This is a genomic window from Paenibacillus hubeiensis (genome assembly GCF_032334105.1).
Lineage (GTDB): Bacteria > Bacillota > Bacilli > Paenibacillales > Paenibacillaceae > Paenibacillus > Paenibacillus hubeiensis.
Genome location: NZ_JAVYAE020000003.1, coordinates 346,028 through 746,873 on the forward strand (window position 1 = coordinate 346,028; position 400,846 = coordinate 746,873).

A 400,846-nucleotide genomic window follows, 5' to 3' on the forward strand; every position below is an offset into this window, starting at 1 on the left:
GGCGCTGATCCAGCGTTCAGGCACGCCCATGGACTGTCCCAGCAGCGGCGTGATATACGTAAATGTCACGAAAATACAGCTGTTTCCAAGCACCGGAATCAAGCAGGCCAGCAAAATGCGCGGTTTCATAAAGAGCGTCATCTGATCGCTGAACGAACCGACGATCGTCGTCGTTTGGCGCGGAAGCACGCGAAACATCAACGCAAACGGCAGAGCGCCGATACATGCCGTAACCACGAAGGTCATGGACCAGTTCAAATGCTGGCCGATGAAGGTACCCAGCGGAACGCCAAGCACGTTGGCGATGGAAAAGCCGCCCAAGATCCACGCGATGGCTTCCCCTCTGCGTTCCCGGCTGACCGCATCGTTGGCAATCGAGATCGAAAGCGATATCGTAAGCCCGCAAGCGATGGCCGAAACGATGCGAATCGCCATCAAGGAAGCAAATGACGTCGAAAACACGGTCAGCAAATTCAAGGCAAGCACAATCGCAAAGCCAATCAATATGGAGCTTCTTCTCGATATTTTGGCCAGAAACGCAACCGCAAACGGCGTTCCGATCGCATAGGCGATGGCAAAACCGGACACCAGCGTTCCTGCGGCTGCCAGCGACACTTGCATGTAACTTTCTATTTCCTTCAGCACGCCAACGATCACATATTCGGTCGTCCCCAATACAAAGCTGACGAGCGTGAGTATTAAAATAAGTAAATTTTCACTTTTTCTGGTCATTTATAAACCCTCACTATTCCTTTCTAATGTTGCAAGCGCTTTATTTTCTTGAACAGACCTCTTTTTATAATAATTTTGCTTTCCCTTCCTTTCAGTTTCAATATATATTACTTATTGGATAGTGAAATTGTACTGTCAGACATGAAAAGCGACAATCAAGGTTGTTGTGATGTTGTCTCAAAACATTATATATGTTGTCATTTCAATTCAGATTGTTGAAGGGAAGACATTAATCATTAATGAATACACGCCATGAATCCGCCCATCGGCATGAGGATCAGGATTGCATCATTATTTATGTAGGCAAGCTGGCCGACCATCCTCATTGGAGTTTTCCAACGCATAAGCATGACGATTTGCACGAGATCATCTACGTCAATGACGGCAAAGGTTCGTTTACCATCAATGGGATCAATCATTTGGCCCAAAAGGGAGATCTGCTCATTTACAACAGAGGGACGCTGCACGAAGAAAAGTCGAACCCGGATTTCCCGTTATCGACGCTGTATTGCGGCTTCCGTTTCAAAGAAGGTACCCGCGTAAATCATGATTGGGTCGTTCCCCCCGGCAGTGAACCCATCCTTCGCGCGAACCGTTATTCGGAAGAAATCCGCTCCTTGATGCAAACCTTGTTTAATGAATTTTCGATTCGTGAAGACGGTTACGAGGTGGTGTCTCAGCATGTACTGAAAGCACTGTTAATGATCATTGAACGCATGTCACGTCATCAGCTTGCCACCGGAGAAATTGTTCGCGGCAACACGCTCGCCGAAAGCATCAAAGATTATCTGGACACGAACTATCGGCAAAACATCAAGCTGAAGGACCTGGCGGAACAGTTCCATATCGACTTCTATTATTTGATCCATATGTACAAAAATCGTTACGGGACTTCCCCCTATCATTACTTAATTCAGCGGCGGATGGGCGAAGCGACCCGTCTTCTCGTTTCGACCAATAAAAAGATATGGGAAATTGCTAAGCTGGTCGGCTACGACAACCCGAACTACTTCACGATTCTTTTTACGAAAACGGTTGGCGAATCCCCGCGCAGTTTCCGCAAACAAAATCAAAAGGACATGTTTGGCGATCATGCATCCGATTAACCAAAAAAAGCAGCCTTCCTTGGATCAATGTCATTAAGTTTAGAACTTATCTTAAGGACATTGATCTTTGGATGGCTGCTTTTGGTTAACGTTCAAATGTTACATGCAATGTTCAGTCAACATCGGTCAAGCGCGTTACTCCGTTCTTAAAGCAATGACCGGGTCTTTTTTGGTTGCCGATCTAGCCGGAATCATCCCCGCGATCAGGGTCAAAAGCATGCTGCCAATGATTAGTATGGCGGAATGGGTTACCGTCAATTGGGCAATCCCCTCAATGCTCAGCAGATTAGCGATCACGCTGTTGATGACCAAAGTCAACAGGTAAGAAATGACAATTCCCAGCATTCCGGCCACAAGACCAACGATTAACGTCTCCGCGTTAAACAAGCGGGAAATGTCTTTTTTTCTTGCTCCGATGCTGCGCAATATACCGATTTCCTTGGTGCGCTCCAATACGGAGACATACGTGATGATTCCGATCATGATGGTCGAGACGACGAGAGAAATTGCGGCAAAACCGATCAATACATAGGATACCGTATCCAGCACGGTCTGAATAGCCGATCCGATCATCTCGGACATGTCCGTGTATACGATCCGGTCCTCTTCCGATTTGCCTTCATTATACGCATCCAGATACTGTTTGATTTCATCCTTGCCACCAAAGTCTTTTGGATAAATGCTAATGCTTGAAGGTGTCGTGACCGCACCCAGCGCTCTCAGGCGAGCATCCTTGGCCTGTTCATTGGCAAAAGGAGTATTCAAAACGACATCCCGATCGGAAGCCTGCTGCGCCAGGGCAATCGCTGATTTTCCGGAATCGTTCACAATATAGTCCGTCAGCTTCGGCGTGTATACGATTCCTTCGGACAAGTATCCGCTGGATGATGCATTTCCGTCTTTCAATCTCAAAATGCCTGTGATCGTCAACTCCATCCCATCTGCATCCTCATACAATTCGGGATACGACTCAGCTGTTGCCGGAGCAAAAATGCCGTTCTCCTTTTCTGTATAAAATTGATCGTTCGGAACGATCTTCAATATTTTTTTGCCGATAAAGTCGCTAAGTTTATACTCTTCATTCTCTGTGAAGATACCCAATTTCTCAAAAAACGCTTGATCCAATCGGTTGTAAGAATCAACGACGAGGGCAACTTCATTTTCAGCCGTCGGATAACGGCTGCCCTCTCCAATGAAATCATAGAGGGAAGTAATGAATTCTTCATTGTCCGGAAGCTCCTGCCAATAGGTCGGGGCGGCCCCGAATCCCGGGGACATGTCAGACGAAGCGTTCACCGTAGTCTCAAATCTCACGACATCCTTGTCGCCTTTAGCGAGTATGTTCATATCAACGTCACGGCCGTAGGTTACCGCATTTACAGCACCGGGTAGTTCTTGTCCTATTTTGGAGACATAATCGAAATAACTCGCAGTCAATACGTTGGTATGCTGTTGCGTGTTCGCCGCGCTGTCGTGCGAATAAAGAACATCCCCGTTTGGAAATTCATCGTCTTCCCCACCGCTATTTCCTGTGAGTATGCCTGCTGCCGAATCCGGCGGTCCTTCGATTTGCTGCACATTCTCGGATATGGTCAGCGGGAATCCCGCCAGCGTTTCGGATTGCATTTTGGATATGTAATTGGATAAACCGGTGGATAGGGCTAATACAAGGGCAACGCCGATAATGCCGATGCTGCCTGCAAACGAGGTGATGAGCGTCCGCCCTTTTTTCGTCAGCAAGTTTTTGAAAGACAACGAGGCAGCTGTCACCAGGGACATTGAGGTTTTGCCCAAGCTAAGTTTCTCAGCTCCGGACGAGCTCTGCTGCTCATATCCTGTTTTGTCGTTCAACATCGGATTGCTGTCCGACTGCACTTCTCCATCCCGCAAATGAATGATTCTGCTGCTGTATTCCTCAGCCAAGTCGGCGTTGTGGGTAACCATAATAACCAATTTCGTTTTGGAGATGTCTTTGAGGATCTCCATGACTTGAACGCTGGTTTGACTATCGAGTGCTCCCGTCGGTTCGTCAGCCAAAATGATGTCCGGATCGTTGACCAGCGCCCTGGCAATGGCAACCCGCTGCATCTGTCCGCCCGACAATTGATTCGGTCTTTTATCCAGCTTGCTGCCGAGGCCCACGGATTCCAAAGCCGCTTTGGCTTTTTGTTTCCGTTCCGAAACAGGTACTCCCGACAATGTCATGGCAATTTCCACGTTTTGTAGAATCGTTTGATGAGCGATCAGATTATAATTTTGAAATACAAATCCGATGGAATGATTGCGGTAAGCATCCCAATCCCGATCCTTGAAATGTTTGGTCGATCGCCCGCCAAGCGAAAGGTCTCCCTCATCATAACGGTCCAGTCCGCCCACGATGTTAAGCAGCGTTGTTTTGCCGCAACCTGAAGGTCCCAGGATCGAAACGAATTCGCTTTCCCTGAATTCCAGGGATATCCCCTTTAACGCCTGCACTGTTTCACCGCTATGGTATGATTTCTTGATGTCTGTCAGCCTTAACTTGCTCAATATGACTTCCCCCTTCATTTGATGTCTGAGCTCATCATAACAGCAGAATTTAAACTGACAGGGGGAAAGTGTTTAATAAAAGGTAAACCAATGTTCAAATCTCTTATAACCTGAATCGATAACCTGCACCCCAAATGGTCTGAATGTAAGTCGGATTCTGAGGGTCCTGTTCGATCTTCTCGCGCAACCGATTAATGTGTACGGCAACCGTCTTGAGATCACCGATCGCGTCCATCCCCCATATCCGTTCGTACAACTGCTCTTTGCTAAACACGATGTCCGGATTCGAGACCAAGAACAATAACAATTCAAATTCTTTATTTTTGAACTCAACCTCCTGCTGATAGACGAAAACCCGATGGGTTAACCTGTTGATGCGAATGGGACCGGCTTCGACTTCGCGAGAGTGCTTGGCTCCACCATTGGTTAAGCGGTCGTATTGCGACAAGTTGGCCTTCACGCGGGCAATCAACTCCGTTGGTGAAAACGGCTTGGCGATGTAATCGTCCGCACCCAGACCGAGCCCGCGAACCTTGTCCGACACTTCATTTTTGGCCGTAACCATAATAATGGGAATATTCGTCTTCTCGCGGATAGCTCTGCACAGGTCATATCCAGACATACCGGGCAGCATGAGATCAAGAAGAATCAGGTCATACTCTCCGAAAGCCAAAAGCAAGCCCTCATGTCCGTCCGTCGCAATGCTCGTTTCGAAACCTTCGATCTCCAAAAAGTCCCGTTCAATTTCGGCGATGGCCGTATCGTCTTCAATGATTAAGATTCTCTTCATCGTCTTCTCCTTTTACGCCCTTGTATTTGGGAATCGTTATAATAATCGAAAGTCCAGCCCTTGGCTCCAGTTCCGCATGAATGCGTCCGCCCAGCCGTTCAATCACTTTGCTGGAAATGGCCAATCCCAGACCGCTGCCCAGATCAGGCCTCTTCCGTGATGCATCACTGCGGTAGAACACGTCAAATAACTTGCCCAATTCTTCAGGAGATACCCCTGGACCATTGTCCGTTAAACGCATTTCTACCCATTGTTCATTTTCCATCCATGTGATGGTTACGTCGACGCGCTCTTTGTCTTTATACTTTAGACTATTTTCCAGAACATTTTGAATCACATTGCGGAATTGCACCACATCGATCAGCGTCTCGGCTTGCGGAAATTGCTGTTCATAGTGAAGATTCAGCCCTTTGGGGCTGTACTCTACTTCGAAAGCAGCCATGGTTCTCTTCATTTCAGCACCGATGTCTACAAGCTCCATGTACAGCGGGAAATCGCCGATATCCAGTTTGGAGAACAAGAAAAGCTGATTAATGATGTGTTCCAGGCTTGCCGTTTTGGCTTTAATCGTATCAAAATATTTCATTCGCATCTGTGGCGTGGTCGCCACACCTTTCTCCAGCCCTTCCAAGTACGCTTTGATGGAAGTTAACGGTGTGCGCAAGTCATGGGAAATACCCGCGATCAGCTCCCGGCGATTAATTTCGTTCTTTTTTCGCTCTTCGACCATGTTGGATAACTGTTCTGCCATGTCATTGAATTCCACACACACGGAAGCAAACTCATCCTGTTTATCGTAATGAATCCGATACTTCAAATTCCCGTCCCGAAGCTGATGCACGCCGTCCACGATGATCTGAATCGGATCCATGATGCTGCGGAAAACAAACTTCGTCAATGCCCTGTTCGTCACGATGGCCACGACTATGAGGATCGTCAGCATCAAAGCTCCTCCATATATCCGTTTCTCGAATGTGTCATGGTTATTGACCGTAAAATTAGAATCACTCAGTACAAGCGCATAATCCCCCGCTTCGGCCCGGTAAACAGCGAGCTGGTCGGTCACGATAATCACGTTGGATTGGGAATGATTCATGTCAGGCATTTCAACGTTAGTCGATGAAACCGGATAAATCCGATGTTGCCCCTGATACAGTGACAAGTTCATCCCCGTTCCCTCGTTCTGACGGTTGAATTCGTCTATATCGGACTGAATGGGTTCCTTGCTGGTGACGGATTTTTGCTTTGCGGCCAGCTCTTCGACCTTTTCCATGCGTTTCGAAAACAGTTCTCCATAATTCAAAGGAGGTTTCTCGCGAATTCCCGTGATCCCTGTGTAGATTAACATCAGGCAAATACTCGTCAAGATCAAAAGCAAAACCGGCATGACCAGCATCAGGAAGTTGGAGATGTAGAGTCGGCGTTTTACGCTCATGGTTATACGTCTTCCTCTCAAGGTAGTTAGAACCATTATAATGTAAAATGGTAAACCATCCGGGAACGAAACGTAAACTAATGGTAAACCGCCGCTGTTCTTACGACTATATAGGTTGAACCAATGATTTTTACACAGAGACACTACGCGGTCAGAACCATCTTTCGATCGCTGTTATCCCCAGATTTCTTTGATCCCCTTGTTCAAGGGGAAAATCCGGTGATCAGCCTATGCTTCCGATGCAGCTTTCTTACAGAAAGCTTTTAAGCGACCGCTTCGCTTCTCCAGATTCTTTCTGCCCTCTTGTTATCGTGTAAATTTCCGGTTCAATCTATATAGCATACTTTTGTTCCTGATAAACTGAAAACCAAAAAAGACGCTTAATAAGCGTTCAGATTGTCGAGAAGCCCTGTACTTTTTTCAAAGTACGGGGTTTCTCCTATTTTAAGTGGTCGGTTGAAAACGGAAATAGGGGAGATTACCCCCGTTTTTCCAGGCGATCCAGGTGGATCGCCATCTTCTTCATGTTCTGCACAGCTGCCGTCATCAGGGCCTGTTCCCTGACGTTTTGCAGTCCGCGCATACAGCAATAGCGAAACCCATGGAGCTCTTTGGCATCCGCGAAGCTTCGCTCAATCGTCTCTTTTCGTTTTCGGTAGAGATATTTCCCGGATCGACTGAGCCGGTTGCCTCGTACCCACTCTTTGCTGTCCTCCCAGACATGACGGGTTACCACTTTTCGGTGGTTGCGAGATCGTGTGCATTCGTTTAATAACGGGCAGTTCTTGCAATGCTGTGGATCAGAGGCGTACTGCCGGTATCCCTCAAGTTTGGTCGTCCTATACGGTAATTCGTGCTTTGCTGAACAAACATAAATATTGCGCTGTGCATCATATGTGAACTTCCATTTTGGGAATAAACCTTGGGTCAGGTGAAATCTTCGGTGAGCAATAACAGCAAAAATATTTCGGCTTTGCAGCCCTTTGCAGATGGGTGAAGTCAAGTACCCGGAGTCCAGAGCAACGGCTTCTACTTTAAATCCAAATCGTTGTTGTTGACGATCCAAACGGGACAAATACGGTATCGAATCATGGACGTTTCCAGCGGTGACATGTACATCCGTAATCATGCTGTATTTCAGATCCACCGTACGGTGGTCTAAGTAGAAAAATCCTTCCGGTTTCCCATCACGGATCATATAACCACTGTCAGGATCGGTTGTGCTCACTTTGATTCCTTTTCGTCGATGAAAGAAAAATCGATATACTTGTCCACTTTACGGAGCAAATGATCTTGAGGAACCAGTTCTTCAATGGAAACAAATTCGTAAGCCTGTTGTTTTTCTCGATTCGAACGCAACATATTTATACACCTTTCCGAACGTTTATTTACTAATATTATACAATATTAACGCGGTGTCGTGTTGAATTATATGTACAAAAAAAATAGCTGTCGAGACTTTCTCGACAGCCTGAGGCAGCCATCCCTGGATTCCTGCCTGTCCCTTGGCTCAATGCTTACATGTGTTCGTCTTTTTGAAAGATTGAACGGACAAAAGATTTGTCACTGCATTCCGACTTGGATCGCTGAATCTATAAATGCCCGGGTTTAGTTCAAGCTTGCTGTCCAATGGAACGTTCTTGTACGTATCCACATGCGTTTTTGTAGTGGCCATGCCTTTGGACCGAATTTCGGGTACCACTTCTCGGCCATCTATCCGTAACGTCGTTTGGCTGATTCCTTTGAAATTAGGATCATCCGAGGTGGCCTCGACGATCAGATCTGGCCCTTCTCTATAATAGGAGAACTGTATGGCCATACCCTGTACGTTCACTTTTGCATCCTGTTTTTCGTCGGAGGGATCGTTTAGAGCGACCCAATTATCTGATTTCATAGTATCGCGCTTCTCTACGACAGCATCTTCCAATCGGAGCTCCATGACCTCGTCGGCCCAGTCCTCATACCAGGTTGGCGATTCAAACAGAAACATATGCTGAATGTTCCCGGAATTATCTCCTTTGATTGTAGTTATCCCTTCAATCGTTTTGTCGCCAATGACCAACTGCGGTTTGTCGTAATGAACAATCCCTTCTCTTAACGAACCCTCTTCGTTGATCTCAATTTGAATTTCCAACGGCGTAACCACTAAGCGATTCAAAGTCATGCCCGTTTTTTCCCGGAACTCTTCACTTGTTCCCAGTATGGTGTTGTATATGAACTCGCTCGCTTTTTCACCATTTGCCTCGAAATGGAAAGCCCAGGTTCCCGAAATCCGTTTCGCTTGTTCGATGTAGCTGAACTGAAGCTCGGATTTCTCCCAATCAGTCTGATTGATGTTAAATACTTGCTCGATGTATATATCGGAACCTTCATTAGCCAGCACCGTTGGAATTGCATCCAAAGGCTGACCTGCGCTGATAACGGTCAAATGGGGGTTCCCTTCGTATGAAAGCGCCTTCGATGCATCCACTTTATAGCGAATTATCGTCTGATCTGCGTCATGCCTTACGGATTCGATCCGGATCGTCGGATACTGTTCAACGCCGCTAAAAATGGGATTGCCTTCTTGTTTGCCCATCGTTACCGGGATATGTTGATCACGATAGAAAACGAGATTTTGTGCCTCTAAGCTGAAATCCTTTGTATCATCCCTCAACGTATCCGGTGTTTCATAAATTCCGATTAGTTTCCGGCTCCCTGGATCGTAACCCAAATACCCGGACACCTCCTCTTTGTTACCTGATCCTTCCTTCAACGTATTGGTTTCGGTAGCGAAACCGGTATATTGAGACAAATCCTCATTAGGCGCATCAACCGATAGGAGCATTTTCATCTTTTCACCATCGGTAACGACCCCGCTTAAATTCATCGTCACTCCCGAATCCGATGCACTAAGGTCATACTGTTGTCCTACGCAGTTACGTATTGCATTATTCACGCTGCTGCCGCCAACCAGATCCCAGTTCAACGCGAGTTTGGCAACTGCAGGAATGGCGGCAAACGTAAAACAAATGAACGCAATGCCAATAGTAATCGGCTTAATACGGCCAGCAACTTTTGGAGTTTTCAGCCGATAAGTCCGGCGGCGGTTGGCTTCTTTTTCAATAACAGCCCACATCACATCATAATCCGGCTGAGGCACGTCTTTATCCTTTTCCAAATAACGATTCACCGTGATTCATCTCCTTTAATTGAGGTTCAATCATACCATTCAGCAGTTTCATGCCTTTATGCAGCCTGGATTTAACCGTACCTTCCGGGATGTTCATTACGCTTGCAATTTCGGGGATCGTCAATTCGTTAATGAATCGCAATACAACGACCATCCTGACCTTATCCGGCAGCTTGCGGTAATATCCTTGAAACTCTTCTTGGGTTTCCTTGCGAACCCATTGCGCTTCAACAGAGTTTGTATTTGAAGACTTGGACAGCAAAAAGTTGCGTACTTCCTTCATCCAGCCTGTTCTCCGCCTCTTCAGAGCGGAATTACACTCATTCGAAGCGATTCGTAATATCCACGATTTCATGTTCCTGACCTTCGATTTATCCGCCAAAATGACCTTTACGAATACTTCCTGGCAGATATCCTCTGCATCATCCGGATTTTTCATTAAGTAGTAGCAAAAATAATAGACTTGCTCTTTATAGAGCTCGAATATTTCCCGGTCCGTCATTCCCTTGCACCCCCTTTATTCGCAGTTTCACCCATAAGACAAATAATGCCAGGAAATCGTTCATTTCAGATTGTAATGGAACTAGGAAGTACAAAAGTCGCCTAGAAGGCGACTTTTCAAGTTACTCGATAACCTTACTGCGTATCCGAATTAAGTACTATGGACCAGTCCGTATCCTTGTAGCGTTTATCCACGATTTCTCTTACAAGCGTGAGCCTCTCAGGGATATGATCAAGCAGCGTGATCCGGTACTCATATGGCTGCTTCATGCTGCGATCGCCCATTTCGATCACACCGTCCTTCCAGTTATTATCTTGTGAATTCTTATAAAGCCTGGAAGCCCCTCTCTTGCTCACATCGTACGAATGTCCTGCGGAATCGTATGCCTTCCATTTCTCATGCGTGGTTTCATTCTCCATCTCACCGTAGAATGAAACAGCCAGCTCTTTTGAACCTTTATTGAGATCCGATTCCACTATAGAAGTGTCCAACACTTCAATGTGATCATTTAACAATATGAACTTTAGGGTCTCGTCCTGTTCCCCTGGTGCAAACGCCATTTGGCTTCCGTCCGTTTCAGAAATAGCGTATCCATCCAGAACAAAACGGAAAGGTTCATCATCAGGCAAGTATTTGAAAATATAACTCCACCGTATTTTCCCATGCCCGATGACCGTATAATCCGATGCCATCAGACTGTCCATATACCCACTTTTTCTCGGATTGACCGAATGAATCTCTTCATGGTCCATGGTCTCAAAATGAAAGCTAAGCATCTGTTTAATCCACAGATCACCAGGGGACCTGTTCATCGCCGTTTCATCCAGTTCAGTCTCCAATTCAAAACGAACGCCCTGCACCATTCTGGTCATCTGTTTGAGGGTAATCGTCATGCCATGTGGCGTTGTGTAACTGCCGGACAGTGCTTCGGTTCTGGTCATCTTATTTGCCTCAGTCATATCCATGTCAAAACTAAAATCCCAGTTACCCTCAACCCTATCTTTGTCCCTTTTTCCAAGCGAATCGATATTCCCCTCAATGGTTATCTTGTCCGTCTGCAAGGGTTCTTTGAAAAACACAACCATATAATAGAAGTCACTCGTATACCCCATGTCATACATGTTATCCACAATGTTTCCGTCCGCATCTTTAATGATAATCTGGTTGGATTCATCGAGTAACAACTTTTCGCGAACATGGTGCCCCTTTTTATCAAAAAGTTGAAGGGCCATCGTCACACGGGTAGGATCAGCTACCACCTCTTCAATAACTAGTGTATACCCCTTATCCTTCACTCGAATATGGGGATTGTGAACCAATCCCAACTCCTGAGCGCGCAAAAGTCCAACATCCGGGTTATCCTTGGCAAATAAAGATCGGAATACTTCGGCCACCGTCGGCACCGTCAAAAAAGTAATCGTTCCTAAGGTACAGCACAGCAGCACAACGGCCGCAGCCCATCTCATTCGTTTACGGAACGTTTTTCTTTTGATCTCTTGTCCGGAAAGGGAGGACAGTGCGTTCTCTACAGCGAGCTGAACGGGATCAGGAATGATGAGCTCTTGACTTTTGGCCTTCAAAAATTGTTGGATTTTCTGATCATCCTGATCATGATAGTTCATACTTCTGTTCTCCTTTCCCTAGGACGATTTCGGACAATTGCCGCCTCGCCCTGAATAAACGTGATTTTATCGTTCCTTCGGAAACCTCCAGCATGGTGGATATTTCTTTAATTGACAGATCCTCGACATAATAAAGCGTTACGATGATTTGCAACTGCTCGTCCAGCCCGTCAATCACTTCGAATAGCTCAATTTGTTCATAATCGCTCGTGTAAGATGCCTTTCTCATGTCATAGGGAACCGGAAATACGCGCCTTTTCTTTCGAATGATCCGATTACACTCATTGATCAAAATCCGAATCATCCATGTTTTGAAATAAGCAGGTTCATTCAAGGTATGTATGTTCGAAAACGCTTTGGCAATAGTCTCCTGTATGGCATCCGCGCAATCCTCATCGTTTTTGACGATAGACCGAGCTACGGTGTACAAACTCTGTTTGGTCGCCCGAATTAAGTGTACGAACGCTTCCTTATCGCCTTTTCTTGCCGATTTTGCATGCTCTAACAAATCCACGTATGATCCTCCTTCCTTACAAGTTCATATATATATTAGATCGCTCAACCATGGAGTTGGTTCACAAACGAGTAAAATAATTTCAACGTAAAATCAAAAAAAGACGCTAATCTAGCGTCTCAAAAGGGTCCATGCTTTACATTTTGTATATGACCACACCGGATCACAAGCCCTTCTCCCCGTTATAATCGGATTTAAAAGGAATGATCGATTCCAGCAAATGATTGACGTAATCGCTCTCCGCGCACGTAAAATGATTGCAGTCCAATTCTTCGATGATGCGTCCATCCCGCAAAAAAGCCAAACGGTTGCAAAGATAGGCTACCGCTTGAAGGTCATGGGCGATAAACAAATAACTTAATCGAAATTCGGACTGCAGGTCCTTCAGCAACGTTAGAATCTGAGCTTGTACCGACACATCCAGGGAGCTGATCGCTTCATCCAGAACGACGTATTTCGGGCGGGTCGTCAATGCACGGGCAATGCAAACCCGCTGCAGTTGTCCTCCGCTCAATTCATGCGGATGCCTGCTTAAGACGTCGGCAGGAAGCTGTACTTTTCCAACCAGCGATGCAATCCACTGCGTTCGTTCAACCTGGTTTGTTTTCATGTCGCCCAACATGTTCAGCGGTTCCTCTATGATCTGTCCGATCGTCCAGTTCGGATTGACCGATGTGCGGTAGTCCTGGAACACCACGCTAATCTTGCCTTTATTCTGTCTGATCCATTTCTTGTGCGGCACACCGTCGATTTGGATTTCGCCTCCATCATGCTGTTCCAAACCAAGCAGCATGCGGGATAACGTGCTTTTGCCGCTGCCGCTTTCTCCGATGATTCCGAGGCAGTCGCCCTCGTTCAGATGAAAACTGACATCTGTCAGCACATTTTTTTGGACGGGACGAAGGAATTTTCCGGGCATTTTATACCTTTTCTTGACGTGCTTTACGGATATCATGGTTTAGCTTTCACTCCACTCAGCAAAGAATCGTTAAAGCTGTTCGTCAGCTGCAGGCGGGTATTCACCAAATACTGCGTGTACGCATGTTTCGGATCATTGAAAACGGTTGATGTTACGCCTTGTTCGACGATCTCCCCATCCTTCATGACGATCACGTTGTCCGCCAATCGCTGTACGACGCCCAAATCATGCGAGATCAGGATCATCGTTGTGCCCGTCAGCTCCTTCAAGGAACGGAATTGCTTGACGACCTCCAGCTGATTGATGGAATCCAGTGCGGTCGTCGGTTCATCCGCGATGATCACGTCGGGTTTCATGACAAGGGCAATGGCAATCATGCATCGCTGAAGCATGCCTCCCGAAAGCTCATGGGGATAGCTGCCATAAACGGTACGCGGTTCCTGGAAATTCATCATTTCAAGGCTTTCCAGACTCAGCCGCTCCGCTTCTCTCTTCGGAACCTTGAGCAATTGTACGAATGTTTGGTTCATCTGGGCTCCGATTTTTTCAATCGGATTGAAGGCCGTCATGGCGTCCTGCAAAATCATGCTGATTTTTTTGCCGCGAATCGATCTTCTGCGCTTGTCGTTATCCTCCAGGAGGTTGCGATTCTCGAAAAGGACTTCACCTTCCGAACGGATCCAGCGCGGATTCACGCCCATGATTTCCCGAACCGTCATGGACTTCCCGCTGCCGCTCTCCCCCACGATCCCCAGGCATGTTTGCTGTTCCACCGTAAAAGAAGCATCCTTGACAATGACCTTGTTGGTTTTGGTATCTATGATATTAAGATGGTTTACGGTCAAGATGGACATCATTGATCTTCCTTTCTCTGCCGAATCGGAACAGCTTTCGTTGTCGTTGGCGGCCAGTGACGTAAGATTGGGCGTTCAGCGCATGCTGCATGCTGTCCCCCAGGAAATTCAGCGCGGCAACGACAAACAGGATCGTAACGCCCGCAGGTATCATTTGCCATGGATTCGTGAACAAAACGTTTTTCGCTTCATTCAGCATCATGCCCCATTCCGGCACGGGTGCCTGTACGCCCAATCCAAGGAATGACAGTGAAGAAATGCTCAGGATGACCCAGCCCATTTCCAGCGTCGAATGCGTGGTGACTTCGCCGGAGATGCCCGGGAGAATGTGTTTTCTCATGATATATAAAGAGGAGCCTTGGTGAACCTGGGCAAACTTCACGTAATTTTTGGCACGGTACTGCTGCACGCTGCTGTAGATCATCCGCGTGTACCAGGCCCATTTGGACAAGATGTTGGCGATGACGATATTGACGATCCCCGGACCCAGTATGCCGACAATGGACAAGATCATAACCTCGGACGGAAAGGATAACATCACGTCGCAGAACCGCAGAATGACCTCGCGCACTTTTCCGTTGGAATACCCGGCCATCAAGCCAAAGATCAATCCCGACACAATGGTCACGATCATGGCCAGGAATGCGTAGAAAAAGGTTGTACGAATGCCGAACAACAAACGCGACAGCAAATCCCGACCCAAATGATCGGTGCCGAGCCAATAATCCGCGCTTGGCGGGGAGAGCTTTACGGCGACATTGACCAAGGTTGGATCATAGGGTGCAAGGAGAGGGGCACACAGGCCGGCCAGCGTAACCATGGACAGAAATGCAAGGCACACCATGCCCAGTCGATCACCGCGCAAACGTTTGAAAAAACTCATTTTGCTTCCCTCCGTAATCTCGGGTCGATCAGCACGATCAGGATGTCCACAATCAGGTTGCACACGATGAACAGCACAGCCATCATGAAGATGTACGCCTGGATCACGGGAACATCGGAATTGAATATCGCTTTGACGCACAATCTGCCGATTCCCGGCCAGGCGAATATGTTTTCGACGACGACCGTACCCGCGATTAACCGCGGAACGGACATACCGAATGCCGTCAAGGAGGACTGGATCGAATTCGTGAAGATTTTCCATGTGATCGTGCTTTGCTTCAAACCGCGCACCTTGGCGTAAAGGACGAAATTTTCATGTTTGTTCTGAACCATGTTATTGCGTATCAAACGCACATACGTCGATAGAAACGTAAGCGACAGCGTGACCGCAGGAAGAATGATCGATGTCGGTCCCTCCATACCGCTGGTCGGCAGGAGTCCCAGGTGCACCGAGAAATACCACATCAGCAGCAAACCGATCCAGAAACTCGGCATGGCGGCAAGCACGAATACGATGCCCCTCAGGAAACGATCCTGCCACCGGTTCTCGAACACGCTGCACAATATGCCGATCGACATGCTGAAGATGACGATGATCGCCAGCGTTGCTGCTGCCAGCTGCAAGGTTGGCGGAATCGCCTGCCGCAATTCCTCCAATACGGGTTTGTTGTTGACATAACTCGTGCCGAACTCCCCGTTAAAACTGTCAACGATCCAGTTCTTGTACCGCACGAGGAACGGCTGATCCAGGCCCAGCTCCTCGCGCATGCTCTGCACCATCTCGTCCGTCGGCGTAATCTGGTTGACGCGCAAGGCAATTTCCGCCGGATCGCTTGTCCTTAAGTTGATCAGGATGAATGCCAGGAAGGTAACCAGCACAAGCAGCGGGATGGCGCCGATGATTCGTTTGCTCAGGTATGCTTTCATCGTTCGACTCGCTCTCTGTTATTGAAAATACATCTTTTCAAACGGAATTTCGTATTGCGACACATTGAAATCCACGCCCTGCAAACGATCCGAGTGAATGGCTTTCACGACCGAATACGTCAGAGGCAAATACACGGCTTCGTCATGCACGTAAGTAAAGATTTCTTTGTATTTTTCCGCTCGCGCGGACTCGTCCTGTTCAAGCAAAACTTCGCTAATGGTTTGATCCAACCAAGCTTTCTTTTCCAATCCCGCTTGGGCTTGGTAATCGCCGTGGGAAGGTACGCGCCATGTGGAGACGTACGTTTGCGGGTCATACGGCAGTCCCCAAGACAGGGAATATTGCAAATCAAAATCGCCGGATTTTTGGCGGTCAAAGTAAGCTTGCTTTTCTTCACCCAAAATTTCGAGTTCCACCCCGATCGCTTTCAGATCGCTTTGCATGGATTCGCCGATCGTTTTTTCTTGCGCATTGTCCGAGTTATACGAGAGCAGCAGATGAAGCTTCTGCCCGTTTTTGTAGCGGTAACCGTCATCCGATTTTACCCATCCTGCTTGATCGAGCAATTGCTCGGCCTGGTTGGCGTCGTAAGAACGGATGCTCAAATCGATGTTCGCATACGGCGTGGCCTTGGACATTAACGTATCCGCGATCTGTTCCGTATCGTTCAAAATGCCTGTAGCGATCGTCCGTTTGTTGATGGCATATTGCAGTGCTTCGCGTACGAGCTTGTCCTTCGTGAACGCGCGATTGCTGTTCAGCAGGATCGAGCGCGATCCGGACGGATGACTGATTTTCGTCGCGTATTTTCCACCCTCTTGCAGTGCGCTGAACGCATTGGCGTCCAGCATGTCGCCGTCGGCTCCGAAGATCAGGTCCACTTCGCCGTTTTGCAATCCAAGCAGGATCGTTTGATGATCCGGCATGACCTTCCAACGCACTTGTTTGATTTTGGGCTGCTCTCCCCAGTAGCGTTCATTGGAAGCAAACAAGGCATATTGATTGTCTTTGTGCTCCGTCAGTATGTATGGTCCGGTCCCGGCATAACCGTTTACCCCGTTCGCGGTCGTGCCGTCGATGAAGCTTTTGGGGGAGATCATGCGGAACGGTCTTGTCAGCCCCAGCTCTTCCAAAGTCGGATAATAAGGGTGCTTTAACGTCAATGCCAATGTGTGCTCGTCCACCACTTTCGTGTTGTCGATTTCCTGCACCAGATTGAGCCAGGCGTTCTTATCGTAATTGGACACGACAGCATCGATATTTTTCTTTACGGCCTCGGCATTGAAGGCTTCGCCATCGCTAAATACAACGTTTTTGCGCAAATGAAAGGTATATGTCAAACCATCCGGGGAGATTTCCCAGCTTTCGGCCAATTTAGGCTGCACGCCGTCCGCAGTATTCACGACGAGTGATTCAAAAACCATATTTTGCGCCGCCAATTCTCCGCCCGTCAGATGCGGATTAATGTCGCGAATATCTTTGGTGCTGGCAAAAACCAATTCGTCCTTGGCGGCTCCAGCTTCGTCATCCTGGTTAACCTGCTGTCCACAACCGGTTAACACCACCAGCAAAAGCACCATTCCCATCAAAAATGTAGACTTCATGTTTTCCTCCTGAAAATTAATCGTAATAATAACGATTAAGATCGTAGCACAAACTTTGCTCATTCACAATGCATTTTTTGAAAATAAATGTGTACTTCCATTTTATTGTGAAACTATATTCATATAAAATTTGTATATTATCCCTATACGTCTATATGATTCAATTTAATTAAAGATTATCTCTGATGAACAATATATTCAAAATATACACCCATATGGTATGTGCAAAGATTGATATTTTTTAAAGTTTTGCATAAAATGAGCTTGTCCATATCCACAAATTGGAATGGACATGATGAAAATGGTTATCCAGAATCAAAAAAAGGAGGCTGTAGCAGCGGTAATCGATATTTTGGAACCGTTATCATTTTAAACTTAGGAGGGTATACGAGATGTTGAACGCGAAAAAAACGGTGACTTCTTTGATGATGGCCTGTGCCCTGGCACTTCCTGTTGTCGGAACGGCAATTCTACCTGCGGGGCAAGTCTATGCGGCGGATGCATCCGGAACGACGGCGAGCATTTCCGATATTTTGAAAAACCAGCGTCCTGACGGAGGATGGAGAAAAGATTACAAAGAAACGAGCGGAGAATGGGCAAAATCCACGATCGATAACAAAGCTACATATTCTGAAATCCGAAGACTTGCCAGCGAATTTAAAAAGACCAACAATCCCCAATATTCCGCTGCAGCGATCAAAGGCATCAACTTTTTGCTGAACATGCAGTATGCCAACGGCGGATGGCCTCAAATTTACCAAAGCTCGGGTTACCACAAACACATCACGTATAATGACGACGCGATGATCAATGTCATGTACCTGCTGGATGAAGTCGCTAACCGCAAGGGAGATTTCTCCTTTATTGACAGTTCCCTGGCCGATCGCAGCCGCAATGCTGTTAACAAAGGCGTAGATGCCATTCTGAATACACAGGTCGTCGTTGGCGGCAAGCTGACGGCTTGGGGACAGCAGCATGATTCCAGCACGTTGAAACCAGCGGGAGCACGGATATACGAAGTTCCCTCCCTCTCCGCCGCAGAGAGCAGCACTATCGTAAAATTCCTGAAAACACGACCGGCCAATGCCAAGATTACCGCGTCCATTAACGGTGCCCAGGCTTGGTTTGACAAGGTCAAGATGACGGGCATCAAATTCGTGAGAGAAAACGGGGACGGCAAAGTCATTAAAGACTCCAGCATCACAACGCCGCTGTGGGCACGTTTCTATGAAATCGGCACGGACAAGCCGATCTTTGTCGGCCGCGACGGGATTGTCAGATACAATCTCAGCGAGATCGACCAAGAGAGACGGGCCGGCTACGCCTGGTACGGCAACTGGCCATCCAAAATCTAAGTTGAATGCACGGGATCGCCTCGCGGTCTGAACCATCTTCCGGTCCCTGTGTCAATATGACCAAAACAGCTGCGCACGAAGCAAATCCCAACGCTTCGGGCGCAGCCCTCCTTTACAACTTGATGATTCCGGCTCTCATTCTCCCGGTTTCCAAAAGAGCCCGTGCCCTGCTCAAGATCAAAGCTCAGCCAGCCATCGGTCGATCGGCATGTCCTCATGCAGTTCGCCAAGAAGGATATGATCGAACGTTCCGTTCCGATCGACGATCATCGTTGCAGGCAATCCCGGCACATGGTAGGATCCTGCGATTTTGCCGGTCGCATCAATCACGACGTCAAGTTCAAAGCCGTTCTCGGCGAGATATTCGCGGACGGTTGCTTTGGACTCCCCCACATTGACGAAAATCGTCTTTACATTTTCATTATGGGATTGGGATAAACGGTTCAATAATGGCATTTCCCTGACACAGGGAGCACACCAGGAAGCCCAAAAGTGAAGGAGCACAATCTGCCCGCGATACTGCGAAAGTTGTACTTGTTCCCCTGACAAATCGACAGCTGCAAAATCGAGAGCCGTCTCTCCCACGGCAATAATCCCCTTTTCGGCCTTCTGTCGTGAATCTGCAAATGGTTGCAATACAACCGCAACCGCGCATACAACTGCTGCAGTGATGATCGTCCAAGCCAGTGCGCGCCGCATGATTATGGATAGAAATCGCAATACGCTAACCTCACTTTAATCCCAAACTGTGGCGAAACGCAGCATGCAGCGTGCCGAATCGTTCCCGGAACCGGGACGTCGGGCCGAAGTCCGCCTGCTGGCCTTGGTTCAGAAACACCACCTCATCGGCAACGTCCTCCGCAATCTCCAATTGGTGCGTCGAGAAAACGACCATCTGCCCCTCGGCCCGGATGCCTTTCATCAACTGAGCGAATTCTTGCATCCAGTACGGGTCTAGTCCGTTCGTCGGCTCATCCATAATGAGCAGCGGCGGTTTGGACAGAACGGCTTGGGCGAAAAGCAATCTTTGCCGCATCCCTTTGGAGAACGTCGTGACGCGTTGCTTTTTGTGATTCCCGAGCCCAACCATTTCTAAAACGTCGGTCACTCTGTCCGTACCGACATTTTTCAAGTCTGCCCAGAACTGAAGCGTCTCCTCGGCGGAAAGGCTGTGGCTGAAGCGAAAATCGTCGGGCATGTATCCGATTTGCTCGGCGAAGCGTGTTCGTTTCGACTTTGGGCTTTGGCCGTTAACGTTCACTTCTCCCGAAGTGGGGAGCATAATGCCTGCTATCATGCGCAGCACGGTGCTTTTGCCTGCCCCGTTTCCGCCGCATAACGCCAGAATCTGTCCGGCATGGATGGTGAATGAAACGTTCTGCACAAGTGCCTTTCCTTTCATTACCTTGCATAACTTGTTGACGTGCACTACATAGGGCATAACGTGGTCAGCCAAGGTATCGCCTCCTTTCCCATATCCGATGAACGATCAGCATGGACAAGGCAATCCAAATGCATAAGGCAATCATGAACATTGCTGTTCCGCCGGGTTTTTGTATCCAGAAAACCCACCGATAATATTCGGGTCCGAGGATCGAACCGCCGCCAAGCTTAATGACGACGAACAGTCGGACGAGCTCTGCCGGATTCAACATTGTCAAAACGGACAAAAGCGGCTGCACCCATGCGTAAGGAACGAAACCCAGGATCGCAATAAGCAGGGCTGGCCAGGCAATGACCAGGAAGAACCAGACGGAAACCGAAATGGTGAGTGCTTGCCACCGATTGCTGCAGATCGAACCAATCAATAAAGCCACCCCTACGAACATACATACCAACCCTGCTGAAAACATCGTAAACAGCCCATACGTCAACAGGTCCAATGCGTTGCCCATGAATCCGCTGACGACCCCCATCAGTCCGTAACCAAAGAAGACGATCGTAATCAGCACGCAGCACAAACCCAGGTATTTCCCGATCACGAAGGAAGACGTACGCAAAGGATAGGTGGACAACAATTGCCAAGCGCCGTCTTCCCTCTCCGACGTCAACGAAAACGATCCGATGAAGAGGGCCATCAACGGCAGCAGATAGAGAATTAAATTTAGCAAGGAACCCGTCGTACCCGAAAAACCTTCAACAACATTTTGAGCATTCAGCACCAGCAGGCTCAAACCGAACATGCAGAACAATATCAGGAACGAATAAGCCCAAGGGTTGCGGAAACCCAGTTTGATTTCCCGGTTGGCGACGTAAATCAGGTTCGAGATCATGGCATTCCACCGACTTTCGGATTAATGATGACCGGCATCTCCTGCTTTTTCGTTAGCATGATTCGTTTCCTCACTCCCTGCTTCCTGTTCATGACTGTGGGTATGTCCCTGACCTTCCCCATGCATGTCCATGCCCTCCGTATTTTGCTTCCAGTCGTGGGATGCGAGTTCTTCGGCAGTCATGATTCGGCCGACGCCCTGTTCCTGAACGAAGGCTTCGGCGGACGGCTTGTCCTTGAAGCTAACGATGCCGTAAGCCATTGGCGTTCTTAGGGAAGCATCGTAGACATAAGTCGCTTTGCCGTATTCGATCCATTCTTTGTCATTATAATCACGGACAAAATCCATGCCGATTTGATCCGTCCCGTTCTGTTGTTTCCATTCATTCATGCAGCCGATGTCGTCGAATTTGTACGTTTGGCCATCCTTTGTCGTCAGTTGGGTGGCAAAAGCATCGTCTTTAACCTGCATATTGCAAATCACGCATACATCGACGTCCTCATTGATCGGCACAGCCGCATATTTCGCGCCGCAGCCCGATAACAGAAAGATGGACCACAACATGATTAAAGTGAATGTCCAGTGTTTCATTTTCGTTTTCCTCCCAAATAGAACATATATCCTGCAGCAAGTAATAACAGTCCCCCAAGCCATGGCACGAACCGATTGTTCTCGTTATCTCCTGCGTAAGCCCGGGAAGCAGCATCCAGTTTCATTCGCGGCGAAAGATCGGTGAGCCATTCGCTTCTGCCTTCCGTATGCAGGTCGCTCAGAAACGTCATGCCCGGGGATTGAAAAAACAATTGAAAGGCCGAGTTGCGTTGTATCAAACGCTGATAAAACGGGTTGATGGCATAAGCCGCCTCACTTCCCCCGTCCCCATTGAGGTCAAGGCCCTGAAACGAATCCCAGTAGTTGTGGCGGATGACGTTGTTTCGGCTTTCCACCGCTTGCGCTTCGATCACATTCGATACGAATCGGTTGGAGTGAAGCTCGTTTCCCTCCGCATGGTTGAATTGCACGCCAACGAAATTTCGCAAAAGATCGTTTCGGCTGATCTCGTTTTCGGAAGACTCCTGGATATACAATCCGACACGGTTTCCCTCAAGTACATTATCCGCGACGATCGAACGCTGCACGTCATAGAGCAGAATGCCTTGGGAATGAACATTTTCGCTTTGTTTGCGGAACGTATTTCCCGTAACTACAGCTTTATTGGCACCCATGACCATGGCTCCGGTTACATTTCCCTCGCCCAGATTTCCCGTAATGCTCGAAAGGTGGACATACATTAAGTGAATGGCATATCTGTTGCCGAATAACCTATTATTGGCGACTTCGATGCTGCGGCTGTTTTCCATGTAAATGCCATCGCGCACATCGTGAATTTCGTTATCCGTGATCCGGATTTCCTGCGATGCATACAGGTCGATCCCATTTCCCTTCAGCGCATTCTTCGTGCTCGACGGCCCCGTCCAACGAATGAGATTATGCTGCAGGGTTCCTTGGCTGGCTTTTCTAAGAATGATGCCGTAACCTTGGCTCTCTATATCAAGATCGGACAGAACGACCTGATTTGCCGTCACGTGAATTGCTGCATGCTCGCCGAGATGTTCTTGCCGCACGCGAAACCCTGTTAATCTCACCTCGTCGGATTGAACCGAAATGGCGGGAGCTGCCTTTGGATTGATCAGCACGACGGAATCATCGCCCTGAATCGTAACGCTTTTGTCGATGACGATCGGTCCCGAATATGTACCTGGTGCCAATGTAATGACTTCGCCATTAACAGCGCGGTCGATCCGTGGCTGCAAGGGGATCGGGCCGCTGCTATTTTCAGCAAAGGCAATGCCGTAAAAAGACAACATGCTCATTAGTCCCAAAGCAAGCATGCTGACAAGCCATCGAAATAACAGCTTTTCATCAAACAAGAACAGCGAACGCGTTGATCCGGCTGCTTTTGGAATGGAATTTCCCTCCTTTCATCATGGATTTCGTCATTGCCACGAAAGGATTGCAACGTCATCGATAACAACAAACTGTGTTTAGTGTACAAACATTTGCCTCTTTCCCATATAGCTCGACGTAGCTATACCCATTTGGAAATTGTGTCCAATTTGTGATGGAATTCATGATATGCAGTGCACAAAAAGACGTTGACCACAAAAGTCAACGCCTTCTCGTTTATTGGATTTGTATACATGGATTCGTGTTTGCAACGTATCGCTATTCGTTCAATGCTGTTTTTAATGCTTCAAGGTTGCTGCGCATCACGCGCACATAGTCGTTTCCTGCGGCAAGCTCTTCTTCCGTAAGTCCCTCAATGGGATTCAAAACATCTGTTTTCGCTCCGATCTCTTTAGCGATCGTGTCGGCCACTTTGGAAGAGACCAGTGTTTCGAAGAAGATCGTTTTAACGTTGTTCTCCTTGGCAAACTGCACGATGTCTGCCATTTGGGCCGGAGATGGCTCCTGATCGGGGGACAATCCAGCGATCGGTACCTGCGTCAACCCGTATTGTTTGGCCAAATAACCAAAGGCCGCGTGCTGCGTAATGAAATCTTTGCGTTTGCTATCCTTCAAACCTTCCGTAAATTCGTTGTCCAGCGCTTCGAGTTCGGTGACGTATGCATCGGCATTGGCTTTAAACTGTTCTTTGTATTCCGGGGCAACTTCGGATAATCCTTTTTCAATATTACGAACCTCTTGAATCGCCAGCTGCGGCGACAACCATACGTGAGGGTCCAGACCGCCGTGATTGTGAACATGCCCGCTTTCATCATGCGAGTGTTCCTCATGTGCATGCTCGCCATGTTCATGGTCATGGTCATGCTCTTCTTCGGAACGCGCTTCCTCTCCATGGTCGTGATCATGATCATCGGCATGAGCCTCATCGCCGTGAGAATGAGAATGGCCTTCTTCTTCCGAGCCTTCCATAATGTCGATTCCTTGGCTTGCTTCAATGGCTTTCAGATTCGAGCCTGTGGCGCTATCCAATGCTTGGCCTACCCAGCTTTCCAAACCGGCACCGTTATATACCAGCACGTCGGCTTCGGTCAGCTTTGCCATGTCCTGTGCGGTCGGCTCCCAGTCATGCGGCTCCATGCCTGCTGGCACCAAATTTTCGACATTGGCCAAATCTCCGGCAACGTGACGAGTGAATTCGTACATCGGATAGAAGCTGGTCTTGATCTCCAGCTTTTTCTGTGCAGCATCGTCAGTGGATGTTTCGGTCGTTGAAGACGCTGCGTTATCGGATGCTGAAGAGCCCGCACTGTTCGATTTCGTGCCGCATCCGGCCAGAACCAATACAAGCGACAAAGCTAAAAAGATAAAACTGCGATTCCAAAATTTCATATTCATGCACTCCTTTTGTTCATTCGTTCTTTGGCATATTTCACGCTTCGCCGACTGCGGCGCTGCAGCAGCTTTTGGAAAAGCATCGTGACAAGCAGGAAAACGAGCAAAACCAATGCGATCGTACCGCCAGGCGGTGTGTCGATGTAGTAGGACAAGCTCAAACCGGAAAAAATACCGGCCAGACCGGTGCCAATCGCGATATGTATCGCGGCTGCAAACCCTGGCGCAATCCTTAACGCAAGCGAGGCGGGCAGCACGATCAATGCCGACACCAAAAGCACGCCCACAACCGGCATCGCTGCCGCTACGGTCATGCCGGTCAGTACGGCAAAGGAAAAGGACAGCAGCTTCACCTTTGCGCCCGAAATCGTGGCTGTCTCTTCGTCAAAGGTCAGGTTGTATAACGGACGTCTTAAGATAATAAAGTACACCAGTCCTGTAAGCAGCACCGCAGCAATCAGCAGCAGTTGGGTGTCGTTTACGGCAACGATGGAACCAAACAAGTAGGAACTCAAGCTTTTGCTCCAATTTTGCTTAAGACTCATCAGGACAACGGCGAGTGCCAGGCCGGAGATCATGATAATCGCTACCGGGAGCTCGCTGTAGGTGCGATAAGAGCGCCGAAGCTGCTCGATCAGTATGCCTCCAAGGATCGCTACGGCAAATCCGCTGAGCGAAGGATTAAGCGACAAGGCCGATCCCAACGCCACGCCGGCAAGGGAGACATGCGAGAGCGTGTCGGCCATCAGCGCTTGTCGGCGCAGCATCAAATACACTCCCAGAATCGGGGCAATGATGCCGATCATTGCGCCTGCCCAGAAAGCACGCTGCATGAATTCGTAACCAAACATCGCCATCCCTCATCCTCCCTTCTTTCCAGTTCGATGACCGTGTCAAGATACTGTGCCAATTCCTCCAGGCCGTGGGTAACCATAATTACCGTTTTCCCATGCGCTGTCACGTTATCCTTCAAAAATCGATACAGCTCGATCCGGCTCTTGGCATCCAAACCGGTCACCGGTTCGTCCAGCACGAGTACATCCGGTTCCTGGGCAAGCGCCCGTGCGATGCATACGCGTTGTTTCTGGCCACCCGACAGCTCGCCGACTTTGCGATGACGGTATTCCCACATGCCGACCTGCCGTAAGCTTTGCTCAACCACGTCATGCATATGTTTGCTGAATCGGCCGAAACACCCCAAGCGCGCATAACAACCTGAACGCACCAGCTCGATGACACTGCTTGGGAAGCCGGCATTGAAGGAAGATACTTGCTGCGGCACGTATCCCACGATCACCTTCGTTCCGTCTTCCCGCACATTATTGAACGACACCGTACCGCTCCAAGGTTTGAGCAATCCAAGCATCAGTTTGAGCAAGGTCGTTTTGGCAGCTCCGTTAGCCCCCGTGATTCCGATGAACCGTCCGGTAGCAATGTCTAGCGAGAGTTGTTCGATGACCGGTTCATGGCCATAGCCAAATACAACATCCCGCAAAGAGGATAAGATCATGTCTGGCACTCCTGTTAATCGTAATAATTACGTTTTGCAAAAGCTAGTTTATCGTAATTATTACGATTTGTAAACCGGATCTATTCCTTTTTTTCTATAAAACGCCCTCCTTTCCTCCATTCTTCGTACGTGCTAAAACGCCAAAAAAGCCGCCATAAAGCGACTTCTCACGGTTCTGTAATCGTTCCTTGTCAACGAAGGTTGGCAAGGTTTTTTTGTTGCCTTTTTATCCACTCCGTATCGCTATATAAACCGCAGTGGCCTGGTGTGATTAATTAGTGCGGTTTATATAGCAACGAATTCTTTAGAATTTCTTTAGAAATATCCCCGGTGGTTCCTAAGTTATGTTCATTAAGATAGCCATGAAGCCGATCATCGAAAAATTGCCCTGCTTCCAACCACGAGTGCGTGATGTTGGACCATTACCTTTTTTGCAGCAGGTACGTATGCTGGTTAGCATATATCTTGGCTTCGCTTCTATTTTTGCAATGTTAACGGAAATGGAGGTGGAAACGTTGACTCTGAATGAAAATCTAATATTTTTGAGAAGCTTCATTCAAAGCCCGAAACGGGTCGGAAGCCTCATGCCGAGCTCCCGCTTTTTGGCGAACACCATGGTGAAACATGCGCCATGGCATGAAATGAAGGCCGCCGCGGAGCTTGGGTCGGGAACGGGAGCAATCACCCGCCAAATTCAAGCCCGGGCAACCGAAGCGACAAAGGTGTTTTTGTTCGAAATGGACGCGACCATGAGAAACAATTTGCAGGCCGAATATCCGCGTTTCACCTGTCATGCCGATGCGACCCACCTGGTGGAAACGATCCAACAAGCGAATGTCGAGCAATTGGACTGCATTTTTAGCGGACTTCCCTTTTTCAATTTCGAGCGCAAACTGAGGGATGCATTGGTCGAACAGATTCATTCGGCTCTGAAACCTGGCGGGCAGTTCATTGCTTTCCAGTATTCGCTTCAAATGAAAAAGCAATTGACCGAAACATTTGTCATCGATAAAGTGGAATTCGTTCCGCTCAACTTCCCTCCGGCTTTCGTTTATGTCTGTCGTAAAAGGGAAATAAATGAGTTGCAATGATGAGGATAGCGCCTGTTCCATGTCATGCTCATTCTGCGGGTAATGACAAATCGTTAAGCTCATTGCGCAAAAACGGATCAAGATGATCGGCAGCAAGCAGCTCGTGAACGAGGTCCTGATTGACCAACCTTTTATTGGACTGCAAATACTGAAACAACATATCGCCTTTCGTTCCGCGATCCATTAATCTGTAAGCAATATACCAGACTTCTGGATGGGAAACATGGACTCCGTCCCAGAAGCTCATACGCCGGATGGGCAATTTAACCACACCCTTGCCTGAATATATAGCAAAGCCCCCGATGATATCCACGTTCAATGAAGGCAAACTCAATCGGTATTCGCTGGCAAACGGGTGGTCTCCACTCGGCTGTTCTTTGTAGTCGAATCCATGGATGGCTTCCAGCAGCTCGACTTTGGAGCATTCAACCGTCAAGTCCCAATCGTTTACGCTTTGAATCAAGTTCAGATAACGCAGTAATCCGCTGCCGCCTAAAGCGTAAGGGATGCCTCTCGCATCCAGCCGTTCGACCAAAGGAAGCAGCTGCCGGTGGTCCATACGTTTCCCTCCATTCCATACCCTTTGGTAGTCTCGATGTTCATCATATTTATTCCATTTCAGCCCATTATATCATGATTCAGCCTATCTAACCCGTTACAGGCATTACAACGTGGTTCTTCACGCCAATAGAACAGCAATATTTTACAACCTGAGCAATACTTTATGATTGTCCCTTATCCTTCGTTCCCATAAAATGAAGCCAGAACATACTTTATCAACGAAAGATGGGATCTGGACATGAATCATCACCAATTTGCACTTACCCCGCCTATGGGCTGGAATAGCTGGGATTGTTATGGTGCTGCCGTGCGTGAAGAAGAGATTCGCGGAAATGCGGAGTATATGGCAGAGCACTTGAAGGCGTATGGATGGGAATACGTGGTCGTCGATATCCAATGGTACGAACCGGGAGCAATATCTTCGCAGTATCGGCCGTTTGTGCCTCTGGAAATGGACGAATACTCTCGGCTGATGCCAGCCGTTAACCGCTTCCCTTCTGCCGCCGGGGGCAAAGGATTCAAACCATTGGCGGATTACGTGCACAGTTTGGGCCTGAAGTTCGGCATCCACATCATGCGCGGCATCCCTCGTCAAGCTGCCCATGCGGCAACGCCGATTCTGGGCACCTCGGCCACGGCTCGGGACATCGCCCACCCGAATTCGATCTGCCCTTGGAACACGGACATGTACGGCGTAGATGCAGCCAAAGAAGGTGCTCAGGCCTATTACGATTCATTGTTTGAACTGTATGCATCCTGGGGCGTCGACTTCGTTAAAGTGGATGACATTGCTGCATCCCGCCTGTATCAAGCCCATTTGCCTGAAATCGAAATGATTCGCAAAGCCATTGACCGCAGCGGCAGAGAGATGGTTCTCAGCCTTTCACCGGGGCCAGCCCCTCTGGAGCACGCCGAGGAATTCAAAGCCAATGCCAACATGTGGCGCATGACCGACGATTTCTGGGATCTGTGGCCCCTGCTGCTCGGCATGTTCGAACGCTGCGAGAAGTGGGCCGAACATGTGGAGCCAGGCCAGTGGCCTGATTGCGACATGCTGCCGCTCGGCCATCTCGGCATTCGTTCCGTGGACGGCGGAGGCAGCGATCGGTGGACGCGGTTTACCAAGGACGAACAATTGACGATGATGACCTTGTGGTCCATTTTCCGTTCGCCACTCATGTTTGGCGGAGAAATGCGGGACAACGACGATTGGACGCTATCCCTCTTGACCAACCGGGACGTGCTTGATCTGCACAGAAACGGCTTTGGCGCACGCCAGGTATCCCGTGAGGATAACAAGGTTGTATGGCAAGCCAATCATACGGACGGCTCCGTGTACGTCGCATTGTTTAATGTTGGTGACGATGCGGCCACCGTCTCCGTTCGATTGCAGCAAATCGGCGTAACCCGCTTCTCTGGCGCGAAAGAGCTTTGGACAGGACAGCACGTTAACGTCAATGACGGGACGTTGTCTGCCGAGATTGCTCCGCATGGAGCCGCATTGTATAGACTCGAACCGTAAACTTCCATATACTTAGAAGATGACTAAACCAAAATTGAATCAGCCTGAATATTCAACGATCGGGTTCCGCTTTTCCGAAGCGGCAGCCATGGGCCTTTATGAATTATATGCCGTCGGTCGCGACCAGGTCTCGTCCCCCCTCTATTCCTGGGACGGTTTGAAGCGGTCCGACGGCCCCCTTTTTCTTTTTCAATATACGTTATCCGGACAAGGACGCCTACGTGTAGGCAGCAAAGAGTACCTCGTTCCGGAGGAGACGGCATTGCTCGTGGAAATCCCGGACGATCACTGTTATCGCTTCGATGACCGTGACGAATCCTGGGAATTCCTTTTTTTGCTGTTTCGTCCTACAGGGCTGCAGGACCACTGGCATGCTGTCAAAAAAAAGTACGGCCCGATCGTTCCCATTCCGCGTCACCATTCGGTGATCCATACATTGGAGCATATTTTTCTCGATGCCAGGGATGGTCAGCTATCGGATGCATTCCGTGCTTCGTCATCCGTCTACCGATTCATGATGGAATTGAGACGTTATACCAGTCATACAGACGGAGACGGCGACCATCCGGAAGCGATTCGCAAGGCTTTGGCCTGGATGGAGGAGCATTATCCGGTTATTTCAGGCGTTGATGCTTGTGCACAGGCGGCAGGTTTGTCCAAGTTTCATTTTATCCGAAGATTTACGGCAGCCATAGGAATGTCCCCGCTGCAGTATTTGACCAAGATCCGGCTCGGCCATGCGGTGCGATTGCTGCGCGAAACCGATCTTAGCATTGAGGAAATTGCCCAACAAGTGGGCTTCTCGGGAAGCAGTTATTTTATCAAAGTCTTTCATGGCATTGTCGGATGTTCGCCAGGCGAATTCCGCAAGGCAAAAAGCCATTTGGCGTTCCATCGTTTGTTTTTTGACTGATTACTTATTGAAGAAGGATTGGATCGAGGCATGAAAAGTGTTTTTAAAATCAATGAAATATCCAAACTGTATCAAATCGGCGCGGACTCCTTGCGTTATTACGAGAAATTGGGCGTGCTCCAGCCACGACGGGACACCAATGGATATAGGCTCTATGGCTTGCATGACATATACAAATTGAACATTATTCGCGATTTGCGCCAATTGGATTTCTCCATGCAGCAGATCAAAGAGTACTTGGACCATCAAAGCATTGATAGTACGCTTTCGTTGTTCCATACGGAGGAGGCGCTGATCAGCGAACAGATCGAAAGGCTGCGTTTCAAGCAACAACTTATCCAGGAACGAATCCATGTCTTGTCTGCAGCAAAGAACATTGAAACTGGAGTATTCACGATCAAATCCTATCCCGATCGGCCTTGCTTACAGCTAAAGATGCGGATCACGAGGGATGAGGAAATGGACTTGGCGATCAAAAAGCTGCATCAAAAGCATGAAAGCAAAATCCGTGATTTTGGCAATCAATTATTCGGAGCATCCGTGGCTGTCGAGGAATTGCAGGCAGGCATGAAGGAGGTGTTCGACTCCATCTTTTTCATTTTGGATCGAAACGCCCGCGACTACGATGATCTGCTTCCCGCCGGGGAGTACCTTTCACTTTGTTACCGAGGGGATTATACTCAGAGTGCAAAGCGGATCATGGACGTCATGGACCATGCCAGTGAAAACGGATATGCATTGCTGGATGCCCCTTTCGAAATCTATGAAATCGACAACCGGGAAACGATCCATACCGATGAATTTCTGACGGAGATTCAGGTTCGCATCGCGAAATAGCGGCTTTTGTGGGTCATTTCCATGGTAAAGATGAATTCAAGAATCTGATGGGCATACTCCCTCGTTACCGATCTCCAATGATGTTCGATTCTCGACGAGTTATGCCCCATTTTGACCAATAAATCATTCATCCATTTTTCGTTCTCTGCTTCCCTTTTTTCTATTCCATACGTGACTCTCCCAACATTTCTGGTGGATATCAGCTTTTTAAAAGCTTCGTCATCTAGTACCACGGATCATTTCCTCCCTGTATCATAACTTGTAACAATCGCTGATACGACGAATACCCCGAAGCAAGCTCCCAGCATACACCCTCAAATATTCTGTATTTCTCGATGTATCCCTTCTCTTCGAACGTTATATCCTATTTAAATAGACGTGAAATAAAACGAGTACTCCTGAACCTCCGCTAGGAAGCCTTTCAGGAATACTCGTTTTTATGGTTAAACGTTATGGACGGATAAGGATTTATTTGGCGGAAAGCAAGCTATCGGTAATAAACTTCAACTGGCCTTCCAAAGAAATGGGATCATTGTACGTGTCCGAGGTAGGGTCAAGCTGGAATACATGTCCGGCCTTCACCGCAGGCAGATTAGCCCAGATCTTGTTCTCGTAAACAATCTGCGGATCACTTGTATCGCCCGACCATGGACTCGTAAAGATGATGTCACCCGCGTATTCCGGCAGCACTTCCATTGAAATGGAAGCCCAGCCTGTTCCGCTGTCGATCGCTTCGGCTTGAGCCTTGGCTGGCGCTTTAAGGCCAAATTCCCCATAGATGATCTCCCCGCCGCGGCCGAAATTATGGCCGAATACATATAGCCCCTTCGAATACGGGTTGAGGATCGAAACCGTGCGGTCGCCTACCGCGGCCTTCACCTGCGGCTTCAGTTCGTTAATCTTGGCTTCCCAGTTCGCGACCCATGCTTTGGCCGCATCTTCCCGATTGGTCAGTTTGCCCAGCTCCAGCATGAGGTCTTTGTAGTTTAGCGCACCATACTTGAGCTGTACGACGGGAGCAATCTGGGATAATTGATCAATTCCCTCGGTTCCTGTATAAGCGATGATCAAGTCCGGCTGCAGGCTGACGATTTGCTCGGCTGTCGGCTGCTCGCCCAGGTCCGTCGTACCTTGGCCGGCCAATTGATCTTTAATGTATTTGTTGTTCATCGCGCCCGAGAGCGCTCCGACGACCGGTGCATCCAGCGCAACGAAATAACCTGTCGAGAATGCCGTCAGATCGACGATGCGCTGCGGATTTTTAGGCACTTGTATCTCACCTGCATCGGATTGATACGTCACCGTTTCCTCTTCTGCTGTTGAACCGGATGAACCTGAACCGGTTGGTGTCTCCGTTCCCGCAGACACCTGATTGGTTGTCTCGTTCGTTGTATTTGTTGTTGCTTTTTGACCGCATGCACTCAATACAAGCATCATGGCCAGTACAAGCATAAGCCAGATTGAAGTTGTCCGTTTCAACAAATGAATCCACCCTTTTTTAATGATATTGATAATCGTTATCAACTTTATCATGCGGGTACACTTTTGACAAGACTATTTGTTGGCCCAGCCCGTATGAATTCATGCCCCATGTCATTCAACGCAAAAAGCCGCGATATCGCGGCTTTTCGAGACTTGAATCTTTCATTCAAGTCGATTCACGGACAATCAATTGGAATTCCAAATTCCGATATTCGAAAGGCTTGCACTGAAGCTTGTTCATGAAAATCCGAAACATGTCCTGTCCAATGTTTTTGAGCGGATTCGTGATATTCGTGAGCTGCATGGCGTCGGCCACCTGACTTTCGTCAGCTTCAAATCCTACCACGGCGATATCTTCAGGCACCCGAAAACCGCTCGAACGTGCCGAAGATAGAATACCACTTGCAACGAAATCGTTGGTGGTTACGATCGCATGGGGTTTATCGGCAAGCCTCTCCAGTTTCTTGAATGCCGCAATTCCGTCTTCCACCGTGCGGACGCCGTAGAGCATCCACTCTTCTTTATGCGGTAACCCGTATTTCTCCAATACATCCATGTATGCCTGAATTCTTCGCTTGCTGTTGGTGCTATGTTTCCTTCCGATCGTACAGGCGATATGGTGATATCCTCTCTCTACCAGATGCTCTATCCCCAATCGAAATCCTTCATAATGGTCCATGTATACCGAAGGTATTTTGCCGCTGTTCAAAGGTTCGCATGTCACAATCGGTCCGTATTCCGTATATTTCTCGATCGTTTTCCAGCTCATCAACCGCCTTAACACGATCAGCCCGTCTACCTTTTTTTGGCGCAGCAATTCCAGTGCTGCCTGCTCCTGGTCAGCTTGTTCGTCCGTTTGGTAAATGAGAACCTGATATCCCTCTTTCTTGCCTTCAAGAGCGATTCCATTGATATATTGCATGTAATAATTGTTGATCGTCGGCGTCATGACACCGATAATTTTGGTTCGGCCTACCTTTAGCTGAACGGCATTGATGTTCGGAATATAGTCGAATTCCTTCATAATTTTCATCACGTGTTCCCGGGTCGTTTCATTAACGTGAGGATGATTATTCAATACGCGAGAAACCGTACTTCTCGAAACTCCGGCAATTTCTGCGATTTTTGTGATGTTGATCATGTGAGCCACCCCGCGAAATTTGTGCTTGACCTGGAATGCATTCCAGCGTTTAGCATGAGCCTATGAGGATTGTTCATGAATCCTTCAGACTACTAAATTCTATCACTTATACTACTTCGGAGGTCAAGTCATGGAACATGTGAAAAAAGGTTTCCCTAAAAATTTCCTGTGGGGCGGAGCGGCTGCGGCCATGCAAACAGAAGGCGCTTATGATGCGGATGGCCGGGGGTTGTCCGTAAGTGACGTATTTACGTTCGATTCCAAGCAGGATAAAAAATATTGGCTGGACCAATGGCATATGATGACACATCGTCAGGTCCAGGAAGCTCTCGATCCAGCAATTCAAAAAAACTATCCGAAACGCCGCGGTAATGATTTCTACCATCGCTATGAAGAAGATATCGAGCTTTTTGCGGAGATGGGTTTCAGCACCTACCGGACGTCCATCGCATGGACCCGCATTTTTCCGAACGGCGATGAACTGGAGCCAAATGAACTAGGGCTTGCTTTCTATGACAAAGTATTCGACAAGTTACTTGAGCACCAGATCGAACCTGTCATTTCCTTGACGCATTACGATATGCCATTACATCTCGTTAATGCTTACGGCGGTTGGACCAACCGCAAATGCATCGATTTTTTCGTTCGTTTTGCAGAAACCGTATTCCGTCGCTACAAAGACAAAGTGAAATATTGGATCACCTTTAACGAAATGAACTGCCTCAAACATCATCCTTTCGTCAGTGCAGGAATTATTGAGGAAGGCCACCCTAATCTCGAACAAGCCAAGTATCAAGCAGCTCATCATCAATTTCTTGCAAGCGCTTTGTCCGTCAAAGCAGCGCATGAGATCATTCCCGGTTCTATGGTCGGCTCCATGATCAGTTATCTGTTATTATATCCAAACACCTGTAATCCGGATGACGTCTTGGAAACCCAACATGAAGAACGTGTCTCCTTTTTCTTCAGTGACGTTCAAGTTAGAGGGTACTATCCCTCTTATTCCGCAAGAATGTTCGAAGAAAAAGGCGTTGTGTTGCAAACCGAGCCAGGTGATGATGCGATCCTTCGCGAAAACATCGTCGATTACATTGCGATCAGCTATTATATGTCCAACAATGCAAGTGCCACGGCAGAGCAGCACGAAAAAGCAAGCGGCAATCTGATTGGCGGCGTAAAAAACCCATATCTCGAGCAAAACGAATGGGGATGGCAGATCGATCCAAAGGGGTTGCGGTATGCGCTGAACAATCTGTACGATCGCTATCAGAAACCTTTGTTCATTGCGGAAAACGGCATAGGCGCCATCGATACGATCCGAGAAGACGGCACCATTCAGGATGATTATCGCATCGATTACCTGAAAAAACATATCGAGCAAATGCGTGAAGCCATCCATGATGGCGTCGATCTGATCGGTTACACGGCCTGGGGACCCATCGATATGATCAGCGCTTCGACGTCGCAAATGTCCAAACGGTACGGTTTTGTATACGTCGATCAGGACGATGAAGGTAATGGCTCTCTTAAACGCATCAAAAAGAAAAGCTTTGACTGGTACAAGCAAGTCATTGCAAGTAACGGCGAAACGTTGTAATACCAACGATTTACCGTTCAGCACTTACTTCAAGGCCGGTTTTCAAGGGAGACGGGGATGATCGATCCCCTATTCCATTCCCTTGATTGCCGGAAAACGAACACGATACATTACAGTTATGTAAGTGTTTACAATTGAGAATATGACTCAAAGGGAGTTATGATCCATGGACAAAAAGCAACTTGCTAAAGAAATTTTGGAAAGCGTCGGCGGAGAGAAAAACATCAAAATGGCCACGCATTGCATTACACGCATTCGTTTTAATTTGCACGACGATCGGCGGGCCGACTCCGAAAGGCTGAAAAACATGGCCGGAGTCATGGGCGTTGCCCAAAGCGGCGGCCAATACCAGGTCATTATCGGCAACGAAGTGGGCTCGGTGTTCAACCAGCTGATTCAGATTGCCGACATCAAAACCGATGACGAAGATGAAGAGCAACTTACTGCGGATAACAAGGATAAAAAGAACATATTCAGCCGATTGTTCGAAGTCATCTCCAGCATCTTCACCCCTGCCATTCCGGTGATCATCGGTGCCGGCATGCTGAAGGGGCTGCTTTCCCTGCTCACGGTATGGAATTTGGTCCAGCCGGAAAGCGGTGTGTTCGTTGTGCTGACTGTACTATCCACAACCGCCTTTTATTTCTTGCCCATCCTCTTGGCCATTACGGCGGCTAACAAATTTAAGACGAATCCTTACTTCGCCGTCGTTGTAGCAGGTGTGCTCCTTCATCCCAATTTCGCCGCGCTGCGTGCGGATGGCGTGACAGAGCTAAGCCTCCTTGGCGCCCCCATGCGCCTGATCGACTACTCGTCTTCCGTACTGCCGATCCTGTTGTCCGTCATTTTGCTGGCTTACATCGAGAAATATGTTAAAAGAATCGTGCCCGGTTCGCTGAAAATCGTATTCGAACCGATGATTATTTTGCTCATCGCCATTCCAATCGTATTGATTGTATTGGGTCCACTCGGTTCGTATGCGGGTAACGCACTCGCCGTTGGTTTCTCTTGGCTCTATTCCACGTCAGGCTTGTTTGCAGGGATCGTTCTGGGCGGCACGTTCTCGCTGATTGTCATCACTGGCATGCACTACGGATTGGTTCCGCTCATCGTGCAATCCGTATCACAATATGGATACGATTACATCAAACCACTCATGACCGTAGCCAATATCGGCCAGGCAGGCGCATCCTTCGCTGTGTTCCTGAAAACGAAAAATAAAGCCCTCAAATCTGTCGCGGGTGCAGCTACGTTCAGCGCATTGATGGGTGTCACCGAGCCGGCAATCTACGGCGTAACGATGCGGCTCAAAAAACCGTTCATCGGCGCAGCTACAGGCGGTGCGGTCGGAGGAGCCATTTCCGGTTTCTATGGAGCCAAAGCGTACGGTTACACGTTGGCAGGTCTTCCGGGCATTCCGCTCTTTTTAGGAGAAACGTTCATCTATCTGGCCATCGCCATGGCTGCTTCGTTTATTGTTGCTGCCGTGGTCACTTGGGTCATCGGATTCCAAGACATTCCAAACCCTGAAAGCACAGTTGAAATACCCGTGAATGCCTCTGCTCCAACTCCTAAAAGTGTCTTAAATCATGCTGGTGGACAAACGGAAGTGCCGGAAGGTGTCATTTTGAGCCCAATGCAAGGTTCGCTCCATCCTCTCCGCGTTGTTCCGGATGAAACCTTCAGCCAGGAGATGATGGGCAAAGGCGTTGCCATCGTGCCTGCAGCAGGCAGGGTTGTATCTCCTGTCCATGGCGTAGTGGCCAAACTGTTCAAAACCAAGCATGCTATAATGATCGTAAGTGATGACGGGGCGGAAATTTTGATTCATGTCGGTATCGACACCGTCAAATTGAAAGGAAAACACTTCACCTCCCATATTAACGAAGGCGACCGGTTGAATGCCGGGGACCTGTTGTTGGAATTCGATATACAAGCCATCCAATCCGAGGGCTATAACACAATTACGCCAATCATTATTACGAACTCGGACCAATACGCTTCCGTCACTCCGTATGATTCGGATGCTGTTCGAGAAAAGGATATTCTGTTGTCCCTGGTGTCAAAGCATATTCCTGGCAGCCTGTCATCCTAAACAAAACGTACCGAAGGGATATGACTTGAAAATGCAACTTCTGAGTTTGGTTCTGTGTTTAATCTGGGGATTCAATTTCGTGATCATGAAGCTGGGGAACGGCCTGTTCCCCCCTGTTTTATTCGCCGCTTTTCGCTTTTTGGTCGGGTCCGGTTTTCTTTTTCTGATCGTGTTTTTCAAACGGATCCCCCTTCCGAAACGGGAACATTTCAAATGGTTCGTGATCTGCGGCATTTTGCAAACGACCTATTTTAACATTGCGATTCAGGTATCCCTGAATTACATCAGTGCCGGCTTAACGTCCGTGCTGACCTACAGCATGCCCTTGTTTCTCTCCTTAATGGCACATTACGTCATTCCAAGCGACCGGTTAACGACCCGCAAATCCATTGGAATCATCGTTGGCATTCTGGGATTGGGACTCGCGATGGACATTCGTTTCTCCGGGAATCCTTGGATTTTGCTGCTGGCTCTTTCGTCCGCAATCTCTTGGGCAATCTCCAACCTGATCATCAAACAAAAGCTTCAGGACTGTGACAAAGTGCAGTTCACGACCTGGCAGATGGCATTCGGAACGATCGGTCTGTTCATTTGCTCCCTGCTGTTCGAACATGGAACAACCCACTGGAATCTGAACGCTGTGTTGTACTTGCTGTTTTCCGGCATTGTTGCGTCCGCGCTTGCGTTTGTATTATGGACCAACATTCTGTCCAAACTTGAGGCCAGCAAAGCATCGATTACATTGTTGACTGTTCCCATCATCGGGGTGTTGTCCGGTTGGCTCTTCCTACATGAATCCTTCAAGATCGCCACGCTTGGAGGCATCGCCCTCGTCCTGTTCGGCATTTGGATCGTAAACAGCAAACCTGCGGCGCCCAAAGCCGCTTGATGATCCTCTCATGCTCTTTTTTGATCCAACTAAACATTTTACTTTTCCCTAGAACATTTTCCAATTGGTCAGCATTATACGAAGGACTTCCTAAACCTCGTTTTAGGAAGTCCTGTTTTTTCATTTTATTAAAAATTGAAAAATATTTTTGTTTTTTTGAATGTAAGTTTTTAGTAATATATAGGTTGATACTATTTTTAAACGAAATCAACAAGAAGACCCGGACACCCGGTCTTGAATACATATTTCACAGCGATAACCTGATCGTCTGCAACTATATATATTTGATATTAAGGAGAGTTACATTATGAGTCAGCCCATCAAAGAATTTCCTTTTTATACAAATTTCAACGAGGTCACGCACGATATTTTGGAAATGGCCAATCAGATTCTCCGGGATAAGTTTTTATTCCTGAGTTCCCTCACCGACACAGAGCAAGTCATCCTGAAAGTGTTGGACAATGATAAAACGATCGGAATCCATGAAGGGATGACGATTCAAGTCGACTCCACCGTATGCAACCGGATTGATTTCTCATGCGATGCGCCGTTGGTCTATGAAGATATCACCCAAGACTCGGCATTGGATGATCTGCTGCCTGCTTTAAGGGAAGCCAGGATCGGTTCCTACCTAGGGGTTCCCATAATCCTGAGAAACGGGGATGTATTCGGCACGTTATGCGCCGTGAATTCCTCGGCTTCGGTATTTGACCGCACAAGCGTGAATTTGTTTCAAAAAGTGGCGAGGCTGTTTTCATATTATTTGGATTTGGAAAAATTGGCCTTCAGGGATTCGTTAACGGGGGCTTATAACAGACAGTTCCTGCATAAATACTTTGATGAACATCCAACAGCATATGGAGCTTTGTTGTTCCTTGATCTGGATGGCTTCAAAAATGTAAACGACTTGTTCGGCCATCATGCGGGAGATTTGGTATTGAAGGAAGTGGCCCTTCGTTTGGAAGAGCTGATGCTGCACAATGACGGGTTTGTCGTTCGGCTTGGCGGGGATGAATTCGTGGTTTATTATCATCATTTGTTGGATCAGCATCAGATTGTGAACCAGGCAGAGTTGATTCTGGGCCGGTTATCCTCCTGGGACAGTCTCAGGGATAAGGAGAAATTCCAATTATCGGTGAGCATTGGCATCATTCCTTATACCGAACAAATGAATATCGATCTGTCCACGCTGCTTGAGCATGCGGATGCCGCATTATATCAAGCCAAATCAAGCGGCAAAAACAAGTATCAGTTTTATGAAGGCGTGGGTCTTGAAGCCTGAAATCATTGCTTATCGGAGCAATCGAAGATATTGAACGGAGCAAGCTTGTCCGAATTCTTGCTCCGTCATGATTGCTTTCAGCCTACGATTTACGCGCTTTTTCAGAGAACGGATCAGGCCAGGTTAAGCTGCCACGTCACGCCGAATTTGTCTCCGACCCAGCCGAATTTGGAACTGAATGGATAAGCGCCAAGCGGCATGTACACGGTTCCTCCATCCAGCAATTTGGCAAACGTGCGTTCAATTTCCTCATCCGATTCACACTCAACAAACAGGGAAATGGCAGGCGTAAACGAAAAAGCATGCTTCACGTAGCTGTCGATACACATGAACGTTTGCCCGGCCAGCTTGAATGTTGCTTGATGCAAAGAACCTTCCGGACCATCTTCATTCGGGCCGTATCGTTGAATGCTTGTGATTTCAGAGTCTTCGAACAGACTCACGTAGAAGTTCATCGCCTCTTCTGCCTGACCTTCAAACATCAAAAACGTTTTGATTTTAGGGCCGATTTTTGCCATGACGGGATCTCCCTTTTTATTTTTGTAGTGTGCTTCGAGCTTGCTTACTATTTTCTCCAAAACGTAGTGCACTCAGCCTTGTCCAATATATTGAACTCGATCAGTTTCGCAAGCAAACCAAAATCGACTTCATTTTTCCACGGCATACGAATCAGTTCCTTGGTATGGGTGTACCCTGCTTGGGTAATGTCATCCGCAAAACGTTCAATGACCACCTTCTCGGGAGCTACGGCGATGTGCTGTTTGGACACGCTAAACCCGATAATAAACGTATCGTGATCGGTAAACATCGGCTGATTCCATGCAATTTTGGGCGATAAGACTGGATAAGACTCCTTTACCCAATTCAATACTTCTTCCATTCGGGCACGGTGCTCCGGATGATCGATGCGCGTTAAATATTCCGCAAAAAATTCCATAATCCCCCTCCTCAAGAGCAATATTTTCAGTTGACGATGATCATCGCCATCCCATTTTACCATGAATCCAAACCGTACACGGATGAACATATTTACTTTAAAAAGCTCGGAGATGCCAGCACGACCGACGTTTCAATCTGCCTTTCCGGCACGTCCCAATATCGCTGCAGCAGCTCCGCTTTCTTCTCCGGCGGAACTAGGGCGAAGCCGTTTTTCTCATAAAACGCGATGGCCCACGATGCCGCTTCCCATGTGCCGATCAGGATCGGTTTGTCGGTAAATCCAACGATGTGATTCAGCAGCATGGTGCCAATGCCGCCCTGGCGGCTTGTCGTTTGTACGTAAGCATGACGGATTAACGCCACATCCCCTTTGTCTTGGATACCCATGACGCCGACAAGTTGTCCGCCAAGCTCGACGCCCCAGAAGTTTACGCCACTGTTCATCTCCTGCTTCAGCTCTTCCAGGCTCATATACGGCACATGATACCGATCTTCCGGAATAACCCCTTGATAGGCGATAGCTGCATCGTTAATAATGCGGAAAATGGCAGGTTCATCGCTCTCCGCACATGGTCGAATGACGGGTGTCGTATGTACGATTTCTTGCAGCCGTTCCTTCACATGATTCGTGACGGCGCCGCCATGATAAGCGATCACTGCATCCACGTCGAGCTCCAGCAATTTCGCGATCGACTGCAAAGCGGTGGATGGATCTAACGTATGTTGGGGGGCAAAGGAGAGAAGATTGCCTTCTTGCGAAGTCAATGCATCACCGGCGATCAGCGTTTTGCTCGGAATATGGTACAGTGACATGTGATCCGGCGTGTGCCCCGGGGTATAGACGACCTGAATGCCGCCGGCCAACGGGAGAATGTCGCCATCCTGAAGTGCCGAATGCACCTGCACGGACGGTGCAAAAACCTTGCTTTTGATGAGCGGGATCGCTGCGGTCAAATAAGGGACGGCCTCCTCATGCGCCAGCACCGCGACCTGGCCTTCCCTGGCTTGCACCACTTCCGGCAGACTGCCGATATGGTCGCGGTCTTGATGCGTGATGATGACATGCGTCAAATCGTCCAAAGCAAACCCTTCCTTTTCCAGCATCGTACGGATCAGGTCCAATTGCCCGGAAATGCCGGTATCGACAAGAACGACATGCTGCTCGTCCCACAACAATGTCGGATGTACGACGAACGCTTCCCCATTCACGTCCATCCGAAGCTCCATTGCTTGTATTCCTGCAGGGGTCAGTGGCATCACTTCATCTTCCTTTCTTCTTGCGGATATGCCTTATTGTATAAGGTTTGGTGTTTTATTAAAAGTGTAAGTCGTTCCTTCGGCATTTCCCCTTTTCGTACAGTTGCCCTGCGTAAAAAGAAGAAGCACCACTCCATAAAGAGTGGTGCTTTCTTGACCTATAGTCCTCCACGGTCACACACCGTGGTCTTGATGATCTTACCAGCCGCGGTCCGACATGCGCTCCGACGGTGCAAGCGTGGCAATGTCGATGCCTTTCATCGGCGTACCCAGGTTTTTGGATACTTCGGCGATCAATTTGTAATCCGTGTAGTGCGTCGTTGCTTCCACGATCGCACGCGCAAACTTCTCAGGGCTGTCCGATTTGAAAATGCCTGATCCTACGAATACGCCGTCTGCGCCCAGGTGCATCATCAACGCCGCATCCGCCGGGGTGGCTACACCGCCTGCCGCAAAGTTGACGACCGGCAGTTTGCCGTTTTCGTGTACATCCAGCAGCTGCTCATAAGGAACGCCGAGCAATTTGGCTTCATGATACAGCTCGTCTTTGGACATGCCCGCCACTTTCTTGATCTGGCTGTTGATCAAACGCATATGACGGACCGCTTCAACGATATTTCCGGTTCCCGGCTCGCCTTTGGTACGGATCATCGAAGCGCCCTCTCCGATCCGGCGCAGCGCTTCACCCAGATCCTTCGCGCCGCAAACAAACGGAACGACGAATTCGCGTTTGTCGATATGGTACACCTCATCGGCTGGTGTCAACACTTCACTCTCGTCCAGGTAATCCACGCCCAGGGATTCCAGCACTTTGGCTTCCACGTAGTGGCCAATGCGTGCTTTGGCCATAACCGGGATCGTCACCACTTTCATGACTTCTTCCACGATCGTTGGATCTGCCATCCGAGCAACGCCGCCTGCGGCACGGATATCCGATGGCACGCGCTCCAGCGCCATGACTGCCGTTGCCCCGGCCGCTTCTGCGATCTTTGCCTGTTCGGCGTTCATGACGTCCATGATGACGCCGCCTTTTTGCATTTCTGCCATGCCTCTTTTCACACGATCGGTACCTGTATTCATCTGTAGTCCCCCTATCCGAATTCGAACGAACCATCCAAGCATTGCATGCTTTTATTTCGTCTCTGTTAACTGGCTCTTATAAATTAAACCATTCCGGGAGTAATGGGTAGGGCCAGATTTTAAATTTTATATAGGACCACAACGCGTTACCGTGCAAAACCGGGACAAATTATCGTCCACGAAACCAAGCCTCGCAGAGCAGAGAAACGCCTTCGCGGATCCGTTCCTCATTCAATCCTCCGAAACCAAGCAGGACCTGCGCGTTTCCCGAATGATGCTTTTTCTCATAAAAAGCAGACATCGGATAGATCAAAACGCCATTATGCTGCGCGGCGGCGATAAGTTCTTCCTCGGTCATGCCGTTGCGCGGCTCCAGCACCAGGTGCAGCCCTGAAGCCGAACCGATGATTTGAACGCTGTCCTTCATGTAATCCTTGATTGCCGTCAATAACGCATGATGTCTTTTTTTATAAATGTTTCTGGCTTTGTTGAGATGTTTGCTCCATTCGCCGCTTTCCATGAACATCTCCAGCGTATGCTGATCCAGTTTGGACACGGTTTGTTTGTAACCCGCGTACCGCTCGTTGTACGTTCCTAGCAGTTTTTCCGGCAGCACCATGAAGCTGATTCGTATGGAAGGCATCAACAGTTTGGAAAACGTGCCTAAATACACGGTGTTTCCATGCATATCCAAACTATGCAGTGAGGGAATAGGCCTGCCTTCATACCTGAATTCGCTGTCGTAATCGTCTTCGATGACGTACCCGTCGTTATTTTTTGCCCATTCGATCAGCTCCAACCGCCTGGAGATCGGCATGACGGTACCTGTCGGGAACTGATGCGAAGGCGTAACGTATACGGCCTTTACGTCCGTGTTCATCAGCTCGACCACGCTCAGGCCGTGTTTGTCGAGAGGGATCGGTTCCACTTGTTTTGCGTAATCCTTGATGACCAGAAGGGCCTGATCGTACCCGGGATCTTCCACCCCGAAACCATGCTCCCTGCCGATGATCTTGCATAGCATGCTTAACAGATACTGCGTGCCCGCACCAATAACGATTTGTTCTTCCCGGCAATTTACGCCGCGGGATTGATAGATGTACTCCGAAATTTGCTTGCGCAGTCCAAGTTCTCCTTGCGGTTCCCCGGCCAAAATCACGCTATTTTGTTCGGCCATGATGCTTTTCATCATCATTTGACGCCATAGCTTGAAGGGGAAATGAGTCAGGTCCACTTCCCCATATTTAAAATCGAATGCGTACTTTTGCGCCGGTCCCTCGAGTCCGGCAGCTTCACCTTCGCTTCCGGACTGCAGTGCATCATGCGGAAGGCCGGCCAGCAGAAACGTATCCTGCATCTCGGCGACGAACAGCCCCCGGCGTTCTTCGCTGATGACGTACCCTTCGGCAACGAGCTGCTGGTATGCCGCGTCTACCGTATTGCGGCTGATGTTCAAATACGAGGACAAGCGCCGTTGCGAAGGCAATTTGCCGTTAGCCGGAATTCTTTTTTTCTGTATTTCGTCTTTCAGGTATTCATATAGCTGCAAATACATCGGCTCATCCGAGGCCGGATCAAGATTAGGGGTAATTTCGAGCATACGTTCCATCTCCCAAAGATCATAAAATCAAAATTCTGGCCCCCCTCATTTCTGTCTTTGTCATTATTTCAACGAGGCCAAACCATATTCATCTTAAATGGGATCGGGGTGGATGTAAAGATCCGTAAGTGAGAAAAAACCGCCATGGATGGTGGCCTTGCCGAATACATTCAAGCAAAAAAAAGCTGCCTGTGATCAGTCGACTTAAAACGTCGGCTGGACAGTCACCATTTTCCTTCTGGGCGATATCCTATAGGGAAAAGGAGGACTGTTCATGTCGCTGCTGTTCGAACATACGGAGATCGAGCGTGAAGAGCTTTCACTGGATGACTGGAAAAAAGACGCCTGTAAGCGATTCGCTTCCAAAATGGGCGATCGGGAACACCGGTTTCCCTGCATTCCGGCAACGCATGCCTTCGCACTGGGCCACCTCCGTTATGGGTTCGTGTCCAATTCGGGCAATGGGTCTGCAGGCAGCCAACTGGCAGCCATCATTGCAGAATATGGACAATATTCACGCTCTTTCGGCGATTATTCTTCCCTGGTCGTTTTTTTCGAACCCGGGGATAAAGTTGAAGACGTATTGAGTTATGAAACGTTTTTCTGGAATCTGTTAAGCGAGGTCAGCGGTCACGACGATGCATCCTGGCCGTCCGACATTCCGGAAGATCCGGAAAATGCCATGTGGGAGTACTGTTATGACGGGGAACGTTATTTTGTCTATTGCGGCACGCCGGCGCACGTCCTTCGCCAAAGCCGCAGCTTCCCTTATTTCATGTTAGCCTTAACGCCCCGTTGGGTGCTTGATCGCTGGAATGCCCATCCCCAAAAGGCGGCTGCCATTGCTCCGAGAATCCGCGAGCGCTTGGTCAAATACGATGCTGCTCCCGCCCACCCGGAATTGAAACCGTACGGATCGCAAGGAAACCTTGAATACAAGCAGTATTATCTGCGGGATGACGAGACTTCTTTATCCAAGTGCCCGTTTCATCGCGCCCTGCAAAAAGGACAGCGGCAGGAGTGATTCGAAACGTGCTTGTCAACGAATTAACAGAACCTTGTCCTAGAAGGACCCTCCTTCGAATAGGATGTTAAAAGCAGTCCTTTCGAAAGAGGGCTTTTGTCATGCCTTCATCATTTCAGTTTGTTTCTTCGCTTCGCAAATGTCGGCATCCGTTCGGAATAATGCATCGCATCGGCATTCCCTGGATGGGGCTCTGACCGACGCGCCCTCTTTTTGCGGACATGCTGGACCATGAAGTCGCTTGCACCAATCAGTGCAACAAGCAGCAGGCTGACGAAAAATCCGGGGCGGCTGAGCGGATGGAACAAGCTTCCCGTAACGGCCGCTCCGATGAGCAGCAATCCGACCCAGCGCTTGATTTTTCCGAAAGCAGTCGCCTTAACCAACTTGCCCGAAGACATCAAAATAAAGGACCAGTTGTACAGCAACATTAATCCGGCTGCCGTCGTAACGTACTCATACACTTTTTCCGGCAGCATTATGGAAACGGCAATGGTTCCGATCAAGCCGCAGCCGATGAGGGTTAACGCAAACAGCGGATATTTTTTCTTCCATTTTCGCGAAAAAAGCTTAGGCGCATCCCCCTCCTGTGCTAGGGTGATCATCATCGACGTAACGGCGTACAGGGATGCAGTCATGGTGGAAAATCCGGCAATGATCAACACTCCATTGAACACGTGGGGGATGAATTTCAGATGATCGCTGCTCAGCGCCAACACAAACGGGCTTTCCTTCGGATTAAACGCGCTTAATGGAACCATGCTTACGGCAAGTCCGATGGATAAGGCGTAAACTGCCGCAAGGGTGATCAACATGACTTTCCCGGCTCTGGGCGCCTGTTTGGGGTCTTTTAGCCGATAGGACAAGATACCTAACACTTCAATGCCGCCATAAGCATAGAACGCAAACAGAAAAGACGACCACAGTCCGTTCCATCCTTTGGGCAGAACCTCTGCAGCATCGAGGGGCATATCGGCATTGAATTTCGCTCCCCCGATCCATCCGGCCAGAAGTGAACATGCCAGTATCAAAAACATCGCAATGGCAGCAATCTTGATGATCGCCAACACGTGCTCGACCCGGTCGAATCCTTTATTGCCGAAAAAGACGATGCACATGCCTGCCAGTCCGAAACCAGCAGCGAATATCCACAACGGAACTGCAGGAAACCAGAATCGCGAGAAAATAGCTAATGCGGTCAGTTGGCTTCCCATGATGAGCAGCTCCGAAAACCAGTAGATCCATCCGCTCGCAAACCCTGCCCAGCTGCCATACGCGTTCTTCGCGTAGGAACGAAAGGAGCCTTGCTCGGGATGACCGGCCGTCATTCGAGCCAGGGCATCGAACACTACATAGGTCCCCAGCGCCGCCAAAACATAAGCAAACAATACCGCCGGTCCGCCGATGGAGATGGCCAGTCCCGATCCCAAAAAATAACCCGTACCGATCGTGCCAGCAACGCCCAGCAGGCTTAGCTGCCACCATTTCAGTTTTTTCTCCTTGTCTGACGCACTTGATGCAGTACCCATGGATTCATTCCTTTTTCATATGAGTGAGTGATGTTGCTTTCTAAGTAGCTTTGCCCATGCCGTCTTTTTTCATGTCTCCACGTGGATTCCCGATAGTGAAAGGAGCTTTTTTATGGAAATTTACATCAAATATGTTTTAATCGGTCTCGCCATAGCCATGCCTGTCGGCGCTATTACGGTCGAGATGACGAAGCAAGGATTAAAAAACGGGTTCGTTCACGGGTGGGCCGTGGGTCTGGGCGGCATGACGGTCGATGTTTCGCTGATCCTGGCGATGTATTTCGGGTTTGCTTCCTTGCTTGCATTGCCTTATGTGCAAATTCCGCTTTGGCTTGCGGGCGCAGCCGTTCTGGCCTACCTGGGCTATGATTCGATCCGGAACGCAGACCAGGACATCACCCCGGCAGATGAAAAAACGAAAAAATCGTTCTGGAGCACATTCTTCAGCGGACTGCTGGTTGCTGTATCCCCCGGAAATCTGATCTTCTGGATCTCCGTTTTCGGAGCCGTGTTATCGGCTTCTTACAATTCGGGCAAAGAAAGCTTTGCCATCGCGGCCATCGGCGTGTTATGCGGCATTGTGATTCATGACTTGGGCTTGATGTCCATCGTTTCCGTTTCGCGCAAAGTGATGAGCCGGGCCATGATTCGTTTTGTCTCCGTCATTGCAGGCATACTTTTATTGGGATTTTCATTCTATTTCTCCTATCAGTTCATATTGGCACTCTGGCACATGTTCAGTGACTGATGGATTGCACATAACGTATCCCGGGGATGCAAAAAACACTCTAGAGAATTTCCTCGCTGTCTCTCGGGCAAGGAATGTTCTCGAAGGTGTTTTTGGTGATCCGCCGATCAAAGTGCCGGCATAAGCGATCAGCAGCCATGCCGCAAAAAAACCTTCCAGACTTTAGTTCCGGAAGGTTTTGATAAGAGTTTTCGCAGATTACAGCACTTTATCCAAAAAGGTGATGGTACGTTCATTTTTTGGATTCACAAAAATATCTTCAGGTTTGCCTTGCTCCAAAATATAGCCGCCATCCATGAAAATGACGCGATCGGCTACTTCGCGCGCGAATCCCATCTCATGCGTTACGATCATCATGGTCATGCCTTCACGGGCAAGATCCTTCATGACGCCAAGCACCTCGCCGACCATTTCGGGATCAAGCGCGGATGTCGGTTCGTCGAACAGCATCACGTCCGGGTTCATCGCAAGCGCGCGGGCAATCGCTACCCGCTGCTTTTGTCCACCCGAAAGCTGGCTCGGGAAGCTGTCTGCTTTATCCTTCAATCCCACTCTCTCCAGCAAACGAAGCGCGGTATCACGGGCCTTTTCTTGGCTGAGCTTACCGAGTTCCATCGGCGCAAACATGATGTTTTTCAGTACGCTGAAATGCGGGAACAGATTGAAATGCTGGAAGACCATGCCGATATTTTCGCGTGCTTTGTTAATGTCCGTTTTTGGATCGCTCAAGTCTTGGTCATCCACGATGACCCTTCCTTCGGTGATCTCTTCCAGTTTGTTGATGCAGCGCAAAAACGTGCTTTTTCCGGAGCCGGACGGCCCGATGACGCAAACCACTTCGCCTTCGTTGACCGTCATGTCGATGCCTCTCAACACCTGATTCGATCCGTAACTTTTTTTCAATCCTTCGACTTTGATTTTACCCACGGCGAAGCTTCACCTCCAGATAGCCTGACAATTTGGTTAGTATGGTGATCACGATCAAATACATAATGGCAACCGTCAACCAGATATCGAACGAAGCAAAGGTTCTGGCAATGATGATTTTACCGGATTGCGTCAGCTCGACCAGACCGATGACACTCAGAATAGACGTATCCTTTAAGGTGATCACGAGTTGGTTGACAAATGCCGGAATCATAACGCGAATCGCCTGAGGAATAACGATCTTGATCATTGCCTTACGGTAAGGCAGACCCAGGGAGCGAGCCGCTTCCAATTGTCCGCGATCCACCGACTGAATTCCCCCGCGAATGATTTCGGTGACGTAAGCCCCAGCATTCAAGCTGAGTGTCAGAATCGCAGCCAGGAACAACGGCATCGTAAATCCTAATGCCTGCGGAATGCCGAAATAAATAAAGAAAGCCAATACAATTAACGGCACACCACGGAACAAATCGACAAACACCGTAGCTACGCCCCGCAGAAATTTATTCTGGCCAACCTTCATGAAACCGAAGATCAGTCCCAGAATGAACGCAAAGAACAACGATACGATCGTGTATAATAACGTCTTGCCCATGCCCTTAATCAGCGCAGGCAGCGATTTCTGGATCAATTCCCAGCGGCCGAGCGCAGCCGTGGAGGAACCTTCGCCCAGGTATTTTGCGAGGATGGCGTCATATTCGCCACTTGCTTGAATGTTGGTCAGACCTGCATTGAACTTCGCCAGCAGCTCTTTATTCTGTCCTTTACTGACCGCAAAGCCATAAGAACCGCCCGGTTCTTTATCCGTCACGATCTTTAATCCGTTATTTTGGGTGACTCCATAAGCCATAACGGGATAGTCTTCAAAACACGCGATCGAATTTCCGGTTTTGACATCATCGTACATTTGCGAAGAGTCGTCGAACGGAACGATCGTAAATCCGTATTTCGAAGCAATCGATTCTGCAAACGTGTAACCTTCCGTCCCTGTTTTTACAGCGACTTTTTGGCCACGCAAATCCTCATAGCTTTTCACGGTATCATTGTTGGCACTTACGCCCATAACAACGCCCGATTGGAAATAGGCTTCGGAAAAATCGAATTTTTGCTTGCGCTCATCGGTAATGCTCATACCCGCAATCACGCCATCGACCTGATTGGATTCCAGTGCCTGAACGGCTGCGTTAAATCCAAGCGGTTTAACTTGTACCTTGAAGTTTTGATCTTTGGCGATCGCATTCAACAGGTCCATATCGATGCCGACGAAATCACCGTTCAAATCCTGGAATTCAAACGGAGCAAACGTAATATCCGTACCGATGACGTACGTTTTAACTTCATTGGATTGTGCGGCAGTGGTACCTGCCCATCCGGTTAATCCCGCCACCAGAAACAGCAGCATGGATAGTAATGCAAATGAGACCTTTGTTGTTTTCATGTGTCCTCCTTCTTCTCGGTCCTCACCGGATAACATTTCTTTCCCGCTTTAACGTGACATGTTTGTTCACGTGTATTGCCCATTATACATTCCAATTCATTGCATGAAAATGAAAAATTTCAAATTTTAATATTAGGATTTGCAGCACCGGACTTATTGATTCGTTTTTTGTTATGATTTTGGCAGAAAAACAAATAACTTGCTTATTATTTCTTGAAAATGGAAATCCAATTTCCTGAGTTCAAAGCCTTTCTTATTAATCCTATATACATTGCCTCTCCATTAACGTGTGTATGTTTTTTGCAGTTTATATCGTATTAAATCATTATTATTGATGCGAAACGAAATACATAATATAATCAATATGTAAAATTAAGGACAAAACAAAGGATGGTGACCTATTTTGAAAAGGCTTTCAATTTTATTGCTCGCCGCTGTGCTGTTTTTGTTGAACTTCCCCTCAAGTTCACCCTCTTATGGTGCAGCCAGTTTTCCGAACACCGGCACAACGGGACTTACCGGTTTCGCCGGGAACGCCAAAAACGAAAATGGCGTTTCCAAGTCGGCCGTCACCGGCGGCAAAAACGGTCAGATCGTCTATATCAGTACCTTGAGCGACCTGCGAACCCAAGTTGCAGATACTACGCCGAAAATTATTGTCATTGAAAAAAACATTTCTTCATCCACATTGCAAAAAGTGAACTTTGGCGCCAACAAAACCATTGTTGGTTCGTACAACAACCACACGCTCACCAATATTCATTTCCGCTCCACCTCCAGCTCAAGCAACGTCATTTTCCAGAACCTCACGTTTGAACATTCTGCCAGTATAAACGGAAATGACGACATCCAGATGTACATTACCTCCGGCACGAACTACTGGATTGACCATGTCACCTTCTCGGGGCATGCGTACAGTTCCAGCGGCAGTGATTTGGACAAGCTGCTTTACATCGGCGATCGTGCCGACTACATTACGATCAGCAACTCCAAATTCGCGAATCACAAATACGGAATCATTCTGGGGCACCCTAATGATGGTAACAGTGCTTATAATGGCGTGCCTCACGTCACGATGGCCAACAATTACTTCGAGAACCTGTACGTTCGCGGACCCGGACTTATGAGATACGGATACTTTCACATCAAAAATAACTACGCCAACAACTTCAACCAGGCGATGACCATCGGCGAAAAAGCTCGCATTTACTCGGAAAACAATTATTTCGGAGCAGGTGCCGAAAAAGGCGGCATTCTCGATGACAAGGGCAATGGCGAATTCACCGATACAGGCAGTACGCCAGCCTTGACCGCTCCCAAATCACCCAAAACCAATTGGAGACCCAGCAGCAATTACAGCTACGAAGTGCGGGATGCCAGCTATGCCCGCGAATTCGTGACCAAATACGCCGGATCATCCAATACCACGCTCGTTTTTGGCAAATAAACGTTGGATCAAGTTCTTGTCCGCTTGTTTTTGGCAAGAACTTGATTCCGTTTCGATGCAAGCTCAAGCTGCCTAACAAAAAAGAGCCGCTATAAAGCGACTCCCGGGTTTAACTTTTAAAGACCAACAGCTGGACTTCAACATATCTGCCCGTGGGCAGCAACGATGTCGCTCGGATGCAAGATGGCCGCGCGAATGCCTGCTTCCACTCCTTTCAGGATCATCTCCATACCCATGCTCGGTCCGCTGCGCGATACCGCTTGTTCCGGAAGCATCGGGATGTGGATGAAGCCTCCCCGAACGCGGCCTCCGCATGGTTCGAGTTTATGCATTAAACCGTAAAAAACATGATTGCACACAAACGTTCCTGCCGTATTGGATACCGAAGCCGGGATGCCCTGCTCGTTCATCGCATTCACCATAGCTTTAATGGGAAGCGTCGACCAATAAGCGGCCGGACCGTCCGGAAAGATGGGCTGGCCCGGAGGCTGATTGCCTTCATTGTCCGGAATGCGTGCATCATCCACATTGATGGCGATCCGTTCCACCGTAATGTCAGGTCGGCCCGCCGCCAAGCCAAGGCATATCACCAACTCCGGCTTTATTTCGTCGATCGCTTCGTAAAGCTGCTCGATCGACGAACCAAACACGGTCGGCAGTTCCTTGGCATAGATCGAATAACCCTCGATGGATCGCCCTTCAAACCATTCGAGTACCTTTTGCGCCGGATTGATTGCATCCCCGCCGAAAGGCTCAAAACCGGTTAACAGAATCGTTCTGCTCATAAGTTGATCTCCTCTGCTTGATTATGCTCGGCACAGGATAATATTAACACAAGCAGGGATCAAACGGGCGTTCTATCCTTCCTAAGCCGGTGAAGCGCTATTCACGGTGCCTATCGTGGAAACCGTTATCCGCTCTTCGTTTTATACCGGATCACTCTTGTCTTCAGCAATGCGACGACGATGGCGTCCATCACGCCTGCACAGATATTATGGAAGAAACGACGTTGTGTGCTGCTCCTCGCACGATTCCGTTCAACCGTGACCTCTATCACGGAAAATCCATGCATCCTCGCCATCACGGGCAGAAATCGATCGATGCCATTGAAGAAAAACAAACGATCGGCTACTTCCCTTTTAAAAAGCTGCAGCGGACATATCGAATCTATATTTTTATGGCCTGTAATCCAACACCGGATGCGGCTTCCCAAATCCATGGACACTTTATTCAGAAATTTGTCGTCGCATGTGCGCCATCTTCCGTTCACAAAATCTTTTCTGCGGATAAACGGCATTAATTTGAAAATATCTTTGGGATGGGTTTGCATGCTGGCATCCATCAGCGCGATGAGCGGATAGCTGGAATGCAGGATGCCTGCCTGAATGGCCGCGCTTTTCCCGTATGTCCGGTCAAGACTGATCCTTCTCACGCAAGGATCGATTTGCACAATTTCACGCAATACCCGATCGCTGCCGTCCTTGCTCCCGTCATTGACGAAAATAATTTCATAACGTTCCAGCTTCTCATGAAAAGCGTCCTTAATATCCATATACAGGTCATAAATATTTCGTTCGTCATTGCAAACAGGGATGATTAACGAAAGCTTCGTCATGGTTCGCTCACCTCCGGTAGAACGTTTTTCATTTCATGGCTGGAGACACTTGCGACTAAAGAAACCGCACTAATCAATCACACTCGATCACTGCGAGTACAGTACCGTCTTCCGATCGCCATTATCCCCGATTTTTACGAATCTCCTTCTTCGAGGGGAAAATCTGGGATTGGTTCTGCCTCTCCGTTGACGTGTGGCATATTTTTGGCGGTTTATACAGCCACCTTGTCCTTACGCCGCTTTGTCCCGTTCAAGTTCCTGCAATACGCTCTCGCCTTCAATATCAAGGTTCGGTATGAGGCGATCAAGCCACTTCGGCAAATACCAGGCAGACTTCCCAAGGATCGTCATGATGGCAGGCACCAGCATTAAACGCACGACGAATGCATCGAACAGAATGCCGAATGCAAGCGCAAACCCCATCGATTTAACGATCGGATCTTCAGCCATCATAAACCCCGTGAACACCGAGATCATGATCAGGCCGGCAGACGTCACGACAGCACCGCTATTTTTGATTCCTGCCAAAACGGCTCGTCGCGCATTCCCCGTATGTTTATACTCTTCCCTCATCCGGCTAACCAAAAACACTTCGTAGTCCATGGCGAGCCCGAAAAGAACGCCGACGACGATAATCGGCAGGAAATTCAGCACAGGCCCGGGAGCTTCGAATCCAAACCAGTGGCCCAGCTTGCCATCCTGAACGACATAAACGACGAAACCCAGGGTTGCCATAAAGGAGAGCACAAAACCCAGTACTGCCTTGATGGGTACAAGCAGGGAACGGAATACAACCATAAGCAGAACAAAGGCCAAACCGACAACAACCAACCCAAATTTCGGGATTGCATCATTCAATTTCTGTGAAATATCAATGCTGACGACCGTGCTTCCGGTCACCATGACCTGCACGTTTTGTTCTTTTTGCATCTCAGGGGCTTTGCTGCGAATCTGTTCCACAAGCTCTTTCGTTTGAACGTCATGCGCACCTGTGGAAGGAATGATGCGGATCATGCTGACTTCTCCCGACGAACCTGGGATTGCAGGGGACACACTGGCCACATTCGGGAATTTTTTAAATTCGCTTACCACCTGATTTATCTTTTCCGTATTCGAATCGTTCTCTTCATTGCCCGACGTTTTCGCCAGCACAATAATCGGATTGTGGTATCCGGCGCCAAAACCTTCGGATAACAAATCGTATGCCCGACGCTCCGTCTTGGCCGTGGACTTTTGCGCATCATCCGGCATGCCCAAATTCAAATGACTGAATGGTGAAGCAACGATGGCAAGCAGGCCGGCCCCGATCACCAGAATGGACCAAGGTCGTCTTGTCACGAAACTTCCCCAGCGGCTATCTACGCCCGTTTTTTTGGACTTGCTCACAAACAGGGATAAGAAACGGTTTTTCTTTTCCGGATCCAACCGTTTTCCAAGCAGCCCCAGAATGGCGGGCACAATAACAATTGCTGTGATGACCGCCGTGAATACGCACAATGCACCTGCAATCCCCATTGCCGTCAAAAACGAAATCTGTGCGACGGAAAGCCCAATCAGTCCGATGATGACCGTGATGCCCGCGAATACGACGGAACTACCCGCAGTAGCATTGGCAATCGCAATGGATTCATGTATGCCATATCCTTCTGCTCGTTGCTGACGAAACCGGGAAACGATGAACAACGCATAGTCGATGCCCACGGCAAGTCCAAGCATTGCTGCTAGTGAGAGGGAACTTGAAGTCATTTCCGTTACATTCGAAGCCAAAAGCACGCCCATCAGTCCAAGTACGAGCCCCACAATAGCAGTAATAATGGGCAGCATGCCTGTCAGAAACGAAGTGAAGGTAATGGATAAAATGATAAAGGCAAAGAGGATGCCGATGGCTTCGGTCGCCCCGCCGGTTTCCATCTGCACGTACCCCGTGCCGGTTAGCTCAACTTCCCAGCCTGCATCGCGCATCGCATGAGCAACCTGTTCCACCCGTTCTTTGGACTGGTCTGTAACTTCGTCACCCGCAACCTTGTAGTTAATTATCGCAACCCCTATGGTTTGGTCTTCGCTAATGGTATTGGTGTCATAAGGACTTACAGTCGATTGTACGCTTGTATCCTTGGCGATTATTTTCAAATTCTGCTGAATGAACTGCCGGGCTGAACTTGCGGACAGATCTTCATGCCAAGGCGTTTTCATCACCATTTGAATCTTTCCGCCATCATCTTTCGGTGAAGGGAACTCCTTGGACAGCAGCTCCAATGCATCCTGTGATTTCAATCCAGGCATGGACGAACCTTCACCAAACGCCGGTCCGATGGATAATGCAAAACCTGCGGTGAGCAGCAGGCTCAGTAATCCGATCCATATCACTTTCAATCGATTTTTGGCCGACCACCATCCCAGTCGATACAACATTTTAGCCATTCCGCCAACAACTCCAATCCAATAACATTAAATTTCTTGATCTGTTATTAGGTTAATGGAGATTGCGCGCAGCAGCATCGTACCATCGGGCATGTACCTTTGGGCAAAAACGGGCAAGCCCGTAACCAACCAAAAAACGATCAGATGGCCATCTGATCGTTTCGCATTCCTTTAACCCTCTATGATTTTAATATGCCGCGTTCCATGGCGATGGCAACGGCCTGTGATCTGGAATCGACGCCAAGTTTATTATAAACGCTCGTTAGATGCGCTTTGATCGTACGCTCGGATACATCCATGGCTGCAGCAATTTCTTTGCTTTTATATCCTTTGGATACAAATTGCAGAATCATAAGTTCTTTGTCAGTCAGTGCCAACTTGCTGCTTACCGTGGTGCTTTCGCTTTTGGGCTGCATCTTGGCCTGGATGACCTTCTCCAACATATCCGAGGAGAGCAGCGTTTCACCTCTCACTGCGGATTCAATGCTGCGGAACAGGCTTTCGCGGCTGGTATCCTTAAGCAGATACCCCTTGGCGCCGAGCGCAAGCCCTTTAATCATCAATTCGTCCTCATTATAAGTGGTCAAAATGATGACCGGCACTTCACAGTTTCGATCCTTGAGGATTTGCATCGCTTCCAATCCGCCCATGACCGGCATGTTCAGATCCATCAAAATGATATCCGGCAGCTGTTTCTCCAGCATTTGTACGGCTTGTTTCCCGTTTTCCGCTTCAGCGATGACCTGAAATTGCTCGCCTGTCTCCAGAATAAGCTTGAGACCTTCACGGACCACATAATGATCGTCAACGATCATGATTTTATACGTATTCATCATTCATCATGTACTCCCTCATCCAATGGGATTTCCAATGTAATGCATGTTCCGTCTTCACTGCTGGACAACGTAAGCGTTCCGCCCACTAATCTGGCCCGCTCTTGAATGCCAAGCAATCCGTAATGCCCGGAAAGTTTGCCGATGGTGTCCACGTTAAAGCCGACCCCGTTATCCTTAATCTCAATGGTTAAGGCACCATGCTGATCGGTCACCGTCAATAATACCATGTTCGCCTTGGCGTGCCGAGCAATGTTCGTAAGGCATTCTTTAACGATGTGCAGACTATGCTCCATGATGAGTCTCGTTAAAGGTCTGCTCCATCGAATAGTCGCTTCGATCGGAATGCCGGTAGCATGTTTGAAATGAATCATCTCGTCTTCGATGCTTTCCTTGAAATTCATATCAGACGTTGAGGTTGACCTCAGGTCATCGATGGCCCTTCTTGCCTCAGCCAATGTTCTTCGTGCCTGCGTCAGCGACTGCTGAACAATTTCGTGAGCCCGCTCGGTGCGTCCTTGCGCCAAATGCGCATTCGTCGCTTCCAGCCGCATGATGATTCCCGCAAGTCCTTGTGCGAGCGTATCGTGCAGATCCCTTGCCATACGCTGCCGTTCATTGGAAAGGGTCAGCTCCTCCACCTTTTTATGCGCTTCCTGCAAATCCATGAGAAAGCTTCGAATACGAAGCCGTTCATGCACTTGGCGAAAAAACAACACCGTATACGCGATGACGATAATCAGCATCATAATGAAGATGGGGATAAATAAGAAGAGCTCTTGTCGCTCTCCCACCGTTAAGGCAGAATCAAAAAAGATCATGACACTAATGATGGAAACGAACACGGCTCTTTTGACGCTAAAGGAATATCCGAGCGTTTGCGCAATCAGCGCCGGAAGCAGCCCGATCAGAACAGGCTGATACCCTTCTGGCATAATAATGGCGCAGGAGTAAATCAAAATACTTTGTAAGAAAAAGTATAACCAGAAGTTTTTTTCAAGGAAGCGATAAGAACTGAGATGAAGATAGACATGAATGATAAACAGTAAGGAAAAACACAATGACGAAACGATCATGGGTTCCTTGATCGACTGCATGATTATCGTAGCTGCGTATACCAGTCCAAGCCAGATCAGAATGGGCAGCCTGAACGCAAACAGTTCATTTGTATCCTCTTTATTTTTGAACTTGCCAAACATGAGGTTCCCCCTATAGTCGTCTTATTCCTTTATCATACAACCGATCCACATTTAATACATTGTCTGAACGGGCAAACGCGCTTCCCTTTTGGGCAAAGTGACAGTTAAATAAACGCACTAAAACGCGTGTGTATGTCTTTTTCGGTTATATATAAGCTAAAAAAGCTGCCAGCAGGCAGCTCTTTAGGAAATTCATACGATATTGTGAAAAGGATCGTTCTGTTACTAACTTCTATGGATAAATATCACTTTGTTGTCGTAAGCGGAATGCGCAGCTCATCCTGTTTCTGTCTGGTGGTATAGTTGTGCACATACAAATCCAGCTCAGCAGCATGTACGTTTTTGAACACATCTGTATGCTTGTTTTCGGCATCGTTATAAAACTGTGGCGTCGAATACTGTTTGTCGCCCCCGCTCAGGAAATAGGTTTGGTTGATCCCGCCAAAGGTACCGTCCGTGCTTTCCGAATCGACATACAGATTCCCGTCCTTGCTGTAATAGGTCCACTTGATCGGAAATCCATCATAATCCGTTGTCACCGTCCGGGGGTGTTCTGAAATATTTTGCAAACGGATGGGCACTCCGCTCCCCGCATGTTCGTCTACGCGCTCTTTCGCGATCAATGTCATCGGTTTGTTGACGAGTTCGTCCATGTCCATCAGGATGGAGTCGTTCTGTTCAAACCTCAACTCGGTCTGGTAGGGATCGGGTGTTCCCTCGACATTGACGTAACCGTCCATGATTTTTCCGCCGACCTCCAGTTGATAAGTCCGGTATGGCAATCTGAAGTATTCTTCATCATGGTTCAACGTTACGCGAATCTGCGTTGGCGTCACAACAAGTTCGTTGATGTCCACTTTGGAAGGATGGTCAAGCAGCGGTAGGTTCAGTGCCTTCTTGAAAGCCCCTGTCTCCATTTGCTGCCCCGACAAAGACAGGTCCAGGCTCCATGTCCCCTCCGTTCGTGCCTGTTCATGTGTGTATGCAAAGGTGAAACGGTTTCCCTGCTGCTGCCATTTCTGTTCATCGAATATCTGCCTGCTGAAGTATTCCCCCGTTGGGCCGTCCGTGCCATAACCCGGGCTTTCTGTTTCTTTGATGAGGCTCTGATCCTTGTCATAGGCCATAATTCTTGCCCAGGTCTGAGCCTTCAATTCGGGTTGAGCAAAGATCACGCTGGATTGAATTCTCGTCTCTCCTTCCGCATGTTTGAAGGACTGCACTTCAACCGATAAAATTCCGTCTTTCTGAATATCGAACTTCTGTGTGCCCGAATCCGCAGGGTCCAACGCAATGGATTGCTGCACATCTTGAAGATAACGTACGTTGGTAATGGAGAATTGAAGCTGTGACTGCGGCTTGTCCATCACCTGCTCTGTTTCGTAATAACCTTGATATACGCCCTGCTCCGCGTTCCACTCCTGATAATAACGTCCTCCAAGCGGCGTCCCGTTGGCGTCTTTAAGCACGATCTCGTCATATCTGACTTCTTGTCCATTCATGTGTGCTTCCGGCTTTAGCGTATACAACAGAACGGTTCTGTTTTCATCGGTAAAAGCGGTGTGAACCGTTAAAGTAACTCCATGGTTCGTCACGCTTTGTTCGATGACTTGTCCGTAACCGGCCTTTAGCGCGGATTCGATGCCCGATTTGGTGGAAAGGATGCTGCTCCAATCGTATTGGAAGGCCGCATAGACGGGAGTTGCAAGCATGGCAGCCGATAAACCAAGCACGATGGCCGTTTTCGTTTTTGACCTGTTGCGTGAGTCAACGCCCTCAATGCCCATGCGTAATTCGTCCTTTTGAATGCTGGCAAACATTTGATCAAAATCAGGATAATTGACGTGGTTTGCATGATTCATATGGTTTTTAACCTTGGTTTCAACGGAGTCCAACATAACTCTCTCCTCTCATGGTGCGTTTTTCGTAACTCTCCATCTTCTTTCGGATCAACTTCAGAGCCTTGTGCAGCCTTGAATTTACCGTCCCTTGGGGTATGCCTAGCGCTGCCGCGATCTCGGCAATGGTAAGATCACCGATAAATCGCAGCGTCATGACGCTGCGCAGCTTGTCCGGCAGCATCTGCAGTTGTTTCTCCAATTCCTCGTTCGAAAATTTGGTCATGACGATGTTGTCCACCGCATCGGTTTTTTGGCTCATCTGGTCGTGCAGTGCTTGCAATTGATTCTGCTTGTCATGTTTGACTTTGTTTTTTCGGATCACGTTCAGACACTGGTTCATCGCAATGCGCATAATCCAGCTTTTCAGATAGATCACGCTTCTCCAGTCCTGGCGGAACACGATGACGAATACGTCGTGGCAGGCGTCTTCCGCATCCTGGCTGTTCTTCAGCATGTACAGGCAGGTACGATAAACATCTTTGCTGTAAGTTTGAAACAGTTCATGCTCGTTCACCCCTGACGCTCCTTTCTGGATGAGATATCTATTAGACAAGCGAGAGCGAATTTTTCTTCACTTTTTTTATTATGCCATGACCATGGTAGAGGGTATATTTGCTTTTTTGAAAGGAGTGTGGCACATCATGCGGTTTTTCGATGGGCGTGGGAATGTGTATGGATTCGTAAATATGATGAGCGGAGATTGTTTTTTCTTTTGTGAATTTTTCATATATTGTAATAATATAAATAGCGATTAAAAAGGTGAAACCAGCCCAATTTTACGCCGGTTTCACCTTCGTTGATGGAATAATTAATTAAAACAAGGTTAAATGAAATTAATGATCGTACCTCCCAAGGCGCCAGCAACAACCACGACCCACGGCGGTACTTTCCAAAAAACGAGCATCAGAAATAAAAAGGATGCCAGTGCAAAATCAACAGGGGCCACAATCGCCGTAGTCCAAAGCGGATCATACAGCGCCGCCAACAGGATGCCTACAACGGCTGCGTTAATCCCGGTTAAAGCTCCTTGCATTTTTGAGCTTTTGCGTAAAGAATTCCAGAAGGGCAGTGCACCTACGACCAAAAGAAATGCAGGCAAAAATATAGCGAGCGTGGCAATCAAAGCGCCTGTAAACCCGCTTATCATTGTTCCCAAATATCCAGCAAAGGTGAATAGTGGCCCAGGTACAGCCTGTGCCGCACCATACCCTGCCAAAAAGTCGGACTCGCTGACCAGACCTGTAGGGACGACTTCACGTTCCAACAGCGGAAGAACGACGTGACCACCGCCAAACACAAGCGCTCCCGATCGGTAGAAGCGATCAAAGAAAGACAGCCAGCCCGAGCGATCCAACGGGCTAAGCCACGGGAGAAGAATAAGAAGTCCGACAAAGGCAGCTATACAGAAAAGGGCGAATTTACGGCTAACGGGTACGGACAAGTCTGTCATCTCAGAAGCTGCTGTTTTACGATATTGCATCATTCCAAGGATGCCTGCAATAACAATCATCAGGATTTGAGTGAAGGCCGTTTGCCACAAGAGGATTACGGAAGCGGTAACCATAGCAAGGGTTGCCCTGCTGCGGTCAGGCGTCAGTTTTTGCCCCATCCCAAGCACGGCCTGGGCGACAATGGCAACAGCAACGATTTTAAGACCATGAATCCAGCCTGCACTTCCAATATCCATCCCTTGCAAAAGGAGAGCGAACAACATCAGAGCAATGACTGATGGAAGCGTAAAACCTAGCCAGGCCGTCAATCCCCCAAGCAATCCGGCACGGATGACGCCAATGCCAATCCCTACTTGACTGCTGGCAGGGCCAGGCAAAAATTGACACAATGCTACTAAATCCGCATAGCTTCGTTCATCCATCCATTTTCGGCGGCGCACGTATTCTTCATGAAAATACCCCAGATGGGCAATCGGTCCTCCGAATGAAGTCAGGCCGAGTTTGGTGGATACGGTCAACACTTCAAGAAGGGCTTTGAGTTTGCTTTTCGGTTCATGCGGGGTTGCAGCTTTATTGTTTTCCACGCGCTTTTGATTCCTCCTGACCATTCGTTTGCACGATCTGATTCATTTCACAGTGTCAGAGAAGTAAATCTATTCCCTTTTCCCGACAATATAAAGCGCAAAAAACATACACACGTTAACGGAGAGACAGGACCGATCCGAAGAAGCAAAGCGTGCGCTAAAAGCTTTCTGAAAGAAAGCTGCATCGGAAGCATAGGCTTATTACCGGATTTTCCCTTTTGAAAAAGGGATTCGAAAAAATCTGGGGATAATGGCGCTCGGAAGATGGTACTGTACTCGCAGTGCCCTAGTGTGATTGATTAGTACGGTTTATATACCCACATTATAACGATCATTTTCGCATTCCATTTTAACTCGGGGTTAAATAAAGTGGATAAAGCTTCATAACCGCAAACAAAAAGCCCGGTTCATCACCGGACTTAAATGGCAGCCTAAATGGGATTGCATTTTTTAAAGGTCTGTCCGCGAATTCAGCAGCTCGGCAGCAATTTGCGTACGGTTCTTTAGGCCCGTCTTTTGCAGCATCGCATTCAGATGTTTCTTGACGGCCGCTTCGCTAATAAACAGCGAGCCGGCAATTTCCTTATTCGTGGACCCGCTGGCAATGCGTTCGGCTACTTCAAGCTCCCGCGGGGTTAGTCGGCTTATCAGGGAGCCCTCTGCTTTTCGTCGAGCCGAATGAGGATGTTCTTTCATTGAACCATTTTCCGTTCGTAAACTTGCCGTCTTCTCCAAAAATGCGTGCAGCTTGTTCCCACGGGTATCCAAACGGTACGCTGCGGCCTGAACGCCGCCGTTGTAAACATAAGGACATTCTATGCCGAGTAAGGGTTCAAAGCCCATGCTGATATGGGAATCCCGGTAAAAGGGCAATGCCGGAGGGCAAGCGATGAGCAAAGTCCCTGATAAAACGTGTTCCATGATCAGATTAACGCTGTCCGAACGCAATTCGCGGCTTTCCGGGTCCATCACATCTACGGCGAATATAAATTTGCATGTCTCGTTCTCCTGCGGATCATGTGCCTCCGTTAACAAACGGAAGCAAGGAGCCGAAAGCGGGTTCCGCAGTAAATACGGCAGCGTATCGGCCCGAACGGACAGCATTGCCGCCAGCCCGAGAACGTCGCCATCCGGTCCCCGCAGCAGACGGAACGAATCCAGCCCAAATGCGGTCAATTCGGCTGGATGCCATCCGGTTAACCGGAGCAGGCTCTCTTGCCCCGTCAACTCATATCGGAACCACTCATCACTGTCCGGATCGGAGCATACGATTCTGGCCGTCTTGGCCGCGGCTTTCCGCCGTTCAATATACTTCTCCATTTCCGGCAGTGTCTGCTCCGTCACCGGCTCCCAATAATTTGCCGAGCTGCGATTGTACCGAAAATGTGCGCGCAGAATCGGATGGCCGGTGTGGCTGATCAACTCGTATATATCCGCAGCGGCGCTTGACCCCCCCTCCATTTTCGAACGGATCCGTTCGTTAAGAACTGCGATCAGACGCTCAAGGTACAGCGCGAACGTATCCGGCTGCCGTTCCCGAAAACTCTGCCGGGCAGCGTCACGGACAAGGTCATGCAGCTGCCATCCTCTCGCAGAGCTTCCGACAAAGGAAAGCTTGATCAAACGTTCGAATACTTCGCGAGGCAGCTCTGCCTCCATCATCCGCTGCAGCATTTCGAGATCGAAGCTCCGTGGAACGGATGCCGCATATACCAAGGACCGGAGCGTTTCGTCAGGCACCTCCTCAAGCCAATATTGCAGCAGTTCCGCGTGCGTTTCCCGCTTAGCGCTGCTGCGGAATTGGCCGCTTCCCGTATTGACAGCGAGCAACGACAAGGAAAGCGGATGCCCTGATGAGATCAGCCACAGCCGGTCGATCAACGACTCGTCCGTGATTCCCTGCCGCCGGAGATAGGTCCTAGCCTCCTCATACTGCAATTCGGACAGCGGAAGATTAACGATCAGCCTCCTCCATAACGAAGACAGCTTCCAGGGGCCGCCCAGCGGGTACCTCCCCGCAATGACGATCAGCAGGTCGGACCGGAGAAGGGGGAAAAAGGTTTCACGGAGCCAAGAATCAATGCTTCCGGCCTCCTCGTATTGATCCAGTGCGAGCACGATCCTTTTTCCCGCCGCGCTGTTGTGGAGATGCTCGATAATTCGTTCTGCAGTCACTGTCCCCATAGGTCTTTGCCCATCCGAGTCCAGTCTGGACGCCAGATCCTGCATAAAAAGGTCCGGGCTGCCCATATAATCCTGCATGTCCATCCGCACGAACCCGGCACCGACATTGTCCGCCAAGCGGCTAAAGCGCGTCAGCAGCGTGGTTTTGCCGATTCCGCCCGTGCCGTGCACGTTTAATATTTGTGCCGTTCCCTCCCTGCCGGCTTCCAGCATCCTGCCGAAATATTGGCATTCGAAGGCTCTCCCCGTAAATTCCTCGGCACCAAGCCTGATCATGACATCCCTTATCGTTTCCATGTTCGGTATGCTCCCGGTTAAATTATTAGCCAAAAGTATACTATCAAAGTAACAGGATGGGTAGTACTCTCCTTCGTTTCCGCATGTTACCGTGTAAATGAAGGGAGTGAATGTGCATGAATCCAACGGATCGTGAACGTTTGTTAAAGAGAGACCGAATCAGCGGATCGGAGATACTGCTGCGCACCCTGCTTCTTGAAGGGGTTGAATGTGTCTTCGGGTATCCTGGGGGCGCCGTGCTGTATATATATGATGCGATGCATGGAAACCCGGATTTCAAGCATATCCTGACCAGACATGAACAAGGAGCCATTCACGCCGCAGACGGATACGCCCGCTCCACTGGCAGGACAGGAGTTTGTCTGGCAACATCGGGACCTGGTGCAACGAATCTGATCACCGGCATTGCGACCGCTCATATGGACAGCATTCCGCTGGTCGTTATAACCGGCAATGTGGCTACGTCGCTGCTCGGCACCGACGCTTTCCAAGAAGCCGATATCGTCGGTATGACCCTGCCGGTGACCAAACACAGCTATATGGTACGTACGGCGGATGAACTGCCCCGAGTGCTTCGTGAAGCGTTTCATTTGGCCAATTCCGGACGAAAAGGACCGGTGCTGGTCGATATCCCGAAAGACGTTTCCGCTGAGATGACAGAGTTTATATATCCTGAGGAAATCTCCATACGGGGCTACCAACCGCTTCCCTTTGTCCGACCGGATCAAATCGGCAGGTTGGCCGCCGTTCTGCGGAGTGCCAGGAAACCGCTCATTCTGGCGGGGGCAGGCATTATCCACGCCGGGGCTGAACAGGCGCTGTCGGAACTGGCTCGTCACTGCGGCATCCCGGTGACGACCACGCTGCTCGGAATCGGGGGATTTCCTTCCGATGATCCTCTTTCGCTCGGCATGGCAGGCATGCATGGAACGGTTACCGCCAACCGGGCTTTATTGCAGTGCGACTTGCTTGTCGCCGTTGGTTCCCGGTTTGATGACCGGGTGACCATGAGGCTTGACGGCTTTGCTCCGCAGGCAGTCATTGCCCAAATCGACATTGACGCCGCCGAGATTGGCAAGCTGGTGCCTTCGTCCATCTCGGTTACGGGGGATGCCTGCACGGTACTCCGCGCACTGCTTGATGAGCTGCGGGCAGATTCAGGTACGTACGGCCATGCCAACCAAACCGCATCGTGGGTTTCCGAGCTGAACCGGATGAAAATGCTTCACCCGCCGCGTTACCGCAAAGACGGACAGGAACTGAAGCCCCAATATGTCATCGAGATGATTGCCGAAACCACCGGGGGCGAAGCCATTATCACGACGGACGTCGGACAGCACCAAATGTGGACCGCGCTGTTCGGACGCTTTAACCACCCCCGTACGCTGATCACTTCAGGCGGCCTCGGTACGATGGGATTCGGCTTTCCCGCTGCGATTGGCGCTCAAATCGGTAATCCCGGGCGCACTGTCATATCGATCAATGGCGACGGCGGAATGCAGATGTGCGCACAGGAACTGGCGGTGTGCGCCATCCACCAAATTCCGGTGAAGATTGTTGTGATCAACAATCGCACGCTGGGCATGATCAAACAGTGGCAGGAGCTTGTCTATGAAGGACGCCACAGCCATATCGATTTGTCCGGCAGTCCGGATTTCGTCAAACTCGCGGAAGCTTACGGCATAACGGGATTAAGGGCGCAGAACCCAGAGGAAGCACAACGGGTGTGGCAGCTTGCAATGGAAACGGAAGGACCTGTTCTGATCGATTTTGTGGTCGATCGGGATGAGCTAGTATATCCTATGGTGCCGCAAGGGATGGCGCTGAGCGATATGATGACGGGGGAAGAGATAACCAATGGATAGACATACCATTTCCGTATTGACCAATGATCATCCGGGGGTGCTGCAGCGGGTCGCCAACTTATTCAGCCGCAGAGGATATAATATCGAGAGCATTACGGTAGGCGGCTGTGAGCTCGAAGGTTTGTCGCGGATGACGATCGTCGCCGCGGGCAACCGTCAAATGCGCGATCAGCTGATCTTGCAGTTGAGCAAGCTGGTCGACGTAATCCAAGTCCATTCGCTTGATCCCGCTCCCAAGCTGTCGCGGGAATTGATGCTCGTGAAGCTGAAGGCGACGCCTGGCCAGCGGCAGGAAATTGGCTCGATCGCGGAAACGTTTCGATGCACCATTGCCGACGTCGGTCTGGACGCGCTCGTTGTGCAGGTTGTCGGCGAGATGGCGCAAAACAATGCCCTGCTTCAGCTTCTCGAGCCATATGGCCTGCTTGAGCTGACACGAACCGGGGAAACCGCGATGAGCCGGCCGTAAGTTGGATGACAAAAGGCAGCCAAGGACAAGCATTTGTCCTTGACTGCCTCCTCGGCTAACAGCTATCGTCCTTTAAAGGCACGGGAACCAAGTTCCTGTCCTCAACATATAAAAATCGGCAGGACGGTCCCTTTTTTTCAAAGTGTCCATCTTGAGGGTTACCATTCACTTTTTTGCGGGGATTACTAGCAGTGGCTCCCAGGTCAATCCTTCCTCGCCCATTTTTTTGCGCTGGTCGGAAATGTTTTGCAGCGTTGCATTACGCTGCTTCTCGAGCGCCTGGATGGTTTCCAGATAAAGCTTCTGAATCTTCAGATCGGCGGATGCGACCTTTTCGGCGATCTCCTTTTTGTAAGCCGCAGTATCTCTGGAAATTTGGGCGGTATAGTCTTTATACAGTTTGCTGTATTGCTGCTGTGCTTTGGATTTGCTGATCTTTCCGATCGAATAACGATACAACGGGCTGGTGAGGTAGTCAGTGCTGGAGTTTTTCATTAAAAGATACATCGGGCTGGTGAGGTAACGATCCGATACCGTTTTTTTCAGCGCAAAAGCGGGACTGGTTAAACTGTCTGGATCAACCGCTTTTTTATATTCGGCCATGTAGCTGGTCAGTGCGTTCTCGTTGATTGCGCGGTCGTATATGCCCATCGTGCTGCTCAGGGAATTGCGGTTGGCCGCCCGGGAGTAAAGACCCATGGGGCTGCTGAGCGAGTTCGGATTGATATCGCGTTCGTACTGATTCAATGCATCCCGCAGCTCGCGGTTATCCCCGTATTTTTCCGTAAGTTTCGCCAAATCCGCCTTCAGCCATTCGTTCCACTTTTTTTGGTCTTCCAAAACAATGCTTTCCAGTTCGTCCAGGCGGCTGTTTTGTTTCTGAAGATAGGCTTTGTATGTATCCGTCGCCTTTTTCATATAAGCGTTATAATTTGAGACCGTTTTCTTGTTATACGCCTTGTATTTGTCCCATATCTGGTTGATCCATTTGCTGTCTGCAGCCTGGGCGGAACCCGCCGGCAGAAGGGCCAGGGACATCAGCAGCAAGCTTAAGGCCAGGAGCCCACCTCTTCGTAGAATGATGCCTTTCCTCTTCTCGGTACCCGTCATCTTGTATTTCTCCTTCCAAGCGAATGTGATTAGAATCAAGGATATTTTATCCAAATCTGCCTCCTGTTCCAATAGTTCTATTGAACCTTCCTAAAAAAACACCTGATTTGGCGACTTCACCTCGATCCACACGCCCCATTCAAAAAAAGCCCGGCATTACGATGATCGCAGCGACAAGCACCAGCACAACGATCAAGGTTCCCTTCCACCCCAAACCGCGCATCAGTTCAGACAGGTTGCCGCCCGAGGCCCGATCCATACCGTCCTTAAATACCACCATCGGAGAATCTTTACGTTGTTCTTCTTGAATTAAACGTTCCCTCATGTATTCCGGCGTTTCCTTGTTTTCACTCACCTTGATCCCTCCCTTTTATGCTCCTTATACTCTGTGGGCGTGAATCCCGTGTATTCTTTGAACACTTTGGAAAAATAGTGCTGATCGCTGAATGCCAGCAGGTCGGACAGCTCCCTGAACTTCATGTGCGGTTTGCTCTCCATCAGCCGGCATGCTTCTTTGATTTTCAACCCTGTATAATACTGAACAAACGTACTCTGGGTAAAGTTTTTAATGACTCTGCTAATATATGACGGACTCACGTGAAATTTTACGGCAAGGTCATTGATCGACAATGACGAGTATCGGTTCATTTTCATATATTCGTCAATCTGCTCGAACAGCACCTCTCTGCTTTTGCGGGAATGCGATTGCAGCATGTCGAAGCATTGTCCCGTCCACGCCATGAACGCAATGCCAAAATCGGCATAATTCTTTTCTTCAAGCAGCTGTTTAGCACGTGCTTCAAGACCAAGCCGAATCCCCGACCCCCGCTCCTCCAGCAAATGGGCAAACGTATCGACCAATAAACCGATGAATCGTTCCAGCTCCGCCAGCTGTACATTATGTTCCTTCCATTTCACCAGCAGCTCGGACAGCTTCAGTTGAAAACGTTCCTTCTGATTCCGTTGGATCATGCGCACAACGTCCGTTTCCGGAGCGATGCCCATGCTTCCTGTTTCCGAACGGGCAAGCGAAACGGGATTCCCCGTATCCAGCGCACATCCCTGATTGATCCGCTGCTGCTCCCCAATAATTCCGGAGATCCGATGGTATAACTCCGGCAATCTGCCGGATTCGCCGGTTAACAGCTGTCCTCCGATCATTACGTCCATGCCCTGCTTTGATAAGTGCCGCCGAACGGATTCGAGGCACTCATACACGGATGAGTAACGATCCAGAACGGCACGGTTTACGAACGCAATGATTTGTTGCGAGCTCTGCGCCGGAAACGCCTTGCAAGGATAAGGAGCCAAATATTCCGTCAGCGCATACAGGATCGTCTCTCTTCCCCACTGTTGGCCGCCGCCTGTGAAAGGCTGTCTGCGAAGAACAAACATCACCTGTCCGACCAAGGACAGGTCTTCTCCCAGCTTGAAGTTCGCGTATAACTCGGGGGCTACGATATCCTTCAACAGCTCCGCATCATTGGGCATTTGCCGGTTCAACTGGTCGATGACGCGAGCCATGACCTCTTCCAGCGCTTTGCGATCCACTGGTTTGAGCAAATAATCAAACACCTGCAGATTCAACGCTTTGCGCGTATATTCAAAATCGCTATAACCACTGATCAGCACCACTTTAAGATTCGGGTGCAGTTGTTTGACCTGTTCAATCAATGATAATCCGTCCATTTTGGGCATCCGGATATCCGTCAGCAATATATGGATGGACTCATGGCGTATCGCCTCAAGCGCCTCCTCTCCATTCGTTGCCGTGGCGACGACCCGAAGCGGCATGTCGAGCGCATCCAACAGGGTCTTAATGTTGCGCAAGATCGGTTTGCTGTCCTCTACAATGATGACGTTGTACATCTCTTCCGCCTCCTACTCTTGGTAAAAATCTTGGCTCATGGAGCCAATAATCTGTACCGTTGCGCCTTTTTCCTGATCAGAATGGTGATTGAAAATATTAAACATAAGCCGATTGGCATACATCAGCTGGAGCCGGTTGACGCTGTTGACGATCCCCATGTTGCCCAGCCCGGTATGCCGGATTTGTCTTTGACTCGCATTCGAAGCGTTCTCTCGAATATTGTTCATAATTTCCTGTATTTTCTCCGCCCTGAATCCGTCCCCGTTGTCTCTGATCTCCAAAGCCCATAAACCGTTGAATTGTTTTACGGTAATCCGGATGCTCCAAGGAGGAACCGTATTCATAAATGCATGCTCAATGCAATTTTCGACAAAGGGCTGAATCACCAGTCTCGGCAGTTGAATTTCGTTGGACAAGTCGTCCGATACGATCTCCCATTCCAAATCTTCCTCGTACTTCTGTTGAACCAACGACAAGTAATGCCTCGTATGTTCAAGCTCATCGGCTAAAGTCACATGCGCGTATGGAGAAGATACGATATAACGCAAGCTGTCCGACAAATGTTTGCACATATCGGAAACAACGTTCGTTTTGCCCTCTTGGGCTGCAATGCTGATGAGGTATAACACATTATGAATGAAATGAGGAGCGATCTGCGCCTGAAGCGCCGAATTCCGGGCCATGACTTCTTCATGCAGCGCCACTTTCTCCCGGTCGATCGATTGCTGCAGCCGCTGCATCAAATCCTGGAAGGCTTCATTCAGCAGCAGCAAATCGTTATTTTTGGGACGATCGTCAACCTTTAAATTCATATTGCTATAATTGATGCGCCAGATCTGGCTGCGAAGCTTGCGGATGGGAAGCAGCAGGTTCCGCGTCGAAACTAAAATGTACACAAAAGAAACCAGCATAAGGGAAGTAATGAGCAGGATCGAAATCAGCTGCACCGAATTCACCGATCCAAATACGGATTTTCTCGGCGTAACGATATACGTAATCCATCCCGAATGCAAAGATTGGGAATGCGTTATGTAATTGCCTTGCTCATCGACATCCAGCCCCTCGGACGACGACGGTTCAATTTGTTTCACTTGCTGGGCACCCTCATCCAAGCCGGTCATCTGCTCTCCGTATTGATTAAGGATATAGACCTCTCCAGCCGTTACTCCTTCGGTCAGCTTTTGCACGTAATCCTGGTCCATCTGAATGTTCAGATAACCGTATATTGTGCCATTCTGATCATTGATGGAGCGGATGAACGAAATGGTGTCCGCATGCCGGAGCAACACGAATCCGCTGCCTGACCACTGCCGCCCCGCCTCACTGCCCTCCAGCGTCCGCTGCAAGGACAACTCCCGATTGGTTGCTCCCAAGTACGAAGTAAGCATGACCCCTCTTGGATCATAAATGGACATGTCCTTGATATTCATGCTAGGCCCAATCGCTTGAAACATGATATCTTTTAACTTGCGAATTTGCTTTAGTCTCTCATAGCTGTTCTGGGCCTCATAGCTTTTGTCCATGGTAGCGAAAATGTCTTTATTCGACAGCAGCCGCTGTGACAGCTGGTTCTGATGATCAATATAAAGGTCAACCTGCTCCCTGACTTTGGTCGCCGTCATCAACATATCCTGAACCGTTTTTTCTTTAAGAGGCCGGATGACCACGACATTGACGTACACCAGGAAACAACCCAGCACAAACAACAGCAGTGCCAGAAACGTCAGAAACACCTTGGTTTGCAAACTGAATTGCGTTGCGCGATGCATGAACTTGGCCACTTGCAGACCGCCTCCCGTTCTGTCTTGTTGTCGAATCCGTTTGCATTCATTCCCTACTGTATCACGAGTGATCATGAAATGATAGCGATTTCAAGTTCAGAATTTTACACATCAACGCTCAACCACAGACATGTACCCTGCATGGAGGAAAACGTATAATCAGGTCTGTAAGCGGATTCAATCAAACGTTTTGGAGGGGGATTTGCATTGAAGATTCATCAAAGAAAAAAAACGGCGTCCGTTCTTCTGGCCGGATTATTGTCCATCGCGTTGACGGCATGCGGCTCGGGTAGCTCGGATTCAGGAACGTCCGCAGGCGGCGAAAGCAAAGGTGGCAAAGTCACGCTGGAGCTGGCCATCTCCAAAAGCTCTCAAGATTCGGCCTTTATCCAGCAGGACATTTTGGACGAATTCGAAAAGCAAACCAACATCGCCGTGAATTTGCAGCTTATTCCGGCCGAACAAACGACGACCGTCCTGCAAACCAAGCTGGCCGTGGATGAAACGCCGGACATTATTCAATACAACCTGGCCAGCGCCGTTACGGACTTAAACCTGGAACGCAACTTCGAAATTCTGGATAACGAGCCTTGGGCAAGCAGAATCGTGAACAAAGACGTTCTGTCTGCAGGCGGCCATATTTACAGCTTCCATGTCAGCCAAGATACGGGTATGCAAGGCGTTGTGTACAACAAACAGATCTTTGCCGACCTGGGCTTGTCGATCCCGAAAAATTTTGATCAATTCCTGGAAGTCAGCGAAAAAATCAAAGCGAGCGGCATTACGCCGGTCTTTATGCCTTATAAAGACGCTTGGGCAGCCAACATCTGGCCTGCGGCAGCCTTTGCCGATTTTGTGTCCAAAAATGATCCGACCTTCTTCGATGACTTGAACAGCAACAAAAGAAAATGGTCTGACATCCCGGAATTCAAAACCTTCCTGGAACAGCAGTACGAAGTGTATAAAAAAGGGTACACCAACGCAGACGTGCTTAGCGACAGTTACGACATGGCGGTTGGCAAGTTCCTGAACAAGGAAGTCGCCATGATGTTTATGGGTGACTGGTTGATCGAAGGCGTGGCCCAGCAAGACCCGAGCATGGAATTGGGCGTATTCCCGATCCCTTCATCCGAAGATGCTAGCCTGGGTGCAAGTCCACTCGGCGGTCAGCTGTTCATTCCGAAAAAAGCGAAACATTTGGAAGAAGCCAAAAAGTTTCTGGACTTCATCGCTTCCAAAGACGTAGCGCAGAAAATCGTAGATTCCAAAGGCTACGTATCCAATCTCAGCGACGTAACGACGCCGGAGCTGCCGGCTTACAAACAAGACATCGTAGACAACTACATTACGCCGAAGAAAACCGTGCTGACGACGGATGCATACATGCTGGTTGACCGCAGCGAGCTGTACCGTTTGCTGCAGGATCAGTTTGCCGGCGGCATGACGCCGGAAGAAGTGCTCAAGGCTTGGGACGAGAAATTCAGTCAACTGATGCAGGACAAAGGCGTAGCCGGTTTCTAAGAGAGCGAAATAAAGGGCAGCATGACATTCCAGATGTTGTGCTGCCCAAGCCATAACGGAGCGTGAGACATGAAAAGGGCAAAAAACTTATATTCGTATTACATGATACTTCCGGCAATCCTCATCTACTCCATTTTTTTCGTCATTCCGGCCCTTGCGGCCTTCTATTATTCGTTTACGGACTGGCGGCTCGACCGGATCGACCTGAAATTTATCGGCTGGGCCAATTTCGAAAAAATCTTTTCCGACAAAACGCTTATTCTCGCGCTGAAAAACACGGCCATCTTCGCCGTAGTCACGGTCGCGGGCAAAAACATCATCGGTCTTCTGCTTGCGGTAGCGCTGAACATGCGATTGAAAACGAAAAACCTGCTGCGCGCGATTTTCTACTCCCCTTCCATTCTCAGCATTCTTGTGATCAGCATTTTGTTCACGCCGATGTTGCGTACGGAAGGTACGATTAACAACGTACTTGATGCGGTCGGCCTGCATTCGCTTAGCCAAGCCTGGCTGACGAATCCTTCGCTCGTCATCTGGACGATTGCCATCGTGTCCATCTGGCAGAGCGCCGGGTTTCAAATGGCCATCTATCTGGCCGGATTGCAATCCATTTCCCAGGAATACTACGAAGCGGCCAGGATCGACGGAGCAAGCTCCTGGAAAAGCTTCTTTAAAATTACGCTGCCCCTCCTGCTGCCTGCCATCAACATCAACGTGATGCTGACGCTGATTGGCGGACTCAAAGTATTTTCCGAAGTATACGTCATGACTGGCGGTGGCCCGGGCAATGCATCGCAGGTCGTCGGTACAATTATTTTGCGTTCGTTCGGCGAAGGCAACTGGGGACTTGGTACCGCGGTCAATACGCTATTGTTCGTGGCAGTCACCATCATCGCCATTCCGCTTCTGATTTTCATGCGGCGCAAGGAGGTTACCGAATAACATGGGATACACACGCAAACTCGCCATTCGCAATTATATTGTGGAGGGCATACTGATTCTCGCTTCACTGCTTATTCTTTTGCCACTGATCATCCTGATTTTCGGTTCGTTCAAAACGAGTGCCGAAGTGCTCAGCTTCTCGCTCAGTTTCCCGAAAGAGTGGCAGTTCTCGAACTACGTTAAAGTATTTCAAGAAGGCGGATTATCCCGCGCTTTCTTGAACAGCATCTGGATTACGGGGATCTCGTCCATCATTAACATCGTTGCCTCTTCGGCAGCATCGTTCATTTTGGCACGCAGGGAAACGAAGGTTTCCGGCGCGATCTATATGTATTTCTTCATGGGATTGATCGCCCCGATGTCCATCATCACGACGATTCGCGTCGTGCAAGGACTTGGATTTTACGGCAGCATCACCAGCGTCATTCTGATCTATGCCGCGCTGAATACGGCATTCAGCGTGTTCCTGTACAGCGGTTTCATCAAAACGATTCCGAAAGCGCTGGACGAAGTGGCTTTTTTGGAAGGAGCGAGCGTCTTCGGGGTCTTTTTCAAAATCGTCACGCCGTTAATTCTGCCTGTTAACGCCACCGTTGCAATCATGGTGTTCATGTCCGTGTGGAACGATATCACGATACCGGTTTATTTCCTGACGGATAGCTCCACCTGGACGATGCCGCTTTCCATCTACAACTTTTACGGCAAGTACAGCCGGGACTGGAACCTGATTTTCGCCAACCTCGTGCTGACGTCGCTGCCCGTGTTCATTCTTTATTTGTTCGGCCAGAAATATATCGTCAGCGGCCTTACCGCCGGTGCGGTGAAAGGTTAATTCATGTGGTTGGCTATATAAACCGCATTAATCATTCACACAAGGGCACTGCGAGTGCAGTACCATCTTCCGATCGCTGTTATCCCCAGATTTTTTGATTCCCCTTTCCTAAGGGGAAAATCCGGTGATAAATGCGACCGCTTCGCTTCTCCAGATTGGTTCTGCCTCTCCGTTAACGTGTGTATGTTTTTTGCGGTTTATATATTTCAATTTATATAAACGCAACAAAGAGGTCTGTGCCTTTCGGCATGGACCTCTTTGACATTTCGTATTGCAACATACTCTGTTTCATTTAGCATCGTACTGCACATGGATTGCGTGAATATGTTTTCGCTAAATTATTTAGATTCCTTGCCAGTGCTGCTGTTGTTACTGTTACTGGTACTGGTACTCGTGCTGGTGTCGGTGGATTGTTCAGTTTGATCCTTACGCTGGCCGCCGCCAAATCCTCGTCCTCCACCTCCCATGCCATCACTCAATTTGGACAAGTCGATGGATGAAGCGTTAATCAGGGAGTTCGAATTCGCTTGCTGCTCCTGAGTCGTGGCAGGGATATCTCCGTCCAGTTGGCCTTGGATGCTTTGCGCACGCAATGTGCCCAGTTTGGACAATTCCGCTACAGCTTCTTCGTATTTGTCATACGTTACGAACGCCGTAGAATCTGCCTTCACGGATTCTGCGATCAGGTCGTTCAAACTTTGTACTTTCTCCTCAAATTTCCCATCTGCGAAGTAGCCGTCCATGATTTGTTGCAAGTATTCATGATACTTCTCCTTATACTCCGGCACCTCTAACAGTTTGCTCAGGATCGGCCGTTCTTCCATGCTGACGCCGGACACCGGCGTGTCGATCGGCTGATTGACGACATCGGACGCGCTGCCCGACTGGAAGCCACCGAACGCCATATTGTAATCCCATGGCAGCATGCTGATTTTACCGTCATTTTCATACAAATAATAGTTATGTCCCATACTGGACGTATAGCTGTCCATATTTACGACGACCGTATGCGCCGCAAAATATTTCAGTACGGCATCCACATCCACGTACTTCTCCAGATCCGTGCCTGTGCTCAAGTTTTTGAGCGCTTCAATAACGCGCTGTTCATCCTCTACCGTTGTCTTCGTCTTGGCATTGTCGAAGATCGCAGAATAACTGGAGATTTCATCATCGGTGTATTCCAGCGAAACGCCGTTGCCTCCGCCGTTCATGCCGCCTCCGCGGCCACGGTTTCCCCCCATGCCACCTTGCGGCCAACCATTCTCGCCATATCCGCTTTGCTTCCCATACATATCCGGAAATTCAGCACCATCGGGCGGTTCCATACCAGCCGCCCGTGCTTGATCCGTCTGTTGATCGCCGTCAGACGTTGTTTCGTTTGGAGTTGGCGGGTTACCTCCTGGTTGACCCATGCCGCCTCCGCCCATATCATTATCATCATTGTCCGGCTTGTATATTTCGCCTTCATCATTTTTGGCACGAGCCTTATATGATCCATCGATGTCTTCGACTGCCAGATACAGTCCCCAAGTGTTCCCGTTAACGCTAATGTTGGCGAACGAGAACAATGGTGCATCCACGCCGATATAACTCATGATGTCGTAGCTCAAATATTCTTTCATATAGCTGCTGTCCGAAATCATATTGTTAACGACAAGTTTGTCAAGCCCTTCCCACGTTTGATCCTCAACGAATTCGTCGAACTTAATTTTAAAACTGTAACGGTCCGTCGTATCGTCTGACGCCACTTGTCTAAGGCTGGAGTTACCCTTTGGACGGATACCGACATTTTTGATCGTTGTTCCGTTAATCGTGATGTCTGCAGAAATGTACTCTTCATTCGTGGCATTGTCGAGCATTTGCTGCCATGCATCTTCATCTGCGTCGATGGAGATGGACATGATCTTTGTTTTATCGATCTCCTCCGCATATGAAGCTGTTTGCGCAGTTCCGTCAGATGTACTTTGATTATCTGTACTCGCTTCATTGGTTGTGCCAGTTTCGCTTGCAGTTCCTTGGCTGCCCGAACTGCATGCTGCCAACATGGATGAACATAATATCGCCACCCCGACCAACTTGGTCCATTTGTTTACTGTCATGATTCATCCACCTCTTTGCTTTTTAATCTGTTTATTGAAATTCATCTTAAAAAACTTTTCTTAAATGAATCTGAAACAGATGACAGCATAATTGTTCCAAAAGGCCAAAAAAGCCGCCATTGTGGCGACTTCCTGGGTTAATTTTCACGATCCGAGTAATATCAACTGCTAATAATCCAACAAACGACCCTGATCATTCCACTGACCATACATGATGTTTTCTCTCGTGTTCGCAATGAAATTGTCCAATCGGCTAGTGTATATTTTTTGGCTGGCTTTTATAGCTTTGGATCGTGTTGATTATCGCTCCCTTCGAGTTAAATGGATTCACGCCAAGCCTTGATACCAATACAAAGCATAGTCATTCATCGTTGAAGCATGACCCAACTGACGCAGCATTGTGGATATGTTCCCCCTATGGTAAGTCCCATGATTAACAAGGTGCAGCACCATTTCCGATAGACGCGTTTCGCGGATGCCTGCAAACGGATTATCGAGCAAAATGGTTTGTTCCAAATCGTTTTGGCCTTGGAGCCATTGCTTCAATCGTTCCGCCAACTCGGCAAAAGCCTGGGTATATTCTTCGATGGACGGCAAAATCTGAGCGTTTAGCGGCATACCTTCCTGGAGCGCCTCTTGCATGCCCATTCCTGACAATACCTTGTACCACATCGTATCCACCGCATAAATATGGCTGAGGGCATGGGCGATCGTGGGGTACGAGCTGTTCACTTCCTGATGCAGCACCGAGGATGGCAGCTCGCCAATTCTCCCTAAGATCGTTTGGTTCGCCCAAATATGGTAATGATACATTTCCGTTGCATGATTTGTCATTCGTAGCGTCTCCTTTGAATTAGCAATGATTTTGTTTACGTTTCTGAACATGATTATAAAAAAAGAAGTTTGACAACAGCGTGTCAGCCTTCTTCATAAAGTTGGAGCGTATTTTGAAGTTGTTTTTTTAAGATGCCCCGCAATTCATAGGGTTCAAGCACCTCTGCCCTGCTGCCGAATCCGAGCAGAATGAACCAAAGCCACTTCGCTTCCATCGGTTTATACACGGGAATTCGCATCGTCATGCTGCCGTCGGCATGAAATTGCTTGTGCATGTGATGAAATTGATCCAACGCTTCTGCCAAGGCATCGGGTCCGACGCGAATCACAACATCCTCCAACTCGCCTTGCCATGCTTGGTTCGATCCCCTTGTTTCTTCCGGCTGCTCCTCATGCGGTTGAAAAGTTTCTTGAGTCAGAACCAAGTTCATCAACCTGGATAACCGAAATTCCCGGCAGTCGTCCCGAGTCCGGCAAAATCCGTAAATGTACCAATTTCGATATTTATAATGAAGCCTCATCGGTTCCAATTCGCGAAGCGTACGTTCATTGTTGGCATTGATATAGTCAAAGCGAACGACGCTTCGATTCGTTATGGCTTTACGCAAAAGCTGAAGGGCTTCGGGTGCCGTCCTGCGGGTTTCCAAATCGACCGATACATTCGGCGTCCGATGTTCAGGCCCGATCGTTTGCAACCGTTCGATGGTTCCCTGCGCACGCTCGTCGTCAAACACGGTGGACAGACTTTGGAGCACGGTGATCAAGGTACTCACGTCATACGATCCGAGCAGGCTTTTATCCATTTTGTAGCCCTCCATCATGCCGTACCCGCCCTTGGTTCCCTGGTGCGATACAACCGGGAAACCGGCAGCGCAGATCACGTCAATATCCCGATAGATCGTTCTTTGCGAGACTTGAAACTCTTGGGCTAAAGTGGAAGCCGATATCACTTCATGATTGATCAACTTATAAATGATGGAGATCAATCGTTCCAACTTCATAGACATTCCCGCCTCATTCTTTTTTCATATAGTTAGATGTTAGTACATCACGGATGCTTTCCTGCTTTTACGTTATCTTGCCTCAAGCCGGGCCGGCGGGGTACCTTTCCTTCAAAAAACGGACCGACTGTTGGATTAAAGCTTCCAATATCCCGACGTTAATATCGTCCACCTTGTTAATGTAGACGCATGCTTTTCCTGTCGTATGTTTGCCGAAATCTTTCAAAAGATGTTCCCGCTGCGGGTCTCCTGTCGCAAAATACAAGCTGATTTTTGCTTTTCTTGGGGAGAATCCCACCAGCGGCGCATGGCCTTCATGGCCGGATTCATACTTGTAATGATACGCTCCGAATCCGATGATGCTCGTGCCCCACATCTTGGCTTCATCTCCCGTAGCCTTCGTGAATATATCCAGCAATCGATAGGCATCCTCCCGTTTTTTCGGGTTGTCCACGCTTTCGATGAATTCAACGACACTGCGATCGGTTTGTTTCGTCTTTTGTTTATACATGAATGGTCCCTCGCTTCTCATCATCGATAAGCAGGCGTCCTCCTGCACCATACAACATAGCACAGGAGCGCCTATACATCTAGGAGAGAATTATTCAAAGATCCAAAGCCCTTTTTATACCAATCAAGCATGCTATACTGACAGAACTTCCCATCAAGAATGGAGGCATTGCCAAAACAAACAAAAAAAGCAGCACAAACCATTTTCGGGTTTGTACCGCTTTTCGGCTTCAAATGCTATAGATCGGGTAGTTATTGGGCCAGATATCCGCCGTCCACTAACACGGTTGTTCCTGTAACAAAATCATTTTCAGCCAGGAATACGACGGCATGAGCAATCTCTTCCGGTCTGCCCAAGCGGCCCAGCGGATGTTTCGCGACCAAACCGTCGTAGAATTCTCCCAGTGCCTCTTTGTTGACCATGCCGCTCTCGACGAATCCGGGAGCTACGGCATTAACGCGGATGTTACGATCCGCATATTCCAGAGCAAGCGATTTGGTGATCTGGTTGACGGCACCTTTACTTGCTGCATAAGGCATGGACGTGGGTTCACCCACGGAACCAAGAATCGAAGACGTGCTGATGACAGAACCTCCGCCTGTTTTCAGCATTTCGCGGATGGCATATTTTGAACCGTAGAATACGCCGTCTTGGTTGATGGAAATGACACGTTTGTATTCTTCGTCCGTCAATTCATGCGAAGGTTTCTGCACGCCAACGCCGGCATTGTTAAAGATCACGTCCAATTTTCCGAATTGTTTAACTGTTTCTGCCACCAGGTTTTCGACTTGTTTCTCATCGGCTACATTCGTTTTGATAAAAACAACATCTTTATAGGTCTGTTTCAGTTCTTGTTCCACGCTTTTTCCGTGCTCCTCGTCGTAATCGGCGATCACGACTTTCGCGCCTTTGTCCAGAAAAGCTTTTACCGTTGCCAAACCTATACCGGAAGCCCCGCCCGTAATAATGGCAACCTTGTCTTTAAGATCCGTCATGTTGATTCCTCCAGTATAAACGATTTTGACGAAAATCAAGCTACTATACACAAAATAAACGCTTGGAATATGTAACCGTTCCGTCTTAGATTTGAAACATTGATCGTATCCCCATAACTTAATTACGAAAGGTTACTAATTAAATGAATAGTAACTTAATATCGTAATCACCCCTCTATTTCGATGACTATTATGCCCCACAACCATTCGTCCATTCGTGATGCCGATCTCCCGTACATTCCCGAAGCTTCTTCAGGTTCGCTCCATGCAGTCATCGTCATTTCCACTATAGCTTTTAGCTATAGCTAGATATAATTTTCTGGAATTACATGGTGCCGGGCATTCTATGATACCTTTTCTGTAACACATTTGTAGAGGGGTTATGAGCAATGACGAAGAGCAGTGTATTGGGATATCCGCGAATCGGCGCGGACCGTGAATGGAAAAAAGCATTGGAAGCCTTTTGGGCCGGAAAACTGGAAGAAACGGAATTTTTGCAGCGGCTGCAAGACATTCGTTTAGACCATTTGCGCAAACAACAGGCCAAAGGCGTCGATCTCATTCCCGTGAATGATTTCAGTTTCTACGATCACATATTGGATACAGCCGTCATGTTTGGCATCGTTCCGAAACGCTTTTCTTACGACGGCGGCGCCGTTCCGTTATCCGTCTATTACGGCATTGCCCGCGGTACGAAAGATGCGGCAGCCAGCGAAATGACAAAATGGTTCAACACCAACTATCACTATATCGTTCCCGAGCTGGACGGCGCCGAACCGGCGCTCACCGAGAACAGACCGCTGGTCGCTTACCGCGAAGCCAAAGCACAGCTGGGGATTGAAGGCAAACCCGTGATCGTTGGTCCGCTGACTTTCCTGAAATTGTCCAAAGGGTACGACAAATCCGAAACCGATGCTTGGCTCGATCGCCTCCTTCCACTCTATTCGCAGCTTCTTAAAGAGCTTGCGGACGAAGGCGTTCAGTGGGTTCAAATCGATGAACCGATTCTGGTCACTTCCTTGGATACAGCGGATATCAGCCGGCTCAACAAAATCTACAAGACATTTGCCACAGCGGCACCAGGCCTGAACATCATGCTGCAAACCTACTTTGAATCGGTGGAACATTATGACGACATCGTGGCATTGCCCGTACAAGGCATCGGTCTTGATTTCGTTCATGGACTTTCCGGCAATCTGAAGTCCATCCAAACGTCCGGTTTCCCGGCAGACAAGGTGCTCGGTGCAGGCGTCATCGATGGGCGTGGAATCTGGAAGGCTTCCCTTCAGGACAAGCTGCTGTTGCTGGAGTCTTTGGCCAAAATCGTGCCGTCGGAACGCATCATCGTGCAGTCCTCTTGCAGCCTGCTTCATGTGCCGGTTACTACGGAGCGAGAGACGAAGCTTCCGTCCGAGTTGAACAACGCGCTCGCTTTTGCCGATGAGAAGCTCCATGAAATCGTTCTGTTGACCAAAGCCCTGTCTTCCGGGAAAGCAGAGATCGAAACCGAATTGCATGATGCAGAGCAAGCCCTTCAGGCTCTTCAGCAATCGGCAGAGCGGAATCGGGCTGCCGTTCATCAGGCGGTGGCTGCATTGAGTAAGCAAGAGCCGAAGCGTTCCCTTCCTTTTGCGGAACGTTACGTCTTGCAGCAAGCCAAATGGCAGTTGCCTCTTTTCCCAACGACGACGATCGGCAGCTTCCCTCAATCCGCCGAAGTGCGGAAAGCACGCCAATCGTGGCGCAAACGCGAGCTCAGTGATGAACGATATGCCGACTTTATCCGGAAACAGATCGATGCTTGGATTGAAATTCAGGAAAATATCGGGCTGGATGTACTCGTACACGGGGAGTTCGAACGTACCGACATGGTTGAATTTTTTGGTGAAAAACTGGCTGGCTTTGCGTTTACGCAATTCGGCTGGGTCCAGTCGTATGGTTCCCGTTGCGTAAAACCGCCTGTAATCTATGGTGATGTCGCCTTTATCGGAGAAATGACCGTTGAAGAAACCAAATACGCCCAATCCCGAACCGATCGCCCGGTCAAAGGCATGCTGACCGGACCGATCACGATCATGAACTGGTCGTTCGTGCGCGACGATATCCCGCGTGAGCAGATCGCTTATCAACTGGCTTACGCGCTTAGACAAGAAGTCGAAGCTTTGGAACAGGCAGGCATTGGCATGATTCAGGTCGATGAACCCGCAGTTCGCGAAGGTTTGCCGCTTAAGGAAGCGGAGCAGGCGAATTACCTGGATTGGGCGGTCAAAGCATTCCGAATCACGACGTGCACCGTGCAGGAAACAACGCAAATCCATACGCATATGTGCTATTGCGAATTCCATGACATGATCGACTCGATCGAAGCGATGGATGCCGACGTCATCTCGATCGAAACGTCCCGCAGCCATGGCGAGCTGATTCACAGCTTTGAGCTGAACACATACAAACTGGGCATCGGTCTCGGGGTCTATGATATCCATAGTCCGCGCGTTCCGAACGTCGAGGAAATGAGCACCATGATCGACCGCGCCTTGCGGGTGCTCGATCCGAAGCTGTTCTGGATCAATCCGGATTGCGGCTTAAAAACCCGGGGACAGGAAGAAACGATCGCCTCCCTGCGCAACATGGTCGATGCCACTAAAATTGCCCGTGCCAAGTACGTTTCAACCACTGCTGCAAATTAAGACCATGATGAAGTACACGAACATGTAATCACCGTTTAATTCACATGCGCTGCTTTTATCGCGTATTCCTCAGAAGCTGGTCCCGCCTGCAACAGGCGTGTCCGGCTTTTTTTGTGTGCGTTATGCTAAAAGCAGTCGTTCGCTTTCCTTCCTTTTCGGCTAAAACAAGAAGATGCACATCCGTTTTTTTCTCTTTTTCTCTTAAATCACATATATTATGATGAATGGGCTATGTAAATAAACCGCAAAAAACATACACACGTTAAGAGGCAGAACCAGTCTGGAGAAGCGAAGCGGTCGCATTTATCACCGGATTTTCCCCTTAGAAAGGGGATTCAAAAAAATCTGGGGATAACAGCGATCGGAAGATGGTACTGCACTCGCAGTGGCCTTGTGTGATTGATTAACGCGGTTTCTATAGACATTAAAACGAATGAATGACGTCATGTCATCCATCGCATTAGGCGGTGCATCGGAAGGAGCACAACCATTTTGAAAGCTTTCATTCAACTTCTCCATTTTGGATACCATCAGGCGATGAGCTGTATTTTCCCGGTCGCCATCTTTGGAACGCTGGCCCTGACCAGCATCATCGAGATTCCTTTCCTGCATCGTTACGATGCGATCCTGCTCATATTGCTCGGCGTGCAGTATGTTATGTACCGCAGCGGACTGGAAACCCTCGACGAAATCAAAGTCATCTGCGTCTTTCACGTCATCGGCCTGGCACTTGAATTGTATAAAGTCTGGATGGGATCTTGGTCGTACCCTGAAGAAGCGTATACCAAACTGTTCGGAGTTCCGCTCTACAGCGGGTTCATGTACGCGAGCGTGGCGAGCTTCATGTGCCAGATCTGGCGCAGGCTGCGGATGGATATGACCGGATGGCCTGGAGGCACGTCTTCCTTCCTGCTTGGCGGAGCGATATACCTCAACTTTTTCACCCATCATTTCATCCCTGATTTTCGCTGGTGGTTGACGGCGTTGGTGTTTATCGTCTTCTGGAAAACTTGGATCATCTATAGAGTGCGTACCAAAACGTATCGCATGCCGTTAACGATCGCTTTTCTCATTGTCGGATTTTTCATTTGGGCAGCCGAGAACATCGCTACCTTTTTTAATGGCTGGAAGTATCCGGACCAGCACGAAACCTGGCATCTCGTCAGTTTCAGCAAGATCAGCTCCTGGTTTTTGCTGGTCATTATCAGCGTGATCATCGTTGCGCAGCTTAAATATGTGAAAGCTGCACGGGCAACCAAGGAACCGCGTTAAATGCAAAACAACTCCCATGCATACATCATGCTGTAGAGTATCCATGTTAGACGATTAACAACCTTCAAAAGCCCTGCCAATCCATGGATTGGCAGGGCTTTTGTCATTTTCCAGAGGGCTGCGAGACGGCTTAAGTTCATTCTGCGGGTTCGTTATTGCGGTTCATTCGCGGAGGATCGCAAATGTTCGTTCAGCGGATTTTGGTCGAGCACGTCGTAATGGCCGTACACATTACAGATGTGCTGTTCCCCCCATGCGCATAACGCATCGAGAATGCTTTGCAGGCTTTGCCCGTATTCGCTCAATTCATACTCCACCTTGGGAGGAATTTCATGGTGCACGATCCGTTTGATAATGCCGTCGGCTTCAAGCTCGCGCAGCTGCTGCGTCAGCATTTTTTGCGTGATGTCTGGCATGAGCCGCTTCAACTCGCTGGTTCTTCTCCGTCCATGGGTCAGATGGCACAGAATGACGCATTTCCATTTCCCCCCGATGACGTCCAGCGTTGCCTCTACCCCGATGTTATATTTTTTGTCCTTCATCTTCATCTCTCCATTGCGTAAGGTAGGCACCAAAAAGTACCTATCGTACTTTCAGGTTCCTATAGTACAAAAAAGTACGTACTTCCAACCTTTGAATTCATCCTCCATAATAGCATTTGTCGCCGAGGAGTGCCACGCTTTACGGATTAACAAATCAAGCTGGCATCTACTTTGCATCATAACCTATACAGGAGGGAACATTCATGTCTACGGACAATAAACGCAGCCTGCTTGCGCTGTTGGCTTTGGCCATTAGCGCCTTTGCCATCGGCACCACCGAGTTCATCAGCGTCGGGCTGCTGCCCCTGATCGCGGAGGACATGCATATTTCCGTCACAACGGCAGGGCTGACCGTTTCACTATATGCGCTGGGCGTCACGTTCGGAGCGCCCGTACTGACGTCCGTCACTTCGAAAATACCACGCAAAACGTTGCTGCTGTGGATTATGGTCGTATTCATCATCGGCAACGCGCTGGCGGCGTCGGCAACCAGCATCGGCATGCTGCTGGCCGCACGCGTCGTGTCCGCGTTCTCCCACGGCGTGTTTATGTCGATCGGGTCGACGATCGCCGCGGACGTCGTGCCTGAGCATCGACGGGCGAGCGCCATTTCGATCATGTTTACCGGCCTTACCGTGGCTACGGTAACCGGAGTGCCGATCGGTACCTTTATCGGGCAGCAATTTGGATGGCGCGTCGCATTCATCATTATCGTCGCCATCGGTGCAGCAGCATTTGTCGCAAACGCCCTGCTCGTTCCGTCCGATCTGCGCAAAGGCGCGAAGGCTTCTTTCCGGGATCAGTACAAGCTGATCACGAACGGACGCTTGTTGTTGATGTTCATGATTACCGCTTTGGGATACGGCGGCACCTTCGTGGTGTACACGTACCTGTCGCCAATGCTTCAAACCATTACGGGATTTGGAGAAAGCACCGTTGCCATCATTCTTCTCGTCTACGGCGTTGCGATCGCCATCGGCAACATGGCTGGCGGCAAACTGGCTAACCGGAATACGCTGCGCGCATTATTTTTCATGTTCATCATTCAGGCCATCGTCCTGTTTGCCATGTACTTCACAGCACCGTATAAGGTTGCCGGTCTCATAACTTTAATTCTCATGGGATTGTTCGCTTTCATGAACGTTCCCGGCTTGCAGTCGCATGTCGTCGTGCTTGCAGAGCGTTATGTTCCATCAGCGGTGGATGTCGCGTCCGCGATCAACATCGCGGCATTTAATGCAGGCATCGCCATCGGCTCGTATCTCGGCGGCGTGATCACCGATTCGATCGGCTTGATCCACACCGCCTGGATCGGAGCGCTGATGGTCGCAGGCGCGGTTATTCTTACAGGCTGGAGCCGGCTGCTTGAAAAACGCGACGCCCGAGCCGATAAACCGCAACAAACACAATACCAACAAAACCATTCATTGGAGGCACAATCATGATAAAAAATCTGCAAGATACAGTCACGCTGCATAATGGAGTCAACATGCCAGGCCTGGGCCTCGGCGTATTCAAGGTGGAAGAAGGACAGGAACTCGTTCATGCGGTTCAATATGCGATTGGGCAAGGTTATCGGAGCATCGATACCGCTGCTATTTATGGCAATGAATCAGGAGTCGGCGAAGGCATTCGCCAAGGTATGAAAAATGCCGGAATAAGCCGTGACGAATTGTTCATCACTTCGAAAGTATGGAATGCCGATCTTGGATATGAGTCCACCCTTGCTGCTTATGAAACAAGTCTTCAAAAGTTGGGATTGGATTACCTGGATCTGTACCTCATTCATTGGCCTGTTGCCGGAAAATATAAAGAGGCCTGGAGAGCATTGGAGACGATCTATGCATCCGGCAAAGTGAAAGCGATCGGTGTCAGCAACTTCCAGGTTCATCATCTGCAGGATTTGATGAAGGACGCCAAAGTTGTGCCCATGGTCAATCAGGTGGAATACCATCCTCGTCTCACCCAGCAGGAAGTCGGCGACTTCTGCCGCGAGCACGGCATTCAATTGGAGGCGTGGTCACCGTTGATGCAAGGACAATTGCTTGACCATCCGCTGCTCCGGGAAATCGCGGACAAGCACAACAAGGAAGTGGCCCAAGTCATCATCCGTTGGGATCTGCAAAATGGCGTGGTGACGATTCCGAAATCCACCAAAGAGCAGCGGATCGTTTCCAACGCCGATGTGTTCGACTTTGAACTGTCCGCCGATGAAATGAAGCAAATTACGGCGATGAACGAAAATCTGCGCGTTGGACCCGACCCGGACAATTTCGATTTTTAAGCCTTGTCATTGCACCGATAAACATTGGTGATTTCAAAAAAACGGCCTTCTCCACATTAGGAGAAGGCCGTTTTTCGTTCTAATGGAATTTAAAGTTTGAAGCTAAATCTACTCTTTGGCGCCTGTCTGGATCAAAATGGCTTCTATTTCCTTAAATCCGTTGTTCCTGCGTGAGTGAGCGGCGATACGCCGCCTTGGTCCGGAATGTTCACGTCCGCTCTCTTACTCAAACGTCGTCGTTACCGAAGAACCGGCCGCCCATTCGCCGACAGGTGCCACCGTGTACGTTGTGCCAGTTACCAGCTTGCCGTCGCCAGACAGGTCAAATACGCCTGTCGCGCCTTTGCGGCTCGAATATTTGTATGTCGCCGTCAATACGTCTCCTTCCGGCGATGTCAGCGTGACGCTGCGGCCGGAGAACAGTTCATCGCCAGGATCTTGGGCCAGCGTGACTTCCACGGACGTTTCACTCAAGGCCTGCGCGCTTTCAATCTGGAGCGGTTCGAACGTTGACGCCACGAACGAAGGATTGGCAATGTTTGCCCAATCGGAAGTCACCGTATATTTCACGCCAGGTTGCAGCACCTGCCCTTCCGGCATGCGGAATTTCGGCTTTTGTTTGCCATCCGTCGATTGGGTGAACGGAACGTATTTCGCAACAATCGGCTCGCCGCCTTCCGGTGTGATCACCACTTCTCTTGCTTGCATGGAAGAGATGATCTGATACGTTTTTCCTGCTGCTTCTTCGCTGTCGTCCAGCACGAATGCGTTCGCGCCACGTCCGCCGCTGTATGCGGAAATGACGTACCCGTAGTCGACGACGCCATTCGCTTGCAGAGCTTCAAGCTCAAATGTATCGTTCGTGATCTGGGTTGCTGTCGTCATATTCAGTTTGGTGCCGCTGCCCGTGAATGTGCCTGCAGTTGTCCCTTTGTATGTAAGACGATAGAATTCGCCCTCGTTCTGAACGGACGTCGGAACGATATAGGTTGCGATCGACCCTGTTTTCAAACGAGGCATGTTGGTTAATTTCAACCCTCCGCTGATCGCCAAATCCGTTTGTGCTTTGGCAAAAACTTCATCCGCTGCTGTCAATGGTCTGTCGAACGTAACGATCAGCGTAATGGCGTTCAGCGATCGAACGCTGGTCACCTGTGCTTCTTCGGAAGGAATGGCCAAACGGGCCGTTTGCAGCAAGACCGCCGTTTCTCCCCGCGTTACTGGGCTGCTCTCCACGTAAAATGCGTTCATCCAGTGCTGAACGGATTTGATGTCCCGCTGCAGCACCGAGGAAACGGCTTCAGCGAGCTCCGCATCCGTTATGGTGGCTTGCGGATTGAACTGACCGTTGTCGGCTTTCATGATGCCGAGTTCAACAAGCTTCGATGTGTATGGCGCATACCATGCATTGGCATTGACGTCGGACAATTGCACGCCTTCACCCGACTTGTTTTCCAGTCCAAACCCTTTATATAACAATGTGGCGAGTTCGGCACGGTTGATTTCCCGCTGTTCTCCCATCGAGCCGTCTGCATATCCGTTCATGATGCCGAGATCGTTCAATTCCTTAATGGCGGCTTCAATCTGCGAGGCCAACTGCAATCCTGTCGCCGAGACGTTCACGGTGCTTGGAGCTGCGTATGCCTGATGATAAGAGGTCGGAAGTGCTGTCGTTCCTAATGCGGCTATGGTTAACAATGCGGCGAATTTTTTGGCTGTGAGTTTCATGCTGAATTTCCTCCTCTAATGGGTTGTTATTGCCTGTATTCCTAGCATAGAGGATAGAAAGAAACTCCCAAGGGCAAAAAGATTAACAAAAAATAAACTTTGGCGAATTTTTATCGAAACTCAGACCGTAAACCGGTACCCTGCTCCCCATACCGTTTCGATATACTCCGGATTCGACGGATCAGCCTCAAGCTTTCCGCGAAGCTTGCGAATGTGCACAGTCACCGTGGCGATATCCCCACTGGAATCCATGCCCCAAATGCGTTCGAACAATTCGGTTTTTCCAAATACCCTGTTAGGATGGCTGGCCAGGAAGACTAACAGATCGAACTCCTTCGTAGTGATCGCGATTTCTTCGCCATTCGCAAACACGCGGCGGGATGCCTTGTCGATGTGCAGTCCGCGAACATGAATTTCATCCTGCTCCGCGGGTTTGCTTTTGCCGAGCAGCCGCTCGTATCTCATCAAATGGGCTTTGGCTCTGGCAACCAATTCGCTTGGACTGAACGGTTTCGTGATAAAATCGTCGACGCCCAGATTGAACGTCCGGATTTTGTCGATCTCTTCCTTTTTGGCGGACACGACGAGAATGGGCACTTCCTTCACCTCGCGAATGCGCCTGCACAACTCGAAACCATCCAATCCCGGCAGCATCAGGTCAACAATGATCAGGTTATAGTCTTCCTCCAGCCCCAGCTTCAGCCCTTCGTTTCCGGTATGGCAAAGATCGACAGCGAATCCGTGAAGCTCAAAATAATCCCGCTCCAATTGCGCAATCGTCGTTTCGTCCTCAATGATCAATATGTTGGCTTTCTCCATGCCGTACCTCCTCTTCCGTCAGCCGTTTCAATTGGATGAAAATCGTCGTCCCTGCCCCCTTCTCGCTCTCTGCCCAGATCAAGCCGCCATGGCCGTCGATGATTTGACGGGCGATGGCAAGCCCTAGTCCGCTCCCTCCCGTTGCGGAATTGCGGGATGGCTCCGCACGGTAGAAACGCTCGAAAATATGGGGCAAGGCCTCTTCCGGTATGCCTTTTCCGTTATCCATGAACGCCATCGTGATCCATTCGCTGTCCGCATCCAGCGTAATGCCGAATCGCCTCTGTCCGTCGGTTTCCATATATTTCAGCGCATTGTCCACGATGTTGACCACCGTACGCTGCAGCTTGTCCAAATCCACTGATGCCATGACTGGCCCGGCCGCATGGTTGAACCAACCGAAGACGACGCCTTTGCCTTCCATGTCGTATCTTAATTCCTCGATGCTGTCTTCCAAAAAATCGACGATGTCCACCGTTTTGAACAGAAACGGTTCTTGATTCAAGTCGAGCTTGGAGTACAAGAAGAGCTCATCGACCAGCTTGTCCATGCTAACGGCTTTGGCGTGAATGATGTTGACGTAGCTTTCCATTTTCTCAGGGGTGTTGGCCACGCCGTCGCGAATGCCTTCGATGTATCCTTTAATGTTGGTGATCGGCGTACGCAAATCATGCGAAATGTTGGAAATGAGCTCCTTTCGGTTCTGTTCGTCCAGTTTCCGGAGCTCGTTCGAACGCTGCAATTGGTTGCGCATGCTCTCGAAAGCTTCGCTCAATTGTCCGACCTCGTCATTGGAATTGCGCTTGAGTTGGAACGCGAGGTTGCCCTCCTTGATTCGCTCTGCAGAGTCTTTCAGTTGATTCAACGGCTTAATGAAACTTCGAGTGATCCAGCGGTAAAGCAGCAGGTTCGTAACGATCAGCACGCCGATCAGCAAAAGCGACATAACCGGAAGCAGTTTACGCGTAAGTTCGGCAACCGGGCTTCTCTCCCGAATGACGAACACGCTCCCCCGCTCACCGTCCGAAAATGTGAAATCGAATTTGGCGTAAGCATAGAATCGTTCGCTGATGTTAAACGTGCTGCGGATTTGGTTGTTGTTCAGATCATAGGGAGGCAGCGCCCTCCCCAGTTCCGGTTGATTGAACGTCAGCGATTCGAAAATCTGATGACTCTCGCGCCTGACGAACAGCCCTGATTTCTCGACTCGCAGCTTCATGTCGTACTCGCGCAGCAAAACGACGTCCTGAAGGTCGTCCGGGCTGTTTTTGGCTGTATATTTCAATTCCTGGAAGATGGCTTCTCCTTGATCGGTTAGCGGGTTGACTTGGTAATGTACTTTATAAATATCGCGGAAGCTTTGCAGATCCCCCGTCGCTGCAATGGTATAGAGACTTGCCGTAAACAAGACAAACAACAGGCTTATGACCACCATCCCCGTAAAGGACAACAGCATTTTGATTCGAATCGACATGGGTTCACCTTCTTCATGTTGCTATGAATGCGTTAGTGCACATGTTAACACAAGTTTGATCCGGTTGCCCATATGCAACATGCCGATGCAACAATGCCGGTTTCAACGCTCGCGGGATGACCTGTCCGATATCGAATCGATCAGCAGCATGGCCGCTTTGCTCAAATAATGGCGTTTCAGCCAGACTACGGCCGAACCGGATACCGCCTTTGCATCATCGATGCGATACGTTCGCAGGCGATGATCCATATATCTCGCCAGTGACGTCTTGGGCAATATGGACGCCCCGAATCCGGAGGAAACGAGTTCCAGCAGCATGCCGATATCGGAGCATTCTCCGATAATGTCCGGCGTTAGCCCTTTGGAGCGGAATTGCTCCAGCAACAGATTGTATAGTCCGAGACCTTCCGTACTGGGGAGCAGCAGCGGATAACCCGCGATCGTTTCGTAGGATACGGCCTGAGCAAGGTTTGCTACGGATGCCGGTCCGTTCTCCCCGACAACGAATTGAAGAGGCTCTTCCCCGAGCAGCGCGTAGTCCAGTCCTTCCATATCGACGGGCATGCGGACGATGGCCATGTCGAGCATCTTTTCCCGGATCAACCGGATGAGCGTATTCGTTTCGTTCTGCTGGATCTTGAACGTCACTTTGGGATATTGCTCTCGAAAACGGCTTAGTGCACCCGGCAGCCCCGGATCGGACAACGTATTGACTCCAATGGACAATTTCCCCCGAATATCCGTGCCGGATTCGCGCACCTCTTCTTTGGCTTCCTCCATCAGGCGGGTAATCGTCAGTGCATGCTCGTACAACGTTTTCCCGGAAGCCGTCATCTCCAAATGACGCCCGTTCCGGTGAAACAGCCGTACGCCCAGCTCGCTTTCCATCAGCTTCAGCTGTTGACTGAGCGGGGGCTGGGACATATGAAGCCTGCGCGCTGCCGAAGTCACCTGCTTTTCCTCGGCAAGGGCGATGAAATAACGCAACTGTTTGATATCCATGAGTTCCTCCATACTCGGTAAATGCGTACATGAATGGTTGACGGCGTGATCAAACATACTTTTTTCATATACTTTCGCTACGAATTTAATATTTTTCATATAGATAAATCCCATGATAACATAAAAACGTTACCTATTCATGGAGGGATAATGTGAGTTATTTAACCCAAGGCCTCTTGGCTGCGATAGTTATCATTCTGGCAGGTTGTACGGTTAACACGAAAGGAGATCAAGTTATGCAAAAAGAATGGTTCGCGGCTGCCGAACAGGGCAACACCGCAAAGATCCTCGCCCTGCTTCAGGCCGGCGCCGACATTAACGCTACCGACGAACGCGGACGGACCGCAGCATTGGCTGCCACCCATGGCAACCATCCGGACACGCTAAAAGCGCTGATCGATGCGGGGGCCGACATCAACCAGCGCGATCATCGCTCCGATAACCCGCTGCTGTACTCAGGTGCAGAAGGCTTGCTGGATATCGTCAAACTGACCGTGGAGGCGGGAGCAGACACGACGCTTACGAACCGGTTCGGCGGGACCGCACTCATTCCGGCCGCCGACCGCGGACATGTGGACATCGTGCAGTACTTGCTTGAGCACTCCGACGTCAACATCGATCATATCAACAATCTGGGTTGGACCGCTCTGCTGGAAGCCGTTATTTTGGGTCATGGCGGCACCAAACACACCCGGATCGTGCAGCTGTTGACCGAGCACGGGGCCGATGTAAATCTGCCCGACAACGAAGGAGTAACGCCGTTGGCACATGCGGAAAAACGCGGATATATCGAAATGATCGCGATTCTGAAAGCGGCGGGCGGCCGCTAATACGCTTAATCAAATATGTTTATAGAAGCCGTATTGATTAGTCGGTTTGTATAGTACAGAAAGATGGGAATGAATTATGGAATTTGCACAGTCTAAACATGCCATCAGCACCCTTCTAGCAGGTGTGCAGTGGCTTTTCTTTTTGTTTACCAACACGGTGCTTGTGCCGCTGTCGATCGGCCATGCGCTTGGGCTGAACGCTCCGGATCTTGCTGCTTCGATGCAGCGTTCGTTTATTTTGACCGGCATATTATGCATCGTGCAAGCTCTCTGGGGACATCGTTTGGCACTTATGGATGGACCTGCCGGGGTTTGGTGGGGGCTTGTTTTGGGCATCATCGCTTCCGCCCCGACCATGGGCATGGATGCGGCCACCGTTGCGGCGAATTTGACAGGCGGGTTTATTTTGTCCAGCGTCCTGGCGATGGCATTGACGTTATTCGGCTTCTTGAAGCTGCTGCAGCGCATATTTACACCCATCGTTATGGGTGTTTATCTGCTCCTGCTGACCTTCCAACTGGCGAATACGTTTTTTAAAGGCCTGATCGGCTTCAACGAAGAGGGCAAATGGGATTTAAAGCTTGCGGGACTGTCGCTTTTTGTCATGGTGGTTGTATCGCTGATCCACATGAAAGGAAAGGGCAAAATCGGCCAATTTTCGCTGCTTGGCGGCTTGGTTATCGGTTGGATCGCTTATGCGGCCTTGTTCGGCCAGCATGACGGGACGGCATCGGCGAACACGGGCAGCATCGCTATATGGAACTGGATGCCTTGGGGCAAGCCTTCCTTCGAACCGGGAATTTTGCTCGTCGGCCTCGTCGCCGGCCTCGTTAACATGACCAACACCTTAACGAGCCTCACGGCAGCAGGCAAACTGTATCAGCAAAACATTGAAAACAAGCGATTTGTGCGCTCGTTATTGTTCACCAAATCGTTTTCGGTGATCGGTGCATGCTTTGGCTTGATACCGTTCGGCACGTTTGCCTCCTCCATCGGCTTTCTGGAAAATACGAAAGTGCTGCGCCGCGCCGCATTTGTGCTGGGGGCAGCCTTACTCGTGCTGGTGGGGATCGTTCCCGCCCTTAGCCACTGGCTAGCCACACTTCCGATGTCGGTGGGCAGCGCGGTGCTGTTCATTGCGTATCTGCAAATGTTCGGTACGGCAATCCGCTCATTCACGCTGACTTCGTTCAACGACAAAACGATCTATCGCGTGGCCCTTCCGGTATTGACCGGGATCGGCATCATGAACATTCCTGCCTCCGCATTTGCGGATTTTCCGCCGCTGTGGTCGCCGATTTTTTCGAACGGGCTCATCGTCGGAGTCATTGTAGCCATTGTGATGGAGGTTGCCATACGATGGGAAACCTTCGAATCCAAACCGGCAAAACAGGCCAACCATTAAATACTGGCTGGCCTGTTCAAACGAAAAGCCGCCAATGGCGGCTTTTCGTTGTGTAATCATATGGACGGATGCATGGAAATTACTCGAAACGATAGGTCCAGAATGCTTCCCGGCCGTACCTCCCGCGAATTTCTTCATCGTCCAGCTCACGGTTTCCGAAAAGCTCTGCGGCCTGGAATTGCGAACGGTGCGCACGAATCGAATTCACCTTGTTGGCCAGAAAATCACTGACGTCCACCAACACGTCCGGTTTTCCGATCGCCTCTTCATGATTGCGGGAAAACGCCACGCAGTATACGAGCGGTCTCTCTTCTGCCGGCAACCGTTGGATCGTGCGAATGACGGCGGCACCGGTCGCATCATGATCGGGGTGTACGCTGTACCCTGGATAGAAGGTAATGACAAGTGCGGGATTCAGTTCCTTGACCAGTTCCATGATCTGCCCGTCGAGCAGGTCTTTGTCTTCGAATTCGATCATTTTGTCATGGAAGCCGAGCATTCTCAAATCCTGAATGCCAATCGCCTCGACAGACTCCCTCAGTTCCTCTTTGCGAATGATCGGCAGAGTAACCCGGTTGGCGAACGGCGGAATGCCCATGTTGCGACCCATCTCGCCAAGCGTAAGGCAAGCATAAGTTACCTGCGCACCTCCGGCTATGTACTTGGCCAACGTTCCCGATGCAGCGAATGCTTCATCGTCAGGATGGGGAAACACGACAAGAATGCGTTGATTTTCATATGTTTTATTGTTCATGTTTGCTTGATCCTCCGCTTTCTTCAAAAGGGTTCCCGGCTCAACTGCAGGGCGACAACCAATTTGCCTTGGCTATCGTGCCCGGCCAGGATCAATCGCTCCTGCTCGTTTTCGTCGACGTGAGTAAGTCCTTCGGCATAGATCCAGCCTTGCGTTGTCTTCAAACCGACACGGTAAGGGTTTGTACCGGAGATGGAACCTTGCGTATATCGAATAACCGCATTGGTAATGAATGCCGAAGCCGGGTGTTTCGAGCTGTCATAATGATTGGCATATGCACCTGACGTCAGTTCCAGGTGTACGTATAGATCCTGATCGGCCAGCCGATCGATCCGGGATTGGATATCTTGGGGTTGTATCAGCTGCATGTGGGCCTCCTTATTTGCTAAAACGTAAGTACTGTTCCATTTTAACATATGTTCGCAAGAATAGACATGGAGTGCCCAGCGGCGCCAATGATAGTCACAATCCACCTTATTCGCCCTTCGATTCATTAAGCCCCATTGTATTCAATGCTACGTTCGCTTGCCTTTTACGAGGCCAGAACATAATCGGTATCAGCAATGTCGATAGTGCGCTTCCTGCAAAAGATAAGGCCGCATAACTGGTATGTGCCAGCATCATACCGGACAGCGCTCCGCCAGAGGCACCCGCAAGCGCGATCAATACATCCACAGAACCTTGCACTTTTGCACGGTTCGTCGATCTCGTTGAATCCACGATAAGTGCCGTACCACTGATGAGTCCAAAATTCCATCCGAGCCCCAAAAGCGAAAGGGCAATGATTAACAGTGTCATGGAGTCGGCTGGCGCAAGTGCTGCCGTGATTCCCGCAAGGAGTAACGTTACCCCCGATGCGATGGCCATGGTCGTTCGACCGATTTTATCCACCAAAATGCCTGTAATCAACGAAGGAAAATACATCGATCCAATATGGAAACCAATGACAATCCCTACCTCGCTTAACCCGTGCCCATGATGTTTCATATGTACCGGGGTCATCGTCATAATGGCAACCATAACGATTTGAGTCAGAATCATCACGGAAGCACCAAGAATGATTCCTCTGCGTTCAAGCAGTGTTTCCGTTTGTCCCGCAGATGTTGTATTGTGCACTGTTCGCGTAGCAGCAGCTTTCGCAACTAAAAGTGGATCGGGTCGAAGAAAGACCAGCAGTATGATCCCAGCCAAAATATAAGCGGCCGCAGCCAGAATAAAGGGTCCCGCAAGCTTAGGTACACCAATCGTAAGCGCAAATTCGCCCATAACGTCGACCAGATTAGGTCCAGCAACCGCACCAAAGGTCGTGAATACCATCGCCATGCTCGCTGCAGTTGCTCTCTGTTTCGGTGATGCCAAATCTGTTCCTGCATAACGCGCCTGCAAATTGGTTGCTGTCCCGGCACCGTATACGAGCAACGAAGGTAAGAGCAGCCAAATGCTGTTCAGGAGTGCCGCGAAAATCACCCCGATTGCGCCTATGCCCCCGATTACAAATCCCAGACCTAGGCCAAGCCTTCTCCCTTTTTTCTGAGAATACCTGCCGACCATGTAGGCTGCCGCAGCCGATCCCAACGTAAACAGTGCCGTGGGTACACCCGCGTAACTGTCCGTACCCAGCATGTCCTGAGCCAGCAAAGCGCCCACCGTGATTCCGGCGGCAAGGCCGGCACCTCCAAAAATTTGCGAGAAAATCACTGTTGCAAGTGTACGCCGATACAGCTTCCGTTGTTTCTCCGGGGACTCCGCATAGCTATTAATCAATTCTTGTTGCCTTGTGACAGAGCTTGCCATTCCCATCTTGTTAACACCTTTCCCTGAATCAGGCTGATTTTTCATATCGGTCAGACCTTGCTGATTGGTTCCAAGTTTATGAAGTGGTTGCTTCCTTACTCACGTAATCATTCCAATCATGAACACTTCGATCAAGATGGAAGGCCTCGTAACCCCGAGCCTTGAGCATTTCAATAGCTTTGATCGCCATAAGGCAATATGGTCCACGACAGTAAGCTACGATGGCGGCATCTTGCGGCAATGAGGATAATTGCTCGGCTAATTCTTCAATGGGGATTGATACCGCCCCCGGAATATGTGCCGCTTCGTATTCATCTATCGGACGCACGTCCAAAAGCACGACTTCTCCTGCATCCATACGCTTTGACAATTCATCCAGTGTGACGGCCTCCACATCCGAAAATTGCCCCATAAATTGCTCTTTAATATGTTGGACTTCGACCAGCTTTTTCTCTGAAAGTCCGTAAAGAGAATGGAGAAAATGTAATACTGCCGGATCGGAAAGCTCGTAAAACACATAATTTCCACGTTTCTTGGATACGACCAATTTAGCTTGATGTAAGGTTTGCAAGTGCTGGGAAGCGTTCGCCACAGAAATCGAAGTCATTTTGGAAATGCTTTCTACCGATTTCGGTCCCTGCGTCAGCACGTCCAAAATTTCCAACCGCTTGGGACTGGATAAACACTTACCAATCCGAGCGAATTCAATAAACAAGCCGTCTCTAAATTCTCTTTCGTCCACTCTCGACCACCTCTAAACCATTCAATTGATTTCTTTAATAGATAAAATCTATTGCATCTCTCATCACATGTCAAGAAAAAAATGAATTGCGCATCTTAAACTTCCATCGGCAACCCCAACACCATCCTGATTCATTAAAAACCAAAAAAGCCACCTTTCGGCGGCTTGGCATCTTTTATTCCTTACTTAATTACACATCCACCTTATAATCAAGATCCAATTCGTCTCCGGGTAATCCCCGTATGCCCCAGTTGGATTTCGGCGTCTCGAAGATCGTGATTTCAACATCCTGAACGGCAATAGCCAGCTCTTGCTCGATTCGTTCGAAAAGCGAACGAAACAGCTGTTTCTTCGCCGCTTCCGACCGGCCTTCGAAAATGCTCAATTCAATGATCGTATACGCTTCCGTGCGTCCGGGCGCATAATGAAAATCCTCCCGGTCCATGGGGAAAAAACGATGGAATTTTTTACTTTCAGGCAAATCGAAGCTTGCGACAACGCACTCATGGACGATGTCCGACAACCTCGCTTTCACCGGATTCAGGCGTTCCTTTATCCCGAAAATTTTGACTTGAGCCATGCTCCTCATCTCACCTTTCTCTGCTCTACTCAGCTAATGTATTAAAACCAAATTATAACATCCAGTTCCTCATTTTGACATCATGCCTGTTCAATCATAAGCCTCTCCCCGGTTTCTAGTTGCAGCTTATACTCACCCGGCGCCGTTGGACCCGAAATGCCATCCTTTCGTCCATAGGCATGAATGCCTGGAACCCATGGCGGCAATTGAAGCTTGGCAACCATCGGACGAAGGGCGCTTATTTCTGCGCGGAATGCTCCTGCTGACCGATCCCAGTGGAGAGACAGGCTTCCTTCCGGTATGCGCCAATCGCGGAAAGAACCCTTCACCCATGCGGACGGCAATGCCGGCAGCAGTTTGATCCACTGCGGCGAAACGTAAAGCAGCATTTCCTGTACCGCATTGACCCAGCCCAAATTGGCATCCAACTGCACGGGTGCAGCAGGCATCGTCATACTCACCCCCATTTGGCGCCAGTCATTATGCAGGGTAAAACCGTTATGGAGCACGCAGGAGCGCGCGAGAACGTCCAGACACTCCAGTGCCCGATCACCATCGCCCAGGCGTGCATAGACGGAAGACATATGTGCAAGCGACCAGCCGCTCTGGGCGCCGAGTCGGCGCTGATGCACCGCCGTTTCGAATGCTTTGAAAAGCTCCGGCTGCTGCTCACGGGTCACCTCCTGTCCCGGAAAAACCGGATACATATGCGAAAGATGACGATGATCCTGCCGATCCTCGAACGCGGGATGCAGCCATTCCTTCACTGCGCCGGCCGGATTGACCATATACGCAGGCAAACGACCGAGCATGGCTTCCCAGCGCGGGATGTCTTCTTTGTGAATGCCGAGCAAATGGCTGGCCTGAATCGTATGCTGAAGCAATTCCTTCACGATGGCCACATCCATGGTAGCATTCATAGCGGTGGGCATTGGATGTGCAAGCTGCTGTCCGTCTTTGGGCATGAAGTTCTGCGGCGTGTTCTCCGGAGATACCGATGGATAGATGAGATATTTCCCGTCCGGGCCCGGCACCAGAAAGTCCTCATAAAACAGCAAAGCCTCACGCATAAACGGCAAAGCTTCGTCCCGCAGAAAATGCAGGTCGCCGGTATATCTGTAATGTTCGTAATAATGCCTGGCAAGCCAGCCCGCTGCTCCGGTCCAGTTCATGATAACCGGCACGATCTGGTTCGGCACACCGATGCCCGGCGTCGTTCCGGCAGGGATATAGATGCCCCGGCAGCCGTAGAGCTTGCGTGCATTATCCCGGAAATCCTCCATTAAACCGTTATAGTAACGGAACAATGCCCGGTTCAGGCAGGACAACCCGCCCACATTGGAATGCCAATGCATCATTTGCACGTTTTCGTTGGCCATGTGATGGCCCCAGATCAGCCGGTAATCCCCGCCCCACAAGCCATAAAGACCAAAAGGCGTTTGCCCGTGCTCATGCGTTCCACTGATGAAAAGGTACCTGCCGAAAGCCCAAAGTTTGCGAACCAGCCCCGCAGGAGCGGCGCCTTCATAGGCTGCCAGAAGCATCTCTTCATTGCAGCGGCCATCATCGCCTTCATCATCCAGATCGAGTCCGACAGAGCGGAATAGCGGTTGATGCAGCGCGACATGCCTGGCGAGCAAAACATCGTAATCGGAGGCGAGCTGCGACAGTTCCTCTTTTAACCGAGACCACTGCCGCTGCCTTTCCCCGGTCGCAAACACTTTGACCAAAATCAGCCATGTGCCTGGCATCCGAAAATGGAGATGACCCGCAAGCGCTTGGCCGCTTCCTTCGTTCTGATCAGCTTTGCCTGAACCTTCTGCCTGCTTGTCACTGCCCTTTTGAGCAGTACTGCCTACATCCGTTGAATCCTTCCTTACCGTGTGCCCGCCATCTAAAGGATTTAATACAAGCACCGCGCCAAAATCTTGCCCGTCATCGTTGCGGCCGCCGTAATAAATCGTGTTGTCTTCTACTCGTACAGTGATCGAAGACGCCAAAGCCTTGAATTCGTCATCCTCCCGCACCTTGTCGCCGGGGTGAAAACGCAGCCCGATCATTCCTTCGATCCAACCTTCGAGCGAACCTTCAGACGATGCTTCAGCCCTGTATTCCGTAACCTTTATCGGGTTTGTTCTTTCCAGCTCTCTCCCTTCCACCTTATAGACGATGCAATCGTCCGCCCGGGAGACGAACAAACACCTGGAGTATTCCCGCTCGCCGTCTTGCCAGCGAACCTGAACCTCACCCGTGTCCATCTCCAGTTCCCGGCGGTAGCTGCGGAAAGCACGGTTGCCAGGCATCGTTACGGTTAGCGCCGCGAGCGGAAATCGCGAAGACAACCTGGAGGCATACCCGAGCGTCTGCAGCGTTCGCGTCAAATGCCAGCTCGCCTCCAAATAACGTTCCTCATCCATCAGGCGACGCGTCTCCGGCAGCGTATGACTGACGTCAGGCAGTTCGTGCTTTTGGCCCCAATGCCATAGATCGGCATGCTGCAATAACACAATTTCCTCCTGAACGCCTCCCTGAACGGAAGCGCCAAGTCTGCCGTTGCCCGAAGGAAGCGCTTCACGCCACATGCCTTGCCACCACGATGCAGGATATTTCAACAGCAGTTTGTTTTGGTCCGGTCTGGCGGCATTCGAATCTCCTGCCAAGCTGCTCATGGTTCTCCTGCCCCGAGCTTCTCCATTTCAATGCTTGCCAGCAGGAACGGAGCAACGCCCATCTGCGCATCACTCACGATCTCTTCGTTAATGTAATAAGCGTATGAGCCGTCCCTGTATTTCTTGCCGCCAAGGCCTGCGCCGTGGCAAATATGGTGCAGGTGTATCCCCTTTTCATCCTCGGTAACCAGCCTGTTCAAAATTCCATCATATGCACGTTCAATGACGCTGCGATCCAACTCGGCCAAATACCGAAGCCGCAGTCCCTTCGCCAGCGCATAAGTCAGCATGCAGGAAGCGGAAGCTTCCAGGTAATTGCCTTCCCTGCCGTTCTGGTCCATGACCTGATACCATAGCCCGCTGTCATGGTCCTGCGCGTGGGCAATCGCATAAGCCATCCGCTCGAAAATGCCCATGATCTGCCCTCGCTGCGAGTGATCGATCGGAAAATGCTCCAACGCATCGACCACAGCCATCGCATACCAGCCCATCGCCCGGCCCCAGACATGAAAAGACTGGCCGGTTTCCTGATCGCACCAACGCTGTTCCCGGCTCTCGTCCCAGGCATGATGCAACAGCCCCGTCTTGGAATTGCGCGTTCTCCGCTCGATCAGCAATATTTGACGTGCCGCTTCATCGAAGCTCTCAGGATGATCGAACGTACTGGCATATTCGGCCAAGAACGGAGAGGACATGTACACGCCGTCCAGCCACATTTGATACGGATAAATCTTCTTATGCCAGAACCCGCCCTCGCTCGTGCGCGGCTGTCCTTTCAACTGCGCGACCAGCCGCAATATCGCCAGGCGGTATTTCTCCTCGCCCGTTTTTCTCCACTGGGAAAAGAGGTTTTTCCCTTCATTGATCATGTCCAGGTTATAGTCTTCCAGACAGTAGGTCCGGATCGTTCCGTCGTCGTCAATCAAGCCGTCCAGGTGGTGATGGACCATCTCAGCATATTTCGCTTCTTCATTCCATACTGCCGCACGTTCCAAGGCCATCAGCGTCATTCCGGCAACGTAGCCCCATTTTCCCGCAAGCTTCGGGTGGTTCCCGTCCGTGCACTCGGACAGCAGCGTATCCGCGATTTTGGCGGACATTCTGCTTTGCCGCTGTATTGCGTTTGCCGACATTTCGCCCATATCGCTCTCCCCCTGTCGTGTTCTTCAACGATTGCCCGACAAGTGCCAGGTGTTGTTATGAATAAAGATGAAACTGGTCATCAAAGCAACGGTTTAAGCCCTTCCCACTTCACGCTCCAGCTCCCGTCTTGCGGAAACCCCGGATTCTCCCGTTCAGCGGCTCCCGTCCATCCTGCGGCCATCATCGCCACCGCCGTCAGCAATCCGCCATTTCCGGGCAGGTATGCCCATAGTCCGGGTCTTTGATAGTTGTGTCCATTTGGCAAATACGTGTTCTTCGTCGCCTCCATCAGCAGGAAATCGACGGCGAGCTCAGGTTCGTTCAGCCTGGCCGCCGTCATGGCGCACATCGGGAAATCCCACCCCCAGGCAGACTCCCAGTCCCAGCATTGCTTTACCTTGAGCAGCGTTTCTTTCATGATGCCTTTGTCGACCAAGGAGCCAGGCAGCAGGCCGAGCGCTCCGAGCATCGATGGATGATCCTGATTTTTGGCGGTAAAGGTGTTCGGGCAGTGTTCATGCGCTAGGTACACGCCTTCCTCGTGCCGCGGTTTCGCCATTTGAGAGGCCACATCGATCCATTCCGGCGGAGCTGTGATGCCCAGCCGTTCTGCCCATCGCACCGCAATGTCCAGCCCGTATTTCCAGTATTCCAGCTCATACGGCGGATTCAGGCTTTCGGCCATGGCATGGTTTTCCTGTGCCGGAATGAGCGGCGGACCCAGAACATACGCCTTCTTTTCGTCATCCCAATGAGCATAGGAAACCATAAAATCAGCCGCCTCGAACACGATGTCTTTGTATCGTTCCAGCAACGATACCTCCGGGCGTGCTGCATAACACATTTCGGCCAGTGCCGTCGGATGCGGCTGCTGCCAGATCAAACCCGGTGCGACGGGCGACGGCGATTGCTGCCCATCGTACGCGACCATCTTGGGCCAGCGGGCACCCGCATAGCCCTGGGAACGAGCCAATTTGCGAGCCTCCGGCAGGATAGCCACATACCAATCCATGCTTCTCAGCAGCAGATCAGCACGCCCCCACAGCGGAAAATGCGCCGCATGCCACCAATGCATCTCCAGATGCATTTTGCCGAACCAGCTGTTGTACATGTACCCCGTTTCCTGCGGCGGCATGCTTCCTGCGCTGTGTACAGCAGAGAGGAACTGGGATAACACGATCCGCCGTTCCAGTTCGGCAGCGCGCGGGTCCGTGCTGCCGGACAAATCGACGGCGGCCCCGCCATTCCAAAATCGCTGCCAGTGATCCGAGCTTGCTTGCATAGTGGCATGCGCCGGCTGCGGCTCCGGATTACGGGGAGCAAACGCGATGCTGCATTCCCAGCTTTCCGAGTCGGAATCCATGCGCGGCATTAGCGTAAATTCGTGAGTTCCCGTTTGCGTCAGCCGCCCTTTGTCCCACATCCATTTCACGGCATATTCGTCTTCATCCAGCAAACGTTTCCATGCAGCGGAACCATCCCTTGTTTCGATCAGCGCCGTGCTGTGCCTGTCATCCCGGTTCCATTCCGGAAAAACAGACTTCGACCAGCTGCGGTGGGTCATGTCCGGTGAAGGGAAGGCAACGAACAGCTGCAGGCGATTTTCGCGAATCAAAGCGGAGTGCACGCGAATGCCGATGCAATCCCGCTGCGGATCACAGGCCGTTTCCACCCTGACTTCCGTACCTTGCACCGCGAAGATGCTGTGAAGCACGCCTGTCCAGAGATGCATCTCCTGACGGATCGGAACAACGTCGCTCAACTCCGCCTCTTGTCCGTCTTGCCGCAGCAGCCGAAACGAGATGCGTCCAAGCTGGAGACGATGCGGATTTTGGCGCAGCCAATGATAGGCCTCGTCTTTGCCTTCCGGTTTCATCGGATATAATACTTGCCGGCCATAGGTATCGAAAGGCTGGAAGACGATATGCTCGTCACCGAATACATGGCGGCCTCCGGTTGAATGCCAACCCCAAGCGGATTGGGTTCCCAAAGGAATTTCGTAGGCTTCCGGAAAGGTCTGGAGCCCTGTGAAATCGGCGCTGAATCCAAATTCCCCGTTGCCCACTGATAAAGGGGATAGAGGTTCGATCCGCGTCAGTACCGGATGGTTTCTTGTGACGATCGATTGGCGATCCATCATATGTCCGCTCCTCCTTTTAACTCTGTACAAAACAGAGAAATACACAGCAAAATCTTCAAGGTTCCAACAGGGAATCCCTTCGGGTGCGCATCATCTCTCTGTATTTCCCCGGGGTAATGTCCTTCGTTTTGCGATATACGCGAATAAAGCTGTTCTCGTGCTGGTACCCCACCATGGAAGCGATTTCCGAGATTTTATAATCCGTGTCCACCAGCAGCCTGCATGCACGCTCCATCCGCAATTTGGTGAAATATCCATGGATGGTTTCGTTCATTTCCTGTTTGAAAAGCTGGCTGGCGAGGCTGGTACCGATCCCGGCGTGCTCGGCAATGTCCTGAATGCCTACGGGCTCCTCCAGATGTTCGTTCATGAATGCAATCATCTGCTGGCATAGAACGAAATCCTTGCTGAGCAGCATGCCGCCAAACCACGCGCACATCGCCTCGACCTGCTCTTTAAGCAGCGCCCGGACATCCTCCAGATGCATCGTGCGCAAGCTGGACAATTCAAGATCGCGGCATTCCGCGGCACGACTTAAACGAAGGTTTTCCAACGTTTCAGCCAGGGATTGCAAACAGGCCATGGCTCTCGAAGGGTGCGTATTCTCCTGCTGCAGGCGAGAGAGCATTTTATCCAACACATGGAGCGCCGCCTCCGCATGACCGGCTTCGATACTCTCCGTCAAAGGAGCCATCGTCTCCTGATCTTCACTAACACCATCGTCCAATGGCGCAGCTGCCTCCTCACGAAACGGAATCGCTTGCTCATAACCCCGATAAAGCCTATAGTCCAAGGCGAGCTCGGCTTCCTGCATCGCTTTTTGCAAGTGCATATATCCGTCGTGATTCGCGCTGACCCCTGCCGACACCTGGAATTTGAGCAGCCTGCGAATCATCGGGAGCGTCTCTCCGATGGCAGTCACTGCGTCGCCGTCACTGAAACGGCCAAGCGGCTGAAGCATCACCATCATGCGATCTCTCCCAAGATCGGCGGTCAGCACGCGCCATTGCCCGGACAGCAGCTCGGCTGCGATATTGGCGATGGCGAACTTCAACAGGGAATGATCCGGTTTATTGAATCGTTTACACCATGCCTCATAGTCGTCGATCGACAACATTGCGATGATGAGCGGCGCTGGATCCCATTCCCTGAAATATCGCTCCCACTTCTCGCTGAGTTCCCGGGTCCCGGACATATGGCCGGCATGGATGTCCATCAAAAATTTGCTCGAAGCCTCCGGCAGCGTTTGCCGCAAATTCATCGCCTGCTGGGCATGGTCCGTGAGCAGCTGGCTCGTGATTTTCTCCAGATCGATCGTGCCCGTATCCATCCGTACCCTGTCATAACCGCTGAGCAGTTGTCGCATCCGCTTCACCGGTCTGAAGGCGGATGCATTGTAGAAGGCAATGGCCGCCGCTCCGGCCGCAAGCGCAAGCAGCGATACGACAAAAACGGTATTGCGGATCTTCTGCGCGCTCGCGAGCAGGCTGTCTTGCGAAATGACGGACAAGTAGCGCCAACCGGTATACGGGGACACGATTTGCGAAGCAAGCAAGGTTTTGCCTTCGTGCTCGAATTCCCCGATCTTCTCCCCATCCAGCTGTGCGAGGACCTGATCCACCACTTCTGCCCCAACGCGATAATTTCCCAACTCGTATAACGGTTGATGATCTACATCCAGAATGAAACGGCGGCTGTCAAGGCGGGAGACCGACGATTGCAGCATATGCCTGAACATCTGCTCCGATTTGAAATTCACGGCAATGATGCCCTTGAACTGGCCCGATATCATGATTTTGCGATAAAGTGTGATTTGCCTGGCGGGTGTGCCCGAGGCCGACGGGATTTCCCGCTGTTTGACCAGCATGGGCCGGTCGTTAAAATCATCGGCAACGTCTACCCAACCGGAATCGGGAAAGTTGGCTTTGCTTGAACTGAATCCTTGGGGAAAAGCAACCATGCTTCCACGTTCCACGTCATAAATGTAAGCGCTTTTAATGAAAGACGTGCTGCTGATCAGCGTTTCCATAAACTTCAGCAGCTCCGTGATGTTTTGGTACGAAGCCTGGACGTCGCTCGTCAGAAATTGATACACGTTCCCGTTCAGCGCGATTTTGACCGCGATTTGGTCGCTTTCCCGCATCATCTCGTCGATGTCGTTCATGCCGATGCGCAGCATCTGATGTTGGGGTTCGCTAAGCTCCTGCTGCAGCACGGATTTGGAGGAATAATACGTCGTCATGCCTACGGCAATGATGATGGCGAACACCGCAATCGTCAAAATCAGCAGCAGCCGGGTTTGGGTATTGGTCAAATTAAATTTCAACCATTTCAAAAACGAAAGGGGCATGGCCGTCTCCCACCTTATTTGCGTGATAACGCCATTATACAGCGGTGATGTGACCAAGACGACCCGGCCCTACCTCCTAATTTTCCTCCCCCGTCCCGTCATCATTTCCCGCGTTTCTACGAAATTTCGCCTTTTTTGCCATCGAACTGCTCGCAAGCCATGGGGAGGTTAGCGAATGCATGTTTTTAATTTTTAACCTTCTCATACCATTCCTGCACTCGCTGGGTCACGGCTTCACCGCCGGCAGCATACCATTTGTCCACATAGTCGTCATAAGCCTCGATCGGGAGCTCACCAATGACAATTTTGGTCAAAACCTCCTGGAACAACTTATGGGACTGGATATCCGGAAATCCTTCATATACCGAGGCCGGGAGTCCGTCACCGGCAATTTGGCGCGCATCGGCGGTGCTGACGACGAACATGTCTTTGACCATCTGCTGCTGGTCTTCCGGATACGTTTCTTCGATTCGTTTGTCCATGTCCTCTGCCGTCGTCAAATTTTTCATGCCCAGGGCAAGCGGTTTGTTGTCTGCGGGCGGGAGGATCACTTTGCGTCCGTTGACGACTTCATGCTGTTCGCCCTCGAGGCCGAAGCGCCCAAATTCATCGTTTTCAGCATTGTAGAAAAAATCCAGCAGTTTCAGGGCATTGGGGGCATTGTCCTTGTTTACGGTGGGAATCATCCACTCCGGCTCACCCATGCTTTTCTGTGTGACAAACGCTTCGAACCCTTCGGCTTTCGGCAGCGGCATCGCTGCAATGTAAGCATCCGGCGCCTGCGTCAGCATGGCATTGTACCGATCGCGCACGTTCGCCGGCAGATGATACCAGCTGCCCACTTGATTGTTGTTGATTTTGGCCTGCCATACTTCCCCTTTGTTGAGGAACGTTTCGTTGTCCAGCAATTTTTCTTCGTATAACTTCCGGATGAACTTGATGGCCTCGCGCATGTTGTCCGTTACGCCTGCGTACTGGATTTTGCCGTCATATTCGTCCCATTCAGGATATCCTTCCCACATGGCTACCCCGTACATCGCAAACAGATGGTCCATCCATCGGCCGAACTCCCTGCCGCTGGTAGGCAGCTCATCCGCTTTGCCGTTGCCGTTCGGGTCTTTGTCCCGGAAAGCTCGCAGTACCTCCACATATTCATCGGTCGTTTTAGGCATCTCCAATCCAAGTTTATCCAGCCAATCCTTGCGAATGAGTGGCGCACGCTCGGGAACCAAAAATACTTTAGGCACATAGTAGATTTTGCCGTCAGGCGAAGCGGAGCGCACGATATCCCACGCTTCCTGGGGAATGCTCTCCCAGACATGGGGTGCGTACTCGGGCAGCAGTTCATCCAATGGCAGCGCACCGCCCTGCTGAATCAGCGTTTGCTCCACGCCTCCGATCGGGCGCAAAATATCCGGCAGCTCATTCGAAGCGATCAACAAATTCAAGTATTCGGACGGCTCCGATCCGGGAGGTGTCGTGATCAGTTCATATTGGACGCCGGTTTTCTCCTCGACATACTTCACGTGCGGATTATCCGCAGCAGGCAATGTGCCTACGCCCATGTGGCTTTTGAATACTTTGACTTTGGCAGCACCGGAGCTTCCTCCTCCATTCTCGCCGTCCTGCGATCCGGCATTCGGGCTGCCGCTTCCACAACCCGCGATCAGCAGCAGCACCAGACTAAGAAATGCCGGTACGATTTTACGTGTCCATTCTTGTCTCATGAAATTGTCCCCCTCAATCCTCGTTTATTCTTTGAGCGACCCCAAGAGCGATCCTTTCACGAAATATTTCTGCAAATAAGGATACACCAAAATGATGGGAACGCTTGCAAAAAGAATCGTTGCTGCCTTCAACGTCGTTGTATTGAAGTTGTAATCACCGAGAAACATGTTCACCTGAGCCAATTCCTCCGGACTGGTCAAATACGCACGCAGCTTCATTTGCAAGGGCCATAACCCTGGATCGCGGATAAAAAGCACCGCCCGCTGGAACGTATTCCAGTACCCCACCGCATAGAACAAGCTGACCGTGGCCAGTACCGGTTTGGAGAGCGGCAGGTAGATCTGGAACAAAATGCGGAAATCATGACATCCGTCGATTCGGGCGGAATCGTCCAGCTCCTTGGGCAAATTCATGAAAAACGTACGCAAAATGACCATGTTGAACGTACCGATCACCCCGGGAATGATCAAGGACCACAGCGAATTCATCATGCCAAGCTCCCTGACCGTCAGAAAAAACGGGATCATCGGAGCATTAAAAATCATCGTAATCACGATGCCAAGCATCACTTGTTTCCGGAACAGAAATTCCTTGCGGGACAGCGGGAAGGCGGTGAATACCGAAAAAAGCATGCTGAGCGCCGTACCTGCTACCGTAATGAAAACAGTTACGCCAAACGACTGCCATAATCCTGTGCTTTTCAAAATATGTTTCCAGGAATCCAGCGTAAATTCGACCGGCCACAGGAAGACGGCTTGGGAATCGGCTGCAACCGGCGAACTGAGCGAAACCGCCAACAGTTGAAGCAAAGGCAAAATCATCGTCAGGGCGGCTGCCGTAAGAAAGGCGTAGTTGAAGACCTGAAAGCTTTTTTCTCCGAACGTCTGCTTCATCACCACAATCCCTCCCCGGATTTTTTGGCCAGCCGATTGAAAATCCATAGCAGGATGAAACCGATCACCGACTGGAACAGGCCGATGGCCGTCGTTACGCTGTACTGCCCTTGCAACACCCCTGAACGGTATACATACGTTTCAATGATATCCCCTACGGAGTACGTCATCGGCGTCAACAGGTTGTAGATCTGGTCGAAGCCAAGCTCCAGGAAGTTGCCGATGTTTAACAGGAACAGGATTAGAATGGTCGGAAACAGCGCGGGCAGTGTAATATACATCGTCTGTTTCCACCGGTTCGCCCCGTCCATCACGGCCGCTTCATATTGGTTCGGATCAATGCCGCTGATGGCAGCAAGGTAAATGATCGTGCCCCAACCGACTTCTTTCCATATGGACGACAACACCACGATGGAGCGGAAATACTTTTCCTGCTGCATATACAGAATCGCTTCAAAGCCAAACCATCCTCTCACCATGTTGACGAAACCGCCGGAGGACAGCACTTCAAACACGATCCCGCCGACGACGACCCAGGATAAGAAATGCGGCAAATAAAACAAGCTTTGCAAAAATCGTTTGGCGAGCATTTTTCTCACTTCATTGAACAGGAGTGCCAGCAGAATCGGAGCAGGAAAGCCAATCACCAGCTTGTAAAAAGCAATCAATGCCGTATTGCGGAGAACGTGATAGAAATCCTGATACGTAAAAATGAACTTGAAATTATCCAGTCCCACCCACGGGCTGTTCCAGATCCCCCTCATGATTTGATAATTTTGAAAAGCGATGACGCTTCCCCCCAGCGGGATGTATTTAAAAATGATGTAAAACAAAATGCCGGGAAGGATCATGACATAGAGCATCCAGTGTTTTCTAATGTTCCTCAAGTAACCTTCACGGATGCTTGGGTTAATGCTGACTCCGGGGTGCGGCGTCGATGCTTCCGATCGGTCAGCCATACCTGTCTTTGCCCCCTTTTGCAATGGATGATGGGATTGATGAGCTGGTTCTGTGGTTCACATGTTAAGGGTCCGATACCTGCGCATCAATCGTGCAATCCTCCGCCGCATGAACCAATTCACCTGGGCACCCTGTTCTGGAAGATCGGTTCATTCGGTGGAATATCGGTTGGTTATGACACCGAGCAGGCAGACATGTAAAAAAGACATGCAAAAACACGGCTGCTTCAAGCAGCCGTGTTGGACATGGAGATTTGCGAGAGCTTTTTAACTTTAGGTGCGTAGAGTTTCAACTATTCGTTCAAAGCGGTTTTGATCAAACCGTTCACCCGCGAGTTGAACAGCAGTCCGACATGGGACACGAGGGAAACCGGAATGTTCGTAGCACCTTCCAGCCGGGAAAGCACAGGCGACACGATCGTGTCGTTCAAGGAATAGATCGAGGTCACCGAAATGCCTTGCGGCGCGGTATTGGTCGTAAGGCGATTCGCTCCGCCAAGCGTTACAAGCTTGTCCACCTTGGACGCTCCGCCGCGGTTCAATATGTAATACAGACTGTTCGCTCCGCCCATACTGTGAGCCACAATGTTCACTTTCGAATGGCCGGTTTGGCGCAGCACGTCATCAACGAATTGGCTGATCGCTGCCGAATTCAACAGTTGGTTGCCCTGTTTGCTCGGCAGATCAATGGCGAACAATTCGTCTTTCGACCAGCCTTGGCTGCGCAAATAACTTTCAATGAACGTAAAATTGCTATCCGAACCTGTTAGACCGTGGACAAAAACAACGGGCGTTCGTGCCGTTGCCGCCGCTGCCCTTTCGGTCTGGCCCAGCCCGGTGAAGGCCAAGACCAACATCATGCTCATAAAAACAAGCATAAATTTACTTTTTTTCACTTATAACACTCTCCTCCTTTATTTTTACATTTATATACTATAAGTAAATATTTGGAATTTGAATAGTTCAAACGCCTTATTTTTCAACAAGCCATCCTTCGTCTACGATCTAACTTTTTAGCTTTGCGAAACCGATCCGCTACATCGAATCAGGCACCGACTTCACAGCGGACTCCGCATGTTCGGAAGCCGCACCCGACAACTTTTTGTACTTTTCCCCCCAGATTTTCATTTCCGTAATGATCGGCACTAACGTACGACCGAATTCCGAAAGCGAATATTCCACTTTGGGAGGAACTTGCTGATACACTTCGCGATGCACGACGCCATCTTCCTCGAGCTCCCGAAGCTGAAGGGTCAACATTCTTTGGGTAATGGCAGGACAAATCCTCCGGAATTCATTAAATCGTTTGGGGCCTTCGATCATATGGTACAAAAGCACCCCTTTCCATTTGCCGCCGATGACGTCCAACGTATATTCCACCGGGCAGCCTTCTTCATTCGGGCAATAGCCGTATCCGGATTTACGGTCACGCATTTTGCAGCCTCCTCTTTTCCTGGTATACAAATGTATACTACATAACATTAATGTGCGTACTATTCATGGTAGTTGATATGCGTTATATTTACAACCATAAATCAATAATACATGCATATCCGAGGAGGAAACCATAATGTCAACCAAACAAATGAAAGCCGTTGGACTACTGAACTATTTGCCAATCGAACACCCTGAAAGCCTGCTGGACGTGGTGATCGATGCACCTGTGCCTACAGGGAGGGATTTGCTGATCCGAGTCAAAGCCATCTCCGTCAATCCCGTCGACGTTAAAGTGCGGGCACCCAAAAATCGGACCGAAGGCACGCCAAGAGTGCTCGGCTGGGACGTTGCAGGCGTGGTCGAGCAAGCCGGACCGGAAGCTTCGCTGTTCAAACCCGGCGATGAAGTCTACTACGCAGGCAGCATTGCCCGCCCTGGAGGGAATAGCGAGCTCCATCTCGTCGACGAGAGAATCGTCGGCAGCAAACCGACAACGCTGGATTTTGCGCATGCAGCCGCTCTGCCGTTAACTGCCATTACCGCATGGGAAGGACTATTCGACCGCTTGGGCATAACCGCAGACAAAGAGCGCAACGAAGGCAAAACGATTCTAATCATCGGCGCGGCGGGCGGCGTCGGTTCCATCGCAACGCAGCTGGCCAAATACGCCGGATTGACCGTGATCGGTACGGCTTCTCGTCCCGAATCGTCCGACTGGGCCAGATCGATGGGAGCCGACCATATCATCAACCATTACGAACCATTCGTTCCCCAGCTTCAAGCGATGGGCTTCGAACACGTTGACCACATTTTTTGTCTGAACAGCACGGAGAAGCATTGGGCCAACATGGCCGAGGCTATTGCCCCGCAAGGGAAGATCTGCTCCATTGTGGAGACGGATGAGCTGCTCGACCTGACCTTGCTCAAAAACAAAAGCGCAACGTTTGCCTGGGAGCTGATGTTCACCAGACCGATGTTCCAGACGGCGGATATGATAGAACAGCACAACCTGTTAAACGAAGTTTCCCGCATGGTCGACGAGGGCCGTTTGCGGACCACGGTGGCAAAAATCTACTCCCCGATCAACGCAGCCAATCTGCGAAAAGCCCATGCCATATTGGAAGAAGGCCGTATGACAGGCAAAATCGTGATTGAACGCTTCGAGTAACACTCCCTTCGTTCCTGTCCTTGTCTCTGGAGTGCATCTCCTGACCAAGGGCAGGAACGATTACACTTGACGGCAAAAAGCCGCCATCATGGCGACTCCCCAAATGGATCCTCAATTTCTTCCCATTGCCCGGTGAATACATCCAGTTTGATGGTGAATTGCCGATCGTTGTGCTTCACCCGCCCGAACAAATATCCATCACCGATGAATCCTTCGATCCATTCCCGGTTAACCGGCTGCAAATCGGCAGCTTCCAGCAAAGGCCCGGCCAACTTATACAGCTCAGCCTGATACTGTGTGCCATTCGTGATTTTCGCAAGATCTGGCGCATCCTTGTTGACAAGGCTTTTCAGCGGGCTTCCGGAAGTGCTGTCATGCACCGTGCCCGTCATCGGATTGACCTTCATCACCATGGCCTCGGCATCCTGGTCTTTTTTGACGAATGTCACGGTATACTGATCATCCGTCTGTTTGACCCTCCACTCATCGTTCGGCAGCCAGTGCTGCAGCAAGACGTTGATATCTTCCTCGTTTAGCGGCGTCTCCATAAAGTAAGCGCTATGGAGTTCTACATTCGCGATATGAAGATCATGTCCGTAATCGACCACAACCTGCAGCGGAAATTCCGAAATGGAGGCCTGGCCATCGAGTTTTGCCCGCAATCGCCCATCCACCACCTCATAATATACGATGGAGCCAAAACCGACCCTTTTTCCCCAAGCTCCCTCTTCATAGTCGTACACCTTGCTCAAATGTTTACCGTCCAGCTCTGCATGGACATACGTTTTCCCGGACTCATGCTTCACGGAAGAAATAACCCTCTTATTTAACGCTTGGATGGGGTCCTCCACCGCCAGTTCCTCCAGCGTGTTTGAATTCAAAATATGAACTTCATAAATGGAGATCCCGGTTCCCCTGCCGGCATTCATATTTACGACAATCTCCCGCTCTCCGTCCCCATTCACGTCAACTTCCTCAATCGTCGGCGGGCGATTCGCATCCATATCGGCGTTCCAGAGAAACGTTTTCTGGACATCTCCCCGCAAATCCACCGTAATTGCACGCTGCATCTTGCTCCCTTTCTTGGCCGGCGTCGTGATAACGATCCCGTTATTCTCGCCTAAAACGACCGATTCAACGGCAGCATCGTTAGGCTTTCTCGTCTCGAGCTGGGTCACCTCACGTTCTGTTTCTACCTGCACCGAAGTCGGTTTCGCATTGGACAACGAACAACCGTTTAATACCAGAGCTAGAGCAGCCGCTCCGCACAACGCCTTTTTCCATCGTTTATTCTTCGACTCGTCCACGATCATGATCAACTCCATACTAAGAAATCGACTTGCATTATATTCCATTCCTTTCTATATAATGAACGTCTCCAATCATGAAGTGGTTGTCTCTAAAGTCGGGAACATGTCGAAAAAGTCATCGGATCGGGATTTGACATCCGCCCGGGACGATGCAGAATCAAAAAAACGACAGATATCAGGCAGCTTTCATAAACAAACCCCTTCAACGTTTCAGCGTTTTTTCAAACCATGAAATCATACTGCCGCTCCAATGCACGCAAGACATCAGCGGCGATAGGCAACAGGCAGCATGACCAGACCGAGCACGGCACATACGATGAACATTTGGGCATAATTGGCGGCATCCGCCACCATTCCCATCACCATGCCGCCAAGCGAAATGCCCAAATCGGCCGTGGCGATAAATAAGCCAAGCAGCACATTCCGATCTTCTGCAGGAAGCACGAACGATAAATGCGTGGTGAGTGCAGGGTAAAGAATCGCTTGCGCGATGCCCATCGGCACTGCCCCCAAATATAAAAAGGCAGCACCGCCGCCGGCAGCGTAACTAATGCTCAAGGCCGAAAGGGAGATTAGCGTCATCATGCCCATGATCAAGGGGGCACTCCACCGTGCCCCGGAAGGCAGCTTTTTCCCCCAGAACAACCGGGCGGCAACGACGACCGCAGCCTGTATGCCGAGGTACCCACCCGCATTGGCCCCATCCACCTCTTGCGCGTATAACGGCATAAAAGCCGTGACCGCCCCGAACACGACGGATGCCGACAACATCAGCATGCCGCAAGTTCGCAGTGCAGGCTGCTTCACCAGCTGAGCGAACATGCCCCACATGCTCCGCTGTGCCATCTTTCCGCCAAACGCTTTGCTATTCTTGTCAGGGTGCTCCTGTTGGTCCGAGCAAATCGTATATCCGAATATCGCCGTCGCCACGGCAATCACGATCAGAAGCACCGAAAAAGACGGCATGCCTCCGCTTTGCCACAAGGCAATAGCCAGAAAGGGAACCATGATGCCGGGAATGTAACTGAACAGGGAATACATCGAGATGCCTTGCGCGCGATCGTTGTCAGGCAAGGCTTCGATGATGCCGATTTGCAGGGCCATGGAAAAAAAGGCCGTGCACACGCCCTGTAACGAACGGGCAGCTATATAGCCGCCAATGCCCGTAAATGTATACAAAATCAAAGCTGCTCCGTTGAGCAGCAGAATCATACGAAGTATTTTGACGGCCCCGTGCCTCTGAATGATGCGGCCTGCCCACGGGCGAAAAAACATCGTGGTCAGCATGTACGCGCCCATGATCAGGCCAACCGTCGCGCTGCTTGCGTCCCATGCGGCGCCTTGGAGCGGAATGATGACGTTCAGCACCGCATTGGCACTGAAATAGAGCAGCGTGAGCAGATACAGGCGCATGAAAGGCCAAGCTAAAGCTCCATTCACCCATGTTCCTCCTTCAAAATGGTTGACTGTGATTGCGTCATTGCGACTATGCGCAAAACTCGAAGGAAATCCCCTGCGGCCCCGCTCATAATACGATCGAGGATGCCAACAGCCGCCGGGCGTAATCGGACCGAACCTGTCCCAGCTTCGACACGTCGACCGTTTCTTCAATCCGTCCCGACTTGAGTATCACAAGCCGCTCGCACAGATAGGCCGCCGCCTGAATGTCATGTGTGATGAAAACATAACCCATGCCATACGTTTCCTTCAGTTGTTTCAACAGCTCGAGCACCTGTGCCTGAACGGATACGTCCAGCGAACTGATCGCCTCATCCATGACAACGAATTGCGGCCGGGTCAATACCGCCCGGGCGATACAGACGCGCTGGGCCTCGCCGCCGGACAGTTCATGCGCATATTTTTTGCGGTATGCCGGACTTAACCCCACCTGTTCAAGCCAGAAGTCCAGACGTTCCGGCAGCTCCTGGCGATATGCGCTTGACCGTGGAAGGGCTGCGACCGGTTCGCATAACGCTTGTTCCACCGTATAAAAAGGATGGATCGACGACGTGTAGTCCTGAAAAACGGCGCTGACCCTGCCCGCACGCACGGACCTGCGGGAGACGGGCAGTCCCTCCAGCAGCACCTTGCCCGAATCGGGGCGTTCGATGCCCAAGAGCAGGCGTCCGATCGTGGATTTGCCGCTGCCGCTCTCCCCGATTATTCCCAAGCACTCGCCTGGTGCAACGGATAGATGGATGTCCCTTAAGATGTGCTGACGCTTTCTGAATAACATTCCCCCAGCACTATAATACTTTTCGACGCCGTTCATTCTCAGCATATCCGCCCTCCTCCAACATTGCTTTGAACGGTTCCGTGAGCTGGCGCCGGGTGTGAATCAGATGCTGCGTATAAGGATGGCGCGGATGAGACAAGACATTCCCGGCATCCCCTTCCTCCACGATTCTTCCTTGTCTCATCACCAAAATCCGGTCAGCCATCGTGCGCACCACGCCCAGATCATGCGAGATCAGCAGCATCGCGCAGCCGATGCGCGCCTTCAATTGTCGGAGCTGCACCAGCACCTCGTATTGGGAAAGGGCGTCCAGTGCGGTTGTCGGTTCGTCCGCGATGATCAACTCCGGTTCCAGCAGCAGGGATAGCGCAATCATCAGACGCTGCAGCATGCCTCCCGAAAGCTCATGAGGGTATTTATTCAGAACGTCCTTGGCAGGCCGCAGTTGGACCTGCGCCAGGGCGATTTCCGCCCGTTCATCGACTTGCCTGCGCGTCCAGCCCATGTGCCGCCCCAGCGTTTCCCTGAAATGAACGCGAACTTTGCAGGACGGATCGAAGGCATTCATGCCATTCTGCATGACCAGGCTGATGCGCCTCCCCCTTTGCTCCCTCATGGCCCTCTCCGGCAGGTCAGACAAGCCTTCGCCTTGAAAACGGATCTCGCCGGATTGCCGAATAGACGGATCATGGAGCCTCAGGATCGAGCGGCAGGTCATCGACTTGCCGCTGCCGCTCTCGCCCACAATGGCCAGGCATTCTCCGGCGGCCAGCCGGAAAGAACTGTCGTGCACGATGACGTGTCCGCTCTTCGCGTCCCATACCCGCAAACGATCAACTTCCAGCATATTCATACGTTCCACGCTCCTTTTTTACTTCTTTCCTTTGCCGGGAGGAAGCCAATTTGGGATCCAAGGCCGCCTGTAATCCATCTGCCGCAAAATTGAACGCACAGACGACGAGAATGATCGCAAGTCCCGGAGCAACCATCAATTCGGGCTTCGAAAACATAACATCCCTTGCTTCACCCAGCATCATCCCCCATTCCGCCGTCGGCGCCTGTACGCCGAGCCCGAGAAACGACAGGCCCGACACTTGCAAAATCATGGAGCACATCGAACTGCTGGCGACCACGGCGATGTCGGCCAGCGCCATCGGCAGCATATGTTTGCGTAGAATGCGGAAATGCCCGATCCCCGCAGCCTTGGCGAACTTTACGTATCCCGCTTCCGAATGCTGCATGACGGATGTCCGAATTACCCGTGCGAACCAAGCCCATTTTGAAATGACAAAGGCGAGCAAAATGTTTTCCAGGCCAGGCCCGAGCAGCCCCACCACCGCCAGCGTCGTGACATAACCCGGAAAGGAAAGCATGACATCGCATGCCCGCATCACGATGCTGTCGATCCTTCCCTTGAAATAACCGGCGGCCAGACCCGCGAACGTTCCGATGCCAAGCGATATGCCCAGCGTGGCCAGCACCCCGAGCAAACTCGGCCGAATCCCGTAGATAAGCCGCGACAGCACGCATCGGCCCAGATGATCGTTGCCGAGCGGATATGCCCAGGAAGGCGGCGCGTAACGCAGGCTCATGTCGACGGCATCCGGCGCATGCGGCGATACCCACGGAGCGAGCAGTCCCGCCAGCATGACCAGGCCCAACCATGACAAACAGATGCAGGCAAGCTTGTCTTGGCTCAAACGGCGAACGATGTTCATGTTTATGATGCCTCCTTCCGCCACCGCGGATTGAGAGCGGCATGGATCAGATCGGACAGTGCGTTAAACGCGACAAAAGTGACTGCCAATACGAGCACGTAGGCCTGAATCACGGGCAAGTCCCTGCCCAATATGGCTTTGACGGCCAATCTGCCCGCTCCCGGCCAGGCAAACACGTTTTCGATGACCACGGTGCCGCCAAGGATGATGGGGACGGACATGCAGAAGATCGATACGGCCACCTGCAGCGAATTGCGAAGAACATGTTTCAGAATCGTGCCTTCGGACAATCCGCAAGCACGGCCATACCGAACGTAACCTTCATGCAGGTTGGCAAGCATGGCACTGCGGACGTTGCGAAAATACAAGCCGACGTACCCCGAGGCAATGACAAACACGGGCAATATGTAGCCAAGATATGAATCCATGCCGCTCGTCGGCAGCAAATCCAGCTTCACGGAGAAATACCAGATGCATAGCGAAGCAAGCCAGTATGAAGGCATCGCCGTCAGCAGAAACGTCACTCCCCTGACGGAAAGGTCCAGCGTTCGTCCTTCATTCAGCGCGCAAACCACGCCGAAGAACACCGACAGCAGGATGATGAGCAGGCACGATATTAACGTCAGCTTGACCGTATTCCACAGCGCTGGTCCCAGCATGGACCAGACCGGCTGCCCGGACACGTAGGATTCTCCGAAGTTGAGCCGCAAGCCGTCACCCAGCCACTGCGCATACCTGACCAACAACGGCTGGTCCATCCCCAAGCGTTCGCGCGTCTGTTCCAGCAGCGGTTCCGTAATTTCCGGAACTTCTTGCGCCCGCAGCACCATTTCCGCCGGATCCATCGGCGAAAGATTCACAAGCAGAAACGCAAGCAAAGAGATGACAAACAACAGCGGCACGGTGAGCGCCATTCGTTTAATCATATAACTCCCCATCGTCTGCGGCCTATCGTACGAACATCTGCTCAAAAGGCAGCTCGTATTGGGACTGTTTGAAAGCAATGCCTTGAAGCTCGCTTGGGGCAACGATGCTTACGCGGCCATAGGTCAGCGGAATGAATACGGCCTCGTCGTGCACGATGCCGAGAATGTCGGCGTATAGCGATTTCCGCTTCCCTTCCTCCGTGGACACCATCACATCGTCGATCTTCTGATATAGCTGTTGCGCTTCCGCGATGCCGCTGGTGGCATGTCGGTACGCAGACGCCGACGTGAATGCCGAGATCGTGCTCTGCGGATCATACGCGAGGCCCCAAGTCTGGTTGAACAACAAATCATAATCGCCGCTTGCCCTGCGGCTTGCAATGGACGATGACTCCTCGCCCACGAGTTTCAGTTCCATACCCACGCTTTTAAGACTATGCTGGATGAACTCGGACATCGCTTTCTGGGCCGGCGCATTGCTGTCATAATACAAATTCATCGTCAGCGGCGCACCTTGCTTCGTGCGGATCGTGCCGTTCGCATCGGCTTTCCATCCCGCTTGGTCCAGCAATTCCGCCGCTTTCGCTTGATCGAAGCTTCTTGCCTCCAACTCCACGTCCGCATCGTTGACATTGGGGGAGAACAGCGTATTGGCAGGCAGCTCGGTCCCTTCGGTCAGCCCCGAACTGATCGCTTCGCGGTCGATGGACAGCCAGATGGCTTGACGCACGGCCGTTTCCGCGGCGGGGCTGCCCGATTTTCCCGTGTTGGCCACGATCATGCGCGTGTTCATCGGCTCGCTGCGAACGATCTGGTACGTTCCAGACTGGATCAGCTGATCCATCGCCTGCACGTCCAAACTATCCGCTCCCCGATCGTCGGTAAAAACAAAATTGACTTCGCCCTTTTGAAGGGCAAGGAACGTGGTCTCTCCCGCCGGAAGCACCTTTGCCGTAATTTTTGGGATTTGCGGCACGTTGCCCCAATAGTTTTCGTTGGCTTCGAACACGGCATATTCATCCGGTTTATGCTCCGTGATCCGGTAAGGGCCTGTTCCATGAAATCCGTTTACGCCATCTTTCGTCCCGCCGTCCTTGAAATCGTTGGGCGACAAAAACACGTATGGACGCGTCATGGACAATTCGGCCAATGCCGGGTAATACGGTTCGCTCAATTTAATCTTGAGCGTGTGTTCGTCCACCGCTTCGATGGTTTGAATTTTGGTGGATAATTTGATCCAGCTGTGCTTCTCGGCGTTGGCCTGCACCGCATCCATGTTTTGCTTTGCGGCGTCCGCGGTGAACGGCGTGCCGTCATGGAATTGAACCCCTTTTCTCAAATGGAACGTATAGGTCAAGCCGTCCTCCGTGATGTCCCAGGACTCCGCCAGCAGCGGCTTGATGCCCTCGGAGGTGTTCTCCACGAGAGATTCATACACCATGCCCTGCGCCGACATCGACCCGGTGTACAGGTGAGGGTTCATGTCCTGGATATCCTTGGCAGTCGCGTAGACCAATTCGAATGGCCGTGCGGCATCCTCCGGCGAACTTGCCGTTTGGTTGACCGTCTCTCCTTGTCCTGAAGTTGTACCGCACCCTGCAAGAAATAGCGATGCGATGAGCAGCAATGCTGCTAATTTGGGGATATGCCTGATTGATAACACCTTGATTCCTCCTGATTCGATTTCATGATAGGTCATGGCTGCCGTGACCGGCAGCTATATGGATTGCGCGGAACCATCGTTCTTTCTGATCATCGGATCGCTGCAGATCATGTCGACGTGATCATCGAAGCTGCACGCAGCAAAGGCTCGGGATAACGGGAACGGGGCATGAATGGCCGCAGCGCGTTCCAAGGCAGATTCGTACCTTGCGATCAAACGGTCCATCACCGGACTGGCTGCGCCGAGGCGTCGGGCCATGCCGCGAATGATTTTGATGCGATAGTAATCCTCCTTCGGCATTCGGGGAATATCCAGCTTCCCTTCCTTGTTTACGTAAGTCTGGCGAATCGGCACGGCCGAGAAATCAAAGTATTTCCCCTCGGGATCGGGATCGGAAAACGGATCGATCAGCAATGAGGCATAACGGACGTACAGTAGATATTGCTGATGGATCGGCTCCAGCTCCGTAAAACGTTCGATATCTTCCCGCGCCAAGCTCTCCGGACGGACAGGATAGCTGTCCTCGTTCATGCACGCGAGCAGATTCAATTTTGGAAGCGATAAACGCTCCGTGATGTCCATGATTTCTTTCCAATACTCCAGCATTTCTTCAATCAACCGTATGGTGATCGGTCCTTCCGGAAAAAGCTTGTAGACGTATCGCCTTGGAGCGGATGCGTGAAATACGGCTTCCAAAGCGACATCGTTCATAAACAGCGGCGGATGAACGTACAGCGAAATGTTGCGCGTCTCGGCCGCAAGCGGCGTTCCTGCATCCTGCAATTGAATGCCGAGCCGCGAAAACAGCCCGGTCAAGCGTACCACGTTAGGCGATGCCGGGGCAGTCGAGCCGATGTATACCTTTTTCTTGATGCCTGCCGTCAGAACCTGGAATGAAGGGGTGCCTTCCTTCCATCGCGTATCCCCGAAATACGTGGAAAAACTGATGATCTCCACTTGATCATGGCCCCTGTTACGCATATAATGACTGACCAAACTGCCCGAACCGAATGTGGGCGACACCAGAATGACGCACCGAAGCTGGCGCAGAACAGAAGAATCCATCTGCTCAAGTACTTCGCAGTAGGCATCTGTCGTAACGGCTAGAACGAGCACATCCCACCGTTCATCAATGTCCGCATAGCGCGGATACACTTGGTCAAGCCTGCACTCTCCTTGCATTCGGCGATGCGATTCGTTCTGTGTTTCCGCTCGGACGGTCCCACGACTCTCCGCCAACGCCGCGAACAGGATCGACGAGCCTGCAGACTCCCTGCCTGCCAGTGCAACGGCGCAGCTGCCTTGCTGGTTCATGGTTACAGCCAGCTGAATGGCGGCAGGACCCGTTCCAGCGATCAACACACGTTCAAATGGATTCATTCGAAACCTCATCCATCCTTTCTTGGTCTATTTTTTCTTCCTTAACGTTACGGAACCTTTCGATACAAGGCGACATCGAACACATCGCGGGGTTGCAAAATGCAGCCTTCGAGCCTCCACGCCCGTTCATCCACTTCCTGCATCGGATAATTAAACAGGGACTTCAGCCCGTCTCCATAGCGCATTGCAACCACGATTTCCGAAGAAGTCAGCGGGTGGAGCCGATGGAGCATTTCGTATTTCTCGGGCACGGTGGAACTGAAAATAATATGCGTAATCCGGTCCATACCGGCCAGGTCATCCAAGGGCGATGACGAGAAGGAGACGTTCAGCTCCGGTCCAAGGGTATGGATGACATTTTTGCCAAGCGCAAGCGCATCTTCATCGATATCGATGCCGACGACCTCGGCTCCGGTTCGTCTCGCAATCATCAACGGGGTCATAGGAAATGCGCCCGAACCGACCATGAGCACTCTAGATTCGGACGTCAGGCGAAAACTGCCGAACTCCTTTTCGATGCAAGCTTCGATGTTTTGGAAGTAGTCGTCGATCCGCATCTCCCCACGCTCCAGCTTCCAGGCCCGATACTTTTCCATCATGCTCACGCAGCGGGCGGAAATTTGCCTGAGCTCTGCCCCCAGTCTTCTTGACGTGGCCGGCTTCTCATACAGCAGCCTGGTCCACAAAGCTTCATTTCTTTCATTGGTAATAAAGCCCGAATATTCATTGATGATGTGCTCCAACCGTACTCCATGCCCTGCGCTTCCATCGAATTCGCGGGCCAAATCGGTGAATGATTCCATGAAGGAATGCAGCTCGCGCTGAAAATCGATCATCGTTGCCATGCGATACCGACCTCCTCCTTTTCTGCTGTTTCGCCGACATGAACATATGCTTTCCCTTGTGCAACGATACCTACGCTGCCTTCGATGCGGACGGATGTGACCTCACCGTCCGTGTACGAAGCCTCCGCTTCAATGATGCCGCCAGGCTGCTTGACTTGCACGCTGACATGACTCCGAAGCTTCCATGCCAGGTACGCTCCTATGGAAGCCGTCCCGGAGCCGCATCCCCGTTCCCAGACCAGGCTGTCGAGCGTTCTGACATAGATCAACGGGGCCATTTGCCTAATGTCGGCTTGATACAGCATGATCCCGACAAGCGATTGACCCGTCGTTTTGCCCAGCAAACGAGCCAACTCTTCCGCTTGGGACCGGATTGCCTCATTGAAAGATTGGATCTCCATAATGATATGGATGGCATCGCTATAGTTTAGCTTGACCATGTGCCATATCCTGCCGCCATACGAAACGTGGAAGGCTTCAAAGCCGACAGGGACAGGCATTTCAACCCGGCAGCGGTAATTCTCGCCTTCCCTTCTGACCCGGCAAGCCACCAAGCGATCGGTTCCCGAAACTTCCAGCATCAGTTCACCTTCATTCGGCCGGTCATCGTTGTTACCGGACCACAGCCATGCCGCCAAGGCCATACAGGCATTTCCGCAAAACTCGCCACCGGCCATTCGAAGAGCCGCGCTAGCCGAAATGATGCGGGGTTTCTCGATGAATCCGACCTGTTCGGCATGAAGATGGCCATATGCCATAAGTTCTTTGGCCGTTTGCAGTCGTTCAAGATCGTCTTCATAAATCGTTGTTACAAGAATCGTCATATTTTGCGTTGGATTAAATTTGACAAAATCGACTATTTGGTTCACCATATGACCTCGATTCTCCCCGCGCTTAATCGTAATTATTACTATTAACTGGTTGTAATATAGCATAGCGGCAGCAGCCCGTCAACATAAATTTCCATATATTCTTCTTATCCCCTCAGGGCAGCATGTTGTTCCGAATCGAATTTTTCTGATCCAATGAATGAATACCGAGAAGAGTGAACTCGGGAGCATGAATCGCCGTAATAGTTTCTTGGCCCTGTATTTTAATCAAATTTCAATAAAACGTAGAAAAATATTCCTAGGTCTGATAGACTATACAAATAAATATTTCCAGGAGGACTACATAACAAAATGAAAATTGCTACAGGAATTTTATTAGCTGCCACTTTATTGACGCTTACAGCTTGTTCTTCTACTCCAAGTACAGCAACGACAAGCACGCCGTCGGCCACGACTACGGATGCTTCAACAACAAGTGAAAATCAGACAGAGAACTCGAATGCGAGCGACACCGAAGAAACGAAACCAGAAGAAGTCGTTGAACAGAAACAAGAAGAAACGGTTACCCCACTCAAGAAAGGAGAAAAAGTAACCATTGAAAAATTTGCCGACATAACGGTGAGCGGAAGCAAAATTGCAAAAAAAATAGAGCCTTCCAACCCAGGAACTTTCTATACATATTACGAATCGAAAGAGGCAGACTCCACATACTTTGCCTTGACCATCAAAGCGAAAAACCTGAACACTGAAGGAATCGGTGCAGATGAAATTGCAGAGGTCAATTTGAAATTCGACAATCAATATGATTACAGAACGTTTAGTACCATTGAAAAGGGTGGCGGTGAAGACTTTACTTACACGAACATTACTACGATTGATCCGCTCAAATCAGGCACCCTTCTTTATCTTGTAGAAATTCCTAACGAAGTCGCCAAAAGCGACAAGCCGTTGAAGGCTGAAATCAAGATCCAGGATCAACTTTTCGAATACACCGTGAGATAGTGAGCTACTGGAATCTAAAAAAAAGAATACCTAAAGCACAAAAGAGCAGCGAGGTTCTCCTCCTGCTCTTTGTTTTGCAGTACGAATGAATGAATCATCCTTACTCCCTCTTTTTTGATAATCCCATCCTTTCCCCCACAATGATGGTTCGTAATAACCACCACCCTTAACTCATCTATTCGTGGAAATGGTAGTTGATACTTCTCTTATAGTTCGTATATAATAAAACAAAGAATTTGTTCTATAAATATAGAACCAATGAAAGAGAGGGCAACCATTCGCATGAACGACAACGTCGAGTTTGACTTTGCACCGATTTATGAATGTGTCAGCAGCATGACCGCTTTTATGAACAAACAAAATCATGGGGTTCTCGATCTAGGAAAACAATGGGTGCGTGATGTGCAAGACCGATTTGCACCGACAAAACTGCAGCAAATGCGGGAAATCATGAAGGCCACCGACGATTTCAGTCTTGCGCCTTATATCTGGAGCTGCCCGGGAGATCGATCGGTAGATGGCTTTTTGAATTGGTTGGAGGATTTGTCCACAGGGCAACTGTACGATATCGCTGCAAAGCTCAAGTTAACCGTCCCTTCCAATCTGCCGGAGCTGCGCAGTCGGACGGCCGAAGCCGTACGGGAATGGGACCGGCAATATTTTTCGCAGATTGATCCTGCCATTTTGGAAGGACTTGCGCGGGAAGCAGAAACGAGACGTTCCACATTGAACGGAAGCAATGGCCTTGAGGTTTACGAACAGGTTACCGCGGGCATGAGATTGTATCCTAGCGATGCACTGAAACAAGTGGTCCTGATTCCTCAATATCATGCCCGTCCCTTTGTTATTTCGGCGTTCTATGATGAAGTGATTTTCAGCAGCTATTCTTGCGATATTATGCCACCCGAACCGGGACGGCCGACAGATGCCCTTTTACGTCTGACGCGTGCATTGTCCGACGAAACCAGATTGTATATCCTGCGCCTGCTGGCTGGACAACAGCTGACCTTTACCGAGATCGTTCGTGACGTTAAATTGTCCAAAAGCACGATACACTACCATCTTATCGCTCTGCGGGCAGCAGGACTGGTCATCGTTCATTACGACCAAAAAAATACCGCGTACAGTCTGCGCCTTGAAGCACTGCATGATCTCCCGCAGCAAATCGGTTCATACATTCAAGGCAAATAGGAAAACATCCCGCCCCTTTCTGTGCAATACAACCAACTGGAGGAACCCGCATGCTCAAGCGAAGTTATTACGGCCTTCTGGCCACCATTACTCTTAGTTCGTTCGGTGATGCATTCGGCCTCTTGGCCATGGAATGGCTTGTGTACGAATTGACGGCATCCAAACTGGCTATGGGTGCCTTGGCACTCTGTTACGGCATTCCCGAACTGGTTTTTCGGCTGATCGGCTCTCCCCTATCCGATCGTTTGCACCGTGGCCGATTCATGGCCGGACTGGCTGCTGTACAATTGTTTGCCCTGCTTCTTCCTCTCGGCTTGGGCCTTGCAGGACAATTGCAATTATGGCAGTTATTTCTTGCTGCCGTATTAAGCGGTGCTTGTTCCGCATTGTTTATGCCTACAGCCATGGCAGTCGTCCCTGGAGTGGCGCAAGAACGCAAACTTGTACGGGCATTCGCCGTGATCGATGGCTGCCGTAATGCGGCAGCATTGTTGGGGCCTTCTTTGGCAGGGGCTGCCACCGCTGCCGCTGGGGCATTGCCGACGCTGGGCATCAATGCCGTTTGTTACATGATGGCCATTGGCTTCTTGTTATGTCTGCCTGCCATGCAGAAACCAAACACAATAACAGATAAATCCTTCTCGCTGCGGTCGTATATCAAAGACATTGGAGAAGGCTTCACGTTTTATCTGCGCTTTCCTGCCATGTTATCCATCATGGGGATGGTAGCCGTCAGCAACATGTCTTCCATTGCCATTTCGACCATGATGGTTCCTTTTGTCCGGGAGGTGCTGCACCGTGACGCCGCCACCCTTGGAACGCTGAGTACAGCTTCAGCCATTGGCACATTGGCAGGGCTGACCATCATCTCTTGGATGGGCGATGTTCAAAAAAGGAGGACCGTTATGCTTGGCAGTTTGGCTGCGATCGGTTTGTTCCATGTTTTGCTTGGGCTGTTCCCGACGTATCCCTCTGCGCTTGTTCTTCTATTTGCAACGGGTGTGGCCATCCCTTTCTTCGGATCGCTTAGCTCATCGCTGCACGGTACGCTCGTCCCCAGGCAGCTGCAAGGGCGCGTCAACTCCATCCGTTTTTTGATTGGCGGAGGATTGCAGCCTATTGGTGCCCTGGCAGGCGCAGCAATAGCCGAGCGTTATGGTTTGCCTTTTTTATTCATCGCCTTTGGACTTCTTCCTTTGGTATGCGCAACTTTAGCGATATGGCTGCCGAGTCTGAAAAAACTGGATGGAGACTTAACTAACCTACAGATTGTCACAGATGACAAGATGCATATAACAAGGAGTTAATACAAATCAAATCTTCTTGTTCTGTCTTATGCCGCAAAGTCATCCCCTTCCCTTTCATAAAAAGGATCAACGACAAAAACGCCGTTCGCATGCAGGAACGACGTTTTTGGTGCTTCGGTCTTTCCCCTAATCCCAGACCACTTCCGTGCCTGCGATAAAATCGTGAATGGCACGTTTATCCTCGCGTAAACCTACCATAAAGGCACTCACAATGATTCCGATTCCAAACGTAATGGCATAAACGATCCCGGCGACCAGGACGCGCAGCAGCATCGTGCCGATGGTCGGCGGCTCATGCGAGCCGTATTTCCGAATTCGTATTCCGCATATGCGCTTTCCAATCGTCCGGCCCTGCCAAAATACCGGCAGCAGCATCGAATACAGCCCGCTAAGAAGGTTCGCCACCGGGTTGTTGCTGTCATAATCTCCCGTAAGGATGCCTGCAATGACGGCCAAAGGCAGCGTGATGATGATGCTATCCAGAATGCTTGCAGCGAGTCTGACCCAAAAACCTGCGTTATACAATGGGATTCCTCCAAACTTGAAGTACTAAGGCGTACCTGAAAACTCATCTTACAGGCAAGTTTCAGGTACGCCCTAATCATAGTATAAATTTGTATTCCGAGGAATGTATATCAATAACACCCATTTTGCAAAATCAAACATCGACGGCCCCAAAACGATTGTTTTCTGCACAGCACTTCAGCTTCATCCGCAGCATCTAAAGGTAACGCGCAATCGTACGCACCAACTTGGCCGGGAATTCCTTCAGATCCGTAATGTCCAAAAATCGTTCTTGGCCATAAATGTCGCCGATGAGCTCTTTATCATGCCCAATGGCGGCAGCCAGAAACGTAATGCCTTTTCGTTCATACTCTTCGATGGTTTGCCGCATGTCTCCCATCGCATAGCTGCCCGTGTAGTTCTCCATCGCTTTCGGTTGACCGTCGCTAATGCTGATGAGCAGCTTGGTTTGCTGCGTGGAAGCCACCAGTCGTTCGGAAATGATCCGCAACGCAAGGCCGTCCCGATTGTTGCTTCTGGCCGCGATGGTCATCAACCGAAAGCGGTCGTTATCATCTGTTCTGTCACCATCCGCGTACGCAAAAACGGACATTTGCTCCAGCCTGGATACATCCGCCGTATCCCCGTAGATCAGCACAGGCACATCGCACATGCGGCAAAATTCATACACTGCGAGGACTGCGCGCTTAGCGGCTTCCAGCCTTCCGAACGCAGACATGGAGGCCGATTCATCGACCCTGAGTCCAACGACCAGGGATGGCGATTCGGAAGGCGGACGTTTTTGGGCAAAATATCGATAATCCCCATAGGCCACGTGGTCCGCTTGAAACCTGCTGCCATAATAGCGATTCTTTGAAAAGTCAGGTGACTCTTCATGCTGGAGCAGCGGAAGCGCCTTCCTGGCGATTTCCCTGATGATCGGGAACAGCTCTTTGCTCATGCGAAGATACGCTTCCTGATCCTGGACACTGTAGTCGGGACGATGGACGATAAGCCGGATCCCTCGGTGGACCGAATCGGCAGCGGTCTGCCGTGCATCCCGGTTCAGTCTTTTGCGAATATCCCGCTCTTGCTGTTGGGACTCCTCCAGTGCTTGCCTATGATCGACCTGATGATACTGCGGTTCTGCTTCGCCCTCGGTTTCCGATCGCTCGGTGTAAGCCGCGTCATCCGGGACTTCAGTGCTTCTCCCTTCGTGGTCTGCCGACGTTTTGAACGAAGCGCCTTGCTCCCCGGAGAGTTGTTCAAGTTCATTGCTTTGCTGAAAAATATCTCCCTCCAACTGAATATCCGCCGCTTCGCTCAAATTCCGTTTTTTTTTTCGAAAACGTCATCCAGTTCCGCGAGCAGCCCGCGTTTTTCGAGCGCTTCTTCCAATAGCCTGATTTCTTCGGCATCTGTCGTCATTTTGTATATCACTTTATAGTACATTGATTCGCGGGCAGAAGCCCCTCGGGCTACGGCATCGGTCCAGTAAAAGAATGAGCGCATGCCGGCAACGCCTTTGATGGCATTGGCCCGAGCCGTCTGATCCAGCAAAATAATGATTTCCGCGAGCACGCTCAATACCGCTTCATCTTGGAATCCAACTTTCGCCCTCGCCCGTTCCACCATGACCTCTTTAGTCGGCAAATCCATTTTCTCCGAATGCTGCACCCTGTCTCGCAATGCTTCGTTCAGCGGTCTGGCGCCCGCATAGCTGCGGTTCGCGGTAATCACCGCGACAAAATCCGGATGTCTGCGGATGATCTCTGTCGGGAGATTGATGCTGCCGTCCAGCTCCAGCGCCGAATTTAATGCCATCAGCACCGCGGCATCGCGAATGACGTTAGGCTCCTGAATTTCCAGAAGATAACCGTTTCGATAAGCTCTGACGATCTCGGAGGGATAGAAGCGGTATTCGACCGTTTCACGTTTGGCGTGATCTTTAACCTGCTGTAACAACCGTTTCATTCGGGCAGAAGCCTGCTCCTGCGTCACTCCCCATGCCTCTGTCAGCACTTCGGCGATACTTCGGAACCCATCGCTCTCGTACAAAGCCTGAAGCGCTTTTTGATCCGAGGAATCGAGCTGTTCCATCTGCTCCGGCCCGATGACGGGAAGAATAGCGCCAATGATATCCGACTTATCCATATCGGCAAAACAGGTGACCTTCGTATACGGCAGCCCCAAGTTGGCCGACAGCGCCTTCGCCAATTGTGTTTTGCCCGATCCGGCATCGCCTTCCAGCAAAATATTGGCGATCTTCATCTCTCCGCGATGCCAATTGCGTTTGATTTCTTCGGTGATCCGCAGTTCCTCCTGACTCGTTTTATGGGAATCCGGTTTATGCCATACCAGCTTTTGCTCCGCTTCCGTCCATATCCTCTCCGGCGACAGCACGTAAGCTCCTTGATTGTTCATGTAAACTCACCTTCCTTTTTAAACCTGTTGAATCTTGGCCTGTTTCTCCTTCTTGCGGGGAAGGATCGGAACAAGCAATAGTGCCCCGACGATAATCAAACCTCCGCTCACCGCATAGACGGCCAGCAGCGAAAACGAATCCTTCATATATCCGGATACAAGCATGCCGACGACCATCATGCCCATAAACACAGGCGTAATGGTCCCGGATACCCGCCCGATGTAAGCCGCTTCGCTGTTTCCTACGATTAATGTTTGGATACCGCCTTGAATGCATGGGTAGACCAAACCGCTAACGACAAGCAGCAGAACCGTGAGCCAGATCAAAGTGGAGGCTCCGATGCCGATCGTGCAAACGGAAGAGACGAGCAGACCTGCCATAAGCATCGTTTGCGGACTCATCTTCCTGGCCTGGGAAATGATAACGGCACCGCCGATCAGCATCGCCGCCCCGTTCGCCATAACGAACCATTGCAAATAGGACACGTCCAGCCTTAATTGCTCGATCACGAGAAAAATTTGTAGCGGCTGCGTTAATCCCGAGGCCAATCCGACGGCGGCAAACGTCAAACTAAGCGTCCTTAACGATCGGTTGGCACCAATGTACTTCAGTCCGGCAGCCAATTCCGCCATGAATTTGCCCGTTTGACCGGAATGGTTTTCTTCTTCGTCGCGAGGCAGTGAGGACAGGATCAGCGCAGATCCCAGAAATAGAACTGCCGTCAAAACAAGGGACACTTCAATGCCGAACCGGATGAAAATAAACGTCCCGATCACCGGACCAAGCACCATGAATGTGGCCACCAGCGTTTGCGACATGGCCATCACGCCCTGAATTTGTTCTGCCGGAACATGGCGTTTGTACAGTTTCATCGCAGAAGGCTGCGAAAACTGGGACAGGCTGGCGGAAACGAATGATCCGATGAGAAGCGCGATCCATCCCCCGTTCATCACGGTCAACAATACGGCCACCACCGACAGTGCAGACCATAGATCGCTCCACACCATCGTTCGTTTCGGCTTCCAGCGGTCGGCAAACGTGCCTCCAATCAGTCCGAACAGAAAGATCGGGGCAAATTCCGCGACCGAAATCAGGGAAACGTAAACGGGGTTGTTGTTCGTCCACTGCGTCACGAACAGCAAAACCGCGTAGTTCCGAATCCATATGCCCAATTGCAGCAGCACTCGGGAAAGGATGACGGTCCGAACGTATCGATTGGAAAACATGTCAATACCCCATTTCCTTCAAAATGGCCGACAACGTACGCAGCCGTTCGCCGATCATTTCGCCGTCGTCATTCAAAATCCGGCTGAACGCCTGAATATCCTCGCGAATGCTGTCATTTTCGGTGCAGACCGCCACCGTCATGGCACTGCCTTGCAGACCAATTTTTTGGATCACCGGTTGTGCGGGATCGTACAAATGCTCGTAGCGGTAGGCTTCCTGAAAGTACTCCAACGATTGGCAAATCAGGATCGACAGGTCAAGCACCCGATGCATCAGCATCGGCTCGGATGACTCTGCAGCATCTCCACCAAGCTGGCTCCATAATATCGCGGAAATTTCTTCCCTGCCCGTGTCGGCTTCCCGACTGACGCCCAATGTGAGACGTTTGCTTGCTTTATTGCCTGCCCTTACACCATCCACCTGCTCATAACGATCCGAAGCAATGACGGGTTGATGATGGAGCTGCGTGGGTGATTTCATAGTTCTTCCCTTCTTTCACATTTACTAATTTACTAACTTAGTAATTTACTAAATTACTGCATCAGTTTATCTTGCTTTACCATGCAAGTCAACCTCATTTCTCGTTTTTCCAGAGCAGCCCAAAACGAAAAGAAGCCGAAATCCCCTTTTTCTAAAAGGAATTTCGGCTTCTTTTTTTATCATGAAATGGTACTCCGTGAACACGCAAAAATGGGCTTAGTACCCCATGTCGCGAAGAATTTTGGACAAGGTGCGCAGGCGTTCCCCGATCATCTCGTCGTTGTCGCTCAGTGCTTGGCTAAACAGCTTGATATCGTCGTTGATTTTCTCGTTATCCGTGCAGACGGCTACATTCAAGGCGTCGCCTTGCAGCCCGACGCGATCAATAACCGGGTTGTTCTCGTCATACAGGTGTTCATACTGGTAAGCTTCCCGGAAATGCTCCAATGAACGGCAGATCAAAATGGACAAATCCAGCACACGATGAAGCGGCAGCTCCTCGGATTGCCGCGACCATTTCTCTCCCGTGTATCTCCATACTTTGGCGGAAATATCCACCTTCCCGCGATCATTCCATTGGGCCAGTCCAAGGGAAAGGCCTTTAGCATCGCTGTCTGGACCAAGCCGGCCATCTACGCGCTCATAGTTTTCGGCTACAACGACCGGTTTATGTTTCAAAGTAGTTGGAATTTTCATGTTTCTCCCCACTTCTCCTTTACTAATCCACTAATTTACTAAATCAAATTATTCTATCTTGAATTATTGGACAAGTCAATTCAGCCACAAAGCTTCCTCCCTGAATACAGGGGCTATTCGTAAGCCCCCATGTTCACGCCGGACCCGCTGACTCTTGGATTGCCATCCAGATCGAAGGTCCCCAGCATGTCCCCAAGCGCTTTTCCCGTATCCATCGCCGGGGACGCAGCCCGCAGACGGAAATCGCCCTTGCCTGCATGCATGAATTGGGGATCCATGAACCGGGAGTGTGCATCGTTCCCGCTTCCAGCTTGGTACGCCGCGAATCCGTTGTACCCTTTGGTCATCCATGTCCACTCTGCGTCCTCCGGGCCTCCCTTGGCAAAATACAAATTATGATCCACCACATTCCCGGCATTTTCGGTGTAATCGTTAGAAATCAGCACACCGGAGGCGCTTGCCACGAAAATATTATTTTGGATGACATTGTTCCGGGTATCATACTGGACGAAAAGCTGTCCACTTCCCTCTTCCAACGTATCGTTGTTGTACAACGTGTTGTTCACGATCTTCGCATGGGACGTCGAGCCCCGCTCGTCGTCATATCCGCCGATGGCGATCCCGGCAAGACGGTTGTTATAAACCAGATTGCTGCGAACCGTAATATGGTCTGTCGTTCGTCCAGCATGTTCTGAGGCAATCTCGATCCCGATATCGTTATCATAGCTGTAATTTCGTTCGATCACGCTTTCTTTGCCGCCATCGACGTAGATGCCTCCCGCAGAAAAACTGCCGTTGGGCAGCTCCTTTCCGTAGGAAGGATTGTTGTTCGCTGAAATGTTGTACACATAATTCTCCTTCACCACGCCGTTCCGTACCTGGTCATACTCAGCATCTGGTGCTATGCCTTCAAAACCGATCAGGTCGATGCCGATATTGTCGTTATCGTGGATTCGGTTGCCCGATACGACAAAATGGTCCACGTTGCCGTTCAACACCAGCGATTCGCTGGAACCAAGCACGAGATGATGCAGCTCGTTGTTCGCGATGGTAATATCACGAATTGATTCCGGTGCTTTTGTACCGTAAACGGCGATTCCATGCGCATCCCGCCCATGCAGATCGTCACCCGCAGGACTGGCCGTGTTATGAATGTCGTGAATGTCGTTGTTCACTAACTGGATGAAACTGCCGGAACCATGTACGTAAATCCCCATCGGCACCACATCCCTCGATGCCGTCGAATAATTTCGAATTTCGAATCCCTGGATGGTCACATACTCTACATCGCTCAGTTCGACAAGACCTTCGCTGCCTGTGACCGAAAGCCCTGATCCGTCAATGATCGCCTTGTCCGATCCGTCGCTCACAAAAGCAATGGGGCCTTTCGATGCCGAACCGGAGCGCGTCATTTTCAGTTTTTCGTTATACACTCCTCCCCGTACATGCACCGTACCGCCTGCGGGAACCGTATCCGCTGCGCGCTGCAGCGTTTTCCACGGCTTGCTGCTCGTTCCCGGGTTGGCATCGCTGCCTTCTTTGGAAACATAATACGTCGAATCGGCCGAGCCTGCCGATGCAGCAGGTTTATTTCCCGATTCCGTTCCCATGTCCGCAGCCATGCCCAATAAGAGCAATAAACATTGGATCCATTCCATTCGTTTCCTCAACTCCTTGCCTGCAACATATAGTTATATGTAATCCCTCCATTATACCGATTTTTACGAGAAAACTCGAAAAAACCGCCCGCCGGAAGGCTACGAATCGCTATCTTTGGGTTTGTAAATGCTCGGTTCGTCTTGACTGGCTGAGGCGTACGCATGTGCGCCGTTGCTACCCATCAACGTTGGAGCGATGAAAAAAATAAACGGCCTCCGTCCGAATGATTTCAGGACCAAGGCCGTTCAACTGCTTTTTATCTTTTGCATGGTCTGCCAGAGATGGAACACATTAAATCGTGGATAACCCGTGTTTCCGAATGAACAGCCGTCAGCGGATCCCCATCTTAAGAGCTCTGTTCGCCGTTTCAGTAGCAACAAACATGATGCCGAAGAGCGCGAGCAGAATGACGGGTACCCAGGACATCCCGAATCGGCCGGCCACCATGCCCGTCATTAACGGAATAAGCGTGGAACCCGTGTATGCGCTGGCCATCTGCAGTCCAATCACGCTGGATGAAGCCTTTTCTCCAAACCGCTCCGGCGTAGCATGGACGATGCTTGGATAGATCGGCGCACCGCCCATGCCGACAATGAACAAAGCGCCTGCCGCACCCCAATGCGGGACAGGCAAAACAAGGACAAGGAGGCCGAAGCAACCGATAAGCCCGCCATATCGTATCAGGTTTTTGCTCGAAACGCTCGTCGAAAGAAATCCCGAAAAGACACGACCGATAATGATCCCGATATAGAAAAGGGACGTATAGGCAGCAGCCTTAGCGGGATCAAGCCCTTTGCTCGCGATCAAAAAGGAGGCGATCCACAATCCGGCAGCGGTCTCTGACCCGTTGTAACAAAGCATGGCCAGCATGGACGATTTCACGCCGCGAATGCGCACGGCTTCCCTGTTGCTGACCAGCTTTTGCGCACTGCCCTCTTCGATGTTGCCTTTTTCGTAAATCCGCCATAACGGCAACGATGCCAGCAGTGCGATGACGATGACCAGCAGAAGCATGCCGACTGTGAAATATCCTGCACGCCAGTTGTTTCCATGGGTCAGCCAAAAGGACATGACAAACGGACCCGTCATGGCCCCAATTCCCCAAAAACAATGCAGCCAGCTCATATGCTTTGCTTTGAAATGCAATGCGACGTAATTGCTCAATGCCGCATCTACGCACCCAGCGCCAAGTCCCAACGGAATGGCCAAGAGGATCAAAAACACAAATTCGCTGGATGCCGCAAAGCCAAGCAGCGCCATCGTTGTGAACAAAATGCTGATGAGCGTAACTTTTCCCGTGCCCAGCCTGTGCAACAATCTGCTTGCAAACAAACTGGAGATGACGGTACAGAAGGAAACGGTTAATGAGATGTAACCCGCCATTTCCGTCGTGGCGCCGATATCCTGCTTCATGACGGACCATGCGCTGCCAAGCAGCGCATCCGGAAGTCCGAGTCCGATGAATGCAAGGTAAATCAAGATGAGCAATAATGTAGCCATTTCAATTCTTTCCTCCATCTGTATCGTGATCGCTGTTAACAGTCCTGTCACCCGGGCGTGATTCTATTGTTATAACTATAAATGTAATGATATTGATATTTTCTGTTGCAATCTCTCTATATTTTGACGTATATTATCACTATTTTGATATGTGTACAAAGATGAACGCTCAAGTATGTATATCCGTCCTCACCCTAGAAACTATACGAATCAATCACACTAGGGCACTGCGAGTGCAGTAAAGCAAAAAAGAGAACTTCACGGATGGAAGTCCTCTTTCTTTGCCCGTTCTGTATCGGTTCAAGTTAAATTCCAGATGCTCCGAGCATCAATACCAAAAGGTTGGATATCTGCGCGATTTATCAAGATTGTTGATCACCAGCGCGACCAGCACGATCAGAATCGAACCCGTTAACACCGGCATGAACAGGAACGACCAGCCGGTTCCGCCCAGCATGATGGCCAGCGGATTGGCGCCTGCAGGCGGATGGGTCGTTTTGGTGAGCATCATGACAAGAATCGATAAGCCCACACTTGCGGCGATGACCCAGTTGCTGTTGCCGAACAAGTGATACATGATCAGTCCTGTTAACGTGGAAATAAAATGTCCGCCGATAATGTTTCTCGGTTGGGATAATGGCGCATCCCACAAGCCAAAAGCCAATACGCAGCTCGCACCGAACGGAGCCATGAGCCACTCGCTGGAGGTCCAGCTTGTCAGGAAAGACAAGATGCCGATCGTCACAAAACCTCCGATGCCTGCTAGAATTGCGCTTCGCGGATGTACTTTCAGCGTACTCCTCCCCGGTGCTTTCATTTTGGCAAAAAAGCCTGCTTCATCGTTGTAATTCATTCACTGCCCTCCGAGAATCATGTTTACATAATATTTTAGTTATAAGTTTGTCAGTGACTTTTGTCAATATTATTATGACAATTTTGTCATTACAAAAGAAAAACCGCTGCACTTCTTTAAAGAAGTGCAGCGGCCAATTGTTCGTCAAACTGTAAGTATGTGCGTTATTTCAATGATGCCGGAAGTTTCACGCCGAGCAGCCGGCCTTCCGCCTGAATGATGATCATTCCGTTTGTTTTCAAAGTGGATTCATGCAGGTCCGCCCCGGTTTTCACGCGGAACACAGGCTGATTCGTCAGCATGTTGATCGCCAGCAGCGTCCCGTTCCGTTCTGCCCGGTACATGCCCTTGCCGTACACGTTAACGTTAGATATCGGTGCATCCCCGTTCCATTGCACTGCCTGCCCATTCGCCAACTTGATGCCTGCCAACTCCCCGTCTCCCGATCTGAAAATTAGCCGGTCCTGCGCAACGGTGAGCAGTTCCCAGCCCTCCCCATAGGGGCGTTGGAATGTCCGCAAAGGCTTCTCCCCTTCTTTGAACGTATCCAGCGGATACTCAGCCACCTTGTTGCCCTGCTCCATGTACAATTTGTCCCCGCTGGCCAGCACGGCTCCGTACCCGTACGTGTACGGTGGTTCGCCTTCCATTTTCCAGCGATATTCACGAGTGCCTTTTAAAGCCCCTGTCTTCAGGTTGTACGCATTGATCTTCATCGCGCGATCAGGCGATGATTCGTAATCGGTTAATCTCGAAGAATAATAATCGGCAGTATAGACAAGGCCGTTTTTGATATGCAGCGCTTCCCCCTGCCCGAACTCGTCCCATAATTTTTTGCCCGTTTTTTGGTCGTAAGCGTTCAGCTGAACCGATGTGAGCGCCCCCTGAACCATGAATGTCCGAAGCACGACGCCGTCCGCGATCTCCAAATATTCGGTGCCGTTTCCTTCCGCGAGCGCTTCATCGGCCTTCCAGCGCAGTTTTCCTGTTTGATTGTCGAAGGCAAACGTCGTGCTGCCGTTGATCATATACAGCGTATCCGCAGTCGGGACCAGCTTCTCGGTCCGCAAACGAGCTTCAATCCACGTGGACGAGCCGGATACCCATTTGGCTTTGCCCGTTTTGGCATCCACCGCATATGGTTTATGGTCAGCCGTCAAGCCGTATACGACGCCATTCCTGTAAGCTACAATCGGAGTCAATTCTTTGCCATAGGCCCACAAGCGTTTGCCTGTTTTTGCATCGAGCGCAATGAGTTTTTTGCCGGAGAAAACAAATACCTTTCCGTCCTCCGCAATCGCCTGCTGTCCGTAATAAGCTTCATTTTTCAAATAGTTGTCGACTTTCGCTTCCCAGACAGGTTTCAGCTCAGGTACCTGCAATTGAGGATATCCGTACCAATGGCTTATGGACACATCGGCTTTTTCGGCGTATGCATGGGACGGCCCCATGGCGGCAATCCCGCCGGCCATAAGCACTGCCGCAATGATGCCTGACGCTGTACGCCGAACTATTCTTCTATTGGACCCTTTAAAGCCCCGTTTGGTTTCGGTATTGGACATGATCAGACCTCCGTATTGAAATCTTTTAATGGTAAACCTCTCTCTTCATTAACCAACGCTCCCAACATCTGAAAAGTTGCATGCAAGTGCTCATAGCGAAAAACCACGGCACCGAGTACGGCGCCGCAGTTCCATTCCGTTGAACGCATATTATTGATTTTGCTGCATGTACGCCTTAAATTCCCGGGCAATTTCTTTGTATTTCGTATGGTGCAGGTAATGCGAGCCTTCCATCGGGATGCATTTGCCCAGTGCGAATTGTTCGGCTTGCTCCTCATGGCAGCTTCAAGCGTTTCGAATCCGTTGTTGCAAAAAACAAACAAACGAGCTCGCGAATGTTCGCGTCGTCGTCGGCAACAAGTGTCGCAGCCATGCCATCCCTCTTCCCCTGCTGTAAAATTCCAGTGCATGAATCGTTCAACTACGATAAATCATACAACAAATGTCGCTCCATCGTGTTATAGCACGATAATTGAGCCGGAGCTGCTATCTGTTAGATATCCATGTGGTTCTCCTAACTCCATATGTCGACGATCGAAATGCCGTTTTCGATTCTTGCCCTGCTTTCTGTTATCCAGTCCTTGAACCACTGGTTATTCGAACTGCTGAAGGTTTCGTCCCCGTCCCAGTTTCGAAATGAACCGATATATACGATGATCTCCCGTAATTTCAGAAACAGCGGAAGCTTCCGCAGCCAGTATTCGTCCAGATGATGTTCCTCCCGATAGCCCTTCATAAAAGGATCCATGAATCGCCGTGCCTGCTGTGCACGTAGTTCCGCCCCTTGTTCCCCGCCATAGACATACACCAAATAATACAGTTGTACCGCGATGTCCTCCACATACCAGCTGTACTGCGCTTCATCAAAATCGAACAGCGTGATCTCCCCTTGCCCGCTTACCCTGAAGTTGCCGACATTGATATCGCCGTGGATCAGCCCATACGAATGGGCATCTTTCGGTAATGAACCGATTTCGCGGATCAATGTGCTGCATTGGCGACGCGCCTTAACATGTGATTGCGGCAGCAAATCGAGATGCTGCAGGTACCAGTTTTGATGCCACTCATGCCTTTTGAGCTGGTGTTTGGCCGGCACATATTCCCTCGACAACGCATGCATTTTTCCCGTTAACCGGCCCAACCGTTCATATAAAGCGTTATCCCCCAGACATTCCGGATACTCCACTTTTCTTCCCTGTGCTTTTTCAAATACAACACAGATCGCCCCACCTTCCATGGAGTAAACCACTTCCGTTCGTTTCCCCTGAATCGAAGGTATGGGTTTGGACAACGAAATGCCTTTGTCCGCTAAAAAAAGGAGCCAATCCAACTCACCTTGTACCATCAACTCCGAACGATTGGCGATTGGCGTCAATCTCAAGATGAGATTTCTATCGTCCTGTTTGTACTCATAGGCCTGATTCTGCGATCCCCCCAAAAATGTAAACTGAGGCAAACTCCCCGTCGTATACCGTCGCAATGCTTGTTCCACCATCGCCTGATTCTCTTGCTGTTTGTTGTTCATATCAACGACCTCCGTATGATTGGATTTTTGCATGAGATGAAGGCCTATATAACAAAACAGCCCAAACCACAGACACCAATTTCCCTGTCTGCCGGTTGGGCGTATGGATCAAATGGACATGCATGAAATTCATGAGTTCATGTTATCCAAATGTTGGAACAGTGTCAATCGTTTCATGTCGGGAATAACGCGAACGATTAGAAAATCGTCGGCACCATTCCTCCATCCATGCGAATCGGGGAACCTTTGAACGGGGTCGCGTAGGGACTGCATACAAATGCCGCAAGCCTGCCGATCTCGTTCGGTCTGATGAACCGCTGCAATTCCGATTGCGGAAGATTGGCGGCCATGAAGGTTTTTTCTTTTTCTTCGAACGTCATGTTCTCGTCCTGAATGATGCTCTCGATGATCTGCTGCACGTTCTCGGAGAGCGTCGGTCCAGGCATGATCGTGTTGACCGTTACCTCCGTGCCTGCCGTCAATTTGGACAAGCTCTTCGACAAGGAGAGCAGCATGGATTTGGTTATCGCATATTGCGGCATCTGTCCGGACGGCATCACCGCTTCTTCGCTCGCAATAAAGATGACCCGCCCAAAGCCGTTGTTCAGCATGCGGGGCATACACAATTTGGTCAGCGCGTTTGCGGCAAGCACGTTGGTCTGAATATATTTTTCCCACACGGCCTCGTCCGCATCATCGTATGACATGATCTCATAAATGCCGGCGTTGTTCACTAAAATATCTATCTGAGGGAACTTTTCGAACAAGGCTTCGCGCCCGGCGGCATTCACGATATCGGCTGCCGCATTTTGTGGGGACGTATTCGGATAGGCAGACTTGATTTCGCCGACTACGCGTTCTACCTCTTCAGAATTTCGTCCATTGATGAGTACGTTAACGCCTTCTTTGGCCAATTCAATGGCAATAGCTTTGCCGATTCCTTTCGTCGATCCTGTTACTAACGCGGTTTTGTGGTTCAATCCCATATCCATAGTGCATTTCTCCCTTTTCTGTTCTCGTCGTTTAATGGAAATCCGGTCGATCTGCAGGCGTGGATGCGTCTTCGTCATGCGTCTCTGCATGCGCGCTGCGCCAATGAGCGGGCGTATCGCCTTCCCAGGCGCGAAATGCGCGGTAAAACGAGTTCTGGTCTTCATATCCGATTAAAAAGGCTACTTCCTTGATATCGAGCGATGCGTCTGCCAAATACATCCGTGCCTGTTCATGTCTTGCTTGCGTAAGCAAATGATTGAAACTTGTGTTTTCATCGGTTAGCCGGCGCTGCAGCGTACGGTCGCTCATGCCTAATTCCTTGGCAACCGTCCGAATATCGGGACGCCCCCCGGATAGGCTGCGCTTCATGATCCATTTGGCCATGTCCGACACGGAGCGACTTCCCTGGTGTTCATCCAGCGTGCGGTCCAATGCAGGGGTCAGAATCTCCAAAAGTTGTTCATTGTAGGTCAAAAAAGGACGATCCAGATCGTTCCGGTGCAGCGTCAACCGATTGTGATCGGCATCTGTCCGGATTTGGCATCCAAAGTATGCTTCGAGCATATGCATATCCCCCATCGGCTGCGTGAATTCCACGGCGCGCGCCGTCAAAGGCTGGCCTGTGCCCCGCCGTCCCAATTCAAGCAGGAATGCCAGTGTGATGCCTACAAGCAATGGCGGGCAAGATTGGTCGGCAACGAGCCACTCCAATGTAATGGCACATTCCTCGCCGTTCTCGCTCATGCGCAAGCTTTCGGGAGGACAGAGCTGTTTATATCGGACCATCCGCTGCAAGGCATCCCGATAATCCCGGGCATGGTATGTCGCTAGCACGGTTGGCGGATATTTCGCTGTTTCATAAATCGTGGCAAGTTTGATCATGCCTTGAGCAATATCGCCTGCCAGGTCGGAATACGCCTGCCAAATTGCGTAATATTGGGCGGTGTTTACGGCTGGTTCGGAAATGATCGTGAGCGGCAATCCGGCTTTACGGGCTACGTCCTGCGGAGCAATCCCCAATTGACGCAGCCCTTCCCAGAAACCCGGCGGCATTTTGATGCGATCAAAGGAATCGGTTGTCATTTGTTTGCGCCTCCTTCTGCGGACTGACACATTCGGATGTAAAGCAGCTTGCTTATGAGCCTACGGTACTTATCATATCCTTTCCGTAATGCCATGTAACTAGCAAAGCACGACAGCATGCTTGCTAATCGCGCCGACTATCCAATTGCCTGTTGAGCCTGCACATGTAGAAAATGGGAGAGAACGAACATGCCATTACGAACAAAAAACCGCATATTATGCGGCTTTTTTAGGCGATGGCATTGAACTTTGGAATGACAATCGATCAAGATTGCGTGTCTTTAGTGTTTAATCTTTCAACAGCCACTGCTGCGCGTCGTGTTTATGTTCAAATATGCGAAATGCGCTGCTGCCGCTGGATTCAGCGGCCATTTCTTTAAAACGTCCTTGCTGGGCCAATTCCGCCGGGATGACAGCAGCCGTTTTGACGCGGTAGTTGATCCATTTTTGAATCATTTTGCCGGCCACCCCTGTTCTCAGCTTGAAGAAATCGTCGGAAAGAGCCTCGCCATGCAGCATAAGCAAGCTAATCTCTTTTTCCATGCACAACCCGATCAGGTCAAGCGCATCCTGTTCCGTGCCAAGGGGCGTTTCGGCGGATAATACTTCGATATACTTTCGTCCGTCTTGTTCAACAATGGTATGATTCATTCGGGTCATCTCCTTGCTTGTTTTGGTTTGGTGAAGTTCTTCACGAACGCTTTGGAGCCATTCCAATTCATGGTGATAGGACGACAACAGATTTTCGGAGATTTTGTTCCATATGAACGTTTCGCGTTCGCTCCGATGAGGTGCCGGGACGCCCCGGTTCAGTTTTTCCTGTTGGTACAGAAGCTCTGCCTGGATTCTGCTCTCATACTGCGACAACAACTCAAGCAATTCCTCGTCACTCAACGCTTCAGACCATGCCAATTGAATCAGGAACGTGTTTTTGAACTCGGGAAGCTCCGGTTCGGTAAGGACCCATTCTTTCAATCTGGACCATCCTGCATCCGTGATGCTGTACACTTTTTTGGATGGGGAGCTCTCCTGGTGCTGAACTTCATTGGTCACGTAGCCTTTGTCCAGCAATTGGACAAGGGAGCGGTAAATTTGATTGTTGTTGCCGGACCAATGCATGGTCGGGGACTGCTCGATGACTTTTTTTAGCTCATAGCCCGAAGCCGGTTTCCAGCTTAGCAGCCCGAGTATGGCATATTGGATGGACATCGTATCCTCTTCTCCCCATTCTTATGTTATTTGAAACTTGTGTTAACTGTAACATAGGTTACTCGTATAGTAAATATCCGATAAAGTTGTTGGATCACTTTTATGAAAAAAACAACCGCTCCCCGATCATCAATCGGAAAACGGCTGTTACACATGTGCCACTAGTTATACTTTCAGTATATCCATAAAATGCCGCAAGGCGTTCGACACCCACTTCTTGGGATGCAGAACCAGCTGAATCTCCAGCTTCAGCTCGGGATGATCGAAAGGCAGTGTCATCAGTTCCCCGCGTTCGATCTCCTCCATGGCTGCCATCTGCGGCAAGATGGATATGCCTTCCCCGGTTTTGATGCTGCGCTTGATTGCCTCGGGATTGCCCAGTTCCAACCCTACCCGATACGGAATGCCGTTCGCGCGAAGCACGCGTTCCAGCAGCTGCCGGTAGTTGCACGTATGCTCGGGCATGATCCATTCCGCATCGTTCAGGTCGTCCAGAACAATTTCTTCCTTGCTGAGCAGAGGATGGCCGGGGTGAACGATGAGCACTAGGGGTTCCTCCCTGATCCTTATCCACTGCAAAGCAGGATCGCTGGAATCGTCCGCAAGAATCAGCCCAACGTCGGCTTCCCCTTCCTTCACCTGATGCAAGATCAATTCTTCCGAATCCGTATGCAAACGAATGTTCAGTTCGGGATACTCTTTTCGGGTTGCCTGCATATAGGTTGGCAGGTAATAGGAAGCAATCGAATCCATCGTGCCGATCGTCATGGAACCTCCGCCTTGCTTGGCCATTTTCTCTTTGGACTGCTCAAATAATTCCAGCATTTGCCCTGCGAGCTTGAACAGTTCCTCCCCTGCGGAGGTCAAGCGAATTTTATTGTTGCTGTATCGTTCGAAGAGCTTGACGTCATAAGCCTTTTCGAGCTTCTGAATTTGGGTCGTCACGCTGGATTGCGCGTAGCCGAGCACTTCTGCGGCTCTTGTAAAGCTTTCGCGTATGGCCACCTCGCGAAACGTTTGAAGGTAGATGAAATCCAATCCGGGTCACCTCATCGAAAAAATTGATTAGAATCATCGTTTATTATAGATAACTCTGATATCCACTCCTATGTTACATTAGAATCAATCCAACGGGAAGGGATAACTGATCATGATGAACGAAAAACATATTCATGGGATTTTCATACCGGTGATTACACCTTTTACGAGCGATCATAAGCTGGACATCGAGTCTTACCGGAATTACGTCACTTATTTGGCAGAGCACGACATTCAAGGCCTTGTCGTAAACGGCACGACGGGCGAATCGCCGACCGTATCCTGGGACGAAGTTGCGCAACTGGTACAAACGACGCAGGATGTGCTCAAAGAGCTGAACAAAACCATTCCGATCGTCGTCGGCACGGGAACCAATGATACGTACTCTACGGTACGCCGCACGGAAATGGCTGCCGAAATCGGCGCGGACGCGGCCATGGTGGTCACTCCATATTACAACCGTCCTACGCAAGAAGGCATTGTGGAGCATTTTCGCGCCGCATCCGGCACCGGCTTGCCTGTTCTGGTATACGAAATTCCGGCACGTACCGGCAGTCGGATGACGCTCGACACGATTCGCACCGTGCTTGACCTGGATGGCGTAATCGGCCTGAAAGACAGCTCCGGCGGACTGGACCTGCTCCTCCAGTTGACGAAGCATGATACGAAACCGATTCTGTGCGGGGAGGATTCCTATTTCCACGCGATGCTCTGCCAAGGGGCTGCCGGCGGCATGCTTGCATCCGCGCACCTGAATTTGCCGAAATACGTGGACATCTACCAGCGCTTTGCAAGCGGCGACGTTACAGGCGCCCGAGACAGCTTCAAAGAGGTGGAGTCGTTGATTCGCCAGGTCTTCTCGGAACCTGCTCCCGCAGCCATCAAATGGTGGCTGTCCCAGCAAGAGATCATCGCGACCGGACAATTGCGGCTGCCGCTCATGCCCGCATCGGATCAGCTCAAGCAAAACCTCATGAATACCATCGTTTCTTATGCATAAGTTGTTCTTTTAACGCAAACGAGCGTCTCCTGGCGGAGGCGCTCGTTTATTTAATGTGTATACTATCTTGCATTGAAGGGTGTAATGCGTCCATTGCCAGCAAACGCAGTCCCGTCTCGAAATCCTGCTGAAATGTTTGCGTCAGCACGATCTCGGGATAAGACGGCATCGGTTCGCCGTTTCCATAAACTGAATGTCCGCAGCGAAGGAGTGGCACACGCAAAAGCTTGTACATCATAAAGTGTCTTGTATGGGATCGTGCCCCATCAAAATGAATTTGGGTTAACGCCCAGCTTAGCCTTTATCCATTTCGTTGTCATTCCGATTCATCGAGGTTTCCTCGATCTTTCGAATCACTCTTGCAGGATTTCCACCGACGATCACGTTGTCGGGTACATCCTTGGTGACCACCGAGCCCGAAGCGATGACGACATTGTTTCCAATGGTCACGCCCGGATTGATAACAGAGCGCCCGCCGACCCAGACATGGTTACCGATCGTTACCGGTTTGCCGTATTCCGGTCCTTGGCTTCTTTCGTACGGGTCAACGGGATGAGTCGCAGTGTACACGTGAACGCCCGGTCCGAACAAGCAGTGATGCCCGATCCTTACTTCACATACATCCAGAATAGTGCAATCGAAATTCGCGTAAAAATGATCGCCGACGTGCACATTGTATCCATAATCCACCCGCACATTCGGTTCCATGCTCAGGTTCTCGCCAGTCGAACCAAACAGTTCTTTCAGAATCTGCATACGCTTCTCCTCATCCGCTTCGGTGGTCTGATTGTACATTCGGGTCAGTCTTCTGGCATGGGTCCGATCACGCGTCAATTCCGGGTCCCAGGCTTTATAAAGTTCTCCATCCAGCATTTTTTGTTTCTCTGTCTTCATTCCGCTTACCCGCCTTCACTTCATATTATACTTTTAATAAGTATTAACATATATGAATTTAAACGGATTGTCTACCCTAAAAAATTCTTCATTTCTCTGACGCGAAAATCGTCATAAATCCAATCCATGCATACCAAATAGCGGCAGCCATGGTTTAGGGCCAAACCAAGAGCTGCCGCTATTCAGTTATCGTTTGGCACCGACGGGAATTTCCAGCGTCACTTGGGCCCCTCCGGTTTCATCCGAATTGCCGAGACGAAGCATTCCCCCGTGCATTTGCATGATGTGCTGCGAGATGTAAAGCCCCATTCCATAGTGGCCGGTGGAGCTTCTGGAGGCATCTCCCATATAGAATTGATCGGTGGCATATTTGAGCGCCTCGGCCGAAAAACCAGGGCCTTCGTCGATGATCGTCCATCGCACGCCTTGTCCCGCCGCCTCCATTCGAATCGTCATTTGTTGATGTTCTGCCATATGGTCTGAAGCGTTATGGACCACGTTCATCAACGCTCGCTCCAGCAAGTCTTCATCGGCATAAAACCTTGGAGGGAACGAAGAAGCCGCCCAAACCGCATGCTGTTTTTTGACTGCAACCAAGGCGTGGATCTGTCCTTTTACCCGTTCGACGAATTGATGCGCATCTACCTCTCTCCTGTTCAAAGACATGGATGTTTCGGTATTCGCTATATCGATCAAGGTTCGAATGTATTGCTCCATCTGGCGGACGCTATCGGTGATATAAGCGGTATATTCCTGCTGCTCTGCCGATTGCCCGGTTTCCGACAACAGTTCGACGTTTCCCCGTACAATGGTCAGCGGCGTTTTGACGTCATGGGCCAAAGCGGAAATTTGCTCGCGGCGGCTCTGTTCCAGCTTCCACTGCTGCTGAAGTGAACTGCGAAGCGCTTCCTTCATCTGATGCATCGAGTCCAGAATCTGATCGATCTCGCTTACGCCGCTCATTCGAATCTCAAAGTCCAAGTCCTGGTTCTGCACATGCTCTGCCGCCTGCCTGAGCCCCCTCAGCTTGAGCGACAACGTCCGCCCAAAAGCCGATGCAAGCCACAGAACGCCGGCGATCAGCAGGCCGAGAAAGGCAGCAAAGAAAGCAATTTCTGCGCTCGGTATAACGTTTCGCAGCCATAAAGGCTCGAATTGCGCCGAGACGGAGTAACGGAACAGCATCACCTGATCCTGATGAACGGCTTTCACGTAAACATGGGTAAGGCTTGTGTTGACCATCCGTTCCTTAAGCTCGGTCCAAGCTTGTGAAGCATCCCTTGGGGATAACGTTCCCGCTGCCCATTCCCCATCGGATGACAACAAAGCATATCGGAACAAAGCGTCATCAGAAGAAGGAACGGTTCCTTCCTGCTCGAATGAAGCGGCGGCAGCCGCCGCTTGCTTTTCCGCGTAATTGGCAGGAAGAATGGCTCCCCAGGACAGCATGGCAATGAAGAGGCCTCCCAAAAGCAATCCCAGCAATATGATCCCTGAGCAGAAAAACATGAGGTATTTCATAAACAAGGAACGCAGCCTGGTCGGTTTCCGATTCTTCGCTCGTGTCGTCATTTCCATCGGTAACCGATCCCCCACACGGTCTCGATCGGCGCTTCGCCAACCCGGTTCAGCTTGGCGCGAATGTTTTTGACGTGCTCCACGATCGTGGAAGAATCGCTCTCTCCTTCATACCCAAACACCGATTCATAGATTTGTTCCCGGGAAAACACCTGTCCCCGCTTCATCGCGAGAAATTCACAGATGGCGTATTCGCTTTTGGTTAAAGGAACGTCCTGACCCCGAACCCGTATTTCCTTTCCGGACAAATTGAAATGCATGTCGCCGATGCACAGCACGTTACGCTTTTCGCGATTTTCGCGCCTTAAATGGGCCTGGATTCTTGCTCTCAGCTCTCCGGCGCCAAACGGCTTGACGATGTAATCGTCCGCTCCTTCGGCAAGGCCGGACATGATGTCCCCTTCCATCGATTTGGCGGTAAGGAACAGAATGGGACAATCGACCTTGTCCCGAATTTGCCGGCATAATTGGAAACCGTCAATCCCGGGCATCATCACATCGAGCATGATCAAATCGAAGGTTCCAAGCTGTTGATCCTGCACGGTGGACGGGTCGGAAACGGCCGTCACCAGATGGCCGTCCTTTTGCAGAATGTTCGATAGCAGCGCGAGCACGGCAGGTTCGTCGTCAACGGCCAATAGTCGTGCCATGTTCGGACCACCCTCCTTCTTTTTCACTTCATGATATCCATGGGCAATCCAACCCGCTGATCCTATTCAAGCGCATGCTTTCCTTCCCAACGCCATACCCATGCAACTGATATTGCAATCATCAAGAGGGTCCCCGCCGCCAGACAGGCGATTCCCATGCCCAACATCGAATGCGCAGGTACGGAGCTTGCAGCCTCGCCTGCAAACCTTGACCACAAGGTGATCAATCGGGATGGCCAGGCAAACGGAACGTAAACCCAATTGGCGTCCCCCAGTCCGGTCAACAGCAGCGCAGACACCAGACTCCCCGCGATGCCCAGTCCCATGGAAGCACCTCTTCCCCATCTCAAACTAACGATAAAATGAAATACGTAAAGGAATATGCTGCTGCCGAACAAGATCAGTCCCGCCAGTATGTAAAAAGATATATCCTGCATTTCATTTTGCAAAATGAATACATTTCCAACGCCGAATCCTACGGCCGCCGTTAGGATGCTTGCCAAACCAAACACCAGGAGAAGGCTGAGCTTGCTAAGAAAAGGAATCACCTTGACGGGTGATGTCAGCAAATGTTGAAAGCCTCCTGCATTATACTCCTGTTCCGCGGCAATTGCACATACGATGCCGATGATTGCAGGCAGTGCAATGGCAACGGCCTGCAGGTATCCATCGATTTTGGAGGCATCGGAATACGGTGTGAATGCATAATACGAAAGAAACAGCACGATGCCGATGAACGGGATCGCCAGGTGAATCCATGGCAGCGATTGTCTGCGCAGCTTGATCACGTCGGCACGCATATAACGAATGAACATGCTCATTTTACTTCGACTCCTTGCCCTGGAATGCTTTGGCCGTTATGAAGGACAGCAGCACGAACCATCCGATGTTGATAAGCAATCCCGGCAGAATGACCGATTGATCCAGAAGCGGATCGCCGGCAGGCACCGGAAGCCCGTTCGGCAGCACTTGAATGATGGCGCACATCAACCGGCTGGGAATGCCGTAAGGAATCCACCATAGATCCGACGTCGGGAGAAAGATAACGCCTGCTCCGAAGTTGCCGATCATGCTTATGATCAGCGTAACGAAGGTGCCGACACGGTCTGCCAGAAAGAGGCAAAACGGAATTTGCCAGAGGAACGTGACGAAAATGGCCAGCGTCCCCAGCAAACTGTCCATGGCAGAGATGGTACCAGGCAAGAGCAATCCTACAGCGAATAAAGCGACCCACAAACACATCGACGCTCCGAAAAACAGAATGACCACTTCGCCGATTTTGCCCAGCCAACTCAGCGATGCAGGTATCGGCAGCGAAAGGATCGGACGATATCGGAGCTTCCCTCCATCCTTGCGAAGCACGCCGCTGCACATCAGCGTCAGCGCACCGGGCAAGATCATGGTATACCACCAGTTCAAGCTTCCGCTTTGAAAGAAACGCCCTCCCATTAACATGAAACATAGAAATAACGTAAGCAGCGGGGCCGTCAACATCAATTTGCGCGTAAACGTTCGTTTGAGCTTGAGATGTTCGGCCCGAAGAATACGAATATATTGGCTCATGCTCACGCTCCCTCCTTGCGATGTTTGCTGGCGATCTGCATGAACAACGGCTCCAGTTGTTGTCCGGGTTTCACGGCTTCTTGATAAGCGAGAACCCCTCCGGCCATAATGCCGATATCGTCGGCAACCTGCTCCACTTCCGAGAGGATGTGGCTGGAAACGATGACGGTAATGCCTTGTTCGGCAAAAGAGCGGATCAATGCGCGCTGCTCCTGAATGCCGATCGGATCGAGGCCATTGGTCGGTTCGTCCAGAATGAGCAGCTTGGGATGATTCAATAACGCAATCGCAATGCCGAGGCGCTGCTTCATGCCGAGGGAGAATTGGCCTGCACGTTTGCGTCCCGTTCCTGTCAGATCGACCTGTTGAAGCACTTCGTCAATCCGGGAATCAGGCAATCCGTAGAGCGTGCACCGGACCTTCAAGTTTTCGCGTGCCGTCAAATTGTCGTACAGGGGCGGCGTTTCGATCAACGCGCCGATCTGATGGAGGTCTGCCCGCGTCCAGGGCCGGCCTTCGAAACGGATCTCCCCGGAGGTCGGTTTCAGCATGCCGGTCAACATTTTGAGCATCGTCGACTTCCCGGCGCCGTTCGGTCCGAGCAGCCCGTAAACGGTGTTGCGCCGGATCGCAAGCGATACATCGTTGACCGCGATTTGTGATTTAAACGTCTTGCATAAATGCTCGGTTTGCAAAATAAATGGTTCCATTCTCGTCTTCATCCTTTTCGTATGTGTCCTTGAAAAGAATGTTATAAAACAATTCTAAGGATTTTATAAGGATCCCATTAGAAATCGAAATTTCAAACAAAAACATGCAAAAAAGGCCAGCCAGCAATAACTGGCTAACCCAATCATGCAAAACGTCTGTTCAATTGTATGCCATGTTTTACAGCCGAATTCCTTCCTTGCTTTCGATGTTTGTGTTGAAAGTTATTTTTCTTTTAAAGTCAGTTTCTCTTCAAAGTTGTTACCATTGAGATCTTTCCACTCGATGACAATAGTTTGGTCTTCATTACTACTGACTTGGGAACCTTTTGTTCGCGTTATAGGGAACTTTATAGAATTCGAGGGTGAACCATCTCCCTGATTAATTATTCTCCCTTCATTTATATCAATTTTATATCCTCTAATATCTCCCCAATTATCCTTTGTGTATAATATAGTATACTCTCCATTTTCTTCTCTTCCACTTGTTACTGTAGTATCGAACTCGCCTCTCCAATGTTCGCTCTCTCCCATGAGAATAATCCTTGTTTGAACTTTCAAACAACCAGTAAGAGACATGGTGACTACTAAAATAATTATAGATATAGGCGCCCACAACACCTTATTATTTTTCATCATTCTCCTCCATTATTCATTTAATCACTTAGTATCATTATCATAGAATTAACATCCTTAAATATAAATTTGATATGTCCATATCATTTTACTGATATTCCCTTTAATTCAGTATACCTCATTCTTTCCATTTGTTTGAAAATATCCAAAACTAATTTCAAAATATACGATTGAATCCGTAATTAGAAGGAAGACGACTAATCCACTATGTTGTCCTCTATAAGTTATAGGAAGGGAATGTTGTTGCCAACAATATTCTCTTTACATGCCAAAAACCGAAGTGCTGGTAGCCCAACCCTTCGGTTCTTGTGGAAAAATTCAAAATTCTCAATTTTCTGAGGGGAAACATTTCAGCCTTAAGCTCGCTGGCACCTGTGATCGACTTCTCTTATCTCATTGGTGCGAAATGACTGACTTGGGACAAAATTTCCTCCGTACGCGAAATGATATCCGGCGTTAGCTCCAGCTCCGTCGCTTTGATGTTCTCTCCGATTTGCGCGGGTCTGCTGGAGCCAATGATGGCCGAACTCACGGCAGGCTGACGCAGAATCCATGCCAAAGCGAATTGGGACAACGACGCCCCGATTTCTTCAGCCAGTTCGGAAAGCTGTGCGGTGCACTGGAGCACGTCGTCGCGCAAATAGCTGTTGATGACGCCATTCGTTTGATCATTCGCGGCCCGCGTGCCCTCGGGAATCTGCTGTCCAGGTTTGTATTTGCCGGTCAACACGCCTTGCGCCAGCGGAGAAAACACGATCAGCCCCAGCCCTTCCTGCTCGCATCGTTCAACAACACCCTCTCTTTCGATGTACCGCTCAAACATGTTGTAAATGGGCTGATTGGAAATAAGCGGCCGCAGATTCAGGCGTCTGCCGATGCCGGAAGCTTCCGCGATCTGTGCTGCTGTCCATTCGCTGACGCCTGCATACAAAATTTTGCCTTGCGCCTGCAGGTCATCCAGTGCCCGAAGCGTCTCGTCAACGGGAGTCTCCGCATCAAAACGATGGCATTGATACAAATCGATGTAATCCGTGCCCAGTCGCTTTAAGCTCGCCTCGCACTGCTCCATGATGTGTTTGCGGGATAACCCGCGATCGTTCGGCCCCGGACCTTGCGGAAAAAACAACTTCGTCGCCAACACGTAACTGCTGCGCGGATACTCCTTAAGGGTGCTGCCCATAACCGCCTCGGCTCCCGGATAGGAATTGGATGTGTCGAAAAAGTTGATGCCCAGCTCATATGCCTTATGCATACAGGCGCGCGCCGCTTCCTCTGATGTGGCCGAACCATAGGTCAGCCAGCTCCCCAATCCGATTTCGCTCACTTTCAGTCCGCTTCTGCCCAGTCTTCTGTATTTCAACAGAATCCCTCCTCTATTGAATGGTTTGGTTAGTCCATAGCCTCTTTCTGGTGAAAACGCTCTATTGAACAATCTTAGGATAGTGGTTAAACTTATGTTTAAGTCAAGCCCATTCAACCGATTTATTTCGAAAGGAAGATTTGCGTGGAATATACGATCAAACAAGCCGCGGAACGCACCCAACTGCCGCCTTCCACATTGCGCTTCTACGACCGGGCAGGATTGATGCCTTTATTGAAAAAGACGGAATACGGCACCCGCAAATATTCCGAGATGGATATATGCTGGCTGGAATTGGTCCGCTGCCTGAAGGACAGCGGCATGTCTCTGGAGGACATCAAAGCATTTATGCTGTTATGCCTGGAGGGTTCCTCCACCAGCGAACAGCGAAAGGAGATGCTGGAGCAGCATCGGCTGCACATTTTGAAGCAAATGGACATGCTGAACTGCAGTCTTGGCACAATCGATTATAAGCTGGAGCATTACAATGAGATTGGCATTTTTCATATCGATACAAATTAGTACATATATAAACCGTAATAATAAATCCCATCAGGGCACTGCGAGCGCAGTACCATCTTCCGATCGCCGTTATCCCCAGATTGGCTCTATCTCTCCGTTAACGTGTGGATGTTTTTTGTGGATTACATGGAATGCATCATATAGAAACGACCGTTTCCTTATATCGAAGAAACGGTCGTTTAAGCATGTCAAGATATATTAAATTAGGCCGCGAGCCGAGCCGTCCCCTTTGTCTCAGGAACGAGCTTGCCCTGCCTCCACCGCGCTTTGCAAAAACGTCTCGATTTCCTCCCGCGATTTGCGCAACTTGTTGACGAACCGGTTCAACTCGGCACCGTCTGCATAGGCAACAAAGCTGGGAATGCCCATAATGCGCTGCTCTTCGCTCACTGAACCAACCTGATCCACATCCACCTCGATCAAATTCAGCGCATCGGCGAATTTTTGCTCCACTTCCGGCATAAACGGATCGATAAATTTGCAATCACTGCACCAGTCTGCTTTAAAAACCGCAACCGTAAGTTTGGACGACTGGATCGCTGTATCGAATTCGGATTTCGAACTTATTTTTTTCATAGGAATACCTCCCTGTTTTCGTATGATCGTCATCTACCAAATATTCAATTATATAATTGAATATTACCATTCGTCAATCCGCATCTCCCCCGCTTTGCTTGACTCTCTTCCGTTTCATGTTTAAAATTCTAATAATCAATGGATTGATCAACTTATGGGACATCCCCCATAGTTCACGATACGATAAGAATCGAGGCTGATCATATGGAAGACATGCTGAAATGCGCGCGACTTTTCAAAGAAGACCTCTATAAACAATTGGCCAGAATCGGAAAAGCTTTATCCAGCGACAAGCGGCTGGAGATGTTAAACGTATTGTCCCAAGGACCCAAAACCGTCGAAAAATTGGCTGGCTGCACGGACATGAACATGGCGAACGTTTCCCGTCACCTTCAGATATTGCTTGATGCCAAGCTGGTTAAGTTCACGAAAAAAGGAACCTACGCCATTTATTCTTTGGCCGATCCCGAAATTATCGATTTTCTCGGTTCATTATGGAAAATCAGCGAAAAACAGCTGCCTGATATCGGAAAGATGAAAGAGGATTTCCTGAACAATCTCGACGACATTCGCACGCTGACGATGGACGAAGTCATGGAGAAACTGCGTTCCGAGGACATTGTACTGGTTGACCTGCGTCCTCAAGAAGAGTACGACATGGGACATATTGCAGGGGCCATCTCCATGCCTATGGAGAATTTGGACGTTCTGATGAGCGAATTGCCCAAACATACGGAGATCGTTGCCTATTGCCGCGGACCTTTGTGCGTGTATTCTGCGTTGGCGGCGAAAAAACTGCAATCCGAAGGCTTCAGAGCTTTTCGTATGGAAGAAGGATTCAATGAATGGCAGGAGCATTTTGAAGTACATTGAAAATGAAACGTTAACCCGGGAACGGATTACAACCAAGCGGCGCAGACGAACAAACCGGGGAATTTCATCGATCGCAGCATAAAAAGACTTCAAGACTATCCCAGTGAATAGCTTGAAGTCTTTTTGTGTATCATCCGGCTAAAGCGTGTTATTCGGTGCTGGATAGCAGCTCCAGCCGGCTTGTCAAATCATCGAATTGAACAAAACGTCCTTCACGAATATACTCTTTCCCATCAAGAAATACCGATATGGCAGGCGCCGAGAAAATCAAAAATTCCCCCGCAACCTCCTTTACTTTGCCAGCATCGACCCGCCCCAGCTTGGCTTCGGGAAATTCATCGTTCAATTTCAACAGTTTCGGGTAAATGGCATGGCACACCGAGCAATCTTCCTGGGTCACATATAATATGCTCAAACGGTGGTTTTGAACGAATTCATGCACTTCACCAATGGAGCCCAGTTCCAGAACATGGCCCATACTGAATTATGCTCCCAATTCTTTAATTTGGTCTTTGAGCACCTGTTTGGAAGTAATGCCTACCATCGTTTTCATCAGCTTGCCATCCTTGAACAACAGCAAGGTGGGAATGCTTCGAACGCCGTATTTGGAGGCCAGATCCAATTCCTCGTCAATGTTCACCGTAGCCATCGTCGCTTGCTCGGCCAATTCGTCAGCCAGCTCATGCACGATCGGTAGTTGAACCTGGCATGGTCCGCACCAAGGTGCCCAAAAATCGACCAGGGTTACTCCGCTCTGGATCGTTGGTTCAAACGTATCTTTATTCAGCGCTGTTGCTCCCATAAAATAAATCCCCCTTAACCATCATTATATATTCAATTGATTAATTGAATTATAGAATTAAGAGAAACTTCTGTCAACACCTCCTCTTATATTGTGTCTATTGTATCCCCTCCTCACTTCTCTCCCATTAAACGTAATGAAAATTGATGCAGCTGTCCTGGTATTCCCCGGAAAACAAACACGCCCTCGCTGACTAATTTCCAAATTCGATGGGTTATGAACGTAAGGGTTACCCTTTGCCGGATCGAATTCAAAACATGAATGACCAGATCAGCAGCCTCAACAAATGCGCCCGAATTTTCCTGGTGGCGCTGCAGTTCAACCATGGAAGATACAATAACATCATCAAGGTCTTCTTCCTCGCAACCTATGATCGACCCATTTTTCCATAAACGCAGGATATGATCCTGACCGGCCAATTCTTCCCACTCCGCTTCCAATGCGATCCTTTCGGCACGGTTCAGAGCGTACCCCTCCCCATAGTTTTTCACCATTTCAACATATGTATCACGTTCGATATGTGCCGCCGCATAGGGAGCAGCTTCCTCATCCCAATTCGTTCCCATTTCCTTGCAAGCATGTGTCACATTCGCGATATGGATTACGTTTTTGCGCTCCCTAAGCACATACAATGCAAAACGGAGTCCGGTCTGATCATGGGCGTTATCCGCGCACCAAATGATTACCTTCTTGCTTTCGGGAATATTTCGCAACGTATCCATCATCGCCCCGATTTCGTTAGCGGCATTATGTCGGACCGAGAAAAGATACTCCGGATCATTCTCCGCGATCCAGGCTTGCCGAGCCTGCTGCCCTCTTAGGGTATGCAAATCCTTGATGGGGCCCACGGAAAACATGTCATTGAATGCGAGCACACAACATTCCTGCCGTTTTCCCAGCTTGCTCAGCGTCACTTTCAAAGAACCGGCATCCGAGAGGCTGAAAATGATGTGAACCGTCGTTTGCAGCTGTTCGGCTTGAAGTCGTTCTTGTTCAATCGCATTCACTTGTGCTTCGATGCATCGATATAGTTTCTCACCAAATACTTTATGTTCCGTACTGCCTTGTTCCATATGCTGCTGCGCCTCATCCACCAGTCGATGCAACAGAGAACGATAGTCGGAAACGTTAAACTTTCTTGTTTTTTGGTAGAGCTCGTCCACGGAAAAAACCTCCCCGGATATTGAATGTTTTTTGCAGCAAGATTATCTCGTATCCAAAACATCATATCATCCGCTTAAACTTTGGGTATCCCGGCGTTCCCGTAAAATAACGCATCTCAGCGGGCGAGACCTTGGGTCCGACGCTCTCTCCCCCCGACTCCCGGGTAAAGCCATCCCCTTGAACCGCGGTGCAGTCCTTCCGCATCTTTCCCTGGTCAAGCTTCATGTCGATAAAATCGACGACCTGCTGCAGCGCCGCCATTTGGCTGACGATATTTTCCCTGTGCTGGACCAGCCGCTCCACGAGTTCAGGATAGTCCGCCGGATCGGCGTCAGCGTTCACCGTCAAAAACGGCTTCATTTCTTCGAGCGGCATGCCTGTTTTTTTGAGGCAGGAAATAAGCTGGATGGTGCTTATGGCCTCCTGCCGGTATTCGCGGTGCCCGTTTTCTTTGCGTTCCGCGCGGGGCAGCAGCCCGATTTTTTCATAATATCGGATCGTGTCTTGCGTGATACCCGTTAGCTCCGCCGTTTGTTTGATCGTATATGTCTCTCTCGTTATCATTCCGTTACCTCCCAATCCTTACCTGAGTGCATTATATATCTTGGAGCTGACTCCAAGTCAAGTTTTGAACCCTTTTAAAAAATAATTTGCCACACGCTTGACTTGGAGTCGACACCAACTTATACAATCGTCGCTATCAGAGGGAGCAACCCCTACACTAGGAGGAAACATACATGAAACAAACGACAAACGCTAAAGACCGACAACATATTGCATTGATTACCGGCGCAAGTGCCGGAATTGGATTGGAGTTGGCACGCAAACTGATTTCCGACCAATGGCAAGTCATTGCCATAAACCGTTCAAACATCCCTCAAGAAGAAACTGAGCTTCATAAGGCCATCGCAAACGGATCGCTGCGCATCTACAAAACCGCCGATCTGTCCGATTATCGCAGCTTAAGAACGACGTTGAACGAGATCAAGACCAAAGAAGAACGAATCGATGTACTGTTCAACAATGCAGGCGGCTCCTTCCCCGAACTGGCATATTCTCCGCAAGGACGGGAAAAACACTATGAGCTAATGACCGTCGTTCCGTATATCATCATGATGGAGCTCAAAGCGCTTTTGGCGAACGGGGATTTAAAAACGGTGATCAATACGTCGTCTTCCGCCTTAAAATACGTGAAGGCTATCCATGTCGACATTCTGGAGCGGCCGCAAACGTTCAAAAAATTGCTCGGTCCATACGCAGCGTCCAAGTTGGCGCTTTCCCTTTGGACCAAAAATATTGCGCCGCAGCTGGCGAAAGAAGGCATTTCCATTCGCAGCGTCGATCCCGGAAGCAACAACACGCTCCGAAAAGATAAAGATTCCGGATTGCCTTTATTGGTTAAACCGCTGATGAAGCTCTTTTTCTCGCCGCCAAGCCATGGGGCCGGCTTGCTCTATGACGGCGCGATGGGCCAACATCGCGGTGAGAGCGGCGTATTTTTGCTTAAAGGACGCATTGCCGACTTAAAATTCGAAGATCAAGCACAGAGCGTTTTGGACCGGGTGCAGGAAATCTACGAAACGGAGTACCTCGGTGTGCCCACGGCATAAGGTACGAGAGAGATCTTGTCGCGCAATGCTAACGTCGCTGCTGTTCATTAGCAGTGATCTTTGCTACTATAGATGTCACACTATTTTGTATCCTAGAGGTGAAAGCGAATGTTTCTAGCTCCTTTGTTCGAGAATGACGTGCCTGCAGGATCCTTCCGTCCTTAATGGAGCGAAGGTGATCCTCCTCTCCGTTAAGGCCTTCATAGACCTTAATCATACGGAGGGAAAATTGAAATGAACAAAACCTTATGGGGTTCTATTTATTTGGCTTTGGCTGCCAGCATCTGGGGCGGCATGTACGTTGTGGTCAAAGTGGTCGTATCCGTTGTGCCACCGCTTGAACTGGTTTGGCTGCGGTACTTGGTAGCAATCGTTGCGCTTATCATTGCCGGCGTGGCCACCAAACAGAACTGGCGGATTCGTCCGCGTGATTTCCTGCTCATTATGGCCATTGGAGTCATTGGACATGCCATTTCGATTGTGGCTCAAGAAGCCGGCACAATGCTGTCATCGGCCCAAATGGGCGCCATCATCACCTCATCAACGCCGGCATTTATGGTTATTTTCGCTTGGCTCATCCTGAAAGAACGCATGTCTTTGCGACAAGGGTTGTCCATTTTGCTTGCGACCGTTGGAGTCATACTGATTATCGGGGTAGGCGCATTGGAATATTCCAGCCAACTCGGCGGAATTTTCCTGCTCGCTGCGGCTGTGACTTGGGCGCTTATGTCCGTATTGGTGAAACGTGTTCCGACGGATTATTCCCAGATCGTGGTGATTACCTACGCCATACTGGTGGCCATTATTATTCTGACTCCGTTTGTCATTCCACGATTGCATGAGCTGGATGTATCCCAAATGGCCCATCCGACCATATGGGGCGGCATATTGTACTTGGGGATTGTTTCGACCGCAGGCGGATTCCTGCTTTGGAATCGGGGATTACAGTTGTTGAACGTTTCGGGCGGAGGCCTGTTTTTCTTCTTCCAGCCTCTTGTCGGAACGCTGCTCGGGTGGCTTCTATTGGGAGAAACGATCGGTGTTATGTTCTGGATCGGAGCTGTCCTGATCCTGTTCGGTGCTCTGCTCGTCATTACGGAAACCAGGAAAACGAAATAACCGATTGCGCGGGAAACATTCCGGCATCCATCGGCCACAAAGCAGCCTCCTGGGAGGCTGCTTTGCTGCATGCGCATGTAAGCGCTCTGCTGACATTGTACATCATCCACGATATAATGTTTTCAAGTTACGGATGTCAAAAAAATTTTTGACCCAAATCAAAGGTGATGACATGTCAAATACGAAGCATTTTTTGGCGCAGGCCCATCGGCTTCCGGTGCTCGACTGGAACCTCAATTTTTTTGGCGCCCACTCCCAACAGGTCGATCCCGGATGGCACGTGCCCCCCGACTCCCATGCCGCTTTCGAGATCATTTACGTTTTGGCAGGCAGTCAATATACGACCTTCGATCATGATATGTACCATGTGCAGACTGGCGACGTGCTCATCATTCCTCCAGGCTTCGTCCACGAAATTTCGTGTGATGACGAGAATGGCATGACATACTTTTGCGCCCACTTCAAAATTGACGATCCCGAATTCGTCAGGGACATGATTCAGCACTGCGAAATCCATTACAAGAACGGTTCCCCGGAAAATCGAGGGTTGCAGGACATTGTGCTGAAGTGGATCGGCATCATTGATGCCGGCAGCAGCAAGACTGGATTTTACACCAAAATGCAAATCCAGATCGTGCTTTCGGAGCTGCTGCTCATGCTTCACTCGATCACGAACCGAACCAATGAAGCAGCATCGGGCGCCAATGTAAACGCATCGCTCTACGCCAAGGAAATTGCCGAACGGATCAAATCCGCGTTCAAAAAACAGAGCCTTCAACCCGAATACTACGAGCTTAGCGAAACACTGCGCATTGAAAAGGTGATGCACTCCATTGGACTTAGTTCCGGTTATGGATATGAGGTGTTCAAAAATGTATATGGCATTTCGCCGCGCGAGTATTTATCCCAATTAAAGCTGAAAGAAGCCAAGGCGCTCATCAAAGATACGCAAATGTCGATCCAGATGATCAGCAAGCGGCTGGGCTACAAAAACGCGTCCCACTTCAGCCGCCAATTCAAGCGCTGGACGGGGGCATCACCGCTGCAATATCGCAATGACAAGTGATGCAGCTAGAGTTCAACAACAAAAACCATCGAAGCCTACGATTCGTAGGTTCCGATGGTTTTGTCGCTGCCGGTCTTATCCAGAATCCGGATGATCGTTTCCGGAATGATCAATAACAGAACGAGGCTGCCATACACACCGTATGTATAACTGCTCGCATAAGCCATGCCGAGGCCTTCATTGAACAGCAACGTGATCAGGTGAATCAGCATGTTCGTAAAACAGAAGGCATAACTGCGGATCATCCAATTCCGGTGCTTTACGATTCGTTTCTTTTTGATCTGCACGACGGCCGTAACCGTCATGATGGGCCAAATCAGATTAATGATATTAAATGCGATGCTGTTGATTCTGCCTCCAGTGGAATACGGCGCCATGTACCCGGACGTCAGCACGACCATCAGCACGGAAACGACATAGACGTACCCGTTGATCCGGTGAAACTTCCGCTGTTTCTCCAGCATGCGGCGCGAAAAATTGATCAGCCCTGCCGCCATCGCCAAACAGGCAAAGGCGACGTGAATGTACATGACTTTTAGCCATGCCGGGAGGTTCAACTCGCGCCCCAGCCCCATTTTGTGACTGAGAAACGCGGTGGCTTCCGGATCGAACACATAATGCCTAGCCAACGAATACAAAATGAAAGTGATGCTGACACCGGCCAAAAGGCGGTAAGCCATGTTTGTTTTTTTCATATATGAACCTTTCCGTTTCTAGTTATCGTCTAATGGCCCTATTGAAGCTCAACTCAAACCAAGCGATGGCCTGTCAGTTTAGATGCCGGCAAAAAACCGGCCTTGGCGGTTCCGCTCATAACATCCCCCTGCACAGTTACCTCGAAATGAAGCTGCAGCTTCATCGGTTTGTTTACCCGAAGGCCCCATACCAATTTGCCCTCCCGAGCGCGAGGATCGATGAGCTCCACAGTCTCGCCGTCCTGCGTAGCCGTCCCCCGAATGCGGCCGTTGTCCGTATGAATCGCAAGCCGGGATTCCAGTTTCCCGATCGGTGTTGCAATGATTACATCCCAATTTCCTTCATAGGCGGACGCGGAGTCTGGTACGCTCTCTTCAGAAACTGGCGCGAACGCTGTTCCCTCATCTTCCCCTGTCGCGTCTGTGTCCTCCGTTGGCACCATGCCTTCCATCCTCCATACCGTTCCCCGCCGTTCGAATTCAAATAACTGTTCCACGGCATGCGCGATGCGCGGACCGAGCGCACGTTCCACCAAATATAAAGCAACGTCAAGCCCGGAAGTCACACCGCCCGCACTCACCAGGCTGCCGTCATCCACGATGCGCGCCTGAACAGGAACCGCTCCGGCAGCTTCCAGAACCTTCATGCCCATATGATGTGTCACTGCATGTCTGCCTTCAAGCAAACCTGCCATGGCAAGCAAAAGCGAACCGCCGCATACGGTGGCAACCAAGACGTCTTCTCGTTCCAATGCTTGTCTGATTCGGACAGAAATATCCGTGCTTGCAGCATGATGCAGAATGACGGGAATGGAATCCGGCCCATCCCCGGAAACTTTGCCGGACGCACCCGGCACGAGGATGATGCCGCCGCGTTCAGGCTCCAGTTTCGCGGTCGCCTCGATCTTTAACCCTTGTGTGCCGCTCGCGACGTGCCTGGGCCCTTCGGCAGTAACCAACTCGACTTGCAGCGCATCTTCGGCATACATGGATGCTGCTGCAAAAACTTCATAAGGCGCAATGGCATCCAAGAGATCAAAGCCATCGAACAGCACGATTTGAACATGTAACATCAGTAACGTCCTCCCTGTTATATCTCGATTTGTCATGCAGGGCAAGATCCCCCTGTGCCTTTGAAGATCATACCAGCGATATCTCTCGAAAGAAGACGCAAACCCGCCTCAAAACCATCAACGAATCATCACAAAATGATAAACTTCCACCGGTTTTCGCTGCGATCATGCTACACTAGGTTTTGAAGGTGGGATATTCATGACTGATTCAAGCACCGTGCTTGTTGTCGACGATGACCTTAGCATTGTCGAATTGTTAAAGGACTTTTTGGAAAACGAACAATTCCGCGTCATCACTGCTTGCAACGCTGCCGAAGCCTGGGACGCGCTCCGGCAGCATGCGATCCAATGCATCGTTCTGGACATCATGATGCCTGGGCAGAACGGCTTCGATCTGTGCCGCCGCATCCGCAAAGAAAGCAGTGTGCCGATTTTGTTCCTTAGTGCCAGAAGCGATGACGTCGATAAAATTAGGGGACTCACGCTGGGCGGCGACGACTATATCGTGAAGACGGCTTCGCCTGGCGAAATCGTCGCCAGAGTGAAGGCCGTATTAAGGCGTACCTTCTCCCCTCCTCCATCCGCGGCCGAACCTATGCTGGAATATGATCGTTTGCAATTGAATCTTGCATCCAGAGAAGTATTTGTGGAGGGCAGCAAAGTCATGTTCACGCCAAAGGAATATGATTTGCTGCTCCTGTTCGCTCAGCATCCGAAGCAAGTATTTACGTATGATCAACTGCTGGACAAGTTTTGGGGCGGCATCGGCGACAGGCACACGGTACGGGTGCATTTAAGCCGTCTGCGCGAGAAAATCGAGGCAGATCCCGCGAATCCACAGCTTCTGGTCAACGTATGGGGCGTGGGATATCGCTTTGAAGGAGGATCTCGTGAGAACGCTTCGGATTCGTAAACTCATGCTGCTTTTTCTGTTGTTCATCCTGCTACTGCCCTGGCTCCTGTTTGTGACCGCACATTACATCGAATCCGGGACGTTCAGATTTTCCGTCGCCCCGCTGCCGAATGAAGAGCAGCAAAGGCAGCAGAACGAAATCGTTGAACAGATCGAAAGGAATACGGAACGGTGGAGTGCATTCGATTGGCAAGCCCAGCTGAAAGGCCTGTTGGATCACGCAAACATGAATGTTTCCCTGTTCTCGGCATCCGGCCAGGAGATCTATCGTTCCGATGCCAACCAAACCAAAAGATATGCTTCCGTTGAACGGTATACGCTGATGGAAGACGGCCGATTGAAGGGGAGGGTCGAACTGTATCTCCCCAAAACAAACCAGCTTCAAGTGTGGTCCATCTTCACGGGGTTTTTGCTGGCATTGTTCGTGATCGGCATGGAAATGCGGCGTTATTTGATCAAACCTCTTGAGAAGCTTAGCGCATCCGTGCGGCTGCTCGCCAGCGGGGAATGGGACGTGCCGATGCCTGCTTCCCGCATTAAAGAAATCGCCGATGTCAGGGATGCCTTCGATGAGATGGTGCAAGGACTGAAGAAGTCTAATCTCCAGCAAACGAAGCTCGAAGAAGAGCGCAGGTTCGTCATTGCCGCCGTGGCGCATGATCTCAGAACCCCCCTGTTCGCGCTGCGCGGGTACCTTGACGGACTGCAGCTCGGCATTGCCCAGTCGCCCGAGAAAACGGCAAAGTATGTAGCCGTCTGCAAAGAAAAAGCGTCCCAGCTGCATCGTTTGGTCGAGGATTTGTTTACGTTTGCCAAAATGGATTACGGCGAAGGCGCGATTGTCAAGGAAATCGTCAACCTGCGCACGGTCCTGCAGCAATCGGCGGATAGCGTGGAGCCGTTCGCCCGGCAAAAGAACGTAACGCTCGTGGTACGTTCCGCGGAAGCGTGCATCGTTCGCGGCGACGCTCATCTGCTGGAACGTGCGATAAGCAATTTGCTGGATAATGCCGTGAGATACACGCCTGATCATGGAAAGGTCAGCATGGAGTGCGGCTCCGCGAACGATCAGGTCTGGTTTACGATCCGGGATACCGGACCGGGGTTTGCCCCGGAGGAACTAGGTCGGCTCTTCGAGCCTTTGTTTCGGGGCGAAATGTCCCGGAACCGGGCTACCGGAGGCAGCGGCCTGGGCATGACCATTTCCGAGCGCATCATCCGGCGGCACGGAGGCGAGCTTGCGGCAGGCAACGACCCGAGCGGCGGAGCGCTGTTATCGGGCCGGCTTCCATCCGTGCAGCATGCCGAAAAAGCCACTGAACGTTAGCATTCAGTGGCTCCCTTTTTATCTCCTGACACATGAACGGTCGGCATTCGCGCCGCGACTTGTCCCTCCCTCATCTTTTCTTCGTTCTCCGTCCAGCCTCAAGCCGCGCGACCGAAACCGCCTAAAGCCCTTGAAATTCCAGCAAACCAGCCCGTTTCAGCTCTTCCATATGAATCTCCGACAATTCGGCCAACAATTCCATTCCGTGTTCCGTCAGCCGAATGAACGTGCTGCGTTTGTCCTGTTCGTTGGGGAATCGGCTTACCAGGCCAAGTTCCTCGCATCGTTTGACCAACTCGACGCAAGCGTGCGGCGTAATTTGAAGCCGTTCGGCCAGTTCTGTCGGCGTAGCATGCTCGCGATCAGGAAATCCCATAATCGAGAGCATTAATTGATGATACTGCGGGGTAAGTCCTTTGCTTCGTGCGGCCTCCTCGCTGAACCGAATGAACTTGCGAATGCGATAGCGGAACATGGCAAGCTGCTCATAAATATGTTTGGGCAATGGATTCATGGACATCGAAAAACTCCTTCAACCGAGATCATTATCTATATAAGTTGAACCGATGATTTTTACACGGAGTCACTACGTAGTCAGAACCATCTTCCGATCCCTGTTATCCCCAGATTTTTTTTGATCTCCTTTTTTCAAAGGCAAAATCCGGTGAAGCTTATGCTTCCGATGCAGCTTTCTTTCAGAAAGCTTTTAGACCGCTTCGCTTCTTCAGATTCTTTCTGCCCTCTCCGTTATCGTGTAAATGTCTAGTTCAACCTATATAGAGTTTATTTCATTTTCTTCAGTGACACAACTCAAACATAACTTATACATAACATATAATGTTATGTAATTCCACTTACACACCGCCTATCCACCCTCTCTAAACATTCATTTTTAAAAATCACAACTACCATGTCATGTAACATAACATTAATTTATTGACTTATATCGTGAAGCGATATATATTTTAGCTAAACAGTTCCGAATACATTGGATTTTCAATCAAACAACATTCATGCCACAAAAAATCCGTGTCATATACACGTCAAGTATGGTGATTTCGATGATGACTGAAAAAATAAAAAGTGTCTGCCCTTATTGCGGCGTAGGTTGTGGAATCGTTATGGAAGTATCCGGCAATCGCGTCATTAAAGTTACCGGCGACAAGGAGCATCCCGCCAATTACGGCCGCTTGTGCACCAAAGGGAACTCATGTGCCGAGGCCTTGGTTGAATCGGGCAGAATGGAGTTTGCGTACCAACGCCCTGCCCGCGGGCAAGCTCCCGTTCAGGCCGACGTGAAAGAAACCATTAAAGAAACGGCGCGACGGTTGCGCGCTATTCTTGACGAACATGGTCCTGACGCCATTTCGTTCTACGTGTCGGGCCAAATGTCGCTGGAAGCCCAGTACCTGGTCAACAAACTTTCCAAAGGTTTCATTCGCACCAACCACATCGAGTCCAATTCCCGTCTTTGCATGGCCAGCGCCGGCAGCGGATACAAGCTTTCGCTCGGCGCGGACGGTCCTCCGGGTTCTTATGAAGATATGGACCGCACGAATCTGTTTTTCGTCATCGGAGCCAACATGGCCGACTGCCATCCCATCTTGTTTCTGAGAGTCATGGATCGCGTCAAAGCCGGCGCCAAACTGATCGTCGTCGATCCACGCCGCAACGCGACCGCCGACAAGGCAGACCTCTACATGCAAATTAAGCCGGGAACGGATCTCGCCCTGCTTAACGGAATCTTGTATCTGCTCGTGCACAACGGGCACACCGATCAGGATTTCATCTCCCGATTCACGGCGGGCTGGGAGAGCATGCCCGAATTCCTTGACGATTACACGCCGGACAAAGTGGCCGCAATCACTGGCATTCCCGAAGCGGATATTCGCCTGGCAGCCCAATGGATCGGCGAATCCCCCGAATGGATGAGCTGTTGGACGATGGGCCTTAACCAGAGCACGCACGGTACGTGGCATACCAATGCGATATGCAACTTACATCTGGCTACAGGCAAAATATGCCGTCCCGGAAGCGGCCCCTTCTCCCTCACCGGGCAACCGAATGCCATGGGAGGCCGCGAAATGGGATACATGGGTCCGGGTCTTCCAGGCCAGCGATCCGTGCTTGTTGAAGCAGAACGCCATTTCATGGAAGACCTGTGGAACATCCCCCGCGGCACGATCCGTACGGAAGTGGGTACAGGCACGATTTCCATGTTCCAGAGCATGCAAGCCGGCGATATCAAAGCATGCTGGATCATTTGCACGAACCCGGTCGCCACGGTCGCAAACCGCAGCAACGTCATTGCAGCGCTTCAGGCAGCCGAATTGGTTATTACGCAGGATGCGTTCCTGAACAACGAAACCAACGCGTACGCGGATATTATGCTTCCCGGCGCGCTGTGGGCCGAAGCCGAAGGCGTGATGATCAATTCCGAGCGCAATGTGACGCTGATGAGGAAAGCGGTCGATCCTCCCGGCGAGGCGCTTCCCGATTGGAAGATCATTGCCGAGGTCGCGTGCGAGATGGGATTTTCGGATGCGTTCACCTACGCAAGTTCGGCCGATGTTTACCGCGAAATCCAGCAAGCCTGGAACCCCAAAACCGGTTACGATATCCGCGGCGCTTCATACGAGCGATTGCGCGAGGCGCCCGTACAGTGGCCCAGCGCCCCCCAATCGGATCAGACGCGTAACCCGATACGGTATCTGAACGATGGAATCAGCCAGAAGCTGCGGGAAAACGAGGACGGGAGCCTCCCCTCCCTCTCGTTCGCCACCGATAGCGGCAAAGCCGTGTTTTGGGCCCGGCCATATGCCCCGCCCGCAGAGCTGCCGGACAGCGAATTCCCTTTTGTCTTAAATACGGGACGATTGCAGCACCAATGGCACACCATGACCAAAACCGGGAAGATCGCCAAGCTGAACAAGCTGAATCCCGGCCCTTTCATCGAAATCCATCCCGAAGATGCAGCAGCGTTAGGCGTCCGCGAATCGGATCGCGTCCACATCCAATCGCGCCGCGGGCATGCGATCCTGCCTGCCGTCATTACGGATCGCGTCATGCCCGGCAGCTGTTTCGCGCCGTTTCATTGGAATGATGCATTCGGCGAACATCTCGCCATTAACGCGGTGACGAGCGATGCCATCGATCCGGTGTCTCTCCAACCCGAGTTCAAATACAGCGCGGTTTCCCTTACGGTTGTTGCGGATCAAACAACGAGTCATCCTGCTTCGCCCCGAGGCAGGGAATTCTCTCGCGATGCTGCCGACACCATGAACCATTTGCAAAAGGAGGAAAAGTATATGGCTAAGGTCGATACGCTTGCCGATCTATTAGGCATCCCCGCCTCGCCGGACATGACCTTGGATGGTCATGAGAAAATCTATCTCGCCGGTTTCATTGCCAGTTTGCGTGCGGATGAAGCCATAGCTCCCTCCGGCGTGCCGGTATTGCCCCATACCGCCCCTGTCGAGCCTTCCAAAAAGTTATGGCTGGACGGACTGCTGGCTGGCATGTTCTCGCGCACCCAGCTTCCGGAAACGAACCTGCTTCCTTTAATGAGTCCTTATGCCGAAGCCTCCGCAACTGCCACAATGCCCGAGCAAACGGGCGAGACGGATTCCGCTAAACCCAAATTGACCCTGTTATGGGCCTCCCAAACCGGCAATGCGGAGGACGTGGCGAACGAGTGCAGCCGCAAATTCCGAGCAGCAGGGCTGGATACCCGGCTTGTATGCATGAACGAATACGGGATTGCAGACTTGGCCTCCGAACAAAACGCGGTGTTCATTTCAAGCACCTTTGGAGCCGGCGACCCGCCGGATAACGGCGAAGCCTTCTGGCATGCGCTGAAGTCGGATAACGCTCCGCGTTTACACGGTTTACGCTATGCCGTCCTGGGCTTGGGCGACTCCAGCTACGATGAATTCTGCGGGTTCGCCCGGAACCTGGATGCGAGGCTGGAACAGCTCGGCGCTTCAAGGCTGACGGACCGGGTCGATTGCGATACCGATTTCGAACAGCAGATCGCACCATGGATTGGAAAGATCGAAATCAAGGTGAAGGAAGCTCCTTTGCACGAAGGCACCTTGAAAACGTACGATCGCAATCACCCTTTGCATACACGCATTGTTTCGAACCGGTTGTTAAGCGGCGAAGGCTCCGAGAAAGAAACCCGCCATTATGCATTCGATATTTCCGACACGGGCTTTCATTATGAAGCAGGCGATGCGCTCGGCGTCTGGCCCGTCAACTGCCCTTCGCTGGTCGAAGAAATTTTGCAGGCGACCGGGCTTGATTCCACAACTCTGGTGAATATTAAAGATCGGGAAATCCCGCTATCGGAGGCGCTGCTCAAACATCTTGAAATTGCGCGCATCACCCCCGGATTTTTGCAATTCGTGCAAGAGCGCTCCGGAGATGAGACCTTGAAGCGCCTTATCCGGGATGATGACAAGGAACCATTGAGGCAGTGGCTATGGGGCCGCCAGATTGCCGATGTCTTACAGCAATTTCCGATCCGGCTAAACACGGAAGAGCTGTTATCCATTCTGAAGCCTCTCCAGCCCCGTTTCTACTCTATTTCGTCAAGTTATCTGGCCGATCCCGAGACGGTGCATATTACGGTATCCACGGTTCGTTACAAATGCAACGAAGCACGAAGACACGGCGTATGTTCGGCATATTTGGCCGATCGAGCCCAGCAAGGCGGCGAGGTTCGCATATTCGTGCAAAAATCCACCCACTTCAGGCCGCCGGCAAATCCGGAAGCTCCGATGATTATGGTCGGTCCAGGCACCGGCATCGGTCCGTTCCGCGGATTTTTGCAGGAACGGCAAGCCCAGGAAGCCACGGGCAGGAACTGGCTGATCTTTGGCGAGCAGCGTGCAGCGGCCGATTTCTACTACGAGGATGAGCTGGAATCGATGAAGCGCAGCGGGTACCTCCACCGTTTGGATACGGCGTTTTCCCGGGATCAGGAGAAAAAAATCTACGTTCAGGACCGCATGCTGGAGCATGGAGCGGAATTATGGAAATGGCTTGAGGAAGGCGCCCACTTCTACGTTTGCGGGGATGCTTCCAGAATGGCCAAGGAAGTCGATGCCACGCTGCATAATATTATTCAGAAGCATGGTGGAATGAGCAGGGACGAGGCAGAATCCTACGTCAAAGACATGCTTCGTTCCAAACGATACGCCAAAGATGTCTATTAGAGCGTGATATGTAAAAAGGGAGGCTTGCGAACGACGCAAACCCTCCCTTTTCTTATTCCAACGTCATTGATTCACTGCAAACCGAACACGCGCATTCTGATATAATGATGATCAATCATCCTTATACATATGGAGGCGATCACCCATGACAAAAGACGAACTCGTCGAATATTGCCTGACCTTTCTCGGCGCTTACGAAGACCATCCTTTTGGCCCTGAATCCACTACGATGCGCCACGCCGGGAACAAAAAAATGTTTGCGCTCATTATGGAGCTGGGCGGTCGTCCATGCGTCAATCTGAAATGTGAACCTGAACGCGCGGATTTCCTGCGCGGCATGTTCAAGGACGTTACGCCGGGATATCACATGAACAAGGCACATTGGAACACGGTCTATCTGGACGGCGAATTGCCGGATGACGATATACAAGAGTTGGTCCGGCACAGTTTCGAACTGACGAGGCCCAAAATGTCCAGGAAGAGAAAGCTGGATTAGGGGATTAGCTCTCTTCTCCCTCGCCCGTGGGAAATTCAACGAAAAATCGAACCCCATCGGCCAAATTCGTTACGCCATATGCGCTGCCATGCATGTCCAAAATTTGTTTGACGATGGACAAACCTAACCCGTTGCCGCTGTTATAACCACTTCGCGATGCATCGATCCGGTGAAATCTTTCCCAGATCAGGTCCAATTGGGATTGAGGTATGGGCTGGCCCTTATTTTCTACCGTCAACCTCGTCGAAAGGGCGCTGCTTCGAATCTCCACGGTAATGATGCTATGTTCATCCGCATGCCGAACCGCGTTTACGAGCAAATTCCGGATCACTTGCTCGATCCAGTCCGGATCGGCCACGATGGGAAGCTCATTTACCGGAACGACGTCGATGGCCGACCGTTTGCCGTCCAAGGCATGAATGAGCTTGCCGGCCACCCGCTCCGTCAGTTCGCTGAGCAAAAAGGTCGTCTTTCGAAGCGCAATCGATCCCGAATCAAACCGGGCCAAGTCAAGCATGTCTTTGATCAACTTCTCCATCTTTTCCGTCTCTTCGATAATGACGGATACATAGTGGTCCTGCTTTTGCACGCTCACGGCGTCATGCAATCCTTCGGCAAAGCTTTTAATGATGCTTAACGGTGTCTTCAGCTCATGCGATGCTCCTGAGAAAAAACTTTGCTGCATCTTTTCGAGCTTTTGCTTCTGCTCCATGTCCCTTTGCAGCTTCTCGTTCGCCTTGGTCACCTCATGCAATGCCGCGTCGAGATTGACAGACATCGTATACATGCTTTGAGCCAGGCTTCCCATTTCATCACGCTGCGGCAAAGGCGGCGGTTCCATGCTGAAATCAAGCTTGACCATTCGTTTGGCCATCTGATTTAACGTAATGAGCGGGCGGGTAACGACTTTGGAGAAAAAGAGCGACAAAAACAAAATGAGCACACCTCCTCCGATTCCCCAATAGATCGAAAACCATTGGAATGCCTCGTTCGTGTCGCTTACTTCCTGCAGCGATGTGAGCGAAAACAGCAACACCAGCTCCTGATCGGGTCGCTGTACAGGTTGAATCGTAATGATGTTGCGGATACCGCTCCACGGTTCCTCCCATTCCTGTTCAACGCTTTTCATGCTGCGGAGATCTTCGATCAGGGTATCAGGCAACGGGAATTGCTCATAGATCGCCTCCATCAGAAGCCCGTGCCGGTTGTTCCAGACTTTGGGCAGGGTAAGCTCCGTTACGGTGCCCGTGACCGTTTTGGACGAATCCCCTTGTTCGCCGATGAGCGGCAGGCCTTTCTTGGATATTTGGCCGGGATACATCACGTGATCGGGATTCGCGCTCTCCATCGCTTCGATGTCTTCATCGCTCCAAACGGTTAGACGATCCCCCACCTTAATGTCCAAACGTTTGAACTCTTCCCCGTACAGATTCATGAACAGCGAAAGAGACACGTTTGTTTTTTGACCGTCATCCTCCGTTATAATCATGTGGTAGGGGTCCTCCCATACCAAGTTTCCCTTCATATCCACAACCGTGACCTGGCTTTTGTTTCGATTCATGAACTGCAGCATCTGGTTGGAAAACCTCTTGTTGTCACCCGGCGTATCCTTATAATATTCGGCCAGTCTAGCCAGATTTTGTTCAACCTTGCCGAGCTTGTGATTTTCATAAAAGCGTTCAAAGAAAAACAGCTGGGAAAAAATAACGATCCCGTAAAAGCAAACAAAAAACAATGCCGTCACCAAAAATAATTTGCGCGTGATTCCCCAATTTTTCATGCATTCTCCTTACTTTACGATGCTTTGCAATCAGTTATGAAAAGGTATGAATGCCGTTGACGGGCGCCTCCATGACCAAACGTTTCTTCAAATCATTGCGTGCCCGGAACAAATAGGTTTTGGCCGTATTTTCCGGAACTTGGTTTACAGCGCTGATTTCTTTCAATGACATGCCGAGCACATAACGCTGATAAATGTAGGGTCTCCATTTCGAGGGAATTTTCTGAATCATCGCACGGATCTTGCCTGCTTCTTCCTTGTGCACCAATTTCTCTTCCGGCGTTTGCTCATCGGAGGGGATGATGTGAATCCATTCGAGAACATCCGACTGGTCCGAGCCAAGTGAACTGACCGTTTTTCGAACCTTTCGGTATTTCAATGTGTCCAGGCAGACGTTCTTGCCGATTCGATAAATCCATGCCGTGATATTTTTTTTCTCGTCCATGCTGTCCATATTTTTATAAACCCGCAAAAACGTTTCCTGTACGATGTCATCGCAATCCTGACGTTCTTTGAAGTATTTGGAAGCCAATCGAAAAACCATGTTCCGGTAGCGCTCCATGAGCGTGGTGAACAAGTCTTCGTCGGTTCCCGCATGCCATGTCAACAAACGGCTCATTGTGTCAAACCCCATTTCTCTCCCAAATGGAACGATGATGATATTTTAAGTCATTCGGCCAAGCGCGTGGCCAATGGTTATAAAGATGGAACACCAGAGCAAAGCGCCAAGACTGGCGATCAAGAAGTAATTTCTGAACCGCATGCCGCTAATGCCTGAAAAATAACAAGTCAGGTGACGCAATCCCGGAATGAAGTAGCCGATTAGAATCGTCCATCCCCCGTAGCGCTTGAACCAACGGGCAACCCTATCCAGCTTGTCAGGTGTCAGAAAGACATATTTTCCATATCGAACCAACAATTGATGTCCAAACGTTCTGCCAAGCCAGTAACTCAGCATCATGCCGGTCATGGTTCCCAAGAAGCTGATCACAATAGAAGGCATGTAATCCAGCGTTTGAATCGAAGCCAGGTAACCTACCGTTGTCATCAAAATTTCATCAGGAATGGGCAGTCCCACGATACCTACAGCGAGCAATATGTATATGGCGGCGTATCCGTATTGGCTAACCGTTTCCATGACCCAGTTCATGTGATCCCCCTCTTCATGGTGCATTTCATGATCGAGTTATCGTGCTGGTGCTGAAGGTTTCGTCGTATACTGAATGTTCGTTCTGTTAGAATATATAAAATGTGCAGTTCAACCTGTATAAACGCGCTTTCCTTTCAGTATCCCCAGGACCGCCTTTCAACTTTCACGGTAGATGAACCTATTTTATTGATTCCGTTTGTCGTTTGTGTGTCCAAATCGCCAGAAAACGGAATATTAGCTCTATTACACAAAGAAAGACACCACGTATGGTGTCTTCCCTCACTAATTATTATTGCTCGCGATCTTTTATTTTTGAAGATCAATTAAATGGGTCAAAATCGTTACCGCTTCGGCACGGGTCGCGATTTTCCCGGGAGCAAACCGGTTATTGCCTACACCGTTCACCAATCCGGATTCAACGGCGGCCGCCACATACGGCAGCGCCCATGCCGGAATTTCGTTTGCATCCCTGAATGCAAGCTGCTTCGAACCATCCGCTGTTAAGTTCGCTGCGCGCGCGATGATTGTCACGAGTTCCGCACGGCTCAGCGGTTTGTGCGGACCAAAGGACCCATCCGGGTAACCTTGGATGATCCCGGCCTCCACGGCACTGTCGATATAAGCTTTGGCCCATGCAGGAATCCGTGACGCATCCGCGTAGCTGCCGCTTGCGCTTGCCTCTTTGAGTCCCAGAGCCCGGCTGAGCATCGCCATAAATTCGGCGCGGGTGACCTTCTGATCCGGACGGAATGTACCGTCGCCGTACCCGTTTACGAACCCTGCACTGACCGCTTTATCGATGGCTGCTTTTGCCCAATGGCTCGAAATATCCTTAAGCGCCGGCGCATTTGCCGAACTTCCGCCGGAACTCGAACCTGTCCCAGGTTGGGACCCTTGGTTCGTTCCACTGCCCGGCGTAGTGCTCGTTTTATCTTGATCTTTGTCCGTGCTGCTGCCTGGTTGAGTGGTTGTACCGTTTCCACCAGATCCGGTAGTTGCACCGTTTCCGCCCGATCCGGAACCCGTTCCCGGATTCGAACCCGAATTCCCCGGATTGCTAGGATTCGTTACAGCGGATTTCTTTACGATACCAAATTGGTCAATGACAAACGGCGCAGCGTCATGCAGATTTTGGTCGATCTCATAGGTCACTGCCGTCAGTTTGTTTCCTTCAATCGTAATGCCAACGAAATTCTGAACCTGGCTGCGCATTGGTCGACGGTTGTCTTTAGGATCCGGACCATACTTGGCCGCATGGTTCTCTTCCGCGCGATCAAAGAGACTGTAGTAAGCTTCACCCAAGTCAGTGCTCGGATTTTTGTATTGCTATTTTGATTAATTTCATACGTCAATGCGGAAAGTTTGTTCCCGTCCACCGTAAACGACACAAAGTTTTGAAGCTTTCCTCTCGCGGTACTCGTTGTGTCGCCTTCTTCACGGGCATGGTTCTCTTCGGCCCGCTCGAACAAGCCGAAGTACGCTTCCCTCAGAGCAGGTTTTTGATTTTTTGAAATATACTTTGGCACCTGCCGTGGCTGGAATCAAATAGATCGTGCCATCCGGTTCAACCGTATATTCAATGGTCTCGCCATTGAAACTTTCCGTAATTTTGGACGCCTCTTCCGCCGTTCCATCCTGCTTGATCGGCTTGGTGCGTGCTTGAACACTCCCACCACTTAGCTTTCGCTTGAAGTGGGGGGATTCTTGGGTAATCGAACCTCTGGGTTCGAAGTGGACCAAGCGATCCCTGTGGTCCCCACAGTTCTTTTCGATATGACGATCTATATGGCAACATCCTTAATGTTTCGGGCTGCATTAACATCCCGATCGTGGAGGGTCTGGCAGGATGGACACACCCATTGCCGTACCGAAAGATCTTTCACTTCTCGGTGTAGCGCTCCGCATACATGGCAGGTTTGACTTGTCGGAGCGAACGGTTCCGCAATCTTGAGGGTACGCCCGTACCATTCCGCTTTATACGTGAGCTGCCTTCTGAATTCACTCCAGGACGCATCGGCGATCCATTTGGCCAGCTTGTGATTCTTGAGCATGTTTGAAACTTTTAAGTCCTCGATACTGATCGTTTGGTTTTCACGAATCAGCTTGGTGGACAGCTTGTGCAAAAAGTCATGGCGGATATTCGCCATTCTCTCGTGGATCCGGGCGATCTTCCGTTTGGCTTTTTTCCAATTGGAGCCGTCTTTCGTGCGCCGGGCCAGCCTCCGTTGCCAACTTGCCAACTTCTTTTCATATTGGCTCCAGGCTTTCGGATGAGTAACCCGCACACCCTCGGAGGATACCGCAAACGTTTTAAGTCCTAGATCGATCCCTACCGACTTATCGTTATCCCGCAAGGGCTCGATCTCCACTTCACAAATGAGCGATACAAAATACTTCCCCGCGGCATTTCGCCGTACCGTAGCCGAGAGGATGCGTCCTTCACAGGTGCGAGAGTTTGCAAACCGCAGCCACCCCAGCTTGGGGAGCTTCAGCTTACTCCCATTCACAGCGATATTTCCATTGGTGTATCGGGTCGTGTAACTTTGCACTGGATGTTTACGGTTTTTGAAACGCGGAGCCTGTGTCTGCTTCTTGAAGAAACGATCAAAGCTATCGGCTACATGCCGAACAGCCGATTGTAGGGCAATACTATCCGTTTTTTTCAACCAAGGATGTTCTTGTTTTAGATCTGGAAGCTGCGTGGCACAAGCATGGTACGACAAGCTCTTGCCCGTAGCGTCAAACGTATCCTTCCATTGTCCCAGAAAATAGTTGAACACAAAGCGGCAACAGCCAAACATCTGATGGATCCACTGCTGCTGAGTACGATTGGGGTAGATCCGATACTTGTATGCTTTATGGAAGAGCATGCCATAAACCTCCGTTCCTTGCAGTTATTATAGCACATACGTTCGGTTTTTGATAGAAAAAAATGGCAATTCATTCCCCGCCTAAAGCTGACGCTTTTGAGGAGGGAGTCTTCTCGCCTTCAATGATAAAAAATACGACAGCCAAGAGTGTACAACCTCTCTCAACTGCCGCATTCGTTTAGAACGGGGGTCATTTTCGATTCCGCTAAGCTGCAATTCACATGGCTTGATTAGTTGGATTCGTTCAAATACACGGCCTTGCCTGTACGTGCCGATTCATAGATCGCTTCCAAAATTTGCGACACGACCAATGCCTGCCTTGGCGTAACGACCGGATCTTCGTCTTTGTCGATCGCTTCGATCCATTTGCGCATCTCGACGTCCGGAGCGCTTTCGCTTTTTCCTTCATAGAACGCGACGCCATTGGCGCTTAACTCCACGTCCTGGGTATAGAGGCGGCCCAGTTTTTCCCCGTTGATCCGCAGTCCGTTCTTCATGTCCGCGCCTGCCTCGGTACCGCTCAAGCTGCATTTGGCCTCATCGATATCCATCGAGTTGAGCGCCCAGCTGGATTCCAGCATAATGGTTGCGCCATTTTCCATGACAATCATGCCAAAGGCGGAATCTTCGACGGAAAACTGTTTGGGATCCCACGGTCCCCATGCGTTTGCGGCATTTTCCCTTTGCGAAAGCTGGTGATGGGTCGTACCCAGGACCACTTTCGGCTTATAGTTGTTCATCATCCAAAGCGTCAAGTCCAGGGCATGAGTGCCGATATCGATCAACGGACCGCCGCCTTGCTTTTCCTCATCGAGAAATACGCCCCAAGTCGGAACGGCTCTCCGGCGAATGGCATGGGCTTTGGCAAAATAGATCGAACCCAGTTCCCCGGCATCGCACAGCTGTTTCAGGTAAAGGCTGTCTTCCCGGAAACGGTTGTTGTATCCGATCGTCAGCTTTTTGCCGGTACGCTCCGCAGCTTCAAGCATGAGTTTGGCCTCGGCAGCCGTTTTGGCCATCGGTTTTTCGCACATGACGTGTTTGCCTGCCTCCAGGGCCGCAATGGAAATCTCCGCATGCGAATTGTTGGGTGTGAGCACATGCACGATATCCAACGTTTCGTCCTGAAGCAGCTCGCGATAATCCGCATATACCTTGGCATCTGAACTGCCATACTTTTGTTTCGCTTCTTCGGCACGTTCTTCGACGATATCGCAGAAAGCTGCAAGCTCAACCCGATCCAGCTTGCTCAAGCTGGGCAAATGCTTCCCTTTGGCAATGCCGCCACATCCAATGATTCCTACGCGGTATACTTTTTCCATATCCATTCTCCTCACACCGAAATAGTTTATGTTTATTTTGAACTTTGTTTCATTTTGCGATAAACCGCCGGAGTCAGACCCATGCGCTTGCGAAAGACGGCATGCAAATAATTGGCATTGGCAAACCCGGAAGCACCGGCGATCTCTTCAATGGAAAGGCTGTTTTCCTCAAGATTGCGACATACGTTGCGCAGGCGAATATCTTCCAGCACGCGGCTAAACGGCATGTTCGGCTGAACCTGGTAAAATATCCGCTGCAATTGCCTTGTGCTGATATGAAGCTTTTCTGCCACATGTTCCAGCGTCACGGCTGCGGGATGGTTGGCCTCCATGTATTGGAGCGCGTATTCATACCTGTACATGGTCATGTCCCGTATGGGCGCCTCCGCTTGGTACGGCCCATTGTCGTAAGCCTGAACCGTCCGCAGCAAAATGCTGACGACCAGCTGTTTAATCGTTGTGTAATACCCGACGCGTTTATGATCACATGCTTCGTATGCTTCCAAAAAACAGCTCATGGCCCGATGGTAATCCTGGACAGGAACAAGCGGCAGCGCGCCGAGCTTTTGCACCGTTTCTTCCGCTTCGGCCGCTTCCCAAGGATCAACATCTTCCCTCCGGCGCGGGACGATGTCCACATGCAGGCATAATTCGTCCATGTCCTGTTCGGCATCCGCTTCCTGATAATGGACCACGCCAGGGCCTGTCAAATACAGCATGCCTTCGGACAAGGAATGCGGCTGCTCCCCAAGAATTACGATTCCTTTGCCGCGGGGGATAAAGTGAAACTCGTATTCGGCATGATTGTGGAAATCGATGACCCTTCCTGCGGGAAACGAAGTCAAATGAAATCGGAGGACCCGAATTTCGTAATGCCCCCATAGGATCGAAACATCCAGTCTCTCCAGCAAATCCTGCCGTTCAAGCATTTTTCCATAGGGATATCGGCTCACAAGCTCCACCCGCCTTCCCTAGTTACGCCTGCAGCTCGTGAAGCGAAATTTTTCGCCCTTCTTTAGCTGAAATATTGGATGCCTCCATCAAACGGGTCAGCTCCACGGCCATGTCAACATTATCCACCGCCTGGGTATCGTTAAGTATATGGGAAACCCATTGATTGAATGCGCTTTCTTTTCGTTCAGGCAGTGGGATTTCCGTCCACTCCCTATAAGCTTCAGGGCCATTGTTGGTGCGAATAAGCAGCTTGGCTTCAGGTGTACCGTATAGCAGCGATCCTTCCGTGCCATGAATCTCGATCGTGAATGGGGAATGGCTGTTCACGAATCCAGCCTCGACCACGCCGATGGCGCCTGATTCCGTAAACAAGGTCACGACGGCGTTATCTTCGACTTCTTTGCCGGTCACGTATCCGAAATTCGCTTGAACTCCGGTAACTTCCTCCCCAAGGAAAAGTTTGGCCAGGTACATCGGATGACATCCGAGGTCAATCAGCGCGCCTCCCAAGCAATCTTCAAGGCTGTAGAAATGCTCTGGCAGCCATTCCCCAATCGCTCCATTATGCGATAACCTGGCCCTGACATGTGTGATCTTGCCCAGCAAACCTTGCTGGAGGATGTCCAGCGTTTTCAACGTATATCCCTCGTTCAAGCGAGGCAGCGAAACCGTCAGTTTAACACCGTGTTCCCGAACGGCCGCCAAAATTTCGTTCGTTTCCGCCAGCGTTGGAGCAAGAACCTTCTCGGTAAAAATATGTTTGCCCGCCTTGGCGGCGGCCACGATGACTTCACGGTGAAGGCGGGTTGGCGCATCCACGATTACCGCTTGCAGATCCTCCTGCGCGAGCATGGTTCCAAGCTCAGGGAAGAAAGGTACATCCAGGCGCTCAGCCGCCTCTTTGCCGCGCTCGGCGTTTTCATCCCACACGGCAGCCAGCACGGTCTCTTCATGCTGCTCGGCTTGGCGGATGTAGTCCCAGGCATGCACATGCCATAAGCTGATTTTGCCAATTCGAATGGTCACGACGTTGTACCTCCGATATATAATATTCTGACATTCCACTATAAATTATCACAGAGTTCATCTTATTTAAATCGAATCTTGCGACAATTCATATATAAAATTACGACACAATTTAAACAACCCTAACTTCTGACGTCATTCCCTTGCATGAAATGCCATATTCGCACAGATATGATCGAGACCTGACTTCGGCTGACAAAGAGCTGAACCCCCGAATTGAATCCATCGTCGCCCATCGGGTGCAATACGATCCACCAAGCATCGGAAAACGCTCTAACAGAGAATAAGTTCTTGTTTAGGATCAATTACCGTAGAAATGACGAAGCAAGGCTTGAAAAACGGATTTACTCATGGCTGGGCGGTCGGCCTTGGGGGCATGACCATTGATCTGACCTTGATTATAGCGATGTATTTAGGATTTGCCTCCCTCCTGTCGCTGCCATATATTCAACTGCCGCTTTGGCTCGTAGGTGCAGCTTTTCTGGCCTATTTGGGTTATGATTCCATCAAAAATGCGGACAAGGACATCACCCCTGCGGACGAAAAAACGCAAAAATCGTTTTGGAGCACCTACAGAAACGGATTGCTCGTGGCGGTATCGCCAGGCAATCTTATTTTTTGGGTCTCCGTATTCGGCGCCGTCCTGTCCGATTCCTACAGCTCCAGCAATGCAGGAAGTTTCGCGTTTGCGGCATGCGGCGTACTTAGCGGAATCCTGATTCATGACATCGGACTTCTATCGGTCGTTTCCGTGACCAGAAAGGTCATGAGCCGCCGAATGATTCAATGGGTTTCGGTCATTGCAGGGATCATGTTAATCGGATTCTCGATCTATTTCGTTTATGAATTTGTTGTAGGAGTCTGGAATTATATTAAATAGCATTTGCTTTATCTAAGCTCAAGAAAAAAGGAGATCGCTGCTGGCGAACTCCTTTTTCTAATCGCTGCTGCTATTGCTCCCTTGCCCTGCTGATGATTGGCGGCATTACCTTGGGACCTCACCTGGAAGGATGTGAAGCCACGTTTCCGGCTTGAGCATTGTTCCTGTCTAGGATGAAGGGTAAGATAAGGCATCGTTATGAGCTGCGCTCAGCTCCATCCGCCTTCTTTGCAGTCGCGTTGAAACGATGCACAATGTTTTGCCGCAGATCGACCTTCCACTGGTTGTGATACAGATGCAGCAAATAATCCTCATACATCCTTCTGAAAACCGCATGATGCTCGTATTCGATTAGCACGCCCAGCCTACGGATCATACATCCTTCAAACCATCGGATGAATTTAGACATGATAATACATTCTCTCCCATTCAACAGCAAATGTTCGGCAACAAAGAAACTATACCGAAAAACCATATATTGATTATCCTACAACTGGCGTTTCGGGCTCTATCTCATTCGTGCTGAATCGTTGCCTATTTCTCCTATGTTGGCTCACTCGAACCACGCCTCGCACTTGTTGCGAATACGGCTACGAAACCAACGATGGAAATAGATTGATGATCATCGTCTTTTCGTTTATGGACATTTCGATTCTATTACTTCAAGCTCACTTGAAGTCAACACCAAAAAAGCCGCAGCTACGCGGCTATTAAGCATGTATGTTCGTGTCGTCTTAACAAATCAGATGTGTACAGTTAGTATATGGATTACCTTACAATTTCTATTTTTGTAGCAGTTGTTCGTCTAATTCTACTATCTTCATACATGCCATTTGTCCACACTTTGACATGGTCGCCAACTTCAAGATTTGCTTTTATATCACGTGTTGAAACATCATAAGCTTTTGGTTCATACTGAGTGATGATTTCATTCGTTGTTTTACCTTTTACTTCTTTTTCGGATAAACCAACTATAACAGTAACTCCTGAATTATTTTTTTCAACAATAATCCCCTGAAAGTCCATTCTTTCACCTGCTTGATACTGATATTTTTCTAGCGCGGATGTTTTTGTTAAGTGATTGTTACTGCTACTGCAACCAGTAAAGACAACAATGATCAGAATCAATAATATTGAAATATATGTTTTCACAACAATCCCACCTTGTTATTTGATAATTGACTAACCATAAGACGTAAACAAGGTTGTTTTTGTTTCAAATTTAAGTGAATATTTCAAAATATTCCTTTACAGACGGCAGGGTAGGATTAATTTAATTATTTAACCACGTAACAGGTGTTATACCAAGTCGATTTTGTATATGAGTTACATGGCTATATACCCGGTAGGTTGTTCCATTCTCTGTGTAGGCGCCTTTGTGCACACCTTTTAATTCACCATTGTTGTTGTTCCAAATCGTACCACCACTGTCTCCACCATCTGATATATAATTCGCTACCCGCATCGAACTAAACCAAACTGTTCCATACACCGGATTAGTCCAATATCGGCTGCTATTTTTACTAAGAAGTGTACCGCAACTGTTCCCCCACATTCCAGATTTACAGACCCTCTCGCCCAACACATCGTTACCAGCGACTTGAACACTTGAAAATTTAATCGATTCAGAATAAACTTTACTACTCATTGAGTTGCTTGAATTTAGTCTAATCGCTGCAGCATCAGCTTCGTTTCCATAATTAACTTTACTGCTTGTGTATCCAATATAGTTATTCCCTTGATACACACCTGTTCCCGAAGCCTTCGGCCAACAATGTTCTGCAGTAACAATGTACGGATTAGATGAGGGATCAATTGCGGAGAATCCGATTGAACAATTCCCACCACCACCAGCTTTACCATCAATAACTAATCCACCTAGCATGTACGTATGAGTATCCGTTCGGGCATCTTCGGAGGTCTTATAGGTTGGATCAACTACTTCTAAATTAATGATGCTTGCATCAACATCTGTAACGGAACTAATTATATCCAAGGCAGACTCACTAATATGGTCGCGAATGCCTACAGTAATTTTCTGGTTAATAAAATCCAAATTAACATATTCTATATTAATTCCGTTCTCTCTAATTTTTGTGACACTTTCAGAAATGCGATTGGTAGCTTTATCAAGCTCCTCTTCTGTATACTCTGCTGTATAAATTCTTATTGGTAACTCGTTGTCTAGGCTCTTAGATATAAAATTTAGCTGTTTTGAGGGAATATCTTTCTTAAATCCAACGTTTATGATCCCACCCTGGTTTTGATCAATATATATTCCAAGGAAGTTCTCCTTTAACTCTTGATGAGAGCGTATTGTTTCTTTGAGAATTGGAATGAACTTATCTTGTTTATTGAATCTTTCATCCAATGCTTGTTCATTAGTTTCTCCTCCAAATTTTAATGAATGATAGAACCTTTCAAACGACACCTTTAAGACATCGTACTTTAATTTGCATTAACGCCTTGTCCACCTCCTGATTCGTTAAATCTATAAATATATACTAATAATAACAACAATTCACAGGGAAATGTTTCAATTATATATAATATATTTCTCCATATTGTCAGAAGAAAACGCTGATTTCTCTAAATATGTATTACTGGATCGATCTCAAATGACTGTCTTCTTCTAACAACTCGGAAGAGCCAAGTTCTTTCTTTAATACCTGGTATAATATAACGATGATAAAATCATCGAACCCATTATCCTAGACAGCCAGCACATTTTAGCCTATGATGCTCAAAAAAGATGACTTGTTTTATCTTACCTTAAGGGGGGCGGCTCCACATATCTGCCCGTTCGTATTGTGAGAATAACCAATTCTTTCTGGTTGATCCTTTTTGCAAGTTAACTTCAAGGATGAAGGGTATCCCGAGTAAACGTACCTCCCCGTGGGCCTAGACCCCGAGCGCAATAATGTTGACCCAACTTGTCATGACCATGATTAAGGCTGGTTGGAACACCATTGTCATTTATCCCGCCACTTTAGAAATGGAGGACTTCTGACAACTTCTTGTTAAATCACCTCAATGTCGTGTTGGCCAGGATCAGATCTGCCATGGATTCGGGCCCTCGCTTCATTATAGGTGTGAACTGCGGATGATTGTATCTCGGAAAAACACAATTGTACCGGTACAATTAAGATTTCGAACAGACAGCATCGTACCAAAGCACCCCCATCCAAAAAAAAGCAGCCATCCATTGCGGACAGCTGCTCAGCGAATATTATTATGGAATTTGCGATGCTCATCCTCAATGATTATCCTTTGACGGCCCCCAATGCCACGCTGCCAATGATCTGCCGGGAGAATACAGCGAACACGATAATAATGGGAACGATGGAAATGGCCACGCCCAAGTAGAGCAACCCATAATCCATGCCATAATATCCCTGTACTAATGCAACGAGCACCGGAAGCGGATATTTATCCAGGGAGAAGAACAGCACCAGCGGCGTCAAAAAGTTGTTCCACGAGCCGATGAAGGTAAAGATGCCGAGCGCGGAGACCGCCGGTCCCAAGATGGGCAGCACGATCTGGTTGAATGTGCGGAATTCGCCGGCGCCATCCACGCGCGAAGATTCGACGATTTCGTCCGGAATGCTGGCCTCGATGAACTGTTTGATAAAGAACACATTGAAGGCATTCGCCGCCGCAGGCAAAATGATGGCCGCATAACTGTCCAGCATGCCCAGCGTGCTAAACAACCGGTACATCCCGATCAGGGCAAGCTGCCCGGGCACCATCATCGTCGCAAGCAGGAACAGGAAGAGCCAGGTTCGGCCCTTGAATTTGAACTTGGCAAAACCGTATGCCGTAAGCGCACCCACGTACAAGGATAGTACGGTCGATGTTCCCGCAATGAAGAAGCTGTTGGCGAACCCGCGCCAAATATTGATTTTGGACGCCATGTTTACATAATTGTCGAGCAGAAACGGTCCGGGAAGGAAAGTAAACGTCGATGCAATCGTCGCATTGTTATGCGTGGAATAGATGAGCATCAAATAAAACGGGATAATGCAGATGCAAGCAAGAATGACGAGAAACAGATACACCAACACCTTGCCTACCGTCAGCCTTCTGGCTCTCGCATAGGATTGGACGGCAGTATTGGAATGCTCCAGCGTTTTCGCGGTTTGCATGAAATTTCCTCCTTCCCTATGAACGGCTTCTGCGGGTCGTCATGATGAACGAAACGACGGACAACAAAATGATGATGATGAACAAACAGAATGCAATGGCTGCACCGTATCCAAAGCGCGTACTCTGGAAAGCGACATTGTACAAGTACATGATGCTGGTCATCGCAGCCCGGTCAGGCCCGCCGTTACCATTGGTCAACGTAAACGGCTGATCAAAAATCTGGATACCGCCGATGATGGACGTAATCACCTGGAACAGGATAATCGGGCGCAGCATCGGTACGATAATATGCATGAAGATATGCCTTTTCTCCGCGCCGTCAATCTGGGCCGCTTCCTGCAGCGAAGGGTCGATCCCTTGCAAACCGGCCAAATAAATGACCATGGAATACCCGAAATATTGAAAGAACAGAATCGATGACACGATAAGCCGCATAAACCAAGGATCATTCTTCCAGTTAATAGGGTCACTAATGATTCCGGTCTGCACGAGGAAATGGTTTAGCCCTCCCGACTGCCAGTCGAAAATGAGACTCACCAACAGACCCAGCGAGGCTGCCGTAACGATATTCGGGAAAAAATAGACGGCCCGGAAGAAATCCCTTCCTTTGAGCAGCTTGTCATTAAGGATAAAGGCGAGCACAAGCGACACGGTAAGCTGCGGAATGACGGAGACGCCCCAAATAAACAGCGTGTTGAACAACGTTTTGTAGAACAGGGGGTCCTGCAGAACGGCCACGTAATTGCCAACTCCGACGAAGTCCGGCGTAGTGATGCCATCGTAATTGGTGAAGCTGATATATAGGGAGTAAAGAATCGGATACAACCCAAAAATGGTGAAAATGATGAAAAAAGGAGCAATGAAATAGTAGCCGTAATGGTCTTTGCGCAGCGACTTGGCAAACATCGTTCCAACCTCCAGTCATCGGATTCGTGAGTCTTTCAGGCCTATGCTTAGTTGACTTCTAGTTCCGGGAACCTTAACCGAACATCGCGCTTGATCCTCTCCACGGCTTCCTCTTTGGTGTTAATGTCGTTGTTGAGATACAGCTGGAGCACGTTTTTGAAAATGTCGTTGTTGATCGTGGTGTCATAACGGGTTCTCTCATACACGGGAACGCGTTTGGCCGCCTCGGAAAAAAATTCGAAATGCTTCTGTCCGCCGAGATAGTCTGATGTGGCCGTTTGCGCAAGCTCGTCGTTCACGACCATATTGCTCGTAAAATAATCCTGCTCGGTCGCCAGCTCTTCCAAGAAATCATGGTTAAAGTTATAAAACTCGATGAATTTCCAGGCGAGATCCTTTTTGTCGCTTTTGCTGTACATCGCAATATACGTCCCGCCGGCACTGAAATCGGTCGGGCCTGCTGCCAGCCCCCACAAACCGGAGGTGTCCGGCGCATTCGCCTTGAACGTATATTGGAGCGCCCAAGTTGCACCGGGATAGAACATGACCTGTCCCTTTTGCATGGATGCGGCATAACCGGCGCTGCCTTCTTCGAACTCTGCCAGCACATGACGCTGGCGCGCTTCGCGGACAAGGTCCAGAATCTGCATGTAGACGGGGTTGATCACAAGCTTTCCGTCCTCTACCCAAGGAATGCCGTCATACGAGTTGGAAATCGCATTCCAGTTGGCCAGGGCATGAACCTGATTGCCGCTCTCCTGCTGCACCCGCTCCCCGATCTCGAAAATTTTGTCCCAGGTATCGATCTGCGCACCGACTTTCACCGGGTCGTCCGTCCCCAAATACGTTTTGGCCAGATCCCTCCGATAATAAATGCCACCCGGCGTACCCTGGTATCCAATCGCTTTGACGTTGCCCTCGCTATCCTTTTCATTGGCCTGCACAAAAGCATACTGCTCTTGCAGCAAATTATCGGCGTTATACGGCGGGGCCGACAGATTTTCGAGATACGGAACATCGATCAGTTCCCGAATGCCGCCGTTTTCGATCATGAACACGTCGGGAGCCTTGGACGTGGTCTGCAAAGCCGACTTCAATTTGGTCATATAAAAGTTCCCTGGAATGTTGACGAAATTCACTTTGATGTCCGGATACGTTTCCTCGAATTTCTCGATGGCATAACCCGCTTCATCCGTAAAGCTCCAGACGGTAATTTCCTGCTGTTTGGACGCGTTTCCCATGCCGGGTTGACAGCCGGACAACATTAGCGTTGCGCTTAATAATGCGATCATTGAAACGGCATATCGTTTAAAGCTCTTCATGAGGGCCCTCCTCCAGAGAAAAGTAAACGCTTTCAATTTACTTGAGTATAGTGATTTTGGAGGAGGGCTTTCTCCACAAATATTGTTCATCAACCTTCATATGTTGTGATCTTTGTGCGATGCCGCTTCCGAAATTCGGAAGGCGTGCAGTCATTATATTTTTTGAACAGCCGATTGTAGGAAGTCAGGTTATTGAATCCATGATGGATCGCGATATCCAAAATGGTCGCTTGGCTGAACAGCAGCGCCCACTCTGACTTCACGATCCTGAAGTGATTCAAATACTCCATAAGCGTAATTCCTTTGATTTCCTTGAACAGCTTGCACACGTAAAATTTGCTGAATTTGATATGCTCCGCGACCTGATCCAGCTTGATCGGTTCTTCGTAGTGCGCTTCAAGGTATTCGCAGACCGACTCGACGAATTCGAACTTTTTGGATAAGGTACACGGCCATTCGCCGCTGCATTCCTCCTCCGCAGGCTTTTGCGTGCGCAGCAGATGAACGACAAGATCGTAAAACCTGGCAATCATGACCCACTGATAACCGATCTGCTCGTTTCTGTTTTCATTGGAAATGACGTCAAGATAGCGGTTGATGTCGATTTCTTTGAGCGTCATCGCGGGTAAATGCGTCGATTTGCCGAATAACTCCCGCAGCGGCTGGGTGGCTTTGTCGACGACCAAGCTCTCTGTGAACAGCTCCAAGCGGAAAAGAATGATCGTCAGATGCTCGGTACCGGGCAGAAAACAGTGCACGTCCCCCGGTTTGATCACCATGATGTCGCCCTGCCCCAACTCTACGACCCGGCTGTTGAGGCCAATTCGCGCCCGCGTTCCCCTGACAACGACCATCTCTACTTCTTCATGCCAATGTGCGGCAAAATTAAACTGCGGACCGGTATGAATGACCCGAATCGGAAAGCCTTCCTTCATGTGACCTGTTTCCAGAAATGTAGGTGCTCCCATCTGATCCACCCTTTCTCAGTTCCCGATTAAGAATCCTTTTCCTATCCATATTATGCATGAAGTTTCCGTCATCTTCAAAATATGGGTTCATATTCATAACACTCCTTCAAATCACTTGATGCTGGCAGAAAAAAATCCCCCAACCGGTTAGCAAAGGTAGGCTTGCCTTCCGTCCGAGAGATGTTTAAAATAGGCCAGATTCATCAGCCGCACACCAACGTGGTGCTAAAAGACGAACTGCACCAAGGCCATGTAAAGCAGCGTTCCGCCAGCAATGGACAATAACATGTTTTTCTTCCAATAATGAAGCAGCACAACAGCCAGGATCGACACCAGTTCAGGCACGCCGTGGTTCCCGGACAACAGATGAATGTCTTTGACGCTATAGATCACCAGCATGCCGATCGCCGCTGCCGGCAGAACCCTCCCTAAATATTGCACGTACTTAGGCGTAGTACGACCAGGCGGGAACAACAGAAATGGAAGAAAGCGCGTCATCATCGTGCCAAGCACAACCATGCCGATCGTAATGAGTTGTTCGGTTACCGTCATGGACATGTCGTTTCCCCCGCTCTCTGATCCAGTTTGGGTCTGATCAGCGTAAGCACGATCAGCAGTCCGGCCATGGAGGGAATGATAAAGCTGCCGCCTTTGAAGATGATGAGGCACAGGATCGAAATGCCCAAGCCAAGCAAGGCGCTGTGATGCGACCGTTCCTTGCTCCATTGCTCCATGAAAATGACGACGAACAACGCTGTCATGACGAATTCCAGCCCTTCCAGATTGAAGCTGACGAGTGATCCGAAGAAGCCTCCGATGGCAGCGCCAATGACCCAATAGCTATGGTTGAGCAAGGTGACGAAAAACATGTACCATCCCCGATCCACTTCTTCGGGAATGTCGGCCGTATAATTGATGGAAAACGATTCATCGCATAATCCGAAGATCAGGTACGGCTTCTTCCAGCCGGTTCCTCTATACTTATCCAGCATTGAAATGCCGTAAAATAAATGCCGCGCATTCACCATTAAGGTCATCATTAGCGCACCGATCGGGTTAAATGCGCCAAGCAGCAGGTTTACCGCCACAAACTCCATCGATCCGGCAAAAACGAGCAGCGCCATCAGGATGGCATAACTCGCTCCAAAACCCGAGGCATTCATCAAAATGCCGTACGCAATCCCCAAAAATAAAAATCCGGCCAAAATCGGAAGCGTGGTCGGAAAGGCGGCCCGAAAAGCCGTTTGAAGCTTCATTCTGTCTGTCATCGTTTGCTGCATCTCCTTGCTATAATACGATTCTACGTTAGTGTAGCAACACATTTCCATACAATCAATGTTATAATTGTATGGATTACAATGTTGTGAGGTGAGTGTATGCCATTCAATTCGTTCGACGAATATCCCATGTCATGGAAGCCGGACAAAAACAAATTGTCACGCCCGCTGTACCAGTCGCTCGCCAAAATGCTGGAGCATGACATCACGCATGGATTGCTTGCGCCAGGAACCAAGCTCCCACCTCAGCGTGAGTTGGCCGATTTTCTGGACGTTAATTTCACTACGATTACACGTGCTTACAAACAATGCGAGCTTAAAGGTTTGATCTATGGCATAACGGGCAGCGGCACGTTTGTGTCGGCCAACGCAGCACGCTCGATTGCCATCGCCAAGGAACCGGGGATGAACACCTATATCGAATTGGGTTTGGTGGCATCCTTTGAGCAGACCAACGACCTCGTTGCCGAAGCCGCCAAAAACGTGATGCAAAAAACCTATCTCGAACAGCTGTTGAATTACAATGATCCTGCCGGTATCCCCCATCAAAAGCTTGCTGCACTGAATTGGATGAGCACGCTGGGCATCCATGCCGATCCGGAGCAGGTTGCCATCGTTTCAGGCGCACAAAACGCGCTCGCCATCACGCTGCTGGCTCTATTTGAACCCGGGCATCGCATTGCCGTGGACCAGTATACCTTTTCGAATTTCATCGAATTTTCCAACATGCTTCGCATCAGGCTTGTCCCCATTCCGGGCGACCTGCACGGCATGCGACCGGAAGCACTGGACGAGCACTGCCGTCAGGCCGACGTGCATGGCGTTTTTCTGATGCCCTCTTGTGCAAACCCAACGACCATCATGATGCCGGAGGAACGCAAAAAGGAACTGGCCCGCGTCATCCGCAAACATCAATTGATCCTGATCGAAGATGACATCCATGCTTTTCTGTCCGCAGGTGTGATTGAACACTACGGTCAGCCGATGTATCAGCTTCTTCCGGAACGCACGATCTATGTATGCAGTACGACCAAATCCATCTGTTCGGGGCTGCGCGTCGCCTATCTTGTGTTTCACGAGATGTACAAGGACCGCATCATGAAAGCGATTTTCAACGTCAACGTCAAAACGTCCTCACTGGACGCCGAAATTATTACCGAGCTGATTCTGTCGGGGAAAGCGAGCGCCATCGTTCAGCACAAAAAAAGGCTGGCCCGGCAGGCCAACCAGTTGTTTGATACGTATTTTCCCCAAGCTTTCAGTCAGGGCCATCCGCTCAGCTTCTACCGCTGGCTGCCCGCTCCCGGTCTTGCCGGAGGAAGACGTACCGAGTCGCATTTCCTGGAAAAGGGCATTCGCGTATTCCATTCCGACCGCTTTCTGAGCGGAACCAATACGGGAGAGAACTACTTGAGAGTAGCGCTATCTTCGACATTGACGTTGGAGGAATTGGAAAGAGGGCTGGAATTGTTGTCGGCTTCGATGAAGCTGAGCACTTCCTCATAGTCGTGAAACTGAACGTCCGAACATGCGTTGATCCGTTCTCTGTCGTGATCCGAATACCGGTCAACCATCGCTACGACCTCGATGCCCGCGTTGTTGGCAGCCTCCACTCCAATGAGGGAATCTTCTAAAATAAGGCATTCCTCCGGGGATGCCTCCAGTTCTTTCATCATCGTGAGATAGATTTCCGGATTCGGCTTGATCTCTTTGGCATCCTCACGCGTATAGACCTTGGAAAAATACTCATCGATGGCCGCTCAACAATCGGTTTTACTATATCCCTCCTACTTTATGGTGTAAAGCAATCCCTGGCGAGGGGACCGCCCAATCTACCTTTCCCATCTATACTGCAGCGGCCGATATCCGATATCCCACAATCGCTCGCTTCCTTCAATCTTGATGGTCATCTGCCGAGCATGTTCAATATAGACTTCGAATTGTTCTGCACTCCCTTGATAATCATTCGCTTCTATTACTAATACCTCTTTCCCATCGACAATAATGGATATTTTCCCTTCAGGCGGCGCGTGATCGGGGATGCCGTAATTTCCGGTCAACACAAGTTCATCGTCTTTCAACGTAAACGTATAGGTTTGTTGGCCTCCTTGGCTATCATACATGTTGCGTTCAGGTATAATTTGTTCCTTTTTAATATTAAACCTCCCCAGCGCAGCACCTTGAGCATCCGTTCCTGCCCCACGCTGCGTTTCCAGCTTCATGGCCACGAAGGGGCCTTCGACTTTGGTGGCCAGTTGGTTGATCACGTTTCCCGTTCCCCACGTCATCAGGAATAACACGATACACGCCATACCTGCAATCAGCCAACGTTTCCTTCCTTGCTCTCCCCTTTCTCCTGCACGATAGGCGGCATAACCGATGCATGCTCCGATGGAATTTTGAAGAACATCGTTGATATCCCCGCTGCCCAGCATCGTCAATTTCTGCAAAAATTCGATTCCGAAAATGATGAGCACAAACCATAACATAAACCGGATGAACCGAATGTTGTACAGCATGGGGATCAGAATGCCGAACGGAATGAATGCCGCATAATTCCACAAGGTAACCAGGTCCATTAACGTAATGCCTGAATGGAACGATAATGTTGGAAATTTGAAAAAAGAATCGGGAATCCATTGAAACGGATTATCCACGATGTGTTTTGCGGCGTCCAGCCTGCCAAAAGCCAAAAACAAAAAATACAACGTAATCAGGGTGTAGACGATGGTGGTGATCCATAGTACCCTGCGTCGGTTCATTGTCATCCTGCAATTCTCCTCTTTCTTTGACGAACTCTTGAGTCGCTCTCTTCAATATAAACGAGTTTACCGCATAGCCCCTTGATCTCCTATGCATCAACCTTACGCCTGCCTTACATTATTGTCATATTGTTCGTACACGAGTGGCTGAATGTGCATGCAAAAAAGCCTTCGATCGCATCGATCGAAGGCTTCGTGACACAAGTTATTCTATTATACGACCACGGTCATCAGGTAGTCCTGACGGCGCACTTCCGATTCGGACGTTTTCAGTACGTCCAGGTAATTGGCGGAATTCGTCACAATGACCGGCGTCGAAGTGACGTAACCTGCTGCCTGGATCTGTTCGATGTCGAACAGCAGGATCAATTGCCCCTTTTCAACGCGGTCGCCTTCCTGCACTTGTTTCTCAAAATGTTTGCCTTTCAGGCGAACCGTGTTCACGCCGACGTGAATCAAAAGCTCGGCGCCCTCGTCCGAAGTTATCCCGATCGCATGCCCTGTCGGGAACACGGTTGTGATCGTTCCGTTCACCGGAGAAGTCAATCGGCCTTCGGACGGTTCAATGACGATTCCTTGTCCCATCGCACCGGACGCAAAAGCTTCATCCGGCAGCGACTCCAGCGGTTTGACCGCACCTTGCAGCGGGCTTTCGATGATTTCTTTTTTCAGTACCGTGCTTTCTTGCACAGGCGTGGATGCAGACGCTTCTTCTTTCGGCGCAGCCTGCTCCTGAACGCTATCTTTGAATCCAAGGACCATAACGATCACCAAAGCCAGCACAAACGCCACAACCAAGCCGATGATCACGGACAGGAAACCCGTACCGATATACGTTGGCAACGCCAGCAATCCCGGTAAAGCAAAGGCCACCGCTTGCGCACCGCCCGAGCCGATGATCGCGCCGCCCACAGCCCCGGCGATGCAGGCATAAATGAACGGTTTTTTCAGCTTCAGCGTAACCCCGTAAATGGCAGGCTCTGTGATCCCGAAGACGGATGCGACCACGGAAGAACCGGCAAGCGCTTTAAGCTGTGTATCTTTGGTTTTCAGGAATACCCCGAATACCGCCCCTGCTTGAGCCAGGATGGCCGCAGTCAGCATTGGCAGCATCGTGTCGTAACCAACTTCCGCGATGTTGCTGAGAATGACCGGCACGAATCCCCAATGTACGCCGAAAATGACGAAGACTTGCCAGAACGCGCCAGCTACCGCACCGGCAAGCAGCGGACTCAGGTTGTAGATCCAGCCATAACCGGTAGCCAGTCCGCTGCTGATCATGGAGCCGATTGGACCAAACACCAGAAACGTCAGCGGAATGACGATGACCAGCGAGAGCATCGGCACCAAAATGTTTTTGACGGACGAATGCACGAACGAATTAAACCATTTTTCGACATAAGACTGTACCCAGACGGCAAGGATGATCGGAATGACGCTGGAGGAATAATTCATCAGCACCATCGGAATGCCGAGGAACGTTAATTTGTCGGGCGCGCTGACCGCGGCGATGACGGCCGGATAGACGAGCGCTCCGGCGATGGCCACGGATACAAACATGTTTGTTTTGAATTTGCGCGATGCGGTCACGGCCAGGAAGACCGGCAGGAAGTAAAACACGCTGTCCGAAGCCGCGTTCAGCACGAGATACGTTCCGCTCGAAGCATCAAGCCATTTCAGGAACAGGAAGAGCGCAACCAGTCCTTTCAGCAGCCCGGCCCCGGCAAGCGCGCCAAGCGTAGGCGAAAAGATGCTTGAAATGATATCGACGGCTTTGCCCAGAATCGTGCTCTTCTCGGAGGACTCATCCTTCTTGGATGCATCCGCGTTTCCGATGCTTGTACCTTCGATCATTTTCTCGTAAACCGGCCCAACGTTGTTGCCGACAACAACCTGAAACTGGCCGCTGCTCTCTACGACGGTAATGATGCCCGGCGTTTTTTGCAGCGCTTCTTTATCGGCCTTGTCCCGGTCTTTCAATTGAAATCTTAATCTTGTCGCACAATGGAAGACCGAATTGACATTCGATTCGCCGCCGACAAGCTCAAGAATTTTGGAAGATAACTCTTTGTCGTTCATATACAGCTCTCCTCTTTTTACGTGGATGATCGGCTTAGGTTTATGGTCCAGGTATGCCTGGTAGTATGCCCAATCACAGCATCCTACCGCCACAAGCAAGAAAAACCTAAACTCGTGGTGAAATAACAGCTTGCGGAATCGCTGCTCATTTCACCATCAGTTTAGGTTTTGCCTGCATTACCAGTTACACCCCTCAGCCGGATGGTTTGTTATTCGGTTGTTTCCAGATGATTGCGTTCCGTGACCCGATGAATATGAATGGTCAAATATACGTATTCATCCTTGCTTAATGATTGCTGATACGTTTTTTCCAGAAAGTCATTGATTTTGCGCGTGCATTCAAAGGCATTGGCATACGTCTTCTTCACTTGGTTATACAAAAAGTCTTCGCCTGTCTGCTGTACTTCATTTCGAAGAACACGCATCGAGAAATACTGCAAGTGTCTTAAAAATCTGGAATAATTTACGGAAGACTCGTCCATAATCGTGTTGTAATGATAGGTCACGATGTTCAGAATGGAATGAACCATTTCCGTCATTTTCATCGTCAGCTTCATTTCACTGCTGTCCATGCGCGCATTCACGATATGTAGTGCGATAAATCCTGCTTCATCCTCGCCAAGCTTCACCCCCAGGGAGTTCTCGATGTATTGGAGCGACTCCAGGCCAATCTCGAATTCTTTCTTGTAAAAGCTTTTGATTTCGAACAGCATCGCATTTTTCAGCTGCACGCCATTCTCGTGTCGCTGGATCGCAAAATGGATGTGGTCGGTCAGGGTCAAATAAATATTGTCGCTCAGCGTGGTGCCTAACACTTCATTGGCACGGGTAACGATCTCATTGACCACTTCCAGATGAGTAACGGGAATGTCATTCAAGAGCTCCATCAACTTGGCTGTGAATTCATTTTCGTTCAGCACAAAAATTTTATCGATTTTTTCATCCTCAACCCGGTCTCCGGCAGCCTTGTTAAAAGAAATGCCTCTTCCCATAACGATGACTTCTTTGCCTTTATGGTTTTTGGTTAACAATACATTGTTATTTAGCACCTTCTCAACAAACATCATCTCGGTTACACCTCCCCACAGGAACAGTATCAACAAAAAATGCCTAAATTAATTACAATACCATGCGCTGATGGTACTCTAATCAATTTAGGCATTGCCCGCCTTACCGGTCACAATCCTGTTATGTAAACTCAGTATACCATAAGTATAAGCGTTTGCAACCCCTTTTTTACGAAGCCTTGCTTCCGCTTCCAGCTGCCGGCGTCGACGATGAATAATCCCTGCTCCATGCCTGCCGCGCGTGATCCCGGGGATACCACGAAAGCTGGCGTTGGCCAGCTTTCGTCCCTGCCTGATATGGATTAAGATAAAGTTTGCAGTGCTTCGGGGGTGAATGGAATCCATTCCTCCGTGCGGCCGTCCCGGATTTTGCTGACCCAAGCCGGGTCGACCAGAAGCGCTCTGCCGATCGCTACCAAATCGAACTCTCCGTTGGCGAGCTTCTGCGCCAAACCTTCGATGCCTGCGTTGCCTGCACCCTCTCCACGGGTGAACAGTGCCATGAAGTCGTCGTCGAGGCCTACAGAACCGACAGTGATGGTTGGCTTGCCCGTTATTTTTTTCACCCAACCGGCAAAATTCAAATCAGAACCTTCGAATTCAGGCTCCCAGAAGCGCCGAGTCGAGCAGTGGAAAAGGTCTACGCCCGCTTCAAGCAGCGGTGCCACGAAATGCTCCAGCTCCTCCGGCGTTTTTGCCAGTTTGGCTGTATAATCCGAGCTCTTCCATTGCGAAATGCGCAAGATGATCGGGAAATCCGGACCTACCGCCTTCCGGCATGCACGAACCACTTCTTCCGCAAAACGAGTGCGCGCAAGCATGCTTCCGCCGTAACGGTCTGTGCGCTGATTCGTTTTCTCCCAGAAAAACTGGTCAATCAGGTACCCATGCGCGCCGTGGATTTCAATGCCGTCAAAACCGATGCGTTTGGCCTCGGCAGCAGCTTGGGCAAATGCCGACACGATGCCCGCAATGTCCGATTCGGAATAATCATTGACTTGGCCTTTTACGCCCATGTGCCAAATCTGCGGCATGATTTTGCCGCCGGCCGCATGCACTTCGGACACCACGTGGGCCCAGCCTTTGAGAGCCTCTTCTCCATAGAAATGGGGAACGTTTTGCTGGTCGGATGCATCTGCATGATCCACCACCGTGCCTTCCGTCACGATCAGACCGACGCCATTCTCGGCTCTGCGGCGGTAATAGCCGGCAACGTCCGGGCCGGGAACCCCGTTCGGCGACATGCCGCGGGTCATCGGCGCCATGACGGTGCGATTGGGCAGGACCAGATTTCCTAAAGTAATAGGCTCAAAAAGAGATTGCACGGAATTGGAATAAGGCATGTTAACCCTCCTCGGATATTTTGGAATGTTTGGTTAGTTTATTCGCAACGATCGTTTAGAATCCTGCCGAGTATTGCTTCGGAATCGAAGTTTCTTTTCTCAGATTCGATGCCGCTTCAAGTGCCCAATGCGGGTTTCTCAGCATCCCTCTGCCTACGGCTACCAGGTCCGCGTCTTCATTGCCGATCACCGCATTGGCCAGCTTTGCGTCATCCAATCTGCCGACGGCGATGACGGGAACATCGAGCGCTTGCTTGATGTCACGGGCGAGCGGCACCTGATAGCCCGCATGCGTGCCGGGTCTGCCAAAAGCCGCAATCGGGCCTTCGCCGCCGGAGGAAACGTCAAACATGTCGATGCCGGCTTCCTGGTAAGCTTTAGCAAAAGCGATGCTTTCCTCAATGCCATATCCGCCTTCAACGTACTCTTTGGCGGAAATCCGCATGATCAGCGGCATGTCTTCAGGCATTTCGCCTTTAACAGCCTGAATGACTTCGCGGCCGAACAGGGTAAGGTCCTGACCGTACTCGTCGTCGCGTTTATTGGTCAGCGGAGAATGGAATTGATGAATCAGGTAGCCGTGGGCACCGTGGATTTCAATGGCATCGAATCCGGCTTTCACCGCTCTGGCCGCCGCACTGCGGAATTTTTCGACCATGTCCTTCACTTCGGCCGTCGTCAGTGCGCGCGGTTGTTTGTAATTTTCGTCAAACGCGATCGCAGAAGGCGCCACGGGAACCTCGGCATCTTCGGCTTTGCGTCCCGCATGGGCAATCTGAATGCCGACTTTGGCGCCGTAACTGTGGCAAGCATCCACGATTCGTTTCAACGCCGGGATCTGATCGTCCGACCACAGCCCAAGATCGAAATCGGAAATGCGGCCATCGGGTTCCACATCGGTCATTTCAATAATAATGAACCCGGTACCGCCCACAGCACGGCTTACATAGTGCAAATAGTGCCAATCCGTAGCAATGCCATCTTTGTTTTCAACAGAATATTGGCACATGGGAGGCATCACGATCCGGTTTTTCAAATCCAGCCCTTTCAATGTATACGAACTAAATAGATCTTTCATATCCAATCTCCTCTCCTGTATATGTTATCTATATAAAACATGCATGTACACGCATGTGAATGGGGATGAGACATTTCTTCTCATTCATTCCGTACCAGGAAGGAACACGCTTTACGATCCACTATCTCCTTCTTCGCCTCAACCGAGCTCGGCAACCAACGATTCCATTACCGTTTTCAACCCCTTGTTCAGCAGCTTTTCCTGCAATACTTCGCCAAACGTTTCAAGCGCGCCGCGCAGTTTCATTTCGCCCCGTTCGGTTATGCCAGTGTAGATCCCTCTGCGGTCATTCTCGCACATATGTCTTTCCAACGCGCCGCAGGTTTCGGCCTCCATCCGTGCTACAAGCCGGGATGTTGCGCTTTGGCTCAAACCGATCTTCTCTTGCAGCTGTTGCAAGCGGAGCTCTTTATCATCGGTTTGCGAAATAAAATACAGCACATAAAATTCTTTTAAAGACAAACCGTATTTCTGTTGAAGCACCTGTTCCAGTTGTTCATTGATCTCGGATTGGATATGCGTCAATGAAAACCAGGTGTCCAAACGTTCGTCTGTTGTTCTCAATGCGTACACATCCATTCTATTTTGGCGTTGACACAACCGGCTTACGATCCATTTCTACAACGTACAAGGATTGAAACCCCTTTTTGCGCAAGATCCGCGCGGCCTTTTTGGCCCTGTACATTTCGTTGGACAAAATAAAAATGCGTTCTTCTCTCAACAGGTGTTTATGCCATACATACGGAAGGCGGCCCAATGAAATATTGATGGAATCCGGAGTCGGTTGGTGTTCATACTCAGAAGCGTCCCGGATATCGACAATTTTGAAATGGTGCAAGCTCTCCTTCTGATTGATCAAGCTCCGATAATGGATTTGCGTAAGATATGGGGCAGGCCATAATCGGTGAATAAGAACAACCAATCCGGTCAACACGGAGATCATCATGAACCAAAACATTTCCCTCACATCCTCGCTTCCGATGTACACGTTTGTGGCGCACCTCCATTGATTACAAAAAGCATGCGCATGCATTCAATTTAAAGGATCTGTTTTCTGCTGTCAAGCGAAAATTCATGCTGTCCAACACGGAATGCTTATATGGGTAGTTTGAAGCCGTTGATGGTTACTCCAGTCAACCGGCTTCACTTCTCACCTCGGCGCAGTCCCTCATTCATTTCGGCTTATGAACGTACTCCGAATTAAGACCAAGCGCTCTTTTATGCTCATGGCGTCTCTCCTTCTGTTTGAACATTCCCTGCACCTGCCTTGTCCCCCTTCGCCCGTTTTTTTCGAATCAGGCTTACCGACAACAGTAATATCGGAACAATCCCGAACAAAACCAGAAAGACGTTGTCCAGCTTGTTTCCTAATTCAATGGTTTCTTCCACATTTTTAGGAATCATCGCAACAAGATAAACGAAGGGTAACAACGTATAGATGATGCCTGCACATGTTTGATTCGAAATACCACGCTCACTCCGATCGAAGCAGCATAATGCGAAATCGCAAACGTTGCATAAATTTGCATGATCCAAATGATGAGCAAAAAGGACTCGAAGTGCTCAAAAACAAGTCCCTCAATTTCAAAACTGCGGATCAGATCCAGTGTGGGCCAGGTCCGATTCCATATCCCATCGATGGAAAGACTGCCGATAACCATCACCACAGTGATCAGATAAAACGCCGTCGTTATTCCGGTGCTCCACAAAACGGCCTTGCGTCCTTCGTTCGGCTTTTTCATGTTTGCTGACAAAATGAACAACACCTCAAATCCGATAAAAGACAGCAAGCCTGGCTTGACTCCCTTCACGACAGGCAAAATGCCCTCTCCAAGCAATGGTCTTAAATAATTCAGATGGAACAGCTGAATGCTGAGCAGGACCTCTAGCACAAACAGCACCAGCGTAATCGGCAGAATAATCCCCAGCACACGTACGATGACCTTTAACCCCCCAAGCAGCATATACATCCCGATCCACATAAAAATCATCATTATGGCCCATAGGGGCGTCCCCTCGAGCAAATACATGCCCGTCACCTCGGCCATAATTCGGATCTCGTAAGCAGCCCTTACGAGAAAATATACGATCATGCAGAACCCGATCGGGATCGCGATCCATTTGCCCGTAATCTCCGGCATGAATTCGAACAGTGTTTTCCCCGGATATTTCCTGCACAGTCCAACCATAATGTACCCCATGCCCACAACGACGGCTCCTGACAATATGATGGAAATCCAAACATCCGGAGTTCCGCCAGCCAGGACCGTTGATCGGGGAACCATAAAAATGGCCGCGCCGAGCATGGCATTGATCAAAACCACAATCGTATCCGTTGTGCTGATTTGCGATGGGGATGGATTCACTTCCTTCACCTCCGGCGATGTTTTTTCAATTCAATGTTGCTTATGATCCAATGAGGCTGCATTCGATTTCTTGGTTGTAATCGCTCTTTCTCGAACCGGGTCAACATTTTTTCTGCATTGCGAGAGTTTCTATAACCTGCCTGCCGCCCCTTTTCTCGCAAAGCTGAGGATCAGGAGCATCAAGGGCATCAATCCGAACAAAAATATGGATATATCACCCAGTTTGTCTCCCAAAGACAAGGTTTCATCCAAATTCCGTGGCAAATAGGATAGCACGTACAGAACCGGAAGCAGCGCATACTGTATAACCTGCACGTTTTTGAGCCGAAATAATTCCCGCAATCCGATCGACGCAAAATAGTGCTTAAAAACATATGTGGCAAAAATTTGCGTCAACCAAAAAACGAGGAAAAAGGACTCGAAACGTTCGAAAAAAAATCCTCCGATTTCAAAGCTTCTAACCATGTCTAATGTCGGCCACGTTCTCGTGTGAACCCCCTCCAAAGACAAATTGCCAATGACCATCACAATCGTAACCAGATATATGAGAGTCGTCACCAGTACGCTGTAAATGACCGCTCGGCTTCCTGCTTTGGCGTTGGCCATAAAAGCCGTTGTTATTAACACTACCTCGTAACCCGAATAGGACAGAAATGAAGGTTTGATGCCTTTCAACACAGGCATGAACCCTTCGCCCAGCACCGGCCGCAGGTTGTTGAGATCAAATAACCGCCCGCTCAAAAGGAATACCAGCAGAAACAGCGCCAGCGTGATCGGCAGCATGATTTCGAAAACCCGTATCATCACCTTCAGTCCGCCATTCATCATATATAGTCCGATCCACATGATTACCATGATGGAAACCCAGCTTGGGGTGCCTTTTAGCAGGTACATGCTTGTAATTTCCGCCATAACCCTGATTTCAAACGAACACAACACAACAAAATAGGAAACGATTAACATCCCCAAGACATATGCTCCCCATTGCCCCGTAAGTTGCGGAAGGAATTCAAACACCGTTTTTCCAGGAAACCGCCGGCACAATGCCACCATCATTAGGCCGATCGCTGTAACTAACAGCCCTGACATCAGCACGGAGATCCATACATCCGGGGTCCCTACCGCCTTGCTGATGGTACGGGGAAGCGTCAAAATGCCCGCACCGAGCACACTGTTTAAAACGACGATAACGGCCTCGGATGTGTTCAATTTGGTGCCTGCTTCACGCATAAATAGGTATCACTCCACTCAGGAGATTTTGACCACAGTATCTCCAACACCCACCATTTTATGTAAACGAATCTTCTTTACCTACCCTTTGAAAATTGGAACTCTATGAAAATTTTGCTATACTATACCATGCTAGATTCGTAGTTATGAATACGATCTTCGTACATGCATTGGAGGTAATCAGTTATGTTCGCACATCGTGTCGGAAGAAATGCCCTTGCTGCGATTGTTGCATTATCCCTGTTCGGGGCTGCTCCGGGTGTCAGCCATGTACAGGCAGTTCCCGGCATTTCGGTCTTGCTTGATGACGTTGGCCTGCAATTCGATGCCGCTCCCCGGATCGAGAAAGGCGTTACGTATGTTCCGTTCCGCACGGTGGGCCAAGCTTTAGGCATCGAAATTGCCTGGAACGGCAAAACCCAAACCGTTCAGGCTGCAGGCAGCGTAAAAGGTGAAACCGTTGAAGTTCTGCTTCACGTTGGCAGTACGACAGCCACGGTGAACGGTAAACAGGTTAAACTGGCAGCTGCTCCAATCCAGAGAGAAGGACGCGTGCTGATTCCGCTTAGTTCATTCAGCGCCCAATTCGGCGTTGGCGTAAGTTGGAACCAATCGACACGTACCGTTTCTCTCGTATCTCCGCAAAAGGAAATGCACCTTAGAGCTTTCTATGCCGTGCAGTCCTTCCAGGAAAGGGATTTGGTGTCCTCCATGAATTCGGTCGCCTACGGCTGGAGCCGCATCGACCGCGATGGCCAATTCACGCTGGAGGGCGATGAATACCGCATGCCTGCCGCTGCCGGAGAAGTAACGCCGCAGTCCCTTGTTCAAGATGCGGCCAATCAGGGGGTTCGCCCGTACCTGATGGTTTATGCGTTGGATGGCAGCGGGGAGTTAACCCGGATGCTGAGCGATAGCAGCATGCGTCAAAAATCGATCGATGGAATTGCTGCTGCCGTCAAGGAGAACGGATTTGGAGGAATCGTGCTGGATTTCGAAGGCCTCGGCTTCAAACTGGATGCCGTTGAACAGCAAAAGTTGTTTAACCAATACGTCAAAGAGTTGAAGAATGCCGTCGCTTCCGACATCTCCCTGTCGATCGCCGTGCCTCCCTTGAACGGGGCTTACAAAGGCTACGACTACAAAACGCTCGCTTCGGTTGCCGACGATCTGATCATCATGGCGTATCAGTATAATCCCGTCGGCACCAAAGCGCAGGTACCCGAGCCGAACTCCCTTGTGGAGCAAGCGATCAAACTTGCGCTGGAAGCTGGCGTACCTAAACAGAAGCTGCTGCTAGGCATCAGTCTGGGCAGCGAGAAACCTGATTCCGTCGATGACAAGCTGGGGCTTGCCAAGCGATACGACCTAAAAGGGGCAGCATTCTGGCGACTCGGCTTGTTCCGCGCGTATAACAGCGGAATGGAAGGTGCCATCCATGCATCGGCCATCAAAGAAACGGAATCATAATTTGCAGTGGAACCAATCTGCTCCCTATGGAGAGGTTGGTTCTTTTTTTCGCCAACCAATGAAAAAAAGTCGCCCATGGGCGACCTTGAGAGAGAGATTATGTTCATAAGTACAGCTCAGCACGGAATACCTGAACCCATATGGCTTGTGGAAAAGGATTAGGACAGTGGATCATAAATGTCCGCATCATGCTCCGTAACCCAGTCGATTTGTCTGTAGCCTGCACCAGCCAACGTTTGAGCAACGTCCAGTACTTCCAATACGGGAGCTTGCCACATTTCTTTTTTCGCTTCCATCTTAGCCACCTCCTTCTTTGAAAGATTCAATGCTCATGATGCAATCTTGGCAATACATTATGTATCGCAAAGATATTATAAGATACATTTCGTATCCAGTAAACATTTAATTCCATTTTCCACCCCCGGCAATCTACTCATTTCTACATGCCAGGGACAATAGCACTTAACAATCCAAGGAGATCCCCATATATTGCACTATCAACAAGTTAGGGGGGATTCACAGTGAAGAAAAAATATTATTCTCATCATCATCACCATCACGGCCATAAGCCGAAATGCTTTGTCAAAAAAATCACCAAAACCGTCGTTACTAAAGTCAAATTTGTTCCGATCGCAAAGAAAAAGCACTCTCACGTGAAGATTGAAATCGTTCCTTGTAAAAAAAGAAGATACTACTAATTTTATCTAGCTTGGTATGCAGGATGCCCCATTTTGTGGGGCATCCTGCATACGATTTTGAAGAACTACACCTTAACGGATGTACATAAAGCCCTGCCATGATTCCACTGGAAATGCCTGTTACGACCGTCTGATAGTCTACCAATGTGCCAAAAATAGTTATGGAGCTATTCATAAGGCCAAACAAAGGCGGCGGCATGGTTCTTATCCCCTTCCGGAGGATAAGGGCTTTTTTGTGCACACTAAAAAAGTCGCATGTTCTGCGACTTCATCGTTTAACCGTTCAATGTTCTTTGCGGCTGAAAAGGCTCCGAATGCCGCATTCTGAATTGTTCAAACACGCATTGAATGTCAGCCTCGCTCAGGCCATGTCTTTTGAAGTAATACATGATCGTTTCCAAATCGGTAGGATCGCCCGCATGGATTCTCTCCACTTTGTTCATAAAAGCTTGTACGGTTTGCGACTGTATACTGCCCATCGGTTCGCACAACCAAAAGTCAACGCGCTTTACTTCTCCGGTGGCCGTCCAGTGCAGCTGCTCATACTGGATCACTTCCCAATCATGATACCCGGCCTGAATTTGCTCATACTCCGTCTGCAGCATATCGTACAGCAAATGCTGCGGCACACTCCCATGCACACTGTAATAATCTTTTAAATTAAGACCATGCACGCGCTCCGTGAGCACGAACTTGCCTGGGGCATAAGCATACATTTTAGGGACATGGCGAAGATTCTGCATGGATAACATGGCATCACATTCCATCTCTCCGTCTAACTTCCCTCGAGCGGTATATACTTTCAGACTGTAATTTTCCAATTCGTACAGCGCTGAGCGGTCCCCCATCAATGAAGCCTGCATGTTCAAGTGACCGTTGCTTTCGTAATGTTCCAGCAATTGCACAATGTTGGCCGAAAGCGGATTTACAACCTTCATAAGAACTCACCTCGAATCTGTTCCAAATATAAAACGTTTTCTTAAATAGCTCAAGTTTTTATTTTAAGGGGTACAACCCGGATGAACATATCCAATTTCACCCGAACATGAACGATCTGCTCGAAATTTGTGCTTTCATTTCAAACTACAATTTGATCTTACCGGCTGGAACGCGTTTCATGTCAATGGTGATTTTGGAGTGTGTTTAAACAAAGAGCCATTCTCCCCCGGGACCCGGAAAGGAGATTGGCTCTTTGTCGTGACGTTCGCTTACAGTTTTTGAATCAGCGACTGGATCTGCTGTTTGAGATCTCCTTGTTGCAGAGAGGTTTCCAGCATCTCGTTAAACGTAACAAGCGCTTTGCGGAATTTCTCTTGCCCCAGACCGGTAATGCACGTGTAGATCCCTCTGCGGTCATCCTCGCAAATATGCCGGTTCAGGGCACCGCAGTTCTCGGCTTCCATCCGGCCGACAAGCCGGGATATGGCACTCTGGCTCAAGCCAACCAGGTCCTGCAGCTGCTGCAGCCTTAATTTTTTCTCATCGGTCTGCATCAAAAAATAAAGCACGAAAAATTCTTTCAACGACAAACCGTATTCAGCTTCTAACACACGCTCCAGCTCATCATTGATGTTCGTTTGAATATTCGTAAGGGAAATCCACGTATTTAAAAGTTCGTTCGAGTTATTCGCTGCGTTCATTCAATCACCTGATCTATTCAGTAATATAAAACGAAACCCATTCGCCCATCCTGCATCCATTATGCGAATAACTAATTTTATCAAGCTTCCTCCATTTGGTCAAAATGTAAGCCAAAAAAGCCTTCATGAACAAGGAACGGATTGGTCCATCTTCATGAAGGCTTTTTCGATTTGCATAAAATGCACCGACCAGGGGCCCATGCCATATCCGCCCGAATTCATATGAATGAAGCGCTACTCCTTTACTGACCCAAGCGTAATGCCATGGATGAAAAAACGCTGCAGGAACGGATACACAATAAGCACGGGAAGCATGGCAATGAATATTTTTGCGGCATTCAGCGTTTGATTGGATAACTCGTTCATCCGCTTGTATTGGTCTTCCGTCATGTTGGACGCGTCGATGACGACGACGAATTGCTGGATTAACGTTTGCAGCGGATAATGATCCTGTCCGGAAGTCAGCACCAGCCCGTGAAAGAACTCGTTCCAATGATACACGATGGTGAACAACGTGACTGTAGCCAGTACCGGCACGGCCAGCGGAACATAAATGGTGATCAACATGCGCCACGGTCCGGCCCCGTCCACGAGAGCAGCCTCGTCCAGTTCCTTGGGCAGATTCCGGAAATAGTTCACGATCAGAATAACGTTAAAGACCGGTACTCCCCCGCCTAAAACAAGCGCCCAAATGGTATCATACAGCCCAATCGCTTTCACGGTCATATACCAGGGAATCAAGCCGCCGTTGAACAGCAGCGTGAACACGAGAATCCACATGAATACGTTGCGCATCCGGAATTCGCGCGGGCTCCTGGAGAGCGGATAAGCCATCATCGTTGTTACAACAAACGTGATGGCTGCCCCAAGCACCACCCGCTGAATGGAAATCCAGAAGGAATTGAAAAAGGAACGGTCTCCGATAATTTGCTGGTATGAATTGAAATTGAAACCAACGGGCCACAGCCATACTTTCCCGGCAGCAGCCGCCGATTTCTCGCTTAAAGATACCGCCAGCGTGTACCAGAGGGGCAATATACACAGGAATGCGATCAACAGCAGCACGACCAGCAGCGTGACATCGAACACCCGGGATCGCAGCGTCGTTTCTCTTATCATCTCGCTCGACTCCTTCTCCTTATCAGAATATGCGGTAATTGGCGAACTTCGAAGCCAGCAGATACGAGACGATGATGAGCACAAAGCTGACTACCGATTTTAGCAGGCCAACCGCGGTTGCGAGTCCGTACTGCATGTTCAGCAACCCTTCGCGGTATACCCATGTATCGATAATATCGCCCGTCGAGTACAGCAGCGGATTGTACAGATTGAAAATTTGATCAAAACCTGCATTCAGCACGTTTCCCAAACTTAACACCGCCAAGAGTACAATCGTCGTGCGCAATCCAGGCAAAGTCACATGCCAGATTCTGCGCATCCGGCTGGCTCCGTCCATCGAAGCTGCTTCGTACAAGGCTGGACTGATGCCGGTCAGCGCGGCCAGGTAGATGATCGTGTTGAAACCGAATTCCTTCCATACGTCACTACCCACGACAATAAACGGGAATAAGTCTGCTCGGGCAAAGAATAACACCGGTTCAAATCCAAGGATGCTCAGCAGTCCGTTGACAGGACCCGTGTACGAAAACACGTCGAGCAATATGCCGGACAGAATGACCCAGGACAAAAAGTGAGGAAGATACACGATCGTTTGCACCCAGCGTTTGACCACCAAGAGACGCAGTTCATTGAGCATGATCGCAAAAATCAACGGCACGATCAGATTGCCGGCAATTTTCATGACGGCTATATACACCGTATTGAAGAAAATGGTCTTGGTATCGTTCAGGCTGAACATATATTCGAAGTTCTCCAGCCCGATCCAGGTCGATTTCCAGATGCCTTGACCCGGGTTGAAGTCCTGAAAAGCAATGGCAATCCCGAACATCGGTATGATGCTGATGAACAGCAGCCACACCATTCCGGGCAGCAACATGACGTAATAATGTTTGATGAAACTTCGGTTCCGCATCCGGTGTTCCTCCTCCGCAATCTCCATCACGTTCTACTCAAGAAGAAGCGCCGGATGAACCCGGCGCCCTGGACAGCTGCCCCCTTAAAATGACGTACTACTTCACGTACTCTTTGACTTCCTCGGTGATTTTGTCCCCGCCCTGCTTCTTCCAGTCGCTGACGAACGTATCGAACGTATCGAGAGGGGCCGCTCCCATAATGATCTTCAGGAAAGTTTCGTCCTCCAGCTTCTTCAGGTTGGACCAGCGGCTCTCCATCGTGCGGGTCTGGGAATACAGCAGGCTATATACCTTGTTGTAGTCCTGCTGCAAGGACGATGATCCGACCAACAGGGAATAGATGCGGCTCCATACGCCAAGGTCTGCCTGAGGGTCCCAATACTGGATGTCCATATTGTCATACGGCTCTTTCTTCACCTTTTTGACATTCTGGATATCTGCCGCAAGCAGTTTGTAACCCGGATCGGTAAAGTCTTCGGGTTTCTTCGTACCGGCGAGTACCTCTTGCAGCGCTTTCGCCGAATATTCGCTCTCATCCATGTAAGACATCGGAACACGCAGCGGGTAGTGCCCCACTGGCACGGAGATATCGAATGTAGACTCGTCGCGAATGAGCAGGTTCAGCATTTTGATGACAGCTTCGGGATGCTCGTATCCTTTGCGAACGACGACGAATACGGTAGAAGGAGCGCCCATGTGGGCGTTGAATTGCCCGTCGGCATCCAGCGGCAACAAGTAGGCCTGCCAGTTGGCATTCGGATCGTTTTTGATGGCATCGGGCAGAGGTCCATACCCCATCCACCACGGCGCGAAAAAGATACCCGCATTACCGTTGACCACAGGCTCGGACGCGCTTTTGCGAATGCCGAGTTCCTTGTCGATTAACCCGTCAGCGTACATATCGCGCAGTTTGGCGAGCGCTTCCTTCGTTTCCGGCAAAATGGAACCATAGACCGGGTTGCCCGCATCGTCTTTTAACCAGTAACCGGGATACGCCTTGTAGGCCCCGAAAATCGGATCAAGTCCATACGTGTTGTTCGTCGACTCCAGGAAATTGGCGTATAACCGCCCGCCGTTCTGCTGTCCGGCAACTCCGATCGTATCATGCTTACCGTTGCCGTCCGGATCCTGTTCCACGAATGCTTTCGCGACCTGCTCCAGTTCCTCCATCGTTTTGGGCGGCTCAAGCCCCAGCTTGTCGAGCCAGTCCTTGCGGATCCACATTTGGTGAACGCCGTCGGAGTGTACTTGTATACTAGGAATGGCATACATTTTTCCGTCAAATGTGACCGCCTCGGCCGATACGCCGTTCGTTTTTTCCATATAACTCTTCATGGCCGGCGAAGCGAATCGATTAAATGCATCTGTCAGGTCTTCCAGCTGACCCGCCTTCACCATCGCCCGCAGCTGAGTATCCTTGACCACGAGCGCGTCGGGCAAATCGTTGCTTGAAATCGCCAGGTTCACTTTCTGCTCGTAGTTCGTGCCGGTGGCCGCCTGCCAGGTGACCTTCGTATCAATGTTCAGGTTATCCTTCACATAACGCGAATACTGGTTATTCTCCGGGGTATCCCCGGCAGGCAAGCTTTTGTCCGTTGGATCGACCTCTTTGCCATACGTCAGGGTAATCGTCTGATCATACTTGCCGAACGGATCTGCCGGCCCTTCTTCCGTAACGCCTGGCGTGGTACTGTTCCCCGCCGCTTCGTTCTCCTGGCTGCCCGCGCTGCTGCAGGCGCTCGTGAATGCGAGCAGCAGCATCATCGCCACCATGACCATTTTTTTGCCCAAATGGATGCTCCCCCTTTATTGAAATGTCATTCGCGTCCAGCACCAACAATATAACACGAGCCTGAAACATCGATAGATAGAGAACCGAACGAGAAACAGGAGGTGAAACGTCCGATTTTGTTAACGCTTACAATTCATTTATCCCACCCAAGCTCCATCCGTCTACCCTCGTCTTGGCGCATTCCGGTATTCGCTCGGCAGCATACCCACCTGCTCACGGAAGATCCGGCTGAAGTACTTCTCGTCGGCATAACCCGTATGCTCCGCAATCCAGACAATCGGTTTGGCGGTTTGAGTCAAGTAATCCCGTGCTTTATCGATCCGGATTTTGCGCAGATATTCATTAAAAGAATAACCGACCATTTCCTTGAAGCATTGATTGAAATAACTGCGGCTGAGATTAACACGCTTCGAGACATCGCTGGCGAACAAAGGCTTGTGTAACTCGTCATGTACGATTTTGACGGCAGTCAAGATGCTGCTGCTTACCTCTTTGCGGAGATACTGGCCCCCCGATAAACCAAGTGCTGCTGCGCGAAATTCCGCCATCCATTCCACCACGTCTTGCCAGGAGGCAAAATGAACGGGCGTGATCATTTCTGTTTGTACAATGGTTTTGAATATGCGGTTCCAGTCTACCGTGACGCCGTAAAGCAACTGCATCAACCGGGGCACGGGCAATTGCATAAGCCTCAATTCTTGCAGCATTTCATTCATATATCGCTCATCATGAACCCAGCGAAACGAGTGCAGCTTGTCCTTTATGCCTCCATCCTCCGCCTCAACCAAAGTTGCTCCGGTATGCTCCCGTTCGCCATTCGATTCGTTCAGTGATTGTGCACCGCCTCTTTCAAGCTCTCCGTAAAACAGTGCATCCTTACCGGATTCCGATGCAATATCGTCGTTGGAGCGTTTACGCCTGTCAGCCTGAATACGGTCATGAATGCGTCCAAGCACTTCTTCGAACCGTTCCTTCTCCAACTGCACTTTGGCAATGTAATCAATGGCGCCCAGACGCAGCGCTTCCTGAATGTATTCGAAATCCTGATGCAGCGTCAGAACCGCAATTGGCAAATCCGGGTATTGCTTGCGCGCGGCACGGATTAACTCGATCCCTGACATGACGGGCATGGCCAGATCGGTAATCAACAAATCCACGCGGTTCTCCGATAAAAATTCAAGTGCCTTCTCCCCGTTCCCTGCTTCGCCAATCACCTTCATTTCAAAAGCATCCCAAGGCATCGCGAGCATGAGCCCTTTGCGCACCAATTGATCGTCATCGACGATCAGCACGTTGATCATGATGGTTCCTCCCCTTTGCATTGAATCGGCAGCCCAATGACGATCCGGGTTCCCTTCCCCGGCTCACTGGTGACGATCAGGCTGGCATGGCCTTCATAATAAGACTCCAGCATACGTTTGACATAATTCATGCCGATGCCCATGCCAACCCGATGTCGTTCGGCCTGCTCCTGTTCCAGCAGTACTTTGATCTTTTCTTCGGAGATGCCTCTGCCGTTGTCCCTAATCGAGATTTCAAGCCAGCCGTTGTGCCTGCTTACTTCCACTTCGATCCTTCCCTTGTCATCCAGCCCATGGTACAGCGAATTTTCAACGAGCGGCTGCAAAATGAACCTCGGTACCGATACGTTAAGCAGTTCGTCATCGATGTGTATGCAAACATCAAATTGAAAATTATAGCGAATCTGCTGCAAGATCAAATACTGCCTGAGCGAATCGATCTCCTCCCGGATGGTAGAGCTCTGGCCGCCTTTGCGCAAATTGTAATAGAGCAGCTTGTTCAGCGAAGTGACGAGTCGGTCAATCTCCTCTTGACCATTCATGACAGCCAGCCAATGGGCAGTATCCAGCGTATTCATCAGGAAATGAGGATTGATCTGGTACAGCAGCTTCTCGATTTCCAGATCCGCCCTGCGCTTCTCTTTGAGTTCGACCTCGGAATACAATCTTGCAATGTGGGACTTCATCCGCCCGAACTGTGTCAGCAGCATTTCAAATTCCGGTATGCGCGAGTTGGCGTCCACCACGTTGAAGTTGCTGTTCAGCATCTGCTTCATCTCCCGGTGGAATTGGGACAATGGCCGATATACCATTTTCCACAACAACCAGCCGATGGCCAAGCTGACTGCTGCAAACAGCACGGTTAACAGGACCATCTGCATCACCCAGCGGTTTTTCTCCTGGTCGTAATCCGCTTTGGAGATAAGGGAAACCACGCTCCATCCCTGGTTGCTGAATTGCCTGTACCAATAATAGCCCGAAGTGATCCCTGAAGCTGCCGCAGTAAGCGAAGGATTGTCCGAAGCCGGAAACGCCGCGTTTTCGGGAAATACATCCCTTAACTCGCTGTACGAGACACGTCCATGATTATCCAAAATAAGATGAGCTGTGTTTTTGCTGACATCATCCAGGTCAAGAATGCTTTGCGTTAGGTTAAACCCGCTTTCAATGTATACATAGGCATCGCCCCGTTCGGGCAAATCCACCTTTCGCAGCGCGGAAAGAACATATTGATCGTTAAATCGGTCATTGCTGATATGAGGCCCAAAATACGTGATTCCGTAATATTCGGCCATAATTGGCAGCTGATCCGGATCAAATGAATCCTTTACCCCCATCGTTTCAAAGAGAACGTTCCCGTCTTCGCGAAAATAGTACATGCTTAACCCGATATTGGGATTGGTGAACGCAATCAGGTTCAGCTGGTATTTGATCTGGTCGGTTAAATAACTGCGGTCATAGGGTTGATCTGCAATCATAAGCTGCTCCAGCTGTTTGCCGATGCTTCCTTCGAAGGCGAGCTGCTGGGAAACATGGTTCAGGTTGCTGAGCGTGTTTTCCAAAGAAAGGGTCACCTGTTTCAGATTGCTCTGGATGCCGGATTGCAATTTGGTCGTGAGAATGGAATTGATCGTATTGTAGGATAGGTAACAGGATAAGAGGAAGGGGATGAGGGCCACGGCGGCAAAAAGCAGAAGAATCCGATTTTTTAGCGTAATTCGTTCGATACGGGACTTTTGTACATGTTCTCTATCCATGCATTCAACTCCGCTTCCGCGTTTCAACATGCAGGGCATGACGGAAGGCCCCCGTTAGTACAGAGGGACCTTCTGTCCTGCAAGACTTGAAACCGCACATTATGGTCGGGCAACAGTACAACGCCTTGAAACGGAGGGTTGCGCTGATACCTCCATCTCTGCATCAATGGCGCAGCCAGACGCTCATTTCACCAGGTTCACGGTTCCCCCATAAGTAATAAGGAATTGCCGTAAAGCGTACCGGCGTGCGGGGTTTGCGAATCGGCTGGTACGGCTGGTCCTCCGGCCATGCGGATGCGTCTGCGGTGAATCCGTCACCCTCTACCACAACACATCCGCCGAGCAGATGCGGGGCTTCGCGCTCGGTCAAGTTCGCTGCCTCGGCAATGGACAACGAAGCAAGCGGCGCTCCGTTATCCGCTTCTTCCACGCAGTATACGAGCGGTCCGCGCTGAATGGCAGCTTTACCGGCGTCAGCCCGAATTTGCGGATGAGCTTCGATCAACTGCGTTTCCATCGGCAGCAGCCACTCCAGCGCATCTCCTTCCGACCAGAGACGGCGGATATGAGCATAACCGTTGTTCACCATATATGCCTGCACTTCGCCATTTACTCGCAGAACAGGCTGCCCGCTCTGGAACCAGTTCGGAATCCGCAGCGCCAGCGTAAAGTCCGTGCCGTCTGCGCTTCCTGGAGCAAGCGAGACGTTGAAGTCAACTTTGCCGTTCCATGGGAGCTCGGAATGCTGACGAAGCGTGACTTCCCTGCCTTCGGCCGACGTAAATTGCACCGTGCTGCCAATGTACAAATGAACGTGAACCGCGTTCTCCTCCGCAGACACATCATAAATATAATCGTTCAGCGAGCTGAGCAAACGGGCCACGTTCGGCGGGCAGCAGGAGCAGCCGAACCATTTTTGGCGGACCGGTTTCACATGATGCTTGTCCGGATTGCGTTTGCTGGCCTCCGGCCATACCTCAAGCGGGTTGACGTAGAAAAAATGTTTGCCGTCCTTGGACATGCTGCCAAGCACGTTGTTGTACAGCGCACGTTCCATCACGTCCGCATATTCGCTTTTCGCTTCCAAGCGAAGCATCCGGCGCGCCCAGAAAATCAGTCCGATGGATGCGCAAGTCTCCGCGTACACCGCGTCATTGGGCAGATCATAATCGAAGGTGAACGCCTCGCCCAGATGCGTCGCACCAACGCCGCCCGTAATGTACATCTGTTTACGAGTGGTATTGGCCCACAGCCGTTCGCATGCCGCTCGCAAACTGTCATCCCTCGTTAAACGAGCCAAATCGGCCATGGCCGTATACATATAAACGGCACGCACAGAGTGTCCGACCGCAGCCGTTTGCTCGCGCACCGGCAGGTGCGATTGGTACATCTCCAGATGGGGCGAACCTTGCGACCAGAGCCCCGTTCTGCCGCGCCGTTCCCATTCCTGGACGAAATAACTCGGGCTGCTGCCCCGCTCATCGATGAAATATTGGCTCAATTTCAAATAACGCTGCTCTCCGGTCGCATGGTACAGCTTGACCAGTGCCAGTTCGATCTCCTGGTGTCCGCAATACGCTCGCATCTGATTCTCCCCTGTGCCGAAAAGCGTATCGATCAAGTCGGCGAAACGGCATGCAATGTCAAGCAGCTTCCTTTTGCCCGTCGCTTCGGCGTAAGCCACTGCGGCTTCGATCAGATGTCCCGCGCAGTACAGCTCATGGGCCTCGTACAGGTTGGTCCACTCTTTGCCCGGCTCCTTGATCGTAAAATAAGTATTGATGTACCCATTATCGCGCTGCGCCTGACCGATCAGATCAATGGCTTCGTCCGCGATGTTCTCCAAATCAGGATCAGGATGGCTCCGCAGCGAATAAGCAACCGCTTCCAACCATTTATATAAGTCGCTGTCCTGAAACACCCATCCCCCGAATTCGCCCTGTTCCAGACCGGCAGCGATTCGGAAGTTTCGGATGGCGTAGCTCGGCTCCGCCCCTTCAATGCGGTCATTCAGCGCTTCCCATTGATATGGAATGACCGTTTGACGTACCAGCTCGGAATAGCCCTCCCAAAATTGGTCCCGGATGTGAACCTGTGTTGTCTGCATCAAACGTACCTCCTATATAAATTGACTCTTTACGAACTCCATTATATGCTTGGTATTACTCACTTAATAGCAATGGAATGAACCAATTTCTATAAAATATAACACAGGCAAAGGGGTGTGAACGTTCTGGACGAAAACACCATGATTGAGCTTCGGATGCCCCCGCTCCCCTATTATTTGGGATCAGGCCGGACAGAGTACACCATCGGGGATCAACATCCCCACCGCAGTCATATTGGAGCGTATGATTTATTGATTATTGTCCGTGGAGAGATGTACATCGGCGAGAATGGATCGCAATGGACGCTCACGGAGGGAGACATGCTCCTGCTGCTGCCAGATGCAGAACACTATCCTGTCAGGCCCTGTGAGCGGGATACCGTTTTTTATTGGGTTCACTTTGAGCATGCACCCAAACGGGATGCATTTCCGGCAGAGCAAACGGAGAGCAGTCCATCCCCCTATTCAACCAGGCCATTCATTAACCCTTACACGCTGCGGCTGCCGAAATACATGCATTTGCCTGACCCGCGGACGGTGTTGGGGATGGTGGAGCAATTGCTGGCCCAACCGCCCTCCCTCTCCTTTTGGCAGGAGCAGCAGCTGCTTGGCGAATTGCTCGGCTTGCTCGAAGAAGGGAGCTTTGGTCGAACGGATTCGGTGGCTTCCCGACTGGCGGAACGGACTGCGGCATACCTTCAGGCCCATTATCGCGAGAAAATCACCAATGAAGCGATCGCGTCGGCCCTGCATTTTCATCCGAACTATATCGTACGCTGCATGAAAGCGAGATACGGCTGCACGCCGTCGGACTATCTGCAGCAGTATCGGCTGGAACGGGCCAAACGTCTCCTGGTCACGACCGACTGGTCCATTGACCGGGTCGCCGAGGAAGTCGGGTTTCGTTACTCCCCCTATTTCTCCTCCTGTTTCAAACGTGAATTCGGACTTTCACCGCTGCAATTCCGCAAACAATATTTGAAATGAAAAAAGAGCGAAATCATCCCGTACCCTTTACGGTGTGATTCGCTCTTCTTTGATGTTCAAGCGGTAATGCAGATATTCAATTGCCCGTTCTTGTTTCCTTGGATTCGGCGATTCGATCTGTATCGAGTTCTGCTTCGCAAGCGGACAATATTCCATCATAATCTTCGATTTTCAGATCCAGTCTGCGAATGGTCTCCTCGATTTCCCGCTGCTTGGCTGCCAGTTTCGTGCGTTCGTCGATAAGGATTTTTTTGCGATCCTCAAGGGTATGGTCCCCTTTCATGAACAATGAGGTATATTCGATCAGCGCTTCGATGGTCAACCCTGCGCTCCGCATGCATTTGATGAATTCCACCCACTTGATATCCTCTTCCGTATAATCGCGGACCCCGTTCTCTTTCCGACGTACCGGCGGAATCAACCCGACCTGCTCGTAATATCGAAGCGTTGCCGACGTCAAATCGAATTGCTCTGCCACTTTCGTTATATTCATTGATTCACCCCATTAATCTTCATCGTTTTAACTTATCACTTAAAGTTAACTTGAAGTCAAGAGATATACATCCAACTAAAAAAAATTAAATCCCCTCTTGCCTTCAAGTGGACTTGAAGGTCTATACTGCATCTTGCGCCTGAAAAAACGATAGGAGGCTGATCGATATGGCGGAAAAGCAAACAGCTGGACGGGATCTGCTGGGCGGCTTCGCACCCAAATTCGCCGAACTGAACGACGACGTCCTGTTTGGTCAAGTATGGTCCAGGGAACAAGAACTCTCCCCTCGCGACCGCAGCATGATTACGATTGCTGCATTGATTGCCGGAGGCAGCTTCGAACAATTGACGCCTCATCTTCATAGAGCAAAGACAAACGGCGTGACGAAAGAGGAAATCAGTGAAATCATCACGCATCTTTCCTTCTATGTCGGCTGGCCGAAAGCCTGGTCTTCGTTCAACATTGCCCAGGAAATTTTTAACACGGAGCAAGAGAACGCGGATCGCAATGCCTAATGAGCATCTGCAGCAACACTCTCTATTTTTTAAAATTCTCACTAAAAATAAATACACAAAGGAGTTTTGAATCATGTGCCAAACCAAAGTATTGAGCGCACCAAGCGCAAAAGCCAAATTCGAAAGAACGACGATCGAGCGCAGAGACCTGCGTCCGCAAGATATTCTGATCGATATCAAATACAGCGGCATCTGCCATTCGGACATCCATAGCGCCTACGACGAATGGGGCGGCGGCATCTTCCCGATGGTCCCTGGCCACGAAATTGCCGGTATCGTCGAAGCTGTAGGATCGGAAGTATCCAAGTTCAAAGTCGGCGACCGCGTTGGCGTTGGCTGCTTCGTGGATTCTTGCGGTGAGTGCGAATACTGCTTGAATGGAGACGAGCAATACTGCACCAAAGGCGTGGTACAAACCTATAACAACCTGGATTATGACGGAAACCCGACATACGGCGGTTACAGCCAAAAAATCGTCGTCAAAGAAGGATTTGTCGTTCGCATTCCGGACAGCCTCGGCCTCGATGTGGCAAGTCCCTTGTTGTGCGCAGGCATCACGACCTATTCCCCATTGAAACATTGGAATGCAGGCCCTGGCAAAAAAGTAGCCATCGTCGGCATGGGCGGATTGGGCCACATGGCGATCCAATACGCGCACGCGCTTGGGGCCGAGGTTACTGTGCTGAGCCGCTCCATGGACAAGAAAGACGAAGCACTCCGCTTTGGCGCAGACCACTATTATGCTACCGGCGATGCGGAAACGTTCAAGACGCTCGCGGGCCGCTTTGACCTGATCCTGAACACCGTATCGGCCAACCTCAATGTGGATGCTTATCTGTCACTGCTGCGCATCGACGGCACGATGGTTAATGTGGGTGCGCCGGCCGAACCGAATCAATTCAGCGTATTTTCGCTGATTATGGGCAGACGCAGCATTGCCGGTTCCCTCGTCGGCGGCATCGCCGAAACCCAGGAAATGCTTGATTTCTCCGCAGAACATGGCGTCGTGCCGCAGATCGAAGTCATTTCCGCCGATCAGGTAGACGAAGCGTACGAGCGCGTGCTGCGCAGCGATGTTCGTTATCGCTTCGTCATTGACGTCGCTACGCTGTAAGTCGTATAGCTAAAATGGAAGGGCGGCCTGTTTACAGGTCCGCCCTTTTGATTATGCTCATGGTGGCGTGCATCCGTATATTTTGATTAATCCCATGAAATTTCCGCAACGATGAATAACCGATTCCCCTCATCGGGCTTATCGGGCTAAAGCTTCCGTCCAAGCCGAATGAAACTCGTTAATGCTTGAGTACCGCTCAGCCTTTTCCGCCTGCACGGCCTTCAAGGCAATACGGTACAATTCATCCCCTGCTCTCCACGCTTCCCGCGAACGATCCGTTCCGCCGCCGAACAGCTGGAAAGCGGCAGCACCCATCAGATACACATTTGATCTTTCGTCAATCACGGCCCCTTGTTGAAACTCTTCCGGCGACATGTAACGGCTTGACCCCCACATCCGCCCCATCGTGTTTATGATCGGTTTGTTTTTGCTATAGAACTCGATGTCGCACAGCATCATTTGCTTTCGCTCGAAATCGTACAAGATGCAACCGTCATAAAAATCGATGGCGATGTACCCTCGTGAGTGAACATGGATATGGAATAACACAATTTCATGAAAGATGTTTAATTTTTCTGTCAGCGGCAACGTTTCAAACCGTGCATGTGACGCATACTGCCTACCCATACAATCACCCTCAAACCAATTGAACACGGTAATATATCCTCCGTTAACTTCCTTATGCCCGATCAAATGGATTAGCGCGGGGTGAGACAAGTCTTCGTAAATGGAAATCGTGCCTTTCATGCGACTCACGGCTTCATCCGGGCTTGTATTGGACCGCACGGTCGACGCTCCCGCTAGTTTTACAAACCGTTTCCGTTCTGCACTCTGAACTCCGAAACACAAATTGCCCGAATCCTGCTGGTCATAAACTTTAAACACGCGTCCATAGTCCGACAGAAACTCAAAATCGAAGTCTTCTTGCAAATCAAACGAAACGCCATCGATCGTTTTGGTGATCATTGCCCACGCTCCCATCGGAATTCAGAATCACTATTTACACAGAGCAACTACGTGGTCAGAACCATCTTCCGATCGCTGTTATCCCCAGATTTTTCTTATCCCTTTCTCAAGGGGAAATCCGGTGATAGCTTATGCTTCCGATGCAGCTTTCCTTCAGAAAGCTTTTAGGCGACCGCTTCGCTTCTTCAGATTCTTTCTGCCCTCTCCGTTCTCGTTAATTATATCGTTCAATTTATATATGCTGGCACAGATATTATAGTTTTCATGAAAACGTCTTGTCCACTACGGCTGATTCGGACTTTTTCAGGTTAATGATAACCAGAGACACGGCAATGACGGCAAGAACCAGACCAAGCACACGAAATCCCGAGGCGCTGAACTGTTTACCCATAATAATGCCTGTTAACAATGACGAGCCGATCGTACCCAAATATCGCGACGTATTGAACAGTCCGGATGCGACGCCGATCATTTCATGGGGTGAACTATGGAACAGCGCTGCCTGTATTCCCACTCCGTTCAAGCCATTGGCGATCCCGAATGCAGCCAAGGCCACGATCACCCCGAAAACGGACGAGTACGCATTCAAACTCACCATCCATATGGAACCAAACACCATAAGTGCGCTGGAAGCCAGCAATGCTGGCCGGGCTCCCGCACGATCCACCCAACGGCCTGCAAACGGCGATGCCACAAGCGAGCATAGTCCCAGCGTCAGCATGATCAAACCCGTATTAAATTCGTCAACGGCCCGAACCATCTGCAGGTACGAAGGCACGCCGAAAAACAGCGCATAATATAACACATTGATCAGGATGTATTGTACGTTGACCCAAGCCATGCCCGGATACCGGACAAACGCCCGCAAAGGAATAAATGGTTTATCTATAGCCAGTTCGCGCCTAATGAACAAAACGAATGCGATTAACCCGACAACCCCGATGATTACCGGCCACAAGGACCATTTTCCGACAGAGCTCCAGGAGAGCAAGCTTACCAAAGTGCCGATCAACGCCAAGGAGAACAGCAATATGCCGTAGAGATCGATGAACTGCAACCATTCGCGAAAAGATCTTGCTCTCGCTTCGGACTGTCGCGTGTTTTCAGTCGGAATGAACCTCCACGATAACAGGAACCCTGCCACCACGAACGGAACGTTGACGAGAAAAATGGCGGGCCAGTCCTGCCAATGGATGAGCATTCCCCCGACAAAAGGTCCGATCGCAGCCGCACCGGATAAAAAAATGGACAATACCGACAAGGCCGCCCCTTGTTTGGTCGTCACATGCACGCGAACGAGTGCCATGCCAACGGCAATCATCATGCTTGTGCCAATGGACTGTATGATCCGGAAAACGATTAACCAGCCAAAGGTCGGGGACAACGGCGCCAGCAAGGAGGAGATAAAAGCAACGGCAAGGCCGGTCAAAAATATTTTTTTGCGCCCGAATAGGTCACTGGCTTTGCCCATAATGGGTTGGGCGATTGCGCTTGCAACATAAAACGAAAACACGATCCACGATACCGTCGCAAAATCCAGCGCATACACTTCTTTCAGCCTGGCCACGGCCACGGAGATCATGGATGAATTCAAGGGGTTCAGTAAAATGCCGAGCCCTACCGAAATGATTAACCATCTGCGATTTACATTCATTGTGGTACCCTCCTGTTGTTGATGATGTCATCTTACCGGAGGTTGTTCATTTATTCCAACGCATTTTATGTTATGATTTCATGTACTTAAGGGAATAAGCAAAGGAGAATGGGGATGGAACTGTTACAATTGCACTATTTCTTGGCCGTCGCCAGGCTGGAGCATGTCACCGAGGCAGCACGGAGCTTGCACGTTACCCAGTCTTCGTTAAGCAAAACGATTCAGCGGCTTGAAGAGGATTTGGGGGTGCCCCTCTTCGACCGTACGGGAAGGAAATTGCGGCTGAATGAATTCGGTAACCGTTTCCTTCAGCGTGCGGAGAGAGCATTATTTGAATTGGAACAGGGGCAGCAGGAGCTCAAGGACTTGTCCGGTCCGGAACACGGTACGTTGGAGCTGGCCGTAACCACCGCAAGCCGGCTGCCGCAAATTTTGAGCATTTTTCGGCAAAAGCACCCTCATCTTCATTTTCATGTGCAAATGCTGACCACGGATGAGATGCTGGTTCGCCTTCATCGCGGAGAGGTCGACTTCTGCCTGTCTTCGCCCCCGGTTAAATCGGATGAAATTCACTGCGAAACGGTATATGCCGACCCGATTCTCGTGGCCGTCCCCCATGGTCATCGACTGGCCAATCGGCGCAGCGTGCCTTTGTCGGAATTAAAGGACGAATGGTTTATTGGCGTAAAAAAAGGCTACGCTACGCGCGACCTCGTCGATGCCAGATGCCGATCGGTCGGATTCGTACCCAACTACGTGTACGAAGGAGATGAACCCGCCAGGCTGAGCTCGCTGGTGGAAGCCGGGATCGGCATTGGATTCATCCCGGGCACAGCAAAAAATCCGAGAGAGCGGATATCTTATTTGCGAGTAGAAGACGTTCAGTTGGTGCGGGAAATCGCCCTGTTATCGCACAAAAACCGATATATCTCTCGTGCCGCCCATGATTTTCGCGAGGTCGTTGTCGAGTACTTCGCGACGTTATCATTAGAAGATCAGCACCAGACATGAACAATGAAGAGGACCTGCCGCTCGGCTTGAGCTGCAGGTCCTTTTACCAAAATCTTCGGTTATGGTTATAAGATGCGTGCTTAGCTGCCTGCCGGCGCCTCATCGCCAATGATGATGACTTCCGTCTCCAGGTCCACGTTGAATTTGCGGCTCACCGTTTCCTGAATGAGCGCGATCATTTCGATGTAATCCTGCGCCGTCGCATTGTCCACGTTAACGATGAAACCCGAATGTTTACGGGACACTTCCGCGCCGCCGATCCGGGTTCCCTGCAGCCCGCTATCTTGAATCAGCTTGCCCGCGAAATATCCCTCCGGACGTTTAAACACGCTTCCGCAGGAAGCATATTCAAGCGGCTGTTTGGACTCCCGCGCATAGGTCAGTTCATCCATTTTGGCCTTAATCTGCACCGGATCTCCAGGCGCCAGGTTGAGCTTGATATCGATGATGATGTCCTTCTTGCCCATAAATACGCTCTTGCGATAGCCCAGCAGCATATCTTCACTCTGCAGCGTCATTATTTCTCCCGCCTCAGTGACAATCGTCGCCGACTCCATCACATCGGACATTTGGCCGCCATAAGCTCCGGCGTTCATGTAGAGCGCCCCACCGACCGAACCCGGAATGCCGCAGGCAAATTCAAGACCCGTGAGGCTGGATGCCAGCGCCTGTCTAGAAACGTCTATGATCGCCGCCCCGCTCTGGGCGACGATCGTGTTTCCGTGCACTTCAATCTTGTTCAGGTTTTGGAGGGACATCGTAATGCCGCGAATGCCGCCGTCCCGCACGATCATGTTCGAACCATAGCCCAGAATCGTCAACGGGATGTCATTCCCGGCTGATCGTTTTACGATGGCTGCCACTTCGTCGACCGTTGTCGGGAACATCAGCACATCGGCGGCGCCGCCCAATCTTGTATACGTATAATTCCGGATCAATTCGGAATATTTGATATGTTCCTCGGGGAAATCGCCAAACAGAGTTTGGCATAATGCCTGATAAGAATTCATGATTTCTACCACCTTGTCTTCAATACATGTATATATCATTATACGCCGGGTTGCCCGGTTTTGCCCAAACAAATCCGAACGTTATTATAAATTCGCAAAAAAACTGCGAATCAGCCACCGTTTTGAAGCGTCGCGTTCGGCGGCCAGCAAGCGTTGAATATGCTCATTATACTAATCGATCCAGAAGTGCTTGACAAGTAAACTGCATTGAAATTAATGTATAGAACTCGCACTGGCCATGTCCGGATTCATCTGCATCATTACCGTTTCCAGCCGGTTTGCTGCCGCAGATCAGCGAGGGATTGCCCTGTTTACAGGCAAATGAAGGAGACGCCCATTGCTGCTCGCCGTCATCGTTGGTTTGGCCGCCTTTAACACGGTTGCCGCCCTTTCATCCAGCTATGCCCTGATTCTCGCTGCCCGATTCTTGCAGGCGTTGCTTTGCTGGCACTGCACTGCTCATATTATCGCTTTGTGCACTGGTCGTAGTGTCTCTTGCCCGGAAATACAGCTTTCCCGCAAAATAAAACGGCTGCCATGTCCGAAGGTCAAAGACCGCTGCCCAACATTAGACGGGAGCGGTCTTCGGCATCTTCTTTTTATATGCACAAGGGCGTAAATCCGCAGCAAAAATTGCCGAACGGCTGGGGGATGCCGATCCTTTTACCTTTTCTAAAGCAATTTATAAAATACTATAACGTCGTTCCCTCGAAGTTCAATTGACGTTTGGGATTCTGTTCAGTAGCGCGCCATCATGTGCATGATTTCCTGTCTAACCCTCAAGCGGAATGATTCCGGCTCCAATACTTCAACGTCCGCTCCCCAGCCGAGAATCCATTGCAGCAGTTCTTCCTCCTGTCGAACCCGGAAATGAACCACGTATCCCTCCGGCTGCCATTCTTCCGTTTCCATGTAGTGAATGTTCGTTTCTTTCACCCGATCCGCTATAGCTGGATTGAAACGGGCAGAAATACGGACATCCCGATCGTCTCGCGGCATGTATTCATGTAAATTAAAGCCGGTGGGCACTTCGAACCTTTCTTCCGTCATAACGGGATTACTGATTCGGGATACCTTGAAATGACGGGTGTCTCCCCGAAGGTCGCAATGCGCGAGCAGCATCCAACCGGCTTGCACCAACACAAGCCCGAGCGGGGCCACAGTCCGTTCGCTAGCCCGGTTTCCGCTTGGTTCGGGTACCCTTTTGACATAGTTGAAACGCAATTTGTTGCCTGACAGCATCGCGGAACGTATCAGATCCAGGTGTGACTTCTCGGATCGTTTGTGCTCATGCTGCTTCAAATCGGGCAGCATGCGTATGCTGCCGAGAATTCGCTTCGCTTCGTTTTGAATCGGTTCAGGCAAAATCGCTTCGATTTTCCGGCGCGACGATTGCGCATTCTTCCCGTATCGGTCATCGAAACGCCGCTCCACGAAATCGGCTCCGATCAGCAAAGTTACGGCCTCCTCTGCCGTAAAACTGACGGGAGGCAAAAAGTAACCCTCCATTAACGAATATCCGGTGCCGGGGGCACCAACAATGGGCACGCCAGCTTCGCTAAGCGCCTGAATATCCCGGTAAATCGTTCTGACGCTTGTCTCCAGCTTGGCCGCCAGTTCCTGGCCTTTGATCACTCTGGTACGCTGAAGCTCCAGAACGATGGCTAGCTGCCGTTCGGTTTTGTTCATTCGCCCCGCTCCCTTCATGTCCAGATTATATCGCCTCACCCATCAGAATACAAAAACGCTGCTGACACCGTTATGTCAGCAGCGCTTCAATTTATTTTTCACTTGTTCGTGCCGAACGTCAGCAGATCGGATTGCCGCTCTCCCGCCCGGCTCGCCCGTTCAAGAGAAAACGGCATAACGCGAAGCCAGCCATGGCGTACACCCCGATCATGCCCACAATGCCGATCCATCCGAAATGACTGTATATGTATCCTCCACCGGTTCCGCTAACGCTTGAACCCACATAATAAAAGAATAAATACAGGGCGTTTGCCTGTGACTTGTGATTTTCTGCAACAAGACCTACCCAACTGCTGGCAATGGAATGTCCGCCAAAAAATCCAAAGGCAAACAATGCGAGGCCCACGATTTTGACCCACAGCGCCGAATGCATGGTACAGATCGCGCCCGCCAGAATGATCGCAATAGCAATGCCGAGTACATGGGAACGCCCATAACGGTCCGCAAGCCTGCCCATCCAGGTGCTGCTTACGGTGCCCATGAGATATACGACGAAAAGACTGCCTACCAGGGATTGGCTGAGGTGATACGGCGCACCGGTCAGTTCAAAGCCGATGTAATTGAACAGCGTAACAAAGCCTCCCATCAGCAAAAAGCCAAGCCCGTACAAACTCAGGAGCCGGGGATTCCGGCATTGTGACCATAGAAGGCATATCGCCTGGCGCAAGCCGGGAGAAGTCTTGACGAAATTCCGCGACAGCGGAATCAGCAGCCAGAAGACGACGGCTGCGCACAGGCCGAGCATGCCGATAAATCCGATCGCTGTACGCCAACTGAACCAGTCGGTAATGACCCCGCTGATAAATCGCCCGGCGAGCCCCCCGATCGAATTGCCGCTGATGTACAATCCCATGGCGTACCCCAGGCTTGCGGGTTCGATTTCTTCGGACAAATACGTCATCGCCGTGGCAGGCAGACCTGCAAGCGCCACGCCTTGCAGAACGCGGAGCAACAACAGGTCGGCATATCCGTGGCTGAATGCGCTCAGAATGGCAATGACGGAAGACAGCACCAAGGATGCCGTCATGATCAAGCGCCGCCCAAGGGCGTCGGACAACGTGCCGATAAACAACATCGTAATGGCCATCGCCACCGTTGAAACGGAAAGCGTCAGGCTGGATTGTGCCGGAGTAATGGCAAATGCATCGCTAATCTCCGGCATGAGCGGTTGGAGGCTGTATAACAGCGCAAACGTAACGAATCCTGCGGCAAACAGCGCAAGGCTAATGTTTCGAAACGTCTTGGTTCCCTGCTGAATCATTGAAATTCCAACTTTCTCGGCAGGAAAGCTCCTGGATCGGCAGCTGCCTGATCGCTTGCTTTGAAGCCTTCCGGGATTCGTTATTTCGTGAACAATTTGCGCTCCATGCGAGTCAGAAACTCATATCCGTCCGGCGTCACGACCACCGTATCTTCGATTTGGAAGCCGCCTGCGCCGAGTTCGTAATAAGGCACCTCTACGCACAGCACCATGCCAGGCTCCAGAATGTGCTGGTCACCCGGGGAAACGGTCAGATCATCATACAGCTCCAGGCCGATGGCATGCCCGACATGCTGTCTACGGTAATGCGGGATGCCTTCGCGCTGTACGCGGGACACCGCCGCATGAAATATGTCTGCGGCCTTTACGCCAGGGCGTACGGCTTCAAGCGCCGTCTCCCATCCGCTTTTTACGGCGTTGAAATGCTTTTTCATCCATGCCGTCGGTTCGCCGGCAACGACGGTACGTCCCGTATCAGCCCAGTAGCCGTCCAACTGCATGCATAGATCGAAGCGGATTTGGTCCCCTTGCTCGATCGTATGGAAATAGTTTTCGATCAGCGGCAAGGCGCTGCGCGGTCCTGCTCCCACGGCCGTCATGGCCGGCGTTCCGCCTGCGCGCATCACGGCAAGCCGATAATGGTCCGCCAGTTCCTTTTCATGCACGCCTGCCGCGATAAGCTCGATCAGCTCCCGCTCGATCCGTTCATTGACCTCAGCGGCGCGGCGCAGCCGTTCGATCTCGAACGGCGTTTTCACAAGCCGGATATGCCGGAACAATGTATACGCGGGAACAACAGCCCCATCCGGCAAGGCATCTTGGACCTGGGCCCAAATATCCGGCGCAATCCGCATTTCGTCGATGCCGATAGGCTGATTTTCAATGCCAAGGTGCTTCAACGCAGCAAACAAGGCATCTGCCGCTCCTTTGTGAATCACCGTCGTTTGCAGCAAGGAATAGAACAGATCAATGTCAGCGGTGGAAGGTTTGCCTTCGATTGTTCCCTCAACAAAGAAATCGCTATAAGCAAAAATGTCAACGTTTGTGATGCCGAACTGGGCGACGACCCCCAGACGATTCGTCGGAATGACGATGCACGGCCTTGCCGAACGGTCGGCGGGCAGTATGGCATAGATCTGCATCGTCCAATTGCTGGCTCGCAATTGCGATCCAATGACATAATGGATATTTTCCGGCGTTGTGGCAACCAGCGCTTGGAGTCCCTGCGCTTTCATGACTTCATCCGCACGGTCTCTGTTCAAGCTTGAACCTTCGGATGGTTGCTGTGGATTCATAGTTTCGAGTCCTCCCTTTTATTTTTTTCTGCTGCCAAACCATCCTTCGAGTCCCGGAATGGAGCGAAGCACCAGCTTGATCGCCATGAATAGAGCCAAGGCACCGACGATCAGTACAACCGACACGGCCGCGATCGTGGGGTCCTGCCACTTCTCCATGTAGAGGAAAAGCTGGATCGGCAGCGTATAGCTGTCCTGGCGCAGCAGCAGCAGCGCAGCTTCGACCTGGTCAAACGTAAATACAAAGGCGATCGACCCGGACAACAACATGGCGAATTTGAGCTGCGGCAGCGTAATGGTGAAAAAGATCCGCCACGGGCTTGCCCCGAGATCGGCCGCAGCCTCCCGATGGACCGGCTTCAGGTTCGCCAACGCACTGCCCACAATGGTCAATATAAATGGCAGCACGATGACGGCTTCTCCCAATACAAGTCCGAACAGTCCGCCAGCGATGTGCATTTTGGAGAACAGAATCAGATAGGCGATTCCCAGCGTAATTTTCGGCATGACCATGGGCGATACAAAGAAAGCCCGCAGCAATCCCGCACCCGGGAAAGGATGCTGCACGATGGCTGCTGCAGCGAGCGTCCCCGTTACCAATGCCAGCAATACGGCTCCCGCCGATGCGATCAGGCTGTTTTTGAAAGCATCAAGAAACTGGGTTTGCTCCCGCAGGTTGGCATACCATTCCAAGGTGAAGCCTTGGGGCGGAAATTTGCTTGCCGATCCGGAACCGACTGACGTGAATGCAATCATTAATAGTGGGAGCAACAAGTATACGGCGACCGCCCCAACGAACACCGCGAGAAGCCATTTGGTTACGCGTCCCGACTTAACCATGTGCACGTCCTCCTTCCCTGGAACGACGGAACATAAGCCATTCCGCACCTTTGTTGACCAGCAGCGACACCACGACGGATGACACCAGCAGGAACAGGCTTGCCACTGCCGCCATCGGCCAGTTTGTGTCCAGCGTTCGCTGGTAGATGAAGACCGGCAGCGTCATCACCCTGCCCCCGCCGATCAGCTGAGGGGTCGTAAATGCAGTCAGGCACAGCGTAAACACGATCTGTATGCCGCTTGCAATACCTCTGGCCGACAATGGCAGCGTAATGGTAAAAAAAGTTCGCCAGCTGCCGGCTCCGAGATCCTGCGCCGCTGCTTTGAGCGAAGCATCGCTCTGCGACAGCACGTTCAGGATCGGAAAGACCATAAATGGCAGAAAGATGTGCACAAGGGCAATGACAACGCCCGTCTCGTTATTCATCATGTTGAACCCTTCCTCGGTCATGCCCAGATGAATGAACAGCCAGTTCATGAAACCTTGTTTGGACAGAAGCAACTGCCAGCCATAGGAACGAACCACCGCACTCACGAGCAGCGGCAGAAACGTAAGCAGCAGCAAAAACTGCTTCCATCCCGGCTTCTTCAAGCCGGCGATGAAATAAGCGAGCGGATACGCAAGCAACAAGCTCCACGCTGTAACTTTAAACGCGATGCGGAACGTGTTTCCGATCAGTTTCCAATAATATGGATCCGATAGAAACGCGCGGTACGTGCTTAAGTCCCAACCTCGAACCAGCTTGCCGTTGTCGTACATGTCGAAGCTGTATCTTCCGAAAATCAGCAATCCGCCGAGATACACAATGCCCATTAGCAGCAATGCCGGCAAAAGGAGCAGCAATTGGGTCGTCCATTTGCGGTGGCCGGACGAATACATGTTTACGACCTTTTCGGTAATCCGGCTCATGATGCCGCACCCGCACCGGAGTCAGCGAGCAGCAAGGCATCTTCCGGATCAAAACCGAGCTGCACGGCTTCGCCCGGCGCATAGCGCAATCCTCCGCGCTGATGCGGAACACTTGCTTGGATGTGCAGGTTACCCAGCGTTTCGATGACATAACGGATACTTGCTCCGCCGTACACACTTTCGATAACACGGCCTTGCAATTGGTTGGTGCAGTTGGCCGCCTCGTCTCCAAGACGAATATACTCGTAGCGAATCGATAACGAATGCTTCGCACCTTGCCGGAATGCGACAGGTTCTTCGTTTGTTCCCGCAAGCAGCGAATGCCCCTGAATGCTCACGCGGATCCCATTTGAAGCGGGCTCGTCCACGGACACGTCCAGTAGATTCGTATCCCCAATAAACTTGGCCACAAAGCTGTTGGCAGGTTTCTCATAAATTTCGTCCGGCGTCGCGTATTGAAGCAATTGGCCAGCACGCATAACGCCGATGCGGTCGGACATGTTCATCGCCTCGCTTTGGTCATGCGTGACGAAGATAAAGGTGCCGCCGAATTCGCGCTGGATGCGCTTCAGTTCCCGCTGCATGTCGAGGCGCAGCTGCATATCGAGCGCGGAGAGCGGTTCGTCCAGCAGCAGCACTTCGGGTTTGTTGATCAGCGCTCTCGCAATCGCTACGCGCTGTGCCTGTCCGCCGGACAGCTGCGATACGGCCCGTCTGCCGTAATCCCCAAGCTGCACAAGTTCCAGCATCTCATGGACCTGGCGTTTGATCTCGGCTTTAGGCGTCCTTTTCACCTTGAGTCCGTAAGCGATGTTGTTGAATACATCCATGTGCGGGAACAGCGCCAGCTGCTGGAAAATCATATTGCTGCTGCGGCCGTATGCCGGAACGCCCGTGACATCCTGCCCGCCGAGCATGATGATTCCGTCATCGGGCTGTTCGAGCCCGCCCAGCATTCGGAGCAGCGTCGTTTTGCCGCAGCCGCTCGGGCCCAGAAGGGAGACAAACTCTCCCTTGTTGACCTGAAGCGTAACTTGATCGACGGCAGCCCGTCCCCCATAAATTTTCGTAACGCGCTTTGCCTCGATCGAGACGGATTCCTGCCCATTGCTCATCTCGGGTCCTCCTATCCCTGCCTGGGGATAAATTCGTCTATGTTCCAGGCGACTATATTATTGAAGATTGGTTTTGACGAGGCGATCCCACAGTTCCTTCCATGCAGAGCTGTCCCGGGCGAGCACGTCCCAATCGGGATTGATGCCTTTGCTTTGCGTTTCTACCGAGAACGAAGGATCATCCTTGTATTTATCCGGCACGGCAGCGGCAGTGCTGGTCACCGGCGTGCCGGTTGCTTCGGCGTAACGTGTCAACGCGTCGGCACTCAGCAGCTCATTGATGATTTCATTGGCCACGCGTGTTTGTTCAGGCGTCGAACCTTTGACGACTTGGAGCGAATACGGGAACGAAATCGCTCCTTCTTTCGGGTAGGCTACGGCAAGCGGCGAACCGCCGTCGATCCAGGTTTGGGCAACCTGTGCGCTGAATGGCGCAATCAGGGCATCGCCGGATTCGAGCAGTGCTTTCAACTGGTCATTGGATGTAACGAGGGTACCGATTTGGTCGCTATGGTCAGCCCAATATTGGAATGCAGGTTCGGGATTGTCGTACGATGCGCCGATCTCCTGTCCTTTGGTCGCGATCAGCGGCGAAATATAGGAATAGAACATGTAGTCCCACAATGCGGTTTTGCCTTTGAATTGCTCGTTCTCCCACAGGTCGTTCCAGCTCGTCGGCGGCGTGGTTACCAGATCCTTGTTGTAAACGAGGGCAAAGCTCGATACGCCCCACACGACGCCTTTGTTGTCAGGCTGGTGGAACTGCTCGGGAATGTCCTTGATGTTCGTCACGATGCTGGTATCCAGCGGCTCCCACATGTCATCGTTCACACCTTTGGCCGTGGCATCCGCATTAAAGTAACCGAAGTTGACGACAGGGTTATCCGGATCGGCCTGTTTGCCTGCTACCATTTTGGGATACATGATTGCATTGGAGGATTCCTCGAAAGTAACTTCAACGTTCGGATGTTCCTTGACATATTCGGCAACCACTTCTTTAGGCACGATATCCTGGTTGGAGCCTGCCCAGATAAACATGGTCAGCTTGATTTTATCGCCGCTGCTGTCCGAAGCATCCCCACTCTCGGAAGCTGTACCCGAGTTGCTTGCCCCGCCGCAGGCCGAAAGTACGAGCGAAGCGGTCAGCGTCAACGAAGCCAGGCTGAAAAAACGTTTGCGGTTTGATTTAAACATACGAATTCCCCCATAAGATTAGTTGGTTAATACGATTACAAGTTTACATGTTCAGGCTTACTGATGACCGATTCCCTGTAGTCCGATGTTTTTCCTCAACCCGTTCACGATGGCGGCTATTTCCTGTGGCGTCACGGATGAACCGGCGGCATGTCTTTGTTCCACGATATCCATCGTCCGGCGTTTCAAATAATCCCGGAGGGCGAGTGGATATTCCTTTAGTGCCTGTCCCAGCGTCAACTGCATCTCATCGCTCCAGATTGCTTCAAATTGTTCCCTGGTCGGACCATAGCTGAATTCTTGCGCATGCTGCTGCTTGGCAGACCGCAGTGCGTGTGTCCCAGACTCGTCGACATCCGTGCCCTTCACTACGACGCCGTAAAGCTCCCGCGCTTTTTCCAGGGAAAGCAAACCGCTTCGAACGTCTGCCAGCACCGACTGTGCATGCCGGTTTAACGGGTTGCCGTATCCTCCCCCGCCTTGGGACAGGAAGGTTACGGTATCCCCGGGTTGCAGCAGCAGTTCGTCAATCCGGCCAAGATTTTTCTCTTCCGGAAGTCCCGCGTTAAGGATGGCCTCTCCATGCGTGCCGACATCGCCGCCCAGCCTGCCCCATGGCTGAAACTCCATGCGTTCCATATTCCGTGCTGTCATGATCGTATCCGGTGTTACGATTCTGACGCGCAATGCGATCCCGCTTCCACCGCGATATTCGCCGGCGCCCGCCGAATCTTCACGGAGCCCGTAATGCTCGATCAGCACCGGCATTTCGGACTCGACCGTTTCGGCCGGAATGTTGCGCAGGTGTCCAACGGCAAAATCCATTCCGTCAATACCGTCTTTCATCGGCCTTGCTCCTGAACCGCCGCAAATCGGTTGAATGACCCCGACCTTTTTCTTTCCGTCCGCTGCGTCCGTCATCGCCATCATGACGATGCACGCTTGCCCCGCGCCGGCTGCGGGTACTTTGCTCGCCTCGGCTTTGCAAAGAGCGCCCGTGATCACGTCCATCAGACGGATGAACGTTGCCGCCCGTGCCCCGACGGCAGCCATCGGTTCCGGATTGAGCACCGAGGCCGGCGGCGCGTAATTGCGCACCATTCGAATCATGCCGGAGTTCCATGGGATCGTCGGGTCCAGCGTGCGGAAATAGCGAATCAACGCCGGTACAAGCATGTAATGCCCTTGCTGATTATGCGTCGGGATATTGAACGAAGCCCGAACCTGAGGATCGGTGCCGCTAAAATCGAGATGAATGTCGCTATCCTCGATCGTCATCTTGCAGCGCAAGCGGATGGGGTATCCTCCGGGTCCCTTCTCGAGATAATCCCAGAAATCGTAAGCTCCGTCCGGAATATCCCGAACGATGGCACGTGCCTTCATTTCGGCATATTCGAGCAATTGCTCGATGCCTTGCTCAATCCGTTCCACGCCATAACGAGCGACCAGTTCGGCAAGGCGCTGTTCACCCCGGTTCAGGGCAGCCATCAGCGCTTTGAGGTCGCCAAGGTTTTGCTCCGGAATCCGGCTGTTATCCAGAAACAATCGCATGACATGCTCGTTCAACACGCCAGCTTCATATAACTTGACCGGAGCGATGCGAATGCCTTCCATGTGAATATCGTACGCGCTGGGAGATACGCTCCCCGGCACCTTGCCGCCAACATCGGATGAGTGCACGAAACACATGCCGTAAGCAATGACGCGCCCCTCGTGGAAGTAGGGTTTGATCAGATGAATGTCGGGAAGGTGGGTCACCATGCCTTTCGTGGCATAAGGATCATTGCAGATAACCAAATCCCCTTCCTGCCAATCCTCGATACTACGTATCGTCGCTTCTGCAGGAATACCGAGCGAGAGGTTATAACCTGTTTCCAGCGGTGAACCAAACGTCTCCCCTGAAGGAGACAACAGATATGTGCCGAAATCGCCGGTCTCTTTGACAAAAGCGGTAAACCCTGTTCGCAGAACGACGTTCGCCATTTCCTCGACCGCTGCTTGGATCCGATTGTTGAAAATTTCCAGAAACACCTTGTCCGCGATCATTACGTCGCCTCCCCGATCAGATTGCCATGCGCGTCCCTGCGTACGTTAAAACCTGGAGGTACAAAAATCGTCGTATCATACTCCTCCACGATAACCGGACCCGGGATGCCCGCATCCAGCGGAATCTGTTCCCTTGTCAACACTTTCGCCGTTCTCCGCGCATGATCGAACGTTATGTTTCGTTCCTCTGCTCCACTTGCGTGGTTGACTTGGGCAAACGAATCCACGCTCCCATGGTTCGGCACGATGCCGACAATCGTCGCCCGCAGGCTGATGAACATCACCTCCGATTCCGGCTGGCTGATTCCGAACACATTTTGATAGAATGTATGGAACTTTGATTTTGCCTTTTCGGGATGGTCAATTTCTTCCTGCGTCAATGCAATTTCCAAATCAAAGGCCTGTCCTTCATATCGCATATCGGCGCTATAGAGACAGTAGACGCTCTCCAGTTCCACGCCGCCCCGTGCCTCTACCTCTACCCAGCTTCGTCCCTGCCGTTCCAGATCCGCATAAAAGGAAGCCAACTCTCCGCCTGCTAAAGCTTGGCTGCTCTTGTGAAGCGAAAAGACAAAGTCGTTTCGGAGATTGGCCACCGTGCAGCCCATCGCACATAACGTTCCAGGAGCAGGCGGAACAAGCACTCGGCGGATGCCGACTTCCCGCGCCATCAGAAATGCATGCATGGGGCCGGCTCCCCCATAAGCCAGAAGTGTGAAATCGCGCGGATCAATGCCCTTGCGAGCCATGAGCGGCGAAAATTGGGCATACATGTTGGCTGTGGCGACATCGAGAATCGCCTGTGCCGTTTGCGTTGCATCAAGGCCCAGCCTATGGCCCACAGCGTTCAGTGCACGTTCCGCAAGCTCAGGATAGAGATGCATCTGGCCGCCGAGAAAACGATCCGCCTGCAAGATGCCGAGCTGCAAGTATGCGTCTGTCGTTGTTGGCTCCTCACCGCCCCGGCCGTAACACGCAGGACCTGGATAAGCCCCGGCGCTGCGTGGGCCAACCTTAAGGACGCCGACCGTGTCCAGCCATGCAACCGATCCGCCTCCAGCCCCGATGGCCGTAACGTCCACGGCAGGCAAGATGACCGGAAAATCACCGACTTTGTTCTCGGTGGAATACGCCGGCTCTTTGTCGATCAAAGCCACATCCACACTTGTGCCACCCATGTCGAACGTAATGACTTGATCGATGCCTGCCTTCCGGGCAATATGCGTCGCTGCAATGACGCCTGAGGCAGGTCCCGAAAGCAAGGTGCGAACAGGCTCGCTAGCCGCACTTGCCGCTGTCATGATGCCGCCATTGGACATCGTGGAGAGCAGGTTTGCTTTTAACCCATATTCATGAATACCCTCCTGAAGCCGTACAAAGTAAGAGCCCATGCGTTCTCCCACATATGCATTCATGGCGGTGGCCAGCGTACGCTCGAATTCGCGCTGCTGCGGCCAAATGGCGCTGCTTCGGCAAATGAACAATTGCGGATGCCGTTCCCGGATGATTTCTTCCGCTTCCTTCTCATGAGCAGGGTTGGCGTAAGAGTGCATAAAGCTGATCGCCAGCGCCGTAATGCCTTCCTCCACCAGTTCGTCAACTGCCTGAACAAGCTGATCACTGTTTAGCGGCTGCAGCACGTCCCCGCTTGCAAGCGCCCGTTCGTCGATTTCTTTGACGAGATATCTCGGTACAAGCGCCTCCGTCTTATCGCCGTACAGGTTCGTCGTATCCTCCAAGCGAAGTCTCCGGATTTCAAGAATGTCGCGGAAACCCTTTGTAACAAGCAGCCCTGTAACCGCTCCGTTGCGTTCGATCAATGTGTTGACGCCAAGCGTCGTGCCGTGGACGAACAGGTCGATATCGCCAATTTTCACGCCTTGTGCCTGAAGCTGATCCAATGCGTTAAAGATGGCCCGTTCAGGCGCTTCGGCGATGGATGGCGTCTTCAGCGCAGCGATCATCCTGCCTTGCCGATCCGTCACCAGCGCGTCCGTGAACGTGCCCCCGATGTCGATACCCAAGCGATAATTTGTGGTCACAAGTTCATCTCCTTTTCAACGCGCTTTCTCGATGCTAAGCGACTGGTTTTTCATGGAAAAGTAACGTTTGACGTCCTCGATCATCTGGTTGATGTGATTGACCATCGCGGCTTCGGCATCTTCCGGAGAACGCGATATAATGGCATCCAGAATCTGACGGTGATCGACCACTAATTCGCTCCCGACCGTACGCCGGATATACGCGGTCTCCAGAAAGTCCCTGCTCGTGTCCCATACCAATTCGACGGCATGGAGCAAGAACTGGTTCTGGGCCGCATAAGCCAGCAGCCGGTGGAATTCCCGATCTTCCTCATAAGGAATAACGTTCTGCGCCAATTGCCGGTTCTGTGCCTCGATGGATTGTTCGAGCAGATGGATGTACTCTTTCGTGGCACGTTCCGCAGCCAGCGAAGCAATCTCCCGTTCCAGCGCCCTTCGGGCGACGAGAATGTCGAGCAGCGCTTTTTCGCCCGAATGGTTCAGCGTCTGAATCAGGCGCGAGTTCACGTTTTTCTGCTGCAATTCCCGTTCCGTCGTCTTCAGTCGTTCCAGGCCCGCTTCGGTCAATACACGGCCTTTTCGCCCTTCAAGCACCGTGTACCCCTCGACATCCATTTCCATAAGCCGTCTTCCGATGGTAGCCTGGCTGAGGCCGTATCTTTTTCCCAACGTATGCACGAGCGTGCTTGCACCGACAGGAGCAATCGCATCCCGAAGTTGTTTCAAGAGCTCGTACTCCAATTCCAATTCGTATAACTCTGGAGCCACATGTTTCCCCCCCTTGTATGTAGGTTTTCTTTTTTATTGTTACTCACTGATGATTAACGTATTACATGAAGTATAACGGTAAACCTCTATAATATCAATCATTCTGACCAAATTAGTATGAATTAAATGGAGTATACCTGCTTTTCATTCCCATAAATACGATAAAAGCCGCCCAAAGGCGGCTCTTGCAGAATCATATATAGTCTGAAGCAAACTATTCGCAACTCACTCACAGCTGCAATCTCACGCTGATGTATAGCTAAGATGGGCGGATGCAAGCTGTATTCTGTGAATGTCATCGGTCAGCATGTCCACATGTTCCTTTTTGGTTGCCCAGCTTGTACAGATCCGGACGACCGTGTGCGTGTCGCCAAGTTTTTCCCAGACGGAGAAAGAATAGGTTTGGCTTAACGTTTCAAATACGTTGTTCGGCAAAATCGGAAATAGTTGATTCGTTCCGGAGTTATAGCGCATCCCGAATCCGTTCAACACAAATGCGTTTCGAATGTCCGTTGCCATCCGTACCGCATGGCGGGATACGTCATAATAGAGCCCGTCCTCAAACATCGTTTCGAACTGAATGCCAAGCAGTCTGCCTTTGGCCAGCAGTCCTCCACGCTGCTTGATCTGATATCTGAATCCCTGCTTGAGGTCATCGTTGACGATCACGACAGCTTCCCCGAACAACGCCCCTAGTTTTGTTCCTCCGATGTAAAAGACGTCACACAGTCGGGCAATATCCGCCAACTCAAGATCACTGCCTTCGGAAACCAGTCCATACCCCAATCTGGCACCATCCATAAAGAGGGGAAGTCCGCATTCCCTGCACGCACGGCTCAGTGCTTCCAATTCGCTCAGGCTGTACGTTGTGCCATACTCGGTCGGGTGCGATATATAAACCAAACCAGGTTGAACCATGTGCTCCCGGTTGCCGCTGTTCCAGTGGGTCATATGTAATTCCCGGATTTGCTCGGCTCTCAGTTTTCCATCGTCGCTGGGAAGGGTAAGCACCTTATGGCCTGTCGCCTCGATTGCCCCGGTTTCCAATGTTGCGATATGCCCGGACACAGCGGCCACTGCCCCTTGATGGGGGCGCAATATCGAAGAAATCACCGTCGTGTTCGTCTGCGTTCCGCCAACCAAAAAGTGCACGTCTGCTTGCTCTGCATGACATGCTTTTCGGATCAGGCCTCTTGCCCTTTCGCAATAGATATCCGTGCTGTATCCCGGAGTCTGCTCTTCATTGGTTTGAACGATGCGCTCCAGAATCCGCCCATGCGCACCCTCCGCATAATCATTGTCAAAACGTATCATTGCCTGCACCTTCCGAAATTTCTAATTTTTGTTGAATCAACACCATGGACGCATGGATCTCTCGAATATCCTTTTCCGACAAGTTTTTGAATAAACGGTGGATTTGCTCATCCGATTTTTGATCCAATTGGGAAAACACCTCAAGACCCTTATCTGTCAACGAAATCAGGCTTGTTCTGCTGTCCGACTCCGAATTTTCTTTCCTGATGAGTCCTTCCTTGCCCAGTTTGGCAATAATTCTGCTCATATAGCTGCGATCAATATCCAGCTTCTCGACCAGACTGTTCGCAATGCATTGTCCCATAAAACCGATCTCCAGAATGACTCGCGCTTCAGTAAAAGAGTACTTGGAAGTCAATATATGTTTGTCCAGCAGCCCAAGGATGCTTGTATAGAAACGGTTGAATTTGCGGATATCCGCAACGATCGGATCAGTCGGATACATCGTCAATCCCCTTTTTTGTGGACTATGTCAACAAATAATGTAGATCGTTTTGTGGACGTTGTCAACTAATATTTGATGAAAGACGCTCTCACGTCCCCATCCTCGTCTCACCACGCAAAAAGGGCCAACCGGTAATTACCGGCCGACCCATTTCTGGAACAGTGCCCATAGAGGGCCACGGTTTGCTAATTTCAAGAGCGACGTATTCCACAACTCGTTCAGAAGCGAACTCGGACAAAGACAACAAAAAAAGCCGCCACATCTGGCGACTTCCTACGTTATACGCACTTATCCTTCAACGATGTCTGCTTGCAAATCGGTTGCAATTTCGATCATTTTGGGAACGACGGCTTCGCTGCTGACCGCAACATACAGGTCTCCATCATAAAGACGGAATGGAATTTCCGCCTCCCCTAGGTTCCACATGAAGAAGTCCCCTTCAATGGTCATCGTGCTTTCAGGCCCTTTGACGACAAGAGTCGAAGAATAGGCAAAATCGGCTTTGGATTCAAAATATCCTTTGCATTCTTCAAGCGAAATCGCCGGGTCATTATGGTTTTCCTGCATCGTGCGCGTGATCCGAAAACGCTGGTTCATGGTTATGCCTCCAAAAATCAATATTCACCTTCATAGAGAAAAGAAAGCTGGCTCCCATACAGTATAATGGATGTCCTTGAATGTCAATGTTCGCGCCTACCGCCCCACTTATTCCGAATGCACTCCGCTTCGTTAACCATACGCTCCATCAGTTCGGATACGGAAGGCACATCCTGAATGAGACCTGCCACTTGGCCGGACCAGCCGAAGCCCTCTCCTTCCGATCCGTCATGAATCCAGCGCCTGTTAACGTCACCGCTAATGAGCGGCATAAGCTGCTCGATGCCGTCCCCTCTCTGTTCTGCGGCAAGGATTCTCTCGGCGGCAGCGTTTCGCAGCACCCTTCCCGGCTGACCGATGGATGCTTTGATCACGGTCGTGTCCGCCTCCGAACGGTTCACTAAAGCCTGCTTGTAAGAGGCCGATGCAGCCGCGCATTCCTGCGTCGCCACAAACCTCGTGCCCATGACGATCCCTTCGGCACCAAGAGCCAGCGCAGCCATCCAGCCGCGCCCATCACCGATTCCGCCTGCGGCAATGACGGGAATCCGTATCGTATCTGCGATGCTGGGAACCAAGACCATCGTTCCCACGCCGTCGCGCCCAAGATGGCCGCCGCCTTCGTGACCAACCGCCATGACCGCCGATGCGCCGAGCTGTTCCGCCTTTTGCGCTTGTCTGCGGGAGGACACCAGCACAAGGGTATGAATGCTTTCGCGTTCCAATGCTCGCAGCATTTCAGCAGGATTGCCTCCCGTTATGCTTACGACCGGAACCTGCTCTTCAATAATGGCCGCAAGCCGTGCTTCCATATCAGTGCGATGCATGCCGAGCGCAAGATTGACGCCGAACGGCTTGTCCGTCAACGTCCGCACCCGTCGAATTTCGCGGCGAAGCGTCTCGGCATCCGGCAGGCTCATGGCTGTAATTTGCCCCAACCCGCCCGCGTTTGATACGGCCGCGGCAAGCTCGGAGTACCCCAAGTAGGCAAGCCCGCCTTGAATGATCGGATACCGGATGCGAAGCATGTCCGTGATACGCGTATTCCAATCCATCCGTCGCTAACCTCCCCATATCATCCATAACGCAATGGCCATTGCGCTTCCGCCGATCCAATAATCGGCCTTGGCCAGCTTTAATTGCCGATAAGAACTTCTCCCCCTGCCATCCCCATAAGCTCTGGCCTCAATGGCCAACGTGAGTTGTTCCGCCCGTTGAATCGTCGTCATGAACAGCGGGACCACGACTGGAATATAAGCAAACAACCGTCTCGGCAGGGGCATGGCGGCGATATCGTAACCCCTGGCCTTCTGGGCAAGCAAGATGCGGTCCATCTCCTCCAGAATCGTCGGGATAAAACGAATCGCGATGGTAATCATCAGCGAAACCTGCTCCACGGGCACGCGCAAACGCGAAAGCGGCGACATCAGCTTTTCCAAGCCTTGGGCAAGTGTTAGCGGTTTGGTCGTTAACGTTAAGACGGATGCCAGCATAATCATCAATGCAATGCGCCACACAACGGTTATTCCCGCTTCGATGCCATCCACAGTTAACGTAATGACCGACCAGGTCCAGATGACGTGATCTCCATGGGTGAAGAAGGCATTATATAAAAGCGTAAATGTTAATATAAACCAGACCGGCTTCAGCGTCTTCACATATACAGGCAGCGGAATGCGCGACAAGAGGACGCAAACCAGCACCAAAACGGTAGCCAAAGCAAATCCCAATAATGTCGCGACCCTAAGCAAACCGAACATGATCATCATAAGACTAACCAGCTTCGTGCGCGGATCAAGCCTGTGCATCAGCGATTCTTTGGCCATGAACTGTCCGAACAGAATATTATTTTGCATACGGGCTCCTCGCTTGCCATACCGCCGACACTTGTTCCAGAATGTCGGTTTCCCTGCAGCTGCCCGTATCTACGGACCGGCCGGACAACTCCTCGACGAGATGCAGCAGCTGCACGGCTTCCGGCAGCGGCAGGCCAGCCTGATCCATCACAGCGCCTTTTTGCAAAAACAACGTATGTACGTCGCAATGCTCCAACAATTGGCCGTCATGAAATACCATGACCTCATCCGAATACTCCGCAACGTCTTCCATCCGATGCGAAATAAATACGATCGTGCGCTGCCCCGCCCGCTGCCATTCACGCAGCATATGCAGCACTTCCATACGGGCCGCCGGATCCAGTCCCGACGTCGGTTCGTCGAGAATAAGCAGTGCCGGGTCCATCAGCAGCACGGAAGCCAGTGCCACACGCCTTCTCTGGCCGCCGCTTAGCTGGAATGGCGCAAGATCCAACAGTTCTTTAGACAGTCCGACTTGCGGCAAAACGCGGTCGATGGCCTCCGCGATCCGCTGTGAGCCCCATCCTTGCATTCGCGGCGCAAAAGCCAGCTCTCTGGCGACGGTAGTTTCGAACAACTGATGTTCAGGCACCTGAAAAACGATGCCCACATCATGAATCACGCCATCCCTTCCTTTGCCGTCTCCGAAAATTCGCCGCTCATCGATGCGATACTCTCCTTCATCGGGGATGACGAGTCCTTTCAATACATGGGCAAACGTCGATTTACCCGCGCCGCTGCGGCCGACGATCGAGATCCAGCGTCCTTCCCGCAAAGTGCACGTCACGTTGCGCAATGCCGTCCGCTCCGCAAAATGGACGCTAACCCGGTTTAGCTCGTATGCCATCGTTCCCGAATCCACTCCTTCCAGTCCGGCGTAAGCGGCTTGTCCCCGACGGAACCTGCCAACGCCATTCGCAGTCTGGCTGCGAACGGCTGCTCCAATCCGTATTCGTTCAACGGCTGCGTTTCAAAGAACGCCGCAGGCGTTCCGTCGAATGCCATCCGTCCGGCATTCAACGATATCACGCGCTCCGCATAGAGCACTTCATCCATATGATGCGTGATATGAATGACGGTGACGCCGCGAAGATGCAGCTCTTGCAAAATGCACATAATCTGCCGTCTTCCTTCCGGATCAAGCATCGATGTCGCTTCATCCAGAACGATGACGTCCGGCTGCATGGCCAGTATGGCCGCAATGGCCACGCGCTGCTTCTGCCCGCCCGACAATTGATGCGGGCTCATCTCCGCTTCCCGCTCGAGTCCGACTTCGTTCAACACCTGATGTAAGCGGACATGCATCTCAGCCCGGGACAGGCGAATGTTTTCCATGCCGAACACAATCTCGTCCGTTACCGTCGTCGTAATGAATTGATCATCCGGATTCTGGAAGACCATGCCGATATGTTGATGGATCTTTGCCGCCTCTTCCGGCTTGGAAGTACACCAATCATCAAATCGGATCTCGCCTTTCTTCGGCTGCAGCAGCCCCTTCATCAACTTGGCGAGGGTTGACTTGCCCGAACCGTTTCCACCGATGATGGCGGCGAATTCGCCTTTGGGGACAGACAGGCTGATATCGTGCAGAACGTCCTGTCCTTTGCGATAATAAAAATGAACCTGATCCAAGGTCAGCATAAACGGCATCGTCTCCTTTCTTTCATCCTTAATCTGAGTCTATCCCTTATTCAAACACGCTTGTTCTTTCATAAGCTGGCGGGCAATCTTGCCACTGCTCGTATAGGCAAACCTTCTCACCGTCACCAGCGCTTTCGGGATTTTGTATGCTGCCAGGCCGTATTGCTTGCAAACCTGCTTTATTTCGTCCAAACTCCATTCCGGCACCTCTGCATGCCACTGGATCATCGCCGTAACCCGCTCTCCCCAACGCTCGTCCGGTTTGCCGAAGACCATCACCTCCCGAATGGAAGGAATCCGCTGCAGGACGGCCTCCACTTCCTCCGGAAACACCTTCAATCCGCCGGTTTTGATCATGTTCTGCACCCGTCCTGCCAAATAAAGATAACCGTCCTGATCGACATACATGTAATCTCCCGTTCTGAGCCAGCCTTCCCTGAAAGCCCCTGCCGTTTCTTCCGGCAGCTGATGATAGGCTTTGAACATCATCGGGCTTCGGAGGAAAAGTTCGCCCGCGGTGCCTGCGGGCACTTCCAGAAAACGATCGTTCCGGATCGAGATTTCTACGCCCTTGAACGGTCTCCCCAGCGATCCGGGGCGCTTCTCCCGAAGGACATCCATGTAACTGATATAACTCGCTTCCGAAGAACCGTAATACTCGTATAAAGCCGTACCGGCAAACACTTCCCGGCACCGCTCCTTCGACCGTTCCAGCCATTGACCGCCCGAACTGATCAGCGCCTGAATCGAGCCGGAATGCTCAACTGCGGAAGCATGCTGCAACAAAGCATCGATCATGGCAGGCACGACAAACAAGACCATGCCACGTACGTCGGAACAGAGCTCCATGACGTTTTGCGCGACAAATCTCTCCATGACATAAAAGGTCGCACCGCTGTACAAAGACTGCACCAATGCAAACAGGGACAAGGAATGCACGAACGGTCCCGGGGCCAGCACATGCTCCATCGACTCAAGCCGAAAGGCTTCTTCCGTGGCATCGAAACTGCGCAGCCAAGAAAGGTGCGTACGCATGTACCCTTTAGGCACTCCCGTTGTGCCTGAGGTGAAGCCCACGAACAACAACTCGTTGGACGCGTCCACACATGACGTAGGAGGATGCGAAGCTAGCCACGGTTCATAAGTGCCTGTTTGTTCCTTGTCTTCGAACGTCAAGCAGAGAATGCCGTCATGCCGAGCCCGGAATTCTTCCAACCTCGCTCCCTCGCCAAAAATGACCTTGGGCTTGCAGCTTGCAATGACGCCCTCCAGTTGATTCGTCGTCCAACCGGTATCCAGCAGAACCGGCACACATCCTGCCTGCACTGCGCCGAGGAACACTTCCGCAAATTCTACCCGATTGGCGGACAGGATGGCAATCATGTCTTGCGGGGCGCAGTGTTGCCCCAATCCGGCAGCAATTCTTCCGACTCGCTCGGTAAGCTGCGAATAGGTAAGTTGTCCGCTTCCGTGGCGAATGGCTATACGATCGGGATACCGGGTTGCGCGATTCAGAATGGGCTCCGCCAGATTCATTTCGTATCCCCTTTCATTCATACTGGTCGCTCGATCCTAGAACCGCAGTATGGCTCCATGTCAGGAATGGTGGATCTTCTCTTCGATCGGGCTGATCGCTTTAAGCTGCACGACGATGACAGAAGCAATGACCGCCTTGATCAGATCCCCCGGAAGATACGAAGCCGAGCTCACGATTCCAGCCCAAACGGGCGTATTGGTAATAAGAGCCATGACAGGCGCACCGATCAGGCTGACCAGGATGACGCCGAATATAATATTGATGACCACGAGTTTCCATGTTTTCAGTTTGGGCCAGACGTTCTCGGATGCCCAGCCAATGCAGAACGCAGCAATGGGCCAACTGAAAATGAATCCTGCGGAAGGGCCCACCAGCACCGCCATTCCGCCGCGTCCACTCGGGAGCACCGGCAGGCCGATCGCAATCAGCAGAATAAACAACACCAGGCTGATGGCTGCCATACGTTTCCCCAAAAAGCAGCCTGCCAACATGACGCCAAGTGTCTGCGCGGTAATCGGCACGGGGATGAATCCAAGCGGGATGGGCGGGATCAAGCCCAATACGGCAATGAACGCAGCGAATAATGCGGCGTATACCAGTTCTTTCGTTTTCAAATGCAGTACCTCCACCATATGAACCAAATTTTAGCGTCGACGTCTAATGCATTGAATTATAGTTTGGTCGATTATATTTGTAAACCATTAATTTAATATCAGGTTTACAATAACCCGAGAACCCATTATTAAAGTTGAACTATATAAACCGGAAAAAAGATACACACGTAAACGGAGAGGCAGCAGCAATCTCGAGAAGCGAAGCGCGTAGACAGAAATTAAAAAAACACCCTTTCAAGGGTGCCCCGAAATCACGAATGATGTATCCTGTTCAATTCGCGAACGCTGTATTCGAGTTGTTTAATGACGCCTTCCAGATGTTTGCGCTGGGTGAAATTCCGGTTCCATTCCGGTTCTGCATGTTCCTTCAAACGACGAATCTGATGTTCGTAGTCGTGCTGCTGTTCCATCATGTCCACGATATGCGCATAAAAACGCTCGTAATCTTTGACAACCTGATCAAGGAATTGGTCGACGGTTTTCGGATCATATCCGCGGACCGTGTATTTGAATTTTATTTCGTGAACTTGTTGGGCGTCCATGCTTATGCCCAGCTGCTCAAACAATTGTTTTTGTTTTTTCAGTCGACGACTCATGTATTCTTCCATATCCATTTTTCCGATGCCCCCATTATCTGCTCATGCCGCATTTATAATTTGAGTTGTACTAAGTGAAGTAAACTATTGCCTGATATGATCTGTCTTCCAATCGAAAAGAGTATTTCCCCTTTCTCATCCTATATGATTGCTGTCTTCATCCGTAAATACCTCCAAAACGTCCATACTTCTGTGAATCGTGTACAGCAGGGAGCATGTTGCCCATCCCGAGATCACGATGATTCTTTAAGTATAACGATGGGGAATAAACATTTTCTAAACATTCGCTCGCCAATTTCAATGACGGAATATCGCCCACCTTTTTGGGTCTAAGGAACGCAGAAAAAAAGAAAGCCGCCTTACGGCGGCGGCGGCTTCCTGCGATATGCAGTCGTATGAACGATGCGGTTTTCGTTGCTTTACCTTTTCGGGTATTTATGTTTGTCCTCTTCCGTAATTTCCCGGATGACCCGGCACGGATTACCTGCGGCGATAACCCCTGAAGGAATATTTTTGGTGACCACGCTTCCCGCTCCGATCACGGTGTTGTCGCCGATGGTGACGCCAGGCAGAATGGAAACGCCACCGCCGATCCACACGTTGTTTCCTATGGCAATGGGCAAAGCGATTTCAAGTCCTCGATTGCGCTGCTCGACGTCAATCGGGTGTCCTGCCGTGTAAAAACCGCAGTTCGGTGCAACGAACACATTGTCGCCAAATGTGATTTTACCTGCGTCAAGCATGACGGCATTATGGTTGCAATAGAAGTTTTCGCCGATTTCGATGTTGTATCCTTGATCGCATACGAAGGGCTGCTCGATCAAAAATTTGTCCCCGGTCTTGGCAAAAAGCCGGCGAATTATGCTTTCCCGCTCCTCCAACATGCCTGGACGGAGATGATTATAGTCATAACACAGTTCTTTCGCCTGCAAACGTTCCGCAACCAACTGGGGATCGTTGTTGTTGTCGTACAGCCATCCTTGAGCCGCTTTCTCTTTTTCGGTCATGCTCATGCTTGCCCTGCTCCTTCTTATATCATATGCCTGCCTATACTCCATGACTAACTCTACCATAGTCTGGAATAAACGAACAGGCACGCGACTTCATGCATTGAAGGCTTCGCTCTCTGTTCCATGCTCATGCTGCTTTAACTCACGCTTGCATCCCCGTTATATGTTTATGTTATTTATGCTTCAGCTTCCCACTGCGGATTCCAGACAATCTCCCACAGATGACCGTCAGGGTCCTGGAAATAACCTGAATATCCGCCCCAGAACGTGTCATGCGCCTCCACCGCAATGCTTGCTCCAGCTTTCCGCGCCTGCTCCATCGCCTGATCCACTTCTTCTTTGCTGCCCACGTTGTGCCCGATCGTAAACGTGACCGGACTTGAAGGCGTTAGCGGAAGACCCGTGTCATGAGCAATATCTTTTCGGCTCCAAACGGCCAATCTCAACCCTGGCTGCAAATCAAAAAAGGCAACTGCACCGTGCTCAAACTGCTGCCCTACGATACCTTCTGTCGGAAATCCAAGCCCATCGCGGTAAAATGCAAGCGATCTTTCCAAATCATCCACACCCAAAGTGAGCACCGTGATTCGTGGTTTCATGGTGGTTCCTCCCGTCCATATTTCGGCGACGCAATGCCCGATTGTCCATTTTTTTATCGCAGAAACGTCCTCATATCTACTTGCATCCTTGGATGCCGGCCTCCAGCATTTCCATGTTCCAGAGCGTTTCCTCGTCGCGGATCATTTTGGGAGAGCCATAAAAAATGGCATTATAGAGGTCCTCATACACTCGTCCATAATCCCCGCGCTCAGATACCACTTTCTCCTCATGATAAACACCTTCCTCATCCACATAGGTCAGCGTTCCATAATGTTCAGGCAGATCCACACCGAAGTCGTCATGTCCTTCGGGTAGATAAAACAGCTTCAAATGCTCTTCTTGCCGATCCTTGGTTTGTTTGACGAAAACGCCCTTTTTGCCGTAAAGCACAAAGCTCGGCCGCTCCTTCAGCCGGAAAAAACTCGATTTGATCGACACCTTCAGTGCGCCGTAGTACAGGTCCAGATCAAAATAATCATTCATCCTCCCCTGTCCGAGCAATTGTCTCACGTCGCAATGAACGCGTTCGGGTTTTCCGAACCAGGACACAACCTGATCAATGGTGTGGCAGCCATGGCCATACAGATAACTGGATAGATAGGAAAAATGCGTGGTCGATTCCGGGATCTCTGGCCGAAAATAATCGAAGTGCATTTCCACTTCCAGCAATTCCCCCAGCTTTCCGCTCTGCAGCACCTTTTGTGCAGTCAGAAAATCCGAATCGTATCGGCGATTCTGATAACATTGAACCAGCAGGTTCTTCTCCCGCGCGTAATTGAAAATGGACACAGCCTCTTCATGCGTCATCATGAACGGTTTTTCGACCAACACGTGCTTGCCGTGGTCCAACGCCATTTTTGCGTAATCATAATGCGTATCCGTATGCGTGCACACTACGATTAACCGGATGTCCGGATCGCTCATCATGCGTTCAAGCTGGTCCGTATACTCGATGCCTGGAATTCGTTCCCATTCACTTTTCTCCGGGTGGCGGGAGTAGATGGTTTTGACTTTCATATGGTCCCGTGTCAGGACAAACGGCAAATGATAGCGATTGGTGCTTTTTCCGTTTCCGATATATCCGATAGTTAACATGATCCAATATCCCCTTTTTGGCGTGTTGTTCTTTGATTATAGATAAAAGGATGGCGTTACAGTATATGTCTCGTTCAAAATGGTATAAATGTTCATGATGTATACCTGCATCGCCCGATTCTATGCACAAATTGTGCATTTCTATACTTGCCGTCCCGGCTCTGATACAATATTCTGGGGTGAACGCCAATGAAATTGCTGCATCAATTGAAGCAAATGAACGATTTTACGGTTAATGAACAAAGCATTGCGTCTTATATTTTGCGGCATCAGGAGAGCTGCCTTTCGTTAAGCGTGCAGGAGCTCGCCCAAGCCACCTTCACCTCGCATTCCACCGTCGTTCGGCTTACGCAGAAATTGGGATTAACGGGATTCAAGGAATTCAAAATCAAACTGGCTCGCGAATTGCAGGACAATCTCCATCAAATCAACAGCATAGATGCCAATATGCCTTTCCAACTGTACGAATCACCGATTCAGATCTCCAAGGATATCGCGGAATTGATGAAGGAAACGATCGACAGAACCTTTGCCATGCTGGATGGCGAATTGTTGAATCGGTCAGCCCTCTTGTTACACAAGGCGAAGCGCATTCTGATTTTTGCGCTGGGCGACTCACTGATTCGAGCCAAGAGCTTTCAGAACAGAATGTACAAAATCAACCAGTACGTCGTCATTGCGACCGAAGTTTCGGACTGGGCTTATCATATGGTGAACATGACTTCTGAGGATTGCGCCATTTTTTTGACGTATCACAACAAATCCCCGATCTTCCTGAAGGCTGCACGACATTTCCGTCATATCCGCATGCCGACGGTCACGATTACTGCGTCCATCCAAAGCGAGCTGGCTCGGCTTAGCACGATATGCATTCAGGTACCGAATGATGAAGTGCATCACGCCAAGATCGGCACCTTCTCTTCGCAAATCGCGCTCGAATATGCGCTTAATGCGTTGTATTCTTGTATTTACCAGATCAATTATGCCAATCACAAGCAAGCGATGTTGGACTCTGTGGAGATTTTTCGCTCCTTTGATATGATGAATGATGTATAGTCGAACACCGAAAAGGCCGGGAAACTGCTTCCCGGCTTTTTAATTTGCTCGATTTCCCCATTCAACGGCGAATAACAGCGTAAGCGGTTATATGTCCAATGCAATGACGGGTTGAAATCGATATAGCGTAGATGGCTAAACATTTGGATAATTGCACCTGATTCGGCACACATTACTTCTATCTTCCAGCGCGAGAGGTATCCCATGAACAAACCACATTTCGCTGTTGCAGCATTAGCCGACAACGTTGCTTTCATTGAACAGCAGCTCTTTCACACCGATGATCTGGTCAAACACGCCGTTGTGCTTCATGACACGCCAGGCATGCTCCTGTATATCGACTCGTTGGTCGATCAAGAAGTGGTTCAGACCCATATTTTGGGCGACTTGTACGATTCCTCGAATGATTCGCATTCCCATAACATGTTCACAACGCTCGGCAGCAGCAAGGATAACGATCTGCAAACCGCCGTCGAAGCTCTCATTCAGGGAAACTGCGCCTTCATTTTAGACGGAATTTGCGAATTCTACATCCTCAGCTCCGAAAAATGGTATGCCCGCAGCACGGCGGAGCCAGAGAATGAAGGTGTCATTCGTGGACCTCATAACGGATTCGTTGAACCTTTGCAAGTCAATCTGAATTTGGTACGCAAACAGCTTACCAGCCCTTCCCTGATCGTTCGATACCATACGGTCGGTTCCAAAACCCGTACCAAGGTTGCGGTGGTATACGTTCAGGATCTGGCCAACCCTGAACTTGTAGAAAACGTGCAGCACCGTATCCAATCCATTGACTCGGATATGGTCATGCCGCCGGGATTCATACAGGAATTCATGGAAGACAACCCGTATTCTTTGTTTCCGCAGCAGCTCAGCACGGAACGTCCGGACCGGGTCGTGGCCCATCTTATGGAAGGGCGCGTAGCCATCATTGCGGACGGCAGTCCATCGGCGCTGATCGCTCCGGTTACGTTCTTTGCCTTCTACCAAAGCCCGGACGATTACCATGGACGCTGGCTGATCAGTTCATTTCTCAGGTTTATTCGCATGGTCAGCTTCATGATCGCGTTTACGCTGCCTGCGGTGTACATCGCCACCATTACCTTTCATTGGGCCATATTGCCGCTGGAGCTTGCCCATACGATCAAAAAATCGCTTCAAAATATTCCTTTCCCCGCCTTGGTGGAAGCGATGCTGCTTGAACTGATTTTTGAAGTGCTGCGGGAAGCCGGTGTGCGGCTGCCCAGCCGCGTCGGGCAAACGATCGGCATTGTAGGCGGTCTGGTCATCGGGGATGCCATCGTTCGTGCCGGTCTGGTCTCCTATACGATGATTATCGTGGTTTCGCTGACGGCGATTTCGTCTTTCCTGATTCCGTCCCATGAAATGAGCTCCGCCGTGCGCATCCTTCGCTTCCCCATGATGGTGGCTGCAGCCATTTTCGGATATATTGGCATCTCGTTTGGCTTGGTTATCCTTACGATTCATCTGTGCAAACTGGAAACGTTCGGCACGCCCTATTTCGCGCCGCTCGCCCCTTTTCGCCTAGCCGACATGAAAGACGTCATGATTCGTTTCCCGATTTGGGCGCTTCGGGGGAGGCCGCATGGCACGCAAGCCCAAAAGCTGAAGCAACAAGACTTCCCTAGGAGCTGGAAGCGTCGTGAATAAAGAAACGAGCATAACACCGGGACAATTGTTTTTTCTGATCATCAAATTCGAAATCGGCGTGGATATTCTTTCCCTCCCCTATCGGATGCACCTGCTGTCCAAGGGGGGCGGCTGGATCTCCGTGATCCTTGGCGGCCTGCTAATCCAGTTGATCATGCTCATGTGCTGGTTTCTGCTGCGCCGATTCCCCGGTTCCTCCATCTATGAGATCACGAGCCGGATTACCGGACGCTGGATCGGGAAACTGCTGGTTGTCGCGTACATTGCCTATTATTTGTTAATGGGTACTTCGGTGCTCGTAAATGCGCAGGACGTCATCAACCGCTGGATGTTTCAGAATACCCCGCGATGGGCCATACTGGCTCTTTTCATGTTAGGCAGCATCTATCTGATCCGGCAAAATCTGCGCGTCATCGCTCGGGTTCTCGTACTGATCTCGTTCCTGATCGTCCCCATGATGGTTCTGATCAGCTATGGCATCAAGGAAACCAACCTGCTGTACCTTCTTCCCTTGACGGAAGCGGGATGGCCTAAAATTATCAGCGGATCTACCGAAACGCTCATGGCCATGTTCGGTTTCGAGTTCATTCTCGTCGTCTTTCCCATGGTACAAGGAAATAACGTCGGCAAGCTGAAAGCCATCGCTGCAGCCAATGCCGTCGTTGTGCTGTTGTATGGCTTTACCGTTCTGATCTGCTCGACGGCATTCAGCCCGGAGCAGCTTGGCCTGATGCCGGAGCCTATCGTATATTTGCTCCGCTCCATCCCGCTGGGAACGATGGACCGGGTCGATTACTTGTTTCTCCCGATTTGGCTCATCTCGATCTTCGGTTCAATCAGCGGTTACTATTATGCGGCTTCTTATGGACTCAGCTATTTACTCAAACAGAAGAATCACCGGAAGTCCGTACCTTACATCGTCATCGCTTCTTGCGTGATTGCCTACTTGCCGCGGCAGCAGCAGCATTTGGATTTGATCGGCAGCATCGCGAACAATTCCGCTTATTTTTTCCTTGTCGCCCTGCCTCTGCTCTTATTGCTGCTGTCCTATATGTTCAACAGAAAAGAGGAAACCAAGCCATGAAGAAAAAAAGAATCGGGCTCTTCTTTTTATCTTTGGCTGTGCTCCTGAGCGGGTGCTGGGATCAGGACAGCTTGAAGGACGCCCGGCTGGCAAACGCTTCGGCCTATGATCTTACCGACCAAGGCGAAATCCAACAGACATTGGAAATCGTGAATGACTTTGAAGGCAATCAAGGAAACAGCGACAACGAGGTCCATTCAGCGGCGGGAAGATCGGTTCGTCAGAGCACGGACCGAATTCGTACCAAAGTTACGGGAGATGTTCGCTTTTTTAAATACGGCCTGATCATGTATGGCAAAAAATTGGCCCAGCATGATATTTATCCATATCTGGATGTCCTCTATCGCGAGCCGGATTACCCCACGTCCCATGTAAAATTGGCGATCGTGGACGGCCTGGCCGGAAAGGTCCTTGAGCAAAAAAAGGTGGGCAACCTGATGGTCGGGGAGTTTATCATCCGGAAAATCAAGAGCCTGGAGGATTTGTGCGTTTTTCCGGAAATGACGCTTGAGAAGTTATTGCCGCCCATGCTCGATCCCGGTCAGGATTTCGTCCTGCCTTATCTGGCATTGGAGGGCGAGGATATCGCGGCACAGGGCATTGCCATGTTCCATGGTCAAAAATTCACGGGCAGCCTGGATACCGAGCAGTCCGTATTATACGTGCTATTAAGCGGAAAGTGGAACAAAACTGCTCGCTTTGTCAAAAAGGTGAATTCAGGTCCGGACAATGATCCCCGAAATTACGTGACCTATGAAGCGAATACACAACGGATCAAACGAAAGCTGAAAGTGGGCGTCGATCAGGAAGGCCGCATTAACGTCAGTCTGAAACTGAAGCTGCCGGTAACCGTCGTGGAATATGCGGACGACCACGTGCAGCAGCAGAATACGATCCAACGACTGAACCGGGAGCTCTCCGAGCAAATGACACAAGATGCGAGGCAGATCATCCAGAAGCTTCAGCAAGGCGGCTGCGACGCGTTCGGCATTGGCAGGCAGCTGATCGCCCACCATCCTGCATTATGGAAGAGCCTCGACTGGAACGATGCTTATGCCAACGTTCGGTTTCAACCCGAGGTTTCGGTAGATATTATTGGCAGCGGCGTACTGAACTAGGAACCTTCGGTTTGCAGCCGTTCCTATTGACACACCAAAAAAGCGGATGACGGTTTTTGGGGGCCATTCATCCGCTTTTGCATATGCGATGTATTTATTTTCCTGCATTCGGTCCAACGACGGGATGAGGCACGTAAGGTTCCTCGAGGAAGGCGACCTCGTCCGCAGTCAGCTTGACGGTCAGCGCCGCTTCGGCTTCTTTCAGGTGCGACGCTTTGGTTGCACCCACGATCGGCGCCGTTACGGGCTCTTTTTGCAGCAACCAGGCCATGGCGATCTGGGAACGAGAAACGCCGCGATTGGATGCGATCTCGGCCACACGTTCCACGATCACGCGATCGGTATTTGCCATCGCATCGTATTTGGACTTCTGGATCTGATCCGTTTCCGAACGCAGCGTCGTCGCTTCCGGATCACGCGTAAGCCGTCCCGAAGCGAGTGGACTGTATGGAATCACGCCAATCTTTTCCTCTCTGCACAGTGGCATCATCTCTCGCTCTTCCTCACGATAGAGCAAATTGAGGTGATTCTGCATGGAGACGAACCGGGTCCAGCCGTTCCGTTCCGCAACGTTCAATGCTTTCAGAAACTGGAATGCGTACATCGCCGAAGCCCCTATATATCTGGCTTTGCCTGCCTTCACGACATCGTGCATGGCTTCCATCGTTTCCTCGATCGGCGTATCGTAGTCCCAACGGTGAATCTGGTATAAATCGACATAGTCCGTGCCCAGCCGTTTCAAGCTCTTGTCTATTTCCCTCATGATGGCTTTGCGCGATAATCCGCCGCCGTTAGGTCCTTGATGCATTCGTCCATGCACCTTGGTCGCGATCACGACTTCGTCCCGGTTGGCATAATCGTTCAGCGCCCGTCCGACGATTTCCTCACTGGCTCCGAGCGAGTAAACATTGGCCGTATCAAAAAAGTTGATGCCCATTTCCAACGCTTGCTTGATGATTGGACGGCTGTTTTCCTCTGTAAGCACCCACTTGTGGATCCAGCGATCCGGATCTCCGAATCCCATGCAGCCCAGACATATGCGCGATACATCCAGACCGGTATTGCCCAGCTTTACATATTCCATCGATGAATCCTCCTTATTGGCTGATGTCAGGTGTATAATGCCTGTTTTCATTATGCCTGAGCACTGCTGATGAATGTTATCCATTCGTCGCAACTTCTTGCCTATTCCTCTCATCTCTATTTATATCCGCTGCGAAGGAAGCTTATAATAGATCTGATCCGTAACTCAGGAGGTATGCCATGATGGAGGAACTACAGGCGCAGCGACGTGAGCTGGCTGAACTGATCGCCAGACAATGTGCGCATGAAGGAGCGAATCAGACCAAGCTCCCAACCTTGCATTTCATCCGTTATTCCAAGACAACCGAGCCGCATTATGGCGTTTATCGAACCAGTTTTTGCTTCATCGCGAGCGGTTCGAAAGAAATATTGCTGGCACAGGAGCGTTATGTATACACGCCCTCCGATTATTTGATTGCTTCCATGAACTTGCCCGTCGTTGGGCAGATCATTAATGCTTCACCGGAGGAGCCATATTTAACCTTCAGGCTTGACTTCAAGCCTGACCAGATCCTGGAAGTGCTGAACGAGTCGGGATTACAGCCCGTGGCCAAGGAAAATTCGAAACGCGCCCTTTTCGTCGGACAAATGGAACGCGATTTGCTGGATTCGGTACTGCGGCTGGCGCGTTTGCTCGATCGTCCCCAAGATATCCCGTTTCTCTCCCCCATGATGATCAGGGAAATTCTGTATCGCCTGCTGCAGGGTCCATATGGAAGCCGGCTGGCACAAATTGCTTTGGAAGGCAGCAGTACGTACCATATCCGGGAAGCGATTGAACATATCGTTCGCCACTATGCCGACCCGCTGCGGGTCGATGAACTGGCCGAGCTTGCCAATATGAGCGTGTCGTCGTTTCACCGTCATTTCAAAGAAGTCACGGGTATGAGCCCCTTGCAATACTTGAAGGAAATGCGTCTGCAGGAGGCGCGAAGGCTGTTGCTGTCCGAGTCGGCCGGAGCGGCCGATGTGGCCTTTCGCGTCGGGTACGAGAGTCCGTCGCAATTCAGCCGTGAATATGCCCGGATGTTTGGAGCGCCACCCAAGACGGATATACGAAACCTGAAGGAAAAATACGAGCATACGATAACGTTGTAATGCCGAAGGAAGCAAGCAAGCAGACGCCACACTGTCTGCTTGCTTTTTCGTTTTAGCCAAAAAATCATTTACAAAACAAAAGCATTCATCATAAAATCATTTACATGAAGTAAACCTTTACACGATGTAAACAAAGGAGATCCGCACAATGAGCACTTTGCAGAAATCAGCCCGCTTCCCCCTGTTCATTCTGATGCTAAATTTGTTTATCGCTTTGCTGGGGCAGGGCATGGTCATTCCCATCCTGCCGGAGTATCTGAAGCAATTTGGCGCCGGCGGAACGGCTGCCGGTTATTTGATCGCCGCCTTTGGCGCGGCCCAATTTATTTTTTCGCCGATCGGCGGGCAATTGTCTGACCGGTTCGGACGGAAAAAGATGATTATGGCCGGATTGTTCCTCACCGTAATCTCGGATCTGATGTTTGCGGTCTCCTCCACGCTGCCTTTATTGTATCTCGCCCGATTTATCGGAGGCATCGGTCTCGGGCTCATGGTACCGTCCAACATGGCCTATATTGCCGACATTACGACCCATGAAACGCGGGCCAAAGGCATGGGTTATTTGGGTGCTGCCATGAATTTGGGGATGGTGCTGGGACCTGGACTCGGCGGCATCATTGCCGAATGGGGCATTCGCATGCCCTACTTCTTCGCTTCCGGTCTGGGATTGCTGGCGACGCTGCTAACGATCTTTATGCCGGAGACGCTAACCCCTGACAAAAGAAAAGTCCCGCAGCCGTCAAAGGGCCGCGAGACGATGGGCAAACAGATTGCACAGTCTTTCCGAACGCCGTATTTCCGTTACCTGTTGTTAATTCTGGTCATGACCTTTGGTCTCGTCAATTACGAAACGGTATACGCCCTGTTCGTGGAGCAGAAATACGGCTTTGACGCTGCCAAAATTTCCATCATCATTACCGTCGGCGCCGTCATCGGCATCATCGTTCAAGTCTGGCTGCTGGATCGGTTCATTCGGCGCATGGGCGAAATCAAGCTGATCCGCTTGTCATTGATCGTCACCCCGATCGCACTGGTGCTGATGCTCGTCAAAGTTAATCTCGCTTACTTGCTGGTTGTATCCGCACTATTCTTTGCGTTTAACGCCTTTTTGCGGCCTACGGTCAGCACGTTAATCTCCAAAGCGGCAGGCGACCGGCAAGGTTATGCTTCGGGCTTAAATACGACGTATACCAGCTTGGGCAACATTCTGGGTCCCGTTTTGGCAGGGTCCTTGTTTGACAAAAACATAAATATTCCCTATATTTTTGGTGCAATCATCCTTCTGGCCTCCCTGTCCTTAACGATTAAGGCAAGGAGCCTGAAGAAAGGAAACCTTCTCGAACATGAGTGAAACTTGGCACCAGCATCTCAAAAACAAAAACCGGGACGAGCTGATTGCCGCAGGCAGGGCGCTTTTCCTGAAGCACGGCTTTCTGCGCGTGAACATCAAGGACGTCTGCAATGCGGCAGGCATCAGCCGGGTTACTTTTTACAAACACTTTCAAACGATCGACGAGCTGCTGTTCGAGGTCCAGATGCAGCTGATGGAAGATCTCACGGACAACGTTACGCGGGCAGCTTCGCCCGAATGGAGCGGCAGGCAGCAGCTCGCGGCCATGCTGGACGCTTGGGTTCAATACGCATGGCAGCATCCGGAACATATCCGGTACATTCTGCTGTTCGATCTCCATTATGAAGCTTATGATTCCAATACCGAGCTGAAATCCCGTTACGATCTTTTTGTAAATGAAGGCAAAGAACGGCATTTCCTCATGAATGCGCTGACGACCGGCATCGCCGACGGCACATTAAAACCTGATCCCGCACCGCTCGATACGGCTCATTTTATCTTCACGTCCATGATGGGCATGCTGCAAAAAATGAGCCTCGGGCAGGCAGCTCGCCAAAACCCCAAAGACCTGCATATGACCAAGCAATTCGCCTGCATGCTGCTCCAATACGTAAGTGCGGACTCCCATTCCTGAACAGAACGGCAGTCCGCACATGCTGGGTAAAGAGCAAGGTCCTCTCCACCATTATTCAATCGTCTGACATTAACCGATCAATTGTTGAAGCACATCCAGCTCGATTCGGGCATCGGGCTGGAATTCCTCGCTTTGCACGTATTGAGCAAGACTGTACAACAGCTGCCGGCCCTCCGGCTTTCTCACCAATTCATCGCGGTTGATTGCCCCGATCAGCAGTTTGCCTTTCCCAACCCGACATTCGAACAACAGTCCCAGCTTATGGTTCCGTTCAAAATTATCAATCGTCTGCACGATGGGTGTGATCCCGCTCGCAATTTCATCCAGAATGATTGAACGGGAGTTCATCACGGCATGCCACCAAGGATAGGTAGAATGGACTTCGCTCGGGAAATGGCGCAGTGCCGGGTGTTCGTTATCAATCAACAATCCAAGCGTGCCCACCGGAACGGGTTTGTTCATGCTCTCCGAAATGGATCTAAACATAGGGTAACACCAGAAATCCGTGCAATAGGTACCCTCAACAGAACGGCTGACCGTGTCCGGCGATGGCAACAAGAGTACGTTTTCTCCTAGATCCAGTCGCTCAATCACCTCTTCATTCAAACGCGTGAATATGTTCGCTTGCTCTATGGCACTCGGGTTAACTTCCGGATATATCCATAGTTCATACTGCTTGCGGATATCCGTTCCTTGGATGCGCATGGACAGCTCAACCTCTGTCATTTTGTCGACTTCTGGAAGTGCAATGGAAATGTTGGCAAGCTCGCCATAAGTTTCGCCTAACGTCCATTCGACCGCTTGCTCTCCTTGCGCGATGGTGTTGTTTTCCCCATCCTTCAATACCCACTCCAAAACATGCCCTTCCAACGAAGCCGTTCGGAAGTAGCTTAATTCCAGGCGTGCATCAAAGCGTTCGCCTGACGAGTAGTTGTATTTCTCGAACCGGGCGAGAAGTACCGCATCCGAGCAATAGGTTCTCCATTCTTCAGGCGTAACCACTCCTTTGGAATCCATGAAGGCATCCAACACGCCGACAAGCGCCGTTCCCTGTCCGCTGAAGTCCTGAAGGTCCAGCAGTTGGAATCCGGCCAGATGTTTTGTGCGGAAGGCGGCTTCAAGCTCTTCTTTGTAACAGGCGACCGCCAGTTTGCCCGAGCTTTGGAAGAAGCGGTCTGCCAGATGCGCCATGCCTTTTTCTTGCAAACGTTCCTTAAATACCTCAAAATTTTTAGCCTTGATCGAACCGGTGTATTTCCCGATTTCTTCATAATTCGGATACATCGCATACTGTCCGATTTCATGAGAGATGACCGGAATGCTTGGCACGAGCTCCTGTTCGGCGGCAGCCCCTGTCACGGTTTTGGATTCGGTGCCGTACTGGATGAGGATCTCTTGTTCTCCCGTTCCCGCTTCACCCTTATCTGAGGCGTTTACTTGCGGAATAATCATATCGTCGTAATCCTTCATCGTGCCTGGAACATCAAGCTGCACATGCCCTTGCGGCGCATCACACATCGCATAGGAACCGCGGAATAACCGCTCTTTGGAAAAACGCACGCCGCAGAAAAAGTCCTCTTCTTCCAAAATGTCTGGCACGAATTGAAAATTGTTCGAACCTTGCGTATACAATGGACGCGGATCGGCTGCTTTATACGCCTTCAGTATGCCGTTCAGCCGTTCCTTGCTTCCCCACAGCTCATTGCCAAGAGACATCATGACGAACGAAGGATGGTTGCCATAGGCTTTGAGCATGGCAAACCCTTCACGGATCAGGTAGTCCTGTTCGGCCTGGTTGTGGTTCGGATCATTGTCGTCGGTGATCGTGCCCCAGAACGGCAATTCCGGTTCCATGTAGATGCCCAGCATGTCAGCAGCGGTGAACGCGGCTTCCGGCGGGCAGCACGTATGGAAACGATAATGGTTGATGCCGTACGATTTTGCGATGCCCATAATGCGCAGCCATTCTTCGACATCGGTCGGTGCATATCCCGTCAGCGGAAAAATAAGTCCGTCATGCTTGCCGCGCAAAAACGTTTTATGGCCGTTGATCGTAAACGCATCCCCTTTGGCTTCGAAATCCCGCAACCCAACGACGAAAGTCTGCGTATCCTTGATTTCCCCGTTTTCGTCGATCAAAGAAAGGGCCAGTTGATACAGGTTAGGTTCGGCATCGCTCCATAACAGAGCGTTTTCTCCCATGTCATAAACCACATTAAACTCATCCTGCAAGCATGCGTACGTTTGCTCCGACACGTGATGCTCGCGAACCGATCCCTCCAAAGCCGCCTGCACCTGCGTGTAAGGCTTAATGCTGTTTGCAGTCACGGAAAGGGTCATGCCTGGCGCAGAACCCGACAATTTGCTCACGATTCGGAAGCTGCGACGGGCCGCATCCGGATAGATCTGCACATCCTCCATGTACACGTTTTCGTAAAATTGAAGCTCGATCCTGCCGGTAATGCCGTTCCAGTTCGTCTGGGTATCCGGGGACGTGAGATGACCGCCTTTGGTCGGATAATCGGTGTTGTCCACCCGAATGGTGATAGTGTGGCTGCCTTCCGCCAACCCTTTCGGCAGCTTATACACATGCGCCGTATTGAGGCTGTCCGCCGAACCCAAATCCGCGCCGTCTACCCACACATGCGTTTTGCGCGTCCGTTCAAGATACAGATGGCATGTCTTGCCTGCAAGCTCTGCCGGGATGTGGACTTCCCGCTCCAGCCAGACCCATCCTTCGAAGGCGTATTCGTCCGTCAAAGCCCCGATGAGCGCTTGATCATTTTTGGGCCCTTTTTGGGCATGGGACGTTGTATCAGGCAGCTCGATGCTATCATTGTACGGGAATTGCACGCCTTGCTTTTGTTCATCCAATTGAAGCTTCCAGCTTCCTTGCAAATGAATGTTCGTTAACATGAATGCCGCTCCTTTATGGGTCGTATGTATAACTTTTGAGAATATAAAATCACGGTGATGGCGCTTACGTATTCTTACATATAGGGCTATTATATAACCTCTTTTCTTAACAACCCATATAATATTAATAATATGTCATATAAGAATAAGGAAGCATTGTATATGTTAAGACTCCCTTCACGTGTCCCTTGCCGCTTCCTTTTACCCACACAAAAATCAGCGAATGGTTTGTCTAACATCTCAGGTTGGTGGATCTGTACCAACCCAAAAAACCTCCACGGGTATGGAGGTTTTTTGGGGTAATATGGTTTAAGCGTTTAAGCTATATAAACCGCAAAAAAGATACACATGTTAACGGAGAGGCAGAACCAAGCTGGAGAAACGAAGCGGTCGCTTAAAAGCTTTCTGAAAGAAAGCTGCATCGGAAGCATAGGCTTATCACCAGATTTTCCCCTTAGAAAGGGGATCCAAAAAATCTGGGGATAACAGCGATCGGAAGATGGTACTGCACTCGCAGTGCCTTGTGTGATTGTTTAGTGCGGTTTATATAGGTGGGTTACATTGGCGTTTTTCGCATCTCCATATTATGAGTTTTGCTGGTGTCTTGCTTCGTCCCGGATTTCTTCACGGAATCCGGAAATGCTATGTTTACGACGTTCGTTTTTTTCCTCGATTTGAGCTTTCTCCCTGGCCGGAATTTCATCGCCGAATTCCTCGAGATAATCCTCTGCTTCATGGTAGTTTTCGATCGTGTTCTGAACCGCGTTTTGCAAGTGATCCACGTTATCCTTGCGGTTATCTGGCTTACTCATACAGGTCACCTCCCAAAAACGGATTATGCTGTTTATTCGCACTACAGAAGTTTTCCATAAGGGTGCCGAGTTTATGCATGCAGCACCATGCTCTTGTCCTTTACGGCAACGGGATCAAGATCCTGCAACTCGACTTGGGCCAAGTTGTTGATATATAAAAAGCCGCCGGATGGCGACTTGGATTGCTTCAATCAAATTTTTTCAGCACCTGTCCCAAAATTTCGATCCCTTTCACGATCTGCTCATCGGAAGGAGTTGAAAAATTAAGACGGATCGCATTACTAGGTTCGTTTTCATCCACAAGAAACGCAGTGCCCGGAACAACGGCTACGCCCTCGGCCGCAGCTGTTTTGGCATAGTCGATCATCGGGACGCGAGCTGGCAGGTCACACCAGAGGAACAACCCTCCATCCGGGTGGGTAAAGGTAATGGACTCGCCCAAATGCTCCTGCAGCTTGTTCATCATTAAGTCCGATTTCCGGCGGTAAATGGCACGAATGCTGCTGATATGTGCTGCATAGTCATACTCCGTCATGAACTTGTATGCCAAAATCTGTGGCAGCATGGCTGTATGTACATCCTCTCCCTGCTTGGCAACAACCATCTTCTGCACAACCTCATGAGGTGCCAGAACATATCCGACGCGCAATCCGGCAGACAAAATTTTGGAGAAAGACCCTACATAAATAACCAGCCCCTCATCATCCAGCGATTTGATCGTTGCGACGTCTTCTCCATTAAAACGAAGCTCCCCATACGGGTTATCTTCCAGAATCATGACCCCATACTTCTTGGCAAGATCGTAAATGGCTTTACGCTTCTCCAGGCTGGTGGTAATGCCGGTCGGGTTTTGGAAACTCGGAATCACATAAATCAGCTTTACATTCTGCTCCGTTTGCAGAGCGTGTTCCAGCTTCCCGATATCCATGCCGTCCGTTTCCATGGGAACACCGACAAGTTTGGCGCCTGAAGCCCGGAAAGAGTTCAGGGAACCGATAAAGCTGGGGCTCTCGCAAATAATCGTATCCCCTTCATTACAGAATACTTTGCAAGCGAGTTCAATCCCCTGCTGCGCTCCGGATACGATGAACAGCTCGTCCGTCGGTTTACCCGTATCAAAGCCTGTTTGCAAGTGCCGGGTTAATGCATCCCGCAGCGGTGCATATCCTTCGGTAATCCCGTATTGCAGCGCTGTTACCGGATCCTGTTCCAGAATCGTTTGGGTAAATGTTCGAATGGCCTCTATAGGAAAGGTTTCCGGAGCGGGATTTCCCGCCGAGAACGGAATGACATTTTGACCCGAAGTGGCCTTCAGAATCTCACGAATAATCGATGGCTGCAATGCAGCGATGCGGTTGGAAAAGGTATAGTTCATGTAAAATATGGCCTCCCGATTTCAAATCTGACTCTTGTTCTATAATTACATTATAGAAACCGTCTAATAATCACACTAGGCCACTGCGAGCGCAGTACCATCTTCCGATCGCTGTTATCCCCGGATTTTTCTAACCTCCTTATGAAAAGGAGAAAATCCGGTGATAAGCCTATGCTTCCGATGCAGCTTTCTTTCAGAAAGCTTTTAAGCGAGCGCTTCGCTTCTTCAGATTGGTTCTGCCTCTCCGTTAACTTGTGTATGTTTATTGCGGCTTATATAGATTCTATTATACGAGCATTCGCCAGATTTCTAAACGGTATCGTCAAATTTGACAGTGCACAGCAACAAAGAGGTGATTTAAACAGAAACAGGGAGCCCTAAGAGCTCCCCGTCCTTGTATGAACAAATCCTATTGAATAACCAAATTGAATCCGTTTTGAATCTGGTGCACATTCGGATTGGCGATGTTGCTCGTTGTCAGATGGTTAAACGTTGCTGAACCGTTACCGGTATACGTGTATATGGCTGCTCCTTTATGCGGGGTTGTGAAGCGTGATGTCTCAACTCCATCCAGACCGGTACCATTGATATTGATGTTGTTAAACACAATGTTTTCGAAACCGCCACCGTAACCGAATTGAATGGCACTGCGCTGTGTATTGAGAATATCGATATTGGTAAAGGTTACGTTCTTGATGGCATCATTGGAAGCTTCAAGATCGATCGCTCCGCGTTCCCCGTTATAGAGGTCCTTGCTGGTACCACTGTTAACAATCGTGGTATCCGAGAACAGAATGCCCGTGTTGTTCTGGAAATGATATCCCGGGAAAACGGTATTCATTCGGATCGCCGAACCGCCAACCGTGTCAACAATCCGATTGTTCGTTGCCTTATGCCCACTGCCGCCAAAGAAGGCGATTCCCGCTGCGCGCCAATTGTTCTCGATGGTGTTGAACGAGAAGGTGTTGTTCACCCCTGCAGGTGCACCATTCACGTTGCTGGTCCATACGGCCAGACCATCATCGCCGTTGTTCCGGACGCTGCTGTTGCGCACCGTCGAGTTGCTCGTGCCTTGGGCAAAGTTGACACCGTCAGCAAGGTTATTCCGAATGCGGCTGTTCTCAATCACCAAGCCATCGGCAATCATCGCCGGGGTGTGTGCATAATCCCCTACCCAGAACCCGCATTCAAAATGCTCCACCCATACATTGCTGATTATCGAGTTTTTACCGAAATTGTCCATAAATCCCTTGTAGACTGCGTTCTCGCTGTAGCGTGAGCGCAGCATGGAGTTCATGTAGACATTGCTGAAATCCAGTTTGCCTTGCACACGGAGGGAAATACCTCCTGATGCCGCGTTCGGATTGGTGAATTGAATATTCGTATGCCAAATGCCTGCACCAACAACGGTGAGGTTATCGATCATATTGGCGGGCGTGCCAATCTTCCACATGTTGCCCAGATGGAATGTGCCTTCCGGGATGTATAATGTTTTGCCTGTAGAAACGGCGGATTGAACGGCTGCTTCGAATGCGGCAAGGTCGTCCTTGCCATCGTTCGCCACCGCACCGAAATCGGTTACCGAAACAGCGTTGGCCGGACGCGGGATGGCGGCAGGTACGGATTCGATTTCAAGAAAATCGACGCCATATTCCAGGTTATCCCCGTTGGTCTTCTGGATCCGAATCGTGTCCCCGGCTTTCAGAGGTGTATCCAGTTTCCAGTGAACTTCGTCAAAACGGAACAGCGGGCGCCCGGCGCTTGGCGTATCTCCCGGATGATCGCTGGAGAAGTACTGCCAGTTGTAATAGGAGGTCAGGGGAACCGTCTTCGCCTTGCTGCCATTTACATACACGTCCAGCGATCCATCCAGCCCCATGCCGTCTGCCGAATCCGGCATCGTAAATCGCATCGTAACGCCTGCGCCTCCTTCGCCTTGTCTGACCGTCCATTGTGCATAGGAGCCGTTGGATGGCAGAGCAATATATTTCTGCCCGGAGGCTTCCGACGCCGTCAATGCCTGATCGAACGTCGGTGCTGACTTCAGCGCTGCACCGCCGCCACGAGCAGCATCATCCGTATCATACCTTGTATAAGACATGCTCGCACCGCGGGCAGAGTATACGGTCAGCGCGGTGGTCGTTACGTTGTTCGATTGTTTTACCGGGGCTTCATTGCCATCGACGGCAACGGTCGTCGTCACATTATAGGTACCGTTTGCAGCCGTCCAGCTGCCGACATTGACATTGACGGATGCTCCCGGTGCCAATACGCCGTTATACGAGCCGGAGTATGTCTGAATCGTTGCTCCCGCAGCATTTTTGAGAACAACCGTAACCCCATGCGCACCGCCTGCCGAAGCCTGATTCCCCTGATTTTTCAGATTAACGGTAAAAGCTACCGTGCTGTTTGCGGTAGGATTGCTCGGGCTCCAAGAGACCGTCCCTACCAGGTCTGAGCTTGTAATCGGTGCGATGACTAAAGAAGATGAATGCGTATAATGGTTGTTGCTTTCATTCTCTTCGACGATCTGGTTGTTCTCATCCACCTTTGCACTAAGCGTGTATGATGAAGCGCTCCGATTGCCGATGTCAAGCGATACCGTTGTTGAAGCCCCTGCCTGCAAAGCGTTTACGGATGCCGAACCAGCCAGCTCATTGTTCAGATAAAAGTTGACGGTAGAGGCCGGAGAAGCGGCAGAGCCAATGTTTTTGACAATGGCATGAAGTGTAATCGGACTGTTCTCGATGGGTAAAGATGGCGTCCAGGACATGCCTGTAATCGTCAGATCGGGATTCGGCGCAGGGGTGCCAAATACCTGAAATTCAGCAATTTGCCCTGCGGGAGCGCCCGAGTTCGCCGTAATGTTTAATTGCAGACGTTTAACCGTTGCCGTCACAGGAATCGTCACGGCATTGCCGGAAGCCGGGTTAAACGTGTACGATTGGGCGGAAACCAGATTGCTGAATGTGGTTGTGTCCTGGTGATGCCCTAACACTTGAATCGTCTGCGTACGGGTACTCCAGACCGGATCGGGGTTCAGCTTCAGTACGATGGATGTAATCTGATGATTGGAGCCGAGATCCAGCGTCAGCGAGCTTGGATGGCTGCCCCCTTCCCAGTACGTATTGATATTGTTATCGTTTGCATTCACAGCAGCATAAGACTGGGTGTTAGAAGATGCAGTGATTGCTTTACCCAGCGCAATATTTGTTCCTTCCACAGACGCCCCGGGTTCTGTCGGGTCAGGGTTTGGTACCTGAGAAGATGGACCGTACATTTCCAATTCGGACAATTGCGCAGCGGGCCATTCGGTATTTCCGGTCATCTGGAGACGCACATACCTTGTTTCTGTTGCTTCAAAATCAACCGTAACCGTATTCTCCGCCACGGATGGATCAAAACCATAATCCTTGGCATCCACGATGTCTGTAAACGTTGAACCGTTTGTGCTGCCTTGAACGGCGATCGTCTGGGTACGCGTTTCCCAGGCTGCGGGCAGCTTCATTTTGATTTGGTCAATTTTCGTATTCGCTCCAAGATCCACTTGAATCCATTGCGGAAACGCGTTGTTTGCACTCTCCCAATAGGTCGCCTGATTATTGTCGATCACATGGGCCGGGCTGTACGTTTGGTTATAGCTGCTCGCGGTCACCAGTTTGCCCAGTGCCAGATTCGCCCCGCCAGCAGCCGATACTTTGGCAGGAGATCCCATGGTCAGGAATACGTTCGAGACCAGCATCGTTAATACGAGTGACCAGACGAAGTATTTGTTGCGCATTGAATTCCTCCTCAGGCTGCTATATAAACCGCAGTAATAACTCCATCTGGGCCACTACGAGCGCAGTACCATCTTCGATCGCTGTTATCCCCGGATTTTTTTGAATCCCCTTTTTCAAAGGGAAAATCCGGTGATAAACGCGAACGCTTCGCTTCTTAAGATCGGTTCTGCCTCTCCGTTAACGCATGGATGTTTTCTGCGATTTATATAGCAAATTTTTTTATACAATAAAGTGAACGACTGAATTCCAGGCCTATTTAACGTTCATATAGCGCTCGTAAGCATCATTACGGATGGTCACTAACCGTTCAAGTCCCATGTCGTTCAGCTTTTTGACATACGCATCCCAGCCCTCTTCAATGCCGCCTTTGGTGACCCACTGAGCACGCATGGTGGCCACATAGCCATCAATATCCGTTGTCAGCGTCGGCAGTTCCTGAAACTCTTCCGCATTGTACATGACCTTTGGATAGGGGGTTGTTACATCTGCGCTGCCCAATTGATCGATTTGCAGCTTGAGTCCGTCACCCGCCTGTGGATTAAGCTTGATTTTCTCTTCAAAGGAAGGGCTTACATATTTCGGGCCAAAGTCGCGCAGGGATTGATCCCAGTACCAGGCATCGGCGCTGGTGCCTGCCGGCGGGTCCATGAGCGTGTATGTGCCATCATCATTTTTCTCGATGACCGTTCCGATCGCCCCCCAGAAGTTCTGAATGCTTGCTTCATTGGTATAAAATTGGTCGGCCCAGCGTGCCGCGACTTCCGGAACCGTACATGAGCTTGTAATGAGGAGTTCATTGCGGGCCAGATTCATGCCGCCGGGGTCGCCTGGCTGATAACGTTTGCCATCCGGTCCAGCAATGGGCGCAATCGCTTCGTACTGGTCGCTCCACTTGCCAAACACCGCGTCAGGCGTCCACTGGTTGCTGAAGCCGACGATAGGAATGTCTGCATTTTGCCATTTGGCTGACGTCATCGTGTTGTCTTGGGTGAACAGTTCCTGATCGATCAGACCTTCCGAATACAGCTTGTGTGTGTAAATAAGTGCTTCTTTATATGCTTCCGTTGTCGGATAGAAGACCGGTTTTCCATCCTGAATGATCATGCTGCTGGCATTAATATCGGTGATCCCGAACGGATTCAGAAAGTCCATATTCAGACCCGTTTCCGTGTACGGAATTTCATCCGGTTTACCGTTTCCGTTCGGATCGTTCTCCTTAAACGCTTTCAACACCTGATACAGTTCCTCTGTCGTCGTAGGTGCCTTCAAGCCCAGTTTATCGAGCCATGCCTTGTTGATGACAGGCTGATTCCTGCTCTTCGGACGGGCAGGCAATCGGGTGGGCATCGAGTAAATTTTCCCGTCAGGAAATGTGCTTATTTTCTTCATCTCCGGCGTCTCTTCCATCGCCGCCTTCAAGTTAGGCATATACGAGTCGATATATTCATCCAGCGGACGGAAATAGCTCAGGTTATTGACAATGTCCGAATCGCTGAACACCTGGTCCCCCAAAATAATGTCCGGGAGCGTGCCACTGGCAAGCATGATGGATTTCTGTTCACCCCAATCGTTGGAGGACATGACCTGCCACTCAATGTTCACATTGGTCTCCTTCTCCAAATCCTTAAGCCATTGGTTCTGGGTAAAGGTGTCACCCATGTTGCCCCAGCGAACCGTCAGTACTTTGAGTGTTACAGGATTATTAACAATTGGCAGACCTTCTTTATTAAAATCGCTTGATATCGGAGTCTCGGCGGCCTCGCCGCTATTTCCGCTGCTGCACCCGACAACGCTTGCCAGCATCGCTGTGACGAGCAGCAAACTATTCATTTTGGTGAAAAATTTCTTGCCTATCTTTTTCCCCATGTGGGACCCTCCTTGATTCGTAATGAATGATCATCTGCCTTATTCTTTCACTGCGCCGATCATCACCCCCTGATTGAAATACTTTTGGATGAACGGATAGACGCACATGATCGGAATCGTGGCGATAATAATCACGGAATATCTCATCAGATTGGCAAGACGCAGGGCGACTTGCGCAGCTTCTCCGGTTCCCATGCCGGATTGCATCTGATTCGTGATGAGAATGTTCCGCAGGATCAATTGAAGCGGATACAGATTAGGGTCTTTCAGATAGATCAGGGCATTAAAATATGAATTCCAATACCCTACGGCAATCCATAATCCCAGAACCGCGATGATCGCTTTGGACAGCGGCAGTACAATCAACGCAAAATACCGCAGATTACCGCAGCCATCGATCTGGGCGGCTTCCCATAAATCCCCGGGAATGCTGGTCTGGAAGAAGGTCCGGGCAACGATCATATCGAACACCACCACAGAGAACGGAAGCACCATTACCAGAAACGTGTCGTAGAGATGAAAATCGCGAATGGTCAGGAAGGTTGGAATCAATCCGCCGCTAAAGAACATCGTAAAAATAAAGAACAGCGAGAAAAATTTTCGGCCGACCAGATCCTTTCTCGATAAGGCATAAGCCGCCGAAATATTAACGACAAGTCCGATCAACGTTCCTACCACCGTGTATAGAATGGTATTTCGATATCCGATCCAGATATTGTCATGCCGCAGCAGTTCCTTATATCCTTCCAGCGTAAAACCTTTGGGGAAGAACCACACCTGTCCGTTAGCCACAGCGGAAGGATCGCTGAAGGAGGCGATGACGATAAAATAAATCGGGTAAATGACCGCAATCAGAAAAAGAATGGCAAAGGCATACAGCACGGCCTCTCCAACCGTCATGCGTGATCGTCGCTTCACTCGGGGAGTTCTGGTCATAGCGGCCGGCTCCATAACGCTCATTTGGTTTCTCTCCCCTCTACCATAGGCTGTTCTCGCTGTATTTCTTGGACAACTGATTGACCAGAATAAGCAAAATGAAATTAATCACCGTATTAAACAGGTTGATCGCCGAGGAGAAGCTGTATTGACTGCTCAGCAAACCGATTTTGTAGACATACGTGGACAGAATCTCACTGGAGAGGATGTTCAAGTCATTCTGCATGAGATAGACCTTCTCAAATCCTACGCCCAGTAGTCCGCCCATTCGCAGAATGAGCAGCGTGATCGCCGTCGGCATCAGCATCGGAATATCAATATAACGAATCTTGTGCCACCGGCTTGCCCCATCGACCGTTGCCGCTTCATAGAGGCTTGGATCTACGGCAGACAACGCGGCAATATAGATGATGCTGTCCCAACCGACATGCTGCCACACGTCAGACCACACATACACGCTGCTGAACAGAGCCGATGAGCCCATTAAGTCCGGTGCTTGTGCTCCAAACAGCTGATACACATTGCCGACGAGCCCCGTACTGGGCGAGAGCAGAATCAGCATCAATCCGACCATAACTACCGTTGATATAAAGTGAGGCATATAGGAGACGGTCTGGAAAAACTTTTTAAACCTCCCTGCTCTCATCTGGTTCACCAGCAGCGCAAGCATAATCGGGATCGGAAACGTAGCCAAGCTGTACAGACTGATCACAAGTGTATTCCGAATCGTATTGGTAAATTGATAGGAATGAAAAAACTTTTCAAAGTACTTGAACCCCGCCCATGGGCTGCCTCCGATTCCCGACGCCGGACTATAATCCTTAAATGCGATGATGACGCCGTACATCGGCTTATAGGCGAATAACAGTGTTAACAGAACAGCCGGAAAAAGTAAAACGTAAAGCCCCCAATTACGCCTGATTCTCTCCATCGTTTTTCCTAAATAAAGTGCATTGGTCCTCATGGTTTTCCCTTCCCTCCCGTACATATACTGGTGCTGCTTTCCCGCTTGGACCTGTCAGCGCTGGATTAGCTTCAGTATAAACGACTTCCCCTTCGCTATATCGGACCCCTAGGGACGGTATTCGGACTTCTGATGTTCCTTTTTTGAACGCTTATGCGTAACCCGGATGCTTGCTGGCACAAAACATATCGCGATCCGGACTTTCATATGTGTATTCCGGACTTCTGAACCCCAAAAAAGCAAATCTTTATGCTTTTTTCAAGCAAAGGTTTTATACTATTCCTGAGATATTAAAGCGCATTCATAACGAAGCAATCCAGAAAGCGGGTGCATTGTTCATGGCAAACCTGAACGCCATCAAGCCCTATCCCATTCGGCATTACATTCGCATGATGTTCGTCATTTCATTTGTCGTGTTCGTTCTGGACCTGATCATCAGCATCGCTTCGATCTCCCTGGTCAAGCAGCAATCCGCCCAATATTTGCAAAATACCGCTGATTTGTACATTAATCGCATTAATCATGATTTTGCCTACATTAATCATTTCATGGGATGGACGCTGGCCAACGACGAAAATCTCGACACGATGAATACGTATGGCGTAAACAGCATTCCATTTCTGAAGTCCAATGAGAAGCTGCATAAGCTTTTTGCCGAACTGCAGCGAAACTATAGCCAGTCCTACAATTTCTTTTATTATTTGGAAAGCAGCGAATACTTCCTCAACTGTGCGCCAATAAGCATCTCTTATTCGGACTATTCGGAAGTGAAAAGACAGATCATCACCTTGACTCGTGAAAAAGGGGTATATGAGAAGTTCTACTCCCACTGGACGCCTATCCACGTGAACGGTACTTCTTATCTGATCAATATTGCGCCGTACTACAATCGGTATCTTATCGCGTTGATATCTGCAGATGATCTCATTGCCCCATTGCAGCAAATGAATCTGGGCGCCAACGGATACGCCTCCCTGGTGGATGAGAACGGCATGCAGCTTTCCGGACCTGCCAGCGGAGAAAACACGGCAGACCCGCAGCCTTCCTTCATGGATGTGCTCCAATCGCACAATGTCGTCAGCAGCGACTTCTCGAATGCGGATTTCAGCGCGCGTATGGTCATCAAGTTTGGTGCATTTGAGAAAATCATGGTGGCTCAGCTGCTCATCATGCTGCTTTTTCTGATTGTAACCTGCTCATTAAGCGCAATCCTAATGTTTTTCAGAACAAATCTGCTTGTTCCCATTCAGCGATTTTCCAAAAATCTAGCCCTCATTAACGAAGGCGATGAGGCAGCAGACCTCAAAAGCAGCCGGATTATGGAACTGGAGCAGGTCAATGCACAGTTCAAGGAACTGGTGGGCCAGATTAAACGATTCAAGATTGATCGCTACGAGCAGGAATTGGAGAAACAAAAAATACGTTTGGATTATATGAAGTTACAGATCAAACCCCACTTTTTTCTGAATTGCCTGACGAGCATGTACAGTATGGCGCAGATGCAAATGTATAAAGAGATTGAAAGCATGGCCCTGGCTACGTCCCGATATTTCCGTTATATCTTTCAAAGCGGAGATAATTTCGTTCTGCTGGAGAATGAAATCGAACATGCGAGAACGTTTCTGGACATCCAGAAATCACGTTACCGGGATGCTTTCTCCTATCGGATCGAACAGTCCGAGGGGATCACGGGTGTCGCTGTGCCACCGCTTGTTATACAGACATTTATTGAAAATGCCGTCAAATACGGCGTCTCGCGGGATCGGGAATTATGTATTACGTTGTCCGTAACGCAAGAGCGGCGAGAGCATGGCGATGTTGTGCTCATCCAGATCTCCGACACGGGACCCGGATTCAGTCCTGAAATTCTTGACGCATTGGTGCGCGGGGAAGCACTGGAACAAACCGGCGGCAACCGGATCGGCATTATGAATACCATTCAACGTTTGGAGCTGCTGTATCGGCATGAAGCGACGATTACGTTTGCAAACGACGCAAGCGGTGCGCGAATCACGCTTTCCTTGCCTAAAATCTTACTGAATTCAGAACCTTCGGGAGAGGTGGCAAACCATGAATGCATTGCTGGTTGACGATGATTACTTTGTTGTCATGGCTTTGGAAAAGAAAATCGACTGGAGGGCCCTCGGGATCGACACGATCTTCACGGCCTACAATATTGCGCAAGCCAAAGAAATTTTGCGAAACCATCCGGTTCAGATTTTGATATGCGATATTGAGATGCCCCAGGGAAGCGGGCTCGAGCTGCTCGCATGGGTCCGGGAGGAGTCGCACAGCGTACAAACGATCTTTCTCACCAATTATGCCGATTTCAACTATGCGCAGAAAGCGATCGAGCTGCAAAGTTTTGATTATTTTCTAAAGCCGATCGAATTCGACAAGCTGACTCTGATTATTCAAAAGGCGGTTGCCAAAGCCAGGGATCAGCAGTTTATTAAGAAGGCCATTGATGAAGGCGAGCTGTGGCAGAAAAATAGAAGCAAGCTCATTGAGGACAGCTGGCGCAGGCTCATCTCCGGTAAAGTCGTGCTGTCTGACCCCGCCGATGTTTCTGCTTTTTTGACGGAGCAAAATTGGCCTTACGAAGCAACGGACCTATTTCTTCCTATTCTGGTGAACCTGTTTCCATATGATCATACGCTGGGCAAAACCGACAAAAATCTGTTTGATTATGCGTGTTTGAACGTGATGGTCGAACGGTTTCAGGACGCTTTATTTTCGATTGAAGCCATAACCGAGATCAAGGATCATAACTGGATCGTTATTATAAAATGGAACAGGTTACCGGACGTACAGCTCATCGAATCCATGTGCCGCTCGTTCATCCCGGAGGTGAACAATTACCTGAAATCGGATGCCTGCTGCAGTATCGGCTTGTCTCTGCCGCTGGGACAGATTCGCCATACGGTGAACGAGCTGTTGTTAATGAATGAAGAGCGAATCAAACACCGCAACCAGACCTTTTTGCTGGAGAACTATAACAGGCCTCAATTGAATTACACACCGCCTGACCTGGGACTGCTGGAGCAGTTGCTGAACGAACATCGATTCCAGTCCTTTCTGGATGAAACCGGTCGTTATATGCATCAGCTTGCACACGAAGGCATTGTAGGCACCGCTGTTCTGAGTCTGCTGCGTCTTGATCTGGTGCAGCTGGTGTATGCCCAATTGAAAAGCAAGGAAATTGAAGTCCACAAGCTGTATACGGGTAAAACGAATGATCAATTGTTCATGCAATCCCTGCATTCGATTGAAGATATGCAAGCTTACATTGCCTACCTGGTCAATACGGCTGCGGAATATCTGAATGCTGCCGAGCAGCCGAAATCGGTTGTACACGAGATTACCCATTATATACGCACTCATTACGGAGAAGATCTGACACGAAACAGCCTCGGGGATCTGGTCTACCTGAACCCGGATTATCTCGCAAGGCTGTTCAAGAAAGAGATGGGCATATCGCTCGGCAATTATGTCATTCACACCCGTCTTGCGGCCGCCCGGCATCTTCTGGAAACGACCACACAATCGGTCCATGCCATTGCCAGACATGTGGGGTATACCAACTATTCGCACTTCACCAAGCTGTTTAAACAGGAAATGGGATGCAGTCCCAATGACTATCGCAAAAAGCAAAGAGAAAGCTCTCATGAAACAGGATAATCCATGCATTCTTGAGGGGTACAAAAAAAAGCCGCACATGGCGACTTTTTAAAAGAACTCAGAACAAAGTCATCTGTTCTTCCGAAGGCTCAACATGAAATCCATGGTCCTCTGACAGCATTTCATTCGCAATCATCATGAAATCGTCTTCGCTGACTTCAAATTGTCCGTATCGGAAGACTTGTCCCCAGTTGCGCCGGTCTCGGGTAAACGAGAGCTTATGGAGAAGTCCTCTGATGCTTACGTTTCGGCAGGAAACGTATTGGATCTTTCGGCGATAAGGAACAAACGTCTCGCTCATTTGAAACAAGTAGACCGAATTGTCGGCAACCCGGCCCAACGCCGTAAACGCCTGCAATGGCTCACCATTCATCATGTCTGTGCGCGGCGAGTAGTAGATCAGGTAGTCTCCTTCACTCATTTGCTTCAATTTGGCCGCTTTGCCGTGGCAGGTCTGTCCGATCCCTTGTTCGACTCCGTGCTTCGCATGGGATTCCGAGACACAGCCGATCCAATATCGGCGCTTTCGATGCTCCGGGTTATTTTTCAGATCATTCAATATATCATGTTGGGACATCGTCATCTTGGGGGTGCCTCCTTTTGTGCGTCTATTTAAACCGCAATAATCAATCACACTAGGCCACTGCGAGTCAGGATCATCTTCCGATGCAGCTTTCTTTCAGAAAGCTTTTAGAACGCTTCGCTTCTTCAGATCGGTTCTGCCTCTCTCCGTTAACGTGTGGATGTTTTTTTACGGTTTTGTAATAGCATTATTATAAAAGAACGCTACTGACAACGTGATGTCAGTAGCGTTCTTTTGGATTTTGTAGTTGACTCGGTACCGCAACATCATCCTTTAACTCCCCCAACCGTCAGGCCGGCGATAAAGTATCGCTGGAAAAACAGAAACAGCACAAGGATCGGCACAATGGCGAGCACGGCTCCGGCAATCAATGCCTCATAGTTATTTCCGAGCGGCGATACGAATGATGCCAGTCCAATCGGCAGCGTAAACTGTTCTGTCGTACGAAGCACGATGAGCGGCCACAGGAAGTTGTTCCAGCTGTTCATCGCCTGCAAAATCGCAATCGCGCCGAATGCCGGCGTCATAAGCGGCATCATGATGCGGAAAAAGATGCCAAACTCCGTACAGCCATCAATTCTGCCTGCATCCATGAAATCTTTCGGCAACCCCTGCGCGAACTGACGGAAGAAAAAGATCGGCAGCGGAGCCACGACGAACGGCAGAATCACACCCCAGACCGTATTGATCAGTTTCAGCGAAATGGTCAGCTCATACAGCGGCAGAACGATAATTTCCATCGGAATCATCATGACGACAAGCACCAGTGTAAAGATCAGATTCCGACCTTTGAACCGATACACACCGAGACCATAACCAACCATTGAAGAAAACAACAGGCTCAAGACGGTAAACAGCGCTGTTATGACCAGACTGTTCTTGTACCAGGTAAAATAATTCCCCGCCGCTCCTTCTCCGGCAAAGATGGCCCGATAGTTATCCAGGTTCATGATGCTCCAATCCAGCCTGACGTTAAGGCCGTAACGGAACAGCTCCGTAGCAGGTTTGATCGAGGCCAGCATTAGCGCATAGAGCGGAAACAGCATAAGCACGGCAAGTGCGGCAAAGACCAGGAAAAGTAGGACGGAGGTAGGCGTGATTCGTTTGGAAGCCCTTCGCTGTCTCATCTCAATCCTCCTTCCTGAACATGCCAAGCATCGTCAGCTGAAGCATGCTGATCACGAGCGTAATGCCCAGCAGCGTGATGCCGATGGCTGCGCCGAAGCCGAGGTTGAAGTATTGGAACCCTTGCTCGTAAATGTAACCCACCATCGTCAAACCGATATGCTGCGGAGAAGGCTTGCCAGCCCACAGCATGTAACTTTCCGTAAACATGGCATAACCGCCGTATAACGTTATCGTGATGACATAGATCGTGATCGGTTTCAGCATGGGCACCGTGATCCGGGTAAACTTTTGCAGCACCCCTGCACCGTCGATATCCGCCGCCTCATATAGATCCTTGGGTATGCTCTGCAATGCGGAAAGGAAATACAGCATGTTGATTCCGATCCAGCGCCAACCGGCAAGCACTACGAGGGCCACCATGGCAAGGGACGAGCTGTACAGCCATTGCTGGCTAGGAATGCCGAAGGTGTTCAAGATGGTATTCATCAGTGCGCCATCCAGTTCGCCGAAAATCAATCTGAAAATAACCCCGGCCACCACGACGGAGGTCAATGCGGGAATGAACAGCGCGGAACGGAACAGATTGCGGGCCAGCATGCGGCTCGAATTGAGCAAAACGGCCAGCACCAGCGGAACGGGAATTAAGAGCAGCATCGTCCAGAACGTATACCGCGTGCTGTTCCAGAGCGCTGTCCCGAAATCGGCGTTCCATAGCTTGCGATAATTCTCCACCCCCACAAACTGCACATCACCAGGCAACACCTGCTGGAAACTCATCATGCCTGCGCGATATAGCGGATAAGCAAAAAAGATTAAAAACGACACGATAAACGGCATCACGAACAGATACGGTGCCCAAGCCCGGGCATTCCATTTACGTCTTGAACGAAACCTGACCTGTGCCGGAACCTGCGTTTCATTGTGAAGCTGCACGGAATCAACCTCCACCCTGTTTATCTAAAATCCATGAATCAAACATGATGCGGGCAGCCGCTCGCATTTTGCATTCACCTTTCCGGGCTGCCCGTTGTTTCATGTCTTTCTACCGCGTTAATTCTGCCTGCACGTCATTCAGGACTTGCTCGGGGTCCTTCATATTAATGAAAATGTCCGGAATGGCCTTGTTGCGGACCGCATCGAACACTTCCGGCGATTTCTCCCGGATATGCACCGGCGCGATCTCGTCTTTTACCGTCAGCAGTGTATCAAAAATATCCGCTCCGAAATATTCGGTGAATTTGTTGGTCTCCTTCATCGCTGCATCCGTCCAGACGTCGGTACGGATCGGATCGAAGCCGAGCTGCTTCCAAATCTGGAGGTTGCCTTCCTTCGACAGCTTCGCGTAGGCCAGGAATTGCTTGGCCAGATCCGCGGATTTCGATTGGTTCGTGATCGAAGTGGCGGTGCCTCCCATGCCCGCAGAACGGTTGCCTCCTTCTTCCCAGGCCGGCATCGGGCGAATGATCATTTTACCTTTCAGGTCGGGAATATGGTCAGTAAAACGGTTCATGAACCAGAACGGCATAAACACGGCCGCCGCACTTCCCTGATTCATATATCCGAAATATTCTTCCGTATCATGTCCGGCTCCAGGAGCAACAGCCGCTACGCCATCTTTCACCATCTGTTGGAAAAATTGCATCGTCTTCACGTTAATTGTTGCATTGACCGTCACATTGCCGTTTTCGTCAATCTGATCGGACTTCTGTTGACTGATGGCAGGCCACCACGACCAGTTCCCGTTGCCTTCAAACGTGATCATCGGTTTGCCTGTTTTTTCGAGCACAATATGCGCAGCTTTTTCAAAATCGCTCCACGTCTTGATCTCATCCGGGTTAACCCCGGCTTCGTTCAAAATGTCCTGGTTGTAATACATGACCGTTGCTCCGACATGGTAGTCGATGCCATAGTACTTCCCGTCCTTGCTGTAGATGTCCACCCGCGACTGTACAATGTTATTCAGCTCCGGCGTAATCATGTCCGTCAGATCGACGAGCTGTGGCACGCCTTTCATGAAATTCGGGAATTTGCTCTGTTCGATGTCCACCAGATCCGGTGCCCCCACGCCTGACTGCAGTGCCAGAAGCAGCTTGGTGTGCATGTCATCATAAGGAATCGTCGTTGCTTCGAGCACGATGCGCTGGTCCGGATGTTCTTCATTCCAGCTCTCTGCCATGCTCTCGTAAAACTTCTGGTGTGCATCCACAAACGTCCAAAATATCAGCTTGGTTTCGCCGCCTGCAGCCGGTTCCCCCGTCCCGTCGGACGCTTCCGGTTTTGCGCTGCAGCCTGCCAGGGCAGTCATCATGACCAGCAGGAAAACCCCAACCCAAATCAACTGTTTTTTCATGTCCCAGTCCCCTTTTCCATCATGGATTCCAAACCGATGTGTGGCCTATAACTTCTAAATGGTAGCGCTTTATTTTCTATGTTACTTGCTGTATCATAAAAAGGAAATGCTCGATGCCAACATGAATTTTAAATATTCCAACCTGTTGGAGGTGCCCTGTTTGAACTCGCCCATCCTTCATTTCATCACCCCGCCGATCCCCTATTTCATTGATTGCGGACGCGCCCGTTACGAAGCAGGCGAGCATCATATCAGCCGCAGCGATATCGGTGTTTTTGACCTGGTTGTCGTTACCAAGGGCACGCTGGCCCTGGGTGAAAACGGGATCGAATGGCGCCTGCGCGCAGGCGAAGCCCTCATCCTCAAGCCGGATGGGCATCATTATGGCAGCGCTCCGTGCGAAGCAGAGACCGAATTGATCTGGATTCATTTTCAAACCTATGGGAGCTGGAAAGAATCGACCGATATGGACGAGTGTCTGGCGAACCAGGCGCAGCTGATGGAGAGCCACAAAAAAAGCGCGTACTTGAACCACTGCGACGTCTGCTCCATCTTTATTCCAAAACATATGAAAATCTCCCCCAAAGAAATGGAGATGCTTGAGCACTTCTCCCAGCTCGATCAGGAGCCGCAATCCATGCGCAATTGGAAGCGCCAAGCCGCGTTTCAGCAATTCATGCAGCACCTTGACCTTGGCCTGTCTTCGCTGGCGGATGCCACGGCGATCCGGATCGCCGAAAAAATCGAACTATATATTCGCCAAAACTATACCCATCCCATCTCCAACCCCCTATTGCAGCAGGACCTTAACTATCATCCAAATTATTTGGCTCGCAGCATGCTTAAGGTCTATGGCATGACCCCGATGGAGTATTTGCTTCATTATCGGCTGGAACAGGCCAAAAAACTGCTGCTGCAAACGGCGTGGTCTATCTCCCGCATCGCGGAAGAGGTCGGTTTCAATCATGTTTCCTATTTTTCCTCCTGTTTTTCGAAAAAAGAAGGCATCTCTCCTTCTACCTTCCGCAGCAAATTCACCGGTATCGAAATGACCGCAAAATCGTGACAAAAGACCGAGCGTTATTCAGCAATGCACGCCAAATAACCGCCTGATGACTAGGGTGCATGCTGCCGCAAACAGCTTGCCTTCATGTCATCAGGCGGTCTTGTGACCGCTACGCCAAAATCATGTCATTATTCGGCTTTGGCCACAACCTTGATCGTCGCCGCGACCTTCAAATCCTTGCCTTTTAAAGTCCCTTGCAACGCAAACGTTCCCGGGGATGCAAGCTGTTCTTCCGCAATGCGCTCCCATACGACAGGTAAATCAGCGTTCCTGCATCCGTGTAGGTGACGGCGACGACATCCGGCAATGGAATCGGTTCGCCAACGGTAACCGTGATTTCCGTGTCGGCATTGGATTGAATGACGGCTTCATCCACGGGCACTTCATCGACTGGATGATTGGTTGGCGATTCGCTCGGAGATTCTGCGTCGACTTCCGGTACAGGCAGAGCTCCGGCTTCTTCATCGGCATTTTTACCTTGCATGCGCATACCTCCTCTTCATCACCCTCGGATCATCTTTCTTTTCCACATTCCCGTATCGCTACAGCGCCGATCCCCCCCTCTCAGTGAAGTCCGGTCACCATGCCACTCGTGAATCCAAACCCTCATTTCGCCTTCCTCCCGGTTGGCCCACGTAAAATAAGGAATCAAGCGAATATCCGTATCTTGCACGCCCCATTTCGCATCGCTGCGATACAGTTGGCCGCCCCATGCTTCATCCGTCTGCATCCTTTTGGCAGCAATGGTCAGGTCCGGCACGTTCATGGGATTCCCCTGACCGCTCCCCACCCTGAATTCATTCTCGCGCGGCAAATAAATCCGATACAGGCCTTCCCCGTTGTCGGCTTCTTCCAGACAGTACATAAACGGTCCCCGCTGCACGGCTACCCGGCCAAACGTATCCTGTATGCCCTCGTGGCCTTTCATCCGCAGCACATGCATCGGAAACAGGATCTGCACTTCATCCCCCGCAGCCCATAAACGATCCAGACGAATGTAACCATCTTCATCCATTTCAACGCTCGGATCCAGCTCACCATTGATGGAGATCTCAGGAGTACCGCTCCAGCCCGGCTTGCGCAGCGCAAGAATAAAGTGGACGTCATGCGAAGTTTGTGGAGTGAACCTCATCGTCACTTTTCCTTGCGAAGCATAGTCCGACTCCATCTGTACATGAATCTCGTTCCCGTTTACGCAGAAAACGCCTTCTCCTCCGATATAAAGTTGTACATGCAATGTCGATTCATTTTCACTGACTGTGTACACATATTGATCAAGTGATGCCAATAACCGGGCAATGTTCGGCGGGCAGCATGCACAACCGAACCAACCTTGACGCCGGGAACGGACGTGGCTGTAATTGGGATTGGCATGATGCAAATGCGGATGCACCTCCAGCGGATTGACGTAAAAAAAACGCCGGCCGTCCAAAGACATGCCGCTAATGACGGTGTTGTACAGCGCACGTTCCATCACGTCGGCGTAGATGCTGTTCGCTTCCAGGTTCAACATGCGGCGAGCAAAAAACATCAATCCGATCGAAGCACAGGTCTCGGCATACGCCGTATCTCCAGGCAAATCATAGTCTCCTGTAAACGCTTCCTCTTTCGCGGACGAACCGATGCTTCCCGTAATGTACATCCGTTTGCCAACGATGCTGTTCCATAACCGGCGGCTGGCCTGCTTCAACGACTCGTCCCCCGTCTCGGCCGCAGCGTCAGCCATGGCAGAACACATATATACCAGACGGACGGCATGCCCAACAGCCGCGTCTTGCTCACGTACCGGCAGATGGGATTGCGAGTATTCGTGATGATGAACCATATCCAGTCCGCCGAAATGTACGCTTTTCCCACGCTTTTCCCATTCTTGGACGAAATAATGCGGCCGCTGACCTCGTTGATCGAGAAAATACAGGCACTGGTCCAGATACGTCGCATTGCCGGTCACTTTGTAGAGCTTGAACAGTGCCAGCTCAATTTCCTGGTGACCATCGTAACCTTGCAATTGTCCCGGCTTGGGGCCAAATACGTCGACGATGTGGTCGGCCAACCGGACGACGACGTCCAACAAGGTGCGTTTCCCTGTTGCTTCATAGTGGGCGACACCTGCCTCGATCATATGACCGGCGCAATAGAGCTCATGGCATTCGGCCAAGTTGGTCCAGCGTTGACCCGGCTCTTTCAACGTAAAATACGTGTTCAGATAGCCATCCGGCTGCTGCGCGCAAGCGATCGTATGAATCACTTCGTCCAGCTGCTGCTCTAACACCTCGTCGGCTTTGGCTGCAAGCAGGTAAGAAGAAGCCTCGATCCATTTGGCCACATCACTGTCCTGAAATACCATGCCATGGAATTCGCCCTCCTCTTCACCGGCAGCGATGCGGAAATTTCGGATGGCCCGGCTGGGTTCTGCCCCTTCGATCCGGTCATTGAGCGCTTCCCATTGATAGGGAACCACGACGTTGCGAACGAGCTCAACATACGGTGACCAGAAAGGATCGTTAATATGATTGCGGTAGGATCGTGATTGTTTCGGTATTGAAACGTCTGATTTTTCCATTTAAACCTCTCCTTGTCATGATCATTAGCTTCATTTTACAAGTCTCAATGACGTGGAGGAATCATCATTTCCAACGTGAATTTATATGATTACAACCTTGGCCTGCCAAGTTTCTTCACGGAACAACAAAGAAGGCCAACCTGTCGGCTGACCTGATCTCATTTGGAATGTGGGGATAACAGCGATCGGAAGATGTTCCTCATCACTCAGTGGCTACGTTTAACCATCATTCGTTCTACTTATATAGGTTAGTTCTCTGCAAAGGTGGTGATCATCCACTCGCTGAATCTGTCTTTTTCTTCAATATGCGGGAAGTGGGCGGAATTTTCGTAGGCAATGAATTGCTTTTGCTTGGCATTTAACTGATCGAAGTATGTTCTGGCCGCAGCGGATGAAGTCATATAGTCATATTTACCCATTACGAAATATACGGGTAGGTCAAGCTCTGTCACGGCCGTGGACAATGGAGTGTCAAACACCTCGTCCAGAAGCACTTGTTGGTGACTCAGGATGCCAACGTAATAGCGGAGGATATCCAGCAGATTATACTCGCTCCCCATAATCATGTCGAACACGTTCCCGTCAGGCATTTCCCCGCTGCTGGAAGCACCGCCATACTTGGTTACGTACGATCTCGGCGGTAAGGGCAGTCCCTTTGCGGATTTCTTCAGACATCTGCTCCAAACGCTGCACATCCCCCTCATCGCCAACCCGCCGCGCCTCGTTGATGACATACTCCAATGCATCGATTTCGCTTTCCGTCGCATTCCCAAGCTGCCCAATTCCGATGTAAGCTGTATATTTCTCAGGGGCTTGCTGTGCAGCTTGCGCTGCGACATATGTACCGTAGGAATGGCCGATGAGGATGACCTTGTCTTGCCCCAAACGTTCGGAGACATGGTCGGTAATAGCGAGCAAATCCTCGACTAACACCTTGGACGACAAATCATCGTAGTTTTCAAAAAAATGATAGGAGGCCCCACTGGCCCTTTGATCATAATTGACCACGGTGAAATGTTGCTCCCACAAGTTCTGGAAGCTTGCGGCATAAGCGATTTCTGACGATCCCGGACCGCCATGCACGAAAATAATCACTGGATTATCGCGGTCACGGCCGCGGATCATGATTCGATGTTTCGAGCCGTTAATCTCGATTTGCTCCAAGGTGCTGATGCTGCGCTCTCCTTCAATACCGGGTGTCCACGTCGGGAAAACCAACGCAACCACGCTGATTAGAATAAGAGCGAGGACAACGAGCCACGCCGCCTTCTTTGTTTTGCTTCTTATACTCGCCACTGATCCACCTTTCCGATTCATCATCTTGATGAATCGTTAACATCATTTTCAATATATGACCATTCTAACGAAACAAGCGATGAGACAGATCAGTCCCTGGTCTGAAATTTTAATATAACTATTTATCCATTGGCTTTGTTAAACCTTAAGATGAAGTAGTCACACACTTGGCTTGGTTTCGTTAAATAGACGGCTAAGAAATATGAGAATACCTCATCGAATAAGAAAGATATGTTCGTCAAATCGTGCCTGCATACTGTCACCGACAGGAACACAAAGCTTCGGCTTTCTGCTTATTTTTGATTAACTGAAAGGATGTTCCGATGAAGAAAATTATCATTTCATTTCTAATGGTACTCATTCTTTGTTCATGCAGCCACTTTGACCAAGAAACGTGGAATAAAGAACCGGAGAAGAGAGACGGTATGATAAGCAGTTTAACAAGTAAGTACAAACTTAAGGGTATGACAGAGAATGAAATTATTGACTTGCTTGGAGAACCGGCAGAAAAGTTAACTGAACCATCACGACAATTCTTGTACTACATCGGAAGTGCAGGATTAGGGGTAAAGGTTAATTTATTGCAACTTCATTTTGATGAAGACGGAAAAGTAGAGAGTCATGACATCATATATAAATGAAATAGCTCATAATACAGCCTTATCACCAAGACAGTTTTACAATAATGGTCAATTATAAACCTTTAACAGAGCCTATCCATCAAAAAAAGGTCATACTTTAGCCTAATAGGCAAAAGATAACCTTTATCGTTTCAAACGTTTTGTTTTGATAGCACAAACTATATTCATTGAACCAACAAGTCTCCATACAGAATCAGTACGATCCACAATTTAATTTACATGGCGAGTTCCTTTTCATGTCTGTTGCTACGTTGCCACCACTTGGTGCAGATCGATATGGCTCTCTATAAAGGCGGACCGTTCCACATAGTACAGATCATAGATTGGTTCTCCGGCATTAACCGATTGGTATACTTCGTGAAACAATTCATTGGCTAATCTGACATACGGCAGTTTTTGGGCTGCTTTGCTGGATCGAATGTTTTGCTTACGAATCTTTAAAAATACTGTTTCAATCGCATGTTCGAGAAACAATTCAACAAAGAAGGCCGATTTCGCTCTCTGGCTGTACCCGTTTCCAAAATACGGCGCCCCGATCCACGTGGCCAGGAACCCGGTGTTATTTACGATCTGATACAAATCAATGGTTCCGATCGGCAGACCGGCTTCATTCAGGATGGTGCGTGAAATGACCGTATGCTGTTCTTCTTCGGCGATCAATTGTTTGGTCAGAAATAAGTATTCTTCCACCGATTGGCATTGATAACGAACGTAGGGAGAAACTGCGGGGTCCGTCAATAAACTGTACAATGAATGACATTCATGCAAATCCCGTTTTTTTAACATGTTGTCTACCACCTGGTCCTTTGTCCGTTGTAACAAGCAAATTAAGTATATAAAAGGTTTTGTGGAATTTTATGAATTCTGTATATGGCTTATGTAAAAATTTTACGGATGACAAAAAAGCGGCGATCCTTAGGATCAGCCGCTTCGTTATCGTGTTTAGCTTGTATGCGAGACAGTGTTGTTCGCTTCCGCGTTCCTCCATCCACCCATGGACGTGATATCCACGCCCTCTGGTGCAGCCGAGGCTTCACAACTAAAACCGGACACAACTCTGCCGTCCTGCAACCGGATTTTGCCGATACCGAGCGGGGCGGGAATGGCTGCCGTGAATACGCCAAAAGAGGAAATCGGCATGCTCCACAGCTCCAATGCGATGGATTCGCCCTCTTCAAGCACATGAACCAAGCCAGGCTTGGCTGGAGTCGTATCCAATCGATACAAGCGATATTCCGGTGCAGTCCACGCCTCTTCCACAAAATAAGCTCCCAGCCCGGTCATCTGAGGTTCCAGCGCCATACCTCTCATATGCAGCCCGCAAACGGCCATTAACATGCGTTCTTGGCTCCACTCCACCCATTTTGCAGCTTCCACCATAACGGCTTCCTGGTCCGGCAGCGTAAACAGCGTCAGTCCAAACGGCAGATGTTCTGCCGCATCTCCTGCTCGAACAGCAACGGCGCTTAAATCAAGCAAGTTGCAATGATTCGTATACAGCCCCATTAGGCTGTTCGTTCGAATCGGGTCTTGCCGCACTTGTGCCCTCGTCCACGTTCCTCCACATGTGGGCAGGACAAGGACGGCATCTTTCAGCAAAACTTCCGTGCTGCGGCGAATCTCGGCCAGACGGTGCTGCGCCCGGAACAGCGAAGCTGCCGTAAACTCCTCTTTGCCGCCTGTCCGCAATATATCTTCAGTTACGGGAAACAAGGCTCCAGGATGCGCCTGCACAAACGACTCCAAATCCGCCCACCGTTCAGCGACGAGCGGTCCTTCATACAGAAGCGCAGCAGCCTCTTGCAGCAGGGACACATCGACCTCCTCCACGCTGATCCCTGACTGCAGCAAGGTTTGTTTCGCCCTTTTCCAGGCCGCTTCATACGCTTCGGCAAACGGGCCGAAAAACGTCAGGTCGCCTTTGGGAAACAACCATCTGGCAGGTGCGCGGGACGGCCCAAGAGGGCGGGCTTTCGAGAAAGCATCTTCAGCATGCGGCCCCCGCACCACGCCATCGACGGCGACGGCATCTCCGAGCGAATGCGCAAAAACGGTGATGCAGTCGATGCTCCGGCATGCGGGCACCAAACCGGTGGAAGGCCATGCCCCTACAGCCGGTTTGTACCCGACAAGACCGTGGAGTGCGGCTGGCACCCTGCCCGAACCGGCAGTATCGGTGCCGAGCGCGAAAGCTGCCTGCCCCAGAGCCACGGCTACCGCCGAACCCGAGCTTGATCCTCCGCTGATGAGCTCAGGCCGCAATGCGTTATGCGTTTCACCATATGGGCTTCTTGTACCTACAAGCCCTGTGGCGAATTGGTCGAGGTTGGTTTTGCCGACCGGGATGGCGCCGGCAGCGACCAATCTTTCCACGACAGCCGCATGCCGCGCCGACTCGCGCTCATACTCGGGACAACCTGCCGTCACGGGCCAGCCCTGCACTTCAATATTGTCTTTGATGGCAAACGGGATGCCCCACAGCGGATAATCGGCGATGGACAAATGTTGAATATTGTTCAGATATGGAGCAATCAACTCCATCGACGGCGGCGTGATCCAGACATGATCATCTTCCGTATCGCTTGCCCGCCTGATGATGCTCTCCACCACCTCCGAAGGCGTGAAGCTGCCACGGAGATAACCGGTACGAAGCGCATCGATGGTCATCCTTTTCGGAACGGCATTGATCGTCATCGCACAACCTCCTCCTTGATCGCCGGAATGATCGCCGCAATCCAGTCTCCCGACTTGATCTGATCCCCTGGCGAAACGTAGATCGAAGCAATAACTCCATCTGCCGGAGCCAGCTGCGGGAACTCCATTTTCATACTTTCTTCTATTATAATAGTGTCGCCTTTACGAACCTCTTGGCCTGGCTCGACCAACACCTTCCACACGCTGCCCGACATGGAACTGCTCATGCCGAGACTGCCCTCCGGCATCTCTACCTCTTCCAGCGCAGCCGCGGCTTCAGGCTCGGAGACGTATTCGGCAATGCCAAGCTCCTTCCAATAGTTCCGTTCGGCCTGAAATGCGCTCTGCTGCTGCTTACGGAAGCTGCCTGATTCCTCGGCGATCGAGTTCAACCATTCCAGGTACGTGCCCAAATGGAACGTGGTCTCCTCCACCTCGACGGCAAAGCCGCCACGCGGAAATTCTTCGCGCATCTTCAGAAGCTCCGCTTCCGAGACCGGATAGAATTGAAGCTGATCGAAAAATTGCAGCAACCAAGGCTTTCCTGCTTCGAAGTTATTCGTCTCTCTGAACGTGTTCCACATCTGCACCGTACGACCGACGAATTGATATCCGCCCGGACCTTCCATCCCGTATACGCAAAGATATGCGCCGCCGATACCCACGGCGTTTTCCGGCGTCCACGTGCGTGCCGGGTTGTACTTGGTCGTCACGAGCCGGTGGCGAGGGTCCAGCGGCACGGCAACCGGTGCACCAAGGTACACATCGCCGAGCCCCATGACGAGATACGAAGCATTAAACACAATTTCGGCAACTTCCTCCAATGAACCCAGCCCGTTCATGCGCCGGATAAATTCCAGATTGCTCGGGCACCACGGCGCATCCGGTCTAACGTTTTGCTGGTAACGCTCAATGGCAAGACGCGTCGCCGGATCATCCCAGGACAGCGGCAGTTTGACGATCCGTGAAGGCACTTCGATCGTTTCCAGCTCCGGAAGCTGCAAGTCCAACTCCATCACCAGTGCTGCCGCTTCTTTGACGGACATACGGGACGCATCGAGATGGATTTGCAGAGAGCGGATGCCGGGCGTCAGCTCGATGAACGGGATGTTTCCACTGGATTTGATAGCCTCCATAAGCACGTACGCCTGGAAACGATACAACAGATTCAACTCGCGCTCCCCGTATTCCACGAGGATGTTCTCGTCGCCGGAGCAGCGGATGGTGATGGCAAAACGTCTGCCTTCCGTCGCTTGGGCCAGGATCGGCATGTAATCGCCACTGGACGTTTCGGGCAACGCTGGCAGCAATGGTTGAACGTCAAGCTGTTGCACATACTCCTCTTGCTCCGCTCTGAGCCGTTCTGCTTCTTCGACGGTGATCAACTTGAAACGAACCTTGTCGCCAGGGCTTAATTGGCCCAGCTTCCATAGTTCTGCAGTCGCCGTCGTTACGGGACAGACAAATCCGCCGAGACTCGGCCCGTCCGGTCCGAGCAGGATCGGCATGTCGCCCGTCAAATCCAGCGCGCCCACGGCATAAGCGTTATCGTGGATGTTGGACGGATGCAGTCCGGCGTCCCCACCGTCGGTTCTCGCCCACAGCGGAGCCGGGCCGATCAGGCGGACGCCGGTTCTGGAGCTGTTGAAATGCACCTCCCATGTTGTCTCGGTCAACTGGCCAAGATACGCGGGCAGAACGTACTCGTCAGTGCAATGCGGACCCGGGATGACACCAATCGTCCATTCATTGCTATACTCAGGCCTGCGATCCGCTGCAAGCGGAGCAAGCGGGCGTCCTTTGGCTTTGCCCACCCGAAGGACGGCTCCGGTCCGCAGCGCATTGCCGCCATGTCCGCCGAAGCCTCCCAGCGTAAACGTCGCCGCACTCCCGAGCGTAAGCGGCATGTCAAGTCCTCCGGCTACGAGCAGATATGTCCGCATCCCTTGTTTGGCCTCGCCCAAGGTCAGCACCGCGCCAGGAGAGGCAGTGATCGGTGAATAGGGTTCAACAATGACGCCATCCAGCTCGGCATTCATATTTGCACCTGTCAAACAAAAAGTGAGCTCATCCCTGAAACGGTATGTTCCCCCGCGAAGCGTCATCTCCAGTCCGGCCGCTTGTTCTTCATTGCCCAGCAGCCGGTTGCCGATGCGAAAAGCAAGCTGATCCATCGGGCCGGATGGCGGCACTCCGATATCCCAGTACCCGATTCTGCCCGGGCTATCCTGCACGGTAGTCTGTACGCCGCCATCGAGCACTTCGATCGCATGCTCCATCGGTTTAAAGCCGGAAAGCATTCGGGTATGCACCGTTCCGCTTGCGAATGCATCGTTATCCAGGAACGCTTCAATATATGACTGATTGGTGGTCACGCCGTACACGCGGAGCTGCTGCAGCGCGGCTTTCATCTTGGCAATGGCTTCGCTCCGCGTCTCGGCACGCACGATCAATTTCGCCAGCATTGGATCATACAGCGTCGTTACATGTAACCCCGGCTGAATCCAACTCTCGATCCGCACCCCTTCAGGCCAACGGATGGCATCGATGCGTCCATCGCTTGGCCGGAACTCGTTCATGCAATCCTCTGCGTACAACCGCACCTGCAAACTATGACCTGTCGGCGCAGGTACAGACACATTCAGCGAACCGAATTCATTGGCCGTTTCTTTGACCATCCATTCGACCAAATCAATGCCAAGCACTTCTTCCGTCACGCCGTGCTCTACCTGAAGCCTCGTGTTCACCTCAAGGAAATAGAAACGCTCCTCATCCGGATCGTACAGAAACTCCACCGTTCCCGCATTGCGATACCCTGCCGACATCGCCAGCCTGCGCGCGCATTCATGCATCTCTTTCCGGACATCGTCAGGCAGGCACGGTGCCGGGGTCTCTTCAATGATTTTCTGGTTGCGGCGCTGCACGGAACAGTCGCGTTCTCCCAATGCAAACGCTTCGCCGCTGCCGATACCGAAAATTTGAACCTCGACATGACGTGCGCGAGCGATGTACTTTTCCAGAAAAACGCCGCCGTCGTTGAAATGGGCTGCCGCGAGGCGCGATACCGATTCGAAAGCTTCCCTCAGCGCTTCTTCATGCTCGCAGACCCGCATTCCGATTCCGCCGCCGCCTGCCGTCGATTTCAGCATGACCGGATAACCGATTTGGTCCGCTTCTTGAACCGCTTCCTCCAGCGTGTTCATCAATTCCGTGCCGGGCAGCAGCGGTACGCCTGCTTCCGCGGCCATCGCCCGTGCCGTATGCTTCAAGCCGAACAGCTCAATATGTTCGGGGGATGGCCCGATGAAGGCGATGCCCTTCTCTGCGCACGCTCTCGCAAATGCCGCATTTTCGCTCAGAAACCCGTATCCCGGATGAATGGCGTCTGCACCAGCCTCGATGGCCGTCTGCAGAACCAATTCGGCGTTCACGTAGCTCTCTCTGGCCGGACCTTCCCCGATCAGAATCGCCTCGTCTGCCTGTTCCACATGGAGGCTGTCCCGGTCCGCTTTGGTGTAAATGGCTGCGCTGGATACGCCCATCCGGCGCAACGTCCGCATGATGCGCACCGCAATGGCACCGCGGTTGGCAATGAGTACTTTTTTAAACATGCGCGTTCACTCCTTCTGCATCCCATACAAGCACTTTGGCTGGAGTCGGGTTATAAGCGTTGCATGGATTGTTCAATTGCGGACAGTTGCTGATCAGCACGGTGACCGGAGCAAGCGCAAGCAATTCCACGTAACGGCCCGGTGCGGAAATGCCGTCGGCAAACGTCAGCTCGCCTTCCGGCGTGACCGGAACATTCATGAAGAAATTGACGTTTGGCGCCAAGTCCCGCTTCGTATATTCCTCCCGCCGGGAGAGCATCAACATAAACGTATCTCGGCAGTTATGCATCGGAAGTGTATCGTGCGCATAACGCACCGTGTTGCTCTGTGCCGAACAAGCGCCGCCGATCGTATCATGCCTGCCGCAGGTATCGGCTGTAATTCGGAGCAGTGCCTGGCCCGATTCGGCGAGCAGCGTCGAACCTGTGGTCAAGTACAGATTGCCCTGTTGGGTAATCGTCCGCACCGCGCTGTAGTGGTCGGACGGGTCTGCCGTGGAATAAAACAGCGTATCCACCGCTTGATTGCCTTCCATATCAACGATGCGCAGCGTTTGTCCTGGCAGCAGATCATGCAGCCAACCGTCTCCTGCTGGAATGATATGTTCGTAGATGGCGTTTTCGGTGCGCATCTCGCTTTGTACAGGTTGAAATGTGCTCATATTAGTTGACCCCTTTCATCAATGCATAGGCATTCCATGTATTTTCGAAGGCTCTGCGGTTTTCGCCGCAATAAAGTACGCATGGATCAAGTTCCGATACAGGTTCGGCGTCGTTCACGGTAACGATGATGCTCGCATCCGGATATTGATCTGAAGGATCAAGCGGATGCGGCGTATTCGATAGAACCAGCAAAACATCCATCTCCGTGCGGAGCGTAACCGACCGGCCAGATGTTTCCTGAGCCGTGTATCGCATCGTGCCATCCCGTTCGCAAACCACTTTGGAGAAAAAGTTGACCGGGACCGCGATATCGCGTGGCGACAGGTTATGGCGGAACAGCTCTACCCTGAAGTTCTCTTCGCCGTTTCGCAGCCAGTCATTACGCTGCGCCTGGTATGTTGTCGTTCCGTATTTTTCGTCCGTAGCTTCCCGAGTCGTATAACTGGATAACGGATCATGCCATCCCACCGAATCCTCCGTGATCGAAGCGAGCACTCTGCCTTGATCGCTCATCAGTACGTTGCCGCTTGTCAAAAATGCGGCGTGCTGGGCTTTCAACGTATCTGGCATGTTATAGCGCTCGGCCGGATCGAGTGTATGGAACAGCAGTGCCGCAACATTGGCGCGTTCTCCGGTTGCCTTAAGGGTAATGTTCTTCCCTCGGCCTATGCGGGCGGACCATTTGCCGCCAGGCTGCAATGTCATTGTGAATGGGACTGTCATTGTTCATTCCTCCTGAAAAAAAGTATAGAAAAAAGCCCGGGAGAAACATCAAAGATCGCTCTTTGATCGATTCTCCCGGGCTTTTGTCCCGCCGTGTACATCAGATCGGATTCCTGATGCGTTTTCTCTCGGACCAGTCGGCCGGCGTTAGCGGCCCGGAACCCTAGAAAACATTTTATGCAATTCATGTTATGAATACTAACACGTAAAATCATGAATCACAATAGTTTTTTTGAAAAAAGTTCAAGAACAGGTCTTTCGGCTTGTGTTTTTTCACATCCTTTATTCAAAACCGCGAAAATTCTACTAAAGAAAATAACCAAACGTTCGGTTATAGCGAAAAATAAGGCTTGATTTTTAACAAAAGCCCTGCAAGAATGTGAAGTGTTATAACATGAACAAAACGATCGATTCGTTATGAATTTTGAAGGAGGTTTTAATATGTCACAAAAACTAACACTGAAAAGAAATCTCTCCTTAAGCCATGTGGTGACGATGGGATTGGCATGGATGTCCCCGATGATATTTTTCACAAGCTTTGGCGTGCTTCATGAAGGTTCCCAGGGCATGCTGCTGGCCGCTTACGTGCTTGCGTTTATCGCCATTCTGTTTACCGCGGCCAGTTACGGACAGATGGCCAAAGCGTTCCCGGTGTCAGGTTCTGCCTACACCTACGTAAGTCAAGCGATGAATCCGTTTATCGGCTTTTTGGTCGGATGGGTTATCCTGCTCGATTACCTGTTCTCCTGCATTGTGGCCGTGCTCATGTTCGGGATTAACCTCCATGCGCAGTTCCCTTCCATCCCTTCTTCCGTCTGGATCGTTCTGCTTACGCTGGTCGTGATGACGATCAACATCATTGGCATCAAAACGTCAGCGAACGTCAACAAAGTTTTTGTGCTCATGCAGATCGTATTCATTGCCGGCTTCTGTTCCTTTCTTGTATATAAAGCGATGACGCAAGGCATCACTGCCGGCTTGAATCCCCTGAATTCCGTCGAAGGCGTCCCAATCTCTGCCGTATTGGCCGGTGCATCGCTCGTCTGCTTTTCTTTCCTCGGTTTTGACTCGATCACCACGATGGCGGAAGAAACGCGTACCCCCGAAAAAACGATTCCGCGTGCCATTCTGATCATCGTCAGCGCTGCCGGCATCATGTATTTTGCGACCGCGTATCTGATTCAACAGATGCTCCCATCCTTCACGTTCAGCCATATGGACTCCGCAGGTTTCGAATTGATGCAGGCCATCGGCGGCGGAACGCTTGCGTCCATCTTTACTTTTGTCGTCATCTTCTCCGTGCTTGCACAAGGCATGTCGTCCATGACTACGGTTTCCAGACTGTTGTTCGTGATGGGAAGATCCTCCCTGCTGCCGCGCAAATTCAGCTCGATCCACCCCAAATTCCGCACACCCGTGTTCAATATCGTGCTGATCAGCCTGATTTCGCTGGCGGCGCTCTTCATCAGCCTGGAAACCGCGATCATGTTTGTCAGCTTCGGCGCGCTCACCGCATTCCTGTTCGTGAATCTGTCCGTCATCTGCCATTACATTATTCGCGAGAAAAGACGCAGCATTCAGGACTGGATCGTCCGCATGCTCTTCCCTTTATTAGGCGCAATCTTCATCCTGTATCTCATCACCAGGCTCGAAGCTTCCTCTCTGCTGCTCGGTACCGGCTGGATCGTGTTGGGTCTGCTGATCTACGCAAATCAACGGCTGAAATCTACGTCCAAAAGCAGCACGTTGGCTGAGATCGAAGAAGCGATGTGAACGCACAAGGCAAGTGAAATGCCAGGTGCTCTGAAAATGCCCAAAAGAACCAGAATGCCGAGGCATCCGGTTCTTTTGGGTGTTTTGTTCTTTTAGGTGCATGACGCAATATGGTTTCCACGGTTCGTGGTTGCTACTCTCTCTCATTCATCAACTGACCAATTTCAATCCGACCGCCGACCCAAGCACCATGGCGATGAACAAAATCCTTGCTGCATTCCGCGGTTCACCATAAAAAATCATGCCAAGAATCGCTCCGCCCGATGCTCCGATGCCGGTCCAGACGGCGTACGCCGTTCCCATCGGCAGTGTTTTCATCGCCAAGGATAAGAAGAAGAAACTCAAGCCAAATCCTGCAATCATATAGATCACGGACAACATATTCCGATCTTTGTTGAATTTATTGATCATGAGTACGCCAACCATTTCGAAAATCCCCGCCAAAATTAAAAATACCCAGTTCATCGTTCCTGCACCCCATTTTCTTGTTTCTTTTCTTTGCTGAGCATTTTAAGACCGATTACGCCAAGCAAAAGCACACCGATCAGCAGCAGTTTGGACGCCTCCACCCCCGCCCCGAACAACAAAATTTCCGCGAGGACGGTTCCGGCCGTTCCCAACCCGACAAACACGGCATACACCGTTCCGACCGGAAGCGTGCGCGCGGCCATAATCATTAACTTGAAACTGACAATAATGGCAATCACCGTGGCTCCCCATTCCAAAAATCCGCTGGCATGTTTCAGTCCGATGACCCATCCAACCTCAAACAATGCCGCAATAACGACAGATCCCCATGTCTTGTTCATTTTCTTACATCCTCCTTTTGATTACGCTGCATGTAATATTGATGTAAAGCAGCAAAAATAAAAAAAGCCCGGGAGAAAACTGCATGCAGCAGTTTATCTCCCAGGCTTTTATCCTTCCGTGACACAGTCGCTCGCGACTGTGAGTTTTCTCTCGGACCAGCCGACAGGACGTCGCGGAACCCTAGAAAACATTTGTGAATTTCAGTTGTAGTTCATATTATACACAGGCAGAACCAGAATTCAATACTTTTCAGGCAAAAAGTTAACAATGACGTAACATCGTCAGGCAGATCAAAGTTGGTTAATGATGATGTTTAACTTGTAGTTTGCATGCTCGTTCAGCTTTACCAAAAATCGGTCCAACGCTTCATTGGACGGAAAACGGCTCTCCAGCATATAACATCCTTCGCCGCTGATTTTGTAATGATTAAGCATGTTCGGCTTATATGCCTCGATGAAATCAAGGTACGGTTTGTGATGCAGGCTTTGCGTAAAAATCGTGATCATTGCATGCACCTGACATCCGATTTTAGATTGGTTAATGTTAATCGTATACCCCTCGATGACGCCCTGATCTTCCAATTTGGCTACCCTCGTCGCAGCCGCTTGCCCCGTAAGGTGAACCTTTTCGCCAAGCTCTTTCATCGTGATGCGGCTGTTTCTGGACAGCTCCTCCAAAATGCGCACATCGGTTTGATCCAGCACGACATCGCCCCCTCCCTGTCCGTTCATCCACTCTCTATCGAAACCGCATTAATCATTAACCAATCATACCAGGCCACTGCAAGTGCAGCCCCATCTTCCGATCGCTTTTCTTTCATAAATCAAGCCAAAGCGGGTAATGACTTGATTTTATCTATGTAAACGGCCGCTGTCCATCCTGTACACTGAAGGCATCTTGAAATAAAGGAGCACTCACCCATGAAAATAACGCAAATCCGTAATGCAACGATCATTATCCAATATGCCGGAAAAACATTTTTGGTCGATCCTTTTCTTGCTGACCAAGGTGCATATCCCCCGTTTCCCAACTCGTTCAGACAGGATCAAATGAATCCGCTCGCAGGTTTGCCGCTGCCGATCGAACAAATTGTCGACGTGGACGCCGTCATTGTGACGCACCTTCATTTGGATCATTATGATGAGGCAGCCATACAACGGCTTCCCCAAGGAATCAAGATGTTTGTGCAAAACGAAGCAGATGCAGCCAAAGTGGCTGAGGACGGTTTTGAACATACGGAAGTGCTGAAGCAGGATAGCACTTTCGGGGACATTCAGCTCGTGAAAACCAAAGGTGAGCATGGCCGGGGCGAAATCTTGAATCTGGCCGGAGTTGTCTGCGGCGTAGTGTTCAAACATCCGGATGAACCCACGCTCTATGTCGCCGGAGACACCGTTTGGTACGAAGAAGTGGGACAAACCATTCGGACGCACCGTCCTGACGTGATCGTGGTTAACGGCGGCGACAACCAGTTTCTGCAAGGCGGCTCTCTTGTGATGGGCAAAGAAGACATCCTGGAAGTACACAAAGCCGCGCCGCAGGCAACGATCGTGTCGGTGCATATGGAGGCCGTAAACCATTGGACGCTGTCGAGAGCCGAGCTGAAGGCATTCGCGCAGGAGAAAGGCATGGCCTCACAGGTACTCGTACCGGATGACGGGGAATCGTACACGTTTGAGCGAGCAGTGATGAACTGCGAGCAGGCTTGATCTCTGGAGGCTGCAACTTTGCTTGGAAAAGCAGCTTCGCTGCATAAAAGGAGCGACTCTCGCCAGCAGCCAAATATGCTGGATGAGGTCGCCCCTTTTTCACGACGTTCGGCTGAGCGCTCACGAACCTCATACGTCTTATCCGGGCGTTTTTCGCCACTTTGTGTGGCTAATGAACTTCAGTCACCTTATTCCGCCTCATCCGTGCAGTTTCTGCGCTTTTGTGGGCCGATAACGTGCCTCAGGTTCGTTACGTTTTTTCACACCCGAACATTGGCCTAATGAGGTGGCTCAGGTTCGCTAGAATCTGGCGCAACTATCGCCTACAATCCAACACTGTCCACACCCTCATTCAAAAAAGAGGCCCCGCTGCGCTTTACGCTAACAGGGCACCTGCATTCATTTCATGACCTGTCGTTGGGGGCACCCCTCGTCTTCCTCCGCACGCAAACAACTCTCTCCCAAACAGACCATCATATCTCTCCGTTGGCAGGCTTGATATCAAAGTAGTCGATCTCGCCGTACCCGTCTCCTTTGGTGAATTGGATTTTGTTCACACCTGCCTTGAGCTGGATTCTGGCCGTGGACAGTCCCCAGTTTTCCCAGCCCTTGTTCGTGATATGGAATGCATTTGCGGTGCCTTCGTTCACGCTTAAGCGAAGGTTGGACCAGTTCCAGCCCTCCGTGCCATTCGCTGTTCTCGCCAGCAGGATGTATTCGCCTGCAATCGGCACGTTGACGTCATATTCCACGTAACTGTCGGCAGTATCGATATGTCCTGCCTTCCAGCCTCCCGAGCCGTTGGGACTTTGCGAAGCGTAGGCCGCACCGCCGAAAGTTCCCGCTTCGCCTTCGTACCGGACAACCGCTGCTTCGCCCGAAGGCAAAGCGATCGGTTGATTGGGATTGGCCGGGACTCCGAGATTCGGCGTATGGTCCGCGTTCCACGTGAACTTTTGCATCCGAATTTCCCGATTCCAGCCGCTGTTGTTGAATTTGGCCGTGTGATACACGATCCAGTCCTCGGTGCCGTCCGGAGACTTCGTGAACGAATGGTGACCAGGGCCGAATAGGCCGTTGCCTGACCGGAAAATCGGCTGGCTTCGTTTCTGCCAGGACGCCGGATTCAGCAAATCGCCGGATGTGCTGGCCGTGATCAGCCCGAGGCAATAATCGTTGGTCCAGCTGCCGCTGGCCGAATACACCAGACTGATCGTGCCATTGCGGATGATGACCTGAGGGCCCTCATTCACGTTGGGTGAATGGTTGGTCTCCCAAGCGTACGTAGGCCGCGCGATTTCCACGCGATTGGAATCGATGGTCCACGGATTGCTCATATGCGCGATATACAGATTCTGCCGCACGTTCGTGTCGCCTTCCCAGCCTGACCAGATAAAATACAGCTGCCCGCCCGTTTGCAGCACCGTGCCGTCGATGGCCCATTTGTTCGTCGGGTCGGTGATCTGGCCTTTGTACTGCCAAGTGCCTTGCGTCGGGTCAGGGGACGTATTTTCCATGACATACATCCGATGGTTCACGTTATCCCCATCATCTTTGGCATAATAGATGTACCAAGCCCCGTTAATATAATGCAGCTCAGGAGCCCATATGCCGCAGCATCCGGTATTTACCACCGTTGTAGGCGCCGCGTCGATCGCCGTCAGCTGCTTGGATTTCCAGATCGTGACATTGCCGCCGGTCGTTTTCGTAAAGTAATAATAACCGTCCGTATGTTTGTAAACCCAAGGGTCCGCCCCGTCCTGCATGACGACATTATAGAAGTTGTTCTGCGTGCTGGCGGCATAAGAAGCACCGTCCATAGGGAATACCAGCAGGGCACATAGGGCGAGCAGCAGTGTTTTTCCATGCCTGACCTTCATCATTCAACACGCTTCCTTCCCGAATTGGATTTGAACGGCTTATTTCCGGCCTTCCATGATGCGGCGAATCGCTTCCAGCGGAGCCTTGGGCTGTCTGTCGTACGTCAGCAGTCCATTGATCTCCTGTTCGACGTCGGTCAATTGCGTATAACAATACCCTTGCACGACCGGAGAATCGAACATCGGCCGCACGACGGCCTCCAGCTTTTGCAGAAATTCCTCTTCGTTCTCGGCGCCGGAGTAACCCCAGCCTTCCCATTCGCTTTTTTTGAACGCAATGCCCCCGAATTCCGACACCAGGATCGGTTGACTCTCGTAAGCCGCCCCGCCAACGAACAGCCTGCGATTGGACGGCATCGAGCTGGTGACGGATTCCACGCTTGCATAACGCGCCTCCAGCACCTCTTGGCGGCTCTCGTAATCATGGATCGTCAGCAAGTCTGTCGTCATATGCTCCCAGCCATCGTTATATACGACCGGCCTGCTGCCGTCGAGCGATTTGGTCAGATGCACCATCGCTAACCCATGCTGCTGCTGGCGCTCATCGACCTGCACGTTCGGGACGCCCCAGCTTTCGTTCAGCGGTACCCAGGTCACGATGCAAGGGTGATTGTAATCCCGCTCGATGATCTCCTGCCACTCCCTCGTGAAACGACGAACATACGATTCGGAATAGGCGTAAGCATTCGCCGCCTCGCTCCAGACCAGCAATCCCATCCGGTCGCACCAGTACAGGAACCGGGGATCTTCCGTTTTCTGGTGTTTGCGCACGCCGTTAAAGCCCAGCGCTTTGGCCAGCTCGATATCCTTTTGAATGGCCTCGTCGGAAGGAGGGGTCAGCACGCCATCGGGGAAATACCCCTGGTCCAGCACCAGCCGCTGAAAGTAAGGGTGATTGTTCAGGCACAGCTTGCCGCCTTCGATCGATACTTTGCGCATGCCGAAATAGCTGACGACTTCATCAAGGGATTCTTCTCCACGCAGCAAACGCAGGTGAATGTCATACAAATGCGGATGTTCCGGACTCCACAAACGCCCCATGCCATGTTCGAAAAAGTCATTCAAACCGATGGTCCGCATCGCCTCATTCTGTCTGATCCCGTACCGGTCTTCTGCTACAAGCTTTCCTTGATATGTGACCGACACTTCCAGCGTCAGCTCTTCGGATGAACGGAGACCTTCCAGGAAAGCGCGCACCCGGATTTCGTTCCGATCGATGTCAGGGGTGAGCCTGATCCTGGATAAATGCACGCGGGAGACCGGTTCAAGCCACACGCTTTGCCAAATTCCCGTCGTACGCGTGTAGAAAATGCTCGCCGATTGCTCCTTCCAATACTGCTTGCCCCGCGGCAGCGAAACGTCGCGACTGAAATCCTCGGCGCGCACGACAACCCAATTGTCGTTGTCCGCCAGCGCGGAAGTAATGTCTGCCTGAAACGGGGTATGACCTCCTTCATGCGTCGCGACAAGGTTACCGTTCACCCACACTTTGGCCGAATAATCCACCGCACCAAAATGGAGCACGATCCGTTTGCCCTTCCAGTCGGCCGGGACTTCGAAGCTTCGGCGATACCATACGATGTCATGGAACGAAGGATCACCGATGCCGCTAAGCGGGCTTTGGAAGGCAAACGGGACCTGAATTTTACGCGAAAATGCCGTTAACCGCTCGGTACTGTACCATTTCTCTTCCTCGCCGATGCAAGCATCGTCGAACTGAAATTCCCATTCGCCATTCAAGCAGCTCCATGCCTTGCGCATAAACTGCGGTCTCGGATAATCCGCACGCGCGATCGATGCTGCGGTTGCCTTTTCAGTTGTCATGGTTAACCAATCTCCTTCAGCCTTTGATCGAACCGACGTATACCCCTTTGACGAAATATTTCTGCAGGAAAGGATATACCATCAGAATCGGTATGGTGGATACAACGATGGTGCAATATTTGACCAGCTCCCGGTAAGCGGTCGAGCTTCCGGCACTGTCGATGACGACGCCGCCCGCGCTGCCCATCGTCGTTGCCGACGAATCGTTGGCGACCAGAATCTCCTTCATCAGCAGCTGCAGCGGGAATTTGTCCCGATCCTGCAAAAGCACCATCGCGTTGAACCAGGAATTCCAGTTCCCCACGAGGTAATACAGGAAAATGACCGCCAGCGTCGCTTTCGACAACGGCAAAATGACATAAAACAGGATGCGGGCCTGGCTTGCGCCGTCGATGGTGGCGGATTCCTCCAGCTCGGCGGGAATGGCCTGGAAGCCGGTCCGCAGAATGATGATGTTCCAAGTACTCAGCGCGGTCGGAAGAACCATGGCCCACAAGTTGTTGAACAGGCCGATGTCCTTCATGAGCAGAAACCAGGGGATCAGTCCTCCCCCGAAAAACATCGTAATCGTGATCACGATCATGATGGCGTTTTTGAAATAAAGGTCCCGCCGGGAGAGCACAAACGCGCCCATGATCGTCATGACCATGTTGATCAAGGTACCCAGTCCGACGTAAATGATTGTGTTTTTGTACCCCACCAGCAGGCTGTTATCCTTGAAAATCAGCTTATATCCGTCCAGCGTGAAGCCGAGCGGTTTCAGCAACAGCCCTTTGTGGGCAACCAGCCTGGCCGGATCGCTGAAGGACGCAAACACGATATGCAAAATCGGATACAGGCACGCCAGGGTCAGCACAGTCAACAGCGTGTAGTTAAACACGTCGAACATGCGGTTGCCCATCGATTTGCGTACGCTCATCCCCACACCTCCTTTCGGCCTTCCTACCATAAACTCACCTCGGAATAACGTCTGGCAAGCCGGTTCGTGACCCATAACAAGGCAAAATTGATCACCGAGCTTAACAGGCCGACGGCGGTGGAATAACTCAAGCTGGCTTCCCTCAGCCCGCGCCGATATACATATGACGCAATAACGTCAGCCGTATCGTAGGTCAGCGGATTGTACAAAAGAATGATCTTTTCGTATCCGGAAGCCATCAAGCCGCCGATCGCAAAAATGAACAGGATGACGATGACCGGGCTGATCTGCGGCAGCGTAATATGCCACATCTTCTTGATCCTGCCCACGCCGTCGATCTCCGCAGCTTCGTACAACGCGGGGTCGATGGAGCTCATCGCCGCCAAATAGATGATGCTTTCCCACCCGATGCTCTGCCAAATGCCCGAGAAGGTGTAGATCGGCCTGAACAGGGACGAGTATCCGAGCAGCGAGCTGTACTCCTTGCCGGTAATGAATTCGAGCAGTTGGGTCAGGATGCCCCCGTCGGCCGTAAAAATGTGGATCATGCCGCAGACCACCACGAGCGAAATGAAGTGGGGCATGTACGTGATCGTCTGCACTATTTTTTTGAACCGGCCGTCGCGGGCTTCGTTCAGCATCAACGCAAGAATGATGGGAGCCGTGAAACCAAACACGATGCCCCACACATTGAGCAGCAGCGTATTTTTGACGACACGCCAAAAGTACGGACCTTCAAAAAATTCGATAAAATGTTTAAACCCCACCCACTGGCTGCCATCAAAGCCAAGGAGCGGTTTATAGTCCTTGAATGCGATCAGCACACCCCACATCGGTCCGTAGCAGAACACGAGAAACCAGGCAATGACCGGAATGGCGAGCAGGTAGGCGAACCAGTTCTTCCTGAAGTCTTTCTTGATCATGTTCCGTTTGCTTCCGCGCGGCGAAGCGGTCGCCAGGCCGCCCACGTTTTTGTTTTTACGTATCGTCAGCATGGAATAAACACCTCTTTTCCGGCTTCTCCGCTTCCCTTCAGCATGTCTTTCACCCTACCTTTGGTTATAGCGGTCCAGCGCGGCCTGGTGCAGACTCAGAAATTCATCCAGCCCCATCTTCTGCGCCTCGCTCAGGAACTTGTCGTATGCATCCACCGGAAGCTCGCCCATGATGATTTTGGCAAAATATTCACTGCGAAGCGTCGCAAGCTGGTTCCCCAGTTCGGCTTCCCGGGAGGCTTCTTCCTGCGTGAACGTGATCGGCGGCATGGCCATGCTCGTATCCATGTTCTCGGTCCATTCCTTCCGGATCTCCCCCGAATAACTGCCTTTTGCAACGATTAGCGGATTGGAATGATGCTCGTCGCGAATAGACGGCCAAGAATGCATGCGGTATTTGAGCAACGTTGTGGCTACAGGCTGACCATCGGGATCGTTGTAAATATAGCTGTCCTCCGGAAAATAGGGTTTGCCATTCTCGTCGATCAAGTGCACGGTCCCGTATTCGCCATAGTTCACGATTTCCCAGCCCTTTTTGCTGTAGTTAAAATCCAGCCACGCCATCGCTGCTTCCACGTCTTTGCATTGGGTCGTAATCGCTGCAGCCCGACCGGTACGCATGAAGTTTTTGTACGTTGTAGCAGACTTGTCGCCTTCGTTCAAGACCGGGTTCAGAGCACCGACAAAATCAATGTCGTTTTGCTGCTTCCAATAACTCCACATCGTATCCGGCGAATCCATCATGACAGACGTTTTGTCCGATATCGCGCTCGCCATGCGCTGGTTGAAGTCCGCCGTCGCCCAATCGCGGTTGAGCAAGCCTTCCTTGTTCCATTGCTGCATGGTGGCCAAGTACTCCTTTGCCTTCGGCTGGGCAGGCCCCCACGCTACTTTTCCGTTATTGTCGAGGAACGTCCAGTCCCAAACGCCGTAGGCGCCATTGATAATGCCAGTAAAAATTTGGCCGTAAGATGAGCCGTAATTCAGCGGTTCGGCATAACCGGCTTCTTTGCTTTTTTGCAAAAACGTATGCCATTCGTCAATGGTCGCCGGTACGTCCAGCCCCGTCTTTTCAAGGGCTTCCTTTTTGATCAACGTGCCGAACCAGGTCCATTCCGAATACGGCGCGATGCCATAGAAACCAAGCAGTTTGCCGTCGTCCGTCACCGTCGTTTTCCTGCGCATTTCGTCCGAATTGCGCCATGCGGAGTAGTTGGGCGCGTTGGTTTCCATCAGATCGGTCAGATCCATGTACGCACCGTCGTTCAGCCCCGCTTCCAGGCCTCCCGGATAACGCTCGGGGTTGATGATGATATCCGGCAGTTCGCCCGACGAGATCATGAGCGTGAACGCATCCGCTTCCTGTCCGACGGGAGGTGTAATAAAGTTGACCTTGATGCCCGTCAGCTTTTCGATCTGCTTTTGGACCTTATGATTGTTCATATCGGGGATGTTCGGGTCGGCAGGCAGCCAAACATCCAGCGTAACATCTTTGGAATACGGGTAAGCGGAATAGTCGTTCGGTATTTTTTGATCAAACAGGTCCCCCAAGTACGTATCGTTTAACGTTGTGTTGACCTCATCGATCTGCGCTTGGGAAGGAGCTGTATTCCCCCGGATCGTTGAGCTAATATCGGTAAAAGCCACTTCCTTCCGCTCTATGGAATTCCCCTTTTCCGGAGCTGGCGTCTGCCCGGCATCTGTGCTGCTGCAGGCGGCGATGGACAGCACCAGCGCAGGCAGCAAGGTAAGCGTGATCAAACGTTTTGACCATTTCGTCATACGAATCCCCCCGAATCGATTTGTGGGAAGCCCTTTCGAACAACGTTTTTTTATTATTGTTTTTTTGTAATCCACACCCGTCAAATGTACAAAACATAAAAATGATACCGTTTTCATCTTTCTTTTTTGAAACATATGTTAAAAAAATGCTTCTCCTTAGGGTGTTCTGGAGAAACTCCGGTTTACTTCCATTGTTTTTGAAACAAATGCCGCATAGCGACTACCTTCCCTCTCGCTCACCGTGATCACCGGATGGAAAAGAAAGCTCTTGCTCATCGCCAAGTGGCACGCCAAAGCATGGAGTTCCGTCTTCGTTCCACTCGAAACGCTGAATGCGTGTTGCCCGCAGTGCCGTATCCGCTCCCGGAGCGGGGAGCGCATGGTAAACGATCCAATCCTCCGTGTCATCGGGTGACTTGGTAAAACTGTTGTGTCCGGTCGCGTACACGGCGTGTTCCGGATTTTTTTTGAATACAGGTTTATCCGACTTGCTCCAGGAACTAGGAATCATCGGATCGTCCTGCTCGTTCATCGTCAGCATGCCCAGAGAATAATCTTCGGACCAAGTCGTACTTGCGGAATATACGAGGAATACGCGTCCGTTTCTGTGCAGCAGCACCGGACCTTCATTGATTGCCATGCCGCCCTGCTTCTCCCAGTCCATGGTCGGAGCCGTGAGCAGCACATGATCGCCAGTGACCTTGATAGGACTGGACATACGCATAATGTAGATGGCCGAACCGTAATCGGGAAAGTGACCATACCCGGCATAAAGAAAATACAGTTCTCCTCTTAGCATAAACACCGTTCCGTCCAATCCGGGAACAGGAGTGTCCAGTGCCCCTTTCCACGTCCATTCCCCTTCAAGAGGGTTGGCGCGTTCGTTCTCCAGCACGCAAATTCGGCGAGTCTCATCGCCACCCCCATCATTGGCGGTAAAATAGACGTACCATTTCCCCGCTGCATGATGGATCTCCGGCGCCCACAAGTTGCGGCTATAGGCACCGCCCGGCTCGGGGTTCCAAATGACCTTCCTTTTGCCTTCTCCGATGCGGGCCAAAGATGCCGATTGCACCAGTTCCAACCGATCCGACCGCGTGTGCATGAAATAGTACTGACCGTCCGTATGCTTCATCACCCATGGATCGGCTGCCTGCGCAACGACTGGATTGCGGAAGACGTTTTTCTCGTTGATCAAATTCATGTGCCCTCCCCTTTGTTATGTGTAATATCGCGATTCTTCTCTCATTATCTGGCAAACCTGTTTCATAAACAATTATGAAAACGCTTCATTTGAAGCTCAAAAAAAGAACACCTTTGATCGGTTTCGTCGGTCGAAAAAAACCGCCCCAAGGGCGGTTTTCGATCAAATCGCTATATTATTGCTGATTGGTCCGCCATTCCAGCGGCGTTGCGCCTACCGATTTCACAAACGAATCATAGAAACGGCTCGATGAAGTAAATCCGACCTCGGCGGCAATCGTCTCAATGGCTTTGCTCGACTGCCTCAGCAGCCGTTTCGCCTCTTTGATCCGCAAGTTGATGATGTACTGTTTGGGCGAGACCCCAACGGCCTCCACGAATTTTTTGCGCAAATGGCTTTCGGACATAAAATGTTTGGCGGCAAGATCCCCTACGGTTAAGGAGGTGAAATACTTCATGTGGATCTCCTTCAAAATGTCCTGAATGACCCTCTGCTCCGAACGGCCTGCCTCACTGGACTGCTCACGGACAAGATTGCGCCGAAACAATTGCAGCACCGTCTCCAATGCAAGCTGTTTCAGATGCAGCCCATCCATGTCCCGATCGTCCGACAAGCATTCTTTTTCCAACCGGGCCAGACTGAAATTGGCCCACTGCAGATCATCCTGCGTCAGATGGGCGTGATGAATGCGCTCTCCTTCCTGGTCCGACCGGTGAAAGGGATAGCGGCTCTGCACAGGTAAAATGTCCATGCGGTAATGCACGGATATGCCCTGCCAAGGCGTAGTGCATACAAAACCATGGTGAAGCCCCGGCGGGATCACGATCATATCCCCGGCAGCGACTTTAATATTTTGTTGGGGGGAACTGTAATACCCTTCACCTTCGAGCACAAGAGTCAGTTCATCGTACCCGTGCGAGTGGGACATAAAGAAACCTTCGCCCTGCTCCAGCTGATACGTATGCGGTTTAAAGCGTTCGATACTGACAATGAATGGCATATTTGCGTTTTCCATGTTTTTGCAACCTCATTCCCGTCCGTCTCCTGTCTTCAGGGTTTTGTCGAATACATCACGCTCATCCGAATGTGCTGCGCATGGTCCCCGAACCCGCTGCCAAAAAGGTTCATGCCCCCTTGGTGCACCGCATTGGGGTCGATGCCGATGCGCAGGCGAAGCTTGGGGCTTTCCAGCACCCTCAGATGATGCAGGTTCACGCTGGAAATCCGCTCATGATCCAGGCTGGTATGGCTCTCGTTAACCTGCCAAACCTTAAGATGTCCGTATTGCGTCAACGTGTTGTTCCACCACGCGGGATTCAGCTTGCCGCGGCGATCGCCGAAATCCCCGGGGCTGGTCCATGTTCCGATGACTACGCCGTTGATCCACACGGAGATGTCCGACGGCCAAACATTGTTGTAATTGGGCACCTCCGAACACATTTCCATGGAAAGTTCCAACGAAAGGATCCTGGCCTCCGCAGGAATGTCGACCGGAAGCAGGTATTCCACATACCCTCTCTGCAACCAGATCAGTTGTGCATCGATATGAAGGGGATGGTAAAAGCTGGCCGGATCATCATCCTTCAGAATGATGCCTTCCGCACTGGCCATGCCGCAAGAAGGCATCACTTCGCAGTCGCTGTAGTGCCCGATCGGCATATGCACTTCATAGCTCGCCACTTCGGCGGTTCGTCCCGTCCGTCTCAGTTCCATGTGTACGGCGTCGCAGACGCGGCTGCACAGCTTCATCGCCCCGCGGGTCGCCGGCAGCATTTCCGTATGGATCAATTGGGCCGCCTCAAGCACCTTTACATGGTTAGCCACCGTTGAAATGGGAAGATCCAGCGCCTCCGCGATTTCGATGACATTCAGTCTGCCGAACTGCAACAGCTGGAGAATATCGATGCGCGAACGGGCCGATAGGGCATGGGCAACGCCGGCCAATCGTTCAGGGTCGTCAAAGCTGAGTTCCAGCACGTGTCCGCTCTCCTTTAACCATTGAAATTACAAATATTTTACTGAAAACGGCGGAGAAGCACAATGTAAGCGCATAAAAAAATGAGTACTACTCCCTTTAGATTCATTGGACATCCCAGGTGGTTAGAATTGCGAATTGCCTTATAGCAATGGAACGCTTGTGATATACTTAGCACAATAAATTAAAGTGCGTGATGAAGGGAGTCAGTATGAACCATCATAGGATAATAGAACAAGCATTGATTCATATCGAGGAAAATGTAGAACAACCTTTATCCGTGGCATCCGTTGCCCTTAATTTCAATATGTCTAAGTATTATTTTCATAGGCTTTTCTCTGCCATGATGGGCTGTTCATTAAATCAGTACATTCTATCTAGAAAATTGAATGCCGCTTTATCACTTATTTATGAAAATAACTTATCTTTAACCAACATTGCATATCAATTCGCTTTTGGTACGCAAGCCTCATTCACCCGGGCCTTCAAACAACATTACGGCGTAGCTCCAAGTTCGCTAAGAGCAGGGTTCAAAAAAATCGATCCGTCTCCAATACCTGCAGTGGTCAAAAGACCATTTAAAAATATAAATGGGGATATCGTCACGGATTTCACGCTGACAGAGTTCAAAGAGACCCGAATAAGCGGGATTGCCTTTGAAGTAGACCTGGCTGCTGATGATTACAAAAAGAAGATCCACTCCCATTCAAGATTGTTGTTGAACCACATTGATGACCATATAAATGGTTCCTGTTTTGTCATTTATTCAAACTGTCAACCAAACTCAACACGGTTCAAAGTTCTGTTCGGAATCCCAAGTGATGTTCAAATTCATAAACCCTTTTATTTCACGGTTGATGTACCGACTATTTTTTGTGCGAGGTTTAACTATTGTGGTGACCTGCTAGACATTGGAGAAGTCCTCAAAACCGACTATGCAAGATTCTTAAAGATTTCCAGGCAAGAGTCTAATCAATCCGATATTGAACTGATTCAAGTCTTTGAAGATGTTCACAATTTGAATTCAACCTACCATATTTATGCACCTATCAAAAAACTCCCTGACGATATGGAAATTTAATACTGCACCGAGGAACCAACCGTCAGAGGAGCTATTCATTTCATCCCATTTGGTAATATCAAAAAACCTCTAAACCGATGCTTGCTTACGTTCCGACCAAATAACATATCCAATCCATATGAGCGCTAATCCCATAGGTATTGCCAATGCCCGATCAAGTGGATGGGGAATAATTGCAGCAGCTACGGTCACTACAGCAGCGAAGGCCAGCAGAATGGCTGCTGGGCGAGGAAAGACCCTGGCCCTTAATGTGGCGATGCCCAGCAGCAAACCTCCTAACATGTACAATAATCCCGCGAGAGGCGCTAATATCGGGAAGATACCCAGATTAACTTCGCTAACTGTTCCTCTAAAGAGTCCAACCATTCCTCCCACAAACTTTTCAGCATCACTCGTCAGCAACGGCAAAACGAATGCTTCAATGAAACTAAAAATTATGGAGATGAACCAGAACAAATTGAACATAAGGAACCCGATCAAGCCAAGCCATCCCGATTCTTTCGCTTGCCTTATATAGAATGCCGTAATACCGATCAGTGTAAAGAGCGACATCGCCATAGTCAAACATGCAACCATCTGCCAAGAGTTCGTGTTCACAGAGGAAATATGATCTATCGGGTGGATCAATTGAATGACGATGTATAGAATCCCTGCTATTATTGCCATAAATCCTGACCATTGATGTAGAAGATGTGCTGTTATCGTTGATTTATTCACCTTTGTATTGTGCTCTCTATTCACATTGATTCCTCCACTATTAGGTATTAATACTATTGTTGCTTATTGCTTGTTCCTTTCTCTCTATCACGCAAACATCCGATGAGTTATTCTGTGTTCAGCCCCTTTCTTATTGGATTTTGGTTTGTTTGTTGAATCTAACTTAACAAATATGTTCTGGACTTACTTTTCAGATCTTGCTGTATTTGTGAAGAGTTCGTAAGGCAGCTTACAATAAAAAAGCACCTCTCTCGAGATGCAGCACAAATCTACACTATATCATTACTTGTGATACGCTTCCCTCCGCGCTGTCTGTAACGGCAAGTTTTGAAGAGAGGCCATCCGATGGATGGCCCTTCCCTTTCCAGGCTACAGTTTTTGCTTCTCCAATAAACTCAGCTCTTCTTCAATCCGACTGAGATCAATGCGCTCGAACAAAAGCTCTAACTTTTGAATTTGTAAGCCATCTGGAACAAAAGTTAACTGCCAGTTCGGTCTTTCAAGCGTTAGAAATGTTCTTATTTTCTCATACGAGAAGGGGATGAAAGGTTGAAGCAAATTGGCAAGATTGGCAATAATCTGTACACAAGAATGTAGTGTATGTTCACATGCCTCTCGATTCTCCCTGATTTGCACCCATGGTTTTTGCTCATCAAAATATTTGTTTCCTTGACGAACATAGGTGAAAATCAACTCGATCGCTTCTTTTAGACAACCTTCTTCAATTAGAATTCCAGAATCTCGATACATCTCTTCAGTTGCCCTTTTCCATCCCTCACTAAGCTCCCCTGAGGGAACGCATCCTCCAAAGGATTTGCCGATAAAGGCCAACGTTCGATTAACAAAATTTCCGAACGCGCCTAGCAACTCTCCATTGTGACTGTAAATGAATTCCCTCCACGAAAAATCAGTGTCACGCTTCTCTGGTCCATTTGCAATCAGAAAGTACCGAATGGAGTCCGGTTGGTACCTTTTTAGAATGTCCGGCACCCAGACTGCCCAGTTACGGCTTGTTGAAAACTTTTTCCCTTCTAGTGTCATGTACTCACATGAGATCATTCGATCCGGTAAATGTAGCCCTCCTACTCCCAAGAGCAGAGCGGGCCAAATTCTTTCCATCCCTGAGCCTTTTGTGCATATTTGGTCAACTCAGCTTGGAACCCAGACAGTGCAAGGTAAAAATGCTCTGTTGGTCGCTCGATCGGAGGATTTCCACAAAGTTTGCATGTCTTCTCAGACAAATCCGCCGGATCGAGCAATGTTGAACAAAAGTCGCATTGATCACCTCTGGCTCGATTACCACATACGGGGCAAGTCCCTTCAACATATCGATCTGGTAAAAATCGTTGATCGGTTTCACAATATGTCTGCAGAACGTTTTTTTTATAAAGATGGCCATTTTCCAGAAGTCTCAAAAACAAATCTTGGACTACGCGATGATGAAATTGTTGATCGGTGCGCGTGTACAAATCATTCCCTCCCTCATTTTTTGACAAACAAAAAAACCCTCATCCCAAAGGGACGAGAGTTGTGCTCACGTGGTACCACCCAATTTTATTAAATGCCTCACGGCATTCACCTCTTCAGGTACGACGCTTTTCGCGTGTATACCCTAGCACATCATTTCCAAAGTCAAGGTTCTCAAAAAACCAATCCAATACATCAATTCAAATAGACCCTCAAAGTCACATTAAATTCAGATAAATCATGGAGAAATACAGTCATTAATTGTTAGAGCCTTTCTCGTTCTTCCAAACGAAACTAAAGTCAGAAGCGAATTCTCTGCCAGCATCGACACTTCTAACACTTTTCTTTCCCGCCTTGGAGGCTTCTACGATTCCACAATGCCCGGTTGATACGGTTCTCCGCACATAACCTTTACAACTATCCTGCCTGTTATATCTTAATGAAAAAGACAGCCGGTTAATTGGTCGGCTGTCCATATTATATATTCATAACCCGTTCTAATGGGGATGCACGGCAGCTTAGCGCTTCCACTTTCGACTCATGCTTATTTATGGGTAGTTATCGATCAAGATGCATAGTTCACAATCATTGCTTCCTGTGAATTTGCGTCATACGCAATCCATATCTCATCTCCAACCTGTACCCCGTGCACCGGCTCAATCGATTGGCGGATCCGGTATAGTTTACCGCCCCGTTCAACGTCAATGCGTGCTACCGGACGCTCCCCAACCGTATGCCCCTCATAAGTTACGGTACGAACGATGGCAGCACCTTGTTTGCCTTTGGACAAACGCAGTTCACGCTCGAAATCTTGTTCGCCCATCTGCATCGGGATACGAATGCCTGTCTGCACAGCATATCGTTCAGGTACAAACAGGCTGTTGCTCTTGCGCAAACGGTCGTCACCCCTGGATACTAGCAGGTCCATAACCAGAAGCTGGCGCCCTTCGATTTCAAGATTCGCCTTCTCCACGCTAACGACTTCCGCTTCCAATGCCAATTGCGCTTCCTCTTCCCGACCCGTGCCGTCGTAGCTGCGAATACGGGCAACTCCATCGGAGACGATCAGGTTCGCACGCCGTCCGGTATGATATTCGAACCCTGGCGGTTGGATCACGGGAACCGGGTAATCTTCTTCCCTGGTGACAAAATGCAGCACCAGTGCTTGCCCACGCCTAAATGGCTCCCGGTATTCAATTCGATCTAACAAGGCATCGGGGATAGTTTGCGGCGGGTCGCTCTCCACGTTCACATCCTCTTCCGTTACAAACATGGCCTTGTTGTTTCGGGGATTGTAGCTGATCAGCACGTCATCTCCCTGCCTTGGTACGTTTACCAAGGAAATGACCTTCTTGATTTCGACCTGCTTGTGCTGTCCAGCTTCCACAAATTGCACAACAAATTTGACCTGCGGCAAGTTGTTCACATAGACGCCTGTCTCCTGCATACTTGCGATCGTCCCCGTAACCAGCCTGCCTTCCTTGAGATTGCGAGAGTGTTTCTGGCGAAGCAGTGGTCCGGCGATGGCAGGCACCAAAAACATAAGCGTTGGAATCAACAGCCAGGCCATCCAGTTGATGATGAGGGCGCCTCCCTCACGGACGTATGCCATAAAGGTGGAAAGCGAGATGCGCTGTGTCATTGCTGCCTCTCTCCAATTTACCAACGTATTCGAGTCGATCCAGCCTGCTTGACCATTACTTATATTCATCCATCCTGCAGCGCTCTCCATGTCCGAGTAATACAGGCTGTCACTCCCCGACTCTTTGTAAAATTCGCTATCCGAGGAAGCAAAGTCTTTGTATGTAAGTCGACTTACAAGTGCCGAAGCGTCAGTGAAGCTGCCGTTTTTTTCGTTGTACACATAACCCGCAAGTTGTTCCTGCCCATTTTCTGTATCCGTGCCGGCGATCAAAACTTCTTCGTCATTCAATAATACAACCTTGGCACGATACAGCGGTTTTGGGGTTGGAACAAGTTCTCCCCACTCCTCAGACTGTGCATTATAGAATCGGGCTTGATTCCCTTTTGCACCATCGATACGGATTAAGCGAGAGACGTCGATTCCGAATGGTTTGGCAAATTGTAAACCAGCCTCGTCACGCGCGTCGAAGGTTCCTTGTTCTTCGGATTGAATCTTGACTTCAGGTCGTTCGTCTTCATCCAGAATGCCGCTAACCAACGCCGTTTGTCCATTTTGCAAATCGACTTCGAGCAATGGCACGCCCTGTTCGTTGTTCAAGCTGCTGCCCACAAAACTTGCCCGTATTGGATCGGAAGGCAGAAGATCGGTATTCAGCAATGCAAACTTCTTCATCCCGTTTTGAATTTCAGCCACATAATAGGCAGAACCTATCGTCTCCCCGGTGATCAGAATATGGCCTCTCCAAGCTGCCACATTCGAACTCAACGATCCGGGTACATGAAGCGTGCTTTGCGCGAGTTCCTTAACCTCTCCGCTATTCGAGACATGATTCAACTGCAAACCCGACCCATCACTATATGTAGGAATAATAATCCCCTGATCCTGATAAACGACTGCCGGGATGACGCCTTGCATCTCCGCCTGAACCATCACATCCTTAAGTATCGCTCCCGTTTGGGCATCAAAGACCCCCAGTCTCGCCCACGTAAAGTCCTGCGTCTTGGATAAAACGACCACTTCTTCCCCTTCATCCAAATAAAACATGCCCGCGATCGACGAATATGGATCCTCGTTTCCCTGCAAATCATCGGTGTAATCATTCCATACCATCACGCTTAATACGATGGCCGGAATGAAAAATACCAATAATGAAAGTTTCTTCAATCTCCTCTCCCCCAAGTGCCAAGCTAAAATAGCCCTTTTGCGTTAAGCTGAGTTCCAAGCCTCATCCCCAGCTTTCTTACAAAGTACGATGCATTCAGTCCATCGCTTGGGCCGGATCGTAGTCGCTCCAGTCGATGTCCGTTTTCGCCCCCAGCACCCATTTCGCGAGCTGACTGCCAATAAACGGCCCCATCGTTAAGCCCGAAGCGCCAAGCCCGTTCCCTACGACGAGTCCTTCCCATCCCGGGATCGGCCCCATGACAGGCAGAAATCCCGGCGTAAACGGACGGAAACCGACCCGGACTTCCTGCAGGGCTGCATCAGCCAAACCGCTTGCGATGTCCAGTCCTTTATTCAGCACCTCCTGCATGCCTGCAGCCGTTACCCGGGTATCATATCCTTCAACATCATTTTCGTGCGTAGCCCCGATGACGATTTTACGTTGGTCAAATGCAAGCAAATATTGATCCGATGGCGGCATGACGACAGGCCAATTTCCGGTATCCTTGTTGTCGTCCGTCAGTATGAAGTGCATGATCTGTGCTTTCTGGTAATGTACCTTAAACGTAATGCCCAGCGGCTGCATTAAGGCTTTCGCCCATGCACCAGCGCAAACAATGACTTCGTCTGCCGCATAAAAATCTTCCCCGACCCTTACGCCCGAAACGCGATTGGATTCATGCTGAATGACCGCGTCTCCTTCGATCATCGTGGCACCTCCGCGCTGCGCGGACCGAAGCAATGCATCGCGCAGGGCGCGTCCATCCACGCGAGCCGCCCCACCGATGAACACGGACCGATACCCTTCCGACAGCAGCGGGAACCGTGCCAGCGTTTCGGCTTCATCAAGCATGGCAATGTCTCCGATTTCCGGCGCATCTTGTTTGCGCGCTGCTGCCCGTTCTTCCATTTTGACGAGCTTATCCCTGTCGTGATGAATGCTGAGTGCGCCTACCCTGGCGTAGCCTGTGTCCGTTTCTCCCTCTGCCTGCAATTCCTCGATCAATCCCGGATAAAAACCTGCCCCCGCTTTGGCTAACCGATACCATTTTTGATTGCGCCGCTGGGAAACCCATGGGCAGATGATGCCTGCGGCAGCATCTGTGGCCTGTCCCTTCTCCCTGCGGTCCACGATGAGCACGTCCGCTCCCATTTTAACCAACTGATATGCGGTCGATGCTCCCAAAATTCCTGCTCCGATGACGATGACTTTCTTCATGACTGCATTCCCTTCCTGATTTGCATATCTGTCCATTATACATCAAATGGCTTGCATCGTGCCGTGACCTCACTGGTTTCTCACATCTAAATCAACTCTTGAAAGGGATGGGAGCGAATCAGCGAAAACTGCTTGGCCAAAAAGTGCGGCGAGTAAGGCATGTCGTTTTTTAACCACGCTACTATCGTTCCGATCAAAGCAGCCGATCCATACCAGACCGCAACCTCTTCATGAATGCCTGCTTTCGCAAGTTTGCGCTCACCGCCCATGCTTTCGATTTTGGATCGGACCAGCGTGCTTAACAGCTTCAACAAACGATCCGTAAAAACAGGCGTACGTTTGGTCGCCAGCACCACTTTATAGAAGGAAGACTGCTCGGCGAAATGCTCCAGCAACTTCACCAGCACCGGCCACGGATCACTTGGTTTCTCAGGCCCTTGGCCCTCTTGAAGCGAATGCTCCAGCACGATCCCTTCGATGTTTTCGATCATTTCGTCGGCCATCTTCTCCATCATGTCCGTTATATCGCGATAATGCAGGTAGAACGTGACCCGATTGATGGTTGCCCGCTCCGCGATCCGGTTCACGGACAGCTTCTCGATATCCATCTCCTGCAGCAGTTCCACAAACGCTTCGCGAATCAACTGCCGCGTTCGTATGATTCGCGGATCGATCGCGGACTTCTTTTTGTGTGTCATTGGCAAATCTCCTTTATTTTGAAAGATTACAATTTTAATTAATCAGTCGATTATTTTAAACTTATGCAACAGTATGTCGTTTAAATGTAAATTAAACAACAGCTTTGTGCAAATGCGTCAATTGTAATTCAGAAGAATATGTATATAATTCAATAAATACAATGTCAACTATACAACACGTTGTAAATTTAGTCACGAAGATTGAAAGGATGGAATGGATTGAGCCAGACAGAACTACAAAATGTAAAAAAAGGACCCATACTGTTCATCATGATTTTGGGCGCATTTTTGGCCACTTTGAATCAAACCTTGATGAGCGTTGCCACGCCGGAGCTGATGAACGACTTCGGCATCACGGCAGCCGTAGCGCAATGGCTCACAACCGGCTACATGCTGGTGAACGGCGTGCTCATTCCGATCACGGCCTATTTCATGCAGCGTTTTTCGACGAGACAGCTTTTTCAGGCGTCGATGCTTATCTTTTTGGTCGGAACGATCGTATCGGCCATCGCGACCAACTTTGGCACATTGCTGACAGGACGCATGATTCAGGCCGCAGGCGCGGGCATTATCATGCCGCTGCTGACGCATGTCATTTTGACGCTCTTCCCTCCCGAAAAACGGGGAGCCGCCATGGGCATGGTCGGATTCGCCATTATTTTCGCCCCGGCCATCGGGCCTACGCTGGCAGGTTACATTCTTGAAAACTACGCATGGGAAACGATGTTTTACGGCATGATCCCATTGACGCTCGTCGTCATCGTATGTGGATTCATTTATTTGAAAAACGTATCCGAACGCATCCGTACCAAGCTGGATACGCTCAGCGTTTTATTTTCCACCATCGGTTTCGGCGCCCTGTTGTACGGATTCAGCCAAGCTGGCAGCCTCGGATGGTCGAGCGGTGAAGTGCTTGGTTTCATTGCAGCCGGCGTAGTAGCCCTCGCGCTGTTTACATGGCGTCAGCTCACATCGGAATCGCCTTTGCTGGACCTGCGGGCATTCAAGTACAACATGTTCTCGCTGACAACGATCATCAGCATTGCCATCACGATGGTCATGTATGCCGACATGATGCTTCTGCCGCTGTACCTGCAGAACGCTCGCGGTTACACCGCGCTGGAATCCGGCTTGCTGCTGCTGCCGGGCGCACTTGTCATGGGATTCCTGATGCCGGTCACCGGCAGACTGTTTGACCGTTTTGGCGCAAAATGGCTGTCCGTGATCGGCATGGTGATCGTCATTGTCACGACGCTTGGATTTATCGATTTGACGGATTCGACAAGCTATACCTACCTTGTATTAATGTCTACCGGACGGCGGATCGGTATGGCGTTGCTGCTGATGCCAATCCAAACGGCGGGCTTGAACCAACTGCCTGCACGATTGAATGCGCACGGCACGGCGATCTCGAATACGATCCGACAAGTGGCCGGCGCCGTCGGTACGTCCCTGCTCGTCAGCGTCATGACCAACCGTGCTGCCACCCATTTCAAGGACATGATGGCAGACGGCACGGCTCAGGCAGCCAATCAGCAGCAGATGATGACCAATTCGATGATTCAAGGCATCAACGACGCCTACATCGTAATTATCGGTATATCCGCAGTCGCTCTGGTGCTGTCATTCTTTATTAAACGCACGAAGCCTGCACAGGAAGAAGAGGCCCCTGCAAGAGCGGGACAACAACCTGTAGGCAAAAAAGTTCAGCTGAACTCCAATTAAATTTGATTGGCAGCCAGCTATACGTTTGCAGCACAAACAGCGGCAGCTCCGACGAACCGTTTCGTCAGAGCTGCCGCCTTTTTGATTCACCGCACCGTATTGGAATTAGCCCACCTACAATTCGGAGCAGCGTACTTTTTCCGGAACGATTGTTCCGCCCTTACAATCATATAATCTCCTTATATAAAATGTTTCTTTTCAAGTAACATCCCTCTCTCTAAATGCAGTCCATTATAAGACAGATTAACACAATTCAAAAAATGTTATCCAGTTAACTCCATTTATTCGACGGATTGTCAAGCAAGTGCGAGGCAAGGTCTTCATCCTTCACCCAAGCGAATGTATATCATTGCCCCCGTATTTTCATTCAGAAAATGATTTGAGTCTTATAATAAAAAAAAGACACACTCGATTCGTAGAATGTGTCTCCTTCGCATATATCGTATTCTTTATAAAAAATTAACCTTCAGGAACAGACTTGTATAAAGTATATCTCTGATTTTCATTTGAATATACATATTCAGGATGATCTACAGAGCGATACAATTTGGTACCCGGAGGCAGTACAGAAGCCATACCTTCCTGAAACTTTTTATTTTTTTGATAATTCATAGATATTTCTCCATAGGAGGTCGTTTTGACGGACTTAAACTCTTCTTCATTAACGACCTTAACCTTTTTATAAAGGATCGACTCCATTATAAAAATATCGCTATTATTGTCTTCTTTCATCACGCTTTGAGCCATTTGTTCGGTAGCGCTAGTTTCGGATGTACAACCAATTATGCTAAATGATAATACAGTTGATAATAGGATAAGATAAACATTTTTGGATAACATTTCACCCCTCCATTTGTGTGTTGTCATAATTAGTGAGACACATTTTGAAGAACCTATCTATAATGAACCCCTCTCTTTAAAACATGACAGCAAATTCTAAAGTTGCCATTTCATATATTTGGTTTAACGATCGGAATGAAGGAAATAAGCTTGTATAGCACGAGAAAAATTAATCCAAACTCCAATAATTTTTGACTGATTCCCCCTGTAAACAGCCTACTTCTTTCATGTGAAACCTTCTTTATAAACCTGTAAAAAAATCAGATCGATCTAAGCAAATTAGCTTTTTATTGTAGATTAATCAATTTTTCACTTCTTGAATTTTGGGTCGACCTTATAATCAGAACACTCAATTATCTTATCCTAGTCTCTTTTATTGGATTGAATTATGAAAATTATAATCATTAAGAAGAAACCAACTACCGAAATATTAGCCGGGATTTTCGAATAATCTCCAGCTTTGTTTATATAAAAAATTGAACCTACTCCTATTAATGTAAAAAACACTATTTGAACGTATTGTTTAGCAGCATAATTAATAAACTTATTGAAAATGCCAGAAAATTTTATGGGTGTGATTTGATTGAGAATGTTCTGCTTTTCATCTCTACATTGGTTAATGCTATTTTTCAGTTTCTCCATTCTTGCATTAAATTCATTACTATATTCATTATTAGGATTCTGGATAAGTACTAACCCCTCTGCGCATAGATAAGTTTCTTTAATATTGGAGACCAATTTTATGAGCAAATCTCTCTTACCATGTTTCAAAAGATCTACAAAGTCTTCATTAATAAGCCTTCTGATATCCTTTACTAGAGTTGGTTCAAGTTCAGTACTTTTAAAGATAAAAACATTATTGATGTTGTTATTTAGTGCATTTAGATATTTCCTCAACTTTCTATTTACCATTCTTATTTTAATTTTGCTCTTATCTTCCTCCAAAAACTCCACTAAAAGATCAAAATAGATATACAACTTATCGTTTAATTCTTTTGATATAACTTCCCTTTCAAGTAAAAGCACTAGAATAATGCTTACTATAAATGAGCTGACAAACACAGCTATTGAGAGCGAAGCCACCTTAGGCTCAATAAAGGTAAAGACAAACATAACAACTACCGACATTATGGCAATGATAGAAAAAACAAATACAGAATAAAAAAGAAATACATTTAGAGATATATTAGAGGAAATTTTGTGTTTTTCATCATAATTCAGGATTTTGTCTCTATTTCTCATTTCATTTTTAATCATTTCACACCTCTTAAGTTTATCCTAGAGCTTTTGGTTCATCAAAATACAAGTTTCTATATCCTTATATAAAGCATAAGAAATTATTCCCTCTCTCTATTTAAAAATAATCATTTTGAAACGTCTTATTTGTTATCTAGTTCAGAAATTTTACGGAACGCCTTGTTTGGAATGTTAATTAATTTATATTTTGCAGAAGGTAACCTTTGTACAGCCTCTCGAGTCTCAATATCCTTTATAGTGATACCCACAATAACTTGTGAATTGTTCAATTCAATGATACTAGTAAAGAACTTTTCCACGTCGTTGATCATAATACTATGTTGGGCTGGCTCATCAAAGATTAACACCCCAGGGTGATTCCCTGACATACTGTTCGATGTCTGTAGCAAAGCTATTACAAATGCCCATATTGCTCTTATATTGTCACTAGCTGATGAATCGAATTTCATATCAAATCCTTCTATAACGGGCAAATATGAATCTAATGAAATTTCAACTGTGTTCAAGTTAAATACACTCTTATATCCAAAATCAGTTAAGTTAGTGACAAAATAGTTTCTCAAAGATTTTATCTTCTTTTCATCTAATTCGGTGAGTTTTTTCTTTGGAAGCTTTGCTTTCTCATCCGAAATCAGCTGCCAATCATTTGATAACTCGACCAGTCTGCTTTTTTGATTTACAAAAATGATATTTAATCGATCCAAACTAGTGATCTCAGAATCGAGTTGTAGTCTCTTACGAATAACTGTCTCAGAGATATTTTCGTTAATGGAATATAGATCATTACGTAAAGATTTTGCCAGACTACGAAGTGTGAACAACCCATTTTCTAATTGATCATTTCTCATTTTCAAAGTAGCGCTATTTTTCAAGTGGCTTTTTTTTGCAAACTCCAGCATCTCTTTTTGTGCAGTTAGATGTCTGATATTTTCATCAACACTCATAAATTTCATATCACTAGAATTAGGAATTAGAGTATCTTGGATACTTTGATGGCATACTGGACAGATGTCTTCAGATGTCATTAGGCTTACTTCTGAACCTAAATCTCTCAGTCTAGCAGCATCTTTATTATTTCTGATATCAGCCTCTATGATCTCAAGATTATTCGTTATTTTTTCTATGCTACTATTTTCCGAATGAAATAAAGACCTATTCTTATAGATTTCCCTTTCAAATTCTTCAATAGATATTTCCGTAGCATTAAGTTCTTTTTGAATCTCGTCAAAATTATCTATAATTTTAGGTTTTAAAACTGATAATTGAATGTATCGCTCTCTTAAAATATCCACATATTCGTTAAGTCTAATATCTTCTTTTTTTATACTCATTTCTAAAAATTCTTCATCCGTAAGGATTTTAGGATGCATGGGAATATTATGTGTAGTGCATGACTCTCTACCCGAAAGAAGAATAATTTCTTTTATTATCGTGCCCCACTCGTTCCTGATACTACTCTCTCTCGCTCGTAGATAGTCTTTTTTCTTTTCATTTTCTAAGGTATCCAAGTTAACAATAAATTCCAATACACGTTTCTTAGATTCTCTAATTCCTAAAACTGGCATACCAGATAAAATATCAGCCCATCCATGCTTCTGTTCAATGAACATTGCTGAGAAAATCAACTGTAAATAGAGTTTTCTGGTCGCATCATCAGTTGCCGGAACTAAAGGCAACTCTATATGCAAAAACCTCTCTAAAAAACTATGAAAACCCTTTTTATTTACTGCCGAGTTTTGCATATGTACGTACATATCTTCTCTTAGCACATCCGAGTTACCTATTTCGTCAATTCCACTGTAAAACACGGTAATCAATTTATAGTTTCGGTTCTCCATTTTGGCTGAACGGTAGATCGTTATTGTTTCCTGGCCATTAGATATTTCTAGAAATGCACCTGATTCCAAGACAGGATAGATATTCTTACCATCTTCTATCGAACTCTTATAAACAGAAGTTAGTACCTTTTCGCCCTTTCCCCCGATAATCTCTTCAAATCCAAGACAGTAGTAGATTGATGCTATAATAGAACTTTTCCCGCGAGTGTTATCTTCGCTAGCTATAAAGTTTAAACCCTCATTAAACGAAGTTTCGAACCCATATAAGCCGTTACTAGTCGAAATATCAATTTTTAATTTTTTAATCCTCAGCACCAGAATACCTCCAAAGAGAAGTGAGATTTTTTATTTTTTCCTCAGTAAGCATAGTAGACAACAAAGATAAGTAACTTTTCTCTTCAGTCATTAAGTCTGTCTCCTTGATAATTTTTTTTGCATAGGATTTGCCTTCTGGAGTTAGTCTAAACAAACCATTTTGTTGTTGAAATACTAATCCATCCGCAATTGCATAACGGATAGCATGATTCACAGCGGGGTCAAATCTAACTACTGCGTAATTTGTTAAACTATCATAGGCTATACTTTTTAAGTTTTGCATATCTTGTTTTGTGCTTAGTCCCATGGAGATCATATGTAGCTTCAACAATGAACACCCCCCACGACTACATATATCCATGATTAAACAAAGTTGAGCCACTTTATAACTTATTCTATAGTTATAAGGTACAGCATCGGGTTTAGCATCAAATACGATTTCATCTGCGATTAGATAACGTTTTTCCATATATATTCACCTACTTCTAAATTGCATTGAACAATCAGCAAGCCAACCACTTACAAGATCCATCCTCAGCTCCATTACTGATGCAAGAGTAAGATATGTAAACTGTTGCTCCAATTTCTGTTGGAAATCGTTCATGATTTCGTCAAAAAGCTGAGCGTTTATCGAACTATTGGTATTCATTTTAGTTCTCATTGATACTTGCTTTTTATATGCCTGCTCTAGTACATATATATCTTCATATATTTCTGGATAAGAAACTCTTAGGATCTTTAAAATTTCGAGCCCTTTCATATATGAATCTATATAAATCCCTACAACCTCAATATAGTCTTCATCAGATTCATCGATATCTCCCATCACTGCTTTAATCTTTCTTTTGATATTATTCACTTTTTCTGAATCACATTGAGACCAATCCAGAGTGCTTGTATGATATATAGCAATATTAAGTTTCATATCAGATAACGTAGTCCTAACAATTCTGGAAATCTCGACTTTAAAATCTTCAGCTTGCTTAATCACAACGATAAATTCATCATCAATATAATCATAACTTTCCGGATCAGATGATTTTAGCGTCAGCACTTCTTGGCGCTTAGCTTCTGCATGCGTGACAATTCTTGCATCTTTGTATCGAGGGATTACAAAATGCCACTCTTTAATTTTAGGGACTCCAAGCTCCTTTAATCTTTTAGCATATGTAAGATTAGTCAATTTTTTAATATCATTACTCATTTTAGTTCTTAAATGACTGTACAGGTCGTCATCACTATATTCACGTTCAGGACAATAACACTGATATACTCTACCTTGACGAGTAAACCCTTCAATACCAGCGTCTCCACCATGAACTGCTGGTATTTCAGTAAAATGCTCATCTTGAAATTTCATTCTATAGCATGAATTTATAAGCGATTCCCATGACTTCCCATCCAATGGGGTTTCTATGAAGTTTAAAATCAAGATCTTCCCACTCCTAATAAATTTATTGAAATTGAGCTACGATTATCAGCGATTAGTTTTAAAACATTAATATCTACAATGAATGTTTCAGTCGAATTGAGATATCGAACTTTAGCTAAGTGAAAATCTAGGAAAACCTTAACTATGACTACTAGTTTATCAACGAAATAAAGCTGATCGTTTGGTTGAGGAAGTTTGGCTGGCATTTGATCATCTCCTCATTTAAATTAAAATACTTATGTAAAAGATCAATTGTATGGAACCAGGTAATTTCAACTTATAGTAAATTATACCCTATTGAATTCGAGTAATTTGTAAATTTTTGTCGAAAACCAAAAGTTATGGACAAGTTTTCTTATTTTCTTCAAGACCCTTTAAATCCCTCCGCCTCAAAATGCATCACCCGTCGGTGAACCAAAGAATCGTCAATCCCCATTTCAAACGCTACACTTTTATATCCCAACCCCTTTTTGAGATAGAGGTCAGCTATCTTTTTCTTAAACTTCCTATCGTACGTTTTTCTCATTTCGCCCATAAAAAATCCCCTCCATAGTAGACAGAGTAAACGGCTTACTTTTTCTGTCTACTATAAGGGGAGCATATTATTCACTGTGCAGTTTCATTAATATTTGAATTTTTTTGTTTGATGTTGTAGTGGACTGCTTACATACATCCACTACAACACTGATCTAGCCCAGAGTTATAAAACGACATAATACTTTTTGATTCAATAGAGAGGAATGACAATGAATAAATAAATATATATTTCTTACTAATTGTTACAACATACATCATTCAAAATGATTCAATCACCCTTCTCCCTTCGCTTTCATCGCCTCATATAATTCCTCATTGGTCAGATGATTTTCGAAGTTGGTAATCAGGATGACGTTCCTGTCTTCGGGAGCATACAGCACTTCTCGCTGCCATCTGAAAAAATGCGGCCCCTCCCCCATGTTGCGCACAACGCCCATCAGGATGCCGAGCCAGTAGGCCGTCTGCTTGACGTCCGTCAGGCAATCATTGTAGTAAAAGCCTTGCCAGTGACCGTGTTCCCGGTCGCGCATAGCCTGGTCCGCTGCTTCGTACGCTTCCTTGGACTTGCCCAGCTCGTAAAAGGCAGTCATGTAATTGTTCTCGCAGTAACGCTCGAATGCGCGGCAAAAGGCAGATCCACCTTGGGCAAACTCGTAATACATTCGATATTGCAGCCCGATGCTGTCGTCCAGCAACCTTTGGTTCGATACTTCTTGCCTCACCTGATGCGTACGAGACAATGCTTCCCCGTACTGCTCCAGCGCCTGTGCACATATCCGTGCATACCAGGATACCTGTTCGACAAATCCTTGTTCAGGACATGCCCAGCGCATGCCTTCGGCAGCGCTTTGCGTATCTGATCGCAGCCATTGCGACAGCAGCTGCCGGGTCGTGTAATTGTAAAACTGGTCTCCGCAGCCTTCATCCGGATGATCGCCGTATCTCGGTGCACAGGATGCGTAGGCATCGAATAATTCGGCAATGCCTCCGTGCTCGCCTGCAAAATAATCATTCACGTATCGCTCTGGATACGATGCCGTGTCCACGTCTCCTTGGGACCATAACTCCGCGATCGCTTGCAGCGTATACACATGAGGTTTTACGTTGGAGCAGTTTACGATGATGAATTCACGTACACCGCGCTGCCTCGCGCTCACTAACTCGTCCCGCACCATCGCCAGAGAATTGGGCAGCATCGTCATGTGGCTGGCCGCCTGCAGATCATAGAACGAGGCGTGATAATACACGCCATGCGCTTCTCCTTGGCGATCCTCAGCCGGGAGCGCAACAGGCCTTGCATTGACGCCATGTTGGCGGCGGGCGACCATTTTGCCGTATCCGTTATCTCCCCAGATTTTAATCGTATCGTCTGCAATGCGGAGGTGCCCCTGTTGATAAAGTTCAACCATTTCCCCGTACAAATTTGTGCAAAATACCGGATGGTCGACGTGCTTCTGCACAATCAAACGTTGCTCCTCCATGATCGAACTAATCAGCTCCCCCCGGCTCCGATCGGTCGCATATCTTTCGTCATCCAGCCAGAACGGACGGTCCCCCTGCCCGCGAAAACCGATGTTCCAGATCACTTTCTTATCCCGCTGTCTCAGCACCCCTTCTTCCCACAACTGCCTGAACAGGTCGGGATGTTCCGCATACGAAGGATTCAGGTCGGGATAGGCCCGCAAAAACATTTCCGCACCGAGCGGTTCCGCATGGTGATGGGTGATCCACAAGCCCATGTCGGCGGCCAGATCGGAGTATATTTTGGCATTGTGGTCGGTGCCGGGGATAACGAGATTGCCGCCTAACCGGAGCAACGTTTCCATGACCATTTCCCAAGGCTTTTCTTTGCTCCCCTCCAGCGTCCAAGCGTGAAGAAGAACTTCATCGTTCACAAACCAGCCCCTGAAGCGATACGCCGCGGCCGAAGAACAGATCGTGGTTTCGTCGATCGACCTGGCCTCTCTTTTTTCAAACATCTGATCATTCCAAAACCACAACGGCTGAATGCCGAGATACTCCCGGCTGATGTAATTCAATGCGTAAATGCATCCCAATTCATCCGCAACCCGTATATCCATCCGGCGATCTTTCACTTCAATGATATAAGCTTCTTCATTCAAGCTGTCATCGCAACTGATCCGGATCGAATCCGAGGAACCCGGTTCGGTCTCCCCTGCCATCGTCATGCCCAAATCGCGATAAAATCGTCGGATGGCCCGTTCCACCGGCCTGGAGTCCAGATCGCTATGTATTTTCGTCTGTGCCGTCAACGTAAACATGCTGTGTTTCCTCCTACTTCGAAGAATTCGCTCTAGGAAGAGTAAAGCATACGGTCATCGCGGTGACCATGGAATAAACCGTGGTCATTGTGCTTATTTCAGTGATAAACCGATTGCTGCCAGGCGGAAACGTCTAGGGAATATACGCTTCCGCCACCTCAACGATCTTTTTGCCGCCGATCACTTGGTACTTTACGTCGATTTCACTTCCTTTTTGGAAACGGGGTACCGCCAGCACGGAAATGTAGGTTTCCACCACGGCGTCGAAGCTGCTTTCGTTATCCGGCGTCACCGTAAGATCCATACGCACACCTGGCCTGCCGTCCATGCTGGATGAAGTTTCGGCAATATGCCGAATAACTGCCTTAGCCGGAATTCCGCCCAGCAAAATCTCTTTTCGCCGTTTCAGCTCTCCCTGTTTCGCGCCAATCGTGTTCATCACCACCAAGATCGTAATCAAACCCGTAATGCTTCCGAAAATGACCACCAGTATCGAAATGTACCCCGTCGACATCGTTTTCCCCTTTCGTGCATGGATTTCTCCCAACACTTCTCGTTATTCCCGCTCAATTCCTGCAAACATTAAGAGCATCGCAAAACACTGCCATAAGGCCGCTCCTCCCTAAAAAAAGGCCTCAAACTCTTCATCATGCTGATGTTGAGTTGAGGCCATGTAGCGTACGGCTTAACCTGCCGTTTGATCAACCAAATTTCAGGCGAATACCTGCCAAGCGGACCCCGTCCGTTGCGGCATCGTTTTGTTCCGCTTCTTCGTACACGTCCCATTGTCTGCCCACGAGGGTTCTCAGCACGCCGATTTCTTCCCGGGTCAAACGGACATGCTGCAGAGCAAGGCCGGTTTCGACGAAATCGCGATCAACCTTTCGGTCAAACCTGAAATCCAGTAGACGTTTCACACCATTAATATGCAAAAACTTGAATTCGTATCCTTCGCGAATCGCCTTTTCCCAATCTTCGCCGATCTCTGCTGCCGTATCGAGCCGGGGTTCGAGATCCATCGCAGGCTCTTTGATCTTGGGCAGCAATGGATCGAAATCCCTGCGCCGCAAGCAATCGATGATGACTTCGACCGGCTCGCCGCTTGTCAGCACATTTTCCACAAGCAAGCCGACCGGAATCGACAACTGCGTCAAACTCATGTTCATTCTCCCCCTTCTTTAGAGATACTGGCTGAACCAGGCATTGACCTGTTCAAAGCTGTCCACCCGCAAAGAAGGTTTGCCGCTCTTCAGCAGGGAATGATTGGAACCCGGGTAGCGGATAAGCTTGGTCACTTTCCCCTGCCGTTTGAGGGTCGTGTACAATTCTTCCGCCTGACTGACCGGCGTACGGTAGTCCTGCTCCCCATGCATGATCAGCAGCGGCGTTTCGATGTTGTGCGCATGCGCGAGCGGCGAGCGGGACCACAACATGTCCGCGTGTTCGGTCGGATTGCCGCCGATGACACCTTCGACATACGAAATGCCGATATCGCTCGTTCCGTACATGGACAGCCAGTTGGAGATGCTGCGCTGTGTAACCGCAGCCTTGAAACGGTTCGTGTGTGCCACGATCCAGTTGGTCATCACCCCGCCGTAACTGCCGCCGGCAACGCCCAACCGGGTATCGTCCAAGACATCATACTGGGCCAACGCAACATCCACGGCTTCCAGCAAATCATTGCAGTCTCCCCCGGCAAAATCTCCCCGGCAAGCTTTCGCAAATTGCTGCCCGTATCCCATGCTGCCGCGAGGATTGACCATCAACACCGCGTACCCTTGTGCAACGAGCGTCTGCATTTCATGGCTGAACACCCCGGTGTACATCGCATGCGGCCCCCCGTGAATCTGCAAAATAAGAGGAACCTTCGCTCCTGCTTCCCGCTGTTCCGGTAATAGCAGCCATCCTTGTATCCGCCATCCGTCCGATGAAACGAATTCGATCCGTTCAGGCTTGTTTACTTGGAGCTGGTCCATAAGTTCGTCGTTATGGTGCGTCAGCCGGGTTTCTTGCCCGCTTTTCAGATTAAGCGCGTATAGCTCGCCCGGACGTTCATCCGTCAATGCGGCGAACAGGAGCGTTTGGCCGTCCGATGAAACCGCGTACTGATATACATCCCGTTCTCCGCCGAAGGTAACCGCTTCGGCTGTTCCATCTGCTCCGATTCGGTACACGTCTACCGTGCCGTCATGCGTTCCCAGCACATACATGGATGCACCGCCGTCTCCCGCTGCCATCTGCGGAGAGGGCGAAGCGCCGGCGGATTTCATGTCGCCCAGCGCCGCGTTGCCGAGCTGCATGTCCAGCCCCGGCGCAACCGGCGTCGGCTGCCCGCCGGCGCTTGGCACCTCGTACAGCCGGTTATGGCTTCCGCTGCCGAATTCACGGTCGCTGGCCAGCAGCATCAGACTTTCACCATTAGGAGTGTACGCAAATTGGCTTATCAGCAGGCTGGAATCAGAGACCTTGCGCGGCTCCCTTTCTCCAGGCCGGATCGTATATACATCCGCAAAATAGAGCAAATCGGCATCCAGCGAAGCATCTTCAACCTGCTTGGAGACAAAAGAAATTTCGGTCCCGTCCGGCGACCAGATCGGTGAACTCACATTCCAGGAACCGGCGGTGAGCTGGGTAATGGCATCATTTTCGATATCGTATACGAACAAATGGCTGTACAATCCGTCCCACCAGCCTGAGCCTTCCGCCTTCGGCGTGGTGCGCTCATACACCTTTCCTCGCAATGGCACTGTTTTGGAGCTTTCGGCATCCGTGCCTGCCGAATCTTTCTGTACCTTGCTCGTAAAGGCAATATGCGTGCCCGCCGGAGACCAGGCATATTGCAATATTTTGCGTTCCGGTGCGACGAGCCTCTTCGGCTCTATGCTATCGGCATCCACAGGAATAACCCACAGGCCCTTTCCGCCTTCTTCCAAACGTAAAAATGAAAGCATGCTGCCATCCGGTGACCAAGAAGGCGACGAATCCTTCATGCCTGCGGTCACGGCTGTATCTTCCGAACCATCCAACAAGATGGTGCGAATATGGGTTTGATATTCGTTCTTTTCCCGATCGATGGTCTGCTGCACGTAAGCCGCCCGTCCCTGAATGCTGACGACAGGATCGGTGACCCAGCGGTATGCATACAAATCCTCCGGGGTAATCGGCCGTTTGTTCATTTCCGTTGCTCCCCTCCGCAATGTGATGTAATTCTGCCTGAATCATTTTTCCGTTTTGTCTGTGCGAGGATCAAGCATGTCGCGCAGCCAATCCCCAAGGAAGATAACGCCGAGTACGGTGAATGTGATGGCAAGTCCGGGGAACGTTGCCACCCACCAGCTCGTAGCTACATATTGCCGACCATCGCTAAGCATCCCGCCCCACGAAACGTCAGGCGGTTTAATGCCCATCCCCAAAAAGCTGAGCGAAGCTTCCGCAATAATGGTCGTGCCCACGTTCATACCCGCGATCACGATAAAGGAAGAAAGAATGTTCGGCACGATATGTTTGATGATCAGCCTGCCGTTACGTGCGCCTATTGCTTTGGCCGCATGCACGTAGTCCCTCTCCCGGATGCTGAGCACTTCGCTTCGCACGACACGGGTATATGCGACCCAGTTGGTGACGCCGATGACAAAAATCAGCGTGGTCAAACCCTGACCGACGATCGCCATCACCACCAACATGAACAAAATGGTCGGAATGGCCATGAACGCATCTCCGACACGCATGATGACCGCATCAACCCATTTGCCGTAAAATCCGGACAGAAGGCCAAGCACCGCGCCGATGAAGCCGGAAACGAGCACGGCGCCCAGGCCGACGATCAATGAAACGCGGGCTCCGTATACGATGCGGGTCCACATATCCCGGCCCAAATTGTCCGTGCCGAGCCAATATTCCGATGAACCGCCATCCATCCATACCGGAGGTTTCAAACGTTTGAGCGGATCGACGGCCGCCGGATCATGCGACGATATCAAAGGTGCGCAGACCGCCGTCAACAATACGATTAAAACGATGACAGCCCCTACCATTCCCGTCTTGCTAACCCATAGTTGTCTCCAGATGTATCGGAACCCGCTGGAAGCGGACAAACCTTTCTCCACCGCGGCTTCCGGGCCCTGCACCTGCATTTCGTTGCCTTCTGTCATGGGAATGCACCTCCTTTAGTCGTATTTGATCCGCGGATCAAGCAGTCTATAGACCACGTCCGTCAAAATATTGGTGAGCACCACGATCAGTGCGATGACGAATACGGCGGCTTGTACAATGGCCATGTCATGCGTATTGATGGCAACGACCAGCAATTGTCCCAATCCCGGCCATGAAAAAACGGTTTCCGTGATAAGCGTACCGCCGATCAGGCTCGTAAACTGCAAGCTCATAATCGTCACGACCGGAATAAGCCCGTTCCGGAAAGCATGTTTGCCGATGACAACGATGCGCGCCAGTCCTTTGGCACGTGCAGTGCGGATGTAATCCTGGCTCAAAATTTCCAGCATGCTGGACCGGATCAGCCGTGTCATCTGCGCGGCAAGACCGATGCCGAGCGTGAACGCGGGCAAAATCAGATGGGAAAATCCGCCTCGACCGGATACCGGCAGAACCCCCCACATAACCGAGAACAGCAGGATCAGCATGATTCCCATCCAGAAGTTGGGCATCGCCTTGCCGATGACCGACAACCCCGAAATGACAAGATCCGTAAACGTGTTCCGTTTGACTGCGGATGCAACCCCCAGCGGAATCGCCAGCAAGACGGCAAAAATCATCGCCGCCACGGCCAGCTCAAAACTGGCCGGCAATCTCTCCAACACCAGCTGCAGCGCAGGTTCCCCATACCGGAAAGACTCGCCGAAATCCCCCTGCAGCGCATTGCCGAGGAATTTTACATATTGCGTGTACAAAGGCTGGTCCAACCCCAACGCTTTTGTCAGTACCGCACGATCCTCGGCGGTGGCCGTCTCGGGCAGCATCAGGGCGACCGGGTCGCCCGTAACCCTTACCAGAATGAACACGATAAGGGAAACGATGAACAGTACCGGTATGACCTGCAGCAAAGACTTCAATACGTATTTCCCCATTCCCCGTTCACCTCCAATAAACCAAAATCACTCATTTACCACCATGCTTCAAGTCGAGCATCATCAGAAACCACTCTCTTGAAACCAAATCACCTTCCTATATACACCGCAAAAAACATACACACGTTAACGGAGAGCCGGAACCCATCTGAAGAAGCGAAGCGATCCACAAGCTTTCTGAAAGAAAGCTGCATCGGAAGCATACGCTGTTCACCGGATTTCCCCTCTGAAAAAAGGGGATCGAAAAAATCTGGGGACAAGCGAAACGCGATTCAGAAGATGGTACTCCACTCGCAGTGGCCTTGTGTGATTGATTCGTCCGGTTTATATAGGATGTATTTCTTAATATGAAGAAAGAACGGCAGGAACCTGATCTTTCCGTCCCTGCCGTTCACGGCCGATCCTTGCCTGGACAGGTCATTCTGTCCGACGTTACTGAGTCACAGGTGTAATCTCATCGGCGTAGAACATCTCGTCTTTGCGCGGTTCGAAGTTCACGCTTGCGCTTGTTCCGTACACGCCTTCCATCTGGTACAGATATACGGCCGGACGGTCTTCCGCAAAAATTTGCTGTACTTGCTGGTACTCTTTTTCGCGCGATGCCGGGTCCATATTCACGAGCGCGGATTGCAGCAATTTCTCGACTTCCGGATTGTTGTAATCCGATTCGCCTTTGGCTTCTTCAAGCATGTAACGATTGTAGTTGTTCGAAGCGTCGAACAAGGAATTTCCGATACCGATCATGAAAATCTCTTTGAACGACTTCGAGCTGTAACGTTCGCTGAAAGCGCTTGGCTCAAGCACGTCCAGATTGATTTTGAAGCCGACTTGCTCCAGCATCGCCGCCACAACTTCAGCCTGCTCTTTGTACTGGGAGGAAACCGAAATCGTCATTTCTGCTTCGCCTTCGGCATAACCTGCTTCTTTCAACAGCTGTTTAGCCTTCTCTTGATCATAGAGGGATGTCTGGTACAACGATGGGTCTGCACCGAAGTTGCCCGGTGTTACGGAAGTGCGGGTAACGACGCCTGCGCCTCCGGCGATGCTATCGACAATACCTTGTTTGTCGATGGCGAGTTCGACAGCCTCACGCACTTTCGGATCTGCGGTGATCGTTCCTTCCGTTTGGCGGAAGATCAACTGCAGTACGCGCTGGATCGGTGCTTTGACGATTTTTTTGTCCGCTTCGCCTTCGATGCGCGCAATGTCCGTGGATGGAATCGAAGCAGCCACATCGACGCCGCCAGCAAGCAGCTCGGATACCCGCGTTGAGGCCTCTGGAACGACGCGGAATACAACCTGATCCCATTTCGGCGTGCCATCAAAGTAATTTTCGTTTTTGACAAGCTCGACACGGTCGTCTTTCGTCCATTTGCTGAACTTGTAAGGGCCTGTGCCGACCGGATTTTTCAGGAAAGCATCGAAGCCGTTATCCTGAATGTATTTGGCAGGCAGAATGCCTGCACCCATTTTGGACAAACGGTTCAGCAGCAGCGGGTCAGGACCTTCTGTAACGATGTCGACAGTGTGCTCGTCCACTTCCTTCACTTCAACGATGTTTTTGAAGTAGCTGTTTTGTTTCAGCGTTTCGTCTTTAGCGACACGTTCGATCGTGTATTTCACGTCAGCCGATGTGAACGGATCTCCATTATGGAACGTAACGCCTTCACGAAGCTTGAATCTCCACGTGGTATCGTTCACTTGCTCCCATGACGTTGCAAGACCGGGAACCTTGTTCTGGTTGCTGTCATTTTTGAGCAGATAATCGAACACGTTGACCAGCACCGCTTCACTGGCCGTGTTGTTGTTGTTGTGCGGATCAAAACTCTCGATGTCCGTAGGCGTCGCAATCGTCAGCGTTTTGCTGGATGCGCCGCTCTCACTGCCCTTTTCGGTTCCGGTTGCCGTCGTTCCGCTTCCGCTTTGCCCGCTGCAAGCACTGAGCACCAATACGACTGCGAGTAATGTCAACCACATGCTTGCCCAAGTTCTCTTTTTCATGTTGCCTGCTCCCCCTTATTGATTCGTATGTTTTTCCAAAAAGCGAAGTGCTACTGCCGACAGCATACCCACGCCATATGGCATGACCGATTCGTCGAGATCGAACATCGGATGGTGAAGCGGATAACGCGTCCGCTCTTCTTCGTTGCCCGAACCAAGCCTGAAGAATACGCCCGGAACCTGCTCGCAATAGAAGGCAAAATCCTCGCCGCCCGTGGAAGGCACGATGCTGGTCCAGCCTTTGGCCCAATCCAAGCCGTCGATCGTTTCCGTCAGAAAATCAACCATGCCCACATCATTCACGACGACCGGGTAACCGTCGCCGTACACTACTTCATGCCCTGCGCCGAACGAGCTGCAGACCCCGCTGACCACTTGCTCGATCAAGGCTGGCATTCGTTCGCGCAGAGCCGGAGACAATGTACGAACCGTGCCGATCATCTCGACTTCCGGGGCAATCGCCGTTCCCATGTATCCGCCGTTGATTTTGCCGATCGTTACGACGACAGGCTCGAGCGGGTCCACCAAACGGCTGGCGATGTTTTGCAGCGCCGTGATTACTTGCGCGGATACCGCAATCGCGTCGATGCCTTCATGCGGTCTTGCCGCATGTCCGCCTTTGCCGAAGATTTTGATGACCAGACGGTCTGCCGAAGCAAAAGCAACGCCCCGGCTTACGCCCACGGTGCCCGTATCCATGCCTGGCGTCATGTGAAGGCCCGCAATCGCGCTTACCTTTGGATTTTCCAGCACGCCGTCATGGATCATGGCACGTGCCCCCGCAAGACCTTCTTCAGCAGGCTGGAATACAAATTTGATGTTGCCCGCTTTGGGCTTCCCAAGGCTCGTAAGCAGCTCCGCCGCTCCCATCAGAATGGACGTATGGGCATCATGCCCGCACAGGTGTGCTTTGCCTTCGATCTGAGAGCTATATTCCGCGCCTTTCAGATCCTGGATCGGCAGTGCATCCATGTCCGCTCTCAGTGCAATGGTTGGTCCGTCTGTTTCTCCGCGGAGCACACCAACGACGCCGGTTTTGCCTACATTACGGGTGACTTCAAGCCCTAAACGCTCCAAATGCTCGGCTACGATGGACGACGTCCTTACCTCTTCATAACCGATTTCCGGATTGCGGTGAAAATCCCGGCGCCATTCGGTAAGGCGCGGCTGCAGCGCCTGCGCGAGTTCGATCAATTTTGCTTGTTCCATTGCTTGTCAATCCTTTCCTGTAGGTTCCGTTGCGTTCAATCGGGCATAAATGGCATCCGCAGAGGATTCGATATGTTTCTTCATCGTATCGCGAGACCGTATCGGATCATGGGCTTTCAACGCTTCCAGGATGTCCATATGTATGCCGTGGTTCAGGGAACGAATCCGGTCATCGTAAGGCATCAAGTCCAAGGCCGGATTGATTTTGGTCCGGATCTCGCGAACCGCTCGCTCTATGTACGGATTGCCGGACGCTTTCGCGATCGCCAAATGGAATTTGACGTCCAGCGCCCGAAACCATTCACGCGAGCAATCGGGTTCCCTGCTCTGCATCACGTAGCCTTCCAGCACTTCCAGCTCGCCTGCGGTGATCCGCTCAGCAGCCAGAAATGCGCCTTCAGGTTCGACGAGCGTGCGGTACTCGAATACGTGCAGCATTTGTTCCCAGTCACGCATGATTTCTTCTTTGGTTCTTTTATGCGCGTTAGCCGTAATAGGCAGAACAAACGTGCCTCCTTTGGCGCCGACCCGCTTTTCGATCAATCCTTTTGCTTCCAGCGCGGCTAACGCTTCGCGAACGGTAATACGGCTCGCGTTAAAGATTTCGGCCAGCTCGCGTTCGGACGGAAGTTGGTCCTCACCCATGATTTCCTTGAGGATAATCGCTTCCTCCAACTGCTCGCGAATAAATTCACTGACCTTTTTCGCAGATACTTTCTCGAACTGGAAAGTCAGCTGACCCTGCATATCAACACTCCGATCGATATAATGTCTAAACCTTATACCATTAAACGTTATACTCATACTATAATTCCGAGTAAACACATATGCAATAGTTTTTTTTCAAAAACATGCACGTTCCAACGAATGAACACGTCATTCGACAACAAAAAGAGCTCAAATCCCCTCTTTTTCCCCTATTGGCCGGTTAATGCTGTTGTCTCTCCCCCTGTGATCAAACCCGCCAATGATTCCAGCGCTTGGCGCAGGTCTGCAATGATATCCGAAGGATCCTCCAGCCCGACGGACAGTCGAATGAGGCCATCCGTTATCCCAAAACGCAGCCGCTCGTTCTTCGGAACAGAAAAATGGGTCATGGTGGCCGGATGCTGCACCAATGTTTCTGGATCGCCCAGGCTGAACGAAATCATCGCCAGCTTTAGCGCATTCATGAATGTTTGGGCTTCCTGAATACCGCCCTCTACTTCAAAAGACACGATGCCCCCCATCCCGTCCATCTGCAATTTGGCGAGTTCGTGCTGGGGATGGCTGGGCAGACCCGGGTAATGGAGCGCCCGCACCCGAGGATGGCTCTGCAGAAATTCCGCAACCTGGCGGGCATTTTCGCAATGCGTGCGCACCCTCAGACCCAGCGTTTTGAGCCCTCTCAGAATAAGGAATGCTTCCCACGCATTCAGATTTTGACCCAAATCGCCGGAGATCCGTTTGCGGATAAAATCGATGACTTGACTTGTACCTACCACGAACCCGGCCACGACGTCGCCATGCCCGTTCAAATATTTGGTGGCACTGTGCACGACGACATCGGCACCGAGCTCCAACGGCCTTTGCAGGTACGGCGTCATAAACGTATTGTCCACGATCAAGGGGATGCCTCTCGACTTGGCCACGGCGGCGATCCCACGCAGGTCAAGAACCGTCAGCAGCGGATTGGAAGGCGTTTCGACGTAAATCGCTTTGGTGTTGGGACGAATGGCCGCTTCCAGCGCCTTCACGCTGCAACAATCCGCGAAATCGTGTTGGATTCCAAAGCGAGGTCCCATCTGCGTGATAAAATTATAGGTGCCCCCGTAAATATCCTTCGTGACGACGACATGATCCCCATGCTGGAGAAAAGCAAGCAGCGCGGACGATATTGCAGCCATGCCGCTGCTAAGGCCGATCGCATCCTCGCCGCGTTCCATATAGGCGATCTTCTCTTCCAGCGAACGCGTCGTCGGATTGCCGTACCGGCCATAGTACGTGCCATCCATCTTCCCGGCGACAACGGCCGCAGCCGTTTCCGCATCGGGAAAAGCGTATGCCACGGCAGGCACAACCGGCTGCGAGACCGCTCGCGTTGCACGATCCGGCTGATGCCCCACATGTACGGCAGCCGTATCGAATCTCCACTCTTTTTGCATGAAATCTCTCCATTCCAATGTTTAATGCTTCACGTTTAACGATTCACCCGAACTAAAGTATATGGTATAAACCTTAAACCATTTATATTTGTATTGTTTCTCAATATATAGGTTCGGTTATTTTACGTCAATAACATTAACGCAATTTTGAAATTGTAAATGAAGATAAGACATTACAACGCGATAAAAGTTAGATTATGTCACACCAGATACGAAACCAAAAACGAACAAGCCGACGGCGTGAGTGCTGCGCCGTCGACCTGTCCGATTTTCCAGCGGATTAAATGATGTTAATCTTTTTCCTTCATGGTTCGTTGTCAGGTTTCAAATTCATTGGCAAAAAATGAACCAACAGCAGGTTATTCAATGGTGATCGTGTGGCTTGCGCTGCTCTGTACCCCATTGTTGTCGGTCACGGTCAACTGGACCGTATAGACGCCCGGGGCGGTAAATTTATGCTTCGCTTTGGCCTTTGAAGCCGTTTCCCCGTCGCCAAAGTCCCAAGCATAGCTGGCGATTTTGCCACCTTCCACATAAGAAGAACCTCCGTTGAACTCAACGTTCTTCTTCTTTTTGGCTGTGGATGGCGCTTCAATGATCGCGACAGGCTCTGCGCCAGCAGGCGGTTCCGGCTCTTCTCCACCCGCAGAGACAAATAGTCTGCCCGGAGCGTCCGTCTCCAGTTCATTGCCTGCGGCATCCCACGCCCGGATCACGATGACCCCGCCTTCAAGCACCAGCGAGGACGGAGTGGTATACGTCCCTTCATAATGGCCCGGTGCAGTTTCGATCAGCGGAATTTCGGCACGGGCTGAACCGTTCAGGCCAAGCGGCAGCTCGATCCGGAAGGAAGCCTGCAGAGACGGTGCGCTGTCAAACGAGACATTCACCACTTCGCCTGCCCGGATTCGAACGTCTTCAGCAGGTGCAATGTTGCTGAGTACAGGCAAGGCCGTCTCTACGTATACGGTACGTGTGATCGTCGTTTCGTTACCAGCAAGATCAGCAGCCGTAATCGTGATAAGGTTTTCCCCTTCATCGACGAGCACCCTATGGCTAATGCCACCCTCGCCGTCCAATTGTACCGTTTGTCCGTTGACGGTAACCTTGTCCAGATAAGCATCCAGCGCATTGCCGACAATATGCACGACTTCTGTATTGATGCGAGCTCCGTCCTCCGGAGAAGTTATCGTTAATTCCGGTGCGGTCTGATCCAGCGTAATCGTGACTGGCAAGGAACGCTCCGTCGTTTTGCCATTGACGACCACTTCCGCGCTAAGTGTATTTTCTCCAGGCTGGACTTCCACTTCCAGCTCGAATTGGCCGTTCTCAATGGCTGCCGTTCCAATGCTTTCATCTCCATTATAGATGCGGATTTCCGCTCCGGATGCGGGTGAAGTTCCACTCACGAGAACCGTGGAATCCTTCGTATACGACCCGTTGGCCGGCGAAGTGATTACCGGCGCGTTCACCGGATACCGCACTACGGCACGAATCATGTAATTGCCCTCTTCTGCCGGGGATGTGCTCCATGCTCCGTTCACGCGCTGCCAGCTTCGGCCGGCATTTGTACCGTTTTCGTCCGTCGCCAGACCCGGTGCGTTCGTTCCGGCAGCGGTCTGTTCATATACAACGTAGAAATCTCCTTCCACCACGACCGGTTCGGGGAGACTCAGCGTGGTCCACTGGTCGTTGCGCAGCGCTTCGGCATCGAATGGCCCGGCCAGCAAACGGCCCGGCGCGCCATCTGCTCCGGTCGCATCGTATACGGCATATTGGAACGCTGTTCCTCCCGGCTGCGGCCACGCCGTGTTCCAGAAGCGCAGGGACACTCCTGTCAGCTGGGATGAATCCTGCTCCGGCGTCATACGCACGGCCCACGCATTTCCGGCCGACACGAACGCTCTGGCGTTCTCGGCGGTTCCGTCGTCATAGGCGATCTCTCCCGGGAATCCAACGAATGGCTTCAAAGCAAAATTTGCCTGGGCCGTCCCGTTGCCGGGAACCTTAATACTGATCGTATCACCGTAATAATCCGCGGCCCGAACGGAAAGTGTATAGTCCCCTTCAAGTACTTCGAGGGCGAATCGGCCATCTTCCCCGGTCTGAACGGCTGGCACCCGCGCATCTTCCTGCACCAGCACGGTGGCCCCGGACACGGGTTCCCCAGTCCGTTCATCGGTCACGATTCCTTCAATCTGCCCAACCGGAATGGCCTCCAGATTGAAATTCGCCTTGGCTCCGCTGCCATCGGTAATGGTCACAGCCTGGGTCCGCGGATAGAAACCGTATGCTTCCGCTTTCAGCGTGTATTCACCGGCAACATGCGTGAAGCTATACTTTCCGGTTGCCGGATCGGTTTTGACCGAGCGCCCCGTTTCCAGCACCGTGACTGTCGCGCTGGCCGGAAGGCTTTGCGGAGTTACCGGAGCTGCGGCGTCTGCGTCCGCTTCTGGACGCTCACCCGTTTGGCCGTTCCTGTTAAATTCGAATTTGTCCGTGCTCGTCACTTTGAACCAAGGATTATCGTACACCGGCTTCGGCTTGTCGCTGCCGGGCACGACATCGTCTGCCGTCACGTTCTGCGCACCCAGGGCGAGAATGCGGAAATCGTCGATGTACCATCCGGCTTTCACTACGCTATTGTCAGAGGTTAGACGGAAACGGAACTGGACTTCGTGGCCCGCGAACGCTCCCAGATTATAGAACACGGGTGTCCACTGTTTGCCATTGGTGCTGTGCGAGAACTTGCCCAGTTCGGTCCACGTCGCGCCGCCATCCGCGGTCGCCTCCACGTAACCATAGTCGTATCCTCCCTCAATCTCATACCAATGGTTGAAGGTCAGCGTTGCTTCGGATACATCACTCAAATCAATGACAGGTGATACCAGCAAGGAATTCGATCCGTTCTCATAGGTGTTGTCCAGGTCGGTGGCCCATACGTTCGGCAGCGACACGGCGCTGGCAGGACCACTTGCCGGTATACCTCGTTCCCACTCGTCCTTCGTTCCCGAATGCGTCCAGTCACCATCTGTATCTCCGTCGAAATGGTCGACATAGATCTCTTCCGGCACGGTTACGGCGACGGAAACCTCGTTGGATTTCTCTCCCTCATTGCCGCTGTAATCCACGGCGGACACCGCATAGAAATAAGTGGCATCTGTAACCGTTGCCGTATCCGTAAATGCGGTCGCCGTTGTGCTGCCTATCGCTTCATATCCGGTACCGGATGCCTCGGACCGGTAAACAACATAGGATTCCAGGTCTTCGTCAGCCGGTGCACGCCATGACAGAGCTACATTCCCCAGGATATCTGCATCCGCCGTCAGCGAATTCGGTGCACCCGGAGCCGTGTCGTCCAGTTCCTGCACGGCAAAATCGTCAATATACCAGCCTGCTTTCTGCACGGAATTGTCACTGGTTACGTTGAACTGTACGAATACACGCTGGCCTCCATACTCGCGCAAATCAACGTACTGCGTTTTCCAATCGCCGCCTGTGCCCGTGAAGCTCAGTGCCTCCTCAAACACAAAATCATTATCCTCGGCAGCGATGTACACCTTGCCGAAATCGATATTGTTCTCGAAATCGTACCAATGCTTGAAGGTGAGCAGCGCTCCATCCGGCGCATCCGTCAGGTCGATCGGCGGGGCTACCAAGTAAGCATTGCTGTTGGCTGCGTAGTTGCCTTCCAGATTGGTCGCGATCACCTTTTCGCCTGAAAAAGCGCTTCCCGGCCCGCTTGTCGGCACTCCCCAAGCCCACGTATTGCCTTCTCCGCCAGAGGTGAACCCGAGCTGATCCTGCTCGAAATTTTGGAAATAGCCCGGCTGTACGCCGTTCGAGACAGAGACTTGGTATACGTCGCTTTCGAAGCCGTTATTGCCGTAATCGTTGACGCGAATGTAGTATTCCAGCCCCTGCTCGTCGATCAGGAATGCCGGAACGGTCGCCGTATATGTACCGTCTTTGGCATCGCCGGATACACGCGTCATGGGAAGGTACACGTATGAAGCCGTGCCTTTCGTTCTCGCAAAAGCCTCGACGGATACAACGCCGACATCATCGGTTACGCGAGCCGAAAGCGGCACGTCAAATCCCGCGAACGCCGCATTCACCGGCGTATGCTCCAGTACGGGTTCTTCCAGGTCGTCGCCTGCGGTGACCACCCTTCCGGATACCGTACCGATCCCTTCAAGCACGGAGCCTACCGCATCCAAAACATTGATGATGCCGTGACCGTATCCGTTGTTGGGCGAAGTGGGATACTGACTGTCCGTGCGGGGCGTCGCCGTATCGGTGATGATTTCTTCAAGCTGGTCTACCGTCAGGGAATGGTTGGCTTGAAGGAGCAAAGCGGCAAGAGCTGTCGTATGCGGCCCTGCCATGGATGTGCCGTTCCATCCTCCTTCATACGCTCCGCCCGGAACGGAGGAGCGGATGTTTACGCCCGGTGCGGACACTTCGGGTTTGATCTCTCCATACGGGGAGGGTCCGAGTAGGGAGAAGGAAGCAAGATTGCCGTTAATGTCCGTTGCGCCTGTCGCAAAGCTCTCGGGATAGTTTGCCGGATTGGCGACGGAGCCCGGTCCGCCCGGATTCGTCAATCTGACGTTCCCTGCCGAAAACTCAGGAAAAATCTGCGCATCCCGCCAAGCTTGCACCATTGGACGGAACCACTCGTCCAGGCCGGCGCCCCCGCCCCATGAGTTGTTAACCACGTCGGGTGCAAGCTCTGGATGCAAATTGCCTTGGGCATCCACAGGAGCTAACAGCCACTGCCCGCCATCCAGAATGATGGCATCGGTGGTTTCGGGATTGAAAATGCGCACGGCGATCCATTTCGCGCCAGGAGCAACACCGATCTGATTGGTGCCGTCCGGCTCGGATCCCACCATTGTGCCCATCGTATGCGTCCCGTGTCCGTCACCGTCTGCCGGAAGCGTTGAACCGCTGTGCGGATCATACCAGCTCAACTCGGGGCTGACGATATTGCCGGAAGCGTCGCGCGCTCTCCACTTTTGGGAAAGGGCCGGATGCGTGTAATCGACTCCGCTGTCAAGATTGGCCACAACGATGCCGGTGCCGTCAATGCCTTTATCCCAGACGGCCGGAGCGCCAACGTAGTCGATGTTCCATTCCACGTTCTCCGTCTGTGTCTCCGGCTTGGAAGCGTCACTGACAGCCGTGGAGGATCCGCCCTTTTCAACGCTCGGCGATGCCGCCTGCTCCTTGGAAGCCTTGGCAGGCACGGCTGCCGGTGCGAGAGCTTTGTCCGGAGCGGCCGCTTCGGTTTTGCCGCTGACCTCGGCCCGGTCCAGATAACGCGTCTCATTCGGCAAAATTTTACCGACTTCCGGCAGCAGGGCAATCTGCTCCATCACGTCCTTCGTGCTCGTTACCATCAGCGCGTTCACGACGAAATAGCTTTTATATTCCTTGACCTTGCCTTGGTCAACCTGCTGATCCAGGTATTGTTCCAGCGAATACTGGGTGCGTGAGGCCGTCTCCCGCAATGAGCTGACGACAGAGCTTCGCACGGACAATTTGGCGGAAGAAGCCGTCATTTTATCGGTGGTTGCCTTTTCCATGGCCTGCTTCGAAACGCGTGCCGTATCCGTCTGTTCTTTCATTTTAACCAGGTAAGTCACGTATTCGTTGCCATCAAATTGTTTGCTGAGTTTGGAACTGACCTTGTCGGTCGCCAGCTGGTTCAGACTCGATTTCATATCCAGCTTCTGCGAGGGGGTGTTCTGTGCGGAGACCGGTTGAATGATAGATAACGCAAGGAGAACCGATAGACCCATAGATAGAGGCTTGCGCAGCCGATTCATCTTTATCAAACTTTTCCACTCCCTTTACCCGGTTTTTTAATTTGGCGAATAGCACGTGCTTTTCAGCATGGTTACAACATTGAAGCCCTTACGATTGTCGATTACATCTGGCACCACCCCCTTTGCGATAGAAGTGTCGATCCATGTACGCTGTGAAAACAGGATTCGGTTCAGCAGTGTAAGTCGTTCAAAATCACGATGGCGAAAGGTCTGAGGTTTTTCGTTAGAATTTAATAAGCAAACGGAAATCCGCGAAATCCATGCAGCTTGTCTAACAGGGAGGTTTTCTTGGTGTTGGCGTGTCGGGAGAGTTGCAAATCAAGGGTGTATTAGGGGTATTGCAACAATTTTACACAGAGAGGATGCTTGTCCGGTTGACGGTAAGGAAGGACCTGAGGTAAATGGAAGCATACGTTTTCGGTTTGAAGATACTTGGGATTTTATGGTTATTATAGATTCAACATCGGAGTTGCACAAGTCCTTTTTTTGAAAAAAATAGAAAATAAACCTTTTTGATGATTTTTCATGTCACTCCTTTATCGAACTTCCGGCGCATCTTGCGTCATTGTGCAAAATAATAAAAAAGAGGGTGTCTCCAAAGTAAACTTTGGAACATCCTCTTCCTAAGCGATTGTTCTTGGCTATTTTACCTCTTCATAGACAACAACGGTTTTGCTTTCCTCTTCCCATTTGACGGTCGCGTCCAATGCCTCGCTTATAAAACGTACCGGTACATAAGTGCTGCCTTGGGTAACGGTGGCTGGAGCATCCAAAGAAACCTGCTTGCCATTGACGGTTGCCGTTTTGCTGTCAACCACAAGTTTAATGCTCACGCCATCCTTCGTAACGATGATGGAGCGTTGTTCAGGGTTCCATGCCACTTCGGCATCCAAGGCCTCGGCTATAGCGCGAAATGGAACATACGTATTGCCTTTTTTGACAAAAGGTTCCGAGTTGGAAGCTTCCCCGTTCACATACAGCTTCACCCCGCTGGCTTTACCCGCCTTTTTGGTGAGCTTGTCCATGGTTTTGTACAGATCCAGGTTTTTGAAATCGGCTTTAATGGCTTCCTCCTGCAGATACACGGCGTCAGTTACGCTGCCGTTTTCTTCAAGCATTTTCGCTGCCGTTTCGAGCGCCTTGCCCTCTTCAAGGATGGCTTCCAATTGCTTTTTTTGTTCGTCCGTCAGCTCAGTTTCATATTTGGTAAGCAAAAGATTGGCCAGAACTGCGCCAGCCGGTTTGTCTTCAGTATGCTGAATGGCATTAAGCAAACCTTTGTATCCTTTGTGACCTTTGTTCTTGGACTCGGTTTGATCGGTGGTGTCGTGATCCGTGCTCTCCGTCTCCGCGGATGAAGAATCCTCGACTTTCTCTTCTTCCTTGTCGGCCGTTACAGCAGACTCGACTTCCCCGCCCTGAGTTTCTTTCGCTTGCGTTTCATTGTCTTTGATTGGTTTTGACGATGCTGCGTTATTCGATTTTCCGTTTCCAGCAGAAGCGTTTCCCGGTTTGGCTGAGGCTGTGCCCGCGGCGGTTGCAAGCAGCAGTGCCACAGCGGTTAACATGATGACTGTTTTTTTCATTGACGACTCCTCCTGATGTGAAAAAAATATGTGCTCTTTCATTATCGGTCAAACCAATGCCGTCCAATAGGTATCCGAAAAATAAAATTGCCCTTGTATAGAACCTGTCAAGTTAGCAGAAGAATCACATCGGCCCTTGGATTGTTTTTTTGGAAAATCATAAAGAAAAGTGTCTTTAAGTACCTTGCATTATTAAGTAATATATCTTAAGATCATTATGTACTCAATAATATTGAGTAATTAATCTGGAGGGAATGCCATGAATGCGGAAATGCTCAAAGGAACGATCGATCTCCTCATTTTGTCTGTCTTGGTCAGGCAGGACAATTACGGTTACGAAATCTCAAAGGCCATCAAAGAACAAACGGAGGGAGCATTCGAAATCCAGGAAGCCACGCTGTATCTTTCTTTGAAGCGTCTGGAAAAGCAGGGGGCGATTTCAGCATATTGGGGGGATCAAAGCCATGGAGGCCGACGCAAATATTATTCGGTCACCGAAGATGGCAAGCAATTGCTTGCCAAGTTCATTGCGGACTGGAAAACTACAACCGAGATCGTGAATCGGTTCATTTAAACCGGGAGGTGAATATAATGGCGAATTTTTTACGGAAAGCATTCAGTTTGGGAGAAATAAGGTTCGGGTGGATATTGCTGCTCTCGATCGCGATCTGCAGCATTACGTTCTTTTACGACGAGCATTTTAATCCTGAGGACCAAATTTGGCTGGCGTTATCCTATTATGTCTCTTTCACGTTGGCATTGGTGTGGAGTTTGGCGAACTATGTGAGACATATTCGGATGAATAGTCTATACCGCAGGCAAAATGATATTCATACTTACGTTGCCCAGCTTGCTTTAAATAAAGAGGATAAACTGGAGCTCCAGAATTATCTGGAGGATTTCGCAGCGGATCTGGAGTGTCAAGGAAGGTCGAAAGAGGAGGCCGCCAAGGAGGCCATTAACCAGTTTAAAGTCAAAGAATTTCTGTCGATGTCCAAACATACGCGGCCTTTCGAAACCCACGGGCATCATTATTTGATGGGTTACGCTTTGCTTGCGTTCGCCGCGGCATTCTTGTTAGCCATCATTGATCAGACGACTACCCAACATACTTTGTTCCTGTATATTATGCAAGTTGTGTTGGCCGTTTACGGCGTATGCTTCATCGCGCTGTTTGTTCTATATAAAACGTTCGATAAATTCCTTTATCAGAAAGTGAAGCAGTATTTTTCTTAAAAAAGCTAAGGGGCGTGCCGATATGGAACAGTGGATAACCGAAATCATGGAAGCGTATGGTTACCTGGGCGTTTTTCTGCTCATCGCATTGGAAAATTTGTTTCCCCCCATTCCTTCGGAAGTCATTCTTGCCTTGGGCGGGTTCATGACTACCAAATCGGGTCTGAGCGTGTTCGGAGTCATCGCTGCCGCAACCGCCGGGTCGGTCGCAGGAGCAATCTGCCTCTATGGGGTCGGGAAAATGTTATCTGTAAACAGGCTGGAAATACTCATTTTGAAATATGGAATATTTTTACGTCTGAAATCCAAAGATATCCGGAAATCATATGACTGGTTCGATCGGCATGGATCATGGGCCGTTTTTCTGGGTCGTCTCGTACCGTTGATTCGCAGCCTCATTTCCGTTCCTGCCGGAAGCACCGGGATGAGTTTTCTGCCCTTCCTTGTCCTGACAACGATCGGTTCACTGATCTGGAATACGGCTCTCGTATATTTGGGTTCGGCAGTCGGAGCTTCCTGGGAGAAGATCGTGGGTTACATGGACCTGTATTCCAATGCCGTATATGCCCTTCTGGCACTGGGAGCAGTCGTGATTGGTGTATTATTTCTGCGCAAGCGGGTGCTCAAAAGCTAGGACCTGATATACAATCGGGGATTCAGACGTTTTTTCTGCCTCGAGACCTGCGAAAAGCGAGCCTTGAGGTCGGGTGGCTATCGCTCGCCCACAATCTGCTCAAGAAGGCGTAATAGACCAGCGATAATAAACCACAAGCGCGAAGAGGCGGTGCAGGGGATGACCTCCCTAACAACGCCTTTTCTTTCATTTTGCTCATTTTTTCATGAAGTGAACGGTCTTATGAAGCGCCATAGAAGTACTTATGGGACAACCTCTTCGGACTCCTAATCCAGCGTGATTTTAATGACGACAGGCAAATCGCTCTTGACGTTTTTGGCGACGACGCGAAGCCCCTCCTCTGCCCGCTCCCACACCGGCTGTTCGTCATGGCCAAGCACGCGTACCGAGGTAATGATCCCCTGAAAATGTCGGCCCTTCTCCGCCAGCGATCTGATCGTGACGATGCCGTCTTCCGGATACGACAGCACCGTGGCATACAATGCGTTTTCTTTGACCGTAAACCGGATATCTTCGCTTGTAAAAGACTTCGTTACCCCGTCGGTGAATTGTCCCTCCTTGACCTCGGTCGGTCCTTCGCCGTACGTCCGCCAATACGTCGTATCGTAGATGGCCTCGCCGTTCACCCGCAGCCATTCGCCAATGGCAAGCAGGATTTCCCGGTCCTCGTCAGGGATGCTTCCATCAGCCTTTGGCCCGATATTGAGAAGCAAGCTGCCGTTTTTGCTGACGATATCCACCAGGTCGCGAATCAACTCACCCGCCGTCTTGTAGTCATTGTTCTCGGTATGACACCAGGAATTTTTGGCTACCGCAGTGTCCGTCTGCCAGAAATACGGTTTCAGATCAGCAAACTGCCCCCGTTCCACATCCGGTACCGCGCAGCCGAACATGAAGGCATCATGCTTGTAGTTCACAGCTACCGGGATGCCCCATTCTTCCCCGCGATTATAGTAATACGCCGCGAATTTTTTCAGATACGGCTTGAAAGCGGAATGCTGGATCCACCAATCAAAATAAAACACGCTCGGCCGATACTCGTCGACCAACTCGCAGCAGCGGATCAGCCAATCCTCAAGAAATTCCTGATCCGGAGGCGAAGCATACAGGTCATGGTGATCCGGCTCAGGCATGGCCGGCCAGTAGAAGTCCCCCCGCGCAAGCGGTTCTTTGATGTCCGAATCGAATGCTTTGCCATGGGACATGAAAAACCAATGTTCGGCGCGATGCGAAGAAACAGTGAGAGTCAGCCCCTGTTCTTCAAACGCGGTCTTCATTTCGCCCAAAAGATCCCGTTCGGGCCCCATTTCAACTGTGTTATAGTGGGAGATGGAGCTGCGATACATCTGGAATCCGTCATGATGCTCGGCTACGGGCATGACATAACGCGCCCCTGCCTGCTTGAACAGGCTTGCCCACGCTTGGGCATCGAACTTTTCCGCCCGGAACATCGGAATGAAATCCTTGTACCCGAAATCCCGCGGATGACCATACGTGGCCAAGTGGTGCTCATGCGCCTTCGAACCTTCGATATACATATTGCGTGAATACCATTCGCTGTCGTAAGCCGGCACGGAATACACGCCCCAGTGAATAAAAATGCCGAATTTGGCGCGTCTGTACCATTCAGGCACCTCGAACTTGCTCAACGACGCCCAGCTGTCCTTGAATTTGCCTGCGGCAATCACGGAATCGATCTGCTGCAGATACTCGCTTGGATTTACCATCTGCTGTATGCCTCCTGTTATGTTCTGATCCTCTTCATAACGTATTTTAGAGGCATGACCGAAAAATCAACATGCAGAAGATTAACTTTTGAATGCACAATAATAACCTGAAAGGAGCGGGACGATGAATCGTGAACCACTGCTCGCAAACATGTTGTCGAACCTGCAAACCGAGCTGATCGTGGCGGACTATAACTGCTGCGGTACCGAATGGCGGGATTTGGATTATACCCCGGATTACAGCAAGTTTTATTGGATACGTGAAGGCGAGGGTTGGCTCAAAATCGGCAATGATGAATACGCTCCCATTCCTGGTCAATTGGTTCTTATGCCTGAAGGCATCACTCAATCGTATTCTGCCATTAGCGACCGTCCTTATCTGAAATACTGGTGCCACTTCAGCCTGAAGGCGGGCGGGATCAACCTGTTCCAGCTGCTCCGCTTCCCGCATGTCGTTACCGTCCAGGATCCCGAACGATTAGACGCACTCTTCGACGACCTGCTGCACCATTCACGGTCTGGCAAGGTTTACGCCCACATGATGGCCAAAAGCAAATTGACCGAACTTCTGGCGCATTTCATCGAGCACATTGACCTGAACGACGTTTCCGTTCTGAACATGCCTGCCATGGAAAAGATGACAGCCATTCTGGCTTATATCGATGCCCACATCGAAGAAAACATGACGATTCAGGATTTGGCCGGCATCGCCTGCATGCACCCCAACTATTTTATTCGCTTTTTCAAACAGCAGCTTGGCGTGCCTCCCATCCAGTACATCACGCGCAAAAAAATGGATAAAGCCAAAGAGCAGCTCATCGGCTCCTCCAGCACGATCACGATGATCGCCGATCAACTAGGCTTTGGGGATTTGTTTTATTTCTCCAGGCAATTCAAGAAACATACGGGGCTGACGCCGACCGAATACCGCAGGCAGCATGCCGTGCACGCTCCATTGTAATACGTTCTGACACGAAATCTGGATTGCGAATTTTAATTGTTTACCGAACTTATGGCTGTTTGTTACAATTATGGTGGTCATATCATTCCACAAGGAAAGAGGTTGTTTTTATGAAAAGAAAAACGCTGTTGCTGCTCACGGTACTGTTTGCACTAAGCTCCTTCTCGGCTCTTGCCTCTGCTTCTCCTGCCGAAGGCGAGTTCAGCGTGCTGTCCGACCGCCAAACGGGCACCGTCAAGTGGTAAGGTAATGCTTTCAGCCCTTCCTTTGCCTGCATCATGAAAAAAACATCCCCTCCGTTCCTCCGCAGCGATGATGTCATGACCTCCATGATCTCTCATACGCCGCTTTGGTGAGGGGATGTTATGTTCACGCACGTTTTGCTCGTCTTACCTCGTTCGCAATTTTAAAGGGAAACCCGTTATTTATTGAACGTAACCTTCTCGGAACCGCCTTCCAGGACGATCGACGTTTCGCGCGGTTTCGTTTCCGCGATTTTGCGGCCCTCTCTGAACGAGTAGAGCACGCCGGCTTGTTTGCGAATAGCCTCATATTCGTTCTCGGCTTCAAGGACGATAAAATTGGCAGGCTTTCCTTCTTCAATGCCGTATACATTCTCGATATGCAGCGTTCTTGCGCTGTTCTTCGTAATGAGGTCCATGGAATTCACGATCTGATCGTAACCGAGCAGCTGCGAAGCATGGATACCCATATGCAGCACTTGCAGCATATTGCCGGTACCGAGCGGATACCATGGATCGAAGATGTCGTCATGCCCGAAGCACACGTTCAAACCGGCTTCCTGCAGTTCTTTGACGCGAGTCAAACCTCTTCTTTTCGGATACGTATCGAAACGTCCTTGCAAGTGAATGTTGACCAGCGGATTGGAAACGAAGTTGAGGTCCGCCATCTTCAGCAGTCTGAACAGCTTGTACGTATATGCGTCATTATAAGATCCCATCGCCGTCGTATGGCTCGCCGTCGTGCGTGCGCCCAGTCCACGTTCATATGCTTCCTTAGCGACCACTTCCACGAAACGGGATTGCTCGTCATCGATTTCATCGCAGTGGATGTCGATGAGACGGTCGTATTTTTCGGCCAGGTCAAACGCAACCTTCATCGAATCGACGCCGTATTCTCGCGTAAATTCGAAGTGCGGAATGCCGCCGACCACGTCGACGCCCATTTTCAGGGATTCCTCCAGCAATTCCGCGCCGTTCGGATAGGAGTGAATGCCTTCCTGCGGAAAAGCGACCAGTTGAATGTCGATATATGGCGCCATTTCTTCTTTCACTTCAAGCATCGCTTTCACGGCGGTCAGGCTTGGATCGGTCACGTCCACATGAGTGCGGACATGCTGGATGCCTTGTGCCATTTGCCATTTCAGCGCCGTTTTGGAGCGGGTTTTGACGTCTTCATGCGTCAGGAATGCCTTGCGTTCCGACCAGCGCTGGATGCCCTCGAACAGCGTTCCGCTAAGGTTCCATTCCGGCTCCCCTGCCGTCAGCGTCGTATCCAGGTGAATATGCGGTTCGATAAAAGGCGGCAGCACCAGCGCGCCATTTACGTCCATCACTTCGTCATTCGTTGTAGTTTCAAGCGTCTGCGTAATTTGTTCGAATTTTCCGTCTCTTACGACGATATGCCATAATCCTTCTTTACCCCGCAATTTTGCGTTCTGTATAATCATTTCGTTTCCCCTTTTCTGTGGATTCTTTCGCAGGAACAATCAGCATCAACACGATGTATGCAATCCCTGTGCCAAGCAAGGCGTTCAATGGCGTGATGCCCGGAGCGAGCTGGGCAAAAGCAACGCCGATGGCCCAAGCCAGCATCGCAATCCAGTTTACCTTTTTGAACGTCATGTCGGCAAACGGCTTGTAATTTCTGCGTTTCACGAAGAAGTAATCTGCAACGATGATCGCCCCGATGGACGGGATTGCGGCGCCGAGCACATTCAGGAATCCAACGAAATTGTTGTACATCCACATGGCAAGGACCGTTCCCACAATCCCGTTGACGACAACAAAGAACTTCTTCGAAATTTTGGTGATGTTGGCAAAGCCCAGCCCCGATGCGTACAAGGCATTGTCATTGGTCGTCCAGATGTTCAGTCCCAGAACGATGATCGCCGGAACGAGCAATCCTTGCAGGAACATGACTTCCGAGATGTCGGCCAGATTGTACGCCATTGCGCCAACTGCTCCAAACAAGAACATGAGCGAGTTACCCAGGAAGAACGCGATGACCGTTGCCGTTACCGCTTGCCGGGACGTCCGGGAAAACCGGGCAAAGTCCGGCGTCAGCGTGCCGCCGCTGATGAACGATCCGATGCAAATCGTCAGTGCCGCCGCCGCGGTCAGCGTCTGTGAGGGCGAGTAATCAAGCAGTCCTTGCAGACCCCCGAGCGTGTCCACGCCTTTCAGCATGGAATATCCGCCAAGAATGGCGATGGCCGGCACTGCGATATAACCCAGAATGACGAGCGACTTCATGCCGAAGATGGCCGAGGCTGTCATGGCAAGACCAAAAATGAAAATAAGCAGGTAAACGTTCCAATCCATCGCTTTGGCGACCGGGACCGCAAACATGGCTACGCCGACGCCGAACCATCCGACCTGGGTAAAGCCGAGCAGGAACGATGGCAGGTACGATCCTTTTTCCCCAAACGCATATTTGGCCAGCAAATGTGTAGACAAGCCCGTTTTGGCGGCGATATGCGCCAGCGCTCCCGTATAGATGCCCAGCACCAGGTTGCCCGCAAGCACGATGCCGATAAATTCCATGAACGTCAAGCTTACGCCCAGCGTCCCTCCAGCCAGCATGCTCGCCGAGAAAAAGGTGAAGCCGAGCATGACGGATAACGTCTTCCAGAAATGGTTTCTCTGCGTTTTTGGCACCTCTTGCCATGAAAACTCTTGATCTTGTTTACTCATCAGAATACCTCCACTTAAAGTCTCCTGATACCAAAAAGCAGAAAAAAGAGGCTACTCATCAGAACGCGCACCTGACAAGTAGCCTCTTTTTTGCATCATAACCCGCGCGAAGACACAGAGCATCCCTGGTTGGAATCGCCCGCTTCACGCGTGATTATAAAAATCCGCTGCCCTTGCCAGCCTCTCTGGACTGAATTAAAGGTACCAGTATTCAATTACGTTTTATTATTTTGGAAAAGCATGCGAATGTCAATGTCATTATTATCCAACAAAATTGAATGAGATCGTAACCCGGGGGAGACTGATGCAGAAATCCGTAACGATCCATCTACGACTTTCCCCGCTATGGCGGCTTGTCTCCCACTTTTCAAGCCCATCCCTTCCTTTCGGTTTGCACCGGGAAACTTTTTTTCTTTGGGACGACCCGAAAACTTTAAATATACTGAACATTCAGCCTGTAAAATAATCGGAAGAGTCTGCTTCCTGCTGCCGCTTCTCGATATCCTGCTTCAGGTAAGCACTGGCATCCTCGGCGGAGAAATTCAATACCAAAGTCAGTTCGCTGATCAGCATATCGCGCGCCGTATTCATCGTTGATCGATCATGGGTGTTCAGTTTCAACGCGTAAACTTTGGCACATAACAGGTCGCGAATGACACCGAAATATTCTCGCAGGAGCCCTGTATCGATTCTCGCTTGCAAATGCTCTCGGCGTTTCGAAGCATCAAGAGGCAGCTCGACATGGTTTCCGAAAAATTCGGCTCTCGCCTGCAACAAGGTGTCTACATCGGACAATGGACGAATCCCTCTTTCTTGTGCCCGCTGTTTCGGAATCATCATGCGCAGTTCCTGCTTGGGGAAATAGAGATGAAATACCTGATCTCCATTTCCTTCTCCCACCTTATCCGTTTGCTGTTCTACGCTCTCCAATATGCACGCTCCGTATAAGGGATAAAAAAGTAGCTGCCGTGCCTGTTCCATGATTTGCTGCCTCCCATCTTCTTCGTTGATGTCCATTCATCGGATTCGGATAAGTATCGTTAATCGACCTTCGCGCCAAAGGAACGCATGAACAGTACCGCCTGTTCCCGATCCATCCGCGTGCCTTTGATATCGAGCGATTTCAGGTCGATGCCCTCCAGATTCGCGCCGCGAAGGTCGGCACCTGTCAGTTTGGCCCTGCTTAGCGTAACGCGCGTCAAATCGCAATCCCGCAAATCCGCTTTGCCCAGGTCAACATCCGATAAATCGGCTTCATAGAAGCGGATGCCCCGCAAATCTTGTTTTCCCAGCCGGGCATGTCTGAAATTGGTATATGACCAGTCGCCTCCCGCCAACGTAATACCATCCAACTGAGCGCCCGAAAAGTCGGAGCCGGTCATTTTGCAGTCGGTAAACTTGGAAACGAACAGGTTCGCACCGCCAAACGAGCAGTTCTCAAAAGCAGTCTCCGTATGGAACGATCCATTCAGCGCGGCCCCTCTGAAATCGCACTCGATGAAACGGCATCCGTTCGTCTCGATCTCTTCGAGCGAGGTATTCATGAAGGTGCATTTGATGAAAACACAGCCTGTCAATTCTCCATATCTCAAATCCTGCCCGTCAAAACGGACGTCTTCGTATTCCCGATCCTTGTACTGATACACGATGAATCCTCCCACAAACGAACTTGATTGATTATCATAATAGGCACGCCAATCGACGTTTCCCTTAATATAACACACCCCTGTCAAGCACCTGCATAAACGTCCGGGAAAGTCAATTTCTTTATTTTCGACATAATAAATCGAACCCATCATTTTTACACGGAGCCACTACGTGGTCAGAACCATTTTCCGATCGCTGTTATCCCGAGATTTTTTGAATCCCTTTAGTTAAGGAGGAAATCTGGTGAACAGCCTATGCTTACGATGCAGCTTTCTTTCAGAAAGTTTTTAGAACGCTCCGCTTCTCCAGATTCTTTCTGCCCTCTCCGTTTTCGTGTATATTTCTAGTTCAACCTATATAGATGCCTTACACGCAAAAAAGGCGACTAACACCGTTCAAATCAGGGTATATAGTCACCTTTATTCCGTTTTTTTCAGTTTCATATGAACAAGACTAATTCCGTCTGTCCTTATTTCCAGTCTCTTTTTTTGAGATAGGAATCGAACACAAACGTGCCAAACGGAAGCACGCCCGCAAGCAGCCCCATGATCCAATATGAAGCCTTCCAACGATGAACGACAGCCAAATGTGCAAGGGCAATCAAGTATAATGGGAACAAAATGCCGTGGATCGCGCCCACAATGGCGACCGGGGAAGATATGTCGGCCAGATACTTAAGCGGCATCGCCACAACGACTAAGAGTAAAAAAGAGATTCCTTCCAATAACGCTGCAATTCTGAAACGGCCTGTCACGGTCTTCAACACGTTCAATCTCACCTTTCCGGGTCGGGGTTTGTGAAATATGTAACTTGTAACATGATGCTTAAGTTTCACTTGCCGGCCTTCCATAAAAGTCAGCATCGTGAAACTCCAGTTCAGTATACCGCATCACAACCGCCCGGAAATGCTTCAAATTTGAATAATTGTTGAATGTCAGCTCGTTTCGCGTTCGATCAGTTCGTATTTCAGGCTTTCGTGTGTCAGCTTTTGCCCGCCAAGCACGGCCCACAAATGGTAGAAAGCGTTCGTTGCTTGAGCTGCGATCGGGTTGCGAATCGTCGTGATGCCAAGCACCCGGGACAGCTCGATGTCGTCGAATCCCACGATGGCCAGTTGTTCGGGCACCTTGATGTTCCTTCTGCGAGCCTCGCTCAAAATGCCGATCGCCGCATAATCATTGGAGCACAGAATCGCCTGGGGCATTTCCCGACTTTCGTGAAGCCGGCGCAGCGCTTGCTCGCCGTCCGATGCCGAATATACGGAATATTGGTACCAGTCCTTGCGCACGGGCAGACCCCGGCTTTCCATAAATGTTTCATACGCCCTGCGTCTGCTCTGAATGTTAAGACTCTCCACTCTGCCGAACATATTGGCAATCTGCGTGTACCCCCTGGATACGAGATGTTCCAGCGCCAACCGGTACCCTTCGGCTTGATCCATCGCAACGGAAGTGATCTCGTCATTGCCCATGCGCTGCCAGGATACGATGGGACCATATTGGCAATACTTCTTGAGCATTCTCGGATCATTGACGCAGGCGATGATGACGATACCGTCCACCCTTTTGCTGCGCAGATCTTCAAACGCCTGCAGTTCGATTTCTTTATCCCCGCGGGAAGTATAGATAATAGTTTGATAACCGTAATCCATAGCCGTATCCACAAATTGATTCATGAATGAAAGAATGACATCTCCCGTGGCGGAAGTCACAATCCCGATCTGTTTGGTACGTCCCGTGGATAACGAGACGGCATTTCGGTTAGGAATATAATTGAGTTGATTCATGATTTCCGTAATCTTCTGTCTGGCTTCATCGCTAACATGAGGCGAATGGTTGATGACTCTGGATACGGTCGCCTTGGAATATCCCGACCGCTTCATAATTTCGTTAAACTTCGACATCCCGGCTCCTTTCTTGCCACCTTACTTTGTCGTATCTTAGCATACCTTAAGTATGCCTCAAAAAAAAAGTAAAAGTAAAACTTGACGTGGAACCCGTTACAACGTTTAAGCTTTTTTTGTGCAGTGATTTGCACCAAGATGACTTCATGACGAAATGGAGAGATATTGATGAGCAACTCGCAAAACAAAACATACAACTTTCCCGAAAACTTTTTGTGGGGCGGCGCGGTGGCGGCGAACCAACTCGAAGGCGCGTACGAACAAGACGGTAAAGGCTGGTCCATCCAGGACGTCACGCCAAAAGGCGGCATCGGGGCGCACGATGGCGACCCGGTGATCACGGAGACGCCGACAGAAGACAATATGAAGCTGATCGGCATCGATTTCTATAACCGATATAAAGAAGACGTGAAGCTGTTCGCCGAGATGGGCTTCAAAGTGTTCCGTACTTCCATCGCCTGGTCCCGCATTTTCCCTAAAGGCGACGAGACCGAGCCGAACGAAGCAGGCCTGAAATTCTACGACGACTTGTTCGACGAGTGCCATAAATACGGCATCGAGCCGCTGGTCACGATCTCCCACTACGAGACGCCGCTGCACCTGTCCCGCGAGTACGACGGCTGGGTCAACCGCAAAATGGTCGACTTCTACGTGAACTATGCAACGACGGTATTCAAGCGTTACAAGGACAAGGTCAAATACTGGCTGACGTTCAACGAGATCAACTCGATTCTCGAAGCGCCGTTCATGAGCGGAGGCATCTCTACGCCGAAGAAGCAGCTGAGCAAACAGGACCTTTACCAGGCGATCCACCACGAGCTGGTAGCCAGCGCGAAAACGGTCAAAATCGGTCATGAGATCAATCCTGAATTCAAGATCGGCTGCATGGTGCTCAGCATGCCGATCTACCCGCTGACTCCAAGCCCGGACGATGTCATTCAAGCGATGGAGTCTGACCACAAAAACATGGCGTTCGCCGACATCCACGTTCGCGGCCAATATCCGGGGTACATGAAGCGTTACCTGCGTGAAAACGGCATCCAGATCCATTTCGAGCCAGGGGACGAGGAAGCGCTGAAGCATACGGTCGATTTTATTTCCTTCAGCTATTACATGAGCATCTGCGAGACCGCCGATCCTGCGAAAAAAATCAAAGGCGAAGGCAACCTGCTCGGCGGCGTGCCGAACCCTCACCTGCAGGCAAGCGAATGGGGCTGGCAGATTGACCCCCAAGGCCTGCGCTACGTGCTGAATTCATTCTGGGACAGATACCAGAAACCGCTGTTCATCGTAGAAAACGGCCTTGGCGCGGTGGACGAGCTGATCGTGAACGACAAGGGCGAAAAAACCGTCGAAGACGACTACCGCATCAACTACCTGAACGATCACCTCGTGCAGGTCGGCGAAGCGATCGAAGACGGCGTCGAAGTCATGGGCTATACGACATGGGGCTGCATCGACCTTGTCAGCGCATCGACGGCGCAGCTGAAAAAACGCTACGGCTTCATCTACGTAGACCGTCATGACGATGGCTCCGGCACACTGGAACGTTACAAGAAGAAATCGTTCAATTGGTACAAAGAAGTCATTGCAACAAACGGCAAAAGCCTGAAAGCTTAATGATCCGTAGGGTTTCAGCATTGAACTACAAAAGCAAAGCGCAGTTCCGCCATATAGGTTGGAACTGCGCTTTATTATTTTACGATTACGCCATTGATTCAACTTTTGGCTTCTAAACACGGCTAAAAACATTAATTACCATCAGGAGCCCGAAGCAGCCAGAGACATATGGTTGAACCAACAATGGGATAAACTTGTGTACTAACCTTACTAAACTCATGCTACCGTCTGGGCAGCATGCTCCTTCCTGCTAATGGCAAACAATGCAGCTCCCAGGCCAAGCAGCACGAGCACCGCTCCGACCCATCCTGTATAAACGACCGATGAACGCTCAATCACCTGGCCACCAATAAAGGTTCCGAGCGCAATGCCTGCATGCGCAATGCCCGAGTTGGTGCTGATCAGCGTTTCGGCTTCTGCCGGTGCGGATTTGATGATCAAGCTGTTCTGCACAGGCGTAACCGTCCAGCTTAACGCCCCCCATACGCCGAGGAGCAGCATACAAAGAATCAGCGGCATCTCTCCGCTAAACGGCACAATCGCCATGCTTGCCATAAAAGGAATAAGCACGCCAACAATGGCTTTGGCAGGATGAATACGGTCGCTTAGCGCACCGCCCATGCCGCCGCCGGCAACGGCTGCAATGCCGAACATGACGTAAACCCACGTCACCATCGTTGAACTCGCACCGATCGTTTCCTGTAGAAACGGCGTAAAGTACGCATACATCGTCAAGTGCCCGGCGAGCACCAGCAGGGTGGTCAGATGGATCGCGGCCATTTTGGGATTCATCAGTGCAGTGAACTGTTTTCGAAGCGGCACGGCCGGAACCGGCTGCATCCTCCCCATCGTGAATCCCACCGCAACCATAACTATTCCTGTCAGCACCGCAATAAGCAGAAACACTTCGCGCCACCCCGCCGCATTGCCGATAAATATGCCCAAAGGCACGCCTACAATCAGAGAAGCACTTCCCCCCATCGTAATCGTCCCTACTGCACGCCCTTTGTATTCAGGTTTGACGATGCGTGCCGCCATTGTCAGCGACAATACAAAAATAAGCGATCCCGTAGCTGCGCCAAGCGCCCTGCCCAACATGAGCATCCCAAAGCTGTGGCTGAGCCCCGAGATCACATTGCTGATCATAAACATGAACAAACTCCACATGTAGACCTTTTTACGCTCGTATTTTGCTGTTACGTTAAGCAAGATCGGAGCCGAGATTGCATACACCAGCGAAAACATCGAGATGAAGTATCCTGCTTGCGTCAGCGTAATATGAAGATCCTCAGCGATCAAATCCAAAATTCCGCCCAAAATGAGTTCAACGGTTCCCACCACAAACGCCGCAATGGCCAGAACGTATACTTTTTTATTCAAAACGATTCCCCCTATAAAGTTACAACTACGATAGTAACCCAACATCCGGAGGATTTCAACAACTAAAAAAAGCTATTCCTGTGCGGAATAACTTTTCAATAAATGAGACGTGCAAGCAGCTTGGATATTTCTTCATCCTGAAGCAATTGTTCCCCGTATTTTTTGGTGATTTGCGCCAGCGCAACGTCATGATAGAAATAATCGGTCAGCGCTTTGACAATCGGCTTGGACATCGTTTTGATCGCTTTCCACGCATCATGCTCCATGCCCGCAAAGAGTAAATACGTTTCGTCCACGATCAGCAGCTGCAATGGCTCAAGCCTGTTCCCTTCCAAGGTATGAATCAGGGAATAGCGGTTCGCCAGCGTCGTTTGCAACCCGCCAACGGCCAGCACTTCAACATGAAGCCCCTGAGCTTCTTTCTGTTCCAACAGTGATTTATACTTTTCCATATGCTCGTTCCAAGCGAGAAAAATAATCGACGATTCCGCTTCGATCATGAGCTGTTCGATTTGGGAAGCAATGGCGCTTTCGTCTTTCAATGTCCAAATGTGCTCGTCGTCAAAACTGCGTTTGACGTGATAGCTTTTCAATTCCTCCAGGTCCTTCTCGAAATCGGTCTTGAGTTTAAGGATGATGGATTGCAGATCAACGGCCATATACAATTTTTTCTTGCCATGCATCGTGGTCAGAACCGCGCCTTTGTCGATCAGCCGATTCAGCACTTCGTAAATTTTGGCCTTGGGCACGTTTGAATAGTTGACGATCGTTGTTGCATCGAGCGGTTCTTCGCGAGCCATGATCGCTTCATAGACCTGGCTTTCGTACTGGGTAAAACCGAATTTTTGCAGCATCGTATTTATGGGCACTCCCTTTTATATAACTCGGTACATCCAGTGTAGACGGCCTGTCCATGAAAGTCCAGTTTCGCCCGTTTCACAGGGTCTATGCTTGCCCCTTTTCCGCATGAAAACGTTCGATCTTCTCATAGAATGAACATGATCAGGTTATATTAAAATCCTGTTACACCTACGCCATACAACATGCCAAAGGAGCTGAACCTGCACATGGAAAGCACCCGGGAATTCGTGCAAAAAGTAAATGAAAACCAGGAGAAAGCCCGCCGCAACAAAAATAACGGCAAAGGTACGCCAGGAGACAAGCTTCCCTCCAAGCAGCATGCCACGAACAAGTAGGCCTTTCTTTTCTTAGCCTCAAAAAAGGAGGCACCGCAAGTCGCGGCGCCCCTTTTTCCATTTGTTATTTGCTCGCATTAATGACTTCATTCACTTCCTGCGTGATTTGATCCCCGCCGAGCTTTTTCCAGTTCGCCACGAAATTGTCGAACTCATCGATGGACAAGTTGCCGTAAATGATTTTCAGGAACGTCTCGGCCCGCAGTTTATCCAGCGTCGCGGATTTGGTATTCATCGTTTTTGTTGGCGCGTAGATGAATTCGTTCATGACGATCAGGTCGTTATCCCGATAATATTTGATGACGCCCTGAGAGCTTTCCGGTCCAAAAATGCGTTCCATATGCCATTTGTCGAGATTGCCGTTCCGGTAATCCATAATGTCGTCATAGAACAACTTCGCTTCCAGTCCAAGACCGGACGTGTCGCCCGTTTCAATCGCTTTTTCGACTTCATCCTGGGCTACGACGTTTTTGTTGGCAGGCAGATTGGATACGGTCGCATTATGGAAGCCCAGACCCGTTAGCCCGTTCAAGTACGCTGCCCGTTCCTTCTCGGCCGACTCGCCGAACATTTTTTCAGCCTGGAAGTTGAGCAGCTTCACCAGTGCTTCAGGATGTTCGTACCCTTTACGCACGGCAAAGATGCCGCCCAAGCTTAGATGGTTTTGCGTTTTTGCCGGTTGCTCGTCGATCGATTGTACCGGATACGGCATCCAATCGACGTTTTGATCCTTTTTGATCATGCTGCTTACTTGGAATGGCGCCCACTGCGGCAGGAAAAACATGCCGGCTTTGCCCGCGTTGACGTCTTCCATCATTTTGGCGAAATCTTTAACCCCGAACTCCGGATCGATCACGCCTTTTTTGTACAGGTTTTGCAGCTCGGCCAGACCTGCCTTGACTTCCGGCTGAATCGTTCCGTTAACGACCTGTCCGGACGAATCCTTGATCCAGGTTTCCAGATAACCGTGGTAACCGAGCAGGAAACCGTTGATCGGCAAATCCTTGTTCAGCGCAATGCCGTAAGTGTCGTTTTTTCCATTTCCGTCCGGATCTTCAAAAGTAAAGGCTTCGGCGATTTTGATGACATCCTGCATCGATTTCGGTGCTTCAAGCCCGACCTTTTTGAGCCAATCCTGGCGAATCCAGATCATGTCCGACGAGTCCAGGGAACCCGGGAAGCTGACCATGGCGTAAATTTTGCCGTCTTTGGTTACAGGCTTGAGTCCAGCTCCATCTTCCGCAGACATGAACTCTTTCACCAAGTCGGATGCATACTTGTCGTACACTTCCGTCAAATCTTCCAGCATGCCCGCTTCGTACAGCTGCTCGAACTGAACCGCGCTGACTTTCAATACGTCAGGCAGATCGCCGCTGGCCAGCGTCACGTTCATTTTGTCATTATAGTTGGCATCCGGCACGATCCAGTCGTAGGACACCTCGATGCCGAGCTCATCCTTGTAGCCCCTGATCCAAATGTTGTCGGTATGCGTATCTCCTTCGGCCAGCGATTCTTTTCCCGTTTCGTTCATCGTAGAGGTTAGCTTGATGGGTGGATCGTATTTGGTCAGCGGTCCGCCGGCATCCTGCGGTGCGCTTTGTCCCGTTTCATTTTCCGCCGACCCCGCACCCGATGAACAGGCAGCAAGCGTAGTGGCCAGAAGCATGGATAACGTCAATAGCGATAGTTTCTTCAAAGACTTGTTCATGCATATCCCCCTTTGTGTGTCCTCTCCCGAGGTATGTGTTCATTGTATTAAGAAAGCGCTGTCAGTTCGAGTGGGCAGCGTTGACATCTGGTATCTTTGATTGACCATTTCAGACTGAGCCTGCTATCTTTCGTTATGCTTTCTGGTCCCGATACTCCTGCGGGGTGCAGCCGACGGCTTTTTTGAAAAAACGGTAAAAATAATGCTGGTCGCTAAAGCCGACCTTGGCGGAGATTTCATGCATTTTGCAGGCCGAACCGAGCAGCAGCTCTTTGCTTCGTTCGATTCTCCGTTCATGAATGTAATCGGAAATCCCCTTTCCTGTCACGCGTTTGTACCAACGGGAAAGATATGACGGGTTAAGCGAAACCTCTTGGGCAATCCGGGTTAGGGAAAGATCGTGCTCCAAATGAAGCCGGATATAATGATGAATCGTATTCAAAATTTGCGATTGATCATTCACGCGTGTATCGACTCGTTTGGAAATGATCCATTCGAAGGCAGACTCATAGAAGGCCACCAGCTCCGGCCATGGCGTATCTATATTGAAATCCAGCATACGGGACAGCGAGATCTCCTGCAAGGCAGAGTCATGCAGTCCCAAATCATGCAGCAGATCAAGCAGCCGATGCGCCGCTTCCGTGTAAACCTTCAAACGGTAGAACGGATCCTGGATACCGTCTTTGGCCGAATCCACCCATTTGTGAAACGATGCCGCCCACTCTCTGTCTCCGCTCGCAATCCGTTGGCTCGTCTGTTCCAACTGCAATGCCGTCACGGCTTGCTGGTTCAACAGGTTTTGCGTTTGGCTCAACTGCTGCGCTACATCGACACGAAGCAGCTTCTCCATACCGAAGCCTGGGCTTTCATGGATGGAAAGCCTTAATTGAAGAATCGCCTGATGAAGTTCGGACCACTCCACTTCCTGCTCGCTCACCATAATGGAAACGGACAATTTCAGGCAATCCGCGCAGGATTGCTGCACCGATTCCAACGTGCCGTTGACGAAACGCCGGGTTCGCTCGCGCAGCATCTGCCCATTTGGCACAGCGGGCTGCTGCGCCGGTGGCTGCACAAGGCAAACGATGCATTGGTAATCAAGCTCAACGGCTTTGACCACCGATTTATCCATCAGCAGCTCCTCGGCGACATTGGCTACCGCATATCGAATTAGACCGCGGTCTGTCTGGGTTTGATACGTATTCCACTGTTCCACACGGATGATCACGGGGACGACTGGTTCATCCGACCTGAACGGAAGCTGAACGGCATCGAACTCCTCCTGCAGCGCAGCGTCTTGCCGCCCGGTTCTTTTGATGACGTCGACCAGCAGCTGGCGCTGCAGCTGAGGCAGTGCACGGGGCAGCTTGCTGCGGAACCAGGCATTCTGGTAACGGAAATCGTTTTCTTCAGCGATCAATTGCAGGGCGTGCTCCACGGCGGCACGGATCTGCGCCATGCCCTCTGTCTTGAGCAAATAATCGACAACACAAGGATTGCGAATAGCTTGATGGGCGTAGTCGAACTCGTTATGGCCGGTCAGCAGCAGTATTTTGCATCTCGGCCAGCGGTCCATGATTTGTTCGATCAGCTCCATTCCGTCCATGCCTGGCATACATATGTCACTCAGTACCAGGTCGATCTTCACCGTATTTAACCATTCAATCGCTTCAAGGGCTGAGTACGCTTTAATAATTTCCATATCCTGAAGCTCTACTTTCTGAAAATAAGCATAAAGTCCATCCAATATGACCGGTTCATCATCAACGATCAGCATGCGCTGCATCATGATCCTCTCCTTTCCATGGAACGCTTATAATGATGCGTAATCCGCCAAGGTCACTGCGCTCGGCTGCCAGCCCGTATTCCGGTCCAAACCTGATTCGCAGTCGTTGATTGACATTGAGCAACCCCGTAATTTCTCCTTCATCATGCCTCGCCGCGGTGTGCTGCAGCGACAGCCGCAGCCGATCCATGGCCACTTCGCTCAAATCGTCCCCGTCGTCTTCAATGAGGATGGACAGCTTGTCCGGCGAGGTCAGGTAAGACATTTTCAAGATGCCGCCACGGCTGCGTTTCGACAATGCATGTTCAAAGACGTTTTCGACAATAGGTTGGATCGTAACCCTGGGGACCGCGATTTTTCCATATTCGAGATTCATTTCTTCCATTTGCAATTGCACTCGCGGACCAAACCGGATCTTCTGAATCGCTGCGTAAATCTGCGCATGTTGAATTTCCTCTTTTAACGAAACCTCGGTTTGCGAATCCCGCGACATATAACGGAAGTATTGCCCCAAATAATCCGTGAACTCCTGAATGAGCTCCACGTTTTCCACCTCGGCCATCTGTTTGATGCTAAACAAGCTGTTGTACAGAAAATGAGGCTGGATCTGGGACTGAAGGTGCTTCAGCTCGGCCTCGCTTGTCCGGATTCGCGCTACATAATTTTCTTCAATCAAAGCATGTAAGCGCTCTATCATATGGTTGAAGCGGGAGTATAAATAACCGAATTCATCTCTGCGGGAGTGCGGAATGCGCACGTCGGTTTGTCCCTGCTCCGCCATCCTGAACCCTTTGACCAGCGCAGACAACGGTTTATGAATCGATTTGTAGATGGACAGCGAGAACGCGATAATAATGACAATGGAAATCAAGGTTGTCACCCACAACCAGAGTTTGTATTGTTCAAGCGGGGCTTCGAGCACCGATTCGGCAATGCTTGAGGTTAATGCAAAATAATGCTCCGCATCATACAGCGTATAATGCAGCATGTCACCTGCCGCAGACCTCGTCACCAGCGGTGAATCCTGAACCGGCAGCTCGTCCGGCCAATGGACTTCCAAAGCGTCGATCGCATCATCCGCAGAAGAAATAAACATGTCCCGTCCTTGGCCAAAGCTTAACGTAAGCTCGCTTCCGCCACTATCGGACAACTGCTGCAGTCTATGCTTGAATTCATCGGCAGACAAACGTATTCCTAAAATAAAGTTGGGCGCTTCCTCATGATTCATGTTATAGGGATTGCTTTTGAGAAAGTAAAGATCGTCATTCCAGGAAGAGAGCTCGCCGTTCAAGTTGCCCATCGTTGCCAAAAGCTCCTTCCATTCTTCATCCTCCACGCTGCGGATTCCGTCAACCGCGCTGACTCGTTTGTGGAGGCCTGGCACATAATACACCACATCGTTGATGTAAGGACTCGTGACCATAATCTGTTTCAGTTTTTGATGAATGTTGTTTAAGCTCGCCGTTACTTCGTATCCGCTCATAATGGCTGCTCTCGTGCTTAATGTGGACATTTGTTCGTCAAATGAAAATTCGTTGATCAGGTCGCTCATCCGCTCCAATTCGAATTGCAGATGATTGTGGTAGAAATGAAGTTTGGATTCATGTGCCGTTTCCACCTCGGACTGCATCTGTTTGGAGCTGCTGTACGTAATCACCATGCTAATCACATACAGCGGCAGCATGACAAGCACAAAAGCAATCATCAGCTTTACCACGATGGACCGGCTCCGCCAGTTCCCCCAAAAATGCCTCATATGTTCATGAGCCCCCCTCCAAGGACCAAAAAGGAGCCGGGTATCGGCTCCTTCCTGTGCTTCTCCTCTTCCCGATCTTATCCCTTCACGCTGCCGACAACAAGTCCATGCACGAAATACCTTTGCAAGAACGGATACACGAGCAAAATCGGAATAACGGACAAGAAAATCTGGGACGCCTGCGTAGTCCTGTCCGATACCTGGCTCAGCAGCGTGGCATCCTCCAGCGTCATCGAATCGGTTTGAATCATCGTCACCTGCTGCAGCATGGACTGCAAATAGGTGGCGAGCGGATAATGCTCAGGATTTTTCATGTAGATCATGCCGTCAAACCAGGCGTTCCAATGCCCTACCATGGCAAACAGCGTAATGGTCGCGATGCTTGGAAGCGAGATGGGCAAGTATATGCTCCACAGCGTTCGGAAGTGGCCTGCGCCATCCATCCACGAGGCTTCCTCCAATTCCTTCGGCAATCCCCGGAAAAAATTGAGCATGAGCAGCACGTTGAAGATCGGAACCGCTCCCGGCAGAATAAGTGCCCAGATGGAGTCCAGCAGCCCTGTTTCCTTAACGACCAAATACCCTGGAATCAAGCCGCCGCTGAACAGCATCGTAAATACAAAGATCCAGGCATACGCCGTTCTCGAACGAAAACGGGCAGCCTCCTTGGAGAGCGGATAGGCCACGAGCACCGTAAAAATCAGATTGATGGCCACGCCGAGCACGACGCGAAGCAAACTTGTTCCGAACGAATTCAGAAACTGCTTGTTCTCCAAAATGTATTGATACGATGAGAAGGTGAAATCGACCGGCCAAAACGTCACGCCCCCTGCTTTGACCGCATCACTTGAACTGAAGGAAATCGCCAATATGTTTACGATGGGAAACAGGCACAACAGCGCAAGCAGGGTCAGAATGACATAGTTGAATCCCAGAAACCAACGATAAGCTCTCGACGTATGGTGCATGGTGCTCTGCCCCCTTTCTAAAAGATCCGGTAATTGGCGAACCTGTATGCAAGGTAATAGCCAAGTCCGATAAATACGAAGGATACCACCGATTTGATCAGTCCGAGTGCGGTGGACACCGAATACTGCGCATCCTGCAAACCGATGCGATAGATCATCGTGTCCAGAATGTCTCCGGATTCATAAACGAGCGGATTGTACAAGTTGAATACTTGGTCGAATCCCCCATTGAGCACGTTCCCCAGACTGAGCGTAACCATCAAAATGATGATTGGGCGTATGCCGGGCAGCGTAATGTGCCACGTTTGCTTCCATCTGCCCGCCCCGTCCATGACGGCTGCTTCGTATAACGATTTGTCGATGCTTGTCAGTGCCGCAAGGTAGATGATCGTTCCGAATCCGAACTCTTTCCATTGATCCGTGATGACGAGTATGTACGGGAACCAGTCATTGCTTGCCAGAAACTGTATCGGCTCCATGCCGATGGCCTTCAACAACATGTTCACGATCCCGCTGCTCGGGGACAGCACATCCACAATGATGCCGGCCAAAATGACCCAGGAGAAAAAGTGAGGCATGTAAATGACGGTCTGAATCGTCCGCTTGAATCCGCTGCGGCGCACTTCGTTCAAGAGCAGAGCTACGAGCACCGGCACGACAAGGCCGGAAATGATTTTCATCAGGGAAATAAACACGGTGTTCCAAACCACCTGCCAAAACCCGGGCAAATCGAGCAGGTACTTGAAATTGTCCATTCCGACCCAGTTGATGTTCTTGAAACCGGCAATCGGAGAAAAGTGTTGAAAGGCAATGGAGAGTCCTGCCATCGGAATGTAACCGAATACAATGATGATGAGCAATCCGGGCAGAATCATGAGATGAAGCGGGATGTTACGTACCCATTGTTTGTGATTCAAACGCATATGCTGTCTCCTCCTTCTCACTAATTATAGGAGCAGACCCGGAACCGCAGGTAGTGGAGGCTGTTGACTTTGGGTATCTTCTGTTGACCACGCTTCGAGTCGTGAAAACGCAAAGGAACCGCGATATTCGCGGTTCCTTTGCATCAAACTTATGAAACGATTGAAACGATTACAGCTTGCGATCAAGCACCAATACGCTGACCGATTGGGCCGGCAATTGCAGAACGACGGAGTAGCCGTCAAGCTCGATGGTGCTCTCTTGAGGAACTACTTTTTCCGCATTCTTTTGGTTGACATTCGGAACATGCACCAGTTCTTCGTCCCCGCTCAAGGTGATTAACCGTGCCGATGCCTGGACATCCAGATGTTCAAGCACCACTTTGGTCGCCTTCTCCATTCCGTCGGCATTGACCAGTTTCACGTAGACATGGTTTGCATCACGCGTTACGGAATGGAACACATCGCGGTTATAGGCTTCAAGCTTGTAGTCGAGCACTTTGCTTGTTGTACGGCCATCCGTATACGAGCAGATCAGGTTTTTGCCTGTTTCTCCGCCATAATTGACCGTAATGACATAGTTTGTGTTGTCTTCCAGCGGTTCGTAATTCGCCGCTCTGAGGTTGCCGGCTGCCGTACTGGAAGAATAGTCGCCCAGCGTGTACCCTTCGATCCCTTGTTTGTACACTTTGACACCTGACGCGCTGCCGCCGTATCCGATGGCGTATTCGATGACATCCTTCTGTTCCGGAGAAGCGTCCGTCAGACCGACGCCTACATAGAAGCCGTCTTCGCCCGCAAGTCTGCTGGCTTCCACTTCAAGCGTATAGTTGGTCCATTCCTCGTTCAGGATCGCGAGACCGTTAAGTCCGCTGTCCTGCGCTTTGAGCAGCAGTCCTTTTCCGGCCTGCAGGCTGTATCCTGCCGATCCGGCAATCGCTTCCCAGGCCCGGCTTGGCTTGGAGCATTCCGCGAAATGTTCTTCGAACAATACGCGGCCATCCTCGTTGGACGTCACTTTGACACGTTTCACCAGGATGTCTGCATTCCCGGCAGCGATCTCGATGCCGCCGCGCGGCTGGAGCTGCACTTCTTTGCCTTTGTTATACGTTGAGAACGACGTTCCCAATACTTGCTCCCCGACATGTTTGGCGAACAGCTGCTGCACGTAGTAATTCGGCGTAAACCAGACCGTCTCGTCGTCAAACCAGATGCAGTCCGGCGTCCAGCGGTATGTTCCATCCGTCAGCACCTTGTTGAAGAGCGGCGCGTATGCGGCCATGCGCACGACGTCGGCATTGTTTTCGAAACCGGTGATGATGGCCGCCTCGGCCACGGCACCTGCCAGCGTGTTTTTGTCCGTGGAGGCATACTCGCCCACAAATACCTTGGACGTTTCTTTCCAGTTGATGCTGCCGTCTTCATGATAGGCGCGCTTGTAGTAGTTGTAACGGTCGGCATTGTTCAGCAAATATTCGTTGGAACGGTAATAATGCTCGTCGGCGATCGTATCCATGTAGTTGCTTTGCCGGCTATACCACGTGACGTTCTCTTCGATGATTTCCTTGCCGTCCGCAAATGCGATTTGCGCCGATCCTTGCAGATTGCCGCTCAGGAACTTCCATCCTTCCTGATAAGCATCGTCATCGGCTTGAGCTCCGACGGTGGAAATGATGTGCAGTTCGTGATCCGGGTAGTTCTGCTTCATGTAGTCGTCGATCGCTGCCTTGAACGCTTCGAAGTTGGCAAAAAACTCGGTGCCCCAGTTTTCGTTCCCGACGCCCAAATAACGCAAATCAAACGGCTCGGGGTGCCCCATCTCGCTGCGGATTGCGGCCCATTCGTTGTTTTCGATATCCGTGCTGATCGCAAAATCGATCAAATCCGTAAAGTTTTTGATATAATATTCCCTCAGCTTGCCGCCTGCCGGATGGGCATAATCGGAACGGGCCTGGCATAAAACGCCGCATGCCATGACCGGAACCGGAAGGGCATTCAGGTCTTCGGCCAATTGGAAATATTCCATATAGCCAAGGCCCATCGTCATCATGTAACCCCAAACATTGTAATTTTCCTTCCGCAGCTCCACCGGACCGACGGAATCTTTCCAGTCGTACACGTTGTCCCAAATAAACGAACCTTCGGAGATACATCCGCCCGGGAAACGCAGGAATGCGGGATGCATGTCGACGAGTGCCTGCACCAAATCTTTGCGCAGTCTATAGTTCGGGTTCCCTTTGTAATTGGCATGCGCCGAAGCGGAGAGTCCTGGCTCATCGGGATCCGCCCCCCACACGTCCCGCGGAATCAGGGACACCATGTCGACGGAAATATCGCCGCTGAAGGTGAGAACCAGCTGCCCCAATACGTTCTGCGTGCCCGTGAGTACCAGTTCGGCATCGGAAGAGGCGCCATATTTCTTCCACTTGTTCCCACCTTCGATCTGCACGGACACCTCGTCGCTCACCGCATTCCCCGCTTCGTCCTGCAGTTGGATGGTGATCCGTCCCGCAGCCTCAGCTTTGGCCCATACGGTGAAATCATACTGTTTCCCAGTTAGAATGGACATGGCGCAATGCTGGTTGGAATCCGCGAATCCGCGATTTCGAATGACCGCACCGTCCTGCACCGTCACATAATAAGCGTTGACCTCGGGATCTTTGACGCCAAAATGCTCGTTTAATCCACCTTTGTTCTGTATGATCATTTTGTCGGTATCTCCGGACCATGCAAACAACGGCTCACGATTGCGGCCGGTTGAGCATCCACATGCTCCGGAAGCGGAGGAATAGGTATCGAATGCAAACGACTCGAATGAACGGTTTTGCACAAGCTCCGCATAGATTCCGCCATCGGCGGCATTGTTAATATCCTCGTAAAACAAACCGTACATCACTTCGCTAATATCGGCGACCTTCTGATCCCCATGGACCGTAATCGTGTATGGCGGCACATGTTTCGGAACGATCGAGACGCCGAAGCTTCGTTCCAATGTCTGCTCGCCCGTGCGCAATGCTGCGCTTAACGTGACGCTGTGAGCCGACTCGATCGGAAGAACCTTCCCTTGGCCGGTTATGGCTTCAGGTCTGCTCGAAGACCATTCGACCTGTACTTTCCCGCCCAGAAGCGAGTCGGGGAGCGCAATGTCATTGGTGATGATTTTGGCGGGTGAAACCAGATATTTCTCTGCCGCCAGCTTCACGATCTCCGCATCGGTCAGCGATTCGCACATCACTTCGATGACTTCATCCATGGTCAAACCTGCTTCGTAAATCCTTACATCGGAAATCGCTGCTTCCAAATCCGGATCATCGACAAATTGGGAGCGGCCAATATAGTTTTGCGTGTAGAATTCCGGATTCGAGAATGTCTCAAACCAGCTTCTTAACTTGGCATAGTTTCCGCTGGAGGTTTGGTTGAATGAGCCATTAGCCACGATTTCCCCGTTGACGTATACGATCGCCCCGGCATGGCTTCGCGTTCCGCCCTCCGTACCCGTAACCGACACGGCGACATGCATCCATTCCCCGTTGGCGAACCCTTTGGTCGGATGAATCATCATTTCGTCGCCGGCCTTGAGCACGCTGCGCATCTGTCTGGTGAGGAACAGGTAAGGCTGCTGATCTCCTCCGCCGAAATCGATCAGGCGTTCCCACACGCTGCTTCCTCTGCCCAGGTATACCCATGCCGATACGGTCAAACCGGTGTGATCGCTTACACCGCGAAGCAAATCGGGCGGCAGCTGCAAATACGACGTACCGTTGGAGCCGCCCGCAAAGGACAGCGCCGTCCGCCCTTGGATTACGGAAAGCGCCGGCTCGTGGGTGCCTGAAGGTACCGCGTGATTCCCGCGGGATGTGCTGTCCTGGCCGATGCCCGTCGTGTCCTCAAACTTGTAATGCGCAATGATCTGATCTTTGTAATTGCTCATGATTGCCCTCCTGTACAGATCTCAAATGAAAGGATGAATGAATCCTTTTTCTTTTTTTAATTTACATAAACATAAATCATTAATAAAAATATAAATATCATTCACACAAGTTATACTACTCATTTCAGGATCGTTTTTCAACACAAATATTGCCTTTAATTTGTCGTTTTCGCCCTGAAATCGTTTGAATTTCGAAAATCACCCTTCGTCCGGTTCGATTGAGGCTATAAAAAATTCATCATTTACAAATATATAAATCAATTGGTACACTACGAATGAAAGCGCTTGAGTAACAAGTTTTGGGAGGAGGAGTCACGTAAATTTTATTTCTGGCCATGTTCGGCCGAATGGTTTTATCTACTGCACATCAAGAAAGGGGAAACGTATGAAACGTTATATGGCTGTCGCACTCAGCACTGCATTACTTGCCACACCTGCCTTGTCCACCGCTGCCGCACTGGGAGAAGGGGCACCGGTTTCCAGCCAGCAATCTTCGCAGGCTGCCAGCAAAACCAGCGAAACTCAGGTACCCGCATTCCGTAATGTCTCTGTCCATGACCCTTCCGTGATCAAAGTTGACGATACGTACTATGTGTTCGGTTCTCACCTGCAAGTGGCCAAGTCCAAAGACTTGATCCAATGGGATGAGGTTGCATCCGGGGTTACGGACAGCAATCCCGTCGTCCCGAACGTTACGAAGGAGTTCGCCGAAGCGCTGGAGTGGGCCCAGTCCGATACGCTCTGGGCGGCCGATGTCATCCAGCTGTCGGACGGTAAATTTTATATGTATTACAACGCATGCAAAGGAGATTCCCCACGTTCGGCCATGGGTGTAGCCGTCGCCGACAACATCGAAGGCCCTTACAAGGATCAGGGACTGATCCTGAAATCCGGCATGTGGGGCGAAGCGAGCGAAGATGGTACCATATATGATGCCACAATCCATCCGAACGTGGTAGACCCCGATGTCTTTTACGACAAAGACGGCAAGCTGTGGATGGTATACGGCTCGTATTCCGGCGGCATTTTTATTTTGGAAATGGACGAAGCTACCGGAAAACCTCTCCCAGGGCAAGGATACGGCAAAAAGTTAACGGGAGGCAACCACAGCCGGATTGAAGCTCCGTATATGTTATATAGCCCGGAAACCGATTATTATTATCTGTTCCTTTCCTATGGCGGCCTAAGCGCGGACGGCGGATACAACATCCGGATCGCACGCTCCAAAACACCGGATGGGCCATTTTACGATGCGGAAGGCAACGATATGATCAAAGTAAAAGCTGATAAAGAGAAACCATTATTCGACGATCGATCCATTGAGCCATATGCGGTCAAACTGGTCGGCAACTATCTGTTCGAAAGAGAGCTTGGCGACCCGGGCACCGGTCAAGGGATCGGCTACGTTTCGCCGGGACATAACTCCGCATATTACGACGAAGAAACCGGCAAGCACTTCCTGATCTTCCACTCCCGCTTCCCGGGTCGCGGCGAAGAGCATGAAGTCCGGGTGCACGAGATGCACATGAATTCCCAAGGATGGGCTGTGGTTTCCCCGTATCGTTATGCCAGGACGCAGGAAGCAACCCTGTCATTGAGCAACGACAAGATTGCCGGACAATACAAATGGGTGGATCACGGGAAAGAGATCACGGCTGCGATCAAAACTTCCCAGAACGTGCAATTGACGACTGACGGAAAAATAACCGGTGCTGTCACAGGCACATGGTCTCTCGGCGCAGACAACAAGGTAACCCTCACAACCAACGGACAAACTTATGAAGGCGTATTCACGCAAGAATGGGACGCAGGTTCGGAGAAGACGGTCCTTACGTTCAGCGCCCTCTCTTCTACCGGCGTTGCGGTCTGGGGCAGCAAAGTCCCTGACATGAACAATGAGGAGATCGTTAATGCGGTCAAATCGGATCTCGATCTCGGCGATACCAAAAACGTATTTTTTGACCTGAACCTTCCGGTAAAAGGCACACACAATACGACGATCACTTGGAAAACATCAAACGCTTCCGTCGTGTCTGCTACGGGTACCGTGAAACGTCCGGCAGCAGGCAAAGGTGATGCCAAGGTCAAACTGACCGCACTGATTCAGAACGGGGATGCGTCGGCAAGCAAAGGTTTTAACATCACCGTGCCAGCGCAAGTCAAAGGGCCTCTGCTCGCAGAATATGCATTCGATCACAAGAAACTGGATAAAATCGCTCAGGATATCAGCAAAAACGGGTACCACGGTCAGGCTCATAACGTTACAAGCTCGGCGGCGAGCCGCAAAAACCAGGCTGCCGCATTCAACGGCACCGACAGCTACATCGATCTGCCGGGAATCATCACCGATACCGAGGACTTTACGTTCAGCGCCTGGGTGAACTGGGAAAGCGGCGGCGCCTGGCAGCGCATTTTCGACTTTGGCAGCGGGTTGACACAGCACATGTTCCTCACCCCTTCCCAGCATAATGGCAAGCTGCAATTCACCATTCATGACGAAGGCCGGGACCAAAGCCTGATTGCGGATCAAGCGCTTCCGGCAAACCAATGGGTTCATGTGACGGTAACGCTGCAAGGAGATACGGGCAAGCTGTACGTGGATGGCCAACTCGTCGCCAGCAGCTCCGAGATTACATTTAATCCGAAACAGCTGCGCGTGACGGAAGCTTACCTGGGCAAAAGCCGTTATCAGGCAGATCCGTACTTCAAAGGATCTCTGGATCAGGTCAAAGTGTATAACAAAGCGTTAACGGAGAAAGAAATCAAGGCGCAGGCTGCTGCCAAGCCTTGACCTGGAAGCATCCCCAAGATGTATTCTTGACAGATAGCTAGTTATGTCGCACGATTGCCCAAACCGATACCAAGGTGTGAAGAACGGTCCTCCGTTAAATTCTCAAAACACAAAAAACGATGCTCTCCTTTTAAAGGAAAGCATCGTTTTGCTTATGGTAGCTGATGAGTATTAATGCATCGGCCCTTGCTGTCCTTGCTGCGCGCCGACTTTCACCCGTTTTACGAAGAACGAGATCACGAAGCCGAGCAAGCAAAGCACAAGCGCAAAGATAAACGCATGCTGCACGCCGGACGTGAAACCAGCAAGCTGACTTTCCGGGCTTTCCGGATTGCTTACGCCTTTAAGGTAGCTCAGCTGGCCTGCAGCCAAAATGCTGACAGCGACGGCCGTGCCGATGGCACCCGAAACCTGCTGCAGCGTGTTCATGATTGCCGTACCGTGCGGATAATACGCTGGCGGCAATTGATTCAGACCATTCGTTTGGGCAGGCATCATAATCATCGAAATGCCGATCATCATGAAGATATGCATCGTGATGATCATGCCCAGGGATGTTGTCGGTTCGATCCGTGTATACATGAACAGAACAACGGCAACGATCGCAAGGCCGATCGTCACCAGCCATTTTGGTCCGAATTTATCGAACAGGCGTCCCATGACCGGCGACAAAAATCCGTTCAGCAAGCTGCCTGGCAGCAGCACCAGACCCGCCATCAACGGCGTCACAGCCATCCCTTGCTGCAGATACATCGGCAGGATCAGCATCGACGACAGCATCATCATCATACAAATGAAGATCAGGATCAGACCGATGGTGAACATCGGGAATTTAAACGCGCGCATATCCATCATCGGCTCTCTCATTCTGAGCTGTCTGATGCTGAACACCAGCAAGGACAGCGCACCTACGGCCAGTGTGGCGATAACGACCGGGCTGGACCAGCCTCCGCCGCCGTCTCCATGACCGCCTGCGCTGCTGAAGCCATATACGATACCGCCAAAACCGAGCGTGGACAAAATGATCGACAACACATCGATTTTGGGCTTGGTCAACTTCGAAATGTTTGGCAGGAACATCAATCCGCATACCAAGGAGATAATGAAGAACGGCAGCGAAATCCAGAAGATCCAGTGCCAGCTCAAATTAGCCAAAATCAAACCGGAAATGCTCGGGCCGCTGGCCGGAGCAAACATGATGACAAGACCGATCAGCCCCATCGCGGAACCGCGTCGTTCTACAGGGAAAATAACCAAAATCGTATTAAACATCAACGGCAACAACAGGGCCGTACCCACAGCTTGCAGAACGCGGGCCACCAGCAGCATTTCAAAGCTTGGAGCCATCGCGGCCACCAGCGTGCCTGCAATGGAGAAAATCAACGATGTCGTAAACAGCTGTCTTGTCGTAAACCATTGCAGCAGCAGCCCCGACACCGGAACGAGAATACCCAGAACGAGCAGGTAACCTGTCGTCAACCATTGAATCGTTGTCGGTCCTACCTCAAGCAATTCCATCAATGGCGTCAATGCCACGTTCAGCGCGGTTTCTCCGAATAGCCCGATAAAACCGCTCAGCAGCATGGCGAACAAAATCGGCAGCACTTTGTACTGCTGTGTTTCTTGTTGGTTCATTGCTGAACCAGCTTTCATGGAAGCCTCCAAAATCCCATCCTCCTCAACCAATATAACTCTCTCTTTTGTACAAACCAAATTTATGCTTTGGCTTGTCTCGCATTTTTTGCAACCGCGGACAAATATTCGGCAGCCGTGACCAAAGGCTGTTTGTCCTGATTGGTCAAACTGATAATCAGTGCTCCTTCCATCAAGGAAATCATGAGCAGGGCCAGCTCTTTTGCTTTGGACTCGTTAATTCCGTCAAGCACCAGATGTTTGGTGATCGCGTTCTGCCAGTCCGCAAACACGCCTTGACAAGCCTGACGCAGGTCATGGCTAATGCAGGAGGTCTCAACCGCAGCCCACAGGCTGAAAGGCAAAAAGCCCGTAAACCCGGCAGCTTCGGTATCCTCGGCCATGTCCTGAACGAATTGCAGAATCGCCTCCCCCGTATTGTCATGAGCTGCAAACGTTTCTTCAAACTTTTGCAAAATATGCTCATTCGTTTTCTGGATGCATTCATGAGCAAGCTCTTCTTTGCCATGGGGGAAATAATGGTACAACGAACCTTTCGGCGTTCCGCTATCCTTAATGATCTGGCTCAGGCCTGTCGCATGATACCCTTGTGAAAAAAACAGTCGGGCGGCTGTGTTAACGATGGCTTCTCTGGCATTGGACTTTTCACTCAAAAATGGCCACATCCTTAAAGCAATTTTAAAAATTATAACGATCGGTCTATATAATTAAAACCGCTTCGCCCAGCGATGTCAATCCTTTAAAAAAAGAATATTCAAAATTTAAAATGAAAGGGCTTCCGCCGAAAAAAATTCCGGGAAAGCCCTTCGGAACGTGTTTCTACTATAAGAATGCAATCCGTTCATGATCTCTACACATCGTAATCAACAGTGGGATCACTTCGAATAATACAGAGCATCGTTTATTGGCTGCTGACGCCGTTCCATTCTTCACCGCACAGCTCACTATGGATCATTGCACCCGCCATAGATCCCTGCGCCGCGGCTGCAATGGCCTGATACATATCTGATGCGGCATCTCCAGCGCTGAATACGCCCGGCACCGTCGTTCTCGCTTGTTCATTAACCACCACCGACTCGGTTTCGGTCATCTCGCAGCCCAGCGTTCCCGGCAATTCCGATCCGGCAACCAAGGTCGGGGCAAAGAAAATGCCTCTGCACGGAATGAGTCGACCGTCTTTGAGAAGAACATGGTCAACGATTCCTTCGTTGGATTCAATCGCTTCAATCGGAGAATCCAGCACAGGAATGCCGTGGCGCTCCAAATCATGACGTTCTTCATCCGTCAAACCATCGGGACCATTGGTGCAAAGCGTAACCCGGCTTGTCCATCCCAAAAGCAGTTTGGCCATGTGCATCGCCTTGGCTCCGTCTGATATCAGGACAAGCGTCTGATCCCGGAGCTCCCATCCGTCGCAGAAAGGGCAAACGAAAGCACTCTTCCCATAAACCTCTTGCAATCCCTTTATGCCGAGCGGTTTATCCTTTTTGCCCACGGCAAACAGTATTTTTTTGCTGTGAATGACCGTGCCTGCGGCGGTCACTACTTCAAACATGCCATCCGCACCCGTAATGGAGGATGCAGTGTCCTCAATGAATTGCACCGATGGATACGCGGCGATTTGCTCCTTGGCCACGATACGGAACTCTGCAGGCGTTACCCCGTCGCGCGTCAAAAAACCGTGCGTCGCGTGAGTAATCCGGTTTCTGGCCTTCCCGTCGTCAATCACCGCAACATTTCTTCTTGCACGGCCCAGCACAAGCGCTGCATTTAACCCGGCAGGCCCTCCGCCGATGATAGCTACATCTATAACTTTGCTCACACATATCACCCTTTACAGATATTTAATATCTCTAATTTAGAACAAAAAATAAGTCGTTTTTGTTCTTTTTTCAAACGACTATAATGTCTATTAAAGATATTTTAAGTCTATAATAAACATAAAAGGCATGACTCGCAAGCTTTTTTTAGCCATCATTATCTATACCCTTTTATCGATATAAGTTGAACTATACATTTTACACGATAACGGAGAGGGCAGAAAGAATCTGGAGAAGCGGAGCGTTCTAAAAGCTTTCTGAAAGAAAGCTGCATCGTAAGCATAGGCTTATCACCAGATTTCCTCCTTAACTAAAGGGATTCAAAAAATCCGGGGATAACAGCGATCGGAAGATATTTCTGACCTCGTAGTGGCTCCGTGTAAAAAACTTCGTTCAACTGATGGAGATAAGAATCACTTAACACAGAATTTCGTTTTTAACAATTAAAAAAAGTGTTGTTTTTAAATTGTTCACAATCAAATGACATTATTTTTAATACTAAAACGCAATTTCTTTCACATATTAAACATGATGTTATAATAAGTACCGAGATATATAAGTATGGATATAGGAAGTGAGTATTTGAAAACACTAAATAACGGGTCACAACCCAAAATCAGATTAGAGTATAGCTCGGTTCCAAAAGTCTTTTTCGATACGATCAAAGTCGGCATCATCAAATCCAACCTCATCGCCATGCTTGCCGGTTTGAGCCTTGCACTGTATGTGTTTAATGCCTCTTTCCTGGACAATATCGTACCGATCATTTTGTCGGTTATCGGTTCTTCCTTGATCATTGGCGCAGCCGGGGTATTCAACAACCTGTACGACCGCGACATCGATGCCATCATGGAGCGGACCAGAACACGGCCAACCGTTACCGGCCAAGTGGACACGAAATCCGGCCTGATTTTGGGGATAAGCATTACCATTATCGGCGGCATCCTGTTATACGTCGCTTCCCCGCTTGCGGCCGTTTTCGGGATTTTGGGACTTTTACTTTATGTTTTCCCTTACACGATGTGGACAAAACGTACTACGGTTTACAATACTGAGGTCGGCAGTCTTTCGGGTTCCGTCCCTCCTTTGATCGGTTGGGCTGCGATTTCTTCAGACCTGGGTCATTTTGAAATCTGGGCACTGGTCGTTACGATGCTGTTATGGCAAATGCCTCACTTCTACGGGATCGCCATTCGCAGATTCGATGAGTACAAAGCTGCGAACGTTCCCATGCTTCCGGTAGTCAAAGGGATTCGCCGCACGTATATTCAAACCAACGTTTACTTGGTCCTGCTCGTGCTGTCCAGCTTTTTGTTCTGGCCAATGAGCCCGTTCATCGCCATCTTTGCCTTTTTGGTCAGCCTGGTTTGGCTCATTCTCAGCGTGGCCACGTTTGATCGCAATGAGACGCAAAAATGGTCCAAAAACATGTTCATTTTCTCCATCAACCATATTACGCTCGTGTTCCTGGTGATCATTGCGTACTCGCTGATTGCCCTGCTTATCAAATAATCCAGGTTCATAACATATATAAGCCGTACAGATCAACTCCGCAACGAGTCGCCTGTACGGCTTTTTTGCATTTTAACGCTTATCCATCGAGTCCGTTATTCATAACTCCAAAAATCAGCCCGCTTTGACAGGCAGTTCCTCGCCCTGCCACAACAATTGCATTTCCGTGCTGGTCGCCAGCAAATGTTCCAATGTACCCTCGGCTTCGATCTGCCCATCCTTCATGACGATGATATGATCGGCCTTGGACAACGCGGCGCGCCGATGAGAAACGGCAATGCATGTCATGTCCGTTTCCTTGAACAGCCCCTCCCATACTTGCTGTTCCGTCTCCACGTCCAGCGCGCTGGACAAGTCGTCCACCACCAGCAGGTCTGCGCCCGTCATCAGCATGCGCGCCGTTGCCGCACGCTGGATCTGTCCTCCGGACAACATGACGCCTCTTGGACCCACGGACGTTTCCAACCCCTGATCCAGCTGCTGAATGTCCTGATCCATGACGGCAAGCCGAATCGAATCAGCCAACGCTTCATCCGTGTTTCCGCGCTTGCCTTGGACGATGTTTTCTTTCAGCGTATCGCTGAACAAGCGAGGAACTTGAGGCGTATAGGCCGCTCTTGGCGGCATCAAAAATGTAGCGGGATCAATCTTTGCTCCATTCCAGGTGACCTCCCCATGCTGCATAGGCAGAAGTCCCAGCAGCGCTCGCACAAGGGTCGACTTTCCCGAGCCGATTCGTCCCGTCACGACGAGAAACTGTCCTTGTTTTAAGCGGAAGGAGACGTTTTCGATGCCATTTGGCGAATTCGGATAGCGGTACGTCAACTTTTGCACTTCAAGCTCTTTCAACCGGTCTCCCGTTTCACTTGAAACCTCTTCCAGTTCAGGCGGGTCTGTCTGCAAGTAAGTCTCCCTGAATTCCATAATGCGGTCTTCTTCCCCGGGCCGGAACAAGGTGCGCATGCGGTCAAAGGATACTTTCAGCCGTTTATGCTGGTAAACCATGTATCCAAACAGAGATATGCTGAATCCGATATTGCCGAGATAGGACGTAAACAGGGCAAAGTCGCCGACCGTGAAGTTTCCGGCTCTCATCTCCGCCGCACACATCAGCAGAATCAATCCCGTAGAAATGCTGAGCACATGCTGGTTCAGCGATCTCATCCACTGCTTGAACAAATTGTCACGCAATGCAGCTTGGCGGCGCTCCTCGTTCAATTGGTCAAATCTCGCCGCCACATGATCTTCGGCCTGCCCAAGCTTCAGCGCCTGGACTGCGCCAAAGCTTTCCGCAATGTAACTGGTGATCCGACCGGTCGCTTCCCGATTGCTTTGTGCATAACGGCGGGCACGATTGCCAGACAAATTGTTAAGCAATGTGACGACCAGCAGCGGAAGTACGGCAACCACCGTAATTTTCCAGTTAATGCTCCACATGATCGCAATGGACACCACCGCGAACACAAGCCTGCCCCAGAAATCGACCCAGGACTCCACGTATTCGACCGATTCGTCCACATCTTCGCGGAAACGGCTCATGGCCTCGCCGGGCGAAGCCGGAAGATTGCGGCCAGGCCAGCGCATGATGCCTGCCAGCATGTTGGTGCGCAGAATCGCCTGAATGTGATACACATAGGTGATCCAGGCATAGAAGGCCACGAAAAAAGATCCTACTCTGACGATCCGGGTAAGCGCAATGAAAATAAGCGGAACGGCAAGCCACAGATAATCGTTCGATCCCGCCGTTGTGCGGTCGAAAAACCACTGCATGCCCAATCCGATCGCCAGCGGAAGCGAGTGAAAAACCGTCCACAACAAACCATTGATGATGAACAGAAACGGCCTAAATCGAAATAATCGGGAAATAAATCCGGTAATGGTCATGCAAGTTCCTCCTCTCTTCCCGTCGCAAGCAAGCGGGCGTAATGGGATGACGGGCTGCCCGCAAGCTCTTCCCGCGGCCCGAATTCCAGCATTTTTCCGTCCCCCAGCACCATGATTTGATCCACCTGTTCCAGCGTGGCCAAACGATGGGCAATAATGACCCCCGTGCACCGTTTCATCAGTTCGTCGACGGCCGTTTGCAGCATGCTCTCCGTTGCCGCGTCCAAACGGGAAGACGGTTCATCCAAAATAACGAGACTGGGCTCGGTCAGGAAAACGCGAGTCAGCGCAAACAATTGCGCCTCCCCGGCAGACAGGGACGCACCTCCCGCAGACAAGTGGGTATCCAGGCCGTTCGGCTGTTCGTCGATCCAGCGACGAAGGCCCAGCCTGGCCGTCGTTTGCAGAATGCGTTCGTCCGACACTTCGCGATTGAACAACGTCAGATTGTCACGCAAGGTGCCGTCAAACAGCTGCACGTCCTGTGTAACCATCCCTACCCTTCTGTATAATGCAGGAAGCGTTAACTGCGTGATGTCTTTGCCCCCCACACGAATCGTTCCGCTATTGATGTTATACAATCGCAGCAGAACACGGCTGAGGCTGGACTTCCCGCTTCCCGTTCGTCCGATGATCCCAAGCCGTTCGCCTGGTTTCAGCTTGAAACTGATATCGCGAAGTACGGGTTTATCTTCATTGTAGCTGAAGCAGACTTGGTCGAATTCCAATCCCAGCGCGCCTTCAGGCAAGTCTTGTTCGCTTCCGTCCGTAATTTCACTGCGAAGCGACAACAGCTCGCTGGAACGAAGCATGCCGGATTTGGCCTTCTGGAATTCCTGCACCTGATCTCCCAACAGTTCAATGGGATCGTTCAGCATCTGCGTATACTGATAAATGAGGAACAAGGTCCCCAGGCTGATGGTGCCTTCCATAAAATCCCGAATTCCCAGCAGCAGCACAACCGTTACCGCAACGGCAAACAATACAACCGTGGTATTCCAAGGCACAACCCGCATCATCCAGGCCCGGCGCCCTTTCAGAAAAACCATTCGCATCAACCGATAAAAACGGTTCATGACGTACGGAACATGACCATTCGCCTGCACGTCCTCAATGCCTGCAATCCGTTCCTCAATAAGACCGAACAGAGACGCGCTCGCTTCCCGTTCGTTTTTGGAAGGATTGACACCAAGATTGCGGATCAGCACCATAAACAGCACGGATAACAGCGTAAATGCGGTCATAACAAGCGCAATCGGCACATTGACCGAAAACATGAATCCAAGAATGCCGCCCAGCAGCACAAAGCTGCCGATGACCTGCACGATAAACATCGCGAAGAAATTCGAGATATGCGTGACATCCCCATCCACCCGTTCAATCATCTCACCGGGTGTTTTGACATTGTGAAATCTCATATCCAGGCGCAGACAGTGTTTGAGCAGGTCTCCCCGCAGCTTGTTGGTCGCCCGCCACGAGACGTCATTCCCCATATAACTTACCGCTACCGTTATTAACTGGTTCGCCACCGCGACGACCAGAAACAACCCTGCTAGCTGTAACAACTGCCCGACCAGGCCTGCCTCGGCAGCAGTATCAATGAATCGCTGAATGATCTGGGGATTCAGCAGTTGAAGGCCCGTTGACGTCAGGAGCAGTACGAGCAGCAGCGCGAGCTTTCCTTTGACCGGCCTCAAATACCTCAGCAGCCAGAACATGGAGCTTTTTTCTTGTTTGGACACGTCGTTTCCCCCAATGCTTTAGCTTTTTCTGTGAAAAAGGGTTCCCTTTGGATCACGTTTGAAAGCTATGACGTGTCTGACGCGATGGATTTGAACAGCATTAAACGAGCAGCGTTGCTTTTGAATTTTGTCATGGTTTCATTACCGACCTTTCATTCATTTTAAATAAGTGCGGGCTGGGGATATGCACGCGAAAAAGCTGTAGATGAATGTTCATCTACAGCTTCAGACCACAAGAAGACCTTGACTCGGCGAATGAAGTCTTAATTCCTGCATGCAATATGGATGAGCGTTCAAAGAACAGGTTGGCATAAACAGACTGTCCAAACGCCCAACTTGACGGGTGCATTCTCAGTTAAGTCATCATGTCCATGCCTATTCAGTTATCGTTATGGAATTCACTGGAGGCACCAACATGTTCATTAACCACCCTTCGCACTTATTTGTTTTTTAATTTTATGCGCTATCACGCAATCCGTCAAGAACATATTTCCTCGAATGTTAATTGTTTCAAAACCTGCATCTCCATCAACGCTCGCGTCCGACAATATAATCCAGTAAATGCTTAAGAAAAGGAACGGGTTTCGACATTTCGTCCAGTGCATCCGAGGCGCTGCAAAAATGTTCCCACATCTGTTTCTGCGCACCGTCCGAACCCAGGATGGATACGAAGGTGGAGTTGTTGTTTTTGGCATCCTGCCCGGACGGCTTGCCCAGCACGGATGATTCCCCTTCATGGTCGAGCAGGTCATCCTTGATTTGAAAAGCGATGCCTGCATAATAGGCAAATTTTTTCAAGCAAGCCATCTCCCGCTCATCTACCTTGGCCAAAATGGCAGGCATCACAAGCGCAGCTTCGAAGGCAAGGCCTGTCTTGTAAAATCATGTTCAGCTCTTCAAGGGTCAGCATCTTCCCTCGGGAGTTCAAATCCATCGCCTGCCCCATGCACATGTCTTCCGCCTTCTCGGCAGAGTAGCGAATCAGCGAGAGCACGGCTTCCGGATCAAATCGTTCCAGCGACGACTGCTCTCCGATAGCGCGCTGAATGAGGTAAAGCCCGGTCAATTCCGCCGTAGCGCTGTTGTGTACCTGGTGGAGCGTCGAGCGTCCCCGGCGCACATCCGCATTGTCCTGACTGGGCAGATCATCAAAGATCAGGGAAGCAGTGTGCATGTACTCGAGCGATCTCAGCAGCGGGACAATCGCGGACGGGTTCATTCCGTATTCCCGCACACCCATTACCCACGTCAGGATCGGCCTGAGGCGTTTGCCGTCCCCCTGAAGGCTGTAGTTGGCGGCATCGATTAACGTCGCTTTCATCCCTGGTGTACCCGCAGGTTTCGTGATTTGCAGCTCCACATTGATTTGCTCGCGAACTTCGCGAATGGTTTGCTGGAACTCCGCTTTTTCCTGTTTGTCGGCTCGTAAATGAGCGACGACCTCGTCCCGGAGCAATTTGTCCAGAAAATCGACTTCATTCGCTTTGCGCACCATATTCTGCACCAGACGATTCAGCTCCGGCTGTCCAGAAGCAAAGGTTTGCATCAGCTTGTCGTATTCTTCTTGCCCCAAGCGTTCTTTGCAACGTTTCAGACCGTTCACGGCCCTGGCGAGAATGACCTCGCGCGTTTTGGGATCGGACTGGTACACTTCATGGATCAAATAGGCGATGACCGCCCAATATAATTCATAGGGATTAATAAGGTCCGGCCGCAGGTCGCGGTATTTCAAATAATACGTATAAGGCGTGACCGCTCCTGCCTGCATGTCCTCGTTCATATCGGCAAAATCGTCTGCCAACTGGTTATAAATCCCGTAATAGAACGTTCGCAGATCGAAGCCTTCATCAAGCGGCGAGCTTAACACCGAACGAACGATCAACCTGGAGGATGAAGACTTGATAATGATCGGAATATACAATTCTTCATTCGTATAATGCGCATTGGATAAGGTTTTGGCCCGGTCCGTCTCCTGGGATTGAAAGAAAACATAAGCCTGATCAAAAAACGTCTGCTGCATTTCGTTTTTTTGGTAATGACTTATATACTCAAACGCTTCGCGAAGCTCTGCATGAACATACCGGATCATGGAAACGTTCGTCCCTTTCCACTGCCCGATCTCGGGCACTTGGCCGGTTAACAACGCTTCACGGATCAACTCGGAATACTGGCGCTTCTCTTGCGCATTCAACGCTTGGGAATCCAAAAGATCGTCGATGAACGGATAGGTCAAACCGTAGGAGTAGCCGAGCCTGATCGCTGCATCAAACCGTTTCGCCCGCTCATCCGCAGGCGTCATTTCGTTCATTTCGTCATCGACGTGAAGAATCACGCCGAGAATGATTTTGAGCAGCTTCCGCTGCGCTTGTTCCGCATCAAGCTCCTTGGGGAGATTGGCGGCGACGCGTTTCAGCTTGTTCATGACCCAGATGACCGCCGGTTCCACCTTTTCTTTTTTTCCCCAGCGGTAGAATAGCGCCGGACTAACCAAACCGGGCTTCCGCCGGGTGTCATTGGTGCTCAGGAAGTATTTCTTTGTATCCTGTATGACACGGTCGATACGCTGCCTTGTATCGGGAGAATGAAGGGCTTTTCCCAAATCACGCATGAAAATATAGGAGATGCTGCGATCCAGATAAGAATCCAGTTTGCCAGCTGCGTCTAACCATTGAAGATATCTATGAACATCCTTGGAATCCGGTTTTCTTTGGTTGCGAACCAGCAAGGAGAGCCATGAAAAAGGTTGAACGTGATGCTTTTGCCAAATTTGAAAATCCTGGGCAAGTAAAGGGACATGCGAGCCGGCAGCCAGCTGCTCTTGCAGTGAAGCAAAATATCCGGCTGCCTTCTGTTCGGCTTGAACATAGGCTTGATTCGCGCGATCTTCATGTCTGAAACTCAATTGTACTGCTGCCAGTTCGTTATTCATCGGATGCATGACCTCAACTTCTCATAATGTTAAACATGTTATACGGCACTCATTGCATTTGGTTACGAATTTGTCTTTCTATGTATATGTGCCGTTTCGGACAAAACAACAAAAAAAGGACAATATGCCCGACTGAACAGTGACAGCGGATATTGTCCTGACCTTATTCAATCTGTTTGCTATTCCGGCTCTGCCCGTATTTCCCAATCTAACTCCCGCTCAATCCCTCTATGGCGCCTTGCAATTGGTTGATGTTGGAGATCAATTCAGGAATTCCGCTCTGCTCCCATTGTTCGACCGTAAATCCTTGCTCCGCAATGTTGTTCTCCCACTCGTTCACGACCGCCGTCAGCTGGTCATTGTAACTCACCAGGTTTTCGTGAATGCTTTCCCCGATGGCCGGCACCGAAAGCTGGGAGAACTCGCTCGCATGTGCCTGAATTTGATCGATTTTCTCCTGAATTTGCGCAGTCGTCTCCGGATTGTTCATCGCGCCTGATGCAAGCTCCTGCAGTTCTGCACCTGCGCTTGTGATTCCGTTTATATATTCGCTCGCTCCGCTGACGTAATTCAAACTTTCATTGGCTTGGTCCACCAGCGAACATGCCGACAAGATTAATGCACCCGACAAAGCCAAACTTGCCAACATCACGGTATGCCTGCGTTTTGTTTTGTACATGTCACCCTCTCCTCACATCGTTGAAATCGGAATATTTCAAATTTATGATAGCCGCTCGGGCCCCCATATTGCAAATGTGTCTGCATGCTTCCATATTTGCATGTATAATATAGGAATCACAAGGTAAAGGGATGTCATTCATATGCTTCATACTCTAAATGCCCGTTTGAATCGTTTCATGCCTCTGATTACTCCGACTAGCATCATAATCGGCGTGTTATGCGGAAGCGTACTCTCGTCCTATACGTTTCTTTCCCCCTGGCTTTTCGCGTTTATGACGTTTGCCGGAAGCATCAGCCTCGGATTTCGTGATTTTCTGAATGTGCTCAAGAAGCCGTTTCCGTTATTCATTTGTTTGTTCATTCTGCACCTCCTCATGCCTTTGATCGCGCTCGGCATGGGTTATATGACCTTTCCGACCGATGCATACACCATCACGGGTCTGGTGCTTGCTGCAGTCATTCCGACCGGCGTGAGCAGTTTTATCTGGGTCAGCATTTACAAAGGTAACATCGCGTTGACACTGTCCATCATTTTGGTGGATACGGTGCTTGCACCATTTATCGTACCAGGCGTTCTGTCTTTGCTCGTCGGCGCAAGCGTTCAGTTGGATATATGGGCCATGATGAGCAGCCTCTTCTGGATGATCGTCGTTCCGTCATTGCTTGGCATGCTGCTGAATGAGTGGACCAAGGGTAAAGTCGTGAAAACTTGGGGGCCGCGGCTCAATCCGTTCACCAAATTGTTTATGGCCGCCGTCGTTGCCATCAACGGTTCGGTCGTTGCCCCTTATCTGGCTAACTTGAACTGGAGGCTGGTTGGCCTCGCCGTAGTGATCATTACGCTCGCGGGACTCGGTTATGCGTTAAGCTATTTGATTGCCCGGCTGCTTGGCTGGAACGAAGCGGACCAGGTGGCGCTTGTATTTAACGGCGGCATGCGGAACATCAGTGCCGGAGCCGTGCTTGCCGTATCGTATTTTCCGCCGCCCGTTGCCGTTCCGGTGGTGCTGGGCATGGTTTTCCAGCAGATGCTTGCCTCCCTCACGGGATACTTGCTGAACCGGCGCTTTCAAATTTTGCAAAAAGCGGATAAAACGACCGCAGCGTAGAAAGGTTTTTATGAAAAAAACTTTATGAAAAAAAACAATATAAAAAGCCGACAACATGAATTGTCGGCTTTTTTGGCACAATAAATATATACGTTATATGAACCGCACGAATCAATCACACAAGGCCACTCCGAGTGCAGTACCATCTTCCGATCGCTGTTATCCCCGGATTTTTTCGAATCCCCTTTTCTAAAGGGGAAAATCCGGTGATAAGCCTATGCTTCCGATGCAGCTTTCTTTCAGAAAGCTTTTAAGCGAACGCTTCGCTTCTTCAGATTGGTTCTGCCTCTCCGTTAACGTGTGTATGTTTTTTTACGGTCTATATAGCTTTTACTTTTACTCTGCAAACAGAATATACTTCGTGCAAGCTCGAATCACAAAATGACTACGGCGAAATACGACAAAACGTACCAGATGTACCCGAGATCATTACTTCGGCTGGATGTACCCTTCCGCCTTGAGCAGTTCTGCGATCAGAACCGCGCCGCCCGCCGCACCGCGCAGCGTATTGTGGGAAAGACCCACGAATTTGTAATCGTACAACGAATCTTCGCGCAAACGGCCTACCGAGATGCCCATACCGCGCTCGATGTCCCGATCCAGTTTCGTTTGCGGTCTGTTCTCTTCTTCGAAATACGTAATGAACTGCTTCGGCGCGCTCGGCAACTCCAATTGCTGCGGACGGCCTTGGAATTGCAGCCAACGTTCCAAAATTTCGTCTTTGGACGGTTTGTTCTCAAAGTTGACGAACACGGTTGCCAGATGGCCATCCGTTACAGGAACGCGAATGCACTGCGTCGTGATAAGAGGCGATGCCGCTTTGACGATTTGGCCGTTGTCGACGCTTCCCCAGATGCGAAGAGGCTCCTGCTCGCTTTTCTCTTCTTCCCCGCCGATGTACGGAATGACATTGTCCAGCATTTCCGGCCAGTCGGTGAAGTTTTTGCCTGCGCCCGAAATGGCTTGATATGTCGATGCCACGACTTGCGTCGGCTTGAAATCGCGGAGCGCATGCAACGGCGGCACATAACTTTGAATGGAGCAGTTCGGTTTCACCGCGATGAAGCCTGTTTTGGTACCGAGACGTTTGCGCTGAGCTTCGATCACCTCAAGGTGCCCCGGATTAATTTCAGGGATGACCATCGGCACGTCTGCCGTCCAGCGATGCGCGGAGTTGTTCGACACCACCGGCGTTCCGGTTTTCGCATACGCTTCTTCCAGCGCTTGGATTTCGTCCTTTTTCATATCCACGGCACAGAAAATGAAGTCTACCTGGCTTGCAAATGCCTCAACCTGCGAAGCATCCTGTACAAGGATGCCTTTCACCTCTTCAGGAATCGGAGTCGCGAGTTTCCATCGTCCTTGCACGGATTCCTCATACGTTTTGCCTGCGGATTTGGCGCTTGCGGAAATCGCAGTCACCTGGAACCATGGATGTCCGTCCAGCAGCTCCACGAAGCGTTGACCCACCATGCCCGTTCCTCCGACAATACCCACTTTCAATCTTGCTGACATGAATCATCATTTCCTTTCGATGTAGGTTGAATGCTTGGTCTTATATAAGCCGAATTGGTAATACACACGACACCGCTCAATTGCAGTACCCAGGTATCCGTTCATTGCGACTAATATATTTGGTTTGTGTAATCAGTGCCGGGAAATCGCGTTTTCTTCCCTTATTAAACACTATTCAGGCCATTCCAAATCGTGTATGCACCATATGGAAAAACCAAAAAATCCCGTCCCCCAAGACAGAAGTCTCAGGGACGAGATATATACTCGTGGTACCACCCGGATTCGCAGATATGTCGCCATATCTGCCTCGTCGAGTAAGGGGATACGTGCAGCTTGCATTAAAGCCTCATCCTCTTCCTTACTCCAGCTCTGTAACAGGAGCTCCTGTCGCACCATCCCTTGCTTGCCGCCAGTTCCGATGCGCTGCTCTGAGTCTTTGTTCAATAAAAATTCTTTGCCCCTTTTCAGCCTGCCGGAGCTCTCTGTGAAAGAACGCTTTTATTTACTCGTCTCTTCATCGCATTTGATATTGCGACTATAATATCAAACCTTGGGGCGTGAAGTAAATACATTTTTAAAATTTTGCCGAATAAAGTTATTGGCAGCTGTCAAGAACAGGTCACCGCCTGCGTGGCGAGCTGCTGCAAATACGGCTTCAGCATCGGCTGCAAATCTCGGCGCATCAAGCCAATCTCCAGAATGGCCTGGATGTAGCCGAATTGGTCTCCAATATCATAACGACGCCCTTCGAGCTCCATCGCGAGCAAGTCTCCATTGTAGCTGACTTTTTTTAACGCATCGGTTAATTGATATTCGCCGCCTGCACCCCGTTCAAGCTGATCCAGGATCGGAAAGATCGAAGGTTTCAAAATGTACCTGCCCATAACCGCCGTGCGCGAAGGCGCTTCGGCAATGGAAGGTTTTTCGACCAGATCGTTCACTTGATGCACGCGATCCGCGGCACCGTCCGATGCGATGATGCCGTATTTGCTCACGTCTTCCGCTCTCACTTCACCAACGCCGACAATCTGCTTGCCAGTCCGCTCGTACAGATGAATCATTTGGGCGAGCGCCGGCGGGTCGGATACCATTATATCGTCCCCAAGCAGGACGGCGAAAGGTTCATCGCCTACAAACTGCCGTGCACACCCGATGGCGTGTCCCAGCCCGAGCGGTTCCTTTTGACGGATAAAGTGAATGTCAGCCAACTCGCTGATCGCCTTCACCTCTTCGAGCAGGGCCTTTTTTCCCTTCGCAAACAAGGAATATTCCAGCTCGACCGACTTGTCGAAATGATCCTCGATCGATTTTTTGTTGCGTCCGGTTACAATGATGATGCTTTCGATGCCTGCCTGCACCGCTTCTTCTACAATATACTGAATCGCGGGTTTATCCACGATGGGCAGCATCTCCTTGGGCTGCGCCTTCGTTGCCGGAAGGAAGCGGGTGCCCAGACCCGCCGCCGGAATAACTGCTTTTTTAATGTGCATATGTCAGGCCCTCCTTTCATGGGTATCGGGTGTTCTGCGAGCGTTCTTTTCGGCCCCTGTACCAAACACCCAATACCGACTCGCCATGTAATTGAAAAGCATGCCCGCAACCGTCGTTGCCGCTTTGCTGGTCCACAGGTTCCAGCCAAGAACGCTGTTCAGCAAGTACAGCAGGAACGTCGAGCCCGCAAGCACCAGCACATTGATGATGATAAAACGAACCAGCTCCGATCCGCCTCCGCGCCGATCGGCATCCCGAAAAGTCCAGCGGCCGTTCCACCAATAACTGTTCAACACTCCGCATCCATAAGATACGGCTTGAGCGGCCAGTGCCGGCACGCCAGCCGCCGTCAATATCAGGAATACCGCCGCATCCACGACCGTATTCATCAATCCCACCACGCCAAACTTCAGGATCGTAGCCAGGCGATTAATCATGTCGCACAGCTCTGCTCGTCAAACGAACAGGCCCAGACTGGCTCTCCACCGGATAGACGTCTCTCACGATATAGAGCGGGCGTGCTTTCGTTTCATCATAGATCCTCCCGACATATTCCCCGAGAATACCCAGCATAAGCAGCGTAAACCCGTTAAACATCAGCATAATGCTCACAATGGACGGCCAGCCTTTGATCGTTGAATCCGTGAAAATGGCCGAAACGAACACCGACAGCATGTAGATGAATCCTGCCGCAGACAAAATTGCACCAACATAACCGGCCAGCTTGAGCGGTTTGTGCGAAAAAGAGGTGATTCCGTCCAGACTCAGCTTCAGCATGCGTTTTAACGGGTACTTCGTTTCACCGGCCAACCGTTCGTCGCGCTCGTATTCAATGGCCGTCTGGCGAAAACCGACCCAGCTGACCAAACCGCGCACGAAGCGGTTTTTCTCGGGCAAGCGTTTCATCTCGTCGACCACTTTGCGATCCATAAGACGGAAATCTCCGGTATCGACGGGAATATCCGTATCGGTAGAAGCGCGAAGCACGCGATAGAACAGGCTGGCGGACCACTTTTTGAAGCGGGTTTCCCCACTTCGGCTCGTCCGTTTGGCATATACGACCTCGTAGCCTTCTCTCCATTTGGAAATCATGTCCAAAATGAGCTCCGGCGGATCCTGCAGGTCGGCATCGATGATGACCACCGCATCGCCTGCGGCATAATCCATGCCCGCCGTGATCGCAATCTGATGCCCGAAATTGCGGGCAAAATCAATCAGCTTGACGCTGTCGTCCCAGCGTGCATAATCACGAATCATTTGCGCGCATTGATCGACGCTGCCATCGTTGACAAATAACAATTCATAGCTTTCTCCCGTGTCGCCCATCACTTTTTTCAGGCGCCGATAGGTCTCGCCTATGACTGCTTCTTCGTTATACATCGGGATAATAATGCTGTAACGGCAAGTTTGAGCCATGTCCGCTCCCTCCTTTGTAATGGTTCTGTCATTTCACCTCATATAGGGTCGTCTGTCCGCCAAAACCCGAATCTCCGCCTTCCGCGTTCGAAGTCCACTCCGAAGCCGGAACCTCGGTTCCATGTTCCTTGATCCAGTTCGTGATTTCCGAATTGCCGCCGCGGCCGCCCATGCCGCCGACCATGAAATATTTCACCTGTCCGCTCTCCACGAGTTGTTCCAGCTTCTCCGTGGTATATACCGGATCCGAACCGGAGAAACCGCCCAACGTAATGACCGCTTCATTCTCGTCAATGATGTACGGGGCGGCCTGATTGTAGTCGGTCGTTGCAAACAAATAAGTTTCTCCGGTGTTATGTTCCCTGAGATAGTTCAACGTCGTTTCGTCCACCTGTTCGTTCCGGTTACCCGGTCCTCCGCTGCCTCTCATGGAAGACCTGTTCCGGTCGGCGTTTCCGTTCCCCATGCCCTGTGTCTCGGCAGGAATATCGCCTGTCGGAACGGAAGCATCCTCATTATTGCCGCCCATGGAAGGCTGCCATCCGTTCATGTTGCCTCCTCCGTTTGGAGGTGCCATGCTAGTGTTTCGGCCGCCCATACCTCCGCCGCCGAACATGCCGTTCGAACCTGTCGGTCCTGCAGCCGGAATCATGCTGTTTCCGCCATACGTAATCGGCGTGAACGCCCAGTAGACAGGACCGATCAGCATCACCATGAACCCGGCAATCGCCAGCGGCTGCTTCAGCGAATGCGAACGCTGCAGCATCACGACCAGAACTAGCGAGATCAGGACGCCAGCCGCCAGCTCGCCGATGGACCAGCCTGCGCCAATGGTGTCATTGTATGCCTGCATGATGTACCAGCCGAATACCGTCGTCAGCAGCACGGACAACGGCAGCATCCATGCCATCCATCCTTGGCGTTCGCGATACGCCTTCCACATGGCCACGAATCCGGCGCCTGTGAGAGCCGCAACGGGCGGCGCCAGCATAATCAGGTAATATTGGTGGAAGAAGCCGGCGACGCTGAAAAATGCAGCGACCGGGAACAACCAAGCTAACCAGAACAGCGTCTGTTTATGCTGCTCTGTGACATTCCTGCGCCGAATTCCGGCCAGAAGCACAACCGCTCCAAGTAAGGCTGCAGGGAGCAGCCAGCTGGCCTGTCCGGACAATTCGGTCTGGAAGAGCCGCAGCGGCCCTTTCTGACCTGTGCCAAACATGCCGCCCATGCCCCCGCCACCGTTAAAACCGGCGAAATCCATGCCCGTCGGCATTTCGAATCCATTCGGCATCTGTCCTTGCGGGAACCCCGTGCCGTTCATGCCATTGCTCCGGCCTTCGCCATCCCCGCCCGCATTCGAAGCATCATCGGGTGTGCCCGGCGATATTTCCATGCCGGAACGGTCTGCTCTGCCAGCGCCACCGTTAGTTTCCTGCGCCGCAGTCTCCCCCGATCTGTCGCCGCGCTCATTTCCGGCTCCCATTGCATTGGACATTCCGCGATTGCCCGTGTTTTGCTGGCCTGTAAGCCGCGAAAGGCCGTTATAACCAAAGGCCAGTTCCAGCACGGAGTTCGTTTCGCTGCTGCCGATATATGGACGTTCGTCTGCCGGAATCGAATCCACGGTCACCGCCCAAGATAGCGAAACGGCTGCCAGCACGGCCGTGCCGCCCACCAAGGCCAACAGCTTTTTTCTCCACGGTGCGCCGAATGCCAATAGGTAAAACAGATAAAATGCAGGCAAAATCATGTATGCTTGCAGCATTTTCATGTTGAAGGCCAGTCCGATCAGCCCAAAAGCAGCGAGAAGCCGCCAAATGCTGCCCTTGCTCGCACCTTTGAACAGGAACCATGATCCGAGCAGCAAAGTAAATACCAGCATGCTGTCGATATTGTTGGTCCGGCTGACGGCCGCCACCACAGGCACCGTTGCCATCGCCATCGCCGAGATGCGCGCAGCTGCAAGTCCGAATGACGGTTTGACCATGAAATAAATCAGAAGCACCGAGCCGATGCCCGCCAACGCCTGCGGCAAAATAACGCTCCAACCATGCAATCCGAATACATAAGCAAATGCCGTCTGAATCCAGAAGACCACCGGAGGTTTGTCAACGGTAACCGATCCGGCGGAATCCAGCGAAGCATAGAAAAAATTGTGGAAATTTCGCAGCATGCTTCCTACGGCCGTAGTGTAATAGGAATTGGCGTATTGATCGTTCCAGATGCCGTATCCGTTCAATATGGCCGCCAGCAGCAGGATCGGCACCAGAACTGGATCGATCCTTCGTTTCGCTTGATTCAAAAAGCATCACTCCTCCAAGTTCTTCATGCTCATATTGTTGCACGCAAAAATAAAATCAGGATGAGTGCCCGCTGAATGTTAACTGAGGATCAATGGTTGATCTTTCAGCTAATTTTCAGGTTGGAGCGCAATAATAGATCATAATTCTGCCTATTGGGCATGCATAAACGGATCACACAGGAGGACTATCCACGAATGAAGCTGAATACTGCTGTGAAAATATTGCTGGCTGACGATGAGCCGCATATCCTGCAATTTCTGGAGCTGGGTTTGAGCAATGAAGGCTTCGACGTACGCACCGCTCCCGATGGCGCCACGGCGCTTGAAGTCGCATCCGAATTCCAGCCGCATATGGTCATTCTTGATGTAATGATGCCTGAAATGGACGGTTTTGAGGTCGTGGAACGACTGCGCAGCGCAGGGCATCCGGTCGGGGTCATTATGCTTACTGCCAAGGATGAAGTGGAACACCGGGTCAGAGGGTTATGGCTCGGTGCCGATGACTACATGATCAAACCGTTTGCTTTTGACGAGCTGCTCGCACGAATTCAGGCCAGACTTCGCAACCAGTTTCCTCTCTTAATGGGAGCCGTCACGTACGGCCCGTTCCGCATCGATGATCTGCGGAAGGAGTTTACCTATCAGGGACAAGTCCTGGAGCTATCGCCAACCGAATACGAACTGCTCAAATTCATCGTGCACAACCACGGCATTGTACTAAGTAAAGCCACCATACTAAGCAGGGTATGGGGATATGATTTTGGCGGGGAAGAAAATATCGTCGAAGTGTACATTCGTTCGCTGCGGGACAAGCTTGGCGATAAGGAACATCGGTTAATTCGCACGCTGCGCGGCGTCGGATACCGGGTGGACTTATAACATGATGAAGCGTATGCTTACCCATAAATTGAAGTGGATGGATCGGCTGCGGCAATGGTCCGGTCTTCGCTCCCTTCGCTCCCAACTTCTGGCCCGCTCCCTGATCATTCTGGCCGTGCTGCTGCTCCTGATCGGCATTGTTCAGTTTTGGATCATGGAAAGTTTCCTCTACCGCAGCCAGGCCAAAACGATGGAGCAGCAGCTGCGATCCATGCCCCCCGTCTGGCTGGGCATATCTTCCCGGAACGAGACGTTCCGAGCATTCCCTTCCGGCCAGGGCAGTCCCGATGACAGGGGCAATGGAGGCCGTTTCCTGTTCATTCCCGATCGCTCGCTCGCGATCATCGAAGGATCAGGCCAATTCCAGGACGTATTCGGTTCGGACGGGCTGGCCGCTCCACGGCTGCAGGAATCGGACTATTCCGCCATTCTGGACCAATTGAACGACCAACAGCACGTCACCTACCGCATCGTTACAGATGCATCCGGCAAGGAACAGCTGATCGTCTTTTCCACGCCGGGACCACGCAACCATGGCTTTCCGCTCGTGCAAATGGGGACCGAAACGAAGCCGTTCAAGGATTTGATCCTGAAACAGCTGATGATTTTCATCGCGCTTTCGCTGCTGGCTTTGGTTGCCGGTCTTGCTTTATACGCCAAAGCGATGCGCAGAACGCTGGTTCCGCTGTCCAACATGGTCGATACGGTGCAGCGCATCGATGCGGGCAGTCTGGCCGAGCGTGTGCCTGCCGTGCAGGGACAGCGGGAAATTGATCAGCTTGCCCAGTCGTTCAATGGCATGCTGGAACGGCTGGAACGCTCATTTGAAGCCGAACGTGCTTCCAAAGAACGCATGCAGCGTTTTTTGTCGGATGCTTCCCACGAACTGCGCACGCCGCTCACGTCCATCCACGGTTTCATCGAAGTGCTGCAGCGGGGTGCAGCCAATAATGAAGAACAGCTGCATCTCGCGCTGAACAGCATGCACGGCGAATCGGTGCGCATTAACAAACTTGTGGAAGACCTGCTGATGCTCACCAAACTGGATCAGGCTCCCCGGCTTGAACATGCCGATGTCCGGCTTGACGGTCTGCTCCGGGACATGGAGCCGCAGCTTCTGATCATGGCCGGCGAACGCACCGTGCATTTTGATCTGACCGCCGGCCTGCATGTGTCCGCCGATCCCCACAAGCTGAAGCAAGTGGTGCTCAACCTGTTCCAGAATGCTGTTCAGCATACGGACCCGACGTCCGGTCGGATTGCCCTGAACCTGTATGCCGTAGAAGGGTATGCGGAGCTGAGCATCGCAGATAACGGAATCGGGATTGATCAGGAGCATCTTCCCCATATTTTCGAACGATTCTACCGCACCAGCTCTTCGCGCTCCCGCAAACAGGGCGGTGCCGGGCTAGGGCTTGCCATCACGGGTTCGATCGTCGAGATGCACGGCGGCAGCATCATGGTAACCAGTAAACCGGGATCGGGGACTGCGTTCAAGATACTGCTGCCGCTGATGAGGTAGATCCAAACGAAAAAGCCTGTCCTTTTGGGCAGGCTTCAGCAACAACGTATTTTAATTTTAATATGGGGTAAAAAGTTAGTCCGTTCCGACGGGGTCCTGTACAATGATGATGTCATTACAACGAATAATGAGTTCACTTCCATCCTCAAAAAGCACGTGCGCTTCATACCCATGGTCTATACGATAAAGCTCCTCATAGAGCCAGCAGCTTCCTACAATGTCATCCTGCTTTATAATTTCAGCCCCAACAAACGTAATGTGATTGAGGTTTGTAAATCCTCCCTCTGTATCAAGTCGAATAACCAAGGCTTCGCCAGAATCTACGCGGATCACTCTGCAATCGTGAAAACTGAATTTACGTTGGATATCTTCAGGAATTTGTTCATTTTGCCTTACTTTCCGATATTCATCCAGGGTACGCATCATTTTCTTTTCGTTCTCTTTGCTCAATAGCTTTAGCTGCCGCATAACTTCCTTTGTGCAGTAGCCCAATGCGAATACCCGTTCATCTGCGATTTGACTGGAAAGCGCAAGGGGCAGCCTTCGTATTTCTTCTCGGCAGCTCCACTCATGATTGTCACTGAATTGCTGTTTGGAGTTCACCTCATCAAAGGGTGGTCGTGCATCATACTCATCAATATATGTCTGTATTCTTTGTCTTTCTTCGGGAGTCATCTCGTAAATCTTCGTTTCCTCAGAAGAAACCTCCTCACCTGTAACGAACTTTTCAAGGGGGATCATCAATGTTCCTTCCTGTTCGAGCATGAAGCGGGGATCCACATCATAGATTTCACGCTGCATTTTTATGAATTCATTCTCTTTTCTTTTGTAAAGCCGTTTATATAATGCTTCGTCCCGTTTCTCAGCCCCACGGTGTACTCTTTTACCGAAGTGTAATCCGGTCTTTTGACAAAGCTCATACCATTCCTTGGTCAAATATTTCATTCATTCTCTCCTTCATATGTATCTTTGGGTTTCTTTGGAAGATAAGGTACGTCCATCATTTTTAAATTATAAGACATGGTACACCAACAACACAAAACCCATCGCCAGCAGAAGATCCATGGCAATGGGTTTTTGCGCTTATAAAATATGCCTCTTTGCATGGTCCATGCATGCTGGCGATGTTTCCATATCCCCGGGCTATTCCACAGGATATTGCGGTTTATGCATATCATCCGGAACAGATTCGTCAAACACATCCTGTCCGGGATAATCCCGGTCCTCACCTTCATGCAGCTCGTGATACTCGTAATCGAACCGGTGGGCCGTACGCTGATCGGCGCGCCAAGGCGAGCTTTTCCCCAAAGATTCGGACAAGAGCGAAGACCCGTACGGCCCTTCCGGGAATTCCTCAAACGTCAGGTCGTTTCGCTGGGACTCCACCGTTGAGACATCTGTATACGGCCGCCTTTCTTCCGGCAGGAACTTGTCTTTCATCATCCTTCTCCTCTCTGTTGGAATCTGGAAAAACGTCTTTATTTTAAACAGTATGGGCAGAAATTATTCCGCGTCTTTGGCAAAGACAGGGTATTGGAAACATCGTTCGATGCCTACATGGATTCCCCGAAAAATGGAAGGTTATGACCCCATAGCGCAACAATTGACTGCTGGCGCAACGAATGACTACAGCATGAAATATCCCTTTGCATCGCACTTCCCCGGCCAACTAGACAATCAGGGACTATCGACGGCAATTGTTCTCTCCCGCTATGATGCAGCTATGCTCCTCCCAAAGACACCGCCTCAGAAAGGAATGAAAATGACATGATCCATCACGCAAAAAAATCGACGCTCATGGTCCCGGTATCCAGAGCACCGACCCGGTTAGGAAGAATCGTGAAGAACCGATGGCTGTATTTCATGCTTTTTCCCGGCCTCTTGTATTTCCTGCTGTTCAAATACTGGCCGATGTATGGCGTGCTCATCGCATTTAAAGACTATCAGCCGTTCCTCGGATTTTGGGATAGCCCGTTTGTCGGTTTCAAACATTTCGAACGTTTTTTTAACGATCCGAACTTCATCGTCCTGTTTCGGAACACGTTGGTGCTTGCTGCTTTGAATATTCTATTTTTCTTTCCGCTGCCGATTATCATTGCGCTGATGTTGAACGAACTGCGGCACCAACTATTCAAACGAACGGTTCAGACCTTGGTATATATCCCCCATTTCATGTCCTGGGTGGTCGTTGTCGGCATCGCATATATTTTTCTGACCACGGAAGGCGGAATCGTGAATGATATTCTCGCCTATTTCGGTCAGGAGAAAATCAATTTTCTGGCAAGCAATGAGTGGTTTCGCACGATCGTTACCGCAGAAGTGATATGGAAAGAGACCGGATGGGGGACGATTATTTTTCTGGCTGCATTATCGGGCGTTGATCCCCAATTGTATGAGGCCGCGCGCATGGATGGCGCTAACCGGCTCCGTCAGCTGTGGCATATTACGCTGCCGGCCATTCGCAGCACCATCATCATTTTGCTTATTCTTCGTTTGGGTAATTTCCTGGACACGGGGTTCGAGCAAATTTTCCTCATGCTCAATGCCATGAACCGCGAGGTTGGCGAAGTGTTTGATACCTATGTTTATTCCGTCGGAATTAGCCAGGGACAGTATAGCTTCAGCACAGCCGTTGGGCTATTCAAGTCGCTGATTGGACTGATTTTGGTCGTGACCGCCAACCATATGGCCAAAAAATTCGGTGAAGAAGGCATTTACTAAGGAAAGGAGCATGGAAAGAATGATGATCAAACCCAGCTTGGGAAGCCGCATTTTTGACAGTTTGAATATCGCGTTATTGGCCGCATTTGCTTTGTTAACCGTGCTTCCTTTCATTTACGTGGTTGCCGGTTCTTTCGCCACACAGAAGGAATTGCTGCTTCGCGGCTTCATTTTGTTCCCAACAGAGTTTACACTGGATGCATACAGGTACATCTTCTCTACCCCTACCCTTGTCAAAAGCCTGTTCGTGACCATTTACATTACGGCATTCGGCACGTTGATTAACATCTTCTTTACCTGCTTGATGGCCTATCCGTTGGCGCGCAAAGACATGGATTTTCGCAAACCGATTCTGATGCTGGTCGTATTCACGATGCTGTTCAGCGGCGGCATGATTCCCACGTTCCTCGTAGTTAAACAACTGGGCATGATCGATACGTATTGGTCTTTGCTCATTCCGGGAGCAATCAGTGCATTTAACCTGATCATTATCCGCAACTTTTTCCAGCAGCTCCCCGAAAGCCTGGAGGAATCGGCCAAAATCGATGGATGTAACGATCTCGGCGTGTTCTTTCGGATCGTGATCCCGCTCTCCATGCCTGCCATTGCGACCTTCTCGTTGTTCTACGCCGTAGGTCACTGGAACACGTATTTCAGCGCCGTACTCTATATCAACGATAATGCCAAATGGCCCATACAGGTTTTGTTGCGGCAGTTCGTCATTTTGGCTTCGGGCGGAATCGGGGATTCCGCGGCCATGGAGTCGGATTACGTATCGCCGCCGGAACAATCCATCAAGATGGCGGTCATTGTCGTATCCACGCTGCCGATTTTGCTGGTGTATCCGTTTTTGCAAAAGCATTTTGCCAAAGGGGTCTTGCTGGGCTCCGTGAAAGGCTAACCGCTCCCGAATGAATTCAGCTCATTCAACCATTATGTTGTAGGGGGAAATAAGATGAACAAACGATATCGGAAAGCACGGCTGGCTACGTCTGCTCTGATCGCAACAATGCTTATGACCGTGACCGCTTGCGGCGGAAACGAACCCGCTTCTACCCAAGGAGAACAGGGCTCAAGCAGCCCAGGTCCACTTGCCTTAACGATGATGCTGCCTACGTATAGTGCAGAGCAAATGAGCACAAACAGTTCCATTCTCACCACACTGGAGGAAAAAACGAATACCGATTTAACCGTATCTTGGGTGCCCTCTTCGTCCTACACGGACAAACTGAGCGCTACCGTGGCATCGGGCGAGCTTCCGAAAACTTTCGTAGCTTTGGAGCCCAAAGCCTCCTTTATCGTGAATGCCGCCAGGTCGGGCATGTTCTGGGAGCTTGGACCTTATTTGAAAGATTACCCGAATTTGAGCAAGATGTCCGAAACCGTACTGAGCAATTCATCCATCGACAACAAAATTTACGGCCTTTACCGTGAGCGGGATATCGCCCGCTTCGGGTTAATGATTCGCCAAGATTGGCTTGAGCACCTTGGATTGGATGCCCCGACAAACGTGGATGAACTTTACGATGTATTGAAAGCGTTTGCCACGGAGGACCCGGATCAAAACGGCCGCCAGGATACAGTCGGGCTTGCCGTCGGTATGCAGGGAAACAATATCGCAGGCTTCAAGGATGTGCTTGTATTTCTCGGAGGTCCCAACGAATGGGAGTTGAAAGACGGCCAATTGATTCCCGCTCATATGACCGAAGCCTATTTGGAAACATTGAAGTTCTATAAGAAACTGTATGATGAAAAACTCATCAACCAGGATTTTGCGCTTGTTCAAGACGGGCGATCCGTGATGTATAAAGGCAAAGCCGGGCTATGGATCGACAACATGGTTGACGGCAAAAATATTGAAGACAATATCAAGAAAGTGACTCCCGAGGCTAAAATACAGCTGATCAACCGGATCGCCGGACCAAATGGGGATGCTACACGAGCGGGAACAGGTTATTTGGGCATGTACATGATTCCGAAAACAAGCGTGAAAACGGAGGAAGAACTCAAACAAATTCTTGCCTACTTTGACAGCGTGTCTGAAAAAGACATTCAGAACCTGTTGAAATATGGGATCGAAGGCAAACAGTTTACGATTGAAAACGGGGAATACGTACAGAACCCCGACCCGAAATTGCGGGCCGAAATGACGGACAGCAGCCAGTTCATGATTTTGCAGAACGAGGTTGAAAACTACGGCACCGAGCTGGAAAAGCGCAGCGTGGAATTGTTCAAGGACAATGCGACGTTTGCCATACCCAATCCTGCTGCACCGTTCATCTCGAATACGGCCATCGAACTCGGCAATGAACTGAATAAAATCATTCAGGACGCGACCGTCAAATTCATCATGGGCACGGCCAGCGAGGCCGATTGGTCAAAAGCAGTCGATCAGTGGCTGCAAGGCGGTGGCAGCAAAATTATTGAAGAAATCAATGCGGAGTACGCCAAATCCACCAAATAGATCATTGGAAACCGAGATCCCAGACAAACGCAACTGCCCCATCAATCGGAGATTACCGATTCCATGGGGCTTTTTCTTCTACTCTACTGGCAACGATGATCACACTAGCTCTCTCCCCTGAACTTTCCAGGTGTCATCCCTACAATTTTCCGAAAAGAACGGATGAAGTTAGCGGAGTTGTTGTACTGCAATCGTTCTGCAATTTCCGAAATCTTCATGTCGGTCTCTTTTAACCACTTTTTAGCCATATCCATTCGATATTGCGTCAAATATTCCCCAAAATTGATTCCTGTCTCCTGACGGAACACACGGCTCACGTAATGAGGATGGTAGTTGATCCGGGCAGCGCAGTTTTCCAGCGTCAGATCATGGTCATATTCACGATGAATCATATCGATGACGGCTTCTGAAATATGTTTGAATTGCGTTTCGCGACGACGCTCCAGTTCACATGTATAGGGCTTAACGAACATTGACCAGAACCAATGCTCAATCTCTTTGACATTACGCAGTTTGAATACGGATTGAATCAGCGAAGACTCGTCTTCCGTTGTGCTTTCCGCCGAGATGGACAGTTCATGACCGAAACGGAGAATATCGACCAACAAACGCAGCAAAGACAAGTGGTAATCCTGGAATGACGTATTTGACGGAAAAAGCTCCATAATGAATTGTTTCAATTCGATCTCTGCCTGCACGATGTTGCCTGACCGCATGGCATCAAATAAAGCTTGTTCCTTGTCTTGAGGGAACATGCCCACATCATGGGTCTTCGTCTGCACATCCTCAATGAACAAAATCGATTCCTGTCCAAGTCCTACGCTGAATTTAAGCGCCGTCTCAGATTCATGCAATGCTTCCCGAGTTCGTGCAAACGAACCGAACGGTCGACTTATTCCGATGCTCACTTTAATCCCTAAATACTTGGAGACTGTCCTTTGAATTTCCGTCGCCAATATGAACAGTTCTTCCTTCAATTCTTGGCCTGTTTTGCTTGAACCCAGCAAAGTGACTTGCATGTCCGTTATAACAACCGGCTCCAATCGGTTCGCCTGCGGTACCAGTTCACCAACCATGTTATTGATGGCAAACATAAGCAAATCCCGATTTGCCTCTTCATAACGGGTATCCTGCAACGTATCGATCTGAATCGCGAGCAAACTCATGCACGGCCACGCCTGGCCGATTCCGTACCAACCCAATTTTTCTTCAAAGTCTGCATGACCAATCTCTCCAGCCAACAGCTTATGCATGAAAAATTCTTTAAGCTGTATCTGCTGCCCTTGAAGCTCGTTCATCATATGTGATTGGTTGCGTATTAAATCATTCACGCGTTCTCCGATCACCTGCAGCTCCCCGAGAGGCTCCTCCCGCTCTCGCGCAGTACCAATGGCCGCAAGGGCTGCGTGAATGGAACGAATCGGACGGTACATCCGTCTGGAACCAAACCAGGCAAGGACCAGAGTCAGCACCAAAATAGCCAAACAGACGAGCAAGGTAATCCATCCGATAATCCGGTTCTGTTCATTGATCTGTTCGTTCGATGCAACAGACACGTAAATCCAGCCATTGTAGGACGATTTGCGATAAGTGACGGTTACCGCCTTGCCTTCCAGCTTGGAAACATACTGCCCTGCGGCCGACTTCGTTTCCTGAAGCTGCTGCAAATAGGATTCGTCGCTGCCATTTGCGGGTACCATGTCCCTATTTCCTACCGTGATCGGATGAAAGCTTTGATCCAATATGAAAGCGTTTCCCAAATTACCGTTCCGAACAGCCATCCTTCTTTGGATGACGTCCGGGGACAGTTCAACGCCAATGATGCCTTTCGGATTCGCTGCATTAAACGGTACCTTTTTTACAAAAAACACGGCTCCCGCGGAATCCACCGCATCATTGGATCGCACCATACTCCAAAAAGAACCTGGCTGCTCACGGGAGAAAGATTCGAGCTGTGGTCCAAAGCCCGGAGATGCATATTCATTCACGCCGGTGCTCGTCACCATCCAATGATGATCCAGACTATACAAATAAATTTCCCGGATGCCCAGCTCATAGGTTTGAATCGTGGCAATGCCTTTGTACAGTTCATGAACCATTTCAAAATCCTGATTGGTAATGGGCTTCGCAAACACCTGATTAACCACCGGGGATTGCAAAAACTGCGTTGCCGAGTTATCCACCGTCCGGAGCATCTGCTCGACGCCTGTTTGCATTTGCCGCAACAACAGTTTGTTGCCCTCATTCACCTTTTCTTGCACGGTTTGCGAAGAATTGTAATATGAAAAAGCGCCCAGCACAATCACGGGCAGCGTGCCTATTACAATCGAGAACAATAACAGTTTCCATAAGAAAGAAAGGGACCTTAGCTTCATTGCGCCTCCTCTATGTTCCAACGCGATAACCCTACATTAGTTAATTCACAGGATCGAGTCAACCATTTTATCCCAATCGTTGCGGATTCCATACAGAAACATACGGGTTCCGGACAGACGCAGCCGATGTTTCATGAACGATGGAGGGACCCTCCAGCGAACATCGCCATAAAAAGCCGACAGCACTCACGCTGGCGGCTTCCATGTCTGACAAGCGTTGATGAAGCTTATTCGTTCCTACTGCCTTAACCTGCCCTGCTCCATGTGGAGAACCATATCAGCGGTATGGCGTACAAACGCTTGATCGTGCGTTACATAGATCAGCGTTCCTTCATAAGCTTTCACGAAGTTCTCCAATGCCTCGAGGGCGTCTACATCCAGGAAATTCGTCGGTTCGTCCAACAGTAAAATATTATACTCCTCCAGAAAGAGCCGGCACAGCTGAAGCCGGATCGCTTCACCTCCGCTCAGGGTCATCACGCTGCGCTGCAGGTCCGCATGACTGAATCGCATCGCATGCAGCACGGATCTGATTTGTTTTTCCTCGGCCGTAGTCCGTTTGTGCAAAAATGCCCGGATACCTTCATCGGCCGTAAAACGATAACTCATTTGCCGAAAATACCCGATCCGGGCTTTGGGGGACAACATAATTCCTTGCCCTCCCTTGGCGATATGGTTAAGCAGTGTGCTCTTGCCGCTGCCGTTTGCGCCCGTAATGGCTACTTTGCTCCCCAAAGGAATCTGGAAGCTTGCATTGTGTAGCAGCATTTTACCCTCCACCGAAAGGGTCAAACGATCTGCCATGATCGGAAAACGGTTATGCAGCTTCAGCGCAGCGGATTGACGAAAGACAAGGGGCTGGCGATCCTGAACTTTGTGAACCTCCTGCAGCCGATCCATTCGCTGCTCGATGGCTTTGGCCGCGCGATGAACCGCTTTTTGGCTTGTTCCTTTTGACTTTGTCTCAAACATGCGATTGGCCTTGGCCTTGGCTTCCCGTTTTGAAGTGCGGCCTGGCTGGGTCACTTTCGCTGCCTTCTCCATTTTGTCCTGCGCAGCGCGTTCGAGCCGCCTCTTTTCCTTCACGTATTGGTCGTATGCCTGATTTTGCTGTTCATGTTCCAGCTGTTTCCGGGCTTTATAGTCGCTATAGTTTCCGGTGTACACATGCACTTGGCCGTCTTCGACCTCCCAGATCGTTGTTACGAGCTCATCGAGCACCGCGCGATCATGGCTGACGAGAATCAATGCACCATAGTAGAACCGCAGCTCATCCAGCATAAAAGCAATGCCGTCACGATCCAGATGCGTGGTGGGCTCATCGATCAGTAAAGCCTCATGGTAATGCGCCAGCAAATTCCCCAACTTCAACCGCGTTTCTTCGCCACCGCTTAAACCAGAATGGGACGGGATCGCCAGCCTCGAAAGCAATTTGGCATCAATCTTCATCTCACTTTTATCTTCAGGTGCGGCCATCTGCTCCAAGTATCCAAAGTCCACATAACGCTTTACCCTGCCCGCTGTTGGCATGAGCCGTCCTGCAAGCAATTTAAGCAGCGTGCTCTTGCCTTGGCCATTTCTCCCCACGATCCCGATCCGGTCAAACTGATGCACGGCCAAGCGTTCAATATTCAGTAACACTCTATCCTGAAAGGAAATCTCCACTTGTTCCAATTCAAAACACATTTTTTCCATCTTCGCTACCTCCGAAATGTTTGATATTTCGTATCGATAGCGCTGTATCGATACGAGCCGATTCGTGCCGACCCGTATCAATAGAACAACAACATCATTTTGAACATTTACGTGCCTCCTGTCCTTGGACTTGTTTTGAGCTTTTAACGCTGCATGGATAAAAAACGCAAAAAATCGCAAGCCATCGCCTGCGATTCAACGTAAACGGGAATAAGACATCGTTATCCCTTATATTTAAAATGAGCATTTCCGAAAAAGGACAGACTGATCCCGTTTACTCTGATCCGATCAAACGAACAGAGCCTTGACCATATTTAATTAGCGGGTCAAAGTCAGGGAACGCAGTCTCATCGCATGTGTCATTTTCGGTCTATGCTCCTTCCGTATGTCAATTGAAATAATACCTATATTATATTTTTCCAACGAAAAAAAGTCAAAAGCCGTTCATGAACGAGCCCATCTTTCGCTATTTTTCCAGTTCACAAGGCTGATTTTCCCATCGGGCACCAAGTAATGATTCTCTTCATCCAATGCGTCGTCATCCAAACGATATAATCCATTCACGAGGTCATTTGAGAAGTGGGCTACCAGTTCTCTAATCGTAGATGCTACCAGAATCCCCACGCGGTATTCATCATCAATGAATATAACCTGTCCATATTGTCCATCTATCGAGGGTGCTAAATCCAGAAACAACCCGGTGTGCGATCCGTCAAAGCCCAGCTGCAGCCAATCGGAATTATACATGTTGGAAGGATCAATCTCCTTGTCGACGGTCAACAGTTCAAAATTGGAGTTCCCGTCAGATTCCCTTCTTCTGTAAAATTCTTGCCTAACCCGATCTAATGGATAAAAGTCCATTCCATAAAATAAGCTGCCTAGATTTTCATCGTCCGTTAATCCATTCTTCCACAAATAAAGCTGCTTAAAGTCGTTCGGCAAAGCTTTCCCTAGTTCAGCTTCCAATTCTAACAGTTGAAGCTCGCTTGCCGGAGGTTGCAACGAACTTTCAATAATCTTGTCTGCATTCGCACTTAACCACTGTTCGATGTTTTGTAAGTATTCCTTCATTAGAATAGCTCCCTTTATGTAAAATAGTCCAGTTGCCAGATGATTCAACCTTGAAGCGTTCTTCTGAATGATATCATGTTTTCCAATTGAACACTCCCACCACTTTAGCCTTCACTTGAAGTGGGGGATTCTTGGGTCATCGAACCTATTGATTCGAAGTGGACCAAGCGATCCCTGTGGTCCCCACAGTTCTCGGGCGATATGACGATCTATATGGCAACATCCTTAATGTTTCGGGCTGCATTAACATCCCGATCATGGAGGGTTTTGCAGGATGGACACACCCATTGCCGTACCGAAAGATCTTTCACCTCGCGGTGTAGCGCTCCGCATACATGGCAGGTTTGACTTGTCGGTGCAAACGTATTCGCAATCTTGAGGGTACGCCCGTACCATTCCGCTTTATACGTGAGCTGCCTTCTGAACTCACTCCAGGACGCATCGGCGATCGATTTGGCCAGCTT

333 protein-coding genes, 7 pseudogenes, 2 riboswitches and 1 other annotated feature (1 of these 343 only partly in view) are annotated in these 400,846 nt (G+C 50.3%); of the genes and pseudogenes, 76 read left to right on the forward strand and 264 right to left on the reverse strand.

Going from position 1 to position 400,846, the window contains the following annotated elements:
• Positions 1-732, reverse strand: partial view of an MFS transporter gene (locus tag RSX24_RS11600; RefSeq protein ID WP_343260667.1) — the 5' portion only. 489 nt of this gene lie to the left of the window's left edge; the window shows 732 of its 1,221 coding nt (coding positions 1-732); it begins with the start codon at positions 730-732; its stop codon lies beyond the left edge, outside the window.
• A gap of 239 nt (positions 733-971) precedes the next feature.
• On the opposite strand from RSX24_RS11600, the gene RSX24_RS11605 reads away from it, so the two are divergent.
• A complete protein-coding gene (locus RSX24_RS11605; protein ID WP_343260668.1) occupies positions 972-1,838 on the forward strand; it encodes a helix-turn-helix transcriptional regulator in 867 nt (288 codons plus the stop codon).
• Positions 1,839-1,973: 135 nt separating this feature from the next.
• Here the strand turns inward: RSX24_RS11605 and RSX24_RS11610 are convergent, their stop codons facing one another.
• From RSX24_RS11610 to nikA, 13 genes and pseudogenes are all read right to left on the reverse strand, one after another.
• Positions 1,974-4,367 (reverse strand): ABC transporter ATP-binding protein/permease, encoded by a 2,394-nt coding sequence (locus RSX24_RS11610; protein ID WP_343260669.1) that lies wholly within the window; start codon positions 4,365-4,367, stop codon positions 1,974-1,976.
• Positions 4,368-4,470: 103 nt separating this feature from the next.
• Positions 4,471-5,157 carry a response regulator transcription factor gene (locus RSX24_RS11615; RefSeq protein WP_343260670.1) on the reverse strand — a complete coding sequence of 229 codons (687 nt, stop codon included), beginning with the start codon at positions 5,155-5,157 and terminating at the stop codon, positions 4,471-4,473.
• Positions 5,135-6,592 carry a sensor histidine kinase gene (locus RSX24_RS11620; protein ID WP_339278120.1) on the reverse strand — a complete coding sequence of 486 codons (1,458 nt, stop codon included), beginning with the start codon at positions 6,590-6,592 and terminating at the stop codon, positions 5,135-5,137. Before RSX24_RS11620 ends, RSX24_RS11615 begins: the two co-directional genes overlap by 23 nt.
• Positions 6,593-7,070: 478 nt before the next feature.
• Positions 7,071-7,832: pseudogene (locus RSX24_RS11625) on the reverse strand (transposase); the annotation flags it as partial.
• A 270-nt stretch (positions 7,833-8,102) separates the two neighbouring features.
• A complete protein-coding gene (locus RSX24_RS11630; protein WP_343260671.1) occupies positions 8,103-9,764 on the reverse strand; it encodes a DUF4179 domain-containing protein in 1,662 nt (553 codons plus the stop codon).
• Positions 9,739-10,266 carry an RNA polymerase sigma factor gene (locus RSX24_RS11635; protein ID WP_343260672.1) on the reverse strand — a complete coding sequence of 176 codons (528 nt, stop codon included), beginning with the start codon at positions 10,264-10,266 and terminating at the stop codon, positions 9,739-9,741. The genes RSX24_RS11630 and RSX24_RS11635 overlap by 26 nt, the downstream gene beginning before the upstream one ends.
• A 134-nt stretch (positions 10,267-10,400) precedes the next feature.
• On the reverse strand, positions 10,401-11,888 hold the full coding sequence (locus RSX24_RS11640) for a DUF4179 domain-containing protein (RefSeq protein ID WP_343260673.1): 1,488 nt from the start codon (positions 11,886-11,888) through the stop codon (positions 10,401-10,403).
• On the reverse strand, positions 11,875-12,402 hold the full coding sequence (locus tag RSX24_RS11645) for a sigma-70 family RNA polymerase sigma factor (RefSeq protein WP_343260674.1): 528 nt from the start codon (positions 12,400-12,402) through the stop codon (positions 11,875-11,877). Before RSX24_RS11645 ends, RSX24_RS11640 begins: the two co-directional genes overlap by 14 nt.
• Positions 12,403-12,565: 163 nt before the next feature.
• Positions 12,566-13,357 carry an ABC transporter ATP-binding protein gene (locus RSX24_RS11650; protein WP_343260675.1) on the reverse strand — a complete coding sequence of 264 codons (792 nt, stop codon included), beginning with the start codon at positions 13,355-13,357 and terminating at the stop codon, positions 12,566-12,568.
• Positions 13,354-14,175 (reverse strand): ABC transporter ATP-binding protein, encoded by an 822-nt coding sequence (locus RSX24_RS11655; RefSeq protein ID WP_343260676.1) that lies wholly within the window; start codon positions 14,173-14,175, stop codon positions 13,354-13,356. The genes RSX24_RS11650 and RSX24_RS11655 overlap by 4 nt, the downstream gene beginning before the upstream one ends.
• Positions 14,147-15,058: a nickel/cobalt ABC transporter permease gene (gene opp1C / locus RSX24_RS11660; RefSeq protein WP_343260677.1), complete on the reverse strand. Its 912-nt coding sequence runs from the start codon at positions 15,056-15,058 to the stop codon at positions 14,147-14,149. The genes RSX24_RS11655 and opp1C overlap by 29 nt, the downstream gene beginning before the upstream one ends.
• Positions 15,055-15,987: a nickel/cobalt ABC transporter permease gene (gene opp1B / locus RSX24_RS11665; protein WP_343260678.1), complete on the reverse strand. Its 933-nt coding sequence runs from the start codon at positions 15,985-15,987 to the stop codon at positions 15,055-15,057. The genes opp1C and opp1B (RSX24_RS11665) overlap by 4 nt, the downstream gene beginning before the upstream one ends.
• Positions 15,988-16,005: 18 nt before the next feature.
• Positions 16,006-17,592: a nickel ABC transporter substrate-binding protein gene (gene nikA, locus RSX24_RS11670; protein WP_343260679.1), complete on the reverse strand. Its 1,587-nt coding sequence runs from the start codon at positions 17,590-17,592 to the stop codon at positions 16,006-16,008.
• A gap of 392 nt (positions 17,593-17,984) precedes the next feature.
• Between nikA and pelA the strand changes: the two genes are divergently transcribed.
• Positions 17,985-18,947, forward strand: a complete 963-nt coding sequence (gene pelA, locus RSX24_RS11675) for a pectate lyase (protein WP_236413903.1) — start codon at positions 17,985-17,987, stop codon at positions 18,945-18,947.
• Between the two features lie 177 nt (positions 18,948-19,124).
• Here pelA and RSX24_RS11680 read toward each other — a convergent pair whose 3' ends face one another.
• From RSX24_RS11680 to RSX24_RS11715, 8 genes are all read right to left on the reverse strand, one after another.
• Complete coding sequence (locus RSX24_RS11680) at positions 19,125-19,667, reverse strand: TlpA family protein disulfide reductase (protein ID WP_343260680.1); 543 nt, start codon at positions 19,665-19,667, stop codon at positions 19,125-19,127.
• Positions 19,668-19,677: 10 nt separating this feature from the next.
• A complete protein-coding gene (gene ccmA, locus RSX24_RS11685; protein ID WP_236413900.1) occupies positions 19,678-20,403 on the reverse strand; it encodes a heme ABC exporter ATP-binding protein CcmA in 726 nt (241 codons plus the stop codon).
• Positions 20,396-21,220 carry an ABC transporter permease gene (locus RSX24_RS11690; RefSeq protein WP_438286810.1) on the reverse strand — a complete coding sequence of 275 codons (825 nt, stop codon included), beginning with the start codon at positions 21,218-21,220 and terminating at the stop codon, positions 20,396-20,398. The genes ccmA and RSX24_RS11690 overlap by 8 nt, the downstream gene beginning before the upstream one ends.
• Before the next feature lie 21 nt (positions 21,221-21,241).
• Complete coding sequence (locus tag RSX24_RS11695; RefSeq protein ID WP_343260681.1) at positions 21,242-21,811, reverse strand: nitrous oxide reductase accessory protein NosL; 570 nt, start codon at positions 21,809-21,811, stop codon at positions 21,242-21,244.
• On the reverse strand, positions 21,808-23,151 hold the full coding sequence (locus RSX24_RS11700; RefSeq protein ID WP_343260682.1) for a right-handed parallel beta-helix repeat-containing protein: 1,344 nt from the start codon (positions 23,149-23,151) through the stop codon (positions 21,808-21,810). The genes RSX24_RS11695 and RSX24_RS11700 overlap by 4 nt, the downstream gene beginning before the upstream one ends.
• Before the next feature lie 295 nt (positions 23,152-23,446).
• Positions 23,447-24,577, reverse strand: coding sequence for a metal ABC transporter substrate-binding protein (locus RSX24_RS11705; RefSeq protein WP_343260683.1), 1,131 nt, complete (start codon positions 24,575-24,577; stop codon positions 23,447-23,449).
• Between the two features lie 2 nt (positions 24,578-24,579).
• On the reverse strand, positions 24,580-25,437 hold the full coding sequence (locus RSX24_RS11710) for a metal ABC transporter permease (protein WP_236413894.1): 858 nt from the start codon (positions 25,435-25,437) through the stop codon (positions 24,580-24,582).
• Entirely contained in the window at positions 25,383-26,090 is a 708-nt protein-coding gene (locus RSX24_RS11715) for a metal ABC transporter ATP-binding protein (RefSeq protein ID WP_343260684.1), read from the reverse strand. The genes RSX24_RS11710 and RSX24_RS11715 overlap by 55 nt, the downstream gene beginning before the upstream one ends.
• A gap of 515 nt (positions 26,091-26,605) precedes the next feature.
• Here RSX24_RS11715 and RSX24_RS11720 point away from each other — a divergent pair.
• A complete protein-coding gene (locus RSX24_RS11720; protein WP_343260685.1) occupies positions 26,606-27,181 on the forward strand; it encodes a class I SAM-dependent methyltransferase in 576 nt (191 codons plus the stop codon).
• A 28-nt stretch (positions 27,182-27,209) separates the two neighbouring features.
• Here the strand turns inward: RSX24_RS11720 and RSX24_RS11725 are convergent, their stop codons facing one another.
• Positions 27,210-27,740, reverse strand: a complete 531-nt coding sequence (locus RSX24_RS11725) for a hypothetical protein (protein WP_343260686.1) — start codon at positions 27,738-27,740, stop codon at positions 27,210-27,212.
• A 240-nt stretch (positions 27,741-27,980) separates the two neighbouring features.
• Here RSX24_RS11725 and RSX24_RS11730 point away from each other — a divergent pair, with 240 nt between their 5' ends.
• Genes RSX24_RS11730 through RSX24_RS11740 form a run of 3 tightly spaced genes read left to right on the forward strand, consistent with a single transcriptional unit; the run spans position 27,981 to position 31,014 of the window.
• On the forward strand, positions 27,981-29,264 hold the full coding sequence (locus RSX24_RS11730) for a glycoside hydrolase family 27 protein (RefSeq protein ID WP_343260687.1): 1,284 nt from the start codon (positions 27,981-27,983) through the stop codon (positions 29,262-29,264).
• 19 nt (positions 29,265-29,283) lie between these two features.
• A complete protein-coding gene (locus RSX24_RS11735; RefSeq protein ID WP_343260688.1) occupies positions 29,284-30,177 on the forward strand; it encodes an AraC family transcriptional regulator in 894 nt (297 codons plus the stop codon).
• Positions 30,178-30,207: 30 nt separating this feature from the next.
• The gene (locus tag RSX24_RS11740; RefSeq protein ID WP_339278105.1) at positions 30,208-31,014 is read left to right on the forward strand and encodes a MerR family transcriptional regulator; all 807 of its coding nucleotides are present in this window, start codon (positions 30,208-30,210) and stop codon (positions 31,012-31,014) included.
• 468 nt (positions 31,015-31,482) lie between these two features.
• Here the strand turns inward: RSX24_RS11740 and RSX24_RS11745 are convergent, their stop codons facing one another.
• Positions 31,483-32,496: an ABC transporter substrate-binding protein gene (locus RSX24_RS11745; RefSeq protein WP_343260689.1), complete on the reverse strand. Its 1,014-nt coding sequence runs from the start codon at positions 32,494-32,496 to the stop codon at positions 31,483-31,485.
• A 166-nt stretch (positions 32,497-32,662) separates the two neighbouring features.
• Complete coding sequence (locus RSX24_RS11750) at positions 32,663-33,637, reverse strand: LacI family DNA-binding transcriptional regulator (protein WP_236413885.1); 975 nt, start codon at positions 33,635-33,637, stop codon at positions 32,663-32,665.
• Positions 33,638-33,767: 130 nt separating this feature from the next.
• Between RSX24_RS11750 and RSX24_RS11755 the strand changes: the two genes are divergently transcribed.
• From RSX24_RS11755 to RSX24_RS11770, 4 genes are all read left to right on the forward strand, one after another.
• Entirely contained in the window at positions 33,768-35,234 is a 1,467-nt protein-coding gene (locus RSX24_RS11755) for a glycoside hydrolase family 1 protein (protein ID WP_343260690.1), read from the forward strand.
• A gap of 166 nt (positions 35,235-35,400) precedes the next feature.
• Positions 35,401-37,329, forward strand: a complete 1,929-nt coding sequence (locus RSX24_RS11760; protein ID WP_343260691.1) for a beta-glucoside-specific PTS transporter subunit IIABC — start codon at positions 35,401-35,403, stop codon at positions 37,327-37,329.
• Between the two features lie 31 nt (positions 37,330-37,360).
• The gene (locus RSX24_RS11765; protein ID WP_236414347.1) at positions 37,361-38,218 is read left to right on the forward strand and encodes a DMT family transporter; all 858 of its coding nucleotides are present in this window, start codon (positions 37,361-37,363) and stop codon (positions 38,216-38,218) included.
• Positions 38,219-38,525: 307 nt separating this feature from the next.
• Positions 38,526-39,500, forward strand: coding sequence for a diguanylate cyclase (locus tag RSX24_RS11770; protein ID WP_343260692.1), 975 nt, complete (start codon positions 38,526-38,528; stop codon positions 39,498-39,500).
• Between the two features lie 113 nt (positions 39,501-39,613).
• Here the strand turns inward: RSX24_RS11770 and RSX24_RS11775 are convergent, their stop codons facing one another.
• The 5 genes from RSX24_RS11775 to pdxR form a co-directional block, all read right to left on the reverse strand.
• Positions 39,614-40,018, reverse strand: a complete 405-nt coding sequence (locus RSX24_RS11775) for a VOC family protein (RefSeq protein ID WP_236413877.1) — start codon at positions 40,016-40,018, stop codon at positions 39,614-39,616.
• 47 nt (positions 40,019-40,065) lie between these two features.
• A complete protein-coding gene (locus RSX24_RS11780) occupies positions 40,066-40,437 on the reverse strand; it encodes an iron chaperone (RefSeq protein ID WP_339278098.1) in 372 nt (123 codons plus the stop codon).
• A gap of 92 nt (positions 40,438-40,529) precedes the next feature.
• The gene (locus tag RSX24_RS11785) at positions 40,530-41,696 is read right to left on the reverse strand and encodes a GNAT family N-acetyltransferase (RefSeq protein ID WP_343260693.1); all 1,167 of its coding nucleotides are present in this window, start codon (positions 41,694-41,696) and stop codon (positions 40,530-40,532) included.
• A 198-nt stretch (positions 41,697-41,894) separates the two neighbouring features.
• The gene (pdxS, locus tag RSX24_RS11790) at positions 41,895-42,776 is read right to left on the reverse strand and encodes a pyridoxal 5'-phosphate synthase lyase subunit PdxS (RefSeq protein ID WP_236413872.1); all 882 of its coding nucleotides are present in this window, start codon (positions 42,774-42,776) and stop codon (positions 41,895-41,897) included.
• A 169-nt stretch (positions 42,777-42,945) separates the two neighbouring features.
• Complete coding sequence (gene pdxR / locus RSX24_RS11795) at positions 42,946-44,376, reverse strand: MocR-like pyridoxine biosynthesis transcription factor PdxR (RefSeq protein ID WP_343260694.1); 1,431 nt, start codon at positions 44,374-44,376, stop codon at positions 42,946-42,948.
• Positions 44,377-44,650: 274 nt separating this feature from the next.
• On the opposite strand from pdxR, the gene RSX24_RS11800 reads away from it, so the two are divergent.
• Positions 44,651-45,400 carry a YqcI/YcgG family protein gene (locus RSX24_RS11800; protein WP_343260695.1) on the forward strand — a complete coding sequence of 250 codons (750 nt, stop codon included), beginning with the start codon at positions 44,651-44,653 and terminating at the stop codon, positions 45,398-45,400.
• Between the two features lie 110 nt (positions 45,401-45,510).
• Here RSX24_RS11800 and RSX24_RS11805 read toward each other — a convergent pair whose 3' ends face one another.
• Positions 45,511-46,929, reverse strand: coding sequence for an amino acid permease (locus RSX24_RS11805; protein WP_343260696.1), 1,419 nt, complete (start codon positions 46,927-46,929; stop codon positions 45,511-45,513).
• A 112-nt stretch (positions 46,930-47,041) separates the two neighbouring features.
• On the opposite strand from RSX24_RS11805, the gene RSX24_RS11810 reads away from it, so the two are divergent.
• Entirely contained in the window at positions 47,042-47,677 is a 636-nt protein-coding gene (locus RSX24_RS11810) for a LysE family translocator (protein WP_343260697.1), read from the forward strand.
• 198 nt (positions 47,678-47,875) lie between these two features.
• Here the strand turns inward: RSX24_RS11810 and RSX24_RS11815 are convergent, their stop codons facing one another.
• Both RSX24_RS11815 and RSX24_RS11820 read right to left on the reverse strand, forming a co-directional pair.
• On the reverse strand, positions 47,876-48,604 hold the full coding sequence (locus RSX24_RS11815; RefSeq protein WP_236413865.1) for an amino acid ABC transporter ATP-binding protein: 729 nt from the start codon (positions 48,602-48,604) through the stop codon (positions 47,876-47,878).
• The gene (locus RSX24_RS11820; protein WP_438286811.1) at positions 48,597-50,042 is read right to left on the reverse strand and encodes an amino acid ABC transporter substrate-binding protein/permease; all 1,446 of its coding nucleotides are present in this window, start codon (positions 50,040-50,042) and stop codon (positions 48,597-48,599) included. Before RSX24_RS11820 ends, RSX24_RS11815 begins: the two co-directional genes overlap by 8 nt.
• A gap of 403 nt (positions 50,043-50,445) precedes the next feature.
• On the opposite strand from RSX24_RS11820, the gene RSX24_RS11825 reads away from it, so the two are divergent.
• Positions 50,446-51,489, forward strand: a complete 1,044-nt coding sequence (locus tag RSX24_RS11825) for a pectate lyase family protein (protein WP_438286812.1) — start codon at positions 50,446-50,448, stop codon at positions 51,487-51,489.
• Between the two features lie 137 nt (positions 51,490-51,626).
• Here the strand turns inward: RSX24_RS11825 and pcp are convergent, their stop codons facing one another.
• The 9 genes from pcp to RSX24_RS11870 all read right to left on the reverse strand — a co-directional run bounded on the left by pcp (position 51,627) and on the right by RSX24_RS11870 (position 63,974).
• Complete coding sequence (pcp, locus tag RSX24_RS11830) at positions 51,627-52,274, reverse strand: pyroglutamyl-peptidase I (RefSeq protein ID WP_236413864.1); 648 nt, start codon at positions 52,272-52,274, stop codon at positions 51,627-51,629.
• A 125-nt stretch (positions 52,275-52,399) separates the two neighbouring features.
• On the reverse strand, positions 52,400-53,104 hold the full coding sequence (locus tag RSX24_RS11835) for a glycosyltransferase (RefSeq protein ID WP_343260698.1): 705 nt from the start codon (positions 53,102-53,104) through the stop codon (positions 52,400-52,402).
• A 231-nt stretch (positions 53,105-53,335) separates the two neighbouring features.
• Positions 53,336-55,525 carry an MMPL family transporter gene (locus RSX24_RS11840; RefSeq protein ID WP_343260699.1) on the reverse strand — a complete coding sequence of 730 codons (2,190 nt, stop codon included), beginning with the start codon at positions 55,523-55,525 and terminating at the stop codon, positions 53,336-53,338.
• Positions 55,526-55,704: 179 nt separating this feature from the next.
• Positions 55,705-56,358: a response regulator gene (locus tag RSX24_RS11845; RefSeq protein ID WP_339278391.1), complete on the reverse strand. Its 654-nt coding sequence runs from the start codon at positions 56,356-56,358 to the stop codon at positions 55,705-55,707.
• A complete protein-coding gene (locus RSX24_RS11850) occupies positions 56,358-57,557 on the reverse strand; it encodes a sensor histidine kinase (protein WP_236413860.1) in 1,200 nt (399 codons plus the stop codon). Before RSX24_RS11850 ends, RSX24_RS11845 begins: the two co-directional genes overlap by 1 nt.
• Positions 57,558-57,802: 245 nt before the next feature.
• Positions 57,803-59,455, reverse strand: coding sequence for a DUF4179 domain-containing protein (locus tag RSX24_RS11855; RefSeq protein ID WP_343260700.1), 1,653 nt, complete (start codon positions 59,453-59,455; stop codon positions 57,803-57,805).
• Positions 59,439-59,972: an RNA polymerase sigma factor gene (locus RSX24_RS11860; RefSeq protein WP_343260701.1), complete on the reverse strand. Its 534-nt coding sequence runs from the start codon at positions 59,970-59,972 to the stop codon at positions 59,439-59,441. The genes RSX24_RS11855 and RSX24_RS11860 overlap by 17 nt, the downstream gene beginning before the upstream one ends.
• A 309-nt stretch (positions 59,973-60,281) precedes the next feature.
• Positions 60,282-61,517 carry a chromate transporter gene (locus RSX24_RS11865; RefSeq protein WP_438286813.1) on the reverse strand — a complete coding sequence of 412 codons (1,236 nt, stop codon included), beginning with the start codon at positions 61,515-61,517 and terminating at the stop codon, positions 60,282-60,284.
• A 426-nt stretch (positions 61,518-61,943) separates the two neighbouring features.
• The gene (locus tag RSX24_RS11870; RefSeq protein ID WP_343260703.1) at positions 61,944-63,974 is read right to left on the reverse strand and encodes a LuxR C-terminal-related transcriptional regulator; all 2,031 of its coding nucleotides are present in this window, start codon (positions 63,972-63,974) and stop codon (positions 61,944-61,946) included.
• Positions 63,975-64,090: 116 nt separating this feature from the next.
• Between RSX24_RS11870 and ilvB the strand changes: the two genes are divergently transcribed.
• Both ilvB and ilvN read left to right on the forward strand, forming a co-directional pair.
• Positions 64,091-65,839, forward strand: a complete 1,749-nt coding sequence (gene ilvB / locus RSX24_RS11875) for a biosynthetic-type acetolactate synthase large subunit (RefSeq protein WP_343260704.1) — start codon at positions 64,091-64,093, stop codon at positions 65,837-65,839.
• Entirely contained in the window at positions 65,832-66,308 is a 477-nt protein-coding gene (ilvN, locus tag RSX24_RS11880) for an acetolactate synthase small subunit (protein WP_343260705.1), read from the forward strand. The genes ilvB and ilvN overlap by 8 nt, the downstream gene beginning before the upstream one ends.
• 165 nt (positions 66,309-66,473) lie before the next feature.
• Here the strand turns inward: ilvN and RSX24_RS11885 are convergent, their stop codons facing one another.
• The 4 genes from RSX24_RS11885 to RSX24_RS11900 all read right to left on the reverse strand — a co-directional run bounded on the left by RSX24_RS11885 (position 66,474) and on the right by RSX24_RS11900 (position 71,069).
• A complete protein-coding gene (locus RSX24_RS11885; RefSeq protein ID WP_343260706.1) occupies positions 66,474-67,472 on the reverse strand; it encodes a hypothetical protein in 999 nt (332 codons plus the stop codon).
• Positions 67,473-67,557: 85 nt separating this feature from the next.
• Positions 67,558-67,773, reverse strand: a complete 216-nt coding sequence (locus RSX24_RS11890) for a DUF6366 family protein (protein WP_343260707.1) — start codon at positions 67,771-67,773, stop codon at positions 67,558-67,560.
• Positions 67,770-69,287, reverse strand: a complete 1,518-nt coding sequence (locus RSX24_RS11895) for a response regulator (RefSeq protein WP_343260708.1) — start codon at positions 69,285-69,287, stop codon at positions 67,770-67,772. Before RSX24_RS11895 ends, RSX24_RS11890 begins: the two co-directional genes overlap by 4 nt.
• Positions 69,288-69,299: 12 nt before the next feature.
• Positions 69,300-71,069: a cache domain-containing sensor histidine kinase gene (locus RSX24_RS11900; protein ID WP_343260709.1), complete on the reverse strand. Its 1,770-nt coding sequence runs from the start codon at positions 71,067-71,069 to the stop codon at positions 69,300-69,302.
• 207 nt (positions 71,070-71,276) lie between these two features.
• Between RSX24_RS11900 and RSX24_RS11905 the strand changes: the two genes are divergently transcribed.
• From RSX24_RS11905 to RSX24_RS11915, 3 genes are all read left to right on the forward strand, one after another.
• The gene (locus tag RSX24_RS11905) at positions 71,277-72,590 is read left to right on the forward strand and encodes an ABC transporter substrate-binding protein (RefSeq protein ID WP_236413848.1); all 1,314 of its coding nucleotides are present in this window, start codon (positions 71,277-71,279) and stop codon (positions 72,588-72,590) included.
• Between the two features lie 69 nt (positions 72,591-72,659).
• Positions 72,660-73,532: a carbohydrate ABC transporter permease gene (locus RSX24_RS11910; protein ID WP_236413846.1), complete on the forward strand. Its 873-nt coding sequence runs from the start codon at positions 72,660-72,662 to the stop codon at positions 73,530-73,532.
• Position 73,533: 1 nt separating this feature from the next.
• Positions 73,534-74,364 (forward strand): carbohydrate ABC transporter permease, encoded by an 831-nt coding sequence (locus RSX24_RS11915; protein ID WP_236413844.1) that lies wholly within the window; start codon positions 73,534-73,536, stop codon positions 74,362-74,364.
• 338 nt (positions 74,365-74,702) lie between these two features.
• Here RSX24_RS11915 and RSX24_RS11920 read toward each other — a convergent pair whose 3' ends face one another.
• From RSX24_RS11920 to RSX24_RS11945, 6 genes and pseudogenes are all read right to left on the reverse strand, one after another.
• Positions 74,703-76,463, reverse strand: coding sequence for a CotH kinase family protein (locus tag RSX24_RS11920; protein WP_343260710.1), 1,761 nt, complete (start codon positions 76,461-76,463; stop codon positions 74,703-74,705).
• Positions 76,464-76,631: 168 nt separating this feature from the next.
• Positions 76,632-76,764: pseudogene (locus tag RSX24_RS11925) on the reverse strand (YdeI/OmpD-associated family protein); the annotation flags it as partial.
• Positions 76,765-76,790: 26 nt separating this feature from the next.
• Complete coding sequence (locus tag RSX24_RS11930) at positions 76,791-77,297, reverse strand: DinB family protein (RefSeq protein WP_343260711.1); 507 nt, start codon at positions 77,295-77,297, stop codon at positions 76,791-76,793.
• Positions 77,298-77,380: 83 nt separating this feature from the next.
• Positions 77,381-78,298 (reverse strand): helix-turn-helix transcriptional regulator, encoded by a 918-nt coding sequence (locus tag RSX24_RS11935; protein WP_236414341.1) that lies wholly within the window; start codon positions 78,296-78,298, stop codon positions 77,381-77,383.
• Positions 78,299-78,380: 82 nt separating this feature from the next.
• Complete coding sequence (locus tag RSX24_RS11940) at positions 78,381-78,809, reverse strand: DUF1801 domain-containing protein (RefSeq protein WP_343260712.1); 429 nt, start codon at positions 78,807-78,809, stop codon at positions 78,381-78,383.
• 251 nt (positions 78,810-79,060) lie between these two features.
• Positions 79,061-79,804: an SDR family NAD(P)-dependent oxidoreductase gene (locus RSX24_RS11945; RefSeq protein ID WP_343260713.1), complete on the reverse strand. Its 744-nt coding sequence runs from the start codon at positions 79,802-79,804 to the stop codon at positions 79,061-79,063.
• Between the two features lie 389 nt (positions 79,805-80,193).
• Here RSX24_RS11945 and metE point away from each other — a divergent pair, with 389 nt between their 5' ends.
• Both metE and RSX24_RS11955 read left to right on the forward strand, forming a co-directional pair.
• Positions 80,194-82,491, forward strand: coding sequence for a 5-methyltetrahydropteroyltriglutamate--homocysteine S-methyltransferase (gene metE / locus RSX24_RS11950; protein WP_343260714.1), 2,298 nt, complete (start codon positions 80,194-80,196; stop codon positions 82,489-82,491).
• A gap of 492 nt (positions 82,492-82,983) precedes the next feature.
• Complete coding sequence (locus RSX24_RS11955; protein ID WP_343260715.1) at positions 82,984-83,763, forward strand: DUF817 domain-containing protein; 780 nt, start codon at positions 82,984-82,986, stop codon at positions 83,761-83,763.
• A 152-nt stretch (positions 83,764-83,915) separates the two neighbouring features.
• Here the strand turns inward: RSX24_RS11955 and RSX24_RS11960 are convergent, their stop codons facing one another.
• Entirely contained in the window at positions 83,916-84,305 is a 390-nt protein-coding gene (locus RSX24_RS11960) for a winged helix-turn-helix transcriptional regulator (RefSeq protein ID WP_236413836.1), read from the reverse strand.
• 203 nt (positions 84,306-84,508) lie between these two features.
• Here RSX24_RS11960 and RSX24_RS11965 point away from each other — a divergent pair, with 203 nt between their 5' ends.
• Complete coding sequence (locus tag RSX24_RS11965; protein WP_339278071.1) at positions 84,509-85,750, forward strand: MFS transporter; 1,242 nt, start codon at positions 84,509-84,511, stop codon at positions 85,748-85,750.
• On the forward strand, positions 85,747-86,589 hold the full coding sequence (locus tag RSX24_RS11970) for an aldo/keto reductase (protein ID WP_343260716.1): 843 nt from the start codon (positions 85,747-85,749) through the stop codon (positions 86,587-86,589). Before RSX24_RS11965 ends, RSX24_RS11970 begins: the two co-directional genes overlap by 4 nt.
• 222 nt (positions 86,590-86,811) lie before the next feature.
• On the opposite strand, the gene RSX24_RS11975 is transcribed toward RSX24_RS11970, so the two are convergent.
• The 4 genes from RSX24_RS11975 to RSX24_RS11990 form a co-directional block, all read right to left on the reverse strand.
• The gene (locus RSX24_RS11975) at positions 86,812-88,317 is read right to left on the reverse strand and encodes an S-layer homology domain-containing protein (protein WP_343260717.1); all 1,506 of its coding nucleotides are present in this window, start codon (positions 88,315-88,317) and stop codon (positions 86,812-86,814) included.
• 120 nt (positions 88,318-88,437) lie between these two features.
• Positions 88,438-89,136 carry a response regulator transcription factor gene (locus RSX24_RS11980; protein WP_236413832.1) on the reverse strand — a complete coding sequence of 233 codons (699 nt, stop codon included), beginning with the start codon at positions 89,134-89,136 and terminating at the stop codon, positions 88,438-88,440.
• Positions 89,108-90,610 (reverse strand): sensor histidine kinase, encoded by a 1,503-nt coding sequence (locus RSX24_RS11985; protein WP_343260718.1) that lies wholly within the window; start codon positions 90,608-90,610, stop codon positions 89,108-89,110. The genes RSX24_RS11980 and RSX24_RS11985 overlap by 29 nt, the downstream gene beginning before the upstream one ends.
• A gap of 102 nt (positions 90,611-90,712) precedes the next feature.
• Complete coding sequence (locus tag RSX24_RS11990; RefSeq protein WP_343260719.1) at positions 90,713-91,612, reverse strand: LysR family transcriptional regulator; 900 nt, start codon at positions 91,610-91,612, stop codon at positions 90,713-90,715.
• 236 nt (positions 91,613-91,848) lie between these two features.
• Here RSX24_RS11990 and RSX24_RS11995 point away from each other — a divergent pair, with 236 nt between their 5' ends.
• Together RSX24_RS11995 and RSX24_RS12000 are read left to right on the forward strand one after the other, a co-directional pair.
• Positions 91,849-92,442, forward strand: coding sequence for an ankyrin repeat domain-containing protein (locus tag RSX24_RS11995; protein WP_343260720.1), 594 nt, complete (start codon positions 91,849-91,851; stop codon positions 92,440-92,442).
• Between the two features lie 76 nt (positions 92,443-92,518).
• The gene (locus RSX24_RS12000) at positions 92,519-93,847 is read left to right on the forward strand and encodes a uracil/xanthine transporter (RefSeq protein WP_343260721.1); all 1,329 of its coding nucleotides are present in this window, start codon (positions 92,519-92,521) and stop codon (positions 93,845-93,847) included.
• 79 nt (positions 93,848-93,926) lie between these two features.
• On the opposite strand, the gene bshB2 is transcribed toward RSX24_RS12000, so the two are convergent.
• The 14 genes from bshB2 to RSX24_RS12070 form a co-directional block, all read right to left on the reverse strand.
• Positions 93,927-94,601, reverse strand: a complete 675-nt coding sequence (bshB2, locus tag RSX24_RS12005; protein WP_343260722.1) for a bacillithiol biosynthesis deacetylase BshB2 — start codon at positions 94,599-94,601, stop codon at positions 93,927-93,929.
• 23 nt (positions 94,602-94,624) lie between these two features.
• A complete protein-coding gene (locus tag RSX24_RS12010; RefSeq protein ID WP_236413826.1) occupies positions 94,625-94,969 on the reverse strand; it encodes a YojF family protein in 345 nt (114 codons plus the stop codon).
• A gap of 106 nt (positions 94,970-95,075) precedes the next feature.
• The gene (locus RSX24_RS12015) at positions 95,076-96,401 is read right to left on the reverse strand and encodes an MFS transporter (protein WP_236413825.1); all 1,326 of its coding nucleotides are present in this window, start codon (positions 96,399-96,401) and stop codon (positions 95,076-95,078) included.
• A 70-nt stretch (positions 96,402-96,471) separates the two neighbouring features.
• Positions 96,472-97,137, reverse strand: a complete 666-nt coding sequence (locus tag RSX24_RS12020) for an ArsR/SmtB family transcription factor (RefSeq protein ID WP_236413824.1) — start codon at positions 97,135-97,137, stop codon at positions 96,472-96,474.
• Positions 97,138-97,327: 190 nt separating this feature from the next.
• The gene (locus RSX24_RS12025; protein ID WP_236413823.1) at positions 97,328-97,717 is read right to left on the reverse strand and encodes a tautomerase family protein; all 390 of its coding nucleotides are present in this window, start codon (positions 97,715-97,717) and stop codon (positions 97,328-97,330) included.
• 80 nt (positions 97,718-97,797) lie between these two features.
• Positions 97,798-100,386, reverse strand: a complete 2,589-nt coding sequence (locus tag RSX24_RS12030; RefSeq protein ID WP_343260723.1) for a glycosyl hydrolase family 95 catalytic domain-containing protein — start codon at positions 100,384-100,386, stop codon at positions 97,798-97,800.
• Positions 100,383-101,528, reverse strand: coding sequence for a glycoside hydrolase family 88/105 protein (locus RSX24_RS12035; protein WP_343260724.1), 1,146 nt, complete (start codon positions 101,526-101,528; stop codon positions 100,383-100,385). Before RSX24_RS12035 ends, RSX24_RS12030 begins: the two co-directional genes overlap by 4 nt.
• An 80-nt stretch (positions 101,529-101,608) precedes the next feature.
• Positions 101,609-103,666, reverse strand: coding sequence for a glycoside hydrolase family 65 (locus RSX24_RS12040; protein ID WP_343260890.1), 2,058 nt, complete (start codon positions 103,664-103,666; stop codon positions 101,609-101,611).
• 58 nt (positions 103,667-103,724) lie between these two features.
• Entirely contained in the window at positions 103,725-106,019 is a 2,295-nt protein-coding gene (locus tag RSX24_RS12045; RefSeq protein ID WP_343260725.1) for an AraC family transcriptional regulator, read from the reverse strand.
• A gap of 185 nt (positions 106,020-106,204) precedes the next feature.
• Positions 106,205-107,746 (reverse strand): extracellular solute-binding protein, encoded by a 1,542-nt coding sequence (locus RSX24_RS12050; RefSeq protein WP_343260726.1) that lies wholly within the window; start codon positions 107,744-107,746, stop codon positions 106,205-106,207.
• A 24-nt stretch (positions 107,747-107,770) separates the two neighbouring features.
• Positions 107,771-108,640 (reverse strand): carbohydrate ABC transporter permease, encoded by an 870-nt coding sequence (locus tag RSX24_RS12055; protein WP_236413812.1) that lies wholly within the window; start codon positions 108,638-108,640, stop codon positions 107,771-107,773.
• Positions 108,640-109,599, reverse strand: a complete 960-nt coding sequence (locus RSX24_RS12060) for an ABC transporter permease (protein WP_438286814.1) — start codon at positions 109,597-109,599, stop codon at positions 108,640-108,642. Before RSX24_RS12060 ends, RSX24_RS12055 begins: the two co-directional genes overlap by 1 nt.
• Before the next feature lie 293 nt (positions 109,600-109,892).
• Positions 109,893-110,477, reverse strand: a complete 585-nt coding sequence (locus RSX24_RS12065) for an esterase/lipase family protein (RefSeq protein WP_438286824.1) — start codon at positions 110,475-110,477, stop codon at positions 109,893-109,895.
• A 157-nt stretch (positions 110,478-110,634) separates the two neighbouring features.
• Entirely contained in the window at positions 110,635-111,033 is a 399-nt protein-coding gene (locus RSX24_RS12070; protein ID WP_339278056.1) for a winged helix-turn-helix transcriptional regulator, read from the reverse strand.
• A gap of 136 nt (positions 111,034-111,169) precedes the next feature.
• On the opposite strand from RSX24_RS12070, the gene RSX24_RS12075 reads away from it, so the two are divergent.
• The gene (locus RSX24_RS12075; protein WP_343260727.1) at positions 111,170-112,204 is read left to right on the forward strand and encodes a zinc-binding alcohol dehydrogenase family protein; all 1,035 of its coding nucleotides are present in this window, start codon (positions 111,170-111,172) and stop codon (positions 112,202-112,204) included.
• Between the two features lie 86 nt (positions 112,205-112,290).
• Here the strand turns inward: RSX24_RS12075 and RSX24_RS12080 are convergent, their stop codons facing one another.
• The 10 genes from RSX24_RS12080 to RSX24_RS12125 all read right to left on the reverse strand — a co-directional run bounded on the left by RSX24_RS12080 (position 112,291) and on the right by RSX24_RS12125 (position 123,154).
• A complete protein-coding gene (locus RSX24_RS12080; protein WP_343260728.1) occupies positions 112,291-113,511 on the reverse strand; it encodes a hypothetical protein in 1,221 nt (406 codons plus the stop codon).
• Between the two features lie 267 nt (positions 113,512-113,778).
• Positions 113,779-114,954 carry a staphylopine family metallophore export MFS transporter CntE gene (gene cntE / locus RSX24_RS12085; protein ID WP_343260729.1) on the reverse strand — a complete coding sequence of 392 codons (1,176 nt, stop codon included), beginning with the start codon at positions 114,952-114,954 and terminating at the stop codon, positions 113,779-113,781.
• 85 nt (positions 114,955-115,039) lie between these two features.
• The gene (locus RSX24_RS12090) at positions 115,040-115,795 is read right to left on the reverse strand and encodes an ABC transporter ATP-binding protein (protein WP_343260730.1); all 756 of its coding nucleotides are present in this window, start codon (positions 115,793-115,795) and stop codon (positions 115,040-115,042) included.
• Positions 115,761-116,603: a staphylopine uptake ABC transporter ATP-binding protein CntD gene (gene cntD, locus RSX24_RS12095; RefSeq protein ID WP_343260731.1), complete on the reverse strand. Its 843-nt coding sequence runs from the start codon at positions 116,601-116,603 to the stop codon at positions 115,761-115,763. Before cntD ends, RSX24_RS12090 begins: the two co-directional genes overlap by 35 nt.
• On the reverse strand, positions 116,584-117,468 hold the full coding sequence (gene cntC / locus RSX24_RS12100) for a staphylopine uptake ABC transporter permease subunit CntC (RefSeq protein WP_236413805.1): 885 nt from the start codon (positions 117,466-117,468) through the stop codon (positions 116,584-116,586). Before cntC ends, cntD begins: the two co-directional genes overlap by 20 nt.
• Positions 117,469-117,470: 2 nt before the next feature.
• On the reverse strand, positions 117,471-118,406 hold the full coding sequence (gene opp1B / locus RSX24_RS12105) for a nickel/cobalt ABC transporter permease (RefSeq protein WP_343260892.1): 936 nt from the start codon (positions 118,404-118,406) through the stop codon (positions 117,471-117,473).
• Positions 118,407-118,416: 10 nt separating this feature from the next.
• Entirely contained in the window at positions 118,417-120,057 is a 1,641-nt protein-coding gene (gene cntA / locus RSX24_RS12110; RefSeq protein WP_343260732.1) for a staphylopine-dependent metal ABC transporter substrate-binding lipoprotein, read from the reverse strand.
• Positions 120,058-120,111: 54 nt separating this feature from the next.
• The gene (locus RSX24_RS12115; RefSeq protein WP_343260733.1) at positions 120,112-121,437 is read right to left on the reverse strand and encodes an opine metallophore biosynthesis dehydrogenase; all 1,326 of its coding nucleotides are present in this window, start codon (positions 121,435-121,437) and stop codon (positions 120,112-120,114) included.
• Positions 121,438-121,484: 47 nt separating this feature from the next.
• Entirely contained in the window at positions 121,485-122,282 is a 798-nt protein-coding gene (locus RSX24_RS12120; protein ID WP_343260734.1) for an SAM-dependent methyltransferase, read from the reverse strand.
• Positions 122,270-123,154 carry a histidine racemase CntK family protein gene (locus RSX24_RS12125; RefSeq protein ID WP_343260735.1) on the reverse strand — a complete coding sequence of 295 codons (885 nt, stop codon included), beginning with the start codon at positions 123,152-123,154 and terminating at the stop codon, positions 122,270-122,272. The genes RSX24_RS12120 and RSX24_RS12125 overlap by 13 nt, the downstream gene beginning before the upstream one ends.
• Positions 123,155-123,463: 309 nt before the next feature.
• Between RSX24_RS12125 and RSX24_RS12130 the strand changes: the two genes are divergently transcribed.
• The 3 genes from RSX24_RS12130 (at position 123,464) to RSX24_RS12140 (ending at position 126,612) form a co-directional block, all read left to right on the forward strand.
• On the forward strand, positions 123,464-124,114 hold the full coding sequence (locus RSX24_RS12130; protein WP_236413800.1) for a bZIP transcription factor: 651 nt from the start codon (positions 123,464-123,466) through the stop codon (positions 124,112-124,114).
• A gap of 282 nt (positions 124,115-124,396) precedes the next feature.
• Positions 124,397-125,305 carry an ArsR/SmtB family transcription factor gene (locus RSX24_RS12135; RefSeq protein ID WP_236413798.1) on the forward strand — a complete coding sequence of 303 codons (909 nt, stop codon included), beginning with the start codon at positions 124,397-124,399 and terminating at the stop codon, positions 125,303-125,305.
• Between the two features lie 50 nt (positions 125,306-125,355).
• Complete coding sequence (locus tag RSX24_RS12140) at positions 125,356-126,612, forward strand: MFS transporter (protein WP_343260736.1); 1,257 nt, start codon at positions 125,356-125,358, stop codon at positions 126,610-126,612.
• Positions 126,613-126,738: 126 nt separating this feature from the next.
• Here RSX24_RS12140 and RSX24_RS12145 read toward each other — a convergent pair whose 3' ends face one another.
• From RSX24_RS12145 to RSX24_RS12215, 16 genes and pseudogenes are all read right to left on the reverse strand, one after another.
• Positions 126,739-127,137, reverse strand: a complete 399-nt coding sequence (locus RSX24_RS12145; protein WP_438286815.1) for an RDD family protein — start codon at positions 127,135-127,137, stop codon at positions 126,739-126,741.
• 196 nt (positions 127,138-127,333) lie between these two features.
• Positions 127,334-128,443: a vWA domain-containing protein gene (locus RSX24_RS12150; RefSeq protein ID WP_343260737.1), complete on the reverse strand. Its 1,110-nt coding sequence runs from the start codon at positions 128,441-128,443 to the stop codon at positions 127,334-127,336.
• Positions 128,440-129,540 (reverse strand): AAA family ATPase, encoded by a 1,101-nt coding sequence (locus tag RSX24_RS12155; protein ID WP_343260738.1) that lies wholly within the window; start codon positions 129,538-129,540, stop codon positions 128,440-128,442. The genes RSX24_RS12150 and RSX24_RS12155 overlap by 4 nt, the downstream gene beginning before the upstream one ends.
• An 18-nt stretch (positions 129,541-129,558) precedes the next feature.
• Positions 129,559-130,767, reverse strand: a complete 1,209-nt coding sequence (locus tag RSX24_RS12160) for an MFS transporter (RefSeq protein WP_339278043.1) — start codon at positions 130,765-130,767, stop codon at positions 129,559-129,561.
• Between the two features lies 1 nt (position 130,768).
• Entirely contained in the window at positions 130,769-131,248 is a 480-nt protein-coding gene (locus RSX24_RS12165; protein WP_343260739.1) for a DUF6530 family protein, read from the reverse strand.
• A 216-nt stretch (positions 131,249-131,464) separates the two neighbouring features.
• Positions 131,465-131,944, reverse strand: a complete 480-nt coding sequence (locus tag RSX24_RS12170) for a DUF6530 family protein (protein ID WP_236413792.1) — start codon at positions 131,942-131,944, stop codon at positions 131,465-131,467.
• Positions 131,945-132,057: 113 nt separating this feature from the next.
• A complete protein-coding gene (locus RSX24_RS12175) occupies positions 132,058-133,602 on the reverse strand; it encodes a right-handed parallel beta-helix repeat-containing protein (RefSeq protein WP_438286816.1) in 1,545 nt (514 codons plus the stop codon).
• Positions 133,603-133,933: 331 nt separating this feature from the next.
• On the reverse strand, positions 133,934-135,103 hold the full coding sequence (locus tag RSX24_RS12180; protein WP_343260740.1) for an MFS transporter: 1,170 nt from the start codon (positions 135,101-135,103) through the stop codon (positions 133,934-133,936).
• 328 nt (positions 135,104-135,431) lie between these two features.
• Complete coding sequence (locus RSX24_RS12185) at positions 135,432-135,956, reverse strand: HPP family protein (RefSeq protein ID WP_339278041.1); 525 nt, start codon at positions 135,954-135,956, stop codon at positions 135,432-135,434.
• 164 nt (positions 135,957-136,120) lie between these two features.
• Positions 136,121-137,518, reverse strand: a complete 1,398-nt coding sequence (locus tag RSX24_RS12190) for an outer membrane protein assembly factor BamB family protein (protein WP_343260741.1) — start codon at positions 137,516-137,518, stop codon at positions 136,121-136,123.
• A gap of 281 nt (positions 137,519-137,799) precedes the next feature.
• Positions 137,800-137,891: pseudogene (locus RSX24_RS32330) on the reverse strand (DNA-binding response regulator); the annotation flags it as partial.
• 141 nt (positions 137,892-138,032) lie between these two features.
• Positions 138,033-139,043, reverse strand: a complete 1,011-nt coding sequence (locus RSX24_RS12195; protein ID WP_343260742.1) for a phosphotransferase enzyme family protein — start codon at positions 139,041-139,043, stop codon at positions 138,033-138,035.
• 197 nt (positions 139,044-139,240) lie between these two features.
• Positions 139,241-140,035, reverse strand: coding sequence for an SDR family NAD(P)-dependent oxidoreductase (locus RSX24_RS12200; protein ID WP_343260743.1), 795 nt, complete (start codon positions 140,033-140,035; stop codon positions 139,241-139,243).
• Positions 140,036-140,066: 31 nt separating this feature from the next.
• Entirely contained in the window at positions 140,067-141,119 is a 1,053-nt protein-coding gene (locus RSX24_RS12205; RefSeq protein ID WP_343260744.1) for an AraC family transcriptional regulator ligand-binding domain-containing protein, read from the reverse strand.
• Positions 141,120-141,407: 288 nt separating this feature from the next.
• Positions 141,408-142,328: a PadR family transcriptional regulator gene (locus RSX24_RS12210; protein WP_339278036.1), complete on the reverse strand. Its 921-nt coding sequence runs from the start codon at positions 142,326-142,328 to the stop codon at positions 141,408-141,410.
• A 165-nt stretch (positions 142,329-142,493) separates the two neighbouring features.
• A complete protein-coding gene (locus RSX24_RS12215; RefSeq protein WP_236413779.1) occupies positions 142,494-143,366 on the reverse strand; it encodes a LysR family transcriptional regulator in 873 nt (290 codons plus the stop codon).
• A 112-nt stretch (positions 143,367-143,478) separates the two neighbouring features.
• On the opposite strand from RSX24_RS12215, the gene dapA reads away from it, so the two are divergent.
• Entirely contained in the window at positions 143,479-144,366 is an 888-nt protein-coding gene (gene dapA / locus RSX24_RS12220; RefSeq protein WP_343260745.1) for a 4-hydroxy-tetrahydrodipicolinate synthase, read from the forward strand.
• A 294-nt stretch (positions 144,367-144,660) separates the two neighbouring features.
• Here dapA and RSX24_RS12225 read toward each other — a convergent pair whose 3' ends face one another.
• From RSX24_RS12225 to RSX24_RS12260, 8 genes are all read right to left on the reverse strand, one after another.
• Complete coding sequence (locus RSX24_RS12225; RefSeq protein WP_343260746.1) at positions 144,661-145,260, reverse strand: sugar O-acetyltransferase; 600 nt, start codon at positions 145,258-145,260, stop codon at positions 144,661-144,663.
• Positions 145,261-145,446: 186 nt separating this feature from the next.
• Positions 145,447-146,838, reverse strand: a complete 1,392-nt coding sequence (locus tag RSX24_RS12230; protein ID WP_343260747.1) for a HAMP domain-containing sensor histidine kinase — start codon at positions 146,836-146,838, stop codon at positions 145,447-145,449.
• Positions 146,829-147,488 carry a response regulator transcription factor gene (locus RSX24_RS12235; RefSeq protein ID WP_339278032.1) on the reverse strand — a complete coding sequence of 220 codons (660 nt, stop codon included), beginning with the start codon at positions 147,486-147,488 and terminating at the stop codon, positions 146,829-146,831. Before RSX24_RS12235 ends, RSX24_RS12230 begins: the two co-directional genes overlap by 10 nt.
• A gap of 62 nt (positions 147,489-147,550) precedes the next feature.
• Entirely contained in the window at positions 147,551-148,309 is a 759-nt protein-coding gene (locus RSX24_RS12240; protein ID WP_339278031.1) for a lantibiotic immunity ABC transporter MutG family permease subunit, read from the reverse strand.
• Position 148,310: 1 nt separating this feature from the next.
• Complete coding sequence (locus RSX24_RS12245) at positions 148,311-149,051, reverse strand: lantibiotic immunity ABC transporter MutE/EpiE family permease subunit (RefSeq protein WP_343260748.1); 741 nt, start codon at positions 149,049-149,051, stop codon at positions 148,311-148,313.
• A gap of 2 nt (positions 149,052-149,053) precedes the next feature.
• Positions 149,054-149,761 carry a lantibiotic protection ABC transporter ATP-binding protein gene (locus RSX24_RS12250; protein WP_343260749.1) on the reverse strand — a complete coding sequence of 236 codons (708 nt, stop codon included), beginning with the start codon at positions 149,759-149,761 and terminating at the stop codon, positions 149,054-149,056.
• Positions 149,762-149,983: 222 nt separating this feature from the next.
• Complete coding sequence (locus RSX24_RS12255) at positions 149,984-150,394, reverse strand: hypothetical protein (protein ID WP_343260750.1); 411 nt, start codon at positions 150,392-150,394, stop codon at positions 149,984-149,986.
• A 388-nt stretch (positions 150,395-150,782) separates the two neighbouring features.
• Positions 150,783-151,754: an aldo/keto reductase family protein gene (locus tag RSX24_RS12260; RefSeq protein ID WP_343260751.1), complete on the reverse strand. Its 972-nt coding sequence runs from the start codon at positions 151,752-151,754 to the stop codon at positions 150,783-150,785.
• A 144-nt stretch (positions 151,755-151,898) separates the two neighbouring features.
• On the opposite strand from RSX24_RS12260, the gene RSX24_RS12265 reads away from it, so the two are divergent.
• Positions 151,899-152,276, forward strand: a complete 378-nt coding sequence (locus RSX24_RS12265) for a MerR family transcriptional regulator (protein ID WP_339278027.1) — start codon at positions 151,899-151,901, stop codon at positions 152,274-152,276.
• A 234-nt stretch (positions 152,277-152,510) separates the two neighbouring features.
• Here the strand turns inward: RSX24_RS12265 and RSX24_RS12270 are convergent, their stop codons facing one another.
• Complete coding sequence (locus tag RSX24_RS12270; protein WP_343260752.1) at positions 152,511-152,852, reverse strand: thioredoxin family protein; 342 nt, start codon at positions 152,850-152,852, stop codon at positions 152,511-152,513.
• 204 nt (positions 152,853-153,056) lie between these two features.
• Between RSX24_RS12270 and RSX24_RS12275 the strand changes: the two genes are divergently transcribed.
• Positions 153,057-153,725 carry an ArsR/SmtB family transcription factor gene (locus RSX24_RS12275; RefSeq protein WP_343260753.1) on the forward strand — a complete coding sequence of 223 codons (669 nt, stop codon included), beginning with the start codon at positions 153,057-153,059 and terminating at the stop codon, positions 153,723-153,725.
• Between the two features lie 148 nt (positions 153,726-153,873).
• On the opposite strand, the gene RSX24_RS12280 is transcribed toward RSX24_RS12275, so the two are convergent.
• From RSX24_RS12280 to RSX24_RS12295, 4 genes are all read right to left on the reverse strand, one after another.
• The gene (locus RSX24_RS12280; RefSeq protein ID WP_343260754.1) at positions 153,874-154,203 is read right to left on the reverse strand and encodes a thioredoxin family protein; all 330 of its coding nucleotides are present in this window, start codon (positions 154,201-154,203) and stop codon (positions 153,874-153,876) included.
• Positions 154,204-154,209: 6 nt separating this feature from the next.
• Entirely contained in the window at positions 154,210-154,527 is a 318-nt protein-coding gene (gene trxA / locus RSX24_RS12285; RefSeq protein ID WP_343260755.1) for a thioredoxin, read from the reverse strand.
• Positions 154,528-154,640: 113 nt separating this feature from the next.
• Positions 154,641-155,690 (reverse strand): DUF1835 domain-containing protein, encoded by a 1,050-nt coding sequence (locus RSX24_RS12290; RefSeq protein WP_343260756.1) that lies wholly within the window; start codon positions 155,688-155,690, stop codon positions 154,641-154,643.
• Between the two features lie 61 nt (positions 155,691-155,751).
• On the reverse strand, positions 155,752-156,255 hold the full coding sequence (locus RSX24_RS12295; protein WP_343260757.1) for a MerR family transcriptional regulator: 504 nt from the start codon (positions 156,253-156,255) through the stop codon (positions 155,752-155,754).
• Between the two features lie 173 nt (positions 156,256-156,428).
• On the opposite strand from RSX24_RS12295, the gene RSX24_RS12300 reads away from it, so the two are divergent.
• The 3 genes from RSX24_RS12300 to RSX24_RS12310 all read left to right on the forward strand — a co-directional run bounded on the left by RSX24_RS12300 (position 156,429) and on the right by RSX24_RS12310 (position 159,486).
• A complete protein-coding gene (locus tag RSX24_RS12300; protein ID WP_343260758.1) occupies positions 156,429-157,301 on the forward strand; it encodes an SDR family NAD(P)-dependent oxidoreductase in 873 nt (290 codons plus the stop codon).
• A gap of 234 nt (positions 157,302-157,535) precedes the next feature.
• Positions 157,536-158,420, forward strand: coding sequence for a DMT family transporter (locus RSX24_RS12305; RefSeq protein ID WP_343260759.1), 885 nt, complete (start codon positions 157,536-157,538; stop codon positions 158,418-158,420).
• Positions 158,421-158,592: 172 nt separating this feature from the next.
• Positions 158,593-159,486 carry an AraC family transcriptional regulator gene (locus tag RSX24_RS12310; RefSeq protein WP_236417026.1) on the forward strand — a complete coding sequence of 298 codons (894 nt, stop codon included), beginning with the start codon at positions 158,593-158,595 and terminating at the stop codon, positions 159,484-159,486.
• Positions 159,487-159,521: 35 nt separating this feature from the next.
• Here the strand turns inward: RSX24_RS12310 and RSX24_RS12315 are convergent, their stop codons facing one another.
• A complete protein-coding gene (locus RSX24_RS12315; protein ID WP_343260760.1) occupies positions 159,522-160,181 on the reverse strand; it encodes a DUF2306 domain-containing protein in 660 nt (219 codons plus the stop codon).
• A gap of 53 nt (positions 160,182-160,234) precedes the next feature.
• Positions 160,235-161,254, reverse strand: a complete 1,020-nt coding sequence (locus tag RSX24_RS12320) for a DJ-1/PfpI family protein (RefSeq protein WP_343260761.1) — start codon at positions 161,252-161,254, stop codon at positions 160,235-160,237.
• Between the two features lie 199 nt (positions 161,255-161,453).
• Between RSX24_RS12320 and RSX24_RS12325 the strand changes: the two genes are divergently transcribed.
• The gene (locus RSX24_RS12325; protein ID WP_236417021.1) at positions 161,454-162,167 is read left to right on the forward strand and encodes a response regulator transcription factor; all 714 of its coding nucleotides are present in this window, start codon (positions 161,454-161,456) and stop codon (positions 162,165-162,167) included.
• Positions 162,145-163,494 carry a sensor histidine kinase gene (locus RSX24_RS12330; protein ID WP_343260762.1) on the forward strand — a complete coding sequence of 450 codons (1,350 nt, stop codon included), beginning with the start codon at positions 162,145-162,147 and terminating at the stop codon, positions 163,492-163,494. Before RSX24_RS12325 ends, RSX24_RS12330 begins: the two co-directional genes overlap by 23 nt.
• Before the next feature lie 121 nt (positions 163,495-163,615).
• On the opposite strand, the gene RSX24_RS12335 is transcribed toward RSX24_RS12330, so the two are convergent.
• Complete coding sequence (locus RSX24_RS12335) at positions 163,616-164,014, reverse strand: MarR family winged helix-turn-helix transcriptional regulator (RefSeq protein WP_236417017.1); 399 nt, start codon at positions 164,012-164,014, stop codon at positions 163,616-163,618.
• Positions 164,015-164,558: 544 nt separating this feature from the next.
• Between RSX24_RS12335 and RSX24_RS12340 the strand changes: the two genes are divergently transcribed.
• Together RSX24_RS12340 and RSX24_RS12345 are read left to right on the forward strand one after the other, a co-directional pair.
• Positions 164,559-168,713, forward strand: coding sequence for a sulfite reductase subunit alpha (locus RSX24_RS12340; protein ID WP_343260763.1), 4,155 nt, complete (start codon positions 164,559-164,561; stop codon positions 168,711-168,713).
• A gap of 145 nt (positions 168,714-168,858) precedes the next feature.
• The gene (locus tag RSX24_RS12345) at positions 168,859-169,209 is read left to right on the forward strand and encodes an MmcQ/YjbR family DNA-binding protein (RefSeq protein ID WP_343260764.1); all 351 of its coding nucleotides are present in this window, start codon (positions 168,859-168,861) and stop codon (positions 169,207-169,209) included.
• Positions 169,210-169,213: 4 nt separating this feature from the next.
• On the opposite strand, the gene RSX24_RS12350 is transcribed toward RSX24_RS12345, so the two are convergent.
• The 8 genes from RSX24_RS12350 to RSX24_RS12385 all read right to left on the reverse strand — a co-directional run bounded on the left by RSX24_RS12350 (position 169,214) and on the right by RSX24_RS12385 (position 178,311).
• Positions 169,214-170,989 (reverse strand): sensor histidine kinase, encoded by a 1,776-nt coding sequence (locus tag RSX24_RS12350; RefSeq protein ID WP_343260765.1) that lies wholly within the window; start codon positions 170,987-170,989, stop codon positions 169,214-169,216.
• Between the two features lie 34 nt (positions 170,990-171,023).
• On the reverse strand, positions 171,024-171,608 hold the full coding sequence (locus RSX24_RS12355) for an RNA polymerase sigma factor (protein WP_343260766.1): 585 nt from the start codon (positions 171,606-171,608) through the stop codon (positions 171,024-171,026).
• 45 nt (positions 171,609-171,653) lie between these two features.
• On the reverse strand, positions 171,654-172,139 hold the full coding sequence (locus RSX24_RS12360) for a DedA family protein (RefSeq protein WP_343260767.1): 486 nt from the start codon (positions 172,137-172,139) through the stop codon (positions 171,654-171,656).
• A 306-nt stretch (positions 172,140-172,445) separates the two neighbouring features.
• Positions 172,446-173,441, reverse strand: coding sequence for an S-layer homology domain-containing protein (locus RSX24_RS12365; protein WP_343260768.1), 996 nt, complete (start codon positions 173,439-173,441; stop codon positions 172,446-172,448).
• Positions 173,442-173,920: 479 nt separating this feature from the next.
• Positions 173,921-175,009: an IS200/IS605 family element RNA-guided endonuclease TnpB gene (tnpB, locus tag RSX24_RS12370; RefSeq protein WP_343260769.1), complete on the reverse strand. Its 1,089-nt coding sequence runs from the start codon at positions 175,007-175,009 to the stop codon at positions 173,921-173,923.
• 230 nt (positions 175,010-175,239) lie between these two features.
• Positions 175,240-176,331 carry a Gfo/Idh/MocA family protein gene (locus RSX24_RS12375; protein WP_236417002.1) on the reverse strand — a complete coding sequence of 364 codons (1,092 nt, stop codon included), beginning with the start codon at positions 176,329-176,331 and terminating at the stop codon, positions 175,240-175,242.
• A 32-nt stretch (positions 176,332-176,363) separates the two neighbouring features.
• Positions 176,364-177,284 (reverse strand): helix-turn-helix domain-containing protein, encoded by a 921-nt coding sequence (locus RSX24_RS12380; protein WP_339278010.1) that lies wholly within the window; start codon positions 177,282-177,284, stop codon positions 176,364-176,366.
• A 22-nt stretch (positions 177,285-177,306) separates the two neighbouring features.
• Positions 177,307-178,311 carry a Gfo/Idh/MocA family protein gene (locus RSX24_RS12385; RefSeq protein WP_343260770.1) on the reverse strand — a complete coding sequence of 335 codons (1,005 nt, stop codon included), beginning with the start codon at positions 178,309-178,311 and terminating at the stop codon, positions 177,307-177,309.
• Between the two features lie 283 nt (positions 178,312-178,594).
• On the opposite strand from RSX24_RS12385, the gene RSX24_RS12390 reads away from it, so the two are divergent.
• On the forward strand, positions 178,595-179,191 hold the full coding sequence (locus tag RSX24_RS12390; protein WP_343260895.1) for a LysE family transporter: 597 nt from the start codon (positions 178,595-178,597) through the stop codon (positions 179,189-179,191).
• A 196-nt stretch (positions 179,192-179,387) separates the two neighbouring features.
• On the opposite strand, the gene RSX24_RS12395 is transcribed toward RSX24_RS12390, so the two are convergent.
• The 9 genes from RSX24_RS12395 to azlC all read right to left on the reverse strand — a co-directional run bounded on the left by RSX24_RS12395 (position 179,388) and on the right by azlC (position 187,801).
• Positions 179,388-179,600 carry a hypothetical protein gene (locus tag RSX24_RS12395; protein ID WP_236416998.1) on the reverse strand — a complete coding sequence of 71 codons (213 nt, stop codon included), beginning with the start codon at positions 179,598-179,600 and terminating at the stop codon, positions 179,388-179,390.
• Positions 179,601-179,959: 359 nt separating this feature from the next.
• Entirely contained in the window at positions 179,960-180,343 is a 384-nt protein-coding gene (locus tag RSX24_RS12400) for a DUF3221 domain-containing protein (RefSeq protein WP_236416997.1), read from the reverse strand.
• A gap of 121 nt (positions 180,344-180,464) precedes the next feature.
• Entirely contained in the window at positions 180,465-181,622 is a 1,158-nt protein-coding gene (locus RSX24_RS12405; protein WP_343260771.1) for a S1 family peptidase, read from the reverse strand.
• A gap of 832 nt (positions 181,623-182,454) precedes the next feature.
• Positions 182,455-183,336 carry a carbohydrate ABC transporter permease gene (locus RSX24_RS12410; protein WP_343260772.1) on the reverse strand — a complete coding sequence of 294 codons (882 nt, stop codon included), beginning with the start codon at positions 183,334-183,336 and terminating at the stop codon, positions 182,455-182,457.
• Positions 183,337-183,352: 16 nt separating this feature from the next.
• Positions 183,353-184,243, reverse strand: a complete 891-nt coding sequence (locus tag RSX24_RS12415) for a carbohydrate ABC transporter permease (RefSeq protein WP_343260773.1) — start codon at positions 184,241-184,243, stop codon at positions 183,353-183,355.
• 47 nt (positions 184,244-184,290) lie between these two features.
• Complete coding sequence (locus tag RSX24_RS12420; RefSeq protein WP_343260774.1) at positions 184,291-185,565, reverse strand: ABC transporter substrate-binding protein; 1,275 nt, start codon at positions 185,563-185,565, stop codon at positions 184,291-184,293.
• 89 nt (positions 185,566-185,654) lie between these two features.
• Positions 185,655-186,533 carry an AraC family transcriptional regulator gene (locus RSX24_RS12425; RefSeq protein ID WP_339278006.1) on the reverse strand — a complete coding sequence of 293 codons (879 nt, stop codon included), beginning with the start codon at positions 186,531-186,533 and terminating at the stop codon, positions 185,655-185,657.
• Between the two features lie 225 nt (positions 186,534-186,758).
• A complete protein-coding gene (locus tag RSX24_RS12430; protein ID WP_236416990.1) occupies positions 186,759-187,091 on the reverse strand; it encodes a branched-chain amino acid transporter permease in 333 nt (110 codons plus the stop codon).
• Positions 187,082-187,801 (reverse strand): azaleucine resistance protein AzlC, encoded by a 720-nt coding sequence (gene azlC, locus RSX24_RS12435; protein ID WP_343260775.1) that lies wholly within the window; start codon positions 187,799-187,801, stop codon positions 187,082-187,084. Before azlC ends, RSX24_RS12430 begins: the two co-directional genes overlap by 10 nt.
• Positions 187,802-187,909: 108 nt before the next feature.
• Between azlC and RSX24_RS12440 the strand changes: the two genes are divergently transcribed.
• Complete coding sequence (locus RSX24_RS12440) at positions 187,910-189,316, forward strand: aminotransferase-like domain-containing protein (RefSeq protein ID WP_343260776.1); 1,407 nt, start codon at positions 187,910-187,912, stop codon at positions 189,314-189,316.
• Here RSX24_RS12440 and RSX24_RS32335 read toward each other — a convergent pair.
• The 10 genes from RSX24_RS32335 to RSX24_RS12485 form a co-directional block, all read right to left on the reverse strand.
• Positions 189,217-189,564, reverse strand: coding sequence for an HAD family hydrolase (locus RSX24_RS32335; RefSeq protein ID WP_438286825.1), 348 nt, complete (start codon positions 189,562-189,564; stop codon positions 189,217-189,219). The genes RSX24_RS12440 and RSX24_RS32335 overlap by 100 nt on opposite strands.
• Before the next feature lie 78 nt (positions 189,565-189,642).
• A complete protein-coding gene (locus RSX24_RS12445) occupies positions 189,643-190,578 on the reverse strand; it encodes a VanZ family protein (RefSeq protein WP_343260777.1) in 936 nt (311 codons plus the stop codon).
• Between the two features lie 207 nt (positions 190,579-190,785).
• A complete protein-coding gene (locus RSX24_RS12450) occupies positions 190,786-192,651 on the reverse strand; it encodes a beta-glucoside-specific PTS transporter subunit IIABC (protein ID WP_343260778.1) in 1,866 nt (621 codons plus the stop codon).
• Positions 192,652-192,860: 209 nt separating this feature from the next.
• On the reverse strand, positions 192,861-193,715 hold the full coding sequence (gene licT, locus RSX24_RS12455; protein WP_236417051.1) for a BglG family transcription antiterminator LicT: 855 nt from the start codon (positions 193,713-193,715) through the stop codon (positions 192,861-192,863).
• Between the two features lie 305 nt (positions 193,716-194,020).
• Positions 194,021-195,061: an NADH:flavin oxidoreductase gene (locus RSX24_RS12460; RefSeq protein ID WP_343260779.1), complete on the reverse strand. Its 1,041-nt coding sequence runs from the start codon at positions 195,059-195,061 to the stop codon at positions 194,021-194,023.
• Between the two features lie 55 nt (positions 195,062-195,116).
• Positions 195,117-196,139 (reverse strand): NADH:flavin oxidoreductase/NADH oxidase, encoded by a 1,023-nt coding sequence (locus RSX24_RS12465; protein WP_343260780.1) that lies wholly within the window; start codon positions 196,137-196,139, stop codon positions 195,117-195,119.
• Positions 196,140-196,277: 138 nt separating this feature from the next.
• Complete coding sequence (locus RSX24_RS12470) at positions 196,278-196,703, reverse strand: MarR family winged helix-turn-helix transcriptional regulator (protein WP_343260781.1); 426 nt, start codon at positions 196,701-196,703, stop codon at positions 196,278-196,280.
• A gap of 16 nt (positions 196,704-196,719) precedes the next feature.
• A complete protein-coding gene (locus RSX24_RS12475) occupies positions 196,720-197,127 on the reverse strand; it encodes a rhodanese-like domain-containing protein (RefSeq protein ID WP_343260782.1) in 408 nt (135 codons plus the stop codon).
• A gap of 412 nt (positions 197,128-197,539) precedes the next feature.
• A complete protein-coding gene (locus RSX24_RS12480) occupies positions 197,540-198,505 on the reverse strand; it encodes a GerAB/ArcD/ProY family transporter (protein ID WP_343260783.1) in 966 nt (321 codons plus the stop codon).
• Between the two features lie 129 nt (positions 198,506-198,634).
• Entirely contained in the window at positions 198,635-199,735 is a 1,101-nt protein-coding gene (locus RSX24_RS12485) for a GerAB/ArcD/ProY family transporter (RefSeq protein ID WP_343260784.1), read from the reverse strand.
• Between the two features lie 186 nt (positions 199,736-199,921).
• Here RSX24_RS12485 and RSX24_RS12490 point away from each other — a divergent pair, with 186 nt between their 5' ends.
• A complete protein-coding gene (locus RSX24_RS12490; protein ID WP_343260785.1) occupies positions 199,922-201,205 on the forward strand; it encodes a stalk domain-containing protein in 1,284 nt (427 codons plus the stop codon).
• Between the two features lie 158 nt (positions 201,206-201,363).
• Here RSX24_RS12490 and RSX24_RS12495 read toward each other — a convergent pair whose 3' ends face one another.
• The 9 genes from RSX24_RS12495 to RSX24_RS12535 all read right to left on the reverse strand — a co-directional run bounded on the left by RSX24_RS12495 (position 201,364) and on the right by RSX24_RS12535 (position 212,533).
• Entirely contained in the window at positions 201,364-201,501 is a 138-nt protein-coding gene (locus RSX24_RS12495) for a paeninodin family lasso peptide (protein WP_236416965.1), read from the reverse strand.
• Between the two features lie 677 nt (positions 201,502-202,178).
• The gene (locus RSX24_RS12500; protein WP_343260786.1) at positions 202,179-202,841 is read right to left on the reverse strand and encodes a hypothetical protein; all 663 of its coding nucleotides are present in this window, start codon (positions 202,839-202,841) and stop codon (positions 202,179-202,181) included.
• Between the two features lie 270 nt (positions 202,842-203,111).
• On the reverse strand, positions 203,112-203,543 hold the full coding sequence (locus tag RSX24_RS12505; RefSeq protein ID WP_236416962.1) for a MarR family winged helix-turn-helix transcriptional regulator: 432 nt from the start codon (positions 203,541-203,543) through the stop codon (positions 203,112-203,114).
• A 234-nt stretch (positions 203,544-203,777) separates the two neighbouring features.
• Positions 203,778-204,662: a carbohydrate ABC transporter permease gene (locus RSX24_RS12510; protein WP_236416961.1), complete on the reverse strand. Its 885-nt coding sequence runs from the start codon at positions 204,660-204,662 to the stop codon at positions 203,778-203,780.
• Positions 204,663-204,684: 22 nt separating this feature from the next.
• Positions 204,685-205,575: an ABC transporter permease gene (locus tag RSX24_RS12515; RefSeq protein WP_236416960.1), complete on the reverse strand. Its 891-nt coding sequence runs from the start codon at positions 205,573-205,575 to the stop codon at positions 204,685-204,687.
• A gap of 97 nt (positions 205,576-205,672) precedes the next feature.
• Positions 205,673-207,355: an extracellular solute-binding protein gene (locus RSX24_RS12520; RefSeq protein ID WP_438286826.1), complete on the reverse strand. Its 1,683-nt coding sequence runs from the start codon at positions 207,353-207,355 to the stop codon at positions 205,673-205,675.
• 174 nt (positions 207,356-207,529) lie between these two features.
• Positions 207,530-208,669, reverse strand: coding sequence for a response regulator transcription factor (locus RSX24_RS12525; protein WP_343260787.1), 1,140 nt, complete (start codon positions 208,667-208,669; stop codon positions 207,530-207,532).
• Positions 208,666-210,426 (reverse strand): sensor histidine kinase, encoded by a 1,761-nt coding sequence (locus RSX24_RS12530; protein WP_339277991.1) that lies wholly within the window; start codon positions 210,424-210,426, stop codon positions 208,666-208,668. The genes RSX24_RS12525 and RSX24_RS12530 overlap by 4 nt, the downstream gene beginning before the upstream one ends.
• Before the next feature lie 163 nt (positions 210,427-210,589).
• Entirely contained in the window at positions 210,590-212,533 is a 1,944-nt protein-coding gene (locus tag RSX24_RS12535; protein WP_343260788.1) for a glycoside hydrolase family 127 protein, read from the reverse strand.
• Positions 212,534-212,674: 141 nt separating this feature from the next.
• On the opposite strand from RSX24_RS12535, the gene RSX24_RS12540 reads away from it, so the two are divergent.
• Positions 212,675-213,520 carry a helix-turn-helix transcriptional regulator gene (locus RSX24_RS12540; protein ID WP_236416950.1) on the forward strand — a complete coding sequence of 282 codons (846 nt, stop codon included), beginning with the start codon at positions 212,675-212,677 and terminating at the stop codon, positions 213,518-213,520.
• A 76-nt stretch (positions 213,521-213,596) separates the two neighbouring features.
• On the opposite strand, the gene RSX24_RS12545 is transcribed toward RSX24_RS12540, so the two are convergent.
• Positions 213,597-214,013: a MerR family transcriptional regulator gene (locus RSX24_RS12545; protein ID WP_339277989.1), complete on the reverse strand. Its 417-nt coding sequence runs from the start codon at positions 214,011-214,013 to the stop codon at positions 213,597-213,599.
• Positions 214,014-214,180: 167 nt separating this feature from the next.
• Between RSX24_RS12545 and RSX24_RS12550 the strand changes: the two genes are divergently transcribed.
• Together RSX24_RS12550 and RSX24_RS12555 are read left to right on the forward strand one after the other, a co-directional pair.
• A complete protein-coding gene (locus RSX24_RS12550) occupies positions 214,181-214,528 on the forward strand; it encodes a carboxymuconolactone decarboxylase family protein (protein WP_236416945.1) in 348 nt (115 codons plus the stop codon).
• Positions 214,529-214,601: 73 nt separating this feature from the next.
• Positions 214,602-215,642 carry an NAD(P)-dependent alcohol dehydrogenase gene (locus RSX24_RS12555; protein ID WP_236416943.1) on the forward strand — a complete coding sequence of 347 codons (1,041 nt, stop codon included), beginning with the start codon at positions 214,602-214,604 and terminating at the stop codon, positions 215,640-215,642.
• 138 nt (positions 215,643-215,780) lie between these two features.
• On the opposite strand, the gene RSX24_RS12560 is transcribed toward RSX24_RS12555, so the two are convergent.
• Together RSX24_RS12560 and RSX24_RS12565 are read right to left on the reverse strand one after the other, a co-directional pair.
• Positions 215,781-216,608, reverse strand: coding sequence for a serine/threonine-protein kinase (locus RSX24_RS12560; RefSeq protein WP_343260789.1), 828 nt, complete (start codon positions 216,606-216,608; stop codon positions 215,781-215,783).
• Between the two features lie 262 nt (positions 216,609-216,870).
• Positions 216,871-218,262: an MFS transporter gene (locus RSX24_RS12565; protein ID WP_343260790.1), complete on the reverse strand. Its 1,392-nt coding sequence runs from the start codon at positions 218,260-218,262 to the stop codon at positions 216,871-216,873.
• A 114-nt stretch (positions 218,263-218,376) separates the two neighbouring features.
• Between RSX24_RS12565 and RSX24_RS12570 the strand changes: the two genes are divergently transcribed.
• Positions 218,377-219,273: a LysR family transcriptional regulator gene (locus RSX24_RS12570; RefSeq protein ID WP_236416938.1), complete on the forward strand. Its 897-nt coding sequence runs from the start codon at positions 218,377-218,379 to the stop codon at positions 219,271-219,273.
• 80 nt (positions 219,274-219,353) lie between these two features.
• Here RSX24_RS12570 and murB read toward each other — a convergent pair whose 3' ends face one another.
• From murB to RSX24_RS12690, 24 genes are all read right to left on the reverse strand, one after another.
• Complete coding sequence (murB, locus tag RSX24_RS12575; protein ID WP_343260791.1) at positions 219,354-220,283, reverse strand: UDP-N-acetylmuramate dehydrogenase; 930 nt, start codon at positions 220,281-220,283, stop codon at positions 219,354-219,356.
• Between the two features lie 738 nt (positions 220,284-221,021).
• Complete coding sequence (locus tag RSX24_RS12580; RefSeq protein WP_343260792.1) at positions 221,022-221,972, reverse strand: helix-turn-helix transcriptional regulator; 951 nt, start codon at positions 221,970-221,972, stop codon at positions 221,022-221,024.
• A gap of 118 nt (positions 221,973-222,090) precedes the next feature.
• A complete protein-coding gene (locus tag RSX24_RS12585) occupies positions 222,091-223,293 on the reverse strand; it encodes an MFS transporter (protein ID WP_236416935.1) in 1,203 nt (400 codons plus the stop codon).
• Between the two features lie 80 nt (positions 223,294-223,373).
• Complete coding sequence (locus tag RSX24_RS12590) at positions 223,374-224,588, reverse strand: M24 family metallopeptidase (RefSeq protein WP_343260793.1); 1,215 nt, start codon at positions 224,586-224,588, stop codon at positions 223,374-223,376.
• A gap of 18 nt (positions 224,589-224,606) precedes the next feature.
• The gene (locus RSX24_RS12595; RefSeq protein WP_343260794.1) at positions 224,607-225,428 is read right to left on the reverse strand and encodes an ABC transporter permease; all 822 of its coding nucleotides are present in this window, start codon (positions 225,426-225,428) and stop codon (positions 224,607-224,609) included.
• Positions 225,421-226,338, reverse strand: a complete 918-nt coding sequence (locus RSX24_RS12600; RefSeq protein WP_343260795.1) for an ABC transporter permease — start codon at positions 226,336-226,338, stop codon at positions 225,421-225,423. The genes RSX24_RS12595 and RSX24_RS12600 overlap by 8 nt, the downstream gene beginning before the upstream one ends.
• Positions 226,335-227,453 (reverse strand): ABC transporter ATP-binding protein, encoded by a 1,119-nt coding sequence (locus tag RSX24_RS12605; protein WP_343260796.1) that lies wholly within the window; start codon positions 227,451-227,453, stop codon positions 226,335-226,337. The genes RSX24_RS12600 and RSX24_RS12605 overlap by 4 nt, the downstream gene beginning before the upstream one ends.
• A gap of 57 nt (positions 227,454-227,510) precedes the next feature.
• Complete coding sequence (locus RSX24_RS12610) at positions 227,511-228,647, reverse strand: ABC transporter substrate-binding protein (protein WP_343260797.1); 1,137 nt, start codon at positions 228,645-228,647, stop codon at positions 227,511-227,513.
• Between the two features lie 57 nt (positions 228,648-228,704).
• Complete coding sequence (locus RSX24_RS12615) at positions 228,705-230,693, reverse strand: hydantoinase B/oxoprolinase family protein (RefSeq protein ID WP_343260798.1); 1,989 nt, start codon at positions 230,691-230,693, stop codon at positions 228,705-228,707.
• Positions 230,693-232,735 carry a hydantoinase/oxoprolinase family protein gene (locus RSX24_RS12620; protein ID WP_343260799.1) on the reverse strand — a complete coding sequence of 681 codons (2,043 nt, stop codon included), beginning with the start codon at positions 232,733-232,735 and terminating at the stop codon, positions 230,693-230,695. Before RSX24_RS12620 ends, RSX24_RS12615 begins: the two co-directional genes overlap by 1 nt.
• Positions 232,736-232,750: 15 nt before the next feature.
• Positions 232,751-233,503 (reverse strand): FCD domain-containing protein, encoded by a 753-nt coding sequence (locus RSX24_RS12625; RefSeq protein WP_236416923.1) that lies wholly within the window; start codon positions 233,501-233,503, stop codon positions 232,751-232,753.
• A gap of 243 nt (positions 233,504-233,746) precedes the next feature.
• The gene (locus RSX24_RS12630; protein ID WP_343260800.1) at positions 233,747-234,817 is read right to left on the reverse strand and encodes a threonine aldolase family protein; all 1,071 of its coding nucleotides are present in this window, start codon (positions 234,815-234,817) and stop codon (positions 233,747-233,749) included.
• Positions 234,804-235,262 (reverse strand): MarR family winged helix-turn-helix transcriptional regulator, encoded by a 459-nt coding sequence (locus RSX24_RS12635; RefSeq protein WP_236416921.1) that lies wholly within the window; start codon positions 235,260-235,262, stop codon positions 234,804-234,806. The genes RSX24_RS12630 and RSX24_RS12635 overlap by 14 nt, the downstream gene beginning before the upstream one ends.
• A 288-nt stretch (positions 235,263-235,550) precedes the next feature.
• A complete protein-coding gene (locus tag RSX24_RS12640) occupies positions 235,551-235,859 on the reverse strand; it encodes a hypothetical protein (RefSeq protein WP_236416920.1) in 309 nt (102 codons plus the stop codon).
• A gap of 83 nt (positions 235,860-235,942) precedes the next feature.
• Entirely contained in the window at positions 235,943-236,914 is a 972-nt protein-coding gene (locus RSX24_RS12645) for an NAD(P)H-dependent flavin oxidoreductase (protein WP_343260801.1), read from the reverse strand.
• 6 nt (positions 236,915-236,920) lie between these two features.
• On the reverse strand, positions 236,921-237,715 hold the full coding sequence (locus RSX24_RS12650; protein ID WP_343260802.1) for an energy-coupling factor transporter transmembrane component T family protein: 795 nt from the start codon (positions 237,713-237,715) through the stop codon (positions 236,921-236,923).
• Positions 237,705-238,562: an ATP-binding cassette domain-containing protein gene (locus tag RSX24_RS12655; RefSeq protein WP_343260803.1), complete on the reverse strand. Its 858-nt coding sequence runs from the start codon at positions 238,560-238,562 to the stop codon at positions 237,705-237,707. Before RSX24_RS12655 ends, RSX24_RS12650 begins: the two co-directional genes overlap by 11 nt.
• A complete protein-coding gene (locus tag RSX24_RS12660) occupies positions 238,547-239,356 on the reverse strand; it encodes an energy-coupling factor transporter ATPase (RefSeq protein WP_343260804.1) in 810 nt (269 codons plus the stop codon). Before RSX24_RS12660 ends, RSX24_RS12655 begins: the two co-directional genes overlap by 16 nt.
• 39 nt (positions 239,357-239,395) lie before the next feature.
• Positions 239,396-240,892 carry a class I adenylate-forming enzyme family protein gene (locus RSX24_RS12665; protein ID WP_343260805.1) on the reverse strand — a complete coding sequence of 499 codons (1,497 nt, stop codon included), beginning with the start codon at positions 240,890-240,892 and terminating at the stop codon, positions 239,396-239,398.
• 60 nt (positions 240,893-240,952) lie between these two features.
• Positions 240,953-241,507, reverse strand: a complete 555-nt coding sequence (locus RSX24_RS12670; protein ID WP_236416914.1) for a biotin transporter BioY — start codon at positions 241,505-241,507, stop codon at positions 240,953-240,955.
• A 251-nt stretch (positions 241,508-241,758) separates the two neighbouring features.
• Positions 241,759-242,121 (reverse strand): DivIVA domain-containing protein, encoded by a 363-nt coding sequence (locus tag RSX24_RS12675; protein WP_236416913.1) that lies wholly within the window; start codon positions 242,119-242,121, stop codon positions 241,759-241,761.
• A gap of 401 nt (positions 242,122-242,522) precedes the next feature.
• Positions 242,523-243,110 carry a sugar O-acetyltransferase gene (locus RSX24_RS12680; protein ID WP_339278385.1) on the reverse strand — a complete coding sequence of 196 codons (588 nt, stop codon included), beginning with the start codon at positions 243,108-243,110 and terminating at the stop codon, positions 242,523-242,525.
• A gap of 179 nt (positions 243,111-243,289) precedes the next feature.
• On the reverse strand, positions 243,290-243,712 hold the full coding sequence (locus RSX24_RS12685; RefSeq protein WP_236416912.1) for a VOC family protein: 423 nt from the start codon (positions 243,710-243,712) through the stop codon (positions 243,290-243,292).
• A 76-nt stretch (positions 243,713-243,788) separates the two neighbouring features.
• Positions 243,789-244,808: a Gfo/Idh/MocA family oxidoreductase gene (locus RSX24_RS12690; RefSeq protein WP_236416911.1), complete on the reverse strand. Its 1,020-nt coding sequence runs from the start codon at positions 244,806-244,808 to the stop codon at positions 243,789-243,791.
• A gap of 189 nt (positions 244,809-244,997) precedes the next feature.
• On the opposite strand from RSX24_RS12690, the gene RSX24_RS12695 reads away from it, so the two are divergent.
• From RSX24_RS12695 to RSX24_RS12710, 4 genes are all read left to right on the forward strand, one after another.
• Positions 244,998-245,864 carry a MurR/RpiR family transcriptional regulator gene (locus RSX24_RS12695; RefSeq protein WP_343260806.1) on the forward strand — a complete coding sequence of 289 codons (867 nt, stop codon included), beginning with the start codon at positions 244,998-245,000 and terminating at the stop codon, positions 245,862-245,864.
• Positions 245,865-246,068: 204 nt separating this feature from the next.
• Positions 246,069-247,535 carry a spore germination protein gene (locus RSX24_RS12700; protein ID WP_343260807.1) on the forward strand — a complete coding sequence of 489 codons (1,467 nt, stop codon included), beginning with the start codon at positions 246,069-246,071 and terminating at the stop codon, positions 247,533-247,535.
• Positions 247,528-248,619, forward strand: coding sequence for a GerAB/ArcD/ProY family transporter (locus RSX24_RS12705; RefSeq protein WP_343260808.1), 1,092 nt, complete (start codon positions 247,528-247,530; stop codon positions 248,617-248,619). Before RSX24_RS12700 ends, RSX24_RS12705 begins: the two co-directional genes overlap by 8 nt.
• Positions 248,616-249,737 (forward strand): Ger(x)C family spore germination protein, encoded by a 1,122-nt coding sequence (locus tag RSX24_RS12710; protein ID WP_343260809.1) that lies wholly within the window; start codon positions 248,616-248,618, stop codon positions 249,735-249,737. The genes RSX24_RS12705 and RSX24_RS12710 overlap by 4 nt, the downstream gene beginning before the upstream one ends.
• Before the next feature lie 94 nt (positions 249,738-249,831).
• Here the strand turns inward: RSX24_RS12710 and RSX24_RS12715 are convergent, their stop codons facing one another.
• Positions 249,832-250,821: an aldo/keto reductase gene (locus tag RSX24_RS12715; protein ID WP_343260810.1), complete on the reverse strand. Its 990-nt coding sequence runs from the start codon at positions 250,819-250,821 to the stop codon at positions 249,832-249,834.
• Between the two features lie 179 nt (positions 250,822-251,000).
• Between RSX24_RS12715 and RSX24_RS12720 the strand changes: the two genes are divergently transcribed.
• The 3 genes from RSX24_RS12720 to RSX24_RS12730 all read left to right on the forward strand — a co-directional run bounded on the left by RSX24_RS12720 (position 251,001) and on the right by RSX24_RS12730 (position 253,903).
• Positions 251,001-251,918, forward strand: a complete 918-nt coding sequence (locus RSX24_RS12720; protein ID WP_236416905.1) for an AraC family transcriptional regulator — start codon at positions 251,001-251,003, stop codon at positions 251,916-251,918.
• A 148-nt stretch (positions 251,919-252,066) separates the two neighbouring features.
• Positions 252,067-253,269, forward strand: coding sequence for an MFS transporter (locus tag RSX24_RS12725; RefSeq protein ID WP_343260811.1), 1,203 nt, complete (start codon positions 252,067-252,069; stop codon positions 253,267-253,269).
• Positions 253,262-253,903, forward strand: coding sequence for a TetR/AcrR family transcriptional regulator (locus tag RSX24_RS12730; RefSeq protein WP_343260812.1), 642 nt, complete (start codon positions 253,262-253,264; stop codon positions 253,901-253,903). Before RSX24_RS12725 ends, RSX24_RS12730 begins: the two co-directional genes overlap by 8 nt.
• 69 nt (positions 253,904-253,972) lie before the next feature.
• Here RSX24_RS12730 and RSX24_RS12735 read toward each other — a convergent pair whose 3' ends face one another.
• The 7 genes from RSX24_RS12735 to RSX24_RS12765 all read right to left on the reverse strand — a co-directional run bounded on the left by RSX24_RS12735 (position 253,973) and on the right by RSX24_RS12765 (position 266,554).
• On the reverse strand, positions 253,973-256,819 hold the full coding sequence (locus RSX24_RS12735) for a DUF8487 domain-containing protein (RefSeq protein WP_343260813.1): 2,847 nt from the start codon (positions 256,817-256,819) through the stop codon (positions 253,973-253,975).
• Positions 256,820-257,403: 584 nt separating this feature from the next.
• Entirely contained in the window at positions 257,404-257,631 is a 228-nt protein-coding gene (gene tlp / locus RSX24_RS12740; RefSeq protein WP_236416901.1) for a small acid-soluble spore protein Tlp, read from the reverse strand.
• Positions 257,632-257,818: 187 nt separating this feature from the next.
• The gene (locus tag RSX24_RS12745) at positions 257,819-259,006 is read right to left on the reverse strand and encodes an aminotransferase-like domain-containing protein (RefSeq protein WP_339277959.1); all 1,188 of its coding nucleotides are present in this window, start codon (positions 259,004-259,006) and stop codon (positions 257,819-257,821) included.
• A 409-nt stretch (positions 259,007-259,415) separates the two neighbouring features.
• Positions 259,416-262,787, reverse strand: a complete 3,372-nt coding sequence (locus tag RSX24_RS12750) for a discoidin domain-containing protein (RefSeq protein ID WP_343260814.1) — start codon at positions 262,785-262,787, stop codon at positions 259,416-259,418.
• A 253-nt stretch (positions 262,788-263,040) separates the two neighbouring features.
• Positions 263,041-264,654, reverse strand: a complete 1,614-nt coding sequence (locus RSX24_RS12755; RefSeq protein ID WP_339277957.1) for an extracellular solute-binding protein — start codon at positions 264,652-264,654, stop codon at positions 263,041-263,043.
• Positions 264,655-264,693: 39 nt separating this feature from the next.
• Positions 264,694-265,605 (reverse strand): carbohydrate ABC transporter permease, encoded by a 912-nt coding sequence (locus RSX24_RS12760; RefSeq protein ID WP_438286827.1) that lies wholly within the window; start codon positions 265,603-265,605, stop codon positions 264,694-264,696.
• Between the two features lie 25 nt (positions 265,606-265,630).
• Positions 265,631-266,554: an ABC transporter permease gene (locus RSX24_RS12765; protein WP_339277956.1), complete on the reverse strand. Its 924-nt coding sequence runs from the start codon at positions 266,552-266,554 to the stop codon at positions 265,631-265,633.
• Between the two features lie 338 nt (positions 266,555-266,892).
• Here RSX24_RS12765 and RSX24_RS12770 point away from each other — a divergent pair, with 338 nt between their 5' ends.
• Together RSX24_RS12770 and RSX24_RS12775 are read left to right on the forward strand one after the other, a co-directional pair.
• The gene (locus RSX24_RS12770; RefSeq protein ID WP_343260815.1) at positions 266,893-268,644 is read left to right on the forward strand and encodes a cache domain-containing sensor histidine kinase; all 1,752 of its coding nucleotides are present in this window, start codon (positions 266,893-266,895) and stop codon (positions 268,642-268,644) included.
• Positions 268,625-270,235, forward strand: coding sequence for a response regulator (locus tag RSX24_RS12775; protein WP_343260816.1), 1,611 nt, complete (start codon positions 268,625-268,627; stop codon positions 270,233-270,235). The genes RSX24_RS12770 and RSX24_RS12775 overlap by 20 nt, the downstream gene beginning before the upstream one ends.
• A 58-nt stretch (positions 270,236-270,293) precedes the next feature.
• On the opposite strand, the gene RSX24_RS12780 is transcribed toward RSX24_RS12775, so the two are convergent.
• From RSX24_RS12780 to RSX24_RS12795, 4 genes are all read right to left on the reverse strand, one after another.
• On the reverse strand, positions 270,294-270,818 hold the full coding sequence (locus tag RSX24_RS12780) for an EVE domain-containing protein (RefSeq protein WP_343260817.1): 525 nt from the start codon (positions 270,816-270,818) through the stop codon (positions 270,294-270,296).
• 266 nt (positions 270,819-271,084) lie between these two features.
• Positions 271,085-271,945, reverse strand: a complete 861-nt coding sequence (locus tag RSX24_RS12785) for a carbohydrate ABC transporter permease (protein WP_343260818.1) — start codon at positions 271,943-271,945, stop codon at positions 271,085-271,087.
• A gap of 1 nt (position 271,946) precedes the next feature.
• Complete coding sequence (locus RSX24_RS12790; protein WP_339277950.1) at positions 271,947-272,879, reverse strand: carbohydrate ABC transporter permease; 933 nt, start codon at positions 272,877-272,879, stop codon at positions 271,947-271,949.
• A 109-nt stretch (positions 272,880-272,988) separates the two neighbouring features.
• Positions 272,989-274,296, reverse strand: coding sequence for an ABC transporter substrate-binding protein (locus RSX24_RS12795; protein WP_343260819.1), 1,308 nt, complete (start codon positions 274,294-274,296; stop codon positions 272,989-272,991).
• A gap of 160 nt (positions 274,297-274,456) precedes the next feature.
• Between RSX24_RS12795 and RSX24_RS12800 the strand changes: the two genes are divergently transcribed.
• On the forward strand, positions 274,457-275,362 hold the full coding sequence (locus RSX24_RS12800; RefSeq protein WP_343260820.1) for a helix-turn-helix transcriptional regulator: 906 nt from the start codon (positions 274,457-274,459) through the stop codon (positions 275,360-275,362).
• Positions 275,363-275,546: 184 nt separating this feature from the next.
• On the opposite strand, the gene RSX24_RS12805 is transcribed toward RSX24_RS12800, so the two are convergent.
• From RSX24_RS12805 to RSX24_RS12815, 3 genes and pseudogenes are all read right to left on the reverse strand, one after another.
• Positions 275,547-275,846 (reverse strand): hypothetical protein, encoded by a 300-nt coding sequence (locus tag RSX24_RS12805; RefSeq protein ID WP_343260821.1) that lies wholly within the window; start codon positions 275,844-275,846, stop codon positions 275,547-275,549.
• Between the two features lie 18 nt (positions 275,847-275,864).
• Positions 275,865-277,925, reverse strand: coding sequence for a glycoside hydrolase family 127 protein (locus tag RSX24_RS12810; RefSeq protein WP_343260822.1), 2,061 nt, complete (start codon positions 277,923-277,925; stop codon positions 275,865-275,867).
• A 248-nt stretch (positions 277,926-278,173) separates the two neighbouring features.
• Positions 278,174-279,242 (reverse strand): annotated as a pseudogene (locus RSX24_RS12815) (alpha/beta fold hydrolase).
• A 302-nt stretch (positions 279,243-279,544) separates the two neighbouring features.
• On the opposite strand from RSX24_RS12815, the gene RSX24_RS12820 reads away from it, so the two are divergent.
• Positions 279,545-279,862 (forward strand): hypothetical protein, encoded by a 318-nt coding sequence (locus tag RSX24_RS12820; RefSeq protein WP_236416882.1) that lies wholly within the window; start codon positions 279,545-279,547, stop codon positions 279,860-279,862.
• A 246-nt stretch (positions 279,863-280,108) separates the two neighbouring features.
• Here the strand turns inward: RSX24_RS12820 and RSX24_RS12825 are convergent, their stop codons facing one another.
• The 5 genes from RSX24_RS12825 to RSX24_RS12845 all read right to left on the reverse strand — a co-directional run bounded on the left by RSX24_RS12825 (position 280,109) and on the right by RSX24_RS12845 (position 287,552).
• The gene (locus RSX24_RS12825) at positions 280,109-280,648 is read right to left on the reverse strand and encodes a GNAT family N-acetyltransferase (protein WP_343260823.1); all 540 of its coding nucleotides are present in this window, start codon (positions 280,646-280,648) and stop codon (positions 280,109-280,111) included.
• 156 nt (positions 280,649-280,804) lie between these two features.
• Positions 280,805-282,556 (reverse strand): allophanate hydrolase, encoded by a 1,752-nt coding sequence (locus RSX24_RS12830; RefSeq protein ID WP_343260824.1) that lies wholly within the window; start codon positions 282,554-282,556, stop codon positions 280,805-280,807.
• Positions 282,553-286,167 carry an urea carboxylase gene (gene uca, locus RSX24_RS12835; protein WP_343260825.1) on the reverse strand — a complete coding sequence of 1,205 codons (3,615 nt, stop codon included), beginning with the start codon at positions 286,165-286,167 and terminating at the stop codon, positions 282,553-282,555. Before uca ends, RSX24_RS12830 begins: the two co-directional genes overlap by 4 nt.
• Positions 286,160-286,828, reverse strand: coding sequence for an urea amidolyase associated protein UAAP2 (locus RSX24_RS12840; protein WP_236416878.1), 669 nt, complete (start codon positions 286,826-286,828; stop codon positions 286,160-286,162). Before RSX24_RS12840 ends, uca begins: the two co-directional genes overlap by 8 nt.
• Position 286,829: 1 nt before the next feature.
• A complete protein-coding gene (locus tag RSX24_RS12845) occupies positions 286,830-287,552 on the reverse strand; it encodes an urea amidolyase associated protein UAAP1 (RefSeq protein ID WP_343260826.1) in 723 nt (240 codons plus the stop codon).
• 70 nt (positions 287,553-287,622) lie between these two features.
• Positions 287,623-287,730: riboswitch (guanidine-I (ykkC/yxkD leader) on the reverse strand.
• Between the two features lie 263 nt (positions 287,731-287,993).
• Here RSX24_RS12845 and RSX24_RS12850 point away from each other — a divergent pair.
• Positions 287,994-289,325: an APC family permease gene (locus RSX24_RS12850; RefSeq protein WP_343260827.1), complete on the forward strand. Its 1,332-nt coding sequence runs from the start codon at positions 287,994-287,996 to the stop codon at positions 289,323-289,325.
• A gap of 150 nt (positions 289,326-289,475) precedes the next feature.
• Here the strand turns inward: RSX24_RS12850 and RSX24_RS12855 are convergent, their stop codons facing one another.
• The 3 genes from RSX24_RS12855 to RSX24_RS12865 all read right to left on the reverse strand — a co-directional run bounded on the left by RSX24_RS12855 (position 289,476) and on the right by RSX24_RS12865 (position 290,839).
• Positions 289,476-289,790, reverse strand: coding sequence for a DMT family transporter (locus RSX24_RS12855; RefSeq protein ID WP_236416872.1), 315 nt, complete (start codon positions 289,788-289,790; stop codon positions 289,476-289,478).
• The gene (locus tag RSX24_RS12860; protein ID WP_343260828.1) at positions 289,787-290,134 is read right to left on the reverse strand and encodes a DMT family transporter; all 348 of its coding nucleotides are present in this window, start codon (positions 290,132-290,134) and stop codon (positions 289,787-289,789) included. The genes RSX24_RS12855 and RSX24_RS12860 overlap by 4 nt, the downstream gene beginning before the upstream one ends.
• Positions 290,135-290,229: 95 nt before the next feature.
• Positions 290,230-290,330, reverse strand: a riboswitch (guanidine-I (ykkC/yxkD leader).
• Positions 290,331-290,425: 95 nt separating this feature from the next.
• Positions 290,426-290,839 carry an Lrp/AsnC family transcriptional regulator gene (locus RSX24_RS12865; RefSeq protein ID WP_343260829.1) on the reverse strand — a complete coding sequence of 138 codons (414 nt, stop codon included), beginning with the start codon at positions 290,837-290,839 and terminating at the stop codon, positions 290,426-290,428.
• A gap of 216 nt (positions 290,840-291,055) precedes the next feature.
• On the opposite strand from RSX24_RS12865, the gene RSX24_RS12870 reads away from it, so the two are divergent.
• Complete coding sequence (locus RSX24_RS12870) at positions 291,056-291,844, forward strand: MBL fold metallo-hydrolase (RefSeq protein ID WP_343260830.1); 789 nt, start codon at positions 291,056-291,058, stop codon at positions 291,842-291,844.
• Positions 291,845-292,317: 473 nt separating this feature from the next.
• Here RSX24_RS12870 and RSX24_RS12875 read toward each other — a convergent pair whose 3' ends face one another.
• The 8 genes from RSX24_RS12875 to RSX24_RS12910 form a co-directional block, all read right to left on the reverse strand.
• Complete coding sequence (locus RSX24_RS12875; RefSeq protein ID WP_343260896.1) at positions 292,318-293,724, reverse strand: family 43 glycosylhydrolase; 1,407 nt, start codon at positions 293,722-293,724, stop codon at positions 292,318-292,320.
• 39 nt (positions 293,725-293,763) lie between these two features.
• Positions 293,764-295,548, reverse strand: coding sequence for a glycoside hydrolase family 2 protein (locus RSX24_RS12880; protein ID WP_343260831.1), 1,785 nt, complete (start codon positions 295,546-295,548; stop codon positions 293,764-293,766).
• Between the two features lie 16 nt (positions 295,549-295,564).
• On the reverse strand, positions 295,565-296,467 hold the full coding sequence (locus tag RSX24_RS12885; protein WP_236416862.1) for a carbohydrate ABC transporter permease: 903 nt from the start codon (positions 296,465-296,467) through the stop codon (positions 295,565-295,567).
• Between the two features lie 23 nt (positions 296,468-296,490).
• Positions 296,491-297,462 carry an ABC transporter permease gene (locus tag RSX24_RS12890; protein ID WP_236416860.1) on the reverse strand — a complete coding sequence of 324 codons (972 nt, stop codon included), beginning with the start codon at positions 297,460-297,462 and terminating at the stop codon, positions 296,491-296,493.
• 54 nt (positions 297,463-297,516) lie between these two features.
• On the reverse strand, positions 297,517-299,244 hold the full coding sequence (locus tag RSX24_RS12895) for an extracellular solute-binding protein (RefSeq protein WP_343260832.1): 1,728 nt from the start codon (positions 299,242-299,244) through the stop codon (positions 297,517-297,519).
• A gap of 220 nt (positions 299,245-299,464) precedes the next feature.
• Positions 299,465-300,448 (reverse strand): glycoside hydrolase family 43 protein, encoded by a 984-nt coding sequence (locus RSX24_RS12900; protein WP_343260833.1) that lies wholly within the window; start codon positions 300,446-300,448, stop codon positions 299,465-299,467.
• A gap of 175 nt (positions 300,449-300,623) precedes the next feature.
• A complete protein-coding gene (locus RSX24_RS12905; RefSeq protein ID WP_236416853.1) occupies positions 300,624-301,463 on the reverse strand; it encodes an AraC family transcriptional regulator in 840 nt (279 codons plus the stop codon).
• 35 nt (positions 301,464-301,498) lie between these two features.
• Entirely contained in the window at positions 301,499-302,425 is a 927-nt protein-coding gene (locus RSX24_RS12910) for an ArsR/SmtB family transcription factor (RefSeq protein WP_343260834.1), read from the reverse strand.
• Between the two features lie 209 nt (positions 302,426-302,634).
• Between RSX24_RS12910 and RSX24_RS12915 the strand changes: the two genes are divergently transcribed.
• Positions 302,635-303,504 carry a helix-turn-helix transcriptional regulator gene (locus tag RSX24_RS12915; RefSeq protein WP_343260835.1) on the forward strand — a complete coding sequence of 290 codons (870 nt, stop codon included), beginning with the start codon at positions 302,635-302,637 and terminating at the stop codon, positions 303,502-303,504.
• 69 nt (positions 303,505-303,573) lie between these two features.
• On the opposite strand, the gene RSX24_RS12920 is transcribed toward RSX24_RS12915, so the two are convergent.
• The 5 genes and pseudogenes from RSX24_RS12920 to RSX24_RS12940 form a co-directional block, all read right to left on the reverse strand.
• A complete protein-coding gene (locus RSX24_RS12920) occupies positions 303,574-304,245 on the reverse strand; it encodes a hypothetical protein (protein WP_343260836.1) in 672 nt (223 codons plus the stop codon).
• Positions 304,246-304,590: 345 nt separating this feature from the next.
• A pseudogene (locus RSX24_RS12925) lies at positions 304,591-305,693 on the reverse strand (methionine--tRNA ligase); the annotation flags it as partial.
• Between the two features lie 560 nt (positions 305,694-306,253).
• Positions 306,254-308,497 (reverse strand): hypothetical protein, encoded by a 2,244-nt coding sequence (locus RSX24_RS12930; RefSeq protein WP_343260837.1) that lies wholly within the window; start codon positions 308,495-308,497, stop codon positions 306,254-306,256.
• Between the two features lie 94 nt (positions 308,498-308,591).
• Positions 308,592-309,716, reverse strand: coding sequence for an NAD(P)/FAD-dependent oxidoreductase (locus RSX24_RS12935; protein ID WP_343260838.1), 1,125 nt, complete (start codon positions 309,714-309,716; stop codon positions 308,592-308,594).
• An 86-nt stretch (positions 309,717-309,802) separates the two neighbouring features.
• The gene (locus RSX24_RS12940) at positions 309,803-310,414 is read right to left on the reverse strand and encodes a TetR/AcrR family transcriptional regulator (protein ID WP_343260839.1); all 612 of its coding nucleotides are present in this window, start codon (positions 310,412-310,414) and stop codon (positions 309,803-309,805) included.
• Positions 310,415-310,684: 270 nt separating this feature from the next.
• On the opposite strand from RSX24_RS12940, the gene RSX24_RS12945 reads away from it, so the two are divergent.
• Entirely contained in the window at positions 310,685-312,139 is a 1,455-nt protein-coding gene (locus tag RSX24_RS12945; protein ID WP_343260897.1) for a DHA2 family efflux MFS transporter permease subunit, read from the forward strand.
• Positions 312,140-312,598: 459 nt separating this feature from the next.
• On the opposite strand, the gene RSX24_RS12950 is transcribed toward RSX24_RS12945, so the two are convergent.
• The 19 genes from RSX24_RS12950 to RSX24_RS13040 form a co-directional block, all read right to left on the reverse strand.
• On the reverse strand, positions 312,599-312,979 hold the full coding sequence (locus RSX24_RS12950) for a hypothetical protein (RefSeq protein ID WP_343260840.1): 381 nt from the start codon (positions 312,977-312,979) through the stop codon (positions 312,599-312,601).
• A 363-nt stretch (positions 312,980-313,342) separates the two neighbouring features.
• Entirely contained in the window at positions 313,343-314,236 is an 894-nt protein-coding gene (locus tag RSX24_RS12955) for a hypothetical protein (protein WP_343260841.1), read from the reverse strand.
• 122 nt (positions 314,237-314,358) lie between these two features.
• Positions 314,359-316,389: a hypothetical protein gene (locus RSX24_RS12960; protein WP_343260842.1), complete on the reverse strand. Its 2,031-nt coding sequence runs from the start codon at positions 316,387-316,389 to the stop codon at positions 314,359-314,361.
• Positions 316,376-316,858 carry a helix-turn-helix domain-containing protein gene (locus RSX24_RS12965; RefSeq protein WP_343260843.1) on the reverse strand — a complete coding sequence of 161 codons (483 nt, stop codon included), beginning with the start codon at positions 316,856-316,858 and terminating at the stop codon, positions 316,376-316,378. Before RSX24_RS12965 ends, RSX24_RS12960 begins: the two co-directional genes overlap by 14 nt.
• Before the next feature lie 6 nt (positions 316,859-316,864).
• Positions 316,865-317,821, reverse strand: a complete 957-nt coding sequence (locus tag RSX24_RS12970; protein WP_343260844.1) for a hypothetical protein — start codon at positions 317,819-317,821, stop codon at positions 316,865-316,867.
• On the reverse strand, positions 317,818-318,027 hold the full coding sequence (locus RSX24_RS12975; RefSeq protein ID WP_343260845.1) for a hypothetical protein: 210 nt from the start codon (positions 318,025-318,027) through the stop codon (positions 317,818-317,820). The genes RSX24_RS12970 and RSX24_RS12975 overlap by 4 nt, the downstream gene beginning before the upstream one ends.
• A 158-nt stretch (positions 318,028-318,185) precedes the next feature.
• Positions 318,186-318,356, reverse strand: a complete 171-nt coding sequence (locus RSX24_RS12980; RefSeq protein ID WP_343260846.1) for a transposase — start codon at positions 318,354-318,356, stop codon at positions 318,186-318,188.
• A gap of 274 nt (positions 318,357-318,630) precedes the next feature.
• The gene (locus RSX24_RS12985; protein WP_343260847.1) at positions 318,631-320,640 is read right to left on the reverse strand and encodes a glycosyl hydrolase 115 family protein; all 2,010 of its coding nucleotides are present in this window, start codon (positions 320,638-320,640) and stop codon (positions 318,631-318,633) included.
• Positions 320,641-320,773: 133 nt separating this feature from the next.
• Positions 320,774-321,154 carry a hypothetical protein gene (locus RSX24_RS12990; RefSeq protein WP_343260848.1) on the reverse strand — a complete coding sequence of 127 codons (381 nt, stop codon included), beginning with the start codon at positions 321,152-321,154 and terminating at the stop codon, positions 320,774-320,776.
• Positions 321,155-321,341: 187 nt separating this feature from the next.
• Complete coding sequence (locus tag RSX24_RS12995; RefSeq protein ID WP_343260849.1) at positions 321,342-321,800, reverse strand: hypothetical protein; 459 nt, start codon at positions 321,798-321,800, stop codon at positions 321,342-321,344.
• Between the two features lie 18 nt (positions 321,801-321,818).
• Positions 321,819-323,816, reverse strand: a complete 1,998-nt coding sequence (locus RSX24_RS13000) for a S9 family peptidase (protein WP_343260850.1) — start codon at positions 323,814-323,816, stop codon at positions 321,819-321,821.
• 42 nt (positions 323,817-323,858) lie between these two features.
• Positions 323,859-324,791, reverse strand: a complete 933-nt coding sequence (locus tag RSX24_RS13005) for an ABC transporter permease (RefSeq protein WP_343260851.1) — start codon at positions 324,789-324,791, stop codon at positions 323,859-323,861.
• A 15-nt stretch (positions 324,792-324,806) separates the two neighbouring features.
• Positions 324,807-325,724, reverse strand: coding sequence for an ABC transporter permease (locus RSX24_RS13010; RefSeq protein ID WP_236416825.1), 918 nt, complete (start codon positions 325,722-325,724; stop codon positions 324,807-324,809).
• Positions 325,725-326,156: 432 nt separating this feature from the next.
• Entirely contained in the window at positions 326,157-327,725 is a 1,569-nt protein-coding gene (locus RSX24_RS13015; RefSeq protein WP_343260852.1) for an ABC transporter substrate-binding protein, read from the reverse strand.
• 15 nt (positions 327,726-327,740) lie between these two features.
• Positions 327,741-328,934, reverse strand: coding sequence for a M20 metallopeptidase family protein (locus RSX24_RS13020; RefSeq protein WP_339277919.1), 1,194 nt, complete (start codon positions 328,932-328,934; stop codon positions 327,741-327,743).
• A gap of 6 nt (positions 328,935-328,940) precedes the next feature.
• Positions 328,941-329,681, reverse strand: coding sequence for a FadR/GntR family transcriptional regulator (locus tag RSX24_RS13025; protein ID WP_236416822.1), 741 nt, complete (start codon positions 329,679-329,681; stop codon positions 328,941-328,943).
• Between the two features lie 170 nt (positions 329,682-329,851).
• Positions 329,852-331,078 carry a trans-sulfuration enzyme family protein gene (locus RSX24_RS13030; protein ID WP_236416821.1) on the reverse strand — a complete coding sequence of 409 codons (1,227 nt, stop codon included), beginning with the start codon at positions 331,076-331,078 and terminating at the stop codon, positions 329,852-329,854.
• A gap of 359 nt (positions 331,079-331,437) precedes the next feature.
• Entirely contained in the window at positions 331,438-336,921 is a 5,484-nt protein-coding gene (locus tag RSX24_RS13035) for a S8 family serine peptidase (protein ID WP_343260853.1), read from the reverse strand.
• A gap of 632 nt (positions 336,922-337,553) precedes the next feature.
• Positions 337,554-338,498: a copper amine oxidase N-terminal domain-containing protein gene (locus tag RSX24_RS13040; protein WP_339277916.1), complete on the reverse strand. Its 945-nt coding sequence runs from the start codon at positions 338,496-338,498 to the stop codon at positions 337,554-337,556.
• A 259-nt stretch (positions 338,499-338,757) separates the two neighbouring features.
• On the opposite strand from RSX24_RS13040, the gene RSX24_RS13045 reads away from it, so the two are divergent.
• From RSX24_RS13045 to RSX24_RS32340, 4 genes and pseudogenes are all read left to right on the forward strand, one after another.
• Complete coding sequence (locus RSX24_RS13045) at positions 338,758-339,072, forward strand: PadR family transcriptional regulator (protein WP_236416816.1); 315 nt, start codon at positions 338,758-338,760, stop codon at positions 339,070-339,072.
• Positions 339,073-339,089: 17 nt separating this feature from the next.
• The gene (locus tag RSX24_RS13050; RefSeq protein ID WP_343260854.1) at positions 339,090-339,734 is read left to right on the forward strand and encodes a hypothetical protein; all 645 of its coding nucleotides are present in this window, start codon (positions 339,090-339,092) and stop codon (positions 339,732-339,734) included.
• A 22-nt stretch (positions 339,735-339,756) separates the two neighbouring features.
• Positions 339,757-340,368, forward strand: coding sequence for a DedA family protein (locus RSX24_RS13055; protein WP_343260855.1), 612 nt, complete (start codon positions 339,757-339,759; stop codon positions 340,366-340,368).
• Positions 340,369-340,380: 12 nt separating this feature from the next.
• Positions 340,381-340,481 (forward strand): annotated as a pseudogene (locus RSX24_RS32340) (transposase); the annotation flags it as partial.
• A gap of 153 nt (positions 340,482-340,634) precedes the next feature.
• Here the strand turns inward: RSX24_RS32340 and RSX24_RS13060 are convergent.
• Positions 340,635-342,095 carry an alpha-L-fucosidase gene (locus RSX24_RS13060; RefSeq protein WP_343260856.1) on the reverse strand — a complete coding sequence of 487 codons (1,461 nt, stop codon included), beginning with the start codon at positions 342,093-342,095 and terminating at the stop codon, positions 340,635-340,637.
• A gap of 124 nt (positions 342,096-342,219) precedes the next feature.
• Here RSX24_RS13060 and RSX24_RS13065 point away from each other — a divergent pair, with 124 nt between their 5' ends.
• Together RSX24_RS13065 and RSX24_RS13070 are read left to right on the forward strand one after the other, a co-directional pair.
• The gene (locus RSX24_RS13065) at positions 342,220-343,056 is read left to right on the forward strand and encodes a helix-turn-helix domain-containing protein (RefSeq protein WP_343260857.1); all 837 of its coding nucleotides are present in this window, start codon (positions 342,220-342,222) and stop codon (positions 343,054-343,056) included.
• A gap of 110 nt (positions 343,057-343,166) precedes the next feature.
• On the forward strand, positions 343,167-343,301 hold the full coding sequence (locus tag RSX24_RS13070) for a hypothetical protein (RefSeq protein WP_290371458.1): 135 nt from the start codon (positions 343,167-343,169) through the stop codon (positions 343,299-343,301).
• 176 nt (positions 343,302-343,477) lie between these two features.
• On the opposite strand, the gene RSX24_RS13075 is transcribed toward RSX24_RS13070, so the two are convergent.
• The 6 genes from RSX24_RS13075 to RSX24_RS13100 all read right to left on the reverse strand — a co-directional run bounded on the left by RSX24_RS13075 (position 343,478) and on the right by RSX24_RS13100 (position 349,542).
• A complete protein-coding gene (locus tag RSX24_RS13075) occupies positions 343,478-344,746 on the reverse strand; it encodes a cytosine deaminase (RefSeq protein WP_343260858.1) in 1,269 nt (422 codons plus the stop codon).
• Positions 344,715-345,992, reverse strand: coding sequence for a cytosine permease (gene codB / locus RSX24_RS13080; RefSeq protein ID WP_343260859.1), 1,278 nt, complete (start codon positions 345,990-345,992; stop codon positions 344,715-344,717). Before codB ends, RSX24_RS13075 begins: the two co-directional genes overlap by 32 nt.
• Positions 345,993-346,442: 450 nt before the next feature.
• The gene (locus RSX24_RS13085; protein ID WP_236416805.1) at positions 346,443-346,973 is read right to left on the reverse strand and encodes a hypothetical protein; all 531 of its coding nucleotides are present in this window, start codon (positions 346,971-346,973) and stop codon (positions 346,443-346,445) included.
• Between the two features lie 59 nt (positions 346,974-347,032).
• Positions 347,033-347,638, reverse strand: a complete 606-nt coding sequence (locus RSX24_RS13090) for a pentapeptide repeat-containing protein (RefSeq protein ID WP_236416804.1) — start codon at positions 347,636-347,638, stop codon at positions 347,033-347,035.
• Between the two features lie 470 nt (positions 347,639-348,108).
• Positions 348,109-348,405 carry a DUF3817 domain-containing protein gene (locus RSX24_RS13095; protein WP_236416803.1) on the reverse strand — a complete coding sequence of 99 codons (297 nt, stop codon included), beginning with the start codon at positions 348,403-348,405 and terminating at the stop codon, positions 348,109-348,111.
• A gap of 168 nt (positions 348,406-348,573) precedes the next feature.
• Entirely contained in the window at positions 348,574-349,542 is a 969-nt protein-coding gene (locus RSX24_RS13100) for a LacI family DNA-binding transcriptional regulator (RefSeq protein WP_339277910.1), read from the reverse strand.
• Between the two features lie 168 nt (positions 349,543-349,710).
• Between RSX24_RS13100 and RSX24_RS13105 the strand changes: the two genes are divergently transcribed.
• On the forward strand, positions 349,711-351,162 hold the full coding sequence (locus tag RSX24_RS13105; RefSeq protein WP_236416801.1) for a glycoside hydrolase family 1 protein: 1,452 nt from the start codon (positions 349,711-349,713) through the stop codon (positions 351,160-351,162).
• 216 nt (positions 351,163-351,378) lie between these two features.
• Here the strand turns inward: RSX24_RS13105 and RSX24_RS13110 are convergent, their stop codons facing one another.
• Complete coding sequence (locus RSX24_RS13110) at positions 351,379-352,542, reverse strand: MFS transporter (RefSeq protein ID WP_343260860.1); 1,164 nt, start codon at positions 352,540-352,542, stop codon at positions 351,379-351,381.
• Between the two features lie 95 nt (positions 352,543-352,637).
• Positions 352,638-353,396 carry a TrmB family transcriptional regulator gene (locus tag RSX24_RS13115; protein ID WP_339277908.1) on the reverse strand — a complete coding sequence of 253 codons (759 nt, stop codon included), beginning with the start codon at positions 353,394-353,396 and terminating at the stop codon, positions 352,638-352,640.
• Positions 353,397-353,609: 213 nt separating this feature from the next.
• Between RSX24_RS13115 and RSX24_RS13120 the strand changes: the two genes are divergently transcribed.
• Complete coding sequence (locus RSX24_RS13120; protein ID WP_236416793.1) at positions 353,610-353,738, forward strand: DUF4023 family protein; 129 nt, start codon at positions 353,610-353,612, stop codon at positions 353,736-353,738.
• 64 nt (positions 353,739-353,802) lie between these two features.
• On the opposite strand, the gene RSX24_RS13125 is transcribed toward RSX24_RS13120, so the two are convergent.
• The 6 genes from RSX24_RS13125 to RSX24_RS13150 all read right to left on the reverse strand — a co-directional run bounded on the left by RSX24_RS13125 (position 353,803) and on the right by RSX24_RS13150 (position 364,807).
• Positions 353,803-355,446: an extracellular solute-binding protein gene (locus RSX24_RS13125; protein ID WP_343260861.1), complete on the reverse strand. Its 1,644-nt coding sequence runs from the start codon at positions 355,444-355,446 to the stop codon at positions 353,803-353,805.
• Between the two features lie 133 nt (positions 355,447-355,579).
• A complete protein-coding gene (locus tag RSX24_RS13130; RefSeq protein WP_343260862.1) occupies positions 355,580-357,235 on the reverse strand; it encodes a response regulator transcription factor in 1,656 nt (551 codons plus the stop codon).
• Positions 357,210-358,988 carry a sensor histidine kinase gene (locus tag RSX24_RS13135; protein WP_343260863.1) on the reverse strand — a complete coding sequence of 593 codons (1,779 nt, stop codon included), beginning with the start codon at positions 358,986-358,988 and terminating at the stop codon, positions 357,210-357,212. Before RSX24_RS13135 ends, RSX24_RS13130 begins: the two co-directional genes overlap by 26 nt.
• Positions 358,989-359,065: 77 nt before the next feature.
• Positions 359,066-359,956 (reverse strand): carbohydrate ABC transporter permease, encoded by an 891-nt coding sequence (locus RSX24_RS13140; RefSeq protein WP_339277904.1) that lies wholly within the window; start codon positions 359,954-359,956, stop codon positions 359,066-359,068.
• Between the two features lie 17 nt (positions 359,957-359,973).
• The gene (locus tag RSX24_RS13145) at positions 359,974-360,879 is read right to left on the reverse strand and encodes an ABC transporter permease (RefSeq protein WP_343260864.1); all 906 of its coding nucleotides are present in this window, start codon (positions 360,877-360,879) and stop codon (positions 359,974-359,976) included.
• A 169-nt stretch (positions 360,880-361,048) separates the two neighbouring features.
• Complete coding sequence (locus tag RSX24_RS13150; protein ID WP_343260865.1) at positions 361,049-364,807, reverse strand: alpha-L-arabinofuranosidase family protein; 3,759 nt, start codon at positions 364,805-364,807, stop codon at positions 361,049-361,051.
• 385 nt (positions 364,808-365,192) lie between these two features.
• Between RSX24_RS13150 and abnB the strand changes: the two genes are divergently transcribed.
• Positions 365,193-367,598 carry an arabinan endo-1,5-alpha-L-arabinosidase AbnB gene (gene abnB, locus RSX24_RS13155; RefSeq protein WP_343260866.1) on the forward strand — a complete coding sequence of 802 codons (2,406 nt, stop codon included), beginning with the start codon at positions 365,193-365,195 and terminating at the stop codon, positions 367,596-367,598.
• 171 nt (positions 367,599-367,769) lie between these two features.
• Here the strand turns inward: abnB and RSX24_RS13160 are convergent, their stop codons facing one another.
• The 3 genes from RSX24_RS13160 to RSX24_RS13170 form a co-directional block, all read right to left on the reverse strand.
• A complete protein-coding gene (locus RSX24_RS13160) occupies positions 367,770-369,251 on the reverse strand; it encodes a DHA2 family efflux MFS transporter permease subunit (RefSeq protein ID WP_438286817.1) in 1,482 nt (493 codons plus the stop codon).
• A gap of 62 nt (positions 369,252-369,313) precedes the next feature.
• On the reverse strand, positions 369,314-369,904 hold the full coding sequence (locus tag RSX24_RS13165) for a TetR/AcrR family transcriptional regulator (protein WP_236416784.1): 591 nt from the start codon (positions 369,902-369,904) through the stop codon (positions 369,314-369,316).
• 248 nt (positions 369,905-370,152) lie between these two features.
• Positions 370,153-371,073 (reverse strand): NAD(P)/FAD-dependent oxidoreductase, encoded by a 921-nt coding sequence (locus RSX24_RS13170; protein ID WP_236416783.1) that lies wholly within the window; start codon positions 371,071-371,073, stop codon positions 370,153-370,155.
• 580 nt (positions 371,074-371,653) lie between these two features.
• Between RSX24_RS13170 and cyoE the strand changes: the two genes are divergently transcribed.
• Complete coding sequence (cyoE, locus tag RSX24_RS13175) at positions 371,654-372,583, forward strand: heme o synthase (protein ID WP_236416782.1); 930 nt, start codon at positions 371,654-371,656, stop codon at positions 372,581-372,583.
• A gap of 114 nt (positions 372,584-372,697) precedes the next feature.
• Here cyoE and RSX24_RS13180 read toward each other — a convergent pair whose 3' ends face one another.
• The 4 genes and pseudogenes from RSX24_RS13180 to RSX24_RS13195 all read right to left on the reverse strand — a co-directional run bounded on the left by RSX24_RS13180 (position 372,698) and on the right by RSX24_RS13195 (position 379,817).
• A complete protein-coding gene (locus RSX24_RS13180; protein WP_343260867.1) occupies positions 372,698-374,467 on the reverse strand; it encodes an ABC transporter ATP-binding protein in 1,770 nt (589 codons plus the stop codon).
• On the reverse strand, positions 374,464-376,209 hold the full coding sequence (locus tag RSX24_RS13185) for an ABC transporter ATP-binding protein (RefSeq protein ID WP_343260868.1): 1,746 nt from the start codon (positions 376,207-376,209) through the stop codon (positions 374,464-374,466). The genes RSX24_RS13180 and RSX24_RS13185 overlap by 4 nt, the downstream gene beginning before the upstream one ends.
• A gap of 528 nt (positions 376,210-376,737) precedes the next feature.
• Positions 376,738-379,147: pseudogene (locus tag RSX24_RS13190) on the reverse strand (polyprenyl synthetase family protein).
• Between the two features lie 199 nt (positions 379,148-379,346).
• On the reverse strand, positions 379,347-379,817 hold the full coding sequence (locus RSX24_RS13195) for a DUF6376 family protein (protein ID WP_343260869.1): 471 nt from the start codon (positions 379,815-379,817) through the stop codon (positions 379,347-379,349).
• A 142-nt stretch (positions 379,818-379,959) separates the two neighbouring features.
• Here RSX24_RS13195 and RSX24_RS13200 point away from each other — a divergent pair, with 142 nt between their 5' ends.
• Positions 379,960-380,928, forward strand: a complete 969-nt coding sequence (locus RSX24_RS13200) for a bile acid:sodium symporter family protein (protein WP_339277899.1) — start codon at positions 379,960-379,962, stop codon at positions 380,926-380,928.
• A gap of 429 nt (positions 380,929-381,357) precedes the next feature.
• Here RSX24_RS13200 and asd read toward each other — a convergent pair whose 3' ends face one another.
• The 5 genes from asd to RSX24_RS13225 all read right to left on the reverse strand — a co-directional run bounded on the left by asd (position 381,358) and on the right by RSX24_RS13225 (position 387,655).
• On the reverse strand, positions 381,358-382,443 hold the full coding sequence (gene asd, locus RSX24_RS13205) for an aspartate-semialdehyde dehydrogenase (protein WP_236416776.1): 1,086 nt from the start codon (positions 382,441-382,443) through the stop codon (positions 381,358-381,360).
• A gap of 244 nt (positions 382,444-382,687) precedes the next feature.
• Positions 382,688-382,970, reverse strand: a binding site (T-box leader).
• An 81-nt stretch (positions 382,971-383,051) separates the two neighbouring features.
• Complete coding sequence (galU, locus tag RSX24_RS13210; protein WP_343260870.1) at positions 383,052-383,933, reverse strand: UTP--glucose-1-phosphate uridylyltransferase GalU; 882 nt, start codon at positions 383,931-383,933, stop codon at positions 383,052-383,054.
• Between the two features lie 3 nt (positions 383,934-383,936).
• On the reverse strand, positions 383,937-384,371 hold the full coding sequence (locus tag RSX24_RS13215) for a GtrA family protein (RefSeq protein WP_343260871.1): 435 nt from the start codon (positions 384,369-384,371) through the stop codon (positions 383,937-383,939).
• The gene (locus RSX24_RS13220; RefSeq protein WP_236416773.1) at positions 384,364-385,350 is read right to left on the reverse strand and encodes a glycosyltransferase family 2 protein; all 987 of its coding nucleotides are present in this window, start codon (positions 385,348-385,350) and stop codon (positions 384,364-384,366) included. Before RSX24_RS13220 ends, RSX24_RS13215 begins: the two co-directional genes overlap by 8 nt.
• Positions 385,351-385,378: 28 nt before the next feature.
• Positions 385,379-387,655, reverse strand: a complete 2,277-nt coding sequence (locus RSX24_RS13225) for a glycosyltransferase family 39 protein (RefSeq protein ID WP_343260872.1) — start codon at positions 387,653-387,655, stop codon at positions 385,379-385,381.
• A 195-nt stretch (positions 387,656-387,850) separates the two neighbouring features.
• Here RSX24_RS13225 and RSX24_RS13230 point away from each other — a divergent pair, with 195 nt between their 5' ends.
• Together RSX24_RS13230 and RSX24_RS13235 are read left to right on the forward strand one after the other, a co-directional pair.
• Positions 387,851-388,534, forward strand: coding sequence for a response regulator transcription factor (locus RSX24_RS13230; RefSeq protein ID WP_236416770.1), 684 nt, complete (start codon positions 387,851-387,853; stop codon positions 388,532-388,534).
• 1 nt (position 388,535) lies between these two features.
• The gene (locus RSX24_RS13235; protein WP_438286818.1) at positions 388,536-390,056 is read left to right on the forward strand and encodes a sensor histidine kinase; all 1,521 of its coding nucleotides are present in this window, start codon (positions 388,536-388,538) and stop codon (positions 390,054-390,056) included.
• Positions 390,057-390,131: 75 nt separating this feature from the next.
• Here RSX24_RS13235 and RSX24_RS13240 read toward each other — a convergent pair whose 3' ends face one another.
• Together RSX24_RS13240 and RSX24_RS13245 are read right to left on the reverse strand one after the other, a co-directional pair.
• Positions 390,132-391,001: a DUF4085 family protein gene (locus RSX24_RS13240; protein WP_343260873.1), complete on the reverse strand. Its 870-nt coding sequence runs from the start codon at positions 390,999-391,001 to the stop codon at positions 390,132-390,134.
• A gap of 198 nt (positions 391,002-391,199) precedes the next feature.
• Positions 391,200-391,496 carry a hypothetical protein gene (locus tag RSX24_RS13245; RefSeq protein ID WP_339277894.1) on the reverse strand — a complete coding sequence of 99 codons (297 nt, stop codon included), beginning with the start codon at positions 391,494-391,496 and terminating at the stop codon, positions 391,200-391,202.
• Positions 391,497-391,853: 357 nt separating this feature from the next.
• Between RSX24_RS13245 and RSX24_RS13250 the strand changes: the two genes are divergently transcribed.
• Genes RSX24_RS13250 through RSX24_RS13260 form a run of 3 tightly spaced genes read left to right on the forward strand, consistent with a single transcriptional unit; the run spans position 391,854 to position 395,241 of the window.
• On the forward strand, positions 391,854-392,777 hold the full coding sequence (locus RSX24_RS13250; protein ID WP_236417040.1) for an ABC transporter permease: 924 nt from the start codon (positions 391,854-391,856) through the stop codon (positions 392,775-392,777).
• 19 nt (positions 392,778-392,796) lie between these two features.
• A complete protein-coding gene (locus RSX24_RS13255) occupies positions 392,797-393,678 on the forward strand; it encodes a carbohydrate ABC transporter permease (protein ID WP_343260874.1) in 882 nt (293 codons plus the stop codon).
• A 54-nt stretch (positions 393,679-393,732) separates the two neighbouring features.
• On the forward strand, positions 393,733-395,241 hold the full coding sequence (locus tag RSX24_RS13260) for an extracellular solute-binding protein (protein ID WP_236416766.1): 1,509 nt from the start codon (positions 393,733-393,735) through the stop codon (positions 395,239-395,241).
• 104 nt (positions 395,242-395,345) lie between these two features.
• On the opposite strand, the gene RSX24_RS13265 is transcribed toward RSX24_RS13260, so the two are convergent.
• From RSX24_RS13265 to RSX24_RS13280, 4 genes are all read right to left on the reverse strand, one after another.
• Positions 395,346-397,616, reverse strand: coding sequence for a helix-turn-helix domain-containing protein (locus tag RSX24_RS13265; protein WP_343260875.1), 2,271 nt, complete (start codon positions 397,614-397,616; stop codon positions 395,346-395,348).
• Between the two features lie 237 nt (positions 397,617-397,853).
• Positions 397,854-399,311, reverse strand: coding sequence for an Msr family ABC-F type ribosomal protection protein (locus RSX24_RS13270; protein ID WP_343260876.1), 1,458 nt, complete (start codon positions 399,309-399,311; stop codon positions 397,854-397,856).
• A gap of 444 nt (positions 399,312-399,755) precedes the next feature.
• Positions 399,756-400,382, reverse strand: a complete 627-nt coding sequence (locus RSX24_RS13275; protein WP_343260877.1) for an SMI1/KNR4 family protein — start codon at positions 400,380-400,382, stop codon at positions 399,756-399,758.
• Positions 400,383-400,591: 209 nt separating this feature from the next.
• Positions 400,592-400,846, reverse strand: a 255-nt coding sequence (locus RSX24_RS13280) for an RNA-guided endonuclease TnpB family protein (RefSeq protein ID WP_343260878.1), incomplete at its 5' end; no start/stop codon positions are given.

What these genes read in the sequence shown, in the direction of transcription:
- RSX24_RS11605 (WP_343260668.1), top strand. Translation starts at nt 972, where the DNA reads ATGAATACACGCCATGAATCCGCCCATCGGCATGAGGATCAGGATTGC.
- RSX24_RS11615 (WP_343260670.1), bottom strand. Translation starts at nt 5,157, where the DNA reads ATGAAGAGAATCTTAATCATTGAAGACGATACGGCCATCGCCGAAATT.
- RSX24_RS11620 (WP_339278120.1), bottom strand. Translation starts at nt 6,592, where the DNA reads ATGAGCGTAAAACGCCGACTCTACATCTCCAACTTCCTGATGCTGGTC.
- RSX24_RS11635 (WP_343260672.1), bottom strand. Translation starts at nt 10,266, where the DNA reads ATGACGGACCGGGAAATATTCGAGCTCTATAAAGAGCAAGTCTATTAT.
- RSX24_RS11640 (WP_343260673.1), bottom strand. Translation starts at nt 11,888, where the DNA reads ATGAACTATCATGATCAGGATGATCAGAAAATCCAACAATTTTTGAAG.
- RSX24_RS11650 (WP_343260675.1), bottom strand. Translation starts at nt 13,357, where the DNA reads ATGATATCCGTAAAGCACGTCAAGAAAAGGTATAAAATGCCCGGAAAA.
- RSX24_RS11655 (WP_343260676.1), bottom strand. Translation starts at nt 14,175, where the DNA reads ATGTCCATCTTGACCGTAAACCATCTTAATATCATAGATACCAAAACC.
- opp1C (WP_343260677.1), bottom strand. Translation starts at nt 15,058, where the DNA reads ATGAGTTTTTTCAAACGTTTGCGCGGTGATCGACTGGGCATGGTGTGC.
- opp1B (WP_343260678.1), bottom strand. Translation starts at nt 15,987, where the DNA reads ATGAAAGCATACCTGAGCAAACGAATCATCGGCGCCATCCCGCTGCTT.
- nikA (WP_343260679.1), bottom strand. Translation starts at nt 17,592, where the DNA reads ATGAAGTCTACATTTTTGATGGGAATGGTGCTTTTGCTGGTGGTGTTA.
- pelA (WP_236413903.1), top strand. Translation starts at nt 17,985, where the DNA reads ATGTTGAACGCGAAAAAAACGGTGACTTCTTTGATGATGGCCTGTGCC.
- RSX24_RS11690 (WP_438286810.1), bottom strand. Translation starts at nt 21,220, where the DNA reads ATGATCTCGAACCTGATTTACGTCGCCAACCGGGAAATCAAACTGGGT.
- RSX24_RS11695 (WP_343260681.1), bottom strand. Translation starts at nt 21,811, where the DNA reads ATGAAACACTGGACATTCACTTTAATCATGTTGTGGTCCATCTTTCTG.
- RSX24_RS11705 (WP_343260683.1), bottom strand. Translation starts at nt 24,577, where the DNA reads ATGAAATTTTGGAATCGCAGTTTTATCTTTTTAGCTTTGTCGCTTGTA.
- RSX24_RS11710 (WP_236413894.1), bottom strand. Translation starts at nt 25,437, where the DNA reads ATGGCGATGTTTGGTTACGAATTCATGCAGCGTGCTTTCTGGGCAGGC.
- RSX24_RS11715 (WP_343260684.1), bottom strand. Translation starts at nt 26,090, where the DNA reads ATGATCTTATCCTCTTTGCGGGATGTTGTATTTGGCTATGGCCATGAA.
- RSX24_RS11725 (WP_343260686.1), bottom strand. Translation starts at nt 27,740, where the DNA reads ATGGACCACCGGCAGCTGCTTCCTTTGGTCGAACGGCTGGATGCGAGA.
- RSX24_RS11730 (WP_343260687.1), top strand. Translation starts at nt 27,981, where the DNA reads ATGAATCATCACCAATTTGCACTTACCCCGCCTATGGGCTGGAATAGC.
- RSX24_RS11735 (WP_343260688.1), top strand. Translation starts at nt 29,284, where the DNA reads ATGACTAAACCAAAATTGAATCAGCCTGAATATTCAACGATCGGGTTC.
- RSX24_RS11740 (WP_339278105.1), top strand. Translation starts at nt 30,208, where the DNA reads ATGAAAAGTGTTTTTAAAATCAATGAAATATCCAAACTGTATCAAATC.
- RSX24_RS11750 (WP_236413885.1), bottom strand. Translation starts at nt 33,637, where the DNA reads ATGATCAACATCACAAAAATCGCAGAAATTGCCGGAGTTTCGAGAAGT.
- RSX24_RS11755 (WP_343260690.1), top strand. Translation starts at nt 33,768, where the DNA reads ATGGAACATGTGAAAAAAGGTTTCCCTAAAAATTTCCTGTGGGGCGGA.
- RSX24_RS11760 (WP_343260691.1), top strand. Translation starts at nt 35,401, where the DNA reads ATGGACAAAAAGCAACTTGCTAAAGAAATTTTGGAAAGCGTCGGCGGA.
- RSX24_RS11765 (WP_236414347.1), top strand. Translation starts at nt 37,361, where the DNA reads ATGCAACTTCTGAGTTTGGTTCTGTGTTTAATCTGGGGATTCAATTTC.
- RSX24_RS11770 (WP_343260692.1), top strand. Translation starts at nt 38,526, where the DNA reads ATGAGTCAGCCCATCAAAGAATTTCCTTTTTATACAAATTTCAACGAG.
- RSX24_RS11775 (WP_236413877.1), bottom strand. Translation starts at nt 40,018, where the DNA reads ATGGCAAAAATCGGCCCTAAAATCAAAACGTTTTTGATGTTTGAAGGT.
- RSX24_RS11780 (WP_339278098.1), bottom strand. Translation starts at nt 40,437, where the DNA reads ATGGAATTTTTTGCGGAATATTTAACGCGCATCGATCATCCGGAGCAC.
- RSX24_RS11785 (WP_343260693.1), bottom strand. Translation starts at nt 41,696, where the DNA reads ATGCCACTGACCCCTGCAGGAATACAAGCAATGGAGCTTCGGATGGAC.
- pdxS (WP_236413872.1), bottom strand. Translation starts at nt 42,776, where the DNA reads ATGAATACAGGTACCGATCGTGTGAAAAGAGGCATGGCAGAAATGCAA.
- pdxR (WP_343260694.1), bottom strand. Translation starts at nt 44,376, where the DNA reads ATGCTCGAAATTACCCCTAATCTTGATCCGGCCTCGGATGAGCCGATG.
- RSX24_RS11800 (WP_343260695.1), top strand. Translation starts at nt 44,651, where the DNA reads ATGTCGCTGCTGTTCGAACATACGGAGATCGAGCGTGAAGAGCTTTCA.
- RSX24_RS11805 (WP_343260696.1), bottom strand. Translation starts at nt 46,929, where the DNA reads ATGGGTACTGCATCAAGTGCGTCAGACAAGGAGAAAAAACTGAAATGG.
- RSX24_RS11810 (WP_343260697.1), top strand. Translation starts at nt 47,042, where the DNA reads ATGGAAATTTACATCAAATATGTTTTAATCGGTCTCGCCATAGCCATG.
- RSX24_RS11820 (WP_438286811.1), bottom strand. Translation starts at nt 50,042, where the DNA reads ATGAAAACAACAAAGGTCTCATTTGCATTACTATCCATGCTGCTGTTT.
- pcp (WP_236413864.1), bottom strand. Translation starts at nt 52,274, where the DNA reads ATGAGCAGAACGATTCTGTTAACCGGTTTTGAGCCTTTCGGCGGGGAT.
- RSX24_RS11835 (WP_343260698.1), bottom strand. Translation starts at nt 53,104, where the DNA reads ATGACGAAGCTTTCGTTAATCATCCCTGTTTGCAATGACGAACGAAAT.
- RSX24_RS11840 (WP_343260699.1), bottom strand. Translation starts at nt 55,525, where the DNA reads ATGGCTAAAATGTTGTATCGACTGGGATGGTGGTCGGCCAAAAATCGA.
- RSX24_RS11845 (WP_339278391.1), bottom strand. Translation starts at nt 56,358, where the DNA reads ATGAATACGTATAAAATCATGATCGTTGACGATCATTATGTGGTCCGT.
- RSX24_RS11850 (WP_236413860.1), bottom strand. Translation starts at nt 57,557, where the DNA reads ATGTTTGGCAAGTTCAAAAATAAAGAGGATACAAATGAACTGTTTGCG.
- RSX24_RS11855 (WP_343260700.1), bottom strand. Translation starts at nt 59,455, where the DNA reads ATGTTGGACTCCGTTGAAACCAAGGTTAAAAACCATATGAATCATGCA.
- RSX24_RS11865 (WP_438286813.1), bottom strand. Translation starts at nt 61,517, where the DNA reads ATGGTCAGGAGGAATCAAAAGCGCGTGGAAAACAATAAAGCTGCAACC.
- RSX24_RS11870 (WP_343260703.1), bottom strand. Translation starts at nt 63,974, where the DNA reads ATGGAAACGATAAGGGATGTCATGATCAGGCTTGGTGCCGAGGAATTT.
- ilvB (WP_343260704.1), top strand. Translation starts at nt 64,091, where the DNA reads ATGAATCCAACGGATCGTGAACGTTTGTTAAAGAGAGACCGAATCAGC.
- ilvN (WP_343260705.1), top strand. Translation starts at nt 65,832, where the DNA reads ATGGATAGACATACCATTTCCGTATTGACCAATGATCATCCGGGGGTG.
- RSX24_RS11895 (WP_343260708.1), bottom strand. Translation starts at nt 69,287, where the DNA reads ATGTACAACGTCATCATTGTAGAGGACAGCAAACCGATCTTGCGCAAC.
- RSX24_RS11910 (WP_236413846.1), top strand. Translation starts at nt 72,660, where the DNA reads ATGAAAAGGGCAAAAAACTTATATTCGTATTACATGATACTTCCGGCA.
- RSX24_RS11915 (WP_236413844.1), top strand. Translation starts at nt 73,534, where the DNA reads ATGGGATACACACGCAAACTCGCCATTCGCAATTATATTGTGGAGGGC.
- RSX24_RS11920 (WP_343260710.1), bottom strand. Translation starts at nt 76,463, where the DNA reads ATGACAGTAAACAAATGGACCAAGTTGGTCGGGGTGGCGATATTATGT.
- RSX24_RS11930 (WP_343260711.1), bottom strand. Translation starts at nt 77,297, where the DNA reads ATGACAAATCATGCAACGGAAATGTATCATTACCATATTTGGGCGAAC.
- RSX24_RS11935 (WP_236414341.1), bottom strand. Translation starts at nt 78,298, where the DNA reads ATGAAGTTGGAACGATTGATCTCCATCATTTATAAGTTGATCAATCAT.
- RSX24_RS11940 (WP_343260712.1), bottom strand. Translation starts at nt 78,809, where the DNA reads ATGTATAAACAAAAGACGAAACAAACCGATCGCAGTGTCGTTGAATTC.
- RSX24_RS11945 (WP_343260713.1), bottom strand. Translation starts at nt 79,804, where the DNA reads ATGACGGATCTTAAAGACAAGGTTGCCATTATTACGGGCGGGGCTTCC.
- metE (WP_343260714.1), top strand. Translation starts at nt 80,194, where the DNA reads ATGACGAAGAGCAGTGTATTGGGATATCCGCGAATCGGCGCGGACCGT.
- RSX24_RS11960 (WP_236413836.1), bottom strand. Translation starts at nt 84,305, where the DNA reads ATGAAGGACAAAAAATATAACATCGGGGTAGAGGCAACGCTGGACGTC.
- RSX24_RS11965 (WP_339278071.1), top strand. Translation starts at nt 84,509, where the DNA reads ATGTCTACGGACAATAAACGCAGCCTGCTTGCGCTGTTGGCTTTGGCC.
- RSX24_RS11970 (WP_343260716.1), top strand. Translation starts at nt 85,747, where the DNA reads ATGATAAAAAATCTGCAAGATACAGTCACGCTGCATAATGGAGTCAAC.
- RSX24_RS11975 (WP_343260717.1), bottom strand. Translation starts at nt 88,317, where the DNA reads ATGAAACTCACAGCCAAAAAATTCGCCGCATTGTTAACCATAGCCGCA.
- RSX24_RS11980 (WP_236413832.1), bottom strand. Translation starts at nt 89,136, where the DNA reads ATGGAGAAAGCCAACATATTGATCATTGAGGACGAAACGACGATTGCG.
- RSX24_RS11985 (WP_343260718.1), bottom strand. Translation starts at nt 90,610, where the DNA reads ATGTCGATTCGAATCAAAATGCTGTTGTCCTTTACGGGGATGGTGGTC.
- RSX24_RS11990 (WP_343260719.1), bottom strand. Translation starts at nt 91,612, where the DNA reads ATGGATATCAAACAGTTGCGTTATTTCATCGCCCTTGCCGAGGAAAAG.
- RSX24_RS11995 (WP_343260720.1), top strand. Translation starts at nt 91,849, where the DNA reads ATGCAAAAAGAATGGTTCGCGGCTGCCGAACAGGGCAACACCGCAAAG.
- RSX24_RS12000 (WP_343260721.1), top strand. Translation starts at nt 92,519, where the DNA reads ATGGAATTTGCACAGTCTAAACATGCCATCAGCACCCTTCTAGCAGGT.
- bshB2 (WP_343260722.1), bottom strand. Translation starts at nt 94,601, where the DNA reads ATGAACAATAAAACATATGAAAATCAACGCATTCTTGTCGTGTTTCCC.
- RSX24_RS12010 (WP_236413826.1), bottom strand. Translation starts at nt 94,969, where the DNA reads ATGCAGCTGATACAACCCCAAGATATCCAATCCCGGATCGATCGGCTG.
- RSX24_RS12015 (WP_236413825.1), bottom strand. Translation starts at nt 96,401, where the DNA reads ATGGGAATGGCAAGCTCTGTCACAAGGCAACAAGAATTGATTAATAGC.
- RSX24_RS12025 (WP_236413823.1), bottom strand. Translation starts at nt 97,717, where the DNA reads ATGGCTCAAGTCAAAATTTTCGGGATAAAGGAACGCCTGAATCCGGTG.
- RSX24_RS12030 (WP_343260723.1), bottom strand. Translation starts at nt 100,386, where the DNA reads ATGAGCAGCTTGGCAGGAGATTCGAATGCCGCCAGACCGGACCAAAAC.
- RSX24_RS12035 (WP_343260724.1), bottom strand. Translation starts at nt 101,528, where the DNA reads ATGGGCGAAATGTCGGCAAACGCAATACAGCGGCAAAGCAGAATGTCC.
- RSX24_RS12040 (WP_343260890.1), bottom strand. Translation starts at nt 103,666, where the DNA reads ATGGATCGCCAATCGATCGTCACAAGAAACCATCCGGTACTGACGCGG.
- RSX24_RS12045 (WP_343260725.1), bottom strand. Translation starts at nt 106,019, where the DNA reads ATGCCCCTTTCGTTTTTGAAATGGTTGAAATTTAATTTGACCAATACC.
- RSX24_RS12050 (WP_343260726.1), bottom strand. Translation starts at nt 107,746, where the DNA reads ATGAGACAAGAATGGACACGTAAAATCGTACCGGCATTTCTTAGTCTG.
- RSX24_RS12055 (WP_236413812.1), bottom strand. Translation starts at nt 108,640, where the DNA reads ATGAAGCAGACGTTCGGAGAAAAAAGCTTTCAGGTCTTCAACTACGCC.
- RSX24_RS12060 (WP_438286814.1), bottom strand. Translation starts at nt 109,599, where the DNA reads ATGGCTGACCGATCGGAAGCATCGACGCCGCACCCCGGAGTCAGCATT.
- RSX24_RS12065 (WP_438286824.1), bottom strand. Translation starts at nt 110,477, where the DNA reads ATGCTTGTTTTTATGAGCATGATGTTGGTCTTGGCCTTCACCGGGCTG.
- RSX24_RS12070 (WP_339278056.1), bottom strand. Translation starts at nt 111,033, where the DNA reads ATGCGTGACCGTAAATCCGGATACGGCTATTGCCCGAATGAAGAAGGC.
- RSX24_RS12075 (WP_343260727.1), top strand. Translation starts at nt 111,170, where the DNA reads ATGTCAACCAAACAAATGAAAGCCGTTGGACTACTGAACTATTTGCCA.
- RSX24_RS12090 (WP_343260730.1), bottom strand. Translation starts at nt 115,795, where the DNA reads ATGCTGAGAATGAACGGCGTCGAAAAGTATTATAGTGCTGGGGGAATG.
- cntD (WP_343260731.1), bottom strand. Translation starts at nt 116,603, where the DNA reads ATGAATATGCTGGAAGTTGATCGTTTGCGGGTATGGGACGCGAAGAGC.
- cntC (WP_236413805.1), bottom strand. Translation starts at nt 117,468, where the DNA reads ATGAACATCGTTCGCCGTTTGAGCCAAGACAAGCTTGCCTGCATCTGT.
- opp1B (WP_343260892.1), bottom strand. Translation starts at nt 118,406, where the DNA reads ATGGGGAGTTATATGATTAAACGAATGGCGCTCACCGTGCCGCTGTTG.
- RSX24_RS12115 (WP_343260733.1), bottom strand. Translation starts at nt 121,437, where the DNA reads ATGAATCCATTTGAACGTGTGTTGATCGCTGGAACGGGTCCTGCCGCC.
- RSX24_RS12120 (WP_343260734.1), bottom strand. Translation starts at nt 122,282, where the DNA reads ATGGCAACGATGATCGATTTTCAGCGCGAGCTGCATTCCTTCATGGAA.
- RSX24_RS12125 (WP_343260735.1), bottom strand. Translation starts at nt 123,154, where the DNA reads ATGGTGAACCAAATAGTCGATTTTGTCAAATTTAATCCAACGCAAAAT.
- RSX24_RS12130 (WP_236413800.1), top strand. Translation starts at nt 123,464, where the DNA reads ATGAAAATTGCTACAGGAATTTTATTAGCTGCCACTTTATTGACGCTT.
- RSX24_RS12135 (WP_236413798.1), top strand. Translation starts at nt 124,397, where the DNA reads ATGAACGACAACGTCGAGTTTGACTTTGCACCGATTTATGAATGTGTC.
- RSX24_RS12140 (WP_343260736.1), top strand. Translation starts at nt 125,356, where the DNA reads ATGCTCAAGCGAAGTTATTACGGCCTTCTGGCCACCATTACTCTTAGT.
- RSX24_RS12155 (WP_343260738.1), bottom strand. Translation starts at nt 129,540, where the DNA reads ATGAACAATCAAGGAGCTTACGTGCTGTCGCCGGAGAGGATATGGACG.
- RSX24_RS12160 (WP_339278043.1), bottom strand. Translation starts at nt 130,767, where the DNA reads ATGTTTTCCAATCGATACGTTCGGACCGTCATCCTTTCCCGAGTGCTG.
- RSX24_RS12165 (WP_343260739.1), bottom strand. Translation starts at nt 131,248, where the DNA reads ATGAAATCACCCACGCAGCTCCATCATCAACCCGTCATTGCTTCGGAT.
- RSX24_RS12170 (WP_236413792.1), bottom strand. Translation starts at nt 131,944, where the DNA reads ATGAAAATTCCAACTACTTTGAAACATAAACCGGTCGTTGTAGCCGAA.
- RSX24_RS12175 (WP_438286816.1), bottom strand. Translation starts at nt 133,602, where the DNA reads ATGGAATGGATCCAATGTTTATTGCTCTTATTGGGCATGGCTGCGGAC.
- RSX24_RS12180 (WP_343260740.1), bottom strand. Translation starts at nt 135,103, where the DNA reads ATGGCTACATTATTGCTCATCTTGATTTACCTTGCATTCATCGGACTC.
- RSX24_RS12185 (WP_339278041.1), bottom strand. Translation starts at nt 135,956, where the DNA reads ATGAATTACAACGATGAAGCAGGCTTTTTTGCCAAAATGAAAGCACCG.
- RSX24_RS12190 (WP_343260741.1), bottom strand. Translation starts at nt 137,518, where the DNA reads ATGTCCAATACCGAAACCAAACGGGGCTTTAAAGGGTCCAATAGAAGA.
- RSX24_RS12195 (WP_343260742.1), bottom strand. Translation starts at nt 139,043, where the DNA reads ATGAACAACAAACAGCAAGAGAATCAGGCGATGGTGGAACAAGCATTG.
- RSX24_RS12200 (WP_343260743.1), bottom strand. Translation starts at nt 140,035, where the DNA reads ATGGATATGGGATTGAACCACAAAACCGCGTTAGTAACAGGATCGACG.
- RSX24_RS12205 (WP_343260744.1), bottom strand. Translation starts at nt 141,119, where the DNA reads ATGACAACCGATTCCTTTGATCGCATCAAAATGCCGCCGGGTTTCTGG.
- RSX24_RS12210 (WP_339278036.1), bottom strand. Translation starts at nt 142,328, where the DNA reads ATGTCCATCCAATATGCCATACTCGGGCTGCTAAGCTGGAAACCGGCT.
- dapA (WP_343260745.1), top strand. Translation starts at nt 143,479, where the DNA reads ATGATGAACGAAAAACATATTCATGGGATTTTCATACCGGTGATTACA.
- RSX24_RS12225 (WP_343260746.1), bottom strand. Translation starts at nt 145,260, where the DNA reads ATGAAGACAGAGAAACAAAAAATGCTGGATGGAGAACTTTATAAAGCC.
- RSX24_RS12230 (WP_343260747.1), bottom strand. Translation starts at nt 146,838, where the DNA reads ATGGAAATGACGACACGAGCGAAGAATCGGAAACCGACCAGGCTGCGT.
- RSX24_RS12235 (WP_339278032.1), bottom strand. Translation starts at nt 147,488, where the DNA reads ATGGCACGACTATTGGCCGTTGACGACGAACCTGCCGTGCTCGCGCTG.
- RSX24_RS12240 (WP_339278031.1), bottom strand. Translation starts at nt 148,309, where the DNA reads ATGAGCATGTTCATTCGTTATATGCGTGCCGACGTGATCAAGCTGCGC.
- RSX24_RS12245 (WP_343260748.1), bottom strand. Translation starts at nt 149,051, where the DNA reads ATGAGCCAATATATTCGTATTCTTCGGGCCGAACATCTCAAGCTCAAA.
- RSX24_RS12250 (WP_343260749.1), bottom strand. Translation starts at nt 149,761, where the DNA reads ATGGAACCATTTATTTTGCAAACCGAGCATTTATGCAAGACGTTTAAA.
- RSX24_RS12255 (WP_343260750.1), bottom strand. Translation starts at nt 150,394, where the DNA reads ATGAAAAATAATAAGGTGTTGTGGGCGCCTATATCTATAATTATTTTA.
- RSX24_RS12270 (WP_343260752.1), bottom strand. Translation starts at nt 152,852, where the DNA reads ATGAAAAAAATAAGTTCGAAATCCGAATTCGATACAGCGATCCAGTCG.
- RSX24_RS12275 (WP_343260753.1), top strand. Translation starts at nt 153,057, where the DNA reads ATGGAAGACATGCTGAAATGCGCGCGACTTTTCAAAGAAGACCTCTAT.
- RSX24_RS12280 (WP_343260754.1), bottom strand. Translation starts at nt 154,203, where the DNA reads ATGGGCCATGTTCTGGAACTGGGCTCCATTGGTGAAGTGCATGAATTC.
- trxA (WP_343260755.1), bottom strand. Translation starts at nt 154,527, where the DNA reads ATGGGAGCAACAGCGCTGAATAAAGATACGTTTGAACCAACGATCCAG.
- RSX24_RS12295 (WP_343260757.1), bottom strand. Translation starts at nt 156,255, where the DNA reads ATGATAACGAGAGAGACATATACGATCAAACAAACGGCGGAGCTAACG.
- RSX24_RS12300 (WP_343260758.1), top strand. Translation starts at nt 156,429, where the DNA reads ATGAAACAAACGACAAACGCTAAAGACCGACAACATATTGCATTGATT.
- RSX24_RS12305 (WP_343260759.1), top strand. Translation starts at nt 157,536, where the DNA reads ATGAACAAAACCTTATGGGGTTCTATTTATTTGGCTTTGGCTGCCAGC.
- RSX24_RS12310 (WP_236417026.1), top strand. Translation starts at nt 158,593, where the DNA reads ATGTCAAATACGAAGCATTTTTTGGCGCAGGCCCATCGGCTTCCGGTG.
- RSX24_RS12315 (WP_343260760.1), bottom strand. Translation starts at nt 160,181, where the DNA reads ATGAAAAAAACAAACATGGCTTACCGCCTTTTGGCCGGTGTCAGCATC.
- RSX24_RS12320 (WP_343260761.1), bottom strand. Translation starts at nt 161,254, where the DNA reads ATGTTACATGTTCAAATCGTGCTGTTCGATGGCTTTGATCTCTTGGAT.
- RSX24_RS12325 (WP_236417021.1), top strand. Translation starts at nt 161,454, where the DNA reads ATGACTGATTCAAGCACCGTGCTTGTTGTCGACGATGACCTTAGCATT.
- RSX24_RS12335 (WP_236417017.1), bottom strand. Translation starts at nt 164,014, where the DNA reads ATGTCCATGAATCCATTGCCCAAACATATTTATGAGCAGCTTGCCATG.
- RSX24_RS12340 (WP_343260763.1), top strand. Translation starts at nt 164,559, where the DNA reads ATGACTGAAAAAATAAAAAGTGTCTGCCCTTATTGCGGCGTAGGTTGT.
- RSX24_RS12345 (WP_343260764.1), top strand. Translation starts at nt 168,859, where the DNA reads ATGACAAAAGACGAACTCGTCGAATATTGCCTGACCTTTCTCGGCGCT.
- RSX24_RS12350 (WP_343260765.1), bottom strand. Translation starts at nt 170,989, where the DNA reads ATGAAAAATTGGGGAATCACGCGCAAATTATTTTTGGTGACGGCATTG.
- RSX24_RS12355 (WP_343260766.1), bottom strand. Translation starts at nt 171,608, where the DNA reads ATGAGCCGTTTGTTGACATGGCATGCGGGAACCGACGAAGACTTGTTC.
- RSX24_RS12360 (WP_343260767.1), bottom strand. Translation starts at nt 172,139, where the DNA reads ATGAACTGGGTCATGGAAACGGTTAGCCAATACGGATACGCCGCCATA.
- tnpB (WP_343260769.1), bottom strand. Translation starts at nt 175,009, where the DNA reads ATGCTCTTCCATAAAGCATACAAGTATCGGATCTACCCCAATCGTACT.
- RSX24_RS12375 (WP_236417002.1), bottom strand. Translation starts at nt 176,331, where the DNA reads ATGGAAAAAGTATACCGCGTAGGAATCATTGGATGTGGCGGCATTGCC.
- RSX24_RS12395 (WP_236416998.1), bottom strand. Translation starts at nt 179,600, where the DNA reads ATGTCTAAATTCATCCGATGGTTTGAAGGATGTATGATCCGTAGGCTG.
- RSX24_RS12410 (WP_343260772.1), bottom strand. Translation starts at nt 183,336, where the DNA reads ATGCAAACCGCGAAAACGCTGGAGCATTCCAATACTGCCGTCCAATCC.
- RSX24_RS12415 (WP_343260773.1), bottom strand. Translation starts at nt 184,243, where the DNA reads ATGTTTGCCAAGTCGCTGCGCAAAGACCATTACGGCTACTATTTCATT.
- RSX24_RS12420 (WP_343260774.1), bottom strand. Translation starts at nt 185,565, where the DNA reads ATGAAGAGCTTTAAACGATATGCCGTTTCAATGATCGCATTATTAAGC.
- RSX24_RS12425 (WP_339278006.1), bottom strand. Translation starts at nt 186,533, where the DNA reads ATGGGAGCACCTACATTTCTGGAAACAGGTCACATGAAGGAAGGCTTT.
- RSX24_RS12430 (WP_236416990.1), bottom strand. Translation starts at nt 187,091, where the DNA reads ATGTCCATGACGGTAACCGAACAACTCATTACGATCGGCATGGTTGTG.
- azlC (WP_343260775.1), bottom strand. Translation starts at nt 187,801, where the DNA reads ATGACAGACAGAATGAAGCTTCAAACGGCTTTTCGGGCCGCCTTTCCG.
- RSX24_RS12440 (WP_343260776.1), top strand. Translation starts at nt 187,910, where the DNA reads ATGCCATTCAATTCGTTCGACGAATATCCCATGTCATGGAAGCCGGAC.
- RSX24_RS12445 (WP_343260777.1), bottom strand. Translation starts at nt 190,578, where the DNA reads ATGACAATGAACCGACGCAGGGTACTATGGATCACCACCATCGTCTAC.
- RSX24_RS12450 (WP_343260778.1), bottom strand. Translation starts at nt 192,651, where the DNA reads ATGAACGACAAAGAGTTATCTTCCAAAATTCTTGAGCTTGTCGGCGGC.
- licT (WP_236417051.1), bottom strand. Translation starts at nt 193,715, where the DNA reads ATGTTTGTTGAGAAGGTGCTAAATAACAATGTATTGTTAACCAAAAAC.
- RSX24_RS12460 (WP_343260779.1), bottom strand. Translation starts at nt 195,061, where the DNA reads ATGCCTTATTCCAATTCCGTGCAATCTCTTTTTGAGCCTATTACTTTA.
- RSX24_RS12465 (WP_343260780.1), bottom strand. Translation starts at nt 196,139, where the DNA reads ATGAAAGATCTATTTAGTTCGTATACATTGAAAGGGCTGGATTTGAAA.
- RSX24_RS12485 (WP_343260784.1), bottom strand. Translation starts at nt 199,735, where the DNA reads ATGCGTGAAGCAGGCACCAAATTGAACACATCCGAGGCCGTTATCGTC.
- RSX24_RS12490 (WP_343260785.1), top strand. Translation starts at nt 199,922, where the DNA reads ATGTTCGCACATCGTGTCGGAAGAAATGCCCTTGCTGCGATTGTTGCA.
- RSX24_RS12495 (WP_236416965.1), bottom strand. Translation starts at nt 201,501, where the DNA reads ATGGAAGCGAAAAAAGAAATGTGGCAAGCTCCCGTATTGGAAGTACTG.
- RSX24_RS12500 (WP_343260786.1), bottom strand. Translation starts at nt 202,841, where the DNA reads ATGAAGGTTGTAAATCCGCTTTCGGCCAACATTGTGCAATTGCTGGAA.
- RSX24_RS12505 (WP_236416962.1), bottom strand. Translation starts at nt 203,543, where the DNA reads ATGAACGCAGCGAATAACTCGAACGAACTTTTAAATACGTGGATTTCC.
- RSX24_RS12510 (WP_236416961.1), bottom strand. Translation starts at nt 204,662, where the DNA reads ATGATAAGAGAAACGACGCTGCGATCCCGGGTGTTCGATGTCACGCTG.
- RSX24_RS12515 (WP_236416960.1), bottom strand. Translation starts at nt 205,575, where the DNA reads ATGCGGAACCGAAGTTTCATCAAACATTATTACGTCATGTTGCTGCCC.
- RSX24_RS12520 (WP_438286826.1), bottom strand. Translation starts at nt 207,355, where the DNA reads ATGGTCATGGTGGCGATGATGCTGCTGCTCGCATTCACGAGCGCCTGC.
- RSX24_RS12525 (WP_343260787.1), bottom strand. Translation starts at nt 208,669, where the DNA reads ATGATCAACGTGCTGATCGTCGATGACGATCAATTGGTGCGCAAAGGG.
- RSX24_RS12530 (WP_339277991.1), bottom strand. Translation starts at nt 210,426, where the DNA reads ATGGATAGAGAACATGTACAAAAGTCCCGTATCGAACGAATTACGCTA.
- RSX24_RS12535 (WP_343260788.1), bottom strand. Translation starts at nt 212,533, where the DNA reads ATGCAGACAACACAGGTTCACATCCGGGACCAATTTTGGGAGGGCTAT.
- RSX24_RS12540 (WP_236416950.1), top strand. Translation starts at nt 212,675, where the DNA reads ATGATTGAGCTTCGGATGCCCCCGCTCCCCTATTATTTGGGATCAGGC.
- RSX24_RS12545 (WP_339277989.1), bottom strand. Translation starts at nt 214,013, where the DNA reads ATGAATATAACGAAAGTGGCAGAGCAATTCGATTTGACGTCGGCAACG.
- RSX24_RS12550 (WP_236416945.1), top strand. Translation starts at nt 214,181, where the DNA reads ATGGCGGAAAAGCAAACAGCTGGACGGGATCTGCTGGGCGGCTTCGCA.
- RSX24_RS12555 (WP_236416943.1), top strand. Translation starts at nt 214,602, where the DNA reads ATGTGCCAAACCAAAGTATTGAGCGCACCAAGCGCAAAAGCCAAATTC.
- RSX24_RS12560 (WP_343260789.1), bottom strand. Translation starts at nt 216,608, where the DNA reads ATGATCACCAAAACGATCGATGGCGTTTCGTTTGATTTGCAAGAAGAC.
- RSX24_RS12565 (WP_343260790.1), bottom strand. Translation starts at nt 218,262, where the DNA reads ATGAATGTAAATCGCAGATGGTTAATCATTTCGGTAGGGCTCGGCATT.
- RSX24_RS12570 (WP_236416938.1), top strand. Translation starts at nt 218,377, where the DNA reads ATGGAACTGTTACAATTGCACTATTTCTTGGCCGTCGCCAGGCTGGAG.
- murB (WP_343260791.1), bottom strand. Translation starts at nt 220,283, where the DNA reads ATGAATTCTTATCAGGCATTATGCCAAACTCTGTTTGGCGATTTCCCC.
- RSX24_RS12580 (WP_343260792.1), bottom strand. Translation starts at nt 221,972, where the DNA reads ATGAACAAAACCGAACGGCAGCTAGCCATCGTTCTGGAGCTTCAGCGT.
- RSX24_RS12585 (WP_236416935.1), bottom strand. Translation starts at nt 223,293, where the DNA reads ATGATTCAGCAGGGAACCAAGACGTTTCGAAACATTAGCCTTGCGCTG.
- RSX24_RS12590 (WP_343260793.1), bottom strand. Translation starts at nt 224,588, where the DNA reads ATGAATCCACAGCAACCATCCGAAGGTTCAAGCTTGAACAGAGACCGT.
- RSX24_RS12595 (WP_343260794.1), bottom strand. Translation starts at nt 225,428, where the DNA reads ATGGTTAAGTCGGGACGCGTAACCAAATGGCTTCTCGCGGTGTTCGTT.
- RSX24_RS12600 (WP_343260795.1), bottom strand. Translation starts at nt 226,338, where the DNA reads ATGAGCCGGATTACCGAAAAGGTCGTAAACATGTATTCGTCCGGCCAC.
- RSX24_RS12605 (WP_343260796.1), bottom strand. Translation starts at nt 227,453, where the DNA reads ATGAGCAATGGGCAGGAATCCGTCTCGATCGAGGCAAAGCGCGTTACG.
- RSX24_RS12610 (WP_343260797.1), bottom strand. Translation starts at nt 228,647, where the DNA reads ATGTTTAAATCAAACCGCAAACGTTTTTTCAGCCTGGCTTCGTTGACG.
- RSX24_RS12615 (WP_343260798.1), bottom strand. Translation starts at nt 230,693, where the DNA reads ATGATCGCGGACAAGGTGTTTCTGGAAATTTTCAACAATCGGATCCAA.
- RSX24_RS12630 (WP_343260800.1), bottom strand. Translation starts at nt 234,817, where the DNA reads ATGATACGTTTTGACAATGATTATGCGGAGGGTGCGCATGGGCGGATT.
- RSX24_RS12635 (WP_236416921.1), bottom strand. Translation starts at nt 235,262, where the DNA reads ATGTATCCGACTGATCCGATCGTTGCGGATATCCGCAAATTCAACCGT.
- RSX24_RS12640 (WP_236416920.1), bottom strand. Translation starts at nt 235,859, where the DNA reads ATGAACCAGCGTTTTCGGATCACGCGCACGATGCAGGAAAACCATAAT.
- RSX24_RS12645 (WP_343260801.1), bottom strand. Translation starts at nt 236,914, where the DNA reads ATGGATTGGAATACGCGTATCACGGACATGCTTCGCATCCGGTATCCG.
- RSX24_RS12650 (WP_343260802.1), bottom strand. Translation starts at nt 237,715, where the DNA reads ATGCAAAATAATATTCTGTTCGGACAGTTCATGGCCAAAGAATCGCTG.
- RSX24_RS12655 (WP_343260803.1), bottom strand. Translation starts at nt 238,562, where the DNA reads ATGGCATACGAGCTAAACCGGGTTAGCGTCCATTTTGCGGAGCGGACG.
- RSX24_RS12660 (WP_343260804.1), bottom strand. Translation starts at nt 239,356, where the DNA reads ATGCTGACCTTGGATCAGGTTCATTTTTATTATCGCAAAGGACAGGAC.
- RSX24_RS12665 (WP_343260805.1), bottom strand. Translation starts at nt 240,892, where the DNA reads ATGAATCTGGCGGAGCCCATTCTGAATCGCGCAACCCGGTATCCCGAT.
- RSX24_RS12675 (WP_236416913.1), bottom strand. Translation starts at nt 242,121, where the DNA reads ATGGATATGGAAGAATACATGAGTCGTCGACTGAAAAAACAAAAACAA.
- RSX24_RS12680 (WP_339278385.1), bottom strand. Translation starts at nt 243,110, where the DNA reads ATGACCGAAAAAGAGAAAGCGGCTCAAGGATGGCTGTACGACAACAAC.
- RSX24_RS12685 (WP_236416912.1), bottom strand. Translation starts at nt 243,712, where the DNA reads ATGAAACCACGAATCACGGTGCTCACTTTGGGTGTGGATGATTTGGAA.
- RSX24_RS12690 (WP_236416911.1), bottom strand. Translation starts at nt 244,808, where the DNA reads ATGTTAACTATCGGATATATCGGAAACGGAAAAAGCACCAATCGCTAT.
- RSX24_RS12695 (WP_343260806.1), top strand. Translation starts at nt 244,998, where the DNA reads ATGAAATTGCTGCATCAATTGAAGCAAATGAACGATTTTACGGTTAAT.
- RSX24_RS12700 (WP_343260807.1), top strand. Translation starts at nt 246,069, where the DNA reads ATGAACAAACCACATTTCGCTGTTGCAGCATTAGCCGACAACGTTGCT.
- RSX24_RS12710 (WP_343260809.1), top strand. Translation starts at nt 248,616, where the DNA reads ATGAAGAAAAAAAGAATCGGGCTCTTCTTTTTATCTTTGGCTGTGCTC.
- RSX24_RS12715 (WP_343260810.1), bottom strand. Translation starts at nt 250,821, where the DNA reads ATGGAATATGTAAAGCTGGGCAATACCGGTCTGGATGTATCGCGCATA.
- RSX24_RS12720 (WP_236416905.1), top strand. Translation starts at nt 251,001, where the DNA reads ATGATGGAGGAACTACAGGCGCAGCGACGTGAGCTGGCTGAACTGATC.
- RSX24_RS12725 (WP_343260811.1), top strand. Translation starts at nt 252,067, where the DNA reads ATGAGCACTTTGCAGAAATCAGCCCGCTTCCCCCTGTTCATTCTGATG.
- RSX24_RS12730 (WP_343260812.1), top strand. Translation starts at nt 253,262, where the DNA reads ATGAGTGAAACTTGGCACCAGCATCTCAAAAACAAAAACCGGGACGAG.
- RSX24_RS12735 (WP_343260813.1), bottom strand. Translation starts at nt 256,819, where the DNA reads ATGTTAACGAACATTCATTTGCAAGGAAGCTGGAAGCTTCAATTGGAT.
- tlp (WP_236416901.1), bottom strand. Translation starts at nt 257,631, where the DNA reads ATGAGTAAGCCAGATAACCGCAAGGATAACGTGGATCACTTGCAAAAC.
- RSX24_RS12745 (WP_339277959.1), bottom strand. Translation starts at nt 259,006, where the DNA reads ATGAACTATACCTTTTCCAACCGCATCGCTGCATTGCAGCCATCGATT.
- RSX24_RS12750 (WP_343260814.1), bottom strand. Translation starts at nt 262,787, where the DNA reads ATGCGCAACAAATACTTCGTCTGGTCACTCGTATTAACGATGCTGGTC.
- RSX24_RS12755 (WP_339277957.1), bottom strand. Translation starts at nt 264,654, where the DNA reads ATGGGGAAAAAGATAGGCAAGAAATTTTTCACCAAAATGAATAGTTTG.
- RSX24_RS12760 (WP_438286827.1), bottom strand. Translation starts at nt 265,605, where the DNA reads ATGGAGCCGGCCGCTATGACCAGAACTCCCCGAGTGAAGCGACGATCA.
- RSX24_RS12765 (WP_339277956.1), bottom strand. Translation starts at nt 266,554, where the DNA reads ATGAGGACCAATGCACTTTATTTAGGAAAAACGATGGAGAGAATCAGG.
- RSX24_RS12770 (WP_343260815.1), top strand. Translation starts at nt 266,893, where the DNA reads ATGGCAAACCTGAACGCCATCAAGCCCTATCCCATTCGGCATTACATT.
- RSX24_RS12775 (WP_343260816.1), top strand. Translation starts at nt 268,625, where the DNA reads ATGAATGCATTGCTGGTTGACGATGATTACTTTGTTGTCATGGCTTTG.
- RSX24_RS12780 (WP_343260817.1), bottom strand. Translation starts at nt 270,818, where the DNA reads ATGACGATGTCCCAACATGATATATTGAATGATCTGAAAAATAACCCG.
- RSX24_RS12785 (WP_343260818.1), bottom strand. Translation starts at nt 271,945, where the DNA reads ATGAGACAGCGAAGGGCTTCCAAACGAATCACGCCTACCTCCGTCCTA.
- RSX24_RS12795 (WP_343260819.1), bottom strand. Translation starts at nt 274,296, where the DNA reads ATGAAAAAACAGTTGATTTGGGTTGGGGTTTTCCTGCTGGTCATGATG.
- RSX24_RS12805 (WP_343260821.1), bottom strand. Translation starts at nt 275,846, where the DNA reads ATGCAAGGTAAAAATGCCGATGAAGAAGCCGGAGCTCTGCCTGTACCG.
- RSX24_RS12810 (WP_343260822.1), bottom strand. Translation starts at nt 277,925, where the DNA reads ATGGAAAAATCAGACGTTTCAATACCGAAACAATCACGATCCTACCGC.
- RSX24_RS12820 (WP_236416882.1), top strand. Translation starts at nt 279,545, where the DNA reads ATGAAGAAAATTATCATTTCATTTCTAATGGTACTCATTCTTTGTTCA.
- RSX24_RS12825 (WP_343260823.1), bottom strand. Translation starts at nt 280,648, where the DNA reads ATGTTAAAAAAACGGGATTTGCATGAATGTCATTCATTGTACAGTTTA.
- RSX24_RS12830 (WP_343260824.1), bottom strand. Translation starts at nt 282,556, where the DNA reads ATGACGATCAATGCCGTTCCGAAAAGGATGACCATCGATGCGCTTCGT.
- uca (WP_343260825.1), bottom strand. Translation starts at nt 286,167, where the DNA reads ATGTTTAAAAAAGTACTCATTGCCAACCGCGGTGCCATTGCGGTGCGC.
- RSX24_RS12840 (WP_236416878.1), bottom strand. Translation starts at nt 286,828, where the DNA reads ATGAGCACATTTCAACCTGTACAAAGCGAGATGCGCACCGAAAACGCC.
- RSX24_RS12845 (WP_343260826.1), bottom strand. Translation starts at nt 287,552, where the DNA reads ATGACAGTCCCATTCACAATGACATTGCAGCCTGGCGGCAAATGGTCC.
- RSX24_RS12850 (WP_343260827.1), top strand. Translation starts at nt 287,994, where the DNA reads ATGTCACAAAAACTAACACTGAAAAGAAATCTCTCCTTAAGCCATGTG.
- RSX24_RS12855 (WP_236416872.1), bottom strand. Translation starts at nt 289,790, where the DNA reads ATGAACTGGGTATTTTTAATTTTGGCGGGGATTTTCGAAATGGTTGGC.
- RSX24_RS12860 (WP_343260828.1), bottom strand. Translation starts at nt 290,134, where the DNA reads ATGAACAAGACATGGGGATCTGTCGTTATTGCGGCATTGTTTGAGGTT.
- RSX24_RS12870 (WP_343260830.1), top strand. Translation starts at nt 291,056, where the DNA reads ATGAAAATAACGCAAATCCGTAATGCAACGATCATTATCCAATATGCC.
- RSX24_RS12875 (WP_343260896.1), bottom strand. Translation starts at nt 293,724, where the DNA reads ATGAAGGTCAGGCATGGAAAAACACTGCTGCTCGCCCTATGTGCCCTG.
- RSX24_RS12880 (WP_343260831.1), bottom strand. Translation starts at nt 295,548, where the DNA reads ATGACAACTGAAAAGGCAACCGCAGCATCGATCGCGCGTGCGGATTAT.
- RSX24_RS12885 (WP_236416862.1), bottom strand. Translation starts at nt 296,467, where the DNA reads ATGAGCGTACGCAAATCGATGGGCAACCGCATGTTCGACGTGTTTAAC.
- RSX24_RS12890 (WP_236416860.1), bottom strand. Translation starts at nt 297,462, where the DNA reads ATGCTGACGATACGTAAAAACAAAAACGTGGGCGGCCTGGCGACCGCT.
- RSX24_RS12895 (WP_343260832.1), bottom strand. Translation starts at nt 299,244, where the DNA reads ATGACGAAATGGTCAAAACGTTTGATCACGCTTACCTTGCTGCCTGCG.
- RSX24_RS12900 (WP_343260833.1), bottom strand. Translation starts at nt 300,448, where the DNA reads ATGAATTTGATCAACGAGAAAAACGTCTTCCGCAATCCAGTCGTTGCG.
- RSX24_RS12905 (WP_236416853.1), bottom strand. Translation starts at nt 301,463, where the DNA reads ATGGAAAACGCAAATATGCCATTCATTGTCAGTATCGAACGCTTTAAA.
- RSX24_RS12915 (WP_343260835.1), top strand. Translation starts at nt 302,635, where the DNA reads ATGAACCATCATAGGATAATAGAACAAGCATTGATTCATATCGAGGAA.
- RSX24_RS12935 (WP_343260838.1), bottom strand. Translation starts at nt 309,716, where the DNA reads ATGAAGAAAGTCATCGTCATCGGAGCAGGAATTTTGGGAGCATCGACC.
- RSX24_RS12940 (WP_343260839.1), bottom strand. Translation starts at nt 310,414, where the DNA reads ATGACACACAAAAAGAAGTCCGCGATCGATCCGCGAATCATACGAACG.
- RSX24_RS12945 (WP_343260897.1), top strand. Translation starts at nt 310,685, where the DNA reads ATGATTTTGGGCGCATTTTTGGCCACTTTGAATCAAACCTTGATGAGC.
- RSX24_RS12950 (WP_343260840.1), bottom strand. Translation starts at nt 312,979, where the DNA reads ATGTTATCCAAAAATGTTTATCTTATCCTATTATCAACTGTATTATCA.
- RSX24_RS12955 (WP_343260841.1), bottom strand. Translation starts at nt 314,236, where the DNA reads ATGATTAAAAATGAAATGAGAAATAGAGACAAAATCCTGAATTATGAT.
- RSX24_RS12965 (WP_343260843.1), bottom strand. Translation starts at nt 316,858, where the DNA reads ATGGAAAAACGTTATCTAATCGCAGATGAAATCGTATTTGATGCTAAA.
- RSX24_RS12975 (WP_343260845.1), bottom strand. Translation starts at nt 318,027, where the DNA reads ATGCCAGCCAAACTTCCTCAACCAAACGATCAGCTTTATTTCGTTGAT.
- RSX24_RS12980 (WP_343260846.1), bottom strand. Translation starts at nt 318,356, where the DNA reads ATGGGCGAAATGAGAAAAACGTACGATAGGAAGTTTAAGAAAAAGATA.
- RSX24_RS12985 (WP_343260847.1), bottom strand. Translation starts at nt 320,640, where the DNA reads ATGTTTACGTTGACGGCACAGACGAAAATACATAGCGATCTGGACTCC.
- RSX24_RS12990 (WP_343260848.1), bottom strand. Translation starts at nt 321,154, where the DNA reads ATGTCGACGGGGTACATTTCGATACTGGTGGTCATTTTCGGAAGCATT.
- RSX24_RS12995 (WP_343260849.1), bottom strand. Translation starts at nt 321,800, where the DNA reads ATGAGTTTGACGCAGTTGTCGATTCCGGTCGGCTTGCTTGTGGAAAAT.
- RSX24_RS13000 (WP_343260850.1), bottom strand. Translation starts at nt 323,816, where the DNA reads ATGAACAAACGGCCGATTACCCCGGAGGATTTGTATGCATACCGCTGG.
- RSX24_RS13005 (WP_343260851.1), bottom strand. Translation starts at nt 324,791, where the DNA reads ATGACAGAAGGCAACGAAATGCAGGTGCAGGGCCCGGAAGCCGCGGTG.
- RSX24_RS13010 (WP_236416825.1), bottom strand. Translation starts at nt 325,724, where the DNA reads ATGGGGAAATACGTATTGAAGTCTTTGCTGCAGGTCATACCGGTACTG.
- RSX24_RS13015 (WP_343260852.1), bottom strand. Translation starts at nt 327,725, where the DNA reads ATGAAAAAGAGAACTTGGGCAAGCATGTGGTTGACATTACTCGCAGTC.
- RSX24_RS13020 (WP_339277919.1), bottom strand. Translation starts at nt 328,934, where the DNA reads ATGGAACAAGCAAAATTGATCGAACTCGCGCAGGCGCTGCAGCCGCGC.
- RSX24_RS13025 (WP_236416822.1), bottom strand. Translation starts at nt 329,681, where the DNA reads ATGCAGGGTCAGCTGACTTTCCAGTTCGAGAAAGTATCTGCGAAAAAG.
- RSX24_RS13030 (WP_236416821.1), bottom strand. Translation starts at nt 331,078, where the DNA reads ATGCAAAAAGAGTGGAGATTCGATACGGCTGCCGTACATGTGGGGCAT.
- RSX24_RS13040 (WP_339277916.1), bottom strand. Translation starts at nt 338,498, where the DNA reads ATGAAAAAAACAGTCATCATGTTAACCGCTGTGGCACTGCTGCTTGCA.
- RSX24_RS13045 (WP_236416816.1), top strand. Translation starts at nt 338,758, where the DNA reads ATGAATGCGGAAATGCTCAAAGGAACGATCGATCTCCTCATTTTGTCT.
- RSX24_RS13050 (WP_343260854.1), top strand. Translation starts at nt 339,090, where the DNA reads ATGGCGAATTTTTTACGGAAAGCATTCAGTTTGGGAGAAATAAGGTTC.
- RSX24_RS13055 (WP_343260855.1), top strand. Translation starts at nt 339,757, where the DNA reads ATGGAACAGTGGATAACCGAAATCATGGAAGCGTATGGTTACCTGGGC.
- RSX24_RS13060 (WP_343260856.1), bottom strand. Translation starts at nt 342,095, where the DNA reads ATGGTAAATCCAAGCGAGTATCTGCAGCAGATCGATTCCGTGATTGCC.
- RSX24_RS13065 (WP_343260857.1), top strand. Translation starts at nt 342,220, where the DNA reads ATGAATCGTGAACCACTGCTCGCAAACATGTTGTCGAACCTGCAAACC.
- RSX24_RS13070 (WP_290371458.1), top strand. Translation starts at nt 343,167, where the DNA reads ATGAAAAGAAAAACGCTGTTGCTGCTCACGGTACTGTTTGCACTAAGC.
- RSX24_RS13075 (WP_343260858.1), bottom strand. Translation starts at nt 344,746, where the DNA reads ATGATTATACAGAACGCAAAATTGCGGGGTAAAGAAGGATTATGGCAT.
- codB (WP_343260859.1), bottom strand. Translation starts at nt 345,992, where the DNA reads ATGAGTAAACAAGATCAAGAGTTTTCATGGCAAGAGGTGCCAAAAACG.
- RSX24_RS13085 (WP_236416805.1), bottom strand. Translation starts at nt 346,973, where the DNA reads ATGGAACAGGCACGGCAGCTACTTTTTTATCCCTTATACGGAGCGTGC.
- RSX24_RS13100 (WP_339277910.1), bottom strand. Translation starts at nt 349,542, where the DNA reads ATGTCGAAGTTTAACGAAATTATGAAGCGGTCGGGATATTCCAAGGCG.
- RSX24_RS13105 (WP_236416801.1), top strand. Translation starts at nt 349,711, where the DNA reads ATGAGCAACTCGCAAAACAAAACATACAACTTTCCCGAAAACTTTTTG.
- RSX24_RS13115 (WP_339277908.1), bottom strand. Translation starts at nt 353,396, where the DNA reads ATGCTGCAAAAATTCGGTTTTACCCAGTACGAAAGCCAGGTCTATGAA.
- RSX24_RS13120 (WP_236416793.1), top strand. Translation starts at nt 353,610, where the DNA reads ATGGAAAGCACCCGGGAATTCGTGCAAAAAGTAAATGAAAACCAGGAG.
- RSX24_RS13125 (WP_343260861.1), bottom strand. Translation starts at nt 355,446, where the DNA reads ATGAACAAGTCTTTGAAGAAACTATCGCTATTGACGTTATCCATGCTT.
- RSX24_RS13130 (WP_343260862.1), bottom strand. Translation starts at nt 357,235, where the DNA reads ATGATGCAGCGCATGCTGATCGTTGATGATGAACCGGTCATATTGGAT.
- RSX24_RS13135 (WP_343260863.1), bottom strand. Translation starts at nt 358,988, where the DNA reads ATGAGGCATTTTTGGGGGAACTGGCGGAGCCGGTCCATCGTGGTAAAG.
- RSX24_RS13140 (WP_339277904.1), bottom strand. Translation starts at nt 359,956, where the DNA reads ATGCACCATACGTCGAGAGCTTATCGTTGGTTTCTGGGATTCAACTAT.
- RSX24_RS13145 (WP_343260864.1), bottom strand. Translation starts at nt 360,879, where the DNA reads ATGCGTTTGAATCACAAACAATGGGTACGTAACATCCCGCTTCATCTC.
- RSX24_RS13150 (WP_343260865.1), bottom strand. Translation starts at nt 364,807, where the DNA reads ATGAGCAATTACAAAGATCAGATCATTGCGCATTACAAGTTTGAGGAC.
- abnB (WP_343260866.1), top strand. Translation starts at nt 365,193, where the DNA reads ATGAAACGTTATATGGCTGTCGCACTCAGCACTGCATTACTTGCCACA.
- RSX24_RS13160 (WP_438286817.1), bottom strand. Translation starts at nt 369,251, where the DNA reads ATGAAAGCTGGTTCAGCAATGAACCAACAAGAAACACAGCAGTACAAA.
- RSX24_RS13180 (WP_343260867.1), bottom strand. Translation starts at nt 374,467, where the DNA reads ATGACCATTACCGGATTTATTTCCCGATTATTTCGATTTAGGCCGTTT.
- RSX24_RS13195 (WP_343260869.1), bottom strand. Translation starts at nt 379,817, where the DNA reads ATGTACAAAACAAAACGCAGGCATACCGTGATGTTGGCAAGTTTGGCT.
- RSX24_RS13200 (WP_339277899.1), top strand. Translation starts at nt 379,960, where the DNA reads ATGCTTCATACTCTAAATGCCCGTTTGAATCGTTTCATGCCTCTGATT.
- asd (WP_236416776.1), bottom strand. Translation starts at nt 382,443, where the DNA reads ATGTCAGCAAGATTGAAAGTGGGTATTGTCGGAGGAACGGGCATGGTG.
- galU (WP_343260870.1), bottom strand. Translation starts at nt 383,933, where the DNA reads ATGCACATTAAAAAAGCAGTTATTCCGGCGGCGGGTCTGGGCACCCGC.
- RSX24_RS13215 (WP_343260871.1), bottom strand. Translation starts at nt 384,371, where the DNA reads ATGATTAATCGCCTGGCTACGATCCTGAAGTTTGGCGTGGTGGGATTG.
- RSX24_RS13220 (WP_236416773.1), bottom strand. Translation starts at nt 385,350, where the DNA reads ATGGCTCAAACTTGCCGTTACAGCATTATTATCCCGATGTATAACGAA.
- RSX24_RS13230 (WP_236416770.1), top strand. Translation starts at nt 387,851, where the DNA reads ATGAAGCTGAATACTGCTGTGAAAATATTGCTGGCTGACGATGAGCCG.
- RSX24_RS13235 (WP_438286818.1), top strand. Translation starts at nt 388,536, where the DNA reads ATGATGAAGCGTATGCTTACCCATAAATTGAAGTGGATGGATCGGCTG.
- RSX24_RS13240 (WP_343260873.1), bottom strand. Translation starts at nt 391,001, where the DNA reads ATGAAATATTTGACCAAGGAATGGTATGAGCTTTGTCAAAAGACCGGA.
- RSX24_RS13245 (WP_339277894.1), bottom strand. Translation starts at nt 391,496, where the DNA reads ATGAAAGACAAGTTCCTGCCGGAAGAAAGGCGGCCGTATACAGATGTC.
- RSX24_RS13250 (WP_236417040.1), top strand. Translation starts at nt 391,854, where the DNA reads ATGGTCCCGGTATCCAGAGCACCGACCCGGTTAGGAAGAATCGTGAAG.
- RSX24_RS13255 (WP_343260874.1), top strand. Translation starts at nt 392,797, where the DNA reads ATGATGATCAAACCCAGCTTGGGAAGCCGCATTTTTGACAGTTTGAAT.
- RSX24_RS13260 (WP_236416766.1), top strand. Translation starts at nt 393,733, where the DNA reads ATGAACAAACGATATCGGAAAGCACGGCTGGCTACGTCTGCTCTGATC.
- RSX24_RS13265 (WP_343260875.1), bottom strand. Translation starts at nt 397,616, where the DNA reads ATGAAGCTAAGGTCCCTTTCTTTCTTATGGAAACTGTTATTGTTCTCG.
- RSX24_RS13270 (WP_343260876.1), bottom strand. Translation starts at nt 399,311, where the DNA reads ATGGAAAAAATGTGTTTTGAATTGGAACAAGTGGAGATTTCCTTTCAG.
- RSX24_RS13275 (WP_343260877.1), bottom strand. Translation starts at nt 400,382, where the DNA reads ATGAAGGAATACTTACAAAACATCGAACAGTGGTTAAGTGCGAATGCA.